The organism is Actinoplanes nipponensis (assembly GCF_016862275.1).
Lineage (GTDB): Bacteria > Actinomycetota > Actinomycetes > Mycobacteriales > Micromonosporaceae > Actinoplanes > Actinoplanes nipponensis.
Genome location: NZ_BOMQ01000026.1, coordinates 1 through 385,057 on the forward strand (window position 1 = coordinate 1; position 385,057 = coordinate 385,057).

The following is a 385,057-nucleotide window of genomic DNA, read 5'->3' on the forward strand; positions in this document are numbered from 1 at the left end:
GGGCCGAGGCCGGCCGGTGACCGGGCGTCGCCGCTCGTCGTGACCCGTCAGGACGACGGGACGCCGTCCGCCGGGTCCGGCGGCTCGATCCGGCCCTGCGGTCCCGGGTAGATCAGCGTGGTGCGGCCGTCGTCCAGCCAGCGCACCTCGTACGGCGGTGAGCCGTCGCCGTGCGGCAGGCCGGTGATGACGGCCGTCCGGCGGGCGTCGCCGAGGTGGGTGCCCTCGAGGACGAGCCGGTCACCGATGTGAGCTTTCATGGCGGGCCTCCTTCGGTGTGCAGCCGGGCCGGGCGCGGCCACGGCACCCGCGGGACACCTGCGCCGCCCGGCCGGGGCCGTCCGGCGGCGCGGCATCCGGTCGGGCCATTATCGCGCCGCTGCCGGACCGCCGACAGGGTCGATCCGGAGCCGGGTCACCGGGACGCGCCCGGTGACCCGTGGGGGTCAGGACCGCAGCGCCGGGTCGGCGGCGGGCGCGGGCTCGGTCACCGGCACCGGGATGACCACGACCGGGCAGGCGGCCTTGCGGATGACGTCCTCGCTGACCGAGCCGAGCACGGTGTGCCGGACCCGGCTGTGGCCGTGGCTGCCGAGCACCAGCAGGTCGGCCGCCCGTCCCGCCTTGCTCAGCACGTCGGCCGGCCGGCCCTCGATGACCTCGGCGGCCACCGGCAGGTGGGAGCCCTGGCGGGTGATCAGGTCGCGGATCTCCCGGTCGAGGGTCCGCGCCGCCCGTTCGGCCTCCTCCTCGGGCCGGGTGGCGGCGATCGGGCCGTACTCCATGCCGTCCCAGGACCAGGCGATGACGGCCTGCACGGCGCCGCCGCGGGCGGCGGCCTCGCGGGCGGCCCAGTCGAGGGCGCGCCGGCCGCCCTCCGATCCGTCCACTCCGGCGACGATCAGGTAGGTGCTGCTCATGACTCCTCCTCGGGGTGCGGTGGAAGGGCGGTGGGCGGCGTCCTCAGCGGACGCCGCCCCGGGCCGGTGCCGGGCTCACCTGAGCCAGGGGAGTCGCCGCACCAGCGGCAGGCGGCTCCAGGCGCGGCCCAGGCCGAGGGTGTCACCGGCCGCGGTGAGGGCGAGGACGACCAGGACACCCGCGTAGATCAGGTGGTCGTCCATGAACGGGTTGTTCTCCGGGGGCAGCACGGCGGTCCACATCAGCACCAGCAGCAGGGCGCCCGCGACGGCGGCGATCCGCATGCCGACGCCGGCCAGCAGCGCGATGCCGATCCCGGCGAGCCCGAGCATGAACAGCCAGTCGGCCCAGGCCGCGCCGGCGATGCCGTGGTAGAAGCTCTCGAACGGGCCGCTGACGGCCTTGCCGAGGAAGCCCTTGGTGGGGCTGCCGCCGTTGATCCAGGCGTTGGCCGACGGCGTCCCGTGGCCCAGCCCGAACAGCTTGTCCAGGAAGGCCCACAGGAAGATCCAGCCGAGGGCCAGCCGCAGGCCGGCGAGCACGTAGCGGGTGGCCCGCTGCGCGGTCGTCTCGGCCGGGACGCGCAGGCCGGCCTCGCCTCCGGCGGTGGGGCTGGGGTGGGTGGCGGCGGTCATGGCGTCCACGTCCCTTCTGGATCCGGCTGGGTCCCGCTCGGTCCTCGACCGACACCCTCATTCAGCCCTGTGGCCGGCGCCGGGCGCAGAGGCGGCCAGCCGGGCGGCCCGGGACCTTCGGCCCCTCTTCCGCGGGACCGGGGACGACCTCAGGCGGGCCGGGGCGCCACCAGGCCGGACTCGTACGCGAGCACCACCAGCTGGGCGCGGTCGCGGGCGTGCAGCTTGACCATGGCCCGGTTGACGTGGGTCTTGGCGGTCAGCGGGCTGATCACCATGCGCCGGGCGATCTCGTCGTTGGACAGGCCCCGCGCGACCAGCACGACGGTCTCCCGTTCCCGGTTGGTCAGCTCCGCCAGGCCCGGGCGGGCGGCGGCGCGGACCGGCTCGGCGACGTACCGGTTGATCAGCCTGCGGGTGATCGACGGGGCCAGCAGGGCGTCGCCGCGCGCCGCGACCCGCACCGCGTGCAGGAAGTCCTCCGGCTCGATGTCCTTGACCAGGAACCCGGCGGCGCCCGCGCGCAGCGCGTTGAAGACGTGCTCGTCGAGGCCGTAGTTGGTCAGGATGACGACGTGCACGCCGGCCAGGGCCGGGTCCGCGGCGATGCGCCGGGTGGTCTCGATGCCGTCCATGACCGGCATCTGGATGTCGACCAGCGCGATGTCCGGCCGGTGCTGCCGGGCCAGGGCCAGCCCCTCGCGACCGTCGCCGGCCTCGGCCACCACCTCGATGTCGTCCTCGACGTCGAGCAGCGCGCGGAAGCCGCTGCGCAGCAGCGGCTGGTCGTCCACCAGCAGGACCCGGATCACGGCGTCCGCTCCATGGGGAGCTCGGCCTGGACGGTGAAGCCGCCCTCGCCGCGGGGCTCCGCGCGCAGGCGCCCGCCCAGGGCGGTGACGCGCTCGCGCATGCCCAGCAGCCCGACGCCGGGACTGCCGGCGGCGTCCGGCGTGGCGCTGCCGTCGTCGTCGACGCGGATGGCGAGCGCGTCCGGGCGGTAGTGGATCCGGACCGAGGCGGTGGCGGCGGCCGCGTGCCGGGCGATGTTGGTCAGCGACTCCTGCACGATCCGGTACGCCGTCCGCCCGACCGCGGCCGGCACGTCCTGGCGGTCCCCCTCGATCGTCAGGGTCGCGGCCAGGCCGGTCGCCCGGGCCCGGGCCACCAGTTCGGGCACGTGGTCGAGCCCGTGCGGCGGCGTACGCCCGTCGTCGCGCAGCGCCTCCAGGGTGGCCCGCAGCTCCCGGGTCGCCTCCCGGCCGGCGTCGCGGATCGCCACCAGCGCGTCCGGCACCGGCTCACCCCGCTTGCGGGCCAGGTGGACAGCCGCCTCCGACTGCACCTTGATGATCGAGATCTGGTGGGTGAGCGTGTCGTGCAGCTCCCGGGCGATGTGCAGGCGTTCCTCGTCGGCGCGGCGCCGCGCGGTCTCCTCCCGGGTGCGCTCGGCCTCGTCGGCCCGGCACTCCGCCTGCCGCAGCGCCTCGCCCGCGGCCCCGGCGGCGATCAGCCAGGCCAGCTCCAGGGCCCGGCGGGCCTGGGCGAACGCCTCGGCCCAGGCCAGCCGCTCGGGCAGGGCGAGCGCGGCGAGCGGGAGCGCGAGCAGCATCAGCACGGAGGCGATCACCGTGGTGCGGCGGTGCCCGGCCCGCACGGCGGAGTACACGGCGATCAGGAACGCGATGGCCGGCACGTCGAACCCGGCCGCCTGGTAGCCCACGGCGCACACCCCGGTGACGGCCAGCACGGCGACCGGGGCCCGGCGCCGCGCGGCCAGCGCGAGGCCACCGGCGACCAGCAGCGCCACGCCGAGCGGGCCCGGGTGGCCGGCCGGGTGGCCGGACAGCCCGGCGACCACCAGCGTCGCCGCCACGCACACGGCGATCGCCGCGTCCGTGAGGCGGGCCCGGACGGTGGGCCGTCCTGTGCTCATGGGCGCACCTTAGCCGGACCGCGCCGCGCGCGACTCCCGCCGGCGCAGCAGGCGGCTACCGCGTCCGCAGTAGTCCGCGCGCTCGCGGCGCCTACTCGTCGGTGGTCAGGACCTCCCGCGCGTCGCGGCGGGGGGCGCCCGGCACCTCCTCGTCGGTGTCGCGGTAGCCCACCCGGACGATCAGGTACGGCTCCCCGACGTCGGCCAGCAGCTCCCGCATCAGGTGCCGGGGCCACTCCACCTCGATGGTGTCGCTCAGCGGCGCGGTGGCGAGCCCCTCCGCGGTGGCCGTCAGCAGCAGGGCCGACAGCGCCTCCCCGCCGCGCAGCAGGTCCGCGGGGCGGTCGGTGAGGCCGAACAGGACGACGTAGGCCGCGCCCAGGTCGAAACCCGAGCCGGCGGCGAGCCCGGGCCGGCCGCCGGGGGCGTAGTCGCGGACCGGCACGCGGCGGGGCACCTGCTCCACCGCCGTCGCGGCCGGCACGCCGTCCCCGCTGCCGGGCGGGCGGTGCGTCCACTGCTCCAGCTCGGCCCGGTACGCGGGATCGTCGCGCTCGGCCTCGGCGGCGCGGGCGGTCGACGTGGCCAGCATCGGCATCTGGTCGCGGCGGACCACGTGCAGGTAGGCGCCCTGGGCCTCCACCGCGCGGCGCAGCCCGGCCAGCACGTCCTCCGGCACCGGGCGCTCGCCGTAGGCCCGCCGGTCGGTGTGCCGGACGGTGATCGCCGCGGCCAGCCGTTGCGCGCCCGGATCGGCCGGGCCCGCGCCGGTGACGGTGAGGCGCGCCAGCAGGTCGGCGTCGTTGTCGTCGGGCAGGCGCTGCACGTCGGCCGTCCAGCCGTCGGCGGCCAGGGCGACCCGCGCGTGGTGCAGGGCGGTGCCGCAGCTCAGCAGCAGCAGGCGGCCGTCGGGGTCGGTGGTGCTTAGGGCCCGGCTGCGGTCGGCCGACAGCTCCAGCGTCCCGCCGCTGCGGCGCCAGCGCCAGGGCTGGGTGTTGAAGACCGACGGCGCGTGCAGGGCCAGGCGTGCCGCGGCGTCGAGGGCAGCGGCCGTGCGCGCCGCCGGCGAGCCGGAAGGAGCGGTCATGGCGGAACCTCCTGGGGTTTGCGGGCCGCCCGGCGAGCGTCCCGGTGGCGGCTCGGGCCGGTGCCGGCCGGTCGTCGCCGACGATGGTCTGCTGGCGGTGGTCCTTTCCTCACCCTCGTCGCCGCGACCGGGTGCGGCCAGGGCGGCAGGGCCCGCCCGGACGTGCCGGACGGCCCTGGCGTACGGGCCGCCGCTGCCCGCGGCGCACCGGGAATCCTATTTCACCGCCCCCGCCCGGGCGCGCCACCGGCGGCCGGCGGCGCGCCGGGACCTATGACCCTTGGTGCCGGGCCTGCCGCCGGGTAGGAAGGGGGCATGATTCGTGTCTTCCTGCTCGACGACCACGAGGTAGTGCGCCGTGGTCTGGCCGATCTGCTGCACGCCGCCGGCGACATCGAGGTGGTGGGTGAGTCGGGACTGGCGCAGGAGGCGACGCGCCGGATCCCGGCCCTGCGGCCGGACGTGATGGTGCTGGACGCGCGGCTGCCGGACGGCAACGGCATCGACGTGTGCCGCGACGTGCGCGCGGTCGACTCGTCGATCCGGGGCCTGATCCTGACCTCGTACGAGGACGACGAGGCGCTGTTCGCGGCGATCATGGCGGGGGCGTCGGGCTACGTGCTCAAGCAGATCCGCGGCACCGACCTGGTGGACGCGGTGCGCCGGGTGGCCGGGGGCCAGTCGCTGCTGGACCCCGCGGTGACCCAGCGGGTGCTCGAGCGGATCCGGCACGGCGTGGAGCAGCCGCGCGAGCTGGCGTCGCTGACCGACCAGGAGCGCCGGATCCTGGAGTACGTGGCGGAGGGCCTGACCAACCGCGAGATCGCCGGGAAGATGTTCCTGGCCGAGAAGACGGTGAAGAACTACGTGTCCAGCCTGCTGGCCAAGCTCGGGCTGGAACGGCGTACGCAGGCCGCGGTCCTGGCCACCAAGCTGCTCGGGGAGCACCCGCACTGACCCGCGGCCGCCGGGCGGCCGGTGCCGCATGGCCCTACCGGCGCGGCCGGCCGCCGGGGACCCTCGGTGCTGATCGGAGCACGTTCGAGGAGGAGTCATGCGACGGCTTGCGCAAGGTCTGACCGGCGTCGCGCTGCTGGCGGCGCTCGCGTACGGTCCGTGGGCCCGGCGGTGGTATCTGACCTGCGGTGCGACGCCGGAGGAGGTCGAGCGCCGGATGCCCGGCGACGACCTGCTGCCCGGCACGGAGCTCGTGTCCACCCGCGCGGTGACCATCGACGCGCCGCCCGAGGCGGTCTGGCCGTGGCTCGTGCAGATGGGCAGCGGGCGGGCCGGGGCCTACACCTACGACTGGATCGAGAATCTCCTCGGGTTGGACATGCACAGCGCCGACCGGATCCTGCCGGAGTTCCAGCGGCTCGCCGTCGGCGACGTGCTGCCGCTCGGACCGGACGGGCCCGGCATGCGCGTGGAGGTGTGCGACCACCCGCGCACGCTGGCGTTCCGCTCGCAGGACGGGGACTGGGTCTGGATCTTCGGGCTCTACCCGCAGTGGGGCGGCACCCGGCTGGTCAGCCGCAACCGGATCGCCGTGCCGCGCGCCGCCCTCGGCCGCCGGGTCGCGAACCGGGTGCTGCTGGAGCCGGGCAGCCTGATCATGGAACGCCACATGCTCACCGGGATCCGGAACCGGGCCGAGTCGTCGCTGCCGGCCCGCGCGTCCGTACCGGCCTGAGCGGGGTGGACCCCGGTCCCGCGCGGGCGGGCCGGTCGGCCCTGCCCGGCGCCGGGCGGCCCGCCTACCGTCCGAAGTGACCGAGGAGGAGGCTTCGCGATGAAGACCTGGAACGTGGACGATGTCATGACCACCGCCGTGGTGACGGTGACGCCGGACGCGCCCTACCGCAGGGTGGTGGATGTGTTGGTGCGCAACCGGTTCAGCGCGGTGCCCGTGGTGGACGAGATGCTCCGGGTGCTGGGTGTGGTGTCCGAGGCGGACCTGCTCCGCAAGATCGAGTACGCGGGCCCGGACCAGCCCCGGCTGTTCGACAGCCGCCGGCGCCGCGGCGCGCGCGTCAAGGCGTCGGCCCGGGACGCCGCCGCGCTGATGAGCTCGCCGGCCGTCGTGGTGCCCACCCGGACCTCGCTCGCGGCCGCCGCGCGCCTGATGGACCGCGAGGGCGTCAAGCGCCTGCCGGTGGTCGACGACCTCGGCCGGCTGGTCGGCATCGTCTCGCGGGGCGACCTGCTCAAGGCCCACCTGCGCCCGGACGACGAGATCCGCGCGGACGTCGAGTCCGGGGTGCTGCCCGTCTTCCTGGCCGACGACGCCGAGACGGTGCAGGTGGCCGTGGTGGAGGGTGTCGTCGCGCTGACCGGGCACGTCGACCGGTGGTCGGCCAGCGACCTCGTGGCCCGGATGACCCGCCAGGTGGCCGGCGTGGTCGAGGTGGTCAACACGCTCGGCTACGACTACGACGACCGCGAGGCCCTGGGCGCCGGCCTGGCCTTCGGCATCGCCTGATCCGCGCCGGCGGGGGCCGATGGTCCCGCCGCCGCGGGCCGGGCGGACCGGTCTCCGCGTCCTTGGTCCCTGCCCGTGGAGATCGTTACCGCGTTACGTTGATGGGGACCACCCGGCAGCAAAGATCGGAAGGAACGACCGTGACCGCCGTATCGGAACACCAGACCGGCACCCGCGACGATGAGCTGGTGCGGGCCCTAGCCGCTCCGGACGACACGGAAATCGCCCAGTTGGACGCCTGGTGGCGGGCCAACAACTACCTGACCATCGGGCAGATCTACCTCGGTGGCAACCCGCTGCTGCGCGAGACGCTGACCGCCGAGCACATCAAGCCCCGGCTGCTCGGCCACTGGGGCACCAGCCCCGGCCTGTCGCTGATCTACGCGCACGTGTCGCGGCTGATCCGGCGTACCGGGCAACAGTCGATCTATCTCGCCGGGCCCGGCCACGGCGGCCCGGCGCTGGTCGCCGCCGGCTACCTGGAGGGCACCTACAGCGAGATCTACCCGGACGTCTCCCAGGACGAGGCCGGCATGCTGCGGCTGTTCCGGCAGTTCTCCAGCCCCGGCGGCATCCCCAGCCACGTCTCGGTGACCACGCCCGGCTCCATTCACGAGGGCGGCGAGCTCGGCTACGTGCTGGTGCACGCCTTCGGCGCGGTGATGGACAACCCCGACCTGCTGGCCGTGGCGGTGGTCGGCGACGGCGAGGCCGAGACCGGCCCGCTGGAGGGGTCCTGGAAGGGCGTCTCGTTCCTCAACCCCGCCCGCGACGGCGCGGTCCTGCCGATCCTGCACCTCAACGGGGCCAAGATCGCCGGCCCGACCGTGCTGGCCCGCAAGGACCCGGCCGAGGTGCGCGCGCTGCTGCAGGGTCACGGCTACGAGATCATCGAGGTCGAGGGGGCCGACCTGCCCGGCATGCACTACCGCTTCGCCGCCGCGCTGGCCGAGGCGTGGGGCAAGATCCGCGCCATCCAGCGGTCGGCGCGTGAGGGCAGCTGGGACGGCACCCGGCCCCGCTGGCCCCTGATCATCCTGCGCTCGCCCAAGGGCTGGACCGGCCCGGAGGAGGTCGACGGCATCAAGGTGACCGGCACCTGGCGCTCGCACCAGGTCCCGCTCTCCGGAGTCCGCGACAACCCCGAGCACCTGGCCGTCCTGGACAAGTGGCTGCGCTCGTACCGCCCCGAGGAGCTGTTCGACGCCTCCGGCGCGCCCACGGAGCTCGTGCGGGCCCTGGCGCCCGAGGGCGACCTGCGGATGAGCGCCAGCCCGCACGCCAACGGCGGCCGGCTCACCGAGGACCTCGACATCCCGGACTTCCGCGACTACGCCATCGAGGTGGCCCGCCCGGCCGCGGAACACGCCGAGTCGACCCGCAAGCTCGGCGAGATGATGCGCGACATCTACGCGCGCAACCCGTACAGCTTCCGGCTGTTCTGCCCGGACGAGACCAACAGCAACCGCCTCGGCGCGGTCTTCGAGGTCTCCGACCGCGGCTTCATGGAGCACGTCACGGACGAGGACGTGAAGATCAGCCGGGACGGCCGGGTGATGGAGGTGCTCTCCGAGCACAACTGCCACGGCTGGCTGGAGGGCTACACCCTCACCGGCCGGCACGGCATGTTCGCCACCTACGAGGCTTTCGCCATGGTCAGCGCCTCCCAGACGGTCCAGCACGGCAAGTGGCTGCAGGAGGCCAAGCACCTGCCGTGGCGGGCCAAGGTGCCCAGCCTGAACGTGCTGCTGACCTCCACGGCGTGGCGCAACGACCACAACGGCTTCTCGCACCAGGGTCCCGGCCTGATCCAGGTGGTGCTGACCCAGCGCGGCGACGTGGCCCGGGTCTACCTGCCGCCGGACGCCAACACGCTGCTGTCGGTGGCCGACCACTGCTTCCGGTCGCGGTCGTACATCAACCTGATCGTCATCGACAAGCAGCCCCAGCTGCAGTTCCTCACCATGGACCAGGCGATCGAGCACTGCGAGCGCGGCGCCGGCATCTGGGACTGGGCCGGCACCGACGACGGCACCAGCGACCCGGACGTCGTGCTGGCCTGCGCGGGCGACGTGGTCACCATGGAGACCGTGGCGGCGGCGCAGATCCTGAAGGAGAAGCTGCCCGGGCTGAAGGTCCGGGTGGTCAACGTGGTCGACCTGATGACCCTGGTACGCCCGAAGGACCACCCGCACGGCATGAGCGAGACGATGTTCACCGAGCTGTTCACCGACACGGTCGACGTGGTCTTCTCGTTCCACGGCTACCCGGGGGCGATCCACCAGCTGGTGCACGGCCGGCCCGACGCCGACCGGTTCCGGGTGCGCGGCTTCATCGAGCAGGGCACCACGACCACCCCGTTCGACATGACGGTGCGCAACAAGGCGTCGCGCTACCACCTGGTGATGGACGCGATCAACAACGCCAGGCGGCTGCCGCGGGGCGCCACCGAGCTCAAGGCGTGGTGCGAACAGCAGCTGGCCAAGCACGAGGCCTACGTGGTGGAGCACCTCGAGGACATGCCGGAGGTCCGCGACTGGTCGCTGGGCGACTGGGCCCAGCAGGGCTGACCCGCTCGTGACGGTGGCGATGCCGGCGCCCGCGCCGGCATCGCCACCGCGGTCGGGGCCGGGGGTTCCGCAGTCTGACGAAACGGCCGGACCGGGCCGCCGGCGCCGGTATAGTACGAATGGAGTTTCTCCCTTTCCGGCACCGGGGCGGTCATGACCACTCTGCTGATCGCGGAGGACGTCGACGACATCGCGATGATCCTCAAGCGCGTCTTCACCCGTGCCGGAATGCGGGTGCTGCACGCCCCGGACGGCGCGGCGGCATTCGCGTTGGCGGTGGCCGATCACCCCGATGTGCTGCTGACCGATCTGGGCATGCCGCGGATGGACGGCTGGGCGCTGATCGAGGCGGTCCGCGGGCACGAGGAACTGCGGGATATCCCGATCGCCGTCATCACCGGGCACCTGCCGCCGGGCGATTCCCGGGTGCCGCAGGCCGGGGCCTGCGCCCTGCTGCTGAAACCGTGCCCCAATGAGGAACTGGTCGCCACGATTCGCCAATTGGCGGCCCGCGGGCCCCATGGTCATACCTTTTCGCCGGCCGGCTGCGCCGATCAGGCGTAAGCGCCGCCTCGTCCTTTCGGATCGATCTCGTCCTTTTCGATGAATCGGCGCGACCGCGCGGGGTACAAGTTATCCGTAACCGTACCGGCCGCGGAATGCTGCGCAGAGGTCAGAGTTTGGGGTGGATCGGCCATCGTGCGAGTCGATCAGGACGTGCTTGCGGATCCGGCCCGGCTGGCCGGTGTGGAACGGTCCCGCCGCCTGCTGCCCACCCGCCTGATGGTGATGGACGACGTCGCCCGGCTGGCGGCGCGGCTGCTCGACGCCCCCATGGCGACCATCGCGCTGGCCGGGCGCGACCAGGAGTTCCTGGCCGGCGCGTACGGCCTGCCGCCGGCCTGGGGCGCGACCCGGCAGCTGCCCCTGGACCGGTCGTTGGGCCAGTACGTCGTCTCCGCCGGCCACGTGCTCGGCAGCGCGGACATGGCCACCGCCGGCGATCCCGACCTGCGCGACCACGTGCTGGCCCGGCGCTACGGTGTGCGCGCCTTTCTCGGCGTGCCCGCGTACGACGCCCATGACCGGGCCGTGGGCGCGCTGACGGTGCTCGACACCGTCGCGCGCCACTGGGACGACCGCGACACCGCGACGCTGACGGCCATCGAGCACCTGTTGCGGCCGGTGGCGGACTGCGTGCCGGTGCCGGTGACGGTCGCCGGGCTGAACAGCGCCGCCCTGCTCGACAGCATGCAGCACGCCTTCATCGCGGTGGACCCGGCGGGCATGATCGTCGGGTTCAACCGGGCGGCCGAGGAGCTGCTCGGCTTCACCCGCGGCGAGGTCTGCGGGCGGCATCTGAGCGCCAGCATGCTGCCCGGCTACGACGGCCAGCCGATCGACGCCGCCCTCGACCGGCTGTTCACCGCCGCTCCCCGGCGTCCGGTGGTGCGCCAGCTCAGCCTCCGGCACCGCGACGGGCACCGCCTGCTCACCGAGGCCGCGATGACGGTCGTCGACGGCGCGGCCGGCGCGCTGGCCTGTGTCTTCATCACCGATCTGACCCGGCAGAAGCTGGCCGAGGACCGGGCCGACCACAGCGCGGGATTCCTGGCCGCCCTGCTGGACAGCCTGTCGGTGGGCGTCCTCGCCTGCGACGAGACCGGCCGGATCGTGCTGATGAACCGGCCGATGCGCGAGCTGCACGACCTGCCCGACACCACCAAGTCGTTCGACGGGTATCCCGCCAGCGTCGAGGGGATGCTGCGCGACAGCAGGCAGCGGCCGCTGCCCTGGCAGCAGTCGCCGCTGATGCGCGCCCTGCGCGGCGAGGAGGTCCGCGACTTCGACATCACCGTCGAGCCCCCGGACCGCCGGAGTCGCACCTTCGCCGTCAACGCCCAGCCCATCGTCGGCGGCGACGGGCAGCGCCGGGGTGCGGTGGCCGTCACCCACGAGGTCACCGCGATGCGCCGGGTCGAGCAGTTCCGGTCCTGCCATCTGCACGTCGAGGCGGCCCTGCAGTCCGCCGGATCGGTGTCGGAGGCGGCCCCCGCCGTGCTCGAGGTGGTGGGCACGACGCTGGGCTGGCCCGCGGCGGAACTGTTCCTCATCAACGACGCCACCGGCGAGCTGCGGGCCGTCGGGCACTGGAGCGCCTCCGGCGAGGACGCCACCGACTTCTTCAACCACATCCCGGTGCGGGGGCAGGGCGCGACCGGCCGGGTGTGGCAGACCGGCCGCCCGGTGTGGATCGCCGAGATCGCCGACCTGACCATCCGGGGCACCGCCTTCGAGCGCACGCGGGCCGAGATCTGCCTGCGCCAGGGGGTGCACACCGTGCTCGCCGTGCCGGTCCGCGACAGCGGGCACCTGCTGGGGGTGCTGACCTGCTACGCCGGCGCCGCGGAGAACGACGAGGACGTGCTCACCGTCCTGCTCGACGGGGTGGCCGCGCAGATCGGCATCTACGTGGCGCTGCGCCGCGCGGAGGGGCTGGGCCGCCAGCTCGCCCGCGCCCAGGACGACTTCATCTCGCTGGTCGGCCACGAGCTGCGAACCCCGCTGGCGTCCATCGCGGCCCACGTGGGCATGCTCGCCGACGAGTCGGAGGAGCTCAGCGGCGACAGCCGGTCGATGATCGAGACGGTGTTGCGCAACACCGCGGAGCTGCAGGGGATCGTCACCACCCTGCTGGATCTGGCCGGGCTGGACTCCGGGCACCTGCCGCTGACCATCGAGACCCTGGACCTGGCCGACACCGTCGCGAGCGCCGTCGCCGCCGCGGCGGGCAGCGACGGCGCCGCGCGGGCCGGCGTGCGCTTCCGCGCCGACGCCCCCGCCGGCGTGCGCATCGAGGGTGACGACCAGCGCCTGCGGCAGGTCCTGGACTGCCTGTTGTCCAACGCCGTCACCTACAGCCCGGCCGGCGGGGAGGTGCTCGTGCGGCTGCGGTCCGACGCCGAGATGGTGGAGCTGGCGATCACCGACGACGGCATCGGCACCCCGGCCGAGGAACGCGAACGGGTCTTCGACCGCTTCTACCGCGGCAGCAACGTCCGCCACCAGGGCACCCACGGCAGCGGGCTCGGCCTGAGCCTGGTCCGCACGATCGTGCAGCTGCACGGCGGCGTCGTCAGCCTGCACGACCATCAGCCCCGCGGCACCACCGTGGTGGTCCAGCTGCCCTATCACCACGACGCCGCCCGGACGGCCGCCCCGGCCTGACCGGATCAGCTCCGCCGATCGGTCGCGGCCGGCGCACGATCGTGGCGCGGGGTGCGACAGATCGGCGAGGCTGCCCCGCTGGCGTGGCGCCGGTCACCGGTGAAACGCCACGACGAAAAGGCGGATCTCCCTTTTCGACATCACCCGGCGGCGCCGCGGCATCATCCGGAAAGCGGTCGGCGGAACCGGATGGACCACCATTCCACCGGCGTTTGAAGGAAACCGCGGACGGTACGCCCGGATAATTCCGACCGGCTGCCGATGCTGCGGCGGTGCGTGTTTCCGCGCGGGTCGCCGCGCCCGTTGCCGCGACCGGCCGGGCGTCGCAGAATGACATCCGGGGGCGTCGCCACATCCGCATCCGCATCCGCATCGTCGGCGCCGCCGCGATGCCCGTCCCGGGCGCATCGAAACACGCCGATGAATGGTGCCGGGCGGGGCGACGACATCACCTTTTCCGCACGCCGGCGACGATCATTGATCAGGGGGAGGCATGCCTCAGCACAACATTCTCGGCGAATGGCAACTTCGACAGACCAACAACTTCACCGTCACCGTCACGGTGCCGTTCATCAACACCGACGGCTCGTTCCCGGTGACCGGGAAACACTCCAACGGGACCGTGCAGGGATCGGGATTCGGGCGCCTGGGCGGCCTGACCGCCGGCGGCGACGAGATCCATTTCCGCATCGGCTGGGCGAACGGCACCGAGGGGGCCTACCAGGGCGTGTTCGATCCCACCGGATTCATCAACGGGTCCACCTTCGACGTGCAGCACCCCGACGTCACCGCAGGCTGGCGCAGCCTGAGGTCCTTCGCCGTCTCCTGAGGGCGGGCCGGCGTGCTCACGGCGCCGCCCCCTCCTGCTTGGCCCGGTACATCGCCTGGTCCGCGGCGTGCAGCAGCTGCTCCACGCCGCGGGCCGGGGCGGCGCTGTCGTGGCAGACCACGCCGACGCTGCCGACCACCCGCACGCCACCGACCTCGGCGACGGCGGCCCGGCGTACCCGTTGGCCCCAGCCGTCCACACCGGCCTCCGCCGGCAGCACCGCGGCGACGATGAACTCGTCGCCGCCGAGGCGGCCGTGCAGGTCGCCGGCGCGGCCGGTGTGCGACAGCGACGTGGCGAAGCGGCGCAGCATCTCGTCGCCGACGGCGTGCCCGCGGGTGTCGTTCACGGTCTTGAAGTGGTCGAGGTCGATGAACGCGACGGCGAGCCGGCCGTCGCCGGCGGCCAGCGTGTCCAGGGCGCGGTGCAGCCACCGGTGGATGCCGGCCCGGTTGGCCAGCCCGGTGAGCGGATCACGCTCGGCGTTCTCCCGCAGCGTGCTCATCCGCTGCTCGAGGATCGAGGTCTGGGCGGCGTGCAGGTGCAGGGCGGTCTCCCGGGCCAGCTGCGCGCTGATGAGCTGCGCGAAGGTCGCCATCACGGACAGGTCCTGGTCGCTGACGGCGGTGGCGTGGCCGCTGGCCCCGCACAGCGTGCCGACCAGCCGGCCGTCGGCGTCCCGCAGGGGCACGCTGGCGTAGGTGACGATGCCCAGCTCCCGGCCGGCCACGGAGTCCGACCACACGCCCGGCACGTCGGTGACGCAGGCGCGGCCCTCGTCCAGCGAGCGCCGGCACAGCGAGTCCTGCCAGCTGGAGGTGAGGCCCTCGGGGATGGTGAGGCTGCCGGTGTTGTGCGCGTACGCGACGACGAGCTCGTCGGCCGCCGGGTCGACGAGCGTGAGGTAGGTCGACTCCAGCCCGGTGACGTCCCGCAGCAGCTGCAGCATCGGCCGGGTCAGGGCCTGGAGGTCGTGACCGGCGGCGACGGTGGCGGCGAGCTGCCGCAGCCCCGGGTCGGCCGGCGGTGGTCCGCCGCCGAGCAGGTCGCCGACGTGGCCGGCGACGGCGTGCAGGGCCGCCGCGTCCCGGGGGTTGAGGGTGCCGGCGGGCGCGTCGGACGCGCAGCACAGGGCCCCCCGGACGCGGCCCCCGACGGACAGCGGCACCCCGGCGTGGGCGCCGATGCCGAAGGCGGCGACGTGCGGGTGCCCGGCCAGCCGGGGGTCGGCGGCGGCATCGGCCACGAGGGTGGGCAGGGCGCCGGAGACGATCAGGTGGCAGAGGGTCTCGGTGGCCGGGTGCGTGGTGCCCACCGGCAGCACCGGTGCGCCCGGCGCCGAGACGCTGTGGGTGATCACGCGCTGGTCGCCGCGGAACTCGCTGACGTAGGCGACCCGCATGCCGAGCAGCTCGACGAGCACGGTGAGCGCCCGGTCGAGGCGCTGCCCGGTGCTTCCCCCGGCGGCGCGCAGCAACCCGGCCAGCGCCTCGTCGCTCACCGGTGTCGCATCCGTCGTCCGTTCCCGCACGGCGTCCTGATCGACGCCGCGGCGGCGAAGCTGAGGAGCGCCGGCGCCCCGATGAGGGGAGGTGCCGTGCCCGCCTCCGCGCACCCGTGGCAGCCCGAGCGCCTGGACCTGTCCGAAGGCCCGCGCCGCGTCGGCTGCGCCGACCCGCCCCGGCCCGACGCCGGCACGCTGGCCGCGCCGCATCGTGCGCAAGGGTGCGCCGGCTGCCGGCCCGCGAGCTGAGTGTGACCCCGGCCGCGCGCCCCCGGCGCCGTCGGGAAATCGGACGTTCGGCCCTGGCCCGGCCGTCGTTGCGGATCCAAGATGGTGCCGGAGGTGATGGCGGCGATGCTGTTCATGGTGCTGTTGACGCTCATGCTGGCGGCGGTCGTCGTGGCGACCGCCTGGTCGGCGCTCCAGGACGCGGACGCGGCCGGCGAGTCCACGGGGGAGCCCGCGCCGGTTCCGGTGCCGGCGGCGCCGGAGAGCCTGGAGGGTGTGCTGGCCCGGCAGCTGCTGGCCGGTGAGATCACCGGACCGCAGTACCGGCGGGCGGTGCAGCGGCTGGCCGAACGCGACGCGGACCGGCACCCGCTGGCGCTGCCGGAGGACTGAGCGGGCCGGCGCGGTTGACAACCAAATGATCGATGGATGACGATGTGTTGGCCCCCGGTTGGGAGCGCTCCCAACTTCTGAGGAGTGAGCGGTGCACCGTCGCCCGGCCGTCTTCGTCAGCTCCGCCGTGGCGCTGCTGCTGTGCGTCGCGGGCTGGCTGCTCGCCCCGTCCGCCCAGGCCGCCGCCGGTGACGGTTCCCCGCGGGACGGCAACATCGCCTTCTACGGGCGCTGGGACACCACCGACCCGGCGGCCGTCGTGCCGCGCTTCGCGGGCGCCTACCTGGTGACCGGCTTCACCGGCACCCGGGTGGCGCTCCGGCAGCGCTCCACGATCGACCTCTACTACAGCATCGACGGCGCCGCCGACGTCTACCTGCAGAACGTCAGCGGCACGGTGAACCTCACCCCGACCGCGCTGCGCGCCGGCCAGCACACCCTGCGCGTCTCCTACCGGGTGGTCGCCGGCTCGTACCACGGCGACGCGGTCTTCCAGGGCCTGGCGCTCGACAGCGGCGCCGGCACCTTCGCCGCGGCCCGGCCGGCCCGGCTGATCGAGTTCATCGGCGACTCGATCACCGTGGGCACCACCTCGTCGAAGAACGCGCTGACCGCGTACGGGTGGCTGACCGGCGAGCAGCTCGGGGCGGCGCACACCCAGATCGCCGAGGGCGGCGCGTGCCTGGTCAGCGCCGCGGACGGCTGCACCGGCATGGCCGACCGGTTCCTGCGCGCCGGCACGGCGGCGGGCGCGCCGCTGTGGGACTTCTCCCGCTACCGGGCCGACGCTGTCGTGATCAACCTGGGCACCAACGACGTCGGGCACGGCGTCAGCAGCACCACGTTCCAGACCGTCTACACCCAGCTGCTGCGCGACATCCGCGCCCGGTACCCGCTCGCCGCGATCCTGGCCCTGCAGACCTTCACCAAGCGGTACGCGACGCAGACCCAGGCCGCCGTGCAGGCCGTCACCGCGGCCGGCGACCGCAACACGTTCTTCGTGCCCACCGACGGCTGGATCCCGGCCGGCGGGCTCAGCGACAGCGTGCACCCCAACGACGCCGGCCACCGGGCGATCGCCGCCCGGCTCGCGCCGATCGTCGCCGGGAAGCTGGGCGGCGCCGGCTCACCGCCGGCGCCCTCCACGACGGCGTCGACGCCCGCCCCGACGACGCCGCCCCCGGCCGGCGCGGCCTGCGCGATCACCTACGCCAGGACCAGCGAGTGGACCGGCGGCGCCCAGTTCGACGTCACCATCCGCAACACCTCCGCCGCGCCGGTCGCCGGCTGGACCCTGACCTGGACGCTGCCCGCCGCCCAGCGGATCACCCAGTCGTGGAACGCCACCACCAGCCAGTCCGGCGCCGGCGCCCGGGCGGTCAACGTCGCGTGGAACGCCGAGATACCCGCGGGCGGCACCGCCGGCTTCGGCTTCGTCACCGACAGCGCCCAGAGCGGCGCGACCGGCTTCGCCCTCAACGGCGCCGCGTGCACCACCGGCGCCTGACCCCCGTACCCCTGGAGCGTCCGTCATGAAGGTCTCCCGCCGGCGCCTCGCGCTGCTGTTCGCCGCGGTCCTGGCCGCGGCGGCCGGCAGCGCCGGCATCGCCACCGCGCACGCGGCCGCGGCCCCGGCCTGCCGGGTCGACTACCGGGTCACCAGCGACTGGGGTACGGGCTTCGGCGCCGACGTCACCGTCACCAACCTCGGCGACCCGGTGACCGGCTGGACCCTCGGCTGGTCCTTCGCGCCCGGCCAGGCCGTCACCCAGGCGTGGAACGCCACCGTCACGACGGCCGGCCCGGCCGTCACCGCGACCGGGCTGAGCTGGAACAGCGCGGTCGCGGCGGGCGCCTCCGTCAGCTTCGGCTTCACCGGCACCCACACCGGCAGCAACCCGGCGCCGGCGTCCTTCACCTTCAACGGCACCGTCTGCGGCGGCGGCACACCCGCCACGCCCGCGCCGACGCCCTGCACCGGCCCGAGCACGCCACCGCCCGCCCCGGCGCCCAAGGTCACCGTCTGGCTGGCCGGCGACTCCACGATGGCCAACCCGCAGGGCGCCTGCCCGGTGGGCTGGGGCAGCCAGTTCGCCCCGCTGTTCACCGGCGACGTCACCGTGCGCAACAGCGCCGTGGGCGGCCGCAGCATCCAGACCTGGCTGTACGAGGGCAACGTGACGAGCACCAAGAACACCGCGGGGGAGTGCATGGTCAGCCCGGCCACGTACAGCTCCCGGTGGACCGCCATGCTGGACGCGGCCACCGGCATGCGCCCGGGCGACTACCTGATCGTCCAGTTCGGTATCAACGACGGCGATCCGGCCTGCCCCCGCCACGTCGGCAGCGCCCGCTACCAGGAGCTGCTCGGCGTGATGGCGCAGGCGGCGAAGGCCCGGGGCGCCCGGCCGGTGCTGGTGACGCCGGTCGCGGCCATCACCTGCAGCGGCAGCACGGCGGTGGCCAACCGCGGCTTCCTGACCGAGACCCGCAACGCCGCGGCCGCGCTGGGCGTGCCGGTGATCGACCTGCACCAGCGCAGCATCGCCCTCTACAACGCGCTGCGGCTGTGTCCCAACAACGGCGACTACACCGCGGGCGCGGTCGGCGCGTTCTTCTGCAACGACCACACCCACTTCGAGACGGCCGGGGCCCGGCAGATCGCCGGCCTGATCGCCGCCGCGCTCCGCGAGCAGGGCATCCCGCTGGCCGCGTACCTGCGCTGAGCGGCCGTCAGGGCAGCCGGCGCCGGCCGGCGAAGCCGAGACCGGCCCGGTGGTACCAGGCCAGCTCCGGCTCGCCCTCCAGCCAGCACAGCAACACCGGCACGCCGTCGAGGTCGGCGGGGAAGTCGATGAGCAGCGGCGCCACGCCCTTGAGCTCCGCGCCGGTCTCCTGCACCGCGGTCATCAGCTCGTTGAGCCGGGCCTCGGCGGCCTTCTGCTCCGGCCGGCCGCCCAGCGCCGTGGGCGGCCCGCCGGTGGCCAGGGCCGCGGACAGCTCGACCATGTCGGCCCGGACCACGACCAGCTCGTCGAGCAGCGGGCGCAGGGCGGCCAGCTCCGCGCGTGCCTGCTCCGGCGTGAACAACCCCATGCGGCCCAGTCTGTCATCCGGCCGCGGCGGCCGGGCGGCGGCCGGGCCGGGGCGGTAAACCGGGTGACCGGGCCGGCGTCAGCGGCTAGCTTGGCCGGTCATGGAGCCGCTCAGCGAGAAAGCCATCCGCAGCTCGTTCGTCAACTGCAGCAAGGGCGAGGCGGTGCGGATCCGGCTGCCCCGCGACTTCGCCGCGACCCCCTGGGCGGATCTGGACTTCCTCGGCTGGACGGATCCCGGGGCGCCGCTGCGGGCGCTGCTGGTGGTCCCCGGCGACGACGGGCCGGTCGGTGTCCTGCTGCGCCGCCCCGAGGCCCGCCGCGCCGACGCCGTGCGGTCGAGCATGTGCCGGGTCTGCCTGACCAGCCACGCCTCCTCCGGGGTGACCCTGTTCGTGGCCCCGCTGGCCGGGGCGGCCGGGCGGCGGGGCAACTCCGTCGGCGACTACCTCTGCTCCGACCTGGCCTGCTCGCTGTACCTGCGCGGCAAGCGGCAGCCGAAGATGCGGCTGATCCGGCACGAGGAGACGCTCACGCTGGACGAGCGGATCGAGCGGGCGCTGACCAACCTGCGCACCTTCACCCGGCGGGTCGTGGCCTGACCGGCCGGCCGGTCACGGCGCCGGGCGGGTCGTGCGGCGGCGCCACTCGGCGCGGGCCTCGGCCACCTGCACCAGGGCCTGCACCAGCGGCAGGGACTCCAGCGCGGCGGCCTCGCCGGCCTGTTCGAACTCGCTCATCCGCGACAGCTCCCAGAACGCGTACGCGTCGACGTCGGGGGTCAGCACCAGGTCCGCGTCCCGGGCCAGGTGCTCGGCCACCCCGGGCTGCAGGGTGCTGACGGCCACCATGATCTGCACCATCGTCCTCGGCGGCCGGCGCGGCAGCGGGCCGGACACGTCCACCGCCACCACGATGTCGGCGCCCATGTCGCGGGCCAGGGCCGCCGGGACCATGTCGACCAGGCTGCCGTCGACCAGCGTCATCCCGTCGCGTTCCACGGGCGGGAACACCCCGGGGATGGCGGAGCTGGCCAGCACCGCGCTCGACACCGGCCCGGCGTCCAGCACCACCCGCCGGGCCGTGGTGATCTCGCAGGCCACGGTGGCGAACGGCAGGGCCAGCTCGGCGAAGTCCCGGCCGCCGAGGGTCTTGTCCAGGAAGGCGCCCAGGCGGGCGGTCTCGAACAGCGAGCGGCCGGTGATGCTCGGCCGCACCAGCCGCTTCCACTGCAGCGTGCGGGCCAGCGCGGAGATGTCCGGCGCGCTCATCCCGGCCGCGTACAGCGCGCCGACCACGGCCCCGGCACTGCACCCGGTGAGCACCGCCGGGGCCAGCCCGGCCTTGTCGAGGATGTTCAGCACGCCGATGTGGGCCGCGCCGCGCACGGCGCCGCCGCCCAGCGCCAGGCCGATGCGCACCGGTTCCGGCTCGGCGGGCGGCTCCGGGCGGGGATCGGTCAGCTCCATCCCCCCAGCGTGCAGCCCGCCCCGCCGCCCGACAAGCATCCCGGGCGCGCCGTCTGTGCGCCATTCCGGCGCCTCCGGCCCCGGGTGGGTGGTTTGCTGATCGGGTGGCGGACGAGGGGCCCTGGCGGCTGCTGACCGACCGGCGGGTCGGCACCAAGATCATGATCGCGGTCGCGGTCGTCGCCGCGTTCGGCGTGGCCGACGGCCTGTTCGCCCTGGCCAGCCTCGGCCGCACCAACGACCAGGTCGAGACGGTCTACGGGCACAGCCTGGAGCTGAACACCATAGGGCGACTGCGCAGCGCGGCCAACCTGACCTGGCTGGCGGCCGACGACTACCTCCTGGCCGACGACGCGGCGCAACGGTCGGCCGCCGCCACCGCCCTGAGCGACGCCGAAGCGGGTGTCGCCGCCGCCGCCCAGGAGTACGCGGCGTTCCCCCTGGGCGCCGACTCCCACGCCGCGATCGCCACGTTCACCACGGACTGGGCCGGGTACGAACGCCTGGTCGACGACCAACTGGTGCCGGCCATCACCGGCGGCAACCGCGCCGCCGTGCGGGCGCTGCGGTCCGGGCCCCAACAGACCTCGCTGGCCGCCCTGCGCGCGGACCTGACGACGCTGGCCGATGCGACGGTGCGGGAAGCGGCCGGCCAGGAGGCCGGCGCGGAGCGCCTCTTCCGCTCCACCCGGCTCTGGGTGATCGTCATCCTGGCGGTCAGCACGGCACTCGGCCTGCTGCTGGCGGCCGGCATCGCCCGGACCGTCGTGCGGCCGCTGGCCCGCTGCGTGCGCACCCTCGGCCGGATCGGCGAGGGCGACCTCACCGCCCGGGCCCGGATCACCGGCCGCGACGAGATCGCCCGGCTCGGCAGCGCCCTGGACGCCACCGCCGGCGCGATGGCCGGGCTGGTCGGCCAGGTCACCGGCAGCGCACACACCCTGGCCTCGGCCGCCGAGCAGCTTTCCGCCGTGTCGCTGCAGCTCTCCGCCTCCGCCGAGGAGACGTCGGCGCAGGTGGACACCGTCGCGGCGGCCGCCGGTCAGGTGTCGCGCAGCGTGCGCGCGGTCGCGGCCGGCGCCGACGAGATGGGCATCTCCATCCGCGAGATCGCCGACAACGCGGGCGAGGCAGCCGGGATCGCCGCCGGCGCCGCGCGCACGGCCGAGGCCACCAACACCAGCGTCGCGCGCCTGGGCGCGGCCTCCACCCAGATCGGCGACGTGGTCAACCTGATCACCGCCATCGCGCAGCAGACCAACCTGCTGGCCCTGAACGCCACCATCGAGGCGGCCCGCGCCGGGGAACTGGGCAAGGGCTTCGCGGTGGTCGCCAGCGAGGTCAAGGACCTGGCCCAGGAGACCGCGCGGGCCACCGAGGACATCTCCGCCCAGGTGGCCGCGATCCAGGCGGAGAGCGACGGGGCGGTCGCGGCGATCCGGGAGATCGCCCAGGTGATCACGACCATCAACGACTACACCACCACCATCGCCTCGGCGGTGGAGGAGCAGACCGCCACCACCGGCGAGATCGCCCGCAGCGTCGGACACGCCGCCGGCGGCTCGGCCAGCATCGCCGAGACCATCTCCGGCGTCGCCGAGGCCGCCCAGCAGGTGACCGGCGGCGCCACCGAGACCCAGCAGACCGCGGCCGAGCTGGCCCGGATGGCCGCCGGGCTCAGCGGCACGGTGTCGGCCTACCGGTTCTGAACCGCGGCGGAAAACAGGCGCGCGGCCGGCGGGTTCAACCGCGGGCGCCGCGCAGCCGTACCACCGGTATGAGGGTGTTGCTGGTAGAGCACGACGAGTCGATCGCGGGACCGCTGATCGAGGGGCTGGCCCGGCACGGCATCGTCGCCGACCGCGTGGCCACGGCCGCCGAGGCGCGGACCGCGGCGCCGCACGACGTGCTGCTGCTGGGCCCCGGCGCCGGGCCGGCCGCGGCCGGCCGTGACGCGACCGTCCCGGTGATCGTCCTGGGCGCGGGCGGCCCGGAGGTGGGCCGGGGGCCGGGCGCCGACCTGGTGGCGCGGATCCGCGCGGCCCGCCCGGCGCCGGCCGCGGACCCGGTCCGCACGTACGGCCCGCTGCGGATCGACACCCGCAGCCGGCAGATCCGCCTGCACGGCGTGCCGATCCCGCTCGCCCCCAAGGAGTACGACCTGCTCGTGGTCCTCGCGGCCGTCCCGGGCGCGATCGTGGACCGCCGGCACATCCTCGACACGGTGTGGGAGCCCAACTTCCTCGGCCCCGGCCGGACGCTGGACTTCCACGTGGCCAGCCTGCGCCGCAAGCTGGGCGACGCCGGCTGGATCGAGAACCGGCGCGGCGTCGGCTTCCGCCTCGTCGTGCCGGCCTAGTGACGGTGGGCGGCCGCCGGCTCCGCGCGGCGGCCGTGCGCGTGCTCCGGGTCGGGGTGGATCAGCGCGCTGGTCAGCCGGGGTACGGCGTGACTGAGCCGGTGCTCGGCGTCGACCGCGATGGCGTGCGCCGCCACCAGTGACAGCTCGGCGCCCACGGTGATCTCGGCCTCGGCGTGCAGCCGGTGGCCGATCCAGCGCAGCCGCAGGCAGCCCACGCCCAGCACGCCGGGGGTCTCCCGCAGGCCCGCCTCGGCCCGCTCGACCAGGGCCGGGTCGACGGCGTCCATGAGCCGCCGGTAGATCTCCCGGGCCGCGTCCCGCAGCACGAGCACGATCGCCCCGGTGATCAGCAGGCCCACCGCCGGGTCGGCCCAGCGCCAGCCCAGCGCCGCGCCGCCCGCGCCGAGCAGCACGGCGAGCGAGGTGAAGCCGTCGGACCGCGCGTGCAGGCCGTCCGCGACCAGGGCGGCCGAGCCGATCCGCCGGCCCACCCGGATCCGGTACCGCGCGACGAGCTCGTTGCCCGCGAAACCGAGCAGGGCGGCCGCCGCGACGTACCCGGCGTGGCTCATCTCCTGCGGCTGCAGCAGCCGCCGCACCGCCTCGTAGCCGGCGAAGGCCGCGGAGGCCGCGATCGTCGCGACGATCGCGATCCCGGCCAGGTCCTCGGCCCGGCCGAAGCCGTACGTGTACCGCCGGGTCGCGGCCCGCCGCCCGAGCAGGAACGCCACCCCGAGCGGCACCGCGGTCAGCGCGTCCGCCACGTTGTGCAGGGTGTCACCGAGCAGCGCGACCGAGCCGGAGTACGCCGCCACGACGCCCTGCGCCGCCGCGGTGAGCCCCAGCACCACCAGGGAGATCCACAGCGCCCGCAGGCCGGCGCGCGACGACTCCAGCGCGGCGTCCACCTTGTCCGCCGGGTCGTGGGAGTGCGGGGTGAGCGCGTGCCGCAGGCCGGTCATGACCGCAGGGTAGCCGTCGGGACCGGTTGCGCCAACGCCGCAAATGCCTCTGACCTGCAACAACCCCGGTTGGGCGGTCAGCGCAGCGGGATCAGGTCGGCCGGGGCGCCGTCGGCCCAGCCGTCCTCCAGCACCGCCAGCGCGTCCCCGGCCGCGGCGCCGGCCAGGCTCGCGGGCCGGCTGCCCGGCACCACGACGGCGTGGTCGCCGGCCAGCCGGACGGGCACCAGCCGGGTCACCGGCGCCGCCACCACCACGTCGCCGCGCACCGGCAGGCGCGGGGCGACCGGCACGGGCCGGCCGCTCAGGGCGTACAGCAGCGGCTCCAGGACGGTCACCGCCGCGACCAGCCCGGCGAACGGGTTGCCCGGCAGCCCGGCGACCCACCGGCCGTCCGGCAGCACCGCCAGCAGCTGCGGCCCGCCCGGCCGGCAGGCCACCCGGTCGACGAGCCGCCGCGCGCCCAGCTTCTCCAGCACCCGGTGCAGATGGTCGGCCGCGCCGGCCGAGGACGAGCCGGTCACCACGACGACGTCGGCGTCCGGCCCGGTCAGCCGGTCGGCCAGCAGGCCCGGGTCGTCGCCCAGCAGCATCCGCTCGACCGGCGTCGCGCCCGCGGCCGCCACCAGCGCCGACACCATCGGCCCGAAGACGTCGCGGACCTGCCCGGCGCCCGGGACCCCGGCGCCGACGACCTCGTCGCCGGTGACCACCAGGGCGACCCGGGGCCGCCGGTGCACCGGCACGGTGTCGGCGCCGCCCTGGGCCAGCAGCCCGGCCACCGCGGGCGTGATCAGCCGGCCCGGGCCGGCGAGCTCGGCGCCGGCCCGGGCGTCCTCGCCGGCCCGCCGGATGTGCGTCCGGGCCGGCGCCGCGGCGGCCGTCAGGTCGGCCGTCTCGTACGGCAGCACCGCGACCGTGCCGCCCGGGACGACCGCGCCGGTCATGATCTCCACGGCCTGCCCCGCCCCGAGCTCGTGCGGCCACGCCGGGCCGCCGGCCAGCACCCGGCCGAGCACCCGCCACGGCCCGGCGCCCGCCACGGCGTAGCCGTCCATCGCGGCGGTGTCGGAGCCCGGCAGGTCGGCGCGGGCCCGGACCGCGGCGGCCAGCACCCGGCCCACCGCCCGGTGCAGCGGGACGTCCTCGGTCGGCAGGGCGGCGGCGGCCTCGGCGGCGGTGCGGCGGGCGGCTCGCCACGGGGTCGCGGCACGGTCGATGGATGGCATCGGTGCCAGTGTCACATCCGCGGTTCCGGGCGTACCGGCGGCCCGCACCCCGTCACCCGCCGGCGCGTGTCGTTTTTCGTCGATGTGCTGGCGATCCGCCCGCCGGTACGACACGCTGCGGTGGATGACGATCACTCGCCGTACCCTGCTCGGGACCGCCGCGGTCGCCGGCGGCACCCTCGTCCCCGGCCCGGCCGCCCACGCCGCGCCGCGCCGCACCGTCCGGGCTCCCGCGCTGCGGCCCGGCGACCGGGTCCGGGTGGTCGCGCCCGGCTCGGCCCCGGACACCCGGCTGGACCGCGGCATCGAGATCCTCACCGGCTTCGGCCTGGTGGTCGAGCTCGGGGCGCACGTCCGCGACCGGTACGGCTACCTGGCCGGCGCCGACGCGGACCGGCTGGCCGACCTGAACGCGGCGTTCCGCGACCCCGGCGTCCGCGGCGTGTTCGCCGCCCGTGGCGGCTACGGCACCCAGCGCATCCTGGACGGCCTGGACCTGGGCGCGGTCCGCCGCGACCCGCGGGTCTTCGTCGGTTTCAGCGACCTGACCGCGCTCAGCGGCCGGCTGTGGCGCGGCGCCCGGCTGGCCAGCTTCTACGGCCCGATGGTCAACTGGACCGACGCGCGGACCGGCCCGGCGGAGATCGCGTCGCTGCGGGCGGCCGTGATGACGACCGACCCGGTGGTGCTGACCCGCGACCCGGCCGAGCCGAGCGCCGCGGTGGCGGTCCCCGGCACGGCGACCGGGACGCTGCTGGGCGGCAACCTGACCATGCTGCAGACCGGGTACGGCACCCGCGACTTCCCGGACCTGACTGGGGCGATCCTGCTCTTCGAGGACACCGACGAGGCGCCGTACAGCTACGACCGGATGCTGACCCAGCTGCGCCGGGTGGGCGCGCTGGACCGGATCAGGGGGATCGCGATCGGCCAGTTCACCAACGCGCCGGTCACCGCCGGACAGTGGACGGCGGCGCAGGCGGTGCAGGACCGGGTCGGCGACCTGGGGGTGCCGGTGCTGGGTGGGCTGCGGATCGGGCACGGCAGCGGACAGCTGACGGTGCCGCTCGGCACGCGGGCCACCATCGACACCGCGGCGGGCACGCTGACGGTTGCCCCGGGCGTGACCGCCCGAACCGCCCCGGCTCCGTAGGCGGCGGCCCGGGAACGCGGCCGTCACGCCGTCCCCGGGCGTCCTCGCGGAGAACGCGTCGCCGATGCGACCATGGGCGGATGACGGCATGGCGGGACGTCGAGCAGGCGGCGCCGGAGTTCGCGGGACGGGTGCGGGCCCTGTTCGAGGCCCACAAGCACAAGACGCTGGCCACCCTGCGCGCCGACGGGTCGCCGCGGATCTCCGGCATCGAGACCGTCTTCGCCGGCGGCGAACTCGTGTTCGGCTCGATGCCGCACGCGCGCAAGGGCGCGGACCTGCGCCGGGATCCGCGGTTCGCCCTGCACGGGCCCACCGTGGACCCGGTCGAGGGCGCCGAGGCGCGGTGGCCGGGGGAGGCGAAGATCTCCGGCCGGGCCGTGCCGGCGCCGACCGGGGAGGGCGAGGGCGACCGCTTCCGGGCCGACATCGCCGAGGTCGTGCACACCCACCTCGACGACAGGGCCACCGTGCTGGTCGTCGAGTGGTGGACCCCGGCCGGTGGCCTGCGGCGGGCCGAGCGCGCGTAACCACGGCCCCGGCCGCCGGGAGCGCCGGAGCGTCTGGGCCACCCGTACCGCCCCCTCGGCGCGGATCGCCTCGGCCTTGCCGGTGATGCGGTGCCGGACCGCCCGTGAGCGGCCCGCCCGCGTGCTCACCCCGACGCATCCGGGCTGGAACGGCACCCCGCGCCCCGGCGACCTCACCGACGTGCGCGGGCCGGCCGAGCTCTACCTGGCGCTGATCGACCGGCTCGGCCTGACCGGGGTCACCGTCGTGGGCAACTCAAGGCTGGATCGCCGCCGAGCTGGCCCTGCTCGCCGGTCCCCGGGTGGGCCGGATCGTCATCGTGAACGGCGTCGGCATCAGCGTGCCCGGCCACCCCGTCGCGGACTTCTTCGCGCTGACCCCGGCCGAGCTGACCGAGCTGTCCTATGCCGACCCGGTCCGCTCCCGGGTCGACCCGGCCACCGTCCCGGCGGCGGAGCGGGCCGTCCTGGCGGCCAACCGGCAGACCATCGCCGTCTTCGCCGGCGCCGGGCACCTGCCGCAGCTGGAGGCCCCGGCGCGCACCCTGGCCGCCGTCTGGGACTTCGCCGGCTGAACCTCGGCGGTCGCCGGCCGGTGGGCGCCCGCCCGCCCCTGATGCAGTCGGATCCCCGACGCGTACCCCGGTATCCACCCCAGGGTGGGCGCCGGCCATCCCCAGGGTGCCGCCCGGATCTCAACCGCACCGCGAATCCCTAGCGTCGTCCGGGTTGGTTCGACACCACGGGGAGACGCGACATGACGATCAACCAGTACGACGGCACCCGGGACCTCATCCGCGACGCCCGCAGCGGCGCGGCCGGCGCGGCCGACCGGTTCGTGCAGCAGTTCGAACGGCTGGTCTGGTGGACGGTGCGCTCGTTCCGGCTGCCCCAGTCCGACGCCGAGGACGTGGTGCAGAACACCTGGCTGCGCGCGTTCGAGCACCTCGACGAGATCCGCGACCCGGACCGGGTCAGCTCCTGGCTGGTGACCATCGCCCGGCGGGAGTGCCTGAAGTTCCTGCGGGCCGGCAAGCGCGAGATCCCCGGCCTGGAGCTGGAGGACGAGCCGCGCGACGAGCGGGCCCCGCACCCTGAGCAGGCCGCCGTGGACGCCCGGATGAACCACCTGCTCTGGCAGCACGTCAACTCGCTGCCGGCCTCGTCACGCGCGCTGGTCGTCGCGCTCAGCAGCAGCGACGCCCCCGGCTACGCCGAGCTGGCCCGGTGCCGGGGCATCCCGATCGGCAGCATCGGGCCGACCCGGATGCGGTCGCTGCGCAAGCTGCGGGCCTCGCTGGAACGCGCCGGCCTGGGGGCGCAGGCATGGCACTAGCCCTGGGCGGCGACGGCGATCCCGGCGAGCTGGGCCCGGGACCGGATGTGCGTCTTGCGGTAGATGTTGCTCAGGTGGTACTCGATCGTCTTCTGCGACAGGAACAGGGTGGCCGCCGCCTCGTGGTTGGTGGCCCCCCGGGCCACCACCAGCGCCACCTGCAGCTCCTGCGGGGTCAGCTGGGGGAGCGCGTCGGCCGGGCGGCCCACCGCCGAACCGGTGGCCCGCAGCTCGGTGCGCGCCCGCTCCGCCCAGGGCTGCGCGCCCAGCCGGGTGAAGGTCTCCAGCGCCTCCTGCAGGAGGCCGCGGGCGTCCGCCCGGCGGCGGGCCCGGCGCAGCCGCTCGCCGTAGCAGAGCTGGGTGCGGGCCCGCTCGAACGGCATCAGGGCGCACCCCGGGGCCCGCAGCGCGGTCCGGAACGCCTCGTCCATCTCCTCGGGGGCGGCCAGCAGCGCCCCGCACCGGGCCGCGGCGGCCCCGGCCCACTGCCCGGCCGGCTCCGGCCGGTCGAGCAGCTCGCGCGCGTCGTCCACGCGGCCGTCCCGGATGTACGCCTCGACGAGGTCGTACACCCACGGCACCACGGCCGGCTCGTGGATGTGCGCGACCACCGGCAGCTCCCGCACCGCCTCCAGCCGGGTGATCGCCTCGCCGGTGTCACCCCGGCTCAGCGCCAGCAGCCCCAGCTCGTGACCGGTGTAGAGGGCCATGCAGGCGACGCCGAGGCGCTCGGCGACCGCCATGGTGCGCTCGACCCGGCGCCGGCAGTCGTCGGCGCGGCCCTGCACCGCGTCGAGGCGGCCGGCGAAGAACAGCCCGTACAGGTTGGCCTGGCGGGTCTCGCTGGCCAGCCGCAGGCTCTCCGCCGCGCTGACCCGCGCGTCGTGCCAGCGCCCGACCCGGAAGTGCAGCTCCGACTCGATGCCCAGCGCCTGCGGCAGCACGCCCAGGGCGCCCGCGGACCGGGCGGCCGCCACCACCCGGCCGATCAGCTCGCCGGCCCGGTCGTAGTGCTCGAGCCAGATCCAGGTCAGCGCCGCGTGGCAGAGGTCCTGGGCGCGGACCACGGGGTCGGCCGCCATCAGCTCGGCGTGGCAGTCCCGCAGCAGCGTGGTCGCCGCCTCCCGGTCGCCGGCCAGCGCCCGCCCGCCGGCCAGGGCCACCGCCGCGACCAGCCGGGCCACGCCGCCGACCCGGCCGGCCAGCTCGTAGCCGCGGCGGACCACCGCCTGCAGCCGCTCGATGTCGCCGACCATGAAGTACGGGATGCAGGCGTCGGAGTACATCAGCGCGGCCCGGGCCGGATCCACCTCCTGCACGGCCGCCGCGCTGCGGACCAGGAACGGCAGCACGCCGTCGGGCCGCTCGCGCCACATCCGCACGTACGCGCTCATGTGCTGGATCAGGGCCCGGCGGCCGGGATCGGCGGTCAGCGGCAGTGCCTCGTCGAGCAGCGGCAGCACCTGGTCGTTGTGCCCGGCGAGCTGCCAGCAGCGCGCGGCGCGCAGCAGCCGGCGGGCCCGTTCCGGACCGCGGCTGAGCCGGGCGGCCTGCCCGAACGCCCGGGCCGCGGCCACGTAGCCGGCGCGCCGGCTGGCGCGCAGCGCGGCGTGCTCCAGCTCGGCGGCGACCTGCTCGTCCGGGGCCAGGGTGGCCGCGGCCAGGTGCCAGGCGCGGGCGTCGGCCGCGGCGTCGCCGGGCACGTCGGCCAGCGCCGCGGCCAGCGCGCTGTGCGCGGCGCACCGGTCGTCCATGGCCGCACCGTGGTAGACCACCGAGCGCAGCAGCGGGTGCCGGAACTCGATGCGCCGGTCGTCGATGGTGATCAGGTCCTGCTTCTCGGCCGGCGCGAAGTCGCGCAGCTGCAGCCCGCGCGCGCGGGCGGCGACGAGCAGGGTGGCGGTGTCGCCGCCGACCGCGGCCGCGGCCAGCACCAGCGCCCGGCGGGTGTCGTCGTCGAGCTGGTCCAGCCGGCCGCGCAGCGCGCGCTCGATGCGCGAGCCCGGCGCCACGAACGGCGCGGTCACCTCCTGGTCGATCGTCTCCGGCCGCTCCCGGCACAGCTCGATCACCCCGAGCGGGTTGCCGGCCGTCGCGGCGTGCAGCCGCGCCCCGGTGCCCGCCGGGGCGACCGCCAGCGTCGTGCGGCACAGCTCGTCGACGTCCTCCACGGACAGACCGGTGAGCGCCACGTGCCGCGACGGCAGGCCGGCGGCGTCCGCCGGCTCCCGCGTGGCCAGCAGCAGGGCGATGCCGTCGGCGTGCAGCCGGCGCCCGGCGAAGAGCACGGCCTCCCGCGAGGAGGCGTCCAGCCACTGCAGGTCGTCCACCACGATCAGCAGCGGCGTGGCCTCGGCCGCCGCGGCCAGGATGCCGACCGTGGCGGCGCAGACGGTGAAGCGGTCGCCGGCCACCGGCGGGCCCAGGGCCAGGGCGCTGCGCAGCGCGGCCGCCTGCGGGGCGGGCAGCTCGTCCAGCACCCCCAGCACCGGCCGCAGCAGGTCGGCCAGGCCGGCGAACGGGATCTCCGACTCGTCCTCGTAGCCCCGGGCGGACAGCACCTGCATGCCGGTGGCCTGCTCGATCGCGTAGCCGACGAGCGTGGTCTTGCCGATCCCCGGCTCGCCGGTGAGCACCAGCGCGTCGCTGCGGCCGGCCCGCGCGCCTGTCAGAAGACCGTCGATCAATGCACGTTCGGCGGTCCGTCCGAGCATCATCGGCCGAGTGTATTCCCGTCGCAATCGGGCGAGGATGCCCGTACCGCATCGGCGGGGGCCGATGCGGTTGATTGTTCGCGAAGGATCATCATGATCGAGATCACCGATCCGCCGGGCGAGGAATCGCGGGACGGGTCCTATCTGTCCTCCATGGCCGGCCGCGGCACCCCGCTGACCGTCCTCACCCCCATGCCGCGGCGCTGGGTCCCGCTGCTGCGCGGCTTCCTGTTCCTGCGCCGGCTGCTCGGCGCGCCCAGCGACCTCAAGCGGATGTCGTTCATCCACTTCGCCCACTGGTCGGTGCTGTCCCGCTTCCCCGGCCAGCAACGCCGCTCCCGGTACGCCTACCTGCTGTTCCGCAGCGACTTCAACGGCGCCTGGGGCAAGTACATCGACGCCTTCTCGCTGGAGATCCCGGCCCGGATGGCGCTCATCTGGGGCTGGTCGTACGGGTTCCCGGGCGCGCTGCCGCCGGAGCCGTTCCGCCGCTACATCCGCGCCAACGACCTCGAGGTCGACCACTACTACTCCGCGTACCCCGACTCCGGGGTGACCGAGATCGGCGCGGCGCTGCGCGTGCGGGAGGCGTACGAGCGGCACCTGGGCCCGGCCGAGCCGGCGGCCTTCGGCGCGGCCTGGCGGCGCTTCGTCGACGAGGTCCAGGGCGACCTCTACAGCTGGGAGGAGCGGTCATGAGGCTACAGCTGGGAGGAGCCGTCATGAGGCGGGCCACGACCGGCACCCGGTCGGTGACCGTGTTCGCGCGCATCGCCGACGGCCGGGCCGCCGCGGTGCGCGAACGGTTGCGGTCCTATCGCGACCGCAGCCCGTTCGCCGCGGTGGGCGGCGTCCACTTCGCCCGGCTGGTCGTGCTCGAACACGCGGTGCGGCAGCGCCGCCCGGCGGACATGTCCCGCCGGGCGCGACTGCTCGACCTGCTCGCCCACGGGGGCCGGCCGCCGCGCCCGGACGACCTGCCGCACCCGTACCTGATGCTGACCGCCACCGTCGACGGCGAACCGGCCGACTTCTTCCGCCGGCTGCGGCGGCTGGGCCCCGACGCCGACGCCATCTGGGGCGACTGCGCCGGCTACCCGGGGCACCGGCGGCCCGAGCCGTTCGTCGCGTTCTTCGCCGACCGCAGCGTGCGCGCCGACTACACCTTCGCCGGCAGCCCCGAGGGCACGGTCGCGCAGATCACCGACGCCCTGCGGCTGCGCAGCAGGGTGGCCGCCTTCGCCGCCACCGCCCCGGACGACGCCGACGGCACGCTGCGCGGCCGGTTCCGGACCGCCGTCGACCTTGCCGAGGAACGCGTCCCCGCGCCCGGCCCGGTGGCCGAGCTGGAGCTGCCCGACATCCAGGGGATCGTGCTGCGGGGCTTCGGCGACCACTGCGCCGCCGCCCACCTGTTCCTGCGGATCACCTCCGCCGCGCCGGCGCGGCGCTGGCTGCGGGCCGTCGCGCCCGAGGTCACCGCGGCGGCCGAGGTGGGCGACCGGCCGTCCCGGGCGCTGCACCTGGGCATCAGCCATGCCGGGCTGGCCCGACTGGGGGTGCCCGCCGAGGAGCTGGCCGCCTTCCCGGAGGAGTTCCGCGAGGGCATGTACGCCCGCGAGCACGTGCTCTCGCCCGGCCGGGGCACGGGGCCCTGGCGGGCCCCGTTCGACGCGCCCGGCGCGGTCGACATCGTGCTGCTGCTTTCCGCGACCGGCGCCGGCGAGCTGGAGCCGTGGCTGGCCCGGCTGCGCGCCGAGGCGGCGGACAGCGGCGGCCTGCGCGTCGTGGGCGAACAGCGCGGCGACCGGATGTCCGACCCCGAGGGCGACGGCAGCACCTTCGTCGAGCACTTCGGCTTCGCCGACGGCATCTCCCAGCCGCGGGTGGCCGGCTACGGCCGCGACACACCGGGCGAGGTGCTGCCGCCGGGCGAGTTCGTGCTCGGCCTGCCCGACGTGGACGGCGACGTCGCCGGCCGGACGCTGCCGCCCGGGCTCGCCCGCAACGGCAGCTACCTGGTCTACCGCAAGCTGGAGCAGGACGTGCCGGCGTTCCGGGAGATGACCGCGGCGGTCGCGGCGGGCTTCGCCGGGGGAGCGGACGACGTCGCCGCCGGGCTGGTCGGGCGGCGCCGGGACGGCGAGCTGCTGGCGCCGTGCCCGGCCGCGGCGCACGTACGGCGGGCCAACCCGCGCGGGGCGCTGCCCGGCGGGGAGAAGCTCAGCCGCCGGCATCTGATGCTGCGCCGCGGGATCCCGTACGGGCCGTGGCTGCCCTCCGGCGCGCCGGCCGACGACGCGGAGCGCGGCCTGCTCTTCCTGGCCGTGGTCGGCGACCCGGGGCGGCAGTTCGAGTTCGTGCAGACCGAGTGGATGGCCGACGGCAACGCCTTCGGCCGCGGCCGCGAGCAGGACGTCTTCACCACGGCCGGGGGACCGGGGGCGCGGATCCTGCTGACCGGCTCGCCCCCGGCGTACGTGCCGGTGCCGCGGCCGCTGGTGACGTGCCGGGGCGGGGAGTACTTCCTGATGCCGGGACTGGATGCGCTGCGGGCCCTGGGCAAGTCCGGCTGAGGGGCCCCGTCAGGCGGCGGCGTGCTCGAAGCGGCGCAGCTCGCGGGCCTCCTTGGCGTACCGGGCGAGGAGATGGACCGTGCGCGGGCCGGCAACGCCGTCCGGGTCGAGGCCGACGCGGGCCTGGAAGCCGCGGACGGCGGCCGCCATGTCGTCCTCGCCCGGCCCGGCGCTCATGCCGAGGTCGGCGAACAGGCCGCGCAGGGCCGCCGGGTCGGCGGTCGGCCCCGGGTCGCCCCAGCCGATGACGCCGCCGACGGCGGTGCCGACGAGACCGAGCATTCCGCGAGCCGACATGGTGACCTCCTGGAGCCGGTGATGGGCACCTCCCAGCATGCGCAGTCCACCTGTGCGTGCCATCTGCCGCGGGGATCGATCTGCTGGGAGCCGGCTGCGACTTTCGGCTGAGCCGCTCCCGGCCCCGGCCGCCGGCGGCCGGACGGGCTCGGGCCGCCGGCCGCGGTCAGAACTCGCGAGCCCGGCGGTCCTGCTCCGGGCACACCGTGTCGATGGCCAGTCCGACCAGCGTGCGCCCGGTCGCCCGGTCGGCGCCGATGGCCCGGACCTCGGCGACCACGGCGCCGGCGGGCCGGCCCTCGGCGAGCGCCGCGCACGCCTGCCGGCCGAGCGTGGCGATCTCGTCGTCGCGGCGGTCCACGGCCAGGCCGGGCAGGTCGCGCTGCACGACGGTGACGAACCCGGCGGTGCCGCCGCCCCGGGCCCGGTCGGCGGTGCGGGCCGTCGTCCCGGCGGATGCGGCGACCGTCGTCCGGCCGGCCACGGTCGTGGGGCCGGCCGGCGAGGCGGTGCCGGTCGCGGGCACCGGCACGGTCGCGGGCTCGGTCTCCGGCTCGTCGCCGCACCCGCCCAGGGTGAGCAGCAGCACCGCCGCGATCAGCCACCGTCTCGCCATGATCCACCCCGTTCGTCCGTTGCCGCCGTCCCGATCGTTAACGACGACCCCCGCGCGACGAGACGGACGGCCGCGGACTTTCGCCCGCACCCCGGCACACCGGCCGGGTCCGCTGCCGCGAGGCCGCCGGATGCGAGGATCACCGCATGCGAGAAGTGGTCGACGGCGTCTTCGAGGTGCCCATCGGATACGTCAACGTGCACCTGGTCGTGACCGACGACGGCATCGTGCTCGTCGACACCGGGCTGCCCCGCCGGTCCGCCAAGATCGGCCAGGCGCTGCACGGCCTGCGCCGCGCGATCGGTGACGTGCATACCGTGCTGCTCACCCATTACCACCCCGACCACACCGGCGGGCTGGCCGAGGTGCGCCGCCGCAGCGGCGCCCGGGTCGTCGCCCACGCGGCCGACGTCCCGTACGTCACCGGCGCCGAGCGGCCCGTGACCCGCCATCCGGTGGTCAAGGTGGTCTCGCTGCTCATGGGCGTTCCCGAGCCGGCCCCGGTCGACGACGTGGTGACCACCGACGGGTACGCGCCGCTGCCCGGCTTCACCGCCCTGCACACCCCCGGCCACACCGCCGGGCACCTGTCGTTCCTGCTCGACCGGGCGGACGGGGTGCTGTTCGCCGGCGATGCCGCGGCCGGCCGGCGCGGCGGGCGGATCGGCAGCGCGCCGAAGATGGTCTCGGCGGACGTCCAGCAGCAGGAACGCAGCGTGGCCCGGCTGGCCGGGCTCGAGTTCGAGCACGCCGTGTTCGGGCACGGCCGGGCCGTCCGCGGCCGGGCGGTGGAACGCTTCCGGGAGTACGTCGCCCGCTGACGCCCGGGCACGCACGGCGAAGCGCCGGCCGGAACCCCGTGGCTCCCGGCCGGCGCACCTGCGTCGACGGATCAGCGCGCGCCGATCAGCTCCGGCGCCTGGTCGTCGTGCGGCGCCGGGTCACCGGCCACCGGTCCGCCCGCGGCGTGCCGGCCCCGGCCCCGCAGCAGCCGCGGCGCCCACCAGTTGGCCGGGCCGAGCAGCGTCATCAGCGACGGCAGCACGACCGCCCGGATCAGCGTCGCGTCGATCAGGATGGCCGCGGCCAGGCCGACGCCGAGCTGCTTCATGTCGATCGTGGACAGCGTCGCGAAGATCGAGAAGACCGCGACCATCACGATGGCGGCGCTGGTCACCACCCCGGCCGAGCCGGTGATGCCCTCGGCGACGGCCTCGCGGTTCGGCACCCCGCGCAGCACCGCCTCGCGGATCCGGCTCACCACGAAGACGTGGTAGTCCATGGACAGGCCGAACAGCACCACGAACAGGAACAGTGGCAGCCAGGTGACGATCGCGCCCATCGAGGTGAAGCCCAGGACGCCCTCGGCCCAGGTGTGCTGGAAGACCAGCACCAGCAGGCCGTACGCGGCGCCGGCGGAGAGCAGGTTGAGCGCGATCGAGGTGAGCGCCACCACCACCGAGCGGAACGTCCAGGCCATCACCAGGAACGTCAGCAGCAGCACGAAGCCGACGACGACGGGCAGCTTCTGCCACACGTGGGCGGCGTAGTCCTCGCTGTCGGCGACCGCGCCGCCGACCGCGTACGAGACGCCGTCGAGCCCGCCCAGCGCGGCCGGGACCAGGTTCTCCCGCAGCCGGTGCAGGGACTGCACGGCCTCGTCGCTGCGCGAGGAGAACGGCGTGGCGAGGGACAGCACCGACACCCGCCCGTCGGGCGAGACCTCCAGGTCCGGCCCGGTCTGCTCCGGCGCGGCGAACAGTCGGTCGCCCTCGGTGCTCGCGGCCAGCCGGGTCAGGGCCGCCTTGACGGCGGCCGCCTGGCCGGCCGGGGCCTGCACGGCCACGAGGTGGGTGGTGCCGTTGCTCGGGTACGCGGCGGCGAGCCGGTCGTACGCCTGCATGGCCGGGGTGGTGCGGGGCAGGTCCTCGGTGCCGGGGAACTTGAGCTGCATGCCCAGCGCGGGCGCGGCCAGCGCGAGCAGCAGGCCGGCGCTGATCAGCAGGGTCGGCAGCGGGCGGCGCAGCGCGGGACGCAGCACAGTGGACCAGAAGCGGCTCGGCTGCACGGAGCCGTCGGGGCTGGTCCGGCGGGCCGTGAGGCGCCACAGCAGCGGCACCCGCGGGCGGTCCACCCAGCGGCCGAGCTTGGCCAGCAGCGCCGGCAGGACGGTCAGCGAGCCGATCACCGCGACGGCGACGACCAGGATGGAGCCCACCGCCAGCGACGAGAAGATGGCGTCCTGGGCCAGGAACAGCCCGGCCATGGCGATGACGACGGCCGTGCCGGAGACCACCACCGCGTGCCCGGAGGTCTCCGCGGCGATCTCCACCGCGTCGACGTGGCCGCGGCCCCGGGCGCGTTCCTCGCGCTCGCGGCGGACGTAGAACAGCGAGTAGTCGATGCCCACGGCCATGCCGATGAGCAGGATGACGCTCGAGGTGGAGTCGTTGGCCGGCACCAGGTGCGAGGCCAGCGTGGAGAGGCCGATCGCGGCGGCCACCGAGGACAGGGCCAGCAGCACCGGGATGCCGGCGGCGATCAGCGCGCCGAACGCGATGATCAGGATGGCCAGGGTCACCGGCAGGCTGAGCAGCTCCGCCCGTTTGAAGTCCGCGCCGAGGGTGTCGTCCAGGGCCTTGTTGATGGACGGCCCGCCGACCTGTTCCACCTGCAGCGCCGGATTCCGCTCCTGGACGCGGGCGGTGGCCGCGCGCAGCGGTTCCACCCGGTCGGCGGCGGTCTCCGGGTCGCCGCTCATGGTGATCGGCAGCAGCAGCGCCGAGCCGTCGGTCGCCTTGACCGGCTCACCGACCCGCGCCACTCCCGGCACCGAACGCAGCTCGGTCGCGGCGGCGGTGGCCGCGGCGCCGGCGGCCGCCTGGTCGAGCGGGCCGGAACGGGAGGTGATCAGGACATTGTCGACGGCCGGCTCGTCGGGGAACCTGCCCTCCTCGATCATGACGCCGGCCCGTCCCGACTCGCCCACGGACTGGTCCTCCGCGGTGGCCTCCTGCAGCCCGGCGGCGTTGCCGCCGATGAAGCACACGGCGACGAACACCACCCACAGGGCCACCGCCCGCCAGGGATGCTCGGCACTCCACCGGGCCACCCGAACCGTCACCGGTCGCTTGTTCATCGCTGGTTCCCCCTGCGTCGATTCCTGTGTCGAACCTGAACCTAGGCAGGGCGGGAACTGGGAACATCCGGGTCGGACCCGCGTCGCACCCCGACCCGGTCCCGAGGGCGTCCCGGGTCGCCGGCGGGGGCAGGAAAGCGGCGAATCGGCGGTACCGGGCGCCGGTCGGGGTCGCGGCTCGGCCTGGGGGAGGAGCCGGCGGCCGGGGACCCCGAGGCGGGCTCAGGGTTTGCCCCGGGCCACCGGCTCCGCGGCGGCCCAGCCGAGCGCCGGCGCGATGTGTCGGGTAATGGTCTCGAGGATCCGGGCGTTGTAGGCGACGCCGAGCTGGTTGGGCACGGTGAACAGCACGGTGTCGGCGGCCCGGACGGCCGCGTCGGCCGCGAGCTCCTCGGCGATGCGGTCCGGCTCCCCGGCGTACGTGCGCCCGAACCGCGACCGGACCCCCTCCAGCAGCCCCACCTGGTCCTCGTCGGGCCGACCGCCGAAGTGGCGCCGGTCGATCTCCTCGGTGATCGGCAGCACGCTGCGCGACACCGACACCCGCGGCTCCCGGTCGTGGCCCTGCTCGCGCCAGGCCTGCCGGAACAGCTCGATCTGCTCGGCCTGCAGCCGGTCGAACGGCACCCCGGTGTCCTCCGACAGCAGGGTCGAGCTCTGCAGGTTCATCCCGGCCCGGGCGGCCCACCCGGCGGTGGCCCGGGTGCCCGAGCCCCACCAGACCCGGTCCCGCAGCCCGGGCGACTGCGGCTGGATCGCCAGCCCGCCGCTGACGCCGGTGCGCGCCGGGTCGGTCCGGGCGACCCGGGCACCGTCGATGGCGGCCAGGAACACCTCGGTCTTGCGGCGGGCGGCGTCCGCGGCGGTCTCGCCCTCGGCCGGGCGGTACCCGAACACCTCGGCCCCGCGCAGCACCGTCTCCGGCGATCCGCGGCTCAGGCCCAGCTGCAACCGGCCGCCGCTGATGAGGTCGGTCGCGGCGGCCTCCTCGGCCAGGTGCAGCGGGTTCTCGTAGCGCATGTCGATGACGCCGGTGCCGAGCTCGATCCGCGACGTGCGCGCGGCGATGGCCGCCAGCAGCGGGAACGGCGAGGCGAGCTGCCGTTCGAAGTGGTGCACCCGGACGAACGCGCCGTCCACGCCGAGCTCCTCGGCGGCCTGCGCCAGCTCGATGGTCTGCAGCAGGGCGTCGGCGGCGCTGCGGGTCCGCGAACCGGGCGCGTCCCGCCAGTGGCCGAAGGACAGGAAACCGATCTTCTTCACCCCGGCGGCAACGGCCGCGGCGCGGCGCGGATTCCCGTGGCGATCGGCCGGTGCCGCAGGCGGGCCCGGACCGGCGGCTCATTCGACGCGGAGCAACTGCCGGATTCCCTTCTCGTCGAACCCGGTGATCTCGCTGAACAGCAGGAAGACCCCGAGGGGCACGAGGGCGGCGGCCGCCAGGTAATTCTGCCGGAGGATGTGGCGGCGCAGCGCGGCGAGGGCCCGCCCGGTCTCCGGCGGCAGGGGCCGCGGCTCGTACCGCTGCCGGAGCCGTCGCCGTTCGCGGCCGTAATGGGAGATGTTGTTCCTCATCACCCACACGTATGCGGCGGACAACAGCGCGAGGTACGAGAAGGTCGCTCCCCAGGAGGCGCTGAGATCGTCGATGTGGGCGAAGAAGAAGTTGGGCACCCAGCCACGCTGATGACCAGCACCAGCACCACGAATCCGTCCTGCAGGAGGCCCGCCAGGGGCAGCCCGATGACCTGCGTACGCGCCGGACGCGCGCCCGGCAGACAGCCGGCCGCCAGGAACGGCAGCGCGACAGTCGCCGCCGCGGCGACGGCCAGGTGGAGGAGCGCGTAGCCGACGGTGACCACGCCTCCGGCTGACTGGAGCGCCGGACCGGCCATCCACGTCGTGGTGGCGCCGGCGCACACCCCGACGGCCAGGGCCACTACCCGGGTGGCCCGGTCGACCCCCTGGTCGTGCAGGTGTCCGGTGTTGCTCAGCACGGATTCGGTCAGGAAGGCGCCGGCGACCAGGGCGACGAGGACGGCGAAGCCGGCCTGCCGCCACCCGCTGAAGCCGGCCCGGAGACACCAGAACATCACCCCGCACCACAGCGCACAGCAGAGCGTGGCCAGGCCGGGACGTGCGGTCGGCGCCACCACCGCGCCGGCGACCAGGAGCACGGTGATCAGCGCGGCGAGCACCACGACCAGCACGGTCAGGAGCACGGGGTCGGCGATCCGGCCGTCGCTCCAATGGCCGCCGGCCGTGGTGCCGATGACCAGCGAGATGCTGGCGAGCAGAGCGGCGGCGTAGGCGGTCACGATGGCCAGATAGGCCTGCCACTTGGTCGCCGACAGGTGACTTCGCGGCGCGTCGGCCTCTTCCGCGCTGATGACCGCGGCGAAGTGCATCCGGACTCCCCGTGCGGCGACCGCGAGCAGGAGCAGGCCGGACAGGGCGACCGCGATGTTGCCCCAGGCGGCGGCGAGATCGGCTTCTTGGTGCAGGTAGCGGCCGGCCATGCCGACGACGACGATGGGCGCGACGGTGCCCGGTCCGGCGAGGAGCCACCGGCCCGCGGGGCGGCTGCCGGTCAGGAGCCGGGCGAAGAGGCTGACCTCCAGGGTGGCCATCACGGAGCTCAGGGCACACGCGAGAAGCGCCGGCAGCGCCGGCAACCGCTCGAGCGTGGCGGCCAGGTACACCGGACCGGCCGCAGCGAGTGCCGCGCAGCTCGCCACCACGACGTGTTCCCACCGTGCGCCGATGCGGAGGACGGCTGTCGCGGAGGCGCCCGCCAGCCCGGCGACGACCGCGGGAACCACTGTGAGCGGTGTGACGGTGGGCCGCGGCGTCAGCAGGCAGGCCAGTGAGATGGTGGGCAGGATGGCCAGGCCGGCGGCGACAGCCATGACCGGGACGACTCGGGGCCCGGCCGCCGCGCCGGTGGCCGCGACGACGACCAGGAGCGCCGCCGCGGCGAGGCCGCCGGCCTGACCGAGCGTCGCGCCGTTGTCCTGGGCGAGCAGGGCGACGAACGCCGACACCGGTACCAGGACGCCGAGGACCGCCACCGAGCGGACGCGCCGGATCGCGGGCCCGGGCGTGCTGCGGGCCTCGTGCCGGAGACGGAGCCACAGGCCCGTCCCGGCCGAGAGGAAGAAGCCGCTCGCGAGCGTGAGGAAGACGGCGTGGTACCACCCGGCAATGGCGAAATGGTGGGGTGCCGGCAGCGTCCAGTTGAGGCGCGGCCGGGGATCGAGCAACCACTGCACCTGCGTGCCCGCGCCCGCCAGCAGGCCGGCGATCGCCGCGACGGCGAGGCACCGGCGCTCGGACCGGCTCCAGCCGGCACGCCACCGTCCTGCCGCGACCGTGGTGCCGGCCAGGACGGGAAGCAGCAGACCGTCGCCGACCGTTGCCGAGCGAAACGTGAAGAGGCCCGGCAGGCGGTCGTCGCCGAGCCGCGCGACCGAGAGCAGGGCGAGCATGCCGAAACCGAGGATCCACACGATGACGGCCACCCGGACGCCCGTTCGGCCCGCGGTCATCACCCGACTGTGCTGAAGGCGGGACGAACGCGCCATCCTCCGATCAGCTCCGGCGCACCTCGGTGTCCACGGGTCCTCCGTTCATCCATTGTTGGCTCTGCGGTCGCCGTCCTGCGGTCGCCCGGCCGCGCTGGTCCGTTTGCGTACGCAGCGAAGGACACGTCACCGCCCCGGAGAGAGACCATCATGAGCAATGCGCTACCCCGCCGAGACCTGCTGCGCGCGGGAGCCGCCGGCGGCCTCGGCATCGCCATCGCGGGCAGCCTGGAGGCCATCGCCGGTCCCCTCGAGGCCCAGGCCGCCGCCCGCCCCCGGGCCGGCTACGGGCCGCTGGTGGCCGACCCGGCGGGCCTGCTGGCCCTGCCGAAAGGGTTCCGGTACCGGATCGTCGCGGAGGCCGGCCGGACGCTGCTGGAGTCGGGGCAGCCGACGCCGAGCGACGCCGACGGCACGGCGTGCTTCCGGGCCCGCCACGGCTGGGTGCTGGTCAACAACCACGAGATCAACGGCACCGAGCCGTACGGCGTCCCGGCGCTGCCCGGCCTGACCTACGACCCGGGCGCGGCCGGCGGCACCACCAACATCGTCGTCGACCACCACGGCAACCGCGTGCGGGAGTACGTCAGCGTGGCCGGCACGCACAACAACTGCGCCGGCGGCGTCACCCCGTGGAACACCTGGCTCACCTGCGAGGAGACCGAGCAGCGGGCCGGCGGGGTGTTCCAGAAGGACCACGGGTACGTCTTCGAGGTGGACCCGGTCGACCGGGACGCCAACCTCAACCCCGTGCCGCTGGCCTTCCTCGGCCGGTACGCCCACGAGGCGGTGGCGGTCGACCCGCACAGCCACCGGATCTTCCTCACCGAGGACGCCGGCGGCCCGCTGGGGCTCTACTACCGCTGGACCCCGCCGAGGAAGTTCCGGGGCGGCAAGGGCGCCCTGCGCGACCTGGCGCTCAGCCCGGGCGGCGGCACGGCGGGCACCCTCGAGGCGATGAAGTGCTCGTGGCGCGGCCGGCACGTCTTCGACCTGTCCGAGGCCACCGCGCCGGGCACCCGCTACGACGTGCAGTGGGTCGACGTGCCCGAGCGCAACGGCAGCACCGTGCCGGTGCGCAAGCAGTTCACCGACGACCAGGTCACCCGCAGCCGCAAGCTGGAGGGCCAGTGGTGGGGTGACGGCGGCGTCTACTTCGTGGCCAGCTACGCCCGCAAGGACGACGGCAGCCGCAACGAGCACGACGGCCAGGTCTGGTTCTACGACCCGGACCACCGGACCATCACGCTCAAGACCATCTTCGGGGTGAACCCGGACCCGGCCGTGGAGGGCGCCTACGACGGGCCGGACAACATCACGCTGTCGCCGTACGGCGGTCTGATCATGGCTGAGGACGGGGAGGGGCTGAGCCACCTGGTCGGGCTCACCGAGCGCGGCACGGCGTACCCGATGGCCCGCAACGAGCTCAACGACAGCGAGTTCACCGGCCCGACGTTCAGCCAGGACGCGTCGATCCTGTTCGCGAACCTGCAGTCGCCGGGTTACGTCTTCGCGATCACCGGCCCGTGGGGGCGCGGCCACCACTGACGTCCGGGCGTCCGGCTGCTGCTCAGCGCAGCAGCCGGACCAGGGTGTCGGCCAGCACGGCGGCGGTCTGCTCGGCCGGGGCCGACGGCAGCACCACGTGGCTCAGCACGAGCCGCACGATCGACTCCGCCGCCGCGGCGACGGTCTGCTCACCGGCCTGCGGCACGTGCGCCGCGGCCCAGTCCCGGACCACGGCGCTCGCCGTCGTGAGCACCAGCTCCGAGCGGGTGGTCAGGTACGGCAGCAGGCCGTCGTCGCCGTCGGCGCCGGTGAGGACGGTCTTGACCAGCGGGTTGTCGGCCGCCTCGGTGAGGGTGCGCAGGATCGCCGCCTCGCCGGCCGCCCGCACGTCCCCGCCGTGGGCCAGCAGCTCGGCGCGGACCGCGTCGACGAACCGGCCGATCTCCCGGCCGGTCAGGGCCTCGGCCAGGCCGGCCTTGTTGCGGAACTCGTTGTAGACCGTCTGCCGGCTGACCCCGACCGCGTCGGCCACGTCGGCCATCTTCACCGCCGCCCAGCCCTGTGCGACCGCGAGGTCCCGGGCGGCGTCGATGATCGCCGTGCGGAGCTGGCGGCGCTTCTCCTGGCGGTAACTCGGGGACTCGTCCATCGGGCCGAATAGTAGACGCATGTACCCGGGCTGTCCAAAATCTTGACACGGGAAGCTCCCGTGTCAAGGATAGCGCCATGGCTTCCACCGTCACCGCTCCCGCCTGGCGGGACACCAAGCGACCGCTGTGGCCGCTCGCCCTGGTGATCCCCGTGCTGCCGTTCGTCTCGCTCGCCGTGGCCGTCCGCTGGGACACCGGCTGGGCCTGGCTGCTCACCCCGGCCGTCGTCTTCGGCCTGATCCCCGCCATCGACCTGGTCATCGGCAACGACCGGGCCAACCCGCCCGAGGACCTCGTGCCGGCCCTGCAACGCTCGCCCTACTACCGCTGGATCACCTACCTGTACCTGCCCGCCCAGTACGCCGCCCTCGTCGCGGCCTGCGCCGTCTGGGCCCGGGGGCCCGGCCCGGTCGGCGGCGTCGGCCTGGTGCTGACCATCGGCATCGTCAACGGCGTGGCCATCAACACCGCCCACGAGCTGGGCCACAAGCGCGAACGGGTGGAACGCTGGCTCTCCAAGATCGCCCTCGCGCCGACCGGCTACGGCCACTTCTTCGTCGAGCACAACCGCGGGCACCACGTCCGCGTCGCCACCCCGGAGGACCCGGCCAGCTCCCGGTTGGGGGAGAGCTTCTGGCGGTTCTGGCCCCGGACCGTGCTCGGTAGCCTGCGCTCGGCCTGGCGGCTGGAGACCCAGCGCTTCCGGCTCCGCTCCCGCAGCCCGTGGACCGTGCGCAACGACATCCTCAACGCCTCGGCCATGACGGTGGTGCTGTTCGCCGGCCTGGGCGTCGCGTACGGCCCCGGCGTCCTGCCGTTCCTGCTCGCCCAGGCCGTCGTCGGCTTCTCGCTGCTGGAGGCGGTCAACTACCTGGAGCACTACGGCCTGCTCCGGCAGCGCAACCCGGCCGGCCGGTACGAGAAGGTCGACCCCCGGCACAGCTGGAACAGCGACCGCCTGGTCACCAACGTCTTCCTCTTCCAGCTCCAGCGGCACAGCGACCACCACGCCAACCCGCTGCGCCGCTACCAGGTGCTGCGCAGCTTCGACGTGTCGCCGCAGCTGCCGGCCGGCTACGCCACGATGCTGGTCGCCGCCCTGGTCCCCCCGGTGTGGCGGCGGCTGATGGACCGCCGGGTGCTGGCCCACTACGGCGGTGACGCGTCGCTGGCCAACACCGGCCGCATGACCGGCCCGGCGCGGGGGTAACGCCACGGGGCACCGGCCGCGCCAGCAGAGGGAGCCCCACCGTGTCGATGATGCGGACCAAACCCATCGAGGTCGTCCTGGCCCAGAGCGGCGACCCGGGGGACGAGGGCCCGGCGGGACGGCTGCGCCGGCGGCTGGGCCCGCTGGACCTGATGGGTTTCGGGATCGGCATCGTCATCGGCACGGGCATCTTCACCCTCACCGGCATCGAGGCGCGCGACCACGCCGGCCCCGCCGTCATCGTCGCGTTCGCCCTGGCCGGGGTGGCCAGCCTGCTCGCCGCGCTGTGCTACGCCGAGCTGGCGTCCAGCGTGCCGACCGCGGGCAGCGCCTACACCTACGCGTACGCCACCATGGGCGAGATCGTCGCCTGGATCATCGGCTGGGACCTGGTGCTGGAGTTCGCCCTGGGCGCCGCCGTGGTCGCCCGCGGCTGGTCCGGGTACCTGGCCCAGCTGTTCCACCTGCCGGGCGCGTTCTTCGGCGAGGGCAGCACGGTCAACCTGGGCGCGATCGTGATCGTGCTGCTGCTCGGCGCGGTGGCCACGGTCGGCATCCGGCAGTCGTCGCGGGTGACCAACGTGCTGGTCGTGGTCAAGGTGGCGATCTGCCTGTTCGTCGTGGTCGCCGGCGCCTTCTTCATCCGGGCGGCCAACCTGACCCCGTTCGTGCCCCCGGCCCGGCCCGTCACCGACGACACCGCCGGGCTGGCCCGGCCGCTGTCGCAGGTGGTGTTCGGCCTGGACCCGTCGGCGTTCGGGGTGGCCGGGGTGCTGACCGCCGCCGCGGTGGTGTTCTTCGCGTACACCGGCTTCGAGGCCGTGGCCAACCTCGGCGAGGAGACCCGCCGGCCGCGCCGCGACCTGCCGCTCGGGTTGTTCGGCACGCTGGGGGTGTCGGCCCTGCTCTACATCGCGGTGTCGTTCGTCGTGGTCGGCATGGTCGACTACCGGCAGATCGACCGCGGCGCGCCGATCGCCTCGGCGTTCGACGCGGTCGGCGCGGGCTGGGCGTCCGCGCTGGTGTCGATCGCCGCGGTGGCCGGGCTCACCAGCGTCATCCTGGTCGACATCGTGGCCATCGGGCGGATCGGCTTCGCCATGTCGCGCGACCGGCTGCTGCCGCCGCCGGTCGGCGCGGTGCACCCCCGCTGGGGTACGCCGTACCGCACGACGCTTGCGGTCACGGTCGGCATCGCCGCGCTGGCCGGCTTCGTGCCGCTGTCCTCGCTGGCCAACCTGGTCAGCATCGGCACGCTGTTCGCCTTCGTGGTGGTCTCGGTGGCCGTGCCCGTGCTGCGCCGCACCCGCCCGCGGCTGTCCCGGCCGTTCCGGGTGCCGCTGTCGCCGGTGCTGCCGCTGGTCTCGGCGCTGGCCTGCCTCTACCTCATGACGAACCTGTCGGTGGAGACCTGGCTGCGCTTCCTGGCCTGGCTGGCCATCGGCCTGGTCGTCTACCTGGGGTACGGACGCCGCCACAGCCGCGGCGCCGAACGCGAGCCCGCCGAGGTGTCGTGAACCCGGCTGAACCGGCGGCCCCGGCTGCCTAGGGTGCGCACCATGGACGTGTCCACGCAGGATTCCCTCTACGCCCGCATCGGCGGGCGCCCGGCCGTGACCGCGGCGGTCGACGCCCTCTACCGGGTCGTCCCGGCCGACGACCGGCTGGCCGGCTACTTCGCCGCGGTCGACCTCGCGCAGCTCAAGGAGCACATGACGGCGCTGCTGAGCCAGCTGCTCGGCGGCCCCGAGCGGTACGCCGGCCGCGACCTGCGCGTCGCCCACCTCGGCCTGGGCATCACCGCGGCGCACTACGACCTGGTCGGCGCCTACCTGCTCGGCGTCCTGGCGGGCGGCGGCGCCGGCGACGAGGTGCTGGAGGCGGTGCGCCGGACCCTGGCCGCGGCCGCGCCCGACATCGTGGGCTGAGCGGCCCGCTCAGCCCCAGACCTCCCGGGCCGTCTCCACGACCAGGCGCAGCTTGGCGAACTGCTGCTCCTCGGTGAGCGCGTTGCCCTCCACCGTGGACGAGAAGCCGCACTGCGGCGACAGGCACAGCTGGTCCGGGTCGACGTACTTCGCCGCCTCGTCGATGCGCCGCTTGAGCTGGTCCTTGTCCTCCAGCGCTCCGCGTTTGGTGGTCACCAGGCCGAGCACCACCCGCTTGCCCGGCGGGACGAAGCGCAGCGGCGCGAACCCGCCGGAGCGCTCGTCGTCGAACTCCAGGAAGAAGCCGTCCACGTTCAGCCGGGTGAACAGGGCCTCCGCGACGAAGTCGTAGCCGCCCGACGCGGCCCAGGAGGAACGGAAGTTGCCCCGGCACATGTGCGTGGTGATCGTCATCCCCGCGGGCCGGTCGTCGATCGCCGCGTTGATCTGCCGGATGTAGCGCTCGTGCTGGTGCTGCGGGTCGCCGCCCTGCGCGGCGACCAGCTCGCGCTGGGCCGGATCGTTGAGGTAGGCCAGGCTGGTGTCGTCGAGCTGCAGGTAGGTGCAGCCGAGCCCGGCCACCCGGCGGATCTGCTCGGCGTAGGCCGCGCTGAGGTCGTCCCAGAACTGCTCCAGGTCGGGGTAGACGGCGGCGTCGATCGCGGCCCGGCCGCCCCGGTAGTGCACCATGCTCGGCGAGGGGATGGTCAGCTTCGGCGTGGCCGCGCCCACCTGCGACCGCAGGTAGGTGAAGGCGTCGGCGAAGATGGTCTGCTCCAGGCGTACGGGGGCGGCGACGCGCAACGCGGGCGGGTCGAACTCGATGGTCCCGTCCTGGTTGTGGAACTGCACGTGCATCCGCTCCTCGGCCTGGGTGATCCCGCCGAGCTGGTAGATGAAGTCCATGTGCCAGGAGGTACGGCGGAACTCGCCGTCCGTGGCCGACTCCAGGCCGATCTCCTCCTGCCGGCGCACCACCTCCGCGATCGCCGCGTCCTCCACGGCGCGCAGCCCGTCGGCCGGCAGGGTCCCGGCCGCGAACTGTTCCCGGGCCCGCAGCAGGGCGGCGGGACGAAGCAGGCTCCCGACGTGATCGGCGCGAAACGGCGGCATCCATCGACCCTGCCACCGCCGCCGCAACCCGGCAACCCGGACCCGGCCGGCCCGCGGTCCGGTTCAGCAAACCCACAGACGGCTCACCGGCGGCTGACAAGGTGCCGGGCGACAGTGGGTGTCATCACCGCTCACCGATGCGAGGCGAGGCGCGCCATGACCGATCTGCTGACCCGGCCCCCGTACACCGAGGAGACGTCCGCCGGCGCCACCCCGCCGGTCCTGCCGCCGCACGTCGACAGCCATCGCGGCGGGGGAGAGCGGCGCTGGCCGCGGCGGGTCGCCGGTGGCGCCGCCGTGCTCGCCCTGATCGCCGGCGGCGGTGCGGCCGGTGGCTTCGCCGCCGAGCACTACGCCGGCCGGGACGCCGCCGCCGCCACGGCTACCACCGCGACCGCGGCCGCCGTGGCCGGGAGCGACAGCCTCGCCGCGGTCGCCGCGAAGGTGTCGCCCAGCATCGTCACCGTGCTCATCGACGGCGCGACCGAGTCGGCCCTCGGCTCGGGGGTCGTGCTCGGCGCCGACGGGCTGATCCTGACCAACAACCACGTCATCTCCTCCGGCGGCACGGTCAGCGTGCGGCTGGCCGACGGACGGACGGTGCCGGCCGCCGTGGTCGCCGCCGACAGCACCCACGACCTCGCGCTGGTCCGGGCGAGCGGGGTGTCGGGGCTGACCCCGGCCACCTTCGGCGCCGATGCCAGCGTCGCCGTCGGCGACACCGTGCTGGCGTTCGGCGCGCCGCTCGGGCTGGAGGGCACCGTCACCTCCGGCATCGTGAGCGCCCTGGACCGCGAGGTCGGCACCGGCACCGAACAGCTGACCGGCCTGCTGCAGACCGACGCCGCGATCAACCAGGGCAACTCCGGCGGCGCGCTGGTCGACACCTCCGGCAACGTCATCGGCATCAACGTCGCCATCGCCACGGCCGGCGACCGGAGCACCGGCAACGTCGGCGTCGGTTTCGCCATCCCGGCCGGCACCGTCACCACCGTGGTGCGCCGGCTCGAGGCGTCGGCCGCCGCCTGAGCCCGGCGCCGCACCCGGGGGTGCGGCGCCGGTCAGCCGGCCAGGTGGCCGAACCTGTCCTCCAGCTCGGCCCAGGAGCCCTGCGCGACCGCGCGGCCGCCGATCAGCACGACCACCTTGTCGGCGCGCGACAGCGCGGCCCGTTTCGACGTCGAGCCGACCACCGTGACGCCGTGCCGGCGCAGCGCCCGCCACAGTTCCAGCTCGGTCGTGACGTCCAGCGCGGACGACACGTCGTCGGCGATCAGCAGCTCCGTACGCGGCGCCAGCGCCCGGGCCAGGGCCAGCCGTTGCAGCTGGCCGCCGGACAGCCGGGTGCCCTTGTGGCCGATCAGCAGTTGCAGCCCGCCGCCGGCCGCCGCCAGGTCGTGCTCGAGCTGGGCGGTGGACACCGCGTCCTCGGCGTCCACCGCGTGCCCGAGCCGGATGTTGTCCGCGACCGTGCCGGACAGCACCCGGGGCAGCTGCGCCACGTAACCGACCTGGTTGGGCCGCAGGAAGACCTCCGGCTCGTCCACCGGCCGGCCGTTCCAGGTCAGCGTCCCGGTGTGGTGCACGATGCCGGCCAGCGCCCGCAGCAGCGACGACTTGCCCGCGCCGACCGGGCCCACGACCAGCACCAGCTCGCCGCGCTCGACGACCAGGTCGACGTCCTTCGCGCCCACCGTGCCGTTCTCGTGCACCGCGCTGAAGCCGGACAGCTCCAGCCGGCGCAGCGGATTGCGCGGCGCCGCCGCCGGCGCGTCCGCGGTGCCGCGCGCGATGTCCACGCCCGGCACCTGGGCCGAATACTCCGCCACCCCGGCCATCGCCACCGTGCGCCGGGTCCACACCCGGGCCGACGGGAAGTGCGACACCAGCGACGCCGTGGTCCAGGCGAACCACCGGGCCGCCCCGAGGGTCGCGACGGCGATCAGCGTCGCCGCCGCCGACAGATGCCCGGCCAGGTACAGCGCCCACGCCGCGATCGGGAGCAGGCCGCTGACCACCGACGGCGTGGACCGGGCCCACACCTGGATCGCGATCTCCCGGCGCTGCCGGTCGCTGCGGGCCGCGTCCAGCCCGGCCAGGTGCTCCAGGACCGGGGCGGTCGCGCCGGCCAGCTTCACCGTGCGCGCCGCCGACAGCGAGGAGACCAGCGCGGTCGCGAACGCGGCCCGGGCCGCCACCGTACGCCGGGCCGCGCGTTCCAGCCGCGGCCCGAACAGCGTCGCCGCCAGCCCCGAGACGACCATCGTGCCGGCGAAGAAGGCGGCCGGCACGTACGAGCGCGAGGCCGCCGTCATCGCCACGACCATGATCAGGCTGATCGAGGTGTCGATCAGGTTGTCGGCCAGCATGACGACCCGTTCCGTGTCGCCGCCGTGCGCCACGACCTCGGCCGGGGTGTACTTGCTGACCCGGCGCGGGCCGATCTGCCCGTGCACCAGCCGCATGCTGATCCGCAGCATCTGCCGGACCCACCACTCGGGGAACCAGGCGCCGGTGTAGTACAGCGCCGGGATGGCCACGAGCAGCCCCGCGGTGATGCCCAGCGCCGGCCCCATCGGGTCGCCGATCCCGTCGACCACCCGCGACCACAGCAGCGGCAGGACCGCGCCGTCCAGGCCGAGCAGCACCAGGACCACGAAGAACGCGATCGCGGCCAGCCCGTACCGGGGGTCGTTGGTGGTCAGCCGGGCGATCTCGCGCATGGTGCGCGCGGGCGGCGCCGGCGGCAGCGGCGGCGGGTCGGCCATCGGCAGCGCCGCGCCGAGCTCGGTGGGTTCCGGCTCCTGCGGCTCGCGTTCGAGCAGGGCCACCCCGCCGGACGTGCGGGCCGGCGCGGCGACGCTGGAGCTGGCGAGCAGCTCGGCGAAGCGCCGGGACTCGCGCAGCGGGCCCGCCTCCAGCACCTCGCCGTCGGCCAGCACGATCACCTCGTCGCAGCGGCGCACCGAGGAGAGCCGGTGCGCGACGATGACGCCGATCCGGCCCTCCAGCAGCCGGTCCGTGGCGCGCTGGACCCACGCCTCGGTGACCGGGTCCATCCGGGCGGTGGCCTCGTCGAGGATCACCACGTGCGGGTCGCGGACCAGGATCCGGGCGAACGCGACGAGCTGCTCCTGCCCGGCCGACAGCACGTAGCCGCCCTCGCCGAGCCGGGTCTCGACGCCGTCGGGCAGGCCGGCGGCCCAGGCGGTCAGGCCCAGCTCGGCCAGCGCGGCGCCGGCCCGGGGCAGCAGCTCCGGGTCGAACAGCGCGATGTTCTCGGCCAGGGTGCCGGCCAGGATCTCGGTGCGCTGCGGGACGATGGCCGTCCACCGGCGCAGCCCCTCGACGTCGAGGTCGACCAGGTCGACCTCGCCCAGGAAGACGGTGCCGCGGGGCACGTCCACGGCCCGGGTCAGCACCTTGGCCAGGGTCGACTTGCCCGAGCCGGTGCGCCCGATCAGCGCGTACGAGCGGCCGCGGGCGAACGACAGGGTGACGTCCCGCAGCGCCGGCGGGCGCCCGGAGTCGGCGCCGCCGTAGCGGAAGGTCAGGCCGCGCACCCGCAGGTCGCCGTCGACCGGCGGCAGCCCGTCGGTCGGCTCCTGCGGCAGGCCGCGCAGCGACTGCACCCGGCTCCAGGCGCCGAGCGCGTTCTGCAGCTCGGGCACCATCCGGGTGACGTGCTCCAGGGTGCCGCCGAAGCCGAGCGCGAGCAGCCACACGGCGGTGAGCCGGGCGCCGTCGATGTGCCCGGCGGTCAGCGCCCAGGCGCCGACGATCACCAGCGTGGCGATCAGCACCCGGGTGATCGCGCCGGCGCCCAGTGTCACCCGCGAGGAGGTCGTCCACACCTTGCGCCCGCGGACCAGCACCTCGCGGGCGCGCTGGGCGTAGAGCCGGCGCACGTACGGGGCCGCCAGGCTGGTCCGCACGTCGTCCTGGCCGTGGACGGACTCCTCCATCACCGCGGCCAGGTCGGACCAGGCCTCCTCCTCGCGCACCCGCAGCGGCGAGATCCGCTGGATCGGCCGGGTCAACACGGCCACCAGCAGGAACGACACCGCCAGCAGGCCGAGCCCGGCGGGCCACCAGGCGAAGAACGCCGTGACGATGGACAGCACCGCGACCGCCAGCGACTGGGCCAGCCGTACGCCGCTGCCCCGCAGCTCGGAGCCGACCTGGTAGACGTCGCTGTCGATGCGGTCCAGCAGCTCGCCGACCGCGGTGTTCTCCAGCCTGGTCAGCTCCTGGCCGAACGCCACCCGGCACAGGCCGCGGCGCACCGAGGCGGCCCAGTCGGCGGTCAGCCCGGCGACCAGCAGCCCCACGGTGACATCGCTGAGCACCGAGGCCACCAGCGCGACGGCGAGCAGCGCGAACAGCGGCACGGAGCGGTCGACCAGGACGGCGCCGGCGAGACCGAGCGCGCCGGCCTGACCGGCCGCGCCGATCACGATGAGGACGGCCACGAGGCCCGTGCGCCGGGGCGAAGTCCCCCATAAGTCGCGAAGCAGGCGCATCGAAAGTCCTCAGGATAGGGGGCGGGCGGTGCCTCCATCCTGCGGTTCGCGCGGTGCCGGCTCAACGCAATTACGGTCCGGTGACTATCGCCTGCGTCACCCTGGTGGTGATGTCGAGGACCGGGCCGTGGCTTCTACCTCAGGACACAAGCCCAGGAGAGGGAGGCGAACACCATGAGGACCGGACCACTGGACCGCGACTTCACGGCGGTGCTGGAGAAGAGCGCCGCGGACAACGGCTGGACGTACGTGATCATGCCGGACTCGGCGGCCTTCTTCGGCACCCGCGGCCTGGTCAAGGTGCGCGGGACGATCGACGGCGAGCCGTTCACCAGCTCGTTCATGGCGCTGGGGGACGGCCGGCACAAGCTGCCGGTCAAGGCCGCCGTGCGCCGCCGGATCGGCAAGCAGGCGGGCGCCGCCGTCACGGTGCACCTGGCGGAGCGGCTGAGCTGACCGGCCGGGTCAGCCGGCGCGCAGGGTGAGCAGCGTGATCTCGCTGGGGGCGAAGATCCGGAACGGCGGGCCCCAGAAGCCGGTGCCGCGCGAGGTGTAGAGCTGGGTGCGCTCGCCGTGCCGGCTCAGGCCCTGCAGCACCGGCTGGTCCAGCCGGACCAGGTAGTGGAACGGCCACATCTGCCCGCCGTGGGTGTGGCCGGAGATCTGCAGGTCGACGCCGTGCGCGACGGCCCCGGCGACCTGCTGGGGCTGGTGGGCCAGCAGCAGCACGGGCAGCTCCGGCGCGGCGCCGGCCAGCGCCGCCTCGTGGTCCATGTGGTGCCCCGGCACGCCCGAGCCCGCGGCCGTACGGTCGTCGACGCCGGCCACCACCAGGCTGCTGCCGTCGCGGGTGACCACCAGATGCCGGTTGTGCAGGGCCTCCCAGCCCAGCGAGGCCATGTGCTCGACCCAGCGCTGGGCCCCGCTGAAGTACTCGTGGTTGCCGGTCACGTAGACCCGGCCCAGCTTCGCCCGGACGTCGCCCAGCGGGGCCGCCTGCTCCCGGCGCTGGGCGACCTCGCCGTCGGCGATGTCGCCGGTGTGCGCGACCAGGTCGGCGTCCAGCGCGTTGACCACGTCGACGACGCCGCGGGACCAGCGGGCGCGGTCGATCGGGCCGTAGTGGGTGTCGGTCAGCAGCACGACCTTCAGGCCGTCGAGACCCGGGCCGAGCCGGGGGATGCGCACCTCGACGCGGCGGACCCGGGAGACCCGCATCGCCTCGGCGTACCCCCAGAGCAGCAGGACCGTCGCGACCACCGCGACCACCGCCGTGACGATGCGGGAGCGCGCCGGGTCGGCGACGCCCGCCAGTGCCAGCGCCGCCCGCAGCACCAGGCTCAGCACGGACCAGACGAACAGCACCCACACGACGCCCAGCAGGGTGTCGGAGGCGCGGGCGGCGGCGTCGCGGTGGTGCCGGCCGTGGCCGCTGACCATCAGGAACGGGAACGCGACCGCGGCCGCGGCGACCAGCGCCGTGCCCGCGGCGAACACCGCCGCCGGCCACCGGTTGCCCGACCAGACCAGCGTCCACCAGGGCACGCCGAACAGCAGCAGCAGGACGGCGGCGACGATCAGGCCGAAGCGCAGGGCCCGGCCGCGCCGGCGACGCGGCGCGGCTTGCACGGTTTCTCCCACAGACACACGGCGAAGTCTGCCACGGGACGCTCAGCGCGGCGGCGGGGTGCCGATGCTCTCGATCAGCGCGGCCGGCACCAGCAGGTCCGCCCGGCCCCGGGTGGCCGCGATCAGCTCGGCGTTGCGCTCGTCGGTGCCGGTCGCCCAGGCCGCCGCGACGTGCTCGTCCTTGCCGAAGCGGACGTGCCGGTCGACGAGCCGGCGCAGCCGCGAGGTCCGGTCCAGGTCGGCGTACCAGACCTCGTCGACCAGCGGCCGGACCCGCTCCCAGCCGCCCGAGTCCAGCATGAGGTAGTTGCCCTCGGTGACGATGAGCCGGGCCGCCCGGGGCACCCCGATGGTCCCGGCGATCGGCTGCTCGATGAGCCGTTCGAAGCCGGGCGCGTAGATCATCTCGTCGGTGTCCTCGCGCAGCCGGCGCAGCAGCGCCGCGTAGCCCAGCGGGTCGAAGGTGTCCGGGGCGCCCTTGCGGTCGCGGTTGCCGAGCCGCTCGAGCTCCACGTCGGCCAGGTGGAAGCCGTCCATCGGCACGTGCGCGACCCAGCCCGGGGCCGGCCGGGCCAGCGCCGCGACCAGCTCCTCGGCCAGCGTGGTCTTGCCCGCCCCGGGCGCGCCGGCGATGCCCAGCACCGCCCGGCCGCCGTCGCGGACCAGCGCCCGGGCCCGGGCGACGAGCCCCTCGAACGTGACGGTCATGACCCGTAGGGTACGGGCTACAGCCCCAGGCGCAGCGCGGTGACGCCCGCCGGGGAGAGCGGCCGCAGCGTCGCGCGCCTCAGGTCGGCGTGCACGGCGCCGGGCAGCTGGGTGCCGAGCGCGCACAGCGCCGGATAGTGGTCGAGCACGTCGCGGTGGCTCAGGGCGCCGACGCCGATCAGCAGGCCGTTGACCGCCGACGGGTTGCGGGCCAGCGTCGCGCACAGCTCCATGCGCCACACCGGGTCGTCGACGTGCGCGGCGAACTCGCGGGCGATCCGGTTGCTGGCCGAGTACGTCTCGTCGGGCGCGGCGTGGCGTCCGGAAGGGGCCAGCACCGGCGCCATCCGGACCACGATGCCCAGGTGCAGGGCCAGCTCCGGCACGGTCAGCACCTCGAGGCCGAACGAGCAGGTGTCGCAGAGCGGCCGGAACGTCTCGGCGTGCACGACCACGGCCGGACGGGGACAGTCGGCGGCCGGGCTGCACACCGTGTCCATGATGATCTCGGCGAGCCGGCCGGCCTCGTCGAAGCGGCCGATGCCGAAGTACGCCGCCGGTGACTCCCGGTACCGGGCGAGGGCGGCGGGCTCGCTGCCGTAGCCGTCCGGGTCGATCCCGATGCGGGGTACGCCGTGCTGTGCTTGGAGCTGGATGAGCCGGAACATCCTGGTCACTCCCCGGGTCGTGAGGTCGGTGCATCCGGGGGTACGCAGCAGGATGTCCGGCGGTTCACTCCTTACGCTGGGTATAAGAAAAGTGGCGCCGCGCGCGGTGACCGGTCAGGCGGAAGCAGTCGAAAGTCACTGCGTGTAAGGCGTACGTCGCGGCGGTGAGGGCGAGCAGCATGCCCCCGAGCACGACCGCCAGCCGGGCGTCGAGCACCCGCCAGGCGGTGGGCAGGGCGGCGGCGGCGAGCACGAGCCCGGCCTCCAGGGTGGCCTCGGCGAGCCGGCGGGCACGGTCCGGTTTCATGGTCACACCCTGTCCCCGCCGGGGGCGCCGCCGCTTCCCTCCGCAGCCGGATCGCGGCTATGACTTTCGGCGGAGGCCCGGCGCCGCCACGGTCCGCCGCCGGGAGGAGAAAGTGACCGCCTCCGATATCTCGAGCACCGCCCCCGGGGCGGCCCTGGACACTCCCGAAACTGCGCCGTAACGTGGCCTGAGCGGCGGCGATGCCCGGCCGGCGCCGCCACCGACGGAGCCCGGCAAACCACGAAGCTCGCCGGGCTGGCGACCGATAATGGTCATGTCTGTCGGCGGTGGGAGGAACGAGCGGTGACCGGTGCGGCCCCGCCGGCATGGCAGTCCATGCCGGCGCTGATGTATCACTCCGTGTCCGCCGTCGGCGGCCCGTTGAGCGATCTCGCCGTGCCCCGCAGCCGCCTCGCCGAACAGCTCGGCGCGCTCACCGCCGCCGGCTACCGGCTCGTCGGGCTCTCCGCGGCCCTCGACGAGCTGGCCCGGGGCAGCACCGACAAGCTGCTCGCGGTCACCTTCGACGACGGCTACCGCGACTTCCTCACCGCCGGCGTGCCCGTGCTGGCCGAGGCCGGCGCCGGCGCCACCCTGTACGCCTCCGTCGGTCACCTCGGCGGACCGGCCGGCTGGCTGGGCCGCTGGGCCCCCGACTTCGGCCGGCTGCTCAGCTGGGACGAGCTGGCCGAGGTGGCCGACGCCGGCATCGAGATCGGCAACCACAGCCTGCTGCACCACCCGCTCGACGTGCTGCCGGCCGCCGCCCTGCGCGAGGAGACCGTGCGCAGCAAGGACGAGCTGGAGCAACGGTTGCAGCGCCGGGTCCGCAGCTTCGCGTACCCGCACGGCTACAACGGTTCCCGGGTCCGGGCCGCGGTCCTGGCCGCCGGGCACGACAACGCCACCGAGGTCGGCCGGCGGCTGCACCGGCCGGGGGAGCGGCGCTTCGCCGTACCCCGGTTGCAGCCCACCCCGGCGATGACCGGGGCCGACCTCGTCGCCCTGGTCGCCGGCGGCGGGTCGCCGCTGGTGCCGCAGCTCAAGCGGCTCGCCCAGCCCGGCTGGCGGGCGGTCCGCCGGGTCGCCCGGGCGGCCGGCCGGAACCTGACGTGACACCCGCCCACCGGGCCCCGGGCCGGCTGACCCGCCGGCACCTCGTCGGGGGCCTCGCCGCGCTCGCCGCCGTGCCCGCCGCCGCGCTGGCCGTGCGCGCGGTCGGCCGGGACGAGACCCCCGCGGAGGCCACCAGCTCGCCGGGACGCCCGGCCACCGCCACCCCGCGGCCCGGCGCGAGCAGCACCCCGGCAGCCGTCACCAAGGGCGGCGGCCCGGTGCCGTTCCGGCCCGGCCGGGCGATGCTCGGCGCGTACCTCGGGCTCGAGGGCCGGTCGCTGACCGAGAGCCTGGCCCTGCGCCGCGGCCAGCTCGGCCGCGACCAGCGCATCGTGCACGTGTTCTACGACTTCACCGATACGCTGCCGCGCACGGTCGAGGCGCTGCCGGCCAAGGCCACCCCGATGGTGTCGTGGCGCGGCTGCCCGCTGGCCGACATCACCTCCGGGGACAGCGACGCGCTCATCGCCCGCGCCGCCCGCCAGCTCAAGCAGCAGGACCGGCCGGTGCTGCTGCGCTGGGGCTGGGAGATGAACGGCGACTGGTACAAGTGGAGCGCCGCCCGCAACGGCAAGGACGGCAAGGCGTACGTCGCGGCCTGGCGGCGCCTGCACGACATCTTCGCCGGGGAGAAGGCGACCAACGTGTCCTGGGTGTGGAGCCCGAACTGGAACTCCTCCCCGGTGGCCGAGTGGAACACCTTCGCGGCGCTGTACCCGGGCGACGAGTACGTCGACTGGGTCGGCGTCTCCGGCTACAACCTGCACCGGGAGACCCCGGACAAGCTGTTCGGCGGGATCTACCAGGCGTACGCCGCGCGCAAGCCCCTCCTGATCACCGAGGTGGGCGCGATGGACCGCGGCGGGCGTACCAAGGCGGACTGGATCGCGTTGCTGGCGGCGTGGGTCGAGGCGCACCCGGGGGTGGGCGGGGTCACGTGGTTCGACACCGACACCCACCCCGGGTACGCCGAGAAGTGGCGCATCGACACCGACGCCGAGTCGCTGGCCGCGTACAAGGCGATGGCGCAGAGCGCCCGGTTCAGCGGCTAGCCTTCTCCGCCGCCTCGATCGCGTTGCGGAACAGCATGGCGACCGTGGTCGGGCCCACGCCGCCGACCCGCGGGGTGATCGCCCCGGCCACCCGCGCGACCTCCTCGGCCACGTCGGGCAGCAGCCGCCGGCCCTCGTAGCGCACCCCGGCGCCGACCACCGTCGCGCCCGGCCTGACGTGCTCGGGCTGGATGATGCCGGGCACGCCCACGGCGGCGATGAGGATCTCGGCCCGCCGGGTGTAGCGCTGCCAGTCCGGCACCCCGGTGTGCACCACCGTCACCGCGGCGTTCGCGGTGGGGCGCTTCTGCGACAGCAGCATGGCCAGCGGGCGCCCGATGGTCGCGCCGCGGCCCAGGATGACCACCTCCCGGCCGGCGACCGGCACGTCGTGGTACGCCAGCAGCGCCTCGATGCCCGCCGGGGTGCACGGCCGCGGCCCGGGCAGGCCCACCGAGAGCCGGCCCAGGTTGAGCGGGTGCATGCCGTCGACGTCCTTGTCCGGGTCGACGGTCAGCAGCGCCGCGTCGTAGTCGATGTGCGCCGGCGGCGGGTACTGGATCAGCAGGGCGTGCACGGCCGGGTCGGCGTTCAGCGCGTCGATCGCCCGCAGCAGGTCGTCCTGCGTGGCGTCCGCCCCCAGGTGCACGTGCGGCGAGACGAAGCCCAGCTCGGCGGCCTGCTTCTGCTTGATCCGGATGTACCCGGCGCTGGCGTCGTCGTCGCCGACCAGGACGGTGGCCAGCGACGGCTGCACCCCGCCCTCGCGCAGCTTCGCCACGCGCTGCCGGACGTCGGCCAGCACCTCGTCGGCCACCGGCTTGCCGGGCAGCAGCCTGGCCATGTGTTCTTCGGACATCCGCTTCCACTTCGGCGTGGGCACCCAGGCGGACGGCCCCCACGGCGAGCTCCCCGATGGTGGTCCCCATCCTCGATGCCGCCAGTCGCGTGTCCGCGTCAGTCTACGGCGCTGACGTAGAGAGTCCGGTAGGCGGTGGTGTCCCCCGCGCGGTAGAGGTTCACGGTCAGCCGTTGCGCGCCGGGCAGGCTCAGCGTCTCGCTCCAGGCGCCGTCGCCGCTCACCGTGACGGTGCGCTGCAGCGTGGTGGTGCCGGACGGCCCGGCCACCCGTACCGTGTACGGCCCGTCGGCGGCCAGCAGCCCGCTCGCCGAGACCCGCACCGCGCGGTTGCCGGCCGCGTCGACCGGGCCCGACGGCGCCGCCGCCAGCGCCGTCACGACGGTGTCGTGCGTGGCCCGGGAGGTGGTGAACGACAGCCAGCTCGCCCCGGCGAGCACGCCGGCGACCAGCACCAGCGGCAGGAACTGGCGCAGCAGCCGGCGCCGCCGGGCCCGGTCCTCGGCCGCGGCCCGCTGCTCGTCCTCGGCCGGCGGCACCACCGGCACGATCGACATGACGATCGTGCTGGCCTCGGCCACGCCCGGCGCCGGCAGCCGGAGCGTGTTCTCCTCGACCTCCATCCGCACCAGCTTCTCGCCGACCGGCCGCCGCGGCGCGGGTCCGGCGGCCACCGGCGTTCGGCGCCGCATCATCCGCGCCGCCACCACGGCCGCCAGCGTCACGCCCACCGTGGACACGGTCCACGCGAGCCGGTCGATGCGCAGCCCGACCCCGTGGACGACCAGGCCGGCGACGATCAGCACGCCCATGCTCAGCGCGGGGGTGAGCACGGTGCGCTCGACCGCGGTCAGCGACCGGCGGCGGAACAGCACCCCGAGCAGGGCCATCCCGGGCAGCACGAAGCCGAGCAGCAGACCGCCGGCGATGGCGGCCGGCCGCGGCCCGGCCAGCACGGCGGCGCCGGCGGCCAGGGCCAGGGCGGCGAGGACGCGGGACAGCAGGGCGCTCACTGGACCCCCGTCCGGTAGATGCGGACGGTGCCGTTGTCGTAGAGCCGGTCGACCCCGGCCAGCGTGTCGAACTTGCCCAGCTGCCCGACGGTCAGCGGCGAGGTGATCTGCCCGGAGCGCGGGTCGCTCTCGAAGTACGCGCCGCTCTCCGGCAGCTGGGTGCTCAGCCGCCGGTCCACCACCAGGTACTGCACGTGCAGCCGCTGCGCGAGGTCGTCCTGGTCCAGGCCCCAGGTGTCGGCGTAGTACAGCGGGCCGACCTCGCGCACCGGGTCCTGGCGGCCGTACGTGGAGGCCAGCGACACCGAGGTCGCGTCGCCGCCGACCCGGTTGCCCGGGCCCAGCGTCTGCCGCTGCCAGTCGGCCGAGGCCACCCCGTACGCGTCGACCGAGCGCTCGTACCCGCCGGCCAGGTACGGCCCCGGCAGGATGGACGCGATCGGCGGCCATCCGCCGGCCCGCGCCCCGATCATCAGCAGCGTGATCATCGCCGAGCCGGCCGCGACCCGGCTGTAGAGGTTCCAGCCGCCCGGCACGATCACGTCGATGGCCGGGGCGGCGGCCCGCCACCGGTGGCCGTCGGCGTCCCTGGCCGGGATCAGCTGCACGCCCCGGACCAGGCCGATCGCGGCCAGGATGGAGATCGGCACGTAGGTGAAGGTGGACAGCCGGCCGGCGATCTCCGGGCCGTTCTGGCCCAGGAACCGCACCCCGTTGCCGGCGAAGAACACCAGCCCGCCGGCGACTGCCGCCCACCGCCACCAGTCCCGGTCGCGGCGGTGCACCATGTCGCGGGTCACGGCGAGGGCGAGCACCAGCAGGCCGAGCAGGCCGGCGCCCTGCACCACCAGCTGGCCCACCGAGACGGGCGCGCTGGCCGAGGCCGCGTCGCTCTCCCCGGAGACCAGCTGCGCCACGGTACGGCGGACCTGCTCCACCGGCTCCTCCAGGTAGCCGACGACGTCCGTGGCGACCAGCAGGATCCACGCCGCCACCACCACGGCCGCCGCGCCGGGCATGACCAGCGCCGACCACCGCCGCGGCTGATCCACCACCAGCTCGGCCACCGCCAGCAGCAGCAGCGTCGCGACCAGGGCCAGGGCGGTGACGTGGTGGCTGACGGTGGTCAGCGCCATCGACACCCCGGCCAGCGCCACGAAGGTGCGGCCGCCCTCGGCGCGCCACCGCCGGACCGCCCAGATGGTCAGCATGAAGAACGGCAGCGCGGCCGTCTGGTACAGGAACATGGAGTTGAAGAACAGGTAGTGCAGGGCGGTCGCGTACGTGGCGCAGGCGACGCCGGCGACCGCGGGGGAGTTGCTGGCCCGCAGCACCACGGCGAACAGCACGCCGACGAAGACGAGGTGGGCGATCCCGGCCACGACGACCCCGGCCGCGGTGACCGGCAGCCCGGTCATCTCCGCGGCGGCGGCACCCAGCTCGGCCAGGCCGGGGAAGTGCTCGGCGGGCGGCAGCGCCGGGTTGGGCCGGAACAGCTCCCCGGACTCCACGATGATGGTCGTGGCCAGCCAGTGCTGCAGCTCGTCGGGGAACCGGAACTGGTCCGGGCTGTACATCCACTTGAGCAGGTACTGGTGCAGGGCGAGCCCCATCACCAGCAGGAACGACTCGGCGACCCCGGCCATCCGGCGGCTGAGCAGCCGCACCACGACCGGCGTGAAGACCACGACCTGCCCCACCCAGTACGCGAACGGGGCGTTGCCGGTGCTCACCCGCCCGCCGGCGTAGGCCAGCGCGACCATGAGCACGCCCAGCGCGGAGATGGTCAGCACGGCCGGCGCGTGGCCCAGGTCGAGCGGCTCGCGGCGGGCGCGGGCGGGCTTGGGCGCGCGGCCGGGATCGGGCGGGGGAGCGGCCTCGGTCCGCTGCCCGTCGCGCCGGCCGGGCACGACCGGGATGACGGCGGTGACGACCTCGGTCGGCGGGGCGACGGTGGCGGCGGTCCGCACGACGGGGATCACCACGGTGTCGTCGTGCGCCCGGGTCAGGATGACGACGGTGTCCTCGCCGGGGGAGCGGGGTGCGGGGTCGGGCTCCCGGTCCGCGGGGGGCGCCTCCTCCGGCTGCGGTGGCGGGGCCGGCAGCGTCAGGACGACGGTGTCGTCGGCCGCGGGCGGCAGGCGCAGCACCACGGTGTCCTCGACGTCCGGCTCGGGGCCGGCCGGGTCGGCGACGGGCTCAACCTCGACCTCAGCGTGAGCTTCGCGCTCGGCAGGAGCCTCAACCTCAACCTCAGGTCGAGACTCGGGCTGAGGCACGGTGTCATCCTTACCGCTCTTGACCTGCTGAATGTCCGTTTCGTCGCCGGGCCGGTCGGGGGCCGGGGCGGCGGGCCGGGGGTCCGGCTCGTCCTGGATCTCGGCCGCGTCCGTGGCGTCCCCGGTCCCGCTCTCTCCCTCGGCCGGAGCCTCCGGTGCGTCGCCGGCGTGCTCCTCGCCCGCCTCGGCCGGCGTCGTGCCGGTGTCGGCCGGCGCCGCCACGGCGGCCGGGATCACCACCTTGGGCACACCCGAGGTGGTCTGGATGTCCGCGACCGCGGGCCCGGACGCCTCGGCGCCGGACGGTGCTGCCGGGCGTACCCGGGCCGTCCCGCGCGCCGGCTGCTCCCCGCCCGGCTGCTCCCCGCCCGGTCGGTCCCGGTCCGGGCGTGGCTCCGGCCGGGCCGGTTCGGGCGGGCGCGGGCCGGCCGCACGCTGGTCCGCCATGAGCTGGGCCTCCGCGGCGTCGGGGGACTCGAACTGCTGGATGGACGTCATCGGCGTGGCCGGGCGCAGCACCGGTCCGTCGTCCGGTTCGCCGGATCCGGGGGACGGGTGCGCGCTCAGCATGCGGCCACCGCCCCGGTCGGTCGGTCCGGGGCGGCGCACGCGCGGTCCGATCGCCACATCTGCTTCCTCCTGACCGAGAATGCCCGGTGACGGGGGAAGTTTCCGGTGAACGGCTGAGTCGGCACGATTCAGCGGCCGCTCCGGGTCCGGGCCCGGGCCGCCCGGCGGCCCCTGAGGTAGGCGCGCGGACCCGCCAGCATGCCCTTGCGGTTGGCCGTGAGCAGTTCCCGCGGGAAGTCGTCGCGCAGGGTCGACACCCGCAGGCTGTCCTTGCTGGTCAGGTCGCGCAGCGCGCCCGGGGCCAGCTTGAGCAGCGGCCACAGCAGGCCGGGCCGGCGCAGCAGCAGGCTGGTGTAGGCGGCGGTCAGCCCGGCGCCGTAGCCCACCATCTGCTTGTGCAGGCCCTCGAGGTCCCGCCGGTGGTAGTGGTGGGTGACCGCGGTGGGCTGGTAGACGATGGTGCCGCCGCCCAGCAGCACCTGGGTGAAGGCCAGCGTGTCCTCGGAGCCCATCGCCGGGGTGCCGGCGCCCAGCGCGGTGTCCCAGCCGCCGATGCGCTCGATGACGCCGGGCCGGAAGGTCATGTTCGCGCCGGTGCCGAACGGCGGCAGCGGGTACAGCGGGCTCTGCCGGTGCGCGGTCGCCGGGCCGAACAGGTCCGGGGTGAAGCCGCGGCCCTTGCTGTGCCCGCCGAACTGCTCGAACCACAGCTGCGCCCGCGTCTCCAGCTCGGCCGGCACGATCACGCCGGAGACCACGTCGGCCTCCGGGTGGTCGGCCAGCGCCCGGGCCACCTCGGCCAGCCAGTGCACGTCGGCGTACTCGTCGTCGTCGATCCAGGCCAGGATCTCGCCGGGCGCCGCCGCCACCGCCGCGTTGCGGGCGAAGGACAGGCCGGCGCGGGGCTCGAGCAGGTACTCGACCGGGCCGCGGCGGGCCGCCGAGCGGACCACCTCGGCGGTGGCGTCGGTGACCGGGGCGTTGTCGACGACCAGGATCCGGAAGTCGGGGTAGGCCTGGGCGAGCAGGCTGTCCAGGCAGCGGGCCAGCGCGCCGGGCCGCTCCCGGGTGCAGACCACCACGGTGACCGGCGGGGCGGCGGCCAGCACCGCGCGGCGCCGGGCCAGGAAGGCCGGCTCGGCCGCCGGCGTGATGCCGTCGATCGGCAGCGTGCTCAGCGCCAGCTCGGCGAGCCGGGGCGCCAGCGCCGGGCCGAGCTCGGCGGTGATCGCGGCGGCCAGCTCGGCGGGCCGCAACCCCTGCTCCGGTACGGCGGTCAGCACGGCCCCGAGCGGCTCGGTGAACAGCCGCACCAGCACCCATGCCTGGAGCACGCGGCGCCCGTCCGCGCCCACCCCGGCGACCGTCGGCAGCGGGTCGGACAGCTCCAGGTCGAGCAACGTGGCGGGCAGCGCCTCCCCGCGGGGCTCGAACGCGGGCGCGGTGATCATCTCGTCGGTGCGCTGGGCCGGCACCCACACCTTGCCGTTCACGCCGGCCTGGTTCGCGGCGGTCATCGGGTCGCCCCGGCGACGACGGTGCGGCGGCCGGCCACGGTCTCGACGACGCCGCCGACCCCGGCCGCGGCGACGCCGGCCAGCACCCCGCCGGCCTTGAGGGCGTGGTGCGCGCCCCGGCCGCGGGTGGCGGCGACCAGGTTGCGGAGCACCGCGCGCGGCAGCGACCGCAGGTAGTCCCGTTCCGAGCCGAGGCTCTCCGAGCCGTCCAGCAGGCCGGCCATCGCGACCTTGCCGCGCCCCTCGGCGTAGCAGCGGCGCAGGAAGAAGCCGAACGTGGACCGGCTCGCGGGCACCTCGTGGCGGATGACCGCGTCGGGGACGTACATCCAGTGGCCGCCGGCCAGCGCGCTCATCCGCAGGCACAGCTCGGTGTCCTCGGGGCGGTTCTGGTTGCCCAGCTTGCCGAAGCCGGTGCGGAAGCCGCCGACGGCCAGGAAGGTGTCGCGGCGCACGACCATGCTGGCCGACCACACGTTGCGGATCGGCGCGGTGGTGGTCGGCATGCCGGCGTACGAGCCGCCGACCGCCCAGAGGAACTCCTCGGGCATCCAGGCGGGCTTGGCGCCCTCCCAGTCCGGGTCGATGCCGCCGCCCGCGCCGACCACGGCCGGGTCCGCCGCCAGCGGCTTGACCAGGTTCTCCAGCCACTGCGGGCAGGCCACCGTGTCGTCGTCGAGGAACGCGATGAGCGACGTGCTGGTGTGGAACGCGCCCGTGTTGCGGTTGCCGGACACGCCCCGGGTGTAGAGGTTCTCCAGGACGGTCACGCCGCCCAGGTCGCGTCGGGTCCGGCGGAACAGCACCGGGTTGTGGTCGACCACGACGACGATCTCGGCGGGGGCGTACGTCTGCGACCGGGCCGAGGCGACGGTCCGCACCAGGGCGTTCCAGCGCTGCTCGCTGTGGGTCGGGATGACGATGCTGACGGCGGGGCGGGGGGTGGGTTCCACGCGGGTGCTCCTCGGGGACGGTGGGGGACCGGGCGGGCGAGCGGGAGAGCTCAGTCCTCGCGGGTGGCGCGGGCCTGCAGCGCCTTGATGTCGTCGGTGCGGCGGGTGCCGACGTCGTCGCGGCGCAGCCCGCGGTTGAGGTGCGCGACGTGCTGGCGGGGGTCGCCGGCCGGGGTGACCCCGGCGACGGGCGGCCGGTTGACGACCTTGTTGAGCGCGCGTACGGGCGGGGCGGCGGCGGGCGTGGCGGTCGGGTGCTGGTGCACGATGACCCCGCCGGCCCGGCTGCCGCCGCGGCGCTGGCGGCGCATCCGGCCGTACTCGCTGAAGATCGTGCGCAGCACCCGGAAGCCGTCGCGGAAGGTGTTCAGGTTGCTCTGGCCGTGGATGCGGGCGTGCTCGATGCTGCCGACCTCGCCGACCCGCATCCCGTCGGCCGCCGCCCGGATGTTGATCATCGTCTCGATCTCGAACCCGTCGCCCCACAGCTTGCTGCCGTCGGTGGGCCGGGGCAGGGTCGGGTCGGGCAGGGCCAGCGTCGGCACGACGCGGCGCCAGAAGGCGTTGTAGCCGTAGCAGAGGTCGGTGAAGCGGGTCCCGAACAGGACGTTCACCACCAGGTTGAGACCGTCGTTGCCGAGCTTGCGCAGCGGGGTGATGTCGTGGCTGTGCCCGCCCTTGTCGAAGCGCGAGCCCTTGACGAAGTCGGCGCCGGCGACGAGCTCGGCGACGAAGCCGGGGATCTCGGCCGGGTCGGTCGAGCCGTCCGCATCGATCATCACGATGATGTCGCTCGTGCAGGCGGCGAAGCCGCAGGCCAGCGCGTTGCCCTTGCCGGTACGGGTCTGCTGCACGATCACCACGTCGGGGCGCAGCTCGCGGGCCACGGCCACCGTCCGGTCCAGCGACCCGCCGTCGACCACGATCACCTCGTCGATGCCGTCGGGGAGCTTGGCGAACACGTGCGGGAGGTTCCGCTCTTCGTTCAGGGTCGGAATCACGACGCTTACGGTCGGTGACGACTGCCCATTACTCGGTGTGTTGCCCGAGGTCGTGGAAAGCTGCATGTCGGTCCCTTCGGGGGCGGCAGATGCGACGTAATCGGCGTTTTCCGGGGGCAGGAACGCAGGTCGCCCGCTTCTGCCGCCAAATCTAGCAACACGCTACGTAGCGTCAACTAACCAAAGGGCCAGGGTGACGATGCCCGTGCGGTGAACCCTGACCAATCGAATGACCTGGGGTTATTCACATGGGCAACAAGATCACCCGTAGGCCCCAGTCGTCACACGCAGTAACGGACACGCGGGTACGGCAACGCCGTGACGGCTCTTGCCGGCCCATTCGGGCGAAGTGCCGCCGGGAGGGCCGAGAAGTAGACATAGTCAATATGTCGGATAACACCGAGTGATCCGAATCACTCACAGTGACGTCACTGCGTGTAGTTTCCAAGTTGCAAACGGGTGAGATTTTGCCCGGGTCCCCCGCCGGGAGCGTCGATGGCTAAGTTGTCACCGTGGAGTTCTCGCCGGCGGTGGGCCGGGACGCGGGGTGTACAGCACTGTGGGTGATCCGGTGAAAACGACCGACGCGCTGTGTGTCTGCGGCCATCAGCGGGCCGCCCACGAGCACCACCGGGCCGGCACGGAGTGCGCCTTCTGCGGGCCGCAGGTGTGCCCGCGGTACCGGCGGCAGCGGTGGTGGCATCGGCGGGGCTGAGCTGCTTCAGCTGGGCCGAGCTGGCTCCGCCTTTCGCCTCCTCGCCTTTCGCTTCTTCGCCTCCCGCCTCTTGGCCTCCCGCCTCTTCGCAGCTCGGTCGAGCTGCCTTCCTCGCCTCTCCGTCTCTCCGCCGCGCCGGCCGAGCCGGGCCGATCCGGGCCGAGCCGAGCCGATCCGGGCCGAGCCGAGCCGATCCGGGCCGAGCCGAGCCGATCCGGGCCGAGTCGGGCCGAGTCGAGCCGATCCGGGCCGAGCCGAGTCGAGTCGAGCCGAGCCGAGCCGGGCCGAGCTGGGTCGAGCCGAGCCGAGCGGAACCGGGCCGAGCGGAACCGGGCCGGGCGAAGCCGGACCGAGCCGGGCCGAGCGGAGCCGGGCCGCTGCGGGGCCACCGCTGGTCGTGCCGGGCGCTGCGGGGCCGCGCTTTGGCCGTGCCCGGTCGACTCAGGCCGCCGCCTGCCGTGCATGGCCGTGCCGGACGGTTTCGGACTCGCCCTCGCGGTGGGGGTCGTGCCGGCCGTCTCGGGACACCCCTGGCGCGCCGGGCCGCCCCTGGCCGTGCCGGGCGCTGCCGACCCGCGCTCCGGCCGCGGGGGTCGCTAGGGCGGCCCCCTCGCGGTGCTGGGCTTGTCGGGTGGTTTCGCGCCGACCGCGCCGGATCGCGTCGGGCCGGCGTCCTTGCGGTACCGGGGCGTGCCGGGTGGCTTCGCGCCGGCCGCGCCGGATCGCTTCGGGCCGGCGTCCTCGCGGTGCCGGGCCGTGCCGGGTGGCCTCGCGCCGGCCGCGCCGGTCGTCTCAGCCCGGCCCCTCGCAGCGCCGGACCGCCGTCACAGGAAAGCGACCCCTCGAAGCGGCCGCGTCAGCCGCTCAAGCTGTGGACACCGACTCGCCAAAACATACCGCGCCTGTAGGCTAACTCCGACTTCGCGGGACGCCGCCCATCCCACGGTCGTGCCGCCGCACCGTACGAGGAGGTAGCTCCCCATGCCGCTCCCGGACTTCCTGATCGCCGGCGTCCCCAAGGCGGGCACCACGGCGCTGCACGCGGCCCTGGTCCGGCACCCGCAGCTGTACCTCGCCAAGGTCAAGGAGCCGAAGTTCTTCCTCTCCGACGGCCGCCCGCCCACCTCGGGCGGCCCCGGCGACGTGCAGACCTACCAGGAGCACGTCTGGCGCCGCGCCGACTACGAGGCGTTGTTCGCCCCCGCGCCGCCGGGCGCGGTGCGGGGCGAGGCCACCCCGTTCTACCTGTACGACCTGGCCGCCCACGAACGCATCCGCGCGCTGGTCCCGGACGCGAAGCTGATCCTGCTGCTGCGCGACCCGGTGGACCGCGCGCACTCCAACTGGACCCACCTGTGGAATGCCGGCCTGGAGCCCGAGGCCGACTTCCTCACCGCCTGCCGGGCCGAGGAGCAGCGCCGGGCGCGGGGCTGGGCGCCCTTCTGGCACTACGTCGGTCTCGGTCTCTACGGCCGGCAGGTGCAGCACCTGTTCACGGTGTTCCCCCGCGAGCAGGTGCTGCTGCTGCGCTACCGGGAGCTCAAGGACGCGCCCGCCGCCACCCTGGAGCGGGTGTGCGACTTCCTCGGGGTGCCGGCCGGCGGGCTGCGCGAGATCCCCCGGGAGAACGTGAACCGGCACGTCGTCGAGGACACCGGCGTCAACCGGGTGCTGCGGGCCCTGCTGCGCGCCGGCGGGCACTTCGGCCACCGGTTCCCCGTACCGGTGCGGCTGGCCGCCCGCGGCCCGATCCTGACCGTGCTGCACCGCAAGCGGGGCTCCCGGCCGGTGACCACCCCGCGGGAGCGGGCGGCGCTGCTGCCGTCGTTCGCCGAGGACATAGCGTTGCTGCAGGACGTCACGGGGGAGCGCTACGACGACTGGCTCTCGGTGGACCGACACGCCGACGTCCGGCGGCTTTCCCGCTGAACGCCCGTCCCGACACCCGCCACGAAACGGAGCCACCTTGTCCCTCGGAACGCATGCTCTGCCGTTGCCCCGCTGGGAGGACGCCACGGTGGTGGTCGAGCCGCCCGGCGACGAGCCGGGGGCGTGGGCGGGGGCGCCGTCCTCCGTCGTCGCGGACGGCGAGGTCTACCTGGCGTACCGGCTGCGCCTGCCGGTCGGTGCGGGCCGGGGCATCGCCAACGTCGTCGCCCGCTCCGCCGACGGCCTGCACTTCACGGTCGTGGTCGAGCTGGGCAAGGACGCGTTCGGGGCCGAGTCGCTGGAGCGCCCGGCCCTGGTCCGTACGCCGCAGGGCCGCTGGCGCCTCTACGTCAGCGCCGCCACCCCGGGCACCAAGCACTGGCGCGTCGACCTGCTCGAGGCCGCCACCCCGCGGGGCCTGGCCACCGCCACGCCGCGGACGGTGCTGGCCGGCGACGAGACCGTGGGCGTCAAGGACCCGGTGCTGCACCACGACGAGCACGGCTGGCACCTGTGGGCGTCGGTGCACCCGCTGGAGTCGTGGGACGACGCCGACCGGATGACCACCGAGTACGCCACCAGCCCGGACGGCGTGCGCTGGACCTGGCGCGGCACCGCGCTCGCGGGCCGGCCCGGGCAGTGGGACGCCCGCGGGGTGCGCGTCTCCTCGGTGTCGGTCACCGGCGACGCCGTCGTGGTCGCGTACGACGGCCGGGCCACGGCGGGGGAGAACTGGGAGGAGCGCACCGGCACGGCCCGGGGGTTCCGCCGGCCCGACGGCAGCTTCGGCGAGCTCACCGCGGAGGACGGCGAACCGGTCGGCAGCCCGCACGCCCCGCACGGGCTGCGCTACCTGAGCCTGGTGACTCTGCCGGACGGCCGGCGGCGCCTCTACTACGAGGCCACCCGCGCGGACGGCGCCCACGAGCTGCGGACCGAGCTGGCCTCCTGAGCCGGCCGCCGGCCGGTGAGAGCGGGGTCACCAAGATCGGGCCCGGCTCACCGACCGTGACCGGCCTGCCCTAGCGTCGGTTGCTGAACGCCCGGTCTCCGGGGCCCGCCACCATCACCGGCGGAGCGCCGGAGGCCGTTCCATGGCGGAGCCCGTCCCACGAGGACGGGCTCCGCCATGTCTGTCTCCGGGCGGCCGCGCAACCCCCACCGGACCGATCTTTCCCGGTACGGGGAAACGGGTCGGCGCCGTTGACACCCCCGGGGCGGCATGGTCGGCTCGGCCGGACCGGAGTTTCTCTCGCGTTCCGCCGACCCCCTCGGAGGCCGACGTGTCCCTGGTCCGCCGTCTCGTCGTCCGCGCCGCCGCAGCCGTCCTGCTGGTCGCCGCCGTCGCCGGGGTCCCGTCACCGGCTGTGGCCGCGCTGCCCACCGCCGCGGTGGCCGTGGGCGACAGTTTCATCAGCGGCGAGGGCGCCGGCGCGTACGTCCCGGTCGTGGACGTCGACGGCGCGGCACGCGCCTTCCCCGGCTGGTCCGCGCCGAACACCGACGCCTTCTTCTGCCACCGCTCGGCCAACGCGTCGCTGCTGCGCGCCACGCTCCCCGGCATCCAGGCCCGGTTCAACCTGGCCTGCTCGGGGGCCCAGCCGCAGGACCTGACCCGGCCGGCGCAGGAGCGGCCGCGGGGCCGCGCGGTCGCGGCCCAGCTCGACCAGCTGCGGGCGGTCGCGGCCACCCACGACATCGACCTGGTCCTGGTCGGGCTTGGCTCCAACAACACCCAGTTCACCTTCGGCGACGTGGCCTCGGAGTGCGCCAACCGGTTCATCGCCGACGCGTGGACGGGCTGGTGGGAGTTCTGGGCCTACGTCAACGGGCCGGTCGAGCAGGAGCCGTGCACCGCCGACGACCTGGCCACCGCGGCGGAGGTGGCGGCGGCGACGCAGGAGACCCGGGCAGCCGTGCGGGCCCTGCTGACCACGCTGGACGCCGTCGACGCCGACGGGCAGCACCGGGTGGTGCTGCAGGACTACACGAACCCGCTGGCCCTCGACGTGGTGCCGAGCCTGTGGACCGAGGACGACCGGGCCGACGACCGGGACAAGTTCCGGGCGCTGGGCGCGGAGCGCTACCGGGCCGGCTGCCCGGTGCACCGCGCCAGCCTGCCGGCCGGGCACGCCTTCTCCGCGGCGCTGGGCAGCCTGGTCTCGGCCGTGCACGCCGGCCTGTCCGCCGAGTTTCCCGGGGCCGACCTGGTGTACCTGAACGTCCAGCAGGCGTTCGACGGCGCCCGGCTGTGCGAGGCCGGAGCCGATCCGGCGGCCGCGCTGGCCACCCCGATCCGGTTGCAGGACGGCCCGACCGGCGTGTTCCTGACCGACCTGGCCGGCTACGACAAGATCGCGGTGCAGCGCATCGCCAGCGCCTGCGTCACCTACTTCCAGACGTGTCAGGAGTCCTGGCACCCGGACGCCGACGGCCACGCCGTGCTCGGCCGCTGCCTGACCGGCGCGGCCACCGCGACCGCCCGTTCGGTGGCGTGCGTCCGCTCGCCCGACGGGGCCGTGACGGTGCGCTGACCTGCGCCACCCGTCCGGGAGACCGGATCGGGTGGAGATCGCGGCCCCGGCGTTTACGACGCGTACGCCCGGGCAGGTTCCCGGACCCGTGGTGCCTCACCCCGGCCGCGTGACCCTCCGGGAACGCGTCGGGGTGCGATACCCCGACGGCACCTGGAGGCAGAGTGGACACCACTGATTTCGACACGATGAGCGAGGAACAGCTCCGGCAGCGGGCCCTCGCGGCCGGCCTGCTCGGGGCGGCGGACATGCGACGCGACGACTTGGTCGCCACCCTGCGCGACGGCGCGATGACGCGGTCGGAGGAACGGCTGGTGGTCGGCAACGACGTGGTGGCGATCGGCCGCGCCCGGCTGCGCAAACACGTGGTGAGCGAGGACGTGCAGATCACGGTCACCGTGCGCCGCGAGGAGCTGCGGCTGGAGCGGGCGGCCGTCCCCGCTCATGAGCAGTCCCTGGTCGGGGATCCCGACGTGTTCGGGCCCGCCGAGGAGTTCGCGACCGCCGACGGGGGCGTCATCTTCGCGGTCACCCTGCACGAGGAGCGCCCGGTCGTCACCACCGAGATCGTGCCGGTGGAGCGGGTGCGGCTGGTCAAGGTGGTGCACACCGACCAGCGCACGGTCTCCGGCGAGGTCCGCAAGGAACGCATCGAGGTCACGCTCCCCGGCGAGGCGCCGGCGACGGTGGAGTGACGCGACCGGCTGTCATGGACGCCACCGAGTGACCACGCAGAGTCAGATAGTCGGCGTGCGAGGCCAGATATAACCGCGTTGCACCCCAGGCCGTACGGACAGTGACGACTTTGCGGGTGATCCGTACCACTGCGACGAGTCGGACATCGGTGCTCCGTGCCCGTCCGCCCTGGTCACGGCCGGGCCGGGCGGGTCTCGCCGGGTTCGTCGGGTCCATGCCGCAGTTGGTCGGCCTGGGCGAAACCCGCGGGGTGGGATATGCCTGAGGTGGTGGATGTGGCGCGGCCCTGATCGTTCGGTCGGATCGGGGTGGCCGCTCGGCCGGCGTCACGCTGGCTCGGCGGTCAGTTGACCCTGGGTAGCGGTGCGGTAGATTTGGTGACAGAAGCGAGCGAGCCAGGCTTCTCCCCCAAAAGCCCCATACGCTCCGCATCTGCCACCCCGAAGGAACCGCCATGCCGACCACCGCTCCCCCCGAAACCACGAAGCGTGACGACACGCGGTCACCCTCGGTGAGAAGCCGGGATCCCAAGCCGCCCGTCCGGCCCCGGCCCAGCACCGCGCCCTCGTGGTGACCTCGCACCGCTCCCGATCCCCGCACCCGGAAGGCCCCACCGACATGCTGGATTTCAAGGACCTCGCCCCGGCCATCCACCGCCAGCGCATGGTGGTCGAGGGATACCCGACGTTCGTGATCACGGACGAGCACATCAAGGACTACCTGCAGAAGCTCTCCGACGTGACCGAGATGATCACGATCATCGAGCCGGTCACCCACGTCAGCGACCTCTACGGCTGGGCCGGCTGGATCCACTGGGAGACCTCCGGCGCGCACTTCTACTCGTGGGAGCGCCCGATCTCGTTCTTCAGCGTCGACATCTACACCTGCAAGGCCTTCGACCCGCAGACGGTCATGGACTTCACCAGGGACTACTTCCGGACCACCGAGATCGTCGCCAAGGAGTTCTGAGCATGGCCCCCACGACGACCGCGCGGTACGACCTCGACCCCGCCACCGTGCGGCGGGTCACCGCGGCGTTCCTGGCCGCGCACCCCGGCCGCGGCCGTTTCGTCACGGCGGTCGTCGGGCCGGACAGCGACCTGGCCGCGGTCGGCCGGTCCCTGGAGCGCCAGGTCTTCACCGAGGCGTTCGGCAACGACGCCGCGGTCATGGCCGCCGAGTACGGCCCGTACGAGGCGGCCAGCCTGTTCTTCCTGGTGATCGACCGGCGGCGCGGCGTCCCGGCCGGCGTCGCCCGGATGATCGAGAGCCGCGGCGCGGGCGTCAAGACCGTCGACGACGCCCCGCAGCACATCGGCGCCGACGTCGCCACCATCCTCGCCGCGCACGGCATGACCGGCGAGAAGGTCTGGGACTGCGCCACCCTCGCGGTGCTGCCGCAGTACCGCGGCGGCCGATCGTCGCTGCTGGTCAGCACGATGATCTACCGCACCTTCCTGGTCCTGGGCCGGCGCCACGGCGTGCGGCACGCGGTGTCGATGCTCGACCGGGGCGCCTACCGCAACCTGCGGATGATCGGCGTGCCGATGCGCACGCTGGCCGGCTCCGGTCCGTTCGAGTACCTCGGCTCGGCCGAGAACCGGGCCGTCCACATGGACTTCCCGGCCATCGAGCAGGCCGTGCGTGAGCAGGCCGCCCGGATGCGCCGGGCGGCGCGGCCCGGGCTCACCGCGCTGCGCCGCGACGGCCTGGGCAAGCTGCTCAAGCGCCGGGTCGCGGCCGGGGTGTCACGCCGCATCGGTACGGGCCGCGACGTCGACGACCACATCGTCGTCGTGCCCGGCGAGCAGGGCGTTTTCCGCCTCGACCCGATCGGCTGATGCTCGACCCGGGCGTTTGTCCGGCCGGGGCCGAGGGTACGTCGCCCTGCAACCGTGCCGGGGGCGAGCGCGCGGTGACGGAACAGGGGGCGGCAATGCGGACGCTGGGCGGGCGGTACCAGCTCGAGCAGCGCATCGGCATCGGGGGAATGTCCGAAGTGTGGCGTGGGCACGACCGGGTGCTCGACCGGCCCGTGGCGGTCAAGATCATGGCGCCCGCGGTCGAGGGCACCCTGGGCGAGGTCAACGGCGTCGACCTGGTGCGCACCGAGGCGCGCTCGGCCGCCCGGCTGGCCCACCCGAACGTCGCCGGGGTGCACGACTTCGGCACCTCGTCGGCGCCCGGCCGGGAGGTCCCGTACATCGTCATGGAGCTCGTGGACGGCCAGACGCTCAGTGAGCACCTGGTCGCCGGGCTGTTCGACTGGCGCATCGCCGTCCGGGTCTGCGCCGAGGTCGCGGCCGCGCTGGCCGCCGCGCACGCCGAGCACGTCGTGCACCGCGACATCAAGCCGGCCAACATCATGCTCACCCCGGCCGGCGCCAAGGTCCTCGACTTCGGCATCGCCGCGGCGGTCGGCAGCCACGACCCCGACCCCGACGGCCCGGTCATGGGCACCCCGGCGTACGTCGCCCCGGAACGCTTCGAGGGCCTGCCGGCCACCCCGGCGTCCGACATGTACTCCCTCGGTGTGCTGCTCTACCACTGCCTCTCCGGCCGGCTGCCCTGGCAGGCGGCCAGCCACACCGAGTTGGTGAACGCCCAGCGCCACCGCGACCCCGACCCGCTGCCGGTCATCGAGGGCATGGCGCCCGAGGTGCTCGACCTGTGCTCACGCTGCCTGCACCGCGACCCGGCCGAGCGGCCCACCGCCCTGGTGGCCGCGCTGCTGCTGGCCGAGGCGGTGGACGCCCGGGTGTACGTGCCGCTGATGGACGTCAGCGCGATGATGCCGCGCCCGTCGCGGGTGTCGCCGTGGGACGAGCGCGCCGCCGAGGCGCCGACCGACATGGCGCTGCCGGTCGACCCCGACCAGGACACCAGCTACCTGGCCGACCGCCCGGGCCGGCACCGCGCCGGCTGAGCCCGTCCGGGCGGGGGACGAGCCGGCCGGCGCCGGGTCAGCCGGCCGCGGGCCGGGCCGCCTGCGCCGCCAGCCAGCGCGGATAGCTGAAGCGGCTGATGGTCAGCTCGGGGTGGGCCAGCACGTGCCGGGCGAAACGGGCCCGGTCGTCGTCGAGCCCGGCGATCGCCTCGGCCGGCGCGAGGTGGCGCAGCAGGCCGGCGTACCGCCAGTCCTTGCACCGGTACGGCCGCCGCAGCGCCACCACGAGCAGCTCGGCGAGCTCGGGCTCCTGCTCCGCCGGCACCCCGCCGCGGGTGAAGTCGCGCAGCACCCGCTCCTTGGTGGTCCACGGCGAGCACGGCCAGGACGTCCGCAGGTCCGCCGGGAACCGCTCCTCCCAGCGCAGGAAGAGCACCGCGTACGGGGCGTAGTGCGACCGCACCGCCGGGTCCTCGGCCCGGCAGAAGGCGGTGACCAGGCCGTCCAGGGTCAGGTCGAGCCGCCGCCGGTAGGTGTTCTCGGCGGCCCGGTTCCAGCCCTGCCGCGCCTGGATGTCGTCGGCGCGCTGCCGCGACCGGGTGGCGTCGGCGAGCAGGGCGCGGTGGCGTACCAGGGCCGCCGACCGCCGGGCGTCGTCGGGGGAGACCAGGTCGAGGACCCAGGTCTGGTCGTCCGGCAGCGCGCGCACCGCCGCAGCATGCCAGGTGCGCGCCCGCGCCGCCCAGCGGAACGCCTGGCGGGCGGCCCGGGCCCGGCTCAGCCGCTGCGCGGGACCACCACGACCGGCCGCCGGGCCCGGCGGACCAGCCGCGCCGACACCCCGCCGAGCAGCACCCGCCGGGCCGGGCCGTAGCCGCGGGACCCGCAGAACAGCACGTCGACGTCGTCCAGGTCGGCGAGGGTGTCCACGACGTCGCCGGTCCGGATCTCCCAGTCCGACGCCACCGCGCCGACCGAGGCGGCCGCCCGGCTCAGCGCCGACTCGTAGGTCTCCCGGGCGGTCTCCAGGAACGCCTGCTCGGCATCCTGGCCGACCAGGAACGGCATGGTCGCGTCCGGGTCGGCGACGACCGTGTAGAGCCGCAGCGGGCTGCCCGTGCGCGCCGCCAGCCGGGCGGCGGCGGTGAGCGCGGCCCGGCCGTCGGGCGTGTCCACGTACGCCACGCCGATGCGGCCCAGCGCGCCCGGGGGCGTCTCCATCGCGGCCGGGGCGACCACCACCGGGCAGAGGCTGCCGGCCAGCAGCCGGTCCGCGGTGCTGCCGGCGAACAGCCGGTGCTTGGGCCCGGCCCGCCCGGAGCCGACCACGATCGCCTCCGCCGCCAGTTCCTCGGCGAGGTCGTGCAGCCCGTGCGCGGCCGAGCTGGAGGCCACCACCCGGTACGAGATGTCGCCGTCGGCGCCGCCCAGTGTCGCCCGGGCCTGGTCCAGCACCGCCTCCGCGGCCCGGTGCCGGTCGGCGACCCACTCGGCGTCCACCCGGCCCGACCCGATGGCCGACGGCGCGGGGTGCACCACCGCCACCACCAGGGGCGCGCCCAGCGTCATCGCCGCCCACCGGCCGAACAGCAGCGCGTCCTCGGCGGAGGGGCCGCCGTCCACCCCGACGATCACCGGCGCGGGCGCGGCGGCGGTCACCGCGGGCCCCCGGGCGGCGTGTCCGGGGTGGTGTCCCGGGCCCAGCTCGGGGTGCCGTCCCCGCCCGCGCCGGGGCTGCGCAGCCGGGAGTGCCGGTAGCCGTACAGGAAGTAGATGGCCAGGCCCAGGACCAGCCAGACCACGAACCGGATCCAGGTGCTCAGCGGCAGGTCCGACATCAGGTACACGGCGAACAGCACGCCGATGGCCGGCAGCACCGGCGACCACGGCACCCGGTACGGCCGGGGCATCTCCGGCCGGGTCCGGCGCAGGATGACCACGCCGATGTTGACCAGCACGAACGCGAACAGCGTGCCGATGTTGACCAGCTTGACGATCTCCGACAACGGCACCAGGGCGGCCAGCACCGAGATCAGCAGGCCGAGGCCGATGGTCAGCCGGGCCGGGGTCCCGTACCGCTCGTTGACCTTGGCGAAGCGCTGCGGCAGCAGGCCGTCGCGGCACATCGCGAAGAAGATGCGGGTCTGGCCGTACAGGATCACCAGCACGACGCTGGTGATCGCCACGACCGCGCCCAGCGCCAGGATCGAGGCCGCCCAGCTGATCCCGGCGCCCTCCTCCAGGGCCGCGGCCAGCGGCGCGTCGCTGCCCTTCAGCTGGTCCGGGCTGGCGATGCCGATCGCGCCGACCGCGGTCAGCACGTAGAAGACGGTGCAGATGATCAGCGAGCCGATGATGGCCAGCGGCAGGTCCCGCGACGGGTTGCGGGCCTCCTCGCTGCCGGTGGAGACGGCGTCGAAGCCGATGTACGCGAAGAAGATGATCGCGGCGGCCGAGGTGACCCCGTCGACCCCGCTCGGGGCGAACGGCTGGAAGTTGCCGGTGCCGAAGTTGACGATCGCCACCACGATGAAGAACAGCAGCACGGTCAGCTTGACGCCGACCATCACCAGGTTCACCCGGGCGCTCTCGGTCACGCCGCGCACCAGCAGCGCGGTGATGGCCAGCACGATGAAGACCGCCGGCAGGTTGAAGATGCCGCCGTCCTCGGGCGACTTGGCGATCGCGTCCGGCAGCGCGACGCCGAACGCCGAGTCGAGGAAGGCGTTGAGGTTGCCGCCCCAGCCGACCGCGATCGCGGCGACCGACACCCCGTACTCCAGGATCAGGTCCCAGCCGATGATCCACGCCACGATCTCGCCCAGCGTGGCGTACGTGTAGGTGTAGGCGCTGCCGGAGACCGGGATGGACGAGGCCAGCTCGGCGTAGGACAGGGCGGAGAACGCGCACGCCACCGCGGCGAGCACGAAGGAGAGGATCACCGCGGGCCCGGCCACGCCGGCGCCCTCGCCGATCACCACGAAGATGCCGGTGCCGATGATGGCCCCGACGCCCATGGCGGTCAGCTGGGTCGCGCCGACGGCCTTCTTGAGCCCGTGGCCCTCCTCGGTCGTCTCGGAGATCAGCGACCGGACATCACGGATCGCGAAGATTCCGGGCCTTCGGTTCGAGCCTGTGACCATGCCTGACACCGTGGCCGCCCGGCTGCGCGAACCGCAAGATGATCTGCAGGATGTGGCGAACTTGCCCGCTGCGCTTGCCGATTGCGCCTCGCGATGGGTGACGTCACGGTCACCCTGGGAGCGCACCCGCTGTCCGCCCCGATCCCGGAAACGGCGGGCAACCTGCGAGGTGAACGGCGGGCGTTGTAGCGTGGGCCCACGGGTGAACCGGGTGCGGAGGTCGGAACCATGGGCGAGGCCGTGATGACCACACGGCGTCAGGCGGACGGCGCGATCGTGGTCGACGTGCGCGGCTCGCTCGACGCGGCCACCGTCGACGCCCTGCGGCACGCGCTCGTGGGCACCCTGCACGGCGAGCGCCCGGTGACGATGATCGTCGACCTCACCTTCGTGACCTTCATGGATTCGATGGGCGTCGGCGCGCTCGTCTCCGGCTTCAACGCCGCCCGCGAGACCGGAACCCGGTTCGTGCTGCGCAACCCCAGCGAGTTCGTGCACCGCCAGCTGCGGATCACCGGCCTGGCCGAGATGTTCGGCCTGCCGTCGGCCTCGCCGGGCCCGCAGACATACACCCCCTGAGACGGCTGCCGGCCGGGCCGTCCGCCGGTTATGGTGCCGTCATGGAACCGGCGGTCGGGTCGTGGTGCGGCGCCACCGAGGTCTGCTTCCGGCTCCGCGACCACGACCACCGGCTGGCCGGCGTCCGGCTGCGCTCCGGCGTGGCGGCCGGCGACCTCACCTACGACCGCGGCGCCCGCACCTGGGAGCTGCGCGTGCCCCGGCCCCCGGCGGACCGGATCGAGTACCAGCTCGAACTGCGGCACCGCGACGGCGGCAGCGAGACGGTCGCCGACCCCGACAACCCGCGCCGCGCCGGCGACAGCTCGGTGCTGTGGTCCCCCGGCTACCGCGAGCCCGACTGGCTGCAGCTGCCGCCCGCGCCCGGCCAGTGGCGCGACGTCTACCTGCCGCTGCCCGCCGTGCACGGCGAGATGGTCGCGCGGATCTGGTCGCCCGACACCGGCACCGACCGGGTGCTGGTCGCCCACGACGGGCCCGACTTCGACCGGCACGGCGGACTGGGCCGCTACACCGCGGCCCTGATCGGGGCGGGGCGGGTGCCGCCATACCACCTGGTGCTGCTGCCGCCGGGGGAACGCTTCGAGTGGTATTCGGCCAGCCCGGCGTACGCCCGCGCGCTGGCCCGCAACGTGCTGCCCAAGATCGCCGCCGAGCTCGGCACCGACCGGCCGGTGGTCGGCGCCGGCGCCAGCCTCGGCGCCCTGGCCATGCTGCACGCCCAGCGCCGGCACCCGGAGCGCTTCGCCGGGCTGCTGCTGCAGTCCGGCAGCTTCTTCCAGCCCCGCTACGACCGGCAGGAGTCCGGCTTCCGGCGCTACCTGCGCATCGTGCGGTTCACCGGCCGGGTGCTGCGCGCGCCGTCCGGCGCCGCTGGCGTGCCCACGGTGATCACCTGTGGTGCGGTGGAGGAGAACCTGGCCAACAATCGGGACATGGCGCGGGCGCTGGCGGCCCAGGGCTATGCCGTCAGCTTCACCGAGGTGCCCGACGCGCACAACTGGACCGGCTGGCGCGACGCCCTCGACCCGCACCTGACCACGTTGCTGCAGACAGTGTTCCATTAACGGGAGGCGCCATGGCCGACGTCGAGCACACCATCGGACTGCTGCTGGGCACCGAGGACGACTGGCCGCGGGCGTACGAGGCGCTGCTGCGCCGCGTCGGGGTGGTCACCGACGCGCAGGGCCGCACCCACCGCACCCGCAGCGTCCGGGTCACCATCGAGCCGTTCAACCTGCGCGACTCGCCGAGGCACGACCTGGTCATCGACCGGCTGGCCTACTGGTACTACCACCCGCGCGAGTGGCTCAAGAAGATCGCGCTGATGGACGACGTGTACCTGCTGAACAGCCCGTTCACCTTCCAGTCGATGGAGAAGCACGCGGCCTACTGCGCGATGCTGCGGCTCGGGCTCAAGGTGCCCGAGACCGTGCTGGTGCCGTTCAAGAACCCGCTGGACAACTCCCGGTACGCCTACACCTCGGCGCGTTACAACCAGCCGTTCGACCTGGAGGCGCTGGCCGCGTCCGTCGGCTACCCGATGTACATGAAGCCCTACGACGGCGGGGCCTGGGTCGGCGTCTCCAAGATCCGCAACGTGGCGGAGCTGCACGCCGCGTACGACGCCTCCGGCGAGCGGCTCATGCACCTGCAGGCGGCGGTCGAGGACTACGACGTCTTCGCCCGCTCGCTGACCATCGGGCCGGAGACGATGGTGATGAAGTTCCGGCCCGAGCTGCCCATGCACGAGCGCTACGCCGTCGACCACAACTTCCTCACCCCCACGGTGGGCGACGAGGTGGTCACCATCTCCCGGCTGGTCAACGCGTTCTTCCGGTGGGAGTTCAACAGCTGCGAGTCGCTGGTCAAGGGCACCGAGGTGCACCCCATCGACTACGCGAACGCCTGCCCGGACGTCGCGGTGACCTCGCTGCACTACTACTTCCCGTGGGCGATGTCGGCGCTGCTGCGCTGGACGATCTACTGCGTCGTCACCGGGCGCCGGCCCCGGCTGGACACCGACACCGCCGAGTACTTCGCCGTGGCCGACGACCCGTCACTGGACTACCGGCAGAAGCTGGCCCGCTACCGCCGGCTGGCCGACGACTACTTCGAGACCGAGCGGTACGAGGAGTTCTGCGCCAAGCACCTCGGCCACATCGACGAGATGGTCGCCGGGTGGGTCGGCTCGGAGGAGTTCCGCGCGCTGCTGCGCGAGACGGTCCGGGCGATGTACCCGCCGCACGAGCACGAACGGTTCCTCGGCCACTTCACCGGCCTCATCGACGCCTGGCTGCGCGACCATGGCTGAGCTGCGCCGCGCCGCCGCCTTCGCCGCCGGTCTCTACCGCAGCCGGCTCGACTTCGCCTGGCACGGCTACGTCCGGCGCGACCCGATGGCGCTGCTGCACCTGCGGCCCGGGCGCGACGACCCGTACGCCGTCTACCGCGGCATGCCCCCGTTCGGGCCCACCCGGCTCGGCAACTGGGTCACCACCAGCCACGCCATCTGCGACGCGGTGCTGCGCGACCGCCGCTTCGGGGTCCGCTCGGCCGACCTGACGGCCGCGCCGGCGATGGCCGACGAGTTCGACATGTCCTTCCTCGACAAGGACCCGCCGGACCACACCCGGCTGCGGCGCCTGGCCCAGCCCTCGTTCAGCCCGAAGCAGATCGCCGGCTACCGCCCCCGGGTCGAGCGCACCGTCGACGAGCTGCTCGACCGGGTCGAGGTGGGGGAGACGTTCGACCTGGTGTCGGCGTACGCGGCGCCGCTGCCCATCCGGGTGATCACCGACCTGCTCGGCGTGCCGGACGCGGACGCGGAGCGTTTCGCCGCGTACGGGACCGTCATCGCCAGCGCCCTGGACGGCATCCACTCGCTGTCGCACGCGGCCCGGCTCAAGGCGGCCAACCGCGACCTGCGCGCGCTCTTCGAGGACCTGTTCGCGCTGCGCCGCCGCGAACCGGCCGACGATGTGGTGAGCCGGCTGGTCGCGGCCGAGGGCCACAGGATCCAGCCGCACGAGCTGGTCCCGATGTGCAACCTGCTGCTGGTGGCCGGCTTCGAGACCACGGTCAACCTGGTCGGCAACGCGGTCAACGCGCTGCTGGACCATCCCGCGCAGTGGGAGGCGCTGTGCGCGGACCCGGCCGGGCTGGCCCCGGCGGCGGTCGAGGAGACCCTGCGCTACGACCCGCCGGTGCAGCGCACCGCCCGGTGCGCCCGCGAGGACCTGGAGCTGGCCGGTCACCTGGTGCGCCGCGGCCAGTACGTGATCACCCTCATCGGGGCGGCCAACCGCGACCCGCGGGCCTTCCCGGACCCGGACACGTTCGACATCCACCGCGCGCCGACCGCCGATCACCTGGCCTTCTCCAGCGGGATCCACTACTGCGTGGGCCAGCCGCTGGCCCGGATGGAGGGCGAGATCGCGCTGCGCCGCCTCGCGGAACGCCTGCCGGACCTGCGCCGGGCCGGCCCGTTGCGCCGCCGGGTGTCCGGCATCGTGCGCGGGCCGATCCACCTGCCGGTCCGCGCCGGCGCCCGCCGATTGTCGCGCTCGGCCCCTTGACGGACCCCGTCGGTAAGTCGTAGCTTTCCGTTCGTGGCTACTTACCAAGCGGAGGACGGCTGGGACGCCCTGGGCGACCCGAGCCGGCGCGCCATCCTCGAGTGCTTGGCCGAGCGCCCCCGGGCCGTCGGCGAGCTGGCCGACGTGCTGCCGATCAGCCGGCCCGCGGTCTCCCAGCACCTCAAGGTGCTCAAGGAGGCCGGGCTGGTCAGCGACCGCGCGGCCGGCACCCGCCGGGTCTACCGGCTCAACCCCGCCGGCGTGGGCGCGCTGCGCGATCAGCTCGAGACGTTCTGGACCCGCGCGCTGGAGGGCTACCGGGACGTCGCCGACCCACCCAGCGAGGAGACGTCATGACCGAGACAACCGTGGTCCGCCGGCAGATCGTCGTCCAGGCGCCCATCGAACGCGCCTTCACCCTGTTCACCGAGCGGTTCGGCGACTTCAAGCCGCCGGAGCACAACCTGCTGCAGACGCCCATCGCCGAGACCGTGTTCGAGGCCAAGCCCGGCGGCCACATCTACGACCGGGGCGTCGACGGCAGCGAATGCCACTGGGCGCGCGTGCTGGCCTGCGACCCGCCCGACCGCGTCGTGTTCAGCTGGGACATCAGCCCGCAGTGGCAGCTCGAGACCGACCCGGGGAACGCCAGCGAGGTCGAGGTCCGGTTCGTCGCCGAGACCCCGCAGCGCACCCGGGTCGAGCTGGAGCACCGCCACCTCGACCGGCACGGCCCCGGCTGGGAGTCCGTCCGCGACGGCGTCGCCCACGACGAGGGCTGGCCGCTGTACCTGAGCCGCTACGCCGCCATGGTCGAGAAGGCCAACGCCGGCTAGGCGCCCGGCGAGCGGCGGCGCCGGGTGGTCGTGTACAGCCCGAGCAGCACCACCGACAGCACGATCAGGGCCGGGCCGTACACCTGCTCGCCCACCCGGTCGATGAGCACACCGACCCCGGCCGGGATGAGCGCGCCGCCCAGCCCCGACGCGCCGATCTGCACGCCGATCGTCCGGTCGGCGTGCGCCGCGCCGACGCGGTCCGCGGTCGTCAGCGTGAGCAACGGGAACACCGGCGCCGCCGCGAAGCCGACCACCATCAGCCCGGCCACCGCCAGCCAGCCCGGGCCGGGCACCGTCACCAGCACCGCGCCGAGCACCAGGCCGAGCAGGCTGCCGAGGAGAATGCGGGCGGTGCCGACCCGCTCGACGACGAAACCCTGCACCACCCGGCCGGCGAACAGGCTCGCCCAGTACGCCGACACGCACACGCCCGCGACGCCCGCGCCGACCCCGCGCTCGGTGGTGAGGAACAGGAACGCCCACAGCCCGGCGGTGATCTCCAGGGCCACGTAGACGGCGAAGGCGGCGGCGCTGAGCCACACCGCGGGCAGCGCCAGGGTGGCGGCGGGCCCGGCCGGCCGCGCCCCGGCCCGCACCTCCGCGGCGGCGGCCGCGGACCCGGCGCGGTGCTGGGCCCACGACCGGCGGGTCAGGGCGAACGCCCCGGCCAGCAGCGCCTGGCCGGAAGCGACGATCCCGTAACCCCAGTGCCAGGAGAGCCCGGCGCTGAGCACGGCGGTCATGATCAGCGGCCCGATGGCGACGCCCAGGCCGAAGAACGCGTGCATCCAGTTCATGTGCCGGGGACCGAACGCGCCGGCGGCGTACGCGTTGAGCCCGGCGTCGATGGCCCCGCCCCCGAAGCCGGCGATCAGGGCGCACGGGACGAGGAACGCGAAGCCCGGCGAGACGGCGTAGCCGGCCAGCGCGATGCTGGCCAGCGCCGTACTGGCGGCCAGCAGCCGGCCGACGCCGAGCCGGGCGATGCTGAAGCCGGCCGCGACGCTGGACACCAGGTATCCGGCCGTACCGGCGAACAGCAGCAGGCCGACCGTGTCGGTGCCGACCCGGAACTCCGTGGCGATCGACGGCCAGCCCACGCCGAGCAGGCCGTCGGGCAGCCCGAGGCTGATGAAGGCGAAGTAGGCCAGCAGCAGCACCGAGGTCCGGACCACCGCGGCCGCGCCGGACGCCGGCGGTCGGGCATCGGCGGCGGGGGCCGCGGCGTCCGCGTCGGGCGGCAGCGAAGTCACCCGGTCATCGTGGCATGCGCGAGATCCCGGGGCGCGGGGCTTCCGCCCGCCGGCCGGGTGCCTGTCCGGTCTGCGGTCGCCCGGCGTCGCCGCGGGCGGAATTGTCGGGGGGTCGGCCTAGAGTGCAGAGCGTGCAGATCCGGATCGAGGGCAGCGAGCTGCCGGGACGCCCCGGCGCCGCGCAGGCCGACCCGCTGCGGCTCGGCAACGTGCACGTCGGGGTGCAGCGCAAGAGCGAGGTCGTCGACCGGTTCCGCGCCGACGCCGCGGGCGCGGTGTGGGAGTTCGAGGTCACCAGCCGGGAGGTCGACGGGCTGCTCGACGTCGGCGGTCCGTACGTGCACGGCCGGCCGGGCGCCCGCTTCCTCTACCTGAGCTGGGGCGCGGTCGACGGCGACACGTTCGGCGGGTTCCGCCGGGCCAAGCTCATGTTCGGCGACATCCCGACGGAGCTGCTGCGCGCGGCGCACGAGGGCGGCGGGGTGCTGGTGGCCCGGCTCGGCCTCACCGGCGCCGACGGCGGTCCGGTCTGCGCCCGGGTACGACCGCCGGCCGTCAGCTGGCAGCTCGCATGACGGCACCCGGGGCTGCGGTCACGGTCCTGCACGGCTTCATCGCCCGCGACGGGACGCTGTGTCTGTGGGGCGAGACCGACCGCGCCTCGCCTGGTGTGGTTGGTTCCTCGGCGGCGCCGGTGCATGCCGGTGGAGTTGGTTCTTCGGCTGGGCCGTTGGGTGCTGGTGGGGTCGGTTCTGCGGCTGGGCCGTGGGGTGGCGGTGGGGTCGGTTCTTCGGCCGGGCCGCTGCATACCGGCGGGGTCGGTTCTTCGGTCGGGCCGTTGGGTGGCGGTTCTTCGGCTGGGCTGTTGGGTCCTGATGGGGCCGGTCCCTGGGCTGGGCCGTTGGGTGCTGGTGGGGTCGGTTCTTCGGCTGATCCGCTGGGTGTTGGTGGGGCCGGTTGCTCGGCTGGGCCGGTGCATGCCGGCGGGGCTGGCTCTTCGGCCGGGCCCGTGCAGGCCGCCTTTGCCGGCTCCCCAGCCGCTGGGGCGGATGCCGCCGCGCCCGGCCGCTCCGGTGCGGGCGATCGGCGTGCCGGCGCGAAACCGGGGCGGCCGCGGGGATCCCCGCCGGAGCACGGTTTCGCCGTGCGGCTGGCCGGTCCGGCGCGGCCCGCGACGCTGGTGCTGCCGTCCACCAGCACCGGCCCGCTGCCCTCACCCCAGCTCGGGCTGCCACCCCGCCGCGGCGAGCCCCGGCTGCGGGCGTGGTCCGTGCCGGCGGTCGCCGTGCCGTTCGTCACCGACGACCTGGCCGACGAGTACAACGGCCGCGCCGCGCCCTCGCTGGCCTATCTCAGCGAGCTGTGCGCGTTCGCCGCCTCGCTGGTGGCGCGCGGCCGGGTCCTGCCCGGCGTGCTGCGCGACGGCCCCCGCCCCCGCGCGGTCTGGCGTCCCGTCCTGACCGGCGCCGACGCCGCCCGCCGGGCCGACCTGGTCCGCCGCATGCCGCCGGCCTGCCGGGCCGAGCGGGCCCGCCCCGGCGACGTCGACGGCCTCCCCGCGGCCGACACGCTGCACGCCGCGCTGCACCGCCTCGTCGACGGCCTGGTCCGCACCAGGCTCGCCGAGGCCGGCGTGACCCTCGACGGCGCCGCCTGGCTGACCGCCCTCGCGGCCGAGCCGGAGTTCGACGCCCGGCCGCGGGAGCTCGACCCGCTCACCGACGCCCTCGACGCATGGCACGCCGAGGCGACCAGCGGCGCGGCCGTGCGGGTCTGCTTCCGGCTGACCCACCTGAGCGAGCTGGAACCGGACGAGCCCGACGCCACCACCGCCACCGCAGCGCCCGACGCCACCGACGCCGCCCAGCCGGGCGGATCCCCACCCGGACGCCCAACCGCTGCGGTCCCCGCCGCGCCCGGCTTCGCAGCGTCCGGCTCCGCAGCGTCCGGCACCGCCGCGCCCGAGTCCGTTCCGCTCGGGCCCGCCGCGTCCGGCACTGCCGCGCCGGGGTCCGTTCCGCTCGGGTCCGCTGCGTCCGGCACTGCCGCGCCGGGGTCCGTTCCGCTCGGGTCCGCTGCGTCCGGCCCTGCCACGCTCGGGTCCGCTGCGTCCGGCCCTGCCACGCTCGGGTCCGCTGCGTCCGGCACTGCCGCGCCGGGATTCGTTCCGCCCGGGTCCGCCGCGCTCGGGTCCGCCGCGCTCGGGTCCGCAGCGTCCGGCCCTGCCGCGCCCGGGTCCGCCTCGCTAGGGACTGCTGCATCCGGATCCGACCCTTCCGGGCCGGTCGCTCCCGAGCCGGAGCCTGCTCCGATCCCGGAACCCCCTCCCATCCCGGAACCCGCCCCCGCCGAGGACGCCTGGCTGCTCGAATTCCTCCTCCAACCGCTCGACGAGCCCAGCCTCCTGGTCACCGCCGCCGACGTCTGGCGCGACCGCAGCGCCCCGCTGCGCCGCTGGACCCACCACCCGCACGAGCGCCTGCTCGCCGGCCTGGGCCGGGCCGCCCGGCTCTTCGGCGACCTCGACGCCGCCCTGCGCGACCCCCGGCCGGCCGAGCTGGTCCTGGACACCGAGGGCGCGCACCGGTTCCTGAGCCACGCCGCGCTGCTCGAGCAGGCCGGCTACGGCATCCTGCTGCCCGCCTGGTGGCGCGAGCCGCGCAGCCTGGGGCTGGCCCTCGAGGTCCGGCCCCGGGACGCCGCCCCGGCGGTGCTGCGCGACGACGCCGCCGATCTGGGCACCATGGTCAGCTACAACTGGGGTCTGGCCCTGGGCGGGCGCATCCTGACCGAGGACGAGCTGGCCGACCTGGCCCGGGTCAAGGTGCCCCTGGTGCGGCTGCGCGGCCACTGGGTCTACCTGGACCCGGAGCGGTTGCGGGCCGGCCTGGAGTTCCTGCGGCGCGGGGGCGGGACCATGACCGCCGGGGACGCGTTGCGCCTGGTCCGGTTGCTGCCGCCCGAGGAGCTGCCGCTGCCGGTGACCGCGTTCGGCGGCAACGGGTGGCTGGCCGACCTGCTCGCCGGGCGGCTGGGGGAGCGGCTCGAGCTGCTGGCGCCGCCCGTGGGGCTGGCCGGGCAGCTGCGGCCGTACCAGTTGCGGGGTTTCTCGTGGCTGGCCTTTCTCGACGGGCTCGGCGTGGGGGCCTGCCTGGCCGACGACATGGGCCTGGGCAAGACCGTGCAGCTGCTGGCCCTGCTGCTGCACCGCGGCGGCGGGCCGACGCTGCTGATCTGCCCGCTGTCGGTGCTGGGCAACTGGCAGCGTGAGGCCGCCCGGTTCGCGCCGGGTCTGCGGGTGCGGGTGCTGCACGGCGCCGACCGGCCGGAGCCGGCCGAGCTGCTCGACGGGGCGGACGTGGTGCTGACGACGTACGCGATCGCCACCCGCGATGCCGACGCCCTGGCCGCCGTGGCCTGGGACCGGGTGGTGCTGGACGAGGCTCAGCACATCAAGAACAGCGCCGCCGGCGTGGCCCGGGCCGTGCGCCGGTTCCCGGCGCGGCACCGGGTCGCCCTCACCGGCACCCCGGTGGAGAACCGGCTGGCCGAGCTCTGGTCCATTCTGGACTTCCTCAACCCGGGGCTGCTGGGCAGCGCGCACACCTTCCGCGCCCGCTACGCGGTCCCGATCGAGCGGTACGCCGACGAGGACGCCGCCGCCCGGCTGCGCCACGCCACCCGGCCGTTCCTGCTGCGCCGGGTCAAGGCCGATCCGGCCGTCATCGACGACCTGCCCGACAAGCGGCACACCCGGCACCTGTGCGGGCTGACCGTCGAGCAGGCCACCCTCTACCAGGCCGTGCTCAACGAGATGACCGAGCGCCTGCGGGAGGAGACCGAGATCCGCACCAAGGGCATCGTGCTGTCGGCGATGACCAAGCTCAAGCAGGTCTGCAACCATCCGGCGCAGCTGCTCGGCGACGGCTCCCCGCTGCCCGGGCGCTCCGGCAAGCTGGAACGGCTCGAGGAGATCCTCGACGCCGCGCTGGCCGAGGGGGAGAGCGCACTGTGTTTCACCCAGTTCGCCCGCTTCGGCGCGATGCTGGCGCCGCACCTGGCCGCCCGTTTCGGCGTGCCGGTGCGCTACCTGCACGGCGGCACGTCGCGCCGGGAGCGGGACGCGATGGTGGCGGCGTTCCAGGCGGACCGGCGGCCGGGCGTCTTCGTGCTGTCGCTCAAGGCCGGCGGCACCGGGCTCAACCTCACCGCGGCCAACCACGTCGTGCACGTCGACCGCTGGTGGAACCCGGCGACCGAGACCCAGGCGACCGACCGGGCGTTCCGCATCGGGCAGCACCGCGACGTGCAGGTGCACACCCTGGTCTGCCTCGGCACCCTGGAGGAGCGCATCGACCGGCTGATCAGCGACAAGGGCGTGCTGGCCGAGCGCGTGGTCGGCAACGGCGAGGGCTGGCTCACCGGCCTGAGCACCGACGAGCTGCGCTCGCTGCTGGCGCTGTCCCCGGAGGCCGTCGGTGAGTGAGCGGTTCTCGGCGGCTTTCGTCGCCATGTTCGAGTCGTTGCGGATGGCGCCGACGTTCGCCCGCGGGCGCCGCGACGCCCGGGCCGGGCACGTCCGGCACCTGGCCATCTCGGGCAGCCTGGTCGCCGCCCAGGTGCGCGGGCCGGACGACCCGGCGGCGTTCCGGTCGCGGATCGCCGTGCGGGCCTTCGGCGCCGCGGAGTGGGCCCGGGTCGAGGACGACCTGGCGGCCCAGGCCCGGTACGTGGCCGAGCTGCTGGCCGGCCGGATGCCCGCGGACATCGACGCCGTGTTCGCCCGCGCCGGGCTGACGCTGCTGCCGTTGTCGCTGGACGAGGTGGCGATGGACTGCTCCTGCGAGCGCTGGCCGATGCCGTGCGTGCACCTGGCCGCCACCTGTTACGCGCTGGCCGAGTCGTTCGAGACGGATCCGTTCGGGGTCTTCACCTGGCGCGGGCGTGGCCGCGACGAGCTGCTGACCCGGCTCAGCCAGCTGCGGGGCACGACGGCACACCTGCCGCCGCCGGAGCCCGCGGCCGAGCCGGCCGGGCTGGGTGACATCGCGGACTTCTGGGGCGGCGCGCCGGCCCCAGCGGCGCTGCCGGTGCCGGACGGCGGCCGGCCCGACCTTTTGCTGGACCAGCTCGACCCGCCACCGCTGCGCCCGGGCGGCGTGCCTTTGATCGAGGTGCTGCGGCCGGCCTACCGAGCGCTGCCGCCGGACACCGGGGCGGGCTAGGCGGCGGGACCGTCGTGGCTGAGGAGGAAGGGGGCCAGGAGCTCCCGGACCCGGGCGTCGACCGCGGTCGTGTCCGCGCCCTCCTCGATCATGCGGCTGGCGGTGTAGACCACCGAGCTGATCAGGCGCGCGGTGGCGGCGGGGTCGGGCACGCCCAGTTGTTCGACAGCGGCGCAGAGGGGCCGGCTCATCCGGTCGTGCATGAGCCGGGTGCTGGCGTCGACCTGCTCACCCGGTACGGACTGGATCAGCGCGGTGGCCAGAGCGTGCTCGCCCTCGGCGACCAGGCGCAGGTTCGTGGTGGCGTACGCCAGCACCTTCTCACCCGGGGAGCCGACGGCGTCCATCGCGGCGTTGACGCGGTGTGACCAGTTCGGCAGGACTTCCCCGACCAGCTCGAGCAGCAGCTCCTTGCCGGAAGGGAAGTACTCGTACACCGTGGAACGGGGCAGCCCGGCCCGGGTCGCCACGGCGGTGAGGCTCGGCGCCTCGTGCGGGTTGTCCACCAGCAGGGCGCGGGCGGCGTCGAGGAGGACCCGGCGGCGTCGGGCGCGGTGCTCCGCAACCGTCGGTGCGTCGATGCGCGGCACGGGTCCTCCCCTTTCGCGTCGCTCAGCCGGCGGACAACCGGCCGTCGATCATCTCGGTCACCCGGTCGCAGTGCTCCAGCACGTCGTGGTCGTGGGTCACCATAACGGTAGCGACGCCCGCCTCCTTCGTCTCCCGGGCCAGCAACTGCACCACCTCGTGGCTGCGCGCCCGGTCCAGCGCGGCGGTCGGTTCGTCCACCAGCAGCAGCTTCGGTCGCCCCATCAGCGCGCGGGCGATGCCGACCCGCTGGCGTTCGCCGCCGGAGAGCTGGTGGGGCCGGCGGCCGGCCCGGTGGGTCATGCCGACGTCCGCGAGCAGCTCGGCGGGGTTGCGGCCACCGGCCCGGTGAGGGCTGAGCTCGGCGACCAGCCGCAGCTGCTCCAGGGCGGTGAGAGCGGGAATCAGGTTGCCGCTCTGGAACACGAATCCGATGTGGTCACGCCGGTACGCCGCGCGCTGCCTGACCGTCATGCCGGCGAGGTCGTGGCCGTCGACGGTGGCCGTGCCCTGGTCCGGGACGGTCAACGCGCCGGACACCGCGAGCAGGGTCGACTTGCCCGCGCCGGAGGGTCCGACGACGGCCACCAGCTCGCCCGGGGCGACTGTCAGATCCACCTCGTCCAGCGCGGTGACCATCGTGTCGCCGTCGCCGAGACGGACGGTCACGCCGGACAGCGTCAGGCCGGTACGGTCGTTCATCGCTGTGCTCCCAGTGCGGTGAGGGGATCGACGGCCGCGATGCGGACGATGGCGACGGCCGCGCCGGCCAGGCCGAGCACGACCAGCAGGACGCCGGCGGTCAGGACCGCGGGTGCCTCGATGGCGAACGGCACCGCGCTGCCGCGGATCAGCCCGCCGAGCCCGACGCCGACGACGATCCCCGCGCCGATCGAGGCGCCGAGCACGACCAGCGCCTGCACCAGCCCGTCCCGCAGCAGGTACGACCGCGCCGCGCCCATGGCCCGCAGCACCGCCAGCTCGGCTCTGCGGTTGATGGTCCAGACGGTGAAGAACGCGCCGACGACCAGCGCCGAGATGGCGTACAGGAAGGCCTGGATGAGTTGCAGCGTCGACGTCTCGGCGGTGTAGCCGGGCGAGGCGCCGTACGCCTCGATCCTGTCGAAGCTGGTCGTGCCGGCCGCGGCGTCACCGGCGGCGAGGTCGAGGTCGCCGTCCGCCTGGATGGCGACCGCGGTGGCCTCGGCGGACGCCGAGCCGCGCAGTGCCTCGCCGGGGCCGGCGCCCTGGTGCAGGCGCTGCCACGCGGCCAGCGGCACGTAGGCGACGTCGACGTGACCGTAGGTGCGCTGGTCCGCGGTGGCGCCGATCACGGTGAACCGGGCGCCGATCCGGTCGATGACGACGGTGTCGCCGACCCGCAGGCCGGCGTCGAGGGCGGTGCGGGACACCACGATGCCGTCCGGGCGGCCCAGCGCCGCGCCCTCGGCGACCGGGGGTGACAGGAACGAGCCCGGCTCGACCCCGAACATGGCCAGGTCGATGGGCACGTCCCGGCTGCTGCGGGCGTTGACCAGCAGGTTGCCGAAGAGGGTGGCGTCCCGTACGCCGGGCTGCCGGCGCCATTGATCGAGCTGCTCCCGGTCCACCACGCTGCGGGAGAACGCCGCGTCCAGCTTGGTGCCGTCATCGAAGGCGAAGGCGGTCACGGGTAGCCGCTGGAGCCCGGAGACGCCGTCGTTGACCAGGCCCGAGGAGAGCCCGGACAGCAACACCACCAGGACCGCTATGAGGGCGACGACGCTACCCATGAGCGTGAACCGCCAGCGCGCGAAGCGAAGTTCGCGCAGAGCCAGGAACATCGGTCCTCCAGAATTTTTTCGACGGGGCGTCGGAAACTATACCGGCGTCGTGTCGGAAAAAATTCGGGAGGCCGGCGTCACGGCGTGAGCGTCACCGTCACGGTCCGCGTGTAGAAGTCGCGGGCCGCCGTGCCCTGCTCCCGCGGGCCGTAGCTCGACTCCTTCGCGCCGCCGAACGGGGCGTGGAAGTCCACGCCCGTCGTCGGGGCGTTGACCTTCACCATGCCCACGTCCAGCCGGTCCGTGAGGGTCAGGGCCGCCCCGAGGTCCCGGGTGTGGACGCCCGCGACCAGCCCGTGCCGCACGTTGTTGGCCGTGCGCGCCGCGGCCTCGGCCGATTCCGCGCCCAGCACCACGCACATCGGCCCGAAGTACTCCTCGGTCAGCAGGTCGTCGCCGGCCGGCACGCCGGCCAGCACCGTCGGCGCCTGGAACCAGCCGTCGCCGCCGGGTTGCCGGGCACCCGTCAGGAGCCGGGCGCCGTTCGCCCCGGCTCGCTGCACCGCCGCCCGGATGGCGTCCCGGGGCCGCGACTCGATCAGCGGGCCCACCACCGTCGCCGGGTCCGCCGGGTCGCCGACGGGCAGCGCTTCCACGGCTGCGGCCAGCCGCCCGGCGAACGGCGCCGGATCGCCGACCACGATCACCCGGCTGGTGGCGGTGCACTTCTGCCCGGCGTACCCCATCGCCGCCGCGGCGATCGCCGTCGCCGCCGCGTCCTGGTCCGCGTCGGGCAGCACGATGGCGGCGTTCTGCCCGCCCATCTCGCACTGCACCGGGATGCCGCGGGTGACCGCGCGCCGGGCGACCGCCTGCCCGGCTGCCACCGAGCCCGTGAACGAGACGGCGTCGGTGGTGTCGACGACCGCCTCGCCCGTGCCGCCGAGACCGGTCAGCACGGTCAGCACGCCGTCGGGGAGCACCCCGGTGAACAGCTCGGCCAGTCGCAGCGCGACCGCGGACGCCTGCGGTGCGGGCTTGAGCAGCACGGTGTTGCCGAAGGCCAGCGCCGGCGCCGCCTTCCAGAGTGGGATCGCCACGGGGAAGTTCCACGGGGTGATCAGGCCGACGACGCCGTGCGGGCGGCGCCGGGTGTGCAGCAACGACACGCCGTCCGCCGGCGGGTACACCTCGCCCTCGGGGTGCAGGGCCTGCTGAGCGAAGTAGCGCAGGATCGCCACGCCGCGGCCGAGCTCGGCGCCCGCCTCGCCGCGCGGCTTGCCGACCTCGCGGACCACGAGGTCGGTCAGCTCGCCGGCCGCGGCCGTGACCGCCTCGGCGCAGGCGTGCAGGGCGGCGGCCCGCGCGTGCGCCGGCCCGCGCGCCCAGTCGGCGGCCGCTTTCCGGGCGCGGCCGGCCGCGGCAGCCACCTGCTGCGGGGCGGTGTCGGGAACGCGGACGACGACGTCCGACGGCGCTTGCGGGGAGAGGCTCTCGATCGTGGTCATGCTCGTCCCTTTCCGGAGGTGGCCGCGCCGACGGCGACGACGGGGTTGGTCAGCGTCCCGAGCTCGGCCGACGTTATCTCGACCGTGTCCCCGGGCCGGGTGGTGAAATCGGCGTCCGGCACCACCCCGGTGCCGGTCAGCAGCACCACGCCCGACGGGAAGCTCAGTGCGCGGAACAGCCAGCCGGCCAGGTCCGTGAAGCCGCGGGCCATCTCCGCCGTCGACGTCGTACCGGTGAAAACCTCGCGGCCGTCACGCAGCACCCGCAGCCCGATCCGGAACGGACCCGGACCGGCCGCCCAGCTCGGCACGATCGCCGGTCCCAGGGCACAGCAGCGGTCGTAGATCTTCGCCTGCGGCAGGTAGAGCGGGTTCTCACCCTCGATCGACCGGCTGCTCATGTCGTTGCCCAGGGTGTAGCCGAACACCTCACCGGCCGCGTTGAGCACCAGGCCGACCTCGGCCTCGGGGACGTCCCAGCCGGAGTCGGCGCGGATCCCGACGGCGTCGCCGTCGCCGACGACCCGCCACGGGCTGGACTTGAGGAAGAGCTCGGGGCGGTCGCTGTCGTAGACCTGGTCATAGAGCGAGCCGTGCCCGGACTCCTGCTTGCGGCCGTCGCGGCTGCGCAGGTACGTGACCCCGGCCGCCCACACCTCCTGCTCGTCCACGGGTGGCAGCACCTGCCGGCCGGGCCTGTCGCCGCGGGCGTCGCGGGCGGCGGCCTCGACCACGGCCCGGGCCTGCTCGAGCGGTACGGCGAGCAGGCCGGCGAGCGTACCGTCGAGCTCGCCCCACCCGCCGTCCTGACACACCGCCCAGCGCGGGGTGTCGCCGTCGCGTAGGTGGTGAAGGGAGATCGGCATTGGCTATCCTCGGTGGGTAGTGATGCGGGAAATGTGTGCGGTCACCCTCTGCAGGTGCCGGTCCGGCATTTCGAAGGGACTATCGACATGCCCCGTGTGGTACCGGCGGTCAACCGCGCACTCGACGTCCTCGAACTCTTCCTGGACCGCCCCCAGCTGTCGGCGCGCGAGGTGATGGAGCGGCTCGACCTGCCCCGCACCACCGTCCACGAGCTGCTGGTCACGCTCGAGGCCCGTGCGTACCTGATCTCCGTACCCGGGCAGCCGGTCCAGTACCGGCTCGGCATGCCGCTGTTCCAGCTCGGCGCGGCGTTCGCCGGCCGGCTCGACCTGGTCCGCGAGGCCCAGAGCGTCGCCCGGGACGTGGGCGCCGCCTGCAACGAGGCGGTCCACGTGGCCGTGCTCGACGGCCCCGACGTCATCTATCTCGTCAAGGTCGACAGCACGCACCCGGTCCGGATGGTCTCCGCGGTCGGGCGGCGGTTGCCGGCCCACTGCACGGCGGTCGGCAAGATCCTGCTGGCGGACCTCGATCCGGCCGCCCTGGACGCCGTGCTGGCGAAGGGCACCCTGCCCGGCATGACGCCGGACAGCATCACCGACCCGGAGCGCCTGCGGGCCCACCTCGAATGCGTACGGGCGGAGGGCATCGCGGTCGACATCGGCGAGTCCGACAGCGCCATGCGCTGCGTCGGCGCGGCGATCCGCGACCACTCCGGCGCCGTCGTCGCCGGGATGAGCGTCTCCGCGCCGATCATCCGCTGGACCCCGCAGGCGCAGGTGGAGTGGACCGAGCTGGTGCGCGAGGGCGCGGCCACGCTGTCCACCCGGATGGGTCACCGGGCCCGCTCCCACTGACCGGCCTGCCCGTTCCGGCCGTCATCGCATCGAAACATTGACACCTCTCGCGGTGGTCCTCTAGCGTCGCGTCCACTCGACACGATATCTCGAACTCGGTTCGAAATCTCGAACGGCGCGGCGGTGCGAGGACACGGAGGAGGCGAATATCCATGGACAACCCGGCTTGGTCGCGGCGCGGCTTTCTGGGACTCGGGGTGGGGGTGCTCGGTGCGGCCGGCCTGGCGGCGTGCGGGGACACCTCCGCATCGCCCACCAAGGTGCAACCGAAGGTGCCGCAGGAGCTCATCGACGCCGCGGCGTCGATGAAGGGCTCCTCGATGGGGGTGCTGTCGCAGAAGCTGTACTCCACGGCGGCCAACGAAGCGCTCGACAGCTCGATCGCCACGTTCGCCGCCGCCACCGGCACGAAGATCGAGAACAGCCTGGTCCAGGCCGACGCCGGTGACGTGGTGGCCAAGATCGACGCCGAGGTCAAGGGCGGCGTGGCGCGCGACCTGGCGTTCATGACCGACTCGCGGTTCGTCGCCCAGTTCCAGGCGCTGGGCGACCTGGAGGACGTGACGGACGTCGTCAAGGCGCTCACCGCCAAGTACGGCGAACCCTGCGCCGAGGCGAAGAACTACTGCGTGTTCGACGGCAAGTGGTTCGCGATCCCGTACCACTTCATCGGGATCGGGTCGTTCCTGCGCAAGGACTGGATGCGGGACAAGGGCATCACGCCCAAGGACGGCTACAGCTGGGAGGAGCTGCGGGACCTCTGCCTGGCGATCTCCGATCCCGGCAAGCGCCGGTACGGCTGGGGCATGACGGTCAACCGGTCCGGCGACGCCAACGGCATGATCGAGGCACTGATCAACTCGTACGGCGGGGCGATCGCCTCCAACGACGGCCGGAAGGTCACCTTCGACTCGCCGGAGACGGTGCAGGCGGTGTCGTTCCTGGGCGACATCTACACCAATCCGAAGTTCAAGCCGATGCTGCCGCCGGGCGTGGCCAGCTGGACCGACACCAGCAACAACGAGAACTGGCTCGCCGGGATCCTCGGCTACACCCGCAACCAGTTCAGCGTCTACGCCGACTCCCGGACCAAGAAGAACCCCGTCCACGAGAACACCCACGTCTTCTCCGACTGCACCGGGCCGGCGACCGACACGCCGCTGCTGCTCGGCCAGTCCCAGGGCTTCGTCGTCTTCAAGGGCGCCAAGAACCCCGGGCTGGCCAAGCTCCTGGCGCAGTACCTGGTCAGCGCGCCCGCCCTGGCCGGGGTGGCCAAGGAGGCGCCCGGCCTGGTCATGCCCGCCTGGCAGAAGGTGTGGGACGCCGACCCGTTCTTCACCAGCGGTGACCCGGCGTTCCCCATGCTGCGCAAGATCACCGAGCTGTCGCTGCCGCTGAAGACCAAGAACGGGCTGACCTTCCCGCAGAAGGCCAGCGCGGGCCAGCAGGCCGTCGGCGGGGCGTATGTCCTGACCGACATGATGCAGCAGGTCGTGCAGGGGACGGCGCCCGCGCAGGCCGTGCAGGCCGCGCACGCCAAGATGGCGCAGATCTTCACCCAGCAGGGGCTGCCGCAGTGAGCTCGGTCCGTTCCGCGCCGGCCCCGGCGAAGCGGGCACCCGCGCCGCCGGGGCCCGGCTCGCTGACCACGACCCAGCGGCGGCTGGGCCGGGACTGGCGGCTGGCGGCGCTGTTCCTGGCGCCCACGGCCCTGCTCGTCGGCGGTCTCGTGCTCGTGCCGATCGCCCGGTCGGTCATCACGAGCACCACGGAACGGCACGGGCAGGACAGCGTCTTCGTCGGGCTGGGCAACTACACCGCCCTCGTCGGTGACCAGCAGTTCCACACCGGCGTGGTGAACTCGTTCGTCTTCACCGCGTACGCCGAGATCTTCAAGGTGGTGCTCGGGCTGGCCGCGGCCCTGCTGCTGCACCAGCGCCGGCGCGGCCGGGCCGTGCTGGCCGGGCTGCTCCTGGTGCCGTGGGTGGTGCCGACCGTGGTGACGGCGTTCAGCTGGCGCGCGCTGCTCGACCCCATCTTCGGCAGCGTCAACACCCTGCTGACGTCATCCGGGATCGGGCCGCTGCTGGCCGATCTGCACCTGGTCGACAGCTGGCCCGCGGGCTGGCTGTCCGACCCGTCGCTGGCCATGCCGTCGGTCATCCTCGTCAACGTGTGGAAGGGCGTGCCGTTCTTCACCGTCTGCTTCCTGGCCGGGCTGAAGGCCATCCCGGCGGAGCTGTACGAGGCGGCGACCATCGACGGCGCCTCGTCGTGGCAGCGGTTCGTCAACGTGACGCTGCCCGGGCTGCGTCACGTGATCACCGTGACGGTGACCCTGTCGTCGATCTGGACGTTCAACAACTTCGACCTCATCTGGTTGCTGACCCAGGGCGGCCCGGGGGACGTGACCGCGCCGTACGTGCTCGTCGCGTACTCCAAGGCGATCCTGCAGCTGCAGTACGGCGCCGGGGCGGCGGTCACGCTCGTCATGCTGCCGATCATCGGCGCGCTGGTGTTCATCCTGGTCCGGCTCCTGCGCCAGGACACCGGCAGCCCGCTGCCGCCCCGCACCCGCGCGGCCCGGTGGATCGGCACGGCGCCGTGGGCCGGCACCGCACGCCGGGCGCTGCCGTGGGTCATCGCGGCGCTGTTCACCGGGCTGCTGGCCTGGGCGTCACCCCACATCTTCTGGCGAGCGGCGGTGATACTCGGGCTGTTCCTGCTGGTCGCGGCGGCCGTCGGCCGGGTGGTGACAACCCTGCGGTCCCGAGGCGGCCGCCGGTCGTCGTCGCTGGTGTCCGGGGTGGGCTCCGCCGTCGCGATCGCGGGCCTGCTCGCCTTCGTGCTCGGACCGCTGTACTGGATCGCCGTCACGGCTTTCAAGTCCGAGGGCCAGGTCGTCACGCGCGAGCACGACCTGTGGCCGACGCCGTGGACCCTCGAGCAGTTCGGTGCCCTGTTCACCAACCAGCCGTTCGGCCGCTGGTATCTCAACACCCTGCTGGTGTCGGCGGCGTCCACCACCGTCGCGCTGATCTGCGCCGCCCTGGCCGGCTACGCCCTGGCCCGGCTGCGGTTCCGCGGGGCGCAGGGCTTCACGGTCACGGTGCTGCTCACGTACGTGATGCCGGGCGCCCTGCTGTTCATCCCGCTGTACCAGATGCTCATCGGCGTGCGGCTCACCGACTCGTTGTGGTCGCTGGTGGTGACGTACCCGACGTTCACGCTGCCGTTCGCCACCTGGCTGCTGGTCGGGTACTTCTCGTCGATCCCGGTGGAGCTGGAGGAGGCCGCGCTGGTCGACGGGTGCACGCGGCTGCAGGCGTTCGGCAAGGTGGTGCTGCCCCTGGCCAAGCCCGGCCTGCTCGCGGTCGCGCTGTTCACGCTGACCAACGCCTGGAACGAGTTCCTGTTCGCCTTCGTGTTCATCACCAAGGACGAGTACAAGACCCTCCCGGTGGGGATGCAGTCGATGATCGCCGGCGACGTGGTGCCGCAGGGCCAGCTCGCCGCGGCGTCGCTGCTGGTCAGCATCCCGGTGGTGATCATGTACGCGTTCGGGCAGCGCTTCCTGACCGAGGGACTCACCGCGGGCGCGGTGAAGGGCTGACCACCTCCGACTCTCCCGGCACGCCGCGCGGGATGTCCACGGTGGGGCCGCCGCCGCGCGGGTGCACCCGGTAGTCGCGGAACTCCATCGGCAGGCCGCGGGCCGTGTACGGGTCGCGGTCGTCCATCGCCTGGATGTGCACGTGCGGCTGGAGCGAGTTCCCCGAGTTCCCGCACTCGCCCAGCTCGTGGCCCGCCGGGACCCGCTCACCCTGCTCGACCCGCACCGTCCCGAGGCGCAGGTGGGCGAGGACGACGAACGCCCGCTGGTCGTCGAGCTCGAGGATCACGTGGTTGCCGGCCAGCGCCCCGGCGCCCGCGCGGGCCCGGGCTGCCTGCGTGACGGCGTACGAGGCGCGGGTCAGCTGGGAGCGGCGGGCCTCGTGGTCCGGCTCGCCGTCGTGGGTGGCGATCACGGTGCCCGGAGCGGGGGCGTGCAGGGGCAGGCCGAAGGCGTGGAAGCGCTCCGGCGGTTCGGTGCCCAGCACCGTGCGCCAGTCCCGGATGCCCGCGGTCCGGCGGCCCCGGACCGCGATGAAGTCCATGGCGTACGTGGTCGCGAACAGGTCCGTACCGTGGCTCGGTACGCGGCGGGCGGGGCTGTTGCGGGCGAGCCACGTTCCCCGGAACGGCAGCTGGAGCACGACAGGCATGCGGCGACCATAGCCGGGACCGCCCAACCCCCGTGCGGGGTCGGGCGGTCCGGGCCGCGGAGCGCAGGGGTCAGTGGCGGTTGTGGAGGGTCAGGGGGAAGGTGCCCTCGCCGACGGTGGTGAGGGTCCGGGTGTACTGGGCCAGGTAGGTGTCGAGGAAGGGGGAGCGGCCGCCCTGGGTCGGCACGTCGAAGCGCGGGTTCTGCAGGTCCAGGTGCAGGCGCGTCCGGGTGAGCCGGATCGTGTTGCCGCTCGGGGTGTCGAGCCAGCTGCCGCTGCCGATCGTGCCGATCTGGACGCCCAGCTGGTGGCCCACCTCGAAGGTCCAGTCGGTCGACTTGAGGTCGAAGGCCACGCGGCCGGGGCGTTCGATCAGGGACACGTTCTCGTCGAACATCACCGCTGAGCCGCCCGGGGCGACGTCCCACAGGCGGACCATGACGTTGCCGGGGGCGTCGGCCCGCAACGAGATCCGTGGCGTCGCGGTGATGCGCAGGCGGGTCCTGGTGGGGGTGGACCAGCCGAAGAAGGTGTTCGCCTCGGCCGCGAGGCCGCTGATCGTGGCGGGCGGGGCCGGGTCCGTGTAGTGCTCCATGTCCCATTGCCGGTCGGCGGGCGCGGCCAGGGTGGCCGGGGCGCCGTCGTCGATGTAGGCGCCGTCCGGCAGGTCCGCCACGGTGGAGGTCGTCGGGGTCGGCCAGGTCGGCTGGGCGCGCCAGGCGCCGGTGTTGTCCTCGATGGCGTACGCGGGGTCGTGGACCGCCGGCCTGATGCCCTTCAGGTAGCGGTCGTAGAAGCGCATGACCTCGTCGAAGAAGCCCGCGCGACCCTGCAGGAGCTGCCCCTGCTCGTTGGTGTCGTTGCCGCGGACGTGCTCCCACTGGCCCAGCCAGCCGCGCTCCGTGCCGCGGTGGTTGTCGAGGAACTCCTGCATGTCCTCGGGCTTGGTGTTGTTCTCGATGAAGCCCTGGGTGACGAAGAGCGGGGTGTCGGTGCCCTTCGCCTGCGCCGCCAGGTTGCGGGCGCGCCAGTACGGCGAGCTCAGGTCCGGGTTGTTGTTGTTCGTGAGGTTGTCGGACAGGCACTCGGGGTGGCTCTGCTCGTACGCCGCGTTGGCCTGGTAGCGGGCGGTGTCGTCCGGCAGCGGCTCGAGCGTGGCGATGCTGTTGTACGCGTTCGGCGTGCCGGTCACGTTCGGCCGGGGCACGCCGTTGCTGAACAGGTAGTTGTACATGTTCCACACCGGTTCCTGGGCGACGACCGCCTTGAGCGCCGGCAGGCGCAGGTTGTTGCCCACCAGGCCGGTCACGGCGTCGTACGACTTGCCGTACATGCCCACCCGGCCGGTCGACCACCGCCGCGTCGCCGCCCACTGGACGGCGGCCCGGACGTCCGCCTGCTCGCCGGGCCCCACCCAGTCGAGGCAGCCGGTGCTGCCGCCGAAGCCGCGCAGGTCGACCATGACGTAGGTGTAGCCGCGGGCGAACAGGCCGGTGCCGCTGGTGAAGTCGGCGAACCGGCTGGACGGTCCGGTCCGGCTCCACCCCTCCGGCCCGACCTGGCCCGCGTGGGCGAAGTAGGGTCCGACGGCGAGGATCACCGGCGTCCTGGCCTGGGCCGGCAGGTTCGCCGGGCGGAGCACGTCGGCGTGCAGTTCGGTGCCGCTGCGGTCCGCGGACGGGAAGTAGGCCTCCGTCCACACCGCACCCTCCGGGACCCGCGGGTTCTCCTCGTGGGTGACGCCGTCCGGCGCCGGTGCGGGTGGGGCGGCGGTCGCCGTGCCACTCACCGCGAGAGTCGTGATCGCGATCAGTGCGCCGGCCGCGGCGGCTGTCGTCCGCCTGCGAATGTTCATCTGACCTCCCCGAGCGATAGAGCAGTGTCTCTGCGAACGTCGACGCTAGCGCGTCGGCATCCTCTTCGGACGGTCGCGGGTGAGCTTTCCGATGATCGGCGCTCCGGAGGGTCTGGGCCGGGCGGGCCGTCGGCCGTTAGGGTGAGCGGCGTGGACTGGGCGGCCTGGCACGACGACTACGACAACCCCGGATCCGTTCTCGCCGGCCGGCTCGCCGCCGTGCAGGCGATCATCCGAGGCGTCCTCGACGACCTGCCCGCCGGCCCGGTGACCGCGCTCAGCATGTGCGCCGGCCAGGGCCGCGACCTGATCGGGGCGCTCGCCGGGCACCCCCGCCGCGACGACGTCCGGGCCCGGCTGGTCGAGTTGGACCCGCGCAACGTGGCGGCGGCCGAGGCGGCCGTGCGGCGGGCCGGCCTCGCCGGCATCGAGGTGGTCCGCGGCGACGCCGGCCTGATGCGCCACTACCGCGACGTCGCGCCGGCCGACCTCGTGCTGGCCTGCGGGGTGTTCGGCAACCTGACCGACGCGGACGTGCTGCGCACGGTCGAGGCCTGCGCCCAACTGTGCCGCGAGGGCGGCACGGTGGTGTGGACCCGGCACCGGCGCCCGCCGGACCTGGTGCCGGTGATCGGCGACTGGTTCGCGGCGCGCGGCTTCGAGCAGGTGTACCTCAGCGACCCGGCGGCGGGCTTCGGGGTGGGAGCGCACCGGCTGTGCCACCCGCCGAAGCGGCTGGACGGCGGCGAGCGCATCTTCACCTTCGTGCCGGAGAAGCAGGCCTGCCTGCCCTGACCCGCCTACCAGGCGATCGGGGCGTAGTCCTTCAGGAAGACGCCGTACAGGTCCTCGCCGCGCTCGCCGCGCACGACCGGGTCGTACACCCGGGCCGCGCCGTCGACCAGGTCCAGCGGGGCGTGGAAGCCCTCGTCGGCCAGCCGCATCTTGGTCGGGTGCGGGCGCTCGTCGGTGATCCAGCCGGTGTCCACGCTGGTCATCAGGATGCCGTCGGTGAACATCTCCGCGGCGCTGGTGCGGGTCAGCATGTTCAGCGCCGCCTTGGCCATGTTCGTGTGCGGGTGCCCGGCGCCTTTGTAGCCGCGGGCGAAGACGCCCTCCATGGCCGAGACGTTGACCACGTAGCGGCGCGGGAACGGCGACCTCGTCATCGCCGCGCGCAGCCGGCTGACCAGCACGAACGGCGCGGTCACGTTGCACAGCTGGACCTCCAGCAGCTCGAGCGCGTCCACCTCGTGGACCTTGTCGCTCCAGCTGTTGGTCGGGGCCAGGTCGGGCACCAGCCCGCCCGCGTCGATCGCGGTCAGCGCGGCGATCCGGTCCGGGGTGGCCGAGCCGCCGGTCAGCGCCAGCGCGGTCAGCGCGTGCGGGCTGAAGGACGAGCCGTCGGTCAGCGACGCCGGGTGCGCCGCCATCGCGTGCCCGCCGAGGTACTCCAGCTCCGGCAGCGGACCGTCGGGCAGCGGCGCCGACTCCGCCGCCACCAGCGCCGCGTACGAGCCGGGCGAGCGCCGTACCGTCTGGGCCGCGTTGTTGATCAGGATGTCCAGCGGGCCGCGGGCCGCGACGGAGTCGGCCAGCGCGACCACCTGCCCGGGGTCGCGCAGGTCGATGCCGACCACCCGCAGCCGGTGCAGCCAGTCCGCGCTGTCCGGCATGGCGGCGAAGCGCCGCACGGCGTCGTTCGGGAAGCGCGTGGTGATGGTGGTGTGCGCGCCGTCGCGCAGCAGCCGCAGCGCGATGTACATCCCGATCTTGGCGCGGCCGCCGGTGAGCAGCGCCCGGCGCCCGGTCAGGTCGGTGCGGGCGTCGCGGTGGCTGTGGTTCTTCGCCGCGCAGTCCGGGCAGAGCTGGTGGTAGAACGCGTCGACCCGCACGTACCGCTGCTTGCAGATGTAGCAGCCGCGCGGCTGGCGCAGGATGCCCGCGCTGCGCGTGGTGGTCGCGGTGGCCAGCGGGATGCCGGCGGTCTCGTCGTCGATGCGGCTGGGCGCGCCGGTCGCCGTGGCGGCGGTCACCGCGCGGTCGTTGGCCAGGATCGCGTCGCGGCGGTCCCGGCGGCGGCGCAGCTTCACCGTCTTGAACAGCCCGGCGGTGGCCCGCCGGACGGCCACGGCGTCGGGGTGCTCCGGGTCGAGCTGCTCGGCCTCGGCGATGACGTCGAGGCAGAGGGCCAGGCGGTCGGCATCGATGCCCGCGGCCGGCCCGTCGGCGGCGCCGGCCGGGCCGGGCGTGACGCCGGTGGGACCGCCCGGCGCGGCGGACTCGTCCATGGTCGCGGTCATGCTCATCCCGTCCCGGTAGAACCCCAACTCTCCCGGGGCATGGTACTGACTGCGCCGGGCGCCCGGCTGTGCGTGCCGCCCGGCGGGCCACAATAGCGGCAAGAACGCCATATCGGCTACTCGGGCGGGGGCAGCTCCAGGATCGCCGTGGTGTCCAGGCCGGGTTCCCGGCGCTCGCCGCCCTCTTCCCGCCGGGCGTCGTCGTCGCGGTCCTGATCCGCCGGGCGTGGGACGTCCTCGCCCGCGGGAGCCCGCTCGTCCGCGGCCGGATCGGTCCACGGCGCCGCACCGGCGGGCGCGGCGACCCGGTCGCCCAGGTCGACGGTGACCGGGTGAAGCTCCCCGGCGGCCGGGGCCGGGGAGGGCCCGGCGGAGGCCCCGGCCGGGGCCGACCCGTCGGACGCCTCGGGGGCGGGCCCGGCCGCCCGGGACGCGGTTGCGGCCTCCGGCTGGTCCAGGGTGATCCGCGACGACGCCGCGAGCGGCGCCGACCCGGCGATCGGATACCCGGCCGACGGATACCCGGCGGCCGGATAACCGGCGGCGGAATACCCGCCGGCCGCCTCGCCGGAGACCGGCGCACCGGCCACGACGGGCCCGTCGCTTCGCTCGGCCCCCGGGCCCGCCGGGGACACCGGACCGTCGGGAGCGGAGGTGACCGAGACCTCCCGAGCGGGAGGGACCGGCGCGGCGGGGGAGACCGACGCGCTGCCGGCGACCGCCCCCGGGCCCGCCGGCCGGAACCACGAGGACGCCGGCTCCGGTGACGGCGGGTCGCCGCCGGCGCGCCCGGCCGGCGCGGGACGGGCGCCGCCCCCGTCGGGAGCCGCGTGCCGGCCCACCGACACCGTCGGGAACAGCTCCTCGTCCTCGTACTCCTGGAGCCCGGCCCGTTGCTGCAGCCGCCGCAGCGGCCCCGGCGCCCACCAGGCCGCGTCGCCCATCAGCTTCAGCACCGCCGGCACCAGCAGCATCCGGACCACGGTCGCGTCCAGCAGCAGCGCCACGATCATGCCGACGCCGATGAACCGCATGGTCGTCACCGACGACAGCGCGAACGCGCCGGTCACGACGATGAGCAGCAGCGCCGCCGCGCTGATCACCCGGCCGGTGCGGGCCAGGCCCGTGGTCACCGCCTCGGCCGTGGTCGCCCCGCGGGTGCGGGCCTCCACCATCCGCGACAGCAGGAACACCTCGTAGTCGGTGGACAGGCCGAAGACCACCGCGGCCATCAGCACCACGATGCCCACCTCGGGCGGCGCCGGGGTGACCCGCAGCAGGCCCGCGCCGTGGCCGTCCTGGAAGATCCAGACCAGGATGCCGAACGTGGCGCTCAGGCTCAGCGCGCTCAGCACCACCGCCTTGACCGGCAGCAGCAGCGAGCCGAAGGCCAGGAACATCAGCACCAGGGTCGCGCCGACCAGCAGGCCCACCATCAGCGGCAGCTGCTCCGCGGTCGCCGCCAGGCTGTCGACGTTGCGGGCGGTCGTGCCGCCGACCAGCACCTCCGTGCCGGCCGGGGCGGGCTGGGCGCGGATGGCCCGGACCGCCTCGCGCGCCGCCGGGCTGAACGGGTCGGTGCCGGACAGGGTGGCCGTGTAGAGCAGGACGTCGCCGCCGCTGCCGGCCGGGGTGATCGCGGCGACGCCCGGGACCTGCTTCAGCGCGGCCGCGAACGCCGTACCGGCCGGGGCTGCCGGCGCCGCGCCCTGCGTGCCGCGCAGCACCACCTGGACGCCCGCGCTGCTCAGCGCCGGGAAGTCGGCCTTGAGGGTCTCGACGGCCTGCCGCGCCGGGTCGCCCGCCGGCAGGATCCGCTCGTCGTTCTCGCCGAAGCGCACCCCGGCGACGGGCGCGGCCAGCACCAGCAGCCCGACGAGGATCGGCAGCGCGACCAGCACCGGGCGGCGCAGCACCGCGCCGGCCAGCCGGGCCCAGCCGGTGCCGGCCGGGCGGTTCGTGCGCCGGCGCGGCAGCCGCACCGGCAGCTTGTCGACGCGGGGGCCGAGGACCGCCAGCAGGGCCGGCAGCAGGGTGAGCGACAGCAGCGCGGCCAGGGCGACGGCGGCCAGGCCGCCGTACGCCAGCGACTTGAGGAAGCCCTGCGGGAACAACATCAGGCCGGCCAGGGCGATCATCAGCAGGGTGGCCGAGAAGATCACGGTACGCCCGGCGGTCGCCACGGTACGGGCCACCGCCTCCGCCGGCGTACGCCCGAAGCCCTGCTCCTCGCGGAACCGCCCGACCATGAACAGCCCGTAGTCGATGGCCATGCCCAGCCCGAGCAGGCTGGCCACGTTGACGGCGAACGAGTTGACGTCGTGGCCGTACGCGATCGCGTGCAGCACCCCCAGCGAGCCCAGCACCGCGCACCCGCCGACCAGCACCGGCAGCGACGCGGCGACCAGCGAGCCGAAGATGAGCAGCAGCAGGACCAGCACGATGGGCAGCGACACGGCCTCGGCGAAGGCCAGGTCACGGGTCGACAGGGCGGACGAGGCGTCGCTGAGCGGGGCGCCGCCGGCGAGCTGCGCCGTGGCCCCCTCGACCGCCAGCTGGTCGTCGATCTCCCGGTACGCCGTCAGCTTCTCGCCCTCGTCGTCGCCGGTCAGGGTCAGCACGGCCACGGCCCGCGACCCGTCGGCGGACGCGTACTGCTCGGCCTTGTCCGGCCAGTACGACGCCACGGCCGTGACCGCCGTCCGCGGCAGCGCGGCGAGCCGGGCCTGCACCCGCCGGCCCAGCCCGGTGTCGTCGATGCCGCCGGCGACCGGCGTGTAGATGACCACCACGTCGCCGCCCTGCGCGCCCAGCTCGGCGCGGACGACCTCGGCCGCCCTCGTCGACTCGCTGCCCGGGTCGTTGTAGCCGCCCTCGGTCAGCTGGCCGAAGACGCCCAGTCCCCACATCCCGGCCGCGGCGACCGCCACGACCGTGCCCACCAGCACCGGCCATCGGAACCGGGCCACCCATGATCCCCAGGCGGCAAACACGACGATCCCCTCCACACCCGCGTCCCGCACCCCACGGAACGCCCGGTCCTCCCACCCCGGAAGGACCGGCTCACCTCAGCGCAGCGTCGCCGCCTCGAGCGCGACGCCCCCGCAATCCTGGCTGAACGCCTCCTCGGTGATCCAGCTCAGGCTGATCTTGCCGTTCTTCGGCGCCCGGTACGTGATGACGAAGACCGCCGTGTCCAGGTTGTTGCCGCGTTCCTCGAACGTCGCGCTCGCTGCGGCGGAGCCGGTGGTCAGCTTCGCGGTGAGCTTGCCGCGCCCGGCCAGCGCCCCCACGTAGAGCCGCAGGGTGCGCGTCGCCGGGCCGGCCGGGGCCGAGATGCTGAAGCCGTTGCCCTTGCCGCAGGTGCGGATGCCGGTCGGGGTGCCGTCGCTGGTGGCCACGGGGGAGCCACCGGACCAGCTGAACAGCTGCGGGCTGAAGCCGTGCCGGAAGCGCGGCGCGGTCGGCGCGCCCTCGAGGATCTGGAAGTCGCCGTCCTCGCGTCGTTCCAGGGAGAAGGTGCTCTGCTGGCCCCAGTGCACCCAGTCGCGGGTGCCCTCGGCGGACAGGTCGACCCGGCCGGGCAGGTCGCCGCGGGCCACCTTGACCGAGCCCCGGTCCGGCGGGGCGGGCGGTTTGCTGGTCGCCGGGGGCGGCGTGGTGCGGGCCTTCGACGGCGTGGGCGAGGGCGACGGCTCGTCCGAGGCGCTGGGCAGCGGGATGGGGAACTGGTCGGCCGGGCTGACCGGCAGGTTGCCGAGGGCCGGCGGCTGCGCCGGCGGGATCGCCTGCGGATCGTCGTCGCGGACCGCGCGGCTGAGGATGAACCCGAACGCCACCACGATCAGCACCCCGGCCAGGATCACCGCGGCGGGCATGAGGAACTCGCTCAGCCGGCGCGGCCGGTCCTCGAGCAGGTGCGGCGGCACGACCGCGCCCCGGCGGCCGGTCGTGCGGTAGCCGTAGCTGGTGCGCGGGGTGGCCGGGTAGGGCCGGCGGCGCCCGGCGTCGGACGGCCGTCCCTCGGACTCAGGCTGGCGACCAGTCGTGCGGTCGTCGTCCGGCAACCGACCCTCCCCGGTCGTTCGCGGGCGCGCGCCGACCGCCGGTGGCGGCCGGGCGGGTTGTCCCGAGTGCTGTGCAAGCAGTGAGTCGGTGCCGTGATGAGCGGCCGCCGTGGTGCTGTGGGGAGGTACACCGTCTCACCTTGCGTGAGTGACGGAGAAGAGCGAAATGAGTAACCGGCCGTCCGGATGATCACCGGGGTCGGGGGTTCGGCGGAGGTTCGCCCCGGGCCGGCCGGCGGCGGCGAGTACGGTGTCCGGAGTCTTCCCGCATGTCCGCTGACAGGAGAGTCCGTAACCGATGAGCGTCCAGGACAAGACCGGTACCAGTCGCCGGGGCCAGGCCCTGAGCGGCGCCTTCGCGGGTGTCGCCGTGATCGCCGTACTGGTCGCCGTCTATATCGGCATCCAGGTTTCCGACGACGACGACAAGCCCGTGCCCGCCGCCGCGGCCTCGGCGCCCGCCGACCCGGCCGCCGGGGCGCCCACCGAGCCCGCCCCGGCGCCCAGCCAGCCGGCCGCGCAGACGCCGCTGGACCCCGCGCTGCAGCAGCCGCCGGTGGTCAAGGCCGGCACCGGCAAGGTCACCGAGCTGAAGGTCACCGAGATCATCGCCGGCAAGGGCCCCAAGCTCCAGGCCGGCCAGACGATCCAGGCCAACTACGTGGGCGTGACCTACAAGGACGGCAAGGAGTTCGACTCGTCCTGGAAGACCGGCCAGCCGGCCCAGTTCCCGGTCGGCGCCGGCCAGCTCATCGAGGGCTGGGACAAGGGCCTGGTCGGCGTGGCCGTCGGCAGCCGGGTGCAGCTCGACATCCCCGCCGCGATGGCCTACGGCGACCCGGCCCCGCAGGGCCGCCCCGGCGGCGACCTGCGCTTCGTGGTCGACGTGCTGGCCGCCCAGTAGCTCAGAGCTCGCGCACGACGACGTCCACCTGACGGGGGCGGCCCGCCGCGACGGGCCGCTCCTCGACGGTGTACTTCAGCTCCCGCAGCGCCGCCAGCAGCTCGTCCACCGAGGCCGGGCGCGCGCCGGCCTCGGCGAGCGAGCGCACCAGCCGGCCCTTGGTGGCCTTGTTGAAATGGCTCACCACCGAGCGCCGCGGCTCGCCGCCGACCATCCGCTCGTGCAGCACCCGCACGGTCGCGGTGCGCCCGGCGAGCGCGCCCGAGGGCGTCCACATCGCCGCGTACGCGCCCGAGCGCAGGTCCAGCACCGGGCCGTCGGCGGCCGCCCGGTCGAGCGCGGGGCCGAGCGCCTTCTTCCAGTACGGCGTGAGCCCGCCCAGCACCGGCAGCGACACCCCCACCGAGCACCGGTACGCCGGGATGCGGTCGGTCAACCGCAGCACCCCCCACAGCCCCGAGAAGACCACCGCCCGCTCGTCCAGCCACGCCCGCGCCCCCGGGGCCAGCCCGGCGGCGTCGAGCGCCTCGTAGAGCACGCCGGTGTAGACCTCCGCGGCCGGCGCGGCCGGCGCCGTGGCCAGCGCGGCGTTGCGGGCGACCTCGCCCTGCTGAGCCGGGCTGAGCCCGAGCACGGCCAGCGAGTCCGCGACGCCCCGGGCGCTGGTCCGCCGGCAGAGCGCGACGAGCCGGGACAGCACCCGGCGGCGGGCGGGCGCGAGCCGGGGGAGCCACAGCTGCGCGGGATCGGCCGGCTCGCCGGCGGCCGGCGCGGACTTGCCCTCGGACGGGGGCAGCAGGATGAGCACGCCGCGAGGTTACAAGTCCGTCCCGGTGGCCAGCGCGTCGGCCACGCTGGGCCGCACGTCGAGCACCTCGTCCAGCCCGGCCACCCGCAGCAGGCCGGACAGCTGGTCACCGGGCGCGGCCAGGCGCAGCCAGCCACCGGCGTCGCGGGCCCGTTCGTGCCCGGCGACGAACGAGCGCAGCCCGGTGGAGTCGCAGAAGCCGATGCCGGACACGTCGACCACCACCCGCGGCGCCGGGCGGTCGAGCACCTGTTCCAGGGTGGTGCCGAGCACGGTGTCCGAGCCGTCGTCGAGGTCGCCGCGGACGGTCACGACCACGGTGTCGTCGGGGTTGCCGATCACGGACACTTGCACGGGAGGGCCTCCAGGGAGCGCGACGGAGACCTCTGCTTGCCCCGTCAGGAGGCCGGCGGAACCTGCGGCACGGTGATCGTCGTGCGCACGGTGGCCTGGTCGATGTCGCTGACCCGGACGGTGAAGCTCAGCTCGTACGTGCCGGGCAGCGGGAACGTCAGCGCGCCGACGGCGTCGTTGCGGGGGTGCAGCGGCAGCATGGGCGCGGACACCGGCTCCAGGTCGCGGCCCTGCAGGCGGGCCGTGACGGTCCACTCGGCGGCCGGCAGCGGCTTGCCCTCGGGCGTGTAGGCGAAGCCGTGCACGGTGTTGTTCTCGCCCAGCTCCACGGGATAGACGTAGTACTGCAGCGTGTAGAGCGGCGAGGTCAGGGTCTGGGAGACGCCCTTGCCGGTGCCGGCGGCCTGCTCGACCGTGGCGCTGCGGCCGGGGGTGGCCTGCACCAGCACGGCGCTGAGCCCGAGCACGACGACGGTCGCGGCCACCTCGATTCCGACCGTGCGCCGCAGCCGGGCGGCCGATGCCCCGCTCACCGGGACGCGCAGCGCGAGCCGCCGGGCGAGGAACGCCGCCACCAGCACCCCGGCCAGGATCGCCGCCTTGGCCAGCACCAGGCGGCCGTAGCCGGTGCCCCACAGCGCGCCGGGCGACCCGACCTGGACCACCGCCTGCACCGTGCCCGCGCCGGCCAGCCACACCACCGCCAGCATCGCCCAGCGCGACCAGGCCGGCAGGATCACCCCCAGCACCCGGGGGTGCGCCCGGCGCAGCAGGAACACCGCGAGCGTGACCAGCCCGCCGAGCCACACCGCCATCGCGGCGAGGTGCACCACGTCGGCCGCCACCACCGCCGCGGCCAGCGGCGACTCGGCGGCGTGCCCGGTCAGGGGCCAGGTGGTCAGCCCGGCGGCGGCCAGCCCGAGCAGGGCCGCGCCGTGCCGGCGGCGGCCGGCGCCGCGCAGCACCGGGGGCAGCAGCGCCGCGGCGGCGCCGAGCACGGCCAGCCGGGCCAGCAGGATGACGCCGAACGGGCTGGCCAGCACGTCGGCGAGCTCGGTGACCGAGACGTCCCACAGCGGGGCGCCGCTGCTGTTCGGCGCCTGCGTCCAGAGCGCCGCCAGCGTCGAGGCGGCGGTGCCGAGCAGCCCGGCGCGGACCAGCAGGACGGCGCCGCGCCGGGGCACGCGGCGGGGCCACAGCAGGGCCAGCAGCAGCGCCGGGCCGACGATCAGGGTCAGGCCGGCGTACCCGACGACCTTGATCGCGGGGACCGCGGCCGCGACCGACGGGTGCACGCCGGCCGGGTCGCTCTCCGGCGGCCGCGCCGACGGCGCGCCGACCGAGAAGGTCAGCGCGCCGCCGACCGGGTGGCTGTCGGCCGAGATGATCCGGTAGCTGACCAGGTACGTGCCCAGCGGCTGGTCCGCCCGCCGCACCTGGATCCGCAGCGTCGGGCCGCTCGCGGTGACCGCGCCGGTGATCCGCTTGCCGTCCGGCGCCAGCACCTGGGTGCGGCCGGGCACCGCGGTGAAGCCCTCGGTGAAGGTCAGCGTGATCTCGCCCGGCGCGCTCGCCACCACGCTGCCCGGCTCGGGCGTCGCCGTGGTCAGCGCGGCGTGCGCGCTCGCCGGCGCGGCCGGCAGCAGCAGCGCGCCCAGCCCGATCATGGCCGCGACGAGCACACGTACGATCCGCGGCCCCCCAGCCGCTGCAGCCCCTGTCACGGTAGGTAGTTCGGATCACCGGGGGCAAAGGTTCAATGCGCGCACGGCGGCTTACCGATCCGCTGTGCCGGGTACCAGCCGGCGATACGATCCCGGGCAGGTCCACGCCCTCAAGGAGGCTCCCCGATGTCCGTGCATCCCCGCGCCGGCACCCCCGCCGCAGCCGGCGACAAGATCGACGTGCCCCGGGTGGTCCTCAGCTACTACACCGGCCACCCGGATCCGCAGGTGGCCGAGCAGCGCGTCGCGTTCGGCACGTCGGGGCACCGCGGCTCGAGCCTGCGCACCGCGTTCAACGAGGACCACATCGTCGCCACCAGCCAGGCCATCGTCGAGTACCGCCGGGAGCAGGGCACCGACGGCCCGCTCCACCTGGTCCGCGACACCCACGCGCTGAGCGAGCCGGCAATGATCTCCGCGCTGGAGGTGTTCGCGGCCAACGACGTCCGGGTGCTGATCGACAGCCGCGACGGCTACACGCCGACCCCCGCGCTGTCGCACGCGATCCTGTCGTACAACCGGGGCCGGACCGGCGGGCTGGCCGACGGCGTGGTGGTCACCCCGTCGCACAACCCGCCGGACGACGGCGGCTTCAAGTACAACCCGCCGCACGGCGGGCCGGCCGACACCGACGCCACCAAGTGGATCCAGGACCGGGCGAACGCGCTGATCGCCGACGGGCTGCGGGAGGTACGCCGGGTGCCGGCCGCCCGGGCGCGCGCCTCCGAGCTGGTCTCCGGCTACGACTACCTGGCCACCTACGTCGACGACCTGGGCTCGGTCATCGACATGGAGGCGATCCGCTCGGCCGGCGTCCGGATCGGCGCGGACCCGCTCGGCGGGGCCAGCGTCGCGTACTGGGGCGAGATCGGCTCCCGGTACGGCCTCGACCTGACCGTGGTGAACCCGGACGTCGACCCGACGTTCGGCTTCATGACGCTGGACTGGGACGGCAAGATCCGGATGGACTGCTCGTCGCCGTACGCGATGGCCTCGCTGATCGCGCAGAAGGACCGGTTCCAGCTGGCCACGGGCAACGACGCGGACGCCGACCGGCACGGCATCGTCACCCCCGACGGCGGCCTGATGAACCCGAACCACTACCTGGCGGTGGCGATCTCGTACCTCTACCAGGTCCGCACCGACTGGCCCGCCGCGGCGGCGATCGGCAAGACCCTGGTCTCGTCGTCGATGATCGACCGGGTGGCGGCCGACCTGGGCCGCAAGCTCGACGAGGTGCCGGTCGGCTTCAAGTGGTTCGTGCCGGGCCTGCTGGACGGCTCGATCGGCTTCGGCGGCGAGGAGAGCGCGGGCGCGTCGTTCCTGCGCCGCGACGGCAGCCCGTGGAGCACCGACAAGGACGGCATCCTGCTGGACCTGCTGGCCTCGGAGATCGTGGCGACGACGGGCCGGACCCCGAGCGAGCACTACCGCGACCTGACGGCGAAGTTCGGCGACCCGGCGTACGCCCGGATCGACGCCCCGGCGACCCGCGACGAGAAGGCGATCCTGGCCAAGCTGTCGCCGTCGCAGGTGTCGGCCAAGGAACTGGACGGCGAGCCGATCACGGCGGTGCTGACCACGGCGCCGGGCAACAACGCGCCGATCGGCGGGCTGAAGGTGACCACGGAGTCGGGCTGGTTCGCGGCCCGGCCGTCCGGCACGGAGGACGTGTACAAGATCTACGCGGAGTCGTTCCGGGGGCCGGAGCACCTGGCCCGGATCCAGGAGGAGGCCCGCGCGGTCGTCTCGGCGGCGTTGCAGGGCTGACCCGCCGTTGCCGGGCGGCCCCGACCGCGGTGTGCGGTCCGGGCCGCCCGGCGCTTTCCGGTGACCACCGGGTCAGGGGCGCGGCCGGACCAGGCCGAGGTCGTAGGCGGCGATCGTCGCCTGCACCCGGTCGCGCACCCCGAGCTTGGCCAGCAGCGCGTTGACGTGCGTCTTCACCGTGCCGGTGGTGATGCCCAGGGCCGCGCCGATCTCCGCGTTGGACAGGCCCGTGGCCATGCTGACCAGGACCTCGCGTTCGCGCGGGGTGAGGCCGTCCAGCCGCGACCCGGCCTCCACCGGGACGGCCGGCGCGCCGCCGGCGAAGGCGTCGATGAGGCGGCGGGTGACCGCGGGGCTGAGCATCGCCTCGCCGTCCGCGACGACCCGGACGGCGGCCAGCAGGTCGGCCGGCTGGGTGTCCTTGAGCACGAACCCGGCGGCGCCCGCCCGCAGCGCCTCGTAGACGTAGCGGTCCTGATGGAACGTGGTCAGGACGAGCACCCGGGTGGCCGGCGCGGCGGCGGTCAGCCGCGCGGTGGCGGTCAGGCCGTCCATGCCGGGCATCCGGATGTCCATGAGCACCACGTCCGGTCGCAGCCGGGCGGCCAGGTCGAGGGCGGACTGCCCGTCGGCCGCCTCGCCGACGACCTCGAGGTCCGGCTCGGCGTCCACGATCGCGGCGATCCCGGCGCGCACCATCAGCTGGTCGTCGACGACCATCACGCGGACGGCGATGACGCCACCTCCTCGTTCCGCCCGGCCGGCCGGCCCGGATCGCTCCCGGCCGCCCGACCCTGCTCCCCGGCCGGGCGCCCCCGGCCGGACTCCCGCGCCGCATCCGGACGGATCCCGTCCGGATGCGGCGGCACCGTCCCCGGCAGCAGGATCTCCGGCAGCCCGTCCGCCGCGGTCGTCGTGCTGCCGCCCACGGCCGCCAGCCGGGCCCGCAGACCCGCGGCGATCTCGCCGCCCGCGTCCGCCGGCATCGGCCGCACGCCGATCCGCACCGGGTCGTCGTCCAGGTCCACCCGGACCGCCACCGGTCCCGTGTCCCCGGCCAGCAGCAGCTCCACCACCCGGAAGGCCGACAGGTCCACGTCCGCGGGCAGCACCCGGCCGGCCCCGCGGACCTCCAGCGCCACCGCGCGCCCACCGGCCCGCCAGCGCTCCGCCAGCGCGGGCAGCGCCGCCGCGGTCGGCTGGGGTTCGTGGTCGCCGCGGGCCGGGCCCGATGCCTCCTCGCGCAGGCCGTTGAGCAGGCCCCGCATCGCGTCCAGGGCGGCGCGGGCCGAGGTCAGCACCTGGTCGAGGTCGCCGGCGTCCGCCGCCGTGGCCACCCGGGCCGTGTCGCGCAGGACCGCCGCGCGCAGGCCGGCGGCCACCCGGGCCCGTTCCAGCCCGGCCACCCACAGCGCCTGGGCGGTGGAGGCGGCCACCGCGTCGTGCTCGCGGGACTCGATGCCGGCGCGGCGCCGGCGCACCAGCCAGCCGGTCAGCCAGGCGAGCAGGATCGGCAGGCCGAGCGGGCAGGCGACCACCGCGGCCATGACGCCCGCGCCGAACACGAGCGGGATGTCCTGCTCGGACGGCGTGTCCAGGGCCAGCGTCACGCCCGCCGCCAGGACCGCCGAGGCCGACGCCACCGCGGCGGCCAGCGCGCTCAGGTCGTGGCGGCGGGCGTAGCGGGCCACCGCGTACACGGCGATGAGCTCGGCGCCCAGGCCGGCCGGCAGCACCCAGCCGTGCGCCGGGGCGATGACGCCGGTGGCGATCAGCACCGGCAGGATCCAGGCGGTCGCCGCGACCGCGCCGAGCACCGTCCAGGGGCGGCGGCGCCGCCAGCCCACCGGCACCGCGTGGGCGGCGGCCACCAGCAGAAGCAGGGGGACGGGGGCGCCGGCCGGCCCCGCGTCGCCGGGTGCGGCCAGCAGGCCGCCGGCCGGGGCGAACAGCGCCAGCAGCACCAGGGCGGCGTCGATCACCTGGGCGGACCCGGGCCGCCGGCGCGACCGGCCGGCCGCGACGGCGACACCCGCCGCCGGCGGGAGGACGGCGGGGGAGGGGGACGGGAGGACGGCGCGGACGCGCCAGCCGCCCCCGGGGCGGGGACCCGCCGTCAGCGTGCCGCCGAGCGTCGTCGCCCGCTCCCGCATGCCCGCGACGCCCCGCCCCGAGCCCAGGCCCCCGGGTCCGTCGGCCCGGGCGCCGTCGTCGTCGATCGTCAGCTCCAGGCCGGCGGGCGCCGTCGCCAGCCGGATCCGGACGCCCGCCCCCGGGGCGTACCGCAGGATGTTGGTCAGCGCCTCGCGGGTGATCCCGCACACCGCCTCCGTGGCCGCGGGCGGCGGCTCCTGCGCCTCCCCGGCCTGCACGCCGACCCGCTGTCCGAGCAGCCGGAAGCCCTCGGCCAGCGCGTCCAGCCGGGCGGCGACCGGGTCGGGCCGCTCGTCCGGCCGCTGCAGCAGCGCGACCAGCCGGTGCAGGGCCGCCAGGGTGTCGCGGCCGGTGCGCGAGGCGAACGCGCGCGCCTCGGCGGCCAGGTCGGGTCGGGCCGCGCCGAGGCGCTGGGCGGCCGAGACGATGACCACGATCGAGGTCAGGTGGTGGGCGGTCACGTCGTGCAGCTCACGGGCCAGGCGGCGCCGTTCGGTGTCGGCCGCCCGGTTCCGGCGGTCCTCGGCCTCGGCCAGCCGGGCCGCCGCGGTGGCTCTGTCGGCGTGCCAGCGGTGCCGGGCCCGGCCGAACGCCACCACCGCCGGATAGACGATCACGACGGACGCCACCTCGGCCGGGTACTCGCCCGTCACGCCCGAGGTGGCGGCGATCAGCGCGCACTGCCACAGCGCCACCCCGGCCGTGCCGCCCAGCGCCAGCCGCCCGGAGCGCCACACCGCCACGCCGTAGAGCGCCACCAGGTCGGCGACCGAGATCACCAGGAGGGCGTCGGCGGACACGCCGACCGTGCCCACGGTCAGCGCCGCGACCACCACGGCGAGGGTCGCCGGGGGCGCCGTGCGCCGCCAGAGCAACGCTGCCGCGACGACGACCGTGACCGCGACCCCGGTCGCGACCGCCGCGGCCGGCAGCGGCTCGCCGGTGGCCAGCGGGCGGCCCGGCCAGGCGGCCAGCTGGGCGACGGCGAGACCGCAGGGCAGCAACCACCTCGGCAAGTGCTTCATGACGCACCGACCCTAGGCGGGCGCCGCCACGGCCCGCATCCGCCCGCGGTCCCACCGGCGCCTCTATCCAAGGGAGGAGGAGGCCGGCTCGGCCCGGGAAATCTCAGCTTCCGCCGGCCGTCGCCGACTGGTACTGCGCCAGACCCCGCACAGTGACAGGAGCCGAGCGCAGCCATGAGTGCAGCCGACACGCGGGTGGGTCGCCGGCGCGCGGTCCCGCCCGCCCGGCCCGGCGCGCTCCCGCTGGCCGGGGCGGCGCTGGCGGTGGCCCTGGTGCTCGGGTGGCTGGTGGTGCACGACGGCGGCACGGTGATGCCCGGGTTCGCCGCCGGACCGGTGGCCATGGCCGCCGCGTTCGCCGCCTGCCGGCGGATCGGCTCGATGATCGTCGTGCCGCGCCCGGTGCGCGGCTTCTGGCGGCTCGTCTCGCACGCCGCGATCTGCCTCGGCATCGGCTCGGTCGGCGCGTTCGCCTTCGCCAACAACGACCCCGGGCTGTCGCCGTACATGGCCGTGCCGACGCTGCTCGGCGTGGTGATCCTGATGCTCGCGTTCCTGCGACTGCCGGTGGAGCGCCGCTCCGCGCTGCGCTGGGCGCAGCTGGTCCTCGACGGGGCGACGGTCGCCGTGGCGGGCGCGCTGATCTACTGGTACGTGGTGCTGGACCTGGCCACCGCGGCGACCTCGACGCTGACCCAGGACGGCGCCGCCGTGACCGGGGTCGGGGCGCTGATCTCGCTGGTCGTGATCGGCCGGGCGGCGATGAGCCCGGCCAGCGCCGTCGACCCGGTGTCGTTGCGCGTGCTGACCGTCGCGCCGCTGATCGCGGTGGCCACCACGGTGCTGCTGATAGCCGGTGGGGACACCGGCCGGCTGGTCATCTCGGTGCTGGGCGTGCCGGTGGTCGGCGCGGCGATGGCGCTGGCCGCGTACCGGCAGGAGCTGGTCCTGCGCCGCCCGGCCCGGCCCCGCGCCGCGGCCCGGCCGGGCCGGCTCGCCAACGTGCTGCCGCTGCTGTCGGTGGTCGCGACCGCCGCCCTGGTGATCACCGTCTCGGCCCGCCAGCTGGGCTGGCACCAGCGCGTGGTGATCATCGGCGCCGTGCTCATCGCCGCCTTCGTGGTGGCCCGCCAGCTGCTCGGGCTGCGCGCCAACGACCGGATGCTGGCCGGCATCCGCCGCCAGCAGGCCCAGCTGGAGCACGAGGCGATGCACGACCCGCTGACCGGGCTGGCCAACCGGGCCCGCTTCGGCACGGTGCTGGCCGAGCGGCTGGCCGCGCACCGGTGCGCCAGCGTGCTGCTGGTGGACATCGACGACTTCAAGATGGTCAACGACACCATGGGGCACGCGGTCGGCGACCAGCTGCTCGTCGAGGTGGCCCAGCGGCTGCGCCACCACAGCGCGGTCACCCACCTGCCGGCGCGGCTGGGCGGCGACGAGTTCGCCGTGCTGCTCGACGCCGACGAGCCGGGCGCGGCCGAGGAGGCCGCGGCGCGCATCCTGGCCGCGCTGGCGGTGCCGTTCCGGGTCGGCGAGCACCAGCTGCTGGCGCACGCCAGCATCGGCGTCGCGCTCGCCGGCGCCGGCGACAGCGCCGACGAGGTCCTGCGCAACGCCGACATCGCCATGTACGCGGCCAAGGCCGCCGGCAAGGCCACCTGGGCCCGCTTCGAGCCGCGGATGCGCAGCGAGGTCGTCAACCACGCCCGGCTCGGCAGCGAGCTGCACAACGCGATCATCCGGCACGAGCTGTACCTGGCCTACCAGCCGGTGTTCGACCTGGTGACCGGCCGGATGTCCGGGGCCGAGGCGCTGGTCCGCTGGCGCCACCCGGTCCGCGGCGCGGTCCCGCCGGCCGAGTTCATCCCGGTGGCCGAGCGGTCCGGCCTGATCGTCCCGCTCGGCTCGTGGGTGCTGCGCGAGGCGTGCGAGCAGCTCGCCCGGTGGCAGGCCGAGCACGGCGCCGCCGCCATCCGGTCGATCAACGTCAACGTGGCGGCCCGCCAGCTGCGCGAGGCCGGCTTCGTGGACGAGGTCGCCGCGGTGCTCAGCGACACCGGGCTGATCCCGGCGAACCTGGTGCTGGAGGTCACCGAGTCCTCGGTGCTGGACGGCCGGCAGGTCCGCGACACCCTGCAGGCGCTGCACGAGCTGGGCGTGCGCCTGGCCCTGGACGACTTCGGCACCGGCCAGTCCAGCCTGAGCCTGCTGCGCGCGTTCCCGGTGGACGTGCTGAAGCTGGACAAGTCCTTCGTGGACGGCATCTGCGACGGCGAGGACCGCGGCCGGCTGGCCGTGGCCGCGGCGGTCGCCCAGCTCGCCGAGTACCTGGACCTGTACGCGGTCGCGGAGGGCATCGAGACGGCGGCGCAGCTGGAGCGGCTGCGGGAGATGGGCTACCGGCTGGGGCAGGGCTACTTCATGGCCAAGCCGCTGGCGCCGGCCGAGCTGGCCGAGCTGATGGTGCGGACGGGCCGGCCGGTCACCGCAGCGTGAAAAAGTTTCGCACAAGGATGGTGTGAGCGCCCTCACTTTTCTATGCTGTGCCCACTTGGTGGATCAGACGATCGACCATAGGAAGGTGCCGCATGGTTCTCGCCGGCAGTCTCGCCGTTCTCCTCGCCGTCGTCTCCCCCGCCGCCGCCCTCGCGGCCGACGCCTGGACCCCCGCCCACGACCTCGACGACGCCTGCGTGACGCTGCACGCGTACGCCGGCTCCACCGACCTCGGCCACCTCCGGCGCAGCTCCGGCGGCTACGGCTTCACCTCCAGCGCCGCGGCCGCCGAGCCGTTCCGCTTCGAGGCCACCCAGCTCGGCCGGTACACCATGCGCGACACCGCGGGCGCGCTGGCGTACCAGAGCGTCATCGGCTTCGTGCTCGCCGGCAGCTCCTACGGCGACCGTGCCGACTGGACGGTCAGCTCCGCCAACGGCCGCTACCGCCTCGTCTCCACCGCCACCGGCCAGCAGCTCGGCTCGTTCCTGGGCCGGGTCGGCGCCGGCTCGGCCACCCTCGCGGCCACCCCGGCCACCGGCTGCGCCGCCGAGCCCGACGTCGCCACCGGCGTCACCGGCACGGCCGCGCCGGGCGTCGACACCGCCGGGCGGCTCGACGGCTGGATCGACGCGCACGCCCACATCACCGCCGGCGCGGCCTTCGGCGGCGACCTGCACTGCGGCGACGCGTACGCGCCGGGCGGGGTCACCGTCGCGCTGGCCGGCTGCCCCTCGCACGCCACGCTGGGCGTCGGCGCGCTGCTCGAGGCGCTGATCGGCGGCACCGACCCGGTCAACTCGGCCGAGGACGGCTGGCCCACCTTCGGCGACTGGCCCCAGCACAACACCCTGCTGCACGAGCAGTCGTACTTCCGCGGCATCGAACGCTCGTGGCGCGCCGGACAGCGGGTGCTCAACGCCCTGCTGGTCGCCAACCGGGTGATCTGCGAGCTCTACCCCTCCCGCGACACCGGCTGCGACGAGATGACCCAGCTGCGCGCCCAGGCCGCCTACCTGACGTCCATGCAGGACTATGTGGACGCGCAGAGCGGCGGGCCCGGCAAGGGCTGGTTCCGGCTGGCCCGCACCCCGGCCGAGGTACGGCAGATCGCCGCCCAGGGCAAGCTCGCGGTCACCATCGGGGTGGAGAACTCGGAGCTGTTCGGCTGCCGCGAGGTCAACGACGTGCCCCGGTGCACCACCGCGGACATCGACGCCGGCCTGGACGAGCTGCAGGCCATCGGGGTCAGCGGGCTCTACCCGGTGCACAAGTTCGACAACGCCTTCGGCGGCACCCGCTTCGACGAGGGCACCACCGGCGCGGCGCTGAACATCGGCAACCTCATCTCCACCGGCCACTGGTGGACCGCCACCTCCTGCACCGGCCCCGCCGACAACACCCAGCCGCTGGTCAGCGACGACATCGCCAAGCTGCTGGGGCTGGGCGGACTGAACCTGCCGGCGGGCACGATCGCCCCGGTCTACCCGAGCGGGCCGATCTGCAACACCCGGGGGCTGACGGCGCTGGGCGCGTACCTCATCAACCGGATGATGGAGCGCGGCATGATCATCCACATCGACCACATGGGCGTGCGCACCGCGAACGCGGTGCTGGACCTGGCCGAGCGGGCCGGCTACCCGGGCGTGACCTCGGTGCACAGCTGGGCCGACCCGGCGATCGTGGACCGGGTGCTGAGCCTCGGCGGCTTCGTCGCCACCTACGCCTTCGGCGCCGACGCGTTCCTCGGCGAGTGGCGGACCAACCGGGCCCTGCCGCACGGCGACCGGATCACCGGGTACGGCGTGGGCAGCGACGTCAACGGCCTCGGCCCGCAGGCGCCGCCCGGCCCCGCCGCGACCCCGCTGAGCTACCCGTTCACCGCGCCCAACGGCACCACGGTCACCCGCCAGGTGATGGGCCAGCGCACCTTCGACCTCAACACCGACGGCGTCGCCCAGTACGGCCTGTACGCCGACTGGGTCACCGACCTGATCCGGCGGGCCGGCCCGGACGCGCCCCTGCTCCGGCGGCAGCTGATGGGCGGCGCCGAGGCGTACACGGTGATGTGGGAGAGGGCCCGCGCGTGACGGTGCTGGCCCCGGTCCAGCCCCGGGTCCGCCGGGGCTGGATCGTGGCCTACGTGCTGGCCATGACCGGCGTGGCCGCGGGCTGGTTCGGGCCGATCCAGATCCTGCTGCCCGAGCAGGCCGCGCGGCTGGCCGCGCCCGGCGGCAAGGAGGCCCTGCTCGCGCTGGTCACCGCGTACGGCGCCGCGGCGGCGCTGCTGGCCACCCCGCTCTGGGGCGCGGTGTCGGACCGGCTGCGGTCGCGGTTCGGCCGGCGCCGCCCGGTCCTGGTGGCCGGCGCGCTGGTCGGCGTGGCCGGGCTGCTGGTGCTGTCCGGCGCCGGCTCGGCCCCGGCCATGACGGCCGGCTGGGTGCTGGTGCAGACCGGGCTCAGCGGCCCGCTGGCCGCGCTGGCCGCGGTGCTGGCCGACCGGGTCCCCCCGGAACAGCGCGGCACCGTCGGCGCGCTGTTCGGGGTGGCGCAGATCGCGGGCGTCGTGCTGGGCACCGCCGTCGCCGTCGCGGCCGGCGACGTCCGGATCGGCTACCTGGCCCTGGCGGTCGCGGTGCCGGCCCTGGTGGCGAGCCTGGTGGTGGTGCACCGGGAACCCCCGCCGGGGCCCGACCGGGCCGTCGCGGCGGCCACCCGGCCCCGGCTCACCGCGCCGTTCGCCTGGGTCTGGCTGATCCGGTTCCTGTTCAACCTGGTCAACGCGCTGCTGCTGGTCTACCTGTACTACTACCTGGGCGACCGGGTCGGCGTGGCCGAGCCGGGCGCCATGGTCCTGGTCGTCACGGTGATCAACGTGCTGGTCACGGCCGCGGCCGCGATCGCCGGCGGCGTGCTGTCCGACCGGTGGGGCCGGCGCCGCGGCTTCGCCGCCGCCGGGGCCGTGGTGCTGGCCGCCGGGTTCGCCGTGCTCGCCCTCGTGCCGTCCCTGCCGGCGGTGCTGGCCGCCGCCGTGCTGCTCGGCGCCGGATGGGGCCTGTTCGTCGCCGTGGACCTGGCGATCGTCACCGGCGTGCTCCCGGACGCCGGCTCCCAGGCGACCATGCTCGGGGTGGCCAACATCGCCGCCTCCCTGCCGCAGCTGGTGGCCCCCGCGCTGGCCGGCGTCATCGTCACCCGGCTCGGCGGCTATCCCACGCTGTACCTGTGCGCCGCCGCGGTGGCGCTGACGGCCCTGGCCTGCCTGCCGCGACTGCGCACTGTCGCCTGACCACCCTCCTGGAGGATGCTGCACCATGTCCGTCGACCTCCCGCTGCTGCCGCCGGGCTTCCGCTTCGGCCTGTCCACCGCCGCCTTCCAGATCGAGGGGGCGGCCGACCTCGACGGCAAGGGCCCGAGCATCTGGGACACCTTCACCGCCCGGCCCGGCGTGATCCGGCACGGCGAGGACGCCCGCACGGCCATCGACCACTACCACCGGTACGCCGAGGACGTGGCGCACATCGCCGAGTGCGGCGTGCACGACTACCGCTTCTCGTTCTCCTGGCCGCGTGTGCTGCCGGCCGGGACCGGCACCGTCAACAAGGCCGGCCTGGACTTCTACGACCGGCTGGTCGACCGGCTGCTGGCGGCCGGGGTGCGCCCGGTGCCCACGCTCTACCACTGGGACCTGCCCCAGGCGCTGGAGGATGCGGGCGGCTGGCTGCGCCGCGACACCGCGTACGCCCTGGCCGGGTACGCGGACGTGCTGGTCGCCCGGCTCGGCGACCGGGTCCGCGACTGGATCACGATGAACGAGATGAACGTGCAGACCCTGTACGGCTACGCGCTCACCGATCACGCGCCGGCCCGCGGCCTGGGCCTGGCCGCGTTGCCCGTCGCGCACCACCAGCTGCTCGCCCACGGCCTGGCGGTCCAGGCCCTGCGGGCCGGCGGCGCCGCGACGGTCGGCGTGGCGGCGCAGCACTTCCCGGTCTCGCCGGCCGGCGACGACCCGGCCGACGTCGAGGCCGCCACGGTCTTCACGCACCTGACGAACTGGGCGTTCTCCGACCCGATCCTGCGCGGCGACTACCCGGACGAGGCGATCCGGGCCGGCGTCGGCGTCGCCGGGGCGGCCCTCGACCGCGACCTGAAGATCATCAGCGGCCCGCTCGACTTCTACGGCGTGAACTACTACGAGCCCACCGTCATCGAGGCGCCGAAGGCCGGCAAGGACTACCGCGGCGTGCTGGAGGTGGACCTGCCGGAGGGCCTGCCGTTCTCGCCGGTGCCGGTGACGGGCGTCGAGCGCACCGACTTCGGCTGGGCTATCGTCCCCGCCGGACTCACCGAGATCCTGCGGACCCTGCGCGACCGCTACCCGCGGCTGCCCCCGGTGGTCATCACCGAGAACGGCGCCTCCTTCCACGACGCCCCGCCCGGCCCGGACGGCCGCGTCCACGACCCCCGGCGCATCGCGTTCCTCGACGCCCACCTGCGGGCCGTGGCGGCGGCGATCGCGGCCGGGGTGGACGTCCGCGGCTACTACGCCTGGTCGGCCCTGGACAACTTCGAATGGGCGGCCGGCTACGACGAGCGGTTCGGCCTGGTCCACGTCGACCGGGACACGCTGACCCGGACCCGCAAGGACTCGTGGCACTGGTTCCGCGACGTGATCGCCGCGCAGCCGGGCGCGGGTCAGGGCGCCCGCAGCTGAGCGACGAAGGTGGCGGCGAGCCGGATCAGCCGCTCGCCGCGACCCTCCTCGGCCCACCCGTCCACCAGGCTGAGCAACGTGCTGCCCTCGACCAGGATGATGAAGTCGTCGATCACCTCGTCGTCGGCCACCCCGGGGCGCAGCTCGCCGGCCTCCCGCGCCTCCCGCAGGCAGACCCGCAGATGGTCGCGGATCCGCAGGTGCGAGCTGCGCCGCGACTCGGCCAGCCGGGGATGCGACAGGGCCGCGCCGGCGAACGCCACGTTCACGTGGGCGTCCGCGGTGCGCTCGGCGTCCACCGGCAGGACCGCCTCGAGCGCCGCGCGCAGCGCCGCCAGGCCGAACAGGTCGCCGCCGAGGCGGAAGGCCCGCGCCACGATCCGGTCGTACACGGCCGTCTGGGCCGCCACCAGGATGTCGTCCTTGCCGCCGAGGAAGTGCGCCAGGACGCTGAGCGAACACCCGGCCGCGTCGGCGATGGCCCGGGTGGTGGTGCCCTCCACCCCGCGGCTGCGCACCACGTCCCAGGTGGCGGCGAGCAGCTCCGCCCGGCGCAGCTCGTGGTCGACCAGCCTGGGCACGCCGCCAGCCTATGCGGGCGGCGCCGGGCCCCGGTGCCCGGCCCGCCGCGCGGCGGGCCGGACACCACCGGTCAGGCCGGGACCTCGTTGCGGTCGGCGCCCCACATGGTGTGGAAGGTGCCTTCCCGGTCGGTGCGGCGGTACGTGTGCGCGCCGAAGAAGTCGCGCTGCCCCTGGATCAGGGCGGCCGGCAGGCGCTTGGCCCGCAGCCCGTCGTAGTACGCCAGCGCCGAGGCGAAGCCCGGCGCCGGGATGCCCTGCTGGGCGGCCGTGGCGACCACCCGGCGCCAGGCGTCCTGCGCGCCGCTGACCGCGTCCAGGAAGTACTCGTCCACCAGCAGCGACGGCAGGTCCGGGGACTTGTCGAAGGCCTGCTTGATGAAGTCGAGGAACTTGGCCCGGATGATGCAGCCGGCCCGCCAGATCTTGGCCATCTGGCCGGGGTCGATGTCCCAGCCGTACTCCGCGCTGGCCGCCTGGATCTGCTGGAAGCCCTGCGCGTACGCGACGATCTTCGAGGCGAACAGCGCCTGCTCGACGTCGGCCTGCAGGTCGCCGCCGCCGGCGCCGGCCGCGGCCGTCGGGCCGGGCAGGTTCGCCGCCGCCGCGCGCACCTTCGGGTCGCCGGACAGCGCCCGGGCGAACACCGACTCGGCGATGCCGGAGACCGGCACGCCCAGGTCCAGGGCCGCCTGCACGGTCCAGCGGCCGGTGCCCTTCTGCTCGGCCTGGTCGACCACGATGTCGACGAACGGCTTGCCGGTCTCGGCGTCGACCTGCTTGAGCACCTCGGCGGTGATCTCGATCAGGTACGAGCCCAGCCGGCCCTCGTTCCAGCCCTTGAAGATCTCCGCGATCTCCGCCGGCGCGTGCCCGCCGACCGAGCGGAGCAGGTCGTACGCCTCCGCGATGAGCTGCATGTCGGCGTACTCGATGCCGTTGTGCACCATCTTCACGAAGTGCCCGGCGCCGTCGGGGCCGACGTGCACGCAGCACGGCTCGCCGTCGACCTTGGCCGAGATGTCCTCCAGCAGCGGGCCGAGCGACTCGTAGGACTCCTTGGAGCCGCCGGGCATGATGCTCGGGCCGTGCAGCGCGCCCTCCTCACCACCGGACACGCCGGTGCCGACGAAGTGCAGGCCCCGCTCCCGCAGCGCCGCCTCCCGCCGCCGGGTGTCGGCGAAGTGCGCGTTGCCCGCGTCGATGAGCATGTCGCCCTCCTCGAGCAGGGGCGCGAACTCGTCGATGACCGCGTCGGTGGCCTTGCCGGCCTTGACCATGATCACCACGCGGCGCGGGCGCTCCAGGCTCGCGACGAAGTCCTCGGCGGTCTCCGAGGGGATGAACGTGCCCTCGTGGCCGTACGACTCCACGAGTTCCTTGGTGCGCCCGTAGCTGCGATTGTGCAGCGCGACCGTGTGGCCGTGGCGGGCGAAGTTCCGGGCCAGGTTGCGACCCATCACCGCCAGCCCGGTTACCCCGATTTGGGCCTTTTCCGTCATGAACGTCCTTCCTCCACGCGACCGCCGGCACTCCAGCCCGGCGCTCGCAAGCCGTCGCGCTCATTCTTACGTGTCGGCGCGGTCCAGGGTTCGACAGTCCCGAGCACCGGTTACGCCGGGCGGCACAAAACCGAAGATCGGCCCGACGGTACGCTCCGTGCGTGAAGCGCGGCGAGATCTGGACCATCGGCAGCCGCACCGACCTGCGCTACCGGGTCCTCGTGCTCTCCTCCGACTCCTACAACGAACGACCGAACGCGTCACCCTTCTGCGCGCCCATCGTGCGCCAGCGCGGCGCCACCGAACTGCCGCCGTTCGCGGTGGCCCTCACCGAACAGGACCCGATCACCGGGGTCGTGGTGGTCAACCGGATGCGTCGGCTGCCCGCATCGGTGGGCGCGGAGAAGATCGGGATGGTGACCGGGTCGAGCATGGCTCGCCTGGCTGAGGCGATGCGCGAGCTCTTCGAGGTGTGAGGGGTGGGGTCGGATCGAGATCAGACGCTGTCGTGCCTGATTGCCGACAGCTGACCGGCGCTCCCGGCGGTTGCGTGCTCGGTCTGATCGGGGGCGGTCAGCGTTGATCCTTGCGGGACATTGCGCGTGTCCTTGCTGACCTCGGGTGGACACCTTGGTCCGGTGTGGGCGTCTGGTTGGCCTTGTTTGGACATCCGGCCGGCCTCGCGCGGGCAGCCGAGCTGGTCGACCTCGCGGGGCTGTCGGCCTGGGGGTCTCGGGCGGGCGCCTGGCTTGTCTCCCTGAGGCCGGGTCGCCTCCTTCGTTGACGCTGGTCAACGACACCGCGCTGTCTGCGCCGCTTCCGCCCGCGCGCAGCCGGTTGCCCCGCAGACCCCTTTCCGTCCGCGGGTTGCGGACCGCCAGCGGCCACATCCAGCTTGCGGTCCGGTAAGGAGTTGGCTGGCTTGGGCGCTGCTCTCTTGGCGTCCCTATCGGGTGAATCTTGATGATTCAGTGTCCCGGGATTGGTCTCTACTCCACAAGATCTGCGCCGGTGGCCGGTGGCCGGTGGCCGGTGGCCGGTGGCCGGTGCGCTGACGCGATGCCCACCAGGGTCGTGCCGTACCCCTCGACGCCTCTATCCGGTGGATCTTGATGACTCGGTGTCCCGGGATTGGTCTCTACTCCACAAGATTCGGGTCGGCGGGTCGGCGGGTCGGCGGGTCGGTGTGACGCCCGCCAGGGTCGTGCCCCGCCGCTTGGCGTCCCTATCCCGTGGATCTTGATGATTCGGTGTCCGGAATTGGTTTGCGCTCCACAAGGTCTGCGCCGGTGGCGGTGGGCGATGGCCGGTGCGATGCCCACCAGGTCGCGCCTCGCCCTTGGCGCCCCAATCGGGCGGATCTTGATGATTCGGTGTCCCGGGATTGGTCTCCACTCCACAAGATCCAGGTCGGCAGGTCGGCAGGTCGGCAGGTCGGCAGGCTAAGGGGTTGGTGCGATGCCCCTCAGGCCGCTCCTCGCCGCTTCGCGTCCCTATCCCGTGGATCGTGATGATTCGGTGTCCCGGAATTGGTTTGCACTCCACAAGATCCGCACCGGTGACCGGTGACCGGTGACCGGTGACCGGTGGCCGGTGACCGGTGGCCGGTGACCGGTGGCCGGCGGGTCGGTGCGATGTCCGCCAGGGTCGTGCCCTGCCGCTTAGCGTCCCGATCGGGTGGATCTTGATGATTCGGTGTCCCGGAATCGGTCGCCACTCCACAAGATCCGATCGGTGGGTCGGTGCGATGTCCGCCAGGGTCCTGCCCCACCCCTCGACGCCTCCACCCGGGGGATCTTGGTAACTCGGTGTCCCGGACGGGTCCTGCACTCCCCAACTTCTGCGCACCTGGTGGCGCCGGGAAACCGGTGAGTGGAGACAGCCTCTCGACCTGGTCCGCCGCATGAGTCGATCGGCGGCCGGACCCGGCCCTCCCCAGAGTCCCCGGCTGACATCCCGCCAACCGCGGCGACATCCTCCCCGCCGAAGGTCCCCCGCCCGGATCGGGAAGCGGCCACGGGCTCCTCACACAGCAGGCATCCCAGGTGTCACTCCACGCTCACCACACTCACCTTGCGGCTGCCGGTCAGCGTGCCCCCCGGCGCCCCCACGTACGTGCCCGAGGTCGGCGCCACGTCCGCATAGTCGCGTCCCACCGCCACCGTCACGTACCCGTTGCCCGCCCGCCGACCGTGGCACGGGTCGAACGCCAGCGCCACCGCCCGGTCGCCGCGCGGCACCAGCGCCTCCACCCACGCGTGGGTGCCGCCCTGGCCGACCAGGTGCCCGGAGACGTAGCGTGCCGGCACGCCGAGCAGGCGGCACAGCGTCAGCATGATGTGCGCGGAGTCCTGGCAGACGCCCCGGCCGCCGGCCAGGGCCTGCGCCGCCGTGGTGCTGACCGACGTCACGCCGTACTCGTAGGTGAGGGCCGTGTGCGCCGCCGCGCACGCCTGTTCGGCCGTCCGCTCCGGGTCCGGGCCGGCGCAGTCCGCCGCCAGGTCCCGCAGCGCGTCGTCGGGTGTGGTCAGCCGGGTGGCGCGCAGCAGCCGCGGGTCGCGCAGCGCCGCCGGTGGCAGGTTCGGCGGGCCGTCGCCGACCACGCGGTCCAGGGTGGCGGTGAGGCGGAACTCCACCGCGTGTTCGACCCGTGCGGCGACCACCCGCACCACTGTGTTGCCCGCCGCGTCCAGCCGGGCGCGGCGGGCGTGCGCCGCGCCGGTCACCGCCAGGCGGTGGCTGCGGCGGTAGAGGTCGCCGTGGCGGCGGCGGGGCACCACCACGAGCTTCTGGGCGAGGGCGGTCACCGGTTCGCGGTAGGCGTACCGGAAGCTCTGCTCGACGTGGAAGCCGATCCGCCGCGCCCCGTCGAGGTCCATCCCGCCATGATCCGGCATCGCCGTTTCCGGCGCATCACCGCGCCGGGGCGCGGCGCGGTGGGGCGGGTGTCCGGGCCGTTCGGTGCGGGCCGCCGTCCGGGTGGCCGGGCGGCGCCGCCGGACGGCCCCGGGGGTGCGGTCGTCCTTCCGGGTGACCGGGCGGCGCTGCGCCGCAGGTGGGTAACCGGGGCAGGTGAACGGGGGATGACGCCGCGCCGCGCTCTGGCGTATGCAGGGAACCGCACGAGGCGATTTCAGCAGGCGGGAGCGGTATGGGCGGGCAGCAGGCGTACCTGGAGGCGATGGAGCACCGCCGCGCGGTGGCCCGGCCGGCCACCGACGAGGGGTACCGGGCCTCCGTCGACCGGGCCGTGGGGCTGCTCGCCGGGCGTACCCGGTGCCGGCTGGCCGAGGCCCACCGCCACCTGCTGCAGCTGGCCGCCGACCAGAACCGCGACGTGGCCGACATCGCCGCCGGGGTGATCGGCATGCTGGACGTGCCCGAGCCGGCCGACGGCCGGAGCCCGCCGGCGACCGTGCTGCCGGCCCCGGGCCGGTCCTCGGGCGCCGGGGCGCGGCCGGGGGAGCCGTGGGTGGGGGTCGTGCAGGCCGTCCTCGACCTGCTGCCCGGGCACTGTGCGCTGCTCACCCCGCTGCGGGACCGGCGGGGCGGGCTGGCCGACCTGGTGTACGCCGCCGTGACCCCGGAAGCCTCCGCCCCCGACGGGCGGCGCGGCTCGTGGCTGGTCGGGGCCCGGCTGCGCGAGCAGTTCCCCGAGTCGGCGGCCGGGGAGCGGTGGGCGGTCTACGAGCGGGTGCTGGACACCGGCGAGCCGGCCGAGCTCGGCCCGTTCACGATCGGCGAGGGCCGGTTCACGGTGCGGGCCCACCGGCTGGGTTCGGCCCTGTTCACCACGTGGGTGTGTCACGGCTCGGGCGGCGGCGAGAGCGACCGGATCGCCGGCACCGAGCAGCTCGGCAACCTCGGCTGGGGCGAGTGGGACCTGGTCAGCGGGGATGTGCGCTGGTCGGCGCAGCTCTACCGGATCTACGAGCGGGATCCCGCGCTGGGCCCGCTGCCGACCGCGGAGACCGAGGCCCTGACGGTGCCCGAGGACGCGCCGCTGCGGGTGGCCGCCGCGGAGGCGTTCGCGCGGGGCGAGCGGGTCGACCTGACCTGCCGGGTCAGGGTCAACGGCCGGATCAAGTACCTGCGTACGGTCGCGGACGCGACCCGCGACCGGGCCGGCCGTCCGCTGCGGGTGTACGGCATCGTGCAGGACGTCACCGCCCGGGAGGCCGGCGCCCGCCGGCTGGCCGATGTCGAGCAGCAGCTCGCCGAGCAGCGCCGCAGCCTGCACGCCGAGCACGAGCTGGCCGCCCGGCTGCAGCACATCATCCTGCCGATCCCGGAGCGCCCGGTGGAGCTGCCCGGCGTGAAGGTGGTGGTGCGCTACCTGCCGGCCGGCCAGGAGAACCTGGTCGGCGGCGACTGGTACCACGCGGCGGCGCTGCGCGACGGCTCGGTGCTGCTGGCGGTGGGCGACGTGGCCGGGCACGGCACGCTGGCCGCGACCACCATGGCGCAGTTGCGGTACTCGCTGCGGGCGCTGGCCGTGACCACCACCGACCCGGCCGAGCTGCTCGGGCACCTCAACCGGATCACCTGCGACCTGGACGCGGAGCGCCCGGAGACGGCGGCGACGGCGGTCGTTGCCCGCTACGAGCCGCTGCTGCGCCGGCTGACCTGGGCCCAGGCCGGTCATCCGCCGCCGCTGCTGAGCCGCGGTGGCCGCACCGAGCCGCTGGCCCGGCCGGCCGGGCCGATGCTGGGGGTGGTCGAGGACGCCCGGTACGAGTGCGCCGAGCTGCGCCTGGCCCTCGGCGACCTGCTGCTGTTCTACACCGACGGGCTGGTCGAGCACCGCTACCGCGGCCTGGACGACGGGCTGAACGCGGTCATCCGTACCGTGGACGAGGCCGTGGCGGCCGCCCCCCGGCAGCCGCTGGCCGAGCTGGTCAGCCGGTTGCGCCAGGCCAACCCGGACGACGACACCTGCATCCTGGCGGTGCGCCCCACCACCGGGACCACCCAGGACCTGCGCGGCTACCTGCGCTCGCGCTGAGCCGACCAGACCCGCAGGGCGCGGCGCACCAGCGCCGCGTTGTCCGTCGCGGGCCGGCCGTCGTCGGTGACCAGGGTGTCCTCCAGGCCGATCCGGGTGGGCAGCCCGAGCCGCCCGGCGTGCGCGACCAGCGGCCAGCAGGCGTCGTCCTCGCCGTGCAGCAGGCGCGGGCCGGTCACGCCCAGCCGGTCGAGCCGGCCGAGGATCGCGTCGGCCGCGGCGACCGCGCCGGCGGCGGGGGCGTCCAGCACCTCGATCAGGATCCGGTCGACCGGTACGCCGGCCACCCGCTCGGCGTCGGCGGGCGACCAGACGCCGGCCTCCACCGCGATGCCGGCCGCGCCGAGCAGCCCGGTCAGCGCGGCGAAGCCGTCCTCGCCGGCGTTGACCGAGGCGAACGCGGGCCGCCGGCCGGCCGGCAGCCCCGCCCACCGGGCGACGGCGGCGTGCCGCGCCGCGACGTCGCCGCCGGTGATCCACAGTCCGGTGGAGACGCCGACGGCAAGGCCCGGGCAGCGCTGCCGGACCGCGGCGACGGCGGCGCCGATGTCCGCCGCGTCGAGGCTCTCGGCGCCGTCCGGGCCGCGCGGGTGCAGGTGCACGGCCTCGGCTCCGGCCGCCACCGCCTGCGCCGCGTCCCGGGCCAGCTCGGCGGCGGTGACCGGGACGGCCGGATGCTCGGCGCGGGAGCGGCCGCCGTTGAGGCAGGCCTTCAGGCGCCGGATCATGCGCCGCCGTCGGAGAACGGGGTCCGCGGCCGGTCGAGCCGTACGCCGTCGACGACCAGGTCGACCTTCTCGTTGTAGAAGGCGACCATTCCGGCGATCGGCAGCAGCTCCCGGGTCGGGAAGTCGTACGACCAGGCCAGGTCCCGGTGCAGGGTGCCGCCGGCCCGCGCCGACCAGTACGCCGTGGTGCGCCCCTTGTACGGGCAGGCGGTCACCGTCGGGCTGGGCCGCAGGTGGGTCAGGTCGAGCGCGGTGCGCGGCAGGTAGTAGCGGGTCGGCAGCCCGGTCTCGAAGAGCAGCACCGGCGCCGCCGACTCGGCCAGCACGAGGCCCTCCAGCTCCACCCGCACGTGCCGGGTGGAGCGCAGCGCGTCCACCCGGGCGTACGGGCTGCGCGGGTGGACGAAGACCTCCTCGTCCTCCTCGAACCAGGCGTCGACCGCGTCCCACTCCAGCCGGACCAGCCCGGCCAGCTCCGGGATCCGGTCCCCGGTGTGCAGGTGGCCGGCGGCGGGGCGGCTGACCTCGCCGGCCCGCAGGCCCACCCGGCGGGCGGTGCCCAGCGGGCGCTCGTCGATCTGGTCCTGGAGCACCAGGACGCCCGGCGCGAGGTCCGCGGCCGGGAGGTAGTACTGCGGGTACGGCGGCCACTCCCACACGTACACCGCGCCGGTCGTGTCCAGCACGGTCTGCCCGCCCAGGACGGCGCGGACGCGGCGCGGCGCCGGTTCGAGGTGGCCGGCCGGTACGAGGGGTCCCGGGTAGCTCGCCATGGTCCCGACCGTACCCGGACGGCCGGGGACCGGCGGGGCCGCGCGCCCCGCCGGTCCGGTCGCGGGTCAGGACAGCGGGCAGGTGCTGCGGTAGTCCGAGATGGACAGGCTGCTCGGGCCGGGGCAGATGAACTGGTCGTAGCGGGTGTCGTCGTCGACGAAGCGCTTGAGCCAGGCGACCATCTGCCGCCCGGTCGGGGTGTTGGTGGTCTGCGGGAAGAAGTGGCTGGCGTTGTTGAGCTCCAGGTACGACTTCTCCGTGGCCGACGGGATGGACGTGTAGAAGGGGATCGAGTGGGACGCGACGGGCGCGACGGTGTCGCTCTCGCCGCCGATGATCAGGGTGGGCACCCGCAGGTCGGACCACAGCTTGTTCAGGTTCCAGGGCGCCAGCGGCACCGCGGCCTGCAGCGACGGCCGGTCCCGGGCGGCCTCCAGGGAGCCGCCGCCACCCATCGAGTGCCCGGCCACGGCGAGCCGGCTCGCGTCGATGCGCGCGCGCACGGAGCTGCTGCGGGTCAGGTAGTCCAGCGCCGCCAGCAGCTGGTCGCCGCGGGAGGCGGGCTGGTCCAGCACCGTGTTGGTCTCGATGCCGATGACCACGAAGCCGTGCGAGGCGATCCGCGGGCCCAGCCAGCTGATGCTCGACCAGCGCGCGGTGTAGCCGGGGGAGATCGCGACCGCGCCGAAGGTGCCCTCGGCGGTGCTGGTCGGGTAGTAGATGACGCCGCCGCCGAAGCCGGCGACGGCCGACGAGACGCTCTGCTGGGCGATGGCGAAGGGGCCGCGGCTGGCGTCGAGGGCGGCGGCGGTGGGGTTGGGGCCCCGCTGGTACGGGCTGGCCGCCTGGGCCGCGGTGGCGCCGGTCAGCGAACCGGCGACCAGGGCGAGGGTGGCGGCCGCGGTGACGAGCCAGCGGCGGGCCCGGTGCCGGGCGGGGATGGTGGGTGACTGCACGTCGGACTCTCCTCGGATGGGACGGGATCGACGAGCGTCAGTGTTCGGCCGGACCGCGCGGTGACACATCGGTGAAATCACCGGTCTTGACATCGACCGGCGCGGGTTCTTGAGTGTTACCCGGAGGTAACCCTGTGAGAATCAGCCGGAAACATTTCGCCCTGGCGCTGGCCCCGGTGCTGCTCGCCGGGGTGCTCAGCGCCCCGGCGGCGGCCGCCGCCGCGCCGACCTGCACGGCCCCCGTCGCCAGCACCACCCAGCCGGGCTACCTCGTGGCCGACCCGGCGTGCGAGCTCAACGGCACCCCGTTCACCGCCACGCCGGAGTCCGTGGTGCACACCGGCATCCGCGACGGCGCCGCGTACCGGATCGAGGTGCCGAAGGCGTGGAACGGCCAGCTGGTCCTCTACGCGCACGGCTACCGCGGCACCGGCACCACCGTCTACGTGGACAGCCCCGCGCTGCGGGCGCACTACATCGCCCGGGGCTTCGCGTGGGCGGCCTCCAGCTACCAGACCAACGGCTACGACGTGGGCCAGGGCGTGCGGGACTCGTACGCCCTGATCGGCCTGTTCCGCGAGGTCACCGGCCGGGCCGCCAGGTCGGTCTACATGACCGGCGCGTCGATGGGCGGGCACATCACCGCGGTCGCGATCGAGGAGTACCCGCGGGCGTTCGTGGGCGCCATGCCGGTGTGCGGGGTGCTGGGCGACGCCGAGCTGTTCGACTACTTCCTGGACGCCAACGTCACCGCCGCCGCGCTCGCGGACGTCGACATCGAGTTCCCGCGGGCGCCCGACGCCGGGTACATCGACCGGTGGCGGGGCCAGGTCCAGCAGATCCTGCCCGCGCTGGGCGTCACCACCGGCCGGCCCCCGGCGCTCACCGCCGCCGGCAGGACCTGGTCCGACGTGGTCGAGCGGCGCAGCGGCGGGGAGCGGCCGGGCTTCGCCGGGGCGTTCGCGTACTGGAACGCCGCGCCGTCCTCGGCGCCGACCCCGGACCTGCCGTTCCTGTTCGGCCTCTACCCGGGGCTGACCGGCGGCACCGCCCGGATCGCGGCCGGCAACGTCACCGACAACCGGTTCACCCTGTACCGCAGCACCGACCGCCTGCTGCCCACCGCCGCCGAGTGGCGCCTGAACGCCGACGTGCTGCGCGTGGCCCGCACGGCCCGGCCCAGCCGCGGTCTGGACGGCGTGCCGCGGGTGGACGGCCGCCCGCCCGTGCCGGTGCTGTCCATGCACGACGTCGGCGACCTGTTCGTGCCGTTCTCGATGGAGCAGGTGTACGCGCGCCGGGCGCTGAGCAACGGGCGTGGGCGGCTGTTCGTCTCCCGGGCCGTCCGGGGTGTCGGGCACTGCGACTTCACCGCGCCGGAGCTGCAGCGCGGCTTCGACGACCTGGTCACCTGGGTGCGCGGCGGGCACCGGCCGGGCGGCGATGCGATCCTCAACCCGCGGGTGGTGGCGGCCGCCGACTTCGGGTGCCGCTACACCGTCGGTGAGCGTGCGGTCTTCGGGGCCGCCTGTCCCGCGAAAAGGGCCGCCGGCCGCGAGCGGTGACCCCTGGTGACCCCGGTCCCGGCCGTCGACGCGACCCGCTTCGACGGCCGGGACCACCGGCGGGGGCGGAACCGGCTGGGGCAGAATCAGCCCTCATGTCGAGAGAACCCCGCGTCTCCTGCGTCTTCATCTGTCACGACGGCGCCGGCGACATCCTGCTCGCCCGGCGCTCGGCCGGGGCCCGCGACGAGCCGGGCGCCTGGGACACCGGCGCCGGCGCGCTGGAGTTCGGCGAGACCTTCGACGCCGCCGTCATCCGCGAGGTCCGGGAGGAGTACGCGGCCGAGCCCCGCGAGATCACCATGCTCGGCGTGCGCAACGTGGTCCGCGCCGAGCCGCCCTCGCACTGGGTGGCCGTGGTCTTCGCCGTCCGGGTGGACCGGGACGCGGTGGCCATCGGCGAGCCGCACAAGTTCGACGAGCTGGGCTGGTTCCGCCCGGGTTCCCTGCCGGCCCCGCTGCACTCCCAGCTCCCGGCCACAGTGGAGCTGTTCCGCGGCGCCCAGCTGTAACGCGGGGTTTTCTGCCACGAAACACTGGATTTGGCTTGGTCGATGTTCCATGCTGTGCCTGGGAGCGCTCCCACATCCTCGTCGTCCCCCTTCGGAGGAACCCGCGCATGTTCTCGACCCGATCCAAACGGCGTCTCGCCGCAGCCGCGGCGGCCGTCCTCGCCGCCCCGCTGCTGTGGTTCGCCACCACCGGCACCTCCTCGGCCGCGGCGGCCGCCCCGGCCGAGGACTGGCTGCACGTCAGCGGCAACCAGATCGTCGACGAGGCCGGCAACCCGGTCTGGCTGACCGGGACCAACTGGTTCGGCTTCAACGCCGGCGAGCGGGTCTTCCACGGACTCTGGTCGGCCAACCTCACCGAGGTCACCCGGTCGATGGCCCAGCGGGGCATCAACCTGGTCCGGGTGCCTATCTCCACCCAGCTGCTGCTGGAGTGGAAGGCCGGCCAGGCCACCGTGCCCTCCGGCGTCAACACGTACGCCAATCCCGAGCTGACCGGCAAGACCACGCTGCAGGTCTTCGACGCCTTCCTGGCGCTCTGCCGCCAGTACGGCATGAAGGTCCTGCTCGACGTGCACAGCGCCGAGGCCGACAACTCGGGCCACAACCACCCGGTCTGGTGGAAGGGCACCATCACCACCGAGAACTTCTACCAGGCGTGGGAGTGGGTGACCGCGCGCTACAAGAGCGACGACACGCTGGTCGCGATGGACCTCAAGAACGAGCCGCACGGCGCGCAGAACGAGACCCCCCGCGCCAAGTGGGACGGCTCCACCGACGCGGACAACTGGAAGAACGTCGCCCAGACCGCGGCCCGGCGCATCCTGGCCATCAACCCCAAGGTGCTGGTGCTGGTCGAGGGCATCCAGGTCTACCCGAAGCCCGGCGCCACCTGGTCCTCGCCGAACACCAACCCGGACCTGAGCTCCAACTTCGACAACACGTGGTGGGGCGGCAACCTGCGCGGCGTCAAGGACTACCCGATCAACCTGGGCGCCGACCAGGACCAACTGGTCTACTCCCCGCACGACTACGGTCCGCTGGTGTACGACCAGCCGTGGTTCCAGAAGCCGTTCACCAAGGCCTCGCTGACCACCGACGTGTGGACGCCCAACTGGCTCTACGTGCACGACAGCGGCACCGCGCCGCTGCTGGTGGGCGAGTGGGGCGGGCGGCTCGGCCAGGACGAGCGGCAGGACCGCTGGATGACCGCGCTGCGCGACCTGATCGTGGACAAGCACCTGCACCAGACGTTCTGGGTGCTCAACCCCAACTCCGGCGACACCGGCGGCCTGCTGCTCGACGACTGGAAGACCTGGGACGAGCAGAAGTACGCCCTGCTCAAGCCGGCCCTGTGGCAGTACGCGGGCAAGTTCGTCAGCCTGGACCACCAGGTTCCGCTGGGCGGCGCGGGCAGCACCACCGGCATGAGCCTGGCGGCCCGGTACGGCGGCGGCACCGAGCCCACCGGCTCGGCCTCGCCGTCGGCCTCCGCGTCGACCTCCACCCCGCCGGTGCCCTCCGGCGCCTGCACGGCCACCTACGCCCAGACCGGCGCGTGGTCGGGTGGCTTCCAGGGCGAGGTCACGATCAAGAACACGGGTACGTCGGCCACCCGCTCCTGGACGGCGACGTGGACGATGCCCTCCGGCACGTCGGTGGCGTCACTGTGGAACGGGACGCTGAGCACCTCGGGCTCGACGCTGACGGTGCGCAACGCGGCCCACAACGGCGCCCTGGCCGCCGGGGCGAGCACCACGTTCGGCTTCGTCGGCTCCGGCCCGGCGCCGACCCCGGCGATCACCTGCTCGGCGTCGTAGGCCGTCGCGGTCCCAGCGGGCCCCCGCCGGGGAGGACGTCATGACCTCGTCGGCGGCCCCGCGGATGGAGCCGCCCAGGGCGGCGCGCAGCTCCGGATCCTCCGGCCGCCGCGCGCCGTCCAGGGCGGCCACGAAACGGTTCGGCCACCCTCCCGGACAGGCCGGAACGGTCAGACGTATGAACGGCGCGGGCCCCGGGTAGGCCGCGCCGCATGGCACGCTACGGCGACGAGGTGGCGGCGCTGGCGACCGCGCTGCGCGATGCCGGTGATCTGGACCGGCTGGTCGAACGGGCCGGCCCGGCCCGGGTGGTCCTGGTGGGCGAGGCCAGTCACGGCACCCACGAGTTCTTCACCTGGCGGGCCGCGCTCACCCGGCGGCTCATCGAGGAGCACGGCTTCTCGTTCGTCGCGGTGGAGGGGGACTGGCCGGACTGCGCCCGGGTGGACCGGGCGGTGCGGGACCCGGCCGGTGCGGCCGGCCCACCTCGGGAGGCGCTGCTGGGGCACGACCGGTGGCCGGCGTGGATGTGGGCCAACGAGGAGGTCGCTGACTTCTGCGCCTGGCTGCGGGCGTACAACCTGGGGCGGGAACGGCCGGTGGGCTTCCACGGGCTGGACGTGTACTCGCTGTGGGAGTCGCTGCGCGAGGTCCTCGGGCACCTGCGGGAGCACGACCCCGACCAGGTGCCGGCCGCGCTGGCCGCGTACCGGTGCTTCGAGCCGTTCGCCGAGGACCCCCAGTCGTACGCCTGGGCCACCCGCTTCGTCGCGGCGAGCTGCGAGAACGAGGTCGTGGACCTGCTCGTGCGGCTGCGCGAGCGGGCCGTACGCCAGGCCGGCGAGTTCGCCGCCTGGCAGAACGCGGCGGTGGTGGCCGGCGCGGAGCACTACTACCGGGCGATGGTGCACGGCGGCCCCCGCTCGTGGAACGTCCGCGACCGGCACATGGACGACACCCTGGACCGGCTGCTGGAGCACTACGGCGCGGGCGCGAAGGCGGTGGTGTGGGCGCACAACACCCACGTCGGCGACGCCCGGGCCACCGAGCAGTCGCGGCACGGCGAGAACACCCTGGGGGAGCTGGCCCGCGACCGCCACGGCCGGGACCGGGTGGTGCTGGTCGGCTTCGGCACGCACCGCGGCACGGTGCTGGCCGGCGACTCCTGGGGCGCGCCGGGGCGGGCCCTGCCGGTGCCGCCGGCCCGCCCGGACTCGCTGGAGGACGTGCTGCACGCGACCGCCCCGGCGCGGGCCCAGCTGGTCTTCCCGGCCCGGTACGGCCCGCCGCTGCTGACCGACGAGCTGGCCCACCGGGCCATCGGCGTGGTGTACCGCCCGGAGCGTGAGCGCGGGGCCAACTACGTCCCGACGGTGCTGGGCGAGCGCTACGACGCCTTCCTGTGGTTCGACGAGACCCGGGCGGTCCGCCCCCTGCACCCGGCGACGCTCGACAGCCGCGAGCTGGAGACCTTCCCGTCCGGCGTCTAGCCCTGAACCCATCATCCTAGGACGCCTTAGAGGGTGTGTGCGGGGTCGCCGAAGGCCGGACTTGAGGATTCGCCGGGCCCGAACCGAACGGCAACCCGGGCGCCCCCGATCTGCGCTCCCCGGCTGCGGCGGTGTCCCGATGGGGTTGGCATGACGGACACGCAGATTGTTGAGCTGGGGCTGCAGGCCATGACGATCGCGGCGAAGATGTGTGCGCCGGTGTTGTTGACGGCGTTGCTGATCGGGTTCGCGATCTCGTTGTTCCAGTCGGTGACCCAGATCCAGGAGGCGACGTTGTCGTTCGTGCCCAAGGCGGTGGGGGTGGGTGCGGCGATTCTGTTCTCGGGGAACTGGATGTTGCATGAGATGGTGACGTTCACGACGCAGCTGTTCGAGAGGATCCCGACGCTGGTCGCCTGAGCGCGAAGCTGACGAGAAAGGGCCGCCCACCGGGCGGCCCTTTTCGTGTGCCTGGTTCAGCCCAGCTTGCGCAGGTACGCGTCCAGCGCCTCGTAGCTCTGGTTCGCGCCCGCCTCCATGCCGGACTCCAGCATGCCGTCGCGGTCCTCCTGCGAGCTGAACGTGCTCATCCCGGTCACCGTGGTCCGGCCGTTCTCCTCGGTGAAGACGTACCGCTCCACCAGCACGTGCCCGGCCATCGGCTCGTACTCGAAGGTCCAGGTGAACGTCTCGGGCGCCGAGATCTCCCGGAACTCGCCGCGGAAGGCGTGTTCCTGGCCGTCGGCCGTCTCCACGAACCGCCACTTGCCGCCGACCCGGAAGTCGATCGTCACGTCCAGCGGGTTGCCCCGGCCCCACCAGTGGCGCAAGTGCTCGGCCTGGGTGTGCGCGGCGAAGACCAGGTCCCGGGGCGCGTCGAACGTGCGGCTCATGACCAGTTCGGTGGGGCTGGGGGTGCTGACGCTGATGGTGCTCATGGCTGCTCCTTCTGCAGGTCGTCCAGGTATCCGCCGAGCGTGTCGTAGCGCTCCTCCCAGAGCCGCCGGTACTGCTCCACCCAGCCCGCGACCTCGCGCAGCGGCGCCGGCTCGATCCGGCAGCGCCGCCACTGGGCCTCGCGGGTCCGGGCGATCAGGCCGGCGCGTTCCAGCACGTTCAGGTGCTTGGAGATCGCCTGCATGCTGATCGGGAACGGGGCCGCGAGCTCGTTGACCGTGGCCTCGCCGCGGGCCAGCCGGGCGAGGATCGCCCGTCGGGTCGGATCGGCGAGGGCGGCGAAGACGCCGCTGATCGGGTCGACCGTCGTCATGCTCAACCACCTGGATTATCAACTGATCGGCTTATCAACCGATGGGTTTAGCGTACTGCTCAGTCGGGTCCTGTCAAGGGGTGACGGGGCGGGAATCGGGCGGAGCCGGCGGCGCGCCGGAGCGTCAGCGGTCGGCCACCACGACGCGGATGGTGGTGGTGAGGTGGATGGCGCCGTCGTCGGCCCGGGCGGCGGCCAGCTCGGCCGCGGCGTCGGCGGTCGCGGCGGCCAGCCGGTCCGGGGGAACCTTGGCGACGACGGCGCGACCGCCGTGCGACGCCACCCAGGTCAGCCAGTGCCCGACGTCGGCGAAGCGGCTCACCTGGGTGAACTCGGTGACCCGGACGGCGGAGAAGGCGCCCAGGGCCGCCCGCAGCGACTCCTCGGAGCCGAACACGCCGGGCGCCGGATCCCGCCGGGGCGTCCCGGTGTGCGCGGCCAGCGCCTTCATCGCGCGCTCGTACCGGGGGTCGAACGCGACGAACGAGCTGAACGCCAGCCGCCCGCCCGGCCGCAGCAGCCGCCGGTACGCCGCCAGGGCGGCCGGGAGATCCGGCAGGAAGAACAACACCAGGCCGGCCGTGACCACGTCGAACGAACCCGGCGGGAAATCGGGCGCCCCGGCGTCGCCCACGCGCACCGACACGCCCGGCAGCGACGCGGTCGCCGCCCGGGTGAGCTCCACCATGGCCGGCGCCAGGTCGATCCCGACGACCCGGCCGGTCGGCCCGGCGGCGGCCGCGGCGCTGAGCAGCACCGCGCCGCGCCCACAGCCGACGTCCAGGACGTGCTCGCCGGGCCGGACCGCCGCGCGGCGCACCAGCTCGGACCCCATCGGCGTGAAGAAGTCGACGCCCACGCTGTCGTAGCTCGCGGCCGCCTGGTCGAACGTCCCGACCACGCCGGGCACCTCAGAAGGCATAGCGGATCCGACAATACGGGATGCGGGCGGTGATCAGGTCGGTGAGGGCGGCGACGTACCGTCCTTTGTCGCCGGTGCGGTAGCGCACGTTGAGCGCGCCGTTCTCCGACCGCTTCACCTGCTGCAGCTCGGGGCGCCAGAGCAGCTCCTCGGCCCGCGGATGCCAGCCCAGGTTGACCTGGTGCAGGTCCCGGTTGTGGGTCAGGAAGATGACCTCGGCGGCCAGCTGGGCCCGGGCCGCCGGCCCGATGCCGGCGTCGAGCTGCTCCAGCAGGACGGCCCAGTCCTCGAGCCAGCCGTCGCGGACCACCACCGGGCTGAAGTTGACGTGCACCTCATAGCCGGCCGCCACGAAGTCGTCGATGGCGGCGATCCGCGCGGCGACCGGGCTGGTGCGGATGTCGAGCAGCTTGGCGTCGCCGGCCGGCATCAGCGAGAAGCGGATCCGGGTGCGGCCCTGCGGGTCCCAGCCCAGCAGGTCGCGGTTGACGTGCTTGGTGGCGAAGCTGGCCTTGGCGGTGGGCAGCCAGCGGAACAGCTCGACCAGGTCGCGGACGTTGTCGCTGATCCGGGCGTCCAGCGAGCAGTCGGAGTTCTCGCCGATGTCGTACACCCAGGCCAGCGGGTCGCACTCGTTCGGCGCCGACTTGACCCCCTGGCGGGCGACGTGGCGCTGCACGTACCCCTGGATCTTGTCGATGTTGGCGAACACGGTGATCGGGTTGCTGTAGCCCTTGCGCCGCGGCACGTAGCAGTAGGCGCAGGCCATCGCGCAGCCGTTCGCGGTCGACGGGGCGATGAAGTCGGCCGAGCGGCCGTTCGGGCGGGCGGCCAGGGACTTCTTGATCCCCAGCACGAGCGCCTCGCGCTTGATCCGGACCCAGCGGTCGACGTTGGTCTCGTCGCCGTACAGCTCCGGGATGCGGTGGTGGCTGTCCACCTCGACCCGCTGCGCGTCGGGGAAGCGGGCCAGGATCTCCCGGCCCCGCGGCAGGGCGGCGGCCTCCGGCTCGACGTAGATCCGGCGGATGTCCAGCAGCTCGGCCGGGGTCGTCACGCGATCGCCTCGACGGGCGCGGCCGTGGTGCGGGCGCGGCGGCCGGTGGTGGCCAGGCCCAGGGCGAGCACGGCCAGGCCGCAGCCGCAGACGATCCACCAGCCGGTGCGGCTGGCCGCGGCGAAGTGCGCGGCCGCCGGCCCGCTCAGGCCGGACGCCACCGCGGCGCCCACGACGGCGACGCCGAGCGCGGTGCCGACCTGGCGGCTGGTCGACGCGATCGCCGCGGCCACGCCGGCCTGGGCCCGCGGCATCCCGGAGACCGCGGTGTTGGTGATCGGGGTGTTGACCATGCCGAAGCCGAACCCGAACGTCGCGTACGCGGTGAACAGCAGCCAGACCGGGGTGTCCGCGGTCACCCGGGTCAGCGGCAGCATCGCCACCGCCATGGCCGCGCCGGCCAGCACCAGCGGCAGCCGGGGGCCGCGGGCCGCGACGATGCGGCCCGACAGCGGCGCCACGACCGCGGTGAGCGCGGCCATCGGCAGCGTGTAGAGCCCCGCGTGCAGGGCGGACAGGCCGCGGACCTCCTGCAGGTACAGCGAGTTGAGCAACAGGAAGCCGGCCAGCGCGCCGAAGGCGCAGACCGCGATGACGGTCGCCCCGGAGAACGGCACGCTGCGGAAGAAGCGGGGATCCAGCAGCGGATCGGCGCGGCGTGACTCGTACGCCACCAGCGCGGCCAGGGCCGCCGCGCCCAGCCCGAAGCAGCCCACGATCGACGCCGAGCCCCAGCCGGCGCCCGGGCCCTCGATGATCCCGTACGTGACCGCGGCGAGCACCAGCAGCACCAGCACCTGCCCCACCGGGTCGGGCCGGCGCGGGTGCTCGGCGCGCGACTCGGGCACGTAGCGCGCGGCGAGCGCGAACGCCGCCACGCCGATCGGCACGTTGATCCAGAAGATGGACCGCCAGCCCAGCCCGGCCACCAGCACCCCGCCGAGCACCGGCCCCAGCGCCATGCTGAGCCCGACCACGCCGCCCCACACGCCGATCGCCCGGGCCCGCTCGCGCGGCTCGGTGAACGTGTTCGTGATGATCGACATGGCGACGGGGTTGAGCATGGAGCCGCCGACGGCCTGCATCATCCGGAACGCCACCAGCCAGCCCAGCCCGGGCGCGACGCTGCACAACAGCGACCCGGCGGTGAACAGGGCCAGCCCGGCCTGGAAGGTGCGCCGCCGGCCCACCCGGTCGGCCGTGGCCCCGGACAGGATGAGCAGGCTGGCCAGCACCAGCGTGTACGCGTCCAGCACCCACTGCAGCTGGGCGACCGACGCGTCCAGATCGGCCCGCAGCGAGGGCAGGGCGATGTTCACGATCGTCGCGTCCAGCGCGACGATGAACAGGCTCAGGCAGCAGATGGTCAGCACGAGCAGGCGGCGGCGGTGGCTGAGCGGGGGCATCGGATCCTTTGTACCGCCCGGGTCCGACATCGGCGCCGGCCGCGCCGGGCCACGTGACACACTTCATGGCGCCGCGCTGGACGACGCACAGGCCGGAGGAGCCATGCGGGACGACGCCGAGGCCGCACGCACCGGGCTGGACGAGAGCCGGATCGTGGCGGCCGCCGTCCGGTTCATCGACGAGCGGGGGCTGCGGGAGCTGACCATGCGGCGGCTCGGCGCGTACCTCGGGGTCGAGGGGATGGCGCTGTACCGCTACCTGCCGGGCCGGGAGGCGCTGCTCGACGCGGTGGTGGAGTCGGTGGTCGACGCGCTCTACCGCGACCCCGACGTGCTGCTGGAGGCGCCGGCGGGCTGGGTGGACTACCTGCAGCGGCTGGCGCACGGGCTGCGGCGGATCGCGCTGACCCACCCCGAGGTCTTCCCGCTGGTGGCGACCCGGCCCGCCGCGGCGCCCTGGGTCCGGCCGCCGCTGCGCAGCCTGCGGGGCATCGAGTCGCTGCTGGCGGTGCTGACGGCCGCCGGGTTCTCCGACGAGCACGCCGCCGCGGTCTACCGCGCGTTCAGCAGTTTCCTGCTCGGCCACCTGCTGCTGGAGGTCTCCGCGCTGGGCGTGGAGACCGGGCCGGTGGAGGAGCCGGACGTGGCCCCGGCCGGCGACCTTGACGCGTACCCGATCCTGCGGCGGCTGGAGCCGACCCTGTCGCAGGACCACGCCGGGGCGGACTTCGAGGAGGCCCTCGAGACGCTGCTCGACCGGATCGCCCTGCTGCTGCCCGCCCGGCGCCGGGGCGGGCGCGCCGCATTACCCAGAAATGGCGATCAATAACGCGCGGAACCTTTCTGGAAAGGATGGGAGATCGCCTGTTTATGCGGTAAACGGCCGGGCACCTCTAGCGTCGTAGAGATGTTCGCCCACCGCGTTGAGCAGGGACTTCGACGCCTGGGCGGCAACAGTTCGACCCTCCGGAAAGGACAATGATGCTCACCCAGCATGACACCCAGAAGCTCATCGGCGCCGACGTCTACGAGACCGACGGCACCAAGATCGGCTCCGCCGCGGACGTCTACCTGGACGCGCAGACCGGCGACCCGGAGTGGGTCTCGGTCAAGACGGGCCTGTTCGGCACCAAGCAGTCCTTCGTGCCGCTGGACCGCGCCACCCTCGAGGGTGACCGGATCGTCGTGGCGTTCAGCAAGGACCAGGTGAAGGACGCCCCGCGGATCGACCCCGACGGCCGGCTCAGCCCCGCCGAGGAGGACGAGCTGTACCGCTACTACGGCCTCTCCTCGACCGGCGGCAACCTCGACCGGGACCGCGACGGGTACACCGACACCACCACGACCACGGGCCGGCAGTCCACCACCGGCACCGCGTACGACACCACCGACGACCGGGGCGACGTGTCCGGGCGCAACACCGACGACGCCATGACCCGCTCCGAGGAGCGCCTGGTCACCGACACCCGCACCGAGGAGGCCGGCCGGGCCCGGCTGCGCAAGTACGTCGTGACCGAGCAGGAGCAGGTCAGCGTGCCGGTCAGCCGCGAAGAGGTACGCCTGGAGCGGGAGCCGATCACCGACGCCAACCGCGGCGCGGCCCTCGACGGCCCGGACATCTCCGAGGAGGAGCACGAGGTCACGCTGCACGCCGAGCGCCCGGTGGTCGACACCGAGGCGGTGCCGGTGGAGCGGGTGCGCCTGGGCAAGGAGACCGTCACCGACACCGAGCGCGTCTCCGGCGAGGTCCGCAAGGAGCAGATCGAGTTCGACGACGAGACCGGCGGCCGCAACCGCCGCTGATCCCCGCTTCGCGGCGTCCCCCGGGCCCTGAGCCCGGGGGACGCCGGTGTGTCGGGCCCCGCAGGCCGGGCAGGGTTCGGGGGGCGGCAGAGTGGGAAGCACAGCGCGCAGCGTCCGTTCGTGATGAGGAGAGACATGAAGATCTGGCCCGGATCGCCGTACCCGCTGGGGGCCACGTACGACGGCGGGGGCACCAACTTCGCGCTCTTCTCCGAGGTCGCCGACCGGGTCGAGTTGTGCCTGTTCGACGACGACGGCACCGAGACCCGCGTCGACCTGCCCGAGCGCGAGGCCCTGGTGTGGCACGGCTACCTGCCGCGGGTGGTGCCGGGGCAGCGGTACGGCTACCGCGTGCACGGCCCGTACGACCCGTCGACCGGGCTGCGCTGCAACCCGGCGAAGCTGCTGCTCGACCCGTACGCCAAGGCGATCGACGGGCACAACGAGTGGAACAACGCGCTGTTCTCGTACCACTTCGACAATCCGGGCCAGGTCAACGACGCCGACTCCGCGCCGTACGCGCAGCGCTCGGTGGTGATCAACCCGTTCTTCGACTGGGCCAACGACCGGCCGCTGCGCATCCCGTTCCACCAGACGGTGATCTACGAGGCGCACGTCAAGGGCATGACCCAGCGCCACCCGGGCATCCCCGAGGACGTCCGGGGCACCTACTCCGGCCTGGCCCACCCGACGATGATCAAGCACTTCAAGCAGCTCGGGGTCACCGCCGTCGAGCTGATGCCGGTGCACCAGTTCGTGCACGACAGCACGCTGACCGACCGCGGGCTGCGCAACTACTGGGGCTACAACACCATCGGCTTCTTCGCCCCGCACAACGACTACGCGTCCTTCGGCGGGCACGGCGGTCAGGTGCAGGAGTTCAAGTCGATGGTCAAGGCCCTGCACGCCGCCGGCATCGAGGTCATCCTCGACGTGGTCTACAACCACACCGCCGAGGGCAACCACCTCGGGCCGACGCTGTCGTTCCGCGGCATCGATAACCCGGCGTACTACCGGCTGGTCGACGACGACAAGCAGTACTACTACGACACCACGGGCACCGGCAACAGCCTCAACGTACGCCACCACGAGTCGCTGCGGCTGATCATGGACTCGCTGCGGTACTGGGTCACCGAGATGCACGTCGACGGCTTCCGCTTCGACCTCGCCTCGGCCCTGGCCCGGGAATTCCACGAGGTGAACCGGCTGGCCGCGTTCTTCGACCTGGTCAACCAGGACCCGATCGTCAGCCAGGTCAAGCTCATCGCCGAGCCCTGGGACGTCGGCGACGGCGGCTACCAGGTCGGCGGGTTCCCGCCGCTGTGGACCGAGTGGAACGGCAAGTACCGCGACACGGTCCGCGACTTCTGGCGCGGTGAGCCGGCCAGCCTGGGCGAGTTCGCCTCCCGCTTCACCGGCTCGTCCGACCTCTACGAGATCGACGGCCGGCGCCCCATCGCCTCGATCAACTTCGTGACCGCGCACGACGGGTTCACCCTCAACGACCTGGTCTCGTACAACGACAAGCACAACGACGCCAACGGCGAGGACAACCGCGACGGCGAGAGCCACAACCGGTCCTGGAACTGCGGCGTCGAGGGCCCGACCGAGGACCCGGAGATCGTCAAGCTGCGGGAGCGGCAGAAGCGCAACTTCCTGGCCACGCTGCTGCTGTCGCAGGGCGTGCCGATGATCGCCCACGGCGACGAGCTCGGCCGCACCCAGCACGGCAACAACAACGTGTACGCCCAGGACAGCGAGCTGAGCTGGGTCGACTGGCAAGACGCGCGGATGCACGACGTGCAGACCCGCTTCACCGCCTCGCTGACGAAGCTGCGCGCCGACCACCCGATCTTCCGCCGCCGCCGCTTCTTCACCGGCGAGCCGGCCGCGGACTCCAAGGTGCCCGACATCGCCTGGCTGCGCCGCGACGGCGAGCCGATGACCGAGCAGGACTGGAACACCCGCTCCGGCATGACGATGACCGTGTTCCTCAACGGCCACGGCATCCCCGAACGCGACGAGCTGGGCGAGGACATCCGCGACGACTCGTTCCTGGTGCTTTTCAACCCGCTGGCCGACGCGGTGGCGTTCACCCTGCCGCCGCGCTCGTACGGCCGCACCTGGGAGACCGTGGTCGACACGGCCGACCCGCTGCTGGCCGCCCGGCGCCGCACGGTCAAGGCGGGCGGGGAGCGCGACGTCGAGGGGCACACCATGGTGGTGCTGCGCTGCCGGTACTGAAACCGGTTGCCCGGTGCGGCCCGCTGGAGCCGTGTCCGGTATCGCGCTGAGCAGGCGTTTCTACACCCAGGCCGTCCGTCCGCTGCTGGGCGGGCGGCCGCACGCCGCCGCCCTGCTGGGCGCGGGCTCCGAGGTACTCGGCTTCGACGACGACGTCTCGACCGACCACGACTTCGGCCCGCGCGTGCAGGTGTTCCTGCCCGCCGGCGTGGCGCCGCCGTCGCTGGCCGGCCTGCCCGCCACCTTCGAGGGACATCCAACGGTGTTCGCGGCCGCCGACCGCGACGGCGGGCCCTGCCACCAGGTCGAGGTGACGACCCCCGGCGCGTTCTTCGCGCGCCGGTTGGGCGTGGACCCGGCCGCCGGGATGGGCCTGGCCGACTGGCTGCTGACGCCGACGCAGACGCTGGCGACTCTGACCGCCGGGGCGGTGTTCCACGACCCGGCGGGTGAGCTGGCGCGCCGCCGGGCGGCACTGCGCTGGTATCCCGGCGACGTGTGGCGCTACGCGCTGGCGGCCGGCTGGCTGCGGGTGGCCCAGGAGGAGGCGTTCGTGGGCCGGGCCGGCGGGGCGGGTGACGACCTCGGCTCCCGGCTCGTGGCGGTCCGGCTGGTCCGGGAGCTGGTCCGGCTGGCGTTTCTCGTCGAACGCCGCTGGGCGCCGTACCCGAAATGGCTGGGCAGCGGGTTCGCCCGCCTGGACCTGGCCGCGACGGCGGGCCCGGCGCTGGCCGCGGCGGCCGCGGCGGCGGACTGGCGCGACCGCGAGGACGCGCTGGTCACGGCGGCCGGCGTGCTCATCGCCGCGACCAACGAGCTGGGGTTGGCCGCACCCGTGGACCCGGCGCCGCGGGCCTTCCACGGCCGGGACATCCGGGTGCCGGGCGCCGAGCGGTTGACCGTGGCGCTGACCGCGGCGATTACCGACCCGCCGGTGGTGGCCCTGGTCGAGGGCTTCGGCGGGCGCCGGGGCGGGCCGGTGCCGACCGTGCCGGGCACGATCGACCAGCTCACGGACTCGACCGAGATCCTCGGCGACGCCGGGCGCCGGCGGCGGGCGGCGGCGCTGCTCGGGCTTCCGCCGGGGTGAAAGGTGCCCTTTTCGGGTGTCTGTCCGGCGTGTACCGCTCGCCGGGCCGCGGGGCGTTACAGGATGTCCGGCGTGACATCTTCGACGGGCGGTCGCCCGATCACCATCGACGAGTGCAGCGACGGCAACGCGCGGGCGCTCGCCCGGCAGCGGGTCAGCCGCCGTTCCATGCTCAAGGCCGTCATGGCCGGCGCCGGGGGCGCCGCGTACGCCCAGTTCCAGCTGGCCGACGCCGCCTTCGCCGCCGGCGGTGGCCGGGCCGGCCGGGCCGGCGTGGTGGTGTCGGGCCGGCACCTGTCGTTCGTGCCGCACACCGACGGCGAGCTGCGCCCGGCGATGGCCGTGACGGCCCAGCTGGTCAGCCGGACCGGCAGCCTGCCGCGCAAGCTGCGGGCCTTCGTCGACGTCGGTTCCGCGCCGCGGGAATACGGCACCCGGGTGGAGGCGGAGATCCGGCACCTGGTCGGCCGGTACGCGATCCCCGGCGGCCCGATCGGCAGCCAGTTCTACCTCAAGGCCACCGTCGACGGGTTGCGCCCCGGCACGGTGTACCACTACCGGATCCGGCTCTCCGACGGCACGGTCAGCGGTGACGCGCACTTCACCACCGCGGCGGCCCGCGACGCCGGGGTGCCCGCCCCGTTCACCTTCACCGCCTTCGCCGACGTCGGCACCAACACCGCGCCGACCGACCCGCGGTACGCCTGGGGCCACGACCCGGACTCCGTCGTCGCGGCCGGCGGCACCTGGCCGGCGGGGGTCTTCGACGACAACGCGTACCTGGCGGACGACCCGGTCGCCGGCGAGCACGGCACCGACCGGCGTCCCGCGCTGACCCAGACCCTGCTCATGGCCACCCAGCGGCCCGTGTTCACGCTGCTGGCCGGCGACATCTGCTACGCCAACCCGTCCGGCTCCGGCCTGCCCGCCGACGACACGACCGCGCTCACCCGCACGGCGCCGCCCGGCCGCAACCTCTACAACCCGTACGTGTGGGACGTCTTCCTCAACCAGATCGAGCCGCTGGCCTCCCGGGTGCCGTGGATGTTCGCCACCGGCAACCACGACATGGAACCCCTGTACGGCGACACCCGGTTCCTCGGTGACAGCCCCACCCACGGCTACGGCGGCCTGGTGGACCGGCTCGACTTCCCGGCCAACGGCCCGCGGACGTGCCCGTCGGTCTACCGGTTCGTCTACGGCAACGTCGGCGTCATCTCGATCGACGCCAACGACCTGTCCGCCGAGCTGCAGACCAACACCGGCTACTCCGGCGGGGCCCAGCTGAGCTGGCTCAAGCGGACGCTGCGGGAGTGGCGCACCGAGGGGGAGCGGGCCAAGGAGATCGACTTCGTGGTGGCGTTCCTGCACCACTGCGCGTACTCGACCACGCAGAACCACGCCTCCGACGGCGGGGTCCGCGACGCGCTCGACCCGCTGTTCAGCCGCTACCAGGTCGACCTGGTCGTGCAGGGGCACAACCACCTGCTCGAGCGCACCGACCCGATCCGGTACGGCCGGCGGACCAAGGCCGCGCCCGACGGGGCCACCATCTTCCCGGCCAAGGACGGCGTCACGTACCTGTGCGTGGGCTCCGGCGGGCGGGCGCGCTACCCGTTCCGGGCCGCGCCCTCCGCCACCGCGCCGGCGCCGCCGGGGATCACCCCGGCCGGTCCGCAGGCCCTGCCCGCGGGCCAGCGCTACCGCGGCTACCGGCCGCCCGGCGGCCCGAACGCGGCCGAGAACAACACCGAGAACATCGTCAACAGCTACGTGTGGTCGACCGCGGACAGCGAGATCAAGCCGGCCGGACACCGCGCGGGCTCGCGGATCCCGGAGGTGGCCGACTGGTCCCAGGTGCGCTACGACGACTATGCGTTCATCGCCGTCGACGTCGTGCCGGCCGCGCGCGGCGCGCGGACCACGCTCACCGTGCGCAGCCTGGCCGACGCGCTGCCGGGCAGCCGGAAGCCGTACACCGAGATCGACCGGATCACCCTGGCCCGCACCGCGGGCCGCGGGGCCGTGCCGGCGACCGCCGCCGGGCACCCGGACCGTACGGGCCTCAGCGACCGCGCCGGTCCGCGGGCTGACGGGGCCGCGGGCTGACCGGGCCGTCGGCGTAGACCCGCTGGAACGTGATGAGCCAGCGGATCTGCTCGCGCGGCGGCACCCCGCAGCCCCGCAGGAACCCCACCAGGGTCTCCTGCCGGGGTGTGCTGGCCGCGGTGACCAGGTTGTGCACGGTGGCCCGGGAGATCGGTGTCCCGGCGTCCTTGCTGCGCCGGGCCACGCTGTCCAGGGAGCGGCGGCGCGTGTCCATCAGGGCGCGCAGCCGGCCCGCGAACTCGACCGGCGTGGCGGCGCCGGTGGGATCCGGGGGCACCACCGGCCTGGTTGCTGCGTTCATCTGACCTGCCTCGTCCCTGGCCGGCTCTTGGCGGAGCACCGGCCGGTACCGATCGTGGTGCGGGCGATCAGCGGGAACAAGAACGCAGTTGCGTACGAGTTCCGGTCAGTAGCGCCCGACGTGGTCGTCGTGGCTGTTGAGGCCGCCGGGGGCCGCCCGCACCGGCGCCAGCGCGTCGAACGGCGTCACCGTCAGGTAGCGCACCAGCTCCGGCTCCGGCTGCGCGGTCACCGTCGGCACGCCGATCTCTCCCGGCGCCACCCCGTTCTCCACCCAGTCCAGCAGCGGGGTCAGCAGCTCAGGGACGCCGATCTCGGTCACCCGGCGCACGTCCGGACCGAACAGGCAGTGGTAGCCGGCCGGGATGAGGTAGAGCCGGGAGAACGCCTGCGCCCGGGCGAAGCCGCCGGCCCGGCGCTCCACCGCGCGGTAGTAGTCGATCGTGGACCACGGCGGGATCACGCCGTCCGCCCAGCCGTGGTACATGATCAGTTTGCCGCCGCGGGCCCGGAACGCGCCGAGGTCGGGGTCCTCCGCCCGGTAGAGCGCGTCGCCGACCACGGCCAGCCGGTCGCGGGCGGCCCGGTCGAAGCGCACGTCGGCCAGGCTGTACGTGGCCGGCGGGTTGACCGGGTAGGCCAGATAGCGCAGGTAGTTCAGCGCGATCGTGGCCGCGTCGGTGCCGTCGGGCCGGGTGCCCGCCGGACCGGTGAACCAGGTCCAGGTCAGCTCCGAGCCGTACGGCACGCCGCCGTTGGAGAGGCTGCGCCCGGCCCGGTCGGTGGGGCCGCGGTAGAACGCCGTCACGGCGGCGACCTGGGCGCCGGTCAGGCAGCCCGGGCGGTCCACGCCCGGCGGGCAGCGCAGCGAGTCCGGCCGGAAGCCGCACCGCCGTGGGTCCTCGATCACCTCGCCGCAGGCCCCGGCGACCGCCGCGTGCAGGGCCGGCAGCTTCTCGCTGGTGAGGACCTGCGTACCGTCCGCGCCGGTGTTGCTGCGGACCAGCCAGGGGTTGAGCAGGCCGGAGAGCACGGCCGGGTTGCTCGCCGGCGCCCCGGCCAGGATGCCGTCGAAGTCCGCCGGGTAGCGCTGGGCCAGCATGAGCCCCTGCCGGCCGCCGGTCGAGCAGCCGTCGAAGTAGCGGTGGGTGGGCTCGGCGCCGTAGTAGGCGCGCAGGACGGCGGTCGCGACGCCGGCGAGCTTGTGCTCCGAGGTCAGTCCGAACTCGACCCGCAGGCGCGGATCGGCGCCCCAGGTGGCCGGCTCGGTGTCGGCGCCGCGGTGGCCGCTGTCGGACGCGGCCAGGGCCAGCTTGCCGGCCAGGGCCGGCGCGCAGCCGTAACCGACGGGCGGGACGTCCAGCTCGGGCACGCTGCCGCACAGGCCGGAGCAGCCCTGTTGCACGTACTGGCCGGTCCAGCCGCCGGTGGGCAGCTTGAGCGTGAAGGAGGTGCCCGGCGCGAAGTGGCCCCGCACCACGCAGAACTCGTTGCCGCGGATGGTGGCCGGGCCGGCCGAGGCGATCCGCACGCCGGGCAGGTCCACGCGGGACAGCGCGGCGCAGCCGATCACGGGAGCGCCGGGTGGGGCAGCGGGCGCGCCCAGGGCCAGGGGTACGGCGGTCAGCGCCGCCAACAGCAGATTCATCATGCGTCGAGACTGCCGACGCCGGCCGGCCCGCACATCGGTCCGCGGAGCGGTTCCCGGCTCAGCCCCGGGGCGCAGTGCCGCCCGGCCGGACCAGCCCCACCTCGTACGCGAGCACCGCCGCCTGGACCCGGTCGCGCAGCCCCAGTTTGGACAGGATGGCCGACAGGTGCGTCTTGACCGTCGCCCGGCTCAGGGTCAGCCGCTCGGCGATCTCGTCGTTGGACAGCGCCCGCGCGACCAGCGTGAGCACCTCGACCTCCCGCTCGCTGAGCGCCGCCAGGCTCGGCGGCGGCGCGCCGCCGGGCAGCTCGTGGGCGAACCGGTCGAGCAGCCGCCGGGTCACCGTGGGGGCCAGCAGCGCCTCCCCGCCGGCCACCACCCGGATCGCGCCGATCAGCTCGTCGGGCCGGATGTCCTTGAGCAGGAAGCCGCTGGCGCCCGCGCGCAGCGCGGCGAACACCGGCTCGTCCAGGTCGAAGGTGGTCAGCATGATGATCCGGGCCGGATGGCCGGAGCCGGCGAGCCGGCGGGCGGCCTCGATGCCGTCCATCCGGGGCATCCGGACGTCCATGAGGATCACGTCCGGCCGGACCCGGGCGGCCAGCGCGACGGCCTGCAGCCCGTCGCCGGCCTCGCCGACCACCGCGAGACCGTCGCGGCCGTCGATGATCATCGCGAAGCCGGCCCGGACCAGCTCCTGGTCGTCGGCGATCAGCACCCGGATCGGCGTCATGCCGCCCGCGCCAACGGCAGGTCGGCGCGGACCTCGAAGCCGCCGCCGGGCAGCGGGCCGGCCCGCAGGGTGCCGCCCAGCAGCTGCGCGCGTTCCCGCATGCCGACGATGCCGCGGTGGTCCGACCCGGTCACCCGGCCGACGGACCGGGCCGGGCCGTCGTCGCGGACCGCCAGCCGCAGCGCGTCCGGCTCGCACCGCACGGTCACCACCGCGCGCGTCGCCTGGCTGTGGCGCAGCGTGTTGGTCAGCGACTCCTGGACGATCCGGTACGCCGACCGGTCGACCGCCGCCGGCAGCTCGCGCAGCTCGGTGCGCACCTCCACCCGCAGCCCGGTGGCGCCCAGCGCCGCGGCGAGCGCGCCGAGCTGGGCCAGCCCCGGCTGCGGCCCGCCCGAACCGGGGTCGTCCGCGCTGGTGGTCTGCAGCAGGACCCGCAGCTCGGCCAGCGTGGACCGGGCCGCCGCCGCGATGGCGCCCAGCGCCTGGCGGGCCAGCTCGGGCCGGCGGTCGAAGGCGTCCTCGGCCGCCGTGGCCTGCACGACGATGACCGCCACCGTGTGGGCCAGCACGTCGTGCAGCTCCCGGGCGATCCGGTCGCGTTCCTGCGTCACGATGCGCCGGCGCAGGTCCGAGCGCCGCAGCGCGCGGGTGCGGCCCAGCTCGCCCAGCGTCCAGCCCAGCGCGGGCCCGGCCGCGGCGAGCAGCATGGTGCGCCAGTCGCCGGTGACCAGCTTCCACGGCGTCGCCGCGACCAGCGCCGCCAGCACCCCCAGCGAGCGGCGCGGGCTGCGTACCCGGGCGTAGCCGGCCAGCACGGCGGCGGACTGGCCCAGCCAGCCGGTGCCCGGGGCCAGCGCCTCCAGCCCGGCGCCGCTCACGACGGCGACCGCCATGGCCGCCTCGGGCCGGGTCCGGACGGCCGCCACCATGGCGCCCTGCACCAGCGCGCAGGTGAGCGCGACGACCCGGCCCGCGGCGGTGACCGGACCGTCCGGAGTGATCAGCACGAGGATCGCCAGGATCAGGGCCAGCGCCGCCGCGGCGGCGTGATCCCCGATCCGGTCCCGGGCAATGCGCACGCTGCGATCCTAGGCAGCGCGGGGCGGGCGGGCATCGGTCGCGGGAACGGGCCGCCGCTCATCCCCGGGAACGAGGCCCCCGGGGTGGTAGGCAGGGTGGGTGGACGACACCGCCCGGCCCCGCCCCCGCCGGCACTTCACGCCGTCGGCCGGCTGGCTCAACGACCCGCACGGCGTGGTCCACGCCGACGGCCGCTACCACGTGTTCTTCCAGCACAACCCGGCCGCGACGCGCTGGCGCCCGGAGATCCACTGGGGACACGCCACCTCGGCCGACCTGATCCGCTGGACCGAACAGCCGGTCGCCCTGGCCCCGGTGGCGGCGGAGACGGGCTGCTGGTCCGGCTCCGTGGTCCTGCCGGCCGGGGCCGCGCCCGCGCTGTTCTACACCCGGGTCCCCGCCGGCGGGGACCCGGCCCTGGCGCAGGTCGTACGCGCCCGGGGCGCCGCCGACCTGCGGACCTGGCGGCGTGACCCCGTCGCGCCCGTCATCGCCGGGCCGCCGCCCGCCGTGGCCGAGATGCGCGACCCGTCGGTGTGGCGGGCCGCCGACGGATGGCGCATGGTGCTCGGCGCCCGCCTGAGCGACGGCGCCGCCGCCGTGGTGCAGTACCGCTCGGCGGACCTGCGGACCTGGCGCCACGACGGGATCGTGGCGCGCCAGGACGGCGGCGCGCCACCCGGCTCCCTGTGGGAGTGCCCGCAGCTCTTCCCGCTCGACGGCACCTGGGTGCTGCTGGTGTCGGTGCTGCACGACGGCGCCGGGCAGGGCGTGGCCTACGCGCTCGGCGACTACGACGGACGGCGGTTCACCGCCCGCACCTGGGGCCGGTTCAGCCACGGCGCCCCGATGTACGCCACCACGGCGTTCCGGGACGCCGCCGGACGCCGCTGCGTGCTGTCCTGGCTGCGCGAACACGGGGACGCCGCGCCGCCGGGCTCGCCCTGGGCGGGCGCGCTCAGCCTGCCCTGGGTGCTCTCGGTCGCGGGCGACCGGCTGCTGGCCGCCCCGCACCCCCACCTCGGCCGGTGCGGAACGGTCGTGCGCGCCCCCGGCCGGGTCACGGCCGGCGGCCTCACCTTCGTGGTGGGCCCCGACGCCGTCACGCTGACCGGCGGCGGCCGCCCGTTGCTGCGCCTGCCCGGCGGACCGTCGGCCCGGCTGATCAGGGACGCCGACCTGCTGGGGTGGTCGTCGAGGGGGTCGCCGGGATCGGCGCCGCCCGGTTTGACGCCCGGGACGCCGGGAAAGGTGCACCTCATGGCGACTCGTGACATGCCGGGGACGCTCAAGCGCTCCCCGAAGAAGGCCCAGGACACCTACGTGGCGGCGCACGACTCCGCCGTCAAGGAGTACGGCGAGGGCGAACGCGCCCACCGGACGGCGCTGGCCGCGGTCAAGCACGCCTTCGAGAAGGTCGGCGACCACTGGGAGCCCAAGGCGAAGAAGGGGCCCAGCGACGCCAAGGCGGCCGGCGGACGGGACACGAAGAAGAAGACCGCCGGCGGTGTGGACGCCAACGCCAGCAAGGAGCACCTGCGCTCGGTGGCCAAGAAGCTGTCCATCGGCGGCCGGTCGTCGATGAAGAAGGCGGAGCTGGTCGAGGCCATCCAGAAGGCCAACGCGAAGAGCACCCGCAAGGCCCGCGCCCGGTGAGCGACCTCGCCCGCTTCGTCGACGCCCAGCGCGACGTCTACCCGCAGGCGCTGGCCGAGTTGCGGGCCGGCGGCAAGCGCAGCCACTGGATGTGGTTCGTGTTCCCGCAGATCGCCGGGCTCGGCCGCACCGCCACCGCGCAGCACTACGCCGTCGCCGACCTGGCCGAGGCCCGGGCGTACCTGGCCCATCCGGTGCTCGGCCCGCGGCTGACCGAGTGCGCCGAGGCGCTGCTGGCGGTACGGGGCCGCACCGCCACCCAGATCCTCGGCACCCCGGACGACCTCAAGCTGCGCTCGTCGATGACGCTGTTCGCGCACGCCGCCGACGACCCGGGCGTGTTCCGGGCCGTCCTCGAGCGTTACTACGGCGGCCAGGACGACCCGCTCACGCTTCAGCGGCTGTAACGCTCCCGGCGCACCTGCGGCCGACGGCCCCGGACGGTGGCCTGCGACATCGCCGCGATCACCATCTCGGCGGCCGACTCGGGCACCTCGACCAGGGAGAACCGGTCGGTGATCTGGATCGCGCCGATGTCGCGGGCGTTGAGCCCGGACTCGCCGGCGATCGCGCCGACCAGGTCCTGCGGGCGCAGGCCGGCGCGCCGGCCCAGGCCGATGAACAGCCGGGCGACGCCTTCGCCGGCCGGTCCGCCGCGGCGCTCGGGCCGCTCGGTCCGCCGGCCGTCGCGGCCCTCCGGGCGCTCCCGGACCAGCTCGCGCGGCGTCGGGATCTCCTGCTCGTCGACGTCGCCGCCGGCCGCCTCGTGGGCCAGCTTGACCGCGGCCAGGGCCACCGTCTCGATGTCGAACTCGCTGGTCAGCGACTCGATGACGACCCGGAAGCGCTCCAGGTCGTCCGACTGCAGGCTGCTCTCCAGCGACGCGCGGGTCAGCTCGAGGCGCCGGGCCCGCAGGTCGGTGACCGTGGGCACCTTCTCCAGGGTGATCCGCTGCCGGGTGAGCCGCTCGATCGCCTTGAGCATGCGCGACTCGCGCGGCTCGGCCAGGGTGATCGCCGCGCCCTCCCGGCCGGCCCGCCCGACCCGGCCGATGCGGTGCACGTACGCCTCGGGCGCCGACGGCACGTTGTAGTTCACCACGTGGGTGAGCTGCTCCACGTCGAGGCCGCGGGCGGCCACGTCGGTGGCCACCAGCAGCTCGGTGCTGCCCGCCCGCAGCCGGCCCATGACCCGGTCGCGCTGGTCCTGGCTCATGCCGCCGTGCAGCGCCTCGGCCCGGTAGCCGCGCCCGTTGAGCGTCTCGGTGACCTGGTCGACCTCCTCGCGGGTCCGGCAGAAGATGATCGCCGCGGTGGGCGCCTCCACGTCGAGCACCCGCCCCAGCGCGGCCGACTTGTGCGCCCGGGCCACGATGTACGCGCTCTGGCGCACCAGCGGGATCTCGCCCGGGGCCGACGCCTCCCGGCCCATCTGGATGCGCACCGGGTCCTTGAGGTGCCGGCGGGCGATGCCGTCGATGCGCGGCGGCATCGTGGCGGAGAACAGCACGGTCTGGCGGGTCTGCGGGGTCTCGGCGAGGATGGCCTCGATGTCCTCGGCGAAGCCCATGTCGAGCATCTCGTCGGCCTCGTCGAGCACCACCGTGCGCACGTCGCTCAGGTCGAGGGTCTCGCGGCTGATGTGGTCCAGCACCCGGCCCGGCGTGCCGACGACCACGTCCACGCCGCGCTGCAGGGCCTGCAGCTGGCGCCCGATCGGCTGCCCACCGTAGACCGGCAGCACCCGCACGCCGAGGTCGCGGCCGTAGCGGTGGACCGCCTGCGACACCTGCTCGGCCAGCTCGCGGGTCGGCACCAGCACCAGCGCGGCCGGGCCGCCCCTGGCGTCCGGCTCGAGGCGGTGCAGCAGCGGCAGCGCGAAGGCCGCGGTCTTGCCGGTGCCGGTCGCGGCCTGGCCCAGCAGGTCGTTGCCCGCCAGCAGCGGCGGGATGGCCTCGCGCTGGATCGGCGTCGGCTCTTCGTAGCCCAAGCTGGTCAGTGCCTTCAGCAGCTCGGGACGGAGCGCCAGACCGGCGAAGCCTGTCGCGTCCGCGAACAGGTGCTCGCTCATTATCTTTGCTCCGGATCCGTCGTGCGCCGGTCACAGTGGCGACCGGCATCAACGACGACAAGGATACGGGGCCGGCCCGCGGCGGCCGCCGGCCGGGACCCGCAACCGGCGCCGGCCGCCCTCCGCGCGGTCGTACCTCCGACTCAGGCCGGGTGCGCGGCGCCGGATTGGGCCAGGATCGCGGTATGGCGGACGTGATCGTGGTGGGCGGCGGGATCATCGGGCTGACGGCGGCGACCCGGCTGCGCGAGCGCGGCGCGGAGGTGACCGTGTGGTCGGCGCAGGAGCCGGCCGAGACGGTGTCCGCGGTCGCGGCGGCGGCCTGGTACCCCACCCGGACCGGGCCCGGCGAGCGGATCCTGGCCTGGGCGGCGGCCAGCTACGACCAGTTCCGCCGGGACGCCTTCGACCGGGTGCCCGGCGTGCTGGTGCGCGAGACCCGCAATCTGGAACGTTCCGGGGCGACCGGCGAGCCGTGGTGGGCGCCGGCCGCGCGCGGGGTGCGGTACCACCCCGCGCCCGCGCCGTGGACCCGCGAGGTGCGGTTCCGCGCGCCGCTGGTGGAGATGGGCGAGTACCTGCCGTGGCTGCGGGAGCGGCTGCGGACGGCCGGCGCGCGGGTGCTGCGGCGCCGCGTCGACCGGCTGGAGGAGGCCCTGGTCGAGGCGCCGGTGGTGGTCAACGCGACCGGGCTGGCCGCCGGCCCGCTGTGCGGCGACCCGGACGTGCTCCCGGCCCGCGGGCAGATCGTGCTGGTGGCCAACACCGGCATCTACACCAGCGTGCGCGACGAGGGCGAGCCCGGCACGTACGTGCACCCGCGCAGCCGCGACGTGGTGCTCGGCGGCACCTGGCAGGAGGGCGACTGGAACACCACGCCCGACCCGGCGACCCGCGACGCCATCCTGGAACGTTGCCGGGCCCTGGTGCCGGAGCTGGCGGGCGCGCCGATCGTGGGGGAGAAGGTCGGGCTGCGGCCGGTGCGGCGCGGCGGGCCGCGGGTGGAGGCGGAGAAGTGGCCGGGCGGGACGGTGGTGCACGCGTACGGGCACGGCGGCGCCGGCATGACGCTGTGCTGGGGCTGCGCGGACGAGGTCGCCGCGCTGGCCCTCTGACGACGCTTTGTCGATCTTCGGCGCGGCCCCGGCCACGGCGGAGGCCGCGGGGTCCGGTCCGGCGCCGCGGTCCGGCGGCGGTGCTCCCGCCGGCGCGGCCGGGCGGCCGGCGCCCCGCTGCTGCGCACCGCGGCCGACCCCCGGGGACGACCCCGGTCGGCACGCTGAACAACTGCTCCGGCGGCGTTCGACGGCACCGGGTGTTCACCGCCGTCCAGCACCCGGGGGAGATCACCGGCGCCACCCGCTGAGCACGACGGCCCGCTCCCGGCGCCCGCCGGGAGCGGTACGTCTACACCGTGCGCAGGTCCAGCGTGTGCCAGGCCAGCGAGTCCTGGTCGCCGGTCGCCCACCACAGCACGCCGTTGCGGCAGAACACCCCGTCCGCCGCCGGGGTGACGTCCACGGTGCGGTCCGCCTTGATGTCGTAGACCAACAGCCCCGCCGTGCCGGTCAGGTCGGAGTCCGGGGCCGTCTCGGACAGCAGCTCGAAGCGGTCCAGCACCGCCACGTCGGGCACCGCCGCGCCGGCCGCGCCGCCCGCGATGCGCCGGCGGGCGGAGCCGTCCGGGTGCATCAGGTCGATGCGGGCCAGGCCGTCGCCGTTCATCACCAGCACCCGGCACCAGGCCGGGGCGCAGGTGATCAGTTCCGGTCCGGAGGTCTCGACCGGGGTGTCCCGCCCGGTCTCCGTGTTGCGCAGCCGGGTGGTGCCCGCCTGGTCCCCGCCGCCGTCGGTCAGCCAGGGCCACGCGGTCAGCGCCCAGGAGCCGGGCTCCTCCCGGACCGCGACCGCGCCGCCGGTCAGGGCCACGGAACGGATCTCGGTGGTCGGCTCGCCGCCCGGCCCGGCGGCGGCCCAGTGCACCCGGCCGCCGGCCAGCACCAGGTCCCACTGCGAGCCGAAGAACACCGCGTTGCCGGTGTCGGTGGTCAGCCGCCGGGCCGGGCCGCCGGAGGTCTTCGCGGTCCACAGCTCGGTCGCGCCGCCGTCGGCCGACTCCACCCACGCGAGGTCGTCGCCCGCGGTCGCGAAGGCGCTGAAGTCCGGGTTCGTCGACAGCGGGCGGCGGCGCAGCTCGCGGACGGCGCCGTCGGCGCCGCGCAGCACCAGCCGTTCGGCCGTGCCGTCGGGGCTCGGCGCGGTGCCCACGCTGGTGCGGGCGTCCAGGAACAGGCCCGGGTGGTAGAGCGGCCCGTCGCGCAGGTTGCCGGGCAGCTCGGCGCGCTGGGCGCCGGGCCAGGCGGTGGCCAGCGGCACCCGGGCCGCGGGGGCGGGCGCCGGGTCGTGCGGGGCGTACACCAGCAGGGCGGCGCCCGCGGCCAGGGCGACGCCGAGACCGGCGAGGGCGGGCAGCCGTCTCACTCGTACTGCTGCTTCGGCGGGGTGACCTCCTGCCAGGAGCGGACCTCCAGGTACGGCACCTCGGCCTGGTTCACCGGGTCCCGCGCCGTGCGCGCCGTCCACCCGCCGACGACCTGGATCCAGGTGTCCGCCGGCACGGCCGCCGGGACGTCCCCGCTGAGCGCCACCTTGATCGGCCGGCCGTCGGCGGCGCAGCACGACATCACCATCCGGGCCAGCATCGGCTGCCCGTCCGGGCCGGGCGTGACGAAACCGGTCAGCCGCAGGGTGCGGCCGGTCAGGCTGCGCCCGCCGTCGAACACCGCCCGCGAGGCGTAGTCCAGCAGCCCGAGATCGACCGGGTCGCCGGCCGGCAGGGTCGGGTAGTCGGAGTCGGCGCCCGGCGCGGTCAGCACCGTGCCGGCCTGCCCGGCCGCGTCGGAGCCCAGCGCCGGCGGCGCGACCAGCAGCAGTCCGAGCACCGGCAACAGCAGCAGCCAGCCGACCCGCGGCTCGTGGTGGTGCCCGCCGTGCTCGTCGTGCCCGCCCGGCGTGGTGTCCTCGTCGGGGCCGCCGGGGCCGGCGGGCCGGTCGGGCCCCGCGGTCCGGCCGCGCAGGTCGTACCACAGCGTCAGCACCGCGGCCGCGACCAGCAGCACCCCCGCGCCGATCAGGAACGGCCGCAGGCCCTCCTTGACGTAGCGCAGGTACAGCTCGGAGAGGCTCGCCTTGAGGATCGCGCCGCCGAACAGCAGCATGATCACGGCCTGGGCCTGCCGGTTCACAGCAGCACCGCCCCGACGCCGGCGCCCACCAGCACCGCCGCGACGAAGGTGGCGGGGGCGAAGCGGACGGTGAAGCGCCGGCCGAAGACCCCGGCCTGCATGGCGATCAGCTTGAGGTCGACCATCGGGCCGACCACCAGGAACACCAGCCGCGAGGTGAGCGAGAACTGCGACAGCGACGCGGCCACGAAGGCGTCGGCCTCGCTGCAGATCGACAGCAGCACGGCCAGCACGGCCAGGGCGATGATCGACAGCACCTCGTTGTCGGCCAGCGTCTGCAGCCAGCTCTCCGGCACCACCACGTTGATGGTGGCGGCGGCCGCGGCGCCCAGCACGAGGAAGCCGCCGGCGTGCATGACGTCGTGCCGGCAGGCGGCCACGAACGCCTGGAGCCGGGAGCCGTCCTCGGCCGGGCGGGCCGGCAGCTTGATCCACTCGCTGCGGCCCAGCCGCAGCCACAACCAGCCCATCGCCACGGCGACGGCGAGGCTGGCCACGCCGCGGGCGACGACCATCTCCGGCCGGCCCGGGAACGCGACCGCGGTGGCGGTCAGCACGATGGGGTTGATCGCCGGCGCGGCCAGCAGGAACGCCAGCGCGGCGGCCGGGGTCACCCCGCGGCGGATCAGCGACCCGGCGATGGGCACGCTGCCGCACTCGCAGCCGGGCAGGACCACCCCGGCCAGGCCGGCCGCCGGCACCGCCAGGGCCGGGTGCCGGGGCAGCGCCCGGGCCCAGAACGACCGGGGCACGAACACGGCGATGACGGCCGAGAGCACCACGCCGAACACCAGGAACGGCACCGCCTGCACCAGCACCGAGACGAACACGGTGGTCCAGGTCTGCAGCCGCGGCGCGGAGACCAGCGCGGCCAGCGGGTTGCGCAGGATCACCAGCAGCACGAGCAGCACGGCCAGGAGCTCGACCGAGCCGAACCGCCGGCCGCCGGCGGGGGCCGGCGGCGGCGCGGCCGGCTCCGGGCCGGCCGGCGCGCTCTCGCGCCGGTCGGTGACGTCCTCGGGTGCGGTCACAGTGGTCACTCCGGATGACGGGGTCGGTCGGTCGCCGCCCACCCTATCCACCCCGCCGCCCGGGACCGGAACCCCGAACCGGGCGCGTTGGCTATGCAGAGCTGCGCATATGCACACGTGTCGATTCGCCGGGGAGGGACGTGCCGATCTGGTTGCGGCCGGCGTGCTTGGCCGCGTACAGGGCGGCGTCGGCCCGCTGGACGAGATCCTCCGAGGTCTCGGCGCCGTCCCACTGCGCCGCCCCGGCCGAGAAGGTCTGGCCCAGCGGCGTCGCCGCCAAGGCGCGGGCGAGCACGTCGCGGGCCTCGTCCACGCCGGCGCCCGGCAGCAGCACGATGAACTCCTCGCCGCCCCAGCGGGCCAGGGTGTCGATCTGGCGCAACGCGCCGTGCCAGGCCGCGCTGGCCTCCTTGAGGAGCCGGTCGCCGGCGGGGTGACCGTAGCTGTCGTTGAACCTCTTGAAGTGGTCGAGGTCGAGCAGCGCCACCGTCACCGGGGCGCCGTCGCGGCGGGCGTGCTCCAGCGCCCGGGGCAGCTCGTCGTTCCAGGCGCGGCGGTTCGGCAGCCCGGTCAGCTCGTCGGTGCGCGACAGTTCCCGCACCTGCCGGCTCTGCAGTTCGACCTGCCGCACCAGCTGCGCCATCCGGGTCACGACCAGCAGGAACAGCGCCGTGCAGCCGATCACGATGGCCGGGCCGTCGGTGATCTCGCCGTGGTAGAGCTGCGTCGCCAGGATGGCCGGGGCGATCAGCGAGGTGGTGGTCAACGCGACGAGCTGCAGCTTGCCCAGCCGCGGGGGCTGCGGCGTCGCCGTGCGGCCCAGCTCCCGGGCGCCGGCGTGCAGCGCGGCGATGCCGAACAGGGTGAAGGCGATCAGGAACACCTCGTCGAGGCCGCGGCGGAACCACAGCACCTCCTCCAGGTGGGCGCCGAGGTCGCCGAGGTTGCCCAGCACCACCCAGGTGGTGTCGCCGACCAGGAACGCGGCCAGCGACCCGGTGATCCACCAGAACGGCGCGCCGCGGCTGCCGCCGGTACGCAGCAGCCGGGTCATCATGGCCAGCAGCAGCAGGTCGCCCACGGGGTACGCGACCTGCGCCGTGCGCCCGAGGATCGACATGCCGGTGTCCTGGGCGGCCGGGTGGATCACGTACACCCAGGCGAGCAGGCCCAGGCCGGTGGTGATGGTGGTGGCGTCGACCATCGCCGTCCAGTTGCGCCGCGCGTCGCGGCGCCGGATCAGCAGGCCCAGTCCGAGCGCGCACGCCGGGTACAGCCCGAGGAAGAACGGGTCCGACGGCGTCGGCATGTCGCTCCAGCCCAGCACCTCGGCGCTGTAGATGGCCACCGCGATGCCGGTCGCGTTGCTCCAGATGCCCAGGGCGAAACACCACCAGGGCAGCCGGTCGCGCAGCGGCAGCCGGCGGACCCCGAGCACGATGGCCGCGGTGCCGGCGTAGCCGATGGCGACCTCCCAGCAGCTCTCCCACCAGCCGTTCTCCGGGATCAGCTGGTAACCCGCGACGGCCAGGGCCATCGCGGCGGCGTAGAGCTTCCAGGTGCGCCCACTCGTCATCCGTCCAGCAGACAGCGGCCCGGGTGCGCGGACGGGACCGGTCCGGGTGCGGGACGGTTGCCCCTACGATCGGACGGTGCCGATTCTCGCCTCACATGACGCCGCCCTCGCCGCCGCCGCCCGGGTCGCCGCCGCCCTCGCCCCCGGAGCGGTCCAGCGCGACCGGGACGGGGCGGACGCCGTACCCGCCGCCGCCCTGGCCGAGCTCGACGGCTCCGGCCTGCTCGCCGTCACCGTGCCGGCCGCCGACGGCGGCCCGGGCCTGGGGCCGGCCACGCTGGCCGAGGTCACCCGGATCATCGCCGCCGTCGACCCGGCGCTGGCCCAGGTCCCGCAGGCCCACTACCTGATGGTCGACGTGCTCGCCGTGCACGGCGAGGCGCCGCTGCGCGCCCGGCTGTGCGCCGACGTGCTGGCCGGCCGGCGGATCGGCAACGCGCTCGCCGAACGCGGCGGCAAGCACGCCCAGGACCTGACCACCCGGCTGACGGACGGCCGGCTCAGCGGCCGCAAGTACTACTGCACCGGGGCACTGACGGCCGCCTGGATCGCGGTCAGCGCGCTGGACGGCGACGGCCGCCTGGTGCTGGCCTTCGTGCCGCGCGACGCGGCCGGCGTCACCGTCGACACCGACTGGGACGTCATGGGCCAGCGGGCCACGATCAGCGGCACCACCACGTTCGCCGACGTGCCGGCCGACCTGGTCCTGGACTACGCGGGGGCCTTCGAGGTGCCGCAGCAGCTGGGCGCGCGGGCCCAGCTGGTGCACGCGGCGATCGAGGTGGGCATCGCCGAGGGGGCGCTGCGCGACGCGGCCGCGTACCTGCGGGACAAGGCCCGCCCCTCCACCGAGGCGGTCCGGGCCGGTGCGGCCACGGCCGCCGGCGACCCCCACGTGCTGCACCGGTACGGCCGCACCGCCACCCGCGTCCGCGCGGCGGCGGCCCTGCTCCGCGAGGCGGCCGCCGAGCTGGAGGAGATCGGGCTGGTCCCGGCCGACGCCGCGGCGGCCGCCCGGGGCTCGCTGGCGGTGGCCGCGGCCAAGGCGTTCGCCAGCGAGGTCGCGGTCGAGACGGCGTCGGAGCTGTTCGCGATGTGCGGCACCAGCGCCACGGCGGCCAAGTACGACCTGGACCGGCACTGGCGCAACGCCCGCACGCACAGCGTGCACGACCCGGTGGACTGGAAGTACCACCACCTGGCGGCGTGGGAGCTGGCCGGGGTCCAGCCGCCCAACCACGGCCAGCTCTAGGGTGTGGGTCAAAGGGGAGTGGGCCGGTACGCGCCGAAGACGATCGGCGTGCGGACCGTGAACCCGAGCTCGGCGTAGAGCCGCACCGCCCCCGTGTTGGCGTCCGCGGCGTGCAGGAACGGCACCTCGTCGCGCGCGCGGATCCCGGCCACCACCGCCGCGATCAGCCGCGACGCCAGCCCCGCGCCGCGGTACGCCGGGTCGGTGCAGACCGCGCTGATCTCGGTGTGCCCGGCCGGTCGCATCCGTTCCCCGGCCATCGCCACCAGCTGGCCGCCGCGCCGGATGCCCAGGTACGTGCCCAGCTCCGGGGTGCGCCGGCCGAACGGCCCGGGCCGGGTCAGCGCGGCCAGGTCCAGCATCTCCGGCAGGTCGGCGGCGGTCAGCACCACCGCCTCCGGGTCCGCCGCGCCGCGGACGCCGGCCCCGACGAGTTGCACGCCCGGTGTCCCGCCGGCGCGCGTCCAGCCCGGCGCGGCGGTCAGCCCGGGCGCCGCGAGCAACGGCTGGTACCCGGAGGTGGCCAGGGCCGCCAGGTCGTGCCAGGCCGCCGGGTCGGCGGGGTCGTCGACGGCCGCGAACGGGCTGACGTCGGGCCGGTAGCGGGCGCTGCGGCCGTGCCGCTCGGCCAGGCCGGCCTGCGTTCCGGTGAGGGCGGACCAGGCGGGGTTGTCCAGGACATGCACCCGGCCGATTCTGCCCGCCGGTCACCGGCGCGGGTAAGGCGCGGGTAAACCGGTGGCGCCGCCCGGGGCGCCGCCCTAGGGTGGCGGTGACCACGGCAGCTCGGGGAAGGGTACGGACATGCGAGGAACCGGTGTGTTCAGGCCGTCCATCCGTTCCCTGACCTCCGAGGATCTCCTTGCCCACGCTCAATCTCGGCATCCTGGCGCACGTCGACGCCGGTAAGACCAGCCTCACCGAGCGCCTGCTGTACGCGCACGGCGCCGTCGCCACGCTCGGCAGTGTGGACGCCGGCAGCGCCACCACCGACAGCGGCGAGCTCGAACGCGAGCGCGGCATCACCATCCGGTCCGCGGTGGCCTCGTTCGCGCTCGGCGACCTGCGGGTCAATCTCATCGACACCCCGGGGCACCCGGACTTCATCGCGGAGGTGGAGCGGGCCCTGGCCGTCCTCGACGGCGCGGTGCTGGTGCTGTCCGCCGTCGAGGGCGTGCAGGCGCAGACCCGGGTGCTGCTGCGCTCGCTGCGCCGGCTGGGCATCCCCACGCTGGTGTTCGTCAACAAGATCGACCGGGCCGGCGCGCGCGGTGACGCCCTGCTGGCCGACATCCGCGCGAAGCTGGGCGTCGCCGTGGTCGCGCTGAACGCCGTCCGCGACCCCGGCGGTCCCGCGGCCGAGGCGGTGCCCCGGGCGTGGGCGGGCGCCGCCGCGGAGATCCTGGCCGACCACGACGACGAGCTGCTGGCCGCGCTGGTCGACGGCCACGAGCCGGGCCCGGCCGAGCTGCGGGACCGGCTCGCCGCGCAGACCGGCGCGGGCCACGTGCACCCGCTGTTCTTCGGCTCGGCCACCACCGGCGCGGGCACCGGTCAGCTCGCCGAGGGCATCGCGACGCTGCTGCGGCCCCGCCCGGTCGACGACGACACCGCCGACGACGCCCGCGGGCTGGTGTTCGCCGTGGAGCGCGGGGTGGCGTACCTGCGGCTCTTCTCGGGGGTGGTGCGTGAGCGGCAGCGTCTCGTGCTGCACCGGCCCGGCCCGGACGGCACGACGGCGCCGATCCGCGGTCGGGTCACCGCGGTCGAGGTGGTGGGCGCGGCGGGGGCCGAGCTGACCGCCGGCGGCATCGGCCGGCTGCACGGCCTGCGCGGCGTGCGGGTCGGCGACCGGCTCGGCGGGTCCGGCGATCCCGTCCCCGCCGCCCTGTTCTCCCCGCCGAGCCTGGAGTCGCTGGTGCGCCCCCGGGACCCGGCGCAGCAGGGGCGGCTGCACGCCGTGCTGACCGCGCTGGCCGACGAGGACCCGCTGATCCGGGCCCGCGCGGTGCCCGGGGGTGGCACGTCGGTGCTGCTGCACGGCGCGGTCCAGCGCGAGGTGCTGGCCGACCGGCTGGCCCGCGACTTCGGGCTGGCCGTGGAGTTCGGGGAGATCCGGCCGGTCTACTTCGAGCGGGTCACCGGCACCGGGGAGTGCGTGATCGCGTTCGACCCGCGCCGGCCCAACGACTTCTGGGCGACCGTGGGGCTGCGGGTGGAGCCGGGGCCGCCCGGGTCGGGGCTGCGCTACATCCGCGACGTGCAGCCGGGCGCGGTGCCGCAGGCGTTCCACCGGGCCACCGAGGAGGCCGTACGCCGCACCGTCGAGCAGGGCCTGTACGGCTGGGAGGTGGTCGACTGCACGGTCACGGTGATCCGTACCGGCTATCGGGCGCCGATCTCGGCGGCGGCCGACTTCCGCGGGCTGGCCCCGGTCGTGCTGCTGCGGGCCCTGCGGGACGCCGGCACCCGGGTGTGCGAGCCGTGCCAGGCCTTCGAGGCCGAGGTGCCCGCGGCCGCGGTGAGCGCGGTGCTCGGCCGGCTCGCCCTGCTCGGCGCCGACGTGACGGGTTCGGCCGAGCGGGACGGGTCGTGGCTGGTCACCGGCCGGCTGCCGGCCCGGTTGACGCACGAGTTCGCCGGCGCCCTGCCGGGGCTCACCCACGGCGAGGGCGCGCTGTGGAGCCGGCCCGGGCCGGACCGGCCGTTGCGGGGGCCCGCCCCGCGCGAGCCCCGGCGCGACGGCAACCCGCTGCGCTACGAGGAGTACCGGCGCTTCCTCGCCGCCCGGTCGCCTCAGGCGGCGACGGTCACCGCGCCCACCAGCGGCGGGACGTCGGCCGGCCACAGCGGCCGGGCGAACAGGTAGCCCTGGCCGTACGGGCAGCCCATCCGCTCCAGCAGGTCGCGCTGGTCGTCGTCCTCGATGCCCTCGGCCACCACGGTCAGGTCCAGGTTGCGGGCCAGCGTGACGATCGCGTCGACCAGCGCCCGCTGCTGGCGGCTGGCGGTGATGTCGTCGATGAACGACTTGTCGATCTTCAGCACGTCGACCGGCATCTGCCGCAGGTAGCTCAGCGAGGAGTACCCGGTGCCGAAGTCGTCGATGGCGATCCGCACGCCCAGCTCGCGCAGCGCCCGCAGTTCGGCCCAGACCTGCTCGGCGTCGCGCAGCACCAGGCTCTCGGTGATCTCCAGCAGCAGCCACTCGGGCCGCGCGCCGGCGTCGGCGAGGGCCCGGCGGACCCGGTCCACGAAGCCGGGGGCGCGGAACTGCCGGGCGGAGACGTTGACGCTCACGTAGCGCAGCGCCAGCTGCGGGTCGGCGGCGTGCCAGGCGGCGAACTGGCGCAGCGCCTCGCCGAGCACCCAGGCCCCGAGGCCGGCGATCGCGCCGCTCTCCTCGGCCAGCTCGATGAAGTGGTACGGGCCCAGCAGCCCCCGCTCGGGGTGCTGCCAGCGCACCAGCGCCTCCACGCCCACGGCCGCCCGGGTCCGCACGTCGACGATCGGCTGGTACTGCAGCACGAACTGCCGGGCGTCGATGGCCTCCAGCAGCGAGGTCCGCAGGGCCAGCCGTTCGACCATGGCGGTGTGCAGGTCGCTCCGGTAGCGCTGCCAGGTGCCCTTGCCGGCCCCCTTGGCCAGGTAGAGGGCCAGGTCCGCGTGGCGCAGCAGCTCGGTCGGGCCGCCGGCGTCGCGGCTGGTGGCGATGCCGACGCTGGCCGCGCCGCTGACGATGTGCGTGCCGCCGAGGCCGTCGCTCACCTCGACCGGCGTGGACAGCACGGCGACGATGTGCGCCGCGACCCGCTCGGCGGCGCTCGCGTCGGCGGCCGGCGCGACCAGCACCGCGAACTCGTCGCCGCCCATCCGGGCGGCCGTGTCGCCGGGGCCGATGGCCTGCGCGATGCGCCGGCCGACCGCGACCAGCAGCTGGTCGCCGACCGCGTGCCCGAGCGTGTCGTTGACCTCCTTGAAGTCGTCGAGGTCCACGAACAGCACGCCGACCTCGTCGGCGCCGCTGCCGGCCAGCGTGAGCGCCTGGTCGAGACGGTCGCGGAACAGCACCCGGTTGGCCAGGCCGGTGAGCCCGTCGTGGAACGCCTGGTGGGCCAGGTCGTTCTCGAGCCGGCGGCGTTCGGTGACGTCGCGGACGGTCAGCACCACGCCGCCGACGGTCGGGTCGGCCCGCAGGTCGCGGCCGCCGCACTCCACCTGCAGCAGGCGCCGGTCCGCGCACACGGCGGTCAGGTCGATGCCCTCGGCGTGCCCCCGCCCGGCGCGGATCCGGACGAGCGCGTCGGCCAGGGCGTCGTGGTGGGTGTCGGCGATGAGCAGGGCCAGCGGGGCGCCGGTCAGCTCCGGCCGGCCGAAGACGGCGGTGGCCGACGGGCTCGCGTACCGGATCCGGTCGTCGTCGCCGACGATGAGGATGACGTCCGACGCGCTCTGGATGAGCGTCCGGAAGTACGCCTCGCCGTCGCGGCGGCTGATCTCGCCGGCCAGCCCGATCCGCTCGACGACCATGGTGACCTGGGCCGCCAGCGCCCGGACGGCCGGCAGCACCGACCGCAGCACGGGCGTCGGGGCGGCCAGCAGGACCGAGCCGTGGTGCGGCGGGGAGCCCGGCAGAACCAGCGTGGCTCGCAGGGCCGACGCGAAGCCGTGCTCCGGGGCCGGCACCAGGCTGACGCCGGGCTCCGGGGCGGACGCGTCGGTCAGCGGGGCCCGGTCACCGACGATCAGCTCGTACCGCCGGCCGGCGGGCATCAGCATGGCGATCGCGGCCCGTACCGCGGCCACGATGTCGTCCTCGGTCGTCGCGGCGGCCAGGTCGGCGTTCGCCCGGCGCAGCGCGCTCTCCCGCAGGTTGGTGCGGCGCTGCTCGCCCAGCAGATCCCCGACCCGGGCCATGACCAGCAGGAACATCACCGCGGAGCCGGCCGCGATGACCGGGGCGTCGACCACCGCGCCGTTCAGGTGCTGGGCCAGCAGCACCGCGGGCGCGATCAGCGCGGCGAGCGAGAGCAGCAGCAGGCGACGCCCGCCGGTCGCCACCGTGCCGGGCGCCGGCTCCTGGGCGTCGGTGAGCCAGGTCATCGACGGGTGCAGCGCGGCGTAGCCGGCCGCGGCGTAGAAGACCACCCAGCCGAGGTCGACCGGGCCGCCCACGGCCCAGTAGCTGTCCAGGCGGGCCAGGCCGTAGACCACGTCGGAGATCAGCACCCCGACGATCGAGACGGCCAGCCAGCTCACCGCCGGCGGCTTGCGGCCGGCCCCGGTGAGCAGGCGCAGCATCATGGCCAGGGCCAGCACGTCACCCAGCGGGTACGCGACCGAGACGGCCTTCTCCAGCTGCGTGAGGTCGGCGGCCCGGGTGTACGGGGCGATCAGGCAGACCCAGGTGAGCAGGCCCAGGCTGACGGTGGGCACGAGGGCGTCGAGCAAAGCGGCCCGGTTGCCCGCGCCGGAGCGGGTCCGGATGAACCCGGCCAGGGCGGCCGCCAGCAGCGGGTAGACGAGCAGGTAGAGCACGTCGCCCTGGCCCGGGAACGGCGCGTCGAGCCCCAGGGCGAGGCGGGCGTACCCGATCGTGTCGCCGCCGACGAAGAACAGCAGGGCGGCGGCGAGCAGATACCAGGGCAGGCGCCGGGCCGGGCGGTGCCGGCGGACGCCGGCCACGATCGCCGCCGCGCCGGACAGGCCGATCAGGCCCCAGGTGAAGACGTGCAGGCCGGGCCAGGCGTAGTAGACCGCGGTCAGCCCGGCGAGCCACCCGGCGAAGCCGGCGCGGAGCGCGCGCGTGGTCATCCGGGGCTCCGTTCGGCGCAGGGCGGGCAGGTCCTCCCTCCCATCGGCGGCGAACGGGCCGGCTTGAGATCGTTCAGGCCCACATCTCGGTGGCCGTGGTGACCGTGCGGTCGGTGTCGGCCGCCTCCTCGACGGCGAGCGCGACGAGGTGGTCCTGGGCGCCGTCGGCCAGCGGGTACGGCGCCGGGGCGGCGCCGCGGACCCAGGCCGCGGTCGCGTCGAGCAGGGTGGCGATGGCGATCTCCTCGTCGCTCCAGCGCCGCCCCGGGTACGGGTTGCGGTACAGCACCTCGCCGCCGAGGGTGATCGTGTCGGTGTCGAAGCCGTCCAGGTCGAGGTCGTAGCCGGTCTGCCGGCGGACCAGCGGTGAGCGCACCAGCGTGCGCGGCTCGCTCAGCCGGATCACCTCGTCGTCGCGCAGCTCGCCGTGGCTGCCGCGGACCAGCAGCCGGCGGAAGCGCAGCTGGTTGTGCCACTGGTTGTCGGTGAAGTCGTAGAGCCCGCTGCGGCCGTCGCCGAAGTCGAGGGTGGCGATCGTCGTGGTGGCCGGCCGCGGGTCGGGGTCGTCGGTCCAGCCGTCGCGGGTCAGCGGGTCGACCAGCGGGGCGGTGCTGCGGCTGGCGCGCACGGTCACCGGGCCGCGGCCGGCGCCGAGCAGGCCCCGGATCAGCGAGACCGCGTGGTACTGATGGGTCGAGGAGACCTGGACCTGGGTGGGGGTGCCGATCAGCCCGGCCCGTACGGCGGCGGCGCGGGCGGCGTGCGAGGGCATCAGCAGGTACTGCTCGGCCACCTGGACCAGCCCGGAGTCGCCCACGGCGGCCCACAGCTCGCGCAGGCCGGCGGCGTCGGGGGCGGGCGGCGTCTCGGCCAGCACCGGCAGGCCGCGCTCGACGGCCTCGACGATCACGCCGGGGGTGACCGGCCAGGGCACCGCGGTGACCACGAAGTCGGGCCTGGTCGCGGCCACGCACTCGGCCAGCGAGGCGAACGTCGGCACGCCCAGCTCGCGGGGGGAGCGGACCACCGCCCCGGCGCACCGGACGCCCTCCAGGCCGGCGGCGATCCGCCAGAACATCTCGGCGCGCCAGCCGGCGCCCACCACCGCGAACGCCGTCATGACCGACCGCACCGGGCGGCGCCGCGCCGCGCTGCGCCGCGGCCTCGCGGGCGGGGGTCCGGAGGGCCGGGCAAGGATGAAAGGGTCACCGGCGCACCCTATCCGGGCGGGACGGCCCCGGTGGAGTCGCGGACCACCAGTTCGGTGGCCAGCTCCACGTGCAGCGCCTCCAGGGTGTGCCGGTCCAGCAGCCGGATCAGCAGCGTGACCGCCATCCGGCCCAGCTCGCCGAGCGGCTGGCGCACGGTGGTCAGCATCGGGCTGGTGGCCCGGCTCAGGTCGATGTCGTCGAACCCGGCGACCGACAGGTCCCGGGGCACCCGCAGGCCCCGCTCGGCGGCGGCCTGCAGCGCGCCGACCGCGGCCTTGTCGTTGAAGGCCACCAGCGCGGTCGGCCGCTCGCCGAGGTCGAGCAGCTCCCCGGCGGCGCGCCGGCCCCAGGCCACGGTGGGCTCGACGTGGCGGATCAGGTCCGGCGCACCGATCATCCCCGCGTCGGCCAGGGCGGCGGCGTGCCCGGCCAGCCGGGCGTCGCTGGCCAGCCATTCGCGCGGACCCGCCACGACGCCGATGCGCCGGTGACCCAGCCCGGTCAGGTGGGCGGTGAGCTTGCGCGCGCCGGCGGCGTGCGCGGCCGAGACGGCGGCGACGTCGCGCGGCGGGGGCAGCCGGGGGTCGACGACGACGAACGGGAACCGGCGGCTGCGCAGGGTCTCCAGGTCGGCCGCCGGCTCGGGCGGCAGGATCAGCACCGCCCCGGCGATGCCCGCCCGCCCGGGCAGCCCGGCCAGCACGGCGGCGTCCTGGGCCGCCTCGCCCGCGCTGAGCAGCACCGGGCGTTCGTGCAGCTGGAGCGTCTCGGCCACCGACGAGACGATGATCCCGAAGTAGTCGGTCAGCAGGTAGGGGCAGCGCACCAGCACGGCCCCGGGGATGGGCCGGGCCGGGCCGCGCGGCCGCGGGCCGGGCCGGTTGAGCCGGGCGACGGTGCTCTCGACCAGCTCGCGGGTCTCCGCGGTGACGCTGCCGCGGCCGTTGAGGACGCGCGACACGGTCGCGATGGAGACGCCCGCCGCGGCGGCCACTTCCCTCACAGTGCTGCGACCGCGCTCTGTTACATCGCCTTGTTTCACAGTTTCCACCGTAGCAGCGTTGACATCCTCGTTTCCGCATTGTCTCCTGTCGATGGCAAGTGGCGTATTGTTTCATTTGTTCCAGAGGGAGCGGCCATGAGACGACGAGCGTTCGGCGCGGCGGCCACCGCCGCGCTGCTGATCCTGGCGACGGCGCCCGCGCAGGCGCGCGGCGCCCGCCCGGTCGAGGCCCGGGTCTGGGTCACCACCGTCGACCGGGCGGAGCAGCTGCACGAGCGCGCCCCGGTCGCCTTCGCCCGCGGCGGCAGCCCCGAGACGACGATCACCATCGACCCGCGCACCCGCTATCAGAGCATGGACGGCTTCGGCGCCTCGCTCACCGACTCCGCCGCGAGCGTGCTGTACCGGCTCGACCCGGCCGCCCGGGACGACGCCCTGCGCTCGCTGTTCGACCCGCGCGCCGGCATCGGCGTCGGCTTCCTGCGCCAGCCGATCGGCTCCTCCGACTTCACCGCCGCCGCGGCCCACTACAGCTACGACGACGTGCCGGCCGGGCGGACCGACTTCGCGCTGCGGCACTTCAGCATCGACCACGACCGGGCGCAGATCCTGCCGCTGCTGCGCCGGGCCCGGCAGCTCAACCCCGACCTCAAGATCATGGGTACGCCGTGGAGCCCGCCCGCCTGGATGAAGACCAGCGACTCGCTGATCGGCGGCCACCTCATCGACGACCCGAGGATCTACGACGCGTACGCCCGCTACCTGGTCGCCTTCGTGCAGGCGTACACCCGGGCCGGCGTGCCGATCGACTACCTCACCGTGCAGAACGAGCCGCAGAACCGCCACGACGGCGGCTACCCGGGCGCGGCCGTGCCGGTGGCCCAGGAGGCCCGGGTCATCGCCGCGCTCGGGCCGCTGCTGCGCCGGGTCAGCCCCCGCACGAAGATCCTCGGCTACGACCACAACTGGGCCACGCACCCCGGCGACGTGGCCACCACGCCGCCCGGCGAGGACCCGGAGACCGACTACCCGTACCGACTGCTGGAGACGCCGGCGGCGCGGTGGGTCGCCGGGACCGCGTACCACTGTTACGCCGGCGACCCGAGCGCCCAGACCGCGCTGCACGACGCCCACCCGGACAAGGGGATCTGGTTCACCGAGTGCTCCGGCTCGCACGGGCCCGCCGACACCCCGGAGCAGATCTTCCGCGGCACGCTGACCTGGCACGCCCGTACGCTCGCGATCGGCGCCACCCGCAACTGGGCCAAGTCCGTGGTCAACTGGAACATCGCCCTGGACCACACCGGCGGGCCGCACCTGGGCGGCTGCGGCACCTGCACCGGCCTGCTGACCCTGCAGGCCGACGGCACGGTCACCCGAGACGCCGAGTACTTCACGATCGGGCACCTGGCCAAGTTCGTGCGCCCCGGCGCGGTCCGCATCGCCAGCACGTCGTTCGGCACCACCGGCTGGAACGGCCAGATCATGGACGTGGCGTTCCGCAACCCGGACGGCTCCACCGCGCTGGTGGTGCACAACGAGAACGACGACCCGCGGACCTTCGCCGTCGCGGTCGGCGGCCGTTCCTTCGTGTACACCCTGCCCGGCGGCGCGCTGGCCACCTTCACCTGGCCGCGCGGGATCACCGCGGACCGCGACCCGGTGCCGCTGACCGGCGTCACGGCGACGGCCTCGCCGGCGGGGGAGACCCCGGCGGCGGCCGTCGACGGCGACGCCTCGACCCGGTGGTCCAGCGGCGCCGCCCAGCAGCCCGGCCAGTACCTGCAGGCCGACCTGGGCCGGGCCCGGGTGTTCCGCCGGGTGGCGATCGACAGCGGCGGCTACACCGGGGACTACGCCCGCGGCTGGGAGCTGACCGCCAGCACCGACGGCGCCACCTGGCGCACCCTCGCCCGCGGCGCCGGGGCCGGCCAGCTGAACACCGTCGACCTGCGCCCGACCCGCGCCCGCTACCTGCGGATCACCTCGACAGGCAGCAGCGGGAGCTGGTGGAGCATCGCGGACCTGCGCCTGTACCGGTGATCGCTTGACCCGGCCCCAGGGGCAGGCGGCACGCTGGACGCCTGCCCCCGGGGTTCCGGTCCGACGATCAGGAGAAAGCGATGGAGATCCGCACCCGTGACGTGCCCGCACAGCACGTCGTCAGCGAGCAGCGCCGCGTCGACCAGGCCGCCCTCGAGGCGTGGCTGCCCGGCGCGATGGCCCGGATGGCCGCGGCCGCCACCGCCGCCGGCGGGCTGCTCGGCACGAGCTCGTGGCCGTACCTGGACCGGGCCGGCGCCGACCAGCCGGTCTTCGTGGTGATCTACGAGGGCGACCCGCACGAGGGCCCGACCCCGGTCGAGGTCTGCGCGCCGATCGCCGACGCCGGCGCCGCGACCCGCACCGTCCCCGCCCACCGCGAGGCGTACCTGCGGGTCACCAAGGAGCAGGTGGTCACCGGCGCGCTCGGCGGCGTCTACGAGGGCATCGAGAAGTGGATCGGCGAGCAGGGCCTGGTGGTCGCGGCGGCGCCCCGGGAGACGTACTGGACCGACTTCCCCGCCGCGGGGGCGCAGGACCCGGTCTTCGACGTCGCCTTCCCGGTGGCCGCCCGTGGCTGAGCGGCTCTCCGGGCTGCTCACCACCGGCGAGTTCGCCCGCCGCTCGCGGCTGTCGGTCAAGGCGCTGCGCCTGTACGACCGCAGCGGCCTGCTGCGCCCCGCCGAGGTGCACCCGGGCACCGGCTACCGGCGCTACGCCGAGCACCAGCTCTACGCCGCCCGCCTGATCGTGCTGCTGCGCCGCCTCGACATGCCGCTGACGCAGATCGCCGCGATCCTCGACGCCGGCGGCGCGGACGCCGGCGCCCGGCTGGCCCGCTACTGGACGGACGTGGAGCGGCGGCTGGCGGCCCAGCGCGACCTCGCCGACCGCCTGGTCCGCAGCCTCGCCGGGGAGGCCGTCGCCCCGGCCGGGGACTGGCCGGTGGCCACCCGCGAGGTGCCCGAGCAGCTGGTGCTGACCGAGCAGCGGTACGTCACCTCCGCCGGGCTGGGCTGGACCCGGGAGGCGGCGGCCCGGCTCACCGAGGTCGCCCGGCGGCACGGCGGGCCGGCCGGGCCCCGGTTCGTGGTGTTCCACGGCGAGGTCGGCGAGGACGGCGACGGGCCGGTCGAGGTGTGCGTGCCGGTCCCGGCGGGCGCCGTCGACCCGGCCACGGTCGCCGTCCGCCGGGAACCGGCGCACCGGGAGGCGTACATCCCGGTGATCCGCGGGCACTTCGAGGCGCCGCAGATCCTCTCCGTCTACGACGCGGCCCGCCGCTGGGTCCGCGCGCGGGGGATGACCGTCGCCGCGCCACCGCGGGAGGTGTACGCCTACCCCGCCGACCTCGACCACGGCGCCCCGGACGACCTGATGTGTGACGTGGCAGTCCCGTACGCCTGATCACGCCCACGTTTGCTGCCGCACCGGCCGGGCACTGGCGCACGGTGACCACGAACGCCTCCGACGCCAACCGCTGGAAGGCGATGTCCGTCGCCCTGGTGGCCGGCTTCATGACCCTGCTCGACGTCAGCATCGTCAACGTCGCGCTGCCGTCCATCCGGGCCGACCTCGACCTGAGCCCCGGCGGGCTGCAGTGGGTGCTGTCCGGTTACGCGCTGACCTTCGGGCTGCTGCTGGTGCCGGCGGGCCGCTTCGGCGACGCCCGCGGCCGGCGCAGCGTCTTCATCGCCGGCCTGGCCGTCTTCACCCTGTCCAGCGCCGCGGCCGGGCTGGCCACCAGCGCCCTGTGGCTGATCGTGGCCCGCCTGGTCCAGGGTGCCGCCGCCGGCGTGGTCAACCCGCAGGTCTCCGGCCTGATCCAGCAGCTGTTCCGGCCGGCCGAGCGCGGCCGCCCGTTCGGCCTGCTCGGCGCCACCATCGGCATCTCCACCGCGGTCGGCCCGCTGCTGGGCGGCCTGCTCATCCAGGTGTTCGGCGCCGAGTCCGGCTGGCGCTGGATCTTCTTCATCAACGTGCCGATCGGCGCGGCGGCCATCCTGCTGGGCGCCAAGTGGCTCCCGGCCCGGCGCGAGGACCAGCGCGAGCGGGAGAGCCTGGACCCGGTCGGCGTGGCCCTGCTCGGCCTGGGCGTGCTGCTGGTCCTGCTGCCGCTGGTCCAGGAACGGGCGTGGCCGGGCCCGGGCAAGTGGCTGCTGCTGGTGGCCGGGCTGGCCGTGCTGGCCGGCTTCCTGGCCTGGGAACGCCGGCACGCCCGGCACGCCACCCCGCTGATCGAGCTGCACCTGTTCCGGGTCCGCTCGTACGGCCTGGGCGCGCTGATCGGCCTGCTGTACTTCGCCGGCTTCACCACGCTGTTCTTCATCTACACGCTCTACCTGCAGAACGGCCTGCGCTACAGCGCCCTGCTGGCCGGCCTGGCGATCACCCCGTTCGCGCTCGGCTCGGCCGGCGCCGCGGCGCTCGGTGGCCGCATCGTGAACCGCTACGGCCGGCCGCTGGTGGCCGTGGGCCTGGCCCTGGTCGCGGTCGGCCTGGCCGGCACCGTGCTGGCGCTGCAGCTGGTCCCGGGCTCCGGCGGCGGCTGGGCGGCGGCGCTGCCGCTGCTGGTCGCCGGCCTGGGCAGCGGCCTGGTGATCAGTCCGAACCAGACCCTGACGCTGGCCGAGGTGCCGGTCGAGCGGGCCGGCAGCGCCGGCGCGGTGCTGCAGACCGGCCAGCGCATCGGTACGGCGGTGGGCATCGCCGTGGTCGGCGCGGTCTTCTTCAACCGGCTCGCCGCGAGCGGCAACGACTGGGGCTCGGCGCTGCGCACGGCCCTGCTGGTGACCATCGGCCTGGTGGTGGTGGCCCTGGCGGCGGCGCTGTCCGACGTGGTCTCCGACCGCCGCGCGTCCCGCCGGGCCGGCGAGGTCGCGGACCGGGAGCCGGAGCGCGTCGGATAGCCGCCCGGCCGCCGGGTGGTCGTGCCGGAGCGCGTCGGACAACCGGGCGCCGGTCGGTTGCGGAATACCGCAAGCCGATTGCGGAATACCGCAACGCCGGCGCGGGACGTCATTGTTCGCGACGGCCACCGGCAGACCTCCGGTGGCCGTCGCGAACGTTATTCCCGGTGGTGTCGAATGGCGTTCCGGGTCAGCGGGTCGGCCCCGCCCAGACCGTCGGGCCGGCCCAGCGGCTCGGTCCGGCCCAGACCGTCGGACCAGCCCAGGCGGTGGTGGTGGCGGTGGTGGTGGCGGTGGTGTGCATGGCAGCTCCCCTCGTGAAAGGACACTTGCGTCCTTCGGCTTGGCGGCGACTTTACGCACGACGGCGCGGGGAGGGAATGCCTGAGAACTGTTCGGCAACCGACAGTGGACGGCGGCCCGGAATCGGCGCATCATTCGGGGAACGCCAAGCCACGGGGGGCTCTGATGGCGCTTTCTCTGCTGCTCACCCAGCCGGATTTCGGCCGCTACTGGGCGGCGCGGCTGGTGTCGTACGCCGGCGACCAGATCGCCCGCACCGCGCTGCTGATCGCGGTCTTCGACCGTCACGGCGGCGCCGCGCTGGGGCTGCTGCTCATCGCCGGCACGGCGCCGCGGCTGCTCGGCCCGGCGCTCGGCGCGCTCGCCGACCGCTTCGACCAGCGCCGCATCATCGTCGTCTGCGACGTCGCCCAGGCCCTGCTGTACGTGGCCATCGCGGTGCTCGCCCCGCCGGTGCCGGTCCTGCTCGCGCTGGTCGCCGCCGCGGCGACGGCCGCGACCGCGTTCACCCCCGCGGGCCGCAGCCTGCTCCCGCGGCTGGTCGCGCCCGACCGCCTGGGTACGGCCAACGCCCAGCTCGCGGTCGGCGTGAACCTGGGCTTCGCGGCCGGCCCGGCGCTCGGCGGCCTGCTGCTGGCCGGGCTGGGCCTGGCGCCGACGCTGCTGCTGAACGCGGCGACCTTCGTGGTCTCGGCGAGCCTGGTCGCCGGCCTGCGGACGCTGTCAAGTCCGGCGTCGGCCGGGGCGCGCCCGTTCGGGGTCATCCTGCGCGAGGGCCTGACGACGGTGCACGGCAACCCGGTGGTCCGCGCGGTGGCGACGGGTTTCCTGGTGATGGTGGCGTTCGCCGCGCTGGACAACGTGGCGCTGGTCCCGTTCGCCCGGGCCGGCCTGGAGGCGAGCGCCGCGCAGATCGGCCTGCTCGGCTCCCTGTACGGCGCCGGCATGGTCCTGGGCCCGCTGCTGGTCGCCCGGGCCCGGATGGACCTGGTCCTGTACGCGGCGTTCGCCGCGCTGAGCGTGGGCACGCTGCTGACCGGGGCGAGTTCCGTGCTGCTGCTGGCGTTCGCCGGTCAGGCGCTGGCCGGCGCGGGAGCGGGCTGGCACAACGTCGCCGCGGACACCCTGATCCAGCGGCACGTGCCGGCCGACCGCCTGGGCACGGTCTTCGGCACCGTCTACATGTTCCCGTACGCGGCGGAGCTGATCGCGTACGCGGCCGGCGCCGCGCTGCTGACCGCCGTGGGCGGCCGCGGCCTGCTGCTGATCTCGGGCCTGGGCGTCGCGGCCACGCTCGGCGTCGTCGGCCCGCTGCTGGCCCGGGCGCTGCGCGGGGCCGCCGCCGCACCGCAGCCCGCACCTGCCCTGACCTGACCTGACCTGACCTAGGATCGGCCGCGTGTACCGGGCCGTGCTCCTCGACGTCTACGGCACCCTCGTCCGCGACGACGACGCCTGGGCCGCGCGGGCCGCGTCGCTGATCGCGGGTCGCTCCGCGGCGGACCCGGCCGTCGTCGCCAGGGACTGGGACGAGCGGATCTGGGCGATGGCCGACGCCGCCCACGGCGCCGCCTTCCGCACCCTGGCCGACCTCACCGTCAGCAGCCTCGCCCGGACGGCGGCCCTCTTCGGCGTCCCCGGCGCCGTCCCGCCACCGCGGCCCGGCGGTCACCCGCCCCTGTACGCCGATGCCCGGCCCTTCCTGGCGGCCCGCACCGTGCCGGTGTGCCTGGTCTCCGACGCCGACCGCGACAGCCTGCACGCGCTGCTGGACCACCACGGCATCACGGTGGAGGCCGTGGTGACGAGCGAGGACGCCCGGGCGTACAAGCCGCGCCCGGAGCCGTTCCGGATGGCGCTGCGCCGGCTGGGCGTGACCGCCGCCGAGGTGCTCCACGTCGGTGACTCCCCGGCGGCCGACATCGCCGGGGCGGCCGCGCTGGGCATCGCCACGGCCTTCGTCCGCCGCGCCGGCCGCTGCCTGCCGGCGTCCCTGACCGCCACCCACACCGTCGACGCCCTGACCGAGCTGCTGCCCGTGCTGGCGTGAGATCACGGGAACTTTTCGGCGCCGGCGAGCGACTGTGCCTCCGATCGACTTTCTTCCCGCTTCCGCGAAGGTGGTTCCCGGCGTGCGTAACAGGTTCCGGTTGACGACGGTCGGCGTGCTCACGGGGCTGGGGGTGCTGGCCCTGGCCGCGCCCGCGGCGGCGCACGTCGAGGTGAGCGCCGACAAGACCCGCGCCGGGTCCACCAACGTGACGCTGACGTTCCACGGCGAGGCCGAGAACCCGTCCGGCATCCGCAGCGAACGGGTGGTCCTGCCCGCGGGCATCGCCCCGGCCGACGTGACGCTGGTCAAGGCGCCGCCCGGATGGTCGTTCCAGGCGACCGCGGACGGCTTCACGGTCGGCGGCAAGGCGCTGCCCTCGGGCACGGACGCGGAGTGGAAGGTCAGGATCGCGAAGCTGCCCGACGGCGAGACCCGGCTGTCGTTCAAGACGCTGGAGACGTACGCCGACGGTGAGGTCGCCCGGTGGATCGAGATCCAGGAGCAGGGCGCGGAGGAGCCGGAGCAGCCCGCCCCGCTGATCACCTTGAAGCCCGGACCGGCCGCCGCGCCGGCCCCGTCGAGCGCGGCGCCGGCGGCCCCGAGTTCCGCGGCTGCTCCGGCCGCGTCTTCGCCCCAGGCCGCGGAGGTGCCGGCCACCGTCCAGGCCGAATCGGTGGCGGAGACCGATGAGGGGTCGTCCACCTGGTGGATCTGGGTGCTGGTTGCGCTGGTGGTCGCCGGCGGGGCGGGATATCTGCTGGTGCGCCGGCGCGCGGGACAGCACCCGGCCGAGTAGCCCGCCGCCGGGTTCCCTCGCCGGTCCCGGCCATCGCACACGGCGCGCAGCGGTCGAGCCTTCCGGGCGAGGCCGCGGGCGGCTCGGCGCCCTCACAGGTGCCGGCCGGGGTATCGCCCGATCGGGGCCCGATGGTGAAGCGCCGGGTCACCCACGGCGCGGGCCGCGCATCAAGATTCAGACCGCTGCCGACCGCCGCGACAGTCCGGCCCGCCGGCGGGCATCGTCCCTCCGATTCCGGAAGCGCGCTGATCAGCTGCCCGCCGGGCGGCCGGAGCCCGCGCGGACACTCACCCGGCTCCGACGAGCAGGTTCGCCGGCGGCGAAAGGCGGGGTACCACTGCGTCAACCGGCGCCACCAACGGCGAGACCTGGCCGCCCGCGCCGCCCTTGACCGCTCGTCGCCGTCCAGTCCCGGCCCGATGGCCGGCAGGACACGGCTGCACCCCCGGCGGGCCGCACCCCCGGCGGGCCGCACCCCGGCGGGCCGCACCCCGGCAGGCCGCACCCCGGCAGGCCGCACCCCGGCAGGCCGCACCCCGGCAGGCTGGTCCCCGGCAGGTGAGCCGCCCGGACCACCGGCTCAGCCCGCCAGCGCGTCCACCAGCCGCCGCGCCGACCCCGCCAGATTCCACCGCTCCGCCAGCGCCAGCAACGCCTCCGCATCCCGCGGCGACGCCGGCAGCGCCGCGTCGAACCCGGGCAGCCGCACGTCCAGGGCCACCTTGCACACCGGCAGCGCCGCCGCCAGGTAGTCCCGGGCCGCGTCCAGCTTGGTGCGCAGCCCGGGCGCGAAGCCCGCGTCCCGGTCGTCCAGCGCGGCCAGGATCTGCTCGATGCCGCCGTAGCGGGTGACCAGCCGGGCGGCGGTCTTCTCGCCGACGCCGGGGACGCCGGGCAGGCCGTCGCTCGGGTCGCCGCGCAGCGCCGCGAAGTCGGCGTACCAGCGGGCCGGGACGCCGTACTTGGCCTGGACCGCGGCCTCGTCGCTGTCCTCCAGCTTGGCCACGCCGCGGCCGCAGTACAGCAGCCGGGTGCCGCGGGTGTCGTCGACGAGCTGGTAGAGGTCGCGGTCGCCGGAGACCACCTCGACCGGCGCGGGCTGGGTGGCGGCGAGGGTGCCGAGCACGTCGTCGGCCTCGTAGCCGGCGACGCCGAAGGCCGGGATGCCGACCGCGTGCAGCACCTCGAGCAGGACCGGGACCTGTTTCTCCAGGGCCGCCGGCACCTCCTCGACGTCGCCGTGGGCGACGCGGTGCCGCTTGTACGACGGCACCAGCGCGACCCGCCACGCCGGGCGCCAGTCGGCGTCCAGGGCGCACACCATCCGGTCGGGCCGCCGGGTGCGGATGAGCTGGGCCAGCATGTCCAGGAACCCGCGGACCGCGTTCACCGGCTCGCCGGCGGTGGTGCGGGCCGCGGACTCGGGGATGCCGTGGAACGCGCGGAAATACAGGCTGGGGGCGTCCACCGCCAGCAGAGGTCGCTCGGTCACGGGACCAACCTAGTGGCACCCACCGACAATCCGCGGGATCCGGCCGCCGGTCCGGGGTCGGGGCTGACGCTGAGCCTAACGACCGTTAAGCTTGCGGGGTGACGGTCGAGCGGATCCTGCCAACGGACGAGGCGTACGAGTTGCTGGGCCTGACCCGGGAGATCGCCGCCGGCGAGCTCGCGCCCCGGGTCGCGCGGCACGAGGCGGAGGGTCTGTTCCCCCGCGACGTGCTGCGCACGGTGGGCCGGGCCGGGCTGTTCGGGCTGCCCTACCCGGAGGCCGACGGCGGGGCGGGCCAGCCCTACGAGGTCTATCTGCAGGTCCTGGAGATCCTGGCCGGGTCCTGGCTGGCCGTCGCCGAGGCGGTCAGCGTGCACACGCTGTCCTGCTACCCGGTGTGGGCGTACGGCAGCGAGCGCCAGCGCAAGTCGCTGCCCGACCTGCTCGGCGGCGACCTGCTGGGCGCGTACTGCCTGTCCGAGCCGCAGGGCGGCTCCGATGCCGCCGCCCTGACCACCCGGGCCCGGCGCGACGGCGAGGACTGGGTGCTGAGCGGCACCAAGGCCTGGATCACCCACGGTGGCCAGGCCGACTTCTACAACGTCTTCTGCCGCACCGGCGGCCCCGGCCCGTCCGGCATCTCGTGCGTGCTGGCCGACGCCGACACGCCCGGGATCCTGCCGCAGGCGCCGGAGCGCACGATGGGCCTGCGCTCGTCGCCGCCGGCCCAGATCGTCTTCGACGGCGCCCGGGTGCCGCTCGACCGCCTGGTCGGCGAGGAGGGCGCGGGCTTCCGCATCGCCATGCAGGCGCTGGACGCCGGCCGGCTGGGCATCGCCGCCTGCGCGGTCGGCCTGGCCCAGGCCGCGGTCGACTACGCGGCCGGGTACGCCCGCGAGCGCACCCAGTTCGGCCGGGCGATCGGCGAGTTCCAGGGCGTCGGCTTCCTGCTGGCCGACATGGCCACGCAGGTGTCGGCGGCCCGGGCGCTGCTGCTGCACGCCGCGCGGCTCAAGGACGCGGGGCGCCCGTTCTCGGTGGAGGCGGCCAAGGCCAAGCTGTTCGCCACGGACGCGGCCATGCGGGTGACGACCGACGCCATCCAGGTGCTGGGCGGGGCCGGCTACGTCAGCGACCATCCGGTGGAGCGCTGGTTCCGCGAGGCCAAGGTGCTGCAGATCGTCGAGGGCACCAACCAGATCCAGCGCCTGGTCATCAGCCGGTCGCTGACCCGCGGCTGAAACGGGTTCGTTACGGCGGCGCCCCGACCGGTATCTTGTCGCCGTGGAAGAGATCGACCGGGCGATCGTGGGCGCCCTCACCGTGGACGGCCGGCTGTCCTACACCGATCTCGCCGAGCGGGTCGGGCTGAGCGTGTCGGCGGTGCACCAGCGGGTACGCCGGCTCGAGCAGCGCGGCGTCATCAGCGGGTACACGGCGAAGGTGTCGTACGAGGCGCTGGAGCTGCCGCTGACCGCGTTCGTGGCGATCCGCCCGTTCGACCCGTCGCAGCCCGACGACGCGCCGGAACGGCTGGCCCACCTGGCCGAGATCGACTCGTGCTACTCGGTGGCCGGCGAGGACTTCTACCTGCTGCTGGTGCGGGTGGCCAGCCCGGCCGACCTCGAGCGTCTGCTCCAGGAGATCCGCACGGCGGCCAACGTGACGACCCGCACGACTGTTGTGCTGAGCACCCCGTACGAGAACCGCCCGCCGCGGATGGCCCCCGTTCCCGCCGCGGAGGCGTAGTTCCTAGGACACCGTGACGGAGGCTGCCGCCGAGGCGTCGCCGGCCGGGGTGAGCACCCGGAACTCGTAGCGGTGGCCCGCGGTGAGCAGCACCGTGTCGAAGCGGTTGCCGGTGACCGGGTACGGGTCGGTGCGCCACGACTCGCCGGCGGTCACGTCGCGCACCTGCACCCGGTACGACTGCCCCGGCCTGGTCTCGCGCCAGGTGACCCGCACGGCGCCCGGGCCGGTGCTCACGGCCCACAGATCCACCGGTACGGCCGACGGCATGGTCACCGTCAGCGGCGGCGACTGCGGCCCCACCCCGCCGGGGCTGAACGCGGCCACCCGCAGCTCGTACTCGTGGCCGTCGCGCAGCCCGCGCAGGGTGCTCCGGGCGCCCTCGACCGGGATGTCGTCGCGGGTGAAGGTGCGCTCGCCCGCGGTCACGTCCCGCCGGAACACCCAGTGCCAGCGCTCCGGCGACGTCCACCGCAGCTCCACCAGGCCGTCCTTGATCTCGGCGCGCAGGTCGGCGGGGACGGCCGTGGGCGTGGCGACCCGGGCCCGCACCCGGACCCGCTCCGACAGCGGCCCCTCGCCGCCGTCGTTGAGGGCCGCGACGGCGAACTCGTACTCGTGGCCGTGCTTGAGCAGGCGCGCGCGGTAGCTCGTGCCGGTGGCCAGGGCGGGGCGGCCCAGCCGGGTCTCGCCGGCCGTCACGTCCCGGCTGTGCACCCGGTACGCCAGCTTCGGCGCGACCTGCGGCCAGGTCAGGTCGACCGTGCCGTCCGGGCGGGCGGTCGCGGTGGGCGCCGCCGGGGGAGCGGCGGGCGGCGCCACCCGTACCCGCACCCGGGCCGGCGGGGACGGCTTGCTCTCGCCGCCGCCGCCGACCGCGACGACGGTGATGTCGTAGGTGCGCCCGCTGCGCAGCGGGCCGATGGTGGCGCTGGTGCCGGGGAAGGCGCCCGCCGGGGTGGCCCGTTCCGCCCCGCCGGTCACGTCGCGGTGGAAGACCTTGAAGAGCTGGACGAACGGGATCGTGGACCAGCGCGCGGTGACCTCGCCGGTGGCGTCGGTCTCGGCCCGGACGCCGGTCGGCGCGGGCGGTGGCGGCACGGTGGCGGTCATGGTGGCCACGTTCGACAGCGCGCTCTCGCCGTGCTTGTTGACCGCGGTCACCGCGAACTCGTACCTGTGCCCGTTGACCAGGAAGTCGGACCGGAAGGTGCGGGCCGCGCCGGGGCCGTCGCCGGGCAGCCGGACGAAGTGGGTCTGCCCGGCGGTGGTGTCGCGGCGGTACACCCGGTAGGTCGGGTTGTCGCCCGGCGGCGGCTGCCAGGCCAGCCCGGCGTTGCCCGCGCCCTCCGCGGCGGCGGTCAGCCCGCTCGGCGGGCGGGGCGCCTTGCGGGACCGGGTGCGTGGCGGCCAGTCGACCTCCACGAAGCGCGGCCGGTAGATGCTCGCGTCGGCGTACGCCACCCGCTCGTCCAGGTTGTTGACGTTGTAGGAGATCAGCAGCTTGCCCGGCCGGGCCAGCTCGGTGTGCAGGTCGGCGTCGTAGACGATGTGCCCGGCGTCGGTCTCGGGGGCGCGGAACAGGTAGTGCGGACCGTCGAACGGCCCGGTGGGCGAGTCGGCGGTGTACGCCACGAAGTCGGCGCTGAACATCAGGTTGTTCTCGTGGGTGACCAGCACGTACCGGTCGCCGACGCGGCGCACCCCGTAGTTGGTGCCGACGCCGCTGAGCACGCGGGCGGAGTCGGTCACCCGGGCCGACCAGCCGGAGCCGGTCCAGAACTCCCACGGCCGGCGCAGGTCGGTGCCGGCCACCCGGGCCAGGTGCGCGAACTTCATGCTGCCGGCGGCCTCGGTGCCGTACACGTAGGTGTGCCGGCCGGCCGGCAGCACCTCGGAGCCCCAGGAGACCCGGTTGCCCAGCGGCAGGGGCTCGACCCGTCCGGCCCGCAACCCGGGCAGGTCGAAGGTGGCCAGGGCGGTGCCCAGCAGCTTGTGGTCCAGCGGCCCGGTGCCGGTGAGGCCGTACCGGTTGACCAGCACCTGCACGTCGCCGCCGGAGACGGCGGCGTCGCCGACCCAGTGGAACTCGTCGTCGCGGTCGGTGGGGACCAGCGAGTACGGCGCCTGCTCGGTGCCGCCGTGCACGGTGCGGCCCAGCGTCCGGCCGTCCTGGACGATCGCCGAGTTGTGCACCAGCGGCGCGGACGCCGGGCGGGAGCCGTCCGCGGCCGGCCGGCCCAGGAAGGTGTCGGAGAACAGCCACAGCGTCCGCCCGTCGGGCAGGCGGACCGAGGCGGTGCGGTCGGCGCCGAGCCACTGCCCGGAGGTGTCGCCGTACTGGCGGAACAGCGTGGTCAGGGCCTTGGCCGAGAATCCGCCGGAGGCGGCCGGCACGGCCGCGGGGCCGGCCGCCGCGGTGACGACGAGCAACAGCAGGGCGGCCCAGCCACCGAGCAACCACCGCGACATGACGCGCACCACCGGACCCCCGCCCCCTGGGCTATTCGATCGATACTGTGCCACGGTCCGGCCGGTGCTCGTGAACCGCCCGGCCCATCCGCCGTCCCACCAGGACGGCCGAGACGGCGAGGGCGAGGGCGGCGGCGCCGAGCGCGCCGAACGCGATGCCGGGCAGGGTGTGCGGCAGCACCAGCCAGGCGGCGGCCACGAAGACCGCGGTCACCATCCACAGTGGCGCCGAGGGCCACGGGGCGTGCGCGGCGACCTGGGCGTTGATCAGGACGAAGACGACCCCGTAGAGGGCGCCGGTGGCGGCGAAGACCGGGGCGTAACGGCCCAGGCCGGCGTAGTCCGGGCCGCCGGCCAGCCGGAACGCCAGCCCGCCGCCGGCCGCGGCGGCCGCGGTCAGCGCGAGCCCGCTGGCGCCGACCAGGATCAGGGCGAGCCGCAGCGTACGGGTGTTGCCCTGGGCCAGCCGCGGCAGCGCCAGCACGGTGACCACCTGCGGCGCCCACAGCGCGCCCTTGGTCAGCACGGTGCCGACCGCGTACGCGCCCGAGGCGTCGAACGGCAGGAACCGGCGGGCCAGCAGCAGGTCGGCGTACGAGACCACCAGCATCGCCAGCGTCGCCCCGCCCGCGGTCAGCACCGACCGGGCCGCCAGCGGCGAGCCGCCGGCCACCACCCCGGGCCGGCGGGCCAGCACGTGCAGCACCGGCAGCACCAGGATCGCGGTGGCCGCGCCGATCAGCAGCGCCCCGGTCAGCCCGGCGCCGAGGGCCAGGCCGGCCACCACGCCGCCGTACCGGCCGCCGGCCAGCACGGCCAGCCCGGCGGCGAGCGGCAGGAAACGCTGGTCGCCCTGCATCTCGCCGAGCCAGCGGCCGGCGGCCACCACGCCGACGGTGGAGACGCCGGCGAGCACGGTGGCCATGGCCGGCAGCCGCAGCACCAGCACCGCCAGCGGCAGCGCCACCAGCAGCGCTCCGGCGGTGACCGCCACGGTCAGCACGGCGGACCGGGTGGCCGGCGACGGGCCGTAGCGGGCGCGGTGCACGGCCACCGCGATCTGCAGGCCGGTGCTGGCCACGCCGGCGATCGCGGTCATCGCCAGCAGGGTGGCCAGGGCGCTCAGGTCGGCCGAGGTCAGCAGGCGGGCGCCGAGCACCGGCACGACGTAGGCGAGCAGGTTGGCCAGCACGCCCGCCGCGGTGACCGCGATCCCCGCCACGCCGATGCCCTCGCGACTGGTCATGCTGCCATCCCGTCCGGTAGTTGCGTATCGTGGCGCCACGTAAAGGGCGGATCTTCGAGGGGGCGAGCGTGCGGGACCGGCTGGCCCTGCCGCTGACCGCCGTGGCCGTGACCCTGGCCGTGCTCGCGCCGCTGGCCGCGCCAGGGTACGTGCTCGTCTACGACATGGTCTTCGTGCCCCGCCAGCCGCTGCGGGCCGAACTGATCTGGCCGTCCGGGACGCTGCCGCGCGCGGTGCCGCTGGACGCGCTGGTCTCGCTGTCGGCCACCGTCGCGCCGGGCTGGCTGGTGCAGCGGGTGGTGCTGGTGGCCGTGGTGCTGCTCGCCGCGCTCGGGGCGGGCCGCCTGGTGCCGACGGGGCGGCTGCTGCCCCGGCTGATCGCCGCGGTCGGCTACGCGTGGACGCCGTACCTGGCCGAGCGGCTGCTGATCGGCCAGTGGGGGCTGCTGCTGGCCTACGGGGCGCTGCCCTGGCTGGTCTCCGGGGCGCTGCGGCTGCGCGCCGGTGACCGCCGCGCCCTGCTCCCGGTGCTCGGTTTCGGGGCGCTGGCCGCGGTGACGCCGACCGGTGGGCTGATCGCGCTGGTGACCGTGGTGGTGCTGACGGCCGGCCGGCGGACGGGACGGGCCGCGGCCGCCGCGGCGGCCGGCGGGCTGGCGTTGCTCAACCTGCCCTGGGTGCTGGCCGGGCTGCTGAGCGGGGCGGACGCGCGCAGCGACCCGGCCGGGGTGGCGGCGTTCGCGGCCCGCGGCACGGACTGGACGGGACCGCTGGGCGCCCTGGCCGGCACCGGCGGCATCTGGAACGCCCGGGCGACCCTGCCCAGCCGGGAGTCGCCGCTGGCCGCGCTGGGCACGCTGCTGGTGCTGGCCCTCGCCGGCTACGGCTGGCGGCTGCTGCGCGAGCGGCGTCCCGAACTGGCGCCCCGGCTGGCGGTCCTGGCCGCGGTGGGTTTCCTGCTGGCCGCGGTCGCCGTGCTGCCCGGCGGGGACGACGCGTTGCGGTGGCTGGTGGCGCAGGTGCCGGGGGCCGGGGTGCTGCGCGACGGGCACAAGTTCCTCATGCCGTACGCGTTGCTGCTGGCCCTGGGCGCCGCGCTCGGCGCCGAACGGCTCGGCCGGCGCCCGGTCCTGGTCGGGGCGCTGCTGCTGCCGGTCGTGCTGATGCCCGACCTGGCCGGCGGGGCCGTGGGCCGGCTGCGGCCGGTGTCCTACCCGGCGGACTTCGCCGTGGTCGCCGAGCGGATCGCGGCCGCGCCGGGCCCGGTGGTCTCGCTGCCGTTCGCCGCCTACCGCACCTACCCGTGGAACGCCGGTCGGACCGTGCTGGATCCGCTGCCCCGCTACGTCGACGCCGACGTGCTGGTCGACGACCGGCTGATCGTCGGCGACCGGGTGGTGCGGGGCGAGGACCGCCGGGCCGAGGCGGTCCGGCAGGCCCTGGCGGCCGGCCGGCCGCTGGCCGCGCTGGGGGTGCGCTGGGTGGTCGTGCAGCGGGTGGCGGGTTCCGCGCAGCTCCCGGCGGGTGCGCTGACCGGCTTGCGGCTGGTGCATGCCGGCGCCGACCTCCAGCTCTACGAGAACGGGTCTTCGCAAACAAGTTACTAGGTGGTAACGTGCCGCGCACGTCGCTCATGAGAAGGAAGTCGAAAGATGCGCAGAGTCCTCCCGCTGGTCCTTGCCGGTGCGGTCGCCCTGACCCTCGGTGTCCTCGGCACGGTGGCGTTGGCCTCCTCGCTGACCGGTTCGCCGTCCGAGGCGGCCAGTTCCGTCAAGGGCGCCGACGCCGCTCCGGGCGTCTACGGCACCAGGTAGTTCTGCTTCACCGGCGGCTCCGCGGCCGTCGTCCGGTTCGCGGCCCTCGCGATGAGGGCCGCGAACTTCTCACCCGCCGCGGGCCAGGTGAACTGCGCCGCGTGCGCGCGCGCCGCGGCGCCCATCGCCAGCCGGAGGGTGTCATCGGTCAGCAGCAGCCGCACCTTGGCGGTGAAGTCGTCCTGGTCGTCGGCGAGCAGCCCGGTCCGCTGGTCCACCAGGGACTCCTCGACCCCGCCGGCGCCGCGGAACGCGACCGTGGGGGTGCCGGCCGCGCCGGCCTCCACGATGGTCAGGCCCCAGCCCTCCTTCAGCGACGGGGTCAGCGCCACCCAGGCCTCGCTCATCAGCGTGCGCTTGTCCTGGTCGGTGACGAAGCCCGCGAAGCGCACCCGCTCGGCGATGCCCAGCCGGGCGGCGTGCTCGCGCAGCTCGGTCTCCCACCAGCCCTGACCGGCGACCACCAGCGACAGCCCGGGCAGCTCGCCGCGCAGCGCGGCGACCGCGTGCAGCGCCACCTCGACCTGCTTGTGCGGCACCAGCCGGCCCAGCACCACCAGCGAGGGCTCGGCGGTGCGGGCCACCGGACCGGTGCTCATGTCCGGGGTGCCGTTGTGGATGATGGTCACCCGCTCCGGGTCGACGCCCAGCACCGCGAGCTCGTCGCGGGTGGCCGCCGAGACGGTGACGTAGCGGCACCGGCGGTAGACGCGCGGCGCCAGCTGCGACTCGATCCACCAGCCGATCCGGGCCAGCCGCGGGGTGAGCACGACCGGCCACTGCTCCCGGTGCACATGGTGCACGAGCGCGATGACCGGGCAGAAGGCCCACAGCGGGGACAGGAAGGGCAGCCCGTTGCCGACGTCGACGATCAGGTTCGGCCGGCCGCCGTGCCGGCGGCTCAGCGGCCCGAAGCCGAGGCAGCCCAGCAGGTAGGCCAGCGCCGCGTGCAGGTAGACCGTGTGCCGGCCACCGCGCCGCAGCACCCGCACGCCGGCCTGGGTAACCTCTTCGGCCGGACCCTCCGAGTGCGCCGCGCAGAGCAGGGTGACGCGGTGTCCGCGCCGGACCAGCTCGCCGGCGATCCGCTCGACGTACACCTCGGAGCCGCCACCATGGGGGTTCCTGGTGTCGCGCCAGTTGAGGAAAAGTACGTGTTCGAGAACGTCGGCCAATGTGTCCACCCTCACCCCTACTCGCGAGTAGCATTCGCGGTCGCGTCACACTATGGGGTCCTCCGGCGACTCCGCAATGGTGGAACAGGAGCAACATGCGCCCGGCTGTGAACTCGACCGCGGAGCCCGGCACGGTGGACGGCGTGCCCCGGGCGGTCTGGCGGCTGCGCCTGCTGGCGGTCTGCCTCGGCCTGGCCGCCCTGGCCTTCCTGCAGGACCCGGGGCTGATCGCGATCGACACCAAGGTCGACCTGGCCGTCGACCCGGCCGGCTGGCTGGCCCGCGCGCTGCACGTCTGGGACCCGGCCGGCACCTTCGGCCAGCTGCAGAATCAGGCGTACGGCTACCTCTGGCCGATGGGCTCGTTCTTCCTGGCCGGCAAGCTGCTGGCCATCCCGGCCTGGGTGATCCAGCGGCTGTGGTGGGCGCTGCTGCTGACGGTGGCCTTCACCGGTGTGGTCAAGCTGGCCGAGAAGCTCGGCATCGGCACGCCGTGGGCCCGGATCATCGCCGGCGTCGCGTTCGCCCTGTCGCCGCGGATCCTCACCGAGCTCGGCCCGATCTCGGTCGAGGCCTGGCCGACCGCGCTCGCGCCGTGGGTCCTGGTGCCGCTGATCGGGCTGCGCGACGGCGCGCCGATCCGCCGGGCGGTGACCCGCTCCGCTCTGGTCGTCGCGTGCGCCGGCGGGGTCAACGCCACCGCCGTGCTGGCCGTCGTGCCGCTCGCCGCGATCTGGCTGCTTGGGCTGCACCCGGCCCGGCTCCGGGTCCGCGCCCTGCTGGCCTGGGGTGTCGCGGTCGGCTGCGCCACCGCCTGGTGGGTGGTGCCGCTGCTGGTGCTGGGCCGCTACAGCCCGCCGTTCCTGGACTACATCGAGACCGCGGACGTGACCACCGCGCCGACCGACCTGGTCACCGTGCTGCGCGGCGCCTCGCACTGGCACGCCTACCTGGGCGGGTCGTTCGGGCCGCCGTGGACGGCGGGCTGGCGGCTGGCCACCGAGCGGCCGCTGGTGGTCGCCACCCTGGTGGTCGCCGGGCTGGGCCTGGCCGGGCTGGCCCGCCGCGGCCTGCCGCACCGCTGGTTCCTGATCACCGGGCTGCTGGCCGGGCTGGCCCTGGTCGGGCTGGGCCACGTCGGCGCGGTCAGCGGGCTGCTGGCCGAGTCCCAGCGGGCGTTCCTCGACCAGGCCGGGGCGCCCCTGCGCAACGTGCACAAGTTCGACGTGGTGCTGCGCCTGCCGCTGGCCCTGGGCCTGGCCCACCTGATCGGCCTGGTGCTGCGCGCGGCCGGGGCGGCGGCCGGCTCGGCCGAGGCCCGCCGGCCCGCCCGGCTGCGCGCCGGCGCGGTCACCGGGGTCGCCCTGGCCGCGGTGGCCGCGGTGGCCACCCCGGCGCTGACCGGCGGGCTCGCCGCGCAGGGCAGCTTCCACAGCGTGCCCGGCTACTGGCGCGAGGCGTCCGCCTGGCTCGACGACCACCTCGAGCAGGAGCACGTGCTGGTGGTGCCGGCCTCGCGGTTCCCGCGCTACCTGTGGGGCAGCCCCAGCGACGAGATCACCCAGCCGCTGCTCAACAGCCGCTGGGGCGTGCGCAGCTCGATCCCGCTGACCCCGCCGGCGACCATCCGGCTGCTCGACGCGATCGACGGCGTGCTGTCCACCGGGGCGGGCTCCGCCGGGCTGGCCGAGCTGCTGAGCCGCTCCGGGGTGCGCTACCTGCTGCTGCGCGCCGACCTGGACTACGGCCGCTCCGGCGCCACCCAGCCGATGATCGTGCGGCAGGCGCTGCTGCGCTCGGTCGGGCTCAGCCCGGTCACCGGCTTCGGCCCGTACGTCGGTGGCGGGTCGCTGCCCGGGACGTTCGTCGACAACGGGCTCAACCCCTCGGTGCGGGCGCTGGAGGTCTGGGAGGTCAAGCGGACGGTGCAGCCGGTGGCCGCGTACGACGCCAGCGCGTTGACCACCGTGGTCGGCGGGCCGGAGTCGGTGCTCGCCGCGGCCGCCGCCGGCGCGTTGCCGGCCGGGCCCACGGTGCTGGCCGGCGACCGGCCGCGGGGCCTGCCGGACGGCCCGGTGCTGGTCACCGACGGCATGCGGCGCCGGGAGGTCGCCTTCGGGCTGGCCCACGACAGCGCCTCGGCCACCATGACGGCGGCCGAGCAGCCGCGGCTGGGGGAGCCGGCCCGCGACTACCTGCCGGCCTGGGGCGACGAGCTGCAGACCACGGCCCGCTACACCGGCATCCAGTCGGTGACCGCGGCCAGCTCGTTCGCCGACGCGCAGCCGCTGTCCGGGGCGCGGCCGGCGTACCAGCCGTACGCCGCGCTGGACGGCGACCTGAGCACCTCGTGGCGCTCGGCGCCCGGCACGATCGCCACCGGGCAGTGGCTCGAGGTGCGGCTGCCGTACCCGCGGGTGGTCCGGCAGGTCACCATGACCTTCGACCTGGGCGCCGACTCGGTGCCGACGCGGATCAGCGTGTGGGCCGGGCGCAACAAGCCGGTCGGGTACGCCGTCGACGGCACCACCGTCACCGTGCCGCTGGCCGGCGCCCGGCCCAGCGACCGGATCCGCATCGCCGTCGACGAGGTCCTGGACGTGCGGTACGGCTTCGGCGGCGTCGGCATCGCCGAACTGGTCATCCCCGGCGTGAGCGCCCAGCGCACCCTGGTCGTGCCCCCGTCACCGGTGACCGGACGGGCCCCGGGCCTGGTGTTCTCGGCGGCGCCGCCGGTGCCCGCGTGCTACTTCGACGCCGGCGCGGCGGCCTGCTCCGGCGACCTGGCCCGCGGCTCCGAGGACGGCGCCCTGATCGACCGCACCGCCACGGTGCCGGTCGCCGCCTCGTACCAGCTCGCGGTGCGGGCCCGGCCCCGGCCCGGCGCGGCCCTCAACGCGCTGCTCGACGCCGGCGGCGCCGCCGTGACCACCGGCGGCATCACGCCCGTGGTGACCGCCTCCAGCATCGGCATCCCGGAGCCGGCCGCCCGGCCCGGCGCGGTGGTCGACGGCGACGCCGGCACCGCCTGGCACGCCGCCGACGAGGACAAGCACCCGTGGCTGCGGCTGACCTGGCCGAGCGCCCGCGCCATCTCGGGGGTGCGGCTGCGGCTGCCCGCCGCCACCGCCGCGGCGCGGCCCTGGCAGGTCACCGTGCTCGGCGACGACGACGTCCGCACCGGCTTCCTCGACGAGGGCGGCACGCTGCTGTTCGACCGGCCGATGCGCACCGACGAGATCACCCTGCTGATCGCCGACGCCGTGCCGGCCCGCTCGTTCGACCCGTACCGCAACGTCTACCGCTCGCTGCCGGTCGGGGTCGCGGAGTTCACCGCGCTGCCCGACGGCGTGCCGCCGCGCACGGCCCGTGACCCGAAGCTGAACTTCGGCTGCGGCACCGGACCGGTGGTCGACGTCGACGGCGTCAAGCGCACCACCGCGCTGGTGGCCAGCCGCCGCGACCTGATCGAGCTGCGCGAGGTCGCGGCCCGGGTGTGCGGCACCAACGCGGCCGTGCCGGTGCCGGTGGGCGCCGGCCGGGCCCGCATCGTCGCCTCCGCCTCGGAGCTGGCCGCCCCGGTGCGGCTGAGCCTGACCCCGGTCGGGGCCGGCCAGGGCGGCGGCCCGGCCACGATCGACCGCCAGACCGCGGTCAAGGTCGACGCGTGGGCGCCCACCCTGCGCCGGCTCACGCTCTACAAGTACCCGAACCCGCGGGTGCTGAGCCTGCGGGAGAACCAGAACCCCGGCTGGCAGGCCACCGTGCGGGGCAAGAGGCTCCAGCCGCTGGTGCTCGACGGCTGGCAGCAGGGCTGGCTCGTGCCGGCCGGCGCGAGCGGCGAGGTGGTGCTGCGCTTCGCCCCGGACAGCACCTACGCGACCGCGATCAGCGTCGGCGCGCTGCTGCTGGCCGGGGTGGCGGTGGCCGCGGTGCTGCCGCAACGCCGCGCGTCGCTGTTGGTCGGCGTGCCGGCCCGCCGCCGGCGCCGGCTGCTGACCGCCCTGCTCGGCGGGTTGGCGTTGCTCGCCGTGGGCGGCATCGCGGCCGGTGGCCTGGCCCTGCTCGGCGTGGCCGTGGTGGTGCTGCTGCGCGCGGTGCAGCCGCATTTCGGCACGCACGACCGGCAGCGCCTGCGCCAGGTGCTGCGCTGGGCGGGCTTCCTGCTGCCGGTGGCGCTGTTCGCGCTGGCCGGCTGGCTGACGCTGCGCACCACCGGGCACACCGCGCCGCTGCCTCAGCTGGCCGCGCTGGCCGCCGCCACCGGCCTCTGGCTCTCGGTGGTGCTGGGCCGCGGCGGCCGGGGCGAGCGGGGCCAGCGGTGGCTCAGCCGCTGGAAGGGACGCTCGACGACGTAGTAGCTGATCGAGGCCAGCAGCAGCCCGCCGGCGACGGTCAGCAGGAAGATGTCGAGCGTGTCGCCGTTGAAGTCGGGGATGCCGCCGATCACCTGGATCCACTCCAGCGCGAAGGGGTGCCACAGGAACAGCCCGTACGACACGGTGCCCAGCCAGTGCGCGGTGCCGGAGCTGAACACCGCCTTGCTGCGGGTGTCCGGGCCGAAGGCGATCGGCAGCACCAGCAGCACGGCGAACGTGGCGTACAGCAGCATCTTGAGGCCGAACTCGACGGCGGTGGGCTCGGCCAGGTCGCGCGGCCCGGCGATCGGGGTGGTGGCGATGGCCAGCACCGCCGCCGCGGCCGCCCAGCAGGCCAGCGGCGCGCCGCCCAGGTCGTCCAGGAAGCGCCAGCGGGGTGCGTAGTCGTTGCGCAGCGACACGTGGATCGCGGCCAGCGCCATGCCGGAGCCGAACCAGAGCCCGTACGCCGGCAGCCACATCGTGTGCAGGCCCAGCGACAGCACGCCCAGGCCCATCAGCGACACCCACGTCCCGGTGATCGCGGCGGCGCACCCGAGGATCAGCAGCGGGCGGCCGGCCCGCCGGCGGCGGCTCGCCAGGGCCAGCGCGAGCAGCGGCAGCACCAGGTAGAACGCGACCTCGGTGGCCAGGCTCCAGGTCTGGCTGAGCCCGTCGCGCAGCTTGTTGTGCTGGTAGATCTGGGTCAGCGTGAGGTGCCGGGCCCAGTCCGCGCCGGTGACCGGCTCGTCGCGCGGCATTGCCAGCAGGCACACCACCACGGTCACCCAGTACGCCGGCAGGATCCGCATCGCCCGGCGCCAGAGGTAGCGCCCGGCCCCCGGCCGGGCGGTCGCGGTGGCCTGGGCGTGCGCGTACGGGCGGAACAGCAGGAAGCCGGAGAGCACGAAGAACACCGCGACGCCGACGTCGAGCCGGGCGAAGAAGCCCGCCCACGGGCCGGTGCCGGTGTTGACCCCGGTCGCGAATCCCACGTGGTGTCCGATCACCGCGAGGGCGCCGATGACGCGTACGGCGTCCAGCGCCGGGAGGCGATGCAGAGACCGTTGGGAAATCGACGCAGACATAAACCGTCCTCAGGGTCGCGCAACTATGTAACCGGCGAGTAACCTGCGCCCATTATTGGCGATCGGGCCCCTCCCGGGATACCGGCCGACCAAGTCTCGTTGGGGAGGATCTGTGAAGGCTCGCTGGGGTGCCGTGCTGTTCGGCATCGGTGTCTTCGTTGTGGTGATCGCGGCCGGATGTGCGTTCTACGTCGCACCCACCGTCGCGCGGCTGCCGTACGACTTGGCCATGTGCAAGCAAGGGGAGACCGAGGGTTGCCTGCGGCCCAGTGTCGCCAGGGCCGAGAACGCCCGGTTCCTGCAGACCAAGGGTGGCGACACCCCGGTCGTGGCGATTCAGACCGGCACGCTGGAGTCGGTGACGGAGGTGCAGCCCCGGCCGGACCTCACCGACAAGGAGATGACCGGCCCGCTCGAGGGCGACACGGTCGTCTGGGACGGCTACGGCACGGTCAAGTGGGTCGAGCAGAACTACATGGTGAGCCAGTACAAGGCGGAGCTCGCGATCGACCGCGACACCGCGGCGGCCGCCGACTGGAAGAAGCAGTACCTGCAGGACGCCGGCCCGCAGGGCGACTCGTCGGTGACGTTCGCCGGCCAGCTGTACAAGTTCCCGTTCGGCACGGGGAAGAAGACGTACCAGTACTTCGACCGTGACCTGCGCAAGGCGCTGCCGATGCAGTTCCAGGACACCGAGGTCATCAAGGGCCTGGAGACCTACCGCTTCCAGCAGGTCATCCCCGAGACGCCGCTGAACTTCTCCGCCGAGCGGCTGTCGGGCCTGCTGAACGCGTTCGCCAAGGGCGCCACCAGCGGCCAGGTGACCTACAGCAACACCCGCACCATGTGGGTGGAGCCGGTCACCGGCACCCTGATCAAGGTGCAGGAGCAGCAGAAGAAGACGCTGACCCCGGACACGGGCACGCCGACCGCGCTGCTGGACGGCAACTTCGTCTACACCGACCAGACCATCACCAACAACGTGACCTCGGCCGGCGACACCAAGAGCCAGATCCTGCTGATCAGCCGGAACCTGCCGATCGGCCTGGCCGTTCTGGGCGCCCTGCTGCTCATCCTGGGCCTGTACCTGGTCACCGCCGGGCGGCGCTCGGCGGCCCGGCACCGCGCCGAGGAGATCAGCGACGCCGAGTCGGGCGTCTCGGCCTGACCGGCCACCCCAGCGCACGACCGCCGGACGCGGCGAGGCAGGTCATCACGGCCGCCTCGCCGCGTTCGTCGTACCGGAAACATCCTAGGACGCTCTAGGCGGGGTGCGCCGGGCTATAGCCGGCCGCCTCCGGCGGCTGTTCCACCGGAACAAAAACCGGGTCGGGGGCTTAGGCTGGGACCATGGAGCGCAGGGAGCGGGCCGAGCGCGGCCGCGAGGACTACCGCCGGCTGCCGCCGCGGGTCACCCCGGAGCAGATGATCCCGTTGCAGCCGGTGCTGCACCTGCTGCAGGACCCGCGCGAGGGCTCCGACGACCAGTGGCACATCCGCATGGGCTGGGCCGGCTGACCGAGTGTCTGCTGACCGGCGGGAAGGTCGCAGCCGCGGTGGTCAGGTGAGCCTCCACCAGCAGCCGCGGGCCGGTGTACGTCACACGTTGGGCCTGGTCGTGCATCCGAACAAACCGGTCGGTGACTCGATCGCGACCATCGTGGGCTGGACGACGGCCCACGACGTTCGGTTGGTGGCCCGCGCACAGGACCGTGAGCGGATCGGCGCGATCCTGGACCGCAGCACGGACCCGGACAGCGGCCCCGGCGGTGTGGACGTCGTCGGCGATCCCGCATTCGTGGCCGCGGTCGACGGGGTGATCGCGCTCGGTGGTGACGGCACCATGCTCGGCGCGATGCGGCTGATGACCGGGCGCGCCGTGCCGGTGCTCGGCGTCAACCACGGCAACCTGGGCTTCCTGGTGGAAGTCTCGCCGCCGGATCTGGAGGCGGCGCTGGCGCACCTGGTCGCCGGTGACTTCACCGTCGAGGCCAGGAGCTGCCTGGTCGCCGACACCCCGGGCACGCCGCTGGCGACCCGGTACGGCTTCAACGACGTGGTCCTGGCCCGCATGGGCCGCACCGGTGCGGTCTCGGTCGACCTGACCGTCAACGGCCAGCGGTACGGCTACTACAAGTGCGACGCCCTGGTCGTGTCCACGTCGAGTGGCTCGACCGCGTACAACTACGCCGCCGGCGGGCCGGTCCTGTCACCCTCGGCGGCGGCGATCGTCGTGACGCCGGTGGCGCCGATGGCCGGCATCGGACGGTCCGTGGTCCTGGGCGCCGGCGACCGGATCGGCCTGCACGTCGCCGGGGACAGCACCCGGGTCGCGGTGGACATCGACGGCACCGCAGCCGCCGAGCTCACGCCCGGGGAAACCCTGACGGCGGTGTTGCGCGAGGACGCGGCCCAGGTGGTGCGCTTGGCGGCCGGGACGCACGGCGATCGCAGCCGGGTCAAGCTGAGCCTGTTGGACCTGCCGCTACGCCGCGACCAGCTCCTCGACCTCATTCCGGAGGAGATCCGCCGTCGCATCACCGGCGCCGACGGCTGAATACCCATCGGCACAGCGGCGCCGGACCGGCAGGCAGCCGGCGACCGGGCGGCGGCAGTTCCTCCGTCGCGCTGCGGAACCCGCAACAGCAGCAGGCGTGTGTCGGTGCGGGCGGTGAAGGCCTCACCACCGACGCGTCTTGGAGAGGGATGTCCGCAAGGACTCGGGCAGCCCTGACCGGCGGGTGCCGACACGACGCGGGGACTCGCGTGGCGCGCTTGGGCGTTGTGTCGGCCCGTCCATGGAGGTGTCGGAACTGCTCGCCTCGTCGCGAAATCGGCCTCCGCGTCATCGGTGGAGGGGAATTCGCGTACCGGGGCGCTGCCGTGGGCCCGGTTGGGGGCCGGGGTCACGGCGTGCACCGGGTTGGCGCGGCGGACTACGTCGCCGCGCGCCTGCCGGTGTGGCGGTCAGTGCCGTGGTAGGTCGGCGCGGACGCACAGCGTGCGGTAGGGCATCGGGAAGGTGTCGCGGCCGGCCAGGTCCGGGTGGGTCGCGACCAGGTCACGGACGCCGGACAGGACGGCCGCGCGCTCGTGCTCGCCGAGCAGGATGACGTAGCTGCGGGAGGCGACCAGGTCGAGCAGCCGGTCCAGGCCGATCTCGTGGGTCCAGGCGAACTCGCGGGTCTCCGCGGGTCCGAACGGCGGGCCGAGTTCGGCCGGCCGGTCCGCCTCGGGGGAGTGGATGATCTCGCCGAGGCGGCGGACCCAGTCGGCGCGTTCGTCGCGCAGGTTCCAGATCAGGCCGAGGCGGCCGCCGGGGGCCAGCACCCGGGCGATCTCGGGGACGGCGCGGGCGGGGTCGACCCAGTGCCAGGCCTGGGCGCAGAGCACGGCGTCGGCGCTGTGGTCGGGCAGGGGGAGGGCTTCGGCGGTGCCGGCCCGGACCGGTACGCCGGGCAGGACCCGGCCGAGTTCGGCGCGCATCCCGTCGGAGGGTTCGACGGCGGTCACGGTCAGGCCGCGTTCGTGCAGGTGGCGGGTGAGTTTGCCGGTGCCCGCGCCGACGTCGACGACGTGGGTGGCGCCGGCCGGCAGCAGCCAGTCCAGCGCGGCGTCGGGGTAGGGCGGGCGGCCGCGCTCGTAGGCGGCGGCGACGGGTCCGAAGGACAGCGCATGCTCACTCATCCAAGGATCCTAGGATGCTCTACGGGCAGTGCGCCAGCGCACCACGTTTCAGAATCGCGCCCTTCGGGCACCGTTTCCCCGACAAGAACCATCAAGTTCGGGTCTGGAGAGGTTGACGATGAGCTTCACTGACAAGGTCAAGAACAAGGCCGAAGAACTGACCGGCAAGGCGAAGCAGGGCATCGGCGACGCGACCGACAACGAGCGGCTTGTCGCCGAGGGTCAGGCGCAGGAGACCTCCGCGCACGCGAAGCAGGCCGGCGAGCACGTCAAGGACGCGGGCAAGGACGTCCGCGACGCCTTCAGCTGAGCCGTCGCGCACAGAGCAACGCCCCCGGGACGACGGTCCCGGGGGCGTTTTCGCTGGTCAGGCGGTGGTCTGCTGCTTGCGCCACCAGTCCTGGCCGGACTCGGGCAGCGTGTCGATCGGGTCGTAGTAGGCGTAGAGCTTGCTCAGCGCCTCGTCGTCGGTGGCCTCGATCGACGTGCGGTAGTTCTTGGTCCAGTAGGAGATGCCGTGCTCGCGGTCGTAGTCGGTGAGCATGTGGACCCAGCGCTTGCCGACGAACGGGACGTCGCAGACGATCCGCGGGGTGGCGTAGCCGGGCAGGTAGCCCATCATGTCGTGCTGGAGCTGCTGGGCGTACCAGACCGGGACGCGCCAGTGCTCGGCGTTGGGAATCATGTCGCACATGTAGAAGTAGTACGGCAGGATGCCGGCCTCGCCCTGCAGCCCGAAGCAGAGGTCGAGCAGGTCGGCGGTGGTGGCGTTGACGCCGCGCATGAGCACGCCCTGGTTGCGGACGTCGCGGACGCCGACCTCGAGCAGCATGCGGGCGGCCCGGGCGACCAGCGGGGTCAGTGAGTTGACGTGGTTGACGTGGGTGTGCACGGCGAGGTTGACGCCGCGGCGTTCGGCGGTGACGGCGACGCGGTGCAGTCCCTCGACGACGTCGCCCTGCAGCCAGTGCTGGGGCAGGCCGGCGAGGGCCTTGGTGGCCAGCCGGATGTCGCGGACGGTGGGGACCGAGAGCAGACCCATGAGGTAGGTCTCGAGCTGCTTCCACGGCACGTTGGCCACGTCGCCGCCGGAGACGACCACGTCGCGGACGCCGGGGTGGGCCTTGAGGTAGGCCAGGTGGGCGTCGTACCGGTCGACCGGTTTGAGGGTGAGTTTGAGCTTGTCGACGGTGGGGGTGCTGTTGCCGACGAGGTCCATGCGGGTGCAGTGGCCGCAGTACTGGGGGCAGGTGCTGAGCAGCTCGGCGAGGACCTTGGTGGGGTAGCGGTGGGTGAGGCCCTCGGCGACCCACATGTCGTGTTCGTGCAGGGAGTCGCGGGTGGCGTGGGGGTGGGAGGGCCAGTCGAGGTGGCGGTCGGTGGCGACCGGGATCATGTAGCGGCGGATCGGGTCGGCGTAGAACGACTCCGTGTCGGGGGTGCGGTCGGGCACCATGGTGTTGAGCATCTGGGGCGGCACCAGCATGGACATGGTGGCCAGGCGCTGCATGTCGGTTTCGAGGTCGGCGTAGAAGCGTTCGTCGAGCAGGTCGCCCATGAGCGCGCGGAGTTGTTTGACGTTCTTGACGCAGTTGACGCGTTGCCACTGGGCGGATTCCCACTGGGCGGTGGTGACGTCGCGCCAGCCGGGGAAGCGGGTCCAGTCGGGTTCGGTCAGGGGGCGCCGCTGGTAGTTGTAGGGCTGCCCGGCCGCGGTGGCCGCGTCGTTCTTGAGCTCGGTCAACGGGACTCCTGGGGTCGGGGAGCGATCGTGATCGACGATACTGGAGAATCTGCGGTCTAGTAACCGTGGGTCCGGAGGATTTACGGTGTGGTCGGCCTGACGACAGTCTGTTTCTTGTGAGGGTGGTGGGCATGACGTTCCCGGTGGGGCTGTCGCGGGTGCTGGAGCCGGTCGGTGTGCTGCCGCAGGCGGCGTGGCGGCTGGATGCGCGCCCGCAGCTGGGTCCGGACGAGGTGCGGATCCGCCTGGAGCGGCTGAACCTGGACGCGGCGAGCTTCCGGCAGTTGTCGGGCAAGCACGGCGGGGACGGCGCGGCGGTGCGGGCCGAGGTGCTGGAGATCATCGGTACGCGGGGCAAGATGCACAACCCGGTGACGGGTTCGGGCGGCATGCTGATCGGGGTCGTGGACGAGGTGGGGCCGGAGTCGCCGCTGCCGGTGAAGGTGGGTGACCGGGTCGCCACGCTGGTGTCGCTGACCCTGACCCCGCTGGCGGTGAGCGACGGGCTGGCCGGCTGGGACGGCGCCGGCGAGCAGGTGCCGGCGGCCGGGCACGCGATTCTGTTCGGCCGGTCGGTGGTGGCGGTGCTGCCGGAGGATCTGGCGCCGGAGCTGGCTCTGGCGGTGTTCGACGTGTGCGGGGCGCCGGCGTTGACCGACCGGGTGGTGCGGGGGCATGCGGCGGCGGGCCCGGTGTCGGTGGCGGTGTTCGGCGGTGCGGGCAAGAGCGGGTCGCTGGCGTTGACGGCGGCGCGGCTGGCCGGGGCCCGTACGGTCGGGGTGGTCGTGTCGGAGGCGGAGCGGGAGACGCTGCGGTCGGCCGGGCTGGCCGATCACGTGGCGGTGGCCGATGCGCGGGATCCGATCGCGGTGTCGTCGGCGGTGGTGGCGGCGCTGGGTGAGCCGGCGACGGTGACGGTGGTGTGCGTGGACGTGCCGGGGTGTGAGCACGGGGCGATCCTGGCGACGGCGGCGGGCGGCACGGTGGTGTTCTTCTCGATGGCGACGAGTTTCCCGGCGGCGGCGCTGGGCGCGGAGGGCCTGGCGGCGGACGTGACGATGCTGATCGGCAACGGGTATGTGCCGGGGCATGCGGCGTTCGCGCTGGATGTGGTGCGGCGCACTCCGGCCGTGCGGGCTCTGTTCGAGGCGCGGATCGCGGCACACTGACACTCATGATTTCCCCCTCGGTGGTCTATGCGAACGGTCGGTTCTATTCGGCGGCGGACCCGCGCGCGTCGGCGATGCTGGTGCGTGACGGGCGGATCGGGTGGCTGGGTGCGGCGGCGGACGCCCCGTCGGCGGATGTGACTGTCGATCTCGGTGGCGCGCTGGTGACGCCGGCGTTCGTGGATGCGCATCTGCACGCGACGGACACCGGTCTGGCGGCGGACGGGCTGGATCTGTCCGGGGTGCGCTCGGCCGGGGAGCTGCTGGAGGCGGTGGCGGCGTTCGCGCGGACGCGGCCGGTCGGCGGGGTGGTGCACGGCCACGGCTGGGACGAGTCGACGTGGGTGGAGCAGGTGCCGCCGTCGGCCGAGGAGCTGGAGCGGGCCGGGGACGGCCGGCGGGTGTATCTGTCGCAGGCGTCGGTGCATTCGGCGCTGGCGTCGGGGTCGTTGCTGGCGGCGTGTGCGGGTATCGAGGCGGTGCCGGGCTACGACGTGTCGGGGTGGGTGCGCGAGCAGGCGCATCACGCGGTGCGGGCGGTGGCGCTGGGGTCGTTGACGGCGGCGCAGCGGACGGCGGCGCAGACCTCGGCGTTGCGGTTGGCGGCGTCGCGGGGGGTGGCGGCGGTGCACGAGTGCGCGGGGCCGGGCACGTCGAGTGAGGCCGATTTCGCGTCGGTGCTGGCGTTGTCGGGTGCGGGTCTGCCGCAGGTGTTCGGCTACTGGGGTGAGCTCGGTGGTGCGGTGCGGGCGAAGGAGCTGGGCGCGGTCGGCGCGGCGGGTGATCTGTACGCCGACGGGGCGTTGGGGTCGCGGACGGCGTCGTTGCGGTCGCCGTATCTCGACGGTGCGGGTTGTGGTGAGGCGTTCGTGTCGGCGGAGCAGGCCGGGGCGCATCTGCTGGAGTGCATCGAGGTGGGGGTGCAGGGCGGGTTCCATGCGATCGGGGACGCGGCGATCGAGGCGGTGCTGGACGGGTTCGCGATCGCGGCGCGGGCGGTGGGGGTGGACCGGTTGCGGGAGGGCCGGCACCGCATCGAGCACGTGGAGCTGATCGACAAGGCGATGATCGCCCGGATGGTGGAGTTCGGGGTGGTGGCCAGCGTGCAGCCGGTGTTCGACGCGTTGTGGGGTGGCCCGGACCGGATGTACGCGCAGCGGCTGGGGGTGGAGCGGGCGTTGCTGACCAATCCGATCGGGGCGATGTACGCCGTCGGGGTGTCGCTGGCGTTCGGTTCGGATTCGCCGGTGACGGCGTTGGATCCGTGGGCGGCGGTGGTGGCCGCGGCGGCGCCGCGGAATCCGGCGTACCGGATGAGTGTGCGTTCGGCGTTCGGGGCGAGCACGCGGGGCGGCTGGCGGGCGGCGGGGGTGGACGACGTGGGGGTGCTGACGCCGGGGCGGTCGGCGACGTTCGCGGTGTGGGAGACCCCGGCGGGGATGGATGGGGGCCTGCCGGTGCTGTTGCCGGGGGTGGATGGTGTGGTGCCGGCGCGGCCGGTGTGCCGGCGCACGGTGCTGCACGGCGAGACGATCTTCGAGGAGTGACGTGAACAAGCTGGGGCTGGATCCGCTTGTCGTGCAGCGGGCAAGGGCGCTCGCCGCGCGGGCGGGTCAGCCGGTGGTGGACCTGGCGCGCTCGCACACGACGGTGTCGGTGGAGCGGGCGGTGCTGCGTCTGGCCGGGGTGTCGGGGGCTGATTCCGATGGCATCCCGTGGGTGAACCGGCTGGTCGACGCGGTGCGCGCGGAGGTGGGTCTGGGCCGGGGGGTGGCGTTGCCGGTGTTCCACGCGTTGGCCACCCACGGGCTGGACGACGTGACGGTGCTGGCGCAGAAGGCCGCGGCGGGGGCGGTGAGTTTCGCCGTACCGGAGTCGCGGGCCGAGGTGGCGGCGGCGCGGCGGGCCGCGCGCCGGGCGACCGGCGCCGGTCTGAAGATCATCGACCGGCGCCGGGCGGAGCGGGAGCGGCTGGTCAAGCGGTTGGGGGATCCGAAGCAGCGGCCGTGGATCTATCTGATCGTGGCGACCGGGGACATCTACGAGGACATCCCGCAGGCGCAGGCGGCGGCGCGGGCCGGCGCGGACGTGATCGCGGTGATCCGGTCGACCGGGCAGTCGCTGCTGGACTACGTGCCCGAGGGGGCGACCCGGGAGGGCTTCGCCGGCACGTACGCCACGCAGGAGAACTTCCGGCTGATGCGGGCGGCGCTGGACGAGACGTCCAGGGAGCTGGGCCGTTACGTGCGGCTGACCAACTACGCGTCCGGGTTGTGCATGCCGGAGATCGCCGCGCTGGCCGGGATGGAGCGGCTGGACATGATGCTCAACGACTCGATGTACGGCATCCTGTTCCGCGACATCAACCCGATCCGCACGTTCGTGGACCAGCGGTTCTCCCGGCAGGTGCACGCCCGGGCCGGGATCATCATCAACACCGGTGAGGACAACTACCTGACCACCGCGGATGCGGTGGAGGCGGCGCACACGGTGACGGTGTCGCAGTTGCTGAACGAGTTCTTCGCGCACGAGGCGGGTTTGGCGGACTGGCAGCTGGGGCTGGGGCACGCGTTCGAGATCAATCCGGAGCTGCCGGAGTCGTTCCGGCTGGAGCTGGCGCACGCGCTGCTGGCCCGGGAGTTGTTCCCGGACGCGCCGCTGAAGTGGATGCCGCCGACCAAGCACATGACCGGTGACGTGTTCCGGGGCAACCTGCTCGACGGGTTCTTCAACCTGGTGGGCGCGCTGACCGGGCAGGGCATCCTGCTGGTGGGGATGATGACCGAGGCGGTGGTGACGCCGTGGCTGTCGGATCGCGACATCGCCCTGCAGAACGTGCGGTACGTGCTCAACGGCGCGGGCAACCTGCACGAGGACTTCGTGCCGGCGCCGGGCGGGTTCATCCAGTCGCGGGCGCACGAGGTGCTGGGCGAGGCGATCGAGCTGCTGGAGGCCATCGTGGACGACACGATGCTGAACGCGATCGCCGACGGCACCTTCGGGATCATGAAGCGGCCGGCGGACCGGGGCAAGGGCCTGGACGGCGTCGCCCGCCACGAGGACGGCTATTTCAACCCTGTGACCGAGGCGCTGGAAGCATGACGATCGTTCGCCCCTACGGGGACACCACCGGTGACGGGATGGTGCAGCTGTCGTTCACGCTGCCGATCGCGCACGACAAGCGCGCCGAGGGCGCGGCGGTGCAGCTGGCCAACAAGATGGGCATGGACCCGGCGCTGCTGGTGCACGCCAAGGCGATGGGTGACGGGTTCACCTTCTTCGTGGTCTACGGCCGGGTGAGCCACCTGGTCGACACCGACAAGGTGCAGGTGGTCGAGCGGGACTTCCCGCTGCTGAGCGCCAAGGAGATCAACGCGGTCATCAAGCGCCGGCTGCGGCGGCGGCTCAACGTGGTGGGGGCGTGCATCGGCACCGACGCGCACACCGTGGGCATCGACGCGATCCTCAACCTCAAGGGCATCGCGGGGGAGAAGGGCCTGGAGTACTACCGGGAGCTGTCGGTGACCAACATGGGCGCGCAGGTGTCGGTGCCGGAGCTGGTGGAGACGGCCCGGGCGCAGAAGGCCGACGCGGTGCTGGTGTCGCAGGTGGTCACCCAGCGCGACGCGCACCTGCAGAACACCCGGGCGATGACCGCCGCGTTCCGCGAGGCCATGCCGGCCGGCAAGCGGCCGCTGCTGATCGTGGGCGGGCCCCGGTTCGACGAGCTGATGGCCGGCGAGCTGGGCGTGGACCGGATCTTCGGCCGGGGTACGACGCCGCGCGAGGTCGCCTCCTACCTGGTACACGCCCTGATCGGGAGCACATCATGATCACTGTCACGCATCGCCGCTACGTGCCGTACTCCCACGCCCACTACGCGGGGAACCTGGTCGACGGGGCGTACTCGCTGGGGTTGTTCGGTGACGTCGCCACCGAGGTGTGCATCCGGCTGGACGGCGACGAGGGGTTGTTCGCCTCGTACTCCGACGTGCAGTTCCGGGCGCCGGTGCAGGCCGGCGACGTGTTGGAGGTGACCGCGGCGGTGACCAGGATGGGCACCCGCAGCCGCACCATCGACTTCACCGCGACGGTGGTGTGCCGCGGCGCCGGCGGGTCGGCGGCGCAGGTGCTGGCCGAACCGGTGGTCGCGGTGACCGCCACGGGCACCGTGGTCGTGCCCGCGAAGGGCCGTCCGACCATCCCGCCCGCTGCCCAAAACCGGACTTAAGACGTGACCTTCGCGGTCTGTGTGGATGTCGGGTCGACGTACACCAAGGCCTGCCTGGTCGATCTGGCCGGCGGCCGGCTGCTGGAGCGCGCCGAGCTGCCCACGACCGCCGACACCGACGTGCTGATCGGCCTGGACGCCGCCGTCGCCGCCCTCGGCGGCGCCGGCGAGCTGTTCGTGTGCTCCTCGGCCGGCGGCGGGCTGCGGCTGGCCGTGATCGGGTACGAGGCGCTGGTCACCGCCGAGGCCGGGCACCGGGTGGGGTTGTCGGCCGGGGCGCAGGTGGTGCACGTGGCCGCGGGCCGCCTCGACGGGGCTGCGGTGGCGGCGCTGCGCGCGGCCCGCCCGGATGTGATCCTGCTGGTCGGGGGCACCGACGGCGGCGACGGCGAGGTGCTGCTGCACAACGCGCGGCGGCTGGGCACGGCCCGGGTGCGGGTGCCGGTGGTGCTGGCGGGCAACGCCGACGTGCGCGACGAGGCCGCCGGCCTGATGACCGGGCGTGGGGTGCCGGTGACCGTGGCCGGTAACGTGCTGCCGCGCATCGGGGTGCTGGAGCCGGGGCCGGCGCGGGCGGCGATCCGGCAGGTGTTCCTGCGGCACGTGATCGGCGGCAAGCGGCTCTCGCGCGGCGGGCGGTTCGCGTCGCTGGTGCGCGCGGCGACCCCGGACGCGGTGCTGGCCGGGGTGGAGCTGCTGGCCGACCGGGCCGGCGCCGGGGTGCTGGTGGTCGACGTGGGCGGGGCCACCACGGATGTGTACTCGGCGCTGGTGCCCGACGCGGAGGCCGAGACCGGCCCGCGGCGGGACGTGGCGGGCACGCTGTGGCGCTCGCGGACCGTCGAGGGCGACCTGGGCGTGGGGGTCGGCGCGGGCGGGGTGGTGGCGGCCGCGGCGGCGGAGAAGCTGCCGGCGCCCGACATCAGCGGCGGGCGGCCGTACGACGCGGCCACCGACCGGCAGCTGGCGGCGACGGCGGCGATGATCGCGTTGCGGCGGCACGCGCGGGGCTGGTCGGCGGGGCCGGGCCGGCCGCGGACCGGCGGCCGGGACCTGCGCGACGTGCGGCTGGTGGTGGGTTCCGGCGGGGTGCTGCGCCACGGCGGCGGGGACGCGGTGCTGGACGCGGTGCTGGGTGACACCGCCGGTGGCTGGGCGGCGCCGGCGGGCGCCCGGCGGGTCGTGGACACCCGGTACGTGCTGGCGGCGGCGGGGTTGCTGGCCGCCGCGTACCCGGCCGCGGCGGCGGGGCTGGTGGACGCTCTGTAACCCCTGCGGGGGAACCTCAAGACACGCCCGGGAATGCGACACGCCCGGACACGGGGGTGGCGGTTGACAGACGGCCGGGGGTGCGTCGTACCGTCTTCAGGTCCTCTTCCGGGAAGCGGTTGTTGTTCGCTTCGTTCCTTCGCCCACTGGCCACGCCCGCACCCTCTGCAGAGTGCCCGCGTACGCCAGGTCCAGGGGGTGGGGGTCGGCGGGGCGGCGCGGACCGGCCGCGCTGTTCCGGTGTCGGTCAGGGCGGCACGTGGCCAGTAGACAACGGCACGTCGGGGGCAGCCAGCCCGCGCCGCGCCGGTCCGAAGGTCACGCGCCGCGGTGACGCACCGGACCCGGATGGATCTCAAGGTGCAGTCGGGGCGTAGCTCGCGGGCCACGCCCCGACGTCTGTCCCGGCCCCCGGCTGCCCGGCTGTCGTGCGCCGGTTCCGCGGACCCCTGCTGCGCCTTGCGCGCCCGCCGTCCCCGTGGCGCGCCTCCCTCCTCCGTGGCCCGGTCGTCCGCGGCGTCCGGCGGGGGTGACTTCCGCGCCCGGCCGGCGCCCATCCGGCCCGGGCGCCCAGCTCGGGCGGGTAGCGTGTGCGACGGTTTCGTGACCACCGACCGGTAGCCTTCCGCGGGTGGATTTATTGACGCTTCAGCCAACGCCCGCGCCGGCGCCGGACCCGGTCGTGCCCGCCGCGCACCGGCCCCTGCGCCGCTGGGTGGCGCTGCTGCTGGCGGTCGCCGCGGGCGCGGCGCTGCTGCTGGCGTTCCCGCCGTACGGGCTGTGGTGGCTGGCGCCGGTGGCCGTGGCGCTGCTGGCCGCGGCGACCCACCGGCGGCGGCTGCGCGGCGGCGCCGGCCTGGGCATGATCGCCGGGCTGGTGTTCTTCGTGCCGTTGCTGGACTGGACGCACCTGGCCGCGGGCTGGCTGCCGTGGCTGCTGCTGTCGTTCGCCCAGGCCGCATACCTGGCGTTGCTGGGGCTGGCCGGGGCGTGGCTGTCGCCGCTGCACGACCGGCGGCGCGCGCTGTGGCCGCTGACCGCCGGGCTGCTGTGGGTGGCCCAGGAGGCGCTGCGGGACCGGGCCCCGTTCGGCGGGTTCCCGTGGGGGCGGCTGGCGTTCAGCCAGGGTGAGGCGCCCGCGCTGCGGCTGGCCGTGGTCGGCGGCGCCCCGCTGGTGACGTTCGCGGTCGCGGTGGCCGGCGGCGCCCTGGTCGCCCTGGCGTGGCGGCGCTGGTCGCGGCCGCGGAGCTGGCCGGCGGCGGCCGGGTTCGCCGTGGCCGCCGCCGTGGTGCTGGCCGGGCCCGCCCTGGTGCCGGTCGCGCAGCCGGCGGCGGCGACCCGCACGGTGGCCATCGTGCAGGGCAACGTGCCGCGGCTGGGGCTGGACTTCAACGCGCAGCGGGCGGCGGTGCTGCTCAACCACGTACGCGCCACCGAGCAGCTGGCCGCGGACGTGCGGGCCGGCCGGGCCCGGCAGCCCGACCTGGTCATCTGGCCGGAGAACGCCAGCGACATCGACCCGCTGCGCAACCCCGACGCCGCCCAGCAGATCGCCGGGGCGGCCACCGCGATCGGCGTGCCGATCCTGCTCGGGGCGGTGCTGCGCAGCGACATCGAGGGCGAGATCCGCAACGCCGGCATCCTGTGGCAGCCGGTCACCGGCCCCGACCTGGACCAGCTCTACATCAAACGGCACCCGGTGCCGTTCGCCGAGTACATGCCGCTGCGCCCGATCGCCCGGGTGGTCAGCGACAAGGTGGACCTGGTGAAGAACATGGTCGCCGGCGACACCCCCGGCGTGGTGCGGACCCCGGCGGCCACCGTCGGCGACGTGATCTGCTTCGAGGTCGCCTACGACGCGGTGGTGCGCGACACCGTCACCGGCGGCGCGCAGATCCTCGCGGTGCAGACCAACAACGCCACCTTCAACGAGGCCGAGGCCCGCCAGCAGCTGGCCATGGTGCAGCTGCGCGCGGTCGAGCACGGCCGGGAGGCGCTGATGGTCTCCACGGTCGGAGTGTCCGCTTTTGTGGGCACGGCCGGTCAGGTGTACCGGTCCACCGGCTTCAACGAGCCGGCCGTGGTCCTGCATGACATGCGCGTTGACGGACCGCGTACGCTGGCGACTCGTTCGGGGCATTGGCCGGAGCTGGCGGCCGTCGCCCTGGCCGTGCTCGTCCTCGTGGCGGCGACGCCCCTGCGGCGGCGCCGGCGCGGTGCGCGCGCGGCCGCAGAGTCGACGACGGAGGAACGGTGAGCGAGGCGAACCCGACGGTCTCGGGCGCGGAGGGATACCCGGGGGTCGGACGCGTCCTCGTGGTCATCCCGACCTACAACGAGGCGGACAACGTCCGGCTGATCACGCAGCGGGTACGCCGCGCGGTGCCCTGTGTGGACATCCTCGTCGCCGACGACAACTCGCCCGACGGCACCGGCGCCATCGCCGATGAGATCTCCGCCGCCGACGACCACGTGTTCGTGCTGCACCGCGCGGGCAAGGAGGGTCTCGGCGCGGCGTACGTGGCCGGGTTCGCGTGGGCCAAGAACAAGGGTTACGACGCGGTCGTGGAGATGGACGCCGACGGCTCGCACGCCCCCGAGGAGCTGCCCAAGCTGCTCGACGTGCTGCGCGACACCGACGCGGTGCTCGGCACCCGCTACATCCCCGGCGGCAGCGTGCACAACTGGCCGATGCACCGGCTGCTGCTCTCGCGCGGCGGCAACATCTACATCCGGATGGCGCTGGGCATGCCGTTCAAGGACGCCACCGGCGGCTACCGGGCGTACCGGATGAAGGTGCTCGACGCGATCGACGTCGCGACGGTCGCCTCCACCGGCTACTCGTTCCAGGTGGAGCTGGCCTGGCGCACGTACCGGCACGGTTTCCGGATGGCCGAGGTGCCCATCACGTTCACCGAGCGCGAACACGGCGTCAGCAAGATGAGCGGCAACATCTTCAAGGAACAGCTGCTCAGGGTCACTGTGTGGGGGGTGTCGGCCCGCAAGGACGCCGTGCTGTCCCGGCTCGGGCGCAAGCCGCGGCAGGGTTCGACCTGGCCGTGACCGGGCACCGGCGTGTCATGCTTGCCGTGGCGTCGAGGTGACGCCGGAAGGGTGTGGATGATGCGCCGAGGTCTGGCTCTGCTGCCGCTGGGGCTGCTGCTGCTCGCGGTCGCCGAGATATCCGTTTTCGTGGCGGTGGTGCACGCGCTCGGCGCGTTCTGGGCCCTGCTGATCATCGCCGCGTCGAGTGTGGCCGGGCTGGCGCTGCTGCGCCGCGAGGGCATCCGCGGCTGGCGGGCGTTCCGCGCCGCTGCCGAGGCCGGCCGCCCGCCGGGCCCGCAGGTCAGCAACTCGCTGGTCGGGCTGCTCGGCGCGCTGCTGCTGGCCGTGCCCGGGTTCGTCTCGGCCGCCGCCGGGCTGCTGCTGGTGCTGCCGCCCGGGCGGATCCTGGCCCGCCGCGGCGTGGAACGCGCCACCGAACGGCGGGTGTCGTCGGCGGTCGCCGGTGACCTGTTCGGCCCCCGGCACGTCCGGGTGCGCCAGGCCGACCCGGTCGACGAGCCGGCCCCCGCGCCGGCCTCGTTCGGCGCGCCCGGGTCGATCGGGCCGGGCGAGGTCGTCGAGGGCGAGATCGTCCGCTGACCGGCCCCGGTACGACAAATCGCCGTCCCGCTGTGCTGCGGGACGGCGATCGACGTTTCTGCTGCCGGTGTCAGCGACCCCTGCGGGTGCGGACCTCCTGCAGCCGCTCGTTGAGGATGTCCTCCAGCTCCGAGATCGACCGGCGCTCGAGCAGCATGTCCCAGTGCGTCCGCGGCGGCTTCGCCTTCTTCTGCTCCGGCTCGTTGCCGTCGACCAGCCGGGCGACGCTGCCGTCGAACTTGCATTCCCAGGTGATCGGCACCTCGGCGTCGACGGCGAACGGCACCTCGAACTGGTGACCCTTCACGCACAGGTACTCGCGGGTCTGCCGGGGCGCCAGCTCCGTGTTGCGGTCGGACTCGTAGCTGACTGCGCCTAGACGGCTGCCACGCAGCATGCGTTCGCCCATGATCGGCTTTCCCCTCGCTCGTGGTGCTGCTTCCGTTGGTGTAACGAAAGGGGCGGTCGCGGGATTCCTGACGCGACCGCCGTATGTCGACGGTGTTAACGCTTCGAGCGTAACCGCCCGGATCCCCTATCGGCCGACTCGGCCCCGTCCTGAAGTGGACCTTGGTCCACTTTACGCGGCTTTGCGGGATCTACGGATAGTGCGATATCGGTCACCGTGCCGCCGGGATCGTCGTCCCGGCCGTTGCGGATCCCGCCGGCGCGTTGCCCGCTGATCCTGCCGGCGCGTGCGCCGTCGGCGCGGCTGTCGGTGCGGCCGACGGGGATCCCGGGGTGGGGGCGTCGGTCGACCGCGCCGGTCCCCATGATGCCAGCGTCGAGGCGAGTTCGCCCACCTGAGCCGACAGCTGGGCCACCCGGGTGTGCGCGGCGTCGGCGTCGTCGCGGGCCGCGGCCAGCGCCGCCCGGTTGCGCTCGGCGTCCGCCCGCAGGTCCGCCAGGCTGCGCCGCAGCGCCTCCACGTCGCGCGCGGCCCGCTCGGCGTCCTCACGCTGCCGCTCGGCGTGTTGGCGTTCCTGCTCGGCGCGGGCCCGCGCCTGCTCGATCTCGGCCCGGGCCTGCTGTGCCTCGTCGCTGGCCGCGCGCACGGCCTGCTGCTGCTCGGCGCGGGCCTCGTCGGCGGCGCGGGTCGCCTGCTGGGCCTGCGCCAGGGCGGTGTCCCGCTCGGCCAGCAACGCCGCCCGTTCGGCCTGCGCGGTCGTGACGGCCTCGCGGGCCTCGGCCGTCTCCCGCCGGGCGACATCCAGCTCCCCGGCCAGCACCTCGGCGCGTTCCCGGGCCGTGGCCAGGTCGGCCGTCAGCGCCTGCACACCGGCCCGGGCCGCCGCCAGCTCGCGGGCCTGGGCCTCGGCCGCGCGGGCGGCGCCGTCGAGCTCACGACGGGCCGCGGCGGCCTCCTCACGCGCCCGGTCCCGGTCGGTCTCGGCCTGCAGCCGCAACGCCGCGGCGGCGCTGGCGGCGGCCTGGGCCTCGTCGCGGCCGGCCACGGCCAGCCGGGCGTCCTGCGCGGCCGCCTCGGCCAGCCGGCGGGCCGCCTGCGCGGCCTGCTGCGCGTCGTCGCGTTCGGCCCGGGCCACCGCGGCCTCCTGCGCGGCGGTCCCGGCCGCCTCGGCGGCCCGGTCGGCGTCGCGGCGGGCGTCGTCGCGCTCGGTGTGCGCGGCGGCGATCTGCCGGGACGTCTCCGCGCGTACCTCGGCCACCTGCCGCTCCACCCCGGCCGGCGACATCTCGGCGTGCAGGGCCTCGCTGAGGGTGCCGACGAGCTGGTCGAGGCGGTCGACGGCCTCCCAGGTGCGGGCGACCTGCCCGGCGAGCCCGGGGGAGGAGCGGTGCCGCATCCGCACGTTGCGCGAGGCCCGCTGGCACTCGCCGTCGTTGTCGCGGCAATACCGGAACGGGCGCCCGGCGGCGGCACGCTGCGGCACCGGCCGGCCGCAGTGCGCGCAGGGCCGCGTCTCCGGCGGGGGATCACCGGCGTAGGCCCCACCACCCGCGGCCGAGGGCCCGGCCGTCACGGAAACGTCGTCATCCACCATCGCGCACCGACCTTAACGCCACCCACCGACAACCCCGCGCCACCGCGCCGCAGCATCGCCACGATCGCGCCCGGCCGACCGCGGCGGCGGGTTCCCGAGCCTCCGCACCTTCGCGACCGCGCCCGGGCCGGCGGTGTCTTCGGCCTGTCGCCGGTGAGTCACCTGCTGTTGGGCCAACGCTCGGGCGGCGGGGTCGGGGTGGCGGCCATGATGCGGACGTCGTGGGTGGCGCCTTCGCCGGGATCCGGGGTGGCGCGGCGGACACGGACGAGGCGCCGTCAGGGCGCGCCGTGCGCAGCCGGCCGGCCGGATCGGCTGGCCGGATCGGCTGGCCGGCAGAATCGGCTGGCCGCGGACGGCGGGTGCTGGACGGCGGGTGCTGGACGGCGGGTGCTGGACGGCGGCCGGTGCCGGTGTTCCGGCCGGCTGCCCGCGGAAGCGCGCGGCGGGTGGTGAGCGCCGGGGCAACTGCGTTGCCGCTGGTCGGGCCAGCTGCCGCGGAGGAGCGCCGTCGGGTGGCGGGTGCCGGACGGCTGCGATCGCCGGTCCAGCTAGACCGCGGAGGTGCCGGGGTAGGCGCTGGCAGCCGGGGCAGTTGCGGTCGTCGGTTCAGCGAGCCGCGGAGGTGCCGGGGTGGGCGATGGCAGCCGGGGCAGCTGCGGTCGTCGGTTCAGCGAGCCGTGGAGATGCCGGGGTAGGCGCTGGCAGCCGGAGCAGCTGCGGTCGCAGTCGTCGGTCCGGCTGTCCGCGAAGGCGCCCACGGCTGAGCGGTGCCAGCCGGAGCCGTCCACGGCCGGGCCCGCGGTCCTCGGATCGGCCGGCCGCGGAAGTGCCCGCCGGATCAGCTGCCCGGCCGCAGCAGGGGACGAAACGCAAGCTCCACCCCCGCTCAGGGCGTGGGGCAGGAGCCGAGGAACTGCTTGACCGCCGGGGCGAGCGCCGCGGGCCGGACCAGGTGGGTCTGCCCGGGCAGGGTGCGGTACTCGGCCCCGGGCAGCGCCTCGGCCAGCGCCCGCGCCGCGTGGCGCATGTACTGCGGGCTCTTGCCGCCGTCCAGGACGATCGCCGGGACTCCCACGCCCGACCAGCGGGCCGGGTCCAGCGGTACGCCGCGGCCGGTGTCGCCGAGGATGCGCAGGTCGTACGGGAGGGTGTGGGCCACCCCCTTGATCTTGCGGAACGGCGGGAGCAGCGCCATCAGGTGCACCGCGAAGCCGGGCATGTCCACCGAGCGCAGGAACTTCTTGACCGCGCCGCCGGTGTCGCCCGCGGCCAGCAGGGCCTCGGTCTCGGCCAGGAACGTGTCGGGGCGCGGGGCGTGGGTGGCGTCGACGATGAACGGCGGCTCGTAGAGGGCCAGGGCGCGGACCCCGGGCAGGCGGTGGGCGGCGTCGGCGGCCAGCACCGCCCCGGAGGAGCAGCCCACCAGGTACGCCGTACCGCCGGCCGCCGTGAGCAGGGCGGCCAGGTCCTCGATCTCCCGCTGCGGGGACCAGGGCGCGGTGTCGCCGCTGTCGCCGCGGCCGCGGCGGTCGTAGCAGTACACGGTGTAGGTGTCGGCGAGCGCGGCGGCCAGGCCGCGGGCCGGGCCCTGGGCGCGGTAGCACATGGCCCCGTCGACCAGGATCAGCGCCGGGCCGGACCCGACGGTCTCGTACGCGATGGTGGTGCCGTCGGCGGAGGTGACAGTGGGCATGGTCAGCAGTCCTTCAGTCGTCGCGGGAGGCCAGCGAGGCCAGGAACCCGGGCCAGATGCCGGGGTCGGCGGGGGAGTACAGGGCGTGCGCCACGACCAGCGAGCCGTGGAAGCCGCGCAGGAAGCGGTGCACGGCGTCGGGTGTGCGCACGGCCAGCGCGTGCGGGTTGCGGAAGGTCACCACGCCGTCGGGGATCAGCGCCGAGCGCGCCGGGTCGCCCAGGCGCGGTTGCGGCGGCAGGCCCAGGGCCGTGTGCAGCCGCCGCCAGGTGCCCGGCCAGTCGGTGACCGGCGGCCCGAAAGCGGTCACCGGGGTGGCGTGGCGGCCGGGGAACCACCGCAGGTGCTCGGTGAGCGTGTGGAAGAACAGCTCGGTGCCGTACCGCATCGCCTCGAACTCGTCGGCCCAGTCGTCGCCCGGCAGGAAACCGCTGGTCACCGTCCGCAGGACGGTGGCCGCGCCGGCGCGGCCCTCGACCAGATACTCGTACGCGATGAAGCGCCCGTCGTCGGCGGTGTCGCTGCGGTACGCGAACCGGTGCGGCGGCTCGGCGGCGGTGACCGTGCCCGCGGGTATCCAGTCGCTGCCGAACGAGGTGCGCACGGTCTCGCCGTCGATCTCGGTACGCCCGACGAACCAGGAGCTGATCCCGGGCCCGGTGGCCACCGCGTCCCACACCTGCTCCGGGTCGGCCGGCACCTGCGCCTCGTGGCGGTTGGCGAACTCCTGACCCATCGGCTCAGCCCTGCCGGGTGACGGTGGGGTGCACGGCGACGACCAGCCGGTGACTGCGCCCGCCCGGCGCGTCCTCGTCGTGGAAGCGGCTGACCAGCGCGGTGACGGCCACGGTGAGCTCCTCGGCGAACGCGGCCCGGTCGGCCGCGGTGGCGAAGCGGACCTCGCCGTCGATGGCGAACGTGGCCAGCTTCTGCCGGGCCCGGCCGGCGCCGGTGATGAGCTCGCCGACGTCGCGGACCAGCCGGGCGGCCACCGCGAGCAGCCAGCGCGCCGACAGCCGGTCCGGCGCGCGGGCCGGGTCGGGCGCGACGGCGCTCAGCGCGGCGGGGGAGATGACGTACGAGGCGGCGGTGGCCCGCAGCACCCGTTCGGTGACGTTGCCCTTGCGGCGTTCCTCGACCAGCTCGACCAGTCCGTGCTGTTCCAGCGTGCGCAGGTGGTAGTTGACCTTCTGCCGGGGCAGCCCGACCTGGGCGGCGAGCATCGTCGCCGAGCCGGGCACGGTCAGCGCGGCCAGCAGCCGGCTGCGGATGGGATCCAGGCTGATCTCGGCGGCGGCCGGGTCCTCGATCACTGCGACGTCGTCCATGGCCGCCACCCTCTCACCGACAAAAAGATTTGTCCAGGCTAGGATCGGGCCGGTGAGCATGCCGCCGCCGGACCTGGTCGCCGCCGACGCCACCGCCGAGGAACTGCCGCACAACCCGTTCAGCGGCGCCACCGGCGGCATCTGGCGGGTCCGGCGCGACGGGCGCGACGCGGTGCTGAAGATCTGCACCCCCGGCCGGCCCGACGCCCCGGCGCACTTCCAGGCCTCCGGCGAGCCCGGGCACTGGAACTACTGGCGGCGCGAGCCGGAGGCGTACCGCAGCGGGCTGGCCCACACCGCGTTCGCCGACGCCGGGCTGAGCGCGCCCGCCCTGCTGGCCACCGAGGAACGCGCCGACGGCTCGGTGGCCCTGTGGCTCGAGCACGTCCCCGGCACGCCCGGGCCGGCCTGCGGTCCGGCGGAACTGGGCGAGCTCGCGTACCGGATCGGGGCCGGACAGGCCCGCTGGCTCGGCCGCCCACCGGCGCACCCCTGGCTGGCCCGCGACTTCCTGCGCGACTACACCACCGCCCAGTGCCCGCCCACCGAACCCGACTGGGACCACCCCGCCGCCGTCGCCGGCTGGCCGGGGTCGCTGCGCGCGGGCCTGCGCACCCTGTGGCGGCGGCGGGCGGACCTGCTCGCCGCGGCCGACGCGCTGCCGCGCACACTGTGCCACCACGACCTGTGGCCGATGAACGTGGTCCTGGGCGCGGCCGGGCCGGTCCTGCTGGACTGGGCGTTCACCGGGCCGGGCGCGATCGGCGAGGACGTGGCCAACCTGACCCTGGACACGTTCTTCGACGGGCTGGTCGACCTCGCCCTGCTCGACGACGTGGCCGCGGCGGTCGCCGAGGGATACCGCCGCGGGCTGGGCGGCGCGGTCGACGACGCCACGATCGAACGGGCGATCAAGCTGACCGGCGCCGCGAAGTACTACTGGCTGGCCCCGCGGATGCTGGCCGCGGCAGCCGGGCCGCCGCGGCGGGGCGCCTACGACGCGCGGGACACGGCGGGGGTTTTCGCCGGGCGGGCGCCGGTGCTGGCGGTGGTGACGCGGTGGGCTCAGGAGGCGCTGGGCTGAGCCCCTAGCTTGCGGGAGCGCCCGGCGCCGGGGAGGGGACGTCGGTGGGCGCGGCGCCCGGCACCCAGGCCCTGCCGCTGTAGAGGTCGCCGTCGGCGAGCGACCGGGCGGCCAGGCCCTCATAGCTGGTATCGACGCCCGCTTCGCCCTCCGGCCCGGCGTGGCGCGCGTTGAACGCCTCATCCAGCAGGCGGCCGAACCTGACCCTGGTCGGGGACGCGCCCGCCTCGGGATCCACCCATCCGGGGCGGGCCCACCGCCACCAGTTCCGGCCGCCCTCGGTGGAGAACAGGCCGGCGGCGAACTCGTGGCGAACCTCCCACTCGGAGAACTCGCCCAGCTCCAGGCCGGCAAGGAAGTACCGCGCGTGCAGGGTCCGGAAGATGTTCGCCTTCGCGGCCGCCTGCTCCTCCGGCGTCGTCGCGCCGACCATCCCGAGACACTCGTCGGGATGGTCGAAGGAGAAGCGGGCCACCTCGGCCTGCATCGAGCGGAAGGCCTGCAGGTGACTGATCTTGTTCAGCCTGGTCTGCAGCGACAACGTCCGGGCCACGGCGACCAACGCGACCGACGACACCAGCGCGGACGCCAGGCCGTAGGCCTGGCCGATGTTGCCGAGAACCGTCCAGTCGACCTCCCCGGCCCGGGAGACGGCCAGCAGGAGCATCGGTGACACCAGAATCATCAGCGCCGCGGCGGCGCAGGAGATCACCAGAAGGGCCCGACCAGCCGGGCCGCGACGACGTCGCATGTTCGATCCCTCCCACACGCATGTGACGCCCAGTATATCGACGCGACACAATGAGTCAGATCGGCGGCCGTCAGCCGACCGGTGGGAACGACACGTGCCAGCGGCCCGTCCGGTGCGTCAGCCGGATCAGCGACAGCGGCGCCACGTCCAGCTGCCACACCGCCGCGTCCGGCAACCCCAGCGCGTGCGTCAGCGCCGCCCGCACCACCACCGGATGCGCGATGGCCACCGCGCGCTGATCGTGCTGGGTGTCCAGCCAGGCGCCGGCCCGCTGCCGCACCGCCGCCAGCGACTCCCCGCCGTGCGGGGCCGCCGCGGGGTCGGTCAGCCAGCTCTGCAAACCCTCGGGATCCGTGCCGGCCACATCGCCCAGGCCCAGCCCGCTCCACGTGCCGTACCGCGGGTCGGCCAGCGCCGCCTCGACCTCCGGGTCGTCGTGGCCCAGGGCCCGGGCCGTCTGCAGCGCCGCCTGCGACGGCGCGCAGATCCAGCGGTCGCCGCGGCCGCCGAGGTCCGGCCCGCCCGGCACGCACAGGCCGAGGGCGGCCCGCAGGCCGCCCTCGTCGAGATCGTCGTCGTCACCGCCGAAGACCGCCCGGCGCAGGGCCGGGGTGGTGGCGGCGGCGAGCAGCCGCACGCCGCTCACACGGCCACGGCCTCGGCCTCGGCCGGCACGTCCCGGCGCAGCCGGTGCAGCAGCGCCGCGAACGCCAGCCCCAGCATCGTCCAGAGGGTGACCTGGGTGCCCAGCGAGGCGAGCCGGAACGTCCACAGCAGGCTGGCCGGGAACGCCGCGGGCACCTCGTCCACCGTGGGCAGCAGCACGTAGCCGATCGCCACCACGACCAGGAACCCGGCCAGCGCCGCGGCGGCCCGCAGCCACTCCGGGGCCCCGGAGCGCGGCGCGCGGGCCGCGACCACCCCGGCCCAGACCGCGACCAGGCCGATCACCACGATCGAGACCCAGGCGATCGTGCGCTGGTTGATCGTCGCCGGGTCGCCGACCGCGGGCGGGTTCGCCGGATACTTGCCGAACGGCACCAGCACGATGCCCACCAGGGCGGCGGCGGCCAGGCCGAACACCGCCCGGGTGTCGCTCGGGGTGCGCAGCCGCCGGCGCAGCAGCGTGTACGCCGTGGCCAGCAGCCCGCCCATGGCCACCCCGTACAGGGCCGTGGCCAGGAACAGGCCGCCCTTCTGACCCGTCCGGGAGACCAGCTCCTCGTCGTGGTGGCCGTCGTCGGCCGCACCGGGCGCGGCGGCGTGGGCGGCGGCCTCCTCGATCGCGATCGCCGCGTCGATGCGGCTCTCGCCCGTGGCGTACGCGAAGACGCCGGCCAGCAGGCCGGCGATCAGGCCCGCGAGCAGGCCCCGCAGCAGCAGCGAACCGTAGGACGGGGTGGTGCGGGCCGACCTCAGTGACACGGGACGCCGAGCAGGTGACGGCCGTCGTGCAGCAGCTCGTGCAGGTACATGCCGCCCTGCGAGACCGCGCCCTGGTCGAAGGCGACCAGGTAGGCCAGCAGCAGGAGCAGGCTCCCGACGCCGGCGGCGGTCCACAGCACCCGGGCGGAGACCGCGGGCTGGTCCAGCGGGCGTACCGACGGGGTGTTCGACAGGTTCGACATGTCTGGGTAAGACCTCCTACCGGGATGACGCGTCCCGTTTCAACAGGCCTGCGTACGCGTGAGCGTCCTGACTCACGGAATCCCGGCGGAATCCCGTTCACAGTGGCGCGACCGCACCGGATTCGCACCGGTTTGCCTCACGACGCCGCAGATGGTTCCCACAACCTAGCGGCGCGCGCCGGAGCGGGTCAATCGAGGCCCGCCGGCCGGCTCCGGGTCACCGCCACGGGGGCCGGCTCGGTAACATCCAAGCCGGTCGTGGTGCGGGGGAGTGACGATGAGGGTGCACAAGATGAGGGTGCACAAGGTGACGGTGGCGCTGGCCGCGCTGACCGGGGCGGCCGCCGGGCTGCTGCCGCCCGCGCCCGCACAGGCGCGGGCCTTCGTGTGTCCCACCCTGCCCGCCAAGGTCCAGGTCAGCGCGGCCAAGCCGTACGAGACGCAGCTGTTCGACCCGGACCGGCTGGCCCCGTTCGCCACCGGCGCCGGGGTGCGCGTCGCGGTCATCGACTCCGGCGTCGACGCCGGCCACCCGCAGCTGCGCGGCCGGGTCGCCACCGGCCACGACTTCCTGCACGGCACCGCCTCCGGCCGGCAGGACTGCGTCGGGCACGGCACCGCCGTGGCCAGCCTCATCGCCGCCGCGCCGGTGCCCGGAGCGGGCCTGCGCGGGCTGGCCCCCGACGCGACGATCGTGCCGGTCCGGGTCAGCGAGCGCACCGACACCGGCCAGCAGGACACCGGCGAGCCGGCCAGCCCGGCTGCGTTCGCCACCGCGATCGACTGGGCGGTCGACCAGGGCGGCGCCGACGTCATCAACATGTCGCTGGTGATGACCGCCGACGACAGCCGGGTCCGCGCCGCTGTCGCCCGGGCGGTCGCCGCCGGGGTGGTCGTGGTCGCCGCCGCCGGCAACGACGGGCGTCCCGACGACGGCAACCCGCGGCCGTACCCGGCGTCCTATCCGGACGTGATCGGCGTCGGCGCGATCGGGGCCAACGGCGTGGCCGGCGACTTCTCCCAGCACGGCGACTACGTGGACGTGATGGCCCCGGGCGTCGCGGTCACCTTCGCCGCCCGCGGCTCCGGGCACACCCAGGGCGACGGCACCAGCTACGCGACCCCGTTCGTGTCGGCCACCGCGGCGCTGCTCAAGCAGCGGTTCCCGGCGCTGACCCCGGCCCAGGTGGCCCGGCGGATCCTGGCCACCGCCGACCCGGCGCCCGGCGGACGGCGCAGCGACCGGTACGGCTTCGGCGTGCTGAACCCGTACCGGGCGCTGACCGAGACCCTCGGGCCGGAGTCCCGGCCGGCGCCCGCGCCCGCGGTCGTGCACACCGAGGACCCGGCGACGCTGGCCCTGGCCGCCCGCCGCGCCCACGCCCGCGACCTGTCGCTGCTGGTCGCCGCGACCGGCGCCGGCGTGGTGCTGCTGGTCGTGGTGGTCGCCGCCGCCCTGCGCCGGGGCCGGCGGCGCGGCTGGCGCCCGCCCGACCCCGAACTGCCCTGACCGCGCAGCCGACCGCCGACCGGAGGCCGAGGTGGACATCCGCGAGATCACGATCGCCGACGAGCACGCCGGCCCGTACGGCATCACCGCCGGGCCGGACGGCGCGCTGTGGCTCACCCTCACCCACGCCGGCCGCATCGCCCGCCTCGACCCCGGCGGCGGCGACCTGCGCACCTTCGACCTGGGCGCGCCGGGCTGCCGACCGGCCCTGATCACCGCCGGGCCGGACGGGGCGCTGTGGTTCACCCGCACCGGCGACGACCGGATCGGCCGGATCACCACCGGCGGCCGGCTCAGCGTCCACCCGCTGCCGACCGCCGGCTGCGGGCCGTACGGGATCACCGCCGGGCCGGACGGCGCGCTGTGGTTCACCGAGATGAACGCCGACCGGGTCGGGCGCCTCACCCCCGCCGGCGAGCTGAGCGAGGTGCCGCTGCCCGCCGCCGGGGCGTTCGCCTCGGCCATCACCACCGGCCCCGACGGCGCCCTCTGGTGCACCCTGAACCGGGCGAACGCGGTCGCCCGGATCACCACCGGCGGCGCCGTCACCCTGCACGAGCTGCCCACGCCCGCCGCCGGGCCGGTCGGCATCACCGCCACCGCCGACGCGCTGTGGTGCGTCGAGATCGGCGCCGGCCAGGTCGCCCGGATCACCCCCGACGGCGCGGTCACCGAGTTCGCCCTGCCGGACCGCGCCGCTCGCCCGCACGCGATCGTCGCCGCCGGCGACGGCTGCTGGCTCACCGAGTGGGGCGCCAACCGCGTCGCGCACATCACCGCCGACGGCGCGGTCACCGAGCACGACCTGCCCACCCCGGCCTCGGAACCGCACGGCCTGGCCGTCGGCCCCGACGGCGGCCTGTGGGTGGCGCTGGAGCTGGGCCGGGTCGCTGTGATGAACCACGCACGCTGAGCCGTCCCGGCCGCGCCTAGGGTCGAGAAGGTGAACACCGAGCAGACCGTGCGGGCGTGGCTGCGCGAGCGCGGCGCCGAGCACATCGAGCACCCCGGCGGCACCCTCTACGCCCACCTGGGCCGGGTCCACGACAAGCTGGGCGCGCTGGGCCACGACGCGCCGGTGTGCCTGGCCGGGCTGGCCCACGCCGCCTACGGCACCGACGGCTTCGACCTGACCCTGCTGCCGGTGGCCGACCGGGCCGCCCTGCGGGCGCTGGTCGGCGCGGGCGCCGAGGAGCTGATCTACCTGTACGCCGCCTGCGACCGCGCGCGCACCTGGCCGACCCTGCCCGACACCCGCCAGGTGTGGGACCGCTTCACCGCCGGCGCGCGCCCGCTGGCCCCCGAGCAGGTCCGCCCGTTCACCGACCTGTCGATCGTCAACGAGCTCGACGTGGCCGAGCAGGACCCCGCCTTCGTCGCGCGGCACGGCGACTACTTCCGCGCCCTGTTCGCCGCGTGGGCGCCGCTGGCCTCCCCGGCGGTGCTGGCTGAGGTCCGTCGCGTGCTGGGCTGAGGCCGCCGCGGCGGCGCGGTGGCAGAAATCGTCATGGTTGTGGCGTGGACGCCACCGCGCCCGGGCCGCGACCATCGACGCATGCGGGACCGCCGGATCGTCGCCGTCGTCTACGACGGCTTCCAGCTGCTCGACCTGGCCGGCCCGGCCGACGTGTTCGCCACCGCCGCCCTGATCGCCGGCGGCGGCTACCGCCTCGACGTGGCGGCCGCGACGGCCGGGCCGGTCCGGGCCCACAACGGCGTCACCACCGCCGCCGTGGCCTTCGACGAGCTCACCGACATCGACACGCTGCTGGTGACCGGCGGCCTGTCCGCCTCGCGGCACCTGGCCCTGGCCGGCCCGATCGCCGCGCTGGCCCGCCGCGCCCGCCGGGTCGCCTCGGTGTGCAACGGCGCGCTGCTGCTGGCCGAGGCCGGGCTGCTCGACGGGCGCCGGGCGACCACCCACTGGCTGGTCGCCGAGGACCTCGCCGCCGGGTACCCGCGGGTCGAGGTCGACGCCGACCCGATCTACGTGCGCGACGGCGCGGTGTGGACCTCGGCCGGGGTCACCGCCGGCATCGACCTGGCGCTGGCGCTGGTGGCCGAGGACCACGGCGTCGCGCTGGCCGCCGACGTGGCCCGCGGCCTGGTCGTCTACCTGCACCGCCCGGGCGGGCAGAGCCAGTTCAGCACGGCTATGCGCACCGCCGTGCCGCGCAGCGAGCCGCTGCGGGAGCTGCGGGCGTACATCGACGCCAACCCGGCGGCGGATCTGAGCGTGCCGGCGCTGGCCCGGCGGGCGGCGATGAGCGAGCGGCACTTCTCCCGCGTGTTCACCCGGCAGGTCGGCATGTCCCCCGGCCGCTACGTCGAGCACAGCCGCGCCGACGCGGCCCGGCGGCTGCTCGAGGCCACCGACGCGCCGCTGGCCCGGATCGCCCGCGACTGCGGGCTGGGCCTGCCCGAGACCCTGTACCGCACGTTCCGGCGGCGCTGGCGCATCTCCCCGGCCGACTACCGCCGCCGCTTCCAGCAGAAAGAGGCCTGAGGCATGCACGTCGCCATCCCGCTCTACCCGCGGTTCACCGCCCTGGACGCGGTCGGGCCGTACACCGTGCTCGGCTTCGCGCCCGGCGTGACGGTGACCTTCGTGGCCGCCGCGCCCGGCCCGGTCACCGACGACCTCGGCGGCCTGACCCTGACCGCGACCGGCGCCTACGCCGGGCTGCCGCACCCGGACGTCATCGTGGTGCCGGGCGGGCCGGGCACCGCCGAGGCGATGCGCGACCCGCAGCTGCGCGACTGGCTGGTCGCCGCCCGGCCCCGCTGGACCACGTCGGTGTGCAGCGGGTCGCTGGTGCTGGCGGCGGCCGGTCTGCTGCGCGGGCGCCGGGCCACCAGCCACTGGGCGGTCCGCGACGCGCTGGCCGGCTTCGGCGCCGAGCCGGTCGAGCAACGCGTGGTGACCGACGGGCCGGTCATCACCGCGGCGGGCGTCTCCGCCGGCATCGACATGGCGCTGACGCTGCTGGCGCGGCTGCGCGACGACGAGACCGCGCAGACGGTCCAGCTGGCCATCGAGTACGCGCCGGACCCCCCGTTCACCGCCGGGTCGCCCCGCTCGGCGCCGCCCGGGCTGGCCGAGCGGGCGCTGACCCTGATCCGGTGAGGCCCTTCGGCCCTGGCCGGGCCGGCCGGGAGGAACCAGGCTGAGCGGCGTGAGAGCGTTGGGCGATGTCCGCGAGGGCCTGCTGTACGGCGGCCTGCCGTACCTGGCGCCCGGCGCCGGCCCGCCGGTGGTCGTGTTTCCCGGCCTCGAACCCGACAACACCGGCCCGTCCGGGCGCAGCCGCCTGTTCGGCGCGCCGGTGCACCTGATCGGGCGTACGCCCGTACCCACCGGGGACCGCGGATGAGTAGCCCGCAGCCGCCCCCGGCCGGCCGGCACCCCGGCGAGCCGCACGGCGCCGGCACCTCCGGGCGGCTCAACCGCCTGCGCGCCGGCGTCCTGGGCGCCAACGACGGCATCGTGTCGACGGCCGGGCTGGTCGTCGGCGTGGCCGGCGCCGACGCCACCACCGGCGCGATCCTCACCGCGGGCGTGGCCGGGCTGGTCGCCGGCGCGGTGTCCATGGCGCTGGGCGAGTACGTCTCGGTCAGCAGTCAGCGCGACACCGAGCGCGCCCTGCTGGCCCGGGAACGCGCCGAGCTCGCCGCCTCCCCGCAGCAGGAACTCGACGAACTCGCCTCGCTGTATCAGGCCAAGGGCCTGTCCGCGGGGACCGCGCGGCTGGTCGCCGAGGAGCTGACCGCGGCGGACGCGTTCGCGGCGCACGCCGACATCGAGTTGAGCATCGACCCGGACGCGCTGGCCGATCCGTGGCACGCCGCCGGTGCGTCCGCGGCCGCGTTCACCCTCGGCTCGCTGCTCCCGCTGATCGCCATCCTGCTGTCGCCGGCCGGGGTGCGGGTCGCCGTGACGTTCGTGGTCGTCCTGCTCACCCTGGCCCTGACCGGTGCGGTGAGCGCCCGACTGGGCTCGGCCGGCGTCCGCCGGGCGGTGGTGCGGCTGGTCGGCGGCGGCGCCCTGGCCATGGCCGTCACCTTCGGCATCGGTCAGCTGGTCGGCGTGGCCACGGGCTGACCCGCGGCGGCGCGGCCCGCGCCGGGCGGTGGCCGGTTCCGCCGGGCCGTGGCCGGTTCCGCCGGGCGGGTCGGCTCAAGAGCGGCGCCGGATGGTCGATAGGACCCATGACACCTGTCCGACGAGCGAAGGATCCGGCGATGGACGAGTCCCCCGAACGCTGGTTCGGCGTCGGCCGCAGCCTGCTCGGCGACCCCGCCGAGGCCGGAGCGGCCGCCGCCCGGGAGGCGCTGCGGGACCGGCGCGCGAGCCTGCTGGTGGTGTTCGCCTCCCTGCCGTACGCCACGCAGGCCATGGCCGAGGCCGTGCACGGCGCCGCCGGTGGCGCCGTGCCGATGATCGGCTGCTCGACCGCGGGCGAGTTCGGCCCGGACGGACGCGGCGAGAGCGTCGTGGTGCTGGCCTTCGGCGGGCCCGGTTTCCAGACCTCCGTCCGTGCCGTGCCCGCCGGCAGCTGCGACCTGCGCGAGGCCGGCATGCGGGCGGCGGCGTGCCTGGACGACATCACCAGCGAGCACCGCACCGTGCTGCTGCTCGGCGACGGGCGCAGCAGCGACCAGCAGGAGATGGTCCGCGGCGCGTACGCGGTCGCCGGCGCCGGCGTGCCCCTGGTCGGCGCGTGCGCGGCCGACGGGCTGACCCAGACCTCGACCCGGCACTTCTTCAGCGACGGCGCCGGCGTGCAGGTGCTGACCAACGGCGTGCTGGCCGCCGCGCTGGGCTCGGCCGCGCCGCTGGGCATCGGCCTGGCCCACGGCTGGCGCAAGACCGGCGAGCCGATGGTGGTCACCCGCAGCCACCAGGGCAAGATCTTCGAGCTGGACGGCGAACGGGCGCTGGACGTCTACCTGCGCCGCAGCGGGGCTGCCGCCGACCTGCCCAGCGACCCGGGCGCCTTCTTCGCGTTCGCCACCGTGCACCCGCTGGGGCTGTCCCGGCGTACCGGCGAGGACCTGCGGGTGATTTTCGCCGCCGACGTGGCGGACGGCTCGATCTCCGGGCTCGCCGACACCCCGGAGGGCGCCATGGCCTGGTACATGGAGGTCGACCCGGAGGCGGTGACCGGCGCCGCCGCCGCGGCCGCCGCGCAGGCCGTGGACGCCCTGGACGGGGCCGACCCGCTCGGCGTGTTCGTCTTCGACTGCTGCGTGCGCGGTCTGGCGCTGGGCCCGGACGGCGCGGACGCCGCGGGCCGGCAGCTCGCCGAGGCCCTGGCCGGCGTGCCGTTCGGCGGGTTCTACAGCAACGGGGAGATCGTCCGCACCACCGGCGCCAAGGGCATGCACCACCTGACCGTGGCCGCCCTCGCCGTGGGCTGACCGGCCGGCATGGGCAGCAACTGGTCGACCCTGCAGCTGACCGAGTTCTTCAGCGCGATCACCCGTTCCGGCGACGTGCCCGGCGCCGCCGGGCTGGCCGTGGAGCGGGCGGCCGAGGCCACCGAGGCGGAGATCGCCGCCGTGCTGGCCGGCGGCGACCTGCTCGCCTGTCTCGGGATGGGCCGCGACCCGCGGCCCGCGGCGCTCGCCGGGGTCGCGGCCGCCGACGAGTGTGTCACCATCGCCGGGCTGGGCACCTTCCACAGCACCGTGCACCCGCTCGGCGACGACACCGGCGGCCGGCTGGTCCTGGGCCGCCGGGACGCGGCGTTCGAGGCCGAGGAACGCCAGATGCTGCAGGGCATGGCCAAGGTGCTCGGGCTGGCCCTGCGCGGGCTGCGGACCCTGGCCGCCGAACGCGACCTGCGCCGCGAACGCGAGCAGCAGGCCGAGGACCGCCTGGTGCTGGTCACCGCGCTGGAGAAACGCGAGCAGCTGCTCGAGACGCTGCTGCAGATCCAGCGGGCCGTCAGTCAACGGGCCCCGCTGCAGGAGGTGCTCGACGCGGTGACCCGCGGGGCGGGCGCCGTGCTCGACGGCGCGCCCGCCGCGCTGGTGCTGCGCGACGCCGACCATCCCGACCGCACGATGGTGGCGTCGCTGGCGCCCGGTCACGAGGCCGCCCGCCACGACCCGGCGGTGCTGGGCGCGGCCGTCCGGGCCATGCGCAAGGACCACCCGGTCGAGCACGCCGCCGTGCTGGCCACGCCGGTGCACGTCGGCGGGGACGTCGCGGGCAGCCTGGTGCTGGGCCCGGTGGCGGACACGGTCCGGGCCGGCGAGCGCCGCGACGTGCTGCTGGCCTTCGCCGAGCAGGCCAGCCTGGCCCTGACCGGCGCCCACTCGATCGCCGCGGTGCGGCAGGCGTACCACGACGGGCTGACCGGCCTGCCGAACCGGATGCTGTTCCTGGAGCGGCTGGACCGCGCGCTGGAGGTCGCCACGCGGACCCGGACCCGCATCGCCGTGCTCTTCCTCGACCTGGACCTGTTCAAGCAGGTCAACGACACCCTCGGGCACGCCACCGGCGACGAGTTGCTGCGCGGGGTGGCCGGCCGGCTGGGCGCGGCGGTCCGCGGCGGGGACATGGCGGCCCGCCTCGGCGGGGACGAGTTCGCGATCCTGCTGGAGCCGGTGGCCGACGGCGCCCAGGCCCGCGAGGTCGCCGAGCGGATCACCCAGGCGGTGGCCCGGCCGTTCACGATCGCCGGCAACCAGGTGCTGACCCGGGCCAGCATCGGCATCGCGCTCAGCGACCACGCCACCGCCTCCGGCGACGCCCTGGTGCAGGACGCCGACGTGGCGATGTACCGGGCGAAGAAGAGCCGCCCCGGCAGCTGCCTGATGTTCGAGGCCGGCATGCGCACCGACCTGCTGCGGCACGTCGCGTTGAGCGCCGACGCGGCCGGCGCGTTCGAGGCCGGCGACTTCCGGCTGGCCTACCAGCCGATCGTCGCGCTGCGCGATGCCCGCCCGGTGGCCATGGAGGCGCTGCTGCGGTGGACCCACCCGCGGCTCGGGGAGATCACCCCGGACACGTTCGTGCCGCTGGCCGAGCAGAGCGGCCTGATCGTCGCGCTGGGCCGGTGGGCGCTGCGCGAGGCCTGCCACCAGCTGGCCCGCTGGCACGCCGGGGGACTGCCGGAGCTCACCGTCAGCGTCAACGTGTCCGCCCGGCAGCTGGCCGACGAGCGGCTGGCCGCCGACGTCGGCACGGCCCTGGCCGAGGCCGGCGTGCCGCCGGCCGCGCTGACCCTCGACATCAGCGAGTCGGCGCTGACCCACGACCCGGGCCAGGTGCTGCGGCGGCTGCGGGCCCTGGCCCGGACCGGGGTACGGCTGGCCGTCGACGACTTCGGCAGCGGCGCCTGCCCGATGGCGCACCTCGGGCGGCTCCCCGTCGACCAGCTCAAGATCGACAATTCGCTGCTCGACGGCGTCGCCGACGACCCGCGCCGGCTGGCCATCGTGCGCAGCGTGCTCGAGCTCGGCCGCACCCTGGGGCTGCAGACCGTGGCCGAGGGCGTCGCCGAGCCGGCCCAGCTGGCCGCGCTGGCCGGCCTGCCGTGCGAGCTGGCCCAGGGCTTCCTGTTCGCCGCGCCGATGCCCGCCGCCGAGGTGCCGGAGTTCGTCGCCCGGCCGGGGCTGCTCGGCGCCGTGCGGTGAGCAGGCGTGCCCGTCCCGCCGGCCGGACGGGTTGCGGCTAGAGCTGCTCCAGCGCGGCCCGCAGGCTGTCCGCGCCGGCCGGCACCAGCGGCAGCCGTACCGCCGGGGTCGGGATCCGGCCCTGGGCGTGCAGCACCGCCTTGACCACGGTGGGGTTGGGCTCGGCGAACACGGCCAGCGCCAGCGCGGTGAGCCGCCGGCCGAGCTCGCGGGCCCGCGGCAGGTCGCCGGCGTGCCACGCGCGGACCAGCTCGGCGAAGCGGCCGGTGTCCAGGTGTGCCGAGGCCAGGATGCCGCCGTGCGCGCCCAGCGCCAGCAGCGGCGCCACGTACGCGTCGTCGCCGCCGAGCACCGCGAACCCGGCCGGCGGGTCCGCCATCAGCTCCACGGTCACGGCGTCGATCCCGCCGGCGGCCCACTTCACCCCGGCCACGCCCGGGATCGCGGCCAGGCGCCGCATCGCGGCGGCCGACAACGGCTGGGCGGTCCGGTACGGCACGTGGTAGACGAGGACCGGCACCGGGCTGGCCGCGGCCAGCGCCGCGAAGTAGGCGAGCACGCCGTCCTCGCCGGGCCGCAGGAACGGCGGGACCAGGCTCAGCGCGGCCCCGGCGCCCGGCCACCGGCGCAGGGCGCGCACCGCCGGCACCGAGTTCGCCCCGACCGTCAGCACGGCGTCGCGCTCGGCGCACACCTGCGCCACCACGTCGACCACGGCCTGCTGTTCCGCCGGGCTCAACGCGGCCGGCTCCCCGGTGGTGCCCAGCGCCACCAGCCCGGCCGCGCCGCCGTCCAGCACCTCGCCGGCGAGCGCCCGCAACGCGTCCAGGGCCACCTCCCCGGCCGCGTCGAACGGGGTGATCAGCGGCACGTGCACACCGGAGAAGGTCATGAGGCCAGCCTCGGGCCCCGGCGACGTAAGATCCAGTTCCTATTCCTGCGGAGAACCGTAAGCTCAGCTGATGCTGGATGTCCGGCGCCTGCGCCTGCTCTGCGACCTCGCCCGCCTCGACACGATCGCCGCCGTCGCGCAGGCCCACATGTACACGCCCTCGGCGGTCTCGCAGCAGCTGTCCGCCCTGGAACGCGAGGTCGGCCTGCCGCTGCTGGAACGCACCGGCCGCCGGGTCAGCCTCACCGCGGCCGGACGGGTGCTGGTGCAGCACGGCGAGACCGTGCTGGCCGCCCTGGAGCAGACGACGACCGCGCTCGCCGCCCTGGCCACCGGCCTGTCCGGGCCGCTGCGCATCGGCGCCTTCCCCACCGCGGTCCGCACGCTGCTGCCGGCCACGCTGGTCGCCCTGGCCGCCCGCCACCCCGGCCTGGACCTGATGGTCACCGAGCTGGATCCGGTGGCGGTGCCCGACGCGCTGCACGACCACCGGCTCGACGTGGGCCTGCTGCACGACTACGACGTCGTCCCGGTGCGGCCCGACCCGATGCTGGACACCGTGCCGCTGCTCGACGAGACGGTGTACCTGGCCCTGCCGGCCGGCGGCGGCGGGTCCCTGCGGGAGCAGCGCGACGCCGACTGGATCGTGGCCAGCCCCGGCACCCTGTGCCAGGAGGTGACCCTGCACGTGTGCCGGGCGGCCGGCTTCACCCCGCGGGTCCGGCACCAGGCCGACGACTTCACCACGGTGCTGGCGCTGGTCGCGGCCGGGCAGGGCGTGTCGCTGGTGCCGGAGCTGGCCACGGCGACGCCGCCCACCGGCGTCTGGCTGGTGCCGCTGCAGACGCGCCGGCGTACCCGGATCGCGTACCGCCGCGGCGCGGCCACCCACCCGGCGGTGGCCGCGTTCGTCACCGAGATCCGCGCCGCGAGCAGCACCTACGGCCTACCGCCGGCCACCGGGCGGCGCCCGCCGCACGGCGATCGGTGAAATCCGGCGGCCGATGCAACCGTGGACCGCTCGCCGAGCGTGAGGAGGACACACGCACGCGCCGAGGGGAAGCGGGTCAAGCGTGACCGACGAGGACTACCGGGCGTTCTACGCGTCCGCGTTCGCCCGGCTGGTCGGGCAGGTGTACCTGCTGACCGGCGACTTCGGCGAGGCTCAGGACGCCGTGCAGGAGGCGTTCATCCGCGCCTGGGCCCGGCGGCGGCGGTTCGCCGACGGCGACGAGCCGGAGGCCTGGATCCGAACGGTCGCCCGCCGGGTGGCGGTCAGCCGCTGGCGCGCCCGCCGGTCCCGGCTGGCCGCCTGGCGGCGCCACGGCGCGGCGCCGGACGTGCCAGCACCCGGCGTGAACACCCCGCTGATCGTGGCGGCCCTGCAACGGCTGCCCGAGGAGCAGCGCCGCGCGATCGTGCTGCACCACCTCTGCGACCGCACCGTCGACCAGGTCGCCGCCGAGACCGGGGCGCCGGCCGGGACGGTCAAGGCCAGGCTGTCGCGCGGGCGCGACGCGCTGCGGCAGCTCCTGGCGGAAGCCGAGCTCGACGAGCCCGCTCGGCGGCAGCTACCCGCCGCGCGCCGGGCGTTGCGGCCCGACGACATCGTGACCCTGGGGGGCCGGCATGTCTGAGCTGGAACGCCTCGACCCGTCCGGCCGCAGGCCGGCGCCGATCGAGAACCCCGTGCTGGACAACCCGCTGCCCGGCTTGGAGGAACTGCTGCGGGAGGCGGCCGCCGGGGCCCGGCGGCGGGCCTTCGTGCCGTCGTACGAGTTGGTCGAGGGGGTGGCCCGGGGCCGGCGCACCGCCCGGGTCGCGGCGCGTGGTCTGTTCGGGATCGTGCTGGCCGTCGCCGTCGGGGTGCCGGTGGCGCTGGGCGCCGGACGGGGCGACAGCGGCCCCACACCGCCGCCGGCCGCGGTCGTGCCGGTGGAGACCGCCGCGGTCGTCGACCCGTCCATGCGCCAGTACCAGACCAGGATCCCGATTCTGCTGTGGACGCAGGATCCCCGGGCGAAAACAGACTCGGCGGAATGGGTGCAGAATTTCCTGACCGCGGTGTTCTCCGGGCTCGGCAACGGCGACCGCGACTACAGCCCCTTCAAGGACCTGCGGGAGGTCTTCAAGGACGCCCCGGCCGGCGGCCCGGCCCTCGCCATCGACCAGTCGACCACGAGGGCGCAGCTGGAACGGGCCGCCGCGAACCTGCGCAAGCTGCCCGGGATCCGCAGCGCCCGGGTCATCGAGGTCACCGGGCTGTGGTTCACGGTTTCGGCGAGCCGCCCGGCCCGCATCGTCGACGGGCGGTGGGAGGACAGCCCGGCCATCGATCCCAACGTGGGTTTCCGCGGCTCGGCCGCCGGCGGCGGCAAGGACGCCGACGGCAACCGCGTGGTCTGGACCCGCGCCACCTACATCGGGCCGCCGATCACCCGCGCGGCCTTCGACCGGCTGCGGCGCGAGGCCGCCACGACGATGGGCATCGCCGTGTCCCGGGTCGTGGTCACCGCCGAGTCGGCTGCACCCCGTTAGGCGCCAACCAAGACGCGACTCTTGACACCCGAACCATACTTCATGAATACTGGTACGTAGTTCGAGGGGGAGTACCCGACGCTTCACGCATCGCCGTCAGTACGGGCCGGCCTATCCGGTTCCCGGCGGTGCAGCCACCGGTGCGGTGGCCCGGGGAGACCTTCGTCCAGTAGTGCCGGCCCGCCGCCACGGGTCCGGCCGGACGAAAGGTCTCCCCCTTGTCTGCTTCCTGGTGGGTCTGGGCGGCGCTGATGGTGGCGATCGCGGCGATGCTCGCGGTCGACCTGTTCCTGCACCGTGACAACCATGTGATCGGGTTCCGTGAGGCCGCGGTGTGGTCCGGGGTCTGGATCGTCGCCGGGTTGTTGTTCGGCGTGGTGTTGTGGGTGTGGCAGGGCGGTGAGGTCGCCGGCACCTACTACGCGGGTTATCTGATCGAGAAGGCGTTGTCGATCGACAACGTGTTCGTCTTCGCGCTGATCTTCACCTACTTCGCCGTGCCCGCGGCGGTGCAGCACAAGGTGCTGTTCTGGGGTGTCATCGGGGCGTTGCTGTTCCGGCTGGTGTTCATCTTCGTCGGCGCGGAGCTGCTGGAGACGTTCTTCTGGACGGCGTACGTGTTCGGCGCCTTCCTGGTCTACACCGGTTACAAGATGGCGTTCCGCCACGGCGGGCAGAGTTCGCCGGAGCGCAACCTGGTCGTGCGGCTGGTCCGCAAGGTCATCCCCACCGACGCCCGGTACCACGGTGACCGGTTCTTCACCCGCATCGACGGCAAGCGCGTGGCGACTCTGCTGTTCGTGGTGCTGATCGCGGTGGAGGCCACCGACCTGATTTTCGCCGTGGACAGTGTCGCGGCGATCCTGGCCATCACCACCAGCACGTTCATCGTCTGGGCGGCCAACGCCTTCGCCATCCTGGGGCTGCGGAGTCTGTACTTCTGCCTGGCCGGGCTGCTGCGCCGGTTCGTGCATCTGCACTACGGCCTGGCCGTGTTGCTGGCCTTCGCCGGGGTCAAGCTGATCCTGTCGGAGACCCCGGTCGGCAAGCTGCCGCTGCCGCTCACCCTCGGCGTCATCGTCGCCACCATCGCCGTCTCCATCGGATGGAGCCTGCGCAGCACCCGCGGCGCGGCCACCCCGGACACCGACGACACCGACGACACCGACGACACCACCACCCGGAAGGAAGTGACCAGCTCATGACCAGCGTCGCGGAACGCCCCCGCAGCTACACGATCCCCGGTCGCACCCGCGGTTCGGGACCCGTGCTCGCCGTACTGACCAACGCACCGACCGACCCGGCCGTGGCCGCCCGCACCGGCACCCTGCTGATCGCCGCCGCGGCGGTCCCCACCACCGGATGCAGCGTCGACGCGCTGCTGCACCACTCCCGCGACCGGCGCCTCCGGTCCCGGAGCATCGCGGTCGTCGCCCGGGTCACGCCCATCCTGCACGCCGCCGGGGTCGCCTACTTCCGCTCCACCCTGCTGCTCCCGCCCGGCACCGACACCCGGCACGGCGTGCCGATGGCTGCCGTGAGCCAGCTGGTCGACCGGTTCGGGGCCGTCGTCGTGGTCACCGCCGAGCCACTGCACGACCCCACCGGCGCGCTGGAACCCGTTCCGCACCACCACGGCCCGGCCGCCACGCCGGCCCGTACCCCCGTCCTCAGCTGAGCCAACCCGCCACCGTCGACCCTGGAGGAACCCGCGATGCCCACCGCCACCGCCTCGGCCCCGGCCGCCGCGCAGATCACCGCCCTGCAACAGGTCCGCGAGTACCCGGCGATCAGCGTCCTGCTCACCACCACCCCGGCCGCGCAACTGACCCGCGCCGACGCGCTGCGCCTGGAGGCGCTGGCCGGCCGGGCCGTCGACCGGGTCCGCGCCGAGCTGCTGCCCGAGGCGGCCGCTCCCGCCGTACGCCGGCTGCACGACCTCGTCGAGCAGGCCCGCCGCGGCCCCGCCACCCAGGCCCTGGCCCTGTACGCCTCGGCCGGCACCGCCTCGCTGATCCGGCTGCCGGTCGCCGTCCGCGACCGCGCCGTCGTCGACCCGACCTTCGCCACCCGCGACCTCGTCCGCTCCCTGCACCGCACGCCCCGCCACCTCGTCCTGGCGCTCAACTCCGGCCACGCCCGCCTGTTCGACGCGGCCGGCGACACCCTGCTGCCCGCCCTGACCACCGCCTTCCCGCTCACCGCCGACCCGCCGGCGGGCCCGAACAAGCGGGGCCGCGCCGACCGCCCGGCCCGCGCCGGCGATCCCGACAACCTGGACTTCCACCGCCGCGTCGACGCCGCCCTGGGCACCTACCTGCGCCTGCACCCGGCGCCGCTGGTGCTGGCCGGCAGCGAACGCGCCATCGCCGCGTTCCGCCGCGTCTCCACCAACTGCGCCCGGCTCGCCGGCGCCGTCACCGGCAACCTGACCCACGCCAACCGCACCGTGCTGACCACCCGGATCCGCGCCGTCCTCGACGACTACCTGCGCCGGCGCCAGCACGAGGCCCTCACCCTGATCGACCAGCGCAGGTCCGCCGGCCGGGTCGCCGCCGGCATGCCAGCCGCCTGGCTGGCCGCCCGCACCCAGCGCCCCGAGATGCTGGCGGTCGACGAGTCGCTGTTCTACCCCGCCCGGCTGTCCGACGACGGCGACACCCTCACCCCGGCCGACGACCCGGAACACCCCGACGTCATCGACGACGCCGTCGACGAACTCATCGAGCTCGTCCTGGTCCGCGGCGGCTGGATCGCCTTCACCGACCCGGGCGCGCTCGACCACCACCACGGCGTCGCCCTCACGGTCCGCCGCTGACCGCCCACCACCGGGGTAAATCGCTGTCGGTGGCCGGGGCGCGGTGGTAGACAGCCGGAGTGCACAAGACCCCGGAGTTCCCCGACCTGCTGCGACTGATCGACGAGCGGTCGACCGCCTTCCGCGCGGCGGTCGCCGCCGCGCCCGGCCTGGACGTGCCGGTGCCGACCTGTCCCGGGTGGACGCTGTTCGACCTGGCGCAGCACATCGGGCAGGGCCGGCGCAAATGGGCGGCCATCGTCGCCGCGGGGCCGGCCGACGCGCCCCCGGACAGGTCCACGTGGGACGACCCGGCGCCCCGGGAGCGCGCGGCCCTGCTGGCCTGGCTGGCCGAGTCGGTGGAGCAGCAGCTGGGCGCGCTGCGCGAGGCCGGCCCGGAACGTGGATGCTGGTCGTGGTGGGGCAGTTCGCAGTCGCCGCGGACCGCCGTCGCCGTCGCCCGGCACCAGGTCCAGGAGGTCGCGGTGCACACCTACGACGCCCAGCTGGCGATCGGCGCCGCGCAGCCGCTGCCGGTCGAGGTGGCCCTCGACGGCGTGGAGGAGTTCCAGGTCACCTGCTGCGCGACGACGGCGCCCTGGCCGCACGAGCCCGCCGTGGTCGACTACCACGCCACCGAGGGCGGCTCCTGGCGCCTGCGGCTGTCCGGCGCCGGCGCCCGGGTCGCCCCCCTCGCGCCGGGGGAGGACCCGGACGCCGCCGACGTCTCGGCCCGGGGCGCGGCCAGTGACCTGGTGCTGTTCTTCTACGGGCGCACGGGGCTGGAGTCGCTGAAGGGGGAGGGCGACCTGCGCATCTTCGATCGGCTCATCGCCTGGGAGCCCGAGGTGTAGGTCGCGACGGGCGGGGGCCGATCATGCCTGCCCGGCGCGCTGCGCACCCGTCACGGCGGACGCGCCGAGGTCGGGCTTGGGCAGCGACCGCCCGGCCGCCGCGGCCTGTGACCAGGTGGCGGTGTCGGTGACGGCGGCGAAGTTGGAGTTGAACAGCGCCATCAGGGTGGTGTGGACCGTCTTGGCGTCGGCGAAGCCGGCCTCGTTGGCGATGTTGATCGCGCCGGTGGCGTCGGCCAGCACCTCGGCGGCCAGGCCGTGGGTCTCGGCCTCGGCGGCGGAGGCCAGCACGCAGTTGTTGGTCATGTAGCCGACCAGGGTGATCGTGTCGATCTCACGCTCCCGCAGCCAGGACAGCAGGTCGGTGCCGGCGAACACGGTGCCGTACCGCTTGACGACCGACTTCCACTCGCCGGTGCGGCGGCTCTCGACCTCGGGGTGCAGGCGGAAGCCGGGCCGGGTGGGGTTGAACACGGGCGCGTCCTCGCCCATCGTGTGCTGGACCGCGACCACGGGGATGCCGGCGGCGGTGGCCGCGTCGATCGCGCGGGTGATCTGCGGCAGCGAGTCGGCGTGCGACGGGTACCGGATCTCCAGCGGACCGCCGCCGAAGTAGTCCAGCTGCACGTCGATGAGGATGAGGGCGCGGTTCGGGCTGGTCATGACCGGCGGGCTCCTTCGGTGTCGGTGGCGCCGCCCCGGGGCGACCAGGTCAGTCTGCGCGCCCGGAACCGCCCGAGCCATTGGCACACGTGCGGCGTTACGATGAAATCGTGCCAAGCTCCGGCGACGTCCTGCGGATCGCTGTCTACGCCTTCGACGGCGTCACGATGTTCCACCTCTCGGCGCCGCACCTGGTCTTCGACGAGGTCACGCGGCAGGGCCTGGGCGACTGGAGGACGGTGCTGTTCGCCGACCGCGCCGGAGCTGTCCGCACCGCCGAGGGTTACTCGATCGGCGGAGTGCGCGGCCCCGCGGCGGCCGAGGAGGCCGACGTCGTGGTCGTCCCCTCCTGGTTCACGGACGGCCGCGTGGCCGGCCCGGCCCTGCGACGGCTCCTCACGACGGCCCATGGCCGCGGCGCCACGATTGCCGGGCTCTGCCTGGGGGCCGTCGCGGTCGCCGACGCGGGGCTGCTGACCCGGCGTACGGCGGTGACGCACTGGCAGGCCGTCGACATGCTCGCCGCCCGTCACCGCGACATCCACGTGGACGCCTCGATGCTCTACGTCGACCACGGCGACGTGCTGACCTCGGCCGGCACCGCCTCGGCCCTGGACGCGTGCCTGCACCTGGTCCGCGGCCGGCTCGGCGCCGCGGCGGCCAACCGGGTGGCGCGCAGCCTCGTGGTGGCCCCGCACCGCGAGGGCGGGCAGGCGCAGTACATCGAACGGCCGCTGCCGGCACAGGCGGGCACCGACCCGATCGCCGGAGTGCTCGAGTGGGCGCTGCGGCACCTGGCCGAACCCCTGACGGTCGAGCGGCTGGCCGGCGTCGCGCATCTGAGCCGGCGCACCTTCATCCGGGCGTTCCAGGCCTCCACCGGGGTGAGCCCGGCGGTGTGGGTCAGGCGCCAGCGCCTCGACGAAGCCCGCCGGCTGCTGGAGTCCACCGACCTGCCGATCGACCAGGTCTCGGCCGGCTGCGGCTTCGGCAGCACAGTCACCCTGCGGCAGTGCTTCGCCGCGGCCTTCGGCACCTCGCCGTCGGAGTACCGCCGCCGGTTCGACGCCCGCCGATGACCCCGGCCGGTCCCGGATCGGCTGCCCGGGTGCGCCCCGTCTCAGGCCGGCAGGCTGTCCTTGCCGTCGAGCCAGAGCCGGCCGATGCTGCCGGGCGGCGGCGGGGTCGTGCCGGCGTTGCGCAGATCGACCGATGCGCGGTGACGCGACACCTGGGCCATGGTCGCCGCGTGGCCGTGCCCCAGGCCGTACTCGGCCTTGAGCCAGGCGACGATGTCCCCGGCCTTCGTGTCGGGTCCGCCGAGGCCGGCGGCGTCGATGCGGTCGAGCAGCTGGCGGGGGGTCAGGCCGGTCCTGGTCTCGATGGTGGTCAGGTAGCTCTGCGCGGGTGCGGGCATGGCGGGTGTCCTTTCCGGAGGTGACGGGGGATCAGGAGTCGAAGCGGTAGACGAGCAGCTGGACGCCGTTGGCGTGGGCGGCCGATCCGGCCAGCCGCATGCGCCGGCCGCGGATCGGGGTGCCGGCGAACAACCGCCGGCGCCCGCCGATGATGACGGGGTGCACGAGCAGCCGGAGCTCGTCGAGCCGGCCGGCCTCGATGAGCGACTCGACGAGCGTGACGCTGCCGGCGATGGTGATGCGGCCGTGGCCGGCGCTCGTCAGGCCGGCGACGGCGCCGGCCAGGTCGCCGCCCGTACGCAGGATCGTGGTGGGCGACCACGTCGCCTCGGTCAGGGTGTCGCTGACGACGATCTTCGGCATGGTGTTGAACGTCTTCGCCAGGGGCACGTCGTCGCCGCGGTGCGGCCAGGAACCCGCGAAGGTCTGGTAGGTCGTGCGTCCGAGCATCAGCGCGGTGGCTGTGGTCACGTCCCGTTCCACCTCGGCCAGCAACTCCGCGTCGACCCACGGAAAGTGCCACTGGTCGGGCTCGCCGACCACGAGGTCGGCCGAGGCGAACAGCTCGGCGCTGATCGTGGGGCTCATCGCGTACCGCCGACCGTCTCGCGCAGCACCGGGCTGAGGGTGGCGGCCTGCACCTGGTGGCCGGCATCGGCGAGCTCGACGACGCGGGCCTTCGGCAGCGCCGCCGCCAGGGCGTGGGCGCCGGCGCGCATGTAGGGCAGGGATTGCGTACCGACCACGATGGTCGCGTCGGTGTCCACCGCCGCGAACCGCCGCAGGGGCGCCGGTGAACCGCTCATCGTGTCGCCGCAGACCCGCGCGTCGTAGGCCAGGGTGTGCGCGATCGGCTCGACCACCGGCCAGTAGGGCGAGGCGGTGACGTCGCCGACCATCTCGGGCGGCAGGCCGACACCCTCGATCGAGAACTGGGCGAAGGCGGCGTCGCGGCGTCCCTCGGCGAGCAGCGCGTCGAGGCGCTCGGTGTAGTCGGCGGGCACCGGCGGGCGGCCGTCGTCGGCGACGATCGGCGGTTCGTACAGCAACAGGCCGTCGACCGGCTGGCCGGCCCGGGCCGCCTCCAGGGCCAGCGTGGCGCCGGAGGACTCGCCGAGCAGCCAGCCGTGTCCGCCGACGACCTCGATCAGGGCCGCGATGTCCTCGATCTCGCGGTCGACCGCGTACGGCAGGGTGTCGCCGCTCTCGCCCCGCCCGCGACGGTCGTACTCGACGACGCGCAGGCCGGTCAGTTCCGCGATCGCCGCCGGCGCGGGTTGCAGCTGCCGGGTGGCGATCGCGCCGTGCACGAAGATCACGGCCGGAGCGCCGGCGGCTCCGTGCAGCTCGTACGCGATCGGCGTGCCGTCGGCGGAGGTGGTTCGGCTCATGATGCACATCTCCCTCGTCGGGGCGCCCCGACGGCCGCCACTCCCCACTATGATGCAGAAAAGCAAGTGTGCTTGCAACACTGAAGTAAAGGAGGATCGCATGTCGGCGTCCCGGACGTACGGACAGTTCTGCGGGGTGAGCCGCGCGGCCGACCTGCTCGGCCAGCGGTGGGCGTTGCACATCGTGCGTGACCTGCTGATCGCCCCGGCGCGGTTCAGCGACCTGCTGCGCGCGCTGCCCGGCGTGCCGACCAACATGCTCTCCACCCGGCTCCGGGAGCTGGAGGCGGCCGGCGTCGTTGAACGGCAGGCGGTTCCCGGCCAGCGTTCGGTGCAGTACCGGCTCACCGCGCGCGGCCGGGGGCTCGAACCCGTGATCGACGCGCTCGGCCGATGGGGCGCGGGCCGCATGGTCGCCCCGGAGCCCGGCGAGACGGTCACCTCCGCGATCGTCGCCAGCATGTTGCGCACCGCGTTCGCCGGACGCGCCGAGCCGGGCCCGACGACCACCACGGTGTTCCAGGTGGGCGGCGGTCCGGTGGCCGCCTGGGCCGAGGTGACGGGCGAGGACATCGTCGTCGGCGACGGCGAGCACACCCGGCCCGATCTGCTGATCGTGGCTGGGCCGGCCATGCGGGCGTTCCTCGCCGGCGAGCTGACCCCGACCGAGTTCGCCGCGGCGCCGGGCGTCACGGTGACTGGGCCTGTGCCGCTGCTGGAACTGTTCTCGCGGTTGTTCCGGCTGCCCTTCGACCTGGCCCTTGAGGAACAGCGGAACGAGAAGCAACGCTAGGGACGATCTTGGTAGGCAGGGCTCCTGGCTGGACACGTTCGGGGTACGTCGGTTGTCGCGATCGACTGACCGTTAATCCGGCTTCGATCATGTTCGATCTCTTCTAGCGTTTCGGCCTGTGCCGGTTGAGTTCCTCACTGATGAGCAGGCTGCGGCGTACGGCCGGTTCCCGGCTGGGCTGATCCACACCGGGCAGATCTCCGCCTACGACGCGTTGCGGGTGCTGTCGACGGGCGGGAACCTGACCCAGCTCGGCGAGGCCTTGGCCGGCTACGGGCGGATCTTCAAAACCCTGCATGTGCTGACCTTCGTCGACGACGAACCGTACCGGCGCCAGATCAAGGGCATGCGCAACCTCAACGAGGGCCGCCACGACCTGGCCCGGCACGTCCTCCACGGCCGCCGCGGCGAACTGCACCGTGCGTGTCACGAGGGCTTGGAGGACCAGCTCGGCGCGCTCGGCCTGGTCCTCAACTGCATCACCTGTGGAACACCCTCTACCTGATCTCGCCCTCGCCGGACTGCGCGCCCGGGGTTACCCGGTGCTGGACGCCGACGTCGCCCGGCACTCACCGTACGTCCGCCATCACATCCGGGTCCACGGCCACTACACGTTCACCTTGCCCGACCTGGGCGGACGCACTTACCGGCCGCTGCGCGACCCGGCCGCCGGCGATGACGAGTAGCGCAGTAGCCGGACAGAGCCGGGGGCCGCGAGGAAGACCATCGACCTCGTGTGACAGGCCGGGGTGGCGGCGAAGTGCGACGGGGTTTCAGTTGTTGGCAGGGGCGGCGTCGCGGGCGGGTTGGAACAGTTCGATGAGATTGCCGGCGGGGTCGGCGAGCGGGATCTGGCGGCCGCCGGGCCGGGGACCAGTTCGCTGCGGAAGGCCAGGCCGGCGGCGCGGAGCCGGTCAATCTCGGTGTCCAGGTCGTCGACGACGAGGTGGATGCGGTTGCGGCCGGCGGTGGTGGCGTCGTGCGGGGTGGCGCTGGCGGGTCCCGACAGCAGCAGTCGTAGCGGCCTGCGGTCCACGTCGGCGAAGGCGGGAGGCCGTCAGCGGTCCTGGGCGTCGATCCAGGACTAGCTACCACGTACACGTATGCGTATAGTCAAGGTGTGCCCAACAAGACCATCTACGTATCCGACGACGACCTGCCGCTGTTCCAGCGGGCTCAGGAGATCGCCGGCGGCAAGCTGTCCACGGCCATCGCCACCGCGCTACGTCGCTACGTCGAGGTCGAGGAGGGCCGGCAGCAGGGCTTCGAGGACGTGGTCGTCCGCGTCGGCCCCGGCCTCGGCCGCAAGCAACGCTTCTCCGGCATGCTGCTGGCCGAGATGGAACAGAGCGGCAACGAGCGCGAAGAGACCTACCGGGTCTACCGCACCCGTACCGAGAAGTTCGTCGTCCACCACGAGCGCTCCGAAGCCCACGTGAACACCGGACCGAATGCGGAGAAGTACCGCACCGGCTGGCGCGCGTGGGTCGGCGACTGGAGCGCCGACCAATCCTGGACGCGCATCCCGGCCGACTCCAGTCTGCGCATCGCCGACGACCTCGACGCGCTGCGCGAGATCATCCCGACCGGGCTGTACGAACTGGTGCTCGACGCGATCGATCAGCCCACCATCGAGGACCTGGACATCTAACGGCCCCTGGATCAGCCACCGGCGGAGCCCCGAAGCTCCCTCGGCGATAGCGCACGCCCCGAACACCGGACGAGCCACCATGCTCGCCCGGCGGCTCCTCGCGCCTTGACCACCCACAACACGCGATCCACACGAGAGGCTGACGCGTGAAACACCAGAATCCGGCGATCCGGATCAGCGGATTGCACAAGTCCTATTGGACAGGGGTAGTGTCTTCGGGCTGCTCGGTTCGAACGGAGCCGGCAAGACCCCCCTCGTGCGGATCATCGCGACCCTGCTGAAACCGGATGACGGCACGGCGAGTGTCAACAAGGCCTCCGGCAAACTCGCCCGCCGGCCCGAACCGGACAAGGCGCTCCTGGTCGCCCGCCGGACCGGCGACCAGCTCGTGGTCACCAAACTCGACCGGCTAGGCCGCTCGCTGGCCCACCTCATCGAGCTGTCCGCCCAGTTGCAGCAGCGCGGCGTCGATCTGGTCATGCTCGACCAGAACATCGACACCTCCACCGCGATGGGCCGGATGTTCTTCCAGATCCTCGGCTCCTCGTCGAGTTCGAACACGCCCTCATGTCCGAACGCACCCACGACGGCCTCGCCGCCGCCCGCGCCCGCGGCCGCACCGGCGGCCAGAAACCCAAGCTCACCCCACGTCAGGCGAAGATCGCGCAGCAGATGTACGAGGAGACCGGGCCCGACGGGCGCCTGGCCTACACCGTCGAACAGATCGCCGCCGAGTTCGGCGTCACCCGGCCCACCATCTACCGCCACCTCGCCGAGATGCCCGCCCGGACACCCACTCCGTAAACCGAACTCGGCCCGACGCCCCGTGCGTCGTGCACACGAGCCCAAGACGCATCGCAACCCTGTGCGGATGAGTCCGAACAGACCTGATGGCCAAAGTCCTCGCCAAGATCATCGCTAGCGTCACTTCTGGCTCCGATGTTCCTCACGGGCCGACCTGCCGCCCGGACGATAATTACTGGATTGTAATTATCGGTAATCCAATAATAGGTCCAGGGCTCAAGAAACGGACAAAACGTCGATACACCATAATGACAGTTATGGTGTATCGGCGCATGACTCCTTGGTTCCGGCCGGCGTCGGGAGGGGGCTTCGCAGCCGCGTGGTGGTGATCAGTCCGCCACGGGCCCGGTCGTCGACCGGATCACCAGGTGGGGCGTGACGACGCTCGCGCGGTGGGCCACCGCCAGGCCGTCGATGCGCTCGATGGCCCTGGCCACGGCGAGTCTGGTCATGGTCGGGACGTCCTGGGCGATCGTGGTCAGGCTGATGTGGGCCAGCCGGGCCAGATGGCTGTCGTCGAAACCCACGACACTGACCTGTTCCGGCACGCGCGTGCCGGCGCGGACGAGCACGTCGAGCACGCCCGTGGCGCAGCGGTCGTTGAAGACGGTGATGGCGGTCGGTGGCCGGCTCTGGTGCAGCAGGGTGCGGGCCGCGGTCGCGCCTTCGTCCTCGGTGAGGCCGCCCGCGATGATGTGGACGTGGCGGCCCAGGCCGTGGGCGTGCATCGCCTCGCGGTAGCCGCGCCGCCGGTCCGCGGCGCCCGGCGCGCGGCCGCCGTCGATGTGCGCTATGCGCCGGTGCCCGAGGCCGGCCAGGTGGTCGACGGCCTGGCGCAGCCCGTCGGCGTCGGCGGTGCGGATCACGTCGGCGCCGCGTACGTCGCGGGCCAGGACCACGACCGGTAACCGGGTCGCCAGCCGCGCCAGCGCGGGGGCCGGTGTCCGGGGCCCGAGCATGATCAGGGCTTCGCAGCGGTCCTGCAGCAGGCTGGCGGTGGCCTCGGTCTCGTCGCGCTCCGGGGTGACCGCGCTGAGCGCCAATTCGTATCCGCTGTCGCGGGCCGCGGTGTAGAGGGCGGTGACCAGGTCGACGTGGAATGCGTGCTCGATGCCGAACACCACCCCGAGCAGCCGGCTGCGGCCGCTGCGCAACAGCCGCGCCCGGCTGTCCGGCTGGTAGCCCAGCGCGTCGGCGGCCTCGCGGACCCGCTGGCGCGTCGCCGGGCTGACCCCCTGCTCACCGCGCATCACCAGGGACACCAGCGACTTGGACACCCCGGCGCGGGCGGCGACGTCGGTGAGGGTCGGCCGGACCGTCCTGTTCGCCATCTGCACACCGTACTCTGGAACGTTCCAGGACCCACCCTTGACGCCGGGCGGGCCCCGCCCGCACCCTCAGTCTATGGAACGTTCCAGACAGCTGGGTGTCGCGTTGATCGGAGCGGGCCGGATGGGCCTGTTCCACGGCGAAACCGTGAGCCGGCGCCTTCCCGACGCCCGGCTGGTCGCCGTCGCCGATCCGGTGGGCGGCGGCCAGGAACTCGACGCGGACCGCCGCTACACCGACATGGCGCAGGTGTGCGACGATCCCCGGGTCGACGCGGTGGTGATCGCCGCCCCCGCCCGATTGCACGCCGATCTGGTCGTCGCGGCAGCCCGGGCGGGCAAGCACGTGTTCTGCGAAAAGCCGATGGCGCTGAGTCTGGCCGACGCCGACCGGGCCATCGCGGCGGCCCGCGACGCCGGCGTGGTGCTGCAGGTGGGATTCCAGCGGCGGTTCGCGCCCGACTGGGCCGCCGCCCGCGCCTTGCTGGACGGCGGGCAGATCGGCACACCGCGGCTGTTGCGTTCCCTGACGCGCGACCCGGGCGGCTTCGACCCGGCGCGCGTGCCGCCGGACACGATCTTCTTCGAGACGTTGATCCACGACCTCGACGTCCTGCGGTTCCTCAACCCGGGCGCCACCGCGGTCGAGGTCTATGCGACCGCGGACGCCCTGGTCGAGCCCGCCTGGCGGGAGCGCGGCCTGCGCGACACGGCCGCGGTCATGGTCCGCTTCGACAACGGTGCGATGGGGTTCGCCGAGGCGTGCTTCGCGACCAGCTACGGCCACGACGTGCGGGCCGAGGTGTTCGGCTCGGCCGGCGCCGCCACCGTCGGCGACGCACGCCGCACCGCAATGACCTTCTCCAGCCCCGCCGGGCGCACCATCGCGACGATGCACAGCGATCAGGAGCTGTTCGGCCCCGCCTATGTCGCCGAACTGGCGGCGTTCACCGACGCGGTCCGTACCGGTACCGCCGCGCCGGTCACCGGCGACGACGCCCGCGCCGCCCTGGCGATCGCGCTGGCCGCGGCGGAATCGGCCGCGACCGGCAAGCCCGTGCAGGTGAGCGCGTGACCGGCTACCGCCTGGCCGTCTGCGCCGAGATGGTCTTCCTCGACCTGCCTTTTCCCGAACGCGTCACGCGGATCGCCGAGCTCGGCTTCGAGGCGGAAATGTGGACCTGGGCCGGCAAGGACATCGACGCGCTCGTCAAGACCGGCGCCACCATCTCGTCCATGACCGGATACCTCACCGGCGCCCTGGCCGAACCGGAGGGCGCCGAGGTCCTGCTGCGCACCGCCCGACAGTCACTGGAGGTCGCCGAGCAGCTCAACTGCCCCCGGCTCAACCTCCACGGCACCGGCCTGGACGACCGCGGCCTTCCCGTCGTGCCGGCCGCCGTGGTGACACCGCGGATGTGGCTCACCGCCGCCCGGACCCTGACCCGCCTGGCCGCCCTCGGCGAACGCGCCGGCCGGACGTTCACGTTGGAGAACCTCAACACCGCGGTGGACCACCCCGGCACGCCGTTCGCGCGGGCCGCGGACACCCTGGCGCTGGTCGAGGCCGTCGGCAGCCCGCACCTGCGGCTCAATCTCGACCTCTACCACGCGCAGATCGGCGAGGGGAACCTCATCGAGCTCATCGAACGCGCCCTGCCGTTCATCGGGGAGATCCAGGTCGCCGACGTACCCGGCCGGCAGGAACCCGGCACCGGCGAAATCCACTACCCCGCGATAGCCGCCGCCCTGCGCCGGTTCGGCTACCAGGGCGTCGTGGCGCTCGAAGGCTGGGCCTCCACCGATGCCCCGACCGCCCTGCGGCGATTCCGCGAAGCCTTCAGCGGCAGCTGAACTGACGGAACAGCGGCCGCGGCACGTGGCACCTCTCGACCGACGCCGAACCCGGCTTCCTCGTCGCCCCGTTCGGGATCAGGAGTATCTTTTCCCAGGAGCTGCCGCTGCTCCTCGCGCGCGACGGCCTCCGGCTCGTCAACCGCTTCGGCGACTGGGCCGGCCGGCCGGAGTCCGCGTGAGGCAAGGAGAGGATCGCGTGTCGCAGCCCGGCAAGGCTCTCATCGGCGTCACCGGGGCCACCGGTCGGCTGGGCGGGCGCGTGGCCCGCCGCCTGGCTGCCGCGGGCGCCGCTCAGCGGCTCGTGGTCCGCGACCCGGCGCGGGCGGCGGACCTGGCCGGCGCCTCGGCCGTACGGGCGGAGTTCAGCGACCGGAACGCCGTGCGGGCCGCGCTCGACGGCGTGCCGACGGTGCTCATGGTCTCGGCCTCGGAGACCCCCGACCGTCTCGCCCGGCACACCGCGTTCGTCGACGCCGCCGTCGACGCGGGCGTCGCCCACCTGGTCTACATCTCGTTCTACGGCGCCGCGCCGGACTGCACGTTCACCCTCGGCCGGGACCACTACGCCACCGAGCAGCACATCCGCGCCTCGGGCCTGAGCTTCACGTTCCTGCGGGACAACCTCTACGCCGACTTCCTGACCGCCCTGGTCGGCGCGGACGGCGTGATCCGCGGGCCCGCCGGCGCCGGGCGCGTGGCCGCTGTCGCCCAGGACGACATCGCCGACGCCGCCACCACGGTGCTGCTGGACCCGGCCGCCCACGCCGGGGCCACGTACGCGCTGACCGGTCCGCAGGCGCTGTCGCTGGAGGAGGTGGCGGCCGTGCTGACCGCCGAGCTGCACCGGCCGGTCACCTACCAGCCGGAGACCGTCGAGCAGGCGTACGCCTCCCGCGCCGGTTTCGGCGCCCCGCGCTGGCAGCTCGACGCCTGGGTGTCGACCTACACGGCCATCGCCGCCGGTGAGGTCGCCGGGGTCACCGCCGACGTCGCCCGCCTGACCGGCCATCCCGCCACCGCCCTGGCCGACCTGCTGCGCCGCGGCGGTTCCGCCTACTGAGGAGGCGCCGCGCTCATCCCCGGGTGCCGGTGATGAGCCGTTCGCGGTCGAACGCGGCCGTGGCGAGCCGCCACCCGAGCCGGTTCAGCCCGAGCAGGAGCACCACGGCCAGCCCGCCGACCGCCGCCGACGCCGGCACGGCGCCGAACGCCGCGAGTGTCGTCACGGCCAGCGACGGCAGGCTCGCCAGCATCGCGAACTGCTGGGCGACGCGGATGTCGCTCGACCGGGTGGAGATCATGATGGCCACCCAGATCGACCACCCGGCGAGCAGCGGGGTGAAGACCAGCTGGGCGAGCACGTCGGGCAGCCGGATGACCGCGGCGGCCACCGCCGGGTCGGCGAACAGCCGGACGCAGCCCAGGAAGAAGCCGTACACCCCGTACGCGACCAGCAGCGCGGGCAGCAGGGCGCCCAGGGCCTTGCCCAGCAGCAGCTCGCCGCCGCTGATCGGGGTGGTCAGCACCGGCTCGAGCGTGCCCTGCTGGCGCTCGCCGACCACCGCGTACGCGGCGATGAACGACGGCACCACGGCCGGGATGCCCAGCATGTACAGCAGCACGTGCTGCTGGCCCAGGGCGGTCGACACCGACGGGTCCAGGGTGAAGACCGTGACCAGCGGCTGCACGCAGAACACGGCCGGGACGACCGCCATGCTGGCCAGCAGCGCGCGGTTGCGCCGGAAGTCGCGCAGCTCCTTGGCGACGACGGCCCGTACCCGCCGGCCGGCCGGGCTCATGCGATCAGCTCCAGGTAGACGTCCTCCAGCGAGTGGCGCGCCTCGCCGATCGACAGCACGTCGGCGCCGTCGGCGACCAGGGCCCGGGTGACCGCCGGCGCGGCCAGCACCGGGTCGGAGACGGCCAGGGCGTAGCCGCACGGGCCGGTGCGGCGCCAGTGGTCGACGCCGGGCAGGCCGGCGAAGACCCGGTCCGGGTCGTCCAGCGCGGCTTGGGTCTCGACCGCCAGGGTGCGGGCGAACAGCTGGTCGCGCAGCTCGGCCGGGGTGCCGATGGTGCGCAGCGTGGTGTTGAGGATGGCCACCCGGTCGCAGAGGCGCTCGGCCTCGGCCAGGCGGTGGGTGGTCAGGAAGATGCTCACCCCGCCGCGGCTGAGCTCGGCGATCAGCTCGTGCACGTCGTGGGCGGCGACCGGGTCGAGGCCGGAGGTGGGCTCGTCGAGGAACAGGATCTCCGGGTCGCTGAGCAGGGCGCGGGCCAGGGCGACGCGCTGGCGCAGCCCTTTGGACAGGGCGCCGCAGGGGTCCGCGGCCCGGTCGGCCAGGTGCACCGATCGCAGGGCCCGGTCGATGCGGCCGGCCGGTTCGGGCGTGTCGTACAGCTCGGCGAAGCAGGCGAGGTTCTCCCGCACGCTCAGCCGCGGGTACAGCCCCGGCGACTCCGGCATGATCGCGATGCGGCGGCGGATGTCCGGGCCGTTGGCCGGGGTCAGCGGGAGGCCGGCGACCGTGGCCGAGCCGGCCGTCGGCGCGATCAGGGTGCCCAGGGTGCGTACGGTGGTGGTCTTGCCGGCCCCGTTCGGGCCGAGGAAGCCGAAGATCTCGCCGCGGGCGATCGCGAAGGTGACGTCGCGGAAGGCGGTCCGGTCCCCGAAGCGCTTGCCCAGCCCGGACGCGGTCAGCACCGGCGCGTCCGGCCCGGCCGGCAGCGGCTCGCCGGCCGGGCGCCGCGACCGGTCATCCCGGCCGAATCGCCCCATGGGGACCACCCTACGAGCCCGGGCCCCCGCGGGACACCGCCGCAGTCGCCCGGATCAGCCTGCCGACGGCGCGAGCTCGGTCGAGCGGGCCGCCGCGACCGCCGCCACCAGCGCGATCGCCTCCGGCTGGGCCCGCGGCGGCAGCCGGCGCCCGTCGCGCAGCCGCAGCGCGACCATCCGCCCGGCCTGCTCCCGCGGGCCGATCACCGCCAGGTACGGAATCTTGCGCCCGGCCGCGTGGCGGATCCGCGCCCCGAGCGAGCCCTCGGTGTCGACTTGGACCCGCAGTCCCGCCTCGGTCGCGTCGCCGGCGAAGTCCTCGGCGGCCGCGCGCTGGTCGGCGCCGACCGGCAGCACGGCGATCTGCACCGGGCTGAACCACACCGGGAACGCCCCGCCGTGGGTCTCCAGCAGGGCCGCGAACAGCCGTTCCATCGAGCCGACCAGGCTGCGGTGCAGCATCACCGGCTCGGCCGCGGCGCCGGAGGCGTCGGTGTAGGACAGGCCGAAGCGGGCCGGCTGGTGGAAGTCGATCTGGATGGTCGAGACGGTCCACTCGCGCCCGGCCGGATCGGCCAGCTGCACGTCGATCTTCGGTCCGTAGAAGGCCGCCTCGCCCGCGACCGCCGCGTACGGCACCTCGGCGGCGTCCAGCGCCTCCCGCAGCAGCCCCTCGGCCTGCTCCCACGCGGCGTCCGCACCGGCGTAGCCGGCGCCGGGCCCGCGCAGCGACAGCTGGTACGACGACACCCGCAGCCCGAGCGCCGCGTGGGCCCGGCGCATCAGCCGCAGCACGGCGGCGACCTCCCGGCCGATCTGGTCGACGGGGCAGAAGATGTGCGCGTCGTTGAGCCAGATCGCGCGGACCCGCGACAGGCCGCCGAGCACCCCGGAGCGTTCGGCGCGGTACATGCCGCCGATCTCGGCCAGGCGCAGCGGCAGGTCCCGGTACGACCGGGCCCGCGCCTTGAAGATCAGCGCGTGGTGCGGGCACAGGGCCGGGCGCAGCACCAGGTCGTCGCCGAGGTCCATGGGCGGGAACATGTCCTGGGCGAAGTGGTCCCAGTGCCCGGACAGCTCGTACAGCCGGCGTTTGCCCAGCACCGGCGAGTAGACGTGCTGGTAGCCGGCGCGCCGTTCGAGTTCGCGCAAGTAGCTCTCCACCTCGTGGCGGGCCGCGGCGCCGGCCGGCAGCCAGTACGGCAGGCCGGCGCCGATCAGCGGGTCGGCGTCGAAGATGTCCAGCTCGCGCCCGAGCCGGCGGTGGTCGATGGTCATGGGTGCCTCCAGGGTCGGTGGCCCGGCCCCCGCCCGCCGCGGACACGACGCGGCCCCGGGCGGATGCCCGGGGCCGCGTCGTCGATCGGATCAGATCAGCGCGATGCTCGGCCGGGACATCCCGGCGTCGTGGTCATCGCGGCGTGGCTCATGGGCTCACCGTAGGGCCGTGGCCGCCGCCGGGACAAAGCGTTTTCCGGCCCGCCGCAGCGGCCATCGCGGCGGGACCGCCGGTACGAATCGGGAGGGACCGCCCGCCGGGGACGAACGAAGACGCTCATCTCCTCGGCGATGCTGCCAATAGGAAGGGTGCGGGAGGCGGGGGCCCACCGTGGGCGCGGTGGCCGGGGACCGGTCGCGCGCCGGGGGAACGCATCGAGGGGAACACTCTGTGAGCACGATTTCCACGGCCGGCGCTCCGGCGCGCCGGCGCTCGTTCGCCGACCTGGGCGTCAAGGTCAAGATCCTCGCCGCGGTGGTGCTCGCGGTGCTGGTGGCGGTGCTGGTCGGCACGATCGGGCTGCGGGCGCTGAGCACGGTCAGCGACTCGGCGCAGCGGATCTACCGCTCCAACGTCGCCAGCGTCGAGGCCATGGGCATGATCGACGCGGCGATGACCCAGGTCCGTCTGGACGCGGCCAACCAGGCCATCTCGACCGATGCCGCGGGCGTGGCCCAATACACCGACGCGGTCACCGCCGGGCTCACGGAGGTCGGCGCCGGATTCGCGGCCTACCGGGCCAGCAACCCGGCCGGGGATCCCGCGGTCATCGCGACCATGGAGACCAAATGGCAGGCCTACGTGCAGGTCCTGCAGGGCAAGCTGCTGGTGCTGGGCCGCAACAACGAGTTCGCCGCCTGGGAGAAGACCCGCAACGACGAGGCGATGCCGCTGATGGCCGAGGTGATCAAAGCCGTCGACACGCTCAAGGCCGCGGAGAAGGCGGACGCGGCGAAGTCCGCGGCGGACGCCAAGGACCGGTACGAGTCCAGCCGCACCCAGTCGATCCTGTTGCTGCTGATCGGCTCCCTGCTCGCGCTGGCCATCGGCTACGTCGTGGCCCGGGGCATCGTGCGCTCGCTGGGCCGCGTCCAGGCGGTCTGCGACAGCCTGGCGCGCGGCGACCTGACCAGCACCAGCGGCCTGACCAGCGGCGACGAGCCGGGCCAGATGGGCCGCGCGCTGGACGCCGCGATGGCGCAGCTGCGCCGGACCGTGACCACGATCGACGGCTCGGCCTCGTCGCTGGCCGCCGCCTCCGAGCAGCTGTCCAGCGTGTCCACCCAGATCGCCGCGTCGGCCGAGGAGACCTCGGCGCAGGCCCAGACGGTGTCCTCGGCGGCCGAGGAGATCTCGCGCAGCGTCGACACGGTGTCGGCTGGCAGCGAGGAGATGGGCGCCTCGATCCGGGAGATCTCCCAGAACGCCACCGAGGCCGCCCGGGTCGCCGCCGAGGCCGTGACGGTCACGGCGGCCACCTCGGCCACCATGAACAAGCTCGGCGAGTCGTCCGCGGAGATCGGCAACGTCATCAAGGTCATCACGGCGATCGCCGAGCAGACCAACCTGCTCGCGCTCAACGCCACCATCGAGGCCGCCCGGGCCGGCGAGATGGGCAAGGGCTTCGCGGTGGTCGCCAGCGAGGTCAAGGACCTGGCCCAGGAGACCGCCCGGGCCACCGAGGACATCTCCCGGCGGGTGCAGGCCATCCAGTCCGACACCGGCGGGGCGGTGGTGGCGATCGAGGAGATCAGCTCGGTCATCGCCCGGATCAGCGACTTCCAGACGACGATCGCCTCGGCGGTCGAGGAGCAGACCGCGACCACCGCGGAGATGAACCGCAGCGTCAGCGAGGCGGCGTCCGGCACCGGCTCGATCGCCGAGAACATCACCGGGGTGGCCGAGGCGGCCCGGCTGACCAGCCAGGGCGTCACCCAGTCGCAGCAGGCCACCAACGAGCTGGCCCGGATGTCCAGCGACCTGACCGCCCTGGTGAGCACCTTCCGGTACTGACCCGCCCGGCCCGGCGCGGTCACCGAGGGTTCCTTGACAGGCACGCAGCGGCGTGGCATAGCTGGAGGGGGATCCGGCCGGGAGGGCGCATGACCATCGACACCCATGTGGTCAACGACGGGGTGGTCCGGCTCGCCGTCCGCGGCGTGCTCGACGCCGCCACCGCCGACCTGCTCGCCGACGCGGTCGCCGCGGTGCTGACCACGCAACGCCCGGCGGAGGTCGTCGTGGACCTGGCCGAGGTGGCCCTCTGCGACGCCGCCGGCATCGACGCCCTGCTGGCCGCCCGGGCCGCGGCGGCCGCGCAGGTGGTGGGCCTGGTCGTGATCAACCCGCGGGGGGTGGTCCGGCGCGCGCTGGACGACTCCGGCACCCTGGACCGGCTCACCGCGCCGCCCACGGTGCGCTGAGCCGGCTGGCGGGACCGCTCGGCCGGGCGGCGCCCGCGACGGTGAGTACAGTTCGGGTTCGTCAGGGGGCTCCACCGCAGCTGGTAAGGATCGTCGGGTTGTCGTACTTCACGCGCTTCCGCCGTACGCCGGCGTCGCCGGACCACGCGGGTCGCCGGCGGGGCCGCGCCGCCGCGCCGCTCACCGTCCTTGCCGCGGTGCTGGTCTTCCTCGCCCTGGTGGTGCCCGACCAGCTCACCCGGCTGCCGCCCGGCTCGTCGGTGCCGGCCGCGTTCGTGCGCATCCCGATCGAGGCGCTGGCCGCGTTCGCGCTGCTGCTGGCGCTGCCGCGGCGGGCCCGCGGCGCCGTCGCCGGGGCGCTGGGCGCCGTGCTCGGCGTGCTGACCGTCATCAAGATCATCGACATGGGTTTCTTCACCGTCCTGGCCCGCCAGTTCGACCCGGTGCTGGACTGGCCGCTGTTCGCCGACGGCTACCGCTTCGTGCGCGACGCGGTCGGCAAGCCCGGCGCCGTGGCCGCCGTCGCCGGGGCGGTCCTGCTGGCGGTGGGACTGCTGGTGCTGATGATCCTGGCGGTGCGCCGGCTGGCGGCGGTCGCGGCCGCGCACCGTACGGCCAGCACCCGCGGCATCGCCGTGGGCTGCGTGGCCTGGCTGGCCTGCGCCCTGCTGGGCACCTCGTTCGTGCCGGGGGTGTACGTCGCCTCCGACAGCGCCGCCGTGCTGGCCCACGACAACGTCCTCAAGGTCCCGGCCGCGCTGCAGGACCGCCGCCAGTTCGCCGCCGAGGCCGGCGACGACGCGTTCCGCGACGTGCCCGCCGGGCAGCTGCTGACCGGGCTGCGCGGCAAGGACGTGGTGTTCACGTTCATCGAGAGCTACGGGCGCTCGGCGATCGAGGACCCCAAGCTCAACCAGCGCGTGCACGCCACGCTGGCCGAGGGCACCCGGCAGCTGTCCGCGGCCGGGTTCGCCGCCCGCAGCGGATTCCTGACCTCGCCGACCAGCGGCGGCGGCAGCTGGCTGGCCCACGCGACCTTCCAGTCCGGGGTGTGGATCGACAACGAGCAGCGCTACCGCAGCCTGGTCTCCGGCGACCGGCTGACCCTGACCAGCGCGTTCCGCCGGACCGGGGCCTGGCAGACGGTCGGGGTCGAGCCCGGCGTCACCTACGCGTGGCCGGAGGGGCAGTTCTACGGCTACGACCGCGTCTACGACTCGCACACCCTGGGCTACCGCGGCCCGGCGTTCAGCTGGGCGACCATGCCCGACCAGTTCACCCTCAAGTCGTTCACCGACCGCGAGTACACCCGGCCCGGGCGCGACCCGCTGATGGCCGAGCTCACCTTCGTCTCCAGCCACACCCCGTGGGCGCCGCTGCCGGCCCTGCTCGACTGGGACGAGATCGGCGACGGCTCGGTCTACACCGCCCAGCAGCGCGGCGCCGCGCCGGCCGGCGAGGTGTGGAAGGACGCCGCCCGGGTCCGCGCAGCGTACGCCACGTCGATCAAGTACTCGATCGACAGCGTGGTCTCCTGGGTGCGCCGCTACGGCGACGACAACCTGGTGCTGGTCTTCCTGGGCGACCATCAGCCGGCGCCGATCGTGGTCGGCGACACGGCCGGCCACGACGTGCCGATCACCGTGGTCGCGCGTGACCCGGCAGTGCTGCGCCGGGTTGCCGACTGGGGCTGGACGGCCGGGCTGGAGCCCGCCCCGCAGGCGCCGGTGTGGCCGATGCACACGTTCCGCGACCGGTTCCTGACCGCGTTCGGCCCGGACGCCGCGCCGCCGCGCCCGCTGTCGCCGCCGCGGCGCTGAGTGAGGGCCGCGCGGGGGGTGGCCAGGGGTGCCGGCTGACCGGGGACCGGCCTGAGGGTCGCTTGTGGGGCTGTCCCGTGCTTGGCGCGTTCGCCGCCCTGCTCGGCGCCGTTCGCGCGGACCGGGCCGTCATCGCCGGGTTCCGCCGCGGATCGCCCGAGGTGTACGGCGGCAAAGCCCGTCTCCCCGCTGCGGTCGAAGCCCACCCGTGGCTGTCGAGAGAGAGCCCCCTAATCCGGTGGAGCCCCGCCGCCGCGGCCACTACGGTCGGCCCATGAGCACACGCACCATCCGGGTCACCGTCCGCGGCGCCTTCGACGGGCTCACCGCCGGTCAGCGCGCCGAGCTGCTGGCCGACGCCGCCGCCCACGACGTGGCGTTCGCCGCGTACACCGCGCAGGGGTCGCTGACCTACGACGTGGCCACGCGGCCGTTCTTCACCTTCCGTTTCGCCGAGACCGTGGCCGGCGAGCAGGACATCCCGGCCGCGGTGGGCCGCGCCGAGGCCGCCGCGGCGGCGTACCTGTCCGCGCGCGGCTACGGCTTCAAGAACCTCACCGCCCAGGCCGTCGACATGTCGCAGGTCCCGCTGGGCAAGCGCGGCCGCAAGCTGGCCGCGAGCGCCGACTAGAGCATCGCCAGCTGCGGCGGGCCCAGCCGCAGCCCGGCGGCGGCCACGTTCTCACGCAGGTGCGTGACGCGGCCGGTGCCGGGGATGACCAGCACGTGCGGGCCCTGGTGCAACGCCCAGGCCAGCCGGACCTGTTGGGGGCTCGCGCCCAGCGCGGCGGCGACCGCCCGCACCCCCGCGTGGGTCTCCGCCCCGGCGCCCTGCTCGCGGGCCGCCCCGGCCAGGGTGAAGAACGGCACGAAGGCGATGCCGTGCTCGCCGCAGGCGCGCACCAGCTCGTCCTGCCCGCGCCGGTAGTCCAGCCCCCAGGCGTTCTGCACGCAGGCCACCGGGGCGATCGCGCGGGCCTCGTCGAGGTGCGCGGGCGTCGCCGCGGACAGCCCCAGGTGCCGGATCAGACCCTGCTCGCGCAGCGCGGCCAGGGCGGCGAACTCCTCGGCGCAGCTGCCGTGCCCGGGCCCGCGCAGCCGCAGGTTGACCAGGTCGAGGTGGTCGCGGCCGAGCCGGCGCAGGTTCTCCTCGACCTGGGCGCGCAGCTGGGCGGCGCTGCGCGCCCAGCCCTGCTCGCCCGGGCCGACCTTGGTGGCGATCAGCAGGTCCTGCGGGTACGGCCGCAGCGCGGCGCGGATCAGCTCGGTGGCGTACCGCTTGGCGCCCTCGCCCACACCCAGGGTGCCGCCGGGGGAGACGTAGAACGCGGCGGTGTCGATGTGGTTGACCCCGAGCGCGACCGCCTCGCGCAGCACCCGGATGGCCGGCGCCGGGTCCGGCGCGACGGTCAGGCGCATCGAGCCGAAACCCATCCGGCGTACGGTGTGCCCGCCCAGCGTCCAGCTCCCGGCGGCCGCGGCGTCGATCGGGTCGGTCGGCATCGGGCCAACCTAGCCGGGCCGCGCCCCCGGCGCCGCCCCGCGGCTCACTGCTCGGTGGCCACCACGTCCACGTGCGGCCACGTCATCATCGCCGAGCCCCAGGTCAGGCCCCCGCCGAACGAGGTCGCCAGCAGCCGGTGCCCGGCCTGCAGCTGCTCGGCGCGGCAGGCGTCGCCCAGCGCCAGCGGGATCGACGCGGCGCCGGTGTTGCCGACCGTGGCGACGTTGCCGATGCAGCGCTGCGCCGGCACCCCGATCTGCTCGGCGACGCGGTCCAGGATCCGCTGGTTGGCCTGGTGGGCGACGAAGCGGTCGACGTCGGCGACGGTGTCCCCGGCGGCGTGCAGCACCCGCAGCGACGAGGCGGTCATGTGCTCGACGGCCCGCCGGTAGACCTCCTGACCGGAGATCGACCAGTGCACGTCGTCGGACTCGGGCCCGGTGCGGGCCCGCTGCCGGCAGCCGCCGGCCTCGATCCGGATCAGGTCCGCGGCCGCGCCGTCGCTGCCCAGGTCGAACGGGCCGATCGCCCCGGGCTCGCCGGCCTCGCCGGCGCGCAGCACCACCGCACCGGCGCCGTCACCGAACAGGATCGCCGGGCCGCGGGTCTCCGGGGTCTGCTGCAGGAAGTACGAGTTGGTCTCGGCGCCGATCAGCAGCACCCGCTCGGCGATGCCGGCGGCGATCAGCCCGGCGCAGGTGGCCAGGCCGTAGACGAAGCCGCTGCACACCGCGGCCAGGTCGAAGGCGGCGGCCGGGGCCACCCCGACCCGCCAGGCGACCTCCGGGGCGGTGGCCGGGCTGAGCCGGTCCGGGGTGGTGGTGGCCACCACGACCGCGTCCACCGCGTCGGTCTGCGCCGACTTGAGCGCGTTGCGGCCGGCCGTCGTGGCCAGATCCGCCGTGGTGGTGCCCGGGTCGACGATGCGCCGCTGGGCGATGCCGGTGCGCCGGCGGATCCACTCGTCGCTGACGCCCAGGGCCGGCGCCAGCTCGGCGTTGGCGACCACCCGAGCGGGCACGGCGGTGCCCAGACCTTGCAGTACGGCGACTCTGCTCACAACTCTCCTTCGCGGGTGGTCCCTGCCGGTGACGCGACCACCAGCATCGGCTGCGTACGCCGTACCCCCGCCTCGCCACCGCACACCGCCGGGGAAAGTCCGCCGTTCGAGTCGCCTGGCCCGGGTCGCGCGCGCAGCATTTCGTCCACCGTATGTCGACGGTGGGCCCCGGCACACGACCTACCCGGCGGTAGCCGTGCCAACGTGGGCAAGGCAACTCCGCCGGCCCCCTCGGGTCAGGAGGTGGGCAGGCCCCGTTCGCCCGCGCTGCGCTCCACGCAGAACTCGTTGCCCTCCGGGTCGCGCATGGTGACCCAGCCCAGGCCCTCGGGGGTGCGGTGGTCCTCGTAGACGGTGGCGCCCAGCGCGAGCAGCCGTTGCACGGTCTCGTCGCGGGTGCCCTCCGGCGGCTGGATGTCCAGGTGGACCCGGTTCTTGCCGGCCTTGACGTCGCCCACCCGGATGAACAGCAGCCCCGGCGCGCCCGGCTGCGGCGCGGTGATCAGCACCTCGTCGTCGTCGGGCTCCTCGTCGGGAAGGTAGCCGGTCACCGCGAGCCAGAACCGGGCCAGCGCGTGCGGGTCGTGGGCGTCGATCGTGATGTGGCGTACCGGATTGAGGATCATGGCCGGCAGCCTAACCGGCTCCCGGTCCGGCCGGGCGCCCGCAAAAACCGGTGGCCGGCCGGGCCCCGGCCGCCGATGATGAGGCGTCCGAGGTCCCCTGCACGAGGAGAGCGTCATGCGAGCTGCGTCGGTGTCCCGCCCGGCCCCTGTCGCCTCCCCGAAGGACCTGACGCGCCTTGTCCCTGCTCAACCTGGCCATCCTGGCCCACGTCGACGCCGGTAAGACCAGCCTGACCGAGCGGCTGCTGTACGACGCCGGGGTCATCGACCACGCCGGCAGCGTCGATGCCGGCACCACCCGCACCGACACCCTCGACCTGGAACGCCGCCGCGGCATCACCATCAAGGCGGCGGTGGTCGCGTTCGGTGTCGGCGAGCACACGGTCACCCTCATCGACACCCCGGGCCACCCCGACTTCATCGCCGAGGTGGAACGGGTGCTCGGCGTGCTCGACGGCGCCGTGCTGGTGGTCTCCGCCGTCGAGGGGGTCCAGGCCCAGACCCGGATCCTGTTCCGCACCCTGACCCGGCTGCGGATACCCACCCTCATCTTCGTCAACAAGATCGACCGGCGGGGCGCGCGGACCGGGTCGCTGCTCGACGAGCTCCACCGGCGCCTCGGCCCGGACATCGTCGCGCTGAACACCGTGCGCGGGGCGGGCACCCGTACCGCCGAGGTCGTCGCCGGCCCGGACCCGGCGCTGGGCGAGCTGCTCGCCGAGCGCGACGACCGCCTGCTCGCGGCCCTGGTCGACGACCGGCCGGTCGGCGCCGCGCGGCTGCACCGCGCGCTCGCCGCGCAGACCCGCCGCGCGCAGCTGCACCCGGTGCTGTTCGGCTCGGCGATCACCGGCGCCGGGGTGCCCGAGCTGCGGGCCGCCCTGACCGACCTGCTGCCGGCGGCCGGCGGCGACCCGGCCGGGCCGCTGTCCGGCACCGTGTTCAAGGTCGAGCGCGGCCCGGCCGGCGAGAAGCTCGCCTACGCCCGGCTGTTCTCCGGCACCCTGCGGGTACGCGACCGGCCGGGCCCCGACCCCGCCGACAAGGTCACCGCCGTGGAGGTGTTCACCGCCGGGGCCACGGCGCGCCGCCCGGCCGTCACCGCGGGCCGGATCGCCCGGCTGCGGGGGCTGCACGCCGTCCGCGTCGGCGACCCGCTCGGCGCCGCGCCGCCCGGACCCGGCCGGCAGTTCGCGCCGCCGAGCCTGGGCACCGTCGTCATACCCGCCGACCCGCGCCGGCGCGGCGCCCTCTACGCCGCCCTGTCCCGGCTGGCCGAGCAGGACCCGCTGATCGGGCTGCGGCCCGACCTGTCGCTCACCCTCTACGGCGAGGTGCAGAAGGAGGTCATCGCGGCCACCCTCGCCGACGAGCACGGCCTGCGGGTGCGCTTCACGCCCACCACCACCCTGTGCACCGAGCGGCTGACCGGCACCGGCGAGGCGGTCGCCCGCATCGGCGAGGACACCAACCCGGACCTGGCCACCGTCGGGCTGCGGGCCGCCCCGGGCCCGCCCGGCGGCGGCATCACCTTCACCCTCGGCGTGGAACTGGGCTCGATGCCGCCGGCGTTCTTCACCGCCGTCGAGGAGTCCGTGCGCGACACCCTCACCCGCGGCCCGCACGGCTGGCCGGTGCCCGACTGCGCGGTCACCATGACCCACAGCGGCTACCTGGCGCGGCAGAGCCACGCCCACGGCACCTTCGACAAGAGCATGTCCAGCACCGCCGGCGACTTCCGCCGGCTCACCCGCCGGGTGCTGGGCGTTGCCCTGGCCCGGGCCGGCACGCGGGTCTGCGAGCCGATCCACCGGTTCACCCTGGAGCTGCCCACCGACACCCTCGGCGCGGTCCTGCCGGTGCTCGGCGCGCTGCGCGGCGTACCCCTGCACACCGCGCCGGACGGCCCGGTCTGCCTGGTCGAGGGTGAGCTGCCGGCAGCCCGCGTGCACGAGCTACGGCAGCGGCTACCCGCCCTGACCCGCGGCGAGGGCGTCCTGGACGCCGCGTTCGACCACTACGCCCCGGCCCCCGAGCGACGGTGATCGCTCACAGGTCCAGGAAGGCGGCGATCGCCTCCACCACCAGGGCGTGGTCGTCGGCCTGGGGCAACCCCGACACCGTCACCACCCCGACCACCCCCACGTCGGGCACCCGCACCGGGAACGCCCCACCGTGCGCGGCGTAGTCGGCCGGGTCCACGCCGAACTTCGCGTCCAGCGCGTCGCCTCTGGCCGCCAGCCGCCGGCCGACCAGGTAGGACGATGCGGCGAAACGCTCCACCACCCGCACCTTGCGGGCGATCCACGCGTCGTTGTCGGCCGTGCTGCCCGGCAGCGCCGCGTGGAACAGCTGCTGGGTGCCGCGGCGGATGTCCACCGCCACCGGCAGGTCCCGGGTGGTCGCCAGATCGACCAGCAGGCTGCCCAGGTGCCAGGCGTCCGCGTTGTCGAACCGGGCGAACGTCAGGCGCCGCTCCTGCTCCTCGAGCGCTGCGATGAGATCGTCGTCGGTCATGGCGCCATTGTCCGGCAAAGATCAGCTTCGGCCACGGCTACGGCGCAACCAGATCCCCAGCGAGCCCAGGATCACGAACACCACCGCCGCACAGCAGACCGCCTTGAACACAGCCACCCTCCCACGTTGCCGCTAAGGTCTAACCCCGTGCGCCTGGCCACCTTCAACCTGCTGCACGGCAGGTCCCTGTCCGACGGCACCGTACACGCCGACCGCATCGCCGCCGCCGTCGCCGACCTGGACGCCGACGTGCTGGGCCTGCAGGAGGTGGACCGGGCCCAGCCGCGCAGCGGCCTGCTCGACCTGACCGCCATCGCCGCCGAGGCGATGGGCGCCCCCGTGCACCGCTTCGCCGCCGCCGTGGTGGGCACCCCGGGGGAGCGGTGGCAGCCCTGGCGCTCCGACGACGACAACGCCCACCCGCTCTACGGCATCGCGCTGGTCAGCCGCTGGCCCGTGCTGCGCTGGCAGATCACCCAGCTGCCGGCCGCGCCGGTGCGCTCCCCGGTGTGGATCCCCGGGCCCGGCGGGGGACTGATGATGCTCAAGGACGAGCCGAGGATCCTGCTCGCCGCCGTCGTCGACGCCCCCACCGGGCCGATGACCGTGGCCAACACCCACCTGTCGTTCGTGCCCGGCTGGAACGTGCGCCAGCTGCGCGCCGCCGTCCGGGCCCTGCGCGCCCTGCCGGCGCCGCGGATCCTGCTCGGCGACCTCAACATGCCCTCCGGGCCGGTGCGGGCCTTCTCCGGCTGGCGGCCGCTGGCCCGCCGGGCCACCTACCCCAGCCCGTCGCCGCGCGCGCAGCTCGACCACATCCTGGCCGACCCGCGCGGGGCGGGGCTGCTCGGACCCGTCGTGCAGGTACGCACCCCCGCCGTGGGGGTTTCCGACCACCGGCCGCTGGTCGTGCACCTGGACCCGCCCCCGGCCGACTAGATCCCCTCGAAGGGGGCCTGGAAGCGGATGGCCCAGTCGTCCTCGCGGCCCCGGCGCTCCAGGAAGGCCCTGGTGGCGGCGAAGTCGTCGAACCAGGCCGGCAGGGGGCGCAGCCGGCGGCCCAGCGAACGGCCGAAGTTGTCCCAGTGCACCGGCACGATCAGCCGCGGGCGGATGGCCTCGACGACGTGGTGCCAGTAGTCGTCGCGGAACGCGGCCGGCTGCCGGCCCAGCGCGCCGATCCCCAGATAGAGCACCTCGGCGCGGACACCGGCGAACGCGCCGGGGACGAAGTTGGCGCTGGGGTGGATGAAGACCGACCCGCTCGGGTGGACGAGGTGGAAGGAGAAGCAGCCGCCGTCGCGGTAGCGGCTCGCCCGCGCCGGGGTGGCCAGCGGCTCCCGGATCGACCCCGGGTACCGGTTGCCGGGGCTGTGCCGGCCCTCGAAGACCCGCACGGTGAAGTCGCCGACGGTGTACTCCCGGCCGTGGGCAATCGGCTGCAGGCAGGCCTCGGGCAGTCCCGCGCCTCGGCCGACGTTCAGGGCGGACTCCGACCCGTACAGCGTCCCGCCGACCTGCTTGATCACCTCGGGTGCGTCCATGACGTGGTCGTAGTGAGCGTGGGCCACGAAGACGGCATCCAGGCTGGTCACCCCACCCTTCGCCAAGGCCCGGCGGACCCGCCCGGGGTCGGGGGCAATGCGTCCCAGGCCCACCCGCAGCAGCGACGGCCGGGTGAGGAAGGCATCGGTGAAGATGCCCACCGTGCCGTCGCTGACGTGCACCGAGGAGGTGCCGTAGAAGGTGCACCGGACCGCGCCGGACATCGGTCAGGGCCGCCACTCGAACAGCAGCTCCAGCCCGTCCTGCTCGTCCCACTGCTCGCCGACCCGCTCGAAGCCGAACCCGGCGATCGTCGCCAGCGACGCCACGTTGGCCGGGCTGATGCTGGCCCGCACGACCCGTACCGCCGGCTCGCGCCGGGCCCGCTCCAGCAGCGCCGCCAGCATCTGCTTGGCGTAACCCCGCCGCCGGTACGCCGGATCCACTGAGTAGCCGACCTCGACCCTCCCGTCGGCGTCCGGCGGGCCGTGGAAACCGGCGTGCCCGACCACCATCCCGCCGGGCTCGGCCACCGCCGCCCGGGCGACCCACTCCGCGCTGGCCGGATCCCGGGCGATCTGCTCCCGGCGGATCTCCCACAGCCAGCGCTCGGACACCAGGAACTCGCTGAGCGGGTGACCGGCGGCGGCGCCGGCCGCCGGCAGGTCCCCGGCGATCAGCGCGTCGAGCGCGGCCGGCGGCAGTCTGACGAAACGGATCACCCGGCGATCCTAGGGCCTGTGTTCATCGCCACTTCAGTTGTGCACAACTCAATCGCGCACTAGCGTTCTCGGCATGGCAGGCACCGACACCACCGGACTCGAGCAGATGATCTGCTTCGAACTCCACGCCGCCTCCCGGGCCATGACCAGCCTCTACCGCCCCGCCCTGGAAGCCCTCGGCCTCACCTACCCGCAATACCTCGCCCTACGCGTCATCTGGCACCGCGGCCGACTCACCGTCCGCGACCTCGGCGCCGCCCTGCGCCTCGACAGCGGCACCCTCTCGCCCCTGCTCAAACGCCTCGAACACCAGGGCCTCATCCACCGCCAACGCGGCACCGACGACGAACGCACCGTCTGGATCAGCCCCACCCCCGCCGGCGCCGCCCTCGAACACCGCGTCGCCGACCTGCCCCACCGCCTCGCCTGCGCCCTCGACCTCACCATCGAGGAATTCACCCAACTGCACCACCTGCTCACCCGCATCCGCGGCGCGGCAGCCACCGCCAGCACCATCTGACCAAGGAGCGACCCACCATGACCGCTGTCTACACCGCATCCGCCACCGCCACCGGCGACGGCCGCGGCGGCCACACCCGCTCCAGCGACGGCGTCCTCGACCTCGACCTCGCCGTCCCCAAGGAGATGGGCGGCCCCGGCGGCCACCTCACCAACCCCGAACAGCTCTTCGCCGCCGGCTACGCCGCCTGCTTCCACAGCGCCCTCAAGCTCGTCGCCGGCAAGCAGAAGATCACCCTCACCGACACCGCCATCACCGTCGACGTCGGCATCGGCCCCAACGACAAGGGCGGCTACGGCCTCACCGTCGCCATCGAAGCCGAACTGCCCGGCCTCGACGAAGCCACCGCCCACAGCCTCATCGAGGCCGCCCACCAGGTCTGCCCCTACAGCAACGCCACCCGGGGCAACGTGGACGTCAACCTCACCATCGCCTGACGGGAGCAGCCATGCCCACCCTGACCACCAGCCCCGGCGTCGACCTGCACTACGACGACGCCGGCACCGGAAACCCCGTCGTGCTCATCCACGGCTGGCCCCTGTCCAGCCGCAGCTGGGAAGCCCAGATCCCGGCCCTAATCGCCGACGGCCACCGCGTCGTCACCTACGACCGCCGCGGCTTCGGCCAGAGCAGCCAGCCCTGGGACGGCTACGACTACGACACCTTCGCCGCCGACCTCGACGCCCTGCTGCGCCACCTCGACCTGCGCGAGGTCACCCTCGTCGGCTTCTCCATGGGCGGCGGGGAAGTAGCCCGCTACCTCGGCACCTACGGCAGCGACCGGATCGCCCGGGCCGTCTTCGCCGGCGCCGTCCCGCCGTACCTCTACAAGAGCGACGACAACCCCGACGGCGCCCTCGACGACGCCACCATCAAGGCCTTCCAGCAGGGCGTCACCACCGACCGGATCGCCTTCGTCGACGGCTTCGCCACCAACTTCTTCACCGCCGGCACCACCCTCAAGGTCAGCGACGCCCAGGTCCGCTACGCCCAGGAACTGGCCCACGTGGCCTCACCCAAGGGCACCCTGGACTGCATCGCCGCCTTCGGCCTCACCGACTTCCGCGGCGACCTCGCCAAGATCGACGTACCCACGCTGGTCATCCACGGCGACAGCGACGCCATCGTGCCCTTCGAGCACAGCGGCAAGCGCACCCACGAAGCCGTCGCCGGCAGCCGCCTCGTGGTCATCAAGGACGGCCCGCACGGCATCAACGCCTCGCACCCCGCCGAGTTCAACGAAGCCCTGCTCACCTTCCTGCACAGCTAAGGCGCCAGCTCACCCAGCGCGCGGTTGGTACGGTTCGCCCGTACCGCCGCGCGCTGCTGCGCCGCCGTCACCTCGATGTAACCCTGCGACGTCGTCAACGACGCATGCCCCAACAGCCGCATGATCTCCGAGGCGTTCGCCCCGTCCTCCGCCAGACGCGTCGCGAACGTATGCCGCAACGCATGCAACTGCGCACCCCGCGGCACCCGATCGGCGACACCCGCCCGCCGGAAACAGGACTCCACCAGATACTGCAGACCACCCCGCCGCAACGGCGCGCCCTTGCGGTCCACCAACAACGCGTCCCCCGGCCGCAACCGCCCGAACCGCAACCGCCGGCTCTCCAGATACCGCTCCACCACCGCATCCAGCTCCGGCTCCACCGGCACCGTCCGCGGCCGCCCGCCCTTGCCGGCCACCTCCACCCGCCGCTCACCCGGCCGACCCAGCACCGAACCCGCCCGCAACGCCAGCAACTCCGACAACCGCAGCCCGGCGCACAACGCCAGAGCCAGCACCACCACATCACGCTCCGGCCACGGATCCCGCTGCCGCTCGTCGCGCCCGTTGACCGCCTGCAACAACTGCTCCGGGGTGTCCTCACCGCGCAACGGCTTGGGGGAGGGGACCGCCATCCGCGGCTTGCCCACCGCCGACATCGGATTGCCGGCGACCACGCCGTCCACCACCAGGAAACCGAAGAACGAGTTCCAGCTCGACCAGCACCGGTAGACCGAGGCGGGCGCCCGGCCGGCGGCGAAGGCGGCGAACGCCGCGCGCAGGGCCTTGGGGGAGAGGTCACGCAGAGTGACATCATCGCCGATGAGCTTGAGGACGGTGGTCAGGTCCCGGCGGTACGCCATCAGGGTGTGCTCGGACGGCTTGCGGACCGCCCTTGCGCCGAGGAAGTCTTCTATGAGAGTTTCAACCTTGATGTCTTGTTCATCCCGCATAAGGAATATTATGCAGGAAATGGGCACTCAGCGCATCGGCCCAGCGAGGCGGCGGGCGGCGGCGCTGCAGGTGTAGTGCAGGCGGCCATGGTCTCTTTGTGCCAGCCCACGTGATCGCTAGTCCGACCTGGCCGTTCCGAAGCGGCCTGCTGCGGGCTTCGACAGCGCGGTCCGAGGCGGACGGCTTTCCGGTATGTGGGTGCCGGTCAGCGCCCGGCTGACCTGCCGGCTCGCGGGGGGTCAGCCTTTGCCGGATGCGGGACCGCACGCCGTGAGCGCAGACTTCTGCCAGAAGCCTTCTCCTGAGATTTCGTGACGCCCACGCTGGCCCGCACTCGGCTTCGGAGGCCCTTCCGCGCTCAGGTTGACATAATGTCAATTATCGACCATGCGAATGGTGGATGTTGGTGCGTCGGTTTGGACCGCTGGTGAGCGTGAGGTCCCGCTTCCGGTGTCGCGGTGTGGGGCCTCACGCCTGTGTCGGTCCGATCGCCGTGAAGGCCTTGGCCGGGTCGGGTCGAGTCGTGATCCCGTGGCCGCGGGTGCCGAGCAGCCTCTCCCGGGTCTTGAGCCGACCGACCGACCGCGACGCCGTGACGCCGTCGGCTTGCTTCGGCGGTTGCTCCGCGCGGCGAGCCCGGTGATGCGGGCCCGTGACGGCGCGCCCTGTCGTTGGGAGTCGGCGCCCCTTTCCGGCAACGCTGCGCCCGCTCCCTGGACCAGGAGATCCGAGCGCCAGGAGATCCCGAGCGCTCCCCCACGCTCATGATCAACTCGTGGTCGTGGAGCGACGCTGTGCCAGCCTGTGGGAGCGGCGCCTCCGGGCGCGCCACCAGCAGTCCGGCTGCCTCCTGCGCCGCTCCCCCGCGCCGTCGGTCAGTTCGCGCCCACGTAGGCCGCCAGGTGCTCCCCCGTAAGAGTCGAGCGTCCGGCGACCAAATCCGCCGGGGTGCCCTCGAAGACGATGCGGCCGCCGTCGTGGCCGGCGCCGGGGCCGAGGTCGATGATCCAGTCGGCGTGGGCCATGACGGCCTGGTGGTGTTCGATGACGATGACCGATTTGCCGGCTTCGACGAGGCGGTCGAGCAGGGCGAGGAGTTGTTCGACGTCGGCCAGGTGCAGGCCGGTGGTGGGTTCGTCGAGGATGTAGATGCCGCCCTTGTCGCCCATGCGGGTGGCGAGCTTGAGGCGCTGGCGTTCGCCGCCGGAGAGGGTGGGCAGGGGTTGACCGAGGGTAAGGTAGCCCAGGCCGACGTCGGCGAGGCGTTGCAGGATCGTGTGGGCGGCCGGGGTGCGGGCCTCGCCGGCGCCGAAGAACTCGGTGGCCTCGGTGACCGACATGGCGAGGACCTGGCTGATGTCGCGGCCGCCGAAGTGGTGCTCGAGCACGGCGGGCTGGAATCTCTTGCCCTCGCATTGTTCGCAGGGGGTGGCTACGCCGGCCATCATGGCCAGGTCGGTGTAGATGACCCCGGCGCCGTTGCAGGTGGGGCAGGCGCCTTCGGAGTTGGCGCTGAACAGGGCGGGTTTGACGCCGTTGGCCTTGGCGAAAGCTTTGCGGATGGGGTCGAGCAGGCCGGTGTAGGTGGCGGGGTTGCTGCGGCGGGAGCCGCGGATGCCGCTCTGGTCGACGGCGATGACGCCGGCCGAGGCCGGGACGGATCCGTGGATGAGGGAGCTCTTGCCGGAGCCGGCGACGCCGGTGACCACGCAGAGCACGCCGAGGGGGACGTCGACGTCGACGTTCTGCAGGTTGTTGGCGGTGGCGCCGCGGATCGGCAGGGTGCGGGTGCGGGTGCGGACGGTCGGTTTGAGCTGGGCGCGGTCGTCGAAATGGCGGCCGGTGACGGTGCCGCTGGTGCGCAGGCCTTCGACCGTACCGGTGTAGCAGATGGTGCCGCCGGCGGTGCCGGCGCCGGGTCCGAGGTCGATGACGTGGTCGGCGATGGCGATGGTTTCGGGTTTGTGTTCGACGACGAGCACGGTGTTGCCCTTGTCGCGCAGGTGCAGCAGCAGGTTGTTCATGCGCTGGATGTCGTGCGGGTGCAGGCCGATGGTGGGTTCGTCGAAGACGTAGGTGACGTCGGTGAGGGCGGAGCCGAGGTGGCGGATCATCTTGACGCGCTGGGCCTCGCCGCCGGAGAGGGTGCCGGCGGGGCGGTTGAGGGAGAGGTAGCCGAGGCCGATCTCGACGAAGGAGTCGAGGGTGCGGTGCAGGGTGGTCAGCAGCGGGGCGACGGAGGGTTCGTGGAGGTCGCCGACCCAGGTGGCGAGGTCGCTGATCTGCATGGCGCAGGCGTCGGCGATGGAGACGCCGGCGATCTTGGAGCTGCGGGCGGCGGCGCTCAGGCGGGTGCCGTCGCAGTCGGGGCAGGTGGTGAAGGTGACGGCGCGTTCGACGAAGGCGCGGATGTGGGGTTGCATGCTGTCGACGTCCTTGGACAGCATGGATTTCTGGATCTTGGGGATGAGGCCCTCGTAGGTGAGGTTGATGCCCTCGACCTTGATCTTGGTGGGTGCCTTGTGGAGCAGGTCGTGCAGTTCGCGCTTGGTGAACTTGCGGATGGGCTTGTCCGGGTCGAAGAAGCCGCAGCCGCTGAAGATGCGCCCGAACCAGCCGTCCATGCTGTAGCCGGGGATGGTCAGGGCGCCCTCGTTGAGGCTCTTGCTGTCGTCGTACAGGGCGGTCAGGTCGATGTCGGTGACCGAGCCGCGGCCCTCGCAGCGCGGGCACATGCCGCCGGTGATGGAGAAGCTGCGGCGTTCCTTGACGGTGGTGCCGCCGCGTTCGATGTTCACCGCGCCCGCGCCGCTGATCGAGGCGACGTTGAAGGAGAACGCCTGGGGCGAGCCGATGTGCGGCTGCCCGAGCCGGCTGAACAGGATGCGCAGCATGGCGTTGGCGTCGGTGGCGGTGCCGACCGTGGAGCGGGGGTCGGCGCCGATGCGTTCCTGGTCGACGATGATGGCGGTGGTGAGCCCTTCGAGGACGTCGACCTCGGGGCGGGCCAGGGTGGGCATGAAGCCCTGTACGAAGGTGCTGTAGGTCTCGTTGATCAGCCGTTGGGACTCGGCGGCGATGGTGCCGAAGACCAGCGAGCTCTTGCCGGAGCCGGAGACGCCGGTGAAGACGGTCAGCTGGTGCTTGGCGATCTCGACGCTGACGTCCTTGAGGTTGTTCACCCGGGCGCCCTGCACGCGGATCCGGTCGTGGCGGGCGGGGCGGTGCGGCTCGCTGGGCGGCGGCGCCGTCCGGGTGGCCGTGCTCATGGCTTCTCCCTCGTGAGGTGGTGCGGTCGGGCGGGTCAGCGCAGCTGCTGGATGCGGATCATGTTGCCCGCCGGGTCGCGCAGGGCGCAGTCGCGGATGCCGTACGGCTGGTCGGTCGGTTCCTGGACGATCTCGGCGTCGCCGGCCTGGAGCCGTTCGAAGGTGCCGTCGAGGTCCTTGGTGGCCAGGTTGATGCCGGCGTAGGTGCCCTTGGCCATCATCTCGGCGATGGTGGCGCGCTCCTGGTCGGTGATGCCGGGGTCGGCGCCGGGCGGGTGCAGCACGATGGAGGTGCCGGGCTGGCCGGCGGGGCCGACGGTGATCCAGCGCAGCCCGTTGTAGCCGACGTCGTTGCGGACCTCGAAGCCGAGGGTGTCGCGGTAGAAGGCCAGGGCGGCCTCGGGGTCGTTGTGCGGCAGGTACGCGCTGTGAATGACGATGTCCATGCCGGTCACGCTAATGGGGGCGGCGTGAGCTGCGCTTCTCGATTCCTGATCGGTCTGGTGATCTGCTTGGCCACGCAGGAGGGCATGCCGGCGGTGGCGCGGGCGGCCTCGCGGCGGTAGACGCTGGGCGCGACGCCGACCAGTTCGGTGAAGCGGGTGCTGAAGGTGCCCAGTGAGGAGCAGCCGACGGCGAAGCAGACGTCGGTGACGCTGAGGTCGCCGCGGCGCAGCATGGCCATGGCGCGTTCGATGCGCCGGGTCATCAGGTACGCGTACACCGACTCGCCGTAGGCCTGCTTGAACGCGCGGCTCAGGTGCCCGGCGGACATGGTGGCGCCGCGGGCCAGCGCCTCGACGTCCAGCGGCTGGGCGTAGTCGCGGTCGATGCGGTCCCGGACGCGGCGCAGCCGGGCGAGGTCGTTCAGGTGGTGTGCCGCGGCGGGTCTGCTGGTCACTGCGAAATCGTGCCACGCCGCCCCGCGGTTGCCCAGCGGCGCGCGGGATGCCGTATCAAGGGGTGATGACTGAGCAGCCGTTGCCGGGCGGGTTCGTCGGCGCCGCCGTACGGGTGGGTGGCACCGTGCGCAAGGCGGCGCCGCCGGATGCGCCGTTCGTCGGCCGGTTGCTGGGTTTCTTCGCCGAGCGGGGCTGGCCGGGCGCGCCGCGGTGGCTCGGGGTGGACGAGCGTGGGCGGCAGGTGCTGGGTTTCGTCGAGGGGGACGTGCCGGGCGGCGACGCCGCTGCCCCGGTCGGCGACGACGCGCTGGCCGCGGTGGCGCGGCTGGTGCGCGCCTTCCACGACCTGACGGCGGGGTCGGCGCTGGCCGGGGATCAGGAGGTGGTGTGTCACCACGACCTGTCGCCGGCCAACACGGTGTTCCGGGCCGGGATGCCGGTGGCGTTCATCGACTGGGACCTGGCCGGGCCGGGGCTGCGGGTGCAGGACGTGGCCCACGTGTGCTGGCAGTTCGTGCCGCTGGGCCCGGGGGTGGCGCCCGCGGAGGCGGGGCGGCGGGTGCGGGTGGTGGCGCGGGCGTACGGCTGGGGTGATCTTGCGGTGCTCGTCGATACGGTGTTGTGGTGGCAGGACCGGTGCTGGCGGGGCATCGAGGCGGGCGCGGACGCGGGGGTGCCGGCGATGGTGCGGCTGCGGGAGGCCGGTGTGGTGTCGCGGGTGCGGGCGGCGTACGAGTGGACCGGGCGGCATCGCCGGTCGCTAGGGTGATCCGGTGACGGACCTGCGGCGGCTCTTCGACGATCTGGTGGGCCTGGAGATCGCGGTGTGGGACGCCGTCGACGCCCGGCTGCGCCGCGACTGCGCCCTGCCGCTGGGTCAGTTCATGCCGATGCGGGTCGTGGCCGCGACACCGGGCTGCCGGGTGCTGGACGTCTCGGCCCAGCTGCAGATCACCGTGGGCGCGGCGAGCAAGGTGGTGGACCGGGTGGAGGCCGCCGGGCACTGCGCGCGCCGGCCCAACCCGCGGGACCGGCGCTCGTCGCTGATCGCGTTGACGCCGTCGGGGTCGGCGGCGCTGGCGGCGGCCGAGGTGGTGTTCGAGCGGGAGCTGGCGGAGCTGCTGGGCGGGGTGCTGTCGCCGGTGGCGCTGACCCGGTTCGCCGGCACGCTGGGCCGGGTGCGTGCCGCGCTCCGCTGAGCCAGTGACGGGCATGTATGTTTCCGGGCATGATGCGGCATCGGGTCGTGCCGTTGCTGGTCGTGGCGTCGGGGCTGGTCGCGGTGGTGCCGGCGGCGCTGGGCCCGTACCCGGGGCTGGCCTGGCCGCTGGTCGCGCTGCTGGCCGTGGCCGGGATCGCGCTGGGGTGGTGGCAGCGGCGGCCGGCCGGGCCGGCCCCGGCGGTGGCGCCGCAGCGCCGCCCGGCGGAGTTGCCGGCCGCGCCGGTGCTGGTCGGCCGGGCCGCGGAGCTCGCCGCGGTGTCGGCCGCGGTGGCCGGCGGGGCGCAGCTGGTGGTGCTCGCGGCGGCGGCCGGCACGGGCACGTCGGCGCTGGCGTTGCGGGCCGCCCACGACGCCCGCGACCACTACCCCGACGGTCAGCTGTTCGCGGCGCTGCGGGGCGCCTCGGCTGATCCGGTGCCGCCGGAGGCGGTGCTGGTGCGGTTCCTGCGGGCGCTGGGCCGCCCGGACGACGAGCTGCGCGGCGACGTGGCGGAGCTGGCGTCGCGGTTCCGCTCGGTGGTGGACGACCGGCGGGTGCTGGTGCTGCTCGACGACGCCCGGGACGCCGCGCAGGTGCGCCACCTGCTGCCCGGCGGGGCGCACAGCCTGGCCCTGGTGACCAGCCGGCGGTTGCTGTCGGACCTGCTGGGCGCGTCGGTGCTGACCATCGGCGCCTTGCCGGAGGAGGCGGCGCTGGAGCTGCTCACGGCGACGGCCGGCCCGGGACCGGTGGCGGCCGACCCGGACGGCGCCCGCCGCCTGGTGCGGGCGTGCGGCGGGCTGCCGCTGGCGGTCCGCATCATCGGCGCCCGGCTGCGGATGCGCGCGCAGTGGTCGGCGTCGGCGCTGGCGGACCGCCTCGACGACGAGAACCGGCGGCCGGCCGGGATGCGCCTGGCCGACCGGGCGGTGCGATCGACGCTGCGGGTCGTCTACGACGAGCTGGGCCCGGGCGAGCAGCTGGTGTTCCGGCGGGTGGGTGGCTACCCGGGCCCGTCGGTCGGGCTGGCCGCGGCGGCGGCGCGCTGCGCGCTGGAGGAGCACGCGGTGGCCGGGGCCCTCGAACGGCTCGCCGGGGCGTTGCTGGTGGAGTCGCCGGCCCCGGACCGCTACCGCATGCACGACCTGCTGCGGCTGTGCGCCCGGGACCTGGCGGCCGAGGGCGCCGAGGACGTCGAGGGCCTGCGCCGGCACCTGCGGTGGCTGACCGCGCGGGCCCGCCCGGGCGGCTGGCTGGCCGCGGAACGCGAGAACGTGCTGGCGGCGGTGCACGCGGCCGTCGGCGCGGGACTGGCCGCGGACGCCCGGGCGGTCATCGTGGCGGTGCATCCGCTGGTCACCGGCGAGGCCGAGCACGGCTACCGGCTGCGGCTGTGGCAGGCCGCGATCCCGGTGGCGACGGCGCTGGGCGACGAGCCGTTCCGCATCCGCGCGCTGCGGTGGGTGTCGCACGCGTACGGGATGACCGGCCAGTCCCGGCTCGAACTGCCGGCGGCGCAGCAGGCGCTGGCAGCCGCGGAGCGCCTCGGCACCGACGTACGCGAGATCGCGCTGGCGGCCTGGCGCGTCGGGGACGCCCTGCGCGCGCTGGACCGCTTCGACGAGGCGCAGGAGGCGCTGCTGCGGGCGCTGGAGCTGCTGACCGGGCTCGGGGCGGTCGCCGATGAGATCGAGGTGCGACTGTCGCTGGGCACGCTGGACAACACGTTCCTGCGGCCCGAGCTGAGCACCCCGGTGCTGACCCGGGCGGTGGAGCTGCTGGCGGAGCGCGACGAGCCCGAACGCGGCTGGGCGCTGCTGGGCCTGGCCGTGGCCGCCGGCCTGTCCGGGCAGGTCCAGCGGGCCCGCGAGCTGGTGGCCGACGCCCTGGGCGTCGCCGAGCGCCTCGGCGACGACCAGCTGCGCGGGCACTGCCTGCAGGAGCGCGGCTGGCTGCACGTGCGGCACGGGGCGTACAGGCACGCCGAACGTGACTTCGCGGCGATGCTGGCGATCTTCCAACGGCTGCGCGGCGGCCCCGGTGTCGCCGCCGCGCAGGCCGCGCTGGGTGAGATCGCCGACCTGCGCGGCGAGACGGCCGTGGCGCTGAGCCGGTTCGAGCTGGCGATGGCGGAGTATGAACGGCTCGGGCTGCCGGTGCGCCTGGGACAGATGCTGCAACGCCGGGCCGAGGTGCTGCGCGGGCTGGGCCGCGAGCAGGAAGCCGAGGCCGACGCGGCCCGCGCCCGGGAGCTGATCGGCGACGCGCCGGCCCACCGCGGCCCGGCACTGCGGCGGCGGCCGGACCGGCCGCGACGGGAGACGTGATGACGGTACGGTGGATCACCGGGTTCCTGGACACCCCGTCGCGGGTGGCCGAGCCGTTCTGGCAGGCGGTGACCGGCTCCGGGCTCTCGCCGCGGCGCGGACCGGGCGGGGAGTTCGCGACGCTGCGGCCGGCCGGCGGCGACCCGTACCTGCGGGTGCAGGTCGTCGGCGACGGCCCGGCCCGCGCCCACCTGGACCTGCACGTCACCGACGTCGCGGCGCAGGCCCGGCGGGCCGTGGCGCTGGGCGCCTCGGTGCTGGCCGACGAGGGCGAGCTGGTGGTGCTGCGCTCCCCCGCCGGGCTGCCCTGGTGCCTGGTGGCCTGGCACGGCGAGGCCAACCGGCCGGCCGGCGCGCGCAGCCTGGTCGACCAGATGTGCCTGGACGTGCCGGCCGGCGTCTTCGACGCCGAGGCCGGGTTCTGGGCCGCGGTGACCGGCTGGCCGCGGCGGCCGGGATCCCGGCCGGAGTTCCAGGCCCTGGTACGCCCGCCCGGCATGCCGCTGCGGCTGCTGCTGCAACGCGTCGACGCCCCGGCCGGCATGCACCTGGACCTGGCCTGCACGGACCGGGCCGCCGAGGTGGCGTGGCACGAGCAGCTCGGCGCGCGGGTGGTGGCCGGGCACGAGCGGTGGACCACGCTGCGGGACCCGGCCGGCCGGACGTACTGCGTGACCGACCGGCCGGTGTGAGTCACTGCCGGGCGAAGTCCTCCCCGAGCAGCTCCCGCAGCCGGCCCAGGGCCCGCATGCTCTGCATCTTCACCACCGACGGCGAGACCCCGAGGATCTCCGCGACGGTGGTCACGCTCTGGTCCTCCCAGTGCCGCAGCACCACGATGGCCTGGTCCCGTACCGGCAGCGTGGCCAGCGCGGCCATCAGCGTGACGTGCAGCTCCGCGGACGCGTCGGCCCCGCGCCCGGCCCGCTCCGGCAGCTCGGCCCGCACCACCTCGGTGTCGCTGCGGCGCCGGCGCTGGTCGAGGACCGCGTTCATCAGCACCCGGCGGCTGTAGGCCTCCAGGTCGGCGGTGCGGTGGATGCGGCGCCAGACGGCGTACATCCGGGCCAGCGTCAACTGGGTCAGGTCCTGCGCCAGGTGCCAGTCCCGGCACATCAGGTACGCGGTGCGCCGCAGCCGCGGGGTGGCCGCCACGACGAACTCGGCGAACTGCTCGTCGCGGGCCGCCCGCCGCGCGCTCGTCACCGCGGTGTTCCCGGGCAGGCCCGGCCGACCAGGTCCGCGACGCCCGGGCGGTGGGTGAACGCCGCGGCGAACCGGGGGTACTCCGACGGCTGGGTCAGCTGCACCCGGAACGACTGGGGCAGCGACTCGGCGGAGACCGACTGCAGGAAGTCCGGGTCGTCGTGCCAGAGCTCCTTGAACCGCTGGTACGCCTGCGCGCGGCTCTCGAACCGCACGTCCCGGACGCCGGGGTCGGCCCGCAACGCGTCGCGCAGGCCGGAAATCTGCACCGCGGTGGCCTCCTCGCTCAGGAACAGGGACACGTCGGTGGCGGCGTCCCGCACCGGCCACGTGCACGACGGGTCCGCCGGGCCCATCGCGATCGCGACCTGCGGCAGCGACGACGGAGGCGCCGGGGCGGGACCGAACGCCAGGTGGGCGACGAGGCCCGCGGCGGCCACCAGCACGGCCGCCGAACCGCCCGCGAGCAGGCCGCGACGCCGGCGGATCCGCCGGCCCTGGGCCATGGCCTGCGCCACGGGGTCGCCCGGGGCGGGCCAGGGTTCGTCGTCCAGGGCCCGCTGGAACAGCCCTCGAAGGTCTGGGTGCACGGTGTGCGCTCCTCGGTCGGTGGATGTCTGCCCTGGATGACGGTCCGAGGGGGTGGTTCGGTCACTTGCCGTCGGATCCGGTGGCGTGGGCGGCGTACCGTCCCGGCCATGGTGAGCATGCGCGTGAGCGACCGGCCGCGACTGGTCGCGATCCGGGCCCGGGCCCTGTTCGACGGAGTGTCGGCCACGCCGGTCGCCGATCCGGTGCTGATCCTGGACGGCGCGACCATCATCGCCGTCGATCACGCGGTCGCACCGCCGCCGCAGGCCCAGGTCGTGGACCTGGCCGGCGCGACGCTGCTGCCGGGCCTGATCGACCCGCACGTCCACCTGGCGTTCGACGCCGGCGCCGACCCGGTGACCGCGCTGGCCGAGCGGGACGACAGCGCGGCGCTGGCGGCGATGACGGCCGCCGGCCGCGTCGCCCTGCGCGGAGGTGTCACCACGGTGCGCGACCTCGGTGACCGCGCCTATCTGTCGCTGACCCTGCGCGGCGCCGGCGACCTGCCCACGATCGTGGCGGCCGGCCCGCCCATCACCACCCCGGCCGGACACTGCCACTTCCTCGGTGGACAGACCGAACCGGCGCCCGCGGCGCTGCGGGCCGCGGTACAGGAGCACGCCGACCGCGGCGTCGACGTCATCAAGGTGATGGCCAGCGGCGGAACGATGACCCCGGGCACCCGCCAGGAGCAGGCCCAGTTCAGCCCCGACCAGCTGCGGATCCTGGTCGACGAGGCCCACCGGCTCGGCCTGCCGGTCACCGCGCACGCCCACGGCACCTCCTCGATCCGCGCCGCCCTCGACGCCGGGGTGGACGGCATGGAACACGTCTCGTTCTGGAGCGCCGACGGCGTCGACGACCCCGGCGACCTCACCGGCCGGATCGTGGACAGCGGCGTGGCCGTGGGCCTGACCGCGGGCGTCGCCCCGGTGCCCGGGGCCACCCCGCCGCCGGCGGTGATGACGCGGATGCCGCGGATCATCGCCAACACCCGCAGCCTGTACGAGGCCGGCGCCCACCTGCTGATCGGCACCGACGCGGGCATCGGGCTCGCCAAGCCGCACGACGTGCTGCGCTTCGCCCTCGCCCAGAGCGCGCTGATCGGCACGACACCCGCGGCGGCGCTCCGCCTGGCCACCTCGACGGCCGCGGCCGCGTGCGGGCTGGCCACCCGCAAGGGCCGGCTGGCGCCCGGGTTCGACGCCGACATCGTCGCGGTGGACGGGGATCCGCTGGCCGATCTGGGCGCGCTGGGTAGCATCCGGGCGGTGTTCGCCCGGGGGGTTTCCGTTTCGCTCTCTTGAGGCGGGCGGCGTCGCCCGGTCCACTCCTCATAGGGCGAGCGTGCGACTTCTGGCCGTGGTCCGGTTATGCCGCCGTTGCTGGGCTGCGGTCGGGTGCGAACGCGCCGCTGCCGGCGGCGTCTCTGTCCCCCCGATCGGGGGCGAGCGCGCCGTTGCCGGACCGCGGCCGGTGGCGCAGTCGTTCGACCGGATGGGGGCGAGCGCGCCGTTCCCGGGCCGCAGTCCCGCGGCGTCGCCCGGTCTGCCGCATCGGGGCGAGCGCGCCGTTCCCGGGCCGAGGCGTCGCCCGGTCTTGCACATCGGTGGCGAGCGCGCCACCTCCGGGCCGCGGTCCGGTGGCGCCCGTGGTCCGGCCGACGGCCATAATCCCCCTCGCCGGGCCCAGCCCGCCGGGCGCGCCGCCGAACTTTGTCGGTGGGGCCTGGTAGAACTACCGCATTGAAACACGCGTTCGAACGACCGCTCGGACGACGGGGTGACCGACGAAGGGACGACCATGGCAACGGCGGCACGCACCGGTGCGCGAGGGCTCGGCACGGATGAGCTGCAGGTGATCCGCGACGGGCTCGCCGCGGGACGACGGCCCCGGGTGATGTTCACCGAGTCCGCGGGGCAGATCGCCGGGCAGGTCGGCCAGGTCGTCGCGCTGACCGACCCGGCCGAGTCCGACGAGTGGGTGGTGGTCCGCTTCGGCCGCGACGAGCTGCCGTTCTCCCCCGGCGACCTGCAGGTGGCGCCCAAGGGCCCGGTGAAGAAGGCCGCGCCCGCGGTCCCGGCGCAGCCCGCCCGGCCGGCCCCCGAGTTCGTGATCGACAAGCCGCTCCCGGCTCCCGCCGCCCCACCGGCCCCGGCGGCGACGCCGGCGGCGGCGAGCCCGGCCGCGTCCGAGGCGGCCCCCGCGGCCACCCCGCCGGCCCCGGCGCCCCGCAAGGCCCCCGCCAAGGCCGCCAAGCCCAAGCCGCCCCCCGGCCTGACGGTCACCCTCGCCTACACCGACGGCGAGTGGACCATCGCGGCCAACCAGGGCTCCAAGGCGCTCGCCAAGCCCTACGTGGTCAAGCCGTCCGAGGCGATGAAGATCGTGCAGCTGGTCGACGTGCCCGGCGTGCAGGAGGCGGTCGAGCAGATCGTGTCGGCCGAGCGGGCCGAGGTCGAGCAGCAGGCCGAGCGGCTGCGCGCCGAACTGGCCGAGATCGAGGCTCGGCTGGCGGAGCTGCGCGACGCGGGCTGACCGGCATGCGATCATGTCGAGCTGATGGAAGCGACTTGGCGGGCACCCTGGCTGTGGCGGGCGCTGCTGCGCATCTCGAGACTGGTCGTGCCGCTGATCTGCCGCCTGCGGGTCTCCGGCACGCTCGCACCCGGGCTGCGCCGCGGCCCGCTGATCCTGGCGGCCAACCACGTCAGCCCGGTCGACCCGCTGGTGCTGATGGCCGCGTGCAGCCGGGCCGGGATCGCCCCGCGGTTCATGGCCACGGCCGGGCTGTTCACCACCCCGGTGGTCGGCTCGATCATGCGCGCCTGCGGGCACCTGCGCGTCGACCGGCACACCGCCCAGGTGGCGCAGGCCCTGCCGGCGGCCGCGGCGGCGTTGCGCGACGGCTCGGTGGTGCTGGTCTATCCGGAGGGCCGCATCGGGCTCGACCCGTGGATGTGGCCCGAACGCGGCAAGACCGGCGTGGCCCGGATGGCCGCCCAGTCCGGCGCGCCGGTGGTGCCCGTCGCGCAGTGGGACACCCACCGGGTGCTGCCGTACGGGGCGCCGGCCGGGCTGGCCCGGTCCCTGCTGCGCACGATCCGGCAGCGCCCGGTCGTGCACGTGCGCTTCGGTGAGCCGGTGGACCTGTCCGGCGTGACGGGCAGCCCGGGCGCCCAGGCGATGCGCGCCACCGACCTCATCGTGGAAGGCATCGCCCGCACGCTGGCGCCGCTGCGCGCGGACGAGCTGGAGACGCCCCGGCACATCGACCGGACCCGGCCGCCGGACCTGAGCCGCGTCCGCCGCAACCGCACCGCCGGGACCAGGCCGGGCTGACCGGGACGCGCTCACCCGCCGGCGTTTTCCAGCCCGGCGACGTCTTCAGGGCGGGGTGCCTTCTCGGGTGGCTCACTCACCTTGGCGGGCGCTTCTCGGGCGGCTCCACCGTGGCCGACGCCTTCTGGGTAGCTCCACCCGTGGCCGCCGCAATCACAGGCAGCTCACCGTGGCCGCCGCAATCACGGCCAACTCCACCGTGGCCGACGCCTCCCGGGTGGCTCTACCTCGGCCGGCGCAATCAAGGTGGGGCCCCACCGTGGCTGGCGCCTTCCCGGGCAGCCCCACCTTGGCTGGCGCCTTCCCGGGCAGCCCATCGGCTGGCGCCTTCCCGTGCAGCTCCATCCTGGCCGGTGCCTTCTCGAGCGGTGAACCCTTGGCCGGTGCCCTTGAGTGGCAACTCCGCGGCAACGCCTGCACGGCTGCTGCACTGCCGCGTCTCGTGGGCCGCCCTTCCCGGCATTGTCTTCCCGGGGGCCTTCGCAGGGCGGGAGAGTCACCGGAGATTTCCGCGCGACCCCCACTCCCTCACCCGTTGGCGGCCGGTGGGACGTGCAGCACCAGCGGGGCGTTGGTGACGTCCCACACCGCCCCGATGCCGGCCCCGGCGGAGCCCAAAAGTTTGACCCCTCACTCCCGGTCAGAGGCCGCTCGCAGGAGATTCCGCAGGTGCCCGGCCAGGACCTGCGGTCGTTCGGCCTGGATGAAGTGTCCGGAGTCGACGACCTCGTAACGCCCGTCCGGCAGGCTGTCGGCGTAGCGGCGCTGGTGCTCCTGGTTGTCGGCGTGCTGGCGTTCGCGGCCCCGGACAGCCTGTCCCGCGGACAACACGATCGTCGGACAGGCCGGCAGCCGCGGCGGCCGGGTGCGGAACTCGGTGACGGCGGCGGCCACCGCCCGCATCTCCGATCGGGTCTGCGCGACGCCGGTCGGCGTGAAGTCCTCGGCGAGCATGGTCTGGTAGGTGTCGGCGGGATACAGCCGGCGGACGTTGCCGCTGAGCAGGCGGGCCAGGGGGCCGAACCGGCTCAGCGGCTGCGTCACCGCCATCATGCGGTCGATCTTCTCGGTGGTCCGGTCCCAGGTGTCGTACACCGGGGAGGTCTCCGGCAGCGGGTCGACCAGCAGCAGACCCCGCAGCCGGGACCCCAGGCGCTCGGCGGCGCGGCGGGCGATCAGGCCGCCCATGCTGTGCGCGACCAGCACGAACGGGCCGGGCGCCACCGCCGTGGTCAGCGCGACGAGGTCGGCGGCCAGATCGTCGATGCTCAGCGGCTCGCTGACGCGGCCGCTGAGCGCGCGCCCGGCCCGGTCGTAGGTCACCAGCTCCGCCTGCTCGGTCAGCAGCGGCACCAGCGGGTCCCAACAGGTACGCCCGCAGCCCGCCCCCGCCTCGAAGACCACCCGGTCCGGCCCGCCACCGCACTGTTCGACGTACACGCTGCGGCCGTTGACCGCGACCGTCTGCCCTGCCCTGTCCCGCATGTGCCCTCCCCGGCTCGTTATCAATTTCGATAATAAAGTCAGATCTGAAATCATGGGGGGCGTGGACACCGTCAATCTGCTGCTGCACCCGGTGCGGCTGCGCATCGTGCACGCCCTGTCCAGCGGGCGGGTGCTGACCACCGGCCAGCTCAGCGCGCACCTGCCCGACGTGCCCAAGGTGAGCGTCTACCGGCAGGTCGCCCTGCTGGCCGAGGGCGGCTTCCTGGAGGTGGCCGGCGAGCAGCAGGTCCGTGGCACCGTGGAGCGCCGGTTCCGGCTGCGCCAGCACCGGCCCGCGATCACCGCGGAGGCGGCCGCGGCGATGACGACCGACGACCATCGCCGGGGGTTCGCCGCCGCCATGGCCGTCCTGATCGCCGAGTTCCACGCCTACCTCGACCGTGACGGCGCCGATCCGGTCGCCGACGGGGTGTCCTACCGGCAGGGCACGCTGTGGCTCAGCCCCGGTGAGCTCGCCGAGCTGTCCGGCCGGCTGCTCGAGGTGCTGCGTGAGGCGTTCGCCCACGAGCCCGCGCCCGGCCGGAGGCCGTACCTGCTCAGCCCGATCCTGTTCCCCACCGCGCCGCCGCCGGACGGATCCGGGCCGGTCAGCCCGGCTTGATCTGCGCCAGCTGGGTCAGCAGTTGCACCAGACCGTAGGCCTGCGCCACGTCGTCGGCGGTGAAGGCCACGGTGCGGGCGCCGGCGGCGCGGCTCACCCCGGGGATGAGGGTGGCCAGGTCCACGGTGTACGGCCCGTACAGGTCGACCTCGACCCGCAGCGGTCCCGGCAGCGTCACCAGCGGCACCTGGTCGTGCCGGCGGATCGCCCGCGCCGCCACCCGGTGCAGCTGGGCCCGCGCCTCGTCGGGATGCAGGGCGATCGCCGCGGCCTGCCCGAGCGCCTGCTTGACCGCGACGGTCGCCGTGCCGGGCACCAGCTCCCGCAGCTCGGCGCAGGCCGCGTCGTCCCCGCTGATCAGCACGACCGGCGCGCCGTGGAAGCCGGCCAGGGCCGCGTTCAGCCCGATCTCGCCCACCGGGCGCCCGTCGAGGCGCACGTCCAGGACGGCGTCGCTGATGGTGTGGGCCAGCACGGCGGGACCGCCGCCGGACCGGGCGTGGTAGCCGACGAACAGCACCGCGTCGGTGGCGTCGTCGAGGCCGGCGAGCATGCCCAGCGGGCGGGGCTTGCCGCGGGCCAGCCGCACCCGCCGGTCGAGCTCCTCGGGCAGCAGGTTCCGGAACGGGCCGTGCGCGTCGGCGACCAGCACCTCGGCGGTCGGCACGGCCTCCAGCACCCCGGCGATCGCGGCGTTGACCTCGGCGGTCATCAGCGCCCGGGCCCGTTCGTAGTCGTAGCCGCCGGGGTTGGTCTCGGTGGGGTGCACGACCCCCGAGATGCCTTCCATGTCGGCTGAGATCAATACCTTCATCGCCTCCGCACCCTACGCGGGCCCCGCCCGGGTGCGAGAGGCGCGCGGGCGGGCCGGTCAGCCGGGGGTGCGACGCTGGCGCAGATACGCCAGCACGGCCTCGCGGGTCGTGCGTACCCCGAACAGCGCCCGCGCCTCCGCGATCCGCCGGTTCGCCGTGCGCAGCGACAGGAACTCCGCCGCCGCGGCCGCCGCGATCGTGTCGCCCGCCGCCAGCCGGTCCAGCAGGGCCCGCTGCTCGGGCACCAGCTCCGCCACCGTGTCGCCCGGTTCGGCCGGGGCCGGCTGCCCGCCCGGGCCGAGCTGCACCGCGCCCAGCCGGCTCAGGTCGTCGATCAGGGCCCGGCCCACCAGCGAGTCCGCGTCGCAGACGGCCACGATGCCGGCGCCGCGGGCCGCCGCCAGGACCGCCAGCTGCAGGTTCTCCCGGTCGACGACGCGGCCGTGCAGCACCAGCCGGGCGTTCGTGACGTCCCAGGCCGGGTCGGGCAGCGCGAAGCCCTCCCGGACGGTCCAGCCGTCGCGGGTCAGGCGGCGGACCACGGTGTCGGCGTCGGCGCCGGACGCGACGACGTGGCGAGGGGCGTCCGGCTGCCGGGTCACCGGCCCTCCTCCCGATCGGGCCGGCCGGCGGGCGGACCCGCCGCCTCGATCTGGGTCAGCGCCAGGGCCGCCGCCTCGGTCCGGGTCCGCGCGCCCAGCTTGCGCATCCCGGCCCGGATGTGGGTGTCCACGGTCTCGGCCGAGATGCCCAGCTGCCCGGCGATGCGCCGGGTGGGTTCGCCCGCGGCGACCAGGCGCAGCACGTCGGTCTCGCGCCGGGTCAGCCGGTCGCCCGAGCGCGGGCTGCGGGTGTCGCGGTGCACGTGGTGGCGGCGCAGGCCCCGGCGGGCCCGGCCGGCCAGCACGACCAGCCCGGCGGTGTCGGCCAGATGCTCGGCCTCCAGCAGCGCGGCCACGGCCCGGTCGGCGTCGGTGTCGTGCAGGCCGGCCGCCAGCAGGCAGCGGATCTGCTCGCGCAGGGCGATCCCGGCCCAGGCCTGCGCGGCCGCGGTGAAACCGGTGCCGGTGGCCCAGGCGGTCAACGTGCGCCGGGCCGCGTTCGGCAGCCCCGCCGGGATCACCGGGGCCGGCGCGTCCAGCTCGAACGCCGACGCGAACGCGGCCCGGGCCGCGGCGCCGGTGTCGTAGGCCGCCCACCGGGCGGTGATGTGCCCGAGGCCGGTGAGCAGGCCCACGGCGGGGGTGTCCGGCGGCTGGGTCGCCCGGTCCGGCTGCCCGTCGAGCCAGGCGGCCTCACGGGCCACCCAGGCGGTCGCCGGGTGCCCGTCGGGACCGGCCAGCCGGGCCCGGGCCGCGGCCAGCAGCCCGGTGTCCGCCTCGATCAGGGCGGTCGCGGCGACGGCGTAGCCACGCGCGTCGGCCGGCAACGCCCGGTCGGTCAGATCAGCGGCCCGCCGCACCGCACGGTCGGCGGCATCGCGGGCCATGTCACCCGCTGCCGGCCCCGGGCCGGAACCGGCCGGGTCACCCGCCGGCCCCGGGCCGGAAACGGCCGGGTCACCCGCCGACGTCGGGCCACCCCACGCGCCGGCCGGGACAAAACCGGCCTGCGCGCCCATCCCCGCGGACCCGGCAACGGCGGACCCGCCGGTCCGGGCCGAAGCGACCTGACCGCCAACGCCGGCGATCCCGACCTGACCGCCAACGCCGCCGGTCCCGGCCGGACCGACCTGACCGCCAACGCCGCCGGTCCCGGCCGGACCGACCTGACCGCCAACCCCGCCGGTCCCGGCCGGACCGACCTGAGCACCAACGCCCGCGCCGGCACCACCCGCGGCCCCGAACAGGCTGCCCTGCAACACCTCGGCCCAGTCGGCCACCGCCAGGAACCGGGTCTGCCAGCTGTACGCCAGATCAGCCGCGCAAGCCCCCGCCGCCTCCCGCGCCGCCCCCGCCGCCTCCCGCAGCCGTCCATCGGCCGCCAAATGCTCCACCAGCAGCCACGCGCTCCAGCGCCCGGTCAGCGGATCACCGGCGCCCTGGGCCGCCGCGGCCGCCAGCGCCGTGTCCCACCCCGGCATCCGGTGCGCCGCGCGGACCGCCGCCAGCGCCGCGGCCACCCCGGGCGGCGGCGCCGGGTAGCGAGCCGAGACCTTCTCGGCCAGGTCCCGGGCGCCGGCCGGGTCGGTGGCCAGCTCGGCCAGCACGAGGATCCGGTCGCGGGCGGCCACGACCGTACCGGCCGCCGCGTCCGGCACCGGGCGGACCGCCGCCCGGGCCCCCTCGGGGTCGCCGGCCTGCAGCAGCGCTTCGCCGCGCAGCACGTCCGCCTCGACGCCGAGCGGCCCGGTCGTGGCCAGCACCCGGGCCGCCGGGCGGGGGCGGCCCGCGGCCAGCAGCGCGTCGGCCGCCGCGATCCGCACCCGCGGGTCGACGGTGACGCCGGGCAGCTCGCACGCGAACTGCAGCAGCTCGGCGCGGTCGCCGCCGGTGACGCGGTCGGCGGCGGTCAGCGCCCGGCGGTACGCCGCCGGATGGTCGCCGGCCGCGGCCAGGTGCCGGGCGGCCTCCGGGTCGGGGGTCAGCTCGGCCAGCGCGCGGTGCAGGTCGGTGCGGGCGGCCGCGTCGAGCAGGCCGGCGGCGGTCTCGGCGAAGTACGCCGACACCGGCGCCAGCCCGGCCGGGTCCTCGGTGACCAGCCCGGCGGCGCGCAGCTCGTCGGCGCCGGGCCCGAGCAGCGCCGCCGGGGCGGGGCGGCCCAGCAGGCCCAGCGCGGCCAGCGCGGTGCGGGCCGTGCGGGGCAGATCGGCCAGGGCGGTGGCCAGCGCGTACGCGACCTGGTCGAGGTCGGTGTCGGGGGTGCCGCGGCCCGCGCCCGCCTGCCGGGCCAGCGCGGTGATCGCGAGGGGGTTGCCCCCGGCCCGCTCCACGACGGCGCTCAGCGCGGCGTCGCCGAGCTGCCCGCCCGCGCGTCGGGCCAGCTCCCGGGCGAGCTCCGGGCTCAGCGGCGGCACGTCGAGCCAGGCCGTCGCGGCCGCGCGCAGCGCCGCCACGGTGTCGTCGCCCAGCCGGTGCGGGGTGCGCAGCGCGACCACCACCCGCACGTGCGCGGCCAGGTGCGGCAGCGCGGCCAGGGTCGCCGGGTCGGCGTACTGCAGGTCGTCCAGGACCAGCAGGCCGCTGCGGACCCGGGAGCGCACGGCCTCGGCCAGCAGCGGCACGTCGTGGGCGGGCAGGCGGGCCTTGAGGGCCCGTGACAGCGCGAGCGCCGGCACGGCGGCCAGCATCGCCAGGCCGCCGCCGGCGTGCACCGGGCCGGGCGCGGCGGCGGCGACGCGGCGCAGCAGCGTGGACCGGCCGGCTCCGGGGGCGCCGGTGAGCACGACCAGGCCGGGACGGCGCAGGTGCGCGGCGGCGAGCCCGGCCAGGTCCTGCTGTGCCACCCGCATCCCCCGTTTCCTGTTCGGCCCGCCGTTCGTGCCCGGGTGGCACGAACACGGGATCTGCGCGGCCCCGCGGTTCCGTAGTCTGTGGTGCGGCAGGCGTCCAGCCCTGCCCGCGAACGGGAAGGATGGCGACTGTGTCTCCGACGTCGGCCGCAGTCCGTACATTCTCCCTGACGGTGTGCTCGGCTGACGAGTCATGACCGTCGGACCCCTCTCCGCCCGCGTGGCGACCCTGTGTGACGAGGTGGTCGCCCGGGTCGGTCCCGAGGCCGGTGGCCAGGCACTTCAGGTGCGGGACCGGCTGTCCGAGCCGTTACGGGTGGCCATCGCCGGGCGATTGAAAGCCGGAAAGTCGACACTCGTCAACGCCCTGATCGGCCGCCGGGTCGCGCCCACGGCTGTCGGCGAGTGCACCCGGGTGGTCACCCGGTTCCGGTACGGGCCGGCCGACCGCGTCGACGTGGTGCTGCGCGACGGTTCCCGGGCGAGCCTGCCGCTGGCCGACGACGGCATGATTCCGCAGCGTCTCGGGGTGCCGGCCGACCGGGTCGCCTATGTGGACGTCTCGCTCACCAGCGACAAACTGCGCGATCTGACCGTGGTGGACACCCCGGGGCTGGCCTCGACCGACACCCGGGTCAGCGCCCGCGCCGCGGCCGAGCTGGGCGAGAGCACCGCGCCGTTCGACGCGGGCATCGACGCCGCCTCCGCCTCGGAGGTGGCCGCGGCCGAGGCGGTCGTCTACGTCTTCACCCAGGCGGTGCGGGCCGACGACGTGCGGGCCCTGGAGGCGTTCCGGACGGCGTCGGCCCGGCTGGCCAGCAGCCCGATCAACGCGCTGGGCGTGTTCGGCAAGGTCGACACCCTGGTCGGCGGGGCCGGGGATCCGTGGCCGGTCGCCGGGCCGCTGGCCGAGCAGCAGGGGCTGCTGCTGGCCCGTACGGTCTCCGAGGTCGTGCCCGTGGTCGCGCTGCTGGCCGAGACCGGCGAGGCCGGCCGGCTGACCGCGGCCGACTGCGCCGCCCTGCGGGAGCTGTCCGGGCTGCCCGCCGCCGAGCTGCGGCTGCTGCTGGCCTCCGGTGACCTGTTCCGCAGCCGGCCGGCCCCGGTCAGCGCGCAGCGCCGGGAGCGGCTGCTGGGCCTGCTCGACCTGTACGGCATCGGCTTCGCCCTGGCCGAGCTGGCCGCCGACCCGCGGCTGGGCACCGGCGAGCTGGTGCGCCGGCTGGTCGGCGCCTCCGGCTTCCCGCGGCTGCGCGACACCCTGGAGCACACGCTGCGCTGGCGGGCCGACGCCATCAAGGCCGGCTGGGCGTTGTCGCGGCTGGAACGCCTGGCCGGGCACACCAGCGACGTCCGCGACCGGGAGGCGCTGCGCGAGGCGATCGAACGGCTGCTGCGCGAGCCCGCCTACCACCGGCTGCGCCTGCTGGAGGTGGCCCAGCGGGTCACCACCGGCGTGGTGGCGCTGCCGCTGGCCTGGGAGCAGGAGCTGACCCGCCTGGCGACCTCCGACGACGCCCGCTGGATCCTGCGCCTGCCGCACGCCGACGGCCCGCAGCTGGCGGCCGCGGCGGTCGAGGCCGCGCACCGGTGGCGGGTGTACGCGGTGGCCGGCGCCGGCCCGGCGCAGTCGCGGGTGGCGCAGGTCGCCCACCGCGGCTTCCACCTGCTGGCCCAGGCCATCCGCGAGCAGTCCACCCGGCCGGCGCCGGACACCGCGACCCGGCTCCGCCCGAGCCCGGCCGGACCGGCCGCGACCGGCCCGGGGTGGACGCCGTGAGCCTGGCCAAGGACCTCGACGTCGCCGTACGCGACGCCCTGGCCGCCGTGCGCGCCGCCGACCCCGACGCCGGGGCCGAGCTGGCCGAGTTGCGCCGCGCGCAGCTCACCCGGCCCTCGGTGGTGCTGGTCGGCGAGACCAAGCGGGGCAAGAGCTCGCTGCTCAACGCGCTGCTGGGCGTGCCGGGTCTGTCGCCGGTCGACGCCGCCGTGGCCACCGCCACCTACCTGCACTTCTCCCCCGGCCCGGCGGCGGCCGCGGCCTACGTGCCCGGCGCGGGCGAGCCGGTCGACCTGGATCCGGCCGACCTGGCCGCCTGGGCCACCGGCCGCGGCGGGCCCGGCGGCCGCGCGCCGCGCCGCATCGAGGTCACCCATCCCGCGCCGCTGCTGCAGTACGTCAGCCTGCTGGACACCCCCGGCGTCGGCGGGCTCGACCCGGCCCACGCCACGGTGGCGCTGGACGCGGTGGAGCGGGCCACCGCGCTGCTGTTCGTGGCCGACGCCTCCGCGCCGCTGTCGCAGCCCGAGCTGGAGTTCCTGGTCGCCGCCAGCGCCCGGGTCGACGCCGTGGTGTTCGCCCTGACCAAGGTCGACGCCTTCGCGGGGTGGCGGCGCATCGCCGACGACAACCGGGCGCTGCTGCGGGCCCGGGCGCCGCGCTTCGCCGACGCGCCGTGGTTCCCGGTCTCGGCGCGGCTGGCCGAGCTGGCCCGCGGCGTGCCCGCCGGGGAGCAGGCCGCGCTGGTCGACGCCTCGCGTATCGCCGAGCTGCAGCACGCCCTGGTCGAGCTGGCCGGGCGCGGCCACCAGCTGCAGCTGGCCAACGTGCTGCGGGCCGCGCGCGGGGAGCTGGCCCGGCTGGAGGACGCCGCGGCGGCCCGGGTGCGGGCCAGCGAGGCCGACCCGGCGCAGGTGGCGCGGGCCCGGTCCGCCCGGTCGGCGCTGGCGGCCCGGAAACGCACCGAGTCGCGGCAGTGGACGCTGCTGCTGAGCACCGAGACGCAGCGGGCCCGGGTGGAGGTCGTCGGGCTGCTGCGGACCCGGATCGCGGCGGTGCAGCAGGACTTCGGGGCCCGCATCGACGCGGCCCGGGGCGCGGCGCTGGACGCGCTGCCCGACCAGCTCGACACCGAGCTGCAGGCGGTCGCCGTCCGGCTCTCCGACGACCTGCAGGCCACGTTCCGGCAGGTCGGTGAGCGCATCCTGGCCCAGGTCTTCGACGCCGAGGAGCTGGCCGGGGTGCTGGACCGGCTCAACGCGACGCTGCGGCACGCGCTGTCGGGCGCCCCGCCGCGCGACGGGGCGGGCGACAACGTGCTGGTCGCGTTGTCGGCCGGGGGGATCGCCTTCATGGCCGGGCGCGGGGCGGTGTTCGGCGCGTCGCTGTTCGGGGTGGGCTCCGCGGTCGCCGGCGGGCTGCTGATCCCGGTGGCCGGGCTGGGGCTGGGGCTGGCCGCGGGCGGGTACGTGCTGTACCGCCGCCGGGTGCAGAGCGACCGCCAGCAGGCCCGGGCCTGGCTGCGCGAGGTGCTCGGCGAGGCCCGCGCGGCGCTGTCCGACGAGATCTCGTACCGCTTCACCGACCTGCAGTACGCGCTGAGCGTGGCGGTCGACGACGCGGTGGAGCGGCGGCTGCGCGAGCTGGACGCGCACATCGCCGACATCGACGCGGCCGCGGCCTCCGACGCCGCGGGCCGGGCGCAGCGGCGCAGCCGGGCGACCGCGGAGCTGGCCGCGGCCCGGGCCCAGATCAGGCAGGCCGACGAGGTTCTCACCCGGGCGCGTGCGCTGGCGCCCGCCGCCGACGAGCAGGAGATGGCATGAGCGACGAGCACGGCTGGCCGGACTTCTCCCACCCGGAGGGCCACGACGACCCCGGCGACCAGCACGACGCGGGGGTGCCCGACGAGCCGGCGGACGCGGCCGACAGCCCGTTCCACGACGACCTGTTCGGCCACGACGACGACCCGGCCGGCCTGCACGGCGACGCGCACGGCTTCGACGACTTCGACGCCGACGCCGACGGCGGGCACGAACCGCAGGACGCCGCCGGGGCCGGCTGGGACGACGATTTCGAGCCGGGCACCGGCCACGACGACGCGGACGCGCACACCGTGCTGGACGTGACCGACGGGCACGGCATGGGCCCGGTCGGCGCCGACCCGGACGCGGCGCCCGACCTGGAGCAGGTCTCGCTGTTCCCGCCGGTGGTCGACGTGGGTCCGCTGCCGGAGCCGGTGGACGGCTTCCCGTGGATCGACACCGGCAGCCTCGGGCTGTACCACGCGGGCCCGCTCGACGCGGCACCCGCCGAGCCGGTGCCGGTGCAGGAGCTGGCCGACTACGCCGGCGAGGAGCTGGCGCCCGGGGTGGATCCGTGGGCCGCGCTGGCCGATTCCGAGGACCCGGCCACCAGCGCCCTGGCCCGCTGGTGGCATCCGCAGGGCTGAGCCCGCGGCGCGTGGTACCGCGAAACGACTCCGAGGTGGCATCATCAGCGCGCCGTCCCCCCGCGATGCCCTGGAGCCACCCTGATGACCGCCACCACCGTCCCGGTCAGCAGCCGGCGTGAACGCACCGGCTGGTACTTCTACGACTGGGCCAACTCGGCCTTCTCCACCACCGTCATCACGGTGTTCCTGGGCCCGTTCCTGACCAGCGTCACCGAGCAGGCCGCCGGGTGCGGCCTCGGCGCCGACGACTGCGACCTGCGGGTGCATCCGTTGGGCATCAGCGTCGCGGCCGGGTCCTACTTCCCGTACCTGGTGTCGCTGTCGGTGCTGCTGACGGTGTTCGTGCTGCCGGTGATGGGCGCGATCGCCGACCGGGCCGCGCGCAAGAAGCCGCTGCTGGCCGCGACGGCGTTCCTGGGCGCCGGGGCGACGGTGGCGATGGCCTTCGTGACCGGGCAGCGGTATCTGCTGGGCGGGCTGCTGTTCATCGTGGCCAACATCGCGTTCGGCGCGTCCGTGGTGGTCTACAACTCGTTCCTGCCGCGGCTGGCCGGCCCGGACGAGCGGGACAAGGTGTCCAGCCGCGGCTGGGCGCTGGGTTATCTCGGCGGCGGGTTGCTGCTGCTGCTCAACCTGGTCGTGGTGACCTGGCTGAGCGTCGAGGGCGACGACGGGCGCACCCTGGACCTGGCCCGCTGGTGCATCGTGTCGGCCGGGGTGTGGTGGGGGGTGTTCACGCTGGTGCCGTTGCGGTGGCTGCGTGAGCATCCCGGCGCGGAGGCCGGCGCGGCGCGCGGCAACGTGCTCACCGACGGGTTCCGCCAGCTCGGCCGGACCCTGCGCAGCCTGCGGGCGTACCCGTTGACGTTGTTCTTCCTGGTCGCGTTCCTGATCTACAACGACGGCATCCAGACGGTCATCTCGCTGGCCAGCCAGTTCGGCACCGAGGAGCTGGGCCTGGAGCAGAGCGCGCTGATCGTGACGATCCTGATCGTGCAGTTCCTGGCGTTCGGCGGGGCGCTGCTGCTGGGCGCGGTGGCCACGCGCATCGGCGCCCGCAAGACGGTGCTGATCGCGCTGGCGGGCTGGCTCGCGGTGATCCTGGCCGCGTTCCGGCTGCCGGCCGGCGAGCCGGTGCCGTTCATGCTGCTGGGGGTGGCCATCGGCCTGGTCATGGGCGGCAGCCAGGCGCTGAGCCGCTCGCTGTTCAGCCAGCTGATCCCGGACGGCCGCGAGGGCGAGTACTACGGCTTCTACGAGATCAGCGACAAGGGCACCAGCTGGCTGGGGCCGCTGGCGTTCGGGCTGGTGTTCCAGCTGACCAACAGTTACCGCATCGGGCTGGTGTCGCTGGTGGTGTTCTTCATCGTCGGTGGCATCCTGCTGGCGATGGTGCCGATGCGCCGGGCCATCGTCGCGGCCGGCAACACCCCGCCGCGGCTGCTCTGAACGACACCCCGGGGGCCCGGATGGACATCGTGATCGACGCGGACTCGGCGGTGCCGCCGTACGAGCAGGTGCGGCTGCGCATCGCCGAGCTGGCCGCCGGCGGCGCGCTGGCGGCCGGGGCGAAGCTGCCGCCGGTGCGGCAGCTCGCCGCGCGGCTGGGCCTGGCCGCGAACACCGTGGCCCGCGCCTACCGGGAACTGGAGCAGGCCGGGCTGGTGCAGACCCGGGGCCGGGCCGGGACGGTGGTCACCGCCCGGGCCGCCGGCACGCCGGCCGAGGCGCAGCGGGCGGCGCAACGGTACGCCGAGCAGGTCACCGCGTTGGGTCTCACTCCGCAGGCCGCGCTGGAGCTGGTCCGCGCCGCCCTGGGGCCGGCGGACTGAGCCGGGCCGCGTCACCGGCCGGCCGGCCGCGCAGCACCAGGATGTGCCACAGGTGTTTCACCAGCTGCCGCTGTTCGGGCGTCGACGCGGCGCGGGCGGCGGGTCCCAGCGCCGCCGCGTCGACCAGGTCCGGGCCCAGCGCGCGGGCCAGCTCGGCGGCCTCGGCGCCGCGCAGGTCGGCGGGGAACTCGGCGGCGGGCAGCACGAAACCGGGGTGGTAGCGCACCGGCGCCACCGCGGCCAGCAGCGCGACGGTGGGCGTGGCGGCGAAGCTGGGGTCGGCCACCACGGCCTCGACGTCGCGGGCCAGGTCGAGCCCGCCGTGGATCTGCGCCTCGACGTAGTCGTCCATCGCCCGCCCGGGCTGCGGGCGGGCGAGGCCGAGCTGCGCGGCCCACGCCGGCGGGCTGTCGGCGGCCAGCCCGAGCGCCGATCCGGTCCGCGTGACCTGCTCGAGCAGCGCCGCCCAGATGCCGCCGAAGGTGTCCGCGGTGCCGACCACCGTGGGTTCGGTGACGCTGTCGCCGTGGCTGAACGTGGCCCGCCGCAGCACGTGCGGGCGCAGCACCAGAAAGCAGCTGCCGAAGCGCGGCGCCGCCCCGTCGGCGTGCCCGGCCAGGTCGAGCCCGCCGTAGACGGGCCGGCCGGTGATCTGCTCGGGCGGGTACGCGCCGGCGAACAGGCGCCGCTCCCAGCGTTCCCGGTCCCCGCCGGGATACCCGGTGAGCCCGCCGTTGGAGATGCCGGTCTCGAACTGGCTGCGGTACACCCCGTCGCCGGCCAGGTGCTCGGCGACGCTGCGCCCGTCGGCCAGCGGCCGGTCCGGGTGGAAGTGGACGGTGATCCGGGCCCCGGGCACGGTCAGCGCGCCGGGGGCGCCGAGCCCCCGCACGTGCGCCACGGCCCGTTGCGCCGGGTCGCTCACTTCGGTTCGAGGACGTTGGTGGCCAGCAGCACCAGCAGCACCGCGCCCAGCACCAGCCGGTAGCCGATGAAGATGCTGTAGGAGTGCCGGGCGATGAACTTGAGCAGCCAGGACACCGCGAACCAGCCGACGACGAAGCTGACCAGGGTGGCCACGATGGTCGGCAGCCAGCCCACGCCGCCGTTGTCGGCGGAGATGTTGTCGTACTCGGTGACCGTCTGCAGCACGCTGGCGGCCAGCAGCGCCGGGATGCTCAGGAAGAACGACAGCTTGGTGACCGTCACCCGGTCGAAGTCGCGCAGCAGGCCGGCGGACATGGTAGCGCCCGAGCGCGACACGCCGGGGATCAGCGACAGGCACTGCACCACCCCGATGATCAGGGTGTCCTTCCAGGTGACGTCGGGTTCGTGGCGGACCTGGGTGGCGGCGTGGTCGGCGAAGGCCATCACCCCGCTCCACAGGATCAGCGCGCCGGCGACGAACCACAGGCTGCGCAGGGTGGATTCGATGGTGTCCTGGAACAGCAGCCCGACGATGCCGATCGGGATGGAGCCGAGGATGACCGCCCAGCCGAACCGGTAGTCGGGGTCGTCGCGCTTGCCGGCGTTCAGCAGGCCCCGGAACCAGCTGGTGACGATCCGGATGAGGTCCTGGCGCAGGAAGATGACGGTGGCGATGACCGCGCCGGACTGGATGATCGCGGTGAACGCGGTGATGTCCGGCGCGTCGATCTGGTAGCCCAGCAGCTTCTCCACGATCGTCAGGTGTCCGGTGCTGGAGATCGGGAGGAACTCGGTGAAACCCTCCACCGCACCCAGCAGGACTGCCTCAAAAATGTTCAACCCGACCTCGTCCCTTGAACCGCACGGCGACCGCGGTCGAGGATAGGGGGTCGCTCACCCACCGCTGCGCCGGACCCGGGCCGCGGCGAGGGTGTACGCGGGGTCCCGGTCCAGGTTGTGCCGGTCGCGGTCGTAGCGGCGGGTGGTGCGCGGGTCGGCGTGTCCCATCGCGTCCTGCACGTCCTCCAGCGGCACGCCCTCGGCGCGGGCGGTGGTGGCGAAGGCGTGCCGCAGCGAGTGCGGCGACAGCCGCGCCCAGCCGGCGATGCCGGCGTCGCGGGCCAACCGGCGCACGAGCCGGAAGACGGCGTGCCGGTCCAGGCGGGCCCCGGTGGCGGTGACCAGCAGCGGCCCGTCGAGCCGGTCGGCGCTGGTGGCCTCGGCGGCGGCCCGCTGCGCCAGGTAGGCGTCCAGCGCGGCGCCCGCGTACGGGGTCAGGGCCCGGCGGCGGGGTTTGCCGCCCTTGCCGGTGAACCGCACGCTGCGGTGCCCGCGTTCGACGCCGACGTCGGCGACGTCGAGGCCGACCAGCTCACCGACGCGCAGCCCCAGGTCGGCCAGCAGCGCGACGGCGGCGCGGTGCCGCACGGCGGCGGGCCCGGTGTCGGCCTCGGCCGCGGCCAGCAGCGCGTCGACCTCGTCCGGGGACAGCCCGACGGTGGCGGAGTGGTCCCGCGAGACCGGGGGCCGGTCGGCCCCTCCGACGGGGTTGGCCTCGACGGCGCGCAGCTTGGTCAGGAAGTCGTACCAGCTGGACAGCCCGGACAGTTTGCGGGCGACGGTGGCCGGGGCCAGCGAGCGGGCCTCCAGGCCGCGGGCGTACGCGTTGACGTCCAGGAACGAGGCCCGCAGCGGGTCCAGCTCACGGGCGGCGCACCAGGCCAGCCAGGCCGCGACGTCGCGGCGGTACGCGTCGCGGGTGTGCGCCGACAGCCGCCGGTTGGCCAGCCACGCCTCGGTGACCTGCTCGGCGCTGCCGCCGACGGCGACCGTGCCACCGGGCTGCCGGGGGATCAGCGTCGACATGGGTCCCATCGTGTCAGCTCGACCGCACCCGGCCGTCCGCGACATGCCAGGCGCGGGTGTGCCCGACCGCGGCGGCGAAGTACCGGTCGTGGGTGACGGTCACCAGCGTCCCCCGGTACGCGCGCAGCGCCTCCTCCACGACATCCAGGGCGTCCAGGTCCAGGAAGTTGGTGGGCTCGTCGAGCAGCAGGATCCGCGCCGGGCTGTTGACCAGGACGGCCAGCAGCAGCCGGCGCAGTTCCCCGGCGGACAGGCTGCGCAGCGGGACGTCCCACTGGTCGGGGCCGAACTGGTGGCCGGCGAGCAGCCGTTCGGCGTCCTCGGCGTAGACCGGCACCCGGGAACGGAAGAAGTCCACGACCGTGGTGGCGGTGCGCAGCCCGTCGGAGGTCTGCGGCAGCACCGCGGCGCCGGCCCCGGCCCGCTCGGCCAGCGCCCGCAGCAGGGTGGTCTTGCCGGCGCCGTTGCGCCCGGTGACCAGGATCCGGTCGCCGCGGCGCACGTCGAGCTCGACGCCGTCGAGCAGCCTCCGGTCGCCGAGCTCGACCGTCAGGTCGTGCACGGCCAGCACCGTGCCGGGCTCGGTGTCCTGGTCGGCGGGGAACGCCAGGGTCAGCGGCGGACGGGTCCGCGGTTCGGCGACCCACCGGGCCGACTGCATCTGCCGGCGCAGCCGCCGCTCGCGGACCTTGGCCTTCCGGGCGACCTTCCTGGCGATGCGGCGCAGGTGCGGCGCCTCGACCCCGGACCGCACGGTGGTCTCCACCCCGCGGGCCTGCCGCTTGGTCAGCTCGATGTCCTGTTCCCAGCGGATCCGGTCCTTCTCCTGGGCCTCGTAGTCCAGCAGCAGCCGCTGCCAGCGGCGGTTCTTCTCCTGCCGGTAGCCGGTGTAGCCGCAGCCGGGGTAGTCCTGCGGCTGGTCGTGGATGCCGTCCAGCTCGATGACGTGGGTGACGGTGGCGTCCAGGAACGCCCGGTCGTGGCTGACGGCCAGCACGCCGCCGGGGAAGCCGCGCAGCCAGTCGCCCAGCCAGGCGGCGCCCTCGGCGTCGAGGTGGTTGGTCGGCTCGTCGAGCAGCAGCAGCCCGGGCGCGTCGAGCAGGGCCCGGGCCAGCAGCAGCCGGGCCTGCTCGCCGCCGCTGACCTCGCGCAGGCGCAGCCCGTCGGGCAGGTGGTCGATGTCGAGGCGCTGGCGGATCTCGCGCAGCCGGCTCTCGCCGGTCCAGCCCTCCAGCACGGTCCAGCGTTCCTGGGCCCGGCCGTACTCGTCGAGCACGTCGGCGCCGCCCGCGAGGGCCTGCTCGAGCTCCCGCAGCCGGGCGGTGACCGCGGCCAGCTCACCCAGCCCGGCGGTCAGGAAGTCGCCGACGGTGCCCTGCGGGTCGGCGACCTGCTGCGGCACGTAGCCGATGCGGGCGCCGGGGGCCCGGGTCACCGTGCCGGCGGTGGGTGGCAGGTCGCCGGCCAGGACCCGCAGCAGGGTCGTCTTGCCGGCCCCGTTGGGCCCGACGACGCCGACGCGGTCGCCCGGGCGCAGGATCAGGTCGAGACCGGCGAACAGCAGCTCGCCGTCGTGGGCGCGGCCGAGTGCGGCGGCTTTCAGCAAGGAGCCCTCCAGGCAGGGATACCGACAGGTACGGCGACCCGCGCGCGTCCGGGCGGGACGGCGCGTCCACGGGTCGGGTCGGTATCACACGGAGGTGACGGCTCCTCGGGCTCGGCGGCAGGTCTCGGGGTCCACTCTGGCGCGGCCGGCCGGCCGGCGCAACCGGATTCGGCGTGCCGGCCCGGTCGGCCTCGCGGTCGCCGGCGGGTCAGGCGGCGTAGGCCACCGACCGGTGCATGCCCTGCACGTCGGTCACGGCCAGCCGCGTCGCCATCGTGCTGCGCGCGGCGATCTGCGCCGCGTACGCCGCCCGGCGGCGGGCCACGCAACCGTCGTTCTTGGCCGCGCCGGCGTCCTGCTGCTCCATGTGCGTGCTCAGCCCGTCCCGCAGCAGGGCCAGGGCCTCGGTGCGCAGCTGCGACACCCGCGACTCGGTGACGCCCAGCTCCGCGGCCACCTCGGCCAGCGGCCGCTCCTGCAGGAACGACGCCTCGACCACGAACCGCAGCCGCTCCGGCAGCACCGCCACCGCGTCGTGCAGGTAGCCGATGCGCTCGCGGTGCAGCAGCGTCTCCTCCGGGTTCATCGAGTCCTCGGTGACCATGTCCTCGGCCGCGCCGGCGGTGAAGCCCTGCAGCGACAGCACCGCGGCGCGCTGCACGTCGTCGTCGACGTGGGCCAGCTCGCTGACGCCGACGCCCAGCAGCGCGGCCAGCTCCGCCGGGCTGGGCGTGCGGCCCAGCTGCGCGGTCAACTCCTGGCGGGCCACGTCGGCGCGACGGGCCCGGGCCCGCACCGAACGGCTGGCCCAGTCCATGCTGCGCAGCTCGTCCAGCAGCGCGCCCCGGACCCGCACGGCGGCGAACCGGCCGAACGGGATGCCCCGGCCCGGGTCGAACGACTGCGCCGCGGTCACCAGGGCGGCGTACCCGGCCGAGGCGAGATCGTCGCGGTGCACGTGCGCGGGGACCTTGAACAACATCTCGCGGACGAGGTGACCCACCAGCGGCATGTTCTCGCGGATCAGCTGCTCCAGCTCGCGGCTGACGGTCTTCGTCGTGGCTGCGGACATCGTGTGTTCCCCCTCGTGTCTGTCGCCCGGCGACGGCTCACCGGCTGACAGGGGGAACTTTTCGTGGCGCAGGGTGCAGACAACGGTCATGCACGGTTGCTGGTTGGTTGCACCGGGAAAAAGGCTAAGGTCCGCCCGAGCCCGCTGCGGGCCCGGCCAGAAGGGCTCAGGCCAGCAGCCAACCGTTGTCGACAGCCAGCCGGACCGCCTCGGCCCGGGTCCGCGCCCCGGTCTTGCCGATCGCCGAGGACAGATGGTTGCGCACCGTGCCCTCCGACAGGTGCAGCTCCCGGGCGATGTCGGCCACCGTGCCGCCGTCACGGGCCGCGCGCAGCACGTCGCACTCCCGCTCGGTCAGCGGCGAGTCGCCGTGCGCCAACGACTGCGCCGCCAGCGCCGGGTCGACCACCCGCAACCCCTGATGCACCCGCCGCACCACGTCGGCGAGCTGCCGCGCCGGGGTGTCCTTGACCACGAACCCGCCCGCACCGGCCGCCATCGCCTGCCGCAGATACCCGGCCCGCCCGAACGTGGTCACCATCAGCACCCGGCAACCCGGCACGGCCGCGCGCAACTCCCGCGCCGCCGCCACCCCGTCCATGCCCGGCATCTCCACGTCCAGCAGCGCCACGTCCACCCCGTGGCGGCGGACCGCGTCGACCACCTCGTCGCCGCGGCCCACCTCGGCCACCACGGCCAGGTCCGGCTCCATGCCCAACAGCGCCGCCATCGCCCCGCGCACCAGCGCCTGATCGTCGGCCAGCAGCAGGCGGATCACGACGCCACCTCCACCCGTACCAGGAAACCCGGCCGGTCCGGCCGGCGCCCGACCGTCAGCGTCGCACCCGCCGAGTCCGCCCGGCGGCGCAGCCCCCGCAGGCCCTGCCCGTCCACCGCCGGCACGCCGTCGCCCGGCCCGTCGTCGACGATCTCCACGCTGTCGGGCGCCAGCCGGACCTCGCAGTGCGCCGCCCGGCTGTGCCGCACCACGTTGGTGACCGCCTCCCGGATCGTCCAGGCGAACAACTCCCGATGCCGCGTCGGCACCGCGTCGGTGGCCCCCGGCAACTCCGCACACACGTGGGCCGCCGCCAGCGCCGCCCGCGCCGCCGCGATCTCCCCCGGCAACGAGATGCCCCGCACCCCCAGCGCCGTCGCCCGCACGTCCGACAACGCGTCCCGGGCCAGCGCCTCCAGGTCACGCAGCTCGGCCCGGGCCCGGCCCACATCCACGTCCAGCAGCCGCTGCGCCAGCTCCGCCTTCACCGTCACCACCGTCAGCGAATGCCCCAGGATGTCGTGCAGATCCGCGGCGATCCGCGCCCGCTCGTCGGCCACCGCCCGGTCGGCCAGCTCCCGCTGGGTCAACTCCTCCAACTCCCGCTGCGCCGCCTGCAGCCGGTCCTGGCGCTCCGCCGCCAACCGGATCCCGCCGCTGGCCGCCGAGCCGAGCAACACCGCCAGGCCGTACCCCTGGTCGTCCCAGCCCGGCACCCGCCACGCCAACACCTCGGCCAGCACCAGCAGCGCCGCCGCGAACGGCACCGCCTGACGCCACGGCAACCCGATCATCGCCGATCCCGCCACGTACACCAGACACGTCAGCGCATGCACCCCCGCGCCCGGCACCTGCAACGCCGCCAACCCCAGCAACGCCAGCAGCACCACCCACAGCAGCACCGTCGCCCGCCGCGGCCCCAGACCGTGCCGGATCGCGCTCAGCCACCCGACCAGCATCATGTACAGGGCCGCGAACCCGGCCAGGGCGACCAGCCCGACGTCCTGACGCCAGCCCGCCGGCGCCGCCAGCAGCGCCTTGAGGTTCTCGCTGAGGTAGACCAACCACACCCCGGCGAAGACCCACCCGAACCGCTGGCCGCGCCGCTCCACCCCGCCCATGGCCGAGACGCTACCGCCCACTCAGACCCGCGCCGTGTCCCGCCGGAAGCGCCACATCGCGCCCGCGGCGAACAACGCCGTCCACACCACCACGTTCAGCGCCGCCACCCACAAGTTGCCGTCCCGGGTCAGCGGGTACCGGGCGATCTCCCCCACCCCGTACACCGGCGTGAACTGCGCGATCGTGGCGAACGTGTGCCCCATCTGATCCAGCGGCACGAACAACCCGCCCGCGAACGCCAGCACCGCCAGCACCGGCCCCAGGATCTGCATCACGTTCTCACTCGGCAGCAGATAGCCCATGAACAGCCCGAACGCGGCGAACACGAGCGCGCACACCCAGGCCAGCAACCCACACGCCACCCACGCCGAGGCCGGCAACTGCGCACCCGACACCGCGCCCACCGCGAACGCCACCAGCACCGACACCGCCCCGATGACCATCGCCAGCACCAGCTTCACCGCGATGTACGCCGCCGGCCGCAACGGCGTCAGCCGCAACTGCCGGCTCCACCCCGCCGCCCGCTCGATCGACACCATCGCCCCGCCGCTGGTGGTGGACAGCATCGCCCCGTACACGGCCATGCTCACCAGGATGAGACCGGTCACGTTGCCGCCGCCGACCCGCTCGGTGCGCGCCGCCGCGTTCGTGCCGAACAACAGGAAGAACGCCGCCGGCAGCACCACGGTGAAGATCACCGTGCGCTTGTTGCGGACCATCCGCCGCAACTCCAGGCCGATCATCGCGAACGTGAAGCCGCCGAACCGCGGCAGGTTCCGGGTCACCGGCATACTCATCGTGCGCTCCCCACTACGGTCTCGTCACCGGTCAGAGCCAGGAACGCCTGCTCCAGGTTCCGGGAGGTGATCTCCAGGTCCCGGGCGGCGGTCTCGCTCAGCAGATACCGCGCCACCTGATCGGTGTCGCGCGCATGCACGTACACGGAGTCACCCCGCACCTCCACCGACTCCACCCCCGGCAACCCCCGCAGCGCCGCCTCATCGGCGCCGGGCAGCGTCGCCCGGACCGTGCGCCCCGACGCCAGCGCCTTGACCTCGGCCGCCGTGCCGTCGGCCACGACCCGGCCCCGACGCACGAAGACCACCCGGTCGGCGTACGCGTCGGCCTCCTCCAGGTAGTGGGTGGCGAAGATGACGGTACGGCCACCACGCGCGTCCTCACGGATGGCCGACCAGAAGTCGTGCCGCCCGCCGACATCCATCCCCGTGGTCGGCTCGTCCAGGATCAACAGCTCCGGATCCGGCAGCAACGCCATCGCGAACCGCAGCCGCTGCTGCTGGCCCCCCGAACACTTACCCACCAACCGCGAGCCGATATCGGCGATCCCGGCCCGCCGCAACGCCCGCCCGACGTCGTCGCGGCCGCGGCCGAACAACACCGCCGTCAACCGTACGGTCTCCTCCACCGTGTAGTCCTTCAACAACCCGCCGGTCTGCAGCACCGCCGACACCAGGCCCAGCGCCACCGCCTCCTGCGGCGGCCGCCCGTACACCCGGACCGTGCCGTGCGTCGGCGCCGACAACCCCAGCAACATGTCGATCGTGCTCGTCTTGCCCGCCCCGTTCGGACCCAGCAGGGCGACCACCTCCCCCGGACGGATCCGCAGGCTGATGTCGTCCACCGCGGTGACAGCCCCGAAACGCTTGACCACCCCCGCCAGATCGACGGCGAGCTGGCCGGGCCCCCGGACCGCGGCCTCAGGTGACGCAGTAACAGTCATGACCCCATCCTGGGCGCCCCCGGCGCCACCCGGGTGGGCCACGCGTCACGCCCACCCCATGACATCCGTCAGGGCCGCATCGGATGATCGGCCCTCCCCCGGCCCCGGCCGACAGGTCCACACTGGAACCCGCTTGTCGTCCCACGGGGGGAAAACATGAGAAGACTGCTCACTGCCCTGCTCACCGCTCCGCTCGCCGCCACGCTCGCCACCGGCACCCCGGCCACCCCGGCCGCCGCCACGGCCCGGCAATACACCGTCACCGACCTCGGCACCCTCGGCGGCCTGTCCACCGAGGTCTACGACCTCAACGACAAGGGCGTCGCCGTCGGGCGCAGCCTCACCGCCGACGGCGAACTGCACGCCTTCTCCTGGAAGAAGGGCAGAATCACCGACCTCGGAACCCTGCCCGGCGGGCACTACGCCGAGGCGCACGGCATCAACGAGGACGGCGTGATCGCCGGCACCGCCCTCAACGCCGCCGGCGAGTACCGCGCGGTGATCTGGCGCCACGGCCGGATCACCGACCTCGGCCAGGGCCGCAGCATCGGCTGGGACGTCAACGACCACGGCCAGGTCCTCGTCTCCCGGGTCGACCAGACCGGAGCCCAGAGCAGCCGCCTGATCTGGCAGAACGGCACGGTCACCGAACTCGGCCCGGAGAACACCTACGCCACCACCGTCGGCAAAATCAACAACGAGGCGAAGGTGCTCATGCTCTTCCGCGACCAGCCCGGCGGCCAGCCCTACCTCGGCTACCAGCAGTACGGCTCCACCAGCGGCTTCGGCCCGATCGGCGGCACCGGCACCAACTACCCCAACGACATCGCCAACACCGGCATCATCGCCGCCTACTCCACCGACGACCAGGGCCACACCCGCCCGGCCACCTACCCACTCGGCCCCGTCGACCTGGGCACCCTCGGCGGCCCCAACGGCAACGCCACAGCCGTCAACGACAACGGCGTCTTCGCCGGCCTCGCCGACGCCGCCGACGGCACCAGCCGGCCCGTGCTGTGGAAGAACCGCCAGATCATCGACCTGACCACCCGCGGACTCACCGTCGACGAGATGCCGGTCGGGATCAACAACCGGGGGCAGATGATCGCCGCGGTCAACTACCGCGCCGCGTTCATCAGCTGAGCGCCGTCGCTGCCGGGTCACCGCTTGGCGAGGGTGGCGGCGCAGCGGCTGCCGGGCGACGCTGGTCCGGTGGGCGGCGTGATCGCTGCCGGAGGCGGCGCGGTCGCTGCCGGAGGCGGCGCGGTCGCTGCCGGAGGCGGCGCGGTCGCTGCCGGAGGCGGCGCGGTCGCTGCCGGGAGACGGTTTCCCGGTGGCGACGCGCTCGCTGCCTGGCGGATGACGGTTTTCCGGTGGGTGGCGCAAGGCGAAGGTGGTGACGCGATGGCTGCCGGATGCGGAGCCGTCGTTCGTTGCCCGGTGACGGTTCCGCGGTGGGCGGTGCGAGGCGAGGGCGGTGACACGACCGTTGCCCGACGCGGCGCAATCGCTGCCCGGTGTCGGCTCCACTGTGGGCGACACAGTCGCGACCCGGTCGGACAGCGGTGCGCGCCTGGAAGCGGTGCACGCCTGGAAGCGGTGCACGCCTGGCCCGATGGCGGTGCGCCGGCGCATCAGCGGTCGCGGTCCATGGCGGCACGGCGCAGCGCGAGCGGGGCGGCGGCGGGATGCCGCGGCGCACAGGCCATCAGGCGCGGTCCCACCGAGCCGGCTCGGACCGCATGCTCGGATCTTGTTGAGTCGGGGTGGGATTTTGGGCGCCGGCGCTTCAAGATCCAGTTGGGCCGGACCTCGATGGGGCGGCCCGGTTGGCAAATGGCCAGAAAGCTCTGGTGGCTGAGCCGGGAAGCCGGGTGGTCACCGTGACAAACGGCTCCGAGCGGTCCGGCAGGCCGCCGTCCTGTCGCGTCACGCCGGGTGCCGCCGGGTGCCGCCGGTTCCGGCCCGTTCAGCCCCGGTCACGGGTCGGCGTGCCCGGTCGCGGCCCGATTGGGGTGGCTCCAGCCTGGCTGGCAATGGCTCCGGCCTGGTTGGGTCGGGTCTCCGGTCGGGCGTGCCGGGTTGGGCGTGCCGGGTTGGGCGTGCCGGGTTGGGCGTGCCAGGTCGGGCGTGCCAGGTCGGGCGTGCCGGGTTGGGCGTGCCGGGTTGGGCGTGCCGGGTCGGGCGTGCCAGGGTAGGCGCGGTTGGGTATGCCCGGTTGGCCAGGCGCGGTGGGGCATTCCCGGATGGTGTGGTCCCGGCCCGGGTGGTGTGGCCGAGGGTCGGGTGGTGTGGCCGAGGGTCGAACGTGCCGATCACGGCCCGGCCCGGGCCTGGTGTGCCCGAAACGGGAAACCGCGCAGGCCAGCCGAAGCAGCACCGGACAAGCCGCCTCGGCACCGAAACCCGGTAGCGGGACCGGCGAGGATCGACCCATGCAAGCCACCCACACCGCCGTCGTCATCGCGGTCCCCGCCGCAGAACCGGCCGTCGCCACCCACCGCACCGCCCTCGACCGCGCCGCCTCCTGGGGCGTACCGGCCCACATCACCCTCCTCTGGCCATTCCTGCCCCCGTCACAGATCAACCAGGAAGTCCTCACCGCCCTCGGCCGGATCGCCGCCCAGGAACGCGCCTTCACCCTGACCCTGGACCGCATCGACTGGTTCGGCGACACCGTGGTCTGGCTCGCCCCGGCGCCGGCTCGACCGTTCCTCACCCTCACCACGGCCCTGACCGCACGGTTCCCGCAGGCGCCGCCCTACGGCGGCGCCTTCACCGAGACGATCCCCCACCTCACGATCGGCCACGACCACCCCCGGACCACGCTGCAGGCGGCCGCCACCGCGGTCACCCGCCACCTGCCGATCACCACGACCGTCACGACGATCAGCCTGATCGCCGGCGCCCGGGAACCCGGCGACAACTGGCACACCATCGCCGACTTCCCGCTGGCCCCGCTCCCCCGCTGACCGGCTACCGGCCGGCAGCACCCACGCCACCCGGGGCAAAGGACCAGGGCGGGCAAGGAAGCAAGCCCGAGAGGCGAGCAAGCCCGGGACGAGAGCCACGGCCGGGCAGGAATCAGGACCGGACCGCCCGCTCAGCCGGCCACGCAGAACTCGTTGCCCTCGGGATCGGCCAGCACCACATGGTGCTTTCCCGCCACCGTCAGCACTTCCGCCCCCGCACCCACCAGCTGCGCCACCTTCGCCTCCACCCGCGCCCACACCTCCTCGGGCGTGCCCTGCCGGCCCACCCGCACATCGATGTGCAACCTGTTCTTCGCCACCTTCGGCTCCGGCACCTCCAGGAACACCAGCCGCGGCCCCACACCTTCCGGATCGTGCAACCACGCCCCGCCGCCCTCGTCCTCCGCCGGCGGCCCGAACGACGCCACCCACTCCTCCCGCGACCGGAACGGCGAAGGCGGCGGCTCGTCCACATAGCCCAGCGCCACCTTCCAGAACTCCGCCAGCGCCACCGCCCGCGCACAGTCGAACGTCAGATCCATCCGCAGACTCATCTCCACCCCCGCATCGCGCGCCGCCAACGACCACATCCTCCATCCCGGGTACGACAGAAACGCCTCGTCCCCGCCACGAAGCCGTTCCCGCGTCGACGACCCCGAAGCCCGAGAAGGCAGGACCCCGGCCCGTGTCCGGCCCGCGCCCGCAGCGACGACCCAAGGCCCGAGCCGGCGTGGGCCCAGCCCGTGTCCGGCCCGCGGTCTGGCACCGGCAACCGCCCCACCGCGCTGACCGCCGGCACGCCCGATCCCGTCACCGACCCTCGCACCTGCCTGGGCAGCGACACGAGCACGGCACCCCGACCGCAAGGCAGCCGCCCGAAATCCAAAGCCGGGGTGCCGTTGATTCCTTTCTGGGTTTGATCTTGTCGTGCGCCCGTGGCCGGGCGCACACCCTGTAGAGCGTCCTAGGATGTTGAATGGTGGGCCGATCCGAGGCGGCCGCGGGCGCTGCCGGAGAATGAGACCCGTGCCCATCCCCACGACCACACTCACCTCGGCTCCCGGGCACACGGCCGGCCCCGACCAGACCCGCGCCGACCTGCACACCGTCCGCCCGGAGCTGGTCCCCGCCTACGACGCCGCCCTCCCGGGCGCCCGAGCGGAGATCCTGCGACGCCTCCTGAACGCCCTGCACCACGAACCCATCCCCGGCCTGACCCCCGAGGCACTACGCCAGGCCCGCACCGACCGCCGCACCGGGACGGCCGGCGGGACCAGCCACAACGCGGTCGCCGGCCCCGGCCCGGCGACGGGCCCGGCCGACGGAACCGGCCCCGACCCCGACCCGGCGACCGGCCCCGGCGACGGAACCGGCCCCGGCCCGGCGACCGGCCCCGCCGACGAAACCGGCTACGACCCGGCCACCCTGCTCCGCGCCCTCGACCTGGGCCCCCACACCGCCCGCCTGGCCCGCGAGATCGACAACAGCGTCGCCAACCTCGCCCTCGCCCACGCCGACCCGCCGCCCACCCCCGCGGCCCGGGCGTTGCGTGACGCGCAGGGCGACCCCGACGGGCTGGGCCGGCTGGAGCAGCGGGTCCTCGACGGTCACCCGTCGCATCCGTGCTGCCGCACCCGGGGCGGCCTGACCGTGGCCGACGTCCTGGCGTACGCCCCGGAGCACCGCCCGGTCATCCGCCTGCACCGTCTCGCCGTCCCGCCAGAACGCTGGTACGGCGACGCCCCGCCCGTGCTCTACGCCCACCCGTGGCAGGCCGCACGCCTGCGTGAGCGCTACCCGTGGCTGTCCGACGCCGGCCGGACCGGGCCGGTGCGCCCGCTGATGTCGCTGCGGACCGTCGCGCCCCTGTCCGGCGGCGACCACCTCAAGACCGCCGTCGACGTGCAGCTGACCTCCGCCGTGCGGACCGTCTCCCCCGCGGCCGTCCACAACGGGCCGCGGCTGTCGGCGGTCCTGGCCCGGCTCACCGGGGATCTGCCCCTGACGGTGTTGCGGGAGACCGCCGCCGGCGCCGTGCTCGTCGACGGCAGCCCGCAGCGTCACCTCGCCTACCTGCGCCGGCAGGCCCCGCGGGTCGCCGCCCACGAGACCGTTGTGCCGCTGGGCGCCCTGCCCGGCCTGCTGGGCGTGCTCGCCGCCGACCCGTACGCGTTCTGGCACGATCTCATGCACCTGCTGCTGCCGCCGCTGCTGACTGTCCTGGACCGCGGCGTCGCGCTGGAGGCCCACGGCCAGAACACCCTGCTGGTGCTCGACGGCGCCCGCCCGGCCCGGATCGTCTACCGCGACCTGGGCGGTGTCCGGGTCAGCGCGCGCCGGCTGGACGCGCACGGCGTCCCGGCCCCGCCGCTCGAGGGTGACCTGCCCACCGACGACCCGGACGCGCTGCGCACCAAGCTCGCCGCGGCCGTCCTGGGCTCGGTCACCGTGCAGCTGGTCGACGCCCTGCGGCGGGCCGGCGCGGAGCCGGAACGGCTGTGGGCGTGCACCGCGCGGGCCGTCCGCGGCACGGGCACCGCCGACGCGGACCGGCTGCTGCGCGACCCGCTGCCGGTCAAGGCGACCACCGCCATGCGGCTCGCCGACGACCCGCTGGCCGACCTCTGGGTGGGCGTGGACAACCCGATGGCGGGGGCATGACCAGCCGTCTGGCCGCCCGGCGGCTGGCCCTCACCGCCGCGCACACCGGCGCCGCCCTCGCCGTGCACGCGCCCGAGCTCGCCGACGGGTTCGCCGCCGCGCTGCCGGAGGCCGCCGACATCGTCGGGCGGCGGCTGCGCGGCGCGCTGGTCCGCGAGGGCCTGACGCCGGCCGGGCCCGGCGACCGGTGGCACGCGTTCCACCGGGTCGAGTACGCCGAGGCCGGCGCCGACGACCCGGCCGACCTGCTGCCGCGGCGGCTGGCCGGCAACGCCGCCGGGTTCGCCGCCGAGCTGCGCAACGCGGTGGTCAACCTGGCCGTGGCCATGGCCCGGCAGCGGCCCGAGCCGGCCGGCGACCCCGACCACGCCGCGGTCGCCGGGGAACGGCTCGCCGTGGCCGGGCACAACCTGCACCCGTGCGGGCGGACCCGGCTCGGTTGGGACACCGGCGACGTGCTCGCCCACGACCTGGAGGCCGGGCACACCCGGCTGGGTTTCCTGGCCGTGCGCGCCGACCTGCACCTGGGCGACGACGTCGGCGCGGCCCTGCGGGAGGTGTATCCGCAGGTGCCGGCGGCGCCGGCGGGCTACCGGGTGCAGCCGGTGCACGCCTGGCAGCGCGACGCGGTGCTGCCCGTCCGCTACCGCGACCTGCTCGACAGCGGGGCGCTGCGGATCCTGGCCGGCGAGCTCGACGCGATCCCCACCGCCGCGCTGCGCACCCTGCTGCTGCCGGTCGCCGCGGACGGCAGCCGCCGCTACGTCAAGGTGTCGCTGGACATCCAGGTCACCTCCACGCGGCGCAGCATCAGCGTCGCCAGCACCCGCAACGGCCCGGCCGTGTCCGTGCTGCTGCACCGGCTCGTCGCCGAGGACCCGGCCGCGGACCGGCTGCTGCTGCTGGCCGAGACGGCCGGGGCGGCCGTGCCGGTGGGGTCGGGCCGCGACATGGGGGCGATCCTGCGCGACGGCCTGACCGGCCGGCTGCGCCCGGGCGAGCAGGCGGTGCCCGGCGGGGCGCTGCCGTTTGTCGCCGCCGGGCTGGTGGGGCAGTTCGCCGCGAGTACGGGCCGGCGCGACGACGCGGGCGCGGCGGCGGCGTTCCTGGACGCGTACGCCCGGCTGGTGGTGCCGCCGTTGCTGCGGCTGACGCTGCGCGGGGTGGCCCTGGAGGCGCACCTGCAGAACTGCCTGCCGACGTTCACCGCCGGGGTGCCGCAGCGGCTGGCCGTGCGCGACTTCGCCGGGCTGCGGCTGCACCCGGGCCGGCTGGCCGCCGCCGGGCACGAGGTGACGCTGTGGCCCGGCTCGGTGATCGGCACCGGCGACCCGGACGTGCTGCGCGCCAAGATCGGCTACACGGCCTTCCAGGCCCACCTCGGCGAGCTGATCATCCGGCTCGGCGAGTCGCACGGTCTGGCCGAGGACGCCGCCTGGCGGCTGGTGCGGGCCGTCGTGGACGAGACGTACGCCGGGCCGGGCGAGCTCGCCGCACAGGACCACGCCGCGTTCACCGCGGCCACCGTGCCGCACAAGGCGCTGGTCCGGATGCGCCTGGCCGGGGCCGGCGACGAGTACCTGCCGGTGGAGAATCCGCTGCATGCGCCCGCCTGAGCACGTCACGCGGGCGATCCGGGCGCAGCCGGGGCCGGTCTGCGCCTACGTCTACGACACGGCCGCGCTGCGGGAACGGGCCGCCGCGGTGCGCGCCGCGTTGCCGCCCGGCGCCACCCTGCTGTACGCGGTCAAGGCCAACGGCCACCCGGCTGTCGTGCGTGCCCTGGCCGCGGCCTGCGACGGCCTGGAGGTCGCCTCCGGCGGTGAGCTGGAACTGGCGGTCGCGGCCGGCGCCCGCCGGATCGTGCTGGGCGGGCCGGCCAAGACCGACGCGGAGCTGGCCGCCGCCGTGGCCGCGGGCGCGCAGGTCAACGTGGAGAGCGCGCACGAGCTGCGGCGTCTGGACCGGGCCGCGCGGGCCGCCGGCACGGTCGTGCCGGCCGCGGTACGGGTCAACCGCGCGCAGGCCGCGCCGGCCGGCAGCCACGCCATGACCGGCACGCCCACCCCGTTCGGCGTCGACGAGCGCGACCTGGACCGGCTGCTGGCCGTGCCGCTGACCTCGGTCCGGATCACCGGCTTCCACCTGCACGCGGTCTCGAACAACCTGGACGCCGCCGCCCACGCCCGGTTCGTGGCCGACGCGCTGGACTGGTCCGTGGCCACCGCCGCCCGCCACGGCATCGACCTGCGGCTGGTCAACGCCGGCGGCGGCCTCGGCGTGGACTACCTCGGCGACGCCACCATCGACCTGGCCGCGCTGCGGGCCGGCCTGGCCGCGCTGATCGTGCCGGCCGGCGTGGACCTGATCGTCGAGCCCGGCCGGATCCTGGCCGCCGACGCCGGCTGGTACGCCGCCGAGGTCCTCGACCTCAAACGCACCCATGGCCGCTGGTTCGCGGTGCTGCGCGGCGGCACCCACCACTTCCGGCTGCCCGCCGCCTGGGGCTACAGCCACCCGTTCACGGTGCTGCCGGTCGAGGCGTGGCCCTACGACTGGCCCCGCCCGCAGGTGCGCGACGTGGCCGTGGACGCCGTCGGCGAGCTGTGCACGCCCCGCGACGTGCTCGCCCGTGACCAGCCCGTCGCGCGGCTGCGGGTGGGCGACGTGCTGGTCTTCGCCCGCGCCGGCGCGTACGGCTGGGACATCTCCCACCACGACTTCCTGCGCCACCCGCCGCCGCGTTTCGTCGTGCTCTGAGAGGCTCAGCCGGCCCGGAACTCGGCCCGCCACCGCCGGATCAGAGGGTCGGCCTCGTCGGTGAGCTGTTCGATGCCGAGTACCGTCAGGCCCGGCGCGGCGAACGCGTCGATCTCGGCGCGGCTCAGCGGCCACGGCGGGCCGGGGCGGTCGGCGCCGGTGGCGGCGGCCGCCAGCACCAGCAGCGTGCCGCCCGGCGCGACCAGCGGGCCGACGTTGGCGATGGCCCGGTCGCGCACCGGCCGGGGCAGCGCCTGCACGTTGTTGCTCTCCAGCACCAGGTCGAAGCCGCCGCGCCAGTGCGGCGGCGGGTCCAGCAGGTCCGCCACCGTGTACTCCACCGGCGAGTCTGGGTACCGGTCGCGGGCCGTGCGGACCGCGGTGGGCGAGATGTCGAAGCCGGTCGTGACGAAGCCCAGCCCGGCCAGGAACTCGGCGTCGCGGCCCGGCCCGCACCCGACGACCAGGGCGCTGCGGCAGTCGCCGGTGACGGCGCCGTCGCGGGCCCATTCGGCGAGCAGCTTGCTGGGGCGCGGCACGTCCCAGGGCACCTCGGCGGCGCCCGCGCCGGCCTCGGCGTACAGCTGCTCGAACCAGCCGGTGGGGTCGCCGGCCGCGAGCGACGCGGCGGCCAGGCGGGTGGTGTCCGGCTCGCGGCCGGCCGGGCCGGTCACGACCGGGCCGCCCGCGGGCCGCGGCGCAGCTCCCGCAGCGCCCGGCGGCGCACGTCGCCGGTCAGGGTGTCGAGGTAGAGCCGGCCGTCGAGGTGGTCGGTCTCGTGCTGCAGCGCCCGGGCCAGCAGCCCGGTCCCGGTGATGGTGAGCGGCTCGCCGAACCGGTCGACGCCGGTGGCCGTGGCCGCCCACGCCCGCCGGGTCGCGAATTCCAGGCCGGGCAGCGACAGGCAGCCCTCCTCGTCGTCCTGCTCGCCGTCGAGGCCGGACAGCACCGGGTTGATCAGGTGCCCGACCACCCCGCCGACGTTGTACGAGAACGCGCGCAGGCCCACGCCGATCTGCGGCGCCGCCACGCCGGCGCGGCCCGGCTCGCGGACGGTGTCCTCCAGGTCGTCGATCAGCGCGTGCAGATCGGCGTCGAAGGAGACGACCGGGGCGGCGGGGGTCCGCAGCACCGGGTCGCCGTAGAAACGGATTCCTCGCACGGTCATGCGCCCAACCTAGGCGAAAAGGGTGCGCCTGCGGTTCACGGGCCCGCCAGGGCCGCGCGCATCGGGGCCGCCTTGGCCGCCGCCTCCTCGACCTCGGCGAGCGGGTCGCTGTCGATGGTGATGCCGCCGCCGGCCCACAGGTGCGCCCGCTCCCCGTCGACCGCCGCCGTGCGGATGCTCAGGCCCAGGTCGAGGTGGTCGGGGCCGACCCAGCCGAGCGCGCCCATGCCGACCCCGCGGCCGACCGGCTCCAGCCGGGCGATCTCCGCCAGGGCCGCCCGTTTCGGCGCGCCGGTCACCGAGCCGCCCGGGCACAGCGCCCGCAGCACGTCGGCCAGGTCCACCGGCTGGTCCAGCGGCGCCGACACCACCGACTCGGCCTGCCACAGCCCGCACCACCGGCGCACCGCGAACAGCTCGTCGACCCGGACCGCGCCGGCGCCCAGCCGGGCCAGGTCGTTGCGTTCCAGGTCGACGATCATCACGTGCTCGGCGCGTTCCTTGGCCGAGGCGAGCAGCTCGGCGCGGCCCGCCGCGGTGGCCGGGCGGGTGCCCTTGATCGGCCGGGTAATGATCCGGCCGCCGCGGATCTCGACCAGGGTCTCCGGCGACGCGGTGGCCAGCGCCCAGCCGTCGCCGCTCAGCACGCCGCCGTAGCGCGCGCCGGGCAGCCCGGCCACCCGGGCCAGGGCGGGCCCCGGATCGCCGGTGTACGGCGCCGAGGCGTGCCCCACCACGTTGACCTGATAGACGTCGCCGCGCCCGATGGCCGCCCGCACGGCGCTGACCGCGGCGGCGTGCTCGGCCCGGCTCCAGCTGTCGCGCCACGGACCCAGCCGCCACCCGTCCGGGCTTGCGCCACCTGCCGAACCACCCGAATCGCCGGTGCTCATCGCACACGCTCCCATGACGGAGGGTGACGACTCCGAGGGGCCCCGGTGGGTGTGCACGACGGCCACCACGTCCGGGATCCCGGGCACCGGGGAGGGCGCGCCGACCGGGCCGCCGGCCATCACGCAACCGGCCGCCGCCGACACGTACAGTGCTGCTCCGCAGGGGGTTCCCGCGCCGGTCGGGTGGAATTGGGTAGCCGTTCGGCCCATCTCTCGCACCGGCAGTCCGTTGCCGGACAGGAAGGCCGAGACAAGCTCTGCGGGGTCACCGTCATCGCCCACCGACCACTCGAATCGGGATGACTCACCGTGACGGCCCTGGCAGGACGCCGGAGAACCCGGTTGAGCACCCCGCCGGGGTGTCGGAAAGTGGTCGACGGAGGTCCCGCCGTGGACCATGAGAAGAGTGGATTCTCTCAATGGGGCGCCGTCACTCACGAGATCCGGATTCGTTCGGATGGGAGTAGTGTTCCGCCCCGTTGATGTGAAGCACGACACAACCCCCTACCGGAGACACCCGATGTGCCAGCACCTGACGTCCTGCCCCTCTGCCGAAGCCGTCGACCGCGAAGCGGCCCGGATCGTGGCGACCTTCCCCGAGCAGGGTTGGAGCCTGCTCTGCAACGGTGTCATCGTCTTCGAGGACACCGGTGAGCTGCTGCCCGACGGCAGGACGATCGCACCACACCGCGGACCGGCTGTGCACGCCCTCGCCGCCTGACCGCGCCGGCGGGGCCTCACCACGAGACCCCGCCGCGGACCCGCTCAGTCCTCGAACGCCTCCGGCGACGGGCACGAGCAGACCAGGTTCCGGTCCCCGTACGCCCCGTCGATGCGGCGCACCGGCGGCCAGTACTTCGCGGTCCGGTCCACCCCGGCCGGGAAACCCGCCAGCGACCGCGGGTACGCGTGCGACCACTCGTCCGCCGTCACCGCCGCCGCCGTGTGCGGGGCATGGTGCAGCGGATTGTCGTCCCGCGGCCACTCCCCCGCCGCCACCCGGTCGATCTCACCCTTGATCGCGATCATCGCGTCGCAGAACCGGTCCAGCTCGGCCAGGTCCTCGCTCTCGGTCGGCTCCACCATCAGCGTCCCGGCCACCGGGAACGACATCGTCGGCGCGTGGAAGCCGTAGTCGATGAGCCGCTTGGCCACGTCGTCGACCGAGACCCCCGTCGCCTTGGTCAGCGGCCGCAGGTCCAGGATGCACTCGTGCGCGACCAGGCCCTCGTTGCCGGCGTACAGCACCGGGAAGTGCTCGCGCAGCCGCGCCGCCACGTAGTTGGCCGTCAGCACCGCGACACCGGTCGCCGCGGCCAGCCCCTCCGGGCCCATCATCCGCAGGTACGCCCACGAGATCGGCAGGATCCCGGCCGAGCCGTGCGCCGCCGCCGACACCGCGTGGTGCTCCCCCGGCTCGAGCGGGTCGCCCGGCAGGAACTCCGCCAGGTGCGCGCGCACCGCGACCGGACCCACCCCGGGACCGCCGCCACCGTGCGGGATGCAGAACGTCTTGTGCAGGTTCAGGTGCGACACGTCCGCGCCGAACCTGCCCGGCCGGGCGTAACCGACCAGCGCGTTCAGGTTGGCCCCGTCGACGTACACCTGGCCGCCGGCGTCGTGCACCGCGCCGCACAGCTCCGCGATGCCCTTCTCGTACACCCCGTGCGTCGACGGGTACGTCACCATGATCGCGGCGAGCGCGTCCGCGTGCTTGTCGATCTTCGCAGCCAGGTCGGTCAGGTCGACGTTGCCGTTGTCGTCACAGGCCACCACGACCACCCGCATGCCCGCCATCACCGCGCTGGCCGCGTTCGTGCCGTGCGCGCTCGACGGGATCAGGCACACGTCGCGGTGCGTCTCGCCCCGCGACCGGTGGTAGCCGCGGATCGCCAGCAGCCCGGCCAGTTCACCCTGCGAACCGGCGTTGGGCTGCACGCTCACCGCGTCGTAGCCGGTCACCTCGGCCAGCCACTGCTCCAGCTGCGCCACCAGCGCCTCGTAACCCGCGGTCTGCGACGCCGGCGCGTACGGGTGGATGTTCGCGAACTCCGGCCAGCTCACCGGCTCCATCTCGGTGGTCGCGTTCAGCTTCATCGTGCACGAGCCCAGCGGGATCATGCCCCGGTCCAGCGCGTAGTCCCGGTCCGACAGCTTGCGCAGGTAGCGCAGCATCGCCGTCTCCGAGTGGTGCGCGTGGAACACCGGATGGGTGAGGTACTCCGTGGCCCGCACCGGCAGGGCGCCCACCGGGAACTCCCCGCCCGGCTCCACCCCGAACGCCGCCAGCACGGCCGAGACGTGCGCCGGCGTGGTCGTCTCGTCACACGCGACCGACACCCGGTCGGCGTCCACCAGCCGCAGGTTGACCCCGGCCCGCTCGGCCGCGGCGACCACCTCCGCCGCCCGGCCCGGCACCACCGCGGTCACCGTGTCGAAGAACGTCCCGGCGGCCAGCTCGACGCCGGCCCCGGCCAGCGCGCCGGCGATCGTCGAGGCCTGCCGGTGCGCGTGCTCCGCGATCCGCCGCAGCCCCGCCGGGCCGTGGTACACCGCGTACATGCTCGCCATCACCGCCAGCAGCACCTGCGCGGTGCAGATGTTGCTCGTCGCCCGCTCCCGGCGGATGTGCTGCTCCCGCGTCTGCAACGCCAGCCGGTAGGCCGGCGCCCCGTCCGCGTCCCGCGACACCCCGACCAGGCGCCCGGGCAGCGACCGCTCCAGCCCGGCGCGCACGGCCAGGTAGCCGGCGTGCGGGCCACCGAACCCCAGCGGTACGCCGAACCGCTGCGTCGTGCCCGCCGCGATGTCCGCCCCGATCTCCCCGGGCGAACGCAGCAGCGTCAACGCCAGCAGATCCGCCGCCACCGTCACCAGCGCGCCCACCGCGTGCGCGGCCTCGACCAGCCCCGCGTGATCACGCACCGCGCCCGAGGCGCCCGGATACTGCACGTGCAGCCCGAAGAACTCCGCCGGCAACGCCGCACCGGCGTCGAGATCCACCAGCCGCACCTCGATGCCCAGCGGCTCCGCCCGGGTCCGCAGGATCGCCAGGGTCTGCGGCAGCGTGTCCGCGTCCACCACGTACACGCTGCTCTTGCTCCGGCTCGACCGGCGGGCCAGCGTCATCGCCTCGGCCACCGCGGTGCCCTCGTCCAGCATCGACGCGTTCGCCGTGGTCAACCCGGTCAGGTCGGTCACCATCGTCTGGAAGTTCAGCAGCGCCTCCAGCCGGCCCTGGCTGATCTCCGGCTGGTACGGCGTGTACGCCGTGTACCACGCCGGGTTCTCCAGCACGTTGCGCCGGATCACCGCCGGCGTGTGCGTGCCGTAGTAACCCAGCCCGATCATCGAGGTGGCCACCGTGTTGCGCCCCGCGAGCTCGCGCAACTCGGCGATCGCCTCCTCCTCGGAGGCCGCCGCGGGCAGCTCCAGCGTCCCGTGCCAGCGGATCACCTCGGGGATCGCGGCGTCCATCAGCGCGTCCAGCGACGCGTACCCGATCGCCTTGAGCATCTGGGTCTGCGCGTCGGCGTCCGGGCCGATGTGGCGGTCGGCGAAAGTCATGGCGGCTCCTGCGGGAAGAGAGAGGTCGGCGGACGCAACCTCCCCCTCTGTCATACCCACGGGGCACTCCAGAGCAGCCTGCCCACGCGGTCCTTTTGCCTGAGAGGTTCCGGGGAGGATTTGCCCCTTCGGCGCCACCGGGGTGGTCTCTCCCGCGCGGGTGTACGGCTACTGAGAACCTACCAGCGACAACGTTGCGATCATGTGTCCCTAAGGTGTGGTGTGTGACCTACTCCGCTGCGCCTGACCGCTACGACACCATGAGCTACCGCCGCGCCGGGCGAAGCGGCCTGAGGCTGCCCGCCATCAGCCTCGGGCTCTGGCACAACTTCGGCGACGCCCGCCCGATCGACCGCCAGCGCGCCATCACCCGCCGCGCCTTCGACCTCGGCATCACCCACTTCGACCTGGCCAACAACTACGGCCCGCCGCCCGGCAGCGCCGAGGAGAACTTCGGCCGCATCCTGCACACCGACTTCCGCCACCACCGCGACGAGCTCGTCGTCTCCACCAAGGCCGGCTACCACATGTGGAACGGCCCCTACGGCGAGTGGGGCTCCCGCAAGTACCTGGTCTCGTCGCTCGACCAGTCCCTGCGCCGCCTCGGCCTGGACTACGTCGACATCTTCTACCACCACCGGCCCGACCCGGACACCCCGCTGGAAGAGACCATGGGCGCCCTCGACGCCGTCGTGCGCTCCGGCAAGGCCCTCTACGTCGGCATCAGCAACTACAGCGCCGAACAGACCGCCCGCGCCGCCGCCATCCTCCAGGAGCTCGGCACCCCCCTGCTCATCCACCAGCCGTCGTACTCGATCCTCAACCGCTGGATCGAGAAGGACCACCTGCTCGACACGCTCGAGGCCGTCGGCGCCGGCTGCATCGCCTTCAGCCCCCTGCAACAGGGCCTGCTCACCGACCGCTACCTCGGCGGCATCCCCGACGACTCCCGCGTGCGCACCAGCGTCTTCCTCAACGAGAGCGACCTGGACCAGGCCACCATGGGCCGCATCCACAACCTCAACGACATCGCCGGCCGTCGCGGCCAGTCGCTGGCCCAGCTGGCCCTCGCCTGGGCCCTGCGCGACCCGCGGATGACCAGCCTCATCATCGGCGCCAGCAGCGTCGAACAGCTCGAGACCAACGTCGCCGCCCTGGACCGGCCCGCCCTGACCGACGACGAGCTGCAGGCGATCGACGGCACCGCCCTGGACCTGTGACCGATCTGGTCACCGGTCACACGATCCTCGCGGTCGTGGTCGGCTCCCGCGCGTACGGCCTCGCCGGCCCGGGATCCGACCACGACCGCCGGGGCGTGTACGCCGCCCCCACCCCGCTGTTCTGGCACCTCGACAAGCCGCCGACCCACCTCGACGGCCCCGCCGAGGAACAGTTCTCCTGGGAGCTCGAACGCTTCTGCACGCTGGCCCTGCAGGCCAACCCCACCGTGCTCGAGGTGCTCTGGTCCCCCCTGATCACCCACCTCACCCCGGACGGCGAGCACCTGCTGGCCACCCGGCCCGCGTTCCTGTCCCGCCGGCTCGCCGACACCTACGGCGCCTACGCCCGCGACCAGCTCACCCGCGTCGCCGCCCGGCGCGAACGCACCGGCGAGACCAACCACAAACAGGCCATGCACATGATCCGGCTGCTGCTGGCCGGCGCGCACGTGTTGCGCACCGGCGACATCCTGGTCGACGTGACCCCGCTGCGCGACCGGCTGCTGGCCGTCCGGCACGGCGAGGTGCCCTGGGCCACGGTGACCGACTGGGCCGCCGACCTGCTCGACGACCTGGCCGCGGCGGCCCGCGCCACCGACCTGCCGGCCGAGCCCGACCGGGCCGCGGTCGACGCGCTGCTCTACGCCGTACGGGAAAGGGGCCTGCCGTGACCACCGAGGTGCCCTCCTGGGCCGACCAGGTCGTGGCCGACCTGCCCTATCCCCTGATCTTCGCCACCGTCAGCGGCGCCCACCTGTACGGCTTCGCGTCGGCCGACTCGGACCTGGACCTGCGCGCGGCCCACCTGCTGCCCGCGGCCGAGGTCGTCGGCCTGCGCACCGGCCCGGAGACGCTGCAGTCCGACAGCTGGCGCGACGGCGTCGAGCTCGACGTGGTCAGCCACGACCTGCTCAAGTTCGCCCGGCTGCTGACCAGCCGCAACGGCTACGTGCTGGAGCAGCTGCTGTCCCCGCTGGTGATCACCACCTCGCCGGTGCACCGCGAGCTGGTCGCGCTGGCGCCGGCGCTGATCACCCGCCACCACGCCCACCACTACCTGGGCTTCGCCGCCACCCAGGAACGCCTCTTCGACCGGACCGGGGAACTCAAGCCGGCCCTCTACACGCTGCGGGTGCTGCTCACGGGGCGGCACCTCATGCGCACCGGCACGCTCGAGACCGACCTGGGCGTGCTCGGCGTCGACCTGCCGTACGTGCCGGAGCTGATCGGCCGCAAGCGCGAGGCCGAGCACGGGCCGTTCCCGTCCGCGATCCGCGCCGATCTCGGCCGGGACATCCCCCGGCTGCGCGCGGAGCTGGAGGCGGCCCGGGACGCGTCGGCGCTGCCCGAGCAGCCCGACCGGGCTGCCGTCGAGGCGCTGCACCAGCTGGTCGTCCGCACCCGCCTGGCCGCCTGACCGGGTCGTCGAGTCCGCCGGAGGCGGTCGTTTGTGCTCCTCGGTGCGGCGTGCCGCACTGCCCCTAAGGCATCCTAGGACTCTAGGAGTTATCCGTTGCCCGGCTCGGCGGTCTACCCTGGTCCCATGCCCACCACCGCGCCCAAGGCCCCGGCGGTCCACCTGGCCCGGCCGCACCGGCCGGTGCTCGTGGCGGGCACCCTGGGCGAGCTGACCGGCCCGGCTCAGGGCCTGGTCGAGCTGCCGCTGCGGCTGTGGTGGAATCCGGTGCGCACGTTCGACCTGGACCAGCCGACCATGCTGCTGTGGATGTACGAGAACGTGCTGCGTGAGGCGGTGCGGGTGGATGAGTTGCGCAGCTATCTGCACGGGCCGACGCTGGTGCGGATCTGGCCGGAGCTGAACCTGCCTCGAGGGGTGCGCGCGGCCTGGGAGGCCCGGCACCCGGTGCTGCGCCGGGTCACAACGGCCTGAGGCCCAGCCGGAGCGCGACGCCGGCCCGGGACGAGGCGCCGCCGTCGCCGGTCGCCGCTCGCCCACGGCGCCGGGCGCTCCTGATGCCGCTCCCGGGCCGACGGCGGTCCGGGTTCCCGGAGGGCGGCATGGTGGTGACCCGGCCGGACTACGCCAGACCGCCGCCGGGCTTCCCCGACGATCGGCAGCGCTCCGGAAACCGGCGACGGGGTGAAACCCGGTGACCGTCCGGCGGGTGTCCCTCAGTGACAACACCGAAGGGGGACGGGTGTCCGAGCACAGCGGCTTCGAAGAGTTCTACGCCGGCACGCGACATCGGCTGATCACGTACCTGTACGCCATGACCGGCGATCGCGCGGAAGCGCAGGATGCCGCCCAGGAAGCCTATGTCCGCGCCTGGCAACGCTGGTCCACCGTGTCCACCTACGACAATCCGGAGGCGTGGGTCCGCACCGTCGCCCATCGCCTGTGCCTGAACCACTGGCGCAAGGCGAGGAACCGCGTCGCCGCGTACCTCCGGCACGGCACTGATCCGGACACCGGACCGCCGAGTGAGAACACGGTGGCGTTGATCAGCGCGCTGAGACAACTCTCGGTGGCCGAACGCCAGGCCATCACGCTGCACCACCTCATGGACCTCTCCGTCGCCGAGGTGGCCGCGCAGACCGGGACTCCGGTCAACACGATCAAGACCCGGCTGGCGCGGGGCCGCCGAGCGCTCGCCGGCTTCCTCGACGAGGACGCATCCGAGGAGTACTCCCATGCCTGATCAGGCCTTCCGCTCCCTGTTCACCGAAACCGAGAACGTCAGGTGGGAACCCATGAGCCAGGTACGCGTCCGCGCCCGTCGTCGCACCATCGCCCAGGCCGCGACGGTGGCGGGCATCGTCGCCGTGGCCCTCGTCTCCGGCGGGGTCGCCGTCGCACAGGCCCGACCGGGCCCGGTGACGCCGCCCGCGGCCACGTCGTCACCGGCGCCGTCCCAGCTGTCACCGGCGCCGTCGGCGCCTCCGCTCCCGCAGTCCACGTCGCCGGCCGCGCCCACGACGACGAGCCCCCGGTCGTCCTCGACCGGCACCGCGTCGTCACCGCCGGTCTCCGGCATCACGGCTGCGATGATGCTCCGCCCCCAGGACGTGGGTTCCGGCTACACCGTGGCGCCGGGCTCGGGCGGCGACTGGACGTTCGAGTTCAACGCGTCGGCCCTGGGCTGTCCGCGGGGCGGCAAACCGGACCCCGTCTCGGAGCGCGAGCGCACGCTGCGCAAGGGCGAGCCCCAGGACGAGGACTTCGTGCTCCAGCACACCGGCCGGTATGCCGCCGGCAAGGCGGCACGGTACCTGGACGGCGTCCGGGAGCGGGTGTCGTCGTGCTCGCCGCGGGAGGGGCAGTCGGTGCGGATCGCGGCCCAGGACTTCGCCGGTGAGGAGTCGGTGCTGGTCGTCTTCGACCACGGGGGCGGCTCCCTGGCCAGGATCCTGCTGGTACGCAAGGGGGACGTGCTGACCGAGGTGTACACCAAGCCGGTTCGTGGCGACGCCGCGAACCGCGACCTGGGCCGCAAGGCGGCAGCCCGCTTCTGACCGGCCGGCGCGGAACCCCGGCGGCTCCGCCCGGCGTGCGACCAGCTCCGGCCGGTCGCGGTGGCGCCGCCGCGCCGATCCGCTAGCGTCGCCGTGGTGAGCGGGAACATCGACGACTTCTACCGCGACGTCGCCACCATCGCCCTGACCGTCGGCGAGAAGCACGGCTTCGTCCTCGGCGGCGGCGTCGCCTGGCTGGTCAACGGCCTGGTGCAGCGCCCCACCGAGGACATCGACCTGTTCACCGACACCGCCGGCGCGGTCGAGGCCGCCGCCGGCCAGGTCACCGCCGCGCTGACCGCGGCCGGCTACCAGGTGTTCCGGGAGGTGGCCGACGAGCTGTTCGAGGGCATGGACGACGACCTGCGCGAGTACCACGTGGCCGACGGCGCCCGGGCGCTGCGGCTGACCCTGACCCGCCTGGACCGCCGGCGGGCGCCGGTGGTCATGGACGTCGGCCCGGTCATGCACCTCGACGACCTGGTCGCCTCCAAGGTGGCGGCGCTGGTCAACCGGCGCGAGGTCCGCGACTACATCGACGTGGCGGCGGCGCTGGAGCGGTACACCCTGCGGCGGGTGCTGGAGCTGGCCCGGGCGCTCGACCCGGGGCTGGCCGACGACGAGGTCGCCGACGCCGGGCGGTACCTGGACCGGCTGGACGACGCCCGGTTCGCGGTGTACGGGCTGAGCCCGGAGCAGGTGCGGGCGGTACGGGAGCGGCTGGCCGCCTGGCCACGGTGACGGCGGCGCCGGGGCGAGGCGGCCGTCCGAATACCGCCAGACCCGCCCGCCGCCCGCGGCGCACGATGGGGCCATGACCGACACCCGCACCGCGTACCGGATCACCGCCCTCTCCCCCGCCCTGCTCGACGACGTCCGCGCCGCCGCCACGACCGAGCGGCACTGCGCCCGCGGCGGCGAGCCGCTGCGGTGCTGCCTGCGCGACGCCACCCCCGGCGAGGGTCTCCTGCTGTTCGGCTACGAGCCGCCGCTGCCGGAGTCGCCGTACCGGGAGAAGGGCGCGGTGTTCGCCCACGCCGCGCCGTGCCCCGGGCCGCCGCGCGACCTCGCCTACCCGGCCGACTGGTACGGCCGCCCGCAGGTCCTGCGGGCCTACGACAGCCGGGGCCGGATCCACCCGGCCAGCCGGCAGCACGACGGCCGGGACCCGGTCGCGGCGCTGGCCGCCGTGCTGGCCGAGCCCGGCGTCGTGCTGGTGCACAGCCGCAACGTCGTCTACGGCTGCTACATGTTCGCCGCGGCGGCGGGCTGAAGGGTCGCCGTCACGTCGTCGACGTCGAAGGTGGTGACGCCGCCGCCGGCGGTCTCGCTGGCGAAGAAGCTGATCGTCGCGGTGCGTTCGGTGGCCGCCGCGGCGGTGGCGGCGCCGTACTGGTGCCAGTCGGCCGGCAGGTCGAAGGCGAACGAGTAGCGGGTCTTCGGCGGTTCCCCGGTGACCGCCAGCCCCATGTTGAGGTAGTCGCCCCGGCTGGTCTCGGTGGAGCTGCCCCGGGCGGAGAAGCGCACGTCCAGCCCGCAGCCGGCCGGGATGGTCACGGTGGAGCGCAGCAGGTCGCTGTGGGTCAGGTCGAGGCCGGCGAAGGTGGCGTAGGCCCGGCCGGTGTGCGCCGGCCGGTCCGCGGCGGCCAGCACGACGACGCGCGGACCGGCGGTCCAGCCGGCCGGGCCGCGCTCGAAGCTCGGGTTGACCTGCACCTGGCCGGTGCAGGGGGCCGGCGCGGACGGGGTCTGGGCGCTGCCGGCGGTGAGCAGCAGCGCGGCGAGGACGGCGAGGGTTCTCACGGCATCTCCCGGGATCGGTGGCATTGAACGTTGTCGATACATTCTGCAACCGTCCGGCAACCCGCGGTGTCCCGTCCTGCACCCGGCGCGGCGAATTCTCTTCACAGCGAGGCCACCACCGCAGCAGAGGAGCTCCCGCCATGCGCGTCCGCATCGGTTCCACCATCGCCGTCGTCGCGACCGTCATCGGCCTCGCGGGCAGCGTCGCCGGCCCGATCTACTCGGCGTTCGGCGCCTAGCAGGTCGACTGCACCTCCACAGCAGGGTCCCTTCCGTGGCCGGGCGCGACGTGCGCCCGGCCACGGTGCTGTGGATAGGGTGGTGCACATCATGACGCTCACCGAACGCCTGCCCGGCACCGCCGAACCCGACGCCGTCTTCGACGCCTTCCAGACCTGGGTGGGCGAGCAGGGCCTGACGCTGTACCCGCATCAGGAGGAGGCGCTCATCGAGATCGCCACCGGGGCGAACGTCATCCTGAACACCCCGACCGGCTCGGGCAAGAGCCTGGTGGCCACCGGCGCGCACTTCGCCGCCCTGGCCGACAAGCGCACCACCTTCTACACCGCGCCGATCAAGGCGCTGGTCAGCGAGAAGTTCTTCGCCCTGTGCAAGATCTTCGGCGCGCACAACGTCGGCATGCTCACCGGCGACGCCAGCGTGAACGCCGACGCGCCGATCATCTGCTGCACCGCGGAGATCCTGGCCAACCTGGCGTTGCGCGAGGGCGCCGACGCCGACGTCGGCCAGGTCGTCATGGACGAGTTCCACTTCTACGCCGAGCCCGACCGCGGCTGGGCCTGGCAGGTGCCGCTCATCGAGCTGCCTCAGGCGCAGTTCATCCTCATGTCCGCGACGCTCGGCGACACCACCCGCTTCGTCGACGACCTGTCCCGGCGCACCGGCCGGGCCACCGCCGTGGTCAGTAACACCGAGCGGCCGGTCCCGCTGATCTTCTCGTACGCGATGACGCCGCTGCACGAGACGATCGAGGAGCTGCTCACCACCCACCAGGCGCCGGTCTACATCGTGCACTTCACCCAGGCCGCCGCCCTGGAACGCGCCCAGTCGCTGATGAGCATCAACATGTGCACCCGCGCCGAGAAGGACGCCATCGCCGCGGCCCTGGGCGCCTTCCGGTTCACCGCCGGCTTCGGGCGCACCCTGAGCCGGCTGGTGCGCCACGGCATCGGCGTGCACCACGCCGGCATGCTGCCCAAGTACCGCCGGCTGGTCGAGACCCTCGCGCAGGCCGGCCTGCTCAAGGTCATCTGCGGTACGGACACCCTGGGCGTCGGCATCAACGTGCCCATCCGCACCGTGCTGTTCACCGGCCTGAGCAAGTACGACGGGGTGCGGACCCGGCTGCTCAAGGCCCGGGAGTTCCACCAGATCGCCGGCCGGGCCGGGCGGGCCGGCTACGACACCCTCGGCACGGTCATCGTGCAGGCCCCCGAGCACGTCATCGACAACGAGCGGATGCTGGCCAAGGCCGGCGACGACCCGAAGAAGCGCCGCAAGGTGGTTCGCAAGAAGCCGCCGGAGGGCACCATCGGCTGGGGCCAGCCCACCTTCGACCGCCTCGTCGCCGCCGACCCCGAGCCGCTGACCTCGTCGTTCCAGGTGTCGCACGCGATGCTGCTCAACGTGCTGGTCCGCGGCGGCGACCCGTTCGCGGCGATGCGGCACCTGCTGACCGACAACCACGAGGAGCCGGCCGCCCAGCGCCGGCACATCCGCCGGGCCCTGGCCATCGCCCGGGCGCTGCTGGCCGGCGGCGTGGTCGAGCGGGTCGAGACCGGCGACGGGGTGCGGTACAGGCTCACCGAGGACCTGCAGATCGACTTCGCGCTCAACCAGGCGCTGTCGCCGTTCGCGCTGGCCTGCCTGGAGCTGCTGGACCGCGAGTCGCCGGAGTACCCGCTGGACGTGGTGTCGATCATCGAGGCGACCCTGGAGGACCCGCGCCAGGTGCTGTCCGCCCAGCTGTTCAAGGCCAAGGGCGAGGCCGTCAACGCGATGAAGGCCGAGGGCATCGAGTACGACCAGCGGATGGAGCTGCTCGAGGAGGTCACCCACCCCAAGCCGCTGCTGCCGCTGCTGGAGGCCGCGTACGAGACGTACCGGCGCGGGCACCCCTGGGTGGCCGACTACGAGATCAAGCCCAAGGCCGTCGTCCGCGACATGTACGAGCGCGCGATGACCTTCACCGAGTACGTCTCGTTCTACGGCCTGTCCCGCTCCGAGGGCCTGGTGCTGCGCTACCTGGCCGACGCGTTCCGGGCGCTGCGCCAGACCGTGCCCGAGGACGCCCGCACCGAGGAGCTCACCGACCTCATCGAGTGGCTGGGCGAGCTGGTCCGCCAGGTCGACTCCAGCCTGCTGGACGAGTGGGAGCGGCTGCGCAACCCGGGCGCCGAGATCGTCGAGGTGTCGCCGCTGGACGACAAGCCGCCGGCGGTCACCCGCAACGTGCGCGCGTTCCGGGTGCTGGTCCGCAACGCGATGTTCCGCCGGGTCGAGCTGTTCGCCCTGCGCCGGGCCGAGGACCTGGGCGAGCTGGACGCCGAGTCGGGCTGGAACACCGACGCCTGGATCGAGGCGCTGGAGGACTACTACGCCGAGTATCCGGTGGTCGGCACCGGACCGTCGGCGCGCGGGCCGCAGCTGCTGCACATCGAGACCACGCCGACCGCCTGGAAGGTGCGCCAGGTCTTCGAGGACCCCGAGGGCGACCACGACTGGGGCATCGAGGCCGAGGTGGACCTGGCGGCCAGCGACGAGCTGGGCGCGGCGGCCATCCGGATCACGGCGGTGGGCCCGCACTGAGCCCCGGCGCGGGCCCGCCGGCGTCACGGGCCCGGCCGGACGTCCTCAGCAGGCAGCCGGGGCGGCATCGCGGTCGTCGCCGGCCGGCTGCGCCGCGGTGGCGCGGGCCCCGGTGCGTTCGGCGCCGACGCCGGCCGCGACCACGAAGGCGATCCCGGTCAGCGGCGCCCAGCCCGGCACCTGGCCCAGCAGCACCAGCCCGATCACCAGCGCGAACGCCGGTTCCAGGCTCATCAGCGTGCCGAACGCGGCCGTGGTCAGCCGGCGCAGCGCGAGCATCTCCAGGGCGAACGGCACCAGCGGCAGCAGGACGGCCAGGCCCAGCCCGGCCAGCAGCAACTCCCCCGTCAGCCGCGGCAGCACCGACGGGCCGGCGATCAGCGTGGCCACCAGCGCGGCGACCGGGATCGACACGGCCAGGCCCTGCAGGCCGGACACGCCGTCGCCGACCCGCTGGGTGAGCACGATGTACCCGGCCCAGCAGAGCGCGGCGCCGAGCGCGTAGGCCACCCCGACCGGGTCGGTGCCGCCGTGCCAGGGCTCGGTCAGCAGCAGGACGCCGACCGCGGCCAGGGCCGGCCACACCTTGGTGCCCTGCCGGCCCCGGACGATGGCCACGCCGAGCGGGCCGAGGAACTCCAGCGCGCTGGCGGTGCCCAGCGGGAGCCGGGCCACGGCCGCCATGAACAGCATGGTCACGCCGGCCGTGACGACGCCGAGGGCGACGGTGGTCAGCAGGCTGGCCCGGGTGAACGCACGCAGCCGGGGGCGGACCAGCACCAGCAGGATCAGGCCGGCCCAGGACAGCCGCAGCCATGCCGCGCCCTCGGCGCCGACCTGGTCGAGCAGGCCGACGGAGGCGGCCAGGCCGAGCTGGACGAGGGCCATCGACGCGAGCGCCATGGCGGCGCCGGTCCGTGCTGGTGAACGCATGAGCCCAGTACAGCGCCGGAGACCGTTCATGTCCACGTGCCGATCGTGGACACACCGTTCGACAACGGCTGACAATGGCCGGATGGAGACGCGCCGCCTGCGGTTACTGGTCGAACTGTCCCGGCTCGGGTCCATGCGGGCAGTGGCCGACGAGGTGCACATCACCACCTCGACGGTCTCCCAGCAGCTCGCCGTGCTGGCCCGCGAGGCCGGCGCCACGCTGATCGAGCCCGCCGGCCGCCGGGTCCGGCTCACCCCGGCCGGGCAGCGCCTGGCCCGGCACGCGGTCACCATCCTGGCCGCCGTCGAGGCGGCGCGCCTCGACCTCGACCCCGGGGCCGAGCCGGCCGGCGAGCTGCGGGTCGCGGGCTTCGCCACCGCCGTACGCCGCTCGCTGCTGCCGGTCGCGGCCACCCTCGCCGCCGCCCACCCCCGGGTCCGCCTGCTGATCCACGAGCACGAGCCGTTCGAGGCGTTCGAGCTGCTCGCCATGGACGCCGTCGACCTGGCCCTGACCTACGACTACAACCTGGCCCCGGCCGCGTTCGACCCCGGGCTGGAGGCCGTGCCGCTGTGGCAGGCGCCGTGGGGCCTGGCCGTGCCCGCGCACGCCCCGGCGACCGACTTCGCCGGGTTCGCCGGCCACGACTGGATCGTCAACTCCCGCAGCACCGCCGACGAGGACGTGGTGCGCACGGTCGCCTCGCTGGTCGGCTTCGCCCCGCGGATCGTGCACCGGGCGGACAGCCTGGACCTGGTCCAGGACATGATCCTGGCCGGGCTGGGGGTCGGGTTGCTGCCGATGGACGTGGGCGCGCTGCCCGGCGTACGGGTGCTCCCGCTGGCCGGCCCCGAGGTCCGGTTGCGCTGTTACGCGGTGACCCGCCGCGGCCGCTCGGGCTGGCCGCCGCTGGCGCTGGTGCTGCGGTTGCTGGCCACGGGCTGATCGGCGCCGGCCCGCACCACGGCGAGCACCACGTCGTCCTCGCTGTCGCCGGCGAAGGTGGCCAGCAGGTGGTCGCAGATCTGCTCGGCGGTCAGCCCGGCGCGGCCGGTCAGCGCCCGGGTCAGCGCCCGCAGGCCGTCGTCGAGGGTGGCGCCCCGCCGCTCGATCAGGCCGTCGGTGTAGAAGACCACGCTGGTGCCCGCGGGCAGCTGCACCCGGTGGTCGGTGCGCACCGGGCGGCCGCGGGTGCCGAGCAGCGTCTCCGGCGGGGTCTCCAACAGCCGCGCGGCGCCGTCCGGCGCGATCAGCACCGGCGGCGGGTGACCGGCGTTGGACCAGCGCAGCGTGGGGAGGCCGGGCCCGGCCCGCTCGATCTGGGCCAGCACCACCGTGGCGAACACGTCCACCGAGAACCCCTGGATCGCCTCCTGCAACCCGGTCAGCACCAGCGCCGGCGGCTTGAGCAGCGCGTACGAGATGCCCCGGAGCAGGCTGCGGATCTCGCTCATCGCCGCCGCGGCCCGCCGGTCGTGCCCGGTCACGTCGCCGACCACCACCGTCAGCCGGCCGTCGGGCAACGTGAACGCGTCGTACCAGTCGCCGCCGATGTGCGCGCCCTCGCCGGCCGGCTGGTAGCGCACCGCCACCTCGGTGTGCTCCGGCTGCGCGGGCGCGGCCAGCAGGCTACGCTGCAGCGCCTCGGACAGCTCGCGTTCCATGACGGTGGCGCGCCGCTCGGCCTGCCGGGTCCGGGCGCGCTGCAGGCCCTGGGCCAGGGCGGCGCCGAGCAGCCGGAAGAACGCCAGGTACTCCTCGTCGACGGCCAGATGCGGGTTGATCCGGCTGACCAGCACCGCGTCCGCGCCGGCCGGCCCGGCGCCGGCGAGCCGGACCCGGGCGACACGGCCGGCCCCGGTGGTCTCCACGACCACGTCGCGCCCCGGCGGCGCGGGCTCCTGGGCCAGCAGGATGTCGACGCCGGGCAGGTCGTCGGGCGCCGAACGCAGCACCGGCAGGGCGTGATCGAGCAGATCCTCGACGTTCTCGGCGCCCGCCAGCCGATCGTGGAGCCGGCTGAGCAGCGCCAGCCGGCGCCGGCTGAGCACCTGCGCGGTCGTCTCGGAGGCGATGTCGATGGTGCCGCCGATGCGGCCGTCCCCCTCGGTCACCGCCGAGTAGGAGAACGTGAAGTAGGTCTCCTCGAGGAATCCCCGCCGGTTCATCAGCAGGCGCAGGTCCTCGACCCACACGGCGCCCCGGCCGGTGCGCACCGACTCGAGCATCGGGCCGATGGTGTCCCAGATCTCGGCGAACACCGCCGCGGCGGGGGCGCCCAGCGCGGCGGGGTGCTTGTCGCCGATCATCGGCGCGTACGCCTCGTTGTAGATCAGGATGTGTTCCGGTCCCCAGAGCAGCGTGACCGGCGCGCGGGTGTGCAACGCCAGGTCGACGGCCGCGAGCAGGGTCGGGCTCCACGCCGCCACCGGCCCGAGCGGCGTCGCCGCCCAGTCCACCTGCCGGTAAGCGTCACGCAGCGTGCCCGCGGCGGCGAAGGGATCAATCACCTGGAGAATGTAGCCCCCCGCCGTCCGCTCACCGCGGCAGGCGGCGCACCTTGATCGTGCTGTCCGTGCGGTGCGCCGGCGTGCCGTCCGGCCCGTTCTGGATCCGGTCGTGGGTCTCGCACCGCAGCACCTGCCACTGCCCGTCGGCCAGCCGCAGGCCGGAGACCACCTCGGCCGGCTCGGGGAAGCGCAGATCGCCGTGCGAGCGGTGCTGCTCGGCGTACGGGCCGAAGTCCTGGTGGCCCTCGATGAGCAGGATGCCGCCCGGGGCGACCGCCGCGGTGGCGGCCAGCAGGATCTGCTCCCGGGGCACGTCGCCGCGCGGGTAGAGGAACTGCGCGGAGACCAGGTCGTAGCGGCCGGCCGGGAACGAGGCGCCGAGATCGTGCTGCTGGAAATCGATGGTCACGCCGGCGTCGGCGGCGTGCGCGGCCGCCTTGGCCAGGGCCACGGCGGAGACGTCGACCGCGGTGACGGTCCAGCCCCGGGCGGCCAGCCAGATCGCGTCGCCGCCCTCGCCGCAGCCGAGGTCCAGCGCGGAGCCGGGGGTCAGGTCGGCGACCTCGTGCACGAGGGCGGTATTGGCGTTGCCACTCCAGACGGCGGCGCTGTCGGCGTAGCGGGTGTCCCAGTAGGTCGCGTCAGTCATGCGCTCAGCCTGCGCGTCCTCGCGGTCCGGCGGCAACGTTTGTTGCCGATCCGGCAACGGCGCCGGTCAGCCGGCCCGGCGGCGGGCGCGGCGGGCGGCGAGCTCGTCACCGGCAGCGGCCGGCTCGGCCGTGCCCGTGCCCGTGCCGACCGGCTGCGGCCCGGCGGCCGGCTCGGCCGGCAGGTGCGACAGCGAACCCTGGATCTCCTTGAAGGCGCCGCCGATGGCGATGCCGAAGACACCCTGGCCGCCCTGGAGCAGATCCACGACCTCCTCGGGCGAGCGGCACTCGTACACCGTCGTGCCGTCGGAGATCAGCGTGATGCCGGCCAGGTCGTCGACGCCGCGCGAGCGCAGCGTCTCGATCGCCTTGCGGATGTTCTGCAGGGAGACGCCCGCGTCGAGCAGGCGCTTGACCACCTTGAGCACGACCAGGTCGCGGAACGAGTAGAGCCGCTGCGTGCCGGAGCCCGAGGCGTCACGGATGCTCGGCACCACCAGCGTGGTCCGCGCCCAGTAGTCGAGCTGGCGGTAGCTGATGCCGACCGCCTGACAAGCCGTCACTCCGCGATACCCGGTATCGCCGTCCTCGCCGACAAGCGGACCCTCTTCAGAGTCTGACTCGTGCACGCGACTACCTCCCCGCTGCGCGGTGCCGCTTCACCTGGACTTCACGAGCGTATAACTCAGCGAGCCACGAAACAGGGAGGTAATGCCGCGACACGCCGCGTACGGACGACCGGACCTCCGGTGACCGTCGATGCGTTGCTCAGCCGGCGAAGTCCTCCGGGCGTACCTGGTCGAGGAACTCGCGGAACTTCTCGACCTCGTCCTCCTGCTCGTCCGGGATCACGATGCCCGCCTCGGTCAGCACCTGGTCGGCGCAGCGGATCGGCGCGCCCACCCGCAGGGCCAGGGCGATCGAGTCGCTGGGCCGCGCCGACACCCGCAGGTCGTCACCGATCAGCAGGTCCGCGTAGAACACGTTCTCCTTGAGTTCGGTGATCTCCACGGCCTTCAGCGGCGCCTCGAGGGCCGCGAGGATGTCCCGTAGCAGATCATGGGTCAACGGCCGGGCGGGCTTCACGCCCTGCTGCTCGTACGCGATGGCCGTCGCCTCCACCGCGCCGATCCAGATCGGCAGGTACCGATCGCCGTCGACCTCCCTGAGCAGGACGATCGGCTGGTTACTGGGCAGCTCCACCCGAACCCCGACCACGCTCAGCTCGCGCACCGCCCGCCTCCGTGTCGCTTCGTCGTCGCCGCCCCGTCAGGCCGCCGCCGCCGGTGAGGGCAACGCGACCATCAGGCTGTTTCCCGCCTATCCTGCACGGTACACGGACGCCCGGGACCGAGCGCCACACGATGCCCGTGTCAGTCCGATACCCCGGCCGGCGCCGGCCAATCGGCCCGCCGGGATCAGCGTCCCAGCGTGTCGCGCAGCCCCGCCCGCACCAGCGCCGCGTGCAGCCGCTGGGACAGCGCCTGCAGCTCGCGCGCCGTCTCGGCCGCCCGGGCCCGCGCCGCCGGGTCGTGCTGGCGCATCAACGGCGTCAGCAACTGGGCGAACAACCCCACCTCGCGGTCCGCGCCGGTCCGGAACGCGCGCAGGTGCCGCAGCTCCAGCCCGTGCCGGACCAGGCCCACCACCGCCTCGACGATCACCACCGCGTCGCCGTCGTACCAGCCCGGCGGCCGCGAGGCCACCAGGCCCATCTGTTCCAGCTCGGTGAGCATCTGCTCGGCGATGCCGGTGCGCTCGACCAGGTCGGCCCGCGACACCCGGGTGTCGGCGGCGTCCGCCGGCACCTCGGCCTCCGAGCCGACCGCCACCAGCGACGGCCGCCGGTGCTCCAGCGGGTCGGCGCCGCGCTCCTGCGCCTCGAGCTGCTCGCGGATGACGCGCAGCGGGAGGTACTGGTCCCGCTGCGCGGTCAGCACGAAGCGCAGCCGCGCCACGTCGTTCCACGAGTACTTCCGGTAACCGGAGGCGGTGCGCTGCGGGTCCACCAGCCCCTCCGCCTCCAGGAACCGGAGCTTGGAGATGGTGGTGTCGGGGAACTCGGTACGCAGCTGGGCCAGCACCTCCCCGATGCTCATCAGCGCAGCGTCACGACCCTGGGCGCGCGGGCCCTGGTCGTGCGCGGCCGCCCCGGACGGGTTCACGCCCCGCTTCCCTCGCCCTCCGGCCGGGGACCGGCGATGAAGACCAGCCGGAACTTGCCGATCTGGACCTCGTCCCCGTTGCTCAGGGTGGCCGACTCGACCCGCTCACGGTTCACGTACGTGCCGTTGAGCGAGCCCACGTCGCGCACCGTGAAGGTGCCGCCGTCGCGATGGAACTCGGCGTGCCGGCGCGAGACCGTCACGTCGTCCAGGAAGATGTCACTGTCGGGATGGCGGCCACTCGTGGTCACGTCATGGTCCAGCAGGAACCGCGCACCCGCGTTGGGGCCTCGGCGCACGACCAGCAGCGCCATCCCCGGGGGCAACGAACCGGACATCCGGCTCGGCACCACGTCGGTCTCGGGGCCCTCGAGCACCTCGTCGAGCGCACCGAGGTTCAGCGTGGACGTGACGTCGAGTGGGGGGAACTCGTCGTCTGGGCGCGTCATCGGACCACCTCACGGATCTGTTTCGCCTCGCCGCCCGACGACACGGGGTGAGCGAGCCGGACCCGGGTCCGGAGCGCAGCGCCCCCCGCCGCTGCCCGGAGGTCCGGACGGCACGACTATCGGTATCTAAGGAATGACAGGTTTCTTCATGTGCCCCGCGAGCCTAGTCAGCGCCGAAATGGCGGGCAACCAGACGCGCGGACGATCAGCTGTCGGTCAGTGCCTTGTACGCTTCCGCGTCCAGCAGGCCGTCGAGCGCCGCCGGGTCGTCCGGGGCGATCTCCACGAGCCAGCCGGCCGCGTACGGCTCGGCGTTGATCAGCTCGGGCTCGTCGGCCAGGCTGCCGTTGCGGGCCACCACGGTGCCGGCGACCGGGGCGTAGATCTCCGAGACGCTCTTGGTCGACTCGATCTCGCCGAGCTGGTCGCCGGCCTGCACAGCCGTGCCCTCGTCGGGCAGCTGCACGAAGACGATGTCGCCGAGCGCGTCCTGCGCGAAGTGGGTGATGCCCACCCGCACGGGCCCGGTGCCGTCACCGGACACCCACTCGTGCTCGGCCGTGTACCGCAGGTCCTCAGGAATCACGCGTTCCTCCGTTGACAAGCGCGTCCGCTCACGAGACCGGACGTGCGTACTGCAGGCTGGTGGGCTGGCGCACAGTGGTCACCTCGACCGCCGTGCGTTGCTCCATGGTCACGTTACCGCCGGCCTGGCTCACCGAAGCGACCACCCCACCGGGGATCTGCAGCGCCGTCTGCATGGTCGACGGCACACCGATGACCCACAGCGTCCAGGGACCGCTGAGCTTCTTGCCGTCGACGATCACGCGCCCGCCGTCGGCATCGACAAAATAGGACGACGCCACGATCCGCACGGCGACGCCGTTGTCGCCGATGATCTCCATCACCTCGCCGCCGGCGCCGCGCAGCTCCTGCACGGCGTTCAGGATGGCCGAGGCCTTGATCGGCTGGCCCTTCGGGTCGATGACGATCTTCAGGCCGGGCCCCCGCGCGGGCAGGGTGCCCGACAGCAGACCCAGCTCCTCGGCCCGCTTGCCGGCCTCGGCGAGCGCGGCCTGGCGCCCGGCGACCCCGGAGGTCAGCTGCCGCTGGCTCTCCTCGAGGGCGTTGATCTCCTGCTGCAGGCGCTGGTCGCGGGCCTCGAGGTCGCTAAGGATGCCGACCAGGTCCTCCTGGCGGGCGGTGGCCAGGCCGGCGTCCTGGTCGTTGCTCTGCAGCTGCACGACCATGGTGAAGCCGAGCAGGGCGAGCAACAACCAGATCAGCGCGCCCGCGGAGGACAGCCGCCGGCCGGCGGCCGGCTTCTGCGGTACGGCGGGAGCGCCCCCCGACACGGCGGCGGGTGAACCGGCCGCGGTCGGGCCGGCGTCCTCCTCCGGGGCGGGACCATCCCCGCCGACGTTCCCGCTGCGGGCGTTTCCGGCTCGGAGGTCGTCGCTCCCGGTGTCGTGGCCTCGGGCGTCGCCGCGTCCGGTGTCGTGGCTTCGGGCGGCGTCGCTCCCGGTGTCGTGGCCTCGGGCGTCGCCGCGTCCGGTGTCGTGGCCTCGGGCGTCGCCGCCTCCGGTGTCGTCGATTCCGGCGTGCTCGGCCGCCCGCTTCTCGTCGGCGGCTGCGGCGGCCCGGGTCACGCGGTCCTGCCACAGCTCGGGCGTGTCGCGCTCGCGCGCGCCGGCCGGCGCGCCCGTCCACCGGTCCCCGGACTCGGCCGCGGCGCCGAGCGGCTCGAACCGGTCCGCCCCCGCGCCCGGACCGGTCGCCGGCCGCGGCGTCCTGGTCGTGCCGGGGGCGAAGAACGGCGGCTGCAACCGCATGGTGGACCCGCCGCCGAGGGATCGATCCCGCACCGGCGGGTCCGGCGCGGCGTCCGCCCCGGACGGCGCCGGCGGCGCGGTCAGCGACGTCGTGGGCTCATCGTCCGCGAACGGTGCCGGCGGCGCGGTCAGCGACGTGGTGGGCTCGTCGTCCGCCGACCGCGACAGCGGGGCGGCCAGGGATGTCGTGGGCTCGTCGTCCGCCGACCGCGACAGCGGGGCGGTCAGGGATGTCGTGGGCTCGTCGTCCGCGAACGGCGCCGGCGGTCCGGTCAGCGACGTCGTGGGCTCGTCGTCGCGCCAGGCCGCCCCGGAGTCCGCGACCGCGTCGTCGTCGCGCCAGGCCCCCGACGGGACCACCGTCTCCTCGTCGGGATCGGGCCGTCCGCCGCCGGGATGGTCGCGCCGGCCCGCCGAGCGGGCCATCGCGTCATCGTCGGGCCGGGGCCGTCCGCTGCCGACGGGCCGGCCGTCAGGCCGGGACGACCCACCGTGCGCGTCGACCGCGTGCTCGGCCCGCGGCGGGAGAGCGGCCCGGTCCGGGCTCGCAGCCGTGTCGTCGTCCGGCGCGGCCGCCTCGCCGCGGCTGCCGCCGTCGTCGTGCGGGCGTGGCGGCCCGGCGACCACGGTGTCCCCGTCCGCCGAGGAAGGCACACCCACCTGCTCTGCGGGCCCGGCCGCCTCGGACGCCGACGCGTCACCAGTCGCGGCGGTGTCCGCGGACACTGCCGGGGTGTCCCGGTCCGCGGGCGGCGTCATCGCCGCCGGCAGCCGCACCGTCGGGCCGTCCGCCGACAGCGGCGCGTGGGGATCGAGCCGGGCCGCGGGCTCGGCGTGCGCGCCGGCGTCGGCCGCCGGGCGCCGGCCGGCCGCCGGCATGCCCGGGTCGCCGAGCGTCGCCGGGCGGTCCGGGGTCCGGGGTTCGGGCTGCTGGTCGTCGGTCATCGGCTCCCCTACGCCCGGAACAGGTGCCGGCGGATCGCGGCCACGTTGCCGAAGATCCGCACGCCGAGCACCACCACGACGCCGATGGAGAGCTGGTTGCCCACGCCGAGCTGGTCACCCAGGTAGACGATGATGCCCGCGACCAGCACGTTCGAGATGAACGACACCACGAACTGCTTGTCGTCGAAGATCCCGTCGAGCTTGGCCCGCACGCCGCCGAAGACCGCGTCCAGCGCGGCGACGACCGCGATGGGCAGGTACGGCAGCAGCGCCGGCGGCACCGTCGGATGGAACACGATGCCGAGCACGACGCCGGCGATCAGGGCGAGTACGGCGATCATCTGCCGCCTTTCGACGGTTTGCTGGACGGGGTCGGGGCACCGGACGGCGGCACGGACGGCACGGCCTGGCGCAGGTTCGGCTCGGCGGCGGCGTCGAGGGTGACGTTGCTGACCACGGTCACGTCGTACGTGATGCCGAACTTGTTGTTCAGGGCGCGGAAGAAGCGGCCCGCCGCGCCCTCGCGGAACGTGCCGGCGAGGTCCTTGGGCCCGATCGCCACCACCTGGTACGGCGTGGTCACCGGCCGCAGGTCGACCAGGATCGCCTCGCCGGCCTGCCGGATCGTCGAGGTGGCGGTGAGCCGCTGACCGTTGACCGCGACCGCCTCGGCGCCGGCCGCCCAGAGCGCGTTCGTCGCCACCTGCAGGTCGGTGTCGCGGACCCGGGCCTCGCTCTTGCGCTCGCCGGTCAGCGGGTCGACCGGCATCGGGCCGTCGCCGACGGTGACCCGGGCGCCGGAGCCGCGTACCGGGGCCAGGCCCGTCTCGGCCTCCAGGCCGCGCAGCCGGGCCACGCCGGCCCCGCCGAGCTGCTTGGCCCGCAGGTCGGCGACCTCGGCCCGGAGCCGGTCGGCGCGGGCCTGCAGCTCGGCGGTCTCGCCGCGGCGGCTCTGCACCTGGTCGACCAGGGTGGCCCGGGCCCGGCTGCGGGCCGGCTCGTCGGCCATCGTCTGCTGGTAGGCCACCACCAGCAGGAAGCCCAGCGCGATCACGGTCAGCGTGCTGATGCCGCGGACGATCCGCTTCGGCGCGCCGGTGCGGCCCTCGCCGCGGGCCTTGCGCGCGGCGGCGTCGGCGTAGCCCGGGTCGAGCGGGTTCTGGAACAGCTCGGTCAGGAAGTCCGGGGCGAACCGGCGCTGACCGTCGCCGCCGTCGGGCGAGGTCATCCGGCTACTGCTCCGGTCCGGGCGCGGTCGGCCCGGTCGGCGCGCAGCACGGCGCGGGTCTGGGCCAGGTAGAGCACGGCGGCCGCCCAGTACAGGCCGAGCGCCCACCAGGCCAGGCCCCAGCCGATCGGCGCGGCCACCGCGTGGACCGACGGGACCGCCTCGGCCAGCAGCAGCACCGGGAACGCGCCGAGCAGCACGAACGTGCCGGTCTTGCCGACATAGTGCACCGGCGGCGGCCCGTACCCGTGGCGGCGCAGCACCAGCAGGGCGACGGCCAGCACGGCCTCGCGCAGCAGCAGGGCCGTGGTCAGCCACCAGGGCACGACCTCGCGCAGGGTGAAGCCGACCAGGGTGGCCAGGATGTAGAGCCGGTCGGCGAAGGGGTCGAGCAGCTCGCCGAGGCGGCTGACCGAGTTCATCCGGCGGGCGACATAGCCGTCGACCCAGTCGGTGGTGCCGCCCACCGCCAGCACGATCACCGCGGCGACGTCCTGGTGGGGGCCGAGCAGCAGGTACAGGAAGAGCGGCACGCCGAGCAGCCGGACGAAGCTGATGACGTTGGGGATGGTCCAGATCCGGTCGGAGGCGGCGATCGGCGCGGCCGCTCCGGGCGTCGGCGAGCCGGGCGTCACCTGCGCAGGCTGCTGCGACATCGCGCCCCCTCTCCCCCTGCGGCCCCGGGACCCCACCCGCGGACGTCACGGCCCGTGCCCCGCGGTGATCGTCCGCGCCCGACCCCCCGGTCGGCCGCCGGACACGCCGGGGCCCGGTCACTCGCGAGCCACTATAGCCAGCCCCGTCGTTGTCCCGGTCCACCCCGGGCCGCCGCGCGCGGGACGTTACGCGGGACACATCGCCCAGGGCGTCCTAGGAAGGATGCGTCCCGCGTCGTCAGCGTTTGCCGCGGCGGCTGCGCACGTAGTCGTCGACCACGTAGCGGCCGAGCTCGGAGACGTCCGGGCTGAACACCCGTCCCCCGCTGCGCTGGGCCACCGCGTCGACGAACCGGCGCAGGCCCGGGTCCTCCCCCAGCATGAACACGTTGAGCGTCGCGCCGTACCGGGTGAGCAGGTCCACCTCGCGCACGGTGAGCTGGACCGTCTCGGGCCGGGTGGGCCAGGTGAAGGACGCCTGGCCGTCGTCCTCCAGGTGGGCGGTCGGCTCGCCGTCGGTCACCACCAGCACCACCGGCTCGGCGCCCGGGTGCCGGCGCAGGTGCCGCCCGGCCAGCTTGAGCGCGTGCTGCAGGTTGGTGCCCTGCACCATGTCCGGCTCGATCGCCGCCAGCTCGCCCTGCGACAGGCTCATCGCGTACCGCCCGAAGCCGATGATCTGCAGCGAGTCCTGCGGGAACTGCGTCGCCACCAGGTGCGACAGGGCCAGGGCGGTCTGCTTCATCGGACCCCAGCGGCCGTCGGCGAACATCGAGTACGACAGGTCGACGCACAGCGCCACCACCGCCGACGCCCGCCGCTCGGTCTCGGCGACCTCGAAGTCCTCCGGCTCCAGGCGCACCGGCAGGGTGCCCACGCCCGCCCCGGCGCGGCGGCGGACCGCGTTGCCGATCGTGCGCACCACGTCCAGCGGCTGCTCGTCGCCGAACTGCCAGCGGCGCGACGAGCCGATCAGGTCGCCGGCCGCCCCCGCGTCGCGCAGGTCGTGCTGGCCCCGCTTCTTGCCGGACAGGTCGGAGAAGACCTGCGCCAGCGCGGTGCGGCCGAGCCGGCGCAGCGCCTTGGGCGACAGGGTGAGGCCGTCCTCGTCGCGGGTGACCCAGCCCTGGCGGCGCAGCTCGCGTTCGAGCTCGCGCAGCCGGCGCACGTCGTCGGCGGCGCCCCGGCCGAGCTGGCGCTCGACCGCCTCGACGTCGACGTCGTCCAGGGTCGCCCCGGGGTGCTCCTGGCCGAGCTGCTCCAGCAGGTCGTCGAGCTCGCCCAGCTCGCCGAGCGCCGCGGTGGCGTCGCCGTAGCCGAGGTCCTCGTTGCCGCGCATCCGCTCGCCGCGGTTCCAGTTGAGCTCCGGGCGCAGCGCCCGCAGGTTGTCGGTCAGCTCGGCCAGCTGCCCGCGCAGCGGCCCGTCGCCGAGGGCCTGGTCCATGAGCTGGGCCAGCTCCTCGCGCTGCTGCGGGCTCAGCGAGCGCATCAGCCGCTCGGCCGCCGCGGCCCGCCGGGCCAGGGAGTCGACCAGCTCGTCGATGCTCTGCGGATGCTCCGGGAAGAACTCGCCGTGCTTGTCCATGAACTGCTGGAACGCGTCGTCGGTGTCCTCGCCGCGGGCGTGCTTGCCGAGCAGGTCGTTGAGGTCGCCGACCATCTCGGCGACCCGGGCGTCGGTGGCCGGGTCGCGGCCCTGCAGGGCGTCCCTCATCCCGGCGAAGCGCTGCTCGACCACCTCGCGCCGCAGACCGTCGAGGATCTGCTGGTACGTCGCCCGGGCCTCGTCGCTGGCCCAGTCGTAGTCGGCCAGCTCCCGCACCGCCTGGGCGGTGGAGCGCGGCAGGTTGTCGAGCACCGCCTCCTGGAAGCGGGCGTCGTCGCCCTCGCGCCCGCGCAGCTCGTCGCGTTCGGCCGCGACCGCCTGGTCCAGCAGCTGCTGGGCCCGGGTGACGGCGCCGTCGAGGTTGCCCCGGCGCAACGCCTCGCGGCGCATCCGCCGGGCCCGGGCCTCCAGGTCGTCGAGGCCGCGGCCGTCGCGGGGGCCGCGGCGCAGCAGGTCGCGCAGGGCATCGCGGAGGCTGTCGCCGCCGAGCACCCGCTCGCCGACCTCGTCCACGGCCGCCCGCACGTCGTAGGGCGGCGCGAGCGGGTCGGGCCCGTCGCGCCACGCGCCGTACCGGAACCGGTTACCGGCCATGGCCCGACCCGGTTCCGGTCTCGGCCCCGGTCTCAGGGAAGAGGCACATGTCAGCTCCCGTACAGGGTGCGGCCGTCGTCGGTCAGCTCCTTGGCCAGCCGGCGGGTGAGGTGCAGCCCCTCCAGGACGAACTCGACGCCGGAGGCCGCCTGCCCGGGGCTGGGCGCGTCGCCCAGCCCGAGCCGGTCGAGCACCTTGGCCAGGCCGGGCACCGTGCCGATCTGGGCCAGCAGCTCCTCGGCCGAGACCAGGTCACCGGTCTCGATGATGGCGCCCTCGGCGACCAGGGCGGTGAAGCCGGACAGGTCGAGTCCGGCCAGCCGGGCCCGGAACGTCTCGGCCGTGGCCAGGCGCAGCAGGTGGGCGAGGATCTCGGTCTCGCGCCCCTCCTCGCCGCTCTCGAACTCGACCTTGCCCCGCAGGGTGCTGGTCACCGAGACGGTGTCGCAGATCCGGGCGACGGCCTCGCGCTCGTTCCTGAGCCCGGACCGGCGCAGCGCGGACGCGGCGACGGTCTCGGCCGCGGCGATGGCGAAGCGGGCCGAGATGCCCGAGCGGGAGTCGACGGCCGGCGACTCGCGGACCGCGCGGGTGTAGCGGGCCAGCACCTCGACCAGGTGGTCCGGCACGTGCGCGGCCAGCGCCGCCTCCTGCCGGATCAGCGAGGTCTCCAGCTCGATGTCGAGCGGGTAGTGGGTGCGGATCTCGGCGCCGAAGCGGTCCTTGAGCGGGGTGATGATCCGGCCCCGGTTGGTGTAGTCCTCCGGGTTGGCCGAGGCCACCAGCAGCAGGTCGAGCGGCAGCCGCAGCTGGTAGCCGCGGACCTGGATGTCGCGTTCCTCGAGCACGTTGAGCAGCGACACCTGGATGCGCTCGGCCAGGTCGGGCAGCTCGTTGACGGCGAAGATGCCGCGGTTGGTGCGCGGGACCAGCCCGAAGTGGATGGTGTCCGGGTCGCCCAGGGCGCGGCCCTCGGCCACCTTGATCGGGTCGACGTCGCCGATCAGGTCGCCGACGCTGGTGTCCGGGGTGGCCAGCTTCTCGCCGTACCGCTCGGAGCGGTGCAGCCAGGAGATCGGCAGCAGGTCGCCGGTCTCGCCGGCCAGCCGCCGGGTGGCCGGGGTGAGCGGCTGGTACGGATGTTCGCGCAGCTCGGAGCCGGTGATGTACGGGGTCCACTCGTCGAGCAGGTCGACCAGGCCGCGGATCAGCCGGGTCTTGCCCTGGCCCCGCTCGCCGAGCAGCACCATGTCGTGGCCGGCCAGCAGCGCCCGCTCGACCTCGGGCAGCACGGTGTCGTCGAAGCCGACGATGCCCGGGAAGCGCGGGGCGCCGCGGCGCAGCCGGTCGAGCAGGTTGTCGCGCAGCTCCTCCTTCACGGTGCGGAACTCGTGGCCGGAGGCGCGGAGCTCGCCCAGCGTGCGGGGAAGATCGGTCGGAGGTGTGGGGACGAGCTGTGTGGAAGCTTCAGTCACTTCGGAAACGCTACCCCGCACCTGTGACAAGTGACCAAGACCGCCGAATTGGCCCTGGCCGGGCCCCCTCCGGCGGGGGACGCTGAGGGACGTGAGCGACATCGAGATCCTGCGGTACGCGGCGTTCAGCGACGATCCGGCCGGCGGCAACCCGGCGGGCGTGGTCCTGGACGCGAGCAGCCTGTCCGACGCCGAGATGCAGGCGATCGCGGCCGAGGTGGGCTACTCCGAGACCGCTTTCCTGACCGGGGACCGCGGCGCCGGCGTCCACCGGGTGCGCTACTTCAGCCCGCTGGCCGAGGTGCCGTTCTGCGGGCACGCCACCGTCGGGGCCGCCGTGGCCCTGGCCGACCGGCACGGGCCGGGCCCGCTGGTCTTCGTCACCACCGTCGGCGAGGTGCCGGTCCGCGTGGACGACCGGCGCCGGGCCACCCTGACCAGCGTCGGCGCCCGGGTGGCGGAGCTGGACCCGGCCGGCCTGAGCGCGCTGCTGGCCGCGCTGCGCTGGGACGCCGCGGAGCTGGATCCGGCCCTGCCGCCCCGGGTCGCCTACGCCGGGGCGTACCACCCGGTCGTCGCGGCCGCGACCCGGCAGCGGCTGGCCGACCTGGACTACGACGTGCCGGCGCTGAAGGCGCTGATGGAGGCCCGGGGCTGGACCACCGTGCAGCTCGTGTGGCGCGCGGCCGCGGACAGCTTCGAGGTGCGCAATCCGTTCCCGGTCGGCGGCGTGTACGAGGACCCGGCCACCGGCGCCGCCGCGGCCGCCCTCGGCGGCTACCTGCGGGCCGAGGGTCTGGTGGCCGACGACGCGGTGGTGCACGTGACGCAGGGCGGGGCCCGGATCACCGTCACGCTGACCCCCGGCCAGGACGGCGTGCGGGTCAGCGGCACGGCGGTGCCGATCCCCCGGTAGGGCGGCCGATAGAGTCGGGTCCCGATGAGCGCCACGATGATCGTCAAGGACCTCGCCGCCGGGCACGGCGACCGCACCCTGTTCAGCTCCCTCGACCTGGTGGTCGCCCCCGCGGACGTGATCGGCCTGGTCGGGGTCAACGGGGCGGGCAAGACGACGCTGCTGCGTACCCTGGCCGGGCTGCTGCCGGTCGAGGCCGGCACGGTGACGCTGAGCCCGCCCACCGCGAACGTCGGCTATCTCCCGCAGGAGCGCGAGCGGCGCGCCGGGGAGACCGTCCGGGACTTCCTGGCCCGCCGCACCGGGGTCGGGCCGGCGCAGGCCGCGATGGACGCGGCCGCCGAGGCCCTGGCCACCGGCCGGCCCGGCGCCGACGAGACGTACGCCGCCGCGCTGGAACGCTGGCTCGACCTGGGCGGCGCCGACCTGGACGAGCGGGCCGGGGCCGTGGCGGCCGAACTGGGCCTCGGCGTCGCGCTCGGGCACCCGATGACCGCCCTGTCCGGCGGGCAGGCGGCCCGGGCCGGGATGGCCTCGCTGCTGCTCAGCCGCTACGACATCTTCCTGCTCGACGAGCCGACCAACGACCTCGACCTGGCCGGGCTGGCCCGGCTGGAGGAGTTCGTCACCTCGCTGCGCGCGGGCACGCTGCTGGTCAGCCACGACCGTGAGTTCCTCACCCGCACCGTCACCGCGGTGCTGGAGCTCGACCTGGCCCAGCAGCAGGTCCGCCGCTACGGCGGCGGGTACGGCGCCTACCTGGAGGAGCGCGACCGGGCCCGGCGGCACGCCCGGGAGGACTACGAGGAGTTCGCCGACAAGAAGGGCGCGCTGCAGGAACGGGCGCAGATGCAGCGCGGCTGGATGGAGCACGGCGTGCGCAACGCGCGCCGCAAGGCCAAGGACAACGACAAGATCGGCCGCAACGTGCGCGCGGAGTCCACCGAGAAGCAGGCCGCCAAGGCCCGGCAGACGCAGCGGATGATCGAGCGCCTGGAGGTCGTGGAGGAGCCGCGCAAGGAGTGGGAGCTGCGCATGGAGATCGCCGCCGCGCCGCGCGCCGGCGCGGTCGTGGCGACCCTGCGCGACGCGGTGGTGCGCCGCGGCGACTTCACCCTGGGCCCGGTGACGCTGCAGATCGACTGGGCGGACCGGGTGGCGATCACCGGCGCCAACGGGGCGGGCAAGTCGACGCTGCTCGCGGCGCTGCTCGGCCGGCTGCCGCTGGCGGCCGGCGCGGCCCAGCTGGGCCCGGGCGTCGTGGTCGGCGAGGTGGACCAGGCCCGCGGGCTGTTCCTCGGCGACGAGCCGCTGATGGCCGCGTTCGGCGCGGCCGTGCCCGAGCTGCCGGACGCCGAGGTGCGCACGCTGCTGGCGAAGTTCGGGCTGCGCGCCGCGCACGTGCTGCGCCCGGCCGGCACCCTGTCGCCGGGCGAGCGGACCCGCGCGGCGCTGGCGCTGCTGCAGGCCCGGGGCGTGAACCTGCTGGTGCTGGACGAGCCGACCAACCACCTGGACCTGGCCGCGATCGAGCAGCTGGAGTCGGCGCTGGCCGGCTACCCCGGCACGCTGCTGCTGGTCACCCACGACCGGCGGATGCTCGAGGCGGTGCACACCACCCGGCAGCTCGAGGTCGCCGCGGGCCGGGTCACCGGCTGACGCCGCGCGGCGCGCTGACCGCCCCCTCGTTGCCGGAGCGGTCCAGCCCGCTCAGGCAGTACTGGGCGGCGGCCGGCGGGGGCGCCGGGTCCTGCACCTTCGCGCCGGCCCGGCCGGTGGCGACCAGCTTGGCGGCGGCCCCCTCGACCCGGTAGAGCGCCCAGCTGGCCGGCTCCGCGCCCGCGCCCGCCTGCCACTCCAGCTGCACCGGACCGGCCGGGGTACGGCGGGCGCCCACGAGCCGCGGCGCGGCGGGCGGCGCGGCCGGCAGCTGCGCCATCGGCGGCAGCAGGGCCGGGGCGGCGTAGTGGTGGTCGCGGTAGCGGGTGACCGAGCCGAGCCGGTCCTCGCGGATCTGCTTGGCGCTGAAGTGCACGCTGCCGAGCACGCCGTACTTGTCGTTGAGGCTCAGCTGGCGGTCGATCTGGTCGGGCTGGCGCCACGGGCCCTTCTCACCCACCCGGTAGTCGCCCTGGCCGATGTAGAGCTGCACCCGGGTGCCCCGGACCAGCCCGGACCACCAGGGCAGGGCCTTGGTGTAGTCGGCCTTGTCGAAGCCGATGGCCCAGTACAGCTGGGGCACGACGTAGTCCAGCCAGCCCTCGCGCACCCACTTGCGGGTGTCGGCGTAGATGGCGTCGTAGCTCTGCAGGCCGTGGGTGTCCGAGCCGGCCGGGTCGGTGTCGCGGTTGCGCCAGATGCCGAACGGGCTGATGCCGAACTTGACCCACGGCTTGAGCTGCTTGATCCGCCGGCTCATCTCGCTGACCAGGGTGTCGACGTTGGCCCGCCGCCAGTCCGCCCGGCTCTGCGACTTGTCGGCGCGGCGGGCGAAGCTGGCGTCGTCCTTGAAGTCGTTGCCGCCGCCCTCCGGGTACGGGTAGAAGAAGTCGTCGAAGTGCACCCCGTCCACGTCGTACTTCTCGACGGCCTCGAGCATCGCGTCCTCGACGAACGCGCGGGCGGCGGGGATGCCCGGGTCGAAGTAAAGCCGGGCGTTCTTGCCGTCCGGGTAGGCGATGGCCCAGTCGCGGTGCTTGCGCAACGGGTGGTTCGGCGCCAGCTCGGCGAAGTCGGCGCCGGGCCCGGCCGGGGCCGGCTGGCTCCCCCGGTACGGGTTGAACCAGGCGTGGAACTCCAGGTTGCGCGCGTGCGCCTCGGCCACCATGAACGCCATCGGGTCCCAGCCGGGCGACCGGCCGTCCCGCCGGCCGGTCAGCCACTCCGACCACGGCGCGTACGCCGACTCCCAGAACGCGTCGCCGCTGGGCCGCACGTGCACGAAGATCGCGTTGTGCCGCATCGACACCGCCAGGTCCAGCCAGGCGCGGTACTCGGTCTGCACCTGCTCGCGGCTCAGCCCGGGCTTGCTGGGCCAGTCGATGTTCATCACCGTGGTGAGCCACATGCCGCGCAGCTCCCAGGTGGCGCTGACCGGCACCCCGGCGCACCGGCCGGGCGTGCCGGCGGCCGGCCCGGCCCGCTCCGGCCCGCGCGCCGCCGGCGAGCCCGCGCCCGGCGGCTCGTAGCTGGCCGCCCGGAGCAGTCCGATGCCGAGGACCGACACCGCCAGCAGCACGGCGGAGACGATCAGGACGAGCCGCACGGGGGGACGGGGCATCGACCCAGTGTGCCTGGTCCTAGGCTCGGCCCATGAATGTGGTCGTGGTGGGGGCGGGAATCGCGGGGCTGGCCTGCGCCGGGGAGCTGGCCGCCGGGGGCGCCGCCGTCCGGGTGCACGAACGCGGCCGGGTCGTCGGCGGGCGGCTGGCCAGCAAACGCCTCGGCGGCCGGTACGCCGACATCGGCGCGGCGTACTTCGTGGCCGACGACCCGGATTTCGCCGCCCTGGCCGAGCGGTGGCGGGCGCGGGGGCTGGCCCGGCCGTGGACGGACACGCTGGCCGTGTTCCCGGGTGAGCCGACGACCGGGCCGATGCGCTGGGCGGCGCCGGGCGGGCTGCGGTCGCTGGCCACGGAGCTGGCCGGCGGGCTGGACATCGCGCTGGAGAGCGAGCTGCGGGCGGTCCCGGACGACGCGGACGCCGTCGTGCTGGCCATGCCGGGGCCGCAGGCGCTGCGGCTGGACCCGCCCGCCGCGGTCGCCGACGCGGCCCGGGCCCAGGCCTGGGAGCCGGTGCTCGCGGCCGTCTGCACGTACGACCGGCGGTCCTGGCCGCCGCTGCACGGCGCGTTCGTGAACGACCACCCGGTGCTGGCCACGATCTTCGACGACGGCGACCGGCGCGGCGACGCCGCGCCGGTGCTGGTCGCGCACTCCACCGCCGCCTTCGCCCGGCCCCGGCTGGCCGACCCGGGCGCCGCGGCCGGCGAGCTGGCCGCGGCGGTCAACGAGGTGCTGGGGCTGACCGGCCGGCCCGAGGTGCACGTGCACCGCTGGACCTACGCCCACCCGGGCGCCGGCAGCGCGTCCTTCGCCACCGACGGCCGGGTCTGGCTGGCCGGCGACGCCTTCGGCAAGCCGCGGGTGCAGACGGCCTGGCTCTCCGGGCGGGCGGTGGCCCGCGCGATCCTGGCTCAGAGCACCGAGCGGTAGACCTCGAGGGTGTCCACGGCGATCCGGGACCAGCTGAAGTGCTCGACCGCCCGGCGGCGCCCGGCCAGCCCCATCCGGGTCGCGCGGTCCGGGTCCTCGATCAGCTCGGTCATCGCGGCGGCGAGGTCGGCGATGAAGCGCGGCGGGTCGACCGGGGTGCCGGTGCCGTCGCTGACCTGCTCGATCGGCACCAGCAGGCCGGTCTCGCCGTCGGCCACGACCTCCGGGATGCCGCCGGTGGCGGTGGCGACCACGGCCGTCTCGCAGGCCATCGCCTCCAGGTTGACGATGCCCATCGGCTCGTAGACCGACGGGCAGACGAACACCGTCGCGTGCGTGAGCACCTGCACGACCTCGTGCTTGGGCAGCATCTCCTGCACCCAGATCACCCCGGCCGCGTCCCGGGCGGCGCGCAGCTCGTCGGCCAGGGCCTCGACCTCGGCGGCGATCTCCTTGGTGTCGGGCGCCCCGGCGAGCAGCACGATCTGGGTCTGCGGCGGCAGGTCGTGGCAGGCCCGCATCAGGTACGGCAGGCCCTTCTGCCGGGTGATCCGCCCGACGAAGACGACGCTGGGCCGGTTCAGGTCGATGCCCAGGCGCTCGATGACGTCGGTGCCGCGGTTCGGGGCGTACTGCTCGGTGTCGATGCCGTTGTAGACCACCCGGATCTTGTCGGGGTCGACGCCCGGGTAGGCGGTCAGCACGTCGCGCTTCATGCCGCCGGAGACGGCGATGATCGCGTCGGCGCCCTCGATCGCGGTCCGCTCGCAGAACGAGGAGAGCGCGTAGCCGCCGCCGAGTTGCTCGGCCTTCCACGGGCGCAGCGGCTCCAGGCTGTGCGTGGTGACCACGTGCGGGACGCCGTACAGCAGCTTGGCGGTGTGACCGGCGAAGTTGGCGTACCAGGTGTGGCTGTGCACGATGTCCGTGCCGGCGCAGCCGGCCGCCATCGCCAGGTCGACGCCCATGGTGCGCAGGGCCGCGTTCGCCCCGGCCAGCTCGGCGGGCTCCGGGTACGCGGTCACGCCGGGCTCGTCGCGCTCGGCCCCGAAGCAGTGCACCCGCACGTCGGTCAGCGGGCGCAGGTCCCGGGCGAGGTATTCGACGTGGACGCCGGCGCCGCCGTACACCTCCGGCGGGTACTCCCGGGTGAGCAGGTCGACGCGCAGATCACTGCCGCTGGATGTCGCACGTGAGTCGGTCACGTCCCGCAGAATAGTCGCATCGCGGCCGGTCCACCCGGGTCGTCACAGCGGGGTGGCGTAGACGACCACGTTGTGGTCGTAGGCGCCGTCGCGGAACGCGCCCCCGCACGTCACCAGGGCCAGCAGCGGGCCGGTGTCGCGGCGGAACAGGGCGGCCGGCAGCCGGCTCTTGGCGTAGCTGCGCCGGGCCGTGACCCGGTAGGCGACGTCCCGGTCGCCGGCCCGGACCACGATCCGGGCGCCGACGGGCAGGGTCTCCAGGCGGTAGAGGGCACCCGCGCCGTCCTCGGCGGTGTCGACGTGTCCGGCGATGAGCACCGTGCCGCGCCGGTCGCCGGGCAGCGCCGAGCCGATCCACCAGCCCAGCCGGTCCGGGTCGCCCGGCACGTCCAGCGCGCCCGCGCGGGTGGTGCCGACCGGGTCGACCGGGGCCGCGACCCGCAGGCGGTCGATCGCGACCCGCGCCGGCGTCCAGCGGGCCGGCGCCGCCGGGGCCGGGTCCGAGGGCGCCGCGGTCCGCGGCGCCACCACGACCGGCAGGGGCGGCAGGGACCCGACGTCGGCCGGGGCGGCGGGCGGGCGCAGCAGCAGGACCACGCCGGCGGCCAGCGCGCCGAGGCCGGCCACCAGGGTGGTCCAGCCCGCGGCGCGCCGGCCGGGCTGGCTCATCGCGACGCGACCGCGGTACGGCGACGCAGCAGGACCAGGGCCGCCCCGAGCAGCAGCAGGCCCAGGGCGCCGAAGCCCAGCGCCGACGGCACGCTCGACCGGGCGGCCTGCCCGCCGGTGCCCGTGTCGATCCGGGCGGGCACGCCGAGCTCGCGCGCGGCGTCGTCGAGCAGGTCGTGGTGCGCGGCGACCACCGGAGCGGCGTCCTGCGCCACCTTCTTGGCCTGGGCGTCGCCGCCCTGGGCGAGCTCCTTCTCCCCCAGCTGCATGGCCTTCATGTGCGCGTCCATCTGGGTGGGGACCCAGAGCTTGTCGAAGGCGGCGCCGGACGCCGCCTGGTAGCGCCGGGCCAGCGCCCGCTGCTCGGCGTTCGGCGCGTCCGGCAGGTCCACCCCGAGCGTCCCGGCGGTGTCCCGCAGCGCGGTGTCCAGCTTGGTGTGGTCGGCCACCCAGCGGGCGCCGAGCTCCTTGACCCGGTCACTGCCGGCCTGTTGCTGGGCCAGCCGGCCGGTGGCGATCTCGGCCAGGTTGGACTGGTGGGCGGCCCGCAGGAACGCGGTGTCCTGATCGGACGGCGCCGCCGTCGCGGCGGTCGCCGGCAGGAGCAGCACGGTGGCCACGCCGGCCACGGCCGCGGCTCGTCGGAGAAGCATGATGGTCGATCCCTTCGTCGATGTGCCGGGCGACTACCCGGCCCATCGACGGCCATGCGCGGAACGACGCAGAAATCGACGCAACTTGTCCGGTGCGCCGGCCGGCGAAGGGGACGGGCGGGCCGGGACCGGGACGCGCGGGCGCAAATCCGGCGCCGAACCGCGGAAACGCCGCCCGATGGGCGCGACTCGCGGAGAATAGCCGCTTCGACTGGCGCTGAGGCACCGGGAAAGTTAGCGTCACGGGCATGGCTGTCAAGGTGCTCGCGATCGTTCTGGCCGGTGGCGAAGGCAAGCGCCTCATGCCCCTCACCGCGGACCGGGCCAAGCCCGGCGTCCCCTTCGGCGGCATCTACCGCATGATCGACTTCGTGCTGTCGAACCTGGCCAACGGCGGGTTCCTCAAGATCGTGGTGCTGACCCAGTACAAGTCGCACTCGCTCGACCGGCACATCACCAAGACCTGGCGGATGTCGACCCTGCTGGGCAACTACGTCACCCCCGTGCCGGCGCAGCAGCGGCTGGGCCCGCGCTGGTTCGCCGGCTCGGCCGACGCGATCTACCAGAGCCTCAACCTGATCAACGACGAGAACCCCGACTACGTCATCGTCTTCGGCGCGGACCACATCTACCGCATGGACCCCAAGCAGATGGTCGACGACCACATCGCCTCGGGCGCCGCGGTCACCGTGGCCGGCATCCGCCAGCCCAAGTCGATGTCGGACCAGTTCGGCGTCATCGACGTGGGCGAGGACGGCCGGAAGATCCGCGCCTTCCGGGAGAAGCCGGTGGACGTCGACGGCCTGCCCGACGCCCCGGACGAGATCTACGCGTCGATGGGCAACTACGTCTTCACCACCCGGGCGCTGTGCGAGGCGGTCACCGCCGACGCGCAGGACCCCGACAGCAAGCACGACATGGGCGGCAACATCATCCCGATGCTGGTGGAGAAGGGCGAGGCCAACGTCTACGACTTCCGCGACAACGACGTGCCGGGCAGCACCGAGCGCGACCGCGGCTACTGGCGCGACGTGGGCACGCTCGACTCGTTCTACGACGCCCACATGGACCTGATCGCGACGCTGCCGGTCTTCAACCTCTACAACATGGACTGGCCGATCTTCACCAACTACGGCTCGTGGCCGCCGGCCAAGTTCGTGCACGGCTACGACGACCGGCAGGGCCGCGCGGTCGACTCGATGATCTCGCCCGGCGTGGTGGTCTCCGGCTCGCTGGTCGAACGCTCGGTGGTCTCCCCCAACGTCCGGGTCAACTCGTGGGCCCACGTGGAGGGCTCGGTGCTGATGGAGGGCGTCCAGGTGGGCCGGCGCGCGGTGATCCGCAACGCGATCATCGACAAGAACGTGCTGATCCCCGAGGACGCCAAGATCGGCGTCGACCTGGACCGCGACCGCAAGCGCTACACGGTCTCCGACAGCGGCATCGTGGTCATCGGCAAGGGCCAGCGGATCGAGCCGTAGCCGCCGCCGGAGAAAAACAGCGGCGCGATGTCGAGAAGCCGGGCCCGGCTCCGTCCCCGGTGCTGAGACGGCCACCAGGGCCGTACCGCAGCGAGGAGACAACCATGGCCAAGTACCTCTTGCTCAAGCACTACCGCGGCGGCCCGGCGGCGCTCAACGACGTCCCGATGGACCAGTGGACGCCCGGGGAGGTCTCGGACCACATCCAGTTCATGCGCGACTGGGCCGCCCGGCTCGAGGGCACCGGTGAGTTCGTCGACGGCCAGGCCCTCTCGCCGGAGGGCACGTTCGTGCGCTACGACGGCGAGGGGCGCCCGCCGGTCACCGACGGGCCGTTCGCGGAGACCAAGGACCTGATCGCCGGCTGGATGATCATCGACGTGGAGAGCTACGAACGGGCGCTGGAGGTGGCCGGCGAGCTGTCCGCGGCCCCGGGCGCGGGGGGCAAGCCGATCCACGAGTGGCTCGAGCTGCGCCCGTTCCTGGCCGAGCCGCCGACCATCACGGAGTGACGCGCGGTGGACGAGGCCCTGCTGCGCGCCCTCACCCCCACCGTGATCGCGATCCTCGGCCGCCGCGGAGCCGACTTCGCGGCGGCCGAGGACGCCGTCCAGGACGCCCTGCTCGAGGCGGTCCGGGTGTGGCCGGACGACCCGCCGCGGGACCCCCGGGGCTGGCTCGTCACGGCCGCCTGGCGCAAGTTCCTCGACGCCGTCCGCGCCGACACCTCGCGCCGGCACCGCGAGGTCCGGGTCGACAGCGAGCCCGCGCCCGGACCGGCCGGGGCGGTGGACGACACGCTGCAGCTGTACTTCCTGTGCGCGCACCCGTCCCTGACCCCGGCCTCGGCCGTCGCGCTCACCCTGCGCGCGGTCGGCGGCCTGACCACCCGGCAGATCGCGCAGGCGTACCTGGTGCCGGAGGCGACCATGGCCCAGCGCATCAGCCGGGCCAAGCGGACCGTCTCGGAGGTCCGGTTCGACCGGCCCGGTGACGTCGCCACCGTCCTGCGCGTGCTCTACCTGGTCTTCAACGAGGGCTATTCCGGCGACGTCGACCTGGCCGCCGAGGCGATCCGGCTCACCCGCCGGCTGGCCGCCGCGATCCCCCACGAGGAGGTCGCGGGCCTGCTCGCGCTCATGCTGCTGCACCACGCCCGGCGCCCGGCCCGCACCGGGGCGGACGGCGGGCTGGTGCCGCTGGCCGAGCAGGACCGCGGCCGGTGGGACACCCGCCTGATCGCCGAGGGGGTCGACGTGCTCCAGGCCGCCCTGGCCCGCGACCGGCTGGGCGAGTTCCAGGCCCAGGCGGCCGTCGCCGCCCTGCACGCCGACGCCCGCACGGCCGCGGAGACCGACTGGGTTCAGATCGTGGAGTGGTACGACGAGCTGGTGCGCCTCACCGGCAGCCCGGTGGCGCGCCTCAACCGGGCCGTCGCGGTCGGCGAGGCGGACGGGCCGCGCGCCGGCCTGGCCGCCCTGGCCGCGCTCGATCCGAACCTGCCCCGCTACACCGCCGTCGCGGCGTACCTGCACGAGCGCGACGGGGACCCGGTCACCGCGGCCCGGCTCTACGCCGAGGCGGCGCGGTCGGCGCCCAACCTCGCCGAGCGCGACCATCTCACCCGCCGGGCCGCCCGGCTCAACCTGGACATCCGGCGGCGCGGCGCGGTCAGACCCGGTCCCGCAGGGTCTGGGACGGGGTGACGCCGTAGCGGTCGCGGTACGCGCCCGCGAACCGGCCCAGGTGGGTGAAGCCCCACCGGGTCGCCACCTCGCTGACGCTGAGCTGGTCCGGGCCCGCCCGGCTCAGCTCGGCGTGCACGCCCTCCAGCCGCAGCCGGCGCAGGTAGGTCAGGGGCGGCACCCCGACGTGCTGGCGGAACGACTCCTGCAGCACGCGGATGCCCACGCCCGCGATGCCGGCCAGCTCGGCCGCGGTGAAGGACCGGCCCGGTTCCGCGTGCATCGCGTCCAGGGTGCGCTTGACCGTCCGGGGGCGCCGGGTCGTGGGCCGGCCCGCCGGGTTCTGCGAGAACGGGTGCTCGACCGCCTGGGCCAGCCCGCTGACGGCCAGCTCCCGCCACTGGCGCAGCAGGTGCGGCAGCACCCTCAGGCCGTCCGGCTGGCGGGTCTCGCCGAGCAGCAGCCGGATCAGCGCCAGCCAGCTGCGGCCGGGCCCGCCGGCGAGGCCGAACGTCGCCCCCAGCGGCACCGGCGAGCCGACCTCGCGGTCCAGCGCCGCGTCGAGCTCGCGTTCCAGGGCCAGCCGGTCCACCTTGACGCTGATCAGCCGGCAGTCGGCCGACCAGCGCAGCGCGATGTCGCCCAGCGGGCGGAACACCGCCGCCTGGCTCGGGTCGGCCGTGGTCGCCGCGCCACGGTGCAGCACCTGCACGGCGCCGGTCAGCGGGGCCAGCACGTGGTACGCCGTCTCCAGGTCGCCGGTCGCCAGGCGCATCTCCACGCCGTAACTGATCTCGCCGATGGTGAGCGGACCGATCTGCGCCACCTCGCCGGTGAACGCGATGTCGTCGGCGCCGCCGGTCGGCTTGACCTCCAGCGGACCGTAGAACATGCGGCGGCAGAACGAGCCGGCCTCGTCCAGGTCGGTGGTCCGGAGGCTGGCGCACACTGCCACGTCGCCGTCCGGCTCCCCGGTCCGAGGCTCCGGACGGGCCGCCCCTGCCGTGTCCATCCGCTCACCCTAGACCGACAGAGGCGTTACCGCCCGTCACGCCATGGCGGCTACCGGCCACTCGTACTCGGTGACCGCGCCGCCGCGCACGTCGACCTCGGCCAACGGCGTCACCGGGTCCCGCCACACCACGTAGCGGCCCTCGGCGAGGTCGTCGATGACGACGCTGAACAGCACGCCGTCGCGCACGTAGCGGGCGCGGACCGCGGCGTGGGTCCGCGCGGTGGTGTCGCCGACCGGGCTCACCTCGATCTCGTGGCCGTGCAGGCCGCCCGGGGTGTAGATGACCAGGGCCCCGATGCCGGCGCCGATGTTGAGCACCACGGTGCCCTGCCCGGACGGGTCGAGCGTGTGGTGGTGGTGTCCGCCCGCGCTCACTTGTCCGCCGGCCCGGGGTTGTTGAAGCCGTCGAACGGCACCCCGAGGTACGGGAACTTCTTGAGCAGCTTGGCGCTGGCGTCCTTGGCCGACAGTCCCTGCTCGACCAGCGCGGCCGCCGCGTCCGGCTTGAACTTCTCGTCGACCAGCGGCACGGTCACGCCGGCGATGGCCCGCAGCGAGATCGACACGACGTCGTCCGCGACCCGGCGCCCGTTCGGGAACCCGGCCAGGTCGCCGCCGAGCAGGCCGAACGCGTTGGGGTCCTCCTTGGTGGGCGGGATGGCGGTGTTGAGCCGCAGCATGTCGGCCTGCACGTCGCCGGTGTTGTTCTGGAAGTCGTCGATCAGGCCGTCCGGGATGCCGGTGAGCAGGATCGCCACCAGGTCGGCGCGGGCGGTCTTGGCCTTGTTGAGCTCGGCCAGGTTGTCGAACAGGCCGGGGTAGAGCACCGGCAGCAGCGCGCCCAGCTCCGGCTGCTCGACGAACTCGGCGAAGCGCTTGTCCTCGCTCGGCGGCAGGCTGTTCCACAGGTCCTTCTGCGCCATCGGCACGATGACCTCGTTGAACAGCGGGTTGCCGAGCCGCGACACCTGGACCTGCGGGCCCACGTACACGTCGTCGTTGTCCTTCTTTCCGTGCCGGACCTGCACCTGGCGGCGGCTCGCCGAGGTCCAGACGCCGATGACGGCGCCCGGGTCGCGGCCGCGGACCTTCTTCTTGCCGTCCTTGCGGACGTAGTGCAGCGGCAGCTGGAGGGCGATGCTGTGCACGTTCATCTTGTCGGTGGCGTTGACCGCCTTGCCGGCGTAGTTGAACAGCTTCTGCCCGACCAGGTGCTTGTCCTGGAACGGCCGCAGCGTGCCGAGGTCGAAGATGGCGCCCAGGTCGACGAAGAACGGGTCGGCGCGCTGCCCGGCGAAGACCTTCTCGCCGGTCTTCAGCTTGTGCACCGCGTCCTCGGCCAGCTTGTCGTAGTCGGGGATGGACAGCGGGCCGACGTTGCACGGCGGGCAGGGCAGCTTCTCGGCCAGCACCGTGTGCTTGCCGTGCGAGTCCACCTTGGTGACCGAGTAGAACTGCCGGCGGTTCCAGTTCTCGCTGTCCAGCGACTCGATCGGGCCGGTGTTGTAGAGGAACGTCCGGTCGTTGCGCAGCTCGGTGCGGAACCGGAACTGGTACGTCAGGTCCGGCCGGCCGTCGCCGTTGGAGTCGACGTGGATCTCGTAGAGCACGTCGTCGCCGAACTCGAAGAAGTTCGGGCCGCTGGCGGGCAGCTGCAGCGGCACGTAATTGGCGATGAGCGTCACGGTGTCCGGGTGGTCCGGGCTGACGAACGCGTACAGGTCGGCGCTGTCGGCCACCGGGTCCTTGCTGATTTCCGGCGCTTCGCGGTGCGATGACATGAGGCTTCTTCCTTACTCAGGAATCGGGGGGCTGGGTGAGGAAGCGATTCAGGCGCGCTTGACGGCCTTGAGGAGCTTCTCGGCGAGATCGGGGTCGGTCAGCGTCACCTTGGAACCCCCGGAGAACACGTCGAACGTGCCCTTCTTGGCGTCCCGCAGGGAGAGCACCAGCGGCTCGCCGGCCTTGGCGCCGGGCTTCTCACCAGCCAGGCTCAGCCCGGCCACGCTGGCCCCGGCGGCGCCGACGCCCACGGTGGCGGCGATGGCGAGGACCCGGCGGCGGGACAGGCGGTTGACCGCCCGCGTGCCGTAGTGGACACGACTCATGCTCGGCCTTTCGTCAAACGCTCCGGCGGTCTCACCGGCGCGCGAATCGGGTTGATGCACGTGCCTAACGTCGTCGACGTCCATCAGTACGAGACGATCACCGCAGGAGTTCAAAGCGATTTCCGGGTAAAGGTTTCTTTCAGGTCGGTAACCCGCCGGAATCGATAGAGGCGCAGCTCAACCCCATTCCGGGAGCGGTATGGGGCCGCCCCGGGAAAGTGACGGACAGTCCGGCGGCCGCCGCGCTACGTGATCTTGCGGTTCCGGCCCGGCCGGGCTACTCCTCCAGTGTCACCGGCACCGGCCGCAGGTCGAGCCGCACCGGGCTGCCCACCGGCAGCCGGCCGAGCAGCTCCCCGCTCACCTGCGCGACCACCACGCTGTCGCCCACCTCGACGGTGACCCGGCTGGTCGGGCCCAGGAAGGCCGTGGACAGCACCCGGCCGGCGCCGTCCGGGTCGGGCACCACGCCGACCGATTCCGGGCGTACCAGGGCGGTCACCCGCGGGCCGGTCGCGCCGGGCCGGACCAGCGGCAGCCGGGCGCCCAGCACGGTGACCGTGTCCCCGTCGACGTGGCCGGGCAGCCGGTTGCTCAGCCCGACGAAGTCCGCGACGAACGCGCTGGCCGGGCGCAGGTACACCTCGGCCGGGGCGGCCAGCTGCTCCAGCCGGCCGTCCCGCATCACCCCGACCCGGTCGGCGACGGCCAGCGCCTCCTCCTGGTCGTGGGTGACGAACAGCGTGGTGGTGCCGACCTCGGTCTGGATCCGGCGGATCTCGTCGCGCAGCTGGACCCGGACCTTGGCGTCCAGCGCGGAGAGCGGCTCGTCGAGCAGCAGCACCTGCGGCTCGATCGCCAGCGCCCGGGCCAGCGCCACCCGCTGCTGCTGGCCGCCGGAGAGCTGGTGCGGGTAGCGGCCGGCGTGGCTGCTGATCCCGACCAGGTCGAGCATCGCCGCGGCCCGGTCGCCGCCCGCGCGCCGGCGCAGCTTGAGTCCGAACTGGACGTTCTGCAGCGCGGTCAGGTGCGGGAAGAGGCTGTACGCCTGGAACACCATGCCCATGTCGCGCCGGTTCGCCGGCAGGCCGGTGATGTCCTTGCCGTCCACCAGCACCCGCCCGCTGTCCGCGTCCTCCAGCCCGGCCAGGACGCGCAGCGCCGTGGTCTTGCCGCAGCCGGACGGCCCGAGCAGGGCGACCAGCTCGCCCGGCTCGATGTGCAGGTCCAGCCCGTCGAGGGCGGGCACGGCGCCGAAGGTGCGGCGCAGGTCGTCGAGGTGGACCGCGACGCCGTTCAGGCCGTTCATCGGGATGCCTTCCGTCGGTCGCCGAACAGGGTCAGGAGCAGCAGGAGCAGGAAGGCCAGGATCAGCGCGGCGAGCGAGACGGCCACCGACATGGTGGCGCTGCTCTTGCCGAGCAGGTTGATCGCGACCTGCAGGTTGGTGCGGTTCAGCAGCGAGGCGATGGTGAACTCGCCGAGCACGAGCGCCACGGTCAGGAACGCGGCCGACAGCACGGCCGAGCGGATGTTGGGCAGCACCACCCGGGCCATCACGGTGAACCAGCCCGCGCCGAGGCCGCGGGCAGCCTCGGCCAGCGTCCTGACGTCGATCGCGGAGAGCCCGGCGTCGATCGAGCGGTACGCGTACGGCAGCACCAGGATCGTGTACGCGAACGTCAGCGTCAGCGACGAGCCGCCGAGGAAGTAGGTGACCCACGCGTACACCGGGGCCAGGCCGACGACCAGCACGATGGCCGGGATGGTCAGCGGCAGCAGGCAGATGAACTCCACCAGCGGCCGCAGTCCGGGCAGGCGCAGCCGCACCCAGATCGCGGTCGGCACCAGCAGCGCCAGCATCAGCAGCGCGGTCAGCAGCGCCTGGCCCAGCGACGCGACGATCCCCTCGGCCAGGTCGGGGTAGGTCTCGCTGAGCCGGGGCCAGTCGGCCAGCAGCGACCACGTGCCGCCGCCGCCGCGGGTGGTGAACTCCAGCATGGCCGCGAGCGGCAGCAGGAAGAACACGCCCATGACCGCGAGCACGGCCCAGCGGAACGCGGACTGCCGGCGGGCCCGGCGCGCCCTCAGCCCAGCCATCGCGCGGTCCGCTTCTGCAGCAGGGCGTACAGGGTCATCACCACGGCCACGACCACGACCATGCCGAGCGCCATGGCCTTGCCGAGGTTCTGCTGGCCGAGGACCACCTCGCTGGTCAGGGCGCTGCGGATCTGCAACGGCACGATCGGGTTGCCCTGGCTGACCAGGGCCGCGGCCGTCGCGTACGCGGAGAACGCGTTGGCGAACAGCAGCAGCGTGGAGCCCAGGAAGGCGGGCGCGAGCAGTGGTCCGGCCACCCGGGTCCAGTACTGCCAGGTGGAGCCGCCCAGGCTCTCGGTGGCCTCGCGCCACTGCGGGCGGATGCCGTCCAGCGCGGGCAGGAACACGATCACCATGAGCGGGATCTGGAAGTAGGTGTAGACCAGCATCAGCCCGGGCAGCTCGAACAGCCAGACCCCGCCGGAGTAGATGTCCACGCCCAGCTCGTCGCGCAGGAACACGGTGACGAAGCCGGACAGGCCGATGGTGGCGATGAACGCGAAGGCCAGGGTCACCCCGCCGAACTGGGCGAGGACCCCGGAGGCCGCGGTGACGACGCGCCGCAGCAGCCCGCCGGGCTTCGCGGTGGCCAGCGCGTACGCCAGCACCGCGCCGAGGACCGCGCCGATGATCGCGGTGATCGCCGAGAGCAGGATGCTGCGCCCGAACGCGTCGCGCACGTACTCCTCGCCCAGCGAGGACACGTTCGACCAGGTGAAGCCGCCGTCGCCGGCGAACGCCCCGATCGCGACGACCAGGGTCGGGATGATCAGGAAGATCGTGACGTAGGCGAAGAACGGCAGGGTGCCGAGCAGGCTGCGGAGGTCGTGCAGCCGCAGCCCGCGGCGGGGGGCCCGGACCCGTGGCACGGGTGCCAGCAGGCCCGGGTCGTCTGTGACGGTGGCCATACTTCAGCCGATGGCCTTGGCCCAGTTGGCGGCCAGGTACTCCTTGGCCTTGGCGGTCTGCGCCTCGGTCTGGAACACCGGGGTGCCCTCGGCCTTCGGCAGGGCCGCGAAGGCGGTGGCGTCGATCGTGCCCGCCTTGGCCATGGCGTCGGCGCGCACCGGCCGGGCGCCGCCCTTGAGCCACAGGTTCTGGCCCTCGTCGGAGTAGAGGAACTCCTGCCAGAGCCGGGCGGCCGCGGGGTGCGGGGCGTCCTTGCTGATGGCCTGCACGTAGTAGGAGCCGAGCACCGCGCCGGCCGGCACGACGGTCTTCCACTGCACCTTGCCGGTGAGCTTGGCGCCCTGGGCCACGTTGAGGTAGTCCCAGTCGATGACCACCGGGGTCTGTCCGGACTCCACGGTCGCCGGGGTCGGGTCGACCGGCAGGAAGTTGCCGGCCTTCTTGAGCTTGCCGAAGAAGTCCACGCCGGGGGCGATGTCGTCGGCCGAGCCGCCGTTGCCCAGCGCCGCCATCACGACGCCGGCGAACGCGGCGCCGGCCTGGGTCGGGTCGCCGTTGAGCGCGACCTTGCCCTTGTACGCGGGCTTGAGCAGGTCGGCCACGCCGGCCGGGGCGGGCACCTTGGCGCTGTCGTAGCCGATCGACATGTAGCCGCCGTAGTCGTTGACCCAGGTGCCGTTGGCGTCCTTGAGCGCGTCGGGGACGTCGGCCCAGGTCGCCACCTTGTACGGCGCGAACTTGGCCACGTTGGCGGTGGCGACCGCGGTGCCGAGGTCGAACACGTCGGGCGCCTTGTCCTGGCCCTTGAGCTGGTCCGCGGCGTTGATCTCGTCCTGGCTGGACGCGTCCGGCTGGGCCGAGTTGACCTTGATGCCGTACTTCGTCCCGAAGGCCTTGATGATCTCGCCGTAGTTGGCCCAGTCCGGGGGCAGGGCGATGACGTTGAGCTGGCCCTCCTTCTTGGCGGCCGCGACGAGCGCGTCCATGCCGCCGAGATCGGCGGCGCTGGCCGCGGTGGCCGCGCCGCTGCCGGCCGAGTCGCTCTTCTTCTCGGGCGGGGAGCAGGCCGTGAGGCCGGCGAAGGTCGCGGCCGCCAGCAGGGCCGCGGCGGTACGGGAAAGGGTCCGCACTGTGGTTCCTCCATCTCATCGGCGCCCGCCGGGGGGCGGCGCCGCTGTGGATCATGGGAGTACGGGGTGTCGGGCGGGCGGTCGGCAGGCGGCGATCAGGCGTCGGCGGCCTGAATGACAGCCGCCACGAGGTGGTCGTTCTCCACCGCGCCGCCACCGTGGGGCTGGGCGAGACGGTCCCGGGCGTAGCCGTACGCGACGCCGCTGCGCGGGTCGGCGAGGCCGAGCGAGCCGGCCGCGCCGAAGTGACCGAACGCGGCCGGGCCGAGAAACGGATAGGGGGTCGTCAGGGCCTCGAAGCCGAGGCCGAACTGAGCGCCGGAGCCCCCGGACAACAGGTCCGGGGCGGGGGCGCCGGCGGTGCCGAATTCGGCGATGGTGGCCGGGCGCAGCAGCGGTTCCCTGCCGTTGAGGCCCGACAGGGCCGCAGCATACAACCGGGCGATGCCGCGTGCATTGCCGACACCGCCGGCCGAGGCCGGGCCCCGGGCGCGCACGGTGCGGCTGTTGGCGAAAACGGTCAGGTCGGTCGGCGGGTCGGCGTGCCGGTTCAGCGCGATGCCGGTCAGGCCGGCCGGGTCCGGCCCCGGCTCGCGGCCCACGGGGGCGCGCAGCGGCCGGAACCGCGGCTCGAGCTCGGCCGGCAGCCCCAGATACAGGTCGATCCCGTACGGCGCGCGCACCCGCTGCTCGTACGTCTGCTGCAGCGACCGGCCGGTCACCCGGCGCACGACCTCGCCCGCCAGCGCGCCGATGACCAGCGCGTGGTCGCCGTAGCCGGCGCCGCGCGGCCAGTACGGCCGCTGCTTGGCCAGCCGCTCGGCGATGATCCGGTCGTCGGCCAGCTCGGCCGGCCCGAACCCGCCGTCCACGCCGATCAGCCCGGCCCGGTGGCCGAGCAGCTCGCGCACGGTCACGTCCGGGATGAACTGGGGCCAGTAGTGCCGCACCGAGCGCCGGACGTCGATGACGCCGTCCTGGGCGAGCAGCGCGACGACGATGAACGCCGCTCCCTTGGTCACCGACAGCAGCCCGAGCAGCGCGTCCGGATCGATGGTCCAGAGATCGACGACCGGGCGGCCGTGCCGGTACACGGCCAGCTGGGCGCCGACGTCGCCGAGGCGGGCCATCTCGGCGGCGAAGCACTCACGCACCTTGGCGAAGCCCGGGGCGACCGTTCCCCGCACCAGCGACATCGGCGGCCTCCTTCCGGCCCTCCATGGTGACGCAGACCGGGTGCGTAAGTCTCCCCCGCGGCGCGGGTCAGTCCGCCGTCAGCACCTCGGCGCGGTGCGCGGCCAGCGCGCCGTTCATGCCGTGCAGGAAGCGGCGCACCACGTCCAGGTCCTCGTCGCTGAAGGCGGCCATCATGGCGTCGGTGCGCTTGCCCAGCGGGCCGAAGAACTCCATGGCCAGCGCCATCCCGGGCTCGCCGTAGCGCAGGTGCACCAGCCGGCGATCGGTGCTCTCCCGGCTGCGGCGCAGGTGCCCGGCGCGTTCCAGCCGGTCGATGGCCGCGGTGGTGGCGCCCGAGGACAGCCCGATGGCCTCGCCGAGCCGGCCCGGGGTCAGCGGCTCGCCCCGGCCCTCGGCGTGCATCACCGCGATGAGCGCCTGCAGGTCGGTCGGGTGCAGCCGGTGGCGCTGGGCGAACGCGTGCCCCACCTGCTGCGCCTCCACGCTGTAGGTCTGCATCAGCTCGACGATCTCCTCGCGGAGCCTGTCCCGCTCCGACTTCCGCGCCCGGTACACCCCGTCAGTCTTGCAGATCCCGTCGCATTCGTGGAGACTCTCGATGGTAGAGATTCTTTGCGGTGGAGGAATAATGGTGCTGCGGACACTGACCGGACGGCTCACCGCATGGCTGGTGCTGGCCGTCGCGTTGCTGATGGGGGGCGCGGTCATCGCCGGCGCGGGCGAGGTCCGCACGACGAACGACCCGACCGCCACGCTGCCCACGGCGGCGGAATCGACGAAGGTCGCCGCCCTGCAACGGCAGCTGCCCTCGGGGCAGGAGAACCCCGCCCTGGTGCTCTACAGCCGCGGCGGGCAACCCCTCACCGCCGCCGACGTGACCAAGATCGAGGCGGACGCCCGGGCGTTCGGCAGCGCGGCCCCGCCGGTCTTCGCGCAGCGGCGGGACGCGGCGCTGCTGGCCGTGCCGTTCCCGGCCGACCTGCCCAGCGACGAGATCATCGCCAAGGTCGCCGACCTGCGCGAGACGGCCCGCGCCGGCCTCCCGGACGGGCTGAGCGCCCAGGTGACCGGGGGCGCCGGGTTCTCCGCCGACATCGCCGACAGCTTCACCGGCGCCAACACCAACCTGCTGATCGTCACCGTGGTCGTGGTGGCGCTGCTGCTGCTGATCACCTACCGCAGCCCGGTGCTCTGGCTGGTGCCGCTGACCGTGGTGGGCCTGGCCGACCGGGTCGCCAGCGGGCTGGTCGCCGTGCTCTCCCGGCACACCGACCTGACCATCGGGCCGTCCACCGTCGGCATCGTCACGGTCCTGGTGTTCGGCGCCGGCACCGACTACGCCCTGCTGCTCATCTCCCGTTACCGCGAGGAGCTGCACCGGCACGCCGACCGGCGCGAGGCCATGCGGCGGGCGCTGCGCGGCGCCGGCCCGGCCATCGCCGCGAGCGCCGTCACCGTCGTGCTGAGCCTGCTCACCCTGCTGCTCGCCAGCCTCAACGACACCGTGGCGCTGGGCGTCACGTCCGCGCTGGGCATCGCCGTGGCCGCCCTGTTCGCCCTGATCGCGCTGCCGGCCGCGCTGGTGGTCTGCGGGCGCGGGCTGTTCTGGCCGTTCATCCCGCGCGTCGGCCAGGGCGGCGCCGAGCAGGAACGCGGCATCTGGGCCCGGGTCGGGCGCGGCGTCGCCCGCCGGCCCGGCCTGGTCACCGTCGTGTCGCTGGTGATCCTCGGCGTGCTGTCCACCGGCCTGATCGGCACCCGGCTGGGGCTCTCGCAGACCGAGCAGTTCCGGGTCCAGGCCGAATCGGTCGACGGCCTCGAGACGCTGAGCCGCTACTTCCCGGCCGGCGCCGCCGATCCCACCGTGGTGCTCACCTCGCCGGAGAACCGCGACCGCGACCTGGCCGCCGTCCAGGGCACCCCCGGCGTGGCGCAGGCCCGGGTGGCCGAGCAGGCCGGCCGGATCGTCAGCATCAGCGCGGTGCTGACCGCGGCCCCGGACACCCCGGAGAGCTACGCCACCATCCGCGCGCTGCGCGCCTCGGTCGGCGACGGCGCCCTGGTCGGCGGCAGCGTGGCGACCGCCATGGACACCAAGGACGCCGCCGGCCGGGACCTGCGGGTCATCGTGCCGGTGATCCTGCTGGTGGTGCTGCTCGTGCTCGGCCTGCTGCTGCGCGCGGCCGTCGCCGCCGTGCTGCTCATCGCGACCGTCATCGCCAGCTTCGTGGCCGCGCTGGGCGCCGGCTCCTGGCTGTTCCGCGAGTTGCTCGGCTACCCCGGCCTGGACAACCAGGTGCCGCTGTACGCGTTCCTGTTCCTGGTGGCCCTGGGCGTGGACTACAACATCTTCCTGGTCACCCGGGCCCGGGAGGAGGCCGCCACCCGCGGCACCCGGGGCGGGATGATCCACGCCCTGGCCGCGACCGGCGCGGTCATCACCAGCGCCGGCGTCCTGCTGGCCGCGGTGTTCGCCGTGCTGGGCGTGCTGCCGATCATCACGCTCACCCAGATCGGCGTCATCGTCGGGCTCGGCGTGCTGCTGGACACGCTGCTGGTGCGCACGGTCCTCGTCCCGGCGCTGGCGACCCTGCTGGGCGACCGCTTCTGGTGGCCGGCCGACCCGGCCGCCGCGCACCGCGCGGCCCAGGCGGACCCGGTGGCGCAGCCGGCGGCGGTGGCCGGATGAGCGACGACGGCCTCGCCGCGGCCGAGGCGATGCTGACCGGGGCCCTCGACGGCGCGCCCGAGCCGCTGCGGGAGCCGTGCCGGCGCCTGGCGGAGGCCGACGGCGAGCGGCTGCGGGCCCGGCTCGTGCTGGCGGTGGCCGGCCAGGCCTGGCCCGGCGCCTCCCGGCGCACCGCCACCGCCGCGGCCGCCGTCGAGCTGCTGCACCTGGCCATGCGGGTCCGCGACGACCTGCTCGCCGACGCGCCGGCCCGTAACGGCACGCCCACGATCAACGCCAAGGAGGGGCCCGCCGTCGCGCTGCTGGCCGGCGATCTGCTGATCGGGCTGGCGAACCGGCTCGCCGCGGCGGCCGGCGCCGGCGCGGTGCTCGGCGACGCGCTGACCGAGGTCTGCGCCGGGCACACCCTGGCCGCCGACAACCGCTTGCCGGCCGACCTGAGCGCCGCCACCGCGCTGCGGATCGCCCAGCTGCGCACCGGCACCCTGCTGGCCGCGGCCGGCCGGCTCGGCGCGATCGTCACCGGCGCGCCGGAGGACGGGCTGCGCGACTACGGGCTGGCGGCCGGCGCCGCGCTGCACGTGCTCGACGACGTGCGGGACCTGCTCGACGACGACGCGCCGGGCGACCCCGGGATCGTGACGCTGCCGGCCGTGCATGCCATCGCGGCGCACCCGCAGCTGCGCCGGCTGCTGCGCCCGGGGGTGACCGGCGCGGAGCGGGAACGCGGGAGAGACCTGCTGCGCACCGGGGTGCCGGCGGCCCTGACCACGGTGGACGAGCTGACCGACCGCGCGGCCGCCGCCCGCCCGGACCTGGCCGACCTGACAAAAAAGTACCGGGACAGCCGGCTCGCGCGCCTGCTGCCCCGGTACCGGGCCCTGCTCAGTTCGTGAGCGTGCCCCGCAACAGGCTCTTGCCGGAATGCGCGGCGTCACCGTCGTACGCCTCCGCGGACACGTCCACCAGCCGGTAGCGGTTGAGGTCCGCACCCGGCGGCAACGGCAGCACCACGTCGGCGGCGCCGGACAGCGCCGCGCTGGAGAGGTTGCCCATCGCCATCATCCTGGTCGTGTCGTCCGGGTCGATCAGCCACACCTCGTAGTAGCCGGTCGTCAGCGGCAGGTTGCGCACGTCCAGGCGCAGCCGGTTGCCCCCGATCACCTCCGCCGCGCCGCCGGCCGCGACCGGGGCGCCACCGAGGCGGGCCAGGCTCGCCTTCGCGGTCACCGCGGGCGGAGCCGGCCGATCGGTGAACCGCTGCACCGTGACCGTGCCGGCGATGGCCAGCACCGCGGCAGCCGCCGCGGCCAGCACGGGCAGCGTCCAGCGGCGTTCCCGCCGCTGCGGCAGGCGCCGGACCGGCGCGGTGACCGCGGCCTCGATGCCGGCCCAGACCCGCTCGGGCGGTGGCGGCAGCGCCCGCAGGCCCTGCGTCTCCGAGCCGAGCTCGGCCACGTGCCGCAGCTCGTCGATCTCCGTGCGGCACCCCGGGCACTCGGCCAGGTGCACGGACTCGTCGGTGTCCGGCGCCTCCTCAGAGAGCGCGAAGAGGACCAGCCGATCGGGATCCAGATGCTGCACCGTCCACCTCCCACCGTCGTCGTAGATTGGCCATACCCCGCCGGATATGGCTCTTGACCGTGCCCAGGGGCAGTCCGGTCAGCGCCGCTATCTGCGGATGCGTCAGGTCGTCATAGAACGCGAGCTCCAGGCTGCGCCGCTGCTCCGCGGGGAGCTGGGCCAGCTCGTCGGCCACCACCAGGCGGTCCAGCACGCGTTCCGGGCTCTCCTCGTCGGCGACGGGCTGCGCCCGTACCGTCGTGGCCACCCGCTCCTCGCGGGCCGCCGAGCGCAGCCGGTCGACTGCCTTGCGCCGGGCGATGCCGAGCAACCAGCCGAGCATCCCGCCACGTTCCGGATCGAACGTACCTCGGCCCTGCCAGGCCGCCACGAAGGTCGTCTGGGTGACGTCCTCGGCGTCGGCGCGGTTGCCCAGCAGGCGCACGCCGAGATAGAGCACCGCGCCGCCGTAGCGGTCGTACGCCAGGCGTAACGCCTGTTCGTCGCCCGCCCGGAAGCGTTCGGCGAGTTCGTCGTCGGGATTCATCGGCCCCCTTTCCACCTGCTCATTCGCTCCCCGGACGGGCCGCGGATGCAACGGAATCAATTTTCTTCAGGTGCATCCGGCCGCCCGGCGGCCAGCGAAACCACCGGGTGTCCGACCCCGATCACCCACTTCGAGGAGAAGTTCGATGCGTTTGAAGCCCCTGCGCCACGTCACCGCCGTGGGCGTGGCCGCCCTGGTCGCCTTCGGAGGGCTCGGCGCCCTCACCGCGACCCCCGCCTTCGCCGCCACCTCCCAGGTCTCCGTCGTGCACGGGATTCCCGGGCAGAACGTCGACGTCTACGTCAACGGCAAGAAGACCCTGCCCGACTTCGCGCCGGGCAAGGTCGCGGGGCCGCTGTCGCTGGAGGAGGGCAGCTACGACATCGTGCTGACCAAGCCCGGCGACGATATCAGCAAGGCCCTGCTCAAGGTCGACGACGCGGAGATCCCGGGCGGCGCGAACATCAGCCTGGTGGCCCACCTGAGCGCCGACGGCAAGCCGTCGCTCACCCCGTTCGCCAACGACGTCAGCAAGGTCGCCGCGGGCCAGGCCCGGATCATCGTGCGGCACACCGCGGCGGCGCCCGCGGTCGACGTGCGCGCCGGCGGCAAGCCCGTCTTCGAGAACCTGACCAACCCCAAGGAGGCCAAGGCCGACCTGCCCGCCGGCACCGTCAAGGCCGACGTCGTGCTGGCCGGCACCGACACCGTGGCGATCGGCCCGGCGGACCTGGACCTCAAGGAGGGCACCGCGACGATCGTGTACGCCGTCGGCTCCGCCGAGGACAAGACGCTCGACCTGGTCACCCAGACGATCACCGGTCTGCACTCCGCGCCGGGCGGCGTGCCGAGCGGCAGTGGCGGCCAGGCCGGCAGCGGCCTGGGCCTGGCCTGGTACGCCGTCGCGGCGGCCGGCCTGCTGATGCTGCTCGTGGGCGCGCGCCGGCTGGTGCCGGGTCGCCGATGACCGTCGGAACCGGGGGCGCGTCCCGCAAGGGGCGCGCCCCGCTCCTCATCGTCGGCGGGCTGGTGCTGCTCATCCTGGTCGGCGTCGCGGCGTACCTGGCCCGGCCGGCCTCCACCGTCGGCTCCTCGGCGGTCACCGCGCTGGCCTCGGCCGCTCCCCCGGCGCCGTCGACCGGCGCCCCGGCGCCGGCCGCCGTGGCCGAGGCCTCGGAGCCGGCCGAGGAGGTGGCGCCGGCCCGGCTGCGGATCCCCGAGCTGGACCTGGACGCCACCGTCGCGCCGGTCGGCGTCGACGCGGAGACCGGCGAGTTCGACGTGCCGCCGAGCGTCGACCGGGTCGGCTGGTACCGCTTCGGCCCGGGCGTCACCGCGCGGGCGGGGTCGATCGTGGTCGCCGGCCACGTGGACAGCGCCGCGCAGGGCAAGGGTGCGTTCTTCCGGCTGAGCAGCCTGGAGCCGGGCGACACGATGACGCTGGCCGGCCCGGACGGCAAGGACCGCGCGTTCGAGGTCGTCGCCCGCGAGCGGTACAGCAAGACCCGCATTCCGCTGGACAAGTATTTCGCCCGTGACGGGGCCCCGCGATTGACGCTGATCACCTGTGGCGGCCCGTTCGACGCGAAGACCCGCCATTATCGGGACAACATCGTGGTCACCGCCAAACCGGTGTCCTGAACGCCGATCTGCCCGCTCGGGTGACACCCGGGCGGGCCGATCACTGGGTACGATCACGACACCGGCCCACCCCTGCAACCTCCACCGTTCGGTGGAGGCGGGACATCGTCCGAACGACCGATGCCAGGAGTTCACCCGGGGACCCATATTTTTGCATTAATTCGACCCTAAGAAAGCCTCAATTTTCGCTGGGAAATTGGTGTTGGAAGGCGTCAGCTCTTAACGTCTGCATGCCGGTAACCGGCCGGGCCGTACCGACGGGCCCGCGGACCGGCTCATCCGCCAATGAAATGGTTACAGAAGAGGTGCCACCCATGCGAAGGCCGACTTACCGTCGGGCCGCCCAGCGCCGGGGCCCGGACCGTCGCATCATCGCCGCGGTCGCCGTACTGATCGGTTTCGGTGGGGTGATCGGTGTCACCCAGATCTCCAACGCGGACGAGAGCAAGGTCGCGGCCTGCGAGGCCCCGGCCGCCGCGCCGTCCGCGCCGTCCGCCAAGGGCGCCGCGTCGGACCCCCGGGTCGGCACCTACACGGACAAGGACGGCGACATCCAGCACAAGGGCGACGGCCAGCTCGCCAAGGGCGAGAAGGCCCCCGCGCCCGAGGCGGTCAAGGAGTGCACCACCGGCAAGACCACGGTCAAGCAGGTCAACGGGCTCCAGATCCTGACCAACACCTGCGAGGACAGCGACCTCGACGCGCACGACGGCTTCCAGAACGGCAACCGGTGCGTCTCCACCGAGTTCGGTGAGGTCGGCGACCAGAGCAAGAACCCGACGCTGCTGATCACCGAGTTCCCGAAGTCGGTCAAGGCGAACACGCCGTTCACGCTCAAGGTCAGCACCCGCAACCTGGTCCGGGACCGGTTCCTCGCGGCCGGCCAGGGCGGCTACTACGTGGAGAGCTCGGTGCTGACCGGCGAGGGCCTGGTCCGCGGCCACTTCCACACCGCCTGCCGGATGCTCACCGCCACCAACGAGGCCCCCGACCCGGCGCCGGTGCCCGCGTTCTTCGTGGCCACCGAGGACAAGAAGGGCGGGGCCCGGCCCGACACCGTCACCATCCAGGTCCCCGGCCTCCCCCAGGAGGGCATCGCCCAGTGCGCCTCGTGGGCCGGCGACGGCTCGCACCGCATCCCGATGATGCAGCGCGCCAACCAGACCCCGGCCCTGGACGCGGTCCGCGTCAAGGTCGAGGGTGGCGGCCAGGGCGAGGAGCCGCCCGCCGAGGAGGAGCCGCCCGCGACCCCGCCGGCCACTTCGCCCGCCTCCCCGCCCACTTCTCCGCCCGACTCCCCGCCCGCCTCCCCGCCCGCCGAAAACAACGGTGGAGACAACGGTGGAGACAACGGCGGGAACAACGGCGGCGACAACGGCCAGGGCGACGGCCAGAACGGCGGCGACGGCCAGGGCGACGGTCAGGAGCCGAACCCGGGCGCCACCGCGACGCCGAAGACCGGGACCGGCACGACGCCGCCCAAGACCGGCACCGTGGTGATCCCGCCCAAGTCCGGCGCCGACGCGCCGAAGCCGGCCCGGACCACCAAGCCCGCCCCCGCCACCGAGCCGGCCCAGGCCGCCGATGACGACGAGCAGGCCACCGGCGACGACGCCGACAACGAGACCCCGGCGCAGGCGGCCGGCGACAAGACCAGGAAGCCGGCGACCACCGAGAAGCCGGCCGCCCAGGTGGTGTCGAACGACGACAGCGACGACGGCGCCCCGGATCTGCAGGCGGAGCAGAACGTGCAGACCGGCGACGACTCCAAGCTGGCCCTGACCGGGGCCAACTCGATGACGTTCATCCTGGGCGGCGCGCTGCTGATCCTCTGCGGCGCCGTGGCCCTCGGCGCGACCCGGCGCCGCCGGGCGACCCGGGACTGACGGCACGACGGTCCTGTTCGCGCGGTCACCCCGGCGGTGACCGCGCGAACTGCCGTCCGGGCCGGTGGTTAGGGTCCAGCGTGTGCCAGGGATCAGGGGAACGATGACAGCCGGCTGCACCGTCACCGTGTGCCGGGACTGCTGCTGCGGCAACCCGCGCAAGCACCCGCGGATCGACCACGACGGTCAGCTGGTCCGGCTGCGCGAGGCGCTGCCGGCCCCGCACCGGGTACGGGTCAGCGAATGCCTGGACGCCTGCGCGGAGGCCAACGTCATCGTGGTCCACCCGGAGCCCGCCGCCCGCCGCAAAGGCGTCCGGGCGGTGTGGTTCGGCCTGGTCGCCGACGACGCGGTCGAGGAGGACATCGCGGCCTGGGTGCGCGCCGGCGGCCCCGGGGTGGCCCCGATGCCGGCGATCCTGGAGCTCTCGGTGCTCCGCCGCTGAGCCGCCGGTCAGGCCGCCGGGCCCTCCAGCGCGGCGCGGGCCTCGTCCAGGAACGCCAGCCGTGGCCCCTCCAGCAGGTCCCGGGCGCTCTCGCCGGCGGGAACCCCCTGCCACACGGCGCCGTTGAGCACGAGGAAGTAGACCCGGGCGGCGTCGTGCACCGGGAGCGGGAAGAGCACCCGTACCATGCGCTCGGCGACCCACAGGCGGTCCATGACCGCCTGGGCGGCGACCGCCCAGGCGCCCTCCGGGTCGAACGGGTCGGGCGGCCGGCCGAACGCCTGCCTCTCGGCCTCGGCGGCGGCGCCGATGAACCGCTCCAGCAGGGCGAGCCGCTCGGCGCGGCGCGCGTCGGCCCGGGTCACTTCCAGCTTGCGCTGCTCGGTCCGGGCGACCGTGCGCTGGGTGCTGCGCTGGACCAGGAAGGACAGGCCGCCGCCGAGCGTGACGCCGGCCAGGGAGGTCAGGGCGGTCCAGGTGTCGGCGGCCATGCCGTTATCGTGCCGCATCGGGGGTCCACAGGGGATTGCCGGCGGTGGCTTGCGCGCCGGGAGTCTGCGGCGCACGCCCGCCGGAGTGCCGGATCCGCGCCCTCGGCCGGCTCCCAGCCTGCCCGCTACGGGGCGGCCGCGCCTCAGCGCTCGGCTGCCACCGGGACCGGCTCGCCCTCCAGCTCCGGCTGGCGGTCCAGCTCCGGCTGGCGGTCCAGCTCCGGCTGCCGCCCCAAGTCCGCTTCCCGGTGCGGCTCCGGCTCCGGCTGCCGGTCCAGCAGCTCGGTCACGGACGCCGCGTCGCCGGGCCGGCCGAACAGGTACCCCTGCCCGTGGTCGCACCCGATCTGCCGCAGCATCAGCCACTGACCGTCGGTCTCGATGCCCTCGGCCACGGTCTCCAGGCGCAACGCCCGGCACAGGCCCACCACGGCGTCGACCAGCGCCACGTCGTCCGCGTCGGTGTCCACCTGGTCCACGAACGTCTTGTCGATCTTGATGATGTCGACCGGCAGCTGCTTGAGGTAGTTCAGCGACGAGTACCCGGTGCCGAAGTCGTCGATCGCCAGCCGCACGCCCAGGGCCCGCAGCGCGCCGAGCGTCTCGATCGCCCCCGCGACGTCCTCCATCAGCATCGACTCGGTGATCTCGAGGGTCAGCGAGCCCGCCGGGACGCCGGCGTCGCCGATCGCCGCGGCCACGTCCGCGACCAGCCCGGCGTACTGGAACTGCCGCGCGGACAGGTTCACATTGATCTTGAGCCCGGCCGCGGCCGGGGTCGCCCGGCGCCAGCGCGCCAGCTGCGCGCAGGCCTCGCGCAGGACCCACCGGCCGAGCGGGACGATCAGGCCGTTGGCCTCGGCCGTCGCGATGAACCGGTACGGGCCGAGCAGCCCGTCCCGCGGATGCTGCCACCGCACCAGCGCCTCGACGCCGGTCATCCGCAGCGTCGTCATGTCCACCACCGGCTGGTAGAGCACCACGAACTGATCCTGCTCCAGGCCCCGCTCCAGGTCCACGCGCTGCTGCGCCTCCTCCAGCACCGACCGTGACATCGACGGGCTGAACACCGCGTAGGCGTTGCGGCCGGCGCGCTTGGCCGCGTACATGGCCAGGTCGGCGTCGCGCAGCAGCTGGTCGGCGGGCACGTCACCGGTGGCGATGCCGATGCTCAGCGAGCAGGTGACGTCGCGGCTGTCCAGGCGTACCTGATCGCGGCCGGCCTGCAGCAGCCGCTCGGCCAGCACGACGGCGCCGTCCGGGTCGAGGTCCTCGGCCAGGATGGCGAACTCGTCGCCGCCGAGGCGGGCCAGCGTGTCGCCGCGCCGCATCTCGGCGCCGAGCCGGGCCGCCAGCGTGGCCAGCAGCTGGTCGCCGGCGCTGTGCCCGAGGTTGTCGTTGACCAGCTTGAAGTCGTCCAGGTCGATGAGCAGCACGGTGACGGCCCCGCCGCCGCGGCGGGCCACGGCCTGGGCGAGCCGGTCGCGGAACAGGGCCCGGTTCGGCAGGCCGGTCAGCGAGTCGGTGAACGCCTGCCGGCTCAGCTGCTCCTCGAGCTCCTTGCGCCGGCTGATGTCGCGCAGGCTGATGACGGCGGCCCGCAGCGCCGGATCGTCGACCCGGTTGGTGCCGATCACGTCGAGCTGCAGCCAGGACCCGTCGGGCCGGCGCAGCCGCGCCTCCGTGCGCGCGGTGCCCCCCGGCACGGCGAACAAATCGGCCATCCAGGCCCGCAGGCCGGCCAGCTCGTCGGGATGGGCCAGCTCGACCATCGCCCGCCCGGTGACCTCCGCCCCGGTCAGGCCGAAGATCCGCTGCGCCGACGGGCTGCTGTAGCGGACCGCGCCCCGCCCGTCGATCGCGAACACCGCGTCCGAGGCCGCCTCGAGCAGCATCCCGGTACGGCGGTCGGCGGCCTCCCGCCGGGCGTCCAGCCGCCGCCGGCTGTGCGCGTTGATCGCGTTGAGCGCCACCAGGGACGACATGATCGCCACCAGCGACACCACGGAGACGGCGTTCACACTGGTCACCGCGGGCAGCAGGGCCAGGTAGCCGGCCACGGAGAGCGCCCCGAGGCCGACCACCACGGTGGGTCCGTAGAGGGCCGCGGCGGTGACCAGGAGCAGGGAGGCGCCCGGCAGGTAGAGCATCAGCCCGTCCCGGTCGATCCGGGAGAAGAGGAAGAGCACCGGCAGCTCGGCGACCCACCAGACGGTCAGCCAGCGGCGCACCCGGGGGCCGCGGACGAGCCGGGCCCACGGCAGAAAGAAGGCGGCGACCTGCGCCAACCCCGCGGCCAGGACGGGAGCGAACAGCCAGCGGTGCTGCGGGCTCCAGTCCACGGCCACCCGTACGCAGCTCAGCAGCGTCACACCGGCGGCGATCGAGGTGCCGATGCGGATCTGCCGCGCCCAGTACTCCGCGGTGCTGTCGTCGAACTCCGCCGCATGCACGAGCCCAGCAATCGGCGCTCCGCGCGCCGGTGTGAGGAAAACCGGGCGTTCACGCCCGGGGGCCGGGACCGCGGGGGACGCGTTCTGCTCACCGTCCCCGCTTCGACCGCGCCGCCCCCATCACGCCCGCTGAGGCCGCCGGCCGCTCTCACCGCTCTTCCGTTGACTGCTGTTGACCGGCGCCGGCCCTTCAGCCCTTCCCCGACCTCGCCGCCCCTCCGTTGACCGGCGTTGACCGCTGCCGGCTCCCCAGCCCCTTCCTGACCCCGCCGCCCCGCCTTGGCCGCGCTGACAACTCACCGCCCCTCTCTTGGCCGCGCCAACCGCCCACCGCCCCCTCCGGGGCCGCGCCAACCACTCACCGCCCCCTCCTGACCCCGCTGACCACTCACCGTCCCCTCCGGGGCCGCGCCGACCGCTCGCCGTCTCCCTCTTGGCCCCCGCCGACCACCGCGCCTCCCGCCCGTCGGCTCCAGGCGGGGCAGGCCGGGCCCCTTCGGCGCGGGTGGCGGCGGGGGCGGCGCGGCCCGGGGGTCAGCCCAGTCGGCCGGCGACGAACTCCGTCGCGTCGTCGAGGAACTTGGCGTAGTCGAGGTGCGCGGCCAGGCTGGTGCCACCCTGGCAGAACCGGTCGTTGCGGTTGCAGAAGGACTGCGTCCGGTCCGCGAACGCGTCCAGCCGGCCGGCGCCGCGCGGGAAGACCCCGGAGCGGGTCCCGTCGCCCACGTTGAAGTCCTCGCCCGCGGTGAACGTCGGATCGCCGAAGAGCAGCACCGCCACGACCCGCCGGGACAGCGCGGCGGGGATGGCGGGCTGGCCGGCCGCGCGGCCACGCACCGAACTGCCCACGAGGGCGTCACCGACGACGTTCGCGCCCTGTGAGTAGCCGGCCAGGACGAACTTGGTGTTCGCGCAGGCGGCCGCCGTCTGCCGCACGTCCGCCGCGAGGCTGGTGACGCCCTGCCGCACGCTGGCCGTGTAGTTGAACGAGGCCGGGTAGTCCACCGCGGTGGACCGGACGGTCTGGGGCAGGTCGCGGGTGAGCCGCTGCGCCAGCGGTGTCAGCAGCACGCCGAGGCCGGGACGTTCCGTGGTGCCTCGGGCCCCGATGACCTCGACGTCGGGACAGGCGTTCCCGGGCGCCTGCGCCGCGAAGGTCAGCGGCGCGACGAGCAGGCCCGCCGCTCCGACAATGCCCGTTGCCGCGATGGTGAGAATTGTGCGTAAACGCATTTCGTCATCCCTTCCGAAGGGGCGAGGACTATATGCATTCCATACGCAGAATCTCGGGGGTCCGCCCGGCGCTGAGGATTACCTCACAATCAGTGCAGAAATGATCCGCAGGTCGACGCGGTACGTAGCGCCCCGGGCCCCGGTGGGGAGATGAGGAGCGAAGGTGATGCATCGGGCTATTCGGCGGTATGCCGGAATGGGCGGGAGAGATCGTCCGGTGCGGTTGCGCCGGTGAGCTGACGCCATTCTTGGCGTGGCGAGCGGACAGGCCGCGGCGAAGCGCGCCGACGCGGTGCCAGCCCGGCGCGCCTCAAGGCCGACGCACCTCTAGGCCGACGCGCCGCCGGGCCGACGCGACACGGGGCCGACGTGGCCGCCGGGCCGACGTGGCCGCCGGGCCGGCCGGCACGCTGCCCACGACTCCGGCCGGTTCGGTCAATCGTCGAAGTCGACGATCACCTTCGCCGACGTGGGCGTCGACTGGCAGGTCAGCACGAACCCCGCCGCCACCTCGGCCGGTTCCAGCGCGAAGTTGCGCCGCATCACGACGTCGCCCTCGACGACCCGTGCCCGGCAGGTGCCGCACACGCCACCCTTGCAGGCGAACGGCAGGTCCGGCCGGGTCCGCTGCGCCCCCTCCAGGACGGTGTCGCCCTCCGGAACGGTGACCGTGGTCGAGCGGCCGTCGAGCACCACCGTGACCTCGCTGCTCGGCCCGTCCGGGGTGCGGTCCGCCCGTACCGGCTCCGGCGGCGCCTCGTCCACCCAGAACAGCTCCCGGTGCACCCGGCCCGGCTCCACGCCGTACTCGCCGAGCACCTGGGTCGCGTCCGTGACCATGCCGAACGGCCCGCACAGCCACCAGTGGTCGACGGCGGGGACGTCGATCAGCAGCGGCAGCAGGGTGCGCAGCTTGTCCGCGTCGAGCCGGCCGGTCAGCAGGTCGACCTCGCGGGCCTCGCGGGAGAGCAGATGCACCAGTTCGAGCCGGGCCGGGTGGGCGTCCTTCAGGTCGGCGAGGTCCTCGGCGAACATGACCGTGTCGGCGCGCCGGTTGCCGTACAGGATGCTGACGGTCGCGTCGGGGTGCCGCAGCAGGGACGCCGCGATTGACAGGACCGGGGTGATGCCCGAGCCGGCGGCGATCAGCACGTGCCGGCCGCCGGCCTCCAGGTCGGGGGTGAACGACCCGGTCGGCGGGGCCACCTCGACCTCGTCGCCGGCCCGCACGCTGTGCACCAGCCAGGACGACACCAGTCCGCCGGGCACCTCGCGCACCCCGATCCGCGGCCGCGCCCCGGCGGGCGCGCAGATCGAATAGGTGCGGCGCTCGTCGGTGCCGCCCTCGGAGTGGCGCACGGTCAGCGACTGCCCGGGCTTGAAGGCGTACCGGTCGGCCAGCTCGGCGGGCACGTCGAAGGTCACGGCCACCGCGTCCTCGCAGAGCCGTTCGACGGCGGCGACGCGCAGCGGATGGAACTCGCGGACCACCACGTCAGATCTCCTTCACGTGCTCGAAGGGCTCGCGGCAGACCGGGCAGCGGCGCAGGGAGCGGCAGGCGGTGGCGCTGAACGCGGCGATCTCCTCGGTGTCGGGATGGCCGCACTGCGGGCAGCTGACAGCGCGGCGGCTCGGCGCCAGGGTGAGCGGCACCGGCCCGGCCGCCCGGCGCGGCGCGGCCCCCGGTGGGGAGATCCCGGCGGCGGCGAGCTTGTCCCGTCCGGCGGCCGAGATCCAGTCCGTGGTCCAGGCCGGGGTCAGGACGGTACGCACCTCGACCCGCGGGTAACCGGCCTCCCGCAGCGCCGCGGTGAGGTCGTCCCGGATCGTCTGCATCGCCGGGCAGCCGGAGTACGTCGGCGTGATGGTGACCACCACACCGTCGGCGGACTCGTCGACGGCCCGCAGGATGCCGAGGTCGGCGAGGGTGAGCATCGGCATCTCGGGGTCGGTGACCCGGGCGGCCACCGCGGCCGCGGTCACCACTCGCTCCCGGGCAGGGACCGGGCCACGCCCTGCAGCTCGGCGAGGATGTCGGCCAGCGCGGCGGTGTGCACGCCGTCCCGGCCACCTCCGTCGGGCGCGAAGTCGGTCCGGCCGGCACCGGCGGGCCCGCCAGACGAACCTCCACGGTCAGCGCCATCCTGGGCCACAGACGCCGACACCCCACTGTCCGCCTCGTCCGGCACATCGGCCGCCGGTCGCAGGGTCGCGGCCTTCAGCACCTGGGCCCAGACGGCGTCGAACTCCGGCCGCAGTGCCGACGGGTCCACCGCCACCGCTACCGCGGCCAGGCGCACCTCGGTGGGGTGCGGCCGGAACAGCTCGCCGATGAGCGGCGTCACCGCGTCGACCGCCGCCTGCATCCGCTCGTGGGAGAGGGGGGTGCCGTCGCCCAGGCGCACCACCCACTGCGCCGCGTAGTCCCGGTGGTAGGTCACTTCCTTGACGCCCTTGGCGCCGATCGCCGCCAGCACCGGGTCGCCCGACGCGGTCAGCCTGTCCAGCAGGGCGAGCCGCCACGTCGCGAAGACCAGCAGCCGGGCCACCAGGTGCGCGAAGTCCGCGTCGGTCCGCTCGGCGAGCCGCACGTTGCGGAACTCGGCGGCGTCGCGCTGATAGGCGAGCACGTCCTCGTCCCGCCCGGCGTCCTCCACCTCGGCCGCCCGGCTCAGCAGCAGGCGGGCCTGGCCGAGCAGGTCGAGCGCGATGTTGGCCAGGGCCAGCTCGTCCTCGAGCTCGGGCGCGCGGGTCACCCACTGCTGCAGCCGGTGGGACATGATCAGCGCGTCGTCGCCCAGCGCGAGGCAGTACGCGCTCAGATCAGCCCGGTCGACGTCCGCGGGAACGGTGGTGTCCACGCCGGCGAGCGGGTCGGCGAAACCGGTGCCGTACGCCCACCGCGCGTCGTCGTCGTGGTCAGTGAGCGCCTCGTAAGCGGCGTCGAAGGACATGGCATCGCCTCAGATGTGCGGTACGGAGTCGGGAATCGAGTAGTACGTGGGATGCCGGTAGACCTTGTCCCCGCTGGGCGCGAAGAACGCCTCCTTCTCCTCCGGGCTGGACGAAGCCACGTCGTCGGAGCGCACCACCCAGATGCTGACGCCCTCGTTGCGCCGGGTGTAGAGGTCCCGGGCGTGGTGCAGCGCCATCTCGTGGTCGGCGGCCCGCAGGGAGCCGACGTGCACGTGGTTGAGGCCGCGCTTGGCCCGGACGAACACCTCGAACAACGGCCACTCGTGCTTGATCTCGTCGGTCATGCCCCTGCCTCCTGACGACGCCGGGCGTGCGCGGCGGCTGCCTCGCGGACCCAGGCGCCTTCCTCGTCGGCGCGCCGCCTGTTCTCGATCCGCAACGCGTTGCAGGGCCCGTCGCCGGAGATCACCCGCTTGAGCTCGGACCAGTCGATCGGCCCGAAGTCCCAGTGCCCGCGCTCGTCGTTCCAGCGCAGCTCCGGGTCGGGCAGGGTGACGCCGAGCGCCTCGGCCTGCGGCACGCTCATGTCGACGAAGCGCTGCCGCAGCTCGTCGTTGCTGTGCCGCTTGATCTTCCAGGCCATCGACTGGGCCGAGTTCGGCGACTGGTCGTCGGGCGGGCCGAACATCATCAGCGACGGCCACCACCAGCGGTTGACCGCGTCCTGCACCATCTCGCGCTGCGCCGGCGTGCCCCGCATCATCGTCATCAGCAGCTCGTAACCCTGCCGCTGGTGGAAGGACTCCTCCTTGCAGATGCGGATCATGGCACGCGCGTACGGGCCGTACGAGCTGCGGCACAGCGGCACCTGGTTGCAGATCGCCGCGCCGTCGACCAGCCAGCCGATGACGCCGACGTCGGCGAACGACAGCGTCGGATAGTTGAAGATCGACGAGTACTTCTGCCGGCCCTCGATGAGCCGCCGGGTCAGGTCGCCGCGGTCGGCGCCCAGGGTCTCCGCCGCCGAGTACAGGTAGAGCCCGTGACCGGCCTCGTCCTGCACCTTGGCCAGCAGGATCGCCTTGCGCCGCAGCGACGGCGCCCGGGTGATCCACTCCCCCTCCGGCTGCATGCCGATGATCTCGGAGTGGGCGTGCTGGGCGATCTGCCGGATCATCGTCCTGCGGTAGCCCTCCGGCATCCAGTCACGTGGCTCGACGCGCTGGTCCTTCGCGATGGTCTCGGTGAAGGCCTTCTCGTCGGTGTCCGTGATCGACGTGGCGGTCATCGGCTCTCCTCCCAGGTGTGGAAGCCCTGTCCGGTCTTGCGGCCCAGCTCGCCGCGGGCCACCTTGTCCCGCAGCAGCTGTGGTGGTGCGAACCGGTCGCCGAGCTCGCGGTGCAGGTGCTCGGCGATGGCGAGCCGGACGTCCAGGCCGACGAGGTCGGTCGAACGCAGCGGGCCCATCGGGTGGCGGTAACCGAGCTCCATGGCCCGGTCGATCGAGGCGGCGTCGGCGACGCCCTCCTCCAGCATGCGGATCGCCTCCAGCCCCAGCAGCACGCCGAGGCGGCTCGTGGCGAAGCCCGGCGAGTCGCGGACCACGATCGCGGTCTTGCCGAGGCCGGACGCCCACGACCACGCGGCGTCGCGAACGGCGTCGCCGGTGCCCGGGCCGACGACGATCTCCACGAGATCGCTGGCCGGCACCGGATTGAAGAAGTGCATGCCGACGAACCGCTCCGGGCTGCTCAGGCCCTCGGCCAGCCCGGCGATGGACAGCGAGCTGGTGTTGCTCGCCAGCACGGCGTGCGGCCCGACGACGCGCTCGGCGGCGGCGAGGACGCCGATCTTGAGCCCGGCGTCCTCCGGCACGGCCTCCACGACCAGCTCCACCTCGGCGGGCAGGGCGGCGAGGTCGCCGGTGAAGGTGATCCGCCCCAGGACGGCCGCGGGCTCCTCGGTGAGCTTGCCGCGGTCCGCGGCCCGGCGCAGCGCGGCGCCGAGCCGGTCGAGGGCAGCGGCACCGGCGGCGCGGTCCGCCTCCACCACGGTCACGGAGGCGCCGGCGCCGGCGAAGACCTGCGCGATGCCGGCGCCCATCCGCCCGCCACCGATCACCCCGACGCTCTTCGGGACGCTCGGGCCCGGCGGGGTGGTCGCGGTCATCGGCGTTCCCCGGCCAGGAAGGCATCCATCCGGGCGCGCTTGTCGGCCGACTCGAACAGGATCGCCTGGGCGAGGTCGTCGGTGACCGGGTGTCCGCCCGGCGCGTCCGTGACCAGCTTCGTCAGCCGCAGCGCGAGCGGGCCCGAGCGGGCCATCCGGTCGAGCAGCGCGTGGGCCCGCTCGATCAGGTGCTCGGCCGGCACGATCTCGGCGACCAGGCCCAGCCGGTGCGCGTCCTCGGCGTCGAGGCGCCGGCCGGCCAGCAGCACCTGCTTGGCCACCGAGGCGCCGAGCAGGTCGCGGAGGCGCCAGCAGGCCCCGGCCGCGGCCAGGATGCCCAGGCCGGGCTCGGGGTTGCCGAAGGTCGCGGTCGGCGAGGCCAGCCGGATGTCGCAGGCGTAGGCCAGCTCCGCCCCGCCACCGAGCGCCCAGCCGTCGACCGCGGCCACGGTCGGCATCGGCAGCCGGGCGATCCGGTCGAACAGGCGGCTGTTGATGCCCCGCAGGGCCTGCTCGCCGCCGCGCTCGCGCAGCTCGCCGATGTCGGCGCCGGCGGCGAACGTGCCGCCGTCGCCGGTGAGCAGCAGCAGCCTCGGGTGTTCCTCCAGGCCGGCGCAGACCTCGTGCAGCTCGCGGACCATGGCGGCGTTGATGGCGTTGCGGGCATGCGGCCGGCGCAGCGTCACGACGACACGGTCGCCGGCCTCCTCGACCTTGATGGTGGCCGGCGGCGGGGCCGCGGCGGTGGCTTCCGGCATCAGACGCGCTCCACCAGCATCGCCACGCCCTGGCCAACACCGACGCAGAGGGTGGCCAGGCCGCGCCGGGCGTCCTCACGCTCCATGCGGCCGAGCAGGGTGACGGTGAGCCGGGCGCCGGAGCAGCCCAGCGGGTGCCCCAGCGCGATGGCGCCGCCGTCGGCGTTGACCCGCTCCTCGTCCAGCTTGAGCCGGCGCAGCACCGCCAGCGACTGCACCGCGAACGCCTCGTTGAGCTCGACCGCGTCGACGTCGCCGACGCTCCAGCCGACCCGGGCCAGGGCCTTCTCGGTGGCGGGCACGGGACCGAGACCCATGATCTGCGGCGGCACCCCGGCGCTGGCGGAGGTGACGATGCGGGCGCGCGGGGTCAGGCCGTACCGGCGCACGGCCTCCGCGCTGGCCACCACGACGGCGGCCGCGCCGTCCGACAGCGGCGAGGACGATCCCGCGGTCACCACGCCGCCGGCGCGGAAGACGGGACGCAGCGCGCCGAGGCGTTCCAGGCTGCTGCCGCGGCGGGGGATCTCGTCGACGGTCATCTCGCCGTCCTTGAGCGGCACCGCGACGATCTCCGGCGCGAAGCGGCCGGCGTCGATCGCGGCGACGGCCCGCTCGTGGCTGCGCAGCGCGAAGGCGTCGCTGTCGGCGCGGGTGATGCCGTCGAGGGCCGCGACCTCCTCCGCCGTCTCCCCCATGGCCAGGGTGACCCGGCGGTCCTCCGGTCCGCTGCCGGCCTCCTTGTCGTGCGCGGTGAAGCGGGGGTTGGTGAACCGCCAGCCCAGGGAGGAGTCCACGACCTCGCCGGGGCGGGCCCACGGCGTGCCGGGCTTGGCCATGACCCAGGGCGCCCGGGTCATCGACTCGACCCCGCCGGCCACGATCAGGTCGGCCTCGCCGCTGCGGACGGCCTGCGCCGCGGAGATGATCGCGGTCAGGCCGCTGGCGCAGAGCCGGTTGACCGTGTAGCCGGGGACCGTGTCGGGCAGGCCCGCGAGCAGCACGGCCATCCGGGCGACGTTGCGGTTGTCCTCGCCGGCCTGGTTGGCCGCGCCGAGGATCACCTCGTCGATCGCGTCGGCGGGCACGCCACCGCGGCCGACCGCCTCCCGGACCACCAGGGCGGCGAGGTCGTCGGGACGCACCCCGGAGAGGCTGCCGCCGTACTTGCCCTGCGGGGTGCGGACGCCGCCGACCAGGAAGGCCTCAGGCATTGCTCTCCTCGGTGACGTGGTGGCGCGACTGCAGCGTGAAGTACCGGCCGGTGACGAACTGGGCGTCGCTGAGCGAGGCGGTCGCGGCCGGGTTGGCCGGCGTGCCGTGCAGGTCGCTGAAGGCGGCGGTCTGGTTGACGAAGACGCCGCCGGTGAGGTTCTCGGAGAGGTGCACGCCGGCGTCGAGGGCGGCCTCGCGGGCGGCCGCCAGGACCTCCGGCGAGGTGGAGTACACCGAGGCGGTGAGGGCGCCGTGGTGCCGCACGGTCTCGGTGAACAGCGCGAGGCTGTGCCGGGTCGACTCGGTGGTGATCACGAACGACACCGGCCCGAACCACTCGCGGGTGTACGACTTCTCGTCGGCGGCGTCGAGCCGCAGCACCACGGGGGTGCGGATGGTCGCGTCCGGATACTGCTCGTCCGACACGGCCGTGGACGGGTGGATGACGTGCGGGGCGTTGCCGGCCTCGGTGAGCCGGGCCAGCACGCCGTCGTTGACGATCGCGCCGAGGGTGCCCGCGGCCCGCTTGGGGTCGCCGAGCAGCTTGTCGAGCGCGGCGGACAGGTCGGCGCCGAACTCCTCCGCGCTGCGGTGACCGGCGTCGGTCTCGATGCCGGTCGAGGGCACCAGGAGGTTCTGCGGGGTGGTGCACATCTGGCCGCTGTAGAGCGACAGCGAGAACGCCAGGTTGCGCAGCAGGCCCTTGTAGTCGTCGGTCGAGTCGACGATGACCGTGTTGAGCCCGGCCTTCTCGGTGTAGACGACCGCCTGGCGGGCGTTCGCCTCCAGCCAGTTGCCGAACTCGCTGGATCCGGTGAAGTCGACGATCCGCACGTCGCGGTGGGTGGCCAGGGTGGCCGCGATGCCGTCGCCGGGCTCCTCAACCGCGAGCGTCACGACGTTCGGGTCCAGGCCGGCCTCGGCGAGCACCTCGCGGGCGACCTGCACGGTGATGGCGAGCGGCAGCACGGCGCCGGGGTGCGGCTTGACGATGACCGCGTTGCCGGTGACCAGGCTCGCGAACAGTCCGGGGTAGCCGTTCCAGGTGGGGAAGGTGTTGCACCCGATCAGCAGGGCGACGCCGCGGCCGACGACCGTGCTGGTCTTGGCCAGGCGCAGCGGGTCGCCGCCGCGCTGCGGCTTGCTCCAGGTCGTGGTGGCGGGGATCCGCGTCGACTCGGCGAGCGCGACGGCGACGGCCTCGAGGCCGCGATCCTGCGCGTGCGCCCCGCCGGCCTGGAACGCCATGACGAACGCCTGACCGGTGGTGTGCTGGACGGCGTGGGCGAGCTCGAAGATGCGGGCGTTGAGCCGCTGCAGGATCTCGGCGGCCACGCCGGCGCGGCCCTGGGGGCCGACGGCCCGCCAGCCGGGCAGGGCGGCGCGGGCCGCGGCGACCAGGTCGGCCGGGTCGGCTCGGGGATAGCTGACGTCCAGGGCGATCCCGTACGGCGAGCGCTCGGTGGTCACGGTGCCGGCCGCACCGGGCACCTCGATCGGGAACTGCTGGCCGAGCAGGGCCTGGAACGCCCGTTCACCGGCCGGCGCGGCGTCCTCGCCGTAGACCGACTTGCTGGGCGACTCGGGATACGCCGACCAGTAGTCGCGCGTCGAGGCCGCCTCGATCGCCTTGTCGAGCAGCTCGCGGTGCTTCTCGTAGAACCCGGCGGGGGTTGTCATCGGCGCTCCTGTGCGGTTGGCTGTGTCTCATATTTACCGTCCGTTCGGTCGGTAATCAAGACCGGGCGGGAAACGGAGGGAACATGGCACGGGACGACGGCCGGCCGGCGCACGAGATGTTCGATCGCGACCAGGCCTCCCGTACCCTCGGCATTGCGCTCGTCTCCGCGGGCGCCGGCGCCGCGGTCGCCCGCATGCGGGTCACGGCCGACATGGTCAACGGCCACGGCATGACCCACGGGGGTTACGTGTTCCTGCTGGCCGACACCGCGTTCGCGCTGGCCTGCAACGCGGCCGGGCCGGTCACCGTCGCGGCCGGCGCCGACATCACCTTCCTGCGGCCCAGCACGGAGGGCGACGAGCTGGTGGCCACCGCCGCCGAGCGCGCGTCCAGCGGCCGCAGCGGCGTCTACGACGTCACGGTGACCCGGGACGGCGACGTGATCGCCGAGTTCCGCGGCCGCAGCCGCGTCATCAGCCCGGGCCGGCCGGCATGACCGACGAGACCGATCCGGCCGCCCGCGCCGAACGCGTCGTCGACTACCTCGAGGAACGCAACCGGCCCAAGCGTGGACGGCCCGGGCACGACCTGGGCGCGGTGCTCGCGGCGGCGGTCCGGCTGTTCAACGAGCGCGGGTACGAGGCCACCAGCATGGACGACGTGGCCAAACGGCTCGGCATCACCAAGTCCAGCCTCTACCACCACGTCACCGGCAAGCAGGAGCTGCTCCGGATCGCCGTCGACCAGGCGCTGGACGGCCTGCACGACGCCATGGACGAGGTGGAGGCGCTGCAGGTGAGCGCCATCGAGCGGCTCGAGACGCTCATCCGGCGCAGCGTGCTCCTACTCGCGGAGCGGCTGGAGTACGTGACGCTGCTGCTACGCGTACGCGGGAACACGGCGGTGGAGCTGGAGGCCCTGCTGCGCCGCCGGATCTTCGACGCCAAGGTCACCGAGCTGGTCAAGCAGGCCCAGGCCGAGGGCGCCATCCGCCCGGACGTGGACGCGGCGACCGCCGCCCGGCTGCTGTTCGGCATGGTCAACTCGCTGATCGAGTGGTACAGCCCGCGGCGCGGCGGAGCGGCGGAGCTCGCCGACGCCGTCACCACCATCGCCTTCGACGGCCTGCGCACGAGGCAGTGAGGTTCGCAGAGGAGAGCGCATGCAGGACCGTACCCCCCGACCCGAGGACCTCGACCCGATCGAGCGGGCGTCCGTGGACGAGCTGCGCGCGCTGCAGCTGCGGCGCCTGCAGTGGTCGCTGCGCCACGCGTACGACCACGTGCCGCAGTACCGCACGATGTTCGACGAGGTCCAGGCGCACCCCGACGACCTGCGGGAGTTCGCCGATCTCGCCAGGTTCCCGTTCACCGACAAGGCGGTGCTGCGCGGCAACTACCCGTTCGGCATGTTCGCCGTGCCGCGCGAGCAGGTCGCCCGCCTGCACGCCTCGTCCGGCACGACCGGCCGTCCCACGGTGGTCGGCTACACGCGGCAGGACATCCGGACCTGGGCGGAGCTGATGGCGCGGTCGATCCGCGCGTCCGGCGGCCGCCGCGGCGACCGGGTCCACATCGCCTACGGGTACGGCCTGTTCACTGGCGGTCTCGGGGCGCACTACGGCGCGGAGGAGCTGGGCTGCACAGTGATCCCGATGTCCGGTGGCATGACCGAGCGCCAGGTGATGCTGATCAAGGACTTCGAGCCGGACGTCATCATGGTCACGCCCAGCTACATGCTGGCCATCGTGGACGAGATGCGCCGGCAGGGCCTGGACCCGCGCGGCACGTCCCTGGCCGTCGGGATCTTCGGCGCCGAGCCGTGGACCCGGGACCTGCGGGACGAGATCGAGCAGCAGCTGGACATCCACGCGCTGGACATCTACGGCCTGTCCGAGGTGATGGGGCCGGGGGTGGCGACCGAGTGCGTGGAGACCAAGGACGGTCTGCACGTCTGGGAGGACCACTTCTACCCCGAGATCATCGACCCGCTGACCGGCGAGGTGCTGCCGGACGGCGAGACCGGCGAGCTGGTGTTCACGTCGCTGAGCAAGCAGGCCATGCCGGTCGTGCGCTACCGCACGCGGGACCTCACCCGGCTGCTGCCGGGCACGGCCCGGCCGATGCGGCGCATCGAGAAGATCACCGGGCGTACGGACGACATGATCATCCTGCGCGGCGTGAACCTGTTCCCGACCCAGATCGAGGAGCTGATCCTGCGCACACCGCAGCTGGCGCCGCACTTCCAGTGCCTGCTGACCCGCGAAGGCCGCCTCGACGCGATGACGGTGAAGGTCGAACGCCGGCCCGGCGTCGAACCGGTCGCAGCCGAGCTGGCCGGCCGGGAGCTCGCCCGGCTGGTGAAGAACACGATCGGGGTCAGCGTGGCGGTGGACGTCATCGCGCCGGACGGGGTGGAGCGCTCGATGGGCAAGATGCGCCGGATCGTGGACCAGCGGCCGAAGGACTGATCGCCGGGCCGTCCGGGCGACGCCCGCCCCGCGACCGCCCCGCGACCGCGTCGCCCGGGCCGCCCGGGCGTCGCCCGGGCCGCGATCGCGTCCGAGCCGCCGGCGGATCGCGCCCCGGCTTCACGAAGCGTCGGCCGGCCCCTCTCCGCGCGGTGGTGGGCCCGTGGTGCCGCGGACCACGAGGCGGGGGTTCAGCACGACCTCCAGCCGCTGCTCCCGGCCCTCGTCGAGACGCTGGACCGCGGCGAGCACCGCGTGCCGGGCCTGGGCCGCCGCGTCCTGGTTGACCGTGGTGAGGTCGATGTGGGCCAGATGGGCGAGCGTGCTGTCGTCGTACCCCACGACCGAGATCTGCCCGGGGACCTCGATGCCGGCGCGGACGAACGCGTCCATGACCCCGACGGCGCAGCGGTCGTTGGAGGCCATCACGGCGGTCGGCCGGTCGGCGCCGGCGGCGATCAGCCGCCCGGCGCGGATGCCGCCCTCCTCGGTGTGGTCCCCCGCGATGATGCGGATCTCCTCGGCCAGCCCGGCCCGACGCATGCCATCGCGGTATCCGCGCCGGCGCGCGGCCGCGACGACCCCGCGGCCGCCGTCGACGAAGGCGATGTGCCGGTGACCGAGACCGGTCAGGTGCGCGAGGGCCTCGGCGACCCCGGCGTGGTCGGCCGGCCGGACCACGTCGACGTCGCCCGCCGCCACCCGGCGGCCGATCGCGACCACCGGGACCTGCGCGGCGAGCGCGGCGAGCCGCTGGTCCGGGGCGTCCGGGCCGAGCAGCAGCACGGCCTCGCAGCGGAAGTCGAGCAGGCTCTCGATCGCCCGATCCTCATCACGGTGCCGGGTGAGCGTGGACAGCACCACCTCGTAACCGATCCGGTCGGCCTCGGCCTGGATCTCCTCCACCAGCTCGGCGTGGAACGGGCTGCGGATGTCGAGCATCACGCCCAGCAGGTGCCGGCGCCGGCGGGCCAGCATGCTCGCCGTGCGGTCCGCCCGGTACCCCAGCTCGGCGGCCGCCTCCAGGACGCGACGCCGGGTCTCCGCGCTCGGCCCGGGCGCGCCGCGCAGCACCAGCGAGACCGACGCGGTGGAGACGCCGACCCGCGCGGCGACGTCGTCGAGCCGAGGTCGTTGATCCACTCCCGGAACCTCCGTCACGCCCTTGACACCTCACGAGATCAGCTTGGATAGTACTCGGAGTTAAAGCGCTTTAAAACCCCGGACCCGCACTCCGCTCCCCTCAGCCGGAGGTCCCCTCATGACCCGTCAGCCCCTCGGTGTCGCCGTCATCGGCGCGGGCATGGTCGGCCGCGCCCACGCGAACGCCTACCGCAACGCCGCCACCGTCTACGAGCTCGGCCTGCCGGCCCCTCGGCTGGTCGCCGTCGCCGACACGCACGAGCCGTTCGCCACCGACGTCGCCGCTCGCTACGGCTTCGAGCGCACGGAGGCCGACTGGCGCGCCGTGATCGACGCGCCCGACGTCGACGCGGTCACCGTCGCGGTCGCCAACAATCTGCACCGGGAGATCGTCGAGGCGGCGCTCGCCGCCGGCAAGCACGTGCTCTGCGAGAAGCCCCTCGCGCCCAGCCTCGCCGACGCCCAGGCCATGGTCGACGCGGCCGCGGCCACCGACCGGGTCGCGGCGGTCGGGTTCACGTTCCGCCGGTCCCCCGCGATCAACGCCATCCGCGAACAGATCCGCACCGGAGGTCTGGGCCGGGTCCGGCACATCGTCGCCAACTACTTCACCGACTACGGCGTCGACCCGCAACGGCCGATGAGCTGGCGGTACCGCGGCGGTCCGGGGTCCGGCGTGCTCGCCGACATCGGCAGCCACCTGGTCGATCTGGCCGAGTTCCTCTGCGGTCCGACCACCGGCGTGCAGGGCGCCTCGATGAGCACCCTGATCACCTCACGGCCGAAGCCGCTGGGAGTCGCCGTCGGGCACGCCGGCGGCGTCGAGCTCAGCGACGAGCACGCGCCGGTGGAGAACGAGGACATCTGCACTTTCACCACGACCTATGCCGGTGGCACGCTCGGCACCTTCTCGCTGTCCCGGGTGGCGTTCGGCCATGCCAACACGCTGCGGCTGGAGCTGTTCTGCGAGCACGGCACCGCGACGTTCGACCTCACCCGCCCGGGCGAGTTCGGCATCATCGACGGCACGCCCGGTCCGAGCGTGAACGGCGCCCGCCAGGTGCTCGTCGGGCCGTGGCACCCGTACGTGGCCCGCGGGCTGCCGATGGACTTCCCCACCGTGGGCCACGGCCAGAACGACTTTTTCGTGTTCCAGGCCCGCGCCTTCCTCGATCAGATCGCGGGAGCCGACCACCTGCCGCCGTGCCCCGACCTGGCCCACGGCCTGCACAACCTGCGCGTCCTCGACGCCGTGGTCTCGGCCACCGACAAACCCGTCCAGCTCTGAGCCCCCACAGCCCGGAAAGGTGAAGCCATGAAGCTCGGCGCCTACACCGCGTGCCTGCACGACCGGCCCCTCGACGAAACCCTCAAGATCCTCGGCGGGCTGGGCCTGACCAGCGCCGAGATCAACGCGGGTGGCTTCATCCCCGCCCCGCATCTGCCGATCGACGACATCCTGGCCGGCACCGGCGCCCGCGAGGAATACCTGGGCCGCTTCGCCCAGGCCGGCATCGAGCTGACCGGCCTCAACGTCAACGGCAACCCGCTCAACCCCGACCCGGCCGTGGGCCCGCGGCACGCGGCCGACCTGCACCGGGCGATAGAGGTGGCGGCCGTGCTCGGCGTCAAACGCGTCGTGACGATGTCCGGCCTGCCCGCCGGCGAGCCCGGCGGCAGGACGGCGAACTGGGTTGTGAACCCGTGGGACAGCCAGTTCCTCGACATCCTCGACCACCAGTGGCAGGTCGCGGTCCCGTTCTGGAAGGACGTCAACGCCCGCGCGGCCGCCGCCGACGTCAAGGTCTGCATCGAGATGCACCCGCAGAACCTCGTCTTCAACCCGCCCACCCTGCAACGCCTGGTGGAACAGACCCACGCCACCCACGTCGGCGCCGAGATGGACCCGAGCCACCTGTTCTGGCAGGGCATGGACCCGGTCGCCTGCGTCGAGCACCTGGGTGACCTGGTCTTCCACGCCGCCGCGAAGGACACCCGGATCAACCCGGCGAACGCCCGCCTGTACGGGGTCCTCGACGACCGCTTCACCCGCACCCCGGCGGACGCCAACCCGCTCGGCCTCGGGGGCAGGAACACGCTCAACCAGTGGCCGACGAACCCGGCCTGGGAATTCGTGGCGGTGGGCCGAGGGCACGGGGTGGACGACTTCTGGGTGCCGTTCCTGCGGGCGCTGCATGCCGTGGACCCCGACATCGCGGTCAACATCGAGCACGAGGACCAGGCCTACGACCAGGTGGAGGGGTTGCGGCTGGCAGCGGAGAACCTGCTCGCCGCGGCGGCCAAGGCCGGGGTCTGAGCGCTCGCCGCGACGGCGATAGCGGCGATCTGAGCGGCCGGGGCCGGCGATCGCCCCGGTGCGTGGGCCGGTCGCTGCCGCCGACAACGACGTCGGTGGCGGCGGCTCCCCGGGCCGCCGGCGGGCGGA

Annotated in this window: 350 protein-coding genes, 4 pseudogenes and 3 riboswitches; of the genes and pseudogenes, 180 read left to right on the forward strand and 174 right to left on the reverse strand. The window is 74.5% G+C overall.

Translation table 11 applies throughout. The features are described 5' to 3' along the window. Nucleotides 1–47: 47 nt before the first annotated feature. From Ani05nite_RS09995 to Ani05nite_RS10020, 6 genes are all read right to left on the reverse strand, one after another. A complete protein-coding gene (locus Ani05nite_RS09995) occupies nucleotides 48–260 on the reverse strand; it encodes a DUF1918 domain-containing protein (RefSeq protein WP_203767057.1) in 213 nt (70 codons plus the stop codon). Between the two features lie 186 nt (nucleotides 261–446). Further along, on the reverse strand, nucleotides 447–920 hold the full coding sequence (locus Ani05nite_RS10000; protein WP_203767060.1) for a universal stress protein: 474 nt from the start codon (nucleotides 918–920) through the stop codon (nucleotides 447–449). A gap of 75 nt (nucleotides 921–995) precedes the next feature. After that, on the reverse strand, nucleotides 996–1,565 hold the full coding sequence (locus Ani05nite_RS10005) for a DoxX family protein (protein WP_377882130.1): 570 nt from the start codon (nucleotides 1,563–1,565) through the stop codon (nucleotides 996–998). 140 nt (nucleotides 1,566–1,705) lie between these two features. Further along, nucleotides 1,706–2,368: a response regulator gene (locus Ani05nite_RS10010; protein ID WP_203767066.1), complete on the reverse strand. Its 663-nt coding sequence runs from the start codon at nucleotides 2,366–2,368 to the stop codon at nucleotides 1,706–1,708. Beyond that, on the reverse strand, nucleotides 2,365–3,492 hold the full coding sequence (locus Ani05nite_RS10015; protein ID WP_203767069.1) for a sensor histidine kinase: 1,128 nt from the start codon (nucleotides 3,490–3,492) through the stop codon (nucleotides 2,365–2,367). Before Ani05nite_RS10015 ends, Ani05nite_RS10010 begins: the two co-directional genes overlap by 4 nt. 91 nt (nucleotides 3,493–3,583) lie before the next feature. Beyond that, nucleotides 3,584–4,579, reverse strand: a complete 996-nt coding sequence (locus Ani05nite_RS10020) for an Acg family FMN-binding oxidoreductase (protein ID WP_203767071.1) — start codon at nucleotides 4,577–4,579, stop codon at nucleotides 3,584–3,586. 315 nt (nucleotides 4,580–4,894) lie between these two features. Between Ani05nite_RS10020 and Ani05nite_RS10025 the strand changes: the two genes are divergently transcribed. The 7 genes from Ani05nite_RS10025 to Ani05nite_RS10055 all read left to right on the forward strand — a co-directional run bounded on the left by Ani05nite_RS10025 (nucleotide 4,895) and on the right by Ani05nite_RS10055 (nucleotide 13,688). Beyond that, nucleotides 4,895–5,536, forward strand: a complete 642-nt coding sequence (locus Ani05nite_RS10025; RefSeq protein WP_203767074.1) for a response regulator — start codon at nucleotides 4,895–4,897, stop codon at nucleotides 5,534–5,536. Nucleotides 5,537–5,633: 97 nt separating this feature from the next. Further along, complete coding sequence (locus Ani05nite_RS10030; RefSeq protein ID WP_203767076.1) at nucleotides 5,634–6,272, forward strand: SRPBCC family protein; 639 nt, start codon at nucleotides 5,634–5,636, stop codon at nucleotides 6,270–6,272. Nucleotides 6,273–6,371: 99 nt separating this feature from the next. Further along, nucleotides 6,372–7,061: a CBS domain-containing protein gene (locus Ani05nite_RS10035; RefSeq protein ID WP_203767078.1), complete on the forward strand. Its 690-nt coding sequence runs from the start codon at nucleotides 6,372–6,374 to the stop codon at nucleotides 7,059–7,061. 140 nt (nucleotides 7,062–7,201) lie between these two features. Next, nucleotides 7,202–9,631, forward strand: coding sequence for a phosphoketolase family protein (locus Ani05nite_RS10040; RefSeq protein ID WP_377882137.1), 2,430 nt, complete (start codon nucleotides 7,202–7,204; stop codon nucleotides 9,629–9,631). Between the two features lie 153 nt (nucleotides 9,632–9,784). After that, on the forward strand, nucleotides 9,785–10,195 hold the full coding sequence (locus Ani05nite_RS10045; RefSeq protein WP_203767082.1) for a response regulator: 411 nt from the start codon (nucleotides 9,785–9,787) through the stop codon (nucleotides 10,193–10,195). Between the two features lie 135 nt (nucleotides 10,196–10,330). Next, on the forward strand, nucleotides 10,331–12,859 hold the full coding sequence (locus Ani05nite_RS10050) for a sensor histidine kinase (RefSeq protein ID WP_203767084.1): 2,529 nt from the start codon (nucleotides 10,331–10,333) through the stop codon (nucleotides 12,857–12,859). A gap of 493 nt (nucleotides 12,860–13,352) precedes the next feature. After that, complete coding sequence (locus Ani05nite_RS10055) at nucleotides 13,353–13,688, forward strand: hypothetical protein (RefSeq protein WP_203767087.1); 336 nt, start codon at nucleotides 13,353–13,355, stop codon at nucleotides 13,686–13,688. Nucleotides 13,689–13,704: 16 nt separating this feature from the next. On the opposite strand, the gene Ani05nite_RS10060 is transcribed toward Ani05nite_RS10055, so the two are convergent. Next, nucleotides 13,705–15,189 (reverse strand): sensor domain-containing diguanylate cyclase, encoded by a 1,485-nt coding sequence (locus Ani05nite_RS10060; protein ID WP_203767089.1) that lies wholly within the window; start codon nucleotides 15,187–15,189, stop codon nucleotides 13,705–13,707. Nucleotides 15,190–15,522: 333 nt separating this feature from the next. Here Ani05nite_RS10060 and Ani05nite_RS10065 point away from each other — a divergent pair, with 333 nt between their 5' ends. The 3 genes from Ani05nite_RS10065 (at nucleotide 15,523) to Ani05nite_RS40915 (ending at nucleotide 18,539) form a co-directional block, all read left to right on the forward strand. Further along, nucleotides 15,523–15,813: a hypothetical protein gene (locus tag Ani05nite_RS10065; RefSeq protein WP_203767093.1), complete on the forward strand. Its 291-nt coding sequence runs from the start codon at nucleotides 15,523–15,525 to the stop codon at nucleotides 15,811–15,813. Between the two features lie 91 nt (nucleotides 15,814–15,904). Continuing rightward, the gene (locus tag Ani05nite_RS10070) at nucleotides 15,905–17,320 is read left to right on the forward strand and encodes a cellulose binding domain-containing protein (protein WP_239129582.1); all 1,416 of its coding nucleotides are present in this window, start codon (nucleotides 15,905–15,907) and stop codon (nucleotides 17,318–17,320) included. Between the two features lie 25 nt (nucleotides 17,321–17,345). After that, entirely contained in the window at nucleotides 17,346–18,539 is a 1,194-nt protein-coding gene (locus Ani05nite_RS40915; RefSeq protein ID WP_239129584.1) for a cellulose binding domain-containing protein, read from the forward strand. A gap of 7 nt (nucleotides 18,540–18,546) precedes the next feature. Here Ani05nite_RS40915 and Ani05nite_RS10085 read toward each other — a convergent pair whose 3' ends face one another. Continuing rightward, nucleotides 18,547–18,909 (reverse strand): DUF2203 domain-containing protein, encoded by a 363-nt coding sequence (locus Ani05nite_RS10085; protein ID WP_203767096.1) that lies wholly within the window; start codon nucleotides 18,907–18,909, stop codon nucleotides 18,547–18,549. Between the two features lie 100 nt (nucleotides 18,910–19,009). Between Ani05nite_RS10085 and Ani05nite_RS10090 the strand changes: the two genes are divergently transcribed. Next, a complete protein-coding gene (locus Ani05nite_RS10090; protein ID WP_203767099.1) occupies nucleotides 19,010–19,510 on the forward strand; it encodes an FBP domain-containing protein in 501 nt (166 codons plus the stop codon). A gap of 12 nt (nucleotides 19,511–19,522) precedes the next feature. Here the strand turns inward: Ani05nite_RS10090 and Ani05nite_RS10095 are convergent, their stop codons facing one another. Continuing rightward, a complete protein-coding gene (locus Ani05nite_RS10095) occupies nucleotides 19,523–20,377 on the reverse strand; it encodes a patatin-like phospholipase family protein (protein ID WP_203767102.1) in 855 nt (284 codons plus the stop codon). Nucleotides 20,378–20,481: 104 nt separating this feature from the next. On the opposite strand from Ani05nite_RS10095, the gene Ani05nite_RS10100 reads away from it, so the two are divergent. Both Ani05nite_RS10100 and Ani05nite_RS10105 read left to right on the forward strand, forming a co-directional pair. Continuing rightward, nucleotides 20,482–22,086, forward strand: a complete 1,605-nt coding sequence (locus Ani05nite_RS10100) for a methyl-accepting chemotaxis protein (RefSeq protein WP_239129585.1) — start codon at nucleotides 20,482–20,484, stop codon at nucleotides 22,084–22,086. Between the two features lie 74 nt (nucleotides 22,087–22,160). After that, nucleotides 22,161–22,736: a winged helix-turn-helix domain-containing protein gene (locus Ani05nite_RS10105; protein ID WP_203767105.1), complete on the forward strand. Its 576-nt coding sequence runs from the start codon at nucleotides 22,161–22,163 to the stop codon at nucleotides 22,734–22,736. Here Ani05nite_RS10105 and Ani05nite_RS10110 read toward each other — a convergent pair. Beyond that, nucleotides 22,733–23,701, reverse strand: coding sequence for a cation diffusion facilitator family transporter (locus Ani05nite_RS10110; RefSeq protein WP_203767108.1), 969 nt, complete (start codon nucleotides 23,699–23,701; stop codon nucleotides 22,733–22,735). The genes Ani05nite_RS10105 and Ani05nite_RS10110 overlap by 4 nt on opposite strands. Nucleotides 23,702–23,778: 77 nt before the next feature. Further along, nucleotides 23,779–24,930, reverse strand: coding sequence for a molybdopterin molybdotransferase MoeA (locus Ani05nite_RS10115; RefSeq protein WP_203767111.1), 1,152 nt, complete (start codon nucleotides 24,928–24,930; stop codon nucleotides 23,779–23,781). A 124-nt stretch (nucleotides 24,931–25,054) separates the two neighbouring features. Here Ani05nite_RS10115 and Ani05nite_RS10120 point away from each other — a divergent pair, with 124 nt between their 5' ends. From Ani05nite_RS10120 to Ani05nite_RS10135, 4 genes are all read left to right on the forward strand, one after another. Further along, nucleotides 25,055–26,083, forward strand: a complete 1,029-nt coding sequence (locus Ani05nite_RS10120; RefSeq protein WP_203767113.1) for a S66 peptidase family protein — start codon at nucleotides 25,055–25,057, stop codon at nucleotides 26,081–26,083. A gap of 80 nt (nucleotides 26,084–26,163) precedes the next feature. Continuing rightward, a complete protein-coding gene (locus tag Ani05nite_RS10125; protein WP_203767114.1) occupies nucleotides 26,164–26,613 on the forward strand; it encodes a pyridoxamine 5'-phosphate oxidase family protein in 450 nt (149 codons plus the stop codon). 302 nt (nucleotides 26,614–26,915) lie between these two features. Then, complete coding sequence (locus tag Ani05nite_RS10130) at nucleotides 26,916–27,188, forward strand: alpha/beta fold hydrolase family protein (RefSeq protein ID WP_203767115.1); 273 nt, start codon at nucleotides 26,916–26,918, stop codon at nucleotides 27,186–27,188. A 182-nt stretch (nucleotides 27,189–27,370) separates the two neighbouring features. Next, entirely contained in the window at nucleotides 27,371–27,949 is a 579-nt protein-coding gene (locus tag Ani05nite_RS10135) for an RNA polymerase sigma factor (protein WP_203767116.1), read from the forward strand. Here the strand turns inward: Ani05nite_RS10135 and Ani05nite_RS10140 are convergent. Beyond that, the gene (locus Ani05nite_RS10140) at nucleotides 27,946–30,666 is read right to left on the reverse strand and encodes an AAA family ATPase (RefSeq protein WP_203767117.1); all 2,721 of its coding nucleotides are present in this window, start codon (nucleotides 30,664–30,666) and stop codon (nucleotides 27,946–27,948) included. The genes Ani05nite_RS10135 and Ani05nite_RS10140 overlap by 4 nt on opposite strands. 90 nt (nucleotides 30,667–30,756) lie before the next feature. On the opposite strand from Ani05nite_RS10140, the gene Ani05nite_RS10145 reads away from it, so the two are divergent. Together Ani05nite_RS10145 and Ani05nite_RS10150 are read left to right on the forward strand one after the other, a co-directional pair. Further along, nucleotides 30,757–31,362, forward strand: coding sequence for a hypothetical protein (locus Ani05nite_RS10145; protein WP_203767118.1), 606 nt, complete (start codon nucleotides 30,757–30,759; stop codon nucleotides 31,360–31,362). 23 nt (nucleotides 31,363–31,385) lie between these two features. Then, the gene (locus Ani05nite_RS10150) at nucleotides 31,386–33,239 is read left to right on the forward strand and encodes a Dyp-type peroxidase domain-containing protein (RefSeq protein WP_203767120.1); all 1,854 of its coding nucleotides are present in this window, start codon (nucleotides 31,386–31,388) and stop codon (nucleotides 33,237–33,239) included. Between the two features lie 9 nt (nucleotides 33,240–33,248). On the opposite strand, the gene Ani05nite_RS10155 is transcribed toward Ani05nite_RS10150, so the two are convergent. After that, nucleotides 33,249–33,536 carry a peptidoglycan-binding protein gene (locus tag Ani05nite_RS10155; RefSeq protein WP_203767123.1) on the reverse strand — a complete coding sequence of 96 codons (288 nt, stop codon included), beginning with the start codon at nucleotides 33,534–33,536 and terminating at the stop codon, nucleotides 33,249–33,251. A 166-nt stretch (nucleotides 33,537–33,702) separates the two neighbouring features. Beyond that, nucleotides 33,703–34,152 carry a DUF732 domain-containing protein gene (locus Ani05nite_RS10160; RefSeq protein ID WP_203767125.1) on the reverse strand — a complete coding sequence of 150 codons (450 nt, stop codon included), beginning with the start codon at nucleotides 34,150–34,152 and terminating at the stop codon, nucleotides 33,703–33,705. A 146-nt stretch (nucleotides 34,153–34,298) separates the two neighbouring features. On the opposite strand from Ani05nite_RS10160, the gene Ani05nite_RS10165 reads away from it, so the two are divergent. Next, nucleotides 34,299–34,973, forward strand: a complete 675-nt coding sequence (locus Ani05nite_RS10165) for an MBL fold metallo-hydrolase (protein ID WP_203767128.1) — start codon at nucleotides 34,299–34,301, stop codon at nucleotides 34,971–34,973. Nucleotides 34,974–35,044: 71 nt separating this feature from the next. Here Ani05nite_RS10165 and Ani05nite_RS10170 read toward each other — a convergent pair whose 3' ends face one another. The 4 genes from Ani05nite_RS10170 to Ani05nite_RS10185 form a co-directional block, all read right to left on the reverse strand. Next, complete coding sequence (locus tag Ani05nite_RS10170) at nucleotides 35,045–37,291, reverse strand: MMPL family transporter (protein WP_203767131.1); 2,247 nt, start codon at nucleotides 37,289–37,291, stop codon at nucleotides 35,045–35,047. 222 nt (nucleotides 37,292–37,513) lie between these two features. Next, nucleotides 37,514–38,554, reverse strand: coding sequence for an LLM class flavin-dependent oxidoreductase (locus tag Ani05nite_RS10175; RefSeq protein ID WP_203767134.1), 1,041 nt, complete (start codon nucleotides 38,552–38,554; stop codon nucleotides 37,514–37,516). Nucleotides 38,555–38,632: 78 nt separating this feature from the next. Continuing rightward, nucleotides 38,633–38,866, reverse strand: a complete 234-nt coding sequence (locus Ani05nite_RS10180; RefSeq protein ID WP_203767137.1) for a hypothetical protein — start codon at nucleotides 38,864–38,866, stop codon at nucleotides 38,633–38,635. Beyond that, nucleotides 38,866–40,839, reverse strand: a complete 1,974-nt coding sequence (locus Ani05nite_RS10185; protein ID WP_203767139.1) for a hypothetical protein — start codon at nucleotides 40,837–40,839, stop codon at nucleotides 38,866–38,868. The genes Ani05nite_RS10180 and Ani05nite_RS10185 overlap by 1 nt, the downstream gene beginning before the upstream one ends. A 186-nt stretch (nucleotides 40,840–41,025) precedes the next feature. Here Ani05nite_RS10185 and Ani05nite_RS10190 point away from each other — a divergent pair, with 186 nt between their 5' ends. Then, a complete protein-coding gene (locus tag Ani05nite_RS10190; protein ID WP_239129589.1) occupies nucleotides 41,026–42,423 on the forward strand; it encodes an alkaline phosphatase PhoX in 1,398 nt (465 codons plus the stop codon). Nucleotides 42,424–42,445: 22 nt separating this feature from the next. On the opposite strand, the gene Ani05nite_RS10195 is transcribed toward Ani05nite_RS10190, so the two are convergent. Continuing rightward, nucleotides 42,446–43,033 (reverse strand): TetR/AcrR family transcriptional regulator, encoded by a 588-nt coding sequence (locus tag Ani05nite_RS10195; protein ID WP_203767141.1) that lies wholly within the window; start codon nucleotides 43,031–43,033, stop codon nucleotides 42,446–42,448. 77 nt (nucleotides 43,034–43,110) lie between these two features. Here Ani05nite_RS10195 and Ani05nite_RS10200 point away from each other — a divergent pair, with 77 nt between their 5' ends. From Ani05nite_RS10200 to Ani05nite_RS10210, 3 genes are read left to right on the forward strand one after another with little or no spacing between them, the layout of a single operon-like run. Continuing rightward, nucleotides 43,111–44,244 (forward strand): alkane 1-monooxygenase, encoded by a 1,134-nt coding sequence (locus Ani05nite_RS10200; protein WP_203767143.1) that lies wholly within the window; start codon nucleotides 43,111–43,113, stop codon nucleotides 44,242–44,244. Nucleotides 44,245–44,294: 50 nt separating this feature from the next. Further along, the gene (locus Ani05nite_RS10205) at nucleotides 44,295–45,761 is read left to right on the forward strand and encodes an amino acid permease (RefSeq protein WP_239129591.1); all 1,467 of its coding nucleotides are present in this window, start codon (nucleotides 44,295–44,297) and stop codon (nucleotides 45,759–45,761) included. 42 nt (nucleotides 45,762–45,803) lie between these two features. Beyond that, nucleotides 45,804–46,172 (forward strand): group I truncated hemoglobin, encoded by a 369-nt coding sequence (locus Ani05nite_RS10210; RefSeq protein ID WP_239129593.1) that lies wholly within the window; start codon nucleotides 45,804–45,806, stop codon nucleotides 46,170–46,172. Between the two features lie 9 nt (nucleotides 46,173–46,181). Here the strand turns inward: Ani05nite_RS10210 and Ani05nite_RS10215 are convergent, their stop codons facing one another. Next, complete coding sequence (locus Ani05nite_RS10215; protein WP_203767144.1) at nucleotides 46,182–47,285, reverse strand: 5-methyltetrahydropteroyltriglutamate--homocysteine S-methyltransferase; 1,104 nt, start codon at nucleotides 47,283–47,285, stop codon at nucleotides 46,182–46,184. Nucleotides 47,286–47,441: 156 nt separating this feature from the next. Between Ani05nite_RS10215 and Ani05nite_RS10220 the strand changes: the two genes are divergently transcribed. Continuing rightward, the gene (locus tag Ani05nite_RS10220) at nucleotides 47,442–48,314 is read left to right on the forward strand and encodes a S1C family serine protease (protein WP_203767145.1); all 873 of its coding nucleotides are present in this window, start codon (nucleotides 47,442–47,444) and stop codon (nucleotides 48,312–48,314) included. A gap of 32 nt (nucleotides 48,315–48,346) precedes the next feature. On the opposite strand, the gene Ani05nite_RS10225 is transcribed toward Ani05nite_RS10220, so the two are convergent. Beyond that, on the reverse strand, nucleotides 48,347–51,808 hold the full coding sequence (locus Ani05nite_RS10225) for an ATP-binding cassette domain-containing protein (protein ID WP_203767146.1): 3,462 nt from the start codon (nucleotides 51,806–51,808) through the stop codon (nucleotides 48,347–48,349). A gap of 174 nt (nucleotides 51,809–51,982) precedes the next feature. Between Ani05nite_RS10225 and Ani05nite_RS10230 the strand changes: the two genes are divergently transcribed. After that, the gene (locus Ani05nite_RS10230; protein ID WP_203767148.1) at nucleotides 51,983–52,264 is read left to right on the forward strand and encodes a DUF1905 domain-containing protein; all 282 of its coding nucleotides are present in this window, start codon (nucleotides 51,983–51,985) and stop codon (nucleotides 52,262–52,264) included. A gap of 9 nt (nucleotides 52,265–52,273) precedes the next feature. Here Ani05nite_RS10230 and Ani05nite_RS10235 read toward each other — a convergent pair whose 3' ends face one another. The 4 genes from Ani05nite_RS10235 to Ani05nite_RS10250 all read right to left on the reverse strand — a co-directional run bounded on the left by Ani05nite_RS10235 (nucleotide 52,274) and on the right by Ani05nite_RS10250 (nucleotide 55,120). Next, nucleotides 52,274–53,455: a metallophosphoesterase gene (locus Ani05nite_RS10235; protein ID WP_203767150.1), complete on the reverse strand. Its 1,182-nt coding sequence runs from the start codon at nucleotides 53,453–53,455 to the stop codon at nucleotides 52,274–52,276. 24 nt (nucleotides 53,456–53,479) lie between these two features. Beyond that, nucleotides 53,480–54,145, reverse strand: coding sequence for a nucleoside/nucleotide kinase family protein (locus tag Ani05nite_RS10240; RefSeq protein WP_203767152.1), 666 nt, complete (start codon nucleotides 54,143–54,145; stop codon nucleotides 53,480–53,482). 17 nt (nucleotides 54,146–54,162) lie between these two features. Further along, complete coding sequence (locus Ani05nite_RS10245) at nucleotides 54,163–54,813, reverse strand: hypothetical protein (RefSeq protein ID WP_203767778.1); 651 nt, start codon at nucleotides 54,811–54,813, stop codon at nucleotides 54,163–54,165. Between the two features lie 64 nt (nucleotides 54,814–54,877). After that, complete coding sequence (locus tag Ani05nite_RS10250) at nucleotides 54,878–55,120, reverse strand: hypothetical protein (RefSeq protein ID WP_203767154.1); 243 nt, start codon at nucleotides 55,118–55,120, stop codon at nucleotides 54,878–54,880. Nucleotides 55,121–55,423: 303 nt separating this feature from the next. Here Ani05nite_RS10250 and Ani05nite_RS10255 point away from each other — a divergent pair, with 303 nt between their 5' ends. Continuing rightward, nucleotides 55,424–56,236, forward strand: coding sequence for a polysaccharide deacetylase family protein (locus Ani05nite_RS10255; RefSeq protein WP_203767157.1), 813 nt, complete (start codon nucleotides 55,424–55,426; stop codon nucleotides 56,234–56,236). Then, a complete protein-coding gene (locus Ani05nite_RS10260) occupies nucleotides 56,233–57,288 on the forward strand; it encodes a glycoside hydrolase family 26 protein (protein WP_203767160.1) in 1,056 nt (351 codons plus the stop codon). Before Ani05nite_RS10255 ends, Ani05nite_RS10260 begins: the two co-directional genes overlap by 4 nt. Here Ani05nite_RS10260 and Ani05nite_RS10265 read toward each other — a convergent pair. The 6 genes from Ani05nite_RS10265 to Ani05nite_RS10290 form a co-directional block, all read right to left on the reverse strand. Continuing rightward, nucleotides 57,278–58,147 (reverse strand): bifunctional 5,10-methylenetetrahydrofolate dehydrogenase/5,10-methenyltetrahydrofolate cyclohydrolase, encoded by an 870-nt coding sequence (locus Ani05nite_RS10265; protein WP_203767162.1) that lies wholly within the window; start codon nucleotides 58,145–58,147, stop codon nucleotides 57,278–57,280. The two genes, Ani05nite_RS10260 and Ani05nite_RS10265, sit on opposite strands and share 11 nt — an antisense overlap. Nucleotides 58,148–58,162: 15 nt before the next feature. After that, nucleotides 58,163–58,246: riboswitch (ZMP/ZTP riboswitch) on the reverse strand. Then, a complete protein-coding gene (locus Ani05nite_RS10270; RefSeq protein WP_203767164.1) occupies nucleotides 58,246–59,160 on the reverse strand; it encodes a DUF1616 domain-containing protein in 915 nt (304 codons plus the stop codon). (Overlaps the previous riboswitch by 1 nt.) Continuing rightward, nucleotides 59,157–62,009 carry a hypothetical protein gene (locus tag Ani05nite_RS10275; RefSeq protein WP_203767166.1) on the reverse strand — a complete coding sequence of 951 codons (2,853 nt, stop codon included), beginning with the start codon at nucleotides 62,007–62,009 and terminating at the stop codon, nucleotides 59,157–59,159. The genes Ani05nite_RS10270 and Ani05nite_RS10275 overlap by 4 nt, the downstream gene beginning before the upstream one ends. Nucleotides 62,010–62,137: 128 nt before the next feature. Further along, on the reverse strand, nucleotides 62,138–63,526 hold the full coding sequence (locus Ani05nite_RS10280; protein ID WP_239129604.1) for a glycosyltransferase family 2 protein: 1,389 nt from the start codon (nucleotides 63,524–63,526) through the stop codon (nucleotides 62,138–62,140). After that, nucleotides 63,523–64,479, reverse strand: a complete 957-nt coding sequence (locus tag Ani05nite_RS10285) for a glycosyltransferase family 2 protein (RefSeq protein WP_203767167.1) — start codon at nucleotides 64,477–64,479, stop codon at nucleotides 63,523–63,525. Before Ani05nite_RS10285 ends, Ani05nite_RS10280 begins: the two co-directional genes overlap by 4 nt. 50 nt (nucleotides 64,480–64,529) lie before the next feature. Continuing rightward, nucleotides 64,530–65,546 (reverse strand): glycosyltransferase family 2 protein, encoded by a 1,017-nt coding sequence (locus Ani05nite_RS10290; protein WP_203767168.1) that lies wholly within the window; start codon nucleotides 65,544–65,546, stop codon nucleotides 64,530–64,532. 1,630 nt (nucleotides 65,547–67,176) lie between these two features. On the opposite strand from Ani05nite_RS10290, the gene Ani05nite_RS10295 reads away from it, so the two are divergent. The 7 genes from Ani05nite_RS10295 (at nucleotide 67,177) to Ani05nite_RS10325 (ending at nucleotide 74,280) form a co-directional block, all read left to right on the forward strand. Further along, nucleotides 67,177–68,124, forward strand: coding sequence for a sulfotransferase (locus Ani05nite_RS10295; RefSeq protein WP_203767169.1), 948 nt, complete (start codon nucleotides 67,177–67,179; stop codon nucleotides 68,122–68,124). 37 nt (nucleotides 68,125–68,161) lie between these two features. Further along, nucleotides 68,162–69,076, forward strand: coding sequence for a hypothetical protein (locus Ani05nite_RS10300; RefSeq protein WP_203767170.1), 915 nt, complete (start codon nucleotides 68,162–68,164; stop codon nucleotides 69,074–69,076). A gap of 331 nt (nucleotides 69,077–69,407) precedes the next feature. Further along, nucleotides 69,408–70,658 carry an SGNH/GDSL hydrolase family protein gene (locus Ani05nite_RS10305; protein WP_203767171.1) on the forward strand — a complete coding sequence of 417 codons (1,251 nt, stop codon included), beginning with the start codon at nucleotides 69,408–69,410 and terminating at the stop codon, nucleotides 70,656–70,658. 164 nt (nucleotides 70,659–70,822) lie between these two features. Continuing rightward, a complete protein-coding gene (locus Ani05nite_RS10310) occupies nucleotides 70,823–71,353 on the forward strand; it encodes a YsnF/AvaK domain-containing protein (RefSeq protein WP_239129606.1) in 531 nt (176 codons plus the stop codon). 619 nt (nucleotides 71,354–71,972) lie between these two features. Continuing rightward, nucleotides 71,973–72,323, forward strand: coding sequence for an S-adenosylmethionine decarboxylase (locus Ani05nite_RS10315; protein ID WP_203767172.1), 351 nt, complete (start codon nucleotides 71,973–71,975; stop codon nucleotides 72,321–72,323). Nucleotides 72,324–72,325: 2 nt separating this feature from the next. Next, on the forward strand, nucleotides 72,326–73,195 hold the full coding sequence (locus Ani05nite_RS10320; RefSeq protein WP_203767174.1) for a hypothetical protein: 870 nt from the start codon (nucleotides 72,326–72,328) through the stop codon (nucleotides 73,193–73,195). Between the two features lie 95 nt (nucleotides 73,196–73,290). After that, the gene (locus Ani05nite_RS10325; RefSeq protein WP_203767176.1) at nucleotides 73,291–74,280 is read left to right on the forward strand and encodes a serine/threonine-protein kinase; all 990 of its coding nucleotides are present in this window, start codon (nucleotides 73,291–73,293) and stop codon (nucleotides 74,278–74,280) included. Between the two features lie 37 nt (nucleotides 74,281–74,317). Here Ani05nite_RS10325 and Ani05nite_RS10330 read toward each other — a convergent pair whose 3' ends face one another. From Ani05nite_RS10330 to Ani05nite_RS10340, 3 genes are all read right to left on the reverse strand, one after another. Next, nucleotides 74,318–74,950 (reverse strand): hypothetical protein, encoded by a 633-nt coding sequence (locus Ani05nite_RS10330; protein ID WP_203767178.1) that lies wholly within the window; start codon nucleotides 74,948–74,950, stop codon nucleotides 74,318–74,320. Nucleotides 74,951–75,018: 68 nt separating this feature from the next. Next, nucleotides 75,019–75,900 carry a universal stress protein gene (locus Ani05nite_RS10335; protein ID WP_239129607.1) on the reverse strand — a complete coding sequence of 294 codons (882 nt, stop codon included), beginning with the start codon at nucleotides 75,898–75,900 and terminating at the stop codon, nucleotides 75,019–75,021. After that, nucleotides 75,897–77,384 (reverse strand): amino acid permease, encoded by a 1,488-nt coding sequence (locus tag Ani05nite_RS10340; protein ID WP_203767180.1) that lies wholly within the window; start codon nucleotides 77,382–77,384, stop codon nucleotides 75,897–75,899. Before Ani05nite_RS10340 ends, Ani05nite_RS10335 begins: the two co-directional genes overlap by 4 nt. Before the next feature lie 243 nt (nucleotides 77,385–77,627). On the opposite strand from Ani05nite_RS10340, the gene Ani05nite_RS10345 reads away from it, so the two are divergent. Genes Ani05nite_RS10345 through Ani05nite_RS10370 form a run of 6 tightly spaced genes read left to right on the forward strand, consistent with a single transcriptional unit; the run spans nucleotide 77,628 to nucleotide 82,377 of the window. After that, nucleotides 77,628–77,963, forward strand: coding sequence for an STAS domain-containing protein (locus Ani05nite_RS10345; RefSeq protein WP_239129608.1), 336 nt, complete (start codon nucleotides 77,628–77,630; stop codon nucleotides 77,961–77,963). Between the two features lie 41 nt (nucleotides 77,964–78,004). Continuing rightward, a complete protein-coding gene (locus Ani05nite_RS10350) occupies nucleotides 78,005–79,030 on the forward strand; it encodes an alpha/beta hydrolase (protein WP_203767183.1) in 1,026 nt (341 codons plus the stop codon). An 11-nt stretch (nucleotides 79,031–79,041) separates the two neighbouring features. Next, a complete protein-coding gene (locus tag Ani05nite_RS10355; RefSeq protein WP_203767184.1) occupies nucleotides 79,042–80,277 on the forward strand; it encodes an ATP-grasp domain-containing protein in 1,236 nt (411 codons plus the stop codon). Next, complete coding sequence (locus Ani05nite_RS10360; RefSeq protein WP_203767186.1) at nucleotides 80,270–81,541, forward strand: cytochrome P450; 1,272 nt, start codon at nucleotides 80,270–80,272, stop codon at nucleotides 81,539–81,541. The genes Ani05nite_RS10355 and Ani05nite_RS10360 overlap by 8 nt, the downstream gene beginning before the upstream one ends. A gap of 33 nt (nucleotides 81,542–81,574) precedes the next feature. Further along, the gene (locus Ani05nite_RS10365; protein WP_203767188.1) at nucleotides 81,575–81,898 is read left to right on the forward strand and encodes an ArsR/SmtB family transcription factor; all 324 of its coding nucleotides are present in this window, start codon (nucleotides 81,575–81,577) and stop codon (nucleotides 81,896–81,898) included. Then, nucleotides 81,895–82,377: an SRPBCC family protein gene (locus Ani05nite_RS10370; RefSeq protein WP_203767190.1), complete on the forward strand. Its 483-nt coding sequence runs from the start codon at nucleotides 81,895–81,897 to the stop codon at nucleotides 82,375–82,377. Before Ani05nite_RS10365 ends, Ani05nite_RS10370 begins: the two co-directional genes overlap by 4 nt. Here the strand turns inward: Ani05nite_RS10370 and Ani05nite_RS10375 are convergent. Continuing rightward, entirely contained in the window at nucleotides 82,374–83,633 is a 1,260-nt protein-coding gene (locus tag Ani05nite_RS10375) for an MFS transporter (protein WP_239129609.1), read from the reverse strand. The two genes, Ani05nite_RS10370 and Ani05nite_RS10375, sit on opposite strands and share 4 nt — an antisense overlap. Before the next feature lie 131 nt (nucleotides 83,634–83,764). Between Ani05nite_RS10375 and Ani05nite_RS10380 the strand changes: the two genes are divergently transcribed. The 3 genes from Ani05nite_RS10380 (at nucleotide 83,765) to Ani05nite_RS10390 (ending at nucleotide 88,858) form a co-directional block, all read left to right on the forward strand. Then, nucleotides 83,765–84,208 (forward strand): DUF5990 family protein, encoded by a 444-nt coding sequence (locus Ani05nite_RS10380; protein ID WP_203767191.1) that lies wholly within the window; start codon nucleotides 83,765–83,767, stop codon nucleotides 84,206–84,208. Between the two features lie 569 nt (nucleotides 84,209–84,777). Further along, nucleotides 84,778–88,119, forward strand: a complete 3,342-nt coding sequence (locus Ani05nite_RS40920; protein ID WP_239129613.1) for a DEAD/DEAH box helicase — start codon at nucleotides 84,778–84,780, stop codon at nucleotides 88,117–88,119. Further along, nucleotides 88,112–88,858: an SWIM zinc finger family protein gene (locus Ani05nite_RS10390; protein ID WP_239129615.1), complete on the forward strand. Its 747-nt coding sequence runs from the start codon at nucleotides 88,112–88,114 to the stop codon at nucleotides 88,856–88,858. The genes Ani05nite_RS40920 and Ani05nite_RS10390 overlap by 8 nt, the downstream gene beginning before the upstream one ends. Here Ani05nite_RS10390 and Ani05nite_RS10395 read toward each other — a convergent pair. The 5 genes from Ani05nite_RS10395 to Ani05nite_RS10415 form a co-directional block, all read right to left on the reverse strand. Then, the gene (locus tag Ani05nite_RS10395) at nucleotides 88,855–89,448 is read right to left on the reverse strand and encodes a TetR/AcrR family transcriptional regulator (protein WP_203767193.1); all 594 of its coding nucleotides are present in this window, start codon (nucleotides 89,446–89,448) and stop codon (nucleotides 88,855–88,857) included. The two genes, Ani05nite_RS10390 and Ani05nite_RS10395, sit on opposite strands and share 4 nt — an antisense overlap. 22 nt (nucleotides 89,449–89,470) lie before the next feature. Continuing rightward, nucleotides 89,471–90,148 (reverse strand): ABC transporter ATP-binding protein, encoded by a 678-nt coding sequence (locus Ani05nite_RS10400; protein WP_203767195.1) that lies wholly within the window; start codon nucleotides 90,146–90,148, stop codon nucleotides 89,471–89,473. After that, nucleotides 90,145–91,269: an ABC transporter permease gene (locus Ani05nite_RS10405; RefSeq protein WP_203767197.1), complete on the reverse strand. Its 1,125-nt coding sequence runs from the start codon at nucleotides 91,267–91,269 to the stop codon at nucleotides 90,145–90,147. The genes Ani05nite_RS10400 and Ani05nite_RS10405 overlap by 4 nt, the downstream gene beginning before the upstream one ends. Nucleotides 91,270–91,346: 77 nt before the next feature. Next, nucleotides 91,347–92,717: an aldehyde dehydrogenase family protein gene (locus Ani05nite_RS10410; RefSeq protein WP_203767198.1), complete on the reverse strand. Its 1,371-nt coding sequence runs from the start codon at nucleotides 92,715–92,717 to the stop codon at nucleotides 91,347–91,349. Continuing rightward, nucleotides 92,714–93,583: a fumarylacetoacetate hydrolase family protein gene (locus Ani05nite_RS10415; protein WP_203767202.1), complete on the reverse strand. Its 870-nt coding sequence runs from the start codon at nucleotides 93,581–93,583 to the stop codon at nucleotides 92,714–92,716. Before Ani05nite_RS10415 ends, Ani05nite_RS10410 begins: the two co-directional genes overlap by 4 nt. Nucleotides 93,584–93,670: 87 nt before the next feature. On the opposite strand from Ani05nite_RS10415, the gene Ani05nite_RS10420 reads away from it, so the two are divergent. From Ani05nite_RS10420 to Ani05nite_RS10430, 3 genes are all read left to right on the forward strand, one after another. After that, entirely contained in the window at nucleotides 93,671–94,441 is a 771-nt protein-coding gene (locus tag Ani05nite_RS10420; protein WP_203767205.1) for an IclR family transcriptional regulator, read from the forward strand. 152 nt (nucleotides 94,442–94,593) lie between these two features. After that, nucleotides 94,594–96,021 carry an extracellular solute-binding protein gene (locus tag Ani05nite_RS10425; protein WP_203767207.1) on the forward strand — a complete coding sequence of 476 codons (1,428 nt, stop codon included), beginning with the start codon at nucleotides 94,594–94,596 and terminating at the stop codon, nucleotides 96,019–96,021. Then, on the forward strand, nucleotides 96,018–98,054 hold the full coding sequence (locus tag Ani05nite_RS10430) for an ABC transporter permease (protein ID WP_203767208.1): 2,037 nt from the start codon (nucleotides 96,018–96,020) through the stop codon (nucleotides 98,052–98,054). Before Ani05nite_RS10425 ends, Ani05nite_RS10430 begins: the two co-directional genes overlap by 4 nt. On the opposite strand, the gene Ani05nite_RS10435 is transcribed toward Ani05nite_RS10430, so the two are convergent. Continuing rightward, nucleotides 98,029–98,706: a M23 family metallopeptidase gene (locus tag Ani05nite_RS10435; RefSeq protein WP_203767209.1), complete on the reverse strand. Its 678-nt coding sequence runs from the start codon at nucleotides 98,704–98,706 to the stop codon at nucleotides 98,029–98,031. The genes Ani05nite_RS10430 and Ani05nite_RS10435 overlap by 26 nt on opposite strands. A gap of 70 nt (nucleotides 98,707–98,776) precedes the next feature. After that, nucleotides 98,777–100,561, reverse strand: coding sequence for a CocE/NonD family hydrolase (locus Ani05nite_RS10440; protein ID WP_203767210.1), 1,785 nt, complete (start codon nucleotides 100,559–100,561; stop codon nucleotides 98,777–98,779). A gap of 150 nt (nucleotides 100,562–100,711) precedes the next feature. On the opposite strand from Ani05nite_RS10440, the gene Ani05nite_RS10445 reads away from it, so the two are divergent. Next, nucleotides 100,712–101,356 carry a class I SAM-dependent methyltransferase family protein gene (locus tag Ani05nite_RS10445; protein ID WP_203767211.1) on the forward strand — a complete coding sequence of 215 codons (645 nt, stop codon included), beginning with the start codon at nucleotides 100,712–100,714 and terminating at the stop codon, nucleotides 101,354–101,356. 5 nt (nucleotides 101,357–101,361) lie between these two features. Here the strand turns inward: Ani05nite_RS10445 and Ani05nite_RS10450 are convergent, their stop codons facing one another. The 3 genes from Ani05nite_RS10450 to Ani05nite_RS10460 all read right to left on the reverse strand — a co-directional run bounded on the left by Ani05nite_RS10450 (nucleotide 101,362) and on the right by Ani05nite_RS10460 (nucleotide 106,931). Continuing rightward, a complete protein-coding gene (locus tag Ani05nite_RS10450; RefSeq protein ID WP_203767793.1) occupies nucleotides 101,362–102,864 on the reverse strand; it encodes an SDR family NAD(P)-dependent oxidoreductase in 1,503 nt (500 codons plus the stop codon). Between the two features lie 116 nt (nucleotides 102,865–102,980). Beyond that, entirely contained in the window at nucleotides 102,981–105,833 is a 2,853-nt protein-coding gene (locus tag Ani05nite_RS10455) for an MMPL family transporter (protein ID WP_239129618.1), read from the reverse strand. A gap of 99 nt (nucleotides 105,834–105,932) precedes the next feature. Beyond that, nucleotides 105,933–106,931 (reverse strand): hypothetical protein, encoded by a 999-nt coding sequence (locus tag Ani05nite_RS10460; RefSeq protein ID WP_239129622.1) that lies wholly within the window; start codon nucleotides 106,929–106,931, stop codon nucleotides 105,933–105,935. Nucleotides 106,932–107,229: 298 nt separating this feature from the next. Here Ani05nite_RS10460 and Ani05nite_RS10465 point away from each other — a divergent pair, with 298 nt between their 5' ends. Further along, nucleotides 107,230–107,835: an FKBP-type peptidyl-prolyl cis-trans isomerase gene (locus tag Ani05nite_RS10465; protein ID WP_203767213.1), complete on the forward strand. Its 606-nt coding sequence runs from the start codon at nucleotides 107,230–107,232 to the stop codon at nucleotides 107,833–107,835. A 1-nt stretch (nucleotide 107,836) separates the two neighbouring features. On the opposite strand, the gene yaaA is transcribed toward Ani05nite_RS10465, so the two are convergent. The 3 genes from yaaA to Ani05nite_RS10480 are packed head-to-tail and all read right to left on the reverse strand — an operon-like array spanning nucleotide 107,837 to nucleotide 110,679. Next, nucleotides 107,837–108,643, reverse strand: a complete 807-nt coding sequence (gene yaaA / locus Ani05nite_RS10470; protein ID WP_203767215.1) for a peroxide stress protein YaaA — start codon at nucleotides 108,641–108,643, stop codon at nucleotides 107,837–107,839. Between the two features lie 9 nt (nucleotides 108,644–108,652). After that, entirely contained in the window at nucleotides 108,653–108,997 is a 345-nt protein-coding gene (locus Ani05nite_RS10475; protein ID WP_203767217.1) for an STAS domain-containing protein, read from the reverse strand. A gap of 44 nt (nucleotides 108,998–109,041) precedes the next feature. Further along, nucleotides 109,042–110,679 carry a copper resistance CopC/CopD family protein gene (locus Ani05nite_RS10480; protein WP_239129625.1) on the reverse strand — a complete coding sequence of 546 codons (1,638 nt, stop codon included), beginning with the start codon at nucleotides 110,677–110,679 and terminating at the stop codon, nucleotides 109,042–109,044. Between the two features lie 168 nt (nucleotides 110,680–110,847). Here Ani05nite_RS10480 and pgm point away from each other — a divergent pair, with 168 nt between their 5' ends. Further along, nucleotides 110,848–112,491: a phosphoglucomutase (alpha-D-glucose-1,6-bisphosphate-dependent) gene (gene pgm / locus Ani05nite_RS10485; RefSeq protein WP_203767219.1), complete on the forward strand. Its 1,644-nt coding sequence runs from the start codon at nucleotides 110,848–110,850 to the stop codon at nucleotides 112,489–112,491. Nucleotides 112,492–112,563: 72 nt separating this feature from the next. Here the strand turns inward: pgm and Ani05nite_RS10490 are convergent, their stop codons facing one another. Further along, the gene (locus Ani05nite_RS10490) at nucleotides 112,564–113,211 is read right to left on the reverse strand and encodes a response regulator (protein ID WP_239129685.1); all 648 of its coding nucleotides are present in this window, start codon (nucleotides 113,209–113,211) and stop codon (nucleotides 112,564–112,566) included. Beyond that, nucleotides 113,211–115,670, reverse strand: coding sequence for an ATP-binding protein (locus Ani05nite_RS10495; RefSeq protein WP_203767221.1), 2,460 nt, complete (start codon nucleotides 115,668–115,670; stop codon nucleotides 113,211–113,213). Before Ani05nite_RS10495 ends, Ani05nite_RS10490 begins: the two co-directional genes overlap by 1 nt. Nucleotides 115,671–115,844: 174 nt before the next feature. Here Ani05nite_RS10495 and Ani05nite_RS10500 point away from each other — a divergent pair, with 174 nt between their 5' ends. From Ani05nite_RS10500 to Ani05nite_RS10515, 4 genes are all read left to right on the forward strand, one after another. Further along, nucleotides 115,845–118,169 (forward strand): putative bifunctional diguanylate cyclase/phosphodiesterase, encoded by a 2,325-nt coding sequence (locus tag Ani05nite_RS10500; RefSeq protein WP_203767223.1) that lies wholly within the window; start codon nucleotides 115,845–115,847, stop codon nucleotides 118,167–118,169. 92 nt (nucleotides 118,170–118,261) lie between these two features. Continuing rightward, the gene (locus Ani05nite_RS10505; RefSeq protein WP_239129628.1) at nucleotides 118,262–120,259 is read left to right on the forward strand and encodes a hypothetical protein; all 1,998 of its coding nucleotides are present in this window, start codon (nucleotides 118,262–118,264) and stop codon (nucleotides 120,257–120,259) included. Continuing rightward, complete coding sequence (locus Ani05nite_RS10510; protein ID WP_239129631.1) at nucleotides 120,256–121,458, forward strand: MFS transporter; 1,203 nt, start codon at nucleotides 120,256–120,258, stop codon at nucleotides 121,456–121,458. The genes Ani05nite_RS10505 and Ani05nite_RS10510 overlap by 4 nt, the downstream gene beginning before the upstream one ends. Before the next feature lie 25 nt (nucleotides 121,459–121,483). Continuing rightward, on the forward strand, nucleotides 121,484–122,887 hold the full coding sequence (locus Ani05nite_RS10515) for a GH1 family beta-glucosidase (RefSeq protein WP_203767228.1): 1,404 nt from the start codon (nucleotides 121,484–121,486) through the stop codon (nucleotides 122,885–122,887). On the opposite strand, the gene Ani05nite_RS10520 is transcribed toward Ani05nite_RS10515, so the two are convergent. Then, nucleotides 122,869–123,468, reverse strand: a complete 600-nt coding sequence (locus Ani05nite_RS10520; protein ID WP_203767231.1) for a TetR/AcrR family transcriptional regulator — start codon at nucleotides 123,466–123,468, stop codon at nucleotides 122,869–122,871. The two genes, Ani05nite_RS10515 and Ani05nite_RS10520, sit on opposite strands and share 19 nt — an antisense overlap. A gap of 71 nt (nucleotides 123,469–123,539) precedes the next feature. After that, nucleotides 123,540–124,970: an NADP-dependent phosphogluconate dehydrogenase gene (gene gnd, locus Ani05nite_RS10525; RefSeq protein ID WP_203767233.1), complete on the reverse strand. Its 1,431-nt coding sequence runs from the start codon at nucleotides 124,968–124,970 to the stop codon at nucleotides 123,540–123,542. Between the two features lie 161 nt (nucleotides 124,971–125,131). Here gnd and Ani05nite_RS10530 point away from each other — a divergent pair, with 161 nt between their 5' ends. Continuing rightward, entirely contained in the window at nucleotides 125,132–125,446 is a 315-nt protein-coding gene (locus tag Ani05nite_RS10530; RefSeq protein WP_203767234.1) for a type II toxin-antitoxin system PemK/MazF family toxin, read from the forward strand. A 1,572-nt stretch (nucleotides 125,447–127,018) separates the two neighbouring features. On the opposite strand, the gene Ani05nite_RS10535 is transcribed toward Ani05nite_RS10530, so the two are convergent. Then, nucleotides 127,019–127,849 (reverse strand): transglutaminase domain-containing protein, encoded by an 831-nt coding sequence (locus tag Ani05nite_RS10535; RefSeq protein WP_203767235.1) that lies wholly within the window; start codon nucleotides 127,847–127,849, stop codon nucleotides 127,019–127,021. 272 nt (nucleotides 127,850–128,121) lie between these two features. Here Ani05nite_RS10535 and Ani05nite_RS10540 point away from each other — a divergent pair, with 272 nt between their 5' ends. Continuing rightward, the gene (locus Ani05nite_RS10540; RefSeq protein WP_203767236.1) at nucleotides 128,122–129,975 is read left to right on the forward strand and encodes a SpoIIE family protein phosphatase; all 1,854 of its coding nucleotides are present in this window, start codon (nucleotides 128,122–128,124) and stop codon (nucleotides 129,973–129,975) included. On the opposite strand, the gene Ani05nite_RS10545 is transcribed toward Ani05nite_RS10540, so the two are convergent. The 3 genes from Ani05nite_RS10545 to Ani05nite_RS10555 form a co-directional block, all read right to left on the reverse strand. Beyond that, complete coding sequence (locus tag Ani05nite_RS10545) at nucleotides 129,957–130,703, reverse strand: 3-keto-5-aminohexanoate cleavage protein (RefSeq protein WP_203767237.1); 747 nt, start codon at nucleotides 130,701–130,703, stop codon at nucleotides 129,957–129,959. The genes Ani05nite_RS10540 and Ani05nite_RS10545 overlap by 19 nt on opposite strands. Continuing rightward, nucleotides 130,700–131,476 carry a DUF427 domain-containing protein gene (locus tag Ani05nite_RS10550; protein WP_203767238.1) on the reverse strand — a complete coding sequence of 259 codons (777 nt, stop codon included), beginning with the start codon at nucleotides 131,474–131,476 and terminating at the stop codon, nucleotides 130,700–130,702. Before Ani05nite_RS10550 ends, Ani05nite_RS10545 begins: the two co-directional genes overlap by 4 nt. A gap of 66 nt (nucleotides 131,477–131,542) precedes the next feature. Beyond that, nucleotides 131,543–132,433 carry an alpha/beta hydrolase family protein gene (locus tag Ani05nite_RS10555; protein WP_377882188.1) on the reverse strand — a complete coding sequence of 297 codons (891 nt, stop codon included), beginning with the start codon at nucleotides 132,431–132,433 and terminating at the stop codon, nucleotides 131,543–131,545. 134 nt (nucleotides 132,434–132,567) lie between these two features. Here Ani05nite_RS10555 and Ani05nite_RS10560 point away from each other — a divergent pair, with 134 nt between their 5' ends. The 5 genes from Ani05nite_RS10560 to fliQ all read left to right on the forward strand — a co-directional run bounded on the left by Ani05nite_RS10560 (nucleotide 132,568) and on the right by fliQ (nucleotide 138,240). After that, nucleotides 132,568–133,998: a phthalyl amidase gene (locus tag Ani05nite_RS10560; protein ID WP_203767241.1), complete on the forward strand. Its 1,431-nt coding sequence runs from the start codon at nucleotides 132,568–132,570 to the stop codon at nucleotides 133,996–133,998. A 95-nt stretch (nucleotides 133,999–134,093) separates the two neighbouring features. Further along, a complete protein-coding gene (locus Ani05nite_RS10565) occupies nucleotides 134,094–134,510 on the forward strand; it encodes an NUDIX domain-containing protein (protein ID WP_203767243.1) in 417 nt (138 codons plus the stop codon). 107 nt (nucleotides 134,511–134,617) lie between these two features. Then, nucleotides 134,618–136,330, forward strand: a complete 1,713-nt coding sequence (locus Ani05nite_RS10570) for a cellulase family glycosylhydrolase (RefSeq protein ID WP_203767246.1) — start codon at nucleotides 134,618–134,620, stop codon at nucleotides 136,328–136,330. A 212-nt stretch (nucleotides 136,331–136,542) separates the two neighbouring features. Then, complete coding sequence (locus tag Ani05nite_RS10575; protein ID WP_203767248.1) at nucleotides 136,543–137,820, forward strand: erythromycin esterase family protein; 1,278 nt, start codon at nucleotides 136,543–136,545, stop codon at nucleotides 137,818–137,820. A gap of 150 nt (nucleotides 137,821–137,970) precedes the next feature. Further along, the gene (gene fliQ, locus Ani05nite_RS10580; RefSeq protein ID WP_203766748.1) at nucleotides 137,971–138,240 is read left to right on the forward strand and encodes a flagellar biosynthesis protein FliQ; all 270 of its coding nucleotides are present in this window, start codon (nucleotides 137,971–137,973) and stop codon (nucleotides 138,238–138,240) included. Nucleotides 138,241–138,296: 56 nt separating this feature from the next. Here the strand turns inward: fliQ and Ani05nite_RS10585 are convergent, their stop codons facing one another. From Ani05nite_RS10585 to Ani05nite_RS10605, 5 genes are all read right to left on the reverse strand, one after another. Next, the gene (locus tag Ani05nite_RS10585) at nucleotides 138,297–138,758 is read right to left on the reverse strand and encodes an SRPBCC family protein (protein WP_203767250.1); all 462 of its coding nucleotides are present in this window, start codon (nucleotides 138,756–138,758) and stop codon (nucleotides 138,297–138,299) included. Then, nucleotides 138,755–139,090 carry an ArsR/SmtB family transcription factor gene (locus Ani05nite_RS10590; protein WP_203767252.1) on the reverse strand — a complete coding sequence of 112 codons (336 nt, stop codon included), beginning with the start codon at nucleotides 139,088–139,090 and terminating at the stop codon, nucleotides 138,755–138,757. The genes Ani05nite_RS10585 and Ani05nite_RS10590 overlap by 4 nt, the downstream gene beginning before the upstream one ends. Before the next feature lie 124 nt (nucleotides 139,091–139,214). Beyond that, on the reverse strand, nucleotides 139,215–140,012 hold the full coding sequence (locus tag Ani05nite_RS10595; protein WP_203767254.1) for a class I SAM-dependent methyltransferase: 798 nt from the start codon (nucleotides 140,010–140,012) through the stop codon (nucleotides 139,215–139,217). Further along, nucleotides 140,002–141,069 carry a spore photoproduct lyase family protein gene (locus Ani05nite_RS10600; RefSeq protein WP_203767256.1) on the reverse strand — a complete coding sequence of 356 codons (1,068 nt, stop codon included), beginning with the start codon at nucleotides 141,067–141,069 and terminating at the stop codon, nucleotides 140,002–140,004. Before Ani05nite_RS10600 ends, Ani05nite_RS10595 begins: the two co-directional genes overlap by 11 nt. Next, a complete protein-coding gene (locus Ani05nite_RS10605) occupies nucleotides 141,066–142,475 on the reverse strand; it encodes an MFS transporter (RefSeq protein ID WP_203767258.1) in 1,410 nt (469 codons plus the stop codon). Before Ani05nite_RS10605 ends, Ani05nite_RS10600 begins: the two co-directional genes overlap by 4 nt. Nucleotides 142,476–142,578: 103 nt before the next feature. Between Ani05nite_RS10605 and Ani05nite_RS10610 the strand changes: the two genes are divergently transcribed. The 5 genes from Ani05nite_RS10610 to Ani05nite_RS10630 all read left to right on the forward strand — a co-directional run bounded on the left by Ani05nite_RS10610 (nucleotide 142,579) and on the right by Ani05nite_RS10630 (nucleotide 149,721). Continuing rightward, the gene (locus tag Ani05nite_RS10610; RefSeq protein WP_203767260.1) at nucleotides 142,579–143,304 is read left to right on the forward strand and encodes a TetR/AcrR family transcriptional regulator C-terminal domain-containing protein; all 726 of its coding nucleotides are present in this window, start codon (nucleotides 142,579–142,581) and stop codon (nucleotides 143,302–143,304) included. 152 nt (nucleotides 143,305–143,456) lie between these two features. Then, a complete protein-coding gene (locus Ani05nite_RS10615; RefSeq protein WP_203767262.1) occupies nucleotides 143,457–144,278 on the forward strand; it encodes a DUF2382 domain-containing protein in 822 nt (273 codons plus the stop codon). 135 nt (nucleotides 144,279–144,413) lie between these two features. Beyond that, entirely contained in the window at nucleotides 144,414–146,522 is a 2,109-nt protein-coding gene (gene glgX, locus Ani05nite_RS10620; protein ID WP_203767265.1) for a glycogen debranching protein GlgX, read from the forward strand. 31 nt (nucleotides 146,523–146,553) lie between these two features. Then, complete coding sequence (locus Ani05nite_RS10625) at nucleotides 146,554–147,612, forward strand: DUF4037 domain-containing protein (RefSeq protein WP_203767268.1); 1,059 nt, start codon at nucleotides 146,554–146,556, stop codon at nucleotides 147,610–147,612. Between the two features lie 63 nt (nucleotides 147,613–147,675). Next, the gene (locus Ani05nite_RS10630; protein ID WP_203767270.1) at nucleotides 147,676–149,721 is read left to right on the forward strand and encodes a purple acid phosphatase family protein; all 2,046 of its coding nucleotides are present in this window, start codon (nucleotides 147,676–147,678) and stop codon (nucleotides 149,719–149,721) included. On the opposite strand, the gene Ani05nite_RS10635 is transcribed toward Ani05nite_RS10630, so the two are convergent. The 4 genes from Ani05nite_RS10635 to Ani05nite_RS10650 all read right to left on the reverse strand — a co-directional run bounded on the left by Ani05nite_RS10635 (nucleotide 149,678) and on the right by Ani05nite_RS10650 (nucleotide 153,487). After that, nucleotides 149,678–150,022 carry a helix-turn-helix domain-containing protein gene (locus Ani05nite_RS10635; RefSeq protein WP_203767271.1) on the reverse strand — a complete coding sequence of 115 codons (345 nt, stop codon included), beginning with the start codon at nucleotides 150,020–150,022 and terminating at the stop codon, nucleotides 149,678–149,680. The genes Ani05nite_RS10630 and Ani05nite_RS10635 overlap by 44 nt on opposite strands. A gap of 105 nt (nucleotides 150,023–150,127) precedes the next feature. Further along, nucleotides 150,128–151,672 carry a tannase/feruloyl esterase family alpha/beta hydrolase gene (locus tag Ani05nite_RS10640; RefSeq protein WP_203767273.1) on the reverse strand — a complete coding sequence of 515 codons (1,545 nt, stop codon included), beginning with the start codon at nucleotides 151,670–151,672 and terminating at the stop codon, nucleotides 150,128–150,130. Between the two features lie 58 nt (nucleotides 151,673–151,730). Continuing rightward, entirely contained in the window at nucleotides 151,731–152,405 is a 675-nt protein-coding gene (locus Ani05nite_RS10645; RefSeq protein ID WP_203767274.1) for a response regulator, read from the reverse strand. Further along, nucleotides 152,402–153,487 carry a sensor histidine kinase gene (locus tag Ani05nite_RS10650; protein WP_203767275.1) on the reverse strand — a complete coding sequence of 362 codons (1,086 nt, stop codon included), beginning with the start codon at nucleotides 153,485–153,487 and terminating at the stop codon, nucleotides 152,402–152,404. Before Ani05nite_RS10650 ends, Ani05nite_RS10645 begins: the two co-directional genes overlap by 4 nt. Nucleotides 153,488–153,587: 100 nt before the next feature. Here Ani05nite_RS10650 and Ani05nite_RS40925 point away from each other — a divergent pair. The 3 genes and pseudogenes from Ani05nite_RS40925 to Ani05nite_RS10660 all read left to right on the forward strand — a co-directional run. Next, nucleotides 153,588–154,487, forward strand: a pseudogene (locus Ani05nite_RS40925) (glycoside hydrolase family 32 protein); the annotation flags it as partial. A 261-nt stretch (nucleotides 154,488–154,748) separates the two neighbouring features. Then, entirely contained in the window at nucleotides 154,749–155,144 is a 396-nt protein-coding gene (locus tag Ani05nite_RS40930; RefSeq protein WP_239129690.1) for a ChaB family protein, read from the forward strand. Continuing rightward, entirely contained in the window at nucleotides 155,141–155,551 is a 411-nt protein-coding gene (locus Ani05nite_RS10660) for a DUF1810 domain-containing protein (RefSeq protein ID WP_203767279.1), read from the forward strand. The genes Ani05nite_RS40930 and Ani05nite_RS10660 overlap by 4 nt, the downstream gene beginning before the upstream one ends. Here the strand turns inward: Ani05nite_RS10660 and Ani05nite_RS10665 are convergent. Further along, a complete protein-coding gene (locus tag Ani05nite_RS10665) occupies nucleotides 155,539–157,215 on the reverse strand; it encodes a DEAD/DEAH box helicase (protein WP_203767281.1) in 1,677 nt (558 codons plus the stop codon). The two genes, Ani05nite_RS10660 and Ani05nite_RS10665, sit on opposite strands and share 13 nt — an antisense overlap. Nucleotides 157,216–157,400: 185 nt before the next feature. On the opposite strand from Ani05nite_RS10665, the gene Ani05nite_RS10670 reads away from it, so the two are divergent. Further along, nucleotides 157,401–158,330 (forward strand): FAD-dependent oxidoreductase, encoded by a 930-nt coding sequence (locus tag Ani05nite_RS10670; protein ID WP_203767284.1) that lies wholly within the window; start codon nucleotides 157,401–157,403, stop codon nucleotides 158,328–158,330. A 292-nt stretch (nucleotides 158,331–158,622) separates the two neighbouring features. Here Ani05nite_RS10670 and Ani05nite_RS10675 read toward each other — a convergent pair whose 3' ends face one another. The 4 genes from Ani05nite_RS10675 to Ani05nite_RS10690 all read right to left on the reverse strand — a co-directional run bounded on the left by Ani05nite_RS10675 (nucleotide 158,623) and on the right by Ani05nite_RS10690 (nucleotide 163,067). Continuing rightward, the gene (locus Ani05nite_RS10675; RefSeq protein WP_203767287.1) at nucleotides 158,623–159,696 is read right to left on the reverse strand and encodes a hypothetical protein; all 1,074 of its coding nucleotides are present in this window, start codon (nucleotides 159,694–159,696) and stop codon (nucleotides 158,623–158,625) included. Next, nucleotides 159,693–160,460 carry a TIGR03943 family putative permease subunit gene (locus tag Ani05nite_RS10680; RefSeq protein ID WP_203767289.1) on the reverse strand — a complete coding sequence of 256 codons (768 nt, stop codon included), beginning with the start codon at nucleotides 160,458–160,460 and terminating at the stop codon, nucleotides 159,693–159,695. Before Ani05nite_RS10680 ends, Ani05nite_RS10675 begins: the two co-directional genes overlap by 4 nt. Then, nucleotides 160,457–161,491, reverse strand: coding sequence for a permease (locus Ani05nite_RS10685; protein WP_203767291.1), 1,035 nt, complete (start codon nucleotides 161,489–161,491; stop codon nucleotides 160,457–160,459). Before Ani05nite_RS10685 ends, Ani05nite_RS10680 begins: the two co-directional genes overlap by 4 nt. A gap of 91 nt (nucleotides 161,492–161,582) precedes the next feature. Then, on the reverse strand, nucleotides 161,583–163,067 hold the full coding sequence (locus tag Ani05nite_RS10690) for a GGDEF domain-containing protein (RefSeq protein WP_239129633.1): 1,485 nt from the start codon (nucleotides 163,065–163,067) through the stop codon (nucleotides 161,583–161,585). 76 nt (nucleotides 163,068–163,143) lie between these two features. Between Ani05nite_RS10690 and Ani05nite_RS10695 the strand changes: the two genes are divergently transcribed. Then, nucleotides 163,144–164,319, forward strand: coding sequence for an acyl-CoA dehydrogenase family protein (locus tag Ani05nite_RS10695; RefSeq protein WP_203767293.1), 1,176 nt, complete (start codon nucleotides 163,144–163,146; stop codon nucleotides 164,317–164,319). An 8-nt stretch (nucleotides 164,320–164,327) separates the two neighbouring features. Here the strand turns inward: Ani05nite_RS10695 and Ani05nite_RS10700 are convergent, their stop codons facing one another. Next, entirely contained in the window at nucleotides 164,328–165,005 is a 678-nt protein-coding gene (locus Ani05nite_RS10700) for a GNAT family N-acetyltransferase (protein ID WP_203767295.1), read from the reverse strand. A gap of 176 nt (nucleotides 165,006–165,181) precedes the next feature. Here Ani05nite_RS10700 and Ani05nite_RS10705 point away from each other — a divergent pair, with 176 nt between their 5' ends. Further along, entirely contained in the window at nucleotides 165,182–167,188 is a 2,007-nt protein-coding gene (locus Ani05nite_RS10705) for an elongation factor G (RefSeq protein WP_203767296.1), read from the forward strand. On the opposite strand, the gene Ani05nite_RS10710 is transcribed toward Ani05nite_RS10705, so the two are convergent. From Ani05nite_RS10710 to Ani05nite_RS10720, 3 genes are all read right to left on the reverse strand, one after another. Continuing rightward, entirely contained in the window at nucleotides 167,116–170,133 is a 3,018-nt protein-coding gene (locus Ani05nite_RS10710; RefSeq protein ID WP_203767297.1) for an EAL domain-containing protein, read from the reverse strand. The two genes, Ani05nite_RS10705 and Ani05nite_RS10710, sit on opposite strands and share 73 nt — an antisense overlap. A 73-nt stretch (nucleotides 170,134–170,206) precedes the next feature. Beyond that, nucleotides 170,207–171,253: a Gfo/Idh/MocA family protein gene (locus Ani05nite_RS10715; protein WP_203767298.1), complete on the reverse strand. Its 1,047-nt coding sequence runs from the start codon at nucleotides 171,251–171,253 to the stop codon at nucleotides 170,207–170,209. A gap of 98 nt (nucleotides 171,254–171,351) precedes the next feature. Beyond that, complete coding sequence (locus Ani05nite_RS10720) at nucleotides 171,352–172,338, reverse strand: LacI family DNA-binding transcriptional regulator (protein ID WP_239129635.1); 987 nt, start codon at nucleotides 172,336–172,338, stop codon at nucleotides 171,352–171,354. A 144-nt stretch (nucleotides 172,339–172,482) separates the two neighbouring features. Here Ani05nite_RS10720 and Ani05nite_RS10725 point away from each other — a divergent pair, with 144 nt between their 5' ends. The 7 genes from Ani05nite_RS10725 (at nucleotide 172,483) to Ani05nite_RS10755 (ending at nucleotide 180,451) form a co-directional block, all read left to right on the forward strand. After that, nucleotides 172,483–174,390: a discoidin domain-containing protein gene (locus Ani05nite_RS10725; RefSeq protein ID WP_203767300.1), complete on the forward strand. Its 1,908-nt coding sequence runs from the start codon at nucleotides 172,483–172,485 to the stop codon at nucleotides 174,388–174,390. A gap of 80 nt (nucleotides 174,391–174,470) precedes the next feature. Further along, nucleotides 174,471–174,971 (forward strand): GyrI-like domain-containing protein, encoded by a 501-nt coding sequence (locus Ani05nite_RS10730; protein WP_203767301.1) that lies wholly within the window; start codon nucleotides 174,471–174,473, stop codon nucleotides 174,969–174,971. Then, nucleotides 174,964–175,797: a MerR family transcriptional regulator gene (locus Ani05nite_RS10735; RefSeq protein WP_203767303.1), complete on the forward strand. Its 834-nt coding sequence runs from the start codon at nucleotides 174,964–174,966 to the stop codon at nucleotides 175,795–175,797. The genes Ani05nite_RS10730 and Ani05nite_RS10735 overlap by 8 nt, the downstream gene beginning before the upstream one ends. After that, nucleotides 175,797–177,299: an MFS transporter gene (locus Ani05nite_RS10740; protein WP_203767811.1), complete on the forward strand. Its 1,503-nt coding sequence runs from the start codon at nucleotides 175,797–175,799 to the stop codon at nucleotides 177,297–177,299. Before Ani05nite_RS10735 ends, Ani05nite_RS10740 begins: the two co-directional genes overlap by 1 nt. A 468-nt stretch (nucleotides 177,300–177,767) precedes the next feature. Beyond that, nucleotides 177,768–178,976 carry an MFS transporter gene (locus tag Ani05nite_RS10745; protein ID WP_203767304.1) on the forward strand — a complete coding sequence of 403 codons (1,209 nt, stop codon included), beginning with the start codon at nucleotides 177,768–177,770 and terminating at the stop codon, nucleotides 178,974–178,976. A gap of 25 nt (nucleotides 178,977–179,001) precedes the next feature. Then, the gene (locus tag Ani05nite_RS10750; RefSeq protein ID WP_203767305.1) at nucleotides 179,002–179,652 is read left to right on the forward strand and encodes an HAD family hydrolase; all 651 of its coding nucleotides are present in this window, start codon (nucleotides 179,002–179,004) and stop codon (nucleotides 179,650–179,652) included. An 82-nt stretch (nucleotides 179,653–179,734) separates the two neighbouring features. Next, nucleotides 179,735–180,451: a DUF1775 domain-containing protein gene (locus tag Ani05nite_RS10755; protein ID WP_239129641.1), complete on the forward strand. Its 717-nt coding sequence runs from the start codon at nucleotides 179,735–179,737 to the stop codon at nucleotides 180,449–180,451. A gap of 583 nt (nucleotides 180,452–181,034) precedes the next feature. Here the strand turns inward: Ani05nite_RS10755 and Ani05nite_RS10760 are convergent. Next, nucleotides 181,035–181,946, reverse strand: coding sequence for a 5'-3' exonuclease (locus Ani05nite_RS10760; RefSeq protein WP_239129648.1), 912 nt, complete (start codon nucleotides 181,944–181,946; stop codon nucleotides 181,035–181,037). 98 nt (nucleotides 181,947–182,044) lie between these two features. Here Ani05nite_RS10760 and Ani05nite_RS10765 point away from each other — a divergent pair, with 98 nt between their 5' ends. After that, nucleotides 182,045–183,187: an acyl-CoA dehydrogenase family protein gene (locus tag Ani05nite_RS10765; protein WP_203767306.1), complete on the forward strand. Its 1,143-nt coding sequence runs from the start codon at nucleotides 182,045–182,047 to the stop codon at nucleotides 183,185–183,187. A gap of 43 nt (nucleotides 183,188–183,230) precedes the next feature. After that, the gene (locus tag Ani05nite_RS10770) at nucleotides 183,231–183,695 is read left to right on the forward strand and encodes an Lrp/AsnC family transcriptional regulator (RefSeq protein ID WP_203767307.1); all 465 of its coding nucleotides are present in this window, start codon (nucleotides 183,231–183,233) and stop codon (nucleotides 183,693–183,695) included. Between the two features lie 3 nt (nucleotides 183,696–183,698). Here the strand turns inward: Ani05nite_RS10770 and Ani05nite_RS10775 are convergent, their stop codons facing one another. Both Ani05nite_RS10775 and Ani05nite_RS10780 read right to left on the reverse strand, forming a co-directional pair. After that, nucleotides 183,699–186,167 (reverse strand): DUF5005 domain-containing protein, encoded by a 2,469-nt coding sequence (locus Ani05nite_RS10775; protein ID WP_203767308.1) that lies wholly within the window; start codon nucleotides 186,165–186,167, stop codon nucleotides 183,699–183,701. Nucleotides 186,168–186,198: 31 nt separating this feature from the next. After that, nucleotides 186,199–187,413 carry an MATE family efflux transporter gene (locus tag Ani05nite_RS10780; protein ID WP_203767309.1) on the reverse strand — a complete coding sequence of 405 codons (1,215 nt, stop codon included), beginning with the start codon at nucleotides 187,411–187,413 and terminating at the stop codon, nucleotides 186,199–186,201. A 29-nt stretch (nucleotides 187,414–187,442) separates the two neighbouring features. Here Ani05nite_RS10780 and Ani05nite_RS10785 point away from each other — a divergent pair, with 29 nt between their 5' ends. After that, on the forward strand, nucleotides 187,443–189,020 hold the full coding sequence (locus Ani05nite_RS10785; protein ID WP_203767311.1) for an MmpA family trehalose lipid delivery protein: 1,578 nt from the start codon (nucleotides 187,443–187,445) through the stop codon (nucleotides 189,018–189,020). A 45-nt stretch (nucleotides 189,021–189,065) separates the two neighbouring features. Then, nucleotides 189,066–189,227 (forward strand): hypothetical protein, encoded by a 162-nt coding sequence (locus Ani05nite_RS10790; RefSeq protein ID WP_203767313.1) that lies wholly within the window; start codon nucleotides 189,066–189,068, stop codon nucleotides 189,225–189,227. Here the strand turns inward: Ani05nite_RS10790 and Ani05nite_RS10795 are convergent. Further along, on the reverse strand, nucleotides 189,212–190,411 hold the full coding sequence (locus tag Ani05nite_RS10795) for a glycosyltransferase family 4 protein (protein WP_203767315.1): 1,200 nt from the start codon (nucleotides 190,409–190,411) through the stop codon (nucleotides 189,212–189,214). The two genes, Ani05nite_RS10790 and Ani05nite_RS10795, sit on opposite strands and share 16 nt — an antisense overlap. Before the next feature lie 86 nt (nucleotides 190,412–190,497). Here Ani05nite_RS10795 and Ani05nite_RS42350 point away from each other — a divergent pair. After that, nucleotides 190,498–193,698 (forward strand): annotated as a pseudogene (locus tag Ani05nite_RS42350) (alpha-(1->3)-arabinofuranosyltransferase); the annotation flags it as partial. Nucleotides 193,699–194,639: 941 nt separating this feature from the next. Here Ani05nite_RS42350 and Ani05nite_RS10800 read toward each other — a convergent pair. Next, nucleotides 194,640–195,848 carry an acyltransferase family protein gene (locus Ani05nite_RS10800; RefSeq protein WP_203767317.1) on the reverse strand — a complete coding sequence of 403 codons (1,209 nt, stop codon included), beginning with the start codon at nucleotides 195,846–195,848 and terminating at the stop codon, nucleotides 194,640–194,642. Nucleotides 195,849–195,960: 112 nt separating this feature from the next. Between Ani05nite_RS10800 and pgfA the strand changes: the two genes are divergently transcribed. The 3 genes from pgfA to Ani05nite_RS10815 all read left to right on the forward strand — a co-directional run bounded on the left by pgfA (nucleotide 195,961) and on the right by Ani05nite_RS10815 (nucleotide 198,405). Continuing rightward, the gene (gene pgfA, locus Ani05nite_RS10805; RefSeq protein WP_203767319.1) at nucleotides 195,961–197,016 is read left to right on the forward strand and encodes a cell envelope lipid trafficking protein PgfA; all 1,056 of its coding nucleotides are present in this window, start codon (nucleotides 195,961–195,963) and stop codon (nucleotides 197,014–197,016) included. A 182-nt stretch (nucleotides 197,017–197,198) separates the two neighbouring features. Then, entirely contained in the window at nucleotides 197,199–197,366 is a 168-nt protein-coding gene (locus tag Ani05nite_RS10810; RefSeq protein WP_203767321.1) for a hypothetical protein, read from the forward strand. 46 nt (nucleotides 197,367–197,412) lie between these two features. Continuing rightward, a complete protein-coding gene (locus Ani05nite_RS10815; RefSeq protein WP_239129657.1) occupies nucleotides 197,413–198,405 on the forward strand; it encodes an NAD(+)/NADH kinase in 993 nt (330 codons plus the stop codon). 410 nt (nucleotides 198,406–198,815) lie between these two features. Here Ani05nite_RS10815 and Ani05nite_RS10820 read toward each other — a convergent pair whose 3' ends face one another. Next, nucleotides 198,816–199,535: a class I SAM-dependent methyltransferase gene (locus tag Ani05nite_RS10820; RefSeq protein WP_203767324.1), complete on the reverse strand. Its 720-nt coding sequence runs from the start codon at nucleotides 199,533–199,535 to the stop codon at nucleotides 198,816–198,818. 118 nt (nucleotides 199,536–199,653) lie between these two features. Between Ani05nite_RS10820 and Ani05nite_RS10825 the strand changes: the two genes are divergently transcribed. After that, complete coding sequence (locus tag Ani05nite_RS10825) at nucleotides 199,654–199,845, forward strand: CsbD family protein (protein ID WP_203767327.1); 192 nt, start codon at nucleotides 199,654–199,656, stop codon at nucleotides 199,843–199,845. Between the two features lie 57 nt (nucleotides 199,846–199,902). Here the strand turns inward: Ani05nite_RS10825 and Ani05nite_RS10830 are convergent, their stop codons facing one another. Continuing rightward, the gene (locus Ani05nite_RS10830) at nucleotides 199,903–201,279 is read right to left on the reverse strand and encodes a KamA family radical SAM protein (RefSeq protein WP_203767330.1); all 1,377 of its coding nucleotides are present in this window, start codon (nucleotides 201,277–201,279) and stop codon (nucleotides 199,903–199,905) included. Nucleotides 201,280–201,410: 131 nt separating this feature from the next. Between Ani05nite_RS10830 and kdd the strand changes: the two genes are divergently transcribed. The 9 genes from kdd to Ani05nite_RS10875 all read left to right on the forward strand — a co-directional run bounded on the left by kdd (nucleotide 201,411) and on the right by Ani05nite_RS10875 (nucleotide 211,593). Further along, on the forward strand, nucleotides 201,411–202,448 hold the full coding sequence (gene kdd, locus Ani05nite_RS10835; protein ID WP_203767333.1) for an L-erythro-3,5-diaminohexanoate dehydrogenase: 1,038 nt from the start codon (nucleotides 201,411–201,413) through the stop codon (nucleotides 202,446–202,448). A 5-nt stretch (nucleotides 202,449–202,453) separates the two neighbouring features. Next, nucleotides 202,454–203,995, forward strand: a complete 1,542-nt coding sequence (locus Ani05nite_RS10840) for an amidohydrolase (protein WP_203767336.1) — start codon at nucleotides 202,454–202,456, stop codon at nucleotides 203,993–203,995. A 1-nt stretch (nucleotide 203,996) separates the two neighbouring features. Continuing rightward, nucleotides 203,997–205,550, forward strand: coding sequence for a lysine 5,6-aminomutase subunit alpha (gene kamD / locus Ani05nite_RS10845; RefSeq protein WP_239129658.1), 1,554 nt, complete (start codon nucleotides 203,997–203,999; stop codon nucleotides 205,548–205,550). Next, entirely contained in the window at nucleotides 205,547–206,281 is a 735-nt protein-coding gene (gene kamE / locus Ani05nite_RS10850; RefSeq protein WP_203767341.1) for a lysine 5,6-aminomutase subunit beta, read from the forward strand. The genes kamD and kamE overlap by 4 nt, the downstream gene beginning before the upstream one ends. Beyond that, complete coding sequence (gene kal / locus Ani05nite_RS10855; protein ID WP_203767344.1) at nucleotides 206,278–206,679, forward strand: 3-aminobutyryl-CoA ammonia lyase; 402 nt, start codon at nucleotides 206,278–206,280, stop codon at nucleotides 206,677–206,679. Before kamE ends, kal begins: the two co-directional genes overlap by 4 nt. A 3-nt stretch (nucleotides 206,680–206,682) precedes the next feature. Next, a complete protein-coding gene (locus tag Ani05nite_RS10860; RefSeq protein ID WP_203767347.1) occupies nucleotides 206,683–207,948 on the forward strand; it encodes a glutamate mutase L in 1,266 nt (421 codons plus the stop codon). 640 nt (nucleotides 207,949–208,588) lie between these two features. After that, entirely contained in the window at nucleotides 208,589–210,205 is a 1,617-nt protein-coding gene (gene lnt, locus Ani05nite_RS10865; protein WP_203767350.1) for an apolipoprotein N-acyltransferase, read from the forward strand. Next, nucleotides 210,202–211,011: a polyprenol monophosphomannose synthase gene (locus Ani05nite_RS10870; protein WP_203767352.1), complete on the forward strand. Its 810-nt coding sequence runs from the start codon at nucleotides 210,202–210,204 to the stop codon at nucleotides 211,009–211,011. The genes lnt and Ani05nite_RS10870 overlap by 4 nt, the downstream gene beginning before the upstream one ends. Before the next feature lie 60 nt (nucleotides 211,012–211,071). After that, a complete protein-coding gene (locus tag Ani05nite_RS10875) occupies nucleotides 211,072–211,593 on the forward strand; it encodes an FxsA family protein (RefSeq protein ID WP_203767354.1) in 522 nt (173 codons plus the stop codon). A 70-nt stretch (nucleotides 211,594–211,663) separates the two neighbouring features. Here Ani05nite_RS10875 and Ani05nite_RS10880 read toward each other — a convergent pair whose 3' ends face one another. The 5 genes from Ani05nite_RS10880 to Ani05nite_RS10900 all read right to left on the reverse strand — a co-directional run bounded on the left by Ani05nite_RS10880 (nucleotide 211,664) and on the right by Ani05nite_RS10900 (nucleotide 216,620). Further along, a complete protein-coding gene (locus Ani05nite_RS10880; RefSeq protein WP_015622005.1) occupies nucleotides 211,664–212,002 on the reverse strand; it encodes an RNA polymerase-binding protein RbpA in 339 nt (112 codons plus the stop codon). 211 nt (nucleotides 212,003–212,213) lie between these two features. After that, a complete protein-coding gene (locus Ani05nite_RS10885; RefSeq protein ID WP_239129659.1) occupies nucleotides 212,214–213,596 on the reverse strand; it encodes a coiled-coil domain-containing protein in 1,383 nt (460 codons plus the stop codon). An 889-nt stretch (nucleotides 213,597–214,485) separates the two neighbouring features. Further along, the gene (locus Ani05nite_RS10890; RefSeq protein ID WP_203767356.1) at nucleotides 214,486–215,292 is read right to left on the reverse strand and encodes an alpha/beta fold hydrolase; all 807 of its coding nucleotides are present in this window, start codon (nucleotides 215,290–215,292) and stop codon (nucleotides 214,486–214,488) included. 13 nt (nucleotides 215,293–215,305) lie between these two features. Beyond that, entirely contained in the window at nucleotides 215,306–216,028 is a 723-nt protein-coding gene (locus Ani05nite_RS10895; RefSeq protein WP_203767358.1) for an SRPBCC family protein, read from the reverse strand. A gap of 4 nt (nucleotides 216,029–216,032) precedes the next feature. Continuing rightward, nucleotides 216,033–216,620, reverse strand: coding sequence for an ArsR/SmtB family transcription factor (locus Ani05nite_RS10900; protein WP_203767386.1), 588 nt, complete (start codon nucleotides 216,618–216,620; stop codon nucleotides 216,033–216,035). A gap of 58 nt (nucleotides 216,621–216,678) precedes the next feature. On the opposite strand from Ani05nite_RS10900, the gene Ani05nite_RS10905 reads away from it, so the two are divergent. Next, nucleotides 216,679–217,704, forward strand: coding sequence for a phosphotransferase (locus Ani05nite_RS10905; protein WP_203767822.1), 1,026 nt, complete (start codon nucleotides 216,679–216,681; stop codon nucleotides 217,702–217,704). 4 nt (nucleotides 217,705–217,708) lie between these two features. Here the strand turns inward: Ani05nite_RS10905 and Ani05nite_RS10910 are convergent, their stop codons facing one another. The 4 genes from Ani05nite_RS10910 to Ani05nite_RS10925 form a co-directional block, all read right to left on the reverse strand. Then, nucleotides 217,709–218,455: a DUF6082 family protein gene (locus Ani05nite_RS10910; RefSeq protein ID WP_203767388.1), complete on the reverse strand. Its 747-nt coding sequence runs from the start codon at nucleotides 218,453–218,455 to the stop codon at nucleotides 217,709–217,711. A 70-nt stretch (nucleotides 218,456–218,525) separates the two neighbouring features. Next, nucleotides 218,526–219,101 carry a histidine phosphatase family protein gene (locus Ani05nite_RS10915; RefSeq protein WP_203767391.1) on the reverse strand — a complete coding sequence of 192 codons (576 nt, stop codon included), beginning with the start codon at nucleotides 219,099–219,101 and terminating at the stop codon, nucleotides 218,526–218,528. Next, nucleotides 219,098–219,880: a CbtA family protein gene (locus Ani05nite_RS10920; RefSeq protein ID WP_239129660.1), complete on the reverse strand. Its 783-nt coding sequence runs from the start codon at nucleotides 219,878–219,880 to the stop codon at nucleotides 219,098–219,100. The genes Ani05nite_RS10915 and Ani05nite_RS10920 overlap by 4 nt, the downstream gene beginning before the upstream one ends. Continuing rightward, nucleotides 219,871–220,083, reverse strand: a complete 213-nt coding sequence (locus Ani05nite_RS10925) for a CbtB domain-containing protein (protein WP_203767393.1) — start codon at nucleotides 220,081–220,083, stop codon at nucleotides 219,871–219,873. Before Ani05nite_RS10925 ends, Ani05nite_RS10920 begins: the two co-directional genes overlap by 10 nt. Nucleotides 220,084–220,148: 65 nt before the next feature. Then, nucleotides 220,149–220,215: riboswitch (cobalamin riboswitch) on the reverse strand. Between the two features lie 160 nt (nucleotides 220,216–220,375). Between Ani05nite_RS10925 and mycP the strand changes: the two genes are divergently transcribed. From mycP to Ani05nite_RS10970, 9 genes are all read left to right on the forward strand, one after another. Continuing rightward, nucleotides 220,376–221,593, forward strand: a complete 1,218-nt coding sequence (gene mycP, locus Ani05nite_RS10930) for a type VII secretion-associated serine protease mycosin (RefSeq protein WP_203767395.1) — start codon at nucleotides 220,376–220,378, stop codon at nucleotides 221,591–221,593. Nucleotides 221,594–221,624: 31 nt separating this feature from the next. Further along, a complete protein-coding gene (locus tag Ani05nite_RS10935) occupies nucleotides 221,625–222,506 on the forward strand; it encodes a Vgb family protein (RefSeq protein ID WP_203767397.1) in 882 nt (293 codons plus the stop codon). A gap of 30 nt (nucleotides 222,507–222,536) precedes the next feature. Continuing rightward, nucleotides 222,537–223,067 carry a DUF6817 domain-containing protein gene (locus tag Ani05nite_RS10940; protein ID WP_203767399.1) on the forward strand — a complete coding sequence of 177 codons (531 nt, stop codon included), beginning with the start codon at nucleotides 222,537–222,539 and terminating at the stop codon, nucleotides 223,065–223,067. Between the two features lie 81 nt (nucleotides 223,068–223,148). Continuing rightward, nucleotides 223,149–224,099 (forward strand): GlxA family transcriptional regulator, encoded by a 951-nt coding sequence (locus tag Ani05nite_RS10945; RefSeq protein ID WP_203767401.1) that lies wholly within the window; start codon nucleotides 223,149–223,151, stop codon nucleotides 224,097–224,099. A gap of 3 nt (nucleotides 224,100–224,102) precedes the next feature. Continuing rightward, nucleotides 224,103–224,720 (forward strand): DJ-1/PfpI family protein, encoded by a 618-nt coding sequence (locus tag Ani05nite_RS10950; protein ID WP_203767403.1) that lies wholly within the window; start codon nucleotides 224,103–224,105, stop codon nucleotides 224,718–224,720. 49 nt (nucleotides 224,721–224,769) lie between these two features. Continuing rightward, complete coding sequence (locus tag Ani05nite_RS10955; RefSeq protein ID WP_203767407.1) at nucleotides 224,770–224,967, forward strand: hypothetical protein; 198 nt, start codon at nucleotides 224,770–224,772, stop codon at nucleotides 224,965–224,967. Continuing rightward, a complete protein-coding gene (locus Ani05nite_RS10960; protein WP_203767410.1) occupies nucleotides 224,964–225,695 on the forward strand; it encodes a VIT1/CCC1 transporter family protein in 732 nt (243 codons plus the stop codon). The genes Ani05nite_RS10955 and Ani05nite_RS10960 overlap by 4 nt, the downstream gene beginning before the upstream one ends. Nucleotides 225,696–225,835: 140 nt before the next feature. Further along, complete coding sequence (locus tag Ani05nite_RS10965; RefSeq protein WP_203767414.1) at nucleotides 225,836–227,014, forward strand: FIST signal transduction protein; 1,179 nt, start codon at nucleotides 225,836–225,838, stop codon at nucleotides 227,012–227,014. A gap of 9 nt (nucleotides 227,015–227,023) precedes the next feature. Further along, nucleotides 227,024–229,240: a putative bifunctional diguanylate cyclase/phosphodiesterase gene (locus tag Ani05nite_RS10970; protein WP_203767417.1), complete on the forward strand. Its 2,217-nt coding sequence runs from the start codon at nucleotides 227,024–227,026 to the stop codon at nucleotides 229,238–229,240. A 37-nt stretch (nucleotides 229,241–229,277) separates the two neighbouring features. On the opposite strand, the gene Ani05nite_RS10975 is transcribed toward Ani05nite_RS10970, so the two are convergent. After that, entirely contained in the window at nucleotides 229,278–230,132 is an 855-nt protein-coding gene (locus Ani05nite_RS10975; protein ID WP_203767420.1) for a dihydrodipicolinate synthase family protein, read from the reverse strand. Between the two features lie 70 nt (nucleotides 230,133–230,202). Between Ani05nite_RS10975 and Ani05nite_RS10980 the strand changes: the two genes are divergently transcribed. From Ani05nite_RS10980 to Ani05nite_RS11010, 7 genes are all read left to right on the forward strand, one after another. Next, nucleotides 230,203–231,123: a LysR family transcriptional regulator gene (locus tag Ani05nite_RS10980; RefSeq protein WP_203767423.1), complete on the forward strand. Its 921-nt coding sequence runs from the start codon at nucleotides 230,203–230,205 to the stop codon at nucleotides 231,121–231,123. 82 nt (nucleotides 231,124–231,205) lie between these two features. After that, complete coding sequence (locus Ani05nite_RS10985; protein WP_203767426.1) at nucleotides 231,206–231,769, forward strand: SigE family RNA polymerase sigma factor; 564 nt, start codon at nucleotides 231,206–231,208, stop codon at nucleotides 231,767–231,769. Further along, entirely contained in the window at nucleotides 231,762–232,670 is a 909-nt protein-coding gene (locus Ani05nite_RS10990; protein ID WP_203767429.1) for a hypothetical protein, read from the forward strand. Before Ani05nite_RS10985 ends, Ani05nite_RS10990 begins: the two co-directional genes overlap by 8 nt. A 218-nt stretch (nucleotides 232,671–232,888) precedes the next feature. Beyond that, nucleotides 232,889–233,875 carry a TerC family protein gene (locus tag Ani05nite_RS10995; protein WP_239129661.1) on the forward strand — a complete coding sequence of 329 codons (987 nt, stop codon included), beginning with the start codon at nucleotides 232,889–232,891 and terminating at the stop codon, nucleotides 233,873–233,875. After that, nucleotides 233,872–234,348: a hypothetical protein gene (locus Ani05nite_RS11000; protein ID WP_203767432.1), complete on the forward strand. Its 477-nt coding sequence runs from the start codon at nucleotides 233,872–233,874 to the stop codon at nucleotides 234,346–234,348. Before Ani05nite_RS10995 ends, Ani05nite_RS11000 begins: the two co-directional genes overlap by 4 nt. A 36-nt stretch (nucleotides 234,349–234,384) precedes the next feature. Then, the gene (locus Ani05nite_RS11005) at nucleotides 234,385–235,488 is read left to right on the forward strand and encodes a baeRF3 domain-containing protein (RefSeq protein ID WP_203767435.1); all 1,104 of its coding nucleotides are present in this window, start codon (nucleotides 234,385–234,387) and stop codon (nucleotides 235,486–235,488) included. A gap of 59 nt (nucleotides 235,489–235,547) precedes the next feature. Next, a complete protein-coding gene (locus tag Ani05nite_RS11010; RefSeq protein ID WP_203767438.1) occupies nucleotides 235,548–236,321 on the forward strand; it encodes a maleylpyruvate isomerase family mycothiol-dependent enzyme in 774 nt (257 codons plus the stop codon). Between the two features lie 21 nt (nucleotides 236,322–236,342). Here Ani05nite_RS11010 and Ani05nite_RS11015 read toward each other — a convergent pair whose 3' ends face one another. Continuing rightward, on the reverse strand, nucleotides 236,343–236,984 hold the full coding sequence (locus Ani05nite_RS11015) for an isochorismatase family protein (RefSeq protein WP_203767441.1): 642 nt from the start codon (nucleotides 236,982–236,984) through the stop codon (nucleotides 236,343–236,345). Nucleotides 236,985–237,094: 110 nt separating this feature from the next. Here Ani05nite_RS11015 and Ani05nite_RS11020 point away from each other — a divergent pair, with 110 nt between their 5' ends. Continuing rightward, nucleotides 237,095–238,063 carry a GlxA family transcriptional regulator gene (locus Ani05nite_RS11020; protein WP_239129664.1) on the forward strand — a complete coding sequence of 323 codons (969 nt, stop codon included), beginning with the start codon at nucleotides 237,095–237,097 and terminating at the stop codon, nucleotides 238,061–238,063. A 41-nt stretch (nucleotides 238,064–238,104) separates the two neighbouring features. Here Ani05nite_RS11020 and Ani05nite_RS11025 read toward each other — a convergent pair whose 3' ends face one another. Genes Ani05nite_RS11025 through Ani05nite_RS11035 form a run of 3 tightly spaced genes read right to left on the reverse strand, consistent with a single transcriptional unit; the run spans nucleotide 238,105 to nucleotide 239,793 of the window. After that, the gene (locus tag Ani05nite_RS11025) at nucleotides 238,105–238,401 is read right to left on the reverse strand and encodes a DUF4287 domain-containing protein (protein WP_203767445.1); all 297 of its coding nucleotides are present in this window, start codon (nucleotides 238,399–238,401) and stop codon (nucleotides 238,105–238,107) included. A gap of 31 nt (nucleotides 238,402–238,432) precedes the next feature. Beyond that, complete coding sequence (locus Ani05nite_RS11030) at nucleotides 238,433–238,990, reverse strand: dihydrofolate reductase family protein (protein WP_203767448.1); 558 nt, start codon at nucleotides 238,988–238,990, stop codon at nucleotides 238,433–238,435. Beyond that, entirely contained in the window at nucleotides 238,987–239,793 is an 807-nt protein-coding gene (locus Ani05nite_RS11035; RefSeq protein ID WP_203767451.1) for an alpha/beta fold hydrolase, read from the reverse strand. Before Ani05nite_RS11035 ends, Ani05nite_RS11030 begins: the two co-directional genes overlap by 4 nt. A 100-nt stretch (nucleotides 239,794–239,893) precedes the next feature. Between Ani05nite_RS11035 and Ani05nite_RS11040 the strand changes: the two genes are divergently transcribed. The 7 genes and pseudogenes from Ani05nite_RS11040 to Ani05nite_RS41805 all read left to right on the forward strand — a co-directional run bounded on the left by Ani05nite_RS11040 (nucleotide 239,894) and on the right by Ani05nite_RS41805 (nucleotide 243,041). Continuing rightward, nucleotides 239,894–240,586, forward strand: coding sequence for a winged helix-turn-helix transcriptional regulator (locus Ani05nite_RS11040; RefSeq protein WP_203767454.1), 693 nt, complete (start codon nucleotides 239,894–239,896; stop codon nucleotides 240,584–240,586). A 118-nt stretch (nucleotides 240,587–240,704) separates the two neighbouring features. Further along, a complete protein-coding gene (locus Ani05nite_RS11045; protein ID WP_203767456.1) occupies nucleotides 240,705–241,091 on the forward strand; it encodes a Tn3 family transposase in 387 nt (128 codons plus the stop codon). 37 nt (nucleotides 241,092–241,128) lie between these two features. After that, entirely contained in the window at nucleotides 241,129–241,272 is a 144-nt protein-coding gene (locus Ani05nite_RS11050; RefSeq protein WP_203767458.1) for a hypothetical protein, read from the forward strand. 434 nt (nucleotides 241,273–241,706) lie between these two features. Next, the gene (locus Ani05nite_RS11055) at nucleotides 241,707–242,237 is read left to right on the forward strand and encodes an EXLDI protein (RefSeq protein WP_203767459.1); all 531 of its coding nucleotides are present in this window, start codon (nucleotides 241,707–241,709) and stop codon (nucleotides 242,235–242,237) included. A gap of 146 nt (nucleotides 242,238–242,383) precedes the next feature. Next, a pseudogene (locus Ani05nite_RS42355) lies at nucleotides 242,384–242,547 on the forward strand (ATP-binding cassette domain-containing protein); the annotation flags it as partial. A gap of 60 nt (nucleotides 242,548–242,607) precedes the next feature. After that, a pseudogene (locus tag Ani05nite_RS42360) lies at nucleotides 242,608–242,724 on the forward strand (recombinase family protein); the annotation flags it as partial. Between the two features lie 80 nt (nucleotides 242,725–242,804). Beyond that, nucleotides 242,805–243,041, forward strand: coding sequence for a helix-turn-helix domain-containing protein (locus tag Ani05nite_RS41805; RefSeq protein ID WP_275410533.1), 237 nt, complete (start codon nucleotides 242,805–242,807; stop codon nucleotides 243,039–243,041). Nucleotides 243,042–243,370: 329 nt separating this feature from the next. On the opposite strand, the gene Ani05nite_RS11065 is transcribed toward Ani05nite_RS41805, so the two are convergent. Then, nucleotides 243,371–244,372: a LacI family DNA-binding transcriptional regulator gene (locus tag Ani05nite_RS11065; RefSeq protein WP_203767460.1), complete on the reverse strand. Its 1,002-nt coding sequence runs from the start codon at nucleotides 244,370–244,372 to the stop codon at nucleotides 243,371–243,373. A 73-nt stretch (nucleotides 244,373–244,445) separates the two neighbouring features. Here Ani05nite_RS11065 and Ani05nite_RS11070 point away from each other — a divergent pair, with 73 nt between their 5' ends. From Ani05nite_RS11070 to Ani05nite_RS11080, 3 genes are all read left to right on the forward strand, one after another. Next, nucleotides 244,446–245,444: a Gfo/Idh/MocA family oxidoreductase gene (locus Ani05nite_RS11070; protein ID WP_203767461.1), complete on the forward strand. Its 999-nt coding sequence runs from the start codon at nucleotides 244,446–244,448 to the stop codon at nucleotides 245,442–245,444. After that, the gene (locus Ani05nite_RS11075; RefSeq protein ID WP_203767462.1) at nucleotides 245,441–246,223 is read left to right on the forward strand and encodes a TIM barrel protein; all 783 of its coding nucleotides are present in this window, start codon (nucleotides 245,441–245,443) and stop codon (nucleotides 246,221–246,223) included. Before Ani05nite_RS11070 ends, Ani05nite_RS11075 begins: the two co-directional genes overlap by 4 nt. A 199-nt stretch (nucleotides 246,224–246,422) precedes the next feature. Then, a complete protein-coding gene (locus Ani05nite_RS11080; RefSeq protein WP_203767464.1) occupies nucleotides 246,423–247,286 on the forward strand; it encodes an SDR family oxidoreductase in 864 nt (287 codons plus the stop codon). A gap of 13 nt (nucleotides 247,287–247,299) precedes the next feature. Here the strand turns inward: Ani05nite_RS11080 and Ani05nite_RS11085 are convergent, their stop codons facing one another. Genes Ani05nite_RS11085 through thrS form a run of 3 tightly spaced genes read right to left on the reverse strand, consistent with a single transcriptional unit; the run spans nucleotide 247,300 to nucleotide 250,283 of the window. Further along, nucleotides 247,300–248,025, reverse strand: coding sequence for an ABC transporter permease subunit (locus Ani05nite_RS11085; RefSeq protein ID WP_203767466.1), 726 nt, complete (start codon nucleotides 248,023–248,025; stop codon nucleotides 247,300–247,302). Further along, a complete protein-coding gene (locus tag Ani05nite_RS11090) occupies nucleotides 248,022–249,005 on the reverse strand; it encodes an ABC transporter ATP-binding protein (RefSeq protein WP_203767468.1) in 984 nt (327 codons plus the stop codon). The genes Ani05nite_RS11085 and Ani05nite_RS11090 overlap by 4 nt, the downstream gene beginning before the upstream one ends. A 54-nt stretch (nucleotides 249,006–249,059) precedes the next feature. Further along, a complete protein-coding gene (gene thrS / locus Ani05nite_RS11095) occupies nucleotides 249,060–250,283 on the reverse strand; it encodes a threonine--tRNA ligase (RefSeq protein ID WP_203767470.1) in 1,224 nt (407 codons plus the stop codon). Between the two features lie 391 nt (nucleotides 250,284–250,674). Between thrS and Ani05nite_RS11100 the strand changes: the two genes are divergently transcribed. The 4 genes from Ani05nite_RS11100 (at nucleotide 250,675) to Ani05nite_RS11115 (ending at nucleotide 255,158) form a co-directional block, all read left to right on the forward strand. Further along, nucleotides 250,675–252,297: a methyl-accepting chemotaxis protein gene (locus Ani05nite_RS11100; protein ID WP_203767473.1), complete on the forward strand. Its 1,623-nt coding sequence runs from the start codon at nucleotides 250,675–250,677 to the stop codon at nucleotides 252,295–252,297. An 89-nt stretch (nucleotides 252,298–252,386) separates the two neighbouring features. Then, nucleotides 252,387–252,707 carry an STAS domain-containing protein gene (locus tag Ani05nite_RS11105; protein WP_203767476.1) on the forward strand — a complete coding sequence of 107 codons (321 nt, stop codon included), beginning with the start codon at nucleotides 252,387–252,389 and terminating at the stop codon, nucleotides 252,705–252,707. 98 nt (nucleotides 252,708–252,805) lie between these two features. Beyond that, complete coding sequence (locus tag Ani05nite_RS11110; protein WP_239129665.1) at nucleotides 252,806–254,527, forward strand: alkaline phosphatase family protein; 1,722 nt, start codon at nucleotides 252,806–252,808, stop codon at nucleotides 254,525–254,527. 274 nt (nucleotides 254,528–254,801) lie between these two features. Next, nucleotides 254,802–255,158, forward strand: coding sequence for a DUF6204 family protein (locus Ani05nite_RS11115; protein ID WP_203767479.1), 357 nt, complete (start codon nucleotides 254,802–254,804; stop codon nucleotides 255,156–255,158). On the opposite strand, the gene Ani05nite_RS11120 is transcribed toward Ani05nite_RS11115, so the two are convergent. The 3 genes from Ani05nite_RS11120 to Ani05nite_RS11130 form a co-directional block, all read right to left on the reverse strand. After that, a complete protein-coding gene (locus Ani05nite_RS11120; RefSeq protein ID WP_203767491.1) occupies nucleotides 255,155–256,030 on the reverse strand; it encodes an aldo/keto reductase in 876 nt (291 codons plus the stop codon). The genes Ani05nite_RS11115 and Ani05nite_RS11120 overlap by 4 nt on opposite strands. Before the next feature lie 44 nt (nucleotides 256,031–256,074). Continuing rightward, nucleotides 256,075–257,091 (reverse strand): beta-ketoacyl-ACP synthase 3, encoded by a 1,017-nt coding sequence (locus Ani05nite_RS11125; protein ID WP_203767493.1) that lies wholly within the window; start codon nucleotides 257,089–257,091, stop codon nucleotides 256,075–256,077. Nucleotides 257,092–257,327: 236 nt separating this feature from the next. Then, entirely contained in the window at nucleotides 257,328–257,717 is a 390-nt protein-coding gene (locus tag Ani05nite_RS11130; protein WP_203767495.1) for a VOC family protein, read from the reverse strand. 176 nt (nucleotides 257,718–257,893) lie between these two features. Here Ani05nite_RS11130 and Ani05nite_RS11135 point away from each other — a divergent pair, with 176 nt between their 5' ends. After that, nucleotides 257,894–259,762 (forward strand): elongation factor G, encoded by a 1,869-nt coding sequence (locus Ani05nite_RS11135; protein ID WP_203767497.1) that lies wholly within the window; start codon nucleotides 257,894–257,896, stop codon nucleotides 259,760–259,762. Between the two features lie 4 nt (nucleotides 259,763–259,766). Here Ani05nite_RS11135 and Ani05nite_RS11140 read toward each other — a convergent pair whose 3' ends face one another. Then, nucleotides 259,767–260,234, reverse strand: a complete 468-nt coding sequence (locus Ani05nite_RS11140; protein ID WP_203767500.1) for a heme-degrading domain-containing protein — start codon at nucleotides 260,232–260,234, stop codon at nucleotides 259,767–259,769. Nucleotides 260,235–260,381: 147 nt separating this feature from the next. Here Ani05nite_RS11140 and Ani05nite_RS11145 point away from each other — a divergent pair, with 147 nt between their 5' ends. Further along, nucleotides 260,382–261,173 carry an endonuclease/exonuclease/phosphatase family protein gene (locus Ani05nite_RS11145; RefSeq protein WP_203767503.1) on the forward strand — a complete coding sequence of 264 codons (792 nt, stop codon included), beginning with the start codon at nucleotides 260,382–260,384 and terminating at the stop codon, nucleotides 261,171–261,173. On the opposite strand, the gene Ani05nite_RS11150 is transcribed toward Ani05nite_RS11145, so the two are convergent. Together Ani05nite_RS11150 and Ani05nite_RS11155 are read right to left on the reverse strand one after the other, a co-directional pair. Then, on the reverse strand, nucleotides 261,170–262,003 hold the full coding sequence (locus tag Ani05nite_RS11150; RefSeq protein ID WP_203767505.1) for an MBL fold metallo-hydrolase: 834 nt from the start codon (nucleotides 262,001–262,003) through the stop codon (nucleotides 261,170–261,172). The two genes, Ani05nite_RS11145 and Ani05nite_RS11150, sit on opposite strands and share 4 nt — an antisense overlap. 3 nt (nucleotides 262,004–262,006) lie before the next feature. Beyond that, entirely contained in the window at nucleotides 262,007–262,501 is a 495-nt protein-coding gene (locus Ani05nite_RS11155) for a GNAT family N-acetyltransferase (protein ID WP_239129668.1), read from the reverse strand. 73 nt (nucleotides 262,502–262,574) lie between these two features. Between Ani05nite_RS11155 and Ani05nite_RS11160 the strand changes: the two genes are divergently transcribed. The 3 genes from Ani05nite_RS11160 to Ani05nite_RS11170 are packed head-to-tail and all read left to right on the forward strand — an operon-like array spanning nucleotide 262,575 to nucleotide 264,291. Beyond that, on the forward strand, nucleotides 262,575–263,021 hold the full coding sequence (locus tag Ani05nite_RS11160; protein WP_239129670.1) for a MarR family winged helix-turn-helix transcriptional regulator: 447 nt from the start codon (nucleotides 262,575–262,577) through the stop codon (nucleotides 263,019–263,021). A gap of 17 nt (nucleotides 263,022–263,038) precedes the next feature. Then, nucleotides 263,039–263,458: an organic hydroperoxide resistance protein gene (locus Ani05nite_RS11165; RefSeq protein ID WP_203767507.1), complete on the forward strand. Its 420-nt coding sequence runs from the start codon at nucleotides 263,039–263,041 to the stop codon at nucleotides 263,456–263,458. 11 nt (nucleotides 263,459–263,469) lie between these two features. Next, nucleotides 263,470–264,291, forward strand: coding sequence for an alpha/beta fold hydrolase (locus Ani05nite_RS11170; RefSeq protein ID WP_203767509.1), 822 nt, complete (start codon nucleotides 263,470–263,472; stop codon nucleotides 264,289–264,291). Here the strand turns inward: Ani05nite_RS11170 and Ani05nite_RS11175 are convergent. The 4 genes from Ani05nite_RS11175 to Ani05nite_RS11190 all read right to left on the reverse strand — a co-directional run bounded on the left by Ani05nite_RS11175 (nucleotide 264,288) and on the right by Ani05nite_RS11190 (nucleotide 269,415). Then, entirely contained in the window at nucleotides 264,288–265,244 is a 957-nt protein-coding gene (locus Ani05nite_RS11175; protein WP_203767511.1) for a tyrosine-type recombinase/integrase, read from the reverse strand. The two genes, Ani05nite_RS11170 and Ani05nite_RS11175, sit on opposite strands and share 4 nt — an antisense overlap. A gap of 876 nt (nucleotides 265,245–266,120) precedes the next feature. Further along, nucleotides 266,121–268,514 (reverse strand): ATP-binding cassette domain-containing protein, encoded by a 2,394-nt coding sequence (locus tag Ani05nite_RS11180; RefSeq protein ID WP_203767513.1) that lies wholly within the window; start codon nucleotides 268,512–268,514, stop codon nucleotides 266,121–266,123. Nucleotides 268,515–268,549: 35 nt separating this feature from the next. Further along, nucleotides 268,550–268,960: a VOC family protein gene (locus Ani05nite_RS11185; protein ID WP_203767516.1), complete on the reverse strand. Its 411-nt coding sequence runs from the start codon at nucleotides 268,958–268,960 to the stop codon at nucleotides 268,550–268,552. 5 nt (nucleotides 268,961–268,965) lie between these two features. Then, on the reverse strand, nucleotides 268,966–269,415 hold the full coding sequence (locus Ani05nite_RS11190) for a helix-turn-helix transcriptional regulator (RefSeq protein ID WP_203767519.1): 450 nt from the start codon (nucleotides 269,413–269,415) through the stop codon (nucleotides 268,966–268,968). 65 nt (nucleotides 269,416–269,480) lie between these two features. Here Ani05nite_RS11190 and Ani05nite_RS41810 point away from each other — a divergent pair, with 65 nt between their 5' ends. From Ani05nite_RS41810 to Ani05nite_RS11210, 4 genes are read left to right on the forward strand one after another with little or no spacing between them, the layout of a single operon-like run. Next, nucleotides 269,481–270,185 (forward strand): phosphotransferase, encoded by a 705-nt coding sequence (locus tag Ani05nite_RS41810; protein ID WP_203767521.1) that lies wholly within the window; start codon nucleotides 269,481–269,483, stop codon nucleotides 270,183–270,185. A 4-nt stretch (nucleotides 270,186–270,189) separates the two neighbouring features. Next, a complete protein-coding gene (locus Ani05nite_RS11200; RefSeq protein WP_203767523.1) occupies nucleotides 270,190–270,615 on the forward strand; it encodes a MarR family winged helix-turn-helix transcriptional regulator in 426 nt (141 codons plus the stop codon). Nucleotides 270,616–270,644: 29 nt separating this feature from the next. Continuing rightward, nucleotides 270,645–272,945 (forward strand): NB-ARC domain-containing protein, encoded by a 2,301-nt coding sequence (locus tag Ani05nite_RS41815; protein ID WP_203767525.1) that lies wholly within the window; start codon nucleotides 270,645–270,647, stop codon nucleotides 272,943–272,945. Beyond that, on the forward strand, nucleotides 272,945–273,637 hold the full coding sequence (locus Ani05nite_RS11210) for a VOC family protein (RefSeq protein WP_203767527.1): 693 nt from the start codon (nucleotides 272,945–272,947) through the stop codon (nucleotides 273,635–273,637). The genes Ani05nite_RS41815 and Ani05nite_RS11210 overlap by 1 nt, the downstream gene beginning before the upstream one ends. Before the next feature lies 1 nt (nucleotide 273,638). Here Ani05nite_RS11210 and Ani05nite_RS11215 read toward each other — a convergent pair whose 3' ends face one another. Further along, the gene (locus tag Ani05nite_RS11215) at nucleotides 273,639–274,151 is read right to left on the reverse strand and encodes a SigE family RNA polymerase sigma factor (RefSeq protein WP_239129672.1); all 513 of its coding nucleotides are present in this window, start codon (nucleotides 274,149–274,151) and stop codon (nucleotides 273,639–273,641) included. Next, on the reverse strand, nucleotides 274,148–274,741 hold the full coding sequence (locus Ani05nite_RS11220; RefSeq protein WP_203767529.1) for a permease-like cell division protein FtsX: 594 nt from the start codon (nucleotides 274,739–274,741) through the stop codon (nucleotides 274,148–274,150). The genes Ani05nite_RS11215 and Ani05nite_RS11220 overlap by 4 nt, the downstream gene beginning before the upstream one ends. A 108-nt stretch (nucleotides 274,742–274,849) precedes the next feature. On the opposite strand from Ani05nite_RS11220, the gene Ani05nite_RS11225 reads away from it, so the two are divergent. The 3 genes from Ani05nite_RS11225 to Ani05nite_RS11235 all read left to right on the forward strand — a co-directional run bounded on the left by Ani05nite_RS11225 (nucleotide 274,850) and on the right by Ani05nite_RS11235 (nucleotide 278,084). After that, complete coding sequence (locus tag Ani05nite_RS11225) at nucleotides 274,850–276,049, forward strand: amidohydrolase family protein (RefSeq protein WP_239129674.1); 1,200 nt, start codon at nucleotides 274,850–274,852, stop codon at nucleotides 276,047–276,049. Nucleotides 276,050–276,545: 496 nt separating this feature from the next. After that, nucleotides 276,546–277,280, forward strand: a complete 735-nt coding sequence (locus Ani05nite_RS11230; protein WP_203767531.1) for a hypothetical protein — start codon at nucleotides 276,546–276,548, stop codon at nucleotides 277,278–277,280. A 24-nt stretch (nucleotides 277,281–277,304) separates the two neighbouring features. After that, entirely contained in the window at nucleotides 277,305–278,084 is a 780-nt protein-coding gene (locus Ani05nite_RS11235; RefSeq protein ID WP_203767533.1) for a lysophospholipid acyltransferase family protein, read from the forward strand. 630 nt (nucleotides 278,085–278,714) lie between these two features. Here the strand turns inward: Ani05nite_RS11235 and Ani05nite_RS11240 are convergent. Next, nucleotides 278,715–279,569, reverse strand: a complete 855-nt coding sequence (locus Ani05nite_RS11240) for an alpha/beta fold hydrolase (protein WP_203767536.1) — start codon at nucleotides 279,567–279,569, stop codon at nucleotides 278,715–278,717. Nucleotides 279,570–279,630: 61 nt separating this feature from the next. Here Ani05nite_RS11240 and Ani05nite_RS11245 point away from each other — a divergent pair, with 61 nt between their 5' ends. Beyond that, nucleotides 279,631–280,191: a helix-turn-helix domain-containing protein gene (locus tag Ani05nite_RS11245; protein WP_203767539.1), complete on the forward strand. Its 561-nt coding sequence runs from the start codon at nucleotides 279,631–279,633 to the stop codon at nucleotides 280,189–280,191. Here Ani05nite_RS11245 and Ani05nite_RS11250 read toward each other — a convergent pair. From Ani05nite_RS11250 to Ani05nite_RS11260, 3 genes are read right to left on the reverse strand one after another with little or no spacing between them, the layout of a single operon-like run. Beyond that, entirely contained in the window at nucleotides 280,178–281,005 is an 828-nt protein-coding gene (locus Ani05nite_RS11250; protein ID WP_203767542.1) for a M55 family metallopeptidase, read from the reverse strand. The two genes, Ani05nite_RS11245 and Ani05nite_RS11250, sit on opposite strands and share 14 nt — an antisense overlap. A 57-nt stretch (nucleotides 281,006–281,062) precedes the next feature. Continuing rightward, nucleotides 281,063–281,608, reverse strand: coding sequence for a LuxR family transcriptional regulator (locus Ani05nite_RS11255; protein WP_203767544.1), 546 nt, complete (start codon nucleotides 281,606–281,608; stop codon nucleotides 281,063–281,065). Continuing rightward, a complete protein-coding gene (locus tag Ani05nite_RS11260) occupies nucleotides 281,605–284,457 on the reverse strand; it encodes a LuxR C-terminal-related transcriptional regulator (RefSeq protein ID WP_203767547.1) in 2,853 nt (950 codons plus the stop codon). Before Ani05nite_RS11260 ends, Ani05nite_RS11255 begins: the two co-directional genes overlap by 4 nt. A gap of 193 nt (nucleotides 284,458–284,650) precedes the next feature. On the opposite strand from Ani05nite_RS11260, the gene Ani05nite_RS11265 reads away from it, so the two are divergent. The 5 genes from Ani05nite_RS11265 (at nucleotide 284,651) to Ani05nite_RS11285 (ending at nucleotide 290,524) form a co-directional block, all read left to right on the forward strand. Continuing rightward, nucleotides 284,651–286,237, forward strand: a complete 1,587-nt coding sequence (locus Ani05nite_RS11265) for a dynamin family protein (RefSeq protein WP_203767550.1) — start codon at nucleotides 284,651–284,653, stop codon at nucleotides 286,235–286,237. Then, nucleotides 286,234–288,063: a dynamin family protein gene (locus Ani05nite_RS11270; protein ID WP_203767553.1), complete on the forward strand. Its 1,830-nt coding sequence runs from the start codon at nucleotides 286,234–286,236 to the stop codon at nucleotides 288,061–288,063. Before Ani05nite_RS11265 ends, Ani05nite_RS11270 begins: the two co-directional genes overlap by 4 nt. After that, a complete protein-coding gene (locus Ani05nite_RS11275; RefSeq protein ID WP_203767555.1) occupies nucleotides 288,060–288,689 on the forward strand; it encodes a hypothetical protein in 630 nt (209 codons plus the stop codon). The genes Ani05nite_RS11270 and Ani05nite_RS11275 overlap by 4 nt, the downstream gene beginning before the upstream one ends. An 84-nt stretch (nucleotides 288,690–288,773) precedes the next feature. Further along, complete coding sequence (locus Ani05nite_RS11280; RefSeq protein WP_203767556.1) at nucleotides 288,774–290,141, forward strand: MFS transporter; 1,368 nt, start codon at nucleotides 288,774–288,776, stop codon at nucleotides 290,139–290,141. Between the two features lie 20 nt (nucleotides 290,142–290,161). Next, nucleotides 290,162–290,524, forward strand: a complete 363-nt coding sequence (locus tag Ani05nite_RS11285) for a GntR family transcriptional regulator (RefSeq protein WP_203767558.1) — start codon at nucleotides 290,162–290,164, stop codon at nucleotides 290,522–290,524. Here the strand turns inward: Ani05nite_RS11285 and Ani05nite_RS11290 are convergent. From Ani05nite_RS11290 to Ani05nite_RS11330, 9 genes are all read right to left on the reverse strand, one after another. Continuing rightward, nucleotides 290,469–291,449 carry a DUF3626 domain-containing protein gene (locus Ani05nite_RS11290; RefSeq protein ID WP_203767560.1) on the reverse strand — a complete coding sequence of 327 codons (981 nt, stop codon included), beginning with the start codon at nucleotides 291,447–291,449 and terminating at the stop codon, nucleotides 290,469–290,471. The genes Ani05nite_RS11285 and Ani05nite_RS11290 overlap by 56 nt on opposite strands. After that, a complete protein-coding gene (locus Ani05nite_RS11295) occupies nucleotides 291,446–292,291 on the reverse strand; it encodes an undecaprenyl-diphosphate phosphatase (protein WP_203767562.1) in 846 nt (281 codons plus the stop codon). Before Ani05nite_RS11295 ends, Ani05nite_RS11290 begins: the two co-directional genes overlap by 4 nt. Before the next feature lie 54 nt (nucleotides 292,292–292,345). Further along, entirely contained in the window at nucleotides 292,346–293,317 is a 972-nt protein-coding gene (locus tag Ani05nite_RS11300; RefSeq protein WP_377880377.1) for a tyrosine-type recombinase/integrase, read from the reverse strand. A 13-nt stretch (nucleotides 293,318–293,330) separates the two neighbouring features. Next, nucleotides 293,331–294,923 carry an ABC-F family ATP-binding cassette domain-containing protein gene (locus Ani05nite_RS11305; RefSeq protein WP_203767567.1) on the reverse strand — a complete coding sequence of 531 codons (1,593 nt, stop codon included), beginning with the start codon at nucleotides 294,921–294,923 and terminating at the stop codon, nucleotides 293,331–293,333. Between the two features lie 208 nt (nucleotides 294,924–295,131). Beyond that, nucleotides 295,132–295,995 (reverse strand): sigma-70 family RNA polymerase sigma factor, encoded by an 864-nt coding sequence (locus Ani05nite_RS11310; RefSeq protein ID WP_203767569.1) that lies wholly within the window; start codon nucleotides 295,993–295,995, stop codon nucleotides 295,132–295,134. Nucleotides 295,996–296,161: 166 nt separating this feature from the next. After that, on the reverse strand, nucleotides 296,162–296,773 hold the full coding sequence (locus Ani05nite_RS11315; protein ID WP_203767571.1) for a response regulator transcription factor: 612 nt from the start codon (nucleotides 296,771–296,773) through the stop codon (nucleotides 296,162–296,164). Next, nucleotides 296,770–297,894 (reverse strand): sensor histidine kinase, encoded by a 1,125-nt coding sequence (locus Ani05nite_RS11320; protein ID WP_203767573.1) that lies wholly within the window; start codon nucleotides 297,892–297,894, stop codon nucleotides 296,770–296,772. Before Ani05nite_RS11320 ends, Ani05nite_RS11315 begins: the two co-directional genes overlap by 4 nt. Nucleotides 297,895–297,915: 21 nt before the next feature. Continuing rightward, the gene (locus tag Ani05nite_RS11325; protein ID WP_239129676.1) at nucleotides 297,916–298,692 is read right to left on the reverse strand and encodes an ABC transporter permease; all 777 of its coding nucleotides are present in this window, start codon (nucleotides 298,690–298,692) and stop codon (nucleotides 297,916–297,918) included. Further along, nucleotides 298,689–299,636: an ABC transporter ATP-binding protein gene (locus tag Ani05nite_RS11330; protein WP_203767575.1), complete on the reverse strand. Its 948-nt coding sequence runs from the start codon at nucleotides 299,634–299,636 to the stop codon at nucleotides 298,689–298,691. Before Ani05nite_RS11330 ends, Ani05nite_RS11325 begins: the two co-directional genes overlap by 4 nt. A 156-nt stretch (nucleotides 299,637–299,792) precedes the next feature. Between Ani05nite_RS11330 and Ani05nite_RS11335 the strand changes: the two genes are divergently transcribed. Further along, entirely contained in the window at nucleotides 299,793–300,779 is a 987-nt protein-coding gene (locus tag Ani05nite_RS11335) for a hypothetical protein (RefSeq protein WP_203767576.1), read from the forward strand. A gap of 1,292 nt (nucleotides 300,780–302,071) precedes the next feature. Next, entirely contained in the window at nucleotides 302,072–302,608 is a 537-nt protein-coding gene (locus tag Ani05nite_RS11340) for a 2'-5' RNA ligase family protein (protein WP_203767579.1), read from the forward strand. Between the two features lie 131 nt (nucleotides 302,609–302,739). Here Ani05nite_RS11340 and Ani05nite_RS11345 read toward each other — a convergent pair whose 3' ends face one another. Further along, nucleotides 302,740–303,189, reverse strand: a complete 450-nt coding sequence (locus tag Ani05nite_RS11345; RefSeq protein ID WP_275410529.1) for a VOC family protein — start codon at nucleotides 303,187–303,189, stop codon at nucleotides 302,740–302,742. A 445-nt stretch (nucleotides 303,190–303,634) separates the two neighbouring features. On the opposite strand from Ani05nite_RS11345, the gene Ani05nite_RS11350 reads away from it, so the two are divergent. From Ani05nite_RS11350 to Ani05nite_RS11360, 3 genes are read left to right on the forward strand one after another with little or no spacing between them, the layout of a single operon-like run. Then, nucleotides 303,635–305,269 (forward strand): IucA/IucC family protein, encoded by a 1,635-nt coding sequence (locus Ani05nite_RS11350; protein WP_239129677.1) that lies wholly within the window; start codon nucleotides 303,635–303,637, stop codon nucleotides 305,267–305,269. After that, nucleotides 305,266–306,885, forward strand: a complete 1,620-nt coding sequence (locus Ani05nite_RS11355; RefSeq protein WP_203767585.1) for an IucA/IucC family protein — start codon at nucleotides 305,266–305,268, stop codon at nucleotides 306,883–306,885. Before Ani05nite_RS11350 ends, Ani05nite_RS11355 begins: the two co-directional genes overlap by 4 nt. Next, nucleotides 306,872–308,029: an alanine racemase gene (locus Ani05nite_RS11360; protein WP_203767587.1), complete on the forward strand. Its 1,158-nt coding sequence runs from the start codon at nucleotides 306,872–306,874 to the stop codon at nucleotides 308,027–308,029. The genes Ani05nite_RS11355 and Ani05nite_RS11360 overlap by 14 nt, the downstream gene beginning before the upstream one ends. Nucleotides 308,030–308,034: 5 nt before the next feature. Here the strand turns inward: Ani05nite_RS11360 and Ani05nite_RS11365 are convergent, their stop codons facing one another. Genes Ani05nite_RS11365 through Ani05nite_RS11375 form a run of 3 tightly spaced genes read right to left on the reverse strand, consistent with a single transcriptional unit; the run spans nucleotide 308,035 to nucleotide 310,489 of the window. After that, the gene (locus tag Ani05nite_RS11365) at nucleotides 308,035–308,703 is read right to left on the reverse strand and encodes a class I SAM-dependent methyltransferase (protein ID WP_203767589.1); all 669 of its coding nucleotides are present in this window, start codon (nucleotides 308,701–308,703) and stop codon (nucleotides 308,035–308,037) included. Beyond that, complete coding sequence (locus tag Ani05nite_RS11370; RefSeq protein WP_203767591.1) at nucleotides 308,700–309,197, reverse strand: peptide deformylase; 498 nt, start codon at nucleotides 309,195–309,197, stop codon at nucleotides 308,700–308,702. Before Ani05nite_RS11370 ends, Ani05nite_RS11365 begins: the two co-directional genes overlap by 4 nt. A 35-nt stretch (nucleotides 309,198–309,232) precedes the next feature. Further along, the gene (locus Ani05nite_RS11375; protein WP_203767593.1) at nucleotides 309,233–310,489 is read right to left on the reverse strand and encodes a chorismate-binding protein; all 1,257 of its coding nucleotides are present in this window, start codon (nucleotides 310,487–310,489) and stop codon (nucleotides 309,233–309,235) included. A gap of 121 nt (nucleotides 310,490–310,610) precedes the next feature. Here Ani05nite_RS11375 and Ani05nite_RS11380 point away from each other — a divergent pair, with 121 nt between their 5' ends. Beyond that, complete coding sequence (locus Ani05nite_RS11380) at nucleotides 310,611–310,811, forward strand: DUF5999 family protein (RefSeq protein ID WP_125803192.1); 201 nt, start codon at nucleotides 310,611–310,613, stop codon at nucleotides 310,809–310,811. Nucleotides 310,812–310,855: 44 nt separating this feature from the next. On the opposite strand, the gene gcvP is transcribed toward Ani05nite_RS11380, so the two are convergent. After that, nucleotides 310,856–313,657, reverse strand: a complete 2,802-nt coding sequence (gene gcvP, locus Ani05nite_RS11385; RefSeq protein ID WP_203767595.1) for an aminomethyl-transferring glycine dehydrogenase — start codon at nucleotides 313,655–313,657, stop codon at nucleotides 310,856–310,858. A gap of 77 nt (nucleotides 313,658–313,734) precedes the next feature. Next, a riboswitch (glycine riboswitch) is annotated at nucleotides 313,735–313,822 on the reverse strand. A gap of 59 nt (nucleotides 313,823–313,881) precedes the next feature. Between gcvP and mgrA the strand changes: the two genes are divergently transcribed. From mgrA to Ani05nite_RS11410, 5 genes are all read left to right on the forward strand, one after another. After that, on the forward strand, nucleotides 313,882–314,877 hold the full coding sequence (mgrA, locus tag Ani05nite_RS11390) for an L-glyceraldehyde 3-phosphate reductase (protein ID WP_203767598.1): 996 nt from the start codon (nucleotides 313,882–313,884) through the stop codon (nucleotides 314,875–314,877). Beyond that, complete coding sequence (locus Ani05nite_RS11395) at nucleotides 314,874–315,548, forward strand: nucleotidyltransferase domain-containing protein (protein WP_203767601.1); 675 nt, start codon at nucleotides 314,874–314,876, stop codon at nucleotides 315,546–315,548. Before mgrA ends, Ani05nite_RS11395 begins: the two co-directional genes overlap by 4 nt. Next, nucleotides 315,545–316,294: a nucleotidyltransferase domain-containing protein gene (locus tag Ani05nite_RS11400; protein WP_203767604.1), complete on the forward strand. Its 750-nt coding sequence runs from the start codon at nucleotides 315,545–315,547 to the stop codon at nucleotides 316,292–316,294. Before Ani05nite_RS11395 ends, Ani05nite_RS11400 begins: the two co-directional genes overlap by 4 nt. 126 nt (nucleotides 316,295–316,420) lie before the next feature. After that, nucleotides 316,421–316,768, forward strand: coding sequence for a hypothetical protein (locus tag Ani05nite_RS11405; RefSeq protein ID WP_203767607.1), 348 nt, complete (start codon nucleotides 316,421–316,423; stop codon nucleotides 316,766–316,768). A gap of 268 nt (nucleotides 316,769–317,036) precedes the next feature. Next, nucleotides 317,037–317,537: an RNA polymerase sigma factor gene (locus Ani05nite_RS11410; protein WP_203767610.1), complete on the forward strand. Its 501-nt coding sequence runs from the start codon at nucleotides 317,037–317,039 to the stop codon at nucleotides 317,535–317,537. Here the strand turns inward: Ani05nite_RS11410 and Ani05nite_RS11415 are convergent, their stop codons facing one another. Next, nucleotides 317,538–317,876 carry a hypothetical protein gene (locus Ani05nite_RS11415; protein WP_203767613.1) on the reverse strand — a complete coding sequence of 113 codons (339 nt, stop codon included), beginning with the start codon at nucleotides 317,874–317,876 and terminating at the stop codon, nucleotides 317,538–317,540. A 7-nt stretch (nucleotides 317,877–317,883) separates the two neighbouring features. Here Ani05nite_RS11415 and Ani05nite_RS11420 point away from each other — a divergent pair, with 7 nt between their 5' ends. From Ani05nite_RS11420 to Ani05nite_RS11430, 3 genes are all read left to right on the forward strand, one after another. After that, nucleotides 317,884–318,351, forward strand: coding sequence for a hypothetical protein (locus tag Ani05nite_RS11420; RefSeq protein ID WP_203767616.1), 468 nt, complete (start codon nucleotides 317,884–317,886; stop codon nucleotides 318,349–318,351). Between the two features lie 96 nt (nucleotides 318,352–318,447). Beyond that, entirely contained in the window at nucleotides 318,448–319,092 is a 645-nt protein-coding gene (locus tag Ani05nite_RS11425; RefSeq protein WP_239129678.1) for a nucleotidyl transferase AbiEii/AbiGii toxin family protein, read from the forward strand. Between the two features lie 73 nt (nucleotides 319,093–319,165). After that, nucleotides 319,166–319,624 carry a DUF1203 domain-containing protein gene (locus Ani05nite_RS11430; RefSeq protein WP_203767619.1) on the forward strand — a complete coding sequence of 153 codons (459 nt, stop codon included), beginning with the start codon at nucleotides 319,166–319,168 and terminating at the stop codon, nucleotides 319,622–319,624. Here Ani05nite_RS11430 and Ani05nite_RS11435 read toward each other — a convergent pair. Continuing rightward, nucleotides 319,597–320,154 carry a hypothetical protein gene (locus tag Ani05nite_RS11435; RefSeq protein ID WP_203767622.1) on the reverse strand — a complete coding sequence of 186 codons (558 nt, stop codon included), beginning with the start codon at nucleotides 320,152–320,154 and terminating at the stop codon, nucleotides 319,597–319,599. The two genes, Ani05nite_RS11430 and Ani05nite_RS11435, sit on opposite strands and share 28 nt — an antisense overlap. Before the next feature lie 330 nt (nucleotides 320,155–320,484). On the opposite strand from Ani05nite_RS11435, the gene Ani05nite_RS11440 reads away from it, so the two are divergent. After that, a complete protein-coding gene (locus tag Ani05nite_RS11440; protein WP_203767625.1) occupies nucleotides 320,485–322,983 on the forward strand; it encodes a DEAD/DEAH box helicase in 2,499 nt (832 codons plus the stop codon). Nucleotides 322,984–323,028: 45 nt separating this feature from the next. On the opposite strand, the gene Ani05nite_RS11445 is transcribed toward Ani05nite_RS11440, so the two are convergent. Continuing rightward, nucleotides 323,029–323,916 carry an EamA family transporter gene (locus tag Ani05nite_RS11445; RefSeq protein WP_203767628.1) on the reverse strand — a complete coding sequence of 296 codons (888 nt, stop codon included), beginning with the start codon at nucleotides 323,914–323,916 and terminating at the stop codon, nucleotides 323,029–323,031. Nucleotides 323,917–323,998: 82 nt separating this feature from the next. On the opposite strand from Ani05nite_RS11445, the gene Ani05nite_RS11450 reads away from it, so the two are divergent. Further along, a complete protein-coding gene (locus Ani05nite_RS11450; protein ID WP_203767630.1) occupies nucleotides 323,999–324,862 on the forward strand; it encodes a LysR family transcriptional regulator in 864 nt (287 codons plus the stop codon). On the opposite strand, the gene Ani05nite_RS11455 is transcribed toward Ani05nite_RS11450, so the two are convergent. The 13 genes from Ani05nite_RS11455 to Ani05nite_RS11515 all read right to left on the reverse strand — a co-directional run bounded on the left by Ani05nite_RS11455 (nucleotide 324,787) and on the right by Ani05nite_RS11515 (nucleotide 338,027). Next, the gene (locus tag Ani05nite_RS11455; protein ID WP_203767632.1) at nucleotides 324,787–326,427 is read right to left on the reverse strand and encodes a PP2C family protein-serine/threonine phosphatase; all 1,641 of its coding nucleotides are present in this window, start codon (nucleotides 326,425–326,427) and stop codon (nucleotides 324,787–324,789) included. The genes Ani05nite_RS11450 and Ani05nite_RS11455 overlap by 76 nt on opposite strands. Nucleotides 326,428–326,455: 28 nt before the next feature. Then, nucleotides 326,456–327,076, reverse strand: coding sequence for a class I SAM-dependent methyltransferase (locus Ani05nite_RS11460; RefSeq protein WP_203767634.1), 621 nt, complete (start codon nucleotides 327,074–327,076; stop codon nucleotides 326,456–326,458). Between the two features lie 66 nt (nucleotides 327,077–327,142). After that, nucleotides 327,143–327,706, reverse strand: coding sequence for a MerR family transcriptional regulator (locus Ani05nite_RS11465; protein ID WP_203767636.1), 564 nt, complete (start codon nucleotides 327,704–327,706; stop codon nucleotides 327,143–327,145). Nucleotides 327,707–327,845: 139 nt separating this feature from the next. Continuing rightward, nucleotides 327,846–328,310 carry a bifunctional nuclease family protein gene (locus Ani05nite_RS11470; RefSeq protein ID WP_125804926.1) on the reverse strand — a complete coding sequence of 155 codons (465 nt, stop codon included), beginning with the start codon at nucleotides 328,308–328,310 and terminating at the stop codon, nucleotides 327,846–327,848. Between the two features lie 185 nt (nucleotides 328,311–328,495). Continuing rightward, nucleotides 328,496–329,176, reverse strand: coding sequence for a transcriptional regulator FtsR (ftsR, locus tag Ani05nite_RS11475; protein ID WP_203767638.1), 681 nt, complete (start codon nucleotides 329,174–329,176; stop codon nucleotides 328,496–328,498). 62 nt (nucleotides 329,177–329,238) lie between these two features. Continuing rightward, entirely contained in the window at nucleotides 329,239–329,691 is a 453-nt protein-coding gene (gene odhI / locus Ani05nite_RS11480; RefSeq protein WP_023362861.1) for an oxoglutarate dehydrogenase inhibitor Odhl, read from the reverse strand. 205 nt (nucleotides 329,692–329,896) lie between these two features. Continuing rightward, on the reverse strand, nucleotides 329,897–330,277 hold the full coding sequence (gene gcvH, locus Ani05nite_RS11485; protein ID WP_203767641.1) for a glycine cleavage system protein GcvH: 381 nt from the start codon (nucleotides 330,275–330,277) through the stop codon (nucleotides 329,897–329,899). 28 nt (nucleotides 330,278–330,305) lie between these two features. Then, nucleotides 330,306–332,468, reverse strand: coding sequence for a DUF881 domain-containing protein (locus tag Ani05nite_RS41820; RefSeq protein WP_275410531.1), 2,163 nt, complete (start codon nucleotides 332,466–332,468; stop codon nucleotides 330,306–330,308). Nucleotides 332,469–332,476: 8 nt separating this feature from the next. Next, nucleotides 332,477–332,809: a small basic family protein gene (locus Ani05nite_RS11495; protein WP_203767643.1), complete on the reverse strand. Its 333-nt coding sequence runs from the start codon at nucleotides 332,807–332,809 to the stop codon at nucleotides 332,477–332,479. Next, nucleotides 332,806–333,696 carry a DUF881 domain-containing protein gene (locus Ani05nite_RS11500; RefSeq protein WP_203767645.1) on the reverse strand — a complete coding sequence of 297 codons (891 nt, stop codon included), beginning with the start codon at nucleotides 333,694–333,696 and terminating at the stop codon, nucleotides 332,806–332,808. The genes Ani05nite_RS11495 and Ani05nite_RS11500 overlap by 4 nt, the downstream gene beginning before the upstream one ends. Beyond that, nucleotides 333,693–334,352 carry a cardiolipin synthase ClsA gene (clsA, locus tag Ani05nite_RS11505; protein ID WP_203767647.1) on the reverse strand — a complete coding sequence of 220 codons (660 nt, stop codon included), beginning with the start codon at nucleotides 334,350–334,352 and terminating at the stop codon, nucleotides 333,693–333,695. The genes Ani05nite_RS11500 and clsA overlap by 4 nt, the downstream gene beginning before the upstream one ends. A 238-nt stretch (nucleotides 334,353–334,590) precedes the next feature. After that, entirely contained in the window at nucleotides 334,591–336,552 is a 1,962-nt protein-coding gene (locus Ani05nite_RS11510) for a vWA domain-containing protein (protein WP_203767649.1), read from the reverse strand. 50 nt (nucleotides 336,553–336,602) lie between these two features. Beyond that, nucleotides 336,603–338,027, reverse strand: coding sequence for a sigma 54-interacting transcriptional regulator (locus Ani05nite_RS11515; protein ID WP_203767651.1), 1,425 nt, complete (start codon nucleotides 338,025–338,027; stop codon nucleotides 336,603–336,605). 100 nt (nucleotides 338,028–338,127) lie between these two features. Here Ani05nite_RS11515 and Ani05nite_RS11520 point away from each other — a divergent pair, with 100 nt between their 5' ends. Together Ani05nite_RS11520 and Ani05nite_RS11525 are read left to right on the forward strand one after the other, a co-directional pair. Next, complete coding sequence (locus tag Ani05nite_RS11520) at nucleotides 338,128–338,943, forward strand: PhzF family phenazine biosynthesis protein (RefSeq protein ID WP_203767843.1); 816 nt, start codon at nucleotides 338,128–338,130, stop codon at nucleotides 338,941–338,943. Nucleotides 338,944–338,967: 24 nt separating this feature from the next. Beyond that, nucleotides 338,968–340,602 carry an ABC-F family ATP-binding cassette domain-containing protein gene (locus Ani05nite_RS11525; protein WP_203767653.1) on the forward strand — a complete coding sequence of 545 codons (1,635 nt, stop codon included), beginning with the start codon at nucleotides 338,968–338,970 and terminating at the stop codon, nucleotides 340,600–340,602. Here the strand turns inward: Ani05nite_RS11525 and Ani05nite_RS11530 are convergent. After that, nucleotides 340,592–342,223, reverse strand: coding sequence for a glycoside hydrolase family 10-like protein (locus Ani05nite_RS11530; RefSeq protein WP_203767656.1), 1,632 nt, complete (start codon nucleotides 342,221–342,223; stop codon nucleotides 340,592–340,594). The genes Ani05nite_RS11525 and Ani05nite_RS11530 overlap by 11 nt on opposite strands. Nucleotides 342,224–342,255: 32 nt before the next feature. Here Ani05nite_RS11530 and Ani05nite_RS11535 point away from each other — a divergent pair, with 32 nt between their 5' ends. Continuing rightward, nucleotides 342,256–343,158 carry an NAD(P)/FAD-dependent oxidoreductase gene (locus Ani05nite_RS11535; protein ID WP_203767659.1) on the forward strand — a complete coding sequence of 301 codons (903 nt, stop codon included), beginning with the start codon at nucleotides 342,256–342,258 and terminating at the stop codon, nucleotides 343,156–343,158. Here the strand turns inward: Ani05nite_RS11535 and glgA are convergent. Genes glgA through Ani05nite_RS11550 form a run of 3 tightly spaced genes read right to left on the reverse strand, consistent with a single transcriptional unit; the run spans nucleotide 343,140 to nucleotide 345,685 of the window. Further along, complete coding sequence (glgA, locus tag Ani05nite_RS11540; RefSeq protein ID WP_239129679.1) at nucleotides 343,140–344,363, reverse strand: glycogen synthase; 1,224 nt, start codon at nucleotides 344,361–344,363, stop codon at nucleotides 343,140–343,142. The genes Ani05nite_RS11535 and glgA overlap by 19 nt on opposite strands. A 42-nt stretch (nucleotides 344,364–344,405) precedes the next feature. Continuing rightward, nucleotides 344,406–345,032 (reverse strand): class F sortase, encoded by a 627-nt coding sequence (locus Ani05nite_RS11545; RefSeq protein WP_203767662.1) that lies wholly within the window; start codon nucleotides 345,030–345,032, stop codon nucleotides 344,406–344,408. Next, entirely contained in the window at nucleotides 345,029–345,685 is a 657-nt protein-coding gene (locus Ani05nite_RS11550) for a DUF4142 domain-containing protein (RefSeq protein WP_203767665.1), read from the reverse strand. Before Ani05nite_RS11550 ends, Ani05nite_RS11545 begins: the two co-directional genes overlap by 4 nt. Nucleotides 345,686–345,933: 248 nt before the next feature. Between Ani05nite_RS11550 and glgC the strand changes: the two genes are divergently transcribed. The 3 genes from glgC (at nucleotide 345,934) to Ani05nite_RS11565 (ending at nucleotide 348,872) form a co-directional block, all read left to right on the forward strand. Beyond that, nucleotides 345,934–347,166 (forward strand): glucose-1-phosphate adenylyltransferase, encoded by a 1,233-nt coding sequence (glgC, locus tag Ani05nite_RS11555; protein ID WP_203767668.1) that lies wholly within the window; start codon nucleotides 345,934–345,936, stop codon nucleotides 347,164–347,166. Nucleotides 347,167–347,270: 104 nt separating this feature from the next. Continuing rightward, entirely contained in the window at nucleotides 347,271–347,678 is a 408-nt protein-coding gene (locus Ani05nite_RS11560) for a YciI family protein (protein WP_203767671.1), read from the forward strand. 6 nt (nucleotides 347,679–347,684) lie between these two features. Further along, on the forward strand, nucleotides 347,685–348,872 hold the full coding sequence (locus Ani05nite_RS11565) for an RNA polymerase sigma factor (RefSeq protein WP_203767673.1): 1,188 nt from the start codon (nucleotides 347,685–347,687) through the stop codon (nucleotides 348,870–348,872). On the opposite strand, the gene Ani05nite_RS11570 is transcribed toward Ani05nite_RS11565, so the two are convergent. The 10 genes from Ani05nite_RS11570 to Ani05nite_RS11615 all read right to left on the reverse strand — a co-directional run bounded on the left by Ani05nite_RS11570 (nucleotide 348,838) and on the right by Ani05nite_RS11615 (nucleotide 357,865). Then, nucleotides 348,838–349,863: an AraC family transcriptional regulator gene (locus Ani05nite_RS11570; RefSeq protein WP_203767675.1), complete on the reverse strand. Its 1,026-nt coding sequence runs from the start codon at nucleotides 349,861–349,863 to the stop codon at nucleotides 348,838–348,840. The genes Ani05nite_RS11565 and Ani05nite_RS11570 overlap by 35 nt on opposite strands. Before the next feature lie 36 nt (nucleotides 349,864–349,899). Further along, nucleotides 349,900–350,241 (reverse strand): phospholipase, encoded by a 342-nt coding sequence (locus Ani05nite_RS11575; protein WP_203767677.1) that lies wholly within the window; start codon nucleotides 350,239–350,241, stop codon nucleotides 349,900–349,902. Then, nucleotides 350,238–351,647: a DUF4331 domain-containing protein gene (locus Ani05nite_RS11580; protein ID WP_203767679.1), complete on the reverse strand. Its 1,410-nt coding sequence runs from the start codon at nucleotides 351,645–351,647 to the stop codon at nucleotides 350,238–350,240. The genes Ani05nite_RS11575 and Ani05nite_RS11580 overlap by 4 nt, the downstream gene beginning before the upstream one ends. 48 nt (nucleotides 351,648–351,695) lie before the next feature. Then, nucleotides 351,696–351,974 (reverse strand): hypothetical protein, encoded by a 279-nt coding sequence (locus tag Ani05nite_RS11585; protein ID WP_203767680.1) that lies wholly within the window; start codon nucleotides 351,972–351,974, stop codon nucleotides 351,696–351,698. A 277-nt stretch (nucleotides 351,975–352,251) separates the two neighbouring features. Beyond that, nucleotides 352,252–353,283, reverse strand: coding sequence for an ABC transporter ATP-binding protein (locus Ani05nite_RS11590; RefSeq protein WP_203767682.1), 1,032 nt, complete (start codon nucleotides 353,281–353,283; stop codon nucleotides 352,252–352,254). After that, nucleotides 353,280–354,074, reverse strand: a complete 795-nt coding sequence (locus tag Ani05nite_RS11595) for an ABC transporter permease (RefSeq protein WP_203767684.1) — start codon at nucleotides 354,072–354,074, stop codon at nucleotides 353,280–353,282. The genes Ani05nite_RS11590 and Ani05nite_RS11595 overlap by 4 nt, the downstream gene beginning before the upstream one ends. Beyond that, nucleotides 354,062–354,982, reverse strand: coding sequence for an ABC transporter permease (locus tag Ani05nite_RS11600; RefSeq protein WP_203767686.1), 921 nt, complete (start codon nucleotides 354,980–354,982; stop codon nucleotides 354,062–354,064). The genes Ani05nite_RS11595 and Ani05nite_RS11600 overlap by 13 nt, the downstream gene beginning before the upstream one ends. A gap of 3 nt (nucleotides 354,983–354,985) precedes the next feature. Then, on the reverse strand, nucleotides 354,986–356,113 hold the full coding sequence (locus Ani05nite_RS11605) for an ABC transporter substrate-binding protein (protein ID WP_203767689.1): 1,128 nt from the start codon (nucleotides 356,111–356,113) through the stop codon (nucleotides 354,986–354,988). Nucleotides 356,114–356,208: 95 nt separating this feature from the next. Next, nucleotides 356,209–357,309, reverse strand: coding sequence for a serine hydrolase domain-containing protein (locus Ani05nite_RS11610; RefSeq protein ID WP_203767692.1), 1,101 nt, complete (start codon nucleotides 357,307–357,309; stop codon nucleotides 356,209–356,211). A gap of 67 nt (nucleotides 357,310–357,376) precedes the next feature. After that, on the reverse strand, nucleotides 357,377–357,865 hold the full coding sequence (locus Ani05nite_RS11615) for a MarR family winged helix-turn-helix transcriptional regulator (protein ID WP_239129681.1): 489 nt from the start codon (nucleotides 357,863–357,865) through the stop codon (nucleotides 357,377–357,379). A 73-nt stretch (nucleotides 357,866–357,938) separates the two neighbouring features. Between Ani05nite_RS11615 and Ani05nite_RS11620 the strand changes: the two genes are divergently transcribed. Beyond that, a complete protein-coding gene (locus tag Ani05nite_RS11620; RefSeq protein WP_203767698.1) occupies nucleotides 357,939–359,999 on the forward strand; it encodes an MMPL family transporter in 2,061 nt (686 codons plus the stop codon). Beyond that, nucleotides 359,996–360,895: a polyprenyl synthetase family protein gene (locus tag Ani05nite_RS11625; protein WP_203767701.1), complete on the forward strand. Its 900-nt coding sequence runs from the start codon at nucleotides 359,996–359,998 to the stop codon at nucleotides 360,893–360,895. Before Ani05nite_RS11620 ends, Ani05nite_RS11625 begins: the two co-directional genes overlap by 4 nt. On the opposite strand, the gene Ani05nite_RS11630 is transcribed toward Ani05nite_RS11625, so the two are convergent. Beyond that, the gene (locus Ani05nite_RS11630) at nucleotides 360,885–361,583 is read right to left on the reverse strand and encodes an anti-sigma factor (RefSeq protein WP_203767704.1); all 699 of its coding nucleotides are present in this window, start codon (nucleotides 361,581–361,583) and stop codon (nucleotides 360,885–360,887) included. The genes Ani05nite_RS11625 and Ani05nite_RS11630 overlap by 11 nt on opposite strands. Next, nucleotides 361,537–362,109, reverse strand: a complete 573-nt coding sequence (locus tag Ani05nite_RS11635; RefSeq protein ID WP_203767706.1) for an RNA polymerase sigma factor — start codon at nucleotides 362,107–362,109, stop codon at nucleotides 361,537–361,539. Before Ani05nite_RS11635 ends, Ani05nite_RS11630 begins: the two co-directional genes overlap by 47 nt. Nucleotides 362,110–362,254: 145 nt before the next feature. Here Ani05nite_RS11635 and Ani05nite_RS11640 point away from each other — a divergent pair, with 145 nt between their 5' ends. The 4 genes from Ani05nite_RS11640 (at nucleotide 362,255) to Ani05nite_RS11655 (ending at nucleotide 366,081) form a co-directional block, all read left to right on the forward strand. Beyond that, nucleotides 362,255–363,076, forward strand: coding sequence for a DUF4397 domain-containing protein (locus Ani05nite_RS11640; protein WP_203767708.1), 822 nt, complete (start codon nucleotides 362,255–362,257; stop codon nucleotides 363,074–363,076). Beyond that, nucleotides 363,073–363,750, forward strand: a complete 678-nt coding sequence (locus Ani05nite_RS11645) for a class F sortase (RefSeq protein ID WP_203767710.1) — start codon at nucleotides 363,073–363,075, stop codon at nucleotides 363,748–363,750. Before Ani05nite_RS11640 ends, Ani05nite_RS11645 begins: the two co-directional genes overlap by 4 nt. A 314-nt stretch (nucleotides 363,751–364,064) precedes the next feature. After that, nucleotides 364,065–365,636 (forward strand): hypothetical protein, encoded by a 1,572-nt coding sequence (locus Ani05nite_RS40965; protein WP_239129684.1) that lies wholly within the window; start codon nucleotides 364,065–364,067, stop codon nucleotides 365,634–365,636. A 103-nt stretch (nucleotides 365,637–365,739) separates the two neighbouring features. Next, a complete protein-coding gene (locus tag Ani05nite_RS11655; RefSeq protein ID WP_203767712.1) occupies nucleotides 365,740–366,081 on the forward strand; it encodes a hypothetical protein in 342 nt (113 codons plus the stop codon). 8 nt (nucleotides 366,082–366,089) lie between these two features. On the opposite strand, the gene Ani05nite_RS11660 is transcribed toward Ani05nite_RS11655, so the two are convergent. The 12 genes from Ani05nite_RS11660 to paaN all read right to left on the reverse strand — a co-directional run bounded on the left by Ani05nite_RS11660 (nucleotide 366,090) and on the right by paaN (nucleotide 378,997). Continuing rightward, nucleotides 366,090–366,572, reverse strand: coding sequence for a hypothetical protein (locus tag Ani05nite_RS11660; protein ID WP_203767714.1), 483 nt, complete (start codon nucleotides 366,570–366,572; stop codon nucleotides 366,090–366,092). Between the two features lie 143 nt (nucleotides 366,573–366,715). Then, entirely contained in the window at nucleotides 366,716–369,025 is a 2,310-nt protein-coding gene (locus tag Ani05nite_RS11665; protein ID WP_203767717.1) for a putative bifunctional diguanylate cyclase/phosphodiesterase, read from the reverse strand. A 534-nt stretch (nucleotides 369,026–369,559) separates the two neighbouring features. Further along, nucleotides 369,560–370,258 carry a cutinase family protein gene (locus Ani05nite_RS11670; protein ID WP_203767720.1) on the reverse strand — a complete coding sequence of 233 codons (699 nt, stop codon included), beginning with the start codon at nucleotides 370,256–370,258 and terminating at the stop codon, nucleotides 369,560–369,562. 435 nt (nucleotides 370,259–370,693) lie between these two features. Then, nucleotides 370,694–371,752: a 1,2-phenylacetyl-CoA epoxidase subunit PaaE gene (gene paaE / locus Ani05nite_RS11675; RefSeq protein WP_203767723.1), complete on the reverse strand. Its 1,059-nt coding sequence runs from the start codon at nucleotides 371,750–371,752 to the stop codon at nucleotides 370,694–370,696. Nucleotide 371,753: 1 nt separating this feature from the next. Then, nucleotides 371,754–372,245 (reverse strand): 1,2-phenylacetyl-CoA epoxidase subunit PaaD, encoded by a 492-nt coding sequence (gene paaD / locus Ani05nite_RS11680; protein WP_203767726.1) that lies wholly within the window; start codon nucleotides 372,243–372,245, stop codon nucleotides 371,754–371,756. Beyond that, complete coding sequence (gene paaC, locus Ani05nite_RS11685; RefSeq protein ID WP_203767729.1) at nucleotides 372,239–373,213, reverse strand: 1,2-phenylacetyl-CoA epoxidase subunit PaaC; 975 nt, start codon at nucleotides 373,211–373,213, stop codon at nucleotides 372,239–372,241. Before paaC ends, paaD begins: the two co-directional genes overlap by 7 nt. Before the next feature lie 9 nt (nucleotides 373,214–373,222). Next, complete coding sequence (gene paaB / locus Ani05nite_RS11690) at nucleotides 373,223–373,519, reverse strand: 1,2-phenylacetyl-CoA epoxidase subunit PaaB (RefSeq protein ID WP_203767731.1); 297 nt, start codon at nucleotides 373,517–373,519, stop codon at nucleotides 373,223–373,225. Continuing rightward, nucleotides 373,516–374,463: a 1,2-phenylacetyl-CoA epoxidase subunit PaaA gene (paaA, locus tag Ani05nite_RS11695; protein ID WP_203767733.1), complete on the reverse strand. Its 948-nt coding sequence runs from the start codon at nucleotides 374,461–374,463 to the stop codon at nucleotides 373,516–373,518. Before paaA ends, paaB begins: the two co-directional genes overlap by 4 nt. After that, the gene (locus Ani05nite_RS11700) at nucleotides 374,460–375,344 is read right to left on the reverse strand and encodes a 3-hydroxyacyl-CoA dehydrogenase family protein (protein ID WP_203767735.1); all 885 of its coding nucleotides are present in this window, start codon (nucleotides 375,342–375,344) and stop codon (nucleotides 374,460–374,462) included. Before Ani05nite_RS11700 ends, paaA begins: the two co-directional genes overlap by 4 nt. Then, nucleotides 375,341–376,102, reverse strand: coding sequence for an enoyl-CoA hydratase/isomerase family protein (locus tag Ani05nite_RS11705; protein WP_203767737.1), 762 nt, complete (start codon nucleotides 376,100–376,102; stop codon nucleotides 375,341–375,343). The genes Ani05nite_RS11700 and Ani05nite_RS11705 overlap by 4 nt, the downstream gene beginning before the upstream one ends. Continuing rightward, nucleotides 376,102–377,316, reverse strand: coding sequence for a thiolase family protein (locus Ani05nite_RS11710; RefSeq protein ID WP_203767739.1), 1,215 nt, complete (start codon nucleotides 377,314–377,316; stop codon nucleotides 376,102–376,104). Before Ani05nite_RS11710 ends, Ani05nite_RS11705 begins: the two co-directional genes overlap by 1 nt. Further along, entirely contained in the window at nucleotides 377,309–378,997 is a 1,689-nt protein-coding gene (paaN, locus tag Ani05nite_RS11715; RefSeq protein ID WP_203767741.1) for a phenylacetic acid degradation protein PaaN, read from the reverse strand. Before paaN ends, Ani05nite_RS11710 begins: the two co-directional genes overlap by 8 nt. A gap of 83 nt (nucleotides 378,998–379,080) precedes the next feature. On the opposite strand from paaN, the gene paaI reads away from it, so the two are divergent. Genes paaI through paaK form a run of 3 tightly spaced genes read left to right on the forward strand, consistent with a single transcriptional unit; the run spans nucleotide 379,081 to nucleotide 381,468 of the window. Beyond that, complete coding sequence (gene paaI, locus Ani05nite_RS11720) at nucleotides 379,081–379,494, forward strand: hydroxyphenylacetyl-CoA thioesterase PaaI (RefSeq protein WP_203767743.1); 414 nt, start codon at nucleotides 379,081–379,083, stop codon at nucleotides 379,492–379,494. Next, nucleotides 379,491–380,141, forward strand: coding sequence for a TetR/AcrR family transcriptional regulator (locus Ani05nite_RS11725; RefSeq protein WP_203767746.1), 651 nt, complete (start codon nucleotides 379,491–379,493; stop codon nucleotides 380,139–380,141). Before paaI ends, Ani05nite_RS11725 begins: the two co-directional genes overlap by 4 nt. 19 nt (nucleotides 380,142–380,160) lie before the next feature. Beyond that, entirely contained in the window at nucleotides 380,161–381,468 is a 1,308-nt protein-coding gene (gene paaK, locus Ani05nite_RS11730; protein WP_203767749.1) for a phenylacetate--CoA ligase PaaK, read from the forward strand. A 120-nt stretch (nucleotides 381,469–381,588) separates the two neighbouring features. On the opposite strand, the gene Ani05nite_RS11735 is transcribed toward paaK, so the two are convergent. Further along, nucleotides 381,589–382,611, reverse strand: coding sequence for a LacI family DNA-binding transcriptional regulator (locus tag Ani05nite_RS11735; protein WP_203767752.1), 1,023 nt, complete (start codon nucleotides 382,609–382,611; stop codon nucleotides 381,589–381,591). A gap of 118 nt (nucleotides 382,612–382,729) precedes the next feature. Here Ani05nite_RS11735 and Ani05nite_RS11740 point away from each other — a divergent pair, with 118 nt between their 5' ends. Both Ani05nite_RS11740 and Ani05nite_RS11745 read left to right on the forward strand, forming a co-directional pair. Next, nucleotides 382,730–383,899 (forward strand): Gfo/Idh/MocA family protein, encoded by a 1,170-nt coding sequence (locus Ani05nite_RS11740; RefSeq protein ID WP_203767754.1) that lies wholly within the window; start codon nucleotides 382,730–382,732, stop codon nucleotides 383,897–383,899. Nucleotides 383,900–383,926: 27 nt separating this feature from the next. Next, nucleotides 383,927–384,928, forward strand: a complete 1,002-nt coding sequence (locus Ani05nite_RS11745) for a sugar phosphate isomerase/epimerase family protein (RefSeq protein ID WP_203767757.1) — start codon at nucleotides 383,927–383,929, stop codon at nucleotides 384,926–384,928. The last annotated feature ends 129 nt before the right edge of the window (nucleotides 384,929–385,057 follow it).

Excerpts from the sequence above, each read along its gene's own strand:
- Ani05nite_RS10035 (WP_203767078.1), top strand. The coding sequence starts at position 6,372 with ATGAAGACCTGGAACGTGGACGATGTCATGACCACCGCCGTGGTGACG.
- Ani05nite_RS11370 (WP_203767591.1), bottom strand. The coding sequence starts at position 309,197 with ATGACCGTGCGAGGAATCCGTTTCTACGGCGACCCGGTGCTGCGGACC.
- Ani05nite_RS10265 (WP_203767162.1), bottom strand. The coding sequence starts at position 58,147 with ATGTCCGAAGAACACATGGCCAGGCTGCTGCCCGGCAAGCCGGTGGCC.
- Ani05nite_RS11420 (WP_203767616.1), top strand. The coding sequence starts at position 317,884 with ATGATGCTCCGCCCCCAGGACGTGGGTTCCGGCTACACCGTGGCGCCG.
- paaC (WP_203767729.1), bottom strand. The coding sequence starts at position 373,213 with ATGTCCTTCGACGCCGCTTACGAGGCGCTCACTGACCACGACGACGAC.
- Ani05nite_RS10325 (WP_203767176.1), top strand. The coding sequence starts at position 73,291 with ATGCGGACGCTGGGCGGGCGGTACCAGCTCGAGCAGCGCATCGGCATC.
- gnd (WP_203767233.1), bottom strand. The coding sequence starts at position 124,970 with ATGACGGAAAAGGCCCAAATCGGGGTAACCGGGCTGGCGGTGATGGGT.
- Ani05nite_RS10670 (WP_203767284.1), top strand. The coding sequence starts at position 157,401 with ATGGCGGACGTGATCGTGGTGGGCGGCGGGATCATCGGGCTGACGGCG.
- gcvP (WP_203767595.1), bottom strand. The coding sequence starts at position 313,657 with ATGACTTTCGCCGACCGCCACATCGGCCCGGACGCCGACGCGCAGACC.
- Ani05nite_RS10165 (WP_203767128.1), top strand. The coding sequence starts at position 34,299 with ATGCGAGAAGTGGTCGACGGCGTCTTCGAGGTGCCCATCGGATACGTC.
- Ani05nite_RS10880 (WP_015622005.1), bottom strand. The coding sequence starts at position 212,002 with ATGGGCGAACGCATGCTGCGTGGCAGCCGTCTAGGCGCAGTCAGCTAC.
- Ani05nite_RS10440 (WP_203767210.1), bottom strand. The coding sequence starts at position 100,561 with ATGAACATTCGCAGGCGGACGACAGCCGCCGCGGCCGGCGCACTGATC.
- Ani05nite_RS11330 (WP_203767575.1), bottom strand. The coding sequence starts at position 299,636 with ATGACTGTTACTGCGTCACCTGAGGCCGCGGTCCGGGGGCCCGGCCAG.
- Ani05nite_RS11150 (WP_203767505.1), bottom strand. The coding sequence starts at position 262,003 with ATGTCCGGCGCGGTCCGGTGCACCTTCTACGGCACCTCCTCGGTGCAC.
- Ani05nite_RS40965 (WP_239129684.1), top strand. The coding sequence starts at position 364,065 with ATGCGAAGGCCGACTTACCGTCGGGCCGCCCAGCGCCGGGGCCCGGAC.
- Ani05nite_RS11275 (WP_203767555.1), top strand. The coding sequence starts at position 288,060 with ATGAGCGACGAGCACGGCTGGCCGGACTTCTCCCACCCGGAGGGCCAC.
- kamE (WP_203767341.1), top strand. The coding sequence starts at position 205,547 with ATGACGATCGTTCGCCCCTACGGGGACACCACCGGTGACGGGATGGTG.
- Ani05nite_RS11090 (WP_203767468.1), bottom strand. The coding sequence starts at position 249,005 with ATGGGGCGATTCGGCCGGGATGACCGGTCGCGGCGCCCGGCCGGCGAG.
- Ani05nite_RS11625 (WP_203767701.1), top strand. The coding sequence starts at position 359,996 with ATGAGCGACGACGGCCTCGCCGCGGCCGAGGCGATGCTGACCGGGGCC.
- Ani05nite_RS11085 (WP_203767466.1), bottom strand. The coding sequence starts at position 248,025 with ATGAGCCCGGCCGGCCGGCGGGTACGGGCCGTCGTCGCCAAGGAGCTG.
- Ani05nite_RS11065 (WP_203767460.1), bottom strand. The coding sequence starts at position 244,372 with ATGGCGAACAGGACGGTCCGGCCGACCCTCACCGACGTCGCCGCCCGC.
- Ani05nite_RS10150 (WP_203767120.1), top strand. The coding sequence starts at position 31,386 with ATGAGGCGGGCCACGACCGGCACCCGGTCGGTGACCGTGTTCGCGCGC.
- Ani05nite_RS41815 (WP_203767525.1), top strand. The coding sequence starts at position 270,645 with ATGATGCGGCATCGGGTCGTGCCGTTGCTGGTCGTGGCGTCGGGGCTG.
- Ani05nite_RS11035 (WP_203767451.1), bottom strand. The coding sequence starts at position 239,793 with ATGAGCCGAACCACCTCCGCCGACGGCACGCCGATCGCGTACGAGCTG.
- Ani05nite_RS11005 (WP_203767435.1), top strand. The coding sequence starts at position 234,385 with ATGCCCACCGCCACCGCCTCGGCCCCGGCCGCCGCGCAGATCACCGCC.
- Ani05nite_RS11165 (WP_203767507.1), top strand. The coding sequence starts at position 263,039 with ATGACCGCTGTCTACACCGCATCCGCCACCGCCACCGGCGACGGCCGC.
- Ani05nite_RS10715 (WP_203767298.1), bottom strand. The coding sequence starts at position 171,253 with ATGACGGCGTTCGCGGTGGTGGGCGCCGGCTGGCGCGCCGAGATGTTC.
- glgX (WP_203767265.1), top strand. The coding sequence starts at position 144,414 with ATGAAGATCTGGCCCGGATCGCCGTACCCGCTGGGGGCCACGTACGAC.
- Ani05nite_RS11230 (WP_203767531.1), top strand. The coding sequence starts at position 276,546 with ATGGCAACGGCGGCACGCACCGGTGCGCGAGGGCTCGGCACGGATGAG.
- Ani05nite_RS11560 (WP_203767671.1), top strand. The coding sequence starts at position 347,271 with ATGGCCAAGTACCTCTTGCTCAAGCACTACCGCGGCGGCCCGGCGGCG.
- paaA (WP_203767733.1), bottom strand. The coding sequence starts at position 374,463 with ATGACCGCCACGTCGATCACGGACACCGACGAGAAGGCCTTCACCGAG.
- Ani05nite_RS10465 (WP_203767213.1), top strand. The coding sequence starts at position 107,230 with ATGAGCGTCCAGGACAAGACCGGTACCAGTCGCCGGGGCCAGGCCCTG.
- Ani05nite_RS10980 (WP_203767423.1), top strand. The coding sequence starts at position 230,203 with ATGCTGGATGTCCGGCGCCTGCGCCTGCTCTGCGACCTCGCCCGCCTC.
- Ani05nite_RS41810 (WP_203767521.1), top strand. The coding sequence starts at position 269,481 with ATGACTGAGCAGCCGTTGCCGGGCGGGTTCGTCGGCGCCGCCGTACGG.
- Ani05nite_RS10540 (WP_203767236.1), top strand. The coding sequence starts at position 128,122 with ATGGGCGGGCAGCAGGCGTACCTGGAGGCGATGGAGCACCGCCGCGCG.
- Ani05nite_RS11210 (WP_203767527.1), top strand. The coding sequence starts at position 272,945 with ATGACGGTACGGTGGATCACCGGGTTCCTGGACACCCCGTCGCGGGTG.
- Ani05nite_RS11590 (WP_203767682.1), bottom strand. The coding sequence starts at position 353,283 with ATGAACGGCCTGAACGGCGTCGCGGTCCACCTCGACGACCTGCGCCGC.
- Ani05nite_RS10090 (WP_203767099.1), top strand. The coding sequence starts at position 19,010 with ATGGAGCCGCTCAGCGAGAAAGCCATCCGCAGCTCGTTCGTCAACTGC.
- Ani05nite_RS10120 (WP_203767113.1), top strand. The coding sequence starts at position 25,055 with ATGACGATCACTCGCCGTACCCTGCTCGGGACCGCCGCGGTCGCCGGC.
- Ani05nite_RS10355 (WP_203767184.1), top strand. The coding sequence starts at position 79,042 with ATGGCCGACGTCGAGCACACCATCGGACTGCTGCTGGGCACCGAGGAC.
- Ani05nite_RS10115 (WP_203767111.1), bottom strand. The coding sequence starts at position 24,930 with ATGCCATCCATCGACCGTGCCGCGACCCCGTGGCGAGCCGCCCGCCGC.
- Ani05nite_RS10900 (WP_203767386.1), bottom strand. The coding sequence starts at position 216,620 with ATGGACGACGTCGCAGTGATCGAGGACCCGGCCGCCGCCGAGATCAGC.
- Ani05nite_RS10595 (WP_203767254.1), bottom strand. The coding sequence starts at position 140,012 with ATGCCTTCTGAGGTGCCCGGCGTGGTCGGGACGTTCGACCAGGCGGCC.
- kdd (WP_203767333.1), top strand. The coding sequence starts at position 201,411 with ATGACGTTCCCGGTGGGGCTGTCGCGGGTGCTGGAGCCGGTCGGTGTG.
- pgm (WP_203767219.1), top strand. The coding sequence starts at position 110,848 with ATGTCCGTGCATCCCCGCGCCGGCACCCCCGCCGCAGCCGGCGACAAG.
- Ani05nite_RS40930 (WP_239129690.1), top strand. The coding sequence starts at position 154,749 with ATGGCGACTCGTGACATGCCGGGGACGCTCAAGCGCTCCCCGAAGAAG.
- Ani05nite_RS10665 (WP_203767281.1), bottom strand. The coding sequence starts at position 157,215 with ATGAGCGAGCACCTGTTCGCGGACGCGACAGGCTTCGCCGGTCTGGCG.
- Ani05nite_RS11450 (WP_203767630.1), top strand. The coding sequence starts at position 323,999 with ATGGAGACGCGCCGCCTGCGGTTACTGGTCGAACTGTCCCGGCTCGGG.
- Ani05nite_RS10275 (WP_203767166.1), bottom strand. The coding sequence starts at position 62,009 with ATGCTGAGCGCGCACCCGTCCCCCGGATCCGGCGAACCGGACGACGGA.
- Ani05nite_RS10425 (WP_203767207.1), top strand. The coding sequence starts at position 94,594 with ATGGACAACCCGGCTTGGTCGCGGCGCGGCTTTCTGGGACTCGGGGTG.
- Ani05nite_RS10960 (WP_203767410.1), top strand. The coding sequence starts at position 224,964 with ATGAGTAGCCCGCAGCCGCCCCCGGCCGGCCGGCACCCCGGCGAGCCG.
- Ani05nite_RS10925 (WP_203767393.1), bottom strand. The coding sequence starts at position 220,083 with ATGTCGAACCTGTCGAACACCCCGTCGGTACGCCCGCTGGACCAGCCC.
- Ani05nite_RS10065 (WP_203767093.1), top strand. The coding sequence starts at position 15,523 with ATGGTGCCGGAGGTGATGGCGGCGATGCTGTTCATGGTGCTGTTGACG.
- Ani05nite_RS11445 (WP_203767628.1), bottom strand. The coding sequence starts at position 323,916 with ATGCGTTCACCAGCACGGACCGGCGCCGCCATGGCGCTCGCGTCGATG.
- Ani05nite_RS10605 (WP_203767258.1), bottom strand. The coding sequence starts at position 142,475 with ATGCCCCCGCTCAGCCACCGCCGCCGCCTGCTCGTGCTGACCATCTGC.
- Ani05nite_RS10185 (WP_203767139.1), bottom strand. The coding sequence starts at position 40,839 with ATGACCGCGGGCCGAACGGGCGTCCGGGTGGCCGTCATCGTGTGGATC.
- Ani05nite_RS10140 (WP_203767117.1), bottom strand. The coding sequence starts at position 30,666 with ATGATGCTCGGACGGACCGCCGAACGTGCATTGATCGACGGTCTTCTG.
- Ani05nite_RS10400 (WP_203767195.1), bottom strand. The coding sequence starts at position 90,148 with ATGAACGACCGTACCGGCCTGACGCTGTCCGGCGTGACCGTCCGTCTC.
- Ani05nite_RS10910 (WP_203767388.1), bottom strand. The coding sequence starts at position 218,455 with ATGCGACGTCGTCGCGGCCCGGCTGGTCGGGCCCTTCTGGTGATCTCC.
- Ani05nite_RS10030 (WP_203767076.1), top strand. The coding sequence starts at position 5,634 with ATGCGACGGCTTGCGCAAGGTCTGACCGGCGTCGCGCTGCTGGCGGCG.
- Ani05nite_RS10550 (WP_203767238.1), bottom strand. The coding sequence starts at position 131,476 with ATGGCGAGCTACCCGGGACCCCTCGTACCGGCCGGCCACCTCGAACCG.
- Ani05nite_RS10810 (WP_203767321.1), top strand. The coding sequence starts at position 197,199 with ATGGAGCGCAGGGAGCGGGCCGAGCGCGGCCGCGAGGACTACCGCCGG.
- Ani05nite_RS10950 (WP_203767403.1), top strand. The coding sequence starts at position 224,103 with ATGCACGTCGCCATCCCGCTCTACCCGCGGTTCACCGCCCTGGACGCG.
- Ani05nite_RS11250 (WP_203767542.1), bottom strand. The coding sequence starts at position 281,005 with ATGAAGGTATTGATCTCAGCCGACATGGAAGGCATCTCGGGGGTCGTG.
- Ani05nite_RS11510 (WP_203767649.1), bottom strand. The coding sequence starts at position 336,552 with ATGGCCGGTAACCGGTTCCGGTACGGCGCGTGGCGCGACGGGCCCGAC.
- Ani05nite_RS11300 (WP_377880377.1), bottom strand. The coding sequence starts at position 293,317 with ATGTCGACGCTGATCCCCCGGCAGCCCGGTGGCACGGTCGCCGTCGGC.
- Ani05nite_RS10180 (WP_203767137.1), bottom strand. The coding sequence starts at position 38,866 with ATGAGGAACAACATCTCCCATTACGGCCGCGAACGGCGACGGCTCCGG.
- Ani05nite_RS11710 (WP_203767739.1), bottom strand. The coding sequence starts at position 377,316 with ATGCCTGAGGCCTTCCTGGTCGGCGGCGTCCGCACCCCGCAGGGCAAG.
- Ani05nite_RS11375 (WP_203767593.1), bottom strand. The coding sequence starts at position 310,489 with ATGGTCCACGGCGGGACCTCCGTCGACCACTTTCCGACACCCCGGCGG.
- Ani05nite_RS11325 (WP_239129676.1), bottom strand. The coding sequence starts at position 298,692 with ATGAGTATGCCGGTGACCCGGAACCTGCCGCGGTTCGGCGGCTTCACG.
- Ani05nite_RS10515 (WP_203767228.1), top strand. The coding sequence starts at position 121,484 with ATGTCCGTCGACCTCCCGCTGCTGCCGCCGGGCTTCCGCTTCGGCCTG.
- Ani05nite_RS11310 (WP_203767569.1), bottom strand. The coding sequence starts at position 295,995 with ATGTCCGCAGCCACGACGAAGACCGTCAGCCGCGAGCTGGAGCAGCTG.
- Ani05nite_RS10565 (WP_203767243.1), top strand. The coding sequence starts at position 134,094 with ATGTCGAGAGAACCCCGCGTCTCCTGCGTCTTCATCTGTCACGACGGC.
- Ani05nite_RS10635 (WP_203767271.1), bottom strand. The coding sequence starts at position 150,022 with ATGAACGCAGCAACCAGGCCGGTGGTGCCCCCGGATCCCACCGGCGCC.
- Ani05nite_RS10905 (WP_203767822.1), top strand. The coding sequence starts at position 216,679 with ATGCCGCCGCCGGACCTGGTCGCCGCCGACGCCACCGCCGAGGAACTG.
- Ani05nite_RS10975 (WP_203767420.1), bottom strand. The coding sequence starts at position 230,132 with ATGACCTTCTCCGGTGTGCACGTGCCGCTGATCACCCCGTTCGACGCG.
- Ani05nite_RS11185 (WP_203767516.1), bottom strand. The coding sequence starts at position 268,960 with ATGGACATCGTCATTCACAGCGCGTACCTGCCGCACAACGACCCCGAG.
- Ani05nite_RS11115 (WP_203767479.1), top strand. The coding sequence starts at position 254,802 with ATGAGCACACGCACCATCCGGGTCACCGTCCGCGGCGCCTTCGACGGG.
- paaB (WP_203767731.1), bottom strand. The coding sequence starts at position 373,519 with ATGACCGACGAGATCAAGCACGAGTGGCCGTTGTTCGAGGTGTTCGTC.
- Ani05nite_RS10190 (WP_239129589.1), top strand. The coding sequence starts at position 41,026 with ATGAGCAATGCGCTACCCCGCCGAGACCTGCTGCGCGCGGGAGCCGCC.
- Ani05nite_RS11025 (WP_203767445.1), bottom strand. The coding sequence starts at position 238,401 with ATGCCCGCACCCGCGCAGAGCTACCTGACCACCATCGAGACCAGGACC.
- Ani05nite_RS10295 (WP_203767169.1), top strand. The coding sequence starts at position 67,177 with ATGCCGCTCCCGGACTTCCTGATCGCCGGCGTCCCCAAGGCGGGCACC.
- Ani05nite_RS11530 (WP_203767656.1), bottom strand. The coding sequence starts at position 342,223 with ATGCCCCGTCCCCCCGTGCGGCTCGTCCTGATCGTCTCCGCCGTGCTG.
- Ani05nite_RS10535 (WP_203767235.1), bottom strand. The coding sequence starts at position 127,849 with ATGGACCTCGACGGGGCGCGGCGGATCGGCTTCCACGTCGAGCAGAGC.
- Ani05nite_RS10890 (WP_203767356.1), bottom strand. The coding sequence starts at position 215,292 with ATGCCCACTGTCACCTCCGCCGACGGCACCACCATCGCGTACGAGACC.
- kal (WP_203767344.1), top strand. The coding sequence starts at position 206,278 with ATGATCACTGTCACGCATCGCCGCTACGTGCCGTACTCCCACGCCCAC.
- Ani05nite_RS11440 (WP_203767625.1), top strand. The coding sequence starts at position 320,485 with ATGACGCTCACCGAACGCCTGCCCGGCACCGCCGAACCCGACGCCGTC.
- Ani05nite_RS10780 (WP_203767309.1), bottom strand. The coding sequence starts at position 187,413 with ATGACCAGTCGCGAGGGCATCGGCGTGGCGGGGATCGCGGTCACCGCG.
- Ani05nite_RS11355 (WP_203767585.1), top strand. The coding sequence starts at position 305,266 with ATGACCAGCCGTCTGGCCGCCCGGCGGCTGGCCCTCACCGCCGCGCAC.
- Ani05nite_RS10875 (WP_203767354.1), top strand. The coding sequence starts at position 211,072 with ATGCGCCGAGGTCTGGCTCTGCTGCCGCTGGGGCTGCTGCTGCTCGCG.
- Ani05nite_RS11545 (WP_203767662.1), bottom strand. The coding sequence starts at position 345,032 with ATGAGCCAGCCCGGCCGGCGCGCCGCGGGCTGGACCACCCTGGTGGCC.
- clsA (WP_203767647.1), bottom strand. The coding sequence starts at position 334,352 with ATGTCGCAGCAGCCTGCGCAGGTGACGCCCGGCTCGCCGACGCCCGGA.
- Ani05nite_RS10745 (WP_203767304.1), top strand. The coding sequence starts at position 177,768 with ATGGCGCTTTCTCTGCTGCTCACCCAGCCGGATTTCGGCCGCTACTGG.
- Ani05nite_RS11340 (WP_203767579.1), top strand. The coding sequence starts at position 302,072 with ATGCAAGCCACCCACACCGCCGTCGTCATCGCGGTCCCCGCCGCAGAA.
- Ani05nite_RS11120 (WP_203767491.1), bottom strand. The coding sequence starts at position 256,030 with ATGCCGACCGACCCGATCGACGCCGCGGCCGCCGGGAGCTGGACGCTG.
- Ani05nite_RS10000 (WP_203767060.1), bottom strand. The coding sequence starts at position 920 with ATGAGCAGCACCTACCTGATCGTCGCCGGAGTGGACGGATCGGAGGGC.
- Ani05nite_RS10690 (WP_239129633.1), bottom strand. The coding sequence starts at position 163,067 with ATGACGAGTGGGCGCACCTGGAAGCTCTACGCCGCCGCGATGGCCCTG.
- Ani05nite_RS10320 (WP_203767174.1), top strand. The coding sequence starts at position 72,326 with ATGGCCCCCACGACGACCGCGCGGTACGACCTCGACCCCGCCACCGTG.
- Ani05nite_RS11430 (WP_203767619.1), top strand. The coding sequence starts at position 319,166 with ATGACCGACACCCGCACCGCGTACCGGATCACCGCCCTCTCCCCCGCC.
- Ani05nite_RS10015 (WP_203767069.1), bottom strand. The coding sequence starts at position 3,492 with ATGAGCACAGGACGGCCCACCGTCCGGGCCCGCCTCACGGACGCGGCG.
- ftsR (WP_203767638.1), bottom strand. The coding sequence starts at position 329,176 with ATGAGCATCGGGGAGGTGCTGGCCCAGCTGCGTACCGAGTTCCCCGAC.
- Ani05nite_RS11160 (WP_239129670.1), top strand. The coding sequence starts at position 262,575 with ATGGCAGGCACCGACACCACCGGACTCGAGCAGATGATCTGCTTCGAA.
- Ani05nite_RS10360 (WP_203767186.1), top strand. The coding sequence starts at position 80,270 with ATGGCTGAGCTGCGCCGCGCCGCCGCCTTCGCCGCCGGTCTCTACCGC.
- Ani05nite_RS11525 (WP_203767653.1), top strand. The coding sequence starts at position 338,968 with ATGAGCGCCACGATGATCGTCAAGGACCTCGCCGCCGGGCACGGCGAC.
- Ani05nite_RS11335 (WP_203767576.1), top strand. The coding sequence starts at position 299,793 with ATGAGAAGACTGCTCACTGCCCTGCTCACCGCTCCGCTCGCCGCCACG.
- Ani05nite_RS11000 (WP_203767432.1), top strand. The coding sequence starts at position 233,872 with ATGACCAGCGTCGCGGAACGCCCCCGCAGCTACACGATCCCCGGTCGC.
- Ani05nite_RS10245 (WP_203767778.1), bottom strand. The coding sequence starts at position 54,813 with ATGTTCCGGCTCATCCAGCTCCAAGCACAGCACGGCGTACCCCGCATC.
- Ani05nite_RS11285 (WP_203767558.1), top strand. The coding sequence starts at position 290,162 with ATGGACATCGTGATCGACGCGGACTCGGCGGTGCCGCCGTACGAGCAG.
- Ani05nite_RS10570 (WP_203767246.1), top strand. The coding sequence starts at position 134,618 with ATGTTCTCGACCCGATCCAAACGGCGTCTCGCCGCAGCCGCGGCGGCC.
- Ani05nite_RS10775 (WP_203767308.1), bottom strand. The coding sequence starts at position 186,167 with ATGTCGCGGTGGTTGCTCGGTGGCTGGGCCGCCCTGCTGTTGCTCGTC.
- Ani05nite_RS10725 (WP_203767300.1), top strand. The coding sequence starts at position 172,483 with ATGAGACGACGAGCGTTCGGCGCGGCGGCCACCGCCGCGCTGCTGATC.
- Ani05nite_RS11550 (WP_203767665.1), bottom strand. The coding sequence starts at position 345,685 with ATGCTTCTCCGACGAGCCGCGGCCGTGGCCGGCGTGGCCACCGTGCTG.
- Ani05nite_RS11535 (WP_203767659.1), top strand. The coding sequence starts at position 342,256 with ATGAATGTGGTCGTGGTGGGGGCGGGAATCGCGGGGCTGGCCTGCGCC.
- Ani05nite_RS10450 (WP_203767793.1), bottom strand. The coding sequence starts at position 102,864 with ATGACCGCGACCATGGACGAGTCCGCCGCGCCGGGCGGTCCCACCGGC.
- Ani05nite_RS10340 (WP_203767180.1), bottom strand. The coding sequence starts at position 77,384 with ATGGTCACAGGCTCGAACCGAAGGCCCGGAATCTTCGCGATCCGTGAT.
- Ani05nite_RS11705 (WP_203767737.1), bottom strand. The coding sequence starts at position 376,102 with ATGCCGGAAGCCACCGCCGCGGCCCCGCCGCCGGCCACCATCAAGGTC.
- Ani05nite_RS10800 (WP_203767317.1), bottom strand. The coding sequence starts at position 195,848 with ATGTCTGCGTCGATTTCCCAACGGTCTCTGCATCGCCTCCCGGCGCTG.
- Ani05nite_RS10990 (WP_203767429.1), top strand. The coding sequence starts at position 231,762 with ATGTCTGAGCTGGAACGCCTCGACCCGTCCGGCCGCAGGCCGGCGCCG.
- Ani05nite_RS11070 (WP_203767461.1), top strand. The coding sequence starts at position 244,446 with ATGGAACGTTCCAGACAGCTGGGTGTCGCGTTGATCGGAGCGGGCCGG.
- Ani05nite_RS10195 (WP_203767141.1), bottom strand. The coding sequence starts at position 43,033 with ATGGACGAGTCCCCGAGTTACCGCCAGGAGAAGCGCCGCCAGCTCCGC.
- Ani05nite_RS10215 (WP_203767144.1), bottom strand. The coding sequence starts at position 47,285 with ATGCCGCCGTTTCGCGCCGATCACGTCGGGAGCCTGCTTCGTCCCGCC.
- Ani05nite_RS10205 (WP_239129591.1), top strand. The coding sequence starts at position 44,295 with ATGCGGACCAAACCCATCGAGGTCGTCCTGGCCCAGAGCGGCGACCCG.
- Ani05nite_RS11405 (WP_203767607.1), top strand. The coding sequence starts at position 316,421 with ATGCCCACCACCGCGCCCAAGGCCCCGGCGGTCCACCTGGCCCGGCCG.
- Ani05nite_RS11170 (WP_203767509.1), top strand. The coding sequence starts at position 263,470 with ATGCCCACCCTGACCACCAGCCCCGGCGTCGACCTGCACTACGACGAC.
- Ani05nite_RS10160 (WP_203767125.1), bottom strand. The coding sequence starts at position 34,152 with ATGGCGAGACGGTGGCTGATCGCGGCGGTGCTGCTGCTCACCCTGGGC.
- Ani05nite_RS11495 (WP_203767643.1), bottom strand. The coding sequence starts at position 332,809 with ATGATCGCCGTACTCGCCCTGATCGCCGGCGTCGTGCTCGGCATCGTG.
- Ani05nite_RS10110 (WP_203767108.1), bottom strand. The coding sequence starts at position 23,701 with ATGACCGGCCTGCGGCACGCGCTCACCCCGCACTCCCACGACCCGGCG.
- Ani05nite_RS10820 (WP_203767324.1), bottom strand. The coding sequence starts at position 199,535 with ATGAGTGAGCATGCGCTGTCCTTCGGACCCGTCGCCGCCGCCTACGAG.
- Ani05nite_RS10790 (WP_203767313.1), top strand. The coding sequence starts at position 189,066 with ATGCGCAGAGTCCTCCCGCTGGTCCTTGCCGGTGCGGTCGCCCTGACC.
- Ani05nite_RS10225 (WP_203767146.1), bottom strand. The coding sequence starts at position 51,808 with ATGCGCCTGCTTCGCGACTTATGGGGGACTTCGCCCCGGCGCACGGGC.
- Ani05nite_RS41820 (WP_275410531.1), bottom strand. The coding sequence starts at position 332,468 with ATGACCGACGACCAGCAGCCCGAACCCCGGACCCCGGACCGCCCGGCG.
- glgC (WP_203767668.1), top strand. The coding sequence starts at position 345,934 with ATGGCTGTCAAGGTGCTCGCGATCGTTCTGGCCGGTGGCGAAGGCAAG.
- Ani05nite_RS11280 (WP_203767556.1), top strand. The coding sequence starts at position 288,774 with ATGACCGCCACCACCGTCCCGGTCAGCAGCCGGCGTGAACGCACCGGC.
- Ani05nite_RS10710 (WP_203767297.1), bottom strand. The coding sequence starts at position 170,133 with ATGACCACGCGCGCGCTCCGCGCCGGCTTCGCCGGGTGGCTCGCCGGG.
- Ani05nite_RS10630 (WP_203767270.1), top strand. The coding sequence starts at position 147,676 with ATGTCCGGCGTGACATCTTCGACGGGCGGTCGCCCGATCACCATCGAC.
- Ani05nite_RS10545 (WP_203767237.1), bottom strand. The coding sequence starts at position 130,703 with ATGATCCGGCGCCTGAAGGCCTGCCTCAACGGCGGCCGCTCCCGCGCC.
- Ani05nite_RS11225 (WP_239129674.1), top strand. The coding sequence starts at position 274,850 with ATGGTGAGCATGCGCGTGAGCGACCGGCCGCGACTGGTCGCGATCCGG.
- Ani05nite_RS11585 (WP_203767680.1), bottom strand. The coding sequence starts at position 351,974 with ATGAGTCGTGTCCACTACGGCACGCGGGCGGTCAACCGCCTGTCCCGC.
- Ani05nite_RS10895 (WP_203767358.1), bottom strand. The coding sequence starts at position 216,028 with ATGGGTCAGGAGTTCGCCAACCGCCACGAGGCGCAGGTGCCGGCCGAC.
- paaK (WP_203767749.1), top strand. The coding sequence starts at position 380,161 with ATGCAGGACCGTACCCCCCGACCCGAGGACCTCGACCCGATCGAGCGG.
- Ani05nite_RS11460 (WP_203767634.1), bottom strand. The coding sequence starts at position 327,076 with ATGACTGACGCGACCTACTGGGACACCCGCTACGCCGACAGCGCCGCC.
- Ani05nite_RS41805 (WP_275410533.1), top strand. The coding sequence starts at position 242,805 with ATGTCCGAACGCACCCACGACGGCCTCGCCGCCGCCCGCGCCCGCGGC.
- Ani05nite_RS11265 (WP_203767550.1), top strand. The coding sequence starts at position 284,651 with ATGACCGTCGGACCCCTCTCCGCCCGCGTGGCGACCCTGTGTGACGAG.
- Ani05nite_RS11015 (WP_203767441.1), bottom strand. The coding sequence starts at position 236,984 with ATGACCAGCCCGAACCGCGCCCTCATCCTCATCGACGTGCAGCTGGAC.
- Ani05nite_RS10885 (WP_239129659.1), bottom strand. The coding sequence starts at position 213,596 with ATGGTGGATGACGACGTTTCCGTGACGGCCGGGCCCTCGGCCGCGGGT.
- Ani05nite_RS11640 (WP_203767708.1), top strand. The coding sequence starts at position 362,255 with ATGCGTTTGAAGCCCCTGCGCCACGTCACCGCCGTGGGCGTGGCCGCC.
- Ani05nite_RS10210 (WP_239129593.1), top strand. The coding sequence starts at position 45,804 with ATGGACGTGTCCACGCAGGATTCCCTCTACGCCCGCATCGGCGGGCGC.
- Ani05nite_RS10965 (WP_203767414.1), top strand. The coding sequence starts at position 225,836 with ATGGACGAGTCCCCCGAACGCTGGTTCGGCGTCGGCCGCAGCCTGCTC.
- Ani05nite_RS10825 (WP_203767327.1), top strand. The coding sequence starts at position 199,654 with ATGAGCTTCACTGACAAGGTCAAGAACAAGGCCGAAGAACTGACCGGC.
- Ani05nite_RS11240 (WP_203767536.1), bottom strand. The coding sequence starts at position 279,569 with ATGCGGGACAGGGCAGGGCAGACGGTCGCGGTCAACGGCCGCAGCGTG.
- Ani05nite_RS10345 (WP_239129608.1), top strand. The coding sequence starts at position 77,628 with ATGACCACACGGCGTCAGGCGGACGGCGCGATCGTGGTCGACGTGCGC.
- Ani05nite_RS11580 (WP_203767679.1), bottom strand. The coding sequence starts at position 351,647 with ATGTCATCGCACCGCGAAGCGCCGGAAATCAGCAAGGACCCGGTGGCC.
- Ani05nite_RS10730 (WP_203767301.1), top strand. The coding sequence starts at position 174,471 with ATGGAGATCCGCACCCGTGACGTGCCCGCACAGCACGTCGTCAGCGAG.
- fliQ (WP_203766748.1), top strand. The coding sequence starts at position 137,971 with ATGACGGACACGCAGATTGTTGAGCTGGGGCTGCAGGCCATGACGATC.
- Ani05nite_RS10590 (WP_203767252.1), bottom strand. The coding sequence starts at position 139,090 with ATGACGACGGTCGACCCGATCAGCGGCGTCTTCGCCGCCCTCGCCGAT.
- Ani05nite_RS11700 (WP_203767735.1), bottom strand. The coding sequence starts at position 375,344 with ATGACCGCGACCACCCCGCCGGGCCCGAGCGTCCCGAAGAGCGTCGGG.
- Ani05nite_RS10505 (WP_239129628.1), top strand. The coding sequence starts at position 118,262 with ATGGTTCTCGCCGGCAGTCTCGCCGTTCTCCTCGCCGTCGTCTCCCCC.
- Ani05nite_RS10610 (WP_203767260.1), top strand. The coding sequence starts at position 142,579 with ATGCGGGACGACGCCGAGGCCGCACGCACCGGGCTGGACGAGAGCCGG.
- Ani05nite_RS10495 (WP_203767221.1), bottom strand. The coding sequence starts at position 115,670 with ATGAAGCACTTGCCGAGGTGGTTGCTGCCCTGCGGTCTCGCCGTCGCC.
- Ani05nite_RS11180 (WP_203767513.1), bottom strand. The coding sequence starts at position 268,514 with ATGAGCACGGCCACCCGGACGGCGCCGCCGCCCAGCGAGCCGCACCGC.
- Ani05nite_RS10435 (WP_203767209.1), bottom strand. The coding sequence starts at position 98,706 with ATGCCTGTCGTGCTCCAGCTGCCGTTCCGGGGAACGTGGCTCGCCCGC.
- Ani05nite_RS10350 (WP_203767183.1), top strand. The coding sequence starts at position 78,005 with ATGGAACCGGCGGTCGGGTCGTGGTGCGGCGCCACCGAGGTCTGCTTC.
- Ani05nite_RS11645 (WP_203767710.1), top strand. The coding sequence starts at position 363,073 with ATGACCGTCGGAACCGGGGGCGCGTCCCGCAAGGGGCGCGCCCCGCTC.
- Ani05nite_RS10240 (WP_203767152.1), bottom strand. The coding sequence starts at position 54,145 with ATGACCGTCACGTTCGAGGGGCTCGTCGCCCGGGCCCGGGCGCTGGTC.
- Ani05nite_RS10500 (WP_203767223.1), top strand. The coding sequence starts at position 115,845 with ATGAGTGCAGCCGACACGCGGGTGGGTCGCCGGCGCGCGGTCCCGCCC.
- Ani05nite_RS10490 (WP_239129685.1), bottom strand. The coding sequence starts at position 113,211 with ATGGTCGTCGACGACCAGCTGATGGTGCGCGCCGGGATCGCCGCGATC.
- Ani05nite_RS11320 (WP_203767573.1), bottom strand. The coding sequence starts at position 297,894 with ATGGGCGGGGTGGAGCGGCGCGGCCAGCGGTTCGGGTGGGTCTTCGCC.
- Ani05nite_RS10640 (WP_203767273.1), bottom strand. The coding sequence starts at position 151,672 with ATGATGAATCTGCTGTTGGCGGCGCTGACCGCCGTACCCCTGGCCCTG.
- paaI (WP_203767743.1), top strand. The coding sequence starts at position 379,081 with ATGGCACGGGACGACGGCCGGCCGGCGCACGAGATGTTCGATCGCGAC.
- Ani05nite_RS11620 (WP_203767698.1), top strand. The coding sequence starts at position 357,939 with ATGGTGCTGCGGACACTGACCGGACGGCTCACCGCATGGCTGGTGCTG.
- Ani05nite_RS10025 (WP_203767074.1), top strand. The coding sequence starts at position 4,895 with ATGATTCGTGTCTTCCTGCTCGACGACCACGAGGTAGTGCGCCGTGGT.
- Ani05nite_RS10045 (WP_203767082.1), top strand. The coding sequence starts at position 9,785 with ATGACCACTCTGCTGATCGCGGAGGACGTCGACGACATCGCGATGATC.
- Ani05nite_RS11500 (WP_203767645.1), bottom strand. The coding sequence starts at position 333,696 with ATGACCTCGCCCGACGGCGGCGACGGTCAGCGCCGGTTCGCCCCGGAC.
- Ani05nite_RS11130 (WP_203767495.1), bottom strand. The coding sequence starts at position 257,717 with ATGATCCTCAATCCGGTACGCCACATCACGATCGACGCCCACGACCCG.
- Ani05nite_RS11030 (WP_203767448.1), bottom strand. The coding sequence starts at position 238,990 with ATGAGCCCCACGATCAGCGCCGAGCTGTTCGCCTCGGCCGACCTCGTG.
- Ani05nite_RS10145 (WP_203767118.1), top strand. The coding sequence starts at position 30,757 with ATGATCGAGATCACCGATCCGCCGGGCGAGGAATCGCGGGACGGGTCC.
- thrS (WP_203767470.1), bottom strand. The coding sequence starts at position 250,283 with ATGACCATCGACCACCGCCGGCTCGGGCGCGAGCTGGACATCTTCGAC.
- Ani05nite_RS10135 (WP_203767116.1), top strand. The coding sequence starts at position 27,371 with ATGACGATCAACCAGTACGACGGCACCCGGGACCTCATCCGCGACGCC.
- Ani05nite_RS11360 (WP_203767587.1), top strand. The coding sequence starts at position 306,872 with ATGCGCCCGCCTGAGCACGTCACGCGGGCGATCCGGGCGCAGCCGGGG.
- Ani05nite_RS11635 (WP_203767706.1), bottom strand. The coding sequence starts at position 362,109 with ATGAATCCCGACGACGAACTCGCCGAACGCTTCCGGGCGGGCGACGAA.
- Ani05nite_RS10095 (WP_203767102.1), bottom strand. The coding sequence starts at position 20,377 with ATGGAGCTGACCGATCCCCGCCCGGAGCCGCCCGCCGAGCCGGAACCG.
- Ani05nite_RS10020 (WP_203767071.1), bottom strand. The coding sequence starts at position 4,579 with ATGACCGCTCCTTCCGGCTCGCCGGCGGCGCGCACGGCCGCTGCCCTC.
- Ani05nite_RS10420 (WP_203767205.1), top strand. The coding sequence starts at position 93,671 with ATGCCCCGTGTGGTACCGGCGGTCAACCGCGCACTCGACGTCCTCGAA.
- paaN (WP_203767741.1), bottom strand. The coding sequence starts at position 378,997 with ATGACAACCCCCGCCGGGTTCTACGAGAAGCACCGCGAGCTGCTCGAC.
- mycP (WP_203767395.1), top strand. The coding sequence starts at position 220,376 with ATGAGGGTGCACAAGGTGACGGTGGCGCTGGCCGCGCTGACCGGGGCG.
- odhI (WP_023362861.1), bottom strand. The coding sequence starts at position 329,691 with ATGACGCGCCCAGACGACGAGTTCCCCCCACTCGACGTCACGTCCACG.
- Ani05nite_RS10415 (WP_203767202.1), bottom strand. The coding sequence starts at position 93,583 with ATGCCGATCTCCCTTCACCACCTACGCGACGGCGACACCCCGCGCTGG.
- Ani05nite_RS11040 (WP_203767454.1), top strand. The coding sequence starts at position 239,894 with ATGTCGGCGTCCCGGACGTACGGACAGTTCTGCGGGGTGAGCCGCGCG.
- Ani05nite_RS11140 (WP_203767500.1), bottom strand. The coding sequence starts at position 260,234 with ATGACCGACGACGATCTCATCGCAGCGCTCGAGGAGCAGGAGCGGCGC.
- Ani05nite_RS10230 (WP_203767148.1), top strand. The coding sequence starts at position 51,983 with ATGAGGACCGGACCACTGGACCGCGACTTCACGGCGGTGCTGGAGAAG.
- Ani05nite_RS11260 (WP_203767547.1), bottom strand. The coding sequence starts at position 284,457 with ATGCGGGTGGCACAGCAGGACCTGGCCGGGCTCGCCGCCGCGCACCTG.
- Ani05nite_RS10405 (WP_203767197.1), bottom strand. The coding sequence starts at position 91,269 with ATGTTCCTGGCTCTGCGCGAACTTCGCTTCGCGCGCTGGCGGTTCACG.
- Ani05nite_RS10945 (WP_203767401.1), top strand. The coding sequence starts at position 223,149 with ATGCGGGACCGCCGGATCGTCGCCGTCGTCTACGACGGCTTCCAGCTG.
- Ani05nite_RS11610 (WP_203767692.1), bottom strand. The coding sequence starts at position 357,309 with ATGTCGCTGGTGCGGGGAACGGTCGCCCCGGGCTTCGCCAAGGTGCGT.
- Ani05nite_RS10840 (WP_203767336.1), top strand. The coding sequence starts at position 202,454 with ATGATTTCCCCCTCGGTGGTCTATGCGAACGGTCGGTTCTATTCGGCG.
- Ani05nite_RS10155 (WP_203767123.1), bottom strand. The coding sequence starts at position 33,536 with ATGTCGGCTCGCGGAATGCTCGGTCTCGTCGGCACCGCCGTCGGCGGC.
- Ani05nite_RS10575 (WP_203767248.1), top strand. The coding sequence starts at position 136,543 with ATGGCACGCTACGGCGACGAGGTGGCGGCGCTGGCGACCGCGCTGCGC.
- Ani05nite_RS11725 (WP_203767746.1), top strand. The coding sequence starts at position 379,491 with ATGACCGACGAGACCGATCCGGCCGCCCGCGCCGAACGCGTCGTCGAC.
- Ani05nite_RS10280 (WP_239129604.1), bottom strand. The coding sequence starts at position 63,526 with ATGACCGCCGCGAACCAGGCCGGCGTGAACGGCAAGGTGTGGGTGCCG.
- Ani05nite_RS11660 (WP_203767714.1), bottom strand. The coding sequence starts at position 366,572 with ATGGCCGCCGACACCTGGACCGCCCTGACCTCCCTGGCCGGCGTCACG.
- Ani05nite_RS11380 (WP_125803192.1), top strand. The coding sequence starts at position 310,611 with ATGTGCCAGCACCTGACGTCCTGCCCCTCTGCCGAAGCCGTCGACCGC.
- Ani05nite_RS40915 (WP_239129584.1), top strand. The coding sequence starts at position 17,346 with ATGAAGGTCTCCCGCCGGCGCCTCGCGCTGCTGTTCGCCGCGGTCCTG.
- Ani05nite_RS11670 (WP_203767720.1), bottom strand. The coding sequence starts at position 370,258 with ATGCGTTTACGCACAATTCTCACCATCGCGGCAACGGGCATTGTCGGA.
- Ani05nite_RS10220 (WP_203767145.1), top strand. The coding sequence starts at position 47,442 with ATGACCGATCTGCTGACCCGGCCCCCGTACACCGAGGAGACGTCCGCC.
- Ani05nite_RS10970 (WP_203767417.1), top strand. The coding sequence starts at position 227,024 with ATGGGCAGCAACTGGTCGACCCTGCAGCTGACCGAGTTCTTCAGCGCG.
- Ani05nite_RS11600 (WP_203767686.1), bottom strand. The coding sequence starts at position 354,982 with ATGGCCACCGTCACAGACGACCCGGGCCTGCTGGCACCCGTGCCACGG.
- Ani05nite_RS10615 (WP_203767262.1), top strand. The coding sequence starts at position 143,457 with ATGCTCACCCAGCATGACACCCAGAAGCTCATCGGCGCCGACGTCTAC.
- Ani05nite_RS10170 (WP_203767131.1), bottom strand. The coding sequence starts at position 37,291 with ATGAACAAGCGACCGGTGACGGTTCGGGTGGCCCGGTGGAGTGCCGAG.
- Ani05nite_RS09995 (WP_203767057.1), bottom strand. The coding sequence starts at position 260 with ATGAAAGCTCACATCGGTGACCGGCTCGTCCTCGAGGGCACCCACCTC.
- Ani05nite_RS10055 (WP_203767087.1), top strand. The coding sequence starts at position 13,353 with ATGCCTCAGCACAACATTCTCGGCGAATGGCAACTTCGACAGACCAAC.
- Ani05nite_RS10315 (WP_203767172.1), top strand. The coding sequence starts at position 71,973 with ATGCTGGATTTCAAGGACCTCGCCCCGGCCATCCACCGCCAGCGCATG.
- Ani05nite_RS10200 (WP_203767143.1), top strand. The coding sequence starts at position 43,111 with ATGGCTTCCACCGTCACCGCTCCCGCCTGGCGGGACACCAAGCGACCG.
- Ani05nite_RS10370 (WP_203767190.1), top strand. The coding sequence starts at position 81,895 with ATGACCGAGACAACCGTGGTCCGCCGGCAGATCGTCGTCCAGGCGCCC.
- Ani05nite_RS10250 (WP_203767154.1), bottom strand. The coding sequence starts at position 55,120 with ATGAAACCGGACCGTGCCCGCCGGCTCGCCGAGGCCACCCTGGAGGCC.
- Ani05nite_RS11570 (WP_203767675.1), bottom strand. The coding sequence starts at position 349,863 with ATGGACACGGCAGGGGCGGCCCGTCCGGAGCCTCGGACCGGGGAGCCG.
- Ani05nite_RS11105 (WP_203767476.1), top strand. The coding sequence starts at position 252,387 with ATGACCATCGACACCCATGTGGTCAACGACGGGGTGGTCCGGCTCGCC.
- Ani05nite_RS11745 (WP_203767757.1), top strand. The coding sequence starts at position 383,927 with ATGAAGCTCGGCGCCTACACCGCGTGCCTGCACGACCGGCCCCTCGAC.
- Ani05nite_RS10585 (WP_203767250.1), bottom strand. The coding sequence starts at position 138,758 with ATGAGCACCATCAGCGTCAGCACCCCCAGCCCCACCGAACTGGTCATG.
- Ani05nite_RS10290 (WP_203767168.1), bottom strand. The coding sequence starts at position 65,546 with ATGCAGCTTTCCACGACCTCGGGCAACACACCGAGTAATGGGCAGTCG.
- Ani05nite_RS11235 (WP_203767533.1), top strand. The coding sequence starts at position 277,305 with ATGGAAGCGACTTGGCGGGCACCCTGGCTGTGGCGGGCGCTGCTGCGC.
- Ani05nite_RS10410 (WP_203767198.1), bottom strand. The coding sequence starts at position 92,717 with ATGACCACGATCGAGAGCCTCTCCCCGCAAGCGCCGTCGGACGTCGTC.
- Ani05nite_RS11175 (WP_203767511.1), bottom strand. The coding sequence starts at position 265,244 with ATGCGGGATGAACAAGACATCAAGGTTGAAACTCTCATAGAAGACTTC.
- Ani05nite_RS10085 (WP_203767096.1), bottom strand. The coding sequence starts at position 18,909 with ATGGGGTTGTTCACGCCGGAGCAGGCACGCGCGGAGCTGGCCGCCCTG.
- Ani05nite_RS11740 (WP_203767754.1), top strand. The coding sequence starts at position 382,730 with ATGACCCGTCAGCCCCTCGGTGTCGCCGTCATCGGCGCGGGCATGGTC.
- Ani05nite_RS11595 (WP_203767684.1), bottom strand. The coding sequence starts at position 354,074 with ATGGCTGGGCTGAGGGCGCGCCGGGCCCGCCGGCAGTCCGCGTTCCGC.
- Ani05nite_RS10645 (WP_203767274.1), bottom strand. The coding sequence starts at position 152,405 with ATGACGCCGATCCGGGTGCTGATCGCCGACGACCAGGAGCTGGTCCGG.
- Ani05nite_RS10125 (WP_203767114.1), top strand. The coding sequence starts at position 26,164 with ATGACGGCATGGCGGGACGTCGAGCAGGCGGCGCCGGAGTTCGCGGGA.
- Ani05nite_RS11655 (WP_203767712.1), top strand. The coding sequence starts at position 365,740 with ATGACAGCCGGCTGCACCGTCACCGTGTGCCGGGACTGCTGCTGCGGC.